Annotated in this window: 311 protein-coding genes, 6 pseudogenes and 1 riboswitch; of the genes and pseudogenes, 140 read left to right on the plus strand and 177 right to left on the minus strand. The window is 70.9% G+C overall.

The features are described 5' to 3' along the window. Nucleotides 1-370 precede the first annotated feature (370 nt). Both JOC24_RS13900 and JOC24_RS13905 read left to right on the plus strand, forming a co-directional pair. Nucleotides 371-862, plus strand: coding sequence for a COG4315 family predicted lipoprotein (locus JOC24_RS13900; RefSeq protein ID WP_205020554.1), 492 nt, complete (start codon nucleotides 371-373; stop codon nucleotides 860-862). Between the two features lie 65 nt (nucleotides 863-927). Further along, nucleotides 928-1,458, plus strand: a complete 531-nt coding sequence (locus JOC24_RS13905) for a DUF6529 family protein (protein ID WP_205020555.1) — start codon at nucleotides 928-930, stop codon at nucleotides 1,456-1,458. A 168-nt stretch (nucleotides 1,459-1,626) separates the two neighbouring features. Here JOC24_RS13905 and JOC24_RS13910 read toward each other — a convergent pair whose 3' ends face one another. Continuing rightward, nucleotides 1,627-2,667 carry a glycoside hydrolase family 26 protein gene (locus JOC24_RS13910; RefSeq protein WP_205020556.1) on the minus strand — a complete coding sequence of 347 codons (1,041 nt, stop codon included), beginning with the start codon at nucleotides 2,665-2,667 and terminating at the stop codon, nucleotides 1,627-1,629. A gap of 1,108 nt (nucleotides 2,668-3,775) precedes the next feature. Between JOC24_RS13910 and JOC24_RS13915 the strand changes: the two genes are divergently transcribed. After that, nucleotides 3,776-4,537, plus strand: a complete 762-nt coding sequence (locus tag JOC24_RS13915) for a class I SAM-dependent methyltransferase (RefSeq protein ID WP_307792700.1) — start codon at nucleotides 3,776-3,778, stop codon at nucleotides 4,535-4,537. Nucleotides 4,538-4,983: 446 nt separating this feature from the next. Here JOC24_RS13915 and JOC24_RS13920 read toward each other — a convergent pair whose 3' ends face one another. Next, nucleotides 4,984-5,712 (minus strand): SDR family oxidoreductase, encoded by a 729-nt coding sequence (locus tag JOC24_RS13920; protein ID WP_205020558.1) that lies wholly within the window; start codon nucleotides 5,710-5,712, stop codon nucleotides 4,984-4,986. Between the two features lie 616 nt (nucleotides 5,713-6,328). On the opposite strand from JOC24_RS13920, the gene JOC24_RS13925 reads away from it, so the two are divergent. Next, nucleotides 6,329-6,709, plus strand: coding sequence for a DoxX family protein (locus tag JOC24_RS13925; protein WP_205020559.1), 381 nt, complete (start codon nucleotides 6,329-6,331; stop codon nucleotides 6,707-6,709). Nucleotides 6,710-7,012: 303 nt separating this feature from the next. Here JOC24_RS13925 and JOC24_RS13930 read toward each other — a convergent pair whose 3' ends face one another. The 5 genes from JOC24_RS13930 to JOC24_RS13950 all read right to left on the minus strand — a co-directional run bounded on the left by JOC24_RS13930 (nucleotide 7,013) and on the right by JOC24_RS13950 (nucleotide 14,211). Then, nucleotides 7,013-7,366 (minus strand): hypothetical protein, encoded by a 354-nt coding sequence (locus JOC24_RS13930; RefSeq protein ID WP_205020847.1) that lies wholly within the window; start codon nucleotides 7,364-7,366, stop codon nucleotides 7,013-7,015. Nucleotides 7,367-7,519: 153 nt separating this feature from the next. Continuing rightward, nucleotides 7,520-7,828, minus strand: coding sequence for a hypothetical protein (locus JOC24_RS13935; RefSeq protein ID WP_205020560.1), 309 nt, complete (start codon nucleotides 7,826-7,828; stop codon nucleotides 7,520-7,522). Between the two features lie 818 nt (nucleotides 7,829-8,646). Next, nucleotides 8,647-10,968 carry an FhaA domain-containing protein gene (locus JOC24_RS13940; RefSeq protein ID WP_307792693.1) on the minus strand — a complete coding sequence of 774 codons (2,322 nt, stop codon included), beginning with the start codon at nucleotides 10,966-10,968 and terminating at the stop codon, nucleotides 8,647-8,649. Nucleotides 10,969-12,202: 1,234 nt separating this feature from the next. Further along, nucleotides 12,203-13,525 carry a geranylgeranyl reductase family protein gene (locus JOC24_RS13945; protein WP_205020561.1) on the minus strand — a complete coding sequence of 441 codons (1,323 nt, stop codon included), beginning with the start codon at nucleotides 13,523-13,525 and terminating at the stop codon, nucleotides 12,203-12,205. Nucleotides 13,526-14,007: 482 nt separating this feature from the next. After that, on the minus strand, nucleotides 14,008-14,211 hold the full coding sequence (locus JOC24_RS13950; RefSeq protein WP_014158060.1) for a cold-shock protein: 204 nt from the start codon (nucleotides 14,209-14,211) through the stop codon (nucleotides 14,008-14,010). Between the two features lie 876 nt (nucleotides 14,212-15,087). Here JOC24_RS13950 and JOC24_RS13955 point away from each other — a divergent pair. Next, nucleotides 15,088-15,705 carry a hypothetical protein gene (locus tag JOC24_RS13955; RefSeq protein WP_205020562.1) on the plus strand — a complete coding sequence of 206 codons (618 nt, stop codon included), beginning with the start codon at nucleotides 15,088-15,090 and terminating at the stop codon, nucleotides 15,703-15,705. A 388-nt stretch (nucleotides 15,706-16,093) separates the two neighbouring features. On the opposite strand, the gene JOC24_RS13960 is transcribed toward JOC24_RS13955, so the two are convergent. After that, the gene (locus JOC24_RS13960; RefSeq protein WP_205020563.1) at nucleotides 16,094-16,966 is read right to left on the minus strand and encodes an SGNH/GDSL hydrolase family protein; all 873 of its coding nucleotides are present in this window, start codon (nucleotides 16,964-16,966) and stop codon (nucleotides 16,094-16,096) included. A gap of 524 nt (nucleotides 16,967-17,490) precedes the next feature. On the opposite strand from JOC24_RS13960, the gene JOC24_RS13965 reads away from it, so the two are divergent. After that, nucleotides 17,491-18,381 carry a TIGR03620 family F420-dependent LLM class oxidoreductase gene (locus JOC24_RS13965; protein WP_205020564.1) on the plus strand — a complete coding sequence of 297 codons (891 nt, stop codon included), beginning with the start codon at nucleotides 17,491-17,493 and terminating at the stop codon, nucleotides 18,379-18,381. A 197-nt stretch (nucleotides 18,382-18,578) separates the two neighbouring features. Here JOC24_RS13965 and JOC24_RS13970 read toward each other — a convergent pair whose 3' ends face one another. From JOC24_RS13970 to JOC24_RS13990, 5 genes are all read right to left on the minus strand, one after another. Beyond that, entirely contained in the window at nucleotides 18,579-19,424 is an 846-nt protein-coding gene (locus tag JOC24_RS13970) for a GNAT family N-acetyltransferase (protein WP_205020565.1), read from the minus strand. 394 nt (nucleotides 19,425-19,818) lie between these two features. Then, nucleotides 19,819-20,490 (minus strand): maleylpyruvate isomerase family mycothiol-dependent enzyme, encoded by a 672-nt coding sequence (locus JOC24_RS13975; protein WP_205020566.1) that lies wholly within the window; start codon nucleotides 20,488-20,490, stop codon nucleotides 19,819-19,821. A gap of 416 nt (nucleotides 20,491-20,906) precedes the next feature. Continuing rightward, nucleotides 20,907-21,077, minus strand: a complete 171-nt coding sequence (locus JOC24_RS13980; protein ID WP_167359515.1) for a hypothetical protein — start codon at nucleotides 21,075-21,077, stop codon at nucleotides 20,907-20,909. Between the two features lie 430 nt (nucleotides 21,078-21,507). Continuing rightward, the gene (locus tag JOC24_RS13985) at nucleotides 21,508-22,089 is read right to left on the minus strand and encodes a DUF1707 SHOCT-like domain-containing protein (protein WP_205020567.1); all 582 of its coding nucleotides are present in this window, start codon (nucleotides 22,087-22,089) and stop codon (nucleotides 21,508-21,510) included. A gap of 236 nt (nucleotides 22,090-22,325) precedes the next feature. Further along, a complete protein-coding gene (locus JOC24_RS13990) occupies nucleotides 22,326-22,592 on the minus strand; it encodes a hypothetical protein (protein WP_205020568.1) in 267 nt (88 codons plus the stop codon). A gap of 188 nt (nucleotides 22,593-22,780) precedes the next feature. Here JOC24_RS13990 and JOC24_RS13995 point away from each other — a divergent pair, with 188 nt between their 5' ends. Both JOC24_RS13995 and JOC24_RS14000 read left to right on the plus strand, forming a co-directional pair. After that, nucleotides 22,781-23,203: a PPOX class F420-dependent oxidoreductase gene (locus tag JOC24_RS13995; RefSeq protein ID WP_205020569.1), complete on the plus strand. Its 423-nt coding sequence runs from the start codon at nucleotides 22,781-22,783 to the stop codon at nucleotides 23,201-23,203. A gap of 404 nt (nucleotides 23,204-23,607) precedes the next feature. Continuing rightward, on the plus strand, nucleotides 23,608-24,039 hold the full coding sequence (locus JOC24_RS14000; RefSeq protein ID WP_205020570.1) for a VOC family protein: 432 nt from the start codon (nucleotides 23,608-23,610) through the stop codon (nucleotides 24,037-24,039). A gap of 81 nt (nucleotides 24,040-24,120) precedes the next feature. Here the strand turns inward: JOC24_RS14000 and JOC24_RS14005 are convergent, their stop codons facing one another. The 4 genes from JOC24_RS14005 to JOC24_RS14020 all read right to left on the minus strand — a co-directional run bounded on the left by JOC24_RS14005 (nucleotide 24,121) and on the right by JOC24_RS14020 (nucleotide 28,109). Further along, on the minus strand, nucleotides 24,121-24,888 hold the full coding sequence (locus tag JOC24_RS14005; RefSeq protein WP_205020571.1) for an NPP1 family protein: 768 nt from the start codon (nucleotides 24,886-24,888) through the stop codon (nucleotides 24,121-24,123). Between the two features lie 219 nt (nucleotides 24,889-25,107). Continuing rightward, the gene (locus JOC24_RS14010) at nucleotides 25,108-26,199 is read right to left on the minus strand and encodes a hypothetical protein (RefSeq protein WP_307792694.1); all 1,092 of its coding nucleotides are present in this window, start codon (nucleotides 26,197-26,199) and stop codon (nucleotides 25,108-25,110) included. A gap of 639 nt (nucleotides 26,200-26,838) precedes the next feature. After that, nucleotides 26,839-27,678: a PepSY domain-containing protein gene (locus JOC24_RS14015; RefSeq protein WP_205020573.1), complete on the minus strand. Its 840-nt coding sequence runs from the start codon at nucleotides 27,676-27,678 to the stop codon at nucleotides 26,839-26,841. Between the two features lie 176 nt (nucleotides 27,679-27,854). Beyond that, nucleotides 27,855-28,109 carry a DUF5133 domain-containing protein gene (locus JOC24_RS14020; protein ID WP_205020574.1) on the minus strand — a complete coding sequence of 85 codons (255 nt, stop codon included), beginning with the start codon at nucleotides 28,107-28,109 and terminating at the stop codon, nucleotides 27,855-27,857. 274 nt (nucleotides 28,110-28,383) lie between these two features. Between JOC24_RS14020 and JOC24_RS14025 the strand changes: the two genes are divergently transcribed. From JOC24_RS14025 to JOC24_RS14050, 6 genes are all read left to right on the plus strand, one after another. Beyond that, nucleotides 28,384-28,638, plus strand: coding sequence for a DUF6296 family protein (locus JOC24_RS14025; protein WP_205020849.1), 255 nt, complete (start codon nucleotides 28,384-28,386; stop codon nucleotides 28,636-28,638). Nucleotides 28,639-28,776: 138 nt separating this feature from the next. Beyond that, nucleotides 28,777-29,538, plus strand: a complete 762-nt coding sequence (locus JOC24_RS14030; protein ID WP_205020575.1) for a DeoR/GlpR family DNA-binding transcription regulator — start codon at nucleotides 28,777-28,779, stop codon at nucleotides 29,536-29,538. Continuing rightward, nucleotides 29,535-30,482, plus strand: a complete 948-nt coding sequence (gene pfkB, locus JOC24_RS14035; RefSeq protein WP_205020576.1) for a 1-phosphofructokinase — start codon at nucleotides 29,535-29,537, stop codon at nucleotides 30,480-30,482. Before JOC24_RS14030 ends, pfkB begins: the two co-directional genes overlap by 4 nt. Nucleotides 30,483-30,564: 82 nt before the next feature. Then, complete coding sequence (locus JOC24_RS14040; protein ID WP_205020577.1) at nucleotides 30,565-32,541, plus strand: PTS fructose transporter subunit IIABC; 1,977 nt, start codon at nucleotides 30,565-30,567, stop codon at nucleotides 32,539-32,541. A 49-nt stretch (nucleotides 32,542-32,590) separates the two neighbouring features. Continuing rightward, nucleotides 32,591-32,863: an HPr family phosphocarrier protein gene (locus tag JOC24_RS14045; RefSeq protein ID WP_205020578.1), complete on the plus strand. Its 273-nt coding sequence runs from the start codon at nucleotides 32,591-32,593 to the stop codon at nucleotides 32,861-32,863. Nucleotides 32,864-32,865: 2 nt separating this feature from the next. Beyond that, on the plus strand, nucleotides 32,866-33,300 hold the full coding sequence (locus JOC24_RS14050; protein ID WP_205020579.1) for a protein-tyrosine phosphatase family protein: 435 nt from the start codon (nucleotides 32,866-32,868) through the stop codon (nucleotides 33,298-33,300). 25 nt (nucleotides 33,301-33,325) lie between these two features. On the opposite strand, the gene JOC24_RS14055 is transcribed toward JOC24_RS14050, so the two are convergent. Next, nucleotides 33,326-33,613 (minus strand): hypothetical protein, encoded by a 288-nt coding sequence (locus JOC24_RS14055; RefSeq protein ID WP_205020580.1) that lies wholly within the window; start codon nucleotides 33,611-33,613, stop codon nucleotides 33,326-33,328. Nucleotides 33,614-33,737: 124 nt separating this feature from the next. After that, nucleotides 33,738-34,169: a DUF2000 domain-containing protein gene (locus JOC24_RS14060; protein WP_205020581.1), complete on the minus strand. Its 432-nt coding sequence runs from the start codon at nucleotides 34,167-34,169 to the stop codon at nucleotides 33,738-33,740. An 89-nt stretch (nucleotides 34,170-34,258) separates the two neighbouring features. Between JOC24_RS14060 and JOC24_RS14065 the strand changes: the two genes are divergently transcribed. Next, nucleotides 34,259-35,071 (plus strand): helix-turn-helix domain-containing protein, encoded by an 813-nt coding sequence (locus tag JOC24_RS14065; protein ID WP_205020582.1) that lies wholly within the window; start codon nucleotides 34,259-34,261, stop codon nucleotides 35,069-35,071. Here JOC24_RS14065 and JOC24_RS14070 read toward each other — a convergent pair. The 6 genes from JOC24_RS14070 to JOC24_RS14095 form a co-directional block, all read right to left on the minus strand. Further along, nucleotides 35,068-35,577, minus strand: coding sequence for a mycothiol transferase (locus JOC24_RS14070; RefSeq protein WP_205020583.1), 510 nt, complete (start codon nucleotides 35,575-35,577; stop codon nucleotides 35,068-35,070). The two genes, JOC24_RS14065 and JOC24_RS14070, sit on opposite strands and share 4 nt — an antisense overlap. Nucleotides 35,578-35,629: 52 nt before the next feature. Further along, nucleotides 35,630-36,643: an alpha/beta fold hydrolase gene (locus JOC24_RS14075; RefSeq protein WP_205020584.1), complete on the minus strand. Its 1,014-nt coding sequence runs from the start codon at nucleotides 36,641-36,643 to the stop codon at nucleotides 35,630-35,632. Nucleotides 36,644-36,928: 285 nt separating this feature from the next. Beyond that, on the minus strand, nucleotides 36,929-37,366 hold the full coding sequence (locus JOC24_RS14080) for a nuclear transport factor 2 family protein (protein ID WP_205020585.1): 438 nt from the start codon (nucleotides 37,364-37,366) through the stop codon (nucleotides 36,929-36,931). A gap of 90 nt (nucleotides 37,367-37,456) precedes the next feature. Further along, nucleotides 37,457-38,170: a DUF4230 domain-containing protein gene (locus JOC24_RS14085; RefSeq protein WP_205020586.1), complete on the minus strand. Its 714-nt coding sequence runs from the start codon at nucleotides 38,168-38,170 to the stop codon at nucleotides 37,457-37,459. Between the two features lie 87 nt (nucleotides 38,171-38,257). Beyond that, on the minus strand, nucleotides 38,258-38,773 hold the full coding sequence (locus tag JOC24_RS14090) for a DinB family protein (RefSeq protein WP_205020587.1): 516 nt from the start codon (nucleotides 38,771-38,773) through the stop codon (nucleotides 38,258-38,260). Nucleotides 38,774-38,881: 108 nt separating this feature from the next. Next, nucleotides 38,882-41,719 carry a glycoside hydrolase family 48 protein gene (locus tag JOC24_RS14095; RefSeq protein ID WP_239580442.1) on the minus strand — a complete coding sequence of 946 codons (2,838 nt, stop codon included), beginning with the start codon at nucleotides 41,717-41,719 and terminating at the stop codon, nucleotides 38,882-38,884. Nucleotides 41,720-42,987: 1,268 nt separating this feature from the next. On the opposite strand from JOC24_RS14095, the gene JOC24_RS14100 reads away from it, so the two are divergent. Further along, nucleotides 42,988-44,742: a glycoside hydrolase family 6 protein gene (locus JOC24_RS14100; protein ID WP_275588525.1), complete on the plus strand. Its 1,755-nt coding sequence runs from the start codon at nucleotides 42,988-42,990 to the stop codon at nucleotides 44,740-44,742. Here the strand turns inward: JOC24_RS14100 and JOC24_RS14105 are convergent. Then, complete coding sequence (locus JOC24_RS14105) at nucleotides 44,739-45,554, minus strand: VanZ family protein (protein ID WP_239580443.1); 816 nt, start codon at nucleotides 45,552-45,554, stop codon at nucleotides 44,739-44,741. The two genes, JOC24_RS14100 and JOC24_RS14105, sit on opposite strands and share 4 nt — an antisense overlap. A gap of 102 nt (nucleotides 45,555-45,656) precedes the next feature. Here JOC24_RS14105 and JOC24_RS14110 point away from each other — a divergent pair, with 102 nt between their 5' ends. Next, on the plus strand, nucleotides 45,657-46,157 hold the full coding sequence (locus JOC24_RS14110; RefSeq protein ID WP_205020589.1) for a tetratricopeptide repeat protein: 501 nt from the start codon (nucleotides 45,657-45,659) through the stop codon (nucleotides 46,155-46,157). Between the two features lie 280 nt (nucleotides 46,158-46,437). Here JOC24_RS14110 and rpmG read toward each other — a convergent pair whose 3' ends face one another. Then, the gene (gene rpmG / locus JOC24_RS14115) at nucleotides 46,438-46,602 is read right to left on the minus strand and encodes a 50S ribosomal protein L33 (RefSeq protein WP_205020590.1); all 165 of its coding nucleotides are present in this window, start codon (nucleotides 46,600-46,602) and stop codon (nucleotides 46,438-46,440) included. 529 nt (nucleotides 46,603-47,131) lie between these two features. On the opposite strand from rpmG, the gene JOC24_RS14120 reads away from it, so the two are divergent. Beyond that, a complete protein-coding gene (locus JOC24_RS14120) occupies nucleotides 47,132-48,565 on the plus strand; it encodes a PP2C family protein-serine/threonine phosphatase (RefSeq protein ID WP_205020591.1) in 1,434 nt (477 codons plus the stop codon). A gap of 159 nt (nucleotides 48,566-48,724) precedes the next feature. Here JOC24_RS14120 and JOC24_RS14125 read toward each other — a convergent pair whose 3' ends face one another. Further along, nucleotides 48,725-50,218, minus strand: coding sequence for a DNA-binding protein NsdB (locus JOC24_RS14125; RefSeq protein WP_205020592.1), 1,494 nt, complete (start codon nucleotides 50,216-50,218; stop codon nucleotides 48,725-48,727). 231 nt (nucleotides 50,219-50,449) lie between these two features. On the opposite strand from JOC24_RS14125, the gene JOC24_RS14130 reads away from it, so the two are divergent. Next, nucleotides 50,450-51,586 (plus strand): aminoglycoside phosphotransferase family protein, encoded by a 1,137-nt coding sequence (locus JOC24_RS14130; protein ID WP_205020593.1) that lies wholly within the window; start codon nucleotides 50,450-50,452, stop codon nucleotides 51,584-51,586. A 92-nt stretch (nucleotides 51,587-51,678) separates the two neighbouring features. Here the strand turns inward: JOC24_RS14130 and JOC24_RS14135 are convergent, their stop codons facing one another. Then, the gene (locus JOC24_RS14135; RefSeq protein ID WP_205020594.1) at nucleotides 51,679-53,007 is read right to left on the minus strand and encodes an N-acetylmuramoyl-L-alanine amidase; all 1,329 of its coding nucleotides are present in this window, start codon (nucleotides 53,005-53,007) and stop codon (nucleotides 51,679-51,681) included. Between the two features lie 238 nt (nucleotides 53,008-53,245). On the opposite strand from JOC24_RS14135, the gene JOC24_RS14140 reads away from it, so the two are divergent. Continuing rightward, on the plus strand, nucleotides 53,246-55,510 hold the full coding sequence (locus JOC24_RS14140; RefSeq protein WP_205020595.1) for a terpene synthase family protein: 2,265 nt from the start codon (nucleotides 53,246-53,248) through the stop codon (nucleotides 55,508-55,510). On the opposite strand, the gene JOC24_RS14145 is transcribed toward JOC24_RS14140, so the two are convergent. Next, nucleotides 55,449-55,949, minus strand: coding sequence for a hypothetical protein (locus JOC24_RS14145; protein ID WP_205020596.1), 501 nt, complete (start codon nucleotides 55,947-55,949; stop codon nucleotides 55,449-55,451). The genes JOC24_RS14140 and JOC24_RS14145 overlap by 62 nt on opposite strands. A 47-nt stretch (nucleotides 55,950-55,996) precedes the next feature. Further along, complete coding sequence (locus JOC24_RS14150) at nucleotides 55,997-56,398, minus strand: ACT domain-containing protein (protein ID WP_205020597.1); 402 nt, start codon at nucleotides 56,396-56,398, stop codon at nucleotides 55,997-55,999. A 145-nt stretch (nucleotides 56,399-56,543) separates the two neighbouring features. Here JOC24_RS14150 and JOC24_RS14155 point away from each other — a divergent pair, with 145 nt between their 5' ends. Together JOC24_RS14155 and JOC24_RS14160 are read left to right on the plus strand one after the other, a co-directional pair. Continuing rightward, complete coding sequence (locus JOC24_RS14155) at nucleotides 56,544-57,629, plus strand: right-handed parallel beta-helix repeat-containing protein (protein WP_239580444.1); 1,086 nt, start codon at nucleotides 56,544-56,546, stop codon at nucleotides 57,627-57,629. Nucleotides 57,630-57,672: 43 nt separating this feature from the next. After that, nucleotides 57,673-58,758, plus strand: a complete 1,086-nt coding sequence (locus JOC24_RS14160; RefSeq protein WP_205020598.1) for a methyltransferase — start codon at nucleotides 57,673-57,675, stop codon at nucleotides 58,756-58,758. Between the two features lie 72 nt (nucleotides 58,759-58,830). Here JOC24_RS14160 and JOC24_RS14165 read toward each other — a convergent pair whose 3' ends face one another. The 7 genes from JOC24_RS14165 to JOC24_RS14195 form a co-directional block, all read right to left on the minus strand. After that, complete coding sequence (locus tag JOC24_RS14165; RefSeq protein WP_205020599.1) at nucleotides 58,831-59,163, minus strand: TcmI family type II polyketide cyclase; 333 nt, start codon at nucleotides 59,161-59,163, stop codon at nucleotides 58,831-58,833. A 19-nt stretch (nucleotides 59,164-59,182) separates the two neighbouring features. Further along, entirely contained in the window at nucleotides 59,183-59,662 is a 480-nt protein-coding gene (locus tag JOC24_RS14170; RefSeq protein WP_014158010.1) for an SRPBCC family protein, read from the minus strand. 1 nt (nucleotide 59,663) lies between these two features. Beyond that, on the minus strand, nucleotides 59,664-59,921 hold the full coding sequence (locus tag JOC24_RS14175) for an acyl carrier protein (protein ID WP_205020600.1): 258 nt from the start codon (nucleotides 59,919-59,921) through the stop codon (nucleotides 59,664-59,666). A 16-nt stretch (nucleotides 59,922-59,937) separates the two neighbouring features. Continuing rightward, on the minus strand, nucleotides 59,938-61,188 hold the full coding sequence (locus tag JOC24_RS14180) for a ketosynthase chain-length factor (protein ID WP_205020601.1): 1,251 nt from the start codon (nucleotides 61,186-61,188) through the stop codon (nucleotides 59,938-59,940). After that, complete coding sequence (locus JOC24_RS14185) at nucleotides 61,185-62,456, minus strand: beta-ketoacyl-[acyl-carrier-protein] synthase family protein (RefSeq protein ID WP_205020602.1); 1,272 nt, start codon at nucleotides 62,454-62,456, stop codon at nucleotides 61,185-61,187. Before JOC24_RS14185 ends, JOC24_RS14180 begins: the two co-directional genes overlap by 4 nt. Continuing rightward, nucleotides 62,453-62,896, minus strand: coding sequence for a cupin domain-containing protein (locus tag JOC24_RS14190; protein WP_205020603.1), 444 nt, complete (start codon nucleotides 62,894-62,896; stop codon nucleotides 62,453-62,455). The genes JOC24_RS14185 and JOC24_RS14190 overlap by 4 nt, the downstream gene beginning before the upstream one ends. A gap of 70 nt (nucleotides 62,897-62,966) precedes the next feature. Continuing rightward, nucleotides 62,967-64,085, minus strand: coding sequence for a TcmI family type II polyketide cyclase (locus JOC24_RS14195; protein ID WP_205020604.1), 1,119 nt, complete (start codon nucleotides 64,083-64,085; stop codon nucleotides 62,967-62,969). Nucleotides 64,086-64,358: 273 nt separating this feature from the next. On the opposite strand from JOC24_RS14195, the gene JOC24_RS14200 reads away from it, so the two are divergent. Then, a complete protein-coding gene (locus JOC24_RS14200; protein WP_205020605.1) occupies nucleotides 64,359-65,993 on the plus strand; it encodes an FAD-dependent oxidoreductase in 1,635 nt (544 codons plus the stop codon). A 31-nt stretch (nucleotides 65,994-66,024) separates the two neighbouring features. Here the strand turns inward: JOC24_RS14200 and JOC24_RS14205 are convergent, their stop codons facing one another. Together JOC24_RS14205 and JOC24_RS14210 are read right to left on the minus strand one after the other, a co-directional pair. Beyond that, nucleotides 66,025-67,545: an alpha/beta fold hydrolase gene (locus JOC24_RS14205; RefSeq protein ID WP_205020606.1), complete on the minus strand. Its 1,521-nt coding sequence runs from the start codon at nucleotides 67,543-67,545 to the stop codon at nucleotides 66,025-66,027. A gap of 56 nt (nucleotides 67,546-67,601) precedes the next feature. Beyond that, a pseudogene (locus JOC24_RS14210) lies at nucleotides 67,602-68,158 on the minus strand (TetR/AcrR family transcriptional regulator). Nucleotides 68,159-68,417: 259 nt separating this feature from the next. Here JOC24_RS14210 and paaK point away from each other — a divergent pair. Next, entirely contained in the window at nucleotides 68,418-69,707 is a 1,290-nt protein-coding gene (gene paaK / locus JOC24_RS14220) for a phenylacetate--CoA ligase PaaK (protein WP_205020607.1), read from the plus strand. Between the two features lie 47 nt (nucleotides 69,708-69,754). On the opposite strand, the gene JOC24_RS14225 is transcribed toward paaK, so the two are convergent. From JOC24_RS14225 to JOC24_RS14235, 3 genes are all read right to left on the minus strand, one after another. Next, entirely contained in the window at nucleotides 69,755-70,666 is a 912-nt protein-coding gene (locus JOC24_RS14225) for a class F sortase (RefSeq protein ID WP_205020608.1), read from the minus strand. 93 nt (nucleotides 70,667-70,759) lie between these two features. Beyond that, entirely contained in the window at nucleotides 70,760-71,260 is a 501-nt protein-coding gene (locus JOC24_RS14230) for a sortase (protein ID WP_205020609.1), read from the minus strand. 420 nt (nucleotides 71,261-71,680) lie between these two features. Beyond that, complete coding sequence (locus tag JOC24_RS14235; protein ID WP_205020610.1) at nucleotides 71,681-73,237, minus strand: acyl-CoA synthetase; 1,557 nt, start codon at nucleotides 73,235-73,237, stop codon at nucleotides 71,681-71,683. Between the two features lie 299 nt (nucleotides 73,238-73,536). On the opposite strand from JOC24_RS14235, the gene JOC24_RS14240 reads away from it, so the two are divergent. Together JOC24_RS14240 and JOC24_RS14245 are read left to right on the plus strand one after the other, a co-directional pair. After that, entirely contained in the window at nucleotides 73,537-75,411 is a 1,875-nt protein-coding gene (locus JOC24_RS14240; protein WP_205020611.1) for a serine hydrolase domain-containing protein, read from the plus strand. Nucleotides 75,412-75,438: 27 nt separating this feature from the next. Beyond that, nucleotides 75,439-76,080 (plus strand): SIMPL domain-containing protein, encoded by a 642-nt coding sequence (locus JOC24_RS14245; protein WP_239580445.1) that lies wholly within the window; start codon nucleotides 75,439-75,441, stop codon nucleotides 76,078-76,080. 348 nt (nucleotides 76,081-76,428) lie between these two features. On the opposite strand, the gene JOC24_RS14250 is transcribed toward JOC24_RS14245, so the two are convergent. Continuing rightward, the gene (locus JOC24_RS14250; protein ID WP_239580446.1) at nucleotides 76,429-77,565 is read right to left on the minus strand and encodes a LacI family DNA-binding transcriptional regulator; all 1,137 of its coding nucleotides are present in this window, start codon (nucleotides 77,563-77,565) and stop codon (nucleotides 76,429-76,431) included. 224 nt (nucleotides 77,566-77,789) lie between these two features. Here JOC24_RS14250 and JOC24_RS14255 point away from each other — a divergent pair, with 224 nt between their 5' ends. From JOC24_RS14255 to JOC24_RS14305, 11 genes are read left to right on the plus strand one after another with little or no spacing between them, the layout of a single operon-like run. Then, on the plus strand, nucleotides 77,790-79,058 hold the full coding sequence (locus tag JOC24_RS14255; protein WP_205020613.1) for an ABC transporter substrate-binding protein: 1,269 nt from the start codon (nucleotides 77,790-77,792) through the stop codon (nucleotides 79,056-79,058). A gap of 12 nt (nucleotides 79,059-79,070) precedes the next feature. Then, nucleotides 79,071-80,036: a carbohydrate ABC transporter permease gene (locus JOC24_RS14260; RefSeq protein WP_239580447.1), complete on the plus strand. Its 966-nt coding sequence runs from the start codon at nucleotides 79,071-79,073 to the stop codon at nucleotides 80,034-80,036. After that, complete coding sequence (locus JOC24_RS14265; protein ID WP_307792695.1) at nucleotides 80,023-80,949, plus strand: carbohydrate ABC transporter permease; 927 nt, start codon at nucleotides 80,023-80,025, stop codon at nucleotides 80,947-80,949. Before JOC24_RS14260 ends, JOC24_RS14265 begins: the two co-directional genes overlap by 14 nt. 45 nt (nucleotides 80,950-80,994) lie before the next feature. Further along, a complete protein-coding gene (locus tag JOC24_RS14270) occupies nucleotides 80,995-81,759 on the plus strand; it encodes an SDR family NAD(P)-dependent oxidoreductase (RefSeq protein ID WP_205020614.1) in 765 nt (254 codons plus the stop codon). Then, the gene (locus JOC24_RS14275; RefSeq protein ID WP_205020615.1) at nucleotides 81,747-83,534 is read left to right on the plus strand and encodes a heparinase II/III domain-containing protein; all 1,788 of its coding nucleotides are present in this window, start codon (nucleotides 81,747-81,749) and stop codon (nucleotides 83,532-83,534) included. Before JOC24_RS14270 ends, JOC24_RS14275 begins: the two co-directional genes overlap by 13 nt. A gap of 3 nt (nucleotides 83,535-83,537) precedes the next feature. Beyond that, a complete protein-coding gene (locus JOC24_RS14280) occupies nucleotides 83,538-85,523 on the plus strand; it encodes a heparinase II/III domain-containing protein (RefSeq protein WP_205020616.1) in 1,986 nt (661 codons plus the stop codon). Between the two features lie 2 nt (nucleotides 85,524-85,525). Further along, nucleotides 85,526-86,128: a YesL family protein gene (locus JOC24_RS14285; RefSeq protein ID WP_205020617.1), complete on the plus strand. Its 603-nt coding sequence runs from the start codon at nucleotides 85,526-85,528 to the stop codon at nucleotides 86,126-86,128. Continuing rightward, a complete protein-coding gene (locus JOC24_RS14290; protein ID WP_205020618.1) occupies nucleotides 86,125-87,204 on the plus strand; it encodes a DUF1565 domain-containing protein in 1,080 nt (359 codons plus the stop codon). Before JOC24_RS14285 ends, JOC24_RS14290 begins: the two co-directional genes overlap by 4 nt. Further along, entirely contained in the window at nucleotides 87,201-88,346 is a 1,146-nt protein-coding gene (locus JOC24_RS14295; RefSeq protein WP_205020619.1) for a GDSL-type esterase/lipase family protein, read from the plus strand. The genes JOC24_RS14290 and JOC24_RS14295 overlap by 4 nt, the downstream gene beginning before the upstream one ends. Nucleotides 88,347-88,357: 11 nt before the next feature. After that, nucleotides 88,358-90,775 (plus strand): polysaccharide lyase 8 family protein, encoded by a 2,418-nt coding sequence (locus JOC24_RS14300; protein ID WP_205020620.1) that lies wholly within the window; start codon nucleotides 88,358-88,360, stop codon nucleotides 90,773-90,775. Between the two features lie 4 nt (nucleotides 90,776-90,779). Beyond that, nucleotides 90,780-91,754: an acetylxylan esterase gene (locus tag JOC24_RS14305; RefSeq protein WP_275588533.1), complete on the plus strand. Its 975-nt coding sequence runs from the start codon at nucleotides 90,780-90,782 to the stop codon at nucleotides 91,752-91,754. Nucleotides 91,755-91,786: 32 nt separating this feature from the next. On the opposite strand, the gene JOC24_RS14310 is transcribed toward JOC24_RS14305, so the two are convergent. From JOC24_RS14310 to JOC24_RS14320, 3 genes are all read right to left on the minus strand, one after another. Further along, nucleotides 91,787-93,361, minus strand: a complete 1,575-nt coding sequence (locus JOC24_RS14310) for a phytoene desaturase family protein (RefSeq protein WP_205020621.1) — start codon at nucleotides 93,359-93,361, stop codon at nucleotides 91,787-91,789. A gap of 229 nt (nucleotides 93,362-93,590) precedes the next feature. Then, a complete protein-coding gene (locus JOC24_RS14315; RefSeq protein ID WP_205020622.1) occupies nucleotides 93,591-95,837 on the minus strand; it encodes a serine/threonine-protein kinase in 2,247 nt (748 codons plus the stop codon). Between the two features lie 33 nt (nucleotides 95,838-95,870). After that, the gene (locus JOC24_RS14320) at nucleotides 95,871-96,761 is read right to left on the minus strand and encodes an oxygenase MpaB family protein (RefSeq protein WP_205020623.1); all 891 of its coding nucleotides are present in this window, start codon (nucleotides 96,759-96,761) and stop codon (nucleotides 95,871-95,873) included. A 154-nt stretch (nucleotides 96,762-96,915) separates the two neighbouring features. On the opposite strand from JOC24_RS14320, the gene JOC24_RS14325 reads away from it, so the two are divergent. After that, nucleotides 96,916-97,383, plus strand: a complete 468-nt coding sequence (locus JOC24_RS14325) for a hypothetical protein (protein ID WP_205020624.1) — start codon at nucleotides 96,916-96,918, stop codon at nucleotides 97,381-97,383. A gap of 6 nt (nucleotides 97,384-97,389) precedes the next feature. Here the strand turns inward: JOC24_RS14325 and JOC24_RS14330 are convergent, their stop codons facing one another. Next, on the minus strand, nucleotides 97,390-98,547 hold the full coding sequence (locus JOC24_RS14330; protein ID WP_205020625.1) for a methyltransferase: 1,158 nt from the start codon (nucleotides 98,545-98,547) through the stop codon (nucleotides 97,390-97,392). 72 nt (nucleotides 98,548-98,619) lie between these two features. After that, the gene (locus JOC24_RS14335; protein WP_205020626.1) at nucleotides 98,620-98,832 is read right to left on the minus strand and encodes a hypothetical protein; all 213 of its coding nucleotides are present in this window, start codon (nucleotides 98,830-98,832) and stop codon (nucleotides 98,620-98,622) included. Nucleotides 98,833-99,044: 212 nt separating this feature from the next. On the opposite strand from JOC24_RS14335, the gene JOC24_RS14340 reads away from it, so the two are divergent. Further along, nucleotides 99,045-99,866 carry an endonuclease I family protein gene (locus JOC24_RS14340; protein ID WP_205020627.1) on the plus strand — a complete coding sequence of 274 codons (822 nt, stop codon included), beginning with the start codon at nucleotides 99,045-99,047 and terminating at the stop codon, nucleotides 99,864-99,866. 4 nt (nucleotides 99,867-99,870) lie between these two features. Here JOC24_RS14340 and glsA read toward each other — a convergent pair whose 3' ends face one another. Next, a complete protein-coding gene (gene glsA, locus JOC24_RS14345; protein ID WP_205020856.1) occupies nucleotides 99,871-101,223 on the minus strand; it encodes a glutaminase A in 1,353 nt (450 codons plus the stop codon). A gap of 194 nt (nucleotides 101,224-101,417) precedes the next feature. On the opposite strand from glsA, the gene JOC24_RS14350 reads away from it, so the two are divergent. Next, nucleotides 101,418-102,533: a baeRF3 domain-containing protein gene (locus tag JOC24_RS14350; protein ID WP_205020628.1), complete on the plus strand. Its 1,116-nt coding sequence runs from the start codon at nucleotides 101,418-101,420 to the stop codon at nucleotides 102,531-102,533. Nucleotides 102,534-102,644: 111 nt separating this feature from the next. Further along, nucleotides 102,645-103,076, plus strand: coding sequence for a hypothetical protein (locus JOC24_RS14355; protein ID WP_205020629.1), 432 nt, complete (start codon nucleotides 102,645-102,647; stop codon nucleotides 103,074-103,076). Between the two features lie 65 nt (nucleotides 103,077-103,141). On the opposite strand, the gene JOC24_RS14360 is transcribed toward JOC24_RS14355, so the two are convergent. From JOC24_RS14360 to JOC24_RS14395, 8 genes are all read right to left on the minus strand, one after another. Continuing rightward, nucleotides 103,142-105,529, minus strand: a complete 2,388-nt coding sequence (locus tag JOC24_RS14360; RefSeq protein ID WP_205020630.1) for a phosphoketolase family protein — start codon at nucleotides 105,527-105,529, stop codon at nucleotides 103,142-103,144. A gap of 39 nt (nucleotides 105,530-105,568) precedes the next feature. Further along, nucleotides 105,569-106,975, minus strand: coding sequence for an NADP-dependent succinic semialdehyde dehydrogenase (locus JOC24_RS14365; protein WP_205020631.1), 1,407 nt, complete (start codon nucleotides 106,973-106,975; stop codon nucleotides 105,569-105,571). Nucleotides 106,976-107,114: 139 nt separating this feature from the next. Beyond that, a complete protein-coding gene (locus tag JOC24_RS14370; RefSeq protein WP_205020632.1) occupies nucleotides 107,115-107,630 on the minus strand; it encodes an ATP-binding protein in 516 nt (171 codons plus the stop codon). A gap of 153 nt (nucleotides 107,631-107,783) precedes the next feature. Next, on the minus strand, nucleotides 107,784-109,880 hold the full coding sequence (locus JOC24_RS14375) for a xanthine dehydrogenase family protein molybdopterin-binding subunit (protein WP_205020633.1): 2,097 nt from the start codon (nucleotides 109,878-109,880) through the stop codon (nucleotides 107,784-107,786). Between the two features lie 42 nt (nucleotides 109,881-109,922). After that, nucleotides 109,923-110,918 carry an FAD binding domain-containing protein gene (locus tag JOC24_RS14380; protein ID WP_205020634.1) on the minus strand — a complete coding sequence of 332 codons (996 nt, stop codon included), beginning with the start codon at nucleotides 110,916-110,918 and terminating at the stop codon, nucleotides 109,923-109,925. Beyond that, nucleotides 110,915-111,487, minus strand: a complete 573-nt coding sequence (locus JOC24_RS14385; RefSeq protein ID WP_205020635.1) for a 2Fe-2S iron-sulfur cluster-binding protein — start codon at nucleotides 111,485-111,487, stop codon at nucleotides 110,915-110,917. Before JOC24_RS14385 ends, JOC24_RS14380 begins: the two co-directional genes overlap by 4 nt. A gap of 34 nt (nucleotides 111,488-111,521) precedes the next feature. Beyond that, nucleotides 111,522-111,917 (minus strand): hypothetical protein, encoded by a 396-nt coding sequence (locus tag JOC24_RS14390; RefSeq protein ID WP_205020636.1) that lies wholly within the window; start codon nucleotides 111,915-111,917, stop codon nucleotides 111,522-111,524. Between the two features lie 275 nt (nucleotides 111,918-112,192). Continuing rightward, nucleotides 112,193-113,158: an LLM class F420-dependent oxidoreductase gene (locus JOC24_RS14395; RefSeq protein WP_205020637.1), complete on the minus strand. Its 966-nt coding sequence runs from the start codon at nucleotides 113,156-113,158 to the stop codon at nucleotides 112,193-112,195. Between the two features lie 88 nt (nucleotides 113,159-113,246). Between JOC24_RS14395 and JOC24_RS14400 the strand changes: the two genes are divergently transcribed. Together JOC24_RS14400 and JOC24_RS14405 are read left to right on the plus strand one after the other, a co-directional pair. Then, nucleotides 113,247-113,582 carry a DUF6479 family protein gene (locus JOC24_RS14400; protein ID WP_205020638.1) on the plus strand — a complete coding sequence of 112 codons (336 nt, stop codon included), beginning with the start codon at nucleotides 113,247-113,249 and terminating at the stop codon, nucleotides 113,580-113,582. A gap of 192 nt (nucleotides 113,583-113,774) precedes the next feature. Then, nucleotides 113,775-114,602, plus strand: coding sequence for a VOC family protein (locus tag JOC24_RS14405; RefSeq protein ID WP_205020639.1), 828 nt, complete (start codon nucleotides 113,775-113,777; stop codon nucleotides 114,600-114,602). Nucleotides 114,603-114,607: 5 nt separating this feature from the next. On the opposite strand, the gene JOC24_RS14410 is transcribed toward JOC24_RS14405, so the two are convergent. Further along, on the minus strand, nucleotides 114,608-115,189 hold the full coding sequence (locus JOC24_RS14410; RefSeq protein WP_205020640.1) for a DUF6328 family protein: 582 nt from the start codon (nucleotides 115,187-115,189) through the stop codon (nucleotides 114,608-114,610). Between the two features lie 306 nt (nucleotides 115,190-115,495). Between JOC24_RS14410 and JOC24_RS14415 the strand changes: the two genes are divergently transcribed. Next, nucleotides 115,496-115,882 (plus strand): VOC family protein, encoded by a 387-nt coding sequence (locus JOC24_RS14415; RefSeq protein WP_205020641.1) that lies wholly within the window; start codon nucleotides 115,496-115,498, stop codon nucleotides 115,880-115,882. 57 nt (nucleotides 115,883-115,939) lie between these two features. Here JOC24_RS14415 and JOC24_RS14420 read toward each other — a convergent pair whose 3' ends face one another. Both JOC24_RS14420 and JOC24_RS14425 read right to left on the minus strand, forming a co-directional pair. Then, the gene (locus tag JOC24_RS14420) at nucleotides 115,940-116,422 is read right to left on the minus strand and encodes a GNAT family N-acetyltransferase (protein ID WP_205020642.1); all 483 of its coding nucleotides are present in this window, start codon (nucleotides 116,420-116,422) and stop codon (nucleotides 115,940-115,942) included. A gap of 42 nt (nucleotides 116,423-116,464) precedes the next feature. After that, on the minus strand, nucleotides 116,465-116,869 hold the full coding sequence (locus JOC24_RS14425) for a DnaJ family domain-containing protein (protein WP_205020643.1): 405 nt from the start codon (nucleotides 116,867-116,869) through the stop codon (nucleotides 116,465-116,467). 229 nt (nucleotides 116,870-117,098) lie between these two features. On the opposite strand from JOC24_RS14425, the gene JOC24_RS14430 reads away from it, so the two are divergent. Continuing rightward, nucleotides 117,099-117,674 carry a hypothetical protein gene (locus JOC24_RS14430; protein WP_205020644.1) on the plus strand — a complete coding sequence of 192 codons (576 nt, stop codon included), beginning with the start codon at nucleotides 117,099-117,101 and terminating at the stop codon, nucleotides 117,672-117,674. Further along, on the plus strand, nucleotides 117,671-118,210 hold the full coding sequence (locus JOC24_RS14435; protein ID WP_205020645.1) for a hypothetical protein: 540 nt from the start codon (nucleotides 117,671-117,673) through the stop codon (nucleotides 118,208-118,210). Before JOC24_RS14430 ends, JOC24_RS14435 begins: the two co-directional genes overlap by 4 nt. 80 nt (nucleotides 118,211-118,290) lie before the next feature. Here JOC24_RS14435 and JOC24_RS14440 read toward each other — a convergent pair whose 3' ends face one another. Both JOC24_RS14440 and JOC24_RS14445 read right to left on the minus strand, forming a co-directional pair. Then, complete coding sequence (locus JOC24_RS14440) at nucleotides 118,291-119,085, minus strand: tyrosine-protein phosphatase (RefSeq protein WP_205020646.1); 795 nt, start codon at nucleotides 119,083-119,085, stop codon at nucleotides 118,291-118,293. 106 nt (nucleotides 119,086-119,191) lie between these two features. Beyond that, entirely contained in the window at nucleotides 119,192-119,686 is a 495-nt protein-coding gene (locus JOC24_RS14445) for an SHOCT domain-containing protein (RefSeq protein ID WP_205020647.1), read from the minus strand. Between the two features lie 179 nt (nucleotides 119,687-119,865). Between JOC24_RS14445 and JOC24_RS14450 the strand changes: the two genes are divergently transcribed. From JOC24_RS14450 to meaB, 5 genes are all read left to right on the plus strand, one after another. Beyond that, entirely contained in the window at nucleotides 119,866-120,036 is a 171-nt protein-coding gene (locus JOC24_RS14450; RefSeq protein WP_205020648.1) for a hypothetical protein, read from the plus strand. Nucleotides 120,037-120,057: 21 nt separating this feature from the next. Then, nucleotides 120,058-122,442 carry an ATP-binding cassette domain-containing protein gene (locus JOC24_RS14455; RefSeq protein WP_205020649.1) on the plus strand — a complete coding sequence of 795 codons (2,385 nt, stop codon included), beginning with the start codon at nucleotides 120,058-120,060 and terminating at the stop codon, nucleotides 122,440-122,442. 168 nt (nucleotides 122,443-122,610) lie between these two features. Next, a complete protein-coding gene (gene mutA / locus JOC24_RS14460; protein WP_205020650.1) occupies nucleotides 122,611-124,467 on the plus strand; it encodes a methylmalonyl-CoA mutase small subunit in 1,857 nt (618 codons plus the stop codon). Further along, nucleotides 124,467-126,704 (plus strand): methylmalonyl-CoA mutase, encoded by a 2,238-nt coding sequence (scpA, locus tag JOC24_RS14465; RefSeq protein ID WP_205020651.1) that lies wholly within the window; start codon nucleotides 124,467-124,469, stop codon nucleotides 126,702-126,704. Before mutA ends, scpA begins: the two co-directional genes overlap by 1 nt. An 11-nt stretch (nucleotides 126,705-126,715) precedes the next feature. Then, nucleotides 126,716-127,705, plus strand: coding sequence for a methylmalonyl Co-A mutase-associated GTPase MeaB (gene meaB, locus JOC24_RS14470; RefSeq protein ID WP_205020652.1), 990 nt, complete (start codon nucleotides 126,716-126,718; stop codon nucleotides 127,703-127,705). Nucleotides 127,706-127,739: 34 nt separating this feature from the next. Here the strand turns inward: meaB and pgm are convergent, their stop codons facing one another. Beyond that, the gene (gene pgm, locus JOC24_RS14475; protein WP_205020653.1) at nucleotides 127,740-129,386 is read right to left on the minus strand and encodes a phosphoglucomutase (alpha-D-glucose-1,6-bisphosphate-dependent); all 1,647 of its coding nucleotides are present in this window, start codon (nucleotides 129,384-129,386) and stop codon (nucleotides 127,740-127,742) included. 618 nt (nucleotides 129,387-130,004) lie between these two features. Between pgm and JOC24_RS14480 the strand changes: the two genes are divergently transcribed. The 9 genes from JOC24_RS14480 (at nucleotide 130,005) to JOC24_RS14520 (ending at nucleotide 139,753) form a co-directional block, all read left to right on the plus strand. Beyond that, a complete protein-coding gene (locus JOC24_RS14480; protein WP_205020654.1) occupies nucleotides 130,005-131,180 on the plus strand; it encodes a glycosyltransferase family 4 protein in 1,176 nt (391 codons plus the stop codon). After that, nucleotides 131,177-132,670, plus strand: coding sequence for a sugar transferase (locus JOC24_RS14485; RefSeq protein ID WP_205020655.1), 1,494 nt, complete (start codon nucleotides 131,177-131,179; stop codon nucleotides 132,668-132,670). The genes JOC24_RS14480 and JOC24_RS14485 overlap by 4 nt, the downstream gene beginning before the upstream one ends. Nucleotides 132,671-132,673: 3 nt before the next feature. After that, nucleotides 132,674-134,035: an O-antigen ligase family protein gene (locus JOC24_RS33820; RefSeq protein ID WP_205020656.1), complete on the plus strand. Its 1,362-nt coding sequence runs from the start codon at nucleotides 132,674-132,676 to the stop codon at nucleotides 134,033-134,035. Next, the gene (locus tag JOC24_RS14495; RefSeq protein WP_205020657.1) at nucleotides 134,032-135,636 is read left to right on the plus strand and encodes a lipid II flippase MurJ; all 1,605 of its coding nucleotides are present in this window, start codon (nucleotides 134,032-134,034) and stop codon (nucleotides 135,634-135,636) included. Before JOC24_RS33820 ends, JOC24_RS14495 begins: the two co-directional genes overlap by 4 nt. Next, nucleotides 135,626-136,396, plus strand: a complete 771-nt coding sequence (locus JOC24_RS14500) for a polysaccharide deacetylase family protein (RefSeq protein ID WP_205020658.1) — start codon at nucleotides 135,626-135,628, stop codon at nucleotides 136,394-136,396. The genes JOC24_RS14495 and JOC24_RS14500 overlap by 11 nt, the downstream gene beginning before the upstream one ends. Further along, nucleotides 136,393-137,535 (plus strand): glycosyltransferase, encoded by a 1,143-nt coding sequence (locus JOC24_RS14505; protein WP_205020659.1) that lies wholly within the window; start codon nucleotides 136,393-136,395, stop codon nucleotides 137,533-137,535. Before JOC24_RS14500 ends, JOC24_RS14505 begins: the two co-directional genes overlap by 4 nt. Beyond that, the gene (locus tag JOC24_RS14510) at nucleotides 137,532-138,200 is read left to right on the plus strand and encodes a YveK family protein (protein WP_205020660.1); all 669 of its coding nucleotides are present in this window, start codon (nucleotides 137,532-137,534) and stop codon (nucleotides 138,198-138,200) included. The genes JOC24_RS14505 and JOC24_RS14510 overlap by 4 nt, the downstream gene beginning before the upstream one ends. After that, nucleotides 138,197-139,360, plus strand: coding sequence for a GNAT family N-acetyltransferase (locus JOC24_RS14515; RefSeq protein ID WP_205020661.1), 1,164 nt, complete (start codon nucleotides 138,197-138,199; stop codon nucleotides 139,358-139,360). Before JOC24_RS14510 ends, JOC24_RS14515 begins: the two co-directional genes overlap by 4 nt. Before the next feature lie 111 nt (nucleotides 139,361-139,471). Beyond that, nucleotides 139,472-139,753, plus strand: coding sequence for a chaplin (locus JOC24_RS14520; protein WP_205020662.1), 282 nt, complete (start codon nucleotides 139,472-139,474; stop codon nucleotides 139,751-139,753). Nucleotides 139,754-139,841: 88 nt separating this feature from the next. On the opposite strand, the gene JOC24_RS14525 is transcribed toward JOC24_RS14520, so the two are convergent. Then, on the minus strand, nucleotides 139,842-140,702 hold the full coding sequence (locus tag JOC24_RS14525; protein WP_205020663.1) for a tyrosinase family protein: 861 nt from the start codon (nucleotides 140,700-140,702) through the stop codon (nucleotides 139,842-139,844). 18 nt (nucleotides 140,703-140,720) lie between these two features. Then, on the minus strand, nucleotides 140,721-141,194 hold the full coding sequence (locus tag JOC24_RS14530) for a tyrosinase family oxidase copper chaperone (protein WP_205020664.1): 474 nt from the start codon (nucleotides 141,192-141,194) through the stop codon (nucleotides 140,721-140,723). Between the two features lie 190 nt (nucleotides 141,195-141,384). Here JOC24_RS14530 and JOC24_RS14535 point away from each other — a divergent pair, with 190 nt between their 5' ends. The 7 genes from JOC24_RS14535 (at nucleotide 141,385) to JOC24_RS14565 (ending at nucleotide 151,787) form a co-directional block, all read left to right on the plus strand. Continuing rightward, entirely contained in the window at nucleotides 141,385-142,674 is a 1,290-nt protein-coding gene (locus tag JOC24_RS14535; RefSeq protein ID WP_205020665.1) for a cytochrome P450, read from the plus strand. Nucleotides 142,675-142,785: 111 nt separating this feature from the next. Continuing rightward, nucleotides 142,786-143,979, plus strand: a complete 1,194-nt coding sequence (locus tag JOC24_RS14540; protein ID WP_205020666.1) for a glycoside hydrolase family 26 protein — start codon at nucleotides 142,786-142,788, stop codon at nucleotides 143,977-143,979. Nucleotides 143,980-144,470: 491 nt separating this feature from the next. Beyond that, nucleotides 144,471-145,463 (plus strand): dihydroxyacetone kinase subunit DhaK, encoded by a 993-nt coding sequence (gene dhaK / locus JOC24_RS14545; protein ID WP_205020667.1) that lies wholly within the window; start codon nucleotides 144,471-144,473, stop codon nucleotides 145,461-145,463. A gap of 35 nt (nucleotides 145,464-145,498) precedes the next feature. Further along, nucleotides 145,499-146,116 carry a dihydroxyacetone kinase subunit DhaL gene (gene dhaL, locus JOC24_RS14550; protein WP_205020668.1) on the plus strand — a complete coding sequence of 206 codons (618 nt, stop codon included), beginning with the start codon at nucleotides 145,499-145,501 and terminating at the stop codon, nucleotides 146,114-146,116. Continuing rightward, nucleotides 146,113-146,523 carry a PTS-dependent dihydroxyacetone kinase phosphotransferase subunit DhaM gene (locus JOC24_RS14555; protein ID WP_205020669.1) on the plus strand — a complete coding sequence of 137 codons (411 nt, stop codon included), beginning with the start codon at nucleotides 146,113-146,115 and terminating at the stop codon, nucleotides 146,521-146,523. The genes dhaL and JOC24_RS14555 overlap by 4 nt, the downstream gene beginning before the upstream one ends. 581 nt (nucleotides 146,524-147,104) lie before the next feature. Then, the gene (locus JOC24_RS14560) at nucleotides 147,105-150,329 is read left to right on the plus strand and encodes an RHS repeat-associated core domain-containing protein (protein ID WP_239580491.1); all 3,225 of its coding nucleotides are present in this window, start codon (nucleotides 147,105-147,107) and stop codon (nucleotides 150,327-150,329) included. 999 nt (nucleotides 150,330-151,328) lie between these two features. Next, nucleotides 151,329-151,787, plus strand: a complete 459-nt coding sequence (locus tag JOC24_RS14565) for an ATP-binding protein (RefSeq protein WP_205020671.1) — start codon at nucleotides 151,329-151,331, stop codon at nucleotides 151,785-151,787. A gap of 239 nt (nucleotides 151,788-152,026) precedes the next feature. Here the strand turns inward: JOC24_RS14565 and JOC24_RS14570 are convergent, their stop codons facing one another. Beyond that, entirely contained in the window at nucleotides 152,027-155,461 is a 3,435-nt protein-coding gene (locus JOC24_RS14570; protein ID WP_205020857.1) for a phosphodiester glycosidase family protein, read from the minus strand. Between the two features lie 266 nt (nucleotides 155,462-155,727). On the opposite strand from JOC24_RS14570, the gene JOC24_RS14575 reads away from it, so the two are divergent. Next, nucleotides 155,728-156,234, plus strand: a complete 507-nt coding sequence (locus tag JOC24_RS14575) for an NUDIX domain-containing protein (protein WP_205020672.1) — start codon at nucleotides 155,728-155,730, stop codon at nucleotides 156,232-156,234. On the opposite strand, the gene abc-f is transcribed toward JOC24_RS14575, so the two are convergent. From abc-f to JOC24_RS14590, 3 genes are all read right to left on the minus strand, one after another. Next, on the minus strand, nucleotides 156,168-157,883 hold the full coding sequence (gene abc-f / locus JOC24_RS14580; protein ID WP_205020673.1) for a ribosomal protection-like ABC-F family protein: 1,716 nt from the start codon (nucleotides 157,881-157,883) through the stop codon (nucleotides 156,168-156,170). The genes JOC24_RS14575 and abc-f overlap by 67 nt on opposite strands. Nucleotides 157,884-158,262: 379 nt before the next feature. Beyond that, on the minus strand, nucleotides 158,263-159,429 hold the full coding sequence (locus JOC24_RS14585; protein WP_205020674.1) for a PP2C family protein-serine/threonine phosphatase: 1,167 nt from the start codon (nucleotides 159,427-159,429) through the stop codon (nucleotides 158,263-158,265). A gap of 30 nt (nucleotides 159,430-159,459) precedes the next feature. Continuing rightward, nucleotides 159,460-160,302 carry a GNAT family N-acetyltransferase gene (locus JOC24_RS14590; protein ID WP_205020675.1) on the minus strand — a complete coding sequence of 281 codons (843 nt, stop codon included), beginning with the start codon at nucleotides 160,300-160,302 and terminating at the stop codon, nucleotides 159,460-159,462. Nucleotides 160,303-160,805: 503 nt separating this feature from the next. On the opposite strand from JOC24_RS14590, the gene JOC24_RS14595 reads away from it, so the two are divergent. The 4 genes and pseudogenes from JOC24_RS14595 to JOC24_RS14610 all read left to right on the plus strand — a co-directional run bounded on the left by JOC24_RS14595 (nucleotide 160,806) and on the right by JOC24_RS14610 (nucleotide 165,695). Further along, on the plus strand, nucleotides 160,806-161,678 hold the full coding sequence (locus tag JOC24_RS14595) for a SigB/SigF/SigG family RNA polymerase sigma factor (protein ID WP_205020676.1): 873 nt from the start codon (nucleotides 160,806-160,808) through the stop codon (nucleotides 161,676-161,678). A 200-nt stretch (nucleotides 161,679-161,878) separates the two neighbouring features. Continuing rightward, entirely contained in the window at nucleotides 161,879-163,240 is a 1,362-nt protein-coding gene (locus tag JOC24_RS14600) for a bifunctional o-acetylhomoserine/o-acetylserine sulfhydrylase (RefSeq protein ID WP_205020677.1), read from the plus strand. Next, on the plus strand, nucleotides 163,237-164,385 hold the full coding sequence (locus tag JOC24_RS14605; protein ID WP_205020858.1) for a homoserine O-acetyltransferase MetX: 1,149 nt from the start codon (nucleotides 163,237-163,239) through the stop codon (nucleotides 164,383-164,385). Before JOC24_RS14600 ends, JOC24_RS14605 begins: the two co-directional genes overlap by 4 nt. A gap of 51 nt (nucleotides 164,386-164,436) precedes the next feature. Continuing rightward, a pseudogene (locus JOC24_RS14610) lies at nucleotides 164,437-165,695 on the plus strand (sulfite oxidase). A 4-nt stretch (nucleotides 165,696-165,699) separates the two neighbouring features. Here the strand turns inward: JOC24_RS14610 and JOC24_RS14615 are convergent. After that, entirely contained in the window at nucleotides 165,700-166,587 is an 888-nt protein-coding gene (locus tag JOC24_RS14615; protein ID WP_205020678.1) for an NAD(P)-dependent oxidoreductase, read from the minus strand. A 46-nt stretch (nucleotides 166,588-166,633) separates the two neighbouring features. Further along, nucleotides 166,634-167,353 carry an adenosylcobinamide amidohydrolase gene (locus JOC24_RS14620; RefSeq protein WP_205020859.1) on the minus strand — a complete coding sequence of 240 codons (720 nt, stop codon included), beginning with the start codon at nucleotides 167,351-167,353 and terminating at the stop codon, nucleotides 166,634-166,636. A 242-nt stretch (nucleotides 167,354-167,595) separates the two neighbouring features. Here JOC24_RS14620 and JOC24_RS14625 point away from each other — a divergent pair, with 242 nt between their 5' ends. Continuing rightward, a complete protein-coding gene (locus JOC24_RS14625; protein ID WP_205020679.1) occupies nucleotides 167,596-168,612 on the plus strand; it encodes a PRC and DUF2382 domain-containing protein in 1,017 nt (338 codons plus the stop codon). A gap of 57 nt (nucleotides 168,613-168,669) precedes the next feature. On the opposite strand, the gene JOC24_RS14630 is transcribed toward JOC24_RS14625, so the two are convergent. The 16 genes from JOC24_RS14630 to JOC24_RS14705 all read right to left on the minus strand — a co-directional run bounded on the left by JOC24_RS14630 (nucleotide 168,670) and on the right by JOC24_RS14705 (nucleotide 185,616). Continuing rightward, nucleotides 168,670-169,515, minus strand: a complete 846-nt coding sequence (locus tag JOC24_RS14630; protein ID WP_205020680.1) for an ABC transporter ATP-binding protein — start codon at nucleotides 169,513-169,515, stop codon at nucleotides 168,670-168,672. Beyond that, the gene (locus JOC24_RS14635; RefSeq protein ID WP_239580492.1) at nucleotides 169,512-170,561 is read right to left on the minus strand and encodes a FecCD family ABC transporter permease; all 1,050 of its coding nucleotides are present in this window, start codon (nucleotides 170,559-170,561) and stop codon (nucleotides 169,512-169,514) included. The genes JOC24_RS14630 and JOC24_RS14635 overlap by 4 nt, the downstream gene beginning before the upstream one ends. Before the next feature lie 35 nt (nucleotides 170,562-170,596). Beyond that, nucleotides 170,597-171,643, minus strand: a complete 1,047-nt coding sequence (locus tag JOC24_RS14640; RefSeq protein ID WP_205020681.1) for an ABC transporter substrate-binding protein — start codon at nucleotides 171,641-171,643, stop codon at nucleotides 170,597-170,599. A gap of 57 nt (nucleotides 171,644-171,700) precedes the next feature. Beyond that, nucleotides 171,701-171,888, minus strand: a riboswitch (cobalamin riboswitch). A gap of 85 nt (nucleotides 171,889-171,973) precedes the next feature. Then, nucleotides 171,974-172,144, minus strand: coding sequence for a hypothetical protein (locus tag JOC24_RS34010; protein ID WP_205020682.1), 171 nt, complete (start codon nucleotides 172,142-172,144; stop codon nucleotides 171,974-171,976). Next, a complete protein-coding gene (locus JOC24_RS14650) occupies nucleotides 172,141-173,991 on the minus strand; it encodes an acyl-CoA dehydrogenase family protein (RefSeq protein WP_205020683.1) in 1,851 nt (616 codons plus the stop codon). Before JOC24_RS14650 ends, JOC24_RS34010 begins: the two co-directional genes overlap by 4 nt. 46 nt (nucleotides 173,992-174,037) lie before the next feature. Continuing rightward, nucleotides 174,038-174,988 (minus strand): carbohydrate kinase family protein, encoded by a 951-nt coding sequence (locus JOC24_RS14655; RefSeq protein WP_205020684.1) that lies wholly within the window; start codon nucleotides 174,986-174,988, stop codon nucleotides 174,038-174,040. Between the two features lie 98 nt (nucleotides 174,989-175,086). Next, the gene (locus tag JOC24_RS14660; RefSeq protein WP_205020685.1) at nucleotides 175,087-175,347 is read right to left on the minus strand and encodes a type B 50S ribosomal protein L31; all 261 of its coding nucleotides are present in this window, start codon (nucleotides 175,345-175,347) and stop codon (nucleotides 175,087-175,089) included. Nucleotides 175,348-175,542: 195 nt separating this feature from the next. Next, nucleotides 175,543-176,424: a TroA family protein gene (locus tag JOC24_RS14665; protein WP_205020686.1), complete on the minus strand. Its 882-nt coding sequence runs from the start codon at nucleotides 176,422-176,424 to the stop codon at nucleotides 175,543-175,545. Continuing rightward, a complete protein-coding gene (locus tag JOC24_RS14670) occupies nucleotides 176,421-177,122 on the minus strand; it encodes a GNAT family N-acetyltransferase (protein WP_205020687.1) in 702 nt (233 codons plus the stop codon). Before JOC24_RS14670 ends, JOC24_RS14665 begins: the two co-directional genes overlap by 4 nt. Before the next feature lie 49 nt (nucleotides 177,123-177,171). Then, nucleotides 177,172-178,083, minus strand: a complete 912-nt coding sequence (locus JOC24_RS14675; RefSeq protein WP_205020688.1) for a YihY/virulence factor BrkB family protein — start codon at nucleotides 178,081-178,083, stop codon at nucleotides 177,172-177,174. A 127-nt stretch (nucleotides 178,084-178,210) separates the two neighbouring features. Next, nucleotides 178,211-178,528, minus strand: a complete 318-nt coding sequence (locus JOC24_RS14680; protein WP_205020689.1) for a cupin domain-containing protein — start codon at nucleotides 178,526-178,528, stop codon at nucleotides 178,211-178,213. Nucleotides 178,529-178,560: 32 nt separating this feature from the next. After that, nucleotides 178,561-180,195, minus strand: a complete 1,635-nt coding sequence (locus JOC24_RS14685; RefSeq protein WP_205020690.1) for a glycoside hydrolase family 13 protein — start codon at nucleotides 180,193-180,195, stop codon at nucleotides 178,561-178,563. Nucleotides 180,196-180,305: 110 nt separating this feature from the next. Beyond that, on the minus strand, nucleotides 180,306-181,256 hold the full coding sequence (locus JOC24_RS14690; protein ID WP_205020691.1) for a carbohydrate ABC transporter permease: 951 nt from the start codon (nucleotides 181,254-181,256) through the stop codon (nucleotides 180,306-180,308). A 16-nt stretch (nucleotides 181,257-181,272) separates the two neighbouring features. Then, a complete protein-coding gene (locus tag JOC24_RS14695) occupies nucleotides 181,273-182,235 on the minus strand; it encodes a carbohydrate ABC transporter permease (RefSeq protein WP_205020692.1) in 963 nt (320 codons plus the stop codon). A 92-nt stretch (nucleotides 182,236-182,327) separates the two neighbouring features. Beyond that, nucleotides 182,328-183,740 (minus strand): extracellular solute-binding protein, encoded by a 1,413-nt coding sequence (locus JOC24_RS14700; protein ID WP_205020693.1) that lies wholly within the window; start codon nucleotides 183,738-183,740, stop codon nucleotides 182,328-182,330. A 694-nt stretch (nucleotides 183,741-184,434) separates the two neighbouring features. Beyond that, the gene (locus JOC24_RS14705) at nucleotides 184,435-185,616 is read right to left on the minus strand and encodes a S8 family peptidase (RefSeq protein ID WP_205020694.1); all 1,182 of its coding nucleotides are present in this window, start codon (nucleotides 185,614-185,616) and stop codon (nucleotides 184,435-184,437) included. 362 nt (nucleotides 185,617-185,978) lie between these two features. Here JOC24_RS14705 and JOC24_RS14710 point away from each other — a divergent pair, with 362 nt between their 5' ends. Beyond that, a complete protein-coding gene (locus tag JOC24_RS14710; RefSeq protein WP_205020695.1) occupies nucleotides 185,979-189,176 on the plus strand; it encodes an alpha-L-rhamnosidase in 3,198 nt (1,065 codons plus the stop codon). A gap of 56 nt (nucleotides 189,177-189,232) precedes the next feature. Here JOC24_RS14710 and JOC24_RS14715 read toward each other — a convergent pair whose 3' ends face one another. The 4 genes from JOC24_RS14715 to JOC24_RS14730 form a co-directional block, all read right to left on the minus strand. Then, the gene (locus JOC24_RS14715) at nucleotides 189,233-191,329 is read right to left on the minus strand and encodes a beta-galactosidase (protein ID WP_205020696.1); all 2,097 of its coding nucleotides are present in this window, start codon (nucleotides 191,327-191,329) and stop codon (nucleotides 189,233-189,235) included. Between the two features lie 91 nt (nucleotides 191,330-191,420). Next, the gene (locus JOC24_RS14720) at nucleotides 191,421-192,764 is read right to left on the minus strand and encodes an ABC transporter substrate-binding protein (RefSeq protein ID WP_205020697.1); all 1,344 of its coding nucleotides are present in this window, start codon (nucleotides 192,762-192,764) and stop codon (nucleotides 191,421-191,423) included. A gap of 160 nt (nucleotides 192,765-192,924) precedes the next feature. Further along, on the minus strand, nucleotides 192,925-193,866 hold the full coding sequence (locus tag JOC24_RS14725; RefSeq protein WP_205020698.1) for a carbohydrate ABC transporter permease: 942 nt from the start codon (nucleotides 193,864-193,866) through the stop codon (nucleotides 192,925-192,927). A 3-nt stretch (nucleotides 193,867-193,869) separates the two neighbouring features. Beyond that, complete coding sequence (locus tag JOC24_RS14730) at nucleotides 193,870-194,790, minus strand: carbohydrate ABC transporter permease (RefSeq protein WP_205020699.1); 921 nt, start codon at nucleotides 194,788-194,790, stop codon at nucleotides 193,870-193,872. Between the two features lie 491 nt (nucleotides 194,791-195,281). On the opposite strand from JOC24_RS14730, the gene JOC24_RS14735 reads away from it, so the two are divergent. After that, nucleotides 195,282-196,268, plus strand: a complete 987-nt coding sequence (locus JOC24_RS14735) for a LacI family DNA-binding transcriptional regulator (protein WP_307792696.1) — start codon at nucleotides 195,282-195,284, stop codon at nucleotides 196,266-196,268. 307 nt (nucleotides 196,269-196,575) lie between these two features. Here the strand turns inward: JOC24_RS14735 and JOC24_RS14740 are convergent, their stop codons facing one another. The 6 genes from JOC24_RS14740 to JOC24_RS14765 all read right to left on the minus strand — a co-directional run bounded on the left by JOC24_RS14740 (nucleotide 196,576) and on the right by JOC24_RS14765 (nucleotide 202,902). Further along, on the minus strand, nucleotides 196,576-197,454 hold the full coding sequence (locus JOC24_RS14740; RefSeq protein WP_205020701.1) for a class I SAM-dependent methyltransferase: 879 nt from the start codon (nucleotides 197,452-197,454) through the stop codon (nucleotides 196,576-196,578). A gap of 106 nt (nucleotides 197,455-197,560) precedes the next feature. Further along, nucleotides 197,561-198,172 (minus strand): helix-turn-helix domain-containing protein, encoded by a 612-nt coding sequence (locus tag JOC24_RS14745; protein ID WP_205020702.1) that lies wholly within the window; start codon nucleotides 198,170-198,172, stop codon nucleotides 197,561-197,563. Between the two features lie 69 nt (nucleotides 198,173-198,241). Next, on the minus strand, nucleotides 198,242-199,039 hold the full coding sequence (locus tag JOC24_RS14750; RefSeq protein WP_205020703.1) for a hypothetical protein: 798 nt from the start codon (nucleotides 199,037-199,039) through the stop codon (nucleotides 198,242-198,244). An 8-nt stretch (nucleotides 199,040-199,047) separates the two neighbouring features. Next, the gene (locus JOC24_RS14755) at nucleotides 199,048-200,574 is read right to left on the minus strand and encodes a P-loop NTPase family protein (RefSeq protein ID WP_205020704.1); all 1,527 of its coding nucleotides are present in this window, start codon (nucleotides 200,572-200,574) and stop codon (nucleotides 199,048-199,050) included. Further along, nucleotides 200,567-201,325 carry an AAA family ATPase gene (locus JOC24_RS14760; RefSeq protein WP_205020705.1) on the minus strand — a complete coding sequence of 253 codons (759 nt, stop codon included), beginning with the start codon at nucleotides 201,323-201,325 and terminating at the stop codon, nucleotides 200,567-200,569. The genes JOC24_RS14755 and JOC24_RS14760 overlap by 8 nt, the downstream gene beginning before the upstream one ends. Nucleotides 201,326-201,327: 2 nt before the next feature. Beyond that, nucleotides 201,328-202,902: a Mu transposase C-terminal domain-containing protein gene (locus JOC24_RS14765; protein WP_205020706.1), complete on the minus strand. Its 1,575-nt coding sequence runs from the start codon at nucleotides 202,900-202,902 to the stop codon at nucleotides 201,328-201,330. A 154-nt stretch (nucleotides 202,903-203,056) separates the two neighbouring features. Here JOC24_RS14765 and JOC24_RS14770 point away from each other — a divergent pair, with 154 nt between their 5' ends. The 5 genes from JOC24_RS14770 (at nucleotide 203,057) to JOC24_RS14790 (ending at nucleotide 208,937) form a co-directional block, all read left to right on the plus strand. Then, nucleotides 203,057-203,872 carry a GIY-YIG nuclease family protein gene (locus JOC24_RS14770; protein WP_205020707.1) on the plus strand — a complete coding sequence of 272 codons (816 nt, stop codon included), beginning with the start codon at nucleotides 203,057-203,059 and terminating at the stop codon, nucleotides 203,870-203,872. A gap of 168 nt (nucleotides 203,873-204,040) precedes the next feature. Next, on the plus strand, nucleotides 204,041-204,889 hold the full coding sequence (locus tag JOC24_RS33240) for a recombinase family protein (protein WP_205020708.1): 849 nt from the start codon (nucleotides 204,041-204,043) through the stop codon (nucleotides 204,887-204,889). Between the two features lie 584 nt (nucleotides 204,890-205,473). Beyond that, nucleotides 205,474-206,868 (plus strand): amidohydrolase family protein, encoded by a 1,395-nt coding sequence (locus JOC24_RS14780; RefSeq protein WP_205020709.1) that lies wholly within the window; start codon nucleotides 205,474-205,476, stop codon nucleotides 206,866-206,868. A 38-nt stretch (nucleotides 206,869-206,906) separates the two neighbouring features. Further along, nucleotides 206,907-207,632, plus strand: coding sequence for an Atu4866 domain-containing protein (locus JOC24_RS33245; protein WP_239580449.1), 726 nt, complete (start codon nucleotides 206,907-206,909; stop codon nucleotides 207,630-207,632). 81 nt (nucleotides 207,633-207,713) lie between these two features. Further along, nucleotides 207,714-208,937 carry an MFS transporter gene (locus JOC24_RS14790; protein WP_205020710.1) on the plus strand — a complete coding sequence of 408 codons (1,224 nt, stop codon included), beginning with the start codon at nucleotides 207,714-207,716 and terminating at the stop codon, nucleotides 208,935-208,937. 81 nt (nucleotides 208,938-209,018) lie between these two features. Here JOC24_RS14790 and JOC24_RS14795 read toward each other — a convergent pair whose 3' ends face one another. Beyond that, entirely contained in the window at nucleotides 209,019-209,861 is an 843-nt protein-coding gene (locus JOC24_RS14795; RefSeq protein WP_205020711.1) for a helix-turn-helix transcriptional regulator, read from the minus strand. A gap of 198 nt (nucleotides 209,862-210,059) precedes the next feature. Between JOC24_RS14795 and JOC24_RS14800 the strand changes: the two genes are divergently transcribed. From JOC24_RS14800 to JOC24_RS14810, 3 genes and pseudogenes are all read left to right on the plus strand, one after another. Next, the gene (locus JOC24_RS14800; protein ID WP_205020862.1) at nucleotides 210,060-210,281 is read left to right on the plus strand and encodes an Atu4866 domain-containing protein; all 222 of its coding nucleotides are present in this window, start codon (nucleotides 210,060-210,062) and stop codon (nucleotides 210,279-210,281) included. Continuing rightward, nucleotides 210,278-211,135: an oxidoreductase gene (locus JOC24_RS14805; RefSeq protein ID WP_205020712.1), complete on the plus strand. Its 858-nt coding sequence runs from the start codon at nucleotides 210,278-210,280 to the stop codon at nucleotides 211,133-211,135. The genes JOC24_RS14800 and JOC24_RS14805 overlap by 4 nt, the downstream gene beginning before the upstream one ends. A 242-nt stretch (nucleotides 211,136-211,377) precedes the next feature. After that, nucleotides 211,378-213,246 (plus strand): annotated as a pseudogene (locus JOC24_RS14810) (alpha-amylase family glycosyl hydrolase); the annotation flags it as partial. Between the two features lie 468 nt (nucleotides 213,247-213,714). Here JOC24_RS14810 and JOC24_RS14815 read toward each other — a convergent pair. The 7 genes from JOC24_RS14815 to JOC24_RS14845 form a co-directional block, all read right to left on the minus strand. Continuing rightward, nucleotides 213,715-213,888, minus strand: coding sequence for a CsbD family protein (locus tag JOC24_RS14815; RefSeq protein ID WP_205020713.1), 174 nt, complete (start codon nucleotides 213,886-213,888; stop codon nucleotides 213,715-213,717). 620 nt (nucleotides 213,889-214,508) lie between these two features. Beyond that, on the minus strand, nucleotides 214,509-215,573 hold the full coding sequence (locus JOC24_RS14820) for an aldose epimerase family protein (protein WP_205020714.1): 1,065 nt from the start codon (nucleotides 215,571-215,573) through the stop codon (nucleotides 214,509-214,511). Beyond that, the gene (locus JOC24_RS14825) at nucleotides 215,573-216,610 is read right to left on the minus strand and encodes a LacI family DNA-binding transcriptional regulator (protein WP_205020715.1); all 1,038 of its coding nucleotides are present in this window, start codon (nucleotides 216,608-216,610) and stop codon (nucleotides 215,573-215,575) included. The genes JOC24_RS14820 and JOC24_RS14825 overlap by 1 nt, the downstream gene beginning before the upstream one ends. 65 nt (nucleotides 216,611-216,675) lie before the next feature. Next, complete coding sequence (locus tag JOC24_RS14830) at nucleotides 216,676-217,719, minus strand: ABC transporter permease (RefSeq protein ID WP_205020716.1); 1,044 nt, start codon at nucleotides 217,717-217,719, stop codon at nucleotides 216,676-216,678. Then, nucleotides 217,716-218,714: an ABC transporter permease gene (locus JOC24_RS14835; protein ID WP_205020717.1), complete on the minus strand. Its 999-nt coding sequence runs from the start codon at nucleotides 218,712-218,714 to the stop codon at nucleotides 217,716-217,718. Before JOC24_RS14835 ends, JOC24_RS14830 begins: the two co-directional genes overlap by 4 nt. Further along, nucleotides 218,711-220,318 carry a sugar ABC transporter ATP-binding protein gene (locus JOC24_RS14840; protein ID WP_205020718.1) on the minus strand — a complete coding sequence of 536 codons (1,608 nt, stop codon included), beginning with the start codon at nucleotides 220,316-220,318 and terminating at the stop codon, nucleotides 218,711-218,713. Before JOC24_RS14840 ends, JOC24_RS14835 begins: the two co-directional genes overlap by 4 nt. 102 nt (nucleotides 220,319-220,420) lie before the next feature. Then, nucleotides 220,421-221,506 carry an ABC transporter substrate-binding protein gene (locus JOC24_RS14845; protein WP_205020719.1) on the minus strand — a complete coding sequence of 362 codons (1,086 nt, stop codon included), beginning with the start codon at nucleotides 221,504-221,506 and terminating at the stop codon, nucleotides 220,421-220,423. A gap of 477 nt (nucleotides 221,507-221,983) precedes the next feature. Here JOC24_RS14845 and JOC24_RS14850 point away from each other — a divergent pair, with 477 nt between their 5' ends. After that, nucleotides 221,984-224,431 (plus strand): RICIN domain-containing protein, encoded by a 2,448-nt coding sequence (locus tag JOC24_RS14850; protein WP_205020720.1) that lies wholly within the window; start codon nucleotides 221,984-221,986, stop codon nucleotides 224,429-224,431. 109 nt (nucleotides 224,432-224,540) lie between these two features. Then, entirely contained in the window at nucleotides 224,541-226,856 is a 2,316-nt protein-coding gene (locus JOC24_RS14855) for an AbfB domain-containing protein (protein WP_205020721.1), read from the plus strand. Nucleotides 226,857-226,916: 60 nt separating this feature from the next. On the opposite strand, the gene JOC24_RS14860 is transcribed toward JOC24_RS14855, so the two are convergent. Next, nucleotides 226,917-227,744, minus strand: a complete 828-nt coding sequence (locus JOC24_RS14860) for a phytanoyl-CoA dioxygenase family protein (RefSeq protein ID WP_205020722.1) — start codon at nucleotides 227,742-227,744, stop codon at nucleotides 226,917-226,919. A 222-nt stretch (nucleotides 227,745-227,966) separates the two neighbouring features. Between JOC24_RS14860 and JOC24_RS14865 the strand changes: the two genes are divergently transcribed. Continuing rightward, on the plus strand, nucleotides 227,967-228,986 hold the full coding sequence (locus tag JOC24_RS14865; protein ID WP_205020723.1) for a LacI family DNA-binding transcriptional regulator: 1,020 nt from the start codon (nucleotides 227,967-227,969) through the stop codon (nucleotides 228,984-228,986). Nucleotides 228,987-229,011: 25 nt separating this feature from the next. Here JOC24_RS14865 and JOC24_RS14870 read toward each other — a convergent pair whose 3' ends face one another. From JOC24_RS14870 to JOC24_RS14880, 3 genes are all read right to left on the minus strand, one after another. Further along, nucleotides 229,012-229,986, minus strand: coding sequence for a phosphotransferase family protein (locus JOC24_RS14870; RefSeq protein WP_205020724.1), 975 nt, complete (start codon nucleotides 229,984-229,986; stop codon nucleotides 229,012-229,014). A gap of 131 nt (nucleotides 229,987-230,117) precedes the next feature. Further along, a complete protein-coding gene (locus JOC24_RS14875) occupies nucleotides 230,118-233,444 on the minus strand; it encodes a LamG-like jellyroll fold domain-containing protein (RefSeq protein ID WP_205020725.1) in 3,327 nt (1,108 codons plus the stop codon). 172 nt (nucleotides 233,445-233,616) lie between these two features. After that, nucleotides 233,617-236,052, minus strand: coding sequence for a GH92 family glycosyl hydrolase (locus JOC24_RS14880; RefSeq protein WP_205020726.1), 2,436 nt, complete (start codon nucleotides 236,050-236,052; stop codon nucleotides 233,617-233,619). Between the two features lie 272 nt (nucleotides 236,053-236,324). Between JOC24_RS14880 and JOC24_RS14885 the strand changes: the two genes are divergently transcribed. Beyond that, nucleotides 236,325-237,056 (plus strand): VOC family protein, encoded by a 732-nt coding sequence (locus tag JOC24_RS14885; protein WP_205020727.1) that lies wholly within the window; start codon nucleotides 236,325-236,327, stop codon nucleotides 237,054-237,056. Nucleotides 237,057-237,167: 111 nt separating this feature from the next. On the opposite strand, the gene JOC24_RS14890 is transcribed toward JOC24_RS14885, so the two are convergent. From JOC24_RS14890 to JOC24_RS14905, 4 genes are all read right to left on the minus strand, one after another. After that, nucleotides 237,168-239,063: a rhamnogalacturonan lyase gene (locus tag JOC24_RS14890; RefSeq protein ID WP_205020728.1), complete on the minus strand. Its 1,896-nt coding sequence runs from the start codon at nucleotides 239,061-239,063 to the stop codon at nucleotides 237,168-237,170. Between the two features lie 37 nt (nucleotides 239,064-239,100). Continuing rightward, nucleotides 239,101-239,436 carry a YkvA family protein gene (locus tag JOC24_RS14895; RefSeq protein ID WP_205020729.1) on the minus strand — a complete coding sequence of 112 codons (336 nt, stop codon included), beginning with the start codon at nucleotides 239,434-239,436 and terminating at the stop codon, nucleotides 239,101-239,103. 41 nt (nucleotides 239,437-239,477) lie between these two features. Continuing rightward, nucleotides 239,478-239,735, minus strand: coding sequence for a WhiB family transcriptional regulator (locus tag JOC24_RS14900; protein ID WP_205020730.1), 258 nt, complete (start codon nucleotides 239,733-239,735; stop codon nucleotides 239,478-239,480). 123 nt (nucleotides 239,736-239,858) lie between these two features. Further along, complete coding sequence (locus JOC24_RS14905) at nucleotides 239,859-240,713, minus strand: helix-turn-helix domain-containing protein (RefSeq protein WP_205020731.1); 855 nt, start codon at nucleotides 240,711-240,713, stop codon at nucleotides 239,859-239,861. 246 nt (nucleotides 240,714-240,959) lie between these two features. Between JOC24_RS14905 and JOC24_RS14910 the strand changes: the two genes are divergently transcribed. Then, nucleotides 240,960-241,370, plus strand: coding sequence for an ATP-binding protein (locus JOC24_RS14910; RefSeq protein ID WP_239580502.1), 411 nt, complete (start codon nucleotides 240,960-240,962; stop codon nucleotides 241,368-241,370). A 26-nt stretch (nucleotides 241,371-241,396) separates the two neighbouring features. Here the strand turns inward: JOC24_RS14910 and JOC24_RS14915 are convergent, their stop codons facing one another. From JOC24_RS14915 to JOC24_RS14970, 12 genes are all read right to left on the minus strand, one after another. After that, nucleotides 241,397-242,095 carry a ribonuclease H family protein gene (locus tag JOC24_RS14915; protein WP_205020733.1) on the minus strand — a complete coding sequence of 233 codons (699 nt, stop codon included), beginning with the start codon at nucleotides 242,093-242,095 and terminating at the stop codon, nucleotides 241,397-241,399. A gap of 99 nt (nucleotides 242,096-242,194) precedes the next feature. Next, nucleotides 242,195-242,692: a peptidylprolyl isomerase gene (locus tag JOC24_RS14920; RefSeq protein ID WP_205020734.1), complete on the minus strand. Its 498-nt coding sequence runs from the start codon at nucleotides 242,690-242,692 to the stop codon at nucleotides 242,195-242,197. Nucleotides 242,693-242,840: 148 nt separating this feature from the next. Beyond that, nucleotides 242,841-243,404 (minus strand): lamin tail domain-containing protein, encoded by a 564-nt coding sequence (locus JOC24_RS14925; RefSeq protein ID WP_205020735.1) that lies wholly within the window; start codon nucleotides 243,402-243,404, stop codon nucleotides 242,841-242,843. Between the two features lie 340 nt (nucleotides 243,405-243,744). After that, entirely contained in the window at nucleotides 243,745-243,978 is a 234-nt protein-coding gene (locus JOC24_RS14930) for a hypothetical protein (protein WP_205020736.1), read from the minus strand. Nucleotides 243,979-244,085: 107 nt separating this feature from the next. Beyond that, entirely contained in the window at nucleotides 244,086-244,976 is an 891-nt protein-coding gene (locus JOC24_RS14935) for an SDR family oxidoreductase (RefSeq protein ID WP_205020737.1), read from the minus strand. Between the two features lie 160 nt (nucleotides 244,977-245,136). Continuing rightward, entirely contained in the window at nucleotides 245,137-245,559 is a 423-nt protein-coding gene (locus JOC24_RS14940) for a DUF6221 family protein (protein ID WP_205020738.1), read from the minus strand. Between the two features lie 251 nt (nucleotides 245,560-245,810). Continuing rightward, nucleotides 245,811-246,716, minus strand: coding sequence for a PfkB family carbohydrate kinase (locus JOC24_RS14945; RefSeq protein WP_205020739.1), 906 nt, complete (start codon nucleotides 246,714-246,716; stop codon nucleotides 245,811-245,813). Then, the gene (locus JOC24_RS14950) at nucleotides 246,713-247,702 is read right to left on the minus strand and encodes a zinc-dependent alcohol dehydrogenase family protein (protein WP_205020740.1); all 990 of its coding nucleotides are present in this window, start codon (nucleotides 247,700-247,702) and stop codon (nucleotides 246,713-246,715) included. Before JOC24_RS14950 ends, JOC24_RS14945 begins: the two co-directional genes overlap by 4 nt. Next, nucleotides 247,702-248,580, minus strand: a complete 879-nt coding sequence (locus JOC24_RS14955) for a carbohydrate ABC transporter permease (protein WP_205020741.1) — start codon at nucleotides 248,578-248,580, stop codon at nucleotides 247,702-247,704. Before JOC24_RS14955 ends, JOC24_RS14950 begins: the two co-directional genes overlap by 1 nt. Continuing rightward, a complete protein-coding gene (locus JOC24_RS14960; RefSeq protein ID WP_205020742.1) occupies nucleotides 248,577-249,542 on the minus strand; it encodes a carbohydrate ABC transporter permease in 966 nt (321 codons plus the stop codon). Before JOC24_RS14960 ends, JOC24_RS14955 begins: the two co-directional genes overlap by 4 nt. Continuing rightward, complete coding sequence (locus tag JOC24_RS14965; protein WP_205020743.1) at nucleotides 249,539-250,897, minus strand: ABC transporter substrate-binding protein; 1,359 nt, start codon at nucleotides 250,895-250,897, stop codon at nucleotides 249,539-249,541. Before JOC24_RS14965 ends, JOC24_RS14960 begins: the two co-directional genes overlap by 4 nt. Before the next feature lie 166 nt (nucleotides 250,898-251,063). Beyond that, the gene (locus JOC24_RS14970) at nucleotides 251,064-251,825 is read right to left on the minus strand and encodes a DeoR/GlpR family DNA-binding transcription regulator (protein WP_205020744.1); all 762 of its coding nucleotides are present in this window, start codon (nucleotides 251,823-251,825) and stop codon (nucleotides 251,064-251,066) included. Between the two features lie 439 nt (nucleotides 251,826-252,264). Between JOC24_RS14970 and JOC24_RS14975 the strand changes: the two genes are divergently transcribed. The 3 genes from JOC24_RS14975 to JOC24_RS14985 all read left to right on the plus strand — a co-directional run bounded on the left by JOC24_RS14975 (nucleotide 252,265) and on the right by JOC24_RS14985 (nucleotide 255,565). Further along, the gene (locus JOC24_RS14975; RefSeq protein WP_205020745.1) at nucleotides 252,265-253,971 is read left to right on the plus strand and encodes a lysyl oxidase family protein; all 1,707 of its coding nucleotides are present in this window, start codon (nucleotides 252,265-252,267) and stop codon (nucleotides 253,969-253,971) included. A gap of 153 nt (nucleotides 253,972-254,124) precedes the next feature. Further along, nucleotides 254,125-254,910, plus strand: a complete 786-nt coding sequence (locus tag JOC24_RS14980) for an SAM-dependent methyltransferase (protein WP_205020746.1) — start codon at nucleotides 254,125-254,127, stop codon at nucleotides 254,908-254,910. Nucleotides 254,911-254,935: 25 nt separating this feature from the next. Continuing rightward, a complete protein-coding gene (locus JOC24_RS14985; protein ID WP_205020747.1) occupies nucleotides 254,936-255,565 on the plus strand; it encodes a class I SAM-dependent methyltransferase in 630 nt (209 codons plus the stop codon). A 27-nt stretch (nucleotides 255,566-255,592) separates the two neighbouring features. On the opposite strand, the gene JOC24_RS14990 is transcribed toward JOC24_RS14985, so the two are convergent. From JOC24_RS14990 to JOC24_RS15010, 5 genes are all read right to left on the minus strand, one after another. Then, a complete protein-coding gene (locus JOC24_RS14990; protein ID WP_205020748.1) occupies nucleotides 255,593-258,277 on the minus strand; it encodes a SpoIIE family protein phosphatase in 2,685 nt (894 codons plus the stop codon). 10 nt (nucleotides 258,278-258,287) lie between these two features. After that, complete coding sequence (locus tag JOC24_RS14995) at nucleotides 258,288-260,402, minus strand: MMPL family transporter (protein ID WP_205020749.1); 2,115 nt, start codon at nucleotides 260,400-260,402, stop codon at nucleotides 258,288-258,290. A gap of 184 nt (nucleotides 260,403-260,586) precedes the next feature. Beyond that, complete coding sequence (locus JOC24_RS15000) at nucleotides 260,587-261,486, minus strand: carbohydrate ABC transporter permease (protein ID WP_205020750.1); 900 nt, start codon at nucleotides 261,484-261,486, stop codon at nucleotides 260,587-260,589. Further along, a complete protein-coding gene (locus JOC24_RS15005; protein WP_205020751.1) occupies nucleotides 261,483-262,445 on the minus strand; it encodes a carbohydrate ABC transporter permease in 963 nt (320 codons plus the stop codon). Before JOC24_RS15005 ends, JOC24_RS15000 begins: the two co-directional genes overlap by 4 nt. Next, entirely contained in the window at nucleotides 262,442-263,782 is a 1,341-nt protein-coding gene (locus JOC24_RS15010; protein WP_205020752.1) for an extracellular solute-binding protein, read from the minus strand. Before JOC24_RS15010 ends, JOC24_RS15005 begins: the two co-directional genes overlap by 4 nt. Nucleotides 263,783-264,245: 463 nt before the next feature. Between JOC24_RS15010 and JOC24_RS15015 the strand changes: the two genes are divergently transcribed. Both JOC24_RS15015 and JOC24_RS15020 read left to right on the plus strand, forming a co-directional pair. Continuing rightward, nucleotides 264,246-265,160 (plus strand): AurF N-oxygenase family protein, encoded by a 915-nt coding sequence (locus JOC24_RS15015; RefSeq protein ID WP_205020753.1) that lies wholly within the window; start codon nucleotides 264,246-264,248, stop codon nucleotides 265,158-265,160. Between the two features lie 9 nt (nucleotides 265,161-265,169). Next, nucleotides 265,170-266,834: an FAD-dependent oxidoreductase gene (locus JOC24_RS15020; RefSeq protein ID WP_205020754.1), complete on the plus strand. Its 1,665-nt coding sequence runs from the start codon at nucleotides 265,170-265,172 to the stop codon at nucleotides 266,832-266,834. Nucleotides 266,835-266,909: 75 nt separating this feature from the next. On the opposite strand, the gene JOC24_RS15025 is transcribed toward JOC24_RS15020, so the two are convergent. Then, the gene (locus JOC24_RS15025; RefSeq protein WP_205020755.1) at nucleotides 266,910-268,052 is read right to left on the minus strand and encodes an XdhC family protein; all 1,143 of its coding nucleotides are present in this window, start codon (nucleotides 268,050-268,052) and stop codon (nucleotides 266,910-266,912) included. A gap of 499 nt (nucleotides 268,053-268,551) precedes the next feature. Beyond that, entirely contained in the window at nucleotides 268,552-268,914 is a 363-nt protein-coding gene (locus JOC24_RS15030) for a DUF4180 domain-containing protein (RefSeq protein ID WP_205020756.1), read from the minus strand. Nucleotides 268,915-269,522: 608 nt separating this feature from the next. Between JOC24_RS15030 and JOC24_RS15035 the strand changes: the two genes are divergently transcribed. Then, nucleotides 269,523-270,968 carry a glyceraldehyde-3-phosphate dehydrogenase gene (locus tag JOC24_RS15035; protein WP_205020757.1) on the plus strand — a complete coding sequence of 482 codons (1,446 nt, stop codon included), beginning with the start codon at nucleotides 269,523-269,525 and terminating at the stop codon, nucleotides 270,966-270,968. A 125-nt stretch (nucleotides 270,969-271,093) separates the two neighbouring features. Here JOC24_RS15035 and JOC24_RS15040 read toward each other — a convergent pair whose 3' ends face one another. Next, entirely contained in the window at nucleotides 271,094-272,272 is a 1,179-nt protein-coding gene (locus JOC24_RS15040; protein WP_205020758.1) for a GDSL-type esterase/lipase family protein, read from the minus strand. Further along, nucleotides 272,269-272,898 carry a TetR/AcrR family transcriptional regulator gene (locus JOC24_RS15045; RefSeq protein WP_205020759.1) on the minus strand — a complete coding sequence of 210 codons (630 nt, stop codon included), beginning with the start codon at nucleotides 272,896-272,898 and terminating at the stop codon, nucleotides 272,269-272,271. Before JOC24_RS15045 ends, JOC24_RS15040 begins: the two co-directional genes overlap by 4 nt. Nucleotides 272,899-273,045: 147 nt before the next feature. On the opposite strand from JOC24_RS15045, the gene JOC24_RS15050 reads away from it, so the two are divergent. From JOC24_RS15050 to JOC24_RS15085, 8 genes are all read left to right on the plus strand, one after another. Then, nucleotides 273,046-273,285, plus strand: coding sequence for a hypothetical protein (locus JOC24_RS15050; RefSeq protein WP_205020871.1), 240 nt, complete (start codon nucleotides 273,046-273,048; stop codon nucleotides 273,283-273,285). Next, nucleotides 273,282-273,383 carry a K(+)-transporting ATPase subunit F gene (gene kdpF, locus JOC24_RS15055; RefSeq protein ID WP_205020760.1) on the plus strand — a complete coding sequence of 34 codons (102 nt, stop codon included), beginning with the start codon at nucleotides 273,282-273,284 and terminating at the stop codon, nucleotides 273,381-273,383. The genes JOC24_RS15050 and kdpF overlap by 4 nt, the downstream gene beginning before the upstream one ends. Beyond that, on the plus strand, nucleotides 273,380-275,044 hold the full coding sequence (gene kdpA, locus JOC24_RS15060; RefSeq protein WP_205020761.1) for a potassium-transporting ATPase subunit KdpA: 1,665 nt from the start codon (nucleotides 273,380-273,382) through the stop codon (nucleotides 275,042-275,044). The genes kdpF and kdpA overlap by 4 nt, the downstream gene beginning before the upstream one ends. Continuing rightward, nucleotides 275,041-277,137 carry a potassium-transporting ATPase subunit KdpB gene (kdpB, locus tag JOC24_RS15065; protein ID WP_205020762.1) on the plus strand — a complete coding sequence of 699 codons (2,097 nt, stop codon included), beginning with the start codon at nucleotides 275,041-275,043 and terminating at the stop codon, nucleotides 277,135-277,137. Before kdpA ends, kdpB begins: the two co-directional genes overlap by 4 nt. A gap of 21 nt (nucleotides 277,138-277,158) precedes the next feature. Continuing rightward, on the plus strand, nucleotides 277,159-277,836 hold the full coding sequence (locus JOC24_RS15070; RefSeq protein ID WP_205020763.1) for a potassium-transporting ATPase subunit C: 678 nt from the start codon (nucleotides 277,159-277,161) through the stop codon (nucleotides 277,834-277,836). A 426-nt stretch (nucleotides 277,837-278,262) separates the two neighbouring features. Then, complete coding sequence (locus JOC24_RS15075) at nucleotides 278,263-278,670, plus strand: glycoside hydrolase family 11 protein (protein WP_275588548.1); 408 nt, start codon at nucleotides 278,263-278,265, stop codon at nucleotides 278,668-278,670. Between the two features lie 112 nt (nucleotides 278,671-278,782). Then, the gene (locus tag JOC24_RS15080; RefSeq protein WP_205020764.1) at nucleotides 278,783-279,766 is read left to right on the plus strand and encodes a polysaccharide deacetylase family protein; all 984 of its coding nucleotides are present in this window, start codon (nucleotides 278,783-278,785) and stop codon (nucleotides 279,764-279,766) included. 476 nt (nucleotides 279,767-280,242) lie between these two features. Continuing rightward, complete coding sequence (locus JOC24_RS15085) at nucleotides 280,243-281,058, plus strand: SAM-dependent methyltransferase (RefSeq protein WP_205020765.1); 816 nt, start codon at nucleotides 280,243-280,245, stop codon at nucleotides 281,056-281,058. A gap of 79 nt (nucleotides 281,059-281,137) precedes the next feature. On the opposite strand, the gene JOC24_RS15090 is transcribed toward JOC24_RS15085, so the two are convergent. Continuing rightward, nucleotides 281,138-281,782 carry a DUF998 domain-containing protein gene (locus JOC24_RS15090; RefSeq protein ID WP_205020766.1) on the minus strand — a complete coding sequence of 215 codons (645 nt, stop codon included), beginning with the start codon at nucleotides 281,780-281,782 and terminating at the stop codon, nucleotides 281,138-281,140. Nucleotides 281,783-281,984: 202 nt separating this feature from the next. Between JOC24_RS15090 and JOC24_RS15095 the strand changes: the two genes are divergently transcribed. After that, on the plus strand, nucleotides 281,985-282,248 hold the full coding sequence (locus tag JOC24_RS15095) for a DUF5133 domain-containing protein (protein ID WP_205020767.1): 264 nt from the start codon (nucleotides 281,985-281,987) through the stop codon (nucleotides 282,246-282,248). Nucleotides 282,249-282,361: 113 nt separating this feature from the next. Here JOC24_RS15095 and JOC24_RS15100 read toward each other — a convergent pair whose 3' ends face one another. Genes JOC24_RS15100 through JOC24_RS15125 form a run of 6 tightly spaced genes read right to left on the minus strand, consistent with a single transcriptional unit; the run spans nucleotide 282,362 to nucleotide 288,618 of the window. Next, entirely contained in the window at nucleotides 282,362-283,078 is a 717-nt protein-coding gene (locus JOC24_RS15100; protein ID WP_205020768.1) for a sulfite exporter TauE/SafE family protein, read from the minus strand. Then, nucleotides 283,069-284,121 (minus strand): ABC transporter ATP-binding protein, encoded by a 1,053-nt coding sequence (locus JOC24_RS15105; protein WP_205020769.1) that lies wholly within the window; start codon nucleotides 284,119-284,121, stop codon nucleotides 283,069-283,071. Before JOC24_RS15105 ends, JOC24_RS15100 begins: the two co-directional genes overlap by 10 nt. Continuing rightward, on the minus strand, nucleotides 284,114-285,127 hold the full coding sequence (locus tag JOC24_RS15110; protein ID WP_205020770.1) for an ABC transporter ATP-binding protein: 1,014 nt from the start codon (nucleotides 285,125-285,127) through the stop codon (nucleotides 284,114-284,116). The genes JOC24_RS15105 and JOC24_RS15110 overlap by 8 nt, the downstream gene beginning before the upstream one ends. Then, on the minus strand, nucleotides 285,124-286,080 hold the full coding sequence (locus JOC24_RS15115; protein ID WP_205020771.1) for an ABC transporter permease: 957 nt from the start codon (nucleotides 286,078-286,080) through the stop codon (nucleotides 285,124-285,126). The genes JOC24_RS15110 and JOC24_RS15115 overlap by 4 nt, the downstream gene beginning before the upstream one ends. 14 nt (nucleotides 286,081-286,094) lie before the next feature. Continuing rightward, nucleotides 286,095-287,024 carry an ABC transporter permease gene (locus JOC24_RS15120; protein WP_205020772.1) on the minus strand — a complete coding sequence of 310 codons (930 nt, stop codon included), beginning with the start codon at nucleotides 287,022-287,024 and terminating at the stop codon, nucleotides 286,095-286,097. 1 nt (nucleotide 287,025) lies between these two features. Further along, nucleotides 287,026-288,618: an ABC transporter substrate-binding protein gene (locus JOC24_RS15125; RefSeq protein WP_205020773.1), complete on the minus strand. Its 1,593-nt coding sequence runs from the start codon at nucleotides 288,616-288,618 to the stop codon at nucleotides 287,026-287,028. A gap of 239 nt (nucleotides 288,619-288,857) precedes the next feature. Between JOC24_RS15125 and JOC24_RS15130 the strand changes: the two genes are divergently transcribed. The 3 genes from JOC24_RS15130 to JOC24_RS15140 all read left to right on the plus strand — a co-directional run bounded on the left by JOC24_RS15130 (nucleotide 288,858) and on the right by JOC24_RS15140 (nucleotide 292,178). Next, nucleotides 288,858-289,844: a 2-hydroxyacid dehydrogenase gene (locus JOC24_RS15130; protein WP_205020774.1), complete on the plus strand. Its 987-nt coding sequence runs from the start codon at nucleotides 288,858-288,860 to the stop codon at nucleotides 289,842-289,844. A gap of 65 nt (nucleotides 289,845-289,909) precedes the next feature. Beyond that, the gene (locus JOC24_RS15135; RefSeq protein WP_374104500.1) at nucleotides 289,910-291,193 is read left to right on the plus strand and encodes a glucarate dehydratase family protein; all 1,284 of its coding nucleotides are present in this window, start codon (nucleotides 289,910-289,912) and stop codon (nucleotides 291,191-291,193) included. Nucleotides 291,194-291,209: 16 nt separating this feature from the next. After that, nucleotides 291,210-292,178 (plus strand): 2-hydroxyacid dehydrogenase, encoded by a 969-nt coding sequence (locus tag JOC24_RS15140; RefSeq protein ID WP_239580451.1) that lies wholly within the window; start codon nucleotides 291,210-291,212, stop codon nucleotides 292,176-292,178. 56 nt (nucleotides 292,179-292,234) lie between these two features. Here JOC24_RS15140 and JOC24_RS15145 read toward each other — a convergent pair whose 3' ends face one another. The 5 genes from JOC24_RS15145 to otnK all read right to left on the minus strand — a co-directional run bounded on the left by JOC24_RS15145 (nucleotide 292,235) and on the right by otnK (nucleotide 297,038). Continuing rightward, complete coding sequence (locus tag JOC24_RS15145; RefSeq protein WP_307792697.1) at nucleotides 292,235-292,591, minus strand: hypothetical protein; 357 nt, start codon at nucleotides 292,589-292,591, stop codon at nucleotides 292,235-292,237. 101 nt (nucleotides 292,592-292,692) lie between these two features. Continuing rightward, nucleotides 292,693-294,411, minus strand: a complete 1,719-nt coding sequence (locus JOC24_RS15150) for an acyl-CoA dehydrogenase family protein (RefSeq protein ID WP_205020776.1) — start codon at nucleotides 294,409-294,411, stop codon at nucleotides 292,693-292,695. Between the two features lie 48 nt (nucleotides 294,412-294,459). Next, nucleotides 294,460-295,026 (minus strand): PadR family transcriptional regulator, encoded by a 567-nt coding sequence (locus JOC24_RS15155; RefSeq protein ID WP_205020777.1) that lies wholly within the window; start codon nucleotides 295,024-295,026, stop codon nucleotides 294,460-294,462. Between the two features lie 90 nt (nucleotides 295,027-295,116). Continuing rightward, nucleotides 295,117-295,758: a class II aldolase/adducin family protein gene (locus tag JOC24_RS15160; RefSeq protein WP_205020778.1), complete on the minus strand. Its 642-nt coding sequence runs from the start codon at nucleotides 295,756-295,758 to the stop codon at nucleotides 295,117-295,119. Further along, nucleotides 295,755-297,038: a 3-oxo-tetronate kinase gene (gene otnK, locus JOC24_RS15165; RefSeq protein ID WP_205020779.1), complete on the minus strand. Its 1,284-nt coding sequence runs from the start codon at nucleotides 297,036-297,038 to the stop codon at nucleotides 295,755-295,757. Before otnK ends, JOC24_RS15160 begins: the two co-directional genes overlap by 4 nt. Before the next feature lie 199 nt (nucleotides 297,039-297,237). Between otnK and JOC24_RS15170 the strand changes: the two genes are divergently transcribed. The 3 genes from JOC24_RS15170 to JOC24_RS15180 all read left to right on the plus strand — a co-directional run bounded on the left by JOC24_RS15170 (nucleotide 297,238) and on the right by JOC24_RS15180 (nucleotide 300,883). Beyond that, complete coding sequence (locus tag JOC24_RS15170; RefSeq protein WP_205020780.1) at nucleotides 297,238-298,647, plus strand: homoserine dehydrogenase; 1,410 nt, start codon at nucleotides 297,238-297,240, stop codon at nucleotides 298,645-298,647. After that, on the plus strand, nucleotides 298,647-300,005 hold the full coding sequence (locus JOC24_RS15175; protein ID WP_205020781.1) for a GntT/GntP/DsdX family permease: 1,359 nt from the start codon (nucleotides 298,647-298,649) through the stop codon (nucleotides 300,003-300,005). The genes JOC24_RS15170 and JOC24_RS15175 overlap by 1 nt, the downstream gene beginning before the upstream one ends. A gap of 86 nt (nucleotides 300,006-300,091) precedes the next feature. After that, nucleotides 300,092-300,883: a DeoR/GlpR family DNA-binding transcription regulator gene (locus JOC24_RS15180; RefSeq protein ID WP_205020782.1), complete on the plus strand. Its 792-nt coding sequence runs from the start codon at nucleotides 300,092-300,094 to the stop codon at nucleotides 300,881-300,883. Between the two features lie 55 nt (nucleotides 300,884-300,938). Here JOC24_RS15180 and JOC24_RS15185 read toward each other — a convergent pair whose 3' ends face one another. The 4 genes from JOC24_RS15185 to JOC24_RS15200 form a co-directional block, all read right to left on the minus strand. Then, the gene (locus JOC24_RS15185; protein ID WP_205020783.1) at nucleotides 300,939-301,868 is read right to left on the minus strand and encodes an oxidoreductase; all 930 of its coding nucleotides are present in this window, start codon (nucleotides 301,866-301,868) and stop codon (nucleotides 300,939-300,941) included. A 79-nt stretch (nucleotides 301,869-301,947) separates the two neighbouring features. Further along, on the minus strand, nucleotides 301,948-303,594 hold the full coding sequence (locus JOC24_RS15190) for an MFS transporter (protein WP_205020784.1): 1,647 nt from the start codon (nucleotides 303,592-303,594) through the stop codon (nucleotides 301,948-301,950). A 73-nt stretch (nucleotides 303,595-303,667) separates the two neighbouring features. Then, entirely contained in the window at nucleotides 303,668-304,222 is a 555-nt protein-coding gene (locus tag JOC24_RS15195; protein WP_307792698.1) for an NUDIX hydrolase, read from the minus strand. A 95-nt stretch (nucleotides 304,223-304,317) separates the two neighbouring features. Continuing rightward, on the minus strand, nucleotides 304,318-305,460 hold the full coding sequence (locus JOC24_RS15200; protein WP_205020785.1) for a PP2C family protein-serine/threonine phosphatase: 1,143 nt from the start codon (nucleotides 305,458-305,460) through the stop codon (nucleotides 304,318-304,320). Between the two features lie 234 nt (nucleotides 305,461-305,694). Here JOC24_RS15200 and JOC24_RS15205 point away from each other — a divergent pair, with 234 nt between their 5' ends. The 4 genes from JOC24_RS15205 (at nucleotide 305,695) to JOC24_RS15220 (ending at nucleotide 310,265) form a co-directional block, all read left to right on the plus strand. Beyond that, on the plus strand, nucleotides 305,695-306,324 hold the full coding sequence (locus JOC24_RS15205) for a DUF4232 domain-containing protein (RefSeq protein WP_205020786.1): 630 nt from the start codon (nucleotides 305,695-305,697) through the stop codon (nucleotides 306,322-306,324). Between the two features lie 96 nt (nucleotides 306,325-306,420). Beyond that, nucleotides 306,421-307,440, plus strand: coding sequence for a bile acid:sodium symporter family protein (locus JOC24_RS15210; RefSeq protein WP_205020787.1), 1,020 nt, complete (start codon nucleotides 306,421-306,423; stop codon nucleotides 307,438-307,440). 600 nt (nucleotides 307,441-308,040) lie between these two features. Next, on the plus strand, nucleotides 308,041-309,129 hold the full coding sequence (locus tag JOC24_RS15215; RefSeq protein WP_307792699.1) for a tetratricopeptide repeat protein: 1,089 nt from the start codon (nucleotides 308,041-308,043) through the stop codon (nucleotides 309,127-309,129). After that, nucleotides 309,126-310,265: a polyprenyl synthetase family protein gene (locus tag JOC24_RS15220; protein ID WP_205020789.1), complete on the plus strand. Its 1,140-nt coding sequence runs from the start codon at nucleotides 309,126-309,128 to the stop codon at nucleotides 310,263-310,265. The genes JOC24_RS15215 and JOC24_RS15220 overlap by 4 nt, the downstream gene beginning before the upstream one ends. Nucleotides 310,266-310,314: 49 nt before the next feature. On the opposite strand, the pseudogene JOC24_RS33250 reads toward JOC24_RS15220, so the two are convergent. The 3 genes and pseudogenes from JOC24_RS33250 to JOC24_RS15230 all read right to left on the minus strand — a co-directional run. After that, nucleotides 310,315-310,444 (minus strand): annotated as a pseudogene (locus tag JOC24_RS33250) (phosphotyrosine protein phosphatase); the annotation flags it as partial. A gap of 265 nt (nucleotides 310,445-310,709) precedes the next feature. Continuing rightward, nucleotides 310,710-311,255, minus strand: coding sequence for a GNAT family N-acetyltransferase (locus JOC24_RS15225; RefSeq protein WP_205020790.1), 546 nt, complete (start codon nucleotides 311,253-311,255; stop codon nucleotides 310,710-310,712). A 97-nt stretch (nucleotides 311,256-311,352) separates the two neighbouring features. Next, nucleotides 311,353-312,273, minus strand: coding sequence for an AEC family transporter (locus tag JOC24_RS15230; protein WP_205020791.1), 921 nt, complete (start codon nucleotides 312,271-312,273; stop codon nucleotides 311,353-311,355). A 540-nt stretch (nucleotides 312,274-312,813) separates the two neighbouring features. Here JOC24_RS15230 and JOC24_RS34190 point away from each other — a divergent pair. Then, a complete protein-coding gene (locus tag JOC24_RS34190; protein WP_205020792.1) occupies nucleotides 312,814-313,479 on the plus strand; it encodes a barstar family protein in 666 nt (221 codons plus the stop codon). Here the strand turns inward: JOC24_RS34190 and JOC24_RS15240 are convergent. Beyond that, nucleotides 313,428-313,973 carry a 2'-5' RNA ligase family protein gene (locus tag JOC24_RS15240; protein WP_205020793.1) on the minus strand — a complete coding sequence of 182 codons (546 nt, stop codon included), beginning with the start codon at nucleotides 313,971-313,973 and terminating at the stop codon, nucleotides 313,428-313,430. The two genes, JOC24_RS34190 and JOC24_RS15240, sit on opposite strands and share 52 nt — an antisense overlap. A 168-nt stretch (nucleotides 313,974-314,141) precedes the next feature. Beyond that, nucleotides 314,142-315,197 (minus strand): LacI family DNA-binding transcriptional regulator, encoded by a 1,056-nt coding sequence (locus JOC24_RS15245; protein WP_205020794.1) that lies wholly within the window; start codon nucleotides 315,195-315,197, stop codon nucleotides 314,142-314,144. A 273-nt stretch (nucleotides 315,198-315,470) separates the two neighbouring features. Here JOC24_RS15245 and JOC24_RS15250 point away from each other — a divergent pair, with 273 nt between their 5' ends. The 4 genes and pseudogenes from JOC24_RS15250 (at nucleotide 315,471) to JOC24_RS15265 (ending at nucleotide 320,592) form a co-directional block, all read left to right on the plus strand. Continuing rightward, nucleotides 315,471-316,835, plus strand: coding sequence for an extracellular solute-binding protein (locus JOC24_RS15250; RefSeq protein ID WP_205020795.1), 1,365 nt, complete (start codon nucleotides 315,471-315,473; stop codon nucleotides 316,833-316,835). 22 nt (nucleotides 316,836-316,857) lie between these two features. Continuing rightward, nucleotides 316,858-317,790, plus strand: a pseudogene (locus tag JOC24_RS15255) (carbohydrate ABC transporter permease). Between the two features lie 3 nt (nucleotides 317,791-317,793). After that, entirely contained in the window at nucleotides 317,794-318,693 is a 900-nt protein-coding gene (locus JOC24_RS15260; RefSeq protein WP_205020796.1) for a carbohydrate ABC transporter permease, read from the plus strand. A 75-nt stretch (nucleotides 318,694-318,768) separates the two neighbouring features. Beyond that, nucleotides 318,769-320,592: a glycoside hydrolase family 2 protein gene (locus JOC24_RS15265; RefSeq protein ID WP_205020797.1), complete on the plus strand. Its 1,824-nt coding sequence runs from the start codon at nucleotides 318,769-318,771 to the stop codon at nucleotides 320,590-320,592. A 280-nt stretch (nucleotides 320,593-320,872) separates the two neighbouring features. Here the strand turns inward: JOC24_RS15265 and JOC24_RS15270 are convergent, their stop codons facing one another. Next, a complete protein-coding gene (locus JOC24_RS15270) occupies nucleotides 320,873-321,445 on the minus strand; it encodes a DUF4383 domain-containing protein (RefSeq protein WP_205020798.1) in 573 nt (190 codons plus the stop codon). A gap of 480 nt (nucleotides 321,446-321,925) precedes the next feature. Between JOC24_RS15270 and JOC24_RS15275 the strand changes: the two genes are divergently transcribed. Next, nucleotides 321,926-323,509, plus strand: coding sequence for an SDR family oxidoreductase (locus JOC24_RS15275; RefSeq protein ID WP_205020799.1), 1,584 nt, complete (start codon nucleotides 321,926-321,928; stop codon nucleotides 323,507-323,509). A 3-nt stretch (nucleotides 323,510-323,512) separates the two neighbouring features. Continuing rightward, a complete protein-coding gene (locus tag JOC24_RS15280) occupies nucleotides 323,513-324,010 on the plus strand; it encodes a TspO/MBR family protein (protein ID WP_205020800.1) in 498 nt (165 codons plus the stop codon). 66 nt (nucleotides 324,011-324,076) lie between these two features. On the opposite strand, the gene JOC24_RS15285 is transcribed toward JOC24_RS15280, so the two are convergent. Beyond that, nucleotides 324,077-326,212: a glycosyltransferase family 4 protein gene (locus JOC24_RS15285; protein WP_205020801.1), complete on the minus strand. Its 2,136-nt coding sequence runs from the start codon at nucleotides 326,210-326,212 to the stop codon at nucleotides 324,077-324,079. Nucleotides 326,213-326,498: 286 nt separating this feature from the next. Continuing rightward, nucleotides 326,499-327,494 carry a MerR family transcriptional regulator gene (locus JOC24_RS15290; protein ID WP_205020802.1) on the minus strand — a complete coding sequence of 332 codons (996 nt, stop codon included), beginning with the start codon at nucleotides 327,492-327,494 and terminating at the stop codon, nucleotides 326,499-326,501. A gap of 144 nt (nucleotides 327,495-327,638) precedes the next feature. Here JOC24_RS15290 and JOC24_RS15295 point away from each other — a divergent pair, with 144 nt between their 5' ends. Continuing rightward, on the plus strand, nucleotides 327,639-328,238 hold the full coding sequence (locus tag JOC24_RS15295; protein ID WP_205020803.1) for a sigma-70 family RNA polymerase sigma factor: 600 nt from the start codon (nucleotides 327,639-327,641) through the stop codon (nucleotides 328,236-328,238). Nucleotides 328,239-328,288: 50 nt separating this feature from the next. On the opposite strand, the gene JOC24_RS15300 is transcribed toward JOC24_RS15295, so the two are convergent. From JOC24_RS15300 to JOC24_RS15310, 3 genes are read right to left on the minus strand one after another with little or no spacing between them, the layout of a single operon-like run. After that, nucleotides 328,289-329,056, minus strand: a complete 768-nt coding sequence (locus tag JOC24_RS15300) for an FAD:protein FMN transferase (RefSeq protein ID WP_205020804.1) — start codon at nucleotides 329,054-329,056, stop codon at nucleotides 328,289-328,291. Continuing rightward, entirely contained in the window at nucleotides 329,049-329,483 is a 435-nt protein-coding gene (locus tag JOC24_RS15305; protein WP_205020805.1) for an FMN-binding protein, read from the minus strand. Before JOC24_RS15305 ends, JOC24_RS15300 begins: the two co-directional genes overlap by 8 nt. Before the next feature lie 11 nt (nucleotides 329,484-329,494). Beyond that, nucleotides 329,495-330,856: a ferredoxin reductase family protein gene (locus JOC24_RS15310; RefSeq protein ID WP_205020806.1), complete on the minus strand. Its 1,362-nt coding sequence runs from the start codon at nucleotides 330,854-330,856 to the stop codon at nucleotides 329,495-329,497. 172 nt (nucleotides 330,857-331,028) lie between these two features. On the opposite strand from JOC24_RS15310, the gene JOC24_RS15315 reads away from it, so the two are divergent. The 3 genes from JOC24_RS15315 (at nucleotide 331,029) to JOC24_RS15325 (ending at nucleotide 334,876) form a co-directional block, all read left to right on the plus strand. Continuing rightward, entirely contained in the window at nucleotides 331,029-331,763 is a 735-nt protein-coding gene (locus JOC24_RS15315) for a response regulator transcription factor (protein WP_275588554.1), read from the plus strand. Next, nucleotides 331,760-333,187, plus strand: coding sequence for a sensor histidine kinase (locus tag JOC24_RS15320; protein WP_205020807.1), 1,428 nt, complete (start codon nucleotides 331,760-331,762; stop codon nucleotides 333,185-333,187). The genes JOC24_RS15315 and JOC24_RS15320 overlap by 4 nt, the downstream gene beginning before the upstream one ends. 297 nt (nucleotides 333,188-333,484) lie before the next feature. Further along, nucleotides 333,485-334,876 carry an MFS transporter gene (locus tag JOC24_RS15325; protein WP_205020808.1) on the plus strand — a complete coding sequence of 464 codons (1,392 nt, stop codon included), beginning with the start codon at nucleotides 333,485-333,487 and terminating at the stop codon, nucleotides 334,874-334,876. Between the two features lie 52 nt (nucleotides 334,877-334,928). Here the strand turns inward: JOC24_RS15325 and JOC24_RS15330 are convergent, their stop codons facing one another. From JOC24_RS15330 to JOC24_RS15345, 4 genes are all read right to left on the minus strand, one after another. Then, nucleotides 334,929-335,408, minus strand: a complete 480-nt coding sequence (locus JOC24_RS15330) for an NUDIX hydrolase (protein ID WP_205020809.1) — start codon at nucleotides 335,406-335,408, stop codon at nucleotides 334,929-334,931. Between the two features lie 9 nt (nucleotides 335,409-335,417). Continuing rightward, complete coding sequence (gene lnt, locus JOC24_RS15335) at nucleotides 335,418-337,049, minus strand: apolipoprotein N-acyltransferase (RefSeq protein ID WP_205020810.1); 1,632 nt, start codon at nucleotides 337,047-337,049, stop codon at nucleotides 335,418-335,420. A 96-nt stretch (nucleotides 337,050-337,145) separates the two neighbouring features. After that, nucleotides 337,146-337,709: a hypothetical protein gene (locus JOC24_RS15340; RefSeq protein ID WP_205020811.1), complete on the minus strand. Its 564-nt coding sequence runs from the start codon at nucleotides 337,707-337,709 to the stop codon at nucleotides 337,146-337,148. A gap of 58 nt (nucleotides 337,710-337,767) precedes the next feature. Beyond that, nucleotides 337,768-338,559, minus strand: coding sequence for a glutamate racemase (locus JOC24_RS15345; protein WP_205020812.1), 792 nt, complete (start codon nucleotides 338,557-338,559; stop codon nucleotides 337,768-337,770). 58 nt (nucleotides 338,560-338,617) lie between these two features. Between JOC24_RS15345 and JOC24_RS15350 the strand changes: the two genes are divergently transcribed. Then, nucleotides 338,618-339,799, plus strand: a complete 1,182-nt coding sequence (locus tag JOC24_RS15350) for a glycosyltransferase (RefSeq protein WP_205020813.1) — start codon at nucleotides 338,618-338,620, stop codon at nucleotides 339,797-339,799. 43 nt (nucleotides 339,800-339,842) lie between these two features. On the opposite strand, the gene JOC24_RS15355 is transcribed toward JOC24_RS15350, so the two are convergent. From JOC24_RS15355 to JOC24_RS15370, 4 genes are all read right to left on the minus strand, one after another. Continuing rightward, nucleotides 339,843-341,129: a TerD family protein gene (locus JOC24_RS15355; RefSeq protein ID WP_205020814.1), complete on the minus strand. Its 1,287-nt coding sequence runs from the start codon at nucleotides 341,127-341,129 to the stop codon at nucleotides 339,843-339,845. Nucleotides 341,130-341,191: 62 nt separating this feature from the next. Further along, nucleotides 341,192-342,454 carry a PP2C family protein-serine/threonine phosphatase gene (locus JOC24_RS15360; protein WP_205020815.1) on the minus strand — a complete coding sequence of 421 codons (1,263 nt, stop codon included), beginning with the start codon at nucleotides 342,452-342,454 and terminating at the stop codon, nucleotides 341,192-341,194. After that, nucleotides 342,451-343,251: an alpha/beta fold hydrolase gene (locus JOC24_RS15365; RefSeq protein ID WP_205020816.1), complete on the minus strand. Its 801-nt coding sequence runs from the start codon at nucleotides 343,249-343,251 to the stop codon at nucleotides 342,451-342,453. The genes JOC24_RS15360 and JOC24_RS15365 overlap by 4 nt, the downstream gene beginning before the upstream one ends. Nucleotides 343,252-343,451: 200 nt before the next feature. Continuing rightward, complete coding sequence (locus JOC24_RS15370) at nucleotides 343,452-344,093, minus strand: type III effector protein (RefSeq protein ID WP_205020817.1); 642 nt, start codon at nucleotides 344,091-344,093, stop codon at nucleotides 343,452-343,454. A gap of 125 nt (nucleotides 344,094-344,218) precedes the next feature. Between JOC24_RS15370 and JOC24_RS15375 the strand changes: the two genes are divergently transcribed. Both JOC24_RS15375 and JOC24_RS15380 read left to right on the plus strand, forming a co-directional pair. Further along, entirely contained in the window at nucleotides 344,219-344,653 is a 435-nt protein-coding gene (locus tag JOC24_RS15375; RefSeq protein ID WP_205020818.1) for an Hsp20/alpha crystallin family protein, read from the plus strand. A 310-nt stretch (nucleotides 344,654-344,963) separates the two neighbouring features. Then, nucleotides 344,964-345,398, plus strand: coding sequence for a DUF2267 domain-containing protein (locus tag JOC24_RS15380; RefSeq protein ID WP_205020868.1), 435 nt, complete (start codon nucleotides 344,964-344,966; stop codon nucleotides 345,396-345,398). Nucleotides 345,399-345,541: 143 nt separating this feature from the next. Here JOC24_RS15380 and JOC24_RS15385 read toward each other — a convergent pair whose 3' ends face one another. The 4 genes from JOC24_RS15385 to JOC24_RS15400 form a co-directional block, all read right to left on the minus strand. After that, nucleotides 345,542-347,065, minus strand: a complete 1,524-nt coding sequence (locus tag JOC24_RS15385) for a hypothetical protein (protein WP_205020819.1) — start codon at nucleotides 347,063-347,065, stop codon at nucleotides 345,542-345,544. Between the two features lie 57 nt (nucleotides 347,066-347,122). After that, a complete protein-coding gene (locus JOC24_RS15390) occupies nucleotides 347,123-348,214 on the minus strand; it encodes a GDSL-type esterase/lipase family protein (protein ID WP_239580455.1) in 1,092 nt (363 codons plus the stop codon). A gap of 486 nt (nucleotides 348,215-348,700) precedes the next feature. Next, entirely contained in the window at nucleotides 348,701-350,140 is a 1,440-nt protein-coding gene (locus JOC24_RS15395; protein ID WP_205020869.1) for an acyl-CoA synthetase, read from the minus strand. Between the two features lie 82 nt (nucleotides 350,141-350,222). Further along, nucleotides 350,223-351,488: an SLC13 family permease gene (locus JOC24_RS15400; RefSeq protein ID WP_205020821.1), complete on the minus strand. Its 1,266-nt coding sequence runs from the start codon at nucleotides 351,486-351,488 to the stop codon at nucleotides 350,223-350,225. A gap of 194 nt (nucleotides 351,489-351,682) precedes the next feature. Here JOC24_RS15400 and JOC24_RS15405 point away from each other — a divergent pair, with 194 nt between their 5' ends. The 5 genes from JOC24_RS15405 to JOC24_RS15425 all read left to right on the plus strand — a co-directional run bounded on the left by JOC24_RS15405 (nucleotide 351,683) and on the right by JOC24_RS15425 (nucleotide 357,347). Further along, complete coding sequence (locus JOC24_RS15405; RefSeq protein WP_205020822.1) at nucleotides 351,683-352,405, plus strand: FadR/GntR family transcriptional regulator; 723 nt, start codon at nucleotides 351,683-351,685, stop codon at nucleotides 352,403-352,405. Between the two features lie 163 nt (nucleotides 352,406-352,568). Beyond that, nucleotides 352,569-353,087 carry a DUF6643 family protein gene (locus JOC24_RS15410; protein ID WP_205020823.1) on the plus strand — a complete coding sequence of 173 codons (519 nt, stop codon included), beginning with the start codon at nucleotides 352,569-352,571 and terminating at the stop codon, nucleotides 353,085-353,087. Nucleotides 353,088-353,132: 45 nt separating this feature from the next. Beyond that, nucleotides 353,133-353,957: an MOSC domain-containing protein gene (locus tag JOC24_RS15415; protein ID WP_205020824.1), complete on the plus strand. Its 825-nt coding sequence runs from the start codon at nucleotides 353,133-353,135 to the stop codon at nucleotides 353,955-353,957. A 131-nt stretch (nucleotides 353,958-354,088) separates the two neighbouring features. Further along, nucleotides 354,089-354,706 carry an Rv1733c family protein gene (locus JOC24_RS15420; protein ID WP_205020825.1) on the plus strand — a complete coding sequence of 206 codons (618 nt, stop codon included), beginning with the start codon at nucleotides 354,089-354,091 and terminating at the stop codon, nucleotides 354,704-354,706. 208 nt (nucleotides 354,707-354,914) lie between these two features. Further along, nucleotides 354,915-357,347, plus strand: coding sequence for a right-handed parallel beta-helix repeat-containing protein (locus JOC24_RS15425; RefSeq protein ID WP_205020826.1), 2,433 nt, complete (start codon nucleotides 354,915-354,917; stop codon nucleotides 357,345-357,347). Here the strand turns inward: JOC24_RS15425 and JOC24_RS15430 are convergent. Then, nucleotides 357,317-359,725 carry a hypothetical protein gene (locus JOC24_RS15430; protein WP_205020827.1) on the minus strand — a complete coding sequence of 803 codons (2,409 nt, stop codon included), beginning with the start codon at nucleotides 359,723-359,725 and terminating at the stop codon, nucleotides 357,317-357,319. The two genes, JOC24_RS15425 and JOC24_RS15430, sit on opposite strands and share 31 nt — an antisense overlap. 228 nt (nucleotides 359,726-359,953) lie before the next feature. Between JOC24_RS15430 and JOC24_RS15435 the strand changes: the two genes are divergently transcribed. Both JOC24_RS15435 and JOC24_RS15440 read left to right on the plus strand, forming a co-directional pair. Then, complete coding sequence (locus JOC24_RS15435; protein WP_205020828.1) at nucleotides 359,954-360,784, plus strand: DeoR/GlpR family DNA-binding transcription regulator; 831 nt, start codon at nucleotides 359,954-359,956, stop codon at nucleotides 360,782-360,784. A 70-nt stretch (nucleotides 360,785-360,854) separates the two neighbouring features. Then, nucleotides 360,855-361,289: an SRPBCC family protein gene (locus JOC24_RS15440; protein WP_205020829.1), complete on the plus strand. Its 435-nt coding sequence runs from the start codon at nucleotides 360,855-360,857 to the stop codon at nucleotides 361,287-361,289. Between the two features lie 172 nt (nucleotides 361,290-361,461). On the opposite strand, the gene JOC24_RS15445 is transcribed toward JOC24_RS15440, so the two are convergent. After that, nucleotides 361,462-362,595: an L-cysteine desulfhydrase Cds1 gene (locus JOC24_RS15445; RefSeq protein ID WP_205020830.1), complete on the minus strand. Its 1,134-nt coding sequence runs from the start codon at nucleotides 362,593-362,595 to the stop codon at nucleotides 361,462-361,464. A gap of 237 nt (nucleotides 362,596-362,832) precedes the next feature. Here JOC24_RS15445 and JOC24_RS15450 point away from each other — a divergent pair, with 237 nt between their 5' ends. Next, nucleotides 362,833-363,195 (plus strand): hypothetical protein, encoded by a 363-nt coding sequence (locus JOC24_RS15450; protein WP_205020831.1) that lies wholly within the window; start codon nucleotides 362,833-362,835, stop codon nucleotides 363,193-363,195. A gap of 213 nt (nucleotides 363,196-363,408) precedes the next feature. Further along, on the plus strand, nucleotides 363,409-363,936 hold the full coding sequence (locus JOC24_RS15455) for an ATP-binding protein (RefSeq protein ID WP_205020832.1): 528 nt from the start codon (nucleotides 363,409-363,411) through the stop codon (nucleotides 363,934-363,936). A 142-nt stretch (nucleotides 363,937-364,078) separates the two neighbouring features. Here JOC24_RS15455 and JOC24_RS15460 read toward each other — a convergent pair whose 3' ends face one another. Next, entirely contained in the window at nucleotides 364,079-365,293 is a 1,215-nt protein-coding gene (locus JOC24_RS15460) for an ROK family protein (RefSeq protein WP_205020833.1), read from the minus strand. Nucleotides 365,294-365,413: 120 nt separating this feature from the next. Here JOC24_RS15460 and JOC24_RS15465 point away from each other — a divergent pair, with 120 nt between their 5' ends. The 4 genes and pseudogenes from JOC24_RS15465 to JOC24_RS15480 form a co-directional block, all read left to right on the plus strand. Beyond that, nucleotides 365,414-366,643: an MFS transporter gene (locus tag JOC24_RS15465; RefSeq protein ID WP_205020834.1), complete on the plus strand. Its 1,230-nt coding sequence runs from the start codon at nucleotides 365,414-365,416 to the stop codon at nucleotides 366,641-366,643. An 80-nt stretch (nucleotides 366,644-366,723) separates the two neighbouring features. Continuing rightward, a complete protein-coding gene (locus JOC24_RS15470) occupies nucleotides 366,724-367,092 on the plus strand; it encodes an SCO4225 family membrane protein (RefSeq protein WP_205020835.1) in 369 nt (122 codons plus the stop codon). A 194-nt stretch (nucleotides 367,093-367,286) separates the two neighbouring features. Continuing rightward, nucleotides 367,287-367,583, plus strand: a complete 297-nt coding sequence (locus tag JOC24_RS15475; RefSeq protein ID WP_205020836.1) for a DUF6332 family protein — start codon at nucleotides 367,287-367,289, stop codon at nucleotides 367,581-367,583. Between the two features lie 42 nt (nucleotides 367,584-367,625). Next, nucleotides 367,626-368,024, plus strand: a pseudogene (locus JOC24_RS15480) (transposase family protein); the annotation flags it as partial. Between the last annotated feature and the right edge of the window lie 96 nt (nucleotides 368,025-368,120).

Genomic DNA, 368,120 nt, shown 5'->3' on the forward strand with positions numbered 1-368,120 from the left:
CGATCAGTTGGGTCCCGGTTTCCGGGTGCCCGTAATCAAGGGGAAGGTTCGCCACCGGGCGAGAGACGAAAGCGCACATCTGGGCACCTACGGGTGGACCCCCTCGGCCACGTCGAGCGCCTTGACGCTCGCTCCTCGCCACCCACGAAAGCCTGCGGCCAAGCCGGCGGGAACGGGGTACCGGGACTCACCGTGACCGGGCACGGCGGTGGTCATCGGAAGGCGTGCCGAGTGGCGTGGAGGTCCTTTCCTTGCGTGCGCCTTGTCGGCGTGCCCCCGGGTGAGTGGTCTTGTCGCGGACGCTGTGAGCGGAGGGTCGCATCCGGGCAGAGACATGGGGCCCCGAGCCCTCTCATCTACGGAGTCCTGAATGAAACGCACCGCTACCGCTGCCACCGGTACGGCCACACTGCTTCTCGCCGCCGTCCTCACCGGGTGCTCCGACAGCACCTCGGCGGAGGGGCACGGGCCCACCTACTCCAGCGCCTCTCCCTCGGCACCGGCCACCGTGGACACGAAGTCCGAGGGCAAGCTCGGCAGCATCCTCGTTGACGACAAGGGCAACACCCTCTACCTCTTCCTCGCCGACACGAAGAACAAGTCGAACTGCACGAATGCCTGCGCCAAGGCCTGGCCGCCCCTCCTGACCAAGGGCGCCGCCAAGGTCGGCAGCGGCGTGGACAAGAAGCTCCTCGACACCACCAAGCGTTCCGGCGGCGACGAACAGGTCACCTACAACGGCCACCCCCTGTACTACTACGCCGCGGACACCAAGCCCGGCCAGACCAACGGCCAGGGCCTCAACCAGTTCGGCGCCGAGTGGTATGTCCTTGACGCCAAGGGCAATAAGGTCGAGAGCTGAGTCGGCTCGACGGCACCGGTTCGCAGCGCGGCGAAGGCGGCGGCACGAAGCTCGCGACCGGCGCCGTGCTCGCCGTCCTTCTGCCTGTCGCAGTCGGTGTCGGGATCTATCTTTTCGGGACCCATCACACGCCGCGCTACGACAACGGACTCTACGGTCGGCACGGCACCGCCGCAGTAGACCTCAAAGCCCAACTCAGCACCGCCCTGCTCGGCCTCGCCTTCATCCAGCTCGCTCTCGCCCTGTGGATGTACGGGCGCCTGCCAGGCGCCCGCTCCGCACCCCGGCCGGTGCGCCTGGGACACCGCGTGCTCGGGTTCCTCACGTTTCTCTTCTCACTGCCGATCGCCTACCACTGCCTGACGACCTACGGGATCGAGACGACGACTCCGCGGGTCGCGATCCACTCCTTCGCCGGGTGCGCCCTCTACGGGGCGTTCGTGGCCAAGGTCATCGTCGTACGCAGCAGACGCCTCCCCGGCCTGCTCCTCCCGGCGATGGGCGCCCTGCTCGTACTCGGCATGGCCCTCCTCTGGTACACCGCAGCCCTGTGGGCCCTGAACGGAGACTCGGTACCAGGATTCTCCACCGTCTGAGGAAGCCTTGCCGGGCCTCGCGTACGCGGTTACCGTCCAGCGAGCGCAGGCCCGGGACGGCTGCGTCCTCCCCGCACGATGAAGGCCGGAACGGGACGGGACGCGGCCGGGGCTGTCGACGCCGCCGGGGCGAGCGAGGGCCCCAAGCTGCGCCATGCGCAAGGTGTTTTACGGCGCGAAATGGGGGTCTGCCGCCATCCGCCGGTAGGCCGCGAGGGTCTCGGGCGACGAGTCGATCTGCCAGTGCCGCTCCTTGTCGACGTCGAACCACACGAGGGCCTTGATCAGAGGAAACTCTTCCTTCAGGCCCGGGACGATGCCGCGAATCCACTCGGCCTTGCTTCCCCCGACCTCATCGGACGCCGTCTCGCAGATGATGATCGGCTTGCCCTTCCCGGCGAGCTTGCCGTAGATGTCCCCGAAGCGGTCCGTGAAGCTCTGCCACCCGAAGTCGGGTTCGGAGGTGCCCCAGTTGTATCCGTCGACGCCCGTCCAGTCCACGTAGCGGTCTCCCGGGTAGTACGCCATGGTGTCGGGAGCGTCGGGGCTGTCGGTAACGTTCGGCGCCCAGACCCAGATGACGTTCGCGGCGCCACGGTGTTCAAAAACGTCGTGGATATGACGGTAGGCGGCGATGTACTGCTCCGGGTCGTGCCCGCCCCAGCCTTCCTCCTCGTTCATCTCCGCGGCGAAATCGAGGAAGAACGGTTTGCCCAGCTTCTTCGCTCCGTCGGCCTGCTTCTCGATGGTCGCGTCCAGCGATCCGTCGATGATGTCGTTGAAGTCGACGTCGAACGGTTCCCAGTTCACCAGGGGGACTCGGTTGCCGCTGAGGTCGTCCCGGGTGGGTTCGGAGGCGGACCAGTCGTCTTCCCAACGGTAGTAGGTGAGGTGGATCTTGGGGGTCGTCCCGATACGGGCGTCGGTCTCCTCCACGGTGCCGTTACCGTAGTAGTGCCCCAGCAAAGCGCCCTTCGACGGGACGAGGGTGCCGACTGACGATGACGACGCATTCTCCTTACCCACGGCCGTGCAGGAAGTGGCGAGCAGCGCTACCGCTGCGGCCAGGGCCGTGCTTGCCAAGCCGGTACCGATCCGGCGGAAGGCGGGCCTCAGCGGCGCGACGCTCTCGCCCGTGGATCGCCTGTTCATGTCCTGGCCAAGTCGCCGGCGCCGCGGCCGGTCGAACGAGGTTTCCCTACCTGTCATGCTGTCGCTCCCTTGCCACAGAACTGACTTTCTCAGCTTCGGGCTTTCACGAGTCGGGCGGTCCGGGCCCTTGACCAAATGAACAGCTGACCTGCAACGATGGGACTTGCCGAGGGTCCTGTCAGCTGCGAGGGAAGAAGCACTCTCCAGGTGGAGAAGCGTAGCCGGTCGTCCCCGCACGTCCACCTCGAGGGCGGCGACCGGGCCGCGGTCTCGCAGTCGGGCTCGGGACTGCTGGTCGAGACGTTCCGAAGGGCCGGCTTCGATGCCATACCCGTAGCCCTCGCCCCGGCGCGAAGACCCCGAGCCGTGCACGAACCGGGCAAAGCCCGCGTGGACTTGGCGTTGCCGGGCGCGTGGGGAGAGATCTGCTATGTCGCCGACATCGCACTGCTGCGAGCCGGATTCGGTGCGGCGTACGCTGCCACCGTCCGACCGGGGCCACCCGCTTGGCATCACCAACATGCCTTCATTCGGCAGAAGTTGAGGGTGCCTCGTCATCCACCCCGTACACGGCTGCAGCCGGCGACAGTCGCATCCGGGCCGCTTCCAGGACCGCGACCGCCCCGGCCGCCGCCTCCTTCTGAATCAGCGACCCAGGGGGCCGGCCAGCGTCCGCCTTGCTTGTAGTTCCTGCCTTGCGGGCGCTGGCACAGTCTCCCCACACCCCCATTGACCGTGTGGCCTTGATCGCGGTGAGGCACGAAAACCGGGTGCGTCGCGCACCCCACGGCGTCCCGGTCCGTGGCGCGGCTGATGGAGCTCGCTGCGGTTTCCGAGGTCGGCAGCAGAGCGACGCGGCCATGGGACCTGCCCTCGACGCTCCCTCCTGGCCTCGGACGGGCCGGCGCATGGGGCGGGTCGGGCATCGGCACGACCGGCGGGTTCAGGACCACGGGTCGAGCGTCCGGAGGGCCTGGCACCGCGAGGTGCCAAGCAAGCCGACGCGGCGTGATGGGGAGGGCGGGAACCGGAGCTGCTACACGCCCGCGCTTCTTACCCTCAAAAAGACCGACTGAGTGTCAAGCCGGCGCCGTAGGTTGGACGAGTGACGACTACGGCATCCCAAGAAGCATTTCTCCAGGAGTTCCACGCAGAGCACCCGACGGTGACCGCGGAAGCGTTCGGCCGTGGCCGTGCTCCGGACGGCCGGTCCAGTTACGAGATCTTGTGTGATCGGGTAGCAGGAAGCATGCGCGTGCTGGACCTGGGCTGCGGCGACGGCCTGCTGCTTGAGCTTCTGGCCCGCAGGGCCGGGAGGGAACTCGCTGGGGTGGACCTGTCTGCGCACTCTCTGGCGCTGGCGCGACGTCGACCAGCACTGTCCGAAGCAAAGCTGGAAGAGGGCCGAGTCCAGGAGCTGTCCTTCGCCGACGGCAGCTTCGACGCCTGCGTCTCCCACATGGCGCTGATGTTGATGGGCGAGATCGAACGAGTCGTATCCGAGGTCGCCAGAGTTCTGTCTCCCGGTGGGGTTCTGGCATGCGTAGTGGGAGGCGGGGCCGTGGGCGGCGAGGCCTACGAACGGTTCCTCACGCTACTGCGGCGCACGATTCAGGAGACACCGGCCTCTCATCGCATTCCGGCGTTGGGGGACAGGAGAACACGCAGCCGCGAAGGGCTCGACGAAGTTCTCGGCCCAGCCGGCTTCACGGCAGTTGACTGGGAGACCGTGCCGATCGATTTGAGCGGACCGGTCGGCCAGGTATGGGCTGCTGTCTCCAGTCTTTACGATCTTGGTCCGCTCGACCGCGCGACTGTGGAGCGTCTGCGCGTAGCCTTCTTCGCCGACGTGAGGGATCTGACGACGTCGGACGGGCGCGTCCCCTGCGGCTTCAAGATTCACCTCGCGACCGCGCGCCTCCGTTAGGGACTTCTGGGGGGGGCGGTCCAGCATCGGCTGCAACTCAGGCGAACACTCTTCGCGGGGAACACCACACTGCTCGACCAGCCGGGCCGCCTTCACCAGCGCACCAGGATCATCCGACTCACCGAGCACCTGCGCAAGCATGCGCAGAGGCGGAACAAGGCTGGCTTCCAAGCGGGTCGGGGAGCGAGTCGAGCAAGCCCGTGTCCTCCCTGAACATCAAGTCCACCAGAGCCACGCGGCTGCGGCAACGTCCGCGGACACTCGGAACTCGCCAACTGGCCGCTCGGCCCCTTCGGCAGTCGAGGAAGCCGGGTGGGTGCGGGGCAGGTCGTCCTGGCGGACCTTCGGTGGAGTCGGATATCGGACCTGCCGAGACACCACCGGTTCGGGACCATGTGCCGCCCGAACCGGCGTCAGTCGCTGCGCGTAGGTGAGGCACGGCTCGGTCAGACCTGTTCGAAGTGGAACGCCTTGATGAAGCAGTCGCGGGGCTGGGCGAGAGCGAAGAGGATGCATTCCACCAGCGATTGCGCGGTGAGGGCGTCTTGGGCCTCGCGCGGGGTGGTCTTCCACTCCGCGGAGCGCGGGTCGGGATTGTCGAAGTCAGGCGGATAGAGGGAGATCGCCCGGACCCCCTGAGGCCGCAACCGCTTGGAGAGGATCTCGGCGAACCCTGCCTGGGCGCTCTTGCTTGCGTAGAAGGCGTCGTGCGCGTCCGAGCGGTGATGACCAGCTGTCCCACAGGCGGAGACCATGGTCACGACGTCCGGCCTGTCCGATTGGAGGAGGAGAGGAAGGAAGTTCTTCACGGTCAGGACGGTGCCGGTGGCACCGGACGCGATGGTGTCGACGATGTCGGTGTCGGCAGCGGAAAGGAGGTCTGGGCCTTCGAGGTAGCGGGAGCCGTTGTTGATCAGTACGTCGACGCGGTCGGTGTGCCGGGCGACGCCCGCGGCGAAATCGCGGATCGAGGCGGGGTCAGTCAGGTCGCAGGCGAAGGCATGGACCTGCTGGTGTCCTCGACTGCGAATTTCATCGCGGACGTGCTCAGCGGCGGCGAGTGTGCGCGCGGAGAGAAAGACCTCGGCACCGAGGTCCGCAAGAAGGATGGCCAGGGTACGGCCGAAATGACGGCCGGCAGCGGTGATGACCACGCGGTGGTTGTCGAATCTCATTTGTGCATTCCCGGTTCGGTGATCGGATGTTGCGGTGAGGTACGGCGGCTGATCTCGGCTGGATGGGTGTTCCGGTCTGGTGCGGGCGAGGACAGCGGCGGGCAGCTCGGTCGCAAGCTGGAACAGCGGGGCGAGCAAGCCTCGGCGAGCCGGATGCCGAGTTTACGGAGCCACTCCCCCACGGCCCAGGCACTGATCGTGCTGCGGGGCTGTCCTCCGGGGGAGAGCGGGAGGTTGTCCTGCCGAGGACGCATAGCTGCGGCGAACCGCGACCGAGGGCCAGTTCAGCAATGTGTGCCAGAAGCTCGACCGTGGCGACGTCGAGGCGGATGCGAGCGGGGGCTCCGTCCGTCCGTCGCTGGGATCGACCAAGCCAGGAGATCATCGCGGGCGACCGAGCCTGGCGAACCGCTGCGCACGGATTGCGTTCGAGTTCCGCCACCATCCCTGCCCCCGTCGTCACAAGCCATGAGGGAGGTCGTGTCCCGCCACGCCGCCCTCGGCACGGTGCGGCAGTCGTCTGGTCGGCAGCCGTCTCGACGGTGCGTGCCCGGCACCTTACTTACTCTGCGGTAACCTACGTGCCCGCACCGTCGACCGAGCTCAAGGAGCCTTCATGGCACTCGTCCCCCGCGTCCCGCGCTCTCCCCTGATGCTCGCCGGCCTCCTGGCCACAGCCGGGGTCGCGCACTTCGTCGCCCCCAAGCCGTTCGATGCCCTCGTACCGCGATCCCTCCCCGGCGGCCCCAGGGCCTGGACCCGGGCCAGCGCCGCTGTGGAGCTGACGCTCGCGGTGGGACTCATCGTGCCTCGCACCCGGCCCCTCAGCGCCCGAGCCACCGCGCTCTTCTTCGCCGGCGTCTTCCCCGCCAACGTCAAGATGGCGTACGACTGGCGCCACCGCCCTGCACCGGCGCGGGCACTCGCTTACGGCCGCCTCCCGCTCCAGGTCCCGCTCTACCTGTGGGCCCGCTCGGTGGGGTCACCCCGAAGCTGACCGACAAGCGCGTGGCCCGTCCACCCGGTCGCTGCCCGACCCCACCCCTTGTGGGGGACACAGCGCGGATCAGCGTGGGCGCGGCGCCGGGGAGCGGGACGAGTCCGCGGCGGGTCGATCAAGGTACGTAAACGGGGCCCACCTGGGCGGAACCGCTCCACGCCGACGACGTACCGCACCCGGTCCGGCCGGACGGTCACCGCGAGGTGGGCGGAACCTCGGTGACTTGCTCGTGCCGGCCCCGTTCGCCGGGCCTCCCCCTACGTGCTTCCTCCGGGCCGGACTTCACCACCGGAGGAACACCTACGGTGTGGTGTGGCCTTCCCCCGGTTGTTCCGTGTCCTCCAGTCTGGTGGCGCCGTCCTCCCAGCGTCGGCGCCGCTCGGCGTCGGACTGTTCCCACCAAGGGGTGCCCCGCTCGCCGAGCGCCAGCTTTGCCGTGTGCACCCTGCGTCGCGCCCGTCCCTCGGCTGCCGTGTCCTCGTTCCTCCGCGAGGCCGCTACGGCGCGTCGGGCTGCCATGAGGTGACGGCGCAGGTCGGCGGCGACGTCCTCGGGAATCTTCGGGTCGGTCGCCCGCCATCGCCTCCCGTTGACCACGATGTAACGGCCATCGGGCGTCCGCTCTGGCTCCGCAGGAGAATTCACCCGGCTCATGCTGCCCTGCACAGGCTCGGATGCCACCAGGCAACACGGGACCCCTCACCATCAGGCACGGACGCCCCCGACCAGGGCCGGTGTCCGACCGCGTCACCGGCAGGAGGCCCTCGTGTTGCCGGGCGGAGTCCGCAGCCCGGATGAGCACGCAGGTCAGATGTCGCTGTCGATCCCGGTGACGGCAGGCGTTCCCAGGAGCGCGTCCTTCTCCGCGAAACCTGTCTCCTGCAGGGCGGTGGACACGAATCCCAAGGCGTCCAGTTCCGCCTCGTACCGGTCTGCTGCATCGACTTCGAGTCGAACCGAGAATGTGCCGTTGTTGTTGAGGGTGAGGAGGTCGAGGCCTTCGCTCTCGCTCAGGCCCGTGCGCTGCGCACCCAGCTTGCTCTTCAGGGATGCGCAGGAGCTCTCCGTGACGTCGACGACGAAAGTACCCGGGACGGTGATGACGAAGGTAGTCATGACAGCTCCTCATGTCTGGTGCGTGAGCGCTACGTGCTGTTCCGACTTCCCTCATTTCGGGAAGTCACCGGCGAGGGTTTCCGGTCGACCCCCGGGGGCCTGCACCGCGTCACGTCCGTACCCCGGCAGCACGCGTCCCGCGTGCGACGGCTCTTCGTCGCCGCGTGTATGGAGCGTTGAGGTCAGACGTGAGGCGTGTACGTGGCAAGCGGCCCTGCACTCGCCCCCGCAACCGGTGCGTTGGAGGCTGCGTGAGGACGGTATGCACCGCGCATGATGTCCGGCCGCACAGTGGAGAAGGTGTGGCAGGGGCCCCGGGAGAAGATCGTCCGGAGCGATGCGCTGGTACCTCGGCATCGGGTCCGGCGGGCTCAACGGCTGGAGGGCGCGACGGAACACCCGGGGGCCGGATGAGCGCCTACGAGCAGATGCCGCTGTTGCCGCGGGCCCTTGGGGTCCACCCGTAGCCGCGCGGGCCGTACTGGAGTCGTGTCCGGCGCCTGAGCCTCTCGCCCTGCACGAGCGCGTGCCCTGCGCCCGGTATGACGGCGAGGCATCGCAACCTCGCTCACTGACCTCGCGGAGCTCTACGCACCGCGCCGCACGACACCCGCGAAAACCGTGCGCGCACTGAGAGCCGCACCGCCCCCGCCGGGCTCGCCCGCGGGTCGGCCCGGCGGGCGGAATCCGCGAGTCGGTCGAACACGGGCTCGGATGACGCCGCGGCTCCTCACGCCTGCGGGCCCGGACGGCAGCAGCACTTCGGCTGCTCCGCGGGCCCGCAACGTACGGCATGCCCCGAGGTCGGCGGGCAGTTGTCAGCCCCAGACGGGAGCCGAGAAGACGCTGGCCGAGTTGTATCCCAAGTGCGGAAGGGCGGGCCAGCCCACGGGCTCGGGCTGGGTGCGATGGAAGTCCGCGGCCACAAGCGTCGCCAGGTTGAAGTACGCCGCGCGGGTCTGCGTCCTCATCTTGGCCAGGTCGACCTCAGCTCCCGCAGAGAGGTGCTCGTCGAAGGGGATCACCACCACACCCCGGCAGCGGGCACGGAAGTGGGCGACCACGTCGTTCAGCTTGATGATCTTGCTGGTCTTGCGCGCTTCGGACACCACGGTGATGCTCCGCTGGACCAGGTCAGAGTATCCGTGGGCATTGAGCCAGTCCAGGGTGGTGCTCGCGCTGGCGGCGCCGTCCACACTGGAAGTGGCGACGACGATCAGCTGATCGGCGAGGTCCAGGACGCCTCCCATCGCGCTGTGCAACAGGCCGGTGCCGGAGTCCGTGAGGATGATCGGATAGTGCTGTCCGAGGCAGCCGACGACCTGGCGGTAGTCCTCGTCGTTGAACGCTGTGGACAGAGCGGGGTCCACGTCGTTGGCGAGGACCTCCAATCCGCTCGGGGACTGGGAGGTGTAGCGGCGTACCGCCATGTAGTTGGGCAGGTTCGGAATGTCGGCCACCAGGTCGCGGATGGTCGCGTTGGTCTCCCGGCGCACCCGGCGGCTGAGCGTGCCGGCGTCCGGGTTGGCGTCGATGGCCACGACACGGTCCTGCCGTTCGGTCGCGAGCATCGCACCGAGGGCCGTCGTGGTGGTGGTCTTGCCGACCCCACCCTTCAGGCTGATGACTGCGATCTTGTAGCAGTCCATCACCGGGGTGCGCAGTACGGCCAGCTTCTGCTGCCGTACGCGTTCGGCGCTCCGCCCGCCGATGCGCAGTTTCCTGAGCCCTCCTCGAACGCCCCCTCTGTTACGCAGGAGGCGATCGGAGGAGAGCTCCACCGATGAGCTGTGTCCCAACGCGGCTCCATGCCCGGATCGGTCGAGCGCCGGAGGCATGTAGGCGCCTGCGGGCCGGTGGTTGACCGGTGGGCCGTCGGCGAACCTTGCCGGCTGGGCCGGCCCGGCGTACGGGCGTGACAGAGGCGCCCCGCCGGGGTGGTGGGCTGCGGGGGCGCCGCCGGAAGCCCGGGGGCCGTATTCATTGGGCAGGACTTCTTCCGCCGACCGCACCGACGGCATGGATTCTCTCGGCGCGGACATCTGGGGCTCGGTCGGGGCATACCGATCCGGCCCGTGACCTCCGAAGACATCCGGCCTGTCGTCCCCTCCGTCAGACGCAGGCATGCCGACGCTGATGTCACGGTCGTTAGTCATACTGTTCAGTCCTTTCGATGACCTTGAAGAGCTCTTGGGGACGGCTTCGGCGCGTCGGCGGCTGGATGCTTCCGCCATCGACCTACCTTGTTCATCGGGTCGGCGACGTGCATCTTCGCGGGGGGCGTCCTCGACTTCGGACTCGGACAGCTGCGACAGGCCGGCAGGAGGGTAGTTCTGGACCTCAGGAACAGCAGTCGTGTGCCTGTCGGTCGCTGCCGCGAGCCGATCAGGGGGTCGGCCCCCGAGCCTGTTGAGGCGTGCGGGTGGTCCGTGCCCGGAAGGGAGCAACTCCGGGGCATCGGCACCTTTCGGCCCACGTTCATTCGTGCTGCGGACATGAGAAGGCCTGGCGACCGGGCGAAGGCCTCTTCTGACGAGCATGCCGTTGCTGTCCACGAACAGTTCATGCTCCATGAACTGTTCCACGGTCAGCACCTGCTTCTCCCCGATAGGGGCGCGCGGTGGCTGCCTCCAGGCCGTGCCCTGCCCGTGGCCTCCCCACTCACGTGCTGTCAGTGCGCGGCGTTCGGCGTTCTCCATGGCCTGCTTCACGTCCGGTGGGATCTCGATCCGGCTCCTCACCCGGTACCGTCCGGTCTCCAGATCGTCCGCACACTGCAACTGGACCTTTACGGGGCCCACAAAGGAATAGAGCTGCGATTCCGCGTACTCGCGTACCTTTTCGACCAGCTCTTCACCGAGCATCACCAGGCACGTACTGTGCAGCTCGTGGTCGTCGCTGTTGAGTTCGACGACGAAGCTGTTGGGTACGACGGTGCGGTCTTGGCTCCAGATTCTGGAATTGACGTCACACTCGCGCCGCAGCGCGCCGACGAACTCCAGGGGCTGGACCGCAGACTTGAAGGCTTTGGCGAAGGCGCCGTTCACCCATGCCTCGAAGCGCCGCTCCAGCTTGTTCAGCGTTCCCACTGTCAGCCTTCCAGTACGGGTCGCCCGCCATTTGAGCGAATGTGCGTTCACTGACTGGATCTTTTTAGCCAGATTTCGCCAGCCACTGCGGTGTGTCTCATCGATTCACCCGATCGTCTCCGCAGTAGCCCGCTTCGGCCCATGCCTGCCCCGTAGGGGGCCTGTGCGGAGGCGGGATCCGGCCCGGAGCCGCGCGTCGGGCGGGGCATGCGGAAGTGGCCGCCGCCTGACGAGTTGCGTGGCACGACAAGCGGTGGGGGGAGCCCGGACACAGCGTTCGGGATCCGCGGAGCGGCAGGTCACGGCTGGTCAGCCGGGCGCCGGACCGATCCGGCGCCCGGGGCTCGGTGCTCGCCTGGGCTTCATGGCTCACCGCACCAGGTGGGGTGCCGGTGAGTCGGAGTCACGAGCAGGCTCCAGCCCTGCGGCGGGTTCCGTATCCCGCGGCGTACGCGGGTACGGCCGACAGTTGCCGGATGTGGTCGAGTCGGGGCTCCTTCTACGCAACCCCCGCAGGCCCGCCTCGGACATGGGACCGTCGCCCAGGCGCACGAGTGCCGTTGGTAGGCCGGTGCGCTGGGAGGTCGGGCCGTGCGACGATCGTGGTCAGCGGCCGGGGAACCGCCGGAGTTCCCGAGGACGGAGCCAGATGAAGGACGACGAGATACGTTCGCGCTTCGACGGCCGTGGCCGTGTCGTGCTGCTGCCCGGCCACGCATCCGCGCCGAGGCAACGCCGGATCGAGGAGATCGCCCGCGCCCTCGGCTATCGGCTTCTCACCACCGAGAGTCTGGGCAGCGCCGGCGTCCGGCTCGTCTACGAGCGTGATGACGGCCCGCTCGCGCGACGCCGGACCGAACTGACCATTGCCCGACTGCGCGCGGGAGGACCACTGCTGCCCGCGATGGAGCCGCCTCCGCCCCCACCGCCGGGCCCGCCGCCGACGGCCCCGGCACAGCGTCGGACCCGGCAGCCGGTACGGCCTCCGTCGGAGCCACCGCCTACCCCCGCGGCAGCGCCGGCCGGACCACGCGTTCCTCCCCCGCCGCCGTACCCGCCGCTCCCGCCCTCCGCCACCCCCAACGCCCTTCGGCGTCGTTCCCCTCCAAGAGATTCCGCGTCGTGGCCGGGCGGGCCGGCCGATCGGGCGTGGGCGCTCAAAGGCGCCGCCGAGACCTCGCGCACATGGTCGAACCCGTCTCGGCGGGGTTCGGACACCTCCTCTGCCTGGTGGTGAGTCCGCGGTTCCCGGACGGTTCGGACGGCGGGAGGCACTGTTGCGGAGTTACCGACCGCGCGCGCCCAGGCCGCGGGCACGCCGGCTCGGCGCGGGAACCATGCGTACGAGGCCGCGCACCACGGTGTCGATCAGGTCGTCGGACGGTGCGTCGGTTCCGTGCGTCAGCAGTCGGGCGAGGGTGTGCACCAGAGCGGGTGAGGCCATGACGCGGCGGTTGAGGAGCGGTCGGTAACCGTAGCGGGCGAACACCAGGTCGGCGACGGTGTTGCCGAGCCGGTAGTAACGGCCCCAGCGGCGGTTCACCTCGCTCACGTACTGGTGCAGAACCTGCTCACGCCCGAGGCCGGTGGGGCGGTGCAGAGCGAGAGCCACGGTCTCGGCGGCGACCTCCCCCGCCTCCATGGCCTGGACGATGCCCTCACCGCTCCATGGGCTGACCATGCCGCCGCTGTCACCGACCAGGAGCAGCCCTCGACGGTACTGCGGCCGACGGTTGAACCCCATGGGAAGCGCGGCGCTGCGCAGCGGCGAGTCGGCGTTCTCCTCCCGCAGTTCCGAGTGCGCCGGCATCCGGGTCAGCCACTGCTCCATGGTGGCCCTCAGGTCGACCGCTCCGTGACCGCGGTGCGGCAGAGCGCCCAGGCCCACATTCACGCGGCCGTCACCGAGCGGGAAGATCCATCCGTATCCCGGCAGGTCACGTCCGGTTCGGGAACAGAGGAGATCGGCCCAGAGTTCGAGGTAGGGGTCGTTGGTGCGGGCCTCGCTGCGGTAATAGCGGCGAGCGGCGGTGGCCATCGGCTTGCCCGGGTCCCGCTCCAGGCCCATGGCCAGGGCGGTTCGGGCGGAGGCACCGTCGGCGGCGATCACGACGGGGGCGCGGAAGTTCACCGGCCGCCTGTCGGCTCCCGCCAGGGCGCTCACGCCGACGATGCGTCCGGCCCGGTCGGTCAGAGGCCCTGTCGCCTTCGTCTCCAGGCACAGCCGCGCCCCGGCGGCCACGGCCTGACGGGCCAGGATGTCGTCGAAGTCGTGCCGGGAGCGGGTGAGACCGAAGTCCGGGTGGTTGCCCGAGCGGGGCCAGTCGATGTGTACCTGCCGTCCTCCGCACACCCACCGCATCCCCTTGGTGCGCGTCCAGCCCGGAGCATCGATGTCGACACCCATGCGTACGAGTTGCTGAACGCCTCGCGGGGTGAGGCCGTCCCCGCACACCTTGTCCCGGGGGAAGGTGCCCTTCTCGAGCAGCAGTACGTCCACACCGGCCCTAGCAAGGTACAGCGCCGCGGCCGACCCTGCGGGCCCCGCGCCCACCACGATCGCCTGCGCCCGATGGTCGCCGGTACCCGCCTCTTCGTCTGACTCCACTTGCTGACTCCTCGATGAGAGGGGCTGATCAGGGAATCCGACGTGTCGCCGGCCCTGCGGATCGTCCCGCAGGCCTGTCTGCCGACCTGCTCATCGAACACCTACCCGGCTCGGGCCAGGAGCACCCCCCGGGGCAGGGGTGGTGAAAACGGGTTACCGGCCGCGGCTGGGTGCGACTTCCGCAGGCCGGGCGGTATCCATCAGAATGACGTCGTGGCTGCCGGGTGCCCTCCGGTGGAGCGGCGTTCGCGCGGCAGGGGGCCGGGGCCGTGGAGGCGAAATGTCGCCTCGCGCCTTCGCATCGGGCCGTGACGCTCGCGATGAGGGCGCGGATTGTGTGCGAGACAGATTGCTCGGGTGTCCCAGTGACCGTGCTCGGTAGGGGCTGTCCGCACCGCTGCACGTGTTTGCAGCGGGTGATTGCCGGTGACCAGGCCCTCGGGTCGTGCTTCCCGGGGGCCTGGGCGACCTCGGCTGCGGGATCAGGCGGTGGTGATGTTCTCCGCCTGCGGGCCCTTCTGCCCCTGGGTCACGTCGAAGGTGACGGCCTGGCCTTCCTGGAGCTCACGGAAGCCAGTGGCGTTGATGGCGGAGTAATGCGCGAAGACGTCCGGCCCGCCGCCGTCCTGCTGGATGAAGCCGAAACCCTTTTCCGCGTTGAACCACTTGACGGTTCCGCTGGCCATGCTCGTGCCTTCCCGTTGAGATCCGGACCCGCACCGCGCGGCCCCGGAGACGTCATGGCCCGTACCGGCACAGCAGAATGCCCGCACCGAAGCGCGGGCTGGTACGGCGAACCACGACATCTGGCAGTGACGCTACATGGCGAAACCGCCCCCCACCAGAGAGCAACGACTGGATGTGTGCGTCGGATGGACTCGGCTCACTCCGACGGCACGCCTTATGCGCGTACCGCGGGCGTCGGCCGTCGGATGCTCGCGGCCGAAACGCCGTGGCGTGGCGCGCGGGCCGGAGCGCCGAGTCACCCCTTCGCAGGCGGCAGCGCATCCGGGTGAACTCATTCGCAGCAGGTGTCCGCAGCACGGTTCGGAGGTCACCCGGATCGAGCCTCTGAGCTGCGAGAACTCACCCGTAGGAGGCTTTCGCCCTGTCAGCGGACCGCACCGGGGCCGGCGGGCTCGGCGCACCACATCCATCGGCGCCGTGCGCCCGGCCCACCCACCGGCTGCGCCGCGCGGTGAGACGAAGTCGGTTGCCCCGTACAAGGGTTTCTGCCCAGCCGGACAGAGATGTGTGAACGGTGAAACCTTCGACGGAAAGGGCACGAACCACTTCCGACGGGCCACGTGCACCAGTGGGGAGCCCTCCGCACCGCGCGGGAGCCACCCACTTCCGGATGCACACTTTCGCGCCAACATCCCGGAGAAATCATGGTGTTGGGTACGGCGCTCCGGAAGTGACAGGCACAGTCACCTTGCGATCGCGTTCCGAACGCATGCCCGCGTCCGGGGTGAATCGGTGTCCACTGGGCGCTACTTTCGTTGATGTAGGTAGCATCATCCGCCATACGCATTCAAGACACGGCGAAAGACGAGGACTGCATGTCCGAAAACACTCCTACATCCGGCATCAGCGCAGACTACGCACAACGGATCACAGATGACCTTGAGGCGAACCGAAGTGAGCAGGACCGGGCGCGCGCCGAGCTGACCCGCCTGCAGGGCGAACTCGTCCAGCTTGAGGAGGGTGAGCAGATCCTGGTCAAGATGCAAGAGGTACTGGGACGTACCGGTAAGCCGGCCGCGGGCAAGGGCAAGGGCAAGGGCCGCAAGGCGGCGGTGTCCGTACCCGCCGCGCGTCGCGCCAAGGGCAGGACGGCATCCCGGAAGGGAGTGGAGGGGGCGAAGCCCCGGACCCGCACCGGCCAGAAGGCGCAGACCTCGGCCGGAGTGACCGCGGCCCCGAAGGGGGCCGGCGAGCCGACCTGGCGCACGCTGGTCACCGGATTCCTCGCGGACCAGAGGGAGCCGAAGTCCGCCGCCGAGGTGACCGCGGCCCTGACCGAAGCTCACCCGCAGCGCGCCACGCAGGTGGCCGTGGTGCGCAACACCCTGGAACAAGGGGTCGCGCACGGGCTGCTGGAACGCTCCAAGCAGGGACGCTCCGTCTACTACAGCCCCGTCTCGGCCGCGGTCACAGCCGGGGCGCCCGCCGAGTAGCTGCAGCGCGGAACAGTGGAGCCCTCCGGACAGCCCGGCTCGCTCCGGGCCATGTGAAGTGGCCGGACGTCAGGACTGCGGCCCCGGCGGCCGAGCGGGTGAGCACCGCAAGCTCCGTCGGTCGCATTGTCATCGCGCGTTCGGCACTCGTCCCGGTTCGCCGGCCGGACCACAGGGCCACCGTCGACGCGAGTGAGTTGCATTCGACCGGGAATCGGTCACCGCGCACGGTGAGGGCCTCCGGGGACGGGTGCCTCCCGAAAGGTCGCACAAGCGCGTCGCCCGTCGCCCTGGCCGTCGGTCAACCACCTGCGCGCACGGTGCACAGACCTGCCAGTTCCTCCGCGGCCGGGCTTCACGACAGGCCGGAGTCATGATGACTCCGGGTTCAGCCGGCGTTCGTGCGGGTGCGGACGGCGTCAGCGAGTGCGCGGCCGATGGCCTTGGACCCGCCCGCGTTGGGATGCAGCGGGGTTGCGGTGTGGGTGGGGACGAGGCCCTCGGTGTACCGGTCGGCGGGGGCCGCACACGAGTCATGGCCTACGCCGAGCGAGTAGGTGTCCACGAAGGTCACGTCGTGCTGCCGGGCCGTCGCCCTCAGTGCGGCGCTGAGGTGGTCGACCGCGCCCTGGACGTAGTCGGCGTCGACGTCCCAGATGGGCTGGGTGGGGAAGCAGCCGCCCGGGCGGATGTAGTTCCCGTAGCCGACGACGAACACTTCGGCGTGCGGTGCCCGCTGCCGGATCCGGTGCAGGACGACGGAGAACTCAGGCACCCACGCGTCGATGCCGGCCTTCACGATGTCGACGCCGCCTTTCGTGTTCCTGGCCGCACAACTGGTACCGACGGGTTTGGGCAACAGGTTGACGCATCCCAGCGCGGCGGCGACAAGTCCTGTGTCGTTGCCGCCGATCGTGATGCTGACGACATCGGTATCCTCCGTCACGGCATCGAACTGGGGTTTGGTACCCGGGTGCTGGGAGGTACTGAGGTGCTCGACCGTCGCGGCGGAGCAGCTGACGTCGGTGAGCCTGGCGCCCATAGCCTCGGCCGCCCTGTGCGGGTAGTCCGCCAGGGACCGCAGACACAAGGGATTCGAGGAGTCTGCCGGCAGTACGAGCGGGGCGGCGGCGAACGAGTCCCCCAGAGCCACGTAGTCGAGGGGCTCGGTGGTCACGGCGGCAGCCGGTGCCGTGACGGTCGCAGCCAGGGCTGTCGCAGCCACTGCGGATGTGAGCGCGTGGTGCAGGCCGAGCTTCATGTGCGGCTCCTTGGACGTGCGTACGGAGGTGTTGCGGACGCGCCGAGGGCGACCGGCCTCAGGGACGGGTGACGCGAAGGCGGGCTGTGAGGCACGGGTGGACGAGCCTGTCTGCCGGTCGGTGAGTCTGTGATGCGGGTACATCATGTCGTTCACCGGCGCCCTGCTCCCGGTAGGGAGAACAGCATTCCGAGAGGTGGTGCGTGTCCGCGTACGACGCCGACGGGATCTCCGGCGACGCGGACAGCCTGCATCAGTCCCGGCCGGCATCCGTCCACCGGCCGCGGAGAGCGGTCTCCCGGAACGGCTCACTGCCCGACTCCCGGTCCATCGGATGCGGCCGGGCGACCAGGCACGCATGATCCTGCGCGGTATCGGCGACACCGCGCAGGGGCCGACGAGGGCTCGGTCCGAGCGTCCGGGCAGGGCGGAGTGCCTCGGTGCGGGGTCTCGTACGGGAGGCGGCGATCGGGTGAACCCCGCCCGGCGGGGAATAGCGGGCACGCATCGATGTTGACGTCACCATGGCTTCTGAGACGCGTGGGACTTTCGGACGGATCGGCATCTGGAGCGGCGCCCTGCACGGGTCGCGAACGGACGAGGCGGGTAGACACGCGATCGCGGAAGCGGCGGCCGAGCTCGAGGAGCTGAGGTACGGCACGCTCTGGATCGGCGGCAGCCCGTCGGTGGAGGACGCCGCAGCCGTGGTGGCCGCCACCCGCGCGGTCACCGTGGCCACAGGAATCCTGAGCATCTGGGACCATCCGGCCGAGGAGGTGGCGGCGGGGGTCGCCGCGATCGACGCGAGCGCACGCGGGCGGTTCGTACTCGGCCTGGGCGTCAGCCACAGCCCGATGGTGCCGCAGTACACGAAGCCGTACAGCGCCATGGTGACCTATCTCGACGTACTCGACGCCGCGGCACCGCCGGTGGGGTCCGGACACCGGGTCCTCGCCGCGCTCGGGCCGAAGATGCTGCGACTCGCCACCGACCGCGCGCTGGGCGCGCACCCCTATCTCGTCACCGCCGAACACACCGCGGAGGCACGTACGGCACTCGGTCCCGACGCGCTCCTCGCCCCGGAGCTGTCGGTCGTCCTCGACACCGACGCCGACCGGGCCCGCACCACCGCGCGGGCCATGCTGGCCCTGTACCTGCAGTTGCCGAACTACACGGCCAACTTGTTGCGCCTCGGGTTCACCGAGGACGACTTCGCCGGCGGTGGCAGCATCCGTCTCCTGGATGCCCTGTTCGCCCTGGGCGACGCCGAACGCGTGAGGGCACGGACCCAGGAGTTCTTCGACGCCGGCGCCGACCATGTGGCGCTGCAGGTCCTCACCGCCGACGAGGGTGGCAGCGGCCTTCCGCGGACCGAATGGCGTGAGCTGGCCGGGGCGTTGGCCGACGAACTGTAGCCCGCAGTCCACGGCGGCGGGTGGGCCGCAGCGCACCGTCCGGACGGTGCACCGAGCCGGCCTCTCGGCTTCAGGCGGCGCAGTGGGCAAAAAGTGTGGGCCTCCTCCCCCGCCCGTGAGTGACGTCGCCCGCCGCCCGTTCGGCACGGAGCCTGCGCGAGAGGCAGCCCGACGGTCGCGCAGAGGCCGGCTCGGCGCTATCCCAGTTCGATGGTGGTCGCGGCGAAGAGGCCGGCCATGTCGATGGCAGGTGCGTCCCCGGTGTACATCCGGGCGCACTCGAAGGTCGGTTCGAGGCCCAGCCGCTCCATCAGCCTGATCGCCGGTACGTTCACGTCAGGCACGTCCATGGCCAGCGGCACCCCCTGCTGAGCCGCCGCCAGACTGTTGAGCAGGGCGAGGGCGATGTCGTCCGAATCTGCGTACAGGGGACCCACACGAGCACCGGACTCGGCCGGGCGCACGACCCCGAAGCCCTTCAGCTCACCGTCCTGGAGTGCCACAAGGGCCGTGTGACCGGGCGTGCCCACCCAGAGGGAGAGGAAGGCGTCGCGCCTGGCGGGAAAGAAGCGGCGGTCGTAGGAGGCGAGCGTGCCGAAGGGAACCGAGCCGGCGTCGGTCACCGTGACGTCTCCGGACGGCACCTCGCCGGCCGGCACTCCCGCGTACCGCATGTGGGTCCAGGCTGTGCGGAAACCGGACTTGCGGTAGCTGTCCTGCTGATCCACGACACCGTCCAGGCCCACCCTCCTGCCGTTCAGGTGCTGCATGGCCGCCCGCCACGCCTGGATCCCGTAGCCCTGGCCACGGAACGGGGGCCGTGCGATGTAGAACCCGATGAATCCGAAATCTGCCCCGTAACGCACGGCGGAGATGGAGGTGACCGGGTCTTCGTCCAGTTTGCCCAGGAGGAAGCCGCGCGGGTCTGCCGCGTGGAAGGGGAGATGGTCCATCTTTCCCGGGTTCCACTGTTCTTCGGCGGCCCACTCCAGGAATCGAGCCATCTCACGGATGCCGGCGGTCGTGATCTCGTACTCTGCCATGCCCCTATTTCATTCGTTTCGGTGAATCAGCGATGGGTTCCGGCTGCCGTCCAGGCTGGGCGTCCCGGCCCGGCCCACTGTCGGCGTGCCGGAACGCCAGGCTGTTCCACAGCCCCCGCGCCACGGGCGCGTGGACCACGGCAGGACGGGCCCTGCACGATGGAGCACGCAGTATTCCTCCTGCGCGTACCTGAGTGTTCCTCGCCGATTCCCACGACAGCGGATGTCGATGCCGCCGTCGACGCGCGCTACGCCGAACTCACGCCCGGCTGTCGGAGCCGGGTTCGTCGAGACCGGGTGCGTGTTCCGGGGGCCACGCGAAGTCGGACGTCTTCGTCGAGGCCATCTGCTGGTGCCGCCCGGGCGGCTGACGCAGTGGACCACGCTGAGCACGTCAGCCCGTTGCCGTTCCGCAACGTCGACGGAGGAGCTCGACTCCGTCACCTTCCAGATCGTCCAGGTACGACGTGCGACCGGTCATCGCCATCACGAGAGCCAGGGTGGTGCCGGACACCAGCGGGCCGGCACCGGTCGTGAAGGGACCGTCACACGCCACGAGTCGTAGGCCTCGGATGCGTCCCTTGGCGAGGACCACCATGTCCGAACTGCGGTAGTGGTCGGCGACCTGCGTGACCGTGGCCATCGGGTAGTCCCGGCGGATGCCCAACGGGCGCCGGATGTCCTCGCCGTGCACGATCGTCTCCCCGAGCATGGCGATGACGGGCAGCGGCGGCTTCGTCGTGCTCCGAACGACGTGCCGGAACCGCTCGAGCGTCTCACCCGGGGATGCGCCCAACTGCTCGGCCAGGCGCATGGCCACCTGCTTGTCGAAGTCGAACCGGCAGCGGAGCACACCTGCCAGCCATCGCACGGAGTCGAGACTTGCTCCGGCGGTGAGATGGGCCAATGCCTCACGCACCGTCAGTTCAGTGCACAGCGAGGGCGTGGACCACTGCTCCTCGGACAGCGATGCGAGATCGGCCGCCAGCCCCGCTCGCTCGGAATGGATCAGCGGCCAGATCTCTTGTCCGCGTCCACGGTGTGCGGCCGTTCTCGAATCAGTCATCCGGGAGTGTCTCCTGTATCGAACCTGCCCTGCATCGGGCCCGGTGCGGACGGCATCCGGCCGGACGCCGCAGGAGAGACTTCCGCCGCGGTACGGAATCATCGGCGTCGCCTGGAATTCCTTTCGGCGACACCGAACCAGGGATCGTGCGAGGCCGTTCCCTGGCCTGACCGTTCCGCGTCCGCACTCCGGTTGTGCACGCAGGGCTCGCCGCCCGCGGGGTCGACACGGTCGCGCGTTTCCCGGGCGCGAGCAAGTCAACTGCGTGCGCCGTGCGGACCCTGAGCACCGGGCAGCAGGCGCACGCAGCTGAGTTCGATCCCGGCGGTCGGACCGGCGCCGGCCCGCCGGGAGGGGGGCGAAGGCATGCGGCAGGCCGGCGGTCCGGTCGCGACCGGCCGGGCGGATCGGGACGGTCAGCGTCGGCCGACTCGCCGCCCGTTGCCGATGCCCGCCACGTGCAGGGCGAGCAGGATGAGGCCGATCAGCATGACGTTCGTCGATGCGAAGATGTCGTTCGTCGCAATATCAGCGGCGTTGATCAGGAAAGCGATGAAGAACAGTACTGCCGCGGCTATCCCCAGCATGACGTAGCTCCTTTTGTCGATGGAACACGTGTGCCCCCGCCTGTCTGGATCAGACCTGGGGGCCGGCATCCGAATCGGCGCCCGTGGGCCGGTGGCAGGGAAGCCGGCGGCACCGGCTCCCGGGGCGGGCCCGGGTCGGGCGATCGTGCTTCGGCGGAAGGCCGGCGTGGACGGCCGTCCGGGCGATGGAACGTCGATCCGCTTCGTCCTGCGCCGGGGACTTCAGGTGCTGGCTGCACGAGATGGCACACCTGTGCCCGGGCGCTCATCACGGCGGGACCGACGAAGGCGCGGTCACACGGGGCAGGGCGGCCCGATCCGAAGCTGACGAGCTCTCGGCCGGGCGTCGACCAACGGCGTGGTAGGGCACATCACAGGCCCGCACGCCTCCGAGGACTCCACTCGGGGAGCCCAGCTCCCCCGCCCGCCCTCAACGGCTCTCGCGCTGCAGCTTGCGGCGCTCACCGCGCTTGGGGTGACGGATCGTCACACCGCCCATCCCGCAGTCGCCGGTCAAGCGGATCACGGGCGAGCCCGGCAGCCTCTCGGCGGTCGTCCTGTTCCGCAGACCGGCCAGGCCGGGATCCACCTGCCCCGCTTCCACCACCCAACCGTCGGGGACGACGATCTCGACACCCCCTGCCCCGCCGCTCACCTCGATCTCCACCACCCGCAGTCGGCACTCGACCCGCGTGAAGTCGATCTTGACGCCGCCGAGCCCGCCGAACGCTCTGATCTGTGCCGGTACGCGCCAGACACCGTCCTGCACCGCTCCGGCCATGCCGCCTTTGACCAACAGCGGCTGGGCCGGGGGCAGCACCGGCAGCAGATCGGCGGTGAGCGGTGCCAGTTCGGCGTGTGTCCTGGCGGCCAGGGCCACCTCCAGCCGCGTGCCCAGTTCGTCGAGGTCGATGCGGCCGTCGGCCGCCGCCTCCTGCAACTCGGCCACCACCGCTTCGCGGTCCGCGTCGGAAGCACGCAGGGGAACGGGTTGCGAGGGCTCAACGGTCATGAGCCGATGATAACGAGGGCGATGACCGAGATGGGCCCGCACGGCGACTCCACGGAGGTGCCCGGGTCCGCGTGGCCACGGTGCAACTGCCTGCGCTCCACGAACCCGACTCCGCGTCCATGCTCGACGAACGCACAACCGCACCGACGGAGTTGCACCGACCTCGCGGACGCCGAGCAGCTGGACCTAGCCCTTCCCGGCATCGGGGCTTCCGGGTGGGTGAGGGCGCGCCCAGGTCACGGGCTGTCCGCCTCCCAGGCCCAGCGCTTGGGGTCGGTCGCCACGGGCCCGTACACAGTGTGTCCGCCCGCACCGAATCTGCCCAGCTCCGTACCGAGCGCGGCCCCTACGGCTAGGCGCTCTTCGGGCCAGCCGGTCACATCCAGAAGCAGCCCGTCCAGCGGGCCTCCCACCAGTTCCACGTAGACGTGCCCGGGCCGGGGGCCCGGATCGGGATCGTCGTGGTCGGCGCCGTAGACGCGGCGCCTCATCAGTTCGTCCATGTCCCCAGCATCACAGCCACCACCGACAGTCCCTCCCGCGAGCCGGCGCGTGACGAGCGTGGACGCGCGGCGCCGGGACGGTCCCGGACGCCGCCCCCCTCGTGTGGCAGCGTGGAGGTGCGCCCTCCGATCCATCCGGTGTGGTTCACCGCCACGGGGAGGGCGCAGCACGAGACAGAGGAGAGAACATGTCGAAGCCGCCGCTTCCCGACGCCGCGGTCGCTATGCTGCGCAAGCCCAATCCGGCGGTGATCGCCACACTTCGCTCGGACGGGCAGCCGGTGTCCACGGCCACCTGGTACCTCTGGGACGACGGCCGGGTGCTGGTCAACATGGACGAGGGCCGCAAGCGCCTCGACCACGTCCGCAGGGACCCACGCGTCACCCTGACCGTGCTCGACGACTCCGACTGGTACACCCATGTGACCTTGATCGGGCACGTCGTCGAGATGAGCGACGACGAGGGTCTGGTCGGCATCGACCGGCTGTCCCAGCAGTACCTCGGCCAGCCGTACGCGGACCGCGACCGCGGCCGGGTCAACGCCTGGATCGAGATCGACCGTTGGCACGGTTGGGGTGGCTTCCGGGACAGCACCCAGGCAGCGACCTAGGCCGCCCGACCGCATCACTCGAATGGCAATCGAAAGCGTCCTGGTGACGGACGCGCGGAGGGTGCGGACCGAGCCCTCCGCGCGGACCGGGCGCCGAAGCCCGAGGCCGGGCCCACAGAGGGAGACCCCGCCGACGACGTCGGTACCCTCCTGCCACCCGGCGGGCCGACCTGGCCCGGCGAGGCGTGCTGACGACGCGGTGTCAGTTTCTCGGGGCCTGGTCACGGGCCCGCCAGCGGGACAAATGATCGAAGTGCGGGCCTTACTGGCGTTGCGGAGCACGCCGCGGGCCCCTCGTGCGCAACGGTTGGACCCTCATCGGCGAAGCCGCGGCGCCCCTGCCGTCGCGGCTTCGCCGATGACGATCCGACCGGTCGGCGCACCGGCTCTGCTGAGGAGGTCCCATGAACTGGACACTTGAGGTCATCCCGGTCCCCGTCACCGACATGGACCGTGCAAAAGCGTTCTATACCGAGAGGGTGAACTTCAAGCTGGATCTGGACGACGAGGTCGCCCCTGGTGTGCGCATCATCCAGATGACTCCTCCGGGCTCACGGTGTTCCATCGCCATGCTCCAGGGGATGCCTCCCTTCCCCGGGGAGAAGGTGATGGCGCCCGGCACGCTGCATGGGCTGCAAATCTGTGTGACGGACATCGAGGCGGCACGCGAGGAACTGGTGAGCCGGGGCGTGGAAGTCTCTCCGGTTCGTCATGTGGGCGCGACGGGCTGGGAGGAAGGCAGGGGCGACACCTGGAACTCGTTCATGTCCTTCACCGATCCGGACGGCAACGGATGGGTCGTCCAGGAGGCGCCTTCCGAGCTGTCGGCCCGCTGACATCCCGCCGGAGCGGGCTCACGACCCCCGTCGCCCTCGCGCCGCGGGGGCGGGCGGCGTCGCCGACCCGCCCCCCGAATGTCAGGCGCGGGGGTCGAACGGGATTCCGGCAGGCAGGGCCTTTTCCAGGTGGCTCGCGAAGTTGCCGTCCTTGAGGCCGAACACTGCGCTGCCGAAGTCCGCCTGGACCAGCTTGTCCCGCAGCCCGGCCGGGTAGCCGTTCCAGCCGACGAGAGCGGGGAACCGCCACTGGCTGTAGTGGTTCTCCGGAGGCTCGTCGCCGGTATTGGCGGGGCGGAAGCAGTGCGTGCCGGGCCCGTCCTTGTGGTAAACGATCTTCGGGTGCGATCCGTCCCACCGGATCTGCTCGCTGGAGTAGACGTCGAAGTCACCATGGGCCGAGGTCGACACGAAGCGGGCTTGGTTGTTCTGGACCCACACCACCACGTGCTCCCAGTCGTGCCGGTGCCCACCGAGCCCGCTGCCGGCCACCGCCTGGTCCTTCTCGAAGTAGAGCCCGTACATGACCGCGCACCAGCCGTTGTTGCATGTGGAGCGGGAATAGCCGTTGGTGTTGTCCAGATCGACGGCGTCCCGGCAGCTGCCGTTGACGGCCCCGGTGGTATTGAGGCCGGCGGCAACGGTTCCGTCCGGGCCGATCGCGGGCGTGGGGTAACAGCCGTCCGTGTCGTAGTCGTACGCCGGTTGGAAGGTCTGCTCCATCACGTCCGCGTTCGCGGGAAGCGCGGCCGGTGGGGCGGCGAGCGCACTGCTCGCGGTAGCGATGACCAGCGCGATGGCGCTGGTCACGACGAGCGCGGCCTTGCGGATCGATGCACTGCGTTTCACTGCGTCCTCCAGGTGGGCGCGTGGCTGTGGGGAAGGCACGCGCGGCTACGCCTGACATGCCCACAGCAACGCCCTTGAATCCTGCGGACGCACTTCGTTCGACACCGTAACGGCCACACAGGCCAGGCGGGACGTCCTCCGGCAGGAAGCGCATCCACATCCCGGACCGGCGGACGCGACGTCAGGCGCCGCGTGTGCGGGCCGGTCACGCACCCCTGCCTACTGAGCGGGGCGTCCGGCTGCGGGGACGGGGGCCGCCGTACCGGTCCTTACAGCCTTTCCCGGGCGCAGGGTCCACGGCACGGGACCGGTGTTCATCAGCCACCCGTCGGCGATCAGCCGGCGGATGACGAGGATCCGCAGTTCCCGCGACATCTTTCCCCAGCCCATCCCCTTGCAGAGCTGCTTCACGGACGGGCCGTGGCCGTGCACCGCGCGGAACTCCATGGCGAACTCCGCGGCAGCGGGCCCTTGGCCGGGGTACCTGGCCTCCCAGGCGCCGTACGCCTCGAGCACTTTCTCGTCGAACTGTGCGGGAACCGCCGTACGCATGAAGGCCTCCGACACCCTGGCCGTGGCCAGGGAACACTCGGGGCAGCTCTCAACCGCTTCGACGTGCCGCCGCAGGGCCACACTCGCCCGGTCTTTCCACTCGCCCCAGGTCGGACGTTCCTCATCCGGCTCGTCGCTCGCACCGGGCGCGGCGTCGGGCAGTGGGCGCATTCCCGCCAGGTGCCGCACGGCTTCTGCCAGCAGATACCGGTCGCTGTCCAACTCCCGCAGGAATCCCTTGGCGAGCAGCTCGGGCAGGGCGGTCCGGCAGTCGTCGGGAAGGGAGGCGGGCAGCGTCCCGTGCTCGTCGGCCGGCCCATGGGCCGCCAGGAAGAGCGCGGCCAGCCGCGCGGCAGACGATGCCTTTTTCACCGGCTTGGCGGCCAGGGTCCGGGTCGTCCAGCCCGACACCTTGGACCGCATCACCTTGCCGAAGGGGAGCCGGGAGTCGGGCTGAGCGCCGAGGTCCGGCACAGTGACGCCCACCGGGGTGACGAGGTCGTCGCCGAGCAGGGCGCCCTGTCCCTGCCAGCCCAGAGCGGCGAAGGCCGTGACCGCCCCCTCGGCGTCCGCCAAACGGAGGGAACGCACGTCCTGGCCGGTGAGGTTACCGATCCCGCTCCGGGCCGCCCTGATCGAGACGACGACAGCGAGGAGCCGCGCGTCGGCCCCCTTCAGCGGCAGCGAGGCGACGTAGGCCAGAAGGGCACGAGCGGCTTGCCCCTGACAGGGTGTCAGCAGGAAGGGCTTCGGCTGCACTGGCGTTGCGGTCGCGGCGGAGGGCGAGTTGGAAGAGGAGGAAGGCACGACCTGCACAACGCGCGAAAGGAGCCGAAGTTACTGTACATACCGCACAACGGCGGTCCGTAGCGCGCTCCGGGCGCCCTGACGGCTCCCCCGTGAGACCACCGGACGGACGGCTCCTCGCCGGGTCCGACGCACGGCACGCCGAGTTGCTCGCGGAGCAGGCGCGGGGACGCACCGCTTCCGCATCCTCACGGGCGGGGACGGAAACGCGCAGCGAGAGGTCAGGGTCTTCGGCGGACCGGACGGCCCGGCCGGACTCGGTCACCGGATCACCGAGCGTGCGGCGGGCGCGAACCAGCCACGTCGGGGCTCCGCGAGGTGCACCCACCGGCCTTCGCGGGAGTAACGGGTCGACCGCTCTCCGGGCCGAACACCCTGGACGACACGGGCTGCACGACGGTTCCGGCCCGTACGGGTCTCGTGGCGGCGGGCACCATCACTGTGCCGGGAGGGCCGGGGCTGCGCTTCCTCCCTGATGCGGCGGGTACAGGCTGCCGCGTCGGCCGCCACCTGGCCCGTGCGCCCCTGGAACGTACATCGGTGGCGCACCGCGATGCGGTCCGCCACCGATGGGTCCGTTCGTTACCGTGGTCAGTTGTCGTCGACCTGCTCGTCCGTGATCGTGCCCTTGGCCGCGTCGACGTCGAAGGTCGTCTTGTTCCAGTCCTTGGAGACCACGTCGACCTGCCAGACCAGGACCTGGCTGTCGTTCTCGTCGAGGGCGATCGAGGTGACCCAGCCGTCCTGCTTGTCCGTGGCGACCTTGGCGGCCTGCTCGGGGGTCTGCGTCGCCTGGGAGATCCGGTCCGCCAGTTGCTGCTTGTCGGCATCGCTCTGGTCGGCGTCCGGAGCGGAATCGATGACCTCGCCGGACACGGCGTCGATGGTCACGTCGTGTGCGGTGCCGTCCTCTTCTACGACCTCCGCGATCCACTTGGGGCTGCCGCCGCTGCCGCTCGGGCTCGGGCTCCCCGTCCCGCTCGGACTCCCGCTCGCCTCGGCACTCGGGCTGGAGCTACCGGTCGGGCTGGAGCTGCCGGTCGGGCTGGGGCTGCCTGTCGTGTCGTCGTCGAGACCCTCGAGTTCCAGGTCGGTGAGCTTGCCACCGGACACCTCGCCGACGGCCGTCGTGGCTGCCTTGTCGAAAGTGACCTTGACGGTCGACAGCAGTTCCTTGCGATCGGCCTGGGCCTTGGTCAGCTGCGCCGTCTCGGAGGGGCTGCCCGAGACGCTCTCGGAGGGGCTGGACGTCTGGTTCGGAAGGACCTTCGCAGCCTCAGAGGTCTCCGCGGCCGTATCGTCACCGCTGCCCTGACCACAGCCGGTCACGAGTGTGGCGGCAAGTGCGGCGGCACACAGTGCGCCGCCGGTGACACGGAGCCTGCGGGCACGCGGGGAAGCGGTCTTGTTTCGACAGAACTCAAATCTCATACCTGCATGCCTAGCCGCGTCCACGATCAGTCATGTTGTCCGACCGGCGGGTGTCACCCGTTCGATGGCGGCGTCCGCCCATTCGGCGTGTCGCACGCCCCGCTCCCGGCGGCCGCCCACACGGGTGAAGGGCGCCGGTTCCGAGGAACCGACGCCCTTCACCGGAGCGTGCCGCGTCAGGCGGTCAGCTGCACCTCGGCCGGACCCGGCGCGGGGCCCAGCGATCCCGCCGACGGACCACCCCGCAACTGCGCCGCTGCGGCGGCCAGGGCGTCGGGCACGGTCCTGGTTCCGGTCGTGACGCAGAGGGTGTATGAGATGTCCTCGAGTTGACGGCTGCTCTCGCACGTGCCCAGCCGTGCATGGGTGCTTCGCAGATTCTCGTAGCGCTTGACGAGATTCCGCAGCGTTGCGGGATTGGCCATCAGCACGGCAGTTCCTCTCCACGGGGCGGCCGGGAGCCCGTGGGCCCCGCACCGACGATGTCCGATCGCGCCGGCGTCGGCGCCCGGCGTAACGGGCGGCCGTGCGAAGCCGACAGCACGTGTCCGATCCCTTGCAGATGATGGTCGCCCCGCCCCACCCATTCCGCATCCGCAATCACCGACGGTCATCCGACCCCGCCCGCGAAGCGCCAAGAGGCCCGGTGGGAAACAATGGACGTGACGGGCGAGCGGCTCCTGCCGCCCGGTCGGGAGGTCGATGATGGATTACCCGGAGACGTACGAGCTCATATTCCAGGCCGGCGGCGCCGAGGACGACGTGGTCGTCGTACACCTCACTGCACGCTCCGGCGCCGGTGGATATCCGGTCTACGAGGACGAGACCGGCATCGTGCGGGCCGAGATCAGCGAGCGGGGCGAAGTCCGGATGCAGGCGAGCGGTGGCCACCAGGTCCTGGGGGCACCCCTACTGGTACGGCCGCTGGCCCCGCGGACGCCGTCCAGCGGCACCGGCTGAGGCGATCCGACCCGTAACGCATCAGCCCCGAAGTCCGTTCATGCCCACCGCACGCCCGAATGTGTTTACTTTCCGGACGCGTAACCGTAGTCTGCCCGTGAATCCACAGACTCGGGCACGAAACGGATACGTAACCACATGTACGCACCGGAGCGGCAGCAGGAGATCCTCCGCATCGCCGGCGAGAGCGGGCGCGTCGACGTACTGTCCCTGGCCGAGCAGTTCCAGGTGACCGCGGAGACGGTACGGCGTGACCTCAAAGCCCTTGACCGTGCGGGGCTCCTCCGCAGGGTGCACGGCGGGGCGATTCCGGCCGGGCCGCTCGGTTTCGAGCCGGATCTCGCCGAGCGCGACACCGTTGCGGCCGACGAGAAGGAGCGCATCGCAGCCGCCGCGCTGAGTGAACTCCCGGCGGAGGGCAACGTCATCATCGACGCGGGGACGACGACCGTCAGGCTGTCGGCTGCCGTTCCCATCGACTCGAACCTCACCGTGGTCACCCATGCCCTGCCGGTGGCCGCACGCCTCTGCGATCATCCGGCGATCGCGTTGCATCTGGTCGGCGGCAGGGTCCGCCACCGTACCCGCGCGGCGGTCGACGCGTGGGCTCTTAGCGCCTACGCGGAGATCAACGCCGATGTCGTCTTCCTCGCCACGAACGGTTTCTCTCCCACGGGCGGTTTGACCACCCCCGATCTGGCCGAGGCAGCGGTGAAGCGGGCGGTGATCGCGGCCGCCCGCAGAGTGGTGCTCCTCGCCGACTCGGGCAAGTTCGGCCAGGAGCACTTCGCACGCTTCGGAGATCTCTCCCACGTCGACCTGCTGATCACCGATACGGGGCTGAGCCCCGAGGACGCCCGGGCCATCGAGAGCCTGGGCACGGAAGTGGTACGCGCATGATCCTGACCGTCACTCCCAATCCGAGCCTGGACCGCACGTACGAACTGCCGGGACTCAGCCGGGGAGCCGTTCTGCGGGCCGCTGCCGACCGGGTCGATCCCGGCGGCAAGGGAGTCAACGTCTCCCGCGCGGTCGCCGCCGCCGGGCACCGCACCGTGGCCGTCGCTCCGCTGGGCGGCCCGGAGGGCGCGTTGCTGGCGCAGCTGCTCGGGGAACACGGCATCGAGGCCGTCGGGGTACCCATCGCCGGCAGCACGCGCGTCAACATCACCCTCGTCGAACCCGACGGCACGCTCACCAAGGTCAACGCCGCAGGGCCGGAGATCACCGCTGCCGAGGCCGAACGTCTGCTGGACACCGTCCGGGCACGGTCGGCCGGAGCGGACTGGATCGCCTGCTGCGGAAGCCTGCCGCGTGGACTGCCGCCGCAGTGGTACGCCGAACTCGTCGCCGGCAGTCACCGAGCGGGCGTCCGGATCGCTCTCGACACCTCCGGCGCCGCGCTCGTCGCCGCGTTGCGTGAGCGCCCCGACGTGATCAAGCCGAACACACAGGAGCTCGCCGAGGCCGTGGGCCGTCCGCTCGCGACGGTCGGTGACGCGCTCGAGGCGGCACGGGAGCTGTGCGGGCTCGGGGCACGCTCGGTGCTCGCCAGCCTGGGTGCCGTCGGACAACTGCTGGTGGAGGAGTCCGGAGCCTGTTTCGCAGGTGCGCGGGTCGACGTGGTCCGGAGCGATGTCGGCGCGGGTGACGCCTCGCTCGCGGGATTCCTCTCCGCAGGGGGCGCGGGCCGCGCTGCGTTGTCCGCCGCGGTGGCGCACGGCGCCGCCGCCGTACAGCTGCCGGGAAGCGCCATGCCGACGCCCGCCGACCTCGATCCGGCATCGGTGATCAGCACCGACACCATCCCCGTGGACCTGCCCCTCGCGGAGCAGGCCTCATGACCGCCCCCGCCCTGTTCAACCGTACGAGGCCCCGTCCCCCCGCGCCGTCCACCAGGACGGTCCACGAGCAAGGAGCACCGCGATGAGTGAGCTGATCACCGCGGAACTGGTCGATCTCGACCTGTCCGCCGAGACGAAGAGCGCGGCCGCCCGTTCACTGGCCCAACTGATGGTCGCGGCCGGCCGCGTCACCGACCTCGACGGCTTTATCGCCGATGTCGCGGCCCGTGAGGCCCAGATGCCGACCGGGCTGGACGGCGGCATCGGTATTCCGCACTGCCGGAGCGAGCATGTCGCCGCGCCGACGCTGGCCTTCGGCCGCAGCCCGAGGGGGATCGACTTCGGCGCCGCCGACGGCCCCGCGGATCTCGTCTTCCTGATAGCCGCGCCCGCGGGCGCGGACGACGACCACTTGACCATTCTCTCGAGCCTGGCACGACGGCTCATGGACCCCGGCTTCACCGGTGCGCTGCGGACCGAAGGCGATCCCGCAGTCGCCGCGGCCATGATCCGCGGGGAGGAGATCCCCGAATCGGTGCCGGAGCCGGAGGAGCCCACCGCGGGGGCGGGGGCGGTTGAGCCTTTCCGTGTCGTCGCCGTCACCTCCTGTCCTACCGGCATCGCGCACACCTACATGGCCGCGGAGTCGCTGGAGGCCGCGGCACGCGCACAGGGTGTCGAGCTGCACGTCGAGACGCAGGGCTCGGCCGGCTTCGAACGGCTGGATCCGGCGGTGATCGCGGCGGCGGACGCGGTCATCTGGGCGCACGACGTCGACGTGCGTGAGAAGGCACGGTTCGGCGGCAAGCCGGTGGTCGACACCGGCGTGAAGGCCGGCATCAACCGGCCGGCCGAGCTCATCGCCGAGGCCCGGCGCAAGGCCGAGCGGGGAGAGACCAGCAGCTTTTCCGACGAGCACGACGGACCGGGTGCCGGTGCGGGCGGTTCAGCGGTGGCGTCCGGACACTTCGGTGTCCGGCTGCGGACGTATCTGATGTCCGGCGTCAGCTACATGGTGCCGTTCGTCGCGGCCGGCGGCCTGCTCATCGCCCTCTCGTTCGCCATCGGGGGCTACGAGATCGCGAGCGCGAAGTCGGTTGCCGACCACTTCGTCTGGGGCGAGGCGGCCAGTTGGGCCGCTCTGCTCAACCAGATCGGGACCGCCGCCTTCGGCTTCCTGGTCCCGGTGCTGGCGGGGTACATCGCCTACGGGATGGCAGACCGTCCGGCGCTCGTCCCCGGTTTCGTCGGCGGCGCCATCGCGCTCACCGTCGATGCCGGCTTCCTCGGCGGCCTGGTCGCGGGTCTGCTCGCCGGCGCGGCGGTGATGGCGATCCAGCGGGTGAAGGTGCATCCCACACTGCGCGGCATCATGCCGGTGCTGGTGATCCCCCTGCTCGCGTCGATCGCGGTGGGCTTCCTGATGTTCATCGTGGTCGGCAAGCCGATCGCGTCCCTCCAGAACGCCCTCACCGACTGGCTGAACGGGCTCTCGGGCTCCAACGCGGTCATCCTCGGCATCGTCCTCGGCCTGATGATGTGCTTCGACATGGGCGGCCCGCTGAACAAGGTGGCCTACGCCTTCGCCGTCGGCGGTCTGGCCGATCCGACGCCGGGCAGCCTCAAGGTCATGGCCGCCGTGATGGCTGCCGGTATGGTCCCGCCGCTGGCGATGGCCCTCGCCACGACTCTGCGCCGCAGCCTGTTCACCCGGACCGAGCGGGAGAACGGACGGGCGGCGTGGGTGCTGGGCGCCTCGTTCATCACCGAGGGCGCGATTCCCTTCGCAGCGGCGGATCCCCTTCGGGTGATCCCCTCCGTGATGGCCGGAGGGGCCGTCACCGGCGCACTGTCCATGGCGTTCGGCTGTACGCTCCGCGCCCCGCACGGCGGCGTGTTCGTCGTCCCGCTCATCGGTGAGCCGTTGCTCTACCTGCTCGCGATCGCCGTCGGCACCGCGGTGTCCACCGCCCTCGTCGTCGCGCTCAAGGGCATGCGGCGCACCCCGGACTCCGATGCCCCCGCCGACGACGGATCCCGCGTGGCCGTGGCCGCCTGAGCCGGTCCCGTCCCGAACCGCAGATCCCCCTATGACACAGGAGTGCCCCGTGTATCAACGCACCGTTTCCGTCGGCTCCCGCAGCGGGCTGCACGCCCGTCCCGCCTCGCTCTTCGTCCAGGCCGCCATGCGCCAGCCGGTCGCCGTCACCGTAGGTCGCGAGGGCAGCGCCCCGGTCGACGCACGGAGCATGCTGTCGGTACTCGCCCTGGCGGCTCAGCACGGCGACCTGCTGGTGCTGTCGGCCGTGGGCGACGAGGCGCCGGTCGCGGTCGAGGAGCTCGCGGGGCTGCTGTCCGAGGACCTCGACGGGAGGGATTGAGTGTGACCGAGTCTTGGGATCCGGCGGGTGAGGGCGTCCTTCGGCTGCCGTCGGGGCGGCTGGTCCGTGGCCGCGGTCTGAGGCGTCCGCTCCCCGCTGGGCCGGAGCCGACCTTCGCGCTTCACCTGCTGGGCGGCCCGCCGCCCGCGGTGGCCTGGGAGTCGCGGTGGCTGCGCTGGCCCGACTTCCGCCTGCCGGCCGACAGGGAGGCTGCTCGCTCCGTGCTCGAGGAGGCTTGGAGCCTGACACGGGACGAGCGGGTCGAAGTGGCGTGCGAAGGGGGCCGGGGCCGCACCGGTACGGCACTGGCCTGCCTGGCCGTGCTGGACGGGGTCCCGGCGGAGCAAGCGGTCGCATACGTCCGCCGGAACTACCACCCCAGGGCCGTGGAGACACCCTGGCAGCGACGGTATGTCAAGCGCTTCGCGGCAGACTGAACGACTGCCGCACCGCCCGGGCGGTTCACGCCATGGTGTGCGGAGCCGGAACCGTGGCTCCGCCGCCGGCGCGTACCGCCTCGACGACGCTCTGATGCAAGGATCTGCTCTCTTCCTCTGAGGGGCACGGCACCGGACTGCCGGCCAGTGTGAACCAGTCCGAGGCACCGCTGTACTGAACGGCTACCTCGGCCTGCTTCTCGGTCCAAGTCGTGTGCACGGTCAGATCACCGCCCACGACACCTACCTCTTCGGTGCGCACTCCGCCGGTTCCCGCGAAGACACCGAGGGTGGTCCACGATGCCCAGTTCATGACGCGTCGCCTTTCGGGACGGTGACAAGCCTGTCAAGCGGTCTTGTTTCTGAGTATGGCACCGGGAACCATCACCCGCACGGGTGTGCCCGCGAGTATCCGTGCGGTGACGCCGGGCATCGGGTCAGGGGTGCATCGCTGCACCCTTGAGGATCTTGTCCACCGCGTTCCGCGGCCCGTACACGGCCAGGCCCACCAGGTCCATCCCGTCCCTCCGCACCGCCCGGACCGCTGCCCGGTTGGCCTTGTCATGTCCGGTGGCGAAGAGGTCGGAGGTGAAGACGGCCATCGTCGCGCCCCTGCCGACCGCCCTGCCGTGCGCGGTCGTCAGAAGCTCCTTGGACCCGTTGAACACGAGGACCGGCTGCCGGAACATGGGGAGGTACGGGGTGTCGTCGGCGTCGGCGTACGGCTCGCCGACCACCTCGGGCACCCGCGTTCCGAGACCGCTCACGAGGAAGGCGGTGACGTTGAGGCGCTGCCAGGTCTCGAGGTCGTCGCGGAGCAGCACGGCGATCTTGGTGTCGAAGCGTACGGGTGCGTTGTCGTCGGTCATGTCCCGGAGTCTGCCGAGCCCGCCCGCCTGCGGTCTTGTACGAAGTTTGCACGCTCCGGAGGCCGGCAACGCTCTTGTACGCTTCGTCCATGGGTGCACGTCCGGACATCACCGCGTGGCGTCCGCGCGTCGAGGGGATCGACGAGGTCTTCCACGCGCGCTTCGCCGACCACGCGTACCCCATGCACACGCATGACGCCTGGACGCTGCTCATCGTCGACGAGGGAATGGTCCGCTACGACCTGGACCGTCACGAGCACGGCGCGCCCAGTTCGGTGGTGACGCTGCTGCCGCCGCACATCCCGCACAACGGTGACGCGGCGACCCCGGGAGGGTTCCGCAAGCGCGTCCTGTATCTGAACACCGCACAGATCGACGCGGATCTCGTCGGGCGCGCGGTCGACCGGCCCGTTCTGCGGGATCCTGGGCTGCGCCACCGTGTCGACCAGCTCCACCGGACGCTCGCGCTCCCCGGGGACGAACTGGAGGCGCAGAGCCGTCTCGCTCTCGTCTCCGAGCGTCTCGCCGGGCACCTGCGCGGCGAGCCCGTCGCCCCGCAGGTACATGACCGCAGGGTCGCGTACGCCCTCCGGGATCTGCTCGACGAGCGCTTCGTGGAAGGGCTGCCGCTCCGCGATGCGGCGGAGCGGCTGCACACCCATCACACCCATCTGGTACGGGCCTTCAGCCGGGAGTTCGGCATGGCCCCGCACCAGTACCTGACAGGGCGACGCGTCGATCTGGCCAGGCGCCTGCTGCTCGGCGGGATGCGCTCGCCGGAGGTCGCCGCCTCGGCCGGGTTCTACGACCAGTCCCACTTCTCCCGGCACTTCAAGCGTGTGGTGGGCACGAGTCCGGGCCATTACGCGCGTACCGGGGTCGCGACGTCCCGGACCCTCTAGCGGCGCTCCAGCGCGCCGCGGACGAACGCCGCCTGGCCGGCGTGCTGCAGGTCGTCGGCGATGACACTGACCAGCCGCACGCCGAGGGTCACCGGCGGGGACCAGGCGTCGTCCACGACGCGGTCGAGGGCCCTGGCTTCGAGCCCCCGGACGAAGGCGAGGGTGTGCTCGTGCACGGCGTCGAAGTAGCCCAGGAGCAGGTCGGCCGACGCCACCTGCACGGACCCCACCTGGGCACTGCTGTGGCCGTAGCCGGTCGAGCCCTTCTCGAGGGGGAGCTCGAAGCGGGATGCCCAGTCCTCGGCGAACCAGAGCTGCTCCGTACCCGCCGCGTCGGCGATGTGGTCGTCCTGGACACGCGTGAGGTGCCACACGAGCCAGGCGACGGAGTTCGCGTCGTCGTCCAGCCTGGCGTTGAGGTCCTCGGACGGAAGCCCGTCGACCGCGGCGTGCACCGCTTCGTGGATGCGTTCGAACGCATCGGCGAGAATGCCTGCGCTGTTCATAGGACCACCATCGCCGGTCCGTGGACGGGGCCCCGACTGCGACACGCGCCCGTCACGGGTGCACGGTGTGCAGCCATTTCGTCAGCAGTTCGTTGACCTCCTCCGGGCGTTCCTGCTGGATCCAGTGCCCGCACCCGTCCAGGATGTGCGAGGAGACCAGGCCCGGAAGCGTGGTGGGGAACTCGGCGATGGCGTCGGCCATCCAGACCGTGGAGGAGTCGAGGGCACCGCCGATGAACAGGGCGGGGCAGGTGAGGTGGGCGCCGTCCCAGACGGACAGGTCCTCCCAGTCGCGGTCGACGTTCCGGTAGCGGTTGAGCGCGCCGGTCGGACCGGTCCTCTCGAACTCGGCGCTGTGGACGTCCAGCTCCGTCTCCGTGAGCCATGAAGGGAGGGAACCGCCGGTGAAGCGGTCCCGCATGGCTGCCCCGGCGGGCACGAAGAAGGGGCTGTCCGCACCAGGCGGCGGCATCGTGTCGCCGGACAGCGAGGTGTAGAAGCCGGCCAGCCACCCGCGTACGTCGGGTTCGATCTCCGCCTCGGCTCGGCCGGGCTGCTGGAAGTAGCTGACGTAGAACTCTTCGCTCCCGCCGATGCCGGCGAAGCCGTCCGTGGGACGGATCGCGTTCCAGGGGGCGTAGGGAACGCTGAGCATGGCCACTGCCGTGAACACGTCGGGCCGCATCAGCACGCTGTTGGCGGCGATGGGCGATCCCCAGTCATGGCCGATGACGGTCGCGGTCTCCTCCCCAAGGGCGTGCACGACTCCGACGTTGTCCGAAACCAGGGCGGTCATCCGGTAGGCGTCCACGGGGCCGGGTGCGAACGAGCGCCCGTAACCGCGTACGTCGACGGCGACCGCGCGGAAGCCCGCCGCGGCGAGGGCGGACAGCTGGTGACGCCAGGAGTACGAGGTCTCGGGGAAGCCGTGGATCATGAGAACGAGAGGACCGGTCCCCTGTTCCAGGAGGTGGATCCGGCCGCCGGGGACGTCCACCAGCCGGTGGACCGCCCCGGGAACGGTTGCGGAGGGGGTTGCTGAGGGCGCGGGGGCGGGCTGCGGCATGTGTCTCCTCGGGCTCTTGTGGCCGGTCTGCGTCACCATCATTCGGCGCCGTGGTCACACCGCCAAGAGAACTTGCCGTTTCGGCAAAGCCGCATGCCGTCCGGTCGGGCCGGCTGTCGCAGGAGGTACGCGCACGCCGACCCGGGTGCCGGGCCATCGGTCGTTGAGCCGCTGTCCGGAGCGAGGGAGACCGCGTCGAAGTCGGCCGGCCTCCGCCGGACTGCTCGAACCCGCGGCGTGCCGTCCGGTGCCCGGTCGGGAGAACCCTGACCGGGCACCGTCGCCTCAGTGCGCCGAGCCGTCCGGCACGAGACCGTCGGCGGCCAGCCCCCGCAGGACGGCCTCTCCGAGCGCCTGGACGGCGGACATCGGGCGGACCATCACGGTGAACTCCTTGATCCGGCCGTCCGGACCGAACTGGAGCAGGTCGATCCCGTGGATGTCCTTGCCGTTCACCTTGGCCCGGAACAGCAGGATCTCCGAAGGTTCCTGGGCGCCCTCCGCGCTGGTGGACGCCTCACCCTCGAAGTGTCCGACGTAGCGGAAGTCATCGAACGTGCGCATGAGTACGCCGAAGAGCGCGAGCACCGCCGTCCGGCCCTCGAAGGGCGTGAACTTCACCGGGCTGAAGAGCCGGACGTCCTCGGTGAACAGCTCCTCCAGCGCCGCCGGGTCCCCCTTCTCGACGGCGGACCTGAAGCGCTGCGTGGTTCCGGTGGTCATGGTCATCACTCCCGGGCTCCTGTGACGGTCGTTGGGTGACCGTTCGCTCCGGTGAGTGTGGCCCAGGGCCGCGGGGCCGGTGAAGGCGGGTCAGCCGGGCTGGTCGGCGTAGCGGACGGTGACCTTCTCGAATCCGAGTGAGCCGAGCAGGCCTTGGAGCATGGAGGTGGTGTTCTTCTCCGCCCGCTTCGTGAGGCCGCTCTCCTTCGCGGCCTCACCGATGTGCCGCGCCGCCACCTTGTTGACCGCCTGTTCGCTGCCGGGGTTGTCGGAGAAGAAGTCGCCGAGCCGGTCGAGGAGCCCACGCTGCTTGGAGACGGCGTAGGAGCGGTCCGGGTCCAGCGCGGGCTTGCCCAGTACCGCGTGGGGCAGCACGAGTTCGGCCGTGGTGCGCTCCTCGTCGACGGTCACTCCCCCGGCGCCGACCTTGCCGAGGTCGACGGAGGCGCCGACGGTGCCGGCGCCGACGTACAGGGTCCGGGTTCCCCGGATCGCGTCGGGCAGGTACTTGGCGTCCTTCTCCAGGTCGACGACCACCTGGAAGTTCCCGGCGGCGGCCTCGTACGAGCTCATGTCCTGGATGGACTTGAGCACTGCGGGGCCCGAGCGGTCCGTGGTCTTCTCACCGAAGAGGTCGCCGAAACCCGGCAGCAGGCTGAGCTTGCTGCCCAGGAGCAGCAGCACCAGCGCCGCGGCGCACACCCCGGCGAAGGGCAGGCACCCTCGCGTGCGGGAGCGGCGGGGCTGTGTGTTGCCGCGGCCGGGGTCCCCGGCGCCGTCTGTCCTTACGTCAGTGGACGTCATACCTTTCATGTGACCCGGCCCGTGGCTTTCAGTCCGCCCGGGGCCAGGTTGCGTCAAATCCGTTACCGAAGAAGTCCTTTGGGGCGGTCAGGCGCCGGTGGTGCCGTCCAGCCGCTCTCTCAGCAGGTCGGCGTGACCGACGTGCCGGGCGTACTCGGCGATCATGTGTACGTGCACCGTGCGCAGCGAGTAGAGCGAGCCGCGATGGGTGAAGGTGTCGTCGAGCGAGGCGCCCGCCACTGCCTCGTCGGCGAGGCGCATCTCCTCGCGGAGAAGGGCGTAGTCGTCGGACGCGCGCTCGGGTGCGTGGTCCTCGAAGTCCGCGTCCTTCCCCTTGTCCGGGTCGTACATCGGCGGCAGGGACAGGCCTTGGAACCCCTCGCGGAACCAGATGCGTTCCACTTTGGCCATGTGCCGCACGAGGCCCAGCAGGGTGAGGTTGGACGGGGCGACGGTCTGCTCGGCCAACTGCGGGCCTGTCAGGCCCGCGCATTTCCGCAGAAGCGTGCTGCGGTAGAACGCCAGGAAACCGGTGAGCGTCTCGCGCTCGTCGCCGGTGAGGGATCCGGCGGGACGGGTGACTTCAGGAGCTGTCCATGTCATCGCATGATCATGCCCCTGCTCGGCCGGTGCGCGCGAGACCCTGGCGGGAGGACGGCTCCCGGCCGCCGGCTGAGGGCCGGCGGCCGGGTTTCCGGGTGCCGCTCTCACTCACTCCAGCAGATCGGCATACGCCCCCAGGGCCAGTGCGACGTCGGTCTGCGCCCAGAACCGGTGGTAGGTGAAGACCGGGGCGGCGCCGCCGTCCAGGTACGCCTGCACCTTGGGCCAGTTCGGGTCGTCCTTGTAGAACGAGCGGATGGAGAGGAACGTCGAGTCGTTGTCGACCCTGTCACCGTTGGGCATCGCGCCCGTCCAGCCGTTCGGGACGTACACCGGATCGTCGAACCTGTTGTAGTCGGCGCGGGTCTCGGGAACAGCGACCCCCGCGTCGTCCTGGTAGTGGCTCCACATGCCGTCGAGCAGTCCTTCGGCCATGGCCTCGGCCTCGGCGTCACCGGACTTGGCGGCGTAGTAGGTCAGTGTCCTGGCATAGGCACCGGCCACACCGACGTCGTTGGTGTAGTCGGCGACCGTGACGTGGAGTCCGGAGTTCGCCCCGGGGTTCGACGCGTTCCAGGTGTCGGGCGCCCCCGACCACTTGAGGGTGGACGGCATGAGATAGGTGCCGTCCGGGTTGACGGTCGTCTCGGACAGGGCCCAGTCGACCCACTTGTCGAGTACGGCCTTGGCCTGGGCGTCGCCCGACTCGTGGTAGTACTCGGCGACGCGTTCCATGGACCACGCCTGGAAGCCGAACCACTGGTTGGAGGGCGGGTCGTGGTAGACGGGCTTCTCGTCGTAGTACATGCCGTGGAACGTCGGTGTTCCGGCCGGAGGCTGGGCGTAGCTGCCCTTCCAGCTGTTGGTCGCACCGCCCGCGATGGCGCCCTCGTCGGACTGGAGCCACTGGTAGAACTCCATCTGCCGGTCCAGGCTCTTGGCCCAGTCCTGCTGTCCCGAAGCCGACTTGGGCTTCAGGTCGGCGACGGAGCTCAGCGCGTAGGCCGCCATCGGGTTCTGGTAGCCGCCGTGTGCGTGACTGGATCCGATGCGCCAGGACCAGCCGGCCGAGGTGTCTGTGGCACCGCCCCAGGCGTAGTACCAGGACATCAGGTAATGCGCACTGTCCTTGCCGCTGCCGGCGGGGCAGGTGGTCGGGCCCACGCAGTTCCCGACCTTCTTGAAGTACTTGTCGAACATGGAGTAGCGGAGATAGTCGCCCATCTTCGCGGCCTTGCCGACGGTCGCCGAGACCTCGCCCGCCTTGCCCTGCTCCCCGGCCCACACATCGGCCCAATAGGCGGCCTGTACGGCACGGGCGTCGGCGTCAGGGGCGTTGGTGAACTTCCACTGTTTGGCGTAGGAGGCGTCCCCGGTGAACAGGTCCAGGTAGCCGTTCTTCCCACCATAGGTGAAGTTGTCGCAGGTCGGGTGGGTGACGGTCTCCCAGACGGACTCCTGTGAACCGCGCTGGAAGGTGTTGATGTAGGAGGGCCCGGTCTCGGTGGGACCGGCCGAGCACTTCCCTGGCGTGTTGCCGTATCCGTAGACGTTGTCCACGTCCTGGATCCAGTGCATCCCGTAGATGTCGTCGGTGCCGTACGCACTCTTCAGCTCGGAGGCGATCGGGTCCGAGCCGGAGGACGCGGATCCGTCGAGGACGGCAGGGTACTCGTTCGGCGTGTCGTGCTCGGGCGCGTAGGTGGCCGGCTTCGACGCGTTGTAGAAGGAGTTCGTGGGCTGGTCGGCGTGCGTGGGGATCATGTACTTCTCCATGGTGTCCCACGCGCCGTTGAACTTGGTCCAGTCCCCCGTGATCTTCCCGTACATCGCCTGCAGCCAGATCAGGTAGCTGTATGCCTCCGACGTGGTCTCATGCCCCTGGTCGGGAGCTTCGACGATCAGGGTCTCGACGGAGTGGTAGGGGATGCCCTCCGAGGAGAAGTAGCCGTTCGCCGGGTCGGTGATCTTCCCGTACAGGTCGAGGAAGCGGGCGTCGTAGTCCTTCGCCCCGGCGAGCTGGGTGACGGTGACCTCGGACTTGCTGTGGCCGGGGGCGGTGACGGTGAAGGTGGCGGCTCCCGTCCCGGTTCCGTCGGCCGAGACGGTCACCTTCTGGGGCGTGGACCAGTTCGCCGGGGTGAAGGTGAGGCTCGCACCACCCGTGACACTCAGACCGGAGTTACCCGCGCTGCGCGCGACCGTGGCGGTGACCGACGACGCCGGTGCGGTGGACAGCGAAACGTCGAATGTCCCCGATTTGCCCTGTTGGACACCCAGTTGGGCCGGCGAGGCGACGACGGCCGGGCCGGCGACGACAGTGATGCCCGCCGGGGGTGACTCGGCGGAGGCGCCGAGACTGTCGTATGCCCTGGCGTACACCGAGTGGGCGCCGGCGGACAGCCCTGTGGCGTTGTAGGCGTAAGGGGAGGTCGTGTCCGTACCGAGCAGCTTCGTGTCGTCGTAGAACTCGACCTTGCTGATCCCCGCCCCGTCCGCGGCGGCCGCGGTGGCGGCGAGGGACACCGGGTCCCCGGCGGAGAAGACGGCGCCCGCCGCCGGACTGGTGAGAACGACGATGGGGGGCTGGTGGGCGCCCACACATGCCGTTCCGTTGACCGCGAAGGTGGCCGGCGCGGTGTTGGTCCCGCTGTAGGTGAACTGCGCACCCGTCGTGACGGCGGCACCTGCGGCGATGGAGCCGTTCCAGGCGGCGTTCTTGACGGTGACGTTCTTCCCCGACTGGGACCAGGTCCCGTTCCAGCCGTTGGTGAGCTGCTGGCTGCCGGTGTAGGCGTAGGTCAGGGTCCAGCCGTCGATCGCGGCGGAGCTCCTGTTGGTGACGGTGAGTTCGGCACTGAAGCCCGAGCCCCAGTCGTTGGTCCTGTAGTCGACGCTGCATTGGACGGCGGCGGCCTGGGCAGGCGTGCCGCCTGCGGCGGTCATTCCCAGAGGGAGGGCCAGTGCGGCCACGAGGGCGGTCCACAGACGCCGTCTTCCGGATCCGGTTCTGCCGGGTCCACCCGGTAACCATGTTCTTCGTGCGCGTCCCGATGGCATGCGCAGTACCTCCTCGCGGCTTGGCGGCATGGGGGTGTGCGGGGTTGAGCACAAGCCTTGAACCAGTGGGAGCGCTCCCAGCATGAGGATGAGGAAAAAGGGAGTCAAGAGACTTGAAGAGTCGAATTATTTCGATGACAAGAGATGCCAACTGGCATGTTGACCGACACCAGTTGACGCTCTACCGTCAAGCCACACCAGTGGGAGCGGTTCCACCAGTCGACGTGCCGTAGGGGGCACGCCCGATCTGCAAGGAGTCGCTCATGCGTCAGCTCCCGTACTTGTCGCACGTGTTCACGCCGCTCCCCGGAGCAGCGCCCGGCATGGCTCACAGCACGGCCGCGGCCATGGTCACGGTCTCCGGATCAGCCCTCATGGACACGGTGGAGAACAGCACCGCGTCTGAGAGGCACGGCGACTCCCGAAGGGCGGGCACGCGGCCGGCGACGGCCCGGGGCGGAGCACGTTCGAACGGTGCGGGCTCCGCGGAGCGCTTCCGGGCCTCCGGTGCGGAACGGGACCCCGCACCGGGAGCCTCCAGGCTCGACAGCACACCGCGTACCACGGATCCGACCGGCTCCACCGGTCCGGCGGATCGTCCTGTACCCCCGAACGAGGAGTACGGCTTGGCCCGAACACAATGAATCCGCAATCCGCGATCCGCGGCAACACGGTCAGCCATGGTCCGGAGCAGGGTCTCCAGTCGGCGAAGGCCCGGCACGGGTGCCCCGACAACAGAGCGAGTGACCTGGGGCCGGCACGCCGGTGATCCCGCCGACCGCTCCGATGCGCACGCCGACCGCATCGGCCACCGGGACGGTGGGTCCCCTGAACAACCCACCGGCGTAGGGCAGTTCCACGACCGCACCACCGGTGCACGCGAGGTCCGCGAGAGCATCCCGCTCGCACCCGTCGGGCCGAAGTCCCCCTCGCCGCCGGCGAGATCGGCTGGACACCTGTCCCCGCCGGCTTCGCCGGCCGGGTGTCGCAGGGTTCGACGAGCAGGAACGTCTCGCCCGGACGGACCTCGAGCACCTGGGACCGTTCAACGACCCCGCCCTTGATCAGCGACCACGCACGGTACCCCCACCCCGTACGGAATCGGGCTGCGCGACCATCTGCGCGCCCTCGACAGCTGAGGAAACGGAATTCGCATGAGCCGCACGAGCCACACCACCCTGCGCCGATCCCGGATGGCGCTCATAGCCGCGGGGGCACTTGTCGCCGCAGCCGCGGGCTCCGCCGCCGCGGCGGCACCCTTCGGAGCCTCCGCCGCCGCGGCGGCCGGCTGCACCGTCGACTACAAGATCCAGAACCAGTGGAACGGGGGGCTCACCGCCGCGGTGAGCGTCACGAACACGGGCGCCGCCGTGTCCGCCTGGCAACTGGAGTGGTCGTTCGCCGGCAGCGAGAAGATCAGCCAGGGCTGGAACGCCACCGTCTCCCAGAGCGGCGCCGCCGCCACCGCGAAGAACCTCTCCTACAACGGAGCTCTCGCCACCGGCGCTTCGGCGTCCTTCGGCTTCAACGCGACGGGCAACGGCAACAGCGCCGTCCCCGCGACCTTCAAGCTGAACGGCGTGACCTGCAACGGTGACACGACGGGCCCGACCGACCCGCCGGACCCGACCGATCCGCCCACCGACCCGCCCGCAGGCGCCAAGGCCGACAACCCGTACCAGGGCGCCAAGGTCTACGTGAACCCGGAGTGGTCGGCCAACGCCGCCGCCGAAGCGGGCGGCAGCCGGATCGCCAACCAGCCGACGGGTGTGTGGCTCGACCGCATCGCCGCCATCGAGGGCGCCAACGGCGGGATGGGCCTGCGGGACCACCTGGACGAGGCGCTGACGCAGAAGGGCTCCGGCGAACTCGTCGTCCAGCTCGTCATCTACAACCTGCCCGGACGTGACTGTTCGGCGCTCGCCTCCAACGGGGAGCTCGGCCCGACCGAGATCGGCCGGTACAAGAGCGAGTACATCGACCCGATCGCGGCCATTCTGGCGGATGCGAAGTACGCGGGTCTGCGCATCGTCACCACCGTCGAGATCGACTCCCTGCCGAACCTGGTGACCAACGCGGGCGGCCGCCCCACCGCCACACCCGCCTGTGACGTGATGAAGGCCAACGGCAACTACGTCAAGGGCGTCGGCTACGCACTCAACAAGCTCGGCGACGCGCCGAACGTCTACAACTACATCGACGCCGGCCACCACGGCTGGATCGGATGGGACGACAACTTCGGCGCCTCCGCCGACATCTTCCACCAGGCCGCGACCGCCGAGGGCGCGACCGTGAACGACGTGCAGGGCTTCATCACCAACACGGCCAACTACAGCGCCCTGAAGGAGGAGAACTTCGACATCGACGACGCTGTGAACGGCACCTCGGTGAGGCAGTCCAAGTGGGTCGACTGGAACCGTTACACGGACGAGCTGTCCTTCGCCCAGGCGTTCCGCAACGAGCTGGTCTCGGTCGGCTTCAACTCCGGCATCGGCATGCTGATCGACACCTCGCGCAACGGCTGGGGCGGTGCGAACAGGCCGAGCGGCCCCGGCGCCTCCACGAGCGTGGACACGTACGTCGACGGCGGGCGTTACGACCGGCGCATTCACCTGGGCAACTGGTGCAACCAGTCCGGAGCCGGCCTCGGCGAGCGGCCGAAGGCGGCCCCGGAAGCCGGCATCGACGCCTACGTCTGGATGAAGCCCCCGGGGGAGTCGGACGGTTCCAGCAAGGAGATCCCCAACAACGAGGGGAAGGGGTTCGACCGGATGTGCGACCCCACGTACACCGGTAACGCACGCAACAACAACAACATGTCCGGGGCGCTGGGCGACGCCCCGGTCTCCGGGAAGTGGTTCTCCGCCCAGTTCCAGGAGCTCATGAAGAACGCCTACCCGGCGCTCTAGGCTCCGCGTCGACGGGCTCCGGGCGCTCCGTCGCCCGGGCCCTCCCGACGACTGCGCAACTTGTCGAACAGGGCGCGTCCGCGAGTCACCGGCGCGGACGCGCTCCGACGCGCGGGATCAGCCTTGGACCTGCTGCCGGGATTCGATTTGACCGCGGTCTTCGACGTAGTGGAGGGCTTCGCCTTGACGCCGGCCTTCGTCGTGGCCGTGGGCTTCGTCTTGGTGCCGGCCTTCGTCGACGCCGAAGGCCTCGTCGTGGCCGCGCGCTTCGTCGTGGCCGCACTCTTCTCCTTGGCAGCGGACCTGCCCCTGCTCCCGGTCTTCGTCTCCGCGCCCGGCTCCGCCGTGTCCACTGCCGGCGGACCATCCGCGAGGGTGTGATAGCGGTGACTGATGCGTCGTCCCACCAGCGCGTATCCCAGCAGCGCGCCGGACGTGTTGAGAATGACGTCGTCGATGTCGAAGGCCCGTCCCGCGACGAGCGCGCCCTGGGTCAGCTCGACGACCGCCATGACCAGCACGGTCAGCAAGGTCATCCGGAGCATGCGGAGCCGACGCGGGACCAGAATGGGCAGCAGCACACCGAAGGGTGTACCGAGCAGGATGTTTCCGCCCGCCTGCTTGCAGGCGGCGAGGAACGTGTAGTCCTCGGCGTACTGTCGCAGAGACCGCCCCGGCTTCAGATTGGACGTGACCAGGTCCTCCGACGCGGGCGACGGGGTCAGCGTCACCTTCGCCAGGACCACGGAAAACGCAACGAGCGCAAGGAAAGCCGCTACCAGCACGGCTGCGCGCAGCAGCAACCGTCCCATGCTCTTACGTCGTGCACCGGCATTCGCCTCTGCTGTCATGGCGGAACTGATGCCCCCAACCTTCGCGGCCACACCCCCCCTGCCGGGTGCGACCATGTGGTCATGAGCGCACAGAAGAAGGACGAACTACTGGCGGAGGCCGTCCGGCTGCGGGAACAGGGCCATCCCGAACAGGCCAGGGAACGCCTTCTCTCCCTCACCGCGGCGTTTCCCGGGGCGGTCGACGTCGCCTACCAGACCGCCTGGGTCCACGACGTGCTCGGCCTGGAGGCGGAAGCGGTGCCGTACTACGAACGGTCCCTGCAGGCCGACGGCCTCCCGGATGAGGACCGCCGAGGAGCACTGCTGGGACTCGGCAGCACCTACCGTGTCCTGGGCCGGTTCGGGCAGTCGGTCGAGACGCTCCGGCGAGGCGTGTCGGAGTTCCCGGACGACGGAGCGCTGCGAACCTTCCTGTCCATGGCGCTCTTCAACACGGGTGAGCACCACGAGGCCATGCAGCTCCTGCTGCGCCTGGTGGCGACGACGAGCGACAGTCCTGGCGTACAGCGGTACCGTCCCGCCATCGAGCACTACGCGGCGGATCTCACGCGGACCGTGTGAGCACGGGTTGTCCGGGCCCGGACCGCGCGGCGGCTTTCCGGCATGTGACGGCTCCCGGAGAAGGGGGAGCCCCGGCCGGATCGGGGGAATCCAGCCGGGGCGGCTCATGTGCGGGGGCGGACCACTGCCGACGGGCTCAGGCCGCTCACTCCCACGTATAGGTGAACGATAAACCACCCGCTGCCATTCCCGTCAACTCACCCCCATCATGTGATCCACACCATCGCCGCGCCGGCCGGGCACCTGCCCCCGGCGCCGGGGAGCGCGACACCGGCGATAGTCAGCGGGCCTCGCGGAACATGACGTGGCGCCGTGCCGCCGGGTCGAACTTCCGCAGTTCGAGCCGGTCGGGATGGTTGCGCCGGTTCTTGCGCGTCACGTAGGTGTGGCCGGTTCCGGCTGTTGACCGGAGCAGGACGACGGGCCTGGTCTCACTGCGCGACATGGGGCCTCCAGACGGGATCGCGACCTCGCCACCGTCATGGCAACGAGTGTCGTTTTCATCTCTGATTCCTCCCAACACACGCGGGCTCGCCACCATTCCCACCCCCCGAGCACCGCGGCCGCGGGCCCACGAGCCGTGGGCGCGAGAGATTCGACCGCCGGCGACGGGCACGCAAGCACACGATCGCCGCGCCGAACACCTCATCGACCCGCGCGGCGATCAGAGCCGCGGGCCGACGACGGGTGACTCCTCACCGCTCCGCACACGGCCTGCCCCGGGCGGACGCGAGCCGCGAGAAGCCGCGCGCGCGGGCGCACACCGCGCGGTGCACGCCGGGTGACTTGCGTCAACTCCCCCGCAAGCGCAAGGGTGTTCGGGTGACCCGGCCATCCACTCAGCCGAGGGCATATGCCGGAAGCAAGAACGCGTCGAGTGTTGCCAAAGCCCTTACGGGGTTCTCCGGCCTGTGCGACAGTCGTATCCGGTCCACCCCCACGAACCGGCCGTACCGCCTGTATCGGAGTGCCAGATGCCGTCCCATCTGTTTGCGGACCGCCCCGCCCCTCAGCCGCCCGAGCGGGACGCCGTCGACGCCCTGATCAACCGGACCCGGCTGCTCCGCGGCGACGTGGACGCCGTGCGGCGCGACACCTCCGTGATCGACGACGACGATCCCCAGCTGCGCTGGCAGCGGGCGCTCTGTGAACTCGCCGTCCATCAGCTGGACGACCTCGGCGAGCATCTGGGGCAGCTACGGGACGGCATCCCGCACGCAACGACCGAGGAGCCGACGGGAGAAGTCACCACGGCGGCTCCCGCGGAGCCGCCGACGGGCTCACTCCTCAGCAGGGTGGGCAGCGCGGAGTGGAATCTGCTGACCGACGAGGTCAGCTGGTCCGACGAGCTGTATCAGATCTTCGGCCGTTCCCCGGGGGCCGGAGCCCTGTCCCTGGACGAACTGCCTTCCGTGCTCCTGGCGGAGGACCAGCCCCTACTGACCTCGATGGTGACCGACTGCCTGGTGGACGGCAGGCCGATAGACGGCGAATTCCGGATCCTGCTGCCCGACGGCGGCATGCGCACCCTGCACATGATGGGCGAGCCCGTGCTCGACGGGGACGGCTGCACCGCCTCCATGTGGGCGGTTCTGCGCGATGTCAGCAGGCTTCGGCGCAGCCAGCACATCATGGGCAGAACACGGGAATCGTTGCGGCGCCAGGAGGAAACGGCCCGGACCGAGCACCGGATGGCGGCCGAACTCCGGGAGGCAGTCCTTCCTCCGTGGCGCGACTCGCCGCCGAAACCGGGCGGTGGCACCAGCGGCCTGGACGTCGCCACCCACTGTCTGCCTTCGGGGTCGAGTGACCTGATCGGCGGTGACTGGTACGACGCGCTGCCTCTCCCGGACGGGAAGACACTGCTCACGGTCGGCGACCTCACGGGCCATGGGATTCCCGCCACTTCGGCCATGGCGATGCTGCTCGGCGCGCTGCGCGGCATGGCCGTGGCAGGCGTGGGCCCAGGGCCGGCCATGGGGCACCTGAACCAGCTGATCGAGTCCTCGGCACAGCCCACCCTGGGTAGCGCCGTGTGCTGCCGCTTCGATCCGCAGACCGGCGCTCTCGTCTGGGCGCAGGCAGGGCACCCGGCGCCGCTGCTGTTCCGCGACGGAGTAGGGCACCCCCTGCCCGCACCGGACGGGGTGCTGCTCGGGGCGGCCTCCGGAGTCACTTACGAGCAGGACCAAGTGGCCCTGCTGCCGGGCGACGTACTCGTACTGCACACCGACGGGCTGACACGGCAGAGCCGCCAGGGCGCCGGCCCGGACGTGCTTCTGGGACTGGCGCCTCGGTTCGCGCGGGCCCGCACGGCAAAGGACTGCGTGCGCACCGTGCTCGAGGAGCTCGGATCGAATCGACGAAGCGCGGACTCCTGCTTGTTGGTGGCCCGCGTGGAGGGGTGAGGCACGTCCCGGTCACCTCGTGGCGAGCCCCGGTGGCAACAGAGGGCCGACTGCTGCGTGGTCACATGCGGATCCGTGCCCGCTGGTGGCCTCTGACACCGCAGACCCAGGCGTCGGCGCCTGACCGAACTCGCCAAGGGTTCGTCGGTGGCCCACGGATCAGATCCGGGAGCCCTTGGCCTTCCTGCTCGACGTGCGTGGAGGCAGAGCGTTCTCGATCTCCTCGCGCAGGTCCTCGATCTTGGCGTAGCCCGCGAACTGTCCGGTGAGCCGGTACATCTCGCGCAGCCGGTCCCAGGTCCGGTGGGAGGAGGTCTCCCCCATCGACACCAGGGCGAGCCGCGCGTAGCGGTCCGCCTGCTCCGGGTCGTCGGCGATGAAGCACGCCGAGGCGAGTGAGATGTAGTCGAAGATCTTGGACCGCTGGCGGCCGTTCATACGCAGATCGAGTGCCCGCTTGGCGTGGCGCTGAGCGGTGGAGGCCGCACCCGGGTCGTGCTCGGCCAGCGTACGGAAAGCCAGAGCCTGCATACCGTGCATGTCCGCCTCGTCGAACATCTGCATCCAACTGGGCGGCGACACGTCTCCCTTGTCCGAGACGAAGAGATCCTCGGCCTCGCCGAGGGTGCGCCGCATGGCCTGCCCCCGCCCCATCGACGCCTGTGCCCAGGCCTCGATGGTGTGCAGCATCGCCCGGGTGCGCGGCAGGGTCTCCTCCCCGGAACCGGACTTGGCGAGCTTCATCAGGTCAAGGGCCTCGTCCGGCCGGCCCAGGTGGACCATCTGGCGGGCCGCGCGCGAGAGCGCCTCCCCCGCACGTGGACGGTCGCCGCCCTCACGTGCTGCATGGGCGGCGATCACGAAGTACTTCTGGGCGGTGGGCTCGAGGCCGACGTCGTGGGACATCCAACCGGCGAGAACCGCGAGGTTGGCGGCGACGCCCCAGAGACGGCGCTGCAGATGATCGGGGTGGTGGTAGGCGAGCATGCCGCCCACTTCGTTGAGCTGGCCCACTACGGCCTTGCGCTGGAGCCCGCCGCCTCTGGAGGCGTCCCAGGCCCGGAACACCTCGACCGAGCGCTCGAGGGCCTCGATCTCCTCGGACCCGACGGGGGCGGCCTCGTAGAGGTCGAAGCCGGCATTGTCGGCGTACAGGGGGTCGTTGAGGCGGGGGCCCCGGGCCGGAGCGGGCTCGGAGTGCAGCCAGTCGTGCATGGCGCCGGTGAGAGCTGAGCCGGCGGCGAGCGCGGTGCCCGCGCCCACCAAGCCGCGTCGGTTGAGCATGAGGTCCATTCCCGTGAATTCGGTGAGGACCGCTGCCGTCCGCTCGGGCGCCCACGGCAAACCGTCGGGATTGTCTTCCGTCCCGGCTTTTCGCCGCTTCCCCACACGCCCGCGTCGGCCGAACCCGAGGTCCTCGATGGTCACGACACGGCCGAGCCGCTCGGTGAACAGAGCTGCCAGCACCTCGGGCACCGGGTCGCGGGGGGACTCCCCCATGTCGATCCAGCGCCGGACCCGCGAGGTGTCGGTGGCCAGTTGGAGGTGGCCCATGGCCGCCGCCTGCCTGTTCACCATTCTCGCGAGTTCGCCCTTGGACCAGCCGGCCAGGCCGAACAGGTCCGATAGACGGGTGTTGGGTTCTCCGGTCACTTCAAGCCCCCAGGTTCTCGGCTGACTTGACCCTAGCCCCCGGGCGGATGCCGGGCGAATATTCGCCAGGGTTCGCCAGGGGGCGCCAGATGTTGTGCCACCCGCGCGCCGGTGTCAGGTAGGAAAGCGCCACCCCGCCCGGCAGCCCTAGGTACTCCCCAGGGTGCCGAACGGCCGCCGGCCGGGGCGGCGCACGCAACTTGTCGGCGCACGAAGGGATCTGTCTCGCTCATGTACACAGCATCGTCCTCCGTGTCCGCCCCGCCCCGGCCGCTTCGCCCCGTGGGGGCCGGCGGCGGGCCGTATCTCGCCCCCCGCGCAGCGTCACCGGCGTCCGCCACGGGTCGGGCCCGGCGGGCAGCGGGGCCGGGCACCCAACCCCTCAGCGGAAGACTGGACCTGTCCGGCCCACAGGGCGCGCAGCTGCGGATGGCCATCGCCTCGGTCCACCGCATCTGTCCGGAGTTCAACCCGGTCCAGGTGCTGCGTCGCAGCGGACGCTCCGTGCTCATCGTGGGCACCACGGGCCGCGCGACCGCGGTGGCCAAGTGTTTACTCGATCACTCCCCCGCGTGGACGGAGCGGTTCAGGCACGAAATAGCGGCATACCGGGCCTTCGTCAGGCACCGCCCACCTGTCCGGGCCCCGCGTCTCATCGCCGCGGACCCGGAGAACTGCACCCTGGTGATCGAGCGGATGCCCGGCCGCGTCGCGGCGCTGACGAGGCATCCGGCGGAGGCGCCGCCCCGTGCGGACCTGAGGGCCGTTCTCGGAGCGGTCAGCCGGGTCAACGCGTGGCGGCCACCGGCCGGTCTGTTCGACGCGCCGCTGGACTACGCCTCCCGCATCGCCCGCTATCACGAGTTGGGTCTTTTCACCGATCGCGATCTGGGGGACCTCCAGAAACTCCTGCACGGTCTGTCCCATGCCGGCGGCCGTCAGGGCATGGGGCAGTTCTGTCATGGCGACGCTCTGCTCTCGAACATCCTGCTGCCGCCCACCGGCCCGGTGCTGGTCGACTGGGAGCACGCGGGCTGGTATCTGCCGGGATACGACCTGGCGACACTCTGGGCCGTGCTCGGTGACGCACCGGCCGCGCGGCGCCAGATCAGTCAGCTGGCGCAGGCGGCGGGCGCCGCTGCCCGCGACGCCTTCCTGGTCAACCTCATGATCGTGCTGACCCGGGAGATCCGCACGTACGAGACGGCTGTCCAGCGTGCCATGCGCGAGGGCGCGCCGGCCGGGGGCGGCCAGGCCCGGCAGGGGGTGCTGTCCTCAGGCGAGGAACAGCGACTGCTGCTGCGCCGTCTGCACGACGACTGCGCGATGGCCCGGCGGGCCGTGCGCGCGGCGGTGGGCACACGCTGACCCGGCCGGAGCTGACTGCCTGACGAACGGGGTGGGTGCGCTGCGGGACCGGTGCCGACACATGGGTCCCGCAGCGCGCTGTCAGCTCGTCATCAGCGGGCTCGCACGATGTCGACGTCGGAAGCCTTCACGAAGCCGATCCGGTGGCCGATCTGGACGGTCACGTACTTCTGGGTTCCGCGGAAGTACGTGTGGTCGTACGGTTTCGAGGCGTCGATCGTCGGTGCGTAGTAGTAGCCCGTGGGCGCCTCGCCGCCACCGGGGAACGCCTGCCCCGCCTTGATGGTGTAGACGAGCGGACTGCCCACGGTCGGTTTGACGAAGTCCGTGGGGTACTCGGCCTTCTCCGGGTAGGCGACGCCGTAGACCGGCACGTCCGTCCTGCCTGCCCTCGGCCGCACGACATGACCGGATGTGGGGCTGACGACCCGGGTCCCGGCCGGGGTGCGGAACCACGCCTTGTCCCCGTACCACCAGATAGCCGTCCAGCCGGGCGCCCTGTCCGCAACGACGGCCTGCTGGGTGGCACTGATCTTGCTGCCCCAGTCGGCGGCGCAGTTCGTTCCCGGCGTACCGTCCGGGTGCAGCCCCGGGTCGGAGAAGAGCGGCGAGTCCGCTGACGGCCCTGTGTGCAGAGGGACCGCGCTGCTGCCCTGCCGGGGCAGGTCGACGTTTTTCTCGCAGTCGCGGAATTCCTGCTGGTTCTTGGTGAAGTCCGCGCTGACGGTGACCAGTTCGCTGTTCCGGGGTGCGCTCGGCACCGTGGGCCTGCCGAGCAACGCCATGAAGCGGTTCCAGTCCCAGTAGGGGCCCGGGTCCCAGTGCATGTTCTTGGTGCCGGCCGCGCTGGTCGGCGGGACGCCGTCATGACCGATGATGTGCTGCCGGTCGAGCGGGATGTCGTACTTCGCCGCCAGGTGCCGCACCAGCCGTGCGGTCGAGCGGTACATCTCGGGGGTGTACCACTTGGCTCCCTCGGCCGCGACACCCTCCTGCTCGATCCCGATGGAGTGGGTGTTGAGGTACCAGTTGCCCGCCTGCCAGGCGACGTCCTTGTTCTTCACCATCTGCGTGACGTGGCCGTCGGACGAACGCACCACGTAGTGGGCGGAACTCTGGTTGGCCGGGTTCTGGAAGATCTTCAGGGTGGTCTCGTAGTCGACCTCGGTGTCGTGCAGGACGATGAACTTGACGGCGTTGCTGTCGGGCCGGTTCGCCGTGTCGTAGTTCCCGTAGGTCTCCTTGTCCGCCGGATCACCGGTCTGCTGGTAGGCGGCGGGGATCCAGTCGCAGTCCAGGCCGCGCGGGCAATCCGGTCGTACGGTGTCCGCGCCGGCCGCTGCCGGGGAGAGGAGCGCCACGCTCAGCGCCCCCGCCGTGGTGAGTGCGAGCGCGAGTCTGGTCCTCTGCTTCGGCGTCATGACAACCCTTCGGGCCGGGCGGTGGCGGAGCGGGCCCCCGCAGGTGCCCGCGTTCGTTTGTCGGCGCACACTCTGAGGCGCAAGGTGTTGATGAGTCAAGAGTGCAGTGTGCAACCAGACCTGAGCTTGTACGACTATTTCGGGCTGTGCGTGCCCCGGATGGCCGAGGGGTAGTGCTGGCGCCGACAGGACCGTCCGCGTGTACCGCGCGGAGCTCTTCGAAAGGCCGGACGCACCCATGGCACAGCCCTTCACCTTGCCGGACTTCTACGTTCCCTACCCGGCGCGGCTCAACGCGCACCTGGAGGCGGCCCGGAGCCACACCCGGGAGTGGGCACGCGGAATGGGGATGCTGGAGGGCTCGGGGGTCTGGGAGGAGAAGGACCTCGAGGCCCACGACTACGCACTGCTCTGCGCGTACACCCATCCCGACTGCTCGGCCGAGGCGTTGTCCCTCGTCACCGACTGGTATGTGTGGGTCTTCTTCTTCGACGACCACTTCCTGGAGCTCTTCAAGCGCACGCGGGACCGCGAGGGCGGCAAGCGGTATCTGGACCGGCTGCCCGCCTTCATGCCGATGGAGCGCGGCGCGGCCACGCCCGAACCCGTGAATCCCGTGGAGGCGGGGCTCGCCGACCTCTGGGCCAGGACCGTACCGAGTATGTCGGACGCCTGGCGGGCCAGGTTCGCCGAGGCGACGGAGAACCTCCTCAACGAATCCCTGTGGGAACTGGCGAACATCGACGAGGGTCGCATCGCGAACCCCGTCGAGTACATCGAGATGCGGCGCAAGGTGGGCGGAGCTCCGTGGTCGGCGGGGCTGGTGGAGTACGCGGCCGACGCGGAGGTGCCCGCCTCGGTTGCCGGCGCGCGCGCGTTGCGGGTGCTGAGCGACGCGTTCTCCGACGGCGTGCATCTGCGCAACGACCTGTTCTCCTACCAGCGTGAGGTGGAGGAGGAGGGCGAGAACAGCAACGGTGTGCTGGTTCTCGAGAGGTTCCTGGGCTGCTCGACCCAGGAGGCGGCCGAGACGGTCAACGACCTGCTGACGTCGCGCCTGCAGCAGTTCGAGAACACCGCCCTCACCGAACTCGGGCCGCTGTGCGCGGAGAAGGGGCTGAGTGCGGACGAGACGGTGGCCGTCCTCGCGTACGTGAAGGGACTGCAGGACTGGCAGTCCGGCGGCCATGAGTGGCACATGCGCTCCAGCCGTTACATGAACGGCGGCGGTGCGGGAGAGAGCGCGCCCGGTTTCGGCATGGCCGCGGCCTCGCTGCGCCTCACCCCGCGGTCCGAGTCCCTGCGGCTGCGCAGCCACACCCACGTTCCCTACCGGCATGTCGGCCCGTCCCTTCTGCCGGACTTCGACATGCCGTTCAGCACGACGCTGAGCCCGCACCTGGACGGTGCGCGTGTGCGGATCGTGGAGTGGTCGCACCGGATGGGGCTGCTGGAGGCGCAGCCGGGCGTGCCGGGTTCGCACATCTGGGACGAGGATCGGCTCGTCGCGACGGATCTGCCGCTGTGCGCGGCCGGGTTGCACCCCGATGCGACCCCGGACGAGCTCGATCTGTCCTCGGGCTGGCTGACCTGGGGAACCTACGGTGACGACTGGTTCCCGGTGGTGCACGGCCGGACGCGTGATCTGGCCGGGGCCCGGCTGGCCAACGAGCGGCTGTCGCTGTTCATGCCGCTCGACGGATCATCCGCGCCCGAGCCCGTCAACGCCTTGGAACGCGGGCTGTCCGACCTCTGGCGGCGTACGGCCGGCCCGATGGACGAGGGCGCGCGCCGTACGTTCCGGGAAGCGGTGGAGTCGATGACCGCGAGCTGGTTGTGGGAGCTGGCGAACCAGGCGCAGAACCGGATTCCCGATCCGGTGGACTACGTGGAGATGCGCCGGGCCACGTTCGGTTCGGACCTGACGATGAGCCTGTGCCGGCTGGGTCACGGCAGGAAGGTGCCGGACGCGGTCTACCGCAGCGGCCCGATGCGTTCCCTGGAGAACGCGGCCGCCGACTACGCGTGCCTGCTGAACGACGTGTTCTCGTACCAGAAGGAGATCGAGTACGAGGGTGAGGTGCACAACGGCGTCCTGGTCGTGCAGAACTTCTTCGGGGTCGACTATCCGACGGGGGTCGCGATCGTGGACGACCTGATGAAGTCGCGGATGCGCCAGTTCCAGCACGTCGCCGAGCGGGAACTCCCGGTGTTGTACGACGACTTCGACCTGGACGCCGAGGCCAGGGAGATCCTGGCGGGTTACGTCGTGGAGCTCCAGCACTGGATGGCGGGCATCCTGATCTGGCACCGGGACTGCCGGCGCTACCGTGAGGAGGATCTGCGGCGTGGCAGCGGCACCCCGTGGCACATCAGCGGTCCGACGGGGTTCGGGACCTCGGCGGCGCGGGTGACCCGGCCACTGGCGGCGCAGGTACGTTTCAGCCCTGCTGGAACAGCTCCGCGGGAAGGGGCTTCAGCAGGGCGTACAGGTCGTCCGTGATCGGCCTGTCCCAGCTGGCGATGGTGACGAGCACTCCGTCGCTCCGGTCGAACTGGACGCAGGAGATCCGGCTCTCGGAGAGCTTGATCCGGCGCACGATCAGCAGGCTGTCGCCCTGCATGACGGGCACGTCCTCGGTGCCGGTCACCTCGATCGGCTCGTCGTTCTCGAGCGCGAGAAGGAGCTGCGCGACCTCGAAGGGGACCTGGCCCTCCTCGGTGTCGCGGGCCGGTGATCCCTCCGGCAGATTGCCGATGATCATCGCGGGACCGCGGCCGCCGAACAGGTCGTAGCGCAGGAACACGCCCTGGCAGCTCCCGTCGGGGGCGGGCAGCAGACCTGCGCCGAGGTTGCCGGGCCAGTCCCCCGGGTCCATGGCCAGGACGTCGAAGTCCGGGCCCGCGGGTGTGGCGGCGCTACGGCGGCGGAGGAAGGACATGGGGGCAATGGTACGTGTCCCGGCTCACGTCGCGGAGCCGGGCACTGCTACCCCGACTCCGCGGCCAACGCTCCGAGCACCCGGACCGCCTCTGCCGCGCGCTCGTACGGCACGAACAGGTGGTCGTGGTGGAACCCGGCGACCACGTTGCAGCTGATCCCCGCGTCGGTGAGTGCCAGGGCGACCGCCGCGGTCAGCCCGACGGCGTCCAGTGCCGAATGCACACGGAGGGTGATCCAGCCGGCTGTGAAGTGGTACTCCAGCCCCGACGCCACGGCGTGCGCCTCGGGGACCACGAGGGTCAGCCCTTCCTGCTCGGAGACGGTGACCACCGGGGTGACACCGCTGGGGACCTGGTCGCCGGGCAGGGTGGTGTAGACGTAGCGGCCGGGCTTCAGCTCCGGCCGCATGCCGTGCAGCAGTGTTCGAAGATCGCGCTCACCCGTCATGCGGCCACGCTACGGCCACACGGACGCAGCCGCACGGAGGGCGGATGCGACGGGGCGCGGGCGCGAGTAAGCCATTCAGGCACGCCATGTATCCATACGCTCACCTTGCGTGGCACCGGCGGTTGATCGCCCATAGCTTCGGCATATGAGAAGAAGACACATGAAATGCCTGGCGGGCGTCACTCTCGCCACGGCCACCACCCTGGGCCTCGCGGCCGTTCCCTCCCTCGCGTCCGGACACAGTGATCTTGTGGTGCACCCCGGTGAGTCGATCCAACGCGCGGTCGACGCGGCGCGGCCCGGCGACACCGTCCGCGTCCTGGCCGGCACGTACCGCGAGAGCGTCCTGATCACCAAGCCCGGACTGACCCTGCGCGGGACGGGCGGGCGGACGGTGATCGCGCCGGCGGCCGCGAAGGGCGCCAAGGCCGCCAACGCCTGTGCCACGGGCGGGAACGGCCTCTGCGTCATCGGGAAGAAGGGCCGGACGGTCGACGACGTCCGCATCCGCTCACTTACCGTCTCCGGCTTCGGCAAGAGCGGCATCTGGGCGTCCTGGACCGACGGTCTCTCCGTCCGCGGGGTCTCCACCCTCAAGAACGGCACCTGGGGCATCGCGCAGGAACGTTCCACCCGGGGCGACTTCCGGCACAACACCGCTACCGGCAACGGTGACGCGGGCATCTTCGTCGCCAACTCGGTCAGCGAGGAGGGCGGGGCGACCGACACGGGCGGGACCCTGATCGTGGACAACTCCGTGCGCGGGAACCGCATCGGCGTCACCGCCCGCCGGGTCAGGAACCTCGTGATCGACGGCAACACCCTGACCGGCAACTGCAGCGGCGTGTTCGTCGTGGGTGACGAGTCCAAGCCGGCGGCCGGGGCGATGACGATCAGCGGCAACCGGATCGTCAGGAACAACAAGTTCTGTCCGGCGACCCCGCGCCTGTCCGCGATCCAGGGATCCGGCATCGTCCTCACCGGCAGCGAGGCCACGAACGTGCATTCCAACATCATCCGGGGCAACGTGGGCTCCACGCCGCTCTCCGGCGGAATCCTGCTGTTCAAGAGCTTCGTGGGTGCGCTGAACACCGACAACACCATCAGCGACAACCTCGTGCGCGGCAACAAGCCGGCCGACCTCGCCAACCGCGACACCTCCGGCACCGGCAACACCTTCGTCAGCAACACCTGCGGGACGTCCGTCCCGGCCGGGATGTGTGCCGGATGACGGCTCACCGCCGCACAAGTCGCACGAGGAGAAACGAGACGGTATGACGACCGTGAGCCCCACCCCCGACACCACCCCCGCCACACCCCCTCTCACCACACCTCAGGTTTCCGCCGGCCAGAACCCGCCTCCGTCCATGCGGCTCCGGGAACTCGCGTTCGGGGCGGCCTGCGCCGCGGCCGTGCGCGCGGCGGCCAGGCTGGGCGTCGCCGACGCGCTGGGCGAGGCACCGGCATCGGCCGCGGAACTCGCACTGGTCGTGGACGCCGAACCGGCACCCCTGCGACGGCTGCTGCGCGCACTGTGCTGCTACGGGATCTTCAGCGAGGCGGCCGACGGGAAGTTCGTGCACACGGACATGTCCCGGCTGCTGCGTGAGGACGACCCGAACAGCCTGAAGTACATCGCCCTGTGGTGCACGGAACCCTGGACCTGGGACGTCTGGCCGCACCTCGACGACGCGGTGCGCTCCGGCTCGAGCGTCTTCCCGGGGACCTTCGGCAAGGGCTTCTTCGAGTACCTCCACCAGGACGCGGGCGAGTCCGCGCAGGTGTTCAACCGGGCCATGACCACCTCCAGCGTGCAGTCCGCGCAGGACGTGGCCGACCTCCTGGACCTCACCGGGGTGTCCTCGGTCGCCGACATCGGCGGCGGTCAGGGACATGTTCTGGCGAGTCTGCTCGAGAAGCACCCCTCGGTGCACGGAACCCTCCTGGACCTGCCGGGCGTCGTGGCCCGCGCGGACGCCCGGCTGCGAGAAGGCGGCCGGCTCGCCGACCGGGTCCGGATCGTGCCCGGGGACTGCCGTGAGGACATCCCGTTCGAGGTGGATCTGTACATCATCAAGAACATCCTCGAATGGGACGACGAGAGCACCCGCCGGACCCTCGCCAATGTCGTCGCCGCGGCCCGGCCCGGCGCCCGAGTGGTGATCATCGAGAATCTGGTGGACGACACCCCCTCGATGAGGTTCACCACCGCCATGGACCTGCTGCTCCTGCTCAACGTCGGGGGCGCCAAGCACACCCGGGAGAGCCTGGTCGGGCGGATGTCCGACGCGGGTCTGCGGGTGGGCGAGATCCACCCCGTCAACGCGTACCTGCACGCCTTCGAGTGTGTCGTGCCGTAGCGCGGCCCCGGCGGACAGCGATCGCCCCGGGTCCGGCACTCAGGTGCCGGACCCGGGGCGATCGTCCGTGTGTCAGGCGGCGCCGTCGCTCTGCCAACGGTAGAACTGCTGCGCCATCGCGTCCTTGGGGCCGCGCCAGGTCTGCGGGTCGTAAGGGCTCACGAACGCGGTGAGCCGGTCGCTGATGGCCTTGAACTCCGGGTGCTCCGTCACCTTGGCGATCTCCGGGCCCGGAGGGCGGTCGGACTCGATCAGGTGGAGGTACACGTCGCCGAACTGGAACAGGGTGCGCCTGTTCACGCCGACGAGGTGCGGCAGGTCGGTGTCGTCGGAGGCCGCGAACAGCTTCGCGATGTCCGGCGCGGATTCGGGTGCCATCCGGGCGACGATCAGTGCGTGGTGCATCTGGCTGCCTTTCGGGGCATCAGTTGGCGGGGACCGAGGCGGAACGGCGTTCCCGGTCGCGCTGCTCGATCTTGTCGCGGATGAGCTCCAGCTGGACGCGTGAGTTGCGGTTGATGTTGTCGGTCATCCACGCGTCGTCGACCGGTGCGTCGGGGCGCATCGCGAAGTCCTGGCGCCAGTGCATCCGCGTGCCGCCCGGGACCTCCGAGTACTCCCACCGGATGTCCATGTGCTGGAACGGGCCGGGCTCGACGCGCCTGGCGCGCACGTTGCGGCCCTGGCGGTCCGTGGTGCGTTCCGAGACCCAGCTCCACACCTTGCCGTTGTCGTCGGGGTGCATGGTGAGTCGGAAGGTCGTCTTCTGGCCCTCCCGCTTCATGACCTCGACGGCCGCGTACTCGCTGAACAGCTGCGGCCAGTTCTCGAGGTCGTTCGTCATGTCCCAGACGAGGTCCAGGGGCGCGGCGATGGTGATCTCGTTCTCTGTGTGTCCGGACACGTCAGGCTCCTGTCACGAGGGTGTTGTTCACGAGGTCGAGGAACTCGCCGGGCGTCTTGCACCGGTCGGCGTCGACGGGCAGCGGGTGACCGTACCGGTTCTCGAGCGCGGCCACGATGCCGAGCAGACCGAGCGAGTCCAGGCCGTACTCGTCGAAGGCCGAGCCGGGACGGCTCGACATCTCCGACGGGTCGACCGTGAGACCGGCGCCGTTCTTCATCAGCGCGGCCAGTTCTTCGTACGTCAGCTGAGCGGTCATGAGGGACTACTCCTTCTCACAGCGAGGTGTCGGTGGGCTGCCGCAGCACCAGGGCCGAGTTCGAGCCCATCAGCCCGCGGCTCAGCACGAGCGCCGTGCGCAGTTCTGCGGCACGCGCGCGTCCGGTGACCACGTCGAGGTCGTGGCACACGTCGAAGACGTTGGGCGTCGGGGGGATCAGACCGTGTTCCATGGCGAGTACGGCCGCGGACGTGTCCAGCACGGGCGCTCCGCAGTAGGCGCGGCCGATACCGGTCTTGGGTGCCGTGACGGGTACGCGCCGCCCGTGCGCGCCGAGGGCGTCGGCGATCGCCAGGGCCTCGGCACGGTCCGCCGAGGGCACACCGAGTGCGTCCGCGAAGACCACGTCGATCTCCTCGGGTGCGCAGCCGGCTTCGCGCAGTGCGCCTTCGATCGCCCTGGCCAGCCCCGCACGGGATTCCTCCCACCGTGCGGCGCCGGTGAAGGTGGCGGCGTGCCCGGCCAGTTCGGCCCGGATCCTCGCGCCTCGGTCGCGGGCCGCCGTGTCCGCCTCCACCACCAGCATGGCGCCGCCCTCGGCCGGTACGAATCCGCAGGCGTCGGCGGTGAACGGCCGGTATGCGCGGGTGGGTTCGTCACTCAGGCTGAGGTCGTCGTAGCCGAGCTGGCAGACGACGGAGTACGGAGCGAGCGGCGCTTCGGCCGCACCGACGACGACGGCGTCGGTGCCTCCGCGGATGGAGCGCGCCGCGTGCATGAGCGCGTCCAGCCCGCCGGCCTCGTCGCTGGCGACGACGGCGCACGGCCCCTTGAAGCCGCCCCGGATCGAGATCTGGCCGGTGCTGGCAGCGTAGAACCAGGCGATGGACTGGTAGGGGCCGACGAAGCGGGAGCCCTGCCCCCAGAGCCGCTGCAGTTCTCGCTGGCCGAACTCACCGCCGCCGGATCCGGCGGCGGTGACCACGCCCACCTTGAACGGCGCGTCCTCGTAGTCGGCTCGCCCGAGCCGGGCGTCGTCGAGGGCGAGGTCGGCCGCCGCCATCGCGTAGTGCGTGAAGCGGTCGGTCTGGACGAGGTAGCGCTCCTCGATGAACGCCACCGGGTCGAAGTCCCTGACCTCGCCCGCGACCTTCAGCGGGAGGTTCTCGCAGCCCTCGCGGGACACCAGGTCGAGGACGCTGACGCCTTCCTGGGTCTGCTTCCAGAAAGCACCGGCGCCGGTCCCGTTGGGGGCTACGACGCCGATCCCCGTGATGACGGAGCGGCGGTGTGCCGGGGTGTTCATGGAGTTCTCCCGCCTGATCGGGTCATGGCGACGGCGGACTGGAACCCACCGAAGCCGCTGCCGACCGAGAGCACGCTGCGCAGCTTGAGGGGCCGCGCGGTGCGGGGTACGTAGTCGAGGTCGCACTCGGGGTCGGCGGTCTCGTAGTTGGCCGTGGGCGGCACCGTCTGGTGCTTGAGGGCCAGGACGCACGCGGCGATCTCGATCGCTCCGATGGCGCCGAGGGAGTGGCCGACCATCGACTTGATCGAGCTCATGGGCACCTTGTAGGCGTGCGCGCCCAGGGCCCGTTTCACGGCCGCCGTCTCGTGCCTGTCGTTCTGCTTGGTGCCGGAACCGTGCGCGTTGACGTAGTCGACCTGCGATCCGTCGAGCCGGGCGTGCGCGAGGGCGGTGTTGATGGCCTCGGCCATCTCCAGTCCCTCGGTGGTCAGCCCGGTCATGTGGTAGGCGTTGCCGAAGGTGGCGTAGCCCGATATCTCGCAGTAGACGGTCGCGCCGCGGGCGCGGGCGTGCTCCAGGTCCTCGAGGATGAGGACGGCGCCGCCCTCGCCCATGACGAAACCGTCCCTGCGGGCGTCGAACGGCCTGGAGGCGTGTTCCGGGTCGTCGTTGTTCGCCGAGGTCGCCTTGATCGCGTCGAAGCAGGCCACCGTGATGGGGGTGATCGGCGTGTCGGACGCTCCGGCGACACAGATGTCGACCCGGCCCTCCTCGACGGAGTGGAAGGCGTACCCGATCGCGTCGAGGCCGGAGGTGCAGCCCGTCGAGACCGTCTGTACGGGCCCGTGGGCGCCGACCTCCTCCGCGACCGCGGAGGCGAGGGTACTGGGAGCGAAGGCCCGCTCGAGGTGGGCTCCCGCCGGCCGGGGGTCGACGTCCCAGCGCGCGCCGCTGCCGCTGACGGCGACGTAGTCGTGTTCCAGGCGGGTGGTACCGCCGACTGCGGTTCCGAGGGACACCCCGATGCGCCAGGGGTCCTCCTTCTCCAGGTCGAGTCCGGCGTCGCCCAGTGCCTCCCTGGCCGCCACGAGGGCGAACTGGATGTACCGGTCCGAGCGGGCGATCTGCTCGGCGTCCAGGCCGTGGGCGACGGGGTCGAAGTCGCACTCGGCGGCGATGCGCGAGCGGAACTCCGCCGGGTCGAACAGTGTGATGCCGCGTGTCGCCGTACGGCCGTTGGCGAGCAGGTCCCAGAACGCGGGGGCTCCGATGCCGCCGGGTGCGACGACGCCCACCCCGGTGACGGCCACGCGCCGCCGGGTCATGAGGCCGCCCCTGTTCGTTCTGGCGGGGCGTAGCCGTCACCGGGGTCCGCTGTCTCCGTGACCTCGGTGTCCACGTGGCCCAGTTCCGGGCGCGGGGCGAGCGGGCCGAGGTGGAAGACCATGCGCGCTTCCACGTCTCCGACGTTGCGGAAGCGGTGGCGGACGTGCGGCGGGATCAGCAGGCCCTGGTCGGGCCGCATGGCGTGCGTCTCGCCGTCCAGGTCCACTTCGAGGAGCCCGTCCACGACGTACACGAACTCTTCGGAGTACGGGTGGTAGTGCTCGCCGATTCGGTCACCGGGGTCGACGATGGCCAGCCCCATGAAGCCGCTGGTGGCACCCACCGCCGTGGGTGTGAGCAGGGCGCGCAGGTCGCCTCCGCGCCTGCGGTTGGGCTGAGTCTCGCTGAGGTCCACGATGCGAGGCCGGTGGGTGGTCATGGCTGGTCTCCTCCAGGCACTTCGTGCGGTGTGTCGGCAGTGCGGGGTGGGCCCGGTTGCCGGTGGCGCGTCAGGACTGGGTGGCCCGACGGTCGGTGATCAGGTTCATCTCGGCCTGCGCGAGGAAGCGCGCGGCCTCCTGGTCGGTCGTCGGCATGCCGTTCGCGCCGCCGTCCAGCAGCCGGCCGAGCATGGCCGCCTTGCGGTGGCCGCCGATGCCGAGTGCCTGCGTGGGGTGTGCGCCGAGCGGGCCGTTGACCTCGAGGAGCCGCACCACGATGTCGTCGCGCTGGAAGATGGTGCTGCTCTCGATGGGGCTCGACGCGTCGTTCGCCGCTTCCTCGTCCTGGCCGGCGAGCAGCCGGGCCAGTGCCATGCCGCAGCCTTCCTTGGCCTGGTAGAACAGCGAGTGCCGCCGGACGTCCTCGGGGGCGTGGCGTCCTGCCTTCACGTGGTGGACGGTCGGGAGCGCGGCCCGGGTGAAGAACATCCGGGCGGAGTCGGGATCGTCGAGGTCGCGGTCCTGCTCCAGGTAGGGGTTGATGGCCTCCTCGACGGCCCTGACCTCCGGCTGGCGGGAGACGTGGCGCAGTGCTGCCATGAGGTCGCCCTCCACCTCGACCGCTCGCACGACACGGTTTCCGTGCATGAAGAGCGAGGTGCGGCGCAGCCTGGTGTTCTCGTCGACGCGGGCCTGCGGTGAGTCGTAGTCGGCGAGGATCTTCGCGACCCTCTCCTCCGTTCCGGGCTTCACCGTGAAGGTGAGTGCGTGACGTACGACGCCGTCGCCGAGGCGCGGGCCGGACTGGAGACCGCCCTTGGCCTTGCCCGAGGTGCCCTCGAAGGCGACGCCGGTCTCCCGCAGGACGCTGAAGCGCAGGGAACGGGTGTCGCGTACGCAGCTGTGCAGCGGCTGCACCGTCGCCACGTGCTCCTCGCTGTTCACCCAGGCGAGGAACGGCGGCGCGCTCTCCCACTCGCTGGTGATGAGCCACTGCGAGGGGTTCTCGATGGACTGGCACAGCTGGTCACTGATGTGCCCGGGGATCGCGGCCACCTGGTTGCGCATGTGCTCGTACGCCTCGAGGAACTCGTTCTGGGCGCCGTCGTACAGGTCCATCATCAATATGACCCGGAGCCTCGAACCGTCGAAGGCGGACTGAGATATCCGTTCCGAGACGTTTGCCATCTTGCGCTCTCCTTCGAGACTGTGCGGTGGCCACATCCTGTGACCCCTCGTCATCCATCGGTTTCCGTGGAAGCGGCGCAGGCCCCTGCCCGCCGGTACGTGACGTCCGCCTCCTCGTCGCGAGCATCGCTCCCGCGACTGATCGTGGAACGCCGGTACGGGCGGCGCGAGATTTATGAACCGTTCAGGTGAGGCGTCGGCACAAGCCCGGCCGAAGCCCTCCCGCGAGGGCATGGACACTGCATCCGTCACGCGTCCGAGCTGGAGCAACTGATGAACGAGAACGTCGACCTCCGCGTACCGGTCCTCATCGTGGGCGGCTCCCTGGTGGGCCTGTCCGCCTCCCTCTTCCTGAGCCGGCTCGGGGTCCGTCACCTGCTCGTGGAGAAGCACAGCAGCACCTCGACCCACCCGCGAGGGCGCGGGAACAACGTCCGCACGATGGAGGTGTTCCGGACCGCGGGCGCGGAGCAGCTGATCCGGGATGCCGCATCGGTGCTGGCGGACAATCACGGCATCCTCCAGGCCGGGTCGCTCACCGGCGACGACCAGGAGTGGCTGTTCAAGGAGATCGACCCGGGCGGCGGGCTCGCCAGGTTCAGCCCCAGCGGCTGGTGCCTGTGCAGCCAGAACGACCTGGAACCGGTGCTCGTCTCCCATGCGCGGGCGCAGGGCAGCGAGCTGCGCTTCTCCACCGAGCTGCTCACGTTCGAGCAGGACGCGGAGGGGGTCACCGCCGTGGTGAAGGACCGGGCGACCGGGGAGCACACCACGGTGCGCGCCGACTACCTCGTCGCGGCCGACGGGCCCCGCAGCCCGGTCCGGGAGCAGTTGGGCATCGGCCGGACCGGTCCGGGCGACCTGTTCCACAACGTGAGCATCACGTTCCGCTCACGGCGGCTCGCCTCCGTGGTGGGTGACCGGCGCTTCATCGTCTGCTACCTGACGAACCCGGAGGCGGACGGGGCCCTGCTGCCCGTGGACAACGAGGAGCAGTGGGTGTTCCACGCACCGTGGCAGCCCGACCGGGGGGAGACCCTGGAGGACTTCACCGACGAGCGGTGCGCGGAGCACATCCGCAGGGCGGTCGGGGCGCCGGACCTGGACGTCGAGATCACGGGCAAGGCACCGTGGCACGCCGCCGAGCGGGTCGCCGAACGGTACGGTTCCGGACGGGTCTTCCTCGCCGGTGACTCGGCGCACGAGATGTCCCCCACCGGGGCCTTCGGCTCCAACACCGGCATCCAGGACGCGCACAACCTGGCGTGGAAGCTGGCCGCCGTGCTCGACGAGGCAGCGGGGCCGGGGCTTCTCGGGACGTACGAGGCGGAGCGGCTGCCGGTGGCCAGGGCGACGAGCGCGCGTGCGTCGGCCCGTTCCGGGGAGCACAGCCATCCGGGCTACGCCGGTTCGCCCGGGCCCGGCGGCGGCCGCAAGGGCGGCATGCTGACGGTCGCACTCGGTTACCGCTACGCACGGGGTGCCGTCCTGGGCGTCGACCCGGCCCTCCCGGTGGTGCCTGAGGGCATGGGTCTGACGGGTGAGCCCGGCACGCGGGCACCGCACATGTGGCTCGGCCGGGACGGCGGTCGCGTGTCGACCCTGGATCTCTACGAGAAGTCGTTCGTCCTGCTGTGCGATGCCAGGTATCCGGACTGGCGGGCGGCGGCTCAGCAGGTGGCGAAGCGATTGTCGGTCCCCCTGGAGGCCTTCGGTGTCGGCTCCTTCCCGGAGGCGGACCTGAAGACCGAGGACGGGGCCGACTGGGCGGCCTCCCACGGAACGTCCGCCGAGGGCGCCGTTCTGGTACGTCCCGACGGATTCGTGGCCTGGCGCTCCGAGACCGCCGCGGCGGACCCGGAGGCGACGCTGTACGAGGTCATGATGACTCTGCTCCACCGCGGCTGAGGCGGCGCGGCCGGCGGGCCCCACGGGCCCGTCAGCCGACGCCGAACGCCCTGAGGGCGGCGAGGAGCGCCTGCGGGTTGTCGGCGTGCACGAGGTGGCCGGCGTCGACGGAGACGAACCGCCCACCAGCTATCTGCCGTGCCGTCCAAGCCAGTTGCTCCTGGTCGACGTGGCTTCGCGACCCTCCGACGACGAGTGTCGGAGCGGTGATCTCGCCCAGGCCGTCCCGCCCGGCGGGGTCCGGGGCGTTCAGCTGGGCGTCGGTGGACGGGACCACCTGCCAGTCGTAGTCGCACTCTCCCGGCGGCCGCTCGGCCGGCGGGCGGGGCGGGTCGAGCGGGAGCAGGGCCGGTGCGTCCTCGATGACCAGTGTCCCGATCAGTGCCGGGTGTCTCCCGGCGAGCAGCAGCGCTGCGGCTCCGCCCATGGAGTGCCCGATCACGGTGGCCCCGGGCAGGTTGCGGGCCTCCAGGAAAGCGTGCAGGTCGTCACGGAAGAGTTCGAAGGAGTAGCGGCCCGGCCAGTCGCTGAGGCCGTGACCTCGGAAGTCGACGGCGTACACGCGGTGACGGACCGCGAGTTCCTCGGCGATCCCCGTCCAGTCCAGGCTGCTCCCGCCCCGCCCGTGTGCGAGGACGACGGGTGGTGCCGAGGGTTCCCCCCAGGTGCGGTACGCGAGCCGGATCCCGCCCGCCTGCACACTGCTGACGTCGGGGTCGAGGAAGGCGGTGACGGTGCGGGTGAAGGAACCGGGGTCGTCCATCCACGGAAAGTGGCCGGCGCCCCGCTGGACGACGAACTCCGCGTGCGGGAAGACCGCGGCCAGTTCGGCAGCGCGGTCGGGGCTGGGGCCGCCGTCGTACTCCCCCGCGAGGACGAGCACGGGCACCGGCAGCTCCCGCAGTGCGGCGACGATGGCCTCGGTGTCGAGGCCGTCCTCGGGGTAGTAGAACGACCCTGCCGAAGCGTTGCGCTGCGCGGGGGAATCCGCGGCATGCGCCTGGGCCGCCGCGTCCCAGCGCCCGTAGGCGAACGGCCGGACGCCGGCCCACGCCTCGGGCGTGGCCCGCCCGGCCCGGATCTCGTCCAGGGCGGCCCGTGCCTCGGCGTACCAGGGTTCGTGGGCACGCAGCTCGGCGGCTTCGCACCGGTCCTGGTCGGTGGCGGGCATGCCCAGGGTGCCCGTGCCGGGTGTGACGAGGGTGAGGGAACGCAGTCGCCGTGGATACCTCGCCGCGTACAGCGCCGCGAGTTCCCCGGCCGCGGAGTGACCCAGCACGTCGGCGCGTTCGAGGCCGAGGTGCTCGCGGAGTGCCTCGACGTCCTCGACGAGCCGGTCGATCCGGTAGGTCGACGGGTCGTGCGGGACGTCGGAGTCACCGGTGCCCCGGAGATCGAGCAGAACCAGCTGTCGCACCCTGGACAGACCGCCGAGGTCGCCGAAGTAGCGGGCGGCCCGCATGGGGCCACCGGGCAGGCAGATCAGCGGTTCACCCTCGCCGACCAGATGGTAGGCGAGTTCGGTTCCGTCGTACGTGCTGAAGATCGGCATGGCTGCCATGTAAACAGGGCCGGCGGCGCATTGCGATCGCGTACGCCCTCAGCGGATCAGGTGACGGGTGTGCCGGTCGGGAGCCGGGCGGCTGCTCGCCGGGCCTGACGTGCGGGCTCGGGTGTGCCTGACATGGCCGCGGTGACGATGGCGCCCTCGGCGAGCATGACGTACGCGAGGGCCGATCCCTCCGGTTTGCCCGCGGCCACGACCAGGCTGGTGGCATAGGCGCGGAAGGCGTCCTTGTGAAGGCGCGCGACACGGCGACGGAGGCGTCCGTCGCCCTCTGGTCCACCGAGCCTGTTGACGAAGGCACAGCCGCGGAAACCGGGCTCGGAGAACCATGTGGACAGCCTTCGAACACGGCGAGGACCCGGTCCCGCGGCGGTCCCGGGCAGTCGGCGACGTGGGCGGCCAGTCGTGTGCGCCACCAGGTGTCGCGGGCTTCGAGGCAGGCGCGGACCAATGCGGACTTGGAAGGGAAGAGCGCGTACAGCCGCTTGAGGGAGACTCCGGACGCGGCGCGGATCTCGTCCATACCGACCGGCTGGATGCCGGGGGCGTAGAACTCGTGCGGCAACGAGAACCGGGATTTCGACGACGACGGGCTCATGCGGGTACGGCACGCGTCGATCAACGACGTACCGATCGAGGATTCCGGCCGCCGCTTCCGCCGGGCGCTCGGACGACGGCCGGGCCATCACCCCGGCTCACCGAGCCGGGCCATCCCCCCGGGCTCACCGAGCCGGGCCTCTGAGCGGGAGTTGTCCACAGGGGAGCCTCCACCCCTTGCCAGAACCCCCTGCCTCCTGAATTACTGCTTCCAGGAGGCGACCGAATGGTCGGTCGCCCGTCGGCGAGGGGTGATCCGTATGACCGAGCTGCTTGACACCGGCGAGCGGCTCGGCCGCGGTGAGCTCGAGGCCCTGCAGCTGGAGCGGCTGCGGACGACGCTGCGGCACGCGTACGAGAACGTCGGCTTCTACCGTGCGGCCTTCGACAAGGCGGGACTGCGTCCGGAGGACTGCCGTACGCTCGCCGATCTCTCCCGGTTCCCGTTCACCGTCAAGGCCGACCTGCGAGACAACTACCCGTTCGGGATGTTCGCGGTCCCCGAGGACCGGGTGCGCAGGATCCACGCCTCCAGCGGCACGACCGGCCGGCCCACGGTCGTCGGGTACACCGAGCGCGACCTGGACACCTGGGCGGACGTGGTCGCCCGGTCCATCCGGGCGGCCGGTGGGCGCCCGGGCCACAAGGCACATGTGGCCTATGGCTACGGGCTGTTCACCGGAGGGCTGGGAGCCCATTATGGGGCGGAGCGCCTCGGCTGCACCGTCATTCCCGCGTCCGGGGGCATGACTGCGCGCCAGGTGCAGCTGATCCAGGACTTCAGGCCCGAGATCATCATGATCACGCCCTCGTACATGCTGACCCTCCTGGACGAATTCGAGCGTCAGGGCGTCGATCCCCGCACCACGTCGCTGAAGGTCGGCATCTTCGGCGCCGAGCCGTGGACCGAGCTGATGCGCCAGGAGATCGAGGAGCGGTTCGCCATCGACGCGGTCGACATATACGGACTGTCGGAGGTCATGGGCCCGGGTGTCGCCCAGGAATGCGTGGAGACGAAGGACGGGCTGCACATCTGGGAGGACCATTTCTACCCGGAGGTCGTCGACCCGTTCACCGGCGAGGTCCTGCCGGACGGGGAGGAGGGCGAGCTGGTCCTCACCTCGCTCACCAAGGAGGCCATGCCGGTGATCCGCTACCGGACCCGCGATCTGACGCGGCTGCTGCCCGGGACGGCCCGGGTGTTCCGGCGGATGGAGAAGGTCACCGGGCGCAGTGACGACATGGTGATCCTGCGCGGGGTGAATCTCTTCCCCACCCAGATCGAGGAGATCGTGCTGCGCACCCCGGGGGTGGCCCCGCACTTCCAGCTTCGGCTGACCCGCGAGGGGCGGATGGACGCGCTGACCGTACGGGCGGAGGCACGGGCCGGTGCGACGACCGCCGAGCGCGAGGCGGCCGGCCGGTCCATCGCGCAGGCGGTCAAGGACGGGGTCGGCCTGAGTGTCGGGGTGGAGATCGTCGATCCGGAGACGCTGGAGCGGTCGGTCGGCAAGATCAGGCGGATCGTGGACCTGAGAGAAGCCGGCTGAGGGAGTGCGGCTGAGCTGCCGTCAGGGGCACGGGCCGGCCGATGTGGTCAGCGCGAGGCGGTCATGGCGGCGTAGACGACGACGTTGTCCGGGTAGCCCGACTTCTTGTCGTAGTCGCCCCCGCAGGTGATGAGCCGCAGTTCGGGCCGGTCGGAAGGGCCGTAGACCTTCTGGTCCGGGAAGTCCTTCTTGGCGTGGACCTCGACGGCGTAGACCGTGAACACGGCCGTGCGCCGGTCGGCGCGGACGATCTCGACGGTGGCACCCTTGCGCACGGATCCCAGTTTGTAGAACACGCCGGGGCCGAGACTGGTGTCCACGTGCCCGGCCGTGACAGCGGTGCCCACGGCGCCCGGCACTGTTCCGCCGGCGTACCAGCCGGTGAGTACCGGGTTGTTGTCGGGAGGAGGCTCGAGCGCCCCGGCCGTGTTCAGGCCGAGCTTCATCATGGGCGCGTCCACCTTGAGGGCCGGGATCCTCAGCCGGAGCGGAGTCGAGGGCGGGAGCGGGCGCACGGCGGGGCGGCGCACGGCGGCGCTGCCGCCGGGTGCCGGACTCGAGGGGGCGGGGCCGGCTTGGGCACGGCCCGACGGGCTTGCCGTAGCGGGACCGGACGGCTGCGCTGCCAGGGGGGCCGGCCGGGAGGGCGGCCGGGGCAGTGGCGTCGGAGCGTCGAACGGACGGCGCAGGTAGGGGGGCACCTCCGGCACGAGGCCGGCTTGGGCCAGGTGAGCGAGAGCCGGTGCCGCTCCGGCGGGGCGGGCGGTGGCCCGTGCCAGAGCCGAAGCGCCCGGCGGCGCGGGGGCGGGAGCGGCGGCTTCGGCGGCCGGCGGCTGTGGCGGACCGTCGTCACGCGTTCCGCTGATCACCAGCGCCGTACCCGCCACCAGGGCCCAGACGAGGTGCTTGACCGCCGGGAACCGCTGGGATGACGTGCTGGTCGTGGGCCCGGTCTCCATCGCAATGCGCCTCTGTCTCGCGGCCGGTAGGGGCGGGCGTCCGCGGGGCCGGACGGTGGTGCGGCGTCCGGTCCCGCGGACGTGAAAGCACGGTCAGGAGCGGGCGGCGGCGGGGCGGCGGCGCAGCCGCACCACTCCCCCGGCGGCCGCTGCCGCGAGCAGAACACTGCCCGCGGCGAGTTGGGTGCCCTGGCCGTCCGACGACCCGAACCCGGCGTCGACCCCGCCCGAGGGGGCGCGGTCGACGATCCGGTACGTGTCCGTGATCTTGATCCGCGGCGGGCACTTCACGGTGACGGTGTCGGTGCCCGGGCGGGTCCCCGCCGGGATGTCGAACACGCCGACGAGTACGCCCTTGCGGTCCCCCTCGAACAGGTGGAAGGCCCCTCCTGCCTCCGACGTCCCCTTGCCGTAGGTCTCCTTGCCGCAGGCTCTGGTGCTGACGGTCACCTGTGAGCCCGGCGAGGCCTTCTCCGGGCTGATGCGAATGGTCTGGTCACCGGAGGGCTCGGCCGCCGCTTCCGCGGCGGGGGCCGCGAGGGCGAGAGAACCTACGGCCAGACAGATACCCGCACCGATGCGTGTGTTGCGCATGTGGATCCTCCAACGGGAGCAGGGTCCGGCCGGACTGCGCGGCACCTCTGCTGTGCTCCGTTCCTGAGGCAACCGACAGTCCGTCACCCGCGCAACACGAGGCACCACCCCGCACATCACCCGCCCAGGCGCGGGTCGGCGCCGGCGGGCATTCGTTTACGCAGGTCACCCGATCCAGGAGGAGAACTGAGGAGAAATCACACCCACGAGTGCGAACGGGCGACGCGGAGTTCGACACACCGTGCGACGGCCGGAGGCCGCAAGCCCCACGTCCGTGACCAGGTCCACCGAGATCGGCGGACTCGGACCGGCGCGTGCTCCGGATACTCTCCGCCGATCGCCTGACATCAGGTCACGACCGGGGATGCGAGCGGTACGGGAGCACGGCCGAGCCGGTGCCCGCGACTAGGAGGGAGGGGCTCAGGGCTCCGTGCGTGACGCGGGCGCCGACGACGGCCGGGAAGTGGCGGTGCCGGATTCGGAGAAGCGGTCCCGCAGCTCCCTCTTGAGGATCTTGCCGCTGGCGTTGCGTGGGAGCTCCGCGACGAACAGGACCCGCTTCGGGGCCTTGAAGTGGGCGAGTTCCGCACGGGCATGTTCGATGAGTTCGGATTCCGAGGCCTCCCCGCAGAGCACCACGACGGCGGTGACGGCCTCGATCCAGCGGTCGTCGGGCAGCCCCACCACGGCCGCCTCCGCCACCGCGGGGTGGGTGTACAGGGCATCCTCCACCTGCCGGGAAGCGACGAGCACGCCTCCCGAGTTGATGACGTCCTTCACACGGTCGACGACCGTGAAGTAACCCTCGGTGTCGCGTACGGCGAGGTCGCCGGAGTGGAACCAGCCGTCACGGAAGGCCTCCGCGGTCTCCTCCGGTTTGTCCCAGTAGCCCAGGCACAGCTGAGGGGAGCGGTACACCACTTCGCCCGCCGTGCCGTCAGGCACCTCCTCGCCGTTCTCGTCGACGACGGCCGCCTCCACGAAGAACACGGGGCGCCCGCAGGAGTCCATCCGTCCTTCGTGCTCGTCGGGGCCGAGGACGGTGGCGAGGGGACCGATCTCGCTCTGGCCGAAGCAGTTGTAGAACGCCAGCTCCGGCAGCCGCTCACGCAGCCGCTCCAGAACGGGAACGGGCATGATCGACGCGCCGTAGTACGCCTTGCGCAGGGCCCCCAGCTCACGGGTGGCGAACTCCGGATGGTTGGCGAGCCCGATCCAGACGGTGGGTGGGGCGAAGAGGCTGTCGGCCCGGCCGGCTTCGACCAGGTCGAGGATCCGGCCGGCGTCCGGAGCGTCGAGGATCGTGTTCTCCGCGCCCACGGCGAGATACGGAAGCAGGAACACGTGCATCTGCGCGGAGTGATAGAGGGGCAGCGAGTGCACCGGTCGGTCCGTGGCCCGCAGGTCGAGAGCGGTGACGGCACTGACGTACTCGTGGACCAGGGCTCCGTGCGTCATCATCGCGCCCTTGGGCCGGGCCGTTGTACCGGAGGTGTAGAGCAGTTGGACGAGGTCGTCGGCACCCGGTCGGCGTTCGGGGGTGAAGGGCCGTGGCGTGCCGAGTTCGCCGAGGAGGGAGTCCGGCGCGTCACGCAGCGGCCGTACGTCGAACCCGGCCGGGACGCGTGGGGCGAGGCCTGGGTCGGTGAGGACGAGCGCGCTGCCTGACTGGCGAAGGATGTACGACAGGTCCTCGCCGGTGAGGTTCTGGTTGACCGGTACATGGATCAGCCCTGCCCGCGCGCAGGCGAGATAGGCGATCAGATACGCGTCGGAGTTGTGCGCGTAGGAGGCCACCCTGTCACCCGGGCGCAGTCCGTGTGCGGTGGTCAGTACAGCGGCCGCCGTACTGACCGCCTCGTCCAGGGCGGCGTAGGTCCAGGACCGCTCCGCGTACCGCACGGCGGTGCGCCCGGGGGTGCGCCGTGCGCTGCGCGCCACGACGCCGTCCACTGTGCTGCTGCGTACACCTGTCATGGCGTGATCCTGGGGGGCCGCTCGCCGGGGGTCAAGGGTCCGGGGACCGGTGTCGGGCCGGTCCGCACCCGTGGCGTGCGGTGGGACGTGCCGTGGCGGACGCGCGCGGGTGGCGGGTGCGGGGCCCCGTGTGCGTCCGCGACAAGCTGACGGTGACTCATTTTCTTTGTTCCGCAGGAGACCTCCATGAGCGGCGCCTGGGAAAGTAGTGTCTGCTTCGGCAGGAAGTTTCAAGACCGTACGGAATTTCGAAAGTTACTTTCGCGCGGACGCGCTCGACGTGAGGGGAAGGGTTCCGGATGACCGGAGACGTGTCGGGACAGGGAATGAGCCGCCGGAGGCTGGGCGGCGGGATACTGGCGCTGGGCGGAGCTCTCACGCTCGCTCCGATCCCCTTCGCGGGGGCCGCGGGAGCGGCGGCGGGCGCCGAGCGGGCCACGGGGCCGCTGGGCGGCGCAGCTCCGGGTGCGGCATCGGGAACCGGGACGGGCATGGGATCAGGGCGGGGAGGACCGACGCTGCGTCGCGGGTCGGCCGCGCGCGCCGGGCTGCTGCCGGACCAGCTCGACCTGCTCGTCACCGACGCCGAGAAGTTCCTCGACGACTCCCCCACGCACCCCTGGTACGCGGGTGCGGTCCTGCTCGCCGGCCGGGGCGGCACCGTTGCTCTGCACCGGCCCATCGGCCGGGCGGTTCGTTACGCGGCGTACGACGAGACGACCGACACCGGGGTGGAGTTCCCACCGGACCAGCAGATCGCGATGGCCGAGGACACGGTCTTCGACCTGGCTTCGGTGTCCAAGCTCTTCACCTCGATCCTCGCCGTGCAGCAGATCGAGCGGGGCACGCTGGAGCTGGAGGCGACGGCCGCCTCCTACCTCCCCGACTTCGCAGGCGGCGGCAAACAGGACATCACGGTCCGTCAACTGCTGACGCACACCTCGGGCTTCCGGGCATGGATCCCGCTCTTCAAGGAACCGACCCGCGAGGGAAAGCTACGCCTGATCTGGGACGAGGTTCCCGCATCGGCTCCCGGCACGAAGTATCTCTACTCCGACCTCAATCTGATCTCGCTGCAGCTGATCCTGGAGAAGATCACCGGCCGCGCCCAGGACGCCCTGCTCCGTGACGAGATCACCGCTCCGCTCGGGATGCACCGCACCCGGTACAACCCGCCGGCATCCTGGAAGCCCAAGATCGCGGCCACCGAGGACGCCCGGCTGCCGTGGTCGGGGCTGGAGCGCGGGCTGGTCTGGGGAGAGGTCCACGACGAGAACGCGTACAGCCTGGGCGGGGTCGCGGGCCACGCCGGCGTCTTCTCGTGCGCCTGGGACCTTGCCGTACTGGCCCGCACCCTGCTCAACGGCGGAGCCTACGGCTCCTCCCGGATCCTGTCCGAGAAGTCCGTCGAGCTGCTGTTCACCGACTTCAACACCGCTTTCCCCGGCGACGAGCACGGCCTGGGATTCGAGTTGTACCAGCACTGGTACATGGGGGCGATGGCCACCCCGCGCACGGCGGGACACACCGGTTTCACGGGTACGAGCCTGGTTCTCGACCCGACGACGGACTCCTTCCTGATCATCCTGGGCAACTCCGTGCACCCGGTGCGCTCGTGGCGTGCGGGCAGCGCCCCACGGGTCGCGGCGGCCAACCGGATGGCCCGTGCGGTGCCCGTTCGCCCGGCACGGGGACGTACCGCCTGGTTCTCCGGCATGGCGAGCGCCTCCACCTCGACACTCACGCTGCCCGCCCTGCGCCCGTCCTCCTCGCACCCTTCGCTGAGCTGCGCGCTCTGGTGGGACACCGAGCCCGCTTCGGACAGCCTCGGCCTGGAGGCCTCGACGGACTCCGGTGCGACCTGGCAGCCCGTGCCCTTCACCTCCGTACCGGCGCGGGCGGACCGGCCCGGGGAGCCCAGCCCGCATCCCGACGGCTCGGTCTCCGGCTGGTCGGGGCGCGTGTGGCACCGGCTGGAGGCCGACCTGCGCGCATGGCGGGGCAAGGAGGTGCGGATCCGCTGGCGATACGTCACCGACCAGTTGTACGTCGGACGTGGAGCCTATGTGGACGACGTCCGGGTGAAGGACGCCGGGCGCACGCTTTTCGACGGCAACAGGCCTGGCGACGCCCGCCGCGTCGAGGCGACGGGCTGGACCGTTTCCTCCGACTGAGCGGCTTCTGCTGGTTGGATGACCGGCATGAACGGAACCCAGTCCATCAGCAGCCCGTGGGGCGTGTCGGTGTTCGGAGCGGCGGGCGTGGACGCCGCTCCGGACCTCGCGCGCCTCCGCGTCGCGATATCGCAGACCAGGAACCGGCCGGGAGACGCGTTCGACGCCGCCCGGAGCGGGGTCAACCGCATCCGGGAGGTCCTGCGCGGACACCAGATACCCGAGTCCGCTGTGTCCACATCGAGGTTGAACCTGTCGTCGCAGTGGGCCTACGGCGACGAGCGCACGTTCCTGGGCTACGAGTGCACGGCCTCCTTCGTGATCGAACTGCGGGAGCTGGACACTCTGGAGGCGGTGCTCGTCGACGTCGTGGACGCCGGGGCCAACGAGGTGACGGGGGTCGAGTTCGACGTGCGCGCGAAGAGCGACCTGCGAGCCCGTGCGCGTACGGCGGCCGTGGCCGCCGCGCGGGAGAAGGCGACCCAGTACGCGGAGGCGGCAGGGGTACAGCTCGGTCCCGTCGTCCACATCAAGGATGTGGACGCCGAACAGTTGCAGAACTATCGCGGTCACAGTGGTCAGCACGGCGGCGGGGAAGGTGATCTGACCCCTGGCAGGGTGACCGTCTCCGCGGGGGTCGTCCTCGGCTTCTCGCTCGTCGGCGGTTGAGGGCGCGCACCACGTCGTGACCGTGGGCGCGGGCCTTCCCGGGGGCGGCCCGCGCCTTCCCCTCCAGGCGGCCACCGGGGGCCTTCACGGCCTCGAGGCCGCACCGAGACTTTCGCACACGGGCATGAACCACTTCCGGCGAGATCGAGCTCCGGATGCGGCTCTTCGTTCCACGGAGCGCACGAACCGCCCCCGGAGAAGCCTGGGCACGGCAGCCGCCCGCTGATCCCGGAGGCCCGGGCCCCACTGATGCCGGAGGTCCGGGAACCCGGCTCGCCGGACCCGGCCCCCCCCTGACGTGCGTGCGCCCGCCCCGCGCCGTCGCCCGCGCGGGGCGGGCCGGCCCCGTCAGCCGGCGGCACGACGAGGGCCGGCACCCGTCACGACGAGGGCCGGAGCCGTGGCTGCGACGGCCGGGGCGGCGTCGCCGGCCGGTGCCGGTTTCGGCGCGGGGGCCGTCGACTCGCGTACCACCAGCCGGGGCCTGATCAGCAGGGAACGCCCGGCCGCGGGAGCGGAGTCGATCCGGGCCCGCAGTTGCTGGAAGGTCTCGGCGGCCATCTCAGGCAGCGGTTGGCGCACCGTGGTGAGCGGCGGCTCGAAGAGGTCGGCGAGCAGGATGTCGTCGAAGCCGACCACCGAGACGTCCCTTCCCGCGCCGCGTCCGGCGTCCTTGACCCCCCGGCAGATGCCGATCGCGCACATGTCGTTGATCGCTACGAAGCCGGTGGGCGGGTCCGGCCGGGTGAGTAGCTCCCTGGCCGCGTTCCGGCCCAGTTCCGCCGCGTTCTTGTCCCCGAACTCCGTGGTGTCCGCGCCGGGCCAGACGACGGCCTCGGCGGGATCGAGCCCGGCGGCCTCCAGCGCCGACCTGAAACCCCGCAGGCGTTCGCGGCGGTTCACGCTGTGGACGGAACCGGAGACGAAGGCGAGCTTGCGGTGGCCGAGTTCGATCAGATGACGGGTGGCGAGCTCTGCCCCCATCGCGTTGTCCACACTGATGCTGGCCAGTGACGACGGGTCCCCCGACTGCGCGGTCCGGTCGAAGGCCACCATCTTGAGCCCTCTGCTCAGCAACGGCGTCATGTGGTCGAGCGAGGGAAGGGAGGAGCAGAGAACCACGCCGCTCACCCCGTCGGCGAGCAGTTCCTCGCCGTACTTGAGCTCGCGGGCTGGATCGCGCTCACTGTTGCAGAGCAGTACGTGGTAGCCCTCGGCCAGCGCGATGGCCTCCAGCTCCCGGGCCAGCGCCCCCCAGAAAGGGTTCGCGACGGACGGCACGATCAGGCCGATGACCTTGATGCGGCCGGTGCGCAGCATGCGGGCCGCCCGGTTGGGCCGGTAGTTGAGCTGCTCGATGGTCTGCTCCACGCGAGCCAGGGTCGCTGCCTGCATACGGTCGGTACGCCCGTTGAGGACGTTGGAGACCGTGCTCGCGGAGACCCCTGCGGCCTCCGCGACCTGATGGATCGTTACCCCGCTCATGCCACCTCCGGTTCGGAACGCACTGCCGAGCCTAGTGTACCGATTTACTGAACTCGCTCTACCGGTACACCCGTTAACTTCTTCGAAAATTGTTGCGCATCAGCTGTTGACGCCACTCTCACGGCGTTCCTAGCATCAGTGCATCGATTTACCAGCACTTCCCAGCCAAACTTGGGACTCCATCGCTGGATCGATCCACCGCTCCACCTCAAAAGGGGTGTCCCATGGAACTCAACAGACGGTCTGTGCTCGCTGCCATCGGCGCGGGTACCGCTGCCGCCGCTCTCTCCGGCTGCGGCGGCGGCTCCACGGCGGCCGGCAAGGCGGACGGCCCCGCCGAGGGCGAGATCACGCTGCTCACCCCCATCTACGAGGGTGCGAACGGCAAGACGCTGCTGGAGGAGAAGATCCTCGGCGGGTTCCGGAAGAAGTATCCGGACGTCAAGGTCAACGTGGACTACACCACGTATGCGCAGCTCAACGAGAAGATCACCACCGGTCTCGCGGGCGGGCTGCTGCCGGACGTGCTGATGATGGGCGTCGGCTGGATCCCTCCGTTCGCCGCGAAGAAGGCGATCGCCGAACTGCCGGAGACGCTCGCCTCCGCGCACGACTACGAGAAGCGCGTCCTGGAACCCTCGCGCTACGAAGGCAAGCTCTACGCCCTGCCCGTCGTCCTCGACACCCGCATCGTCGTGTACCGCAAGGACCACTTCGCGGAGGCCGGGATCAAGAAGACTCCGGCCGACTGGGCGGAGCTGCGTGCCGTCGCGAAGCAGCTGACCAGGGACGGCCGCATCGGCTTCGACCCGTTCTCCATCGAACTGCGCCAGTGCTGGGAGACCTTCCTCTTCGCCAACGGCGGCCAACTGTTCAGCGCGGACGGCAAGAAGGTGCTGTTCACGGACGCGCGCGGCGTCGAGGCGCTGCAGTTCTTCAAGGACCTGGTGAAGGACGGCTCGGCGGACTACGCGAAGAAGACGGACATCGGCACCCCATCGAACGTGCAGACGGGCAAGGCGTCGATGATGATGACGAGCAGTGCCCTGTGGGTCCAGGCCAAAGAGCAGAACCCCGAGCTGATCGAGGACGACAAGCTCGGTGCGTTCGTCCTGGCCAACCGCAGGCCCGCGATGCTCCAGGGCGGGACGCTCGTGACGCAGGCCGCACGCTCCAGGCACCCCGCGGCGGCACGCGCACTCGTGGAGTACCTCGCCACGCCCGAGTCGATCCTCGGCGCTGCCGAGCAGCGTGGTTCGGTGCCCGGTCTGCGCGACCTCGACGACACCGGATACGTCAAGGAGAACCAGTTCGTCGATCTCTCCCTCCAGAACCTCCAGCACGCGGTCTCCGAGGGCGGGACCGCGGCCTGGATGGAGATCCGGGAAAAGATCAAGCCGACGCTGGAGCCCGCGATCGTGGGAGATCAGTCGGCGAAGGACGCCATCGCGGAGCTCGGCCGTCTCGCCGAGGCCGCCATCGGCAGGATGTGAGGACCCGTCACCATGGGAGCGACAACCGTAGTGAAGGCCAGGCCGACACGGCCGCCTTCCCCTCCTGAGACCTCCGTGCCACGGCGGGCCGGCCGGGTCCCCACCGGGCCGGGGCGCCGCCGGCGCCGGGCGGGCATGCTCATGGTGGCGCCCGCGCTGCTGCACGCCTCGCTGTGGATCGGTCTTCCGGTCGTGGTCTCGGTGGCCCTGGCCTTCACGAAGTACGACGTGCTGTCAGCGCCGGAGTTCGTGGGCCTGGCCAATTTCCGGGACATGCTGGACGACGCGGTCTTCCGCAAGTCCATCGTCAACACCCTCCTGTACACCTTCTTCACCGTGCCGTTCGGGATGGCGCTGGGCCTGCTGGTGGCCCTCGCCCTGCACACGGGGCTCAAGGCGCGCGGGATCTTCCGTACCGCCGTGTTCCTGCCCCAGGTCACCGCCACGGTCGCGATCGCACTGGTCTGGCTGTGGATCTACAACCCCGGCAACGGTCTGCTCAACGCGGTGCTGTCGTTCCTCGGGATCGACGGTCCGGCCTGGCTGTCCTCGACGACCTGGGCGCTGCCCTCGGTGATCCTGGTCGGCGTATGGCAGGGCATCGGCATGAAGATGCTCATCTACCTCGCCGCTCTCCAGTCCCTGCCGCGGGAGCTGTACGAGGCGGCTTCGGTCGACGGCGCGTCCAAGGTGCGGCAGTTCTTCTCGATCACACTGCCGCTGCTGAAACCGGCGACCTTCTTCGTGCTCATCACCTCGATGATCAGCGCGTTCCAGTCCTTCGACCAGATCTACATCCTGACCGACGGCGGTCCGGCCAACAGCACCACGATGATGACGTACGAGATCTACAAGTCCGCCTTCCGGGAGTTCCGCGTCGGTTACGCGAGCGCGCAGTCGCTGGTGCTCTTCGTGCTGCTGATGGGCTTCACCCTGGTCAACAAGCGGATCATGGGAGGCAGTCGTGGCCACAACTGAGCTGCTGGAACAGGCTCGCGTACCGAGGCCGCCCACGGCGCCCGCGAAGGGCAGTCCCGTCCCCGTCGGCCGGATCGCCCTCTACGTGGCCCTGTCCGTCGTCTCCCTGCTCATGGTGGTGCCGTTCGTCTGGATGGTGCTCACCTCGCTCAAGACCCCGGTCGAGATCGCGTCGCAGGACGCCGGGCTGCTGCCCGAGCACTGGGAGTTCGGCAACTACGTGGACGCGCTGAAGGCGGCTCCGTTCGCGACGTACGCCCGGAACAGCTTCATCATCGCGATCAGCCACACCGTGCTCAACGTGCTGGTGGCGTCGATGGCGGGGTACGCCCTGGCGCGCATCAGGTTCCGCGGCAGCGAGACGCTGTTCTACCTGTTCGTCGCGGCGCTGATGATCCCGACGTACACCAAGGTGCTGCCGGAGTTCCTGATCGTCCGCTTCATGCCGCTGGCCGGCGGCAACGACATCCTCGGCCAGGGCGGCAGCGGCTGGCTGGACAGCTGGTGGGCGCTCATCATCCCGGGCGCGGTCACCCCGTTCGCGGTCTTCCTCTTCCGGCAGTTCTACCTGGACCTGCCGGTGGAACTCGAGGAGGCGGCCCGGCTCGACGGGCTCGGTGAGTTCCGGATCTATGCCCGGATCATGTCGCCGCAGGTCAAGCCCGCCTTCATCACCGTGGCACTGCTGACCTTCGAGTCGTCGTGGAACAACTTCCTCTGGCCTCTGCTGGTGACCCACACGGACAGCCTGCGGGTGATCCAGGTGGGGCTCTCCGTCTTCAAGACGGAGAACGGCACCCAGTGGCACTTCCTCATGGCGGGCACCACGCTCGCCACCCTGCCGATGGTCGTCCTCTTCCTCATCGGCCAGCGCTACTTCGTGCAGGGCTTCGCAACCGCCGGTCTCAAGTGACCGCCCCCGGCCCGCTGCGGGCCGGTCATCGAAAGGGCTTCACCCATGTCTGCTGATCTCAACGGCTCCCTCGCTCTCGTCACGGGGGCGGGACACGGCATCGGGCGCGCCATCGCCGTCGCCCTGGCCGAGGCCGGCGCCGACGTCGCCGTCCACTACCACTCCTCCGCCGACGAGGCGGCGAGGACCGTCTCCGCGATCGAGGCGCTGGGCCGCAGGGCCAAGGCGTTCAAGGCCGACGCGACGGTGACCGCCGAGGTGGACCTGCTGGTCGAGGAGGCCACCGGGTTCCTCGGCGGGCTGGACGTCCTCGTCTGCAACGCGGGCCATCTCATCGGCCGCGAGAAGATTGCGGAGATGTCCGACGACCACTTCGAGCGGGTCGTCTCGACCAATCTGACGTCGACGTTCCGCACGGTCCGGGCCGCTCTGCCGCACCTGACGCAGTCGTCCGCCGGGCGCGTCATCACGATGTCCTCGCTGGCCGCACACAACGGCGGCGGGCCGGGCTCGGTCGCCTACGCCGCCGCGAAGGCCGGGGTACGGGGCTTCACCAAGGGCCTCGCGAAGGAGCTCGCCGGCACGGGCGTCACGGTGAACACGGTCGCCCCCGGCTTCATCAAGGGCACCGCCTTCCACGACACGTTCACCGCCGTCCCTGCCCAGGAGGCGATGGAGGCCGGCATCCCGGTCGGCCGGGCGGGAACCCCGGAGGACGTCGCCCACGCCGTCGTCCATCTGGCCTCACCCGCCTCGGGGTTCCTCACCGCCACCACGGTGGACATCGACGGTGGCGTATGGCCGCGTTGAGGCGGATCCCCCGGGAGCGGGGCGGCTGGTGGCACGCGTACGTCTGTCCGGCGCACGGCGTGGAGCTCGATCACGGTGACCTGCTCGCCGGTGTGTTTCCCGAGGGCGGCGCGCGGTGCGCGCACGGCTGCCGGGTGGACACCCCGGCGGTGCGCGGCGCGTGGGTGGTCCTGTCGCACCAGGCGTGGGCGCGGCATCTGCGGTTGCTCGCCCATCGGGGCGAACGCGCGGAGACGGTGGCGCGGCTCGTCGAGTACGCCGGCCTGTACGCGTCACTCGCCACGGATCGGCACGGCGAGGCGCAGGGCTGGATGCTGCGCGGCCGGCTCTTCCACCAGGCGCTGACCGACGCCATCTGGGGGGTGAACATCGGGCACGCCGTGATCACGCTGGCCGAGGACGGCACCGGCGACCTGGCAGCGGTCGTGCCGCTGCTGGACGATCTGGAGCGGGCGGCGCTGGAGGCCCGCGGTGTTCTGACCGGGCGGGGGCAGCTGGCGTCCAACTACACCGCCTGGCTGAACGCCGCCGGTGCGTCCGCGGGCCGTGCGGCCTCGGCCGCCCGTGGCCTGGAGTGGACCGGCGCGAAGCAGTGGCTGGAGGGCGAGCACGGGCTGTACGCGCATCTGCGGGTGGCCGTCGCCGAGGACGGCTGGGAGTGGGAGGGCAGCACTTACTACCACGGCTTCGTGCTGCGGGCCGCGTTGCTGGCCCTGCGCTCCACCGATCCGGCGGACGTCCCGTCCGACGTGGCCGGGGTACTGGCCGGGATGACGGACGTACTGGCCGCGGTCGCGACTCCGGGTGGCGTGCTTCCCGCCCTGCACGACGGTCCGTACCTGCGCCGCCCCCTCGCCATGGAGTGGCTCGAACTGGTGGCACTGGCACAGCAGTTGGTTCCTGCTGACGGTCTGGATGCGGTGGCGTCCCGGGCCCGTGACGAGCTCGGTGCGCACGACGACGGGCTGGACCGTGAGCTGGACGGCTGGTTCGCGGGACCGCCGCTCCCCCGGCGCCCCGCGCCGGACGGGATCACCCTCTTCCCGGCGGCCGGCTACGGGGTGGTGCGCGCGGCCGGCATCCACGCGCTGCTGGACTTCGGCCCGCACGGCGGATCGCACGGACACCGCGACAAGCTGTCGCTGTATCTGTACGGCGACACGACCCCGTGGCAGCCGGATCCCGGGCAGGTGCCCTACGCACACACCGAGTTCAGGGACCTGTACGCGTCGACCGAGGCACATCCCGCGTTCCGGGTCGACGGCGCGGAGCAGGCGGAGTGCGCGGGTGCACTCCTGGCCTCGGACGCCCGCTCCCTGACCGCCGAGGTCACCACCGCGTACGAGGGAGTGCGCGCGGTGCGCAGGGTCGTGGCGGGCGACTGCTATCTGGTGGACCTGCTGGGCGTGACGGGCCGGGAGGCGCATCACGTGACCGCCCAGTTGCGTCCGGGGACGGCTCTGGACGTCCAGCAGCAGGCCGACGGTCCCGTACGCACCATCTGGTACGGCGACGAGACCCTGCACGGCTGGCACACGCACACCCCGGGGGCGGGGGTCCGTCCGTTCTCGCGGCCGGGCGCCGGTCCGGCGGACGACCCGCAACGCAACGGCACCTGGGTCGACTTCACGGCTCGGGCCGAGCGGATCACCTTCGCCTCGGTCTACCAGGCGGCGTCCGCCGGCCCAGCGGTCACCGGCGTACGGCTCGACGGCGAGGAGCTGACCGTGGAGCTGTCCGACGGTTCGGCCGCGCGTTTCGGAACGGGGAGCTGAGCCGTGCTGCTCTCCGCCACACCGCCGCGGGGACCCCGCCCCGCGCGGGAACTCCGGCTGCGGGAGGAGGCCGCGCGCCATCGTGGCCTCACCCCGCCCCGTACGCACCCCCTGGCCAGCATCACCTGGCTCGGACCCGCCGCCTCCAACCCCGCGCTGGCGTACCGCACCACCGGCGACCCCGCCCATCTGCAAGAGAGCCGGCGCTGGATCGAGGCCGCGGTCCGGCTGCCGCACTGGGGCCGCGCCCACATGCCGGACCACGATCTGGACGCGGGCTGGCTGCTGCACCATCTCGCCCTCGCCTACCGGTGGATCGGCGACGACCTGCCGGACGGGGTGCGGGCGCTGCTCCGCTACAAGCTGTTGCTGCAGGGCCGCCGGATGTACGAGTTCGCGGTGGCGAGCGAGGGCCGCTGGTGGTCGTCCTCGTACTGGCAGAACCACAACTGGATCTGCTACGCGGGCCTGGCGACGGCCGGCTACGTGCTGGGCAAGGAGGAGTGGACCGAGCGCGCGAAGGACAACCTCGGCACCGTCCTGGACCTGATGCCGCCGGACGGTTCGCACGCCGAAGGCGTCGTCTACTGGCGCTACGGTGTGCCGTTCCTGGCGATCCACCTCGACCTGCTCCAGGAGGCCGAGGGCATCGACTGGTGGGGGCGCGGCGGCTTCCTGCCTTCCACGTTCCGCTACCGGCTCCACCAGACGGCGCCCGGCTTCGCGCTCAACGTCGACCACGGTGACTGCCACGACCGGCGCAGCGGCCACAGCGCCGGTCTGTACTACCGGCTCGCGGCGCAGTACGGGATCGCGGAGGCCCAGTGGATGGGCGATCTCGCCTCGGGCGAACTGCTGTGGCAGGAGGCCTCGGAGAGCGGCGTCCGGCCGGGGATCCTGCCGGAGGCCTATCTGGAGTACCTCTGGTACGACCCGTCCGTGCGGGCGGCCCGGCCGACGGAGACCCATGCGTTCTTCCCGGACCTCGGGCTGCTCGCGGCCCGCACGAGCTGGGACGACGACGCCACGCTGGTGTCGTTCAAGGCGAGCCCGGGCGGCGGTCGCACGGCGTGGGAGACGTCGGAGAAGCACCGGGCGGAATCGGGGTGGGAGACCCTGAACCAGGGGCATCACCACCCGGACTCCGGTTCGTTCGTGCTGGTCTCGCAGGGGGAGTTCCTCGCCGTCGACGAGGGCTACAGCAACCGCAAGCGGGCGGCCCACCACAACCTGCTGCTGGTGGACGGTCAGGGGTACGCGGACGAGGACCGTTACCACGTCTACGAGGACATCCCGTACGAACGGCAGGCCCGCCAGCGCGACGTGCTGGCGGACGCCGAAGGCGGCTGGGCTCATGCCACCGCGGAGATCGCCGCGATGTACGACCCGTCGCTCGGCGTCCGGCGCCTGGACCGGACCCTGGTGTTCACACCGTCCGGGAGGCTCGTCCTGCTCGACGTGGCCGAGGCGGCACAGGAGCGTGCGTGGACGTTCCTGCTCCAGACCGACCGCCCGGCGGAGCTCGGTCCGGACGGCGCCGTGCTGATCAGGTCGGGGAAGGCGACCGCGCTCCTCCAGCGGTTCGAACCCGCCGACGCCGAGGTCGGCTGCGAGGTCACCGAGGTCGAGGCCAATCCGACGTCCAGCACGCCGGAACTGCGGCTGACCCGCACCCTGCACACGCTGCGGGCGACGACCCCGCGGTCCACCGAGGGGCTCTTCCTCAGCGCGCTCACCCCGGGCGGAGAACCGGGCGGTGCGCGAGTCGATTGCGCCGAGGGTCAGGGCGTCACCTTCGCGGACACCGGGGAGACCGTCCTCCTGTCCCCCGTGGACCGGCGCATCCGTACGTCATCGGTGGACGCGGACGCCGCAGCCGTGCTGCTCGGCCCGGACAGCGCGCCGTACGCGGTGGGATGCACGCGACTGGAAGTCGACGGGCGCGTACTCCTCGACGTGTCCGAGCCGTACACAGGAAAGGTCGGCTGATCATGCAGGCAATCCTCCCGTCCGGTGGGACGGCGCTGCTGCGCCGCCTGGAGTTCGTCGCCTTCCCGGCCGCCGCAGGGGCGGCGTGCTCGGTGCTGTCGCTGGGCGTCGTGACCTGGCTGCCCGCGTTGGCCGCCATGGGGCACGCACTTCAGCTCTGGCGCGCGGAGGGGGACAGCCGCGTGTTCGCGAACACCTTCGCCGCCTTCCCCCGCTACTGGCGGGCACTGTGGCGGCACGGGCTGCTCTCCACGGCGGCGGCGGTCGTCCTCACCGCGAACATCGTCCATTTGCTGGGGCGTTCGGAGCCCTGGACCTTCGTCGTACTCGCCGCGCAACTCGGTATCGCGGCCGCGCTCGTCATCCACCACGTCGCTCTGGCGGCCGAGGCGGGCCGGACCCCCGGGGGATCGGTCCGCACATGGTCGACCGGCGCGCTCGCACTCGGCTTCGGGTCCCCGGCCCGGGGCACCGCGCTGCTCGGCGCCGTGGTGTCCGCCGTGCTGATCTCCCTCGTCGTACCGCTGGGGCCGCTGCTGCTGGGCCCCGGTGTCCCCGTACTGCTCGCCCTGTCCTTCGCCGATCCCAGGAGGCACACCTCATGAGCCGTTTACTGCGTACAGCCCTCGCCGCCGCGCTCACCGCCGGCACCCCGCTCCTCCTCGCCACGCCGTCCCCGGCGGCCGAAGCGGCCACCGCGTACTACGTCTCGCCGTCCGGGAGCGACTCCGCCGCCGGTACGTCGACGGGCGCGCCGCTCGCCACGGTCCAGAAGGCACTGGAGCTGGCGCCCACGGGCGCGGTGGTGCGTCTCGCGGCCGGCACCTACCGGCAGGACGTCGTCACCACGCGCCCCGGCGTCACGATCACCGGGCCGTCGAACGCCGTGGTGAAGGGTGCGGGCGACAGCAGGATCATCCAGGTGCGGCACGACTCGACGACGCTGAGCGGCTTCACCGTCGACGGGCTGCACGGCTCGGCCGACGACGTGGCGGGCTACCGCCTCAAGCTCGTCTACGTCATGAGCACGACGCCCGGAAACGGGGTGGGCGCCCTGCGGATCACCGGGATGACGCTGAAGAACGCCGCGGACGAATGCCTGCGGCTGCGCTACCTGGTCACGGGCGCCGAGGTGGACGACAACACCATCACCGACTGCGGGGTGGCCGACTTCAAGTTCGGCGGAGGCGGCAAGAACGGCGAGGGGATCTACCTCGGCACGGCGCCCGAGCAGCAGGGCGCCAACGGCGCCCCGGACGCGGCGGCCGACGTCAGCAGGAACAACCGCATCCACCACAACACCATCGCCACCCGGGGCAACGAGTGCGTGGACGTGAAGGAGAACGCGACGAACAACTACGTCGAGTACAACGACTGCAGCGGGCAGAAGGACCCTGGTTCCGGTGGGCTCGACGCACGCGGCAGCGGCAACATCTTCCGCTACAACACCGTGCACGACAACGTGGGAGCGGGTGTCCGCCTCGGCGGTGACACCGCGACCGACGGCATCGGCACGAGCGTGTACGGCAACACGATCACCGGCAACGCGGCCGGTGGCATCAAGTTCATGCGCACCCCGCAGGGCCCGGTGTGCACCAACACCATGGGCGGCAACACCGGCGGCGACGCGGTGGGCACCTACGCCGACGCGTACGACCCGACCGGAGCGTGCCCGCAGTGACCGTCCGGGGGCCCGCGAGACGCGGGGTACTGACGGCCGCCGCCGCGGGAGTGGCCGCGGTCGCGGCGACGGCTCCCACCGCCCGGGCGGCACAGGCTGAGAAACCGGGCACGGTCTGGGCCACGTCCTGGTCCACGGCACAGACCGCGCCGACCGCTACGGACACGGTGGCGTCCGCCGGGCTGACCGACGGGGTGTTCACCGCGACCGTGCGTCTCTCGGCCGGTGGCCGGGTGCGTCTGAGGTACGGGCACGCCTTCGGGGCCGTACCCGTGCTGATCGGTCCGGTGACCGCCGGCGGGCGGGCGGTGACGTTCGGCGGGCGGCGGCAGACGTGGCTGGCCGCGGGGGCGTCGCTGACCAGCGATCCGGTCGACGGCCTGAGCGTGCCGGACGGGTCGGCGCTGACCGTGGAGACGAGGCTGCCGGGTCCCACCGGTCCGTTGTCCTTCCACCGCAACACGCATGCTTCGCACAGCGTGGACGGGGTGCGCACCACCTCGGTGTTCCTCCTGACGGGCGTCGAGGTGACCGGCGCCCGCGGCCCCGCCGTCGCCGTACTCGGCGACTCGCTCACGGAGGGCGTCGGCACACCCGACGACGCCGATCTGCGCTGGCCGGACCAGCTGGCCCGGTGGCTTCCCGGATCGGCCGTCGCCAACCTCGGCGTGAGCGGCAACCGGCTGTTGCTGGACGACGCCCGGTTCGGGCCCGGCGGCCAGGCGCGGTTCGACCGCGACGTCCTCGCGCTGCCCGGTCTGCGTACCGTGCTGGTCCAGCTCGGCGTCAACGACCTGCAGCAGCCGCCGGCCCAGACGGATGCCTCGCTCGTCCTGGACGGATTCCGCCAACTGGTGCTGCGGGCCCGGAGCGCGAAGCTCAGGATCATCGGCGCGACCATCACGCCGTTCGAGGGATGGATCCGCTGGACGCCGGAGCTCGACGAAGTGCGGCAGCGGGTCAACCGCGCCGTGCGCACCGGCCACCTGTTCGACGAGGTCGCCGATTTCGACAGCGCGCTGCGCGACCCCGACCGGCCGTCGCGCATGCGGCCCGCCCTCGACAGCGGTGACGGTCTGCACCCCAATCCATCCGGTCACGCCGCGCTCGCCGGGGCCGTCGACCGCCGACACCTGCTGTGAGGACACGAACCATGACCCCATCCCCGGGCACCGGCACCACACGCCGCACCGTCCTGACCGGAGCGGCGGCGCTCGGCGCGGCCGTCACCCTGCCCCTCACCGTTACCCCCCAGGCCGCGCACGCCGCCGCCGAGGAGACCGGAGCGCTGCGTGCCCGATGGCACACCCTGCTGACGGGAGGCCCCGGCCTCGACCTCACCGACGAGCGGATCGCGGCGGCCGTCGCCCGGACCGGCCGGGCCGCCACCACCGCTGCCAAGGGTCTCGACCCGTCCCGTGCGGAGGGGCTGTTCGCGGATCTGACCAGCACGACGCTCTCCAACCACGTCACCACGTCGTTCAAGCGCCTCGCGACGATCGCGACCGCGTGGGCGGTCCCCGGTACCCCGCAGCACGGTGACACCTCCTTGCGTGACCTGCTGCTCGCGGGTGTCGACTGGATGCTGACGAACCGTTACGGCTCCGGCCACACCCGCTTCGACAACGACTGGGACTGGGAGATCGGCTCGGCCCTCGCGCTCAACGACGTGTCCGTGCTGCTGTACGACGTACTCGGCGCGGACCGGCTGGAGCGCGTCACGACCGCGGTGCGGCACTACACCCCCGACCCGAATCTGTGGCGCGTCGACCGGCAGATCGCCACCGGCGCCAACCGTGTCTGGGTCTGCACCGTGGTCGCCGTCAACGCCGTACTGCGTGACGACGGCGGTTCCCTGGCCCGGGTGCGTGACGCTCTTTCGGACGTCGAGGGTTCGGGGGCCAACAGCGTCCTGGCCTTCAACGACCGCGCTGACGGTACGGCGGGAACGAGAGAGGGCTTCTACGCGGACGGCTCGTTCCTGCAGCACTACAAGCACCCGTACAACGGCGGCTACGGCAAGGAGCTGCTCAACAGTCTCTCCCGGCTGCTGAACCTGCTGGCAGGCACGGACTGGGCGGTCACCGACCCCGATCTCGACAACGTCCGTGCCTGGGTCCTCGACGGTTTCGACCCGTTGCTGGCACGCGGCGATGTGATGGCGTCGGTGTGCGGGCGGGAGATCGCACGTCCCAGCAAGCAGGGCCACGCGTCGGCCCAGACCGTCGTCGAGGCGGTGCTGCGGCTGATCCCGAGCTTCCCCGGTGAGACGGGCGACGGCTTCACGGCGCTGGTCAAACAGTGGATCGCCGAGGACACCTACCGCGACTTCCTCGCGGTCACCGACCCGGCGTCCCTCGTCGCGGCGCTGCGGATCATCGATTCGCCCGTCCCGGCGCGCGGCCCGCTGGTCGCCCACAAGCAGCACCCCCGGATGGACAAGGCCGCGCACCACCGGCCCTCGTTCGCACTGGGCATATCGGCGTATTCGAGCCGGATCTACAACTACGAGTCGATCCAGAACGAGAATCTGCACGGCTGGCACCTCTCCGACGGCATGGTGCTGCTGTACACGGACGACCTCGGGCACTACAGCGAGGACTACTGGCCCACCGTCGACCCCACCCGGCTGCCGGGCACCACCGTCGTCGCGGGCCGGCCCGGGGACGCCGCGGGTCAGCGCACGGCGAGCACCGCCGACTGGGCGGGCGGCACCGCTCTGCCGGGGACGACCCTCGGCGCCTACGGCATGGAGCTTCGGGCGTACGCAAGCACGCTGCGCGGCCTCAAGAGCTGGTTCTGCCTGGACGACGTGATCGCGTGTACCGGGTCCGGCATCAGCGCGGACGACGGCGCCGTGGAGACGGTCGTGGAGAACCGCAAGCTTCACGATCCGGCCGCCACGCTCCTGGTGAACGGCACCGCCGCACCCGGCGGCACGGACTGGTCGGCGTCCCTCGGCAAGGTCAGGTGGCTGCACCTCGAAGGAACCGGGGGCTACATCTTCCCCGAACCCACCGGCCTGCGCGGTCTGCGCGGTCTGCGTGAGGAACGCACCGCGACCTGGCGGGAGATCAATCTCAAGTACGGCACGGACACACCGGTCACCCGCCCCTACCTGACGCTGTGGCAGGACCACGGGACATCTCCCGCCGGTGCCGGCTACTTCTGGCTCCAGGCCCCGGCTGCCTCCGCGGCGCGGACCCGGCAGTGGTCGGCGGCGCCTCCGGTGCGGCTGGTCTCCCGGTCGACGGCGGTGCACGCGGTACGCCGCACCGCGGACGGGCTGCTCGCGGCGAACTTCTGGGCCGCGGGCACGGCCCAGGAGCTGACCTCCGACGGCCCCGCCTCGGTGCTGCTGCGCCCGGACGGCAGGACGCTCACGGTGGCCCTGTCCGACCCGACACAGCTGCGGTCATCCGTGGTGCTCGATCTCGCCCGGCCCGGCCTCACCGTCGCCGCCGCGGATCCCGGTATCCGCACCACCGCCACCGGCCGGGGCCTGCGGATCACCGCGGACACGGCCGGTCTGCACGGCGCGACCCTCACCCTCACCCTGAAGAGGAGCTAGACCCTTGCTGTTCGACATGCCCCTGGAGCGGCTTCGTGAGTACCGGCCGGAGCCGGAGGAGCCAGCCGACTTCGACGCGTTCTGGGACAAGACCCTCGGCGAGACGGCCCGCCACGACCTGGGTGTCGCGTTCGTCCCGTACGAGGCCGGTTTCACGACTGTGGACGTGTACGACGTCACGTTCAACGGCTGGGGCGGGCAGCCGGTGAAGGCGTGGCTCGTACTCCCCCGCGTCCGCTCGGGTCCGCTGCCGGCCGTGGTGCAGTACATCGGGTACAACGGCGGCCGTGGCATCCCGTACTCCTGGCTGACCTGGAGTGCGCTGGGCTACGCCCACCTGGTGATGGACAACCGGGGCCAGGGCGGCGGCGGGAAGAACACCTCGGACACCGCGGACCTCGGGCCGGACGGCCATGGCTCCTCCTCGCCCGGCTTCCTCACCCGCGGCATCGAGGACCCGAACCGGCACTACTACCGCCGTCTCATCACCGACGCCGTGCGCGCGGTCGACGCCGTGAAGGCCCACGGGGCCGTGGACTCCTCACGGGTCGCGGTGCTGGGCGGCAGCCAGGGAGGCGGCCTCGCGCTCGCCGTCGCCGGGCTGCGCGACGACGTCGCGGCGGCCGTCGCCGACGTCCCGTTCCTCTGCCACTTCCGGCGCGCCTCGCAGATCACGGACTCGGGCCCCTACGCGGAGATCGCCCGCTGGCTGTCCGGTCACCGCTTCCGGACCGAGGAGGCGATGGAGACCCTGTCCTACTTCGACGGGGTCAACTTCGCGGCGCGGGCGACCGCCCCGGCGTGGTTCTCGGTCGGACTGATGGACCGGATATGCCCGTCGTCGACGGTGTTCGCGGCGTACCACGCGTACGCGGGCCCCGCCGAGCTGGAGGTGTTCACGTACAACGGTCACGAGGGCGGCGCGGAGTACGACCTGCCGCGGAAGCTCGGGGCGCTGCGCGGGGTGTTCGGCCGCTGAAGGCCTCGTTGGTGAGGGCGTCCGGGAGGTGGTCACCGGCCCAGCGCCGCCATGGCGGCGTTGTGGCCGGGCACCCCGCTGACCCCGCCGCCGCGCACCGCTCCCGCCCCGCACAGCAGGACGTTGGCGTGGGCGGTCTCGACACCCCAGCGGCCCGTCTCCTCCGTGGCGTAGGGGAAGGAGAGGTCCCGGTGGAAGATGTGGCCGCCGGGCAGCCTCAGGTCGCGCTCCAGGTCCAGGGGGGTTTTCGCCTCGATGCACGGTCTGCCGTCGGCGTCGAGGGCGAGGCAGTCGGCGATCGGTTCCTCGAGATGGGTGTCGAGTTGGGCCAGGGTCGCGTCGAGCAGTGCGGTGCGTGTCGCCTCGTTGTCCGCCGTGAAGAGCCGGGCGGGGGTGTGCAGGCCGAACAGGGTCAGTGTCTGGTAGCCGCGCGCCGCGAGGTCGGGGCCGAGGATCGACGGGTCGGTCAGCGAGTGACAGTAGATCTCCGAGGGCGGGGCACCGGGCAGGCGGCCCTCTGCCGCCTCGCGGTAGGCGTCCGCCAGTTGTCCGTAGCCTTCGGCGATGTGGAAGGTACCGGCGAACGCCCGGCGCGGGTCGACGGAGTGGTCACGCAGCTTCGGCAGCCGGGTGAGCAGCATGTTCACCTTCAGCTGGGAGCCCTCGGCAGGGGCCGGCGGGGCCTCGCCGAGGAGTTCGGCCAGTGCCTGCGGCGACGCGTTGACCAGGACTTCGCGCGCACCGACGACGTGTTCCCCGTCGGGCGAGCGGACTGTCACCTCCGCGCGGGTGCCGTCGGTCTCGATGCGGGTCGCTTCGTGCAGCACGCGGATCTCGGCCCCCGCCGCGCGGGCCGCGCCCGCCAGGGCGTCGGTGAGTGCGCCCATCCCGCCGACCGGGACGTCCCAGTCGCCGGTGGAATTGCCGATCACGTGGTAGAGGAAGCAGCGGTTCTGCGAGAGGGACGGGTCGTGGGCGTCGGCGAACGTACCGATCAGCCCGTCGGTGAGCACGACGCCGCGCACGAGGTCGTCGGTGAAGTTCTCCTCGACGGCGACGCCGATGGGCTCCTCGAACAGCATGCGCCAGGCGTCCGCGTCGCCGACGCGCGCCCGCAGGTCCTCGCGGCCCGGCAGGGGCTCGGTGAGGGTCGGGAACACGCGCTCGGCGACCCGCCCCGTCATCGCGTAGAAGCGCTGCCACGCCTCGTACTCCCGGTTGTCGCCGGTGAGTGCGGCGAAGGACTCCCGCGTGCCGTCACCGCCGACGAGCAGCCCGCCCGGTCGGCCGCCGCGCGTCACCGGGGTGTACGAGGAGACCGTGCGCTTGCGGACGCCGAAGTCGACGCCGAGCTCGCGGACGATCTTCTGCGGGAGGAGCGAGACGAGGTACGAGTAGCGGGAGAGCCGGGCGTCCACGCCCTCGAAGGGCCGGGTCGACACGGCTGCTCCCCCGGTGCTGCCGAGGCGTTCCAGGACCAGCACGGACCGGCCGGCGCGGGCCAGGTAGGCGGCGGCGACCAGGCCGTTGTGGCCGCCTCCGACGATCACCGTGTCGTATGCGGCGTGCGTGGGCGTGCCGGGTGAGGCCGTCTCGTCTGCGGGCATGCCGACTTCCTAACACGGGATGATCACCCCTGGACAGAGGTGGCGGCTCCCGACGGTCAGGCGTGGTCACCGGAACGGGTGGCCCGCCGGCGGCCGCTGCGACAGGGGCTGCTCGGGACCCCGTCCGGGCCCGCCCTTCCCGCGGGATCGCGTCGACGCGGCCGGGGCGCTCACCGTCACGGGGCGGAGATGTGACCTCTACCGCCTGCGGGGCGGCCGGGCCCGAAGGTCAGTGCGGCGGCGTCCCCCGGTCCCGGCGCAGGTCCTCCGTCCGCCGGTGGCGGTCGGCCGCCTCGGTTCCTCGGCCTAGCTGTTCCAGGCAGCGCGCCTCGTCCTCGCGGCTCGCCAGGGTGTCGGGGTGTCCGGCGCCCAGAACCCGTTCACGGATCCCGGCGACCGCACTGTAGTCGGTGAGTGCGTCGGCCCAGCGGCCGAGCCAGCCCAGCCCGACGGCCACCTCCCGTCGGCTGACGAGGGTGTCGGGGTGGTCGGGCCCCAGGGTGCGCTCCCGGATCGCGCATACCTCGCGTGCCTCGGCCAGCGCCTCCTCCCAGCGCGCCGTCCGCCCCAGGTTGACCCCGAGGCCGTGCCTGGCGCGCAGCGTCTCGGGGTCGGCGGGACCACCGGCCCGGGTGCGGTCCTCGACGAGGGCCCGGTAGAGCTCGACGGCCTCGGCACTGCGGCCCAGGCGCCCGAGACTGATCCCCGCCTCGTAGCGCGCGGACAGAGTGTCGGGGTGGTCGGGACCGAGCGCGGTGGCACGGGCCCGTGCCACGTCGCGGTAGGTCCGCAGGGCTTCGTCCCAACGGTCCAGCCGGCCGAGTGTGTACGCCACTTCGTACAGCGTGACCAGGGTGTCCGGGTGGCTCGCGCCGAGCAGCCGGCCACGGGCGTCCGCCACCTCACGGGCCATGCGGTACGAGTCCTCCAGGCGGCCCAGCCTACTGAGGTTGAAAGCGAGGTTGTGGCGGCAGCGCAAGGTTTCGGGGTGGTCAGGGCCCATGGTGCGCTCACGCGAGGCGAGCACCGCGGCGTAGACCTGGTGCGCCTCGAAGTGGCGGCCGAGCCCGCCGAGGACGTACGCCGTCTCCTGCCGGGCAGCGAGTGTCTCCGGGTGGTCGGGGCCGAGGGTCCGTTCGCGGCCCTCGGCGACCCCGCCGAAGACACTCAGCGCGTCCGCGGCGCGTCCGGTGCGGCAGAGGACGGATCCGACCTCGTACCTGCTGGCGAGGGTGTCGGGGTGGTCAGGGCCGAGCACGTGTTCGCGTTCGTCCGCGACCGCGCGGTGCACGTCGCCCGCTTCCTCCCAGTGGCCCCGGCGCCCCAGGTCGATTCCGGCGCTGTGCCGGCCGGCCAGGGTGGCGAGCAGCTCGGGCGACGGAGTGGGGCGGCCGTCCCCCGCGGGCGGGAAGCCGGTGGTGGGAGCGTGACCGGTCCCGGTGGTCCATGCCCCGGTCAGGGCTGAGGCGTGGTCGACGGCGGCCTCACCGGAACCGACGGCACCGGTCGCCCTGTGACCGGAGGTCATGCCGCGCGTCCAGGAGGGCAGTCCGGGCGTGGTGCCCGTCGGGTGCCGCACCGGGACGAGCGGGGCGGGGCGGATCCGGTGGGCCACCGGCTGCTCGCCGGTGCGCCCGAGGACGATGCGCTGCCGCAGGTCACCGGCGTCGGCCGGCCGCGCGCCGGGCGTCTTGGCCAGCAGGTCCAGGACGACCTCGTCGAAGAAGCCCGGGAGTTCGGCGCGGTGGGTGCGCAGTGGTTCGGGAACGGTGTCGCGGTGGCCGACGAGCACGGCCCAGGCGTCGTCCATGTCGAACGGGGGCACGCCCGTGGCGATCTCGTACAGGACGCAGCCCAGCGAGTAGAGGTCGCTGCGGTGGTCGACCTCCGCGCCGCTGATCTGCTCGGGCGACATGTAGTGCGGGGTTCCCATGGCGATGCCGGTACCGGTGAGGCGGGACGTGAAGCCGATGTCGTGGCCGAGCCTGGCTATGCCGAAGTCGCAGATCTTCACCGCGCCGTCGTCGAGCCGCATGATGTTCGCGGGCTTGAGGTCCCGGTGCACGACGCCCTGGCGGTGGGTGTAGCCGAGGGCGTCGGCGACCTGTTCGGCGATGTCGACGACGTCGGCCACCGGCAGCGGGTGCTGTTCGTTGTCCTCGAGGAGCTGGCTGAGGTTGCGTCCCTCCAGCAGCTCCATGACGAGGTAGAGGACACCGTCCGACTCCCCGAAGTCGTGGACGACGGTGACTCCACGGTGCTGGAGCGCCGCCGCCACCCGGGCCTCGCGGCGGAAGCGCTCGCGCAGGATGCGGGTGAATGCCTCGTCGTGCTGCGGCCCGACCGGCTTCAGGCACTTGACGGCCACCTGCCGGCCCAGCGATTCGTCGCGCGCACGCCACACCTCGCCCATGCCTCCGCACCCGATCAGATCGAGCAGCCGGTAGCGGCTCTGGATCAGTCTGGTGTCCGCCATAGCTGTTGCCGCCCCCGTCTGCTCCGCTGCTCGCTACCGCTGCTGCGCCCGCCCCGGCCCGTCCAGTATGGCTGCCTGTCTGCGGAGTTTGTACGGGGCGGGTCGGCTGCCGGGGCCGAGCCGTGCCATCGCCTTCGCGATGTGTCCGGGTGGCAGGCACCGGCGGAGGCGGCCGGGAACGACGCGCAGCGCGGTTCCCGTGACGCGCAGACGGCGGTCGACCACCGTCCGGGGTGGCGCGGCCCTTCCGTACAGCTCGTGCGCGTACCCCGGCAGGGAGTCGTAGGCGAGAGCGGCCACGCGCCGCCAGAGCAGGGCGCGCGCCGGGGTCAGCAGGGCGGGGACCGGCGGACGGCGCAGGAAGTCGTCGACCTCCGACGCCTCGGGCCCGGCGGCGAGCAGGGGCCGCACCTCCTCGAAGTAGACGGCGAGGGCCGCCGTCGAAGCGGGTACCTCCGACGGGTCGAGGCCGACGAGCCGGGCGCTCTCCCGCTGCTCGTCGACGTACCGGTCGGCCTGCCGGTCACTGAGCGGGAAGCCGGAGCGGCGCTCGACCTGAAGGTAGGAGTCGATCTCGGCGCAGTGCACCCAGAGCAGCAGCTCCGGCTCGTCGATTCCGTACACCTCGCCGGTCGCCGGGTCGGAGGCCTCGAGGAGCCGGTGGATCGTGCGGACGCGCGCCCCGTACTTCTCGGCGGCCCGCGTGGTGCCGTAGGTGAGCGTTCCGACGAAGTCGGCGGTACGCATCAGCCGCCCCCAGGCGTCCCTGCGGAAGTCGCTGTTCTGCATGACGCCGCGGACGGCGCGCGGATGGAGCGTCTGGAGGTAGAGGGCGCGGACACCGGCCACCCACATCATGGGGTCCGCGTGCATCTGCCAGGTGATGGAGGCGGGGCCGAAGAGCCCCGGGTCCGGATCGTTCATCGGCTCGTGCCTTCCGTTCGGCGGTGGGGCGGGGCCTCGTGGCCGTTTCCTCGTGCCGGGCGCGGTCGTGCCGGGAAGATCGTGACTCGTAGGATGACGTCCCGGCGCAGTTCCATGCATACCGCAGCGCGCATGATCCGGGGAGGTCTGGGCTGTGCCCAGGTGGGGATTGGTCGTTGAACAGAATCTCGGTTACGGCCGTCAGGGGCGGATGTGGTCGGTCGGCGTGATGGACCACGTGGAGGGAACGCGTGAGGAGGCGCTCGAGGCTCTTCGGATCCGGGCCGAGCGTTTCGACCCGGTCCATCCGGCCAGCCCGAAACGCCGCACGCTGTACCGGCAGGCGGACGGTTTCCTGTTGGTCGTCGAAGGGGTCTGGCGGCCCTGGCACTGCCGGTTCACCGTGGCCGAGCAGATCTACGACAGCGACGCTCCCGAGCCCGTGGCGGAACAGCCGCCCGCCCCGGAGCCGGAGCCGGAGCCGGAGCCGGAGCCGGAGCCGGACGGGCCGACGCGGCTGCCGGAAGCCGCTCCCCGCACACCCGCGCCCGGCCCCCCGCCCGCCTGGGACGCGCATGTACCCGAGGTGCCGTCCTGGCTGGGCCGCAACGACCTCCCCTGACGCGGGTCAGCGCTTCACGGCCCGCAGGACCACGAACTTCGGGTCTCCGGCGACGGTGACGCAGTTGCCGAAGATCCGGCGCAGCTGGGTGTGGTAGCCGAGGTGCCGGTTACCGACGACCCACAGCTCCCCGCCCTGGCGCAGCGCGGCACGCGCTCCGTGGAACATGCTCCGGGCGGTGGCGTCGGTGACCGCCTGGTGCGAGTGGAACGGCGGGTTGCTGAGGACGAGGTCGACGCTCTCCGGGGGAACGTCGGCCATGCCGTCGCCGACCAGGAAATCCGCCTCGGCCCCGGGCGCGGTGTTGTCGCGGAAGGTCGTCTCGGCTGAGGCGACGGCCCGGTAGGACTCGTCGATGAAGGTGACAGCGGCGCCCGGGTTGGCGAGCGCGGCGGCCGTGCCCACGACTCCGTTTCCGCAGCCGAGGTCGACCACCCGGTCGGGCCCCGTCCGCTCGGGGAGGTGCTTCAGGAAGAAGCGGGTGCCGATGTCCAGGCGTTCGGCACAGAAGATCCCGGCGTGGTTGGTGACGGTGCGGCCGGAAACCGCGCCGACGTCGTCGGGCAGGGTGTAGCGGTACGGCCAGGGGCTGGGCGTCCTGGGCAGGGACGGGTCCGGGGTGCAGAAGATGAGCCGCGCCTTCTTCACCGCGAGGGACGTGCGGGTGGGCCCGATGATCCGCTCGAACAGCTTGAGGGTGGAGGTGTGGATCTCCTTCACCATGCCGGTGCCGATGACGACGGTCCCCTCGTGCACGGCGGGCGCGAGCCGGTGCAGCTGGTCCTCCAGGAGCGCGAGGCTCTTGGGTACGCGCACGAGCAGCAGATCGACGCGCTCGGGCGGGGCGTCGCGCACCGACAGCACGCGAACCGAGTCGGAGGCTGCGCCGTTGCGTTCGAGGTTCGCCCGGGTGGCCTGTCGGGCGAGATACGAATCGGTGATCACGACGGGGCTGTGTGCGGCGAGCGCGGTGGCGAGTGCGCCCCAGCGGTCGCCGACCACGGCCACCGTGCCGTCGGGACGGACCGGCTCGCTCCCCTCCGCTCCCTCCAGCCGCCGCAGCAGGTACTCGTCGGCGGCGTCCCACGCACGGAGCGGGTCGCGCGGGTTCTCGGGAAAGCGGGCGAGATCGAATTCGCCCTGTGACGTCGTCAAACGGTTCATATGGCGTTCAGGCTAGCCGAGTGGCGGGGAGCGACGTGCACGCTCCCCGCCACGGGGACGCCGCCCCGGGCACTACGGGAGCCGCTTGTCCATGGCCGACCTGCCCTCCTCGGACAGTCGGCGCTGCGCCCACTCCAGGGCTTCAGGGGTCAGATCCCGCCCGGAGGCGAGCACCAGGTCCTCCGCGGTGGGCCGGTCGCCGCCGCCGGTGTGCAGCAGACGGTCGGGGGTCACCCCCCGCACCTCCGGCACGGATACGGATAGGGATTCGGACTCTTCGCTCATACCGCCTCCTCGTCCTTGCGGTAATTCTCGCGCCGGGCCGCCGTCCGCGCATCCGATGCCGGGAAGGCCCCGGACCGGTCGTCATTTGACCTGCACATGATGAATACGCCACGTTCACACGACCGGCACCGTGCGTGTGGAAGGCTCCCGACCGAGCAGACAACGTCCGGCCATCAGGACACCGTTCAGCCGACCCGGAGAGGACACCCCACATGTCCAGTCGTCGCCGTTTCTACGCGCGTCCACTATTCGCCGCAGCCGCCTCGATCGTCGTTCTCACCGGCGTCGCGTCCGCAGCGCCCGCTGCCACCCCCCCGGCCGACGGCACGGCGTCCCCGGCCGCCGCCCTCGACGACACCTACTACCAGGACGCCCTGGGCAAGTCGGGGACCGCCCTCAAGAGCTCGCTCCACACGATCATCAGCGACCAGACCAAGCTCTCCTACAGCCAGGTCTGGGACGCTCTCAAGGCGACCGACGAGGACCCGGCCAACTCCTCCAACGTGATCCTCCTCTACACCGGCCGTTCCCAGTCCAAGAGCACGAACGGGGGTGACGTCGGCGACTGGAACCGGGAGCACGTCTGGGCCAAGTCCCACGGCGACTTCGGCACCGCGACCGGTCCCGGCACCGACGTCCACCACCTGCGCCCCGCGGACGTGCAGGTGAACTCCCTGCGCGGCAACAAGGACTTCGACAACGGAGGCAGCGCCGTCTCGGGGGCGCCCGGCAACTACACCGACGGCGACTCGTTCGAACCGCGCGACGCGGTGAAGGGCGATGTCGCCCGGATGATCCTCTACATGGCGGTGCGGTACGAGGGCGACGACGCCTTCGCCGATCTGGAGCCCAACGACAGCGTGAGCAACGGGTCGGCCCCGAACATCGGACGCCTGTCCGTGCTGAAGCAGTGGAGCCAGGAGGACCCGCCGGACAGCTTCGAGCAGAACCGCAACGAGGTCATATTCGACCGGTTCCAGCACAACCGGAACCCGTTCATCGACCACCCCGAGTGGGTCGAGTCCATCTGGTAGGGGCTCACCCCGGACCGGCCACGGCCTGCGCGCAGCGCTCGGCGGCCTCCTCGCGGGAGCCGAAGCGCGGCAGGTCCTGGCCGGTCCGCTCGCGGACCAGGTCCGGCGGCCCCAGCCGGTCACCCGGGTCGACGACTGCCGCACGCCGCCCTTCCCGGGCGAGCCGGGACAGGCCGGCGTGCAGCAGCGCGAGGGCGTCGGAGTCGGCGCCGGTCACCTCACGCAGGTCGAGCACCACCGGCCCGGCCCGCTCCCCGCCCGACTCGTCCAGCGCGTACAGCACACGCTCGGCGGCGGTGAAGTCGAGGGCGCCCTGGGCGGCGACGACACCCACGCGTTCGCGCAGAGCGCGCTCACGCCGGCCGGACGGCGCCGAGGGAAGCACGTCGGCGGTGGTGACCAGTGTGACGGTGGAGCCGGGCAGTGCGGGGTTCTTCATGAGGTGCAGCCCCAGGCGCTCCGAGAGCGCGCCGAGCGCGGCGTGGCCGCGCACCGAGGTGCCCGACGCGTCCAGGAGCGGGCTGTAGGCCGCCAGGCCGAAGCGGGCCGGACCCGCGGCGATCAGTCCGCCCGAGACGCCGCTCTTGGCGGGCAGCCCGACTCTCAGCAGCCAGTCGCCGGACGAGTCGTACATCCCGCAGGTCGCCATGACGGCCAGCACCTGGGCCGCGACCTCCGGGGAGACGACCTTCTCCCCGGTGACCGGATTGACACCGCCGTACGCCAGGGTCGCGGCCATCACCGCGAGATCCACGGCGGTGGCCCGCACCGCGCACTGCCGGAAGTAGGTGTCCACGGCGGCCACCGGGTCGACGGGCAGTGTCCCGGCGCTGCGGATCAGATAGGCGAGCGCCCGGTTGCGGTCCCCGGTCGCGGCCTCGGAACTGTGGACGTCCTCGTCGACGTCGAGCTTCCGCCCGGCGAACCGGCTCAGACAGATCAGGATGCGCCGGAACGCGGGAGCCTCACGGCTGTCGGGGACGAGGGCGGTGGTGACGATGGCGCCGGCGTTGACCATCGCGTTGGCCGGCCGCCCGGTGCCGGGTTCCAGGCTGATGGCGTTGAACGCCTCACCGCTCGGTTCTGCGCCCACCCAGCGGCTCACCTCGTCGAGACCGAGCGAGGCCAGCGCGAGGGCGTAGATGAAGGGTTTGGACACGGACTGCAGGGTGAACGGCGTGTCCGCCGCGCCCGCACTGTAGACGTGTCCGTCCATGCTGACGAGGGCGAGCCCGAAGTCGTCGGGATCGGACCTGGTCAACTCCGGGATGTAGTCGGCACGGCGGCCCTCACGTACGCCGGCGAAGCGCGCGTGCAGATCACGCAGCGCGTCGGTGACGGCCTCGGCGGCGCTCACCGGATACCGGACGGAAGCCGCTCTGGACCCACCGAAGGCGGCCGCTCCCTGGGCATGGCGTGCACCTCCGACGAAAGCCATGGGAATAATTCGCCCATATTAGGATCAAAAGGTATGAATTGACTCGTTGGGCGACCCGCCTCGTACAAGGGGCGGCTCCAGCACCGCGGACCCCGAACCCCCGGGAGGGAACGATGGATACGGACGCCCTGACGCCCGGCCTGCTGCAGGACCTTCGCGCGACCAGGCCCTATCCGGCTCTGTCCCTGACGATGCCGACCCACCGGCGGGCACCGGACAACGCCCAGGACGCCGTACGACTGCGGAACCTCGTGACCGAGGCCGGCAACCGGCTGGACGCGGACCCCCGGGTGACCCACGAGGCCCGGACGGCGGTGAAGGCACAGCTCGACCGCGCGGTGGCCGAGGTGGACCAGCGCCGCGCCCTGGAGGCCCTCGTCATCTTCGCGGACGCCGACGAGTACCAGATCTGGCAACTCCCGCGCACCGCACCCGAACGAGTGGTCCTGAGCGACAGCTACCTCACCCGCAACCTGGTCGCGGCGAAGGCCGGGGCCCGGCCGTTCTGGGTCCTCAGCCTGTCCGCGGAGCACGCCTCCCTGTTCTCCGGTACGAGCGACGGACTGCGTCCCGAGCCGAGGGACGGCTTCCCGCTCACGGCCCCGCACGAGGAGCCCAACCCGCAACGCGAGGAGCGGATCGGCGACACCCCGAGCACCTACAGCAGCGAGGACGCACGAAACTTCCTGCGCACGGTCGACGAGGGGCTGCGCGGGGTACTGGCCGCGGACCCGCGCCCGTTGTTCCTGGTCGGCCTCGCACCCGCGCTCTCCCTGCTCGACGAGGTCGGCGAGAGCGCGAAGCCCGCCGTCGGCAGGGCCACGAAGGGAACGACGGCGAACACCACCGCACCCGAGTTGATCAAGGAACTGGGTCCGGCCCTGGCCTACTGGCGCAAGCAGGCCGCCGCCCACATCCAGGGCAGGCTCGACAACGCCCACAGCAGCCGCTCCTTCGCCGGCGGACTCGACGAGGTGTGGCTGGCCGTGCGGGAGGGCCGGGCGGGACTGATCGCGGTCGAGGAGCACTTCGACCAGAAGGTCAGGGTCACCGACGGCCACCTGGAGCCGGTGGGTCCGGACGTCGCACCCTCCACGGACGGGCAGGTCCGCGAGGACATCGTCGACGAGCTCGTCGAAGCGGCGCTGGACAACGGCTGCGAGGTCGCCTTCGTGGCCGACGGCTCCCTCGCGGACCACGGTCGGATCGCAGCGGTCCTGCGCTTCTGACCGCGTGTTCCTACGTGAGGATTATGTGAACATTGTCTAGATTTGGCGCTCCCAAGTCGATCTCACGACGTCGATCCCACCGATCACGTCGGGTACGAAGGAGAGCCAGTCATGGACCGATTCAGGCGCGCGTCGGCGGCAGCCCTGCTCACAGCGGTGGCTCTGGCCGGAGCGGTGGGCGGGGCGGCAGCATCGTCCGGTGTCCCCGCACCGCCGTCCGGGGAGCGCGCGCAGGACCTGGCAACGCGGCCGGCCCTCTCCGCGTTCGCGACCGCGCGCAGTGTGGCGGCCTGGGAGGAGTTCCGTATCCACGGCTCCGCCCGGAACATCGGTGCCGGCACCCCGGTCACCCTGCAGCAGAAGCAGGGCGAGCGCTGGGTGACCCTGCCCGCCACGGTCAAGACCCCGGGCAGCGGCGAGTACAGCCTGCGCGTGAAGCTGGGCATCACGGGTGAGAACGCCCTCCGGATCGTCGGAGGCGGGGCCGTCTCGCCCGTCATCCGCACCACCGTGACCCCCACGGTGCCCACCACCGTGAACTGAACTCCGGCGGACGTGCTCCGGCCGGCCTGCGAGAAGCGGGCCGGCCGGAGCACGTCGTGGTGCGGTCAGCCCTCCCAGGCCCAGTCGGTGACCTCGGGCAGGTCCGTACCGTGTTCCCGGATCCAGTCGTGGTGGCGCGCACGGGCGTCCGCCATCGACTGCCGGACCGCGACCGCGCGGGCACCGAGGCCGGGCACCCGGTCGATCACGTCCATGACCAGCCGGTAGCGGTCGAGATCGTTGCGGACCACCATGTCGAACGGCGTGGTGGTGGTCCCCTCCTCCTTGTAGCCCCGGACGTGCAGATGGGCGTGCCCCGTGCGCCGGTAGGCGAGACGGTGCACCAGCCAGGGGTAGCCGTGGTACGCGAAGATCACCGGCTTGTCCCGGGTGAAGACGGCGTCGTACTCCGCGTCGGGCATCCCGTGCGGGTGCTCGGCGTGCGGCAGCAGCCGGGTCATGTCGACCACGTTGACCACGCGGACGGAGAGGTCCGGGAGGTGATGCCGCAGGAGCCCTGCCGCGGCCATCGTCTCCAGGGTGGGTACGTCCCCCGCGCAGGCCAGCACGACGTCGGGCTCGCGGCTGCCGTCCTCCGTGCCGGCCCACTCCCACACCCCGGCCCCCCTGGCGCAGTGCGCACGGGCCTCGTCGAGGGTGAGCCAGTCGAATCCGGGCTGCTTGCCGGCGACGATCACGTTGACGTAGTCGCGGCTGCGCAGCACGTGGTCGGCGGTGGACAGGAGTGTGTTCGCGTCCGGCGGCAGGTAGACGCGGACGACCTCCGGGCTCTTGTTCAGGATGTGGTCGACGAAGCCGGGGTCCTGGTGCGAGAAGCCGTTGTGGTCCTGACGCCAGACATGTGAGGTGAGCAGGTAGTTCAGCGAGGCGACCGGTGCGCGCCAGTGGAGCCGGCGCGAGGTGCGCAGCCACTTGATGTGCTGGTTGACCATGGAGTCGACGATGTGGGCGAAGGCCTCGTAGGAGGAGAACAGTCCGTGCCGCCCGGTGAGGAGATAGCCCTCCAGCCAGCCCTGGCACAGGTGTTCCGACAGGACTTCCATCACCCGGCCGTCGCGGGCCAGATGCTCGTCGACGGGAAGGATCTCCGCCTGCCATGCCTTTCCGGTGGCCCCGTAGAGGGCGCCCAGTCGGTTGGACTCCGTCTCGTCGGGACCCACCACGCGGAAATTCCTGCGACCGGCGGTGGCCGCCATGACGTCCTCGAGCAGTCCGCCCAGGATCCGGGTGGGCTCGTGCAGGACGGTCCCCGGCCCGTCGACCCGCACCGCGTGGTTCTCGAGGGGCGGGAGGGGAAGATCCCGCAGGAGCAGTCCGCCGTTGGCGTACGGTGTCGAGCCGAGCCGTGAGGTTCCCTCGGGGACGTACCGCAGTACCTGGTCGGTGGGCCGGCCCTCGGAGTCGAAGAGTTCGCCGGGCCGGTAGGAGCGCATCCACTCCTCGAGTTGGCGCAGGTGGTCGGGGTTCTCCCGGACGCCCGGCAGCGGGACCTGGTGCGCGCGCCAGGTGTTCTCGACGGGGAGCCCGTCCACGTCCTCGGGCCCGGTCCAGCCCTTGGGGGTGCGCAGCACGATCATGGGCCAGCGGGGACGCGCGGACACGCCGTCGGCGCGGGCCGCGCGCTGGTACTCCCCGATGCGGTCCACGGCGAGATCCATGGCGGCGGCCAGTGCGCGGTGGACCACGGCCGGCTCGTTCCCCTCGACGTACACGGGGTCGTGCCCGTATCCGCGTAGCAGTGCGTCGAGTTCGTCCTCGGGCAGCCGGGCGAGCACCGTCGGATTCGCGATCTTGTATCCGTTGAGATGGAGGATCGGCAGGACCGCTCCGTCGTGCACGGGGTCGAGGAACTTGTTGGAGTGCCAGGACGCGGCGAGCGGTCCCGTCTCGGCCTCTCCGTCCCCGACCACGCAGGCGACCAGGAGGTCTGGGTGGTCGAAGGCCGCGCCGTAGGCGTGGGTGAGCGCGTATCCCAGTTCGCCGCCCTCGTGGATGGAACCCGGGGTCTCGGGGGCGACGTGGCTGGGCACGCCGCCGGGGAAGGAGAACTGCTTGAACAGGGCTCCCATCCCCGCGCGGTCGCGGCCGACATCCGGATACGTCTCCGAGTAGCTGCCCTCCAGCCAGGAGTTGGCGAGGACGGCGGGGCCGCCGTGGCCCGGCCCCCAGACGCACAGCGCCCGCAGGTCACGTTCCCTGATGATCCGGTTGAGATGGGTGTGGACCAGATTCAGCCCGGGCGAGGTGCCCCAGTGGCCGAGCAGCCGCGGTTTGATGTGCTCGGGGGCCAGCGGTTCCTCCAGGAGGGGGTTGGCCATCAGATAGATCTGGCCGACCGCCAGGTAGTTGGCGGCACGCCAGTGCGCGTCGAGTGCCGCGATCTCGGTGTCGGACAGGGCGGATGCACCGGAGGGGTTTCGGGCGTCGGTCATGAGGCGTATCTCCCTGGGGCATGGCGAGGTGCGTCCGGGCTAGCGGGCGTCCGAGCCGGGCCCGTACCAGACGGTGGTGGCGTTGCAGAACTCGCGGATGCCGTGTCCTGCCAGTTCCCGCCCGTAGCCGGAGCGCTTCACCCCGCCGAACGGGAGCGCGGGGTGGGAGGCCGTCATGCCGTTGAAGAAGACCCCTCCGGCGTCCAGGTCGCGCACACAGCGGTCCATCTCTCCCTGGTCACGTGTCCAGACGTTGGAACTGAGCCCGAACGGGGTGTCGTTGGCGAGGTCGACGGCCTCGTCCAGGTCCGCGACCCGGTAGAGCGTCGCCACCGGGCCGAAGGTCTCCTCGCGGTGGATGCGCATGGCCGGGGTGATGCCGGTGAGCACCGTGGGCTCGTAGAACCAGCCGCGGTCCAGGCCCTCGGGCCGCCCGCCGCCGCACAGCGCGGTCGCGCCCTTGCCGAGGGCGTCGTCGACGAGCTCCTCCAGGTCGGTGCGGCCCTGTTCGCTGGAGAGCGGCCCCACGTCGGTGGACTCTTCCAGCGGGTCCCCGACGGTCAGGGCGCGCATCCCCGCGGTGAACCGCTCGGCGAACGCGTCGTGGACGTCGGCGTGGACGATGAATCGCTTGGCGGCGATGCAGGACTGCCCGTTGTTCTGTACGCGGGCGGTCACCGCCGTGTCGGCGGCCTTCCCGACGTCCGCCGACGGCAGGACGACGAAGGGGTCGCTGCCGCCCAGTTCGAGCACGGTCTTCTTGACCTCGTCGCCCGCGACGGAGGCGACGGCGCGGCCGGCCGGTTCGCTGCCGGTGAGCGTCGCCGCGGCGACCCGCGGGTCGCGCAGGACCGCCTCGACGGCGCCCGAACCGATGAGGAGGGTCTGGAAGCAGCCGGCGGGAAATCCCGCCCTGGCGAACAGGTCCTCGATGTACAGGGCCGTCTGCGGCACGTTCGAGGCGTGCTTGAGCAGGCCCGTGTTGCCCGCCATGAGCGCGGGTGCGGCGAAGCGCATGACCTGCCAGAGCGGGAAGTTCCACGGCATCACGGCGAGCACCACGCCCAGCGGGCGGTAGTGCACCCGGGCACGGGAGGCACCGGAGTCCTTGACGTCGGTGTCGTCGGGGTGTTCGTCCGCGAGCAGGCGTGCGGCGTTGGCCGCGTACCAGCGCATCGCCTTGGCGCACTTGGCGGCTTCGGCGCGGGCGGCCTTGACCGGTTTGCCCATCTCGGTGGTCATGGTGCGGGCGATCTCCCGCTGGTCCGCGTCGAGGAGATCGGCGGCCCGGTTCATTAGACGGGCTCGCTCGGCGAGGTCCGTGGTGCGGTAGTTGCGGAACGCCCGGTGTGCGGTGGCGAGCCGGCGCTCGGTCTCCTGCCCGTCCAGTGCGTCGAACGTCCTGAGCGTCTCGCCGTTCGCGGGATTGACCGTCGCGATGGGCATGGCTGTGCCTCCTTGCGTTGTTCTTCGACCGTGCCGTGCCGAGGCGCGTGATGCGACCCCTCACGACGCGTACCCGGCCGGCGCGGATCATGCGTGCCGCAGGCACACCGTCCGCGCCGGCCGGGCGCCGGGCCGTGCTTCACACGAGTTCGGCGACCGGGCCGTTCTCGGCCACGGGGCCGTTCCCGGTGACCGGACCGTCCTCGGTGACAGGACCGTCGAGGAACGTCCGGCCGCCGGGAAGGGGCGTACGCGGGAGCAGGCCGGTGGTGACCGGGGTCTGCGCATAGCGTGTGAACCACACGACCTTGCCGTCGGTGGTCCGGCAGGTGCCCCAGCTGTCGCTGAGGGCCATGACGCGGCTGAGGCCGCCGCCACCGCCGTCCAGCAGCCGGGGCATCCGGGAATCCTTGTCGGACACGGACACCGTCAGGTGCCGTCCGGTCCAGCGGAGCTCGAGGACGCACTCGTTGCCGTCGCCGACGTGTCGCTGGACGTTCGTCAGGAGCTCCTCGGCCGCCCGGCACACCGGCCGGACGTGCAGTTCCAGGCTCCAGTGACGAAGGTGTGCGGCGACTATGCGCCGCAGCTGGGAAATGCGCTCTGCCGACACCTGCAGTTCGACCAGATAGTGCCGGTCGAGTGGAACGGTCATCGTCGAGGCTCCTCACCGCGAGGCTCACGTGCTTCACCCCGTTCGAACCAACGACCCCCGAACACGAAGCGTGAGCTGTGATCACTTCTGGGTCACTTCTCAGGGTGGCCCGAGTGGGCCGGTCGCGCAACCGAGAGGACCCGGCGGACGGGGTCACGGCAGGTAGGGCAGCAGTTTGTCCGGAGTGAGGGGGAGCTCGCGCAGCCGGGCGCCGGTGGCGTGCCGCACGGCGTTCCCGATCGCGGCCGCCGTTCCGACGATGCCGATCTCGCCGATGCCCTTGCTGCCCATGGGGTTGAGGTGCGGGTCGTCCTCCTCGAGCCAGTGCGCCCGGATGTCCGGGACGTCCGCGCAGGACGGCACGTGGTAGGAAGCCAGGTCGCTCTCGGTGAAGTCGCCGAAGACCGGATCCATGGTGCTGCCCTCGGTGAGGGCCATGCCGAGGCCCATGACCATGCCGCCGATGAACTGGGACCGGGCGGTACGGGAGTTGAGGATGCGTCCGGCGGCGTACACACCGAGCAGCCTGCGCACCCGCACCTCGCCGGTGAGGGAGTCGACCGCCACCTCGGCGAAGTGCGCGCCGAAGGCGTGCCGTGCGTACGGGGACTCCTGCGCCGTCTCCTCGCCGGTGTCGGCGGCGACGCAGATGCCCTCCGGCGGGAGCGGCCCGCTGTGCCCGGCGAGCCGGCGCACCAGTGCGGTGGCCGCTTTGTGCACCGCCGATCCCCAGGAGGCCGTGCCCGAGGAGCCGCCCGCGACGGACCCGGTGGGCAGATCGCTGCTGCCGATGTCGATCGCCACGTTGTCCGTGGGCGTGTCCAGGACCGATGCGGCGATCTGTGCCAGAACGGTGCGGGCGCCGGTGCCGATGTCGGTGGCGTTGACCGCGACGCGGTAGGAGCCGTCGGGGGCGGCCTGAGCGGACGCCGCCGCCTTCGAGACGAGCACGGGGTACGTCGCCGAGGCGACCCCGGTGCCGAGCAGCCAGGGCCCCTCCTGGCGGGTGGCGGGCCGGGGGTCCCTGTCGGACCAGCCGAAACGTCTGGCTCCCTCGTTCAGACAGGCCGTGAGGTTGCGGCTGCTGAACGGACGGCCGCTGTCGGGTTCCGTCCGCGGTTCGTTGCGCAGCCGAAGATCGACCGGATCGATGCCGAGGGCGCAGGCCAGCTCGTCCATCGCCGACTCCAGGGCGTACATGCCCGAGGCCTCGCCCGGTGCGCGCATCCAGGACGGGCTGGGCACGTCGAGTGCCGCCACCCGGTGCTCCGTGCGGCTGTGGGGCGAGGCGTACATGACGCGGGCCGGCACGGCGGCCTGCTCGACGAACTCCTTGACCCGTGAGGTGTGTGTGACGATCTCGTGGGAGACGCTGGACAGGACGCCGTCCCGGTCGGCGCCCAGCCGCACCCGCTGCAGGGTGGGCGCCCGGTGGCCGACGATCGCCGCCATGTACCGCCGGGGCAGTGCGAGCTGGACCGGCAGCCCGGTGAGCCGTGCGGCCATGGCGGCGAGGACCGCCTGCGGGCGCGGAGTGCCCTTGGAACCGAAGCCGCCGCCGACGTGTTCGGAGATGACGGTGACGCGGTCCCGGTCGAGTCCGAGGGCTGTGGCGAGGCTGTTGCGCACGGCGGTCGACCCCTGGCTGGAGTCGTGGACGGTCAGGTGCCCGTCGGCCCACCGGGCGGTCGAGGCGTGCGGCTCCATGGGGTGGTTGTGCAGTCCCCGCAGCGTGTAGGTGGCGTCGATCCGCACGGGCGCCGCGTCGAACGCGCTCATCGCGTCGCCGCGCTCACGCAGACCGGGATGGCCGCCGTTCGCCTCCTCGGGGGTGTAGAGGCCGGGGTGGTCCCCTGTGAGGACGACATCGTGCCCGGTGGTGACGTATTCGACGTGCACGGCCTCCGCGCCCGCACGGGCGGATTCCAGGTTCTCGGCCAGCACGAGGGCGACGGGCCAGCCCCGGTGCGGCACCCGGGCGTCCTGGAGCACGGCGAGAATCGGGTCGTCGGGCTCCTTCAGCCGTGGCGCGTTGTCGTGCGTCAGGACGGTGTGCACCCCGGGCACAGCGAGGGCGTCGGCCGTACGGATCGCGGTGACGCGCCCGGTGGGGACGGTGGCGGGCACGATCCAGCCGTACAGACAGCCCGGTCCGGTGTGCTCCGCCGCGTAACGGGCGGAGCCGGTCACCTTGTCCCGGCCCTCGCGTCGGACTACGGGCGCGCCCAGCGCCTGGGTGGAGTCGCTCATGACGGAAGTCCTCGGTTCGTCGGGGGTGTGCGGGCCGGCGGATCAGGCGGGTGCGGCCTGGGTGGTGAGTTCGACGAGGGCGCCGACGGCAAGCCGGCGGGCCAGGTCCACCTTGAAGCCGTTGTCTCGCAGGGGCCTGGCCTCCTCGAGTTCGGCGTCCACCGCACGTGTGAAGGCGTCCCCGGTCGGGGGAGCTCCGCGCAGCAGGTCCTCGGCCACCCGGGCACGCCACGGCCGGTGTGCGAGCCCTCCGAAGGCGAGTGAGACCCGGTCGACGTTGCCGTCGCGCACGCTCAGCACGGCTGCGACGGAGGCCAGGGCGAAGGCGTACGAGGCACGGTCCCGGGCCTTGCGGTACAGGGAGACGGCACCGGCGGGCGGCGGTGGCAGGACCACTTCCGTGATCAGCTCGCCCGGGCGGATCACGGTGTCCTGGTCGGGGTTGTCGCCGGGCAGGCGATGGAAGTCGGTCGCGGGCACGGTCCGCTGCCCCTCCGGTCCGTGCAGCTGGACGGTGGCGTCGAGGGCGGCGAGGGCGACCGCCATGTCAGAGGGGTTGGTGGCGACGCAGTCCTGCGAGTGACCCAGTACGGCGAGATCGCGGTGAGCTCCTTCCCGGGCAGGACAGCCCGAGCCGGGGATCCGCTTGTTGCAGGGCTTGGAGACGTCCTGGAAGTACGGGCACCGGGTGCGCTGGAGAAGGTTGCCGCCGGTGGTGGCGGTGTTGCGGAGCTGCCCGGACGCCCCGGCCAGCAGGGCCTGCGACAGGGCGGGCCAGTGGCTCCGCACATCGGGGTGGGCGGCGAGATCGCTGTTGCGCACGGTCGCACCGATCCGGAGACCGCCGTCGTCCGTCCGCGTCACCCGGTCCAGCGGCAGCCGGCTGACGTCGATGAGCAGGCCGGGCGACTCCACCCCGAGTTTCATGAGGTCGACGAGGTTGGTACCACCACCGAGGAATCGTGCGCCGGGGTTCCCGGCGCCCGCACGGACGGCTTCGGCCACGGAGGCGGGACGCAGATAGGCGAAGGGTTTCACGGGGCCACGTCCTCGATGGCGTCGACGATGTGCGGGTAGGCGCCGCACCGGCAGAGGTTGCCGCTCATCCGCTCGCGGATCTCGTCCGCGCCGAGCGGAGCCGGCCCCCCACCGGCGAGCGCCCTGCGCGGGGTCGCGTGCGAGGGGAAGCCGTCCTCGGCCTCACGGAGCATGCCGACGGCGGAGCAGATCTGCCCGGGGGTGCAGTAGCCGCACTGGAGCGCGTCCCTTTCCAGGAAGGCCGTCTGCAGCGGATGCAGCCGGTCGCCCTCGGCCAGCCCTTCGACCGTGGTGACGTGGGCGTCCTCGTGGGAGACGGCCAGCAGGAGACAGCTGTTGGCGCGCCGGCCGTCGACGAGCACGGTGCAGGCCCCGCACTGACCGTGGTCGCAGCCCTTCTTGGCACCGGTGAGCCCGAGATGTTCCCTGAGCGCGTCCAGCAGGGTGGTGCGGTGATCGAGCGTCAGGGTCCTGGCCGTGCCGTTGACGTACAGGGTGAGGGTGGACCGGTCGGCGGGATTCGGCACGTGTGCTTCTTCCGCGTCGACGGTCCCCGGGGTCGCGTCCATGTGTGTGTACCTTCCGGGTTCGGGCGTGCGGTGGTCACGCGGGACGGTGGCTCTCCAGCCGCAGGCGGATCTCCTGCTCCTGGTCGCCCGCCGCCGTCCCGACGAGCCGGACGGTGAATGACTCCGTCAGGTGCTTACGCAGGCGGTCGACCGCCCAGTAGCCGCCCTGTGCCTCGACCGTCACCGGTGTGGAGAGCTGCGCCGGTCCCGAGCCCTCCTTGGGCTCGGAGACGTCGACGGTCGCCGTCCACACGGTGGGGCGCGTGTCGGACGCCTCCTCGGGGGCGTCGCTCGCCGGACGGTCGGAGTTGAACGAGCGGCGCAGTACGTCGAACACGGTGCGAGCGTCCTCCTTGGGGCAGCCGGTCACCGCCACCACGACATCGCCGCTCTCCTGGTGTTCCTGTGGATGTTCCTGCGTGCTGTTCACCCTGGATTCCTTTCATTGGGAGCACTGCGGGCTCCGCCCGGATGCCTCACGACGTGAGGCGCCGACCGCGCGCGAGGGCGCCTCTGCTCGGCCGGCGAGTCCGGGTCGCCCTCGATCCGGACGACATGGTGTCGTCCCCAGCGGTCCGGGGACTGACTCAAGACTCACCCCACGGCTCCGTGTCGGCGACACGAGCGACGGTCCCGCGAAAGATCTCCTACCCGGTGGGTGACGGGGCACCGTGTGCTTCCCCGCCGGCCTGCTCCTGCCGTCGCCTACAGTTCCCGCAGCGCCGGCAGGAGCGTGCTCTGCGCCCACTCGATGAAGGGCCGCTGCTGCGCCCCACCGATCTGGACCAGGGCGACCTCGGTGAAACCCGCTTCGCTGTAGGGGCGGACGGCCTCGACGAACGCTTCGACGTCCGAGCCGCACGGGATCGCTTGCGCGATGTCGTCCTTGCGGACGAACTGGGTCGCCTGGTCGAACGCCGGAGGGTTCGGCAGCTCCGAGTTGACCTTCCAGCCTCCGAGCGACCACCGGAACTGGTCGTGGGCGCGGGCGATCGCGGCGTCCCGGTCGGTGTCGTAGCAGACGGGCACCTGTCCGACACGGGGCTTCCCGGTCCCGCCGTGCCGGTCGAACGCGCCGAGCAGCTCGCTCCTGGGTTCGGTCGCGATGACCAGGTCGGCCAGCCTGCCCGCGAGCGCGCAGGAGCGCTCCCCCGAGACCGCGATGCCGATGGGGACCCGCTGTTCGGGCAGGCCCCACAGCTTGGCGTTCTCCACGTCGAAGTGGGTGCCGTGGTGGTTGACGTAACCCCCGTCGAGGAGCGCGCGGATGACGTGCACGGCCTCCTCGAGCATCTCCAGGCGGACATGGGCAGCGGGCCACCCCGCGCCGACGACGTGTTCGCTGAGGTTCTCGCCGGATCCGAGGCCGAGCCGGAAGCGCCCCTCGGCGAGCAGTTGGAGCGTCGCGGCCTTCTGCGCGACCACGGCCGGGTGGTAGCGGGTGGTCGGGCAGGTCACGTACGTCATCAGCGGGATTCTCGAAGTGGCCTGCGCGGCGGCTCCCAGGACCGACCACGCGTACGGCGCGTGTCCCTGGGAAGCCAACCAGGGGAAGTAGTGGTCGGAGGTGACGGAGAAGTCGAAGCCGGCCTCCTCCGCGGCGACCACATCCCCGACGAGCGCGCGGGGGCCGGCCTGCTCGGTCATCATCGTGTAGCCGATTTGCACCATATGAAACACATTTACCGTGACATCGCCATAAAACATGAATTCATGTCAATGGCTGTCTGTGATCGATTCCCCGGGGTATGCGCCATGCATGGACGTAACGAACGGAGCATGGGAATCGCTCGCCAGCACCGGCAGCACCGGCGGGCCGGGCGCGGTAGGCGTGATCATCGGCATCGTCGGCCTGTTCGTGGTGCTTCTGCTGATCGGGGGCTTCTGGTTCGGAATGAGGCGCCGCGACAAGGAATCGCGACCACCGCGCCCCGATGAGCAGCCGATCCGTCCGGATCACCGGACGGAGATCCAGGAGAGCGGACGGCACAGCTCGGACCACTTCCCCGAGGACGGCCGGGCCCTCTCGCCGCACGAGCTCAGCGACCGCGGTAACGAGGTGATCCCGCCGGAGGACGAGCCCCGGCGTGACTGACACGCCGTTCACCCGAGCCGTCAGCGGCGGGTACACACGTCCGGGCCCTTCATGGAGCGGGCCCGGACGTGTGTCACGGGCGGGTCGCGATCGCGCCGGCCGCGTGTTGCGCGAGCCGCCGAGTCGCACGAGGCTGATCCTGGCCGCGCGGCACCGAAGAAGTCATGCCGCAAAACCGATAGGGCAGTGGACATGACTCCTGGCGATCCGCGGACCGCGCCGGAACCGGCGGTGCTGAGCGGTGCGAGCGCTCCGTGCTGGGTTCACCTGGTGACCCGCGATCTGGACGACGCACAGCGGTTCTACGGCACCGTTCTCGGCTGGACGTTCCGACGCGGACCACTGGGCAGGGACTACCTGATGGCGCGCTCCGGCGGTGTTCCCCTCGCGGGCATCGGCGCGGTCGCGTCCGCCTACCAGGTGGCCGTGGCCTGGATGCCGTACTTCGCGGTCCGGGACGCCGATGTGGTCGCCGCCCGCGTCCGCGAACGCAGCGGCACCGTGGCCGTGGGCCCGCTGACGGTCGGGCAGGGCCGTGCGGTCCTGGCCGCCGACCGGGACGGCGCGTCCTTCGGCGTCTGGGAGTGGACGGGGCGCGCGGCCACGCTCGCGCCCTCCGGGAACCGGGCGAACGCCTGGCTCCGGCTGCGCACCAGGGACGCCTTCGACGCCGCCATCTTCTACGGCGAGATCCTCGGCTGGGAGAGCGGGGAGCCCGGCGGCTGCGAGGTGGCGTACGTGAAGGAAGAGGTGCTCGTGCGCTGCAACGGGCGCCCACTGGCCCGGATCAGCTCGGGTGCGGTGGAGGCCGCTCCCGACCCTCAGGTGCGCCCGCACTGGCAGGTGCAGTTCCCGGTGGCCGATGTCGGAGCGACGGTCCTCGCCGCCGAGCGGAACGGAGGGACGCTCATGGAACGGCGTGACGTGCAGTACGGCAGCGAGGCGACGCTGCGGGATCCCGACGGCGGCCTCTTCACCGTGACGGACGTACGCGGCCCGGCGGGCCAGGACGAGGTCTGACGACGTCAGTGGCGCGGGCCGGTGTCCTCGGTGTCCTCCGAATCCCGACGGCCGGCCGGCCGTCGGCCGCCGTCCCTGGCGATGGCCCACAGCGGAAACACGAACCAGCAGACCAGGAACCACAGGGCCATCCCGCCCACCAGCCACAGGGCCGCCACGTTGTGCAGTGCCACCCGCAGGATGAGCAGCAGCGTGCTGCACATCGTGCAGAAGAGCAGGCCGAGGCCCAGTTTCGTCAGGCGTGAGGCCCAGGTGACCGTCTGCGGTTTCATCCGGCGGCCGGTGAGCAGCCGGTGGTAGGACACGGGCCCTATCAGCGCGGCGGCCGTCGCCGACCCGAGCATGACGGTCACGACGTAGATGTTCCGGTCAATCGTGGAGAGTTCGGCGAAGCGGGGCTGGAAGACCACCGCGAGAAGGAAGCCGAAGAGGATCTGCACGCCGGTCTGTGCGACCCGGAGTTCCTGGAGCAGGTCGCTCCACTGCCGGTCCGCCCGCTCCTCCTCCGTCTCGCGCCGTCCGCTTCGCGGGTTCGTGCCCGGCTCGTCCTCACCGGTCCCACCACGGCCCGCCGGTATCTGTCCCATCGATGCCTCCCCACCTCTCAGAGGTGGTGCTGGTTCCCCGCCGAGCCGTCGTGATTCCTAAAAACTTCAGCGTCGGTACCGCTGCGGGACGGCACGCCCGCCGACGTTCTCCATGGTGGCAGCCGCCCGAGGAAACACCACACCGGTCGTACGGACGGACGGGGCCGGAAACCGGTACCGGCCGAGGGCCGAGCCTCGACGCAGCGTGACAACTCGCCTAGGATCGCCCTAGGGCATCGCGCGTCGGTCACCGGCCGGGTGAGGCGTGGAGGTAGCCCGTGAGATGCCTTCTGGAGGCATTCCACTGTGTCAGTCGAGTTGAACCACACCATCGTTCACAGCCGGGACAACCGCGAGTCCGCCGATTTCCTGGCGCGCATCCTGGGTCTCACCGTCGGGACCGAATGGGGTCCCTTCATCCCGCTCGTTCTCGCGAACGGGGTCACGCTGGACTTCGCGACCGTTCCCGTCGAATCGATCACCGTGCAGCACTACGCGTTCCTCGTCTCGGAGGCGGAGTTCGACACCGCCTTCGGGCACATCGAGGAGCAGGGGATCGCGTACTACGCCGATCCGCACCGGAAGCACCCCGGCGAGATCAACCACAACGACGGTGGGCGCGGGGTGTACTTCCCCGATCCCAGCGGTCACGGGATGGAACTCATCACCCGTCCGTACGGCGGCTGGTCGTAGCTCCGGAATCCGGGTGGCCCGGCCGCCGCGATCAGCGATCCGGCCGGGCCGTCCGGCTCAGCGGCCGTCGTCGGTCATGAGTACCATCTCGGGCCGGTCCCACAGCACCGCGGGCGGACTCGCCGCGACGGTGCCGGTGCGCTCGGCTCCCACACCACGGTAGAAACCCTCGGCCGGCGGGTGCGCGACCACGCGTACGGCGGTCAGGCCTGCCCGGCGCGCCTCCTCGCGCAGGTGGCCGACGAGGAGCCGCCCGATCCCCCGCCCCTGGGCGTCGTCGGCGACGAACATCAGGTCGAGTTCCGGCGGGGCCAGGACCAGTGCGTAGAACCCCAGCACCCGGTCCTCTCCGTCCACGGCCACGTGGACGGCGTGGGCCTCGATGTAGTCCGGGCCGACCCTGTACCCCTCGACCATGTGCGCGTACGGGCCCTCGTAGGCGCGTGAGGCGGTGACCAGGCGGGTGAGCCGTTTGGCGTCGCGTGCGACGGCTCGCCTGATCCGGACCCCCGCGCGACGGTCCCTGCTGCGCGATCCCATAGGGCGAGTATCACGCACCGCCGGCGCGTACACGCACGGTGCTCAGTGCACGGGCCGCTCGGCCCGCCACTCCTCCACGGTGGCTTCGACGTCGAACGGCGTGAGGTTCAGCGGAGGCCCCTGCGGGGGCCTGGCCAGTGCCTCGCGGATCCTCACGTTGACCTCGGCCAGAATGCGCCGGACCTCCGCTTCCGACCGCGCGCGAGACACTTCGTGCCGGGCGTCCTCGGCCGCCTTCCGCAAGGTCAGTGAGGGAGGCAGCGCCGACAGTCCTTCCCGCTCCATCTTCGCCTTGACCCACCACATCGCGTCGTAGGGCCGGTCGAGACCGGGAATCGGCTTGCCGGCGCCCGGCAGGTCGGCGAAGGCGCCCCGCTCCTCGGCCTCGCGGATCTGCCGGTCCACCCATGTCTCGAAGCTGACCCCTGCGGGTTTGCGCTCGGTCACCGCGTGCCCCTCTCACGACTCGTGCCGGACGGCTTCGTGTCGGTCCGGAGGCGTCCGGTTCGGCGGCTCCCACGATACCGGGACGGTTCCCGGCATGAACGGCGTCCAGGGGGTAACACGGCTGATGCACGCAGCCGGGCCTGTACACCGAACCGGGCTCGAATCGGAAGGGGTTGACGAGAGTGGAACAGCACGACGCACCGACCGCGAGCCGACGGGAGCGTCGGCCATGACGACTGTGCTGATCATCGTCGCCGTGGTCCTGGTGGCAGCGCTCGTCTTCGCACTGCTGCGGAGCCGCAGGACGGGCGGGCACGGACTGCAGCGCCGCTTCGGACCCGAGTACGACCGGACGGTCGCCCGTCACGACGGCGACACCAAAGCGGCCGAGCACGAACTGTCCGAGCGTGTGAAGCAGCACGGCTCCCTCTCCGAGCGGCCCCTGCGGCCCGAGGCGCGCGAGGCGTACACCCGCCGCTGGGCCGAGGTGCAGGAGCGGTTCATCGACTCCCCCAGGGACGCCGTCGTCGAGGCCGACGCGCTTCTGGCGCAGCTGGCCCGCGACCGGGGCTTCCCCGACGGCGACAGCTTCCAGGAGCAGACGGACGCGCTCTCCGTCCACCACGCCGCACAGGTCGACGGCTACCGCAGGGTCCACACGGCCGTGCGCGGCCAGGGCGGCACGGAGGAGATGCGGAAGGCCCTGATCGAGTCCCGGGCGCTCTTCGACGTACTTCTCACAGACGCACCGGACAAGCCGGCCCGCACGGACCGGCACGAGGCGAAAGGCAGTGCAGCAGCATGAACGACCGCACCGAGCGCATGACAGAGCCCGTCTTCACCACGGAGCCCCGGACCACCGGCACCCCGGTGTCGGTGCCTGAGAGTGCGCCCCGGAACGCGCCGGACAGGCCCCTGGACACGGCGGCCCTGAAAACGCATGGAGACAGCAAGGGCCTCGAGCCGAAGCTCACAGGCCGTGGCGATCTCGGCGCTCCACCCGTCCCGCACGAAACCCCCGACGCCTCGCACGGCGAGCGGACCGGCCACCACGAGGCCGACGGCGCCGGGCGGCCTCTGGTCCCCCAGGGCGCCCGGGACCAGTTGGCGCGGCGCATGCAGCAGGCGGTCACCGACTTCGTCGAGAGTCCCCGCCGTGCGGTCGAGGAGGCCGACAGCACGTTCGACGAGATCGTCTCGGGGCTCACCGAGGCGCTCACGGAACGCAGGCGGGTCCTGCGCGCCGGATGGCAGGGACAGGACACCGAGGCGCAGACCGAGGAGTTGCGTGTGGCGCTTCAGCGCTACCGCGACATCAGCGAACAGCTGCTGAGGATCTGAGCGGGACCGCCGCAGCTCACCGGCCCGGGGCCGCGTCACTCCGACGCGGTCCCGGGCCGGCCCGCGTGCCGACCTCTCCGTCAGACGGCGACGGACAGGTCGGCACGGAGCCGGTCGGCCACCGCCGGAGGGAGGCGCAGCGCCTTGCTCAGATAGCCGTCGAGCCCACCCCAGCGCTCGTCCATCGCGTCCAGGGCCGCCTCGAGGTAGCGGGGCCGGGCCTCGACGACCGCGTAGGCGATGTCCGGGTCACCGCCGTCGTCGAGGAAGCGCCGTACGGCGGGCCCGAAGGCGGCGCGCACGGCCCGGTTGACCGCGAGGAACTCCGCGCGTACCACCTCACGTGACGCGCCCGCCATCATCAGCAGCAGCGTGGTGGCCCAGCCGGTCCTGTCCTTGCCCGTGGCGCAGTGGAAGAGCAGCGGTCTCGCCCGGGGATCGGCGACGGTGTCCAGGAAGGCACGGTAGGCGGCCGCCGCCCCCGGCGAGAGGACCATCCTCCGGTACGTCTGCGCGAACAGGTCCTCGGCCCGTCCGCCGCCGAGCACGCGCGCTGCTCCGTCCGGGTCGTCGAGCAGCGCCTTGAGCCGCGCGGGTGTGACGCCGGGGTCGTCGCCGAGGACGTCGGCCACGAAGAGCCGCGCGCCCGCCGGAAGCCGGTCCGGCGCCCATCGGCGCTCGTCGGCGGTGCGCAGGTCGACGACGGTGCGCAGGCCGAGTGCGGCCACCGCCATGTCGTGCTCCTCGAAATCGCTCAGCTGACCCGATCGCAGAAGGATGCCCTGCCGCAGCCGCCTGTGACGGCCGAGGGCGATACCGCCAAGATCGCGCAGGTTGACGACGGTTGACGCGGGGACGGCCCGGGCGGTCTGCACGATGAACTGCCTCTTTCCCGACAGACTGCAGGTCGGAATCTACGTCGCACGACGTACCAATATCGACAAAGGGAACGTGAGGTGCCGGGGCACCGGCCCACGGGGGTCAGTCGGCGAGGATCCGCGTCTTCTGCTCCGCGAACTCGGTGTCGGTGAGGACCTCGCGCTGCCTCAGGTCGGCGAGCCGCTCCAGCAGCGTGATGACGTCGTCCCCGCCGTCGGCCGGCACCCGCTCGTGCGCCAGGATCCGCCCGCCGGCCCCCTGCACCGCCCGGGTGAGAGGTACGGACCACAGGTCCTCCCACACGATCAGCGCGGCGGAGTTCTCCTCCGGAAGACGGTCGAGCGCATCGAGGTCCGTGATCCGCGGCATCCCCGCCGGGGGGTCGTCCGGCGGGTCGAACCGCACCAGCCCCTGCGGATCCATCTCCCGCAGACCGACAGCTTCCGGCGCGCCGCCCGCCGTCCTGCGGGCGAAGGCCAGATCGAGGATGCGTACCGTCTCGGACGCGACGGCCTCGGCCAGTACGGGCGCGATGACGTCGGCGAAACGGCCGCCGGGAAAGGTGACGACGAGGTACTCCACGGGTCCCACGGCCACGATGCGTCCTTCCCCTGAGGTTCTGGATCAGCAGCAGCTTAACTTCGGACGATCAGTGACGCACTGTGAAAAACCACGACAGAAGGGGTGCGGTGCCGGGGCGTATGCCCTCCCGGGCCCGGAGCGGGCTCACCCGGCGGGCCGGACCCCTGCGCGGGAAGGTCGGCGACCGGTCAGGAATGGAGAAGCGAAAGCTTCCCGTCGCCCGTAGCGTCGTTCGTACAGAGATCAACGACGTCGGTTCGGCGCAGGATGATTGCGCCCCGGCCGACACCGCTGGTCTGCTGGACGACGATCGTCTCCGCGAGCGCGCGGGCGACGCCGACGGCGACCGCGCAGCGGCCCCGTGAACGGATGGAGAGACGACGAGCATGACCACGAAGCCGGACACGCGGTCGACCGCGCCGCATGTTTCCGACAGCCACGATCTGATCCGCGTACACGGTGCGCGCGTCAACAACCTCAAGGACGTGAGTGTCGAGATCCCGAAACGCCGGCTGACGGTGTTCACCGGTGTCTCGGGCTCGGGCAAGAGTTCGCTGGTGTTCAGCACCATCGCGGCGGAGTCGCAGCGGATGATCAACGAGACCTACAGCGCCTTCGTCCAGGGCTTCATGCCGACTCTTGCCCGTCCCGAGGTCGACGTGCTCGAGGGGCTCACGACGGCGATCATCGTCGACCAGCAGCGACTGGGAGCCGACCCGCGCTCCACGGTCGGTACCGTCACCGACGCCAACGCGATGCTACGCATCCTCTTCTCCCGCCTCGGCACACCGCACATCGGGCCGCCCGGGGCGTACGCCTTCAACGTCCCGTCGGTCAGGGCGAGCGGGGCGATCACCGTCGAGCGGGGAAACAAGAAGACGGTGAAGGCGACTTTCGACCGCACCGGTGGCATGTGCACCCGCTGCGAGGGCCGGGGCACGGTCTCCGACATCGACCTGACGCAGCTCTACGACGCCTCCAAGTCGCTCGCCGAGGGCGCCTTCACCATTCCCGGCTGGAAGTCGGACAGTTTCTGGACCGTGCGGGTCTACGCCGAGTCGGGCCTGCTCGACCCGGACAAGCCGATCAGCGATTACACCGAGCGGGAGATGCGGGACTTCCTCCACCGGGAGCCGACCAAGGTCAAGGTCGAGGGCGTCAACCTCACCTACGAGGGGCTGATCCCCAAGATCCAGAAGTCGTTCCTGTCCAAGGACAAGGAGGCGATGCAGCCGCACATCCGGGCGTTCGTGGAGCGGGCGGTCACCTTCGCCACCTGCCCGGACTGCGCAGGCACCCGGCTCAGCGAGGGCGCACGGTCCTCGAAGATCGAGCGGACCAGCATCGCGGACGCCTGTGCGATGCAGATCAGCGATCTGGCGGCCTGGGTGGGCGGCCTCGACGAGCCGTCGGTGGCGCCGCTGCTGGCCGCGCTGCGCCACAGCCTCGACTCCTTCGTGGAGATCGGCCTCGGTTACCTCTCGCTCGACCGGCCGTCGGGCACCCTCTCGGGCGGCGAGGCGCAGCGCGTCAAGATGATCCGCCACCTCGGTTCCTCGCTCACCGACGTCACCTATGTCTTCGACGAGCCCACCATCGGCCTGCACCCCCACGACATCGAGCGGATGAACAAGCTGCTGCTGCGGCTGCGGGACAAGGGGAACACCGTGCTCGTGGTGGAGCACAAGCCGGAGACGATCGTGATCGCCGACCACATCGTCGACCTCGGCCCCGGCGCGGGATCCGCGGGCGGCACGGTCTGCTTCGAGGGCACCGTCGAGGGGCTGCGGGCGGGCGACACCGTCACCGGCCGTCATTTCGACGACCGGGCGGCCCTCAAGGGGACGGTACGCGAACCCACCGGCACGCTGGAGATCCGCGGCGCGAACACGCACAATCTGCGGGATGTCGACGTCGACATCCCGCTCGGGGTACTCACCGTCGTCACCGGTGTCGCCGGTTCGGGCAAGAGCTCCCTGGTACACGGGTCGATCCCTCCCGGCGAGAACGTGGTGTCGGTCGACCAGGGTGCGATCCGCGGCTCACGGCGCAGCAACCCCGCGACGTACACCGGGCTGCTCGACCCGATCCGCAAGGCGTTCGCGAAGGCCAACGGAGTGAAGCCGGCGCTGTTCAGCGCCAACTCCGAGGGAGCCTGCCCCGAGTGCAACGGTGCCGGCGTGGTCTACACCGACCTCGGGATGATGGCCGGCGTCACCACGACGTGCGAGGAGTGCGAGGGCAAGCGGTTCCAGCCGGCGGTGCTGGAGTACCGCTTCGGCGGCCGCGACATCAGCGAGGTACTCGGGATGCCCGTGACCGAGGCTCAGGAGTTCTTCGGCGAAGGCGAGGCGCACACACCCGCCGCGCACCGTGTCCTCGGCCGGCTCGCCGACGTGGGGCTCGGCTATGTCAGCCTCGGCCAGCCGCTCACCACGCTGTCGGGGGGCGAGCGGCAGCGTCTCAAGCTGGCCACCCACATGGCCGACAAGGGCGGCGTCTACGTCCTCGACGAGCCGACCGCCGGCCTCCACCTCGCTGACGTCCGGCAGTTGCTCGGTCTCCTCGACCGGCTCGTCGACTCGGGCAAGTCGGTCGTCGTCGTCGAGCACCACCAGGCGGTCATGGCGCACGCCGACTGGATCATCGACCTCGGTCCCGGTGCGGGCCACGACGGGGGCATGGTCGTCTTCGAGGGCACCCCTGCCGACCTCGTGGCCGGCCGCTCCACCCTCACGGGCGAGCACCTCGCGGCCTACGTCGGCGCCTGAGCGCGGCGAAGCCCGACGCCCGGTGCCGACGCCGGGCGTCGGGCTTCGCCTCCGGTGCCGGTCGAAGGACAAGGCCGCTCTACCCAGGGGATTCCGCTCATTTCGGAGAGTGCAAGGTCACAGCCGGTGGCCCTGCTGCTCGTCAGAGTGCTGACCTAGCATCTGACCATGACGGTCCAGCCTGCTGACGGGCTTTCTCCGGCCACCGAGTTCCCCGCCCCTTCCCACGATCAGTGGCAGAGCCTCGTAGAAGGCGTACTGCGCAGGTCGGGCAAGGACGTGACGGGCACGGACGCCGAGGAAGCGCTGTCCACCGCGCTCGGGGACGGGCTCACAGTCCGCCCTCTGTACACCTCCGCCGACGCGACGACGGACCCGGGTCTGCCCGGCTTCGCGCCCTTCACCCGGGGAAGCAGGGTCACGGGGAACACCACGGACGGCTGGGACGTGCGTCAGCACCACCAGCTGGCCGATCCCGTGCGCCTGAACGAGGCCGTACTCGGGGACCTGGAGAACGGGGTCACATCGCTCTGGCTCGCCGTCGGCGGGCCCGGTGCGGTGCCGGTCTCCGGCCTCGACCGCGCCCTTCAGGGCGTCCATCTCGACCTCGCGCCCGTCGCGCTCGACGCGGGCGCCGATCCGGGGCCCGCCGTCAGGGAGTTGCTCGGGCTCTACGAGTCCCGGGGAGTCGCGGGGTCGGCCGTGCGCGGCAGCCTCGGAGTGGATCCCCTCGGTCAGGCTGCGCGCACGGGCACGGAGCAGGAGACGGCGGACGCCGTCCACTGGGCGCGGCTGTGCTCCCGCGAGTACCCCGGGCTGCGTGCCCTGGCCGTGGACGCGCTGCCCTACCACGAGGCGGGGGGCTCCGCCGCCGAGGAGCTGGGGCTCTCGCTGGCCACCGGTGTCGCCTATCTGCGAGCGCTGACGGCTGCGGGGCTCTCCGTCGAGGAGGCCTGCGCACAGCTTGAGTTCAGGTACGCGGCGACGGCCGACCAGTTCCTGACGATCGCGAAGCTGCGGGCGGCACGGCGGCTGTGGGCCCGTGTCGCCGAGGTCTGCGGGGCCCCGGACGCCGGGGCGCAGCGGCAGCACGCCGTGACCTCGCCGGTGATGATGACGCGCCGCGATCCGTATGTGAACATGCTGCGGACGACGCTGGCCTGTCTGGGCGCGGGTGTCGGCGGCGCCGAGTCGGTCACCGTGCTGCCGTTCGACCACGCACTGGGCCTGCCGGACGCGTTCGCCCGTCGGATCGCCCGCAACACCTCGACGATCCTCGTGGAGGAGTCGCATCTGGCCCGGGTGACGGACCCCGCGGGCGGTTCCTGGTACGTCGAGCGGCTGACCGACGAACTCGCCGCGGCGGCTTGGGCGTTCTTCCAGGAGGTCGAGCGGGCGGGCGGTCAGGCCGCCGCCCTTCGCTCCGGCATGGTCCAGGAACGGCTCGCGGCCACCTGGGCGGCCCGGAGCAGGGATCTGGCGCGGCGCAAGGAGCCCGTGACCGGGGTCAGTGAATTCCCGACCCTCGACGAGCGGCCGGTGGAGCGCGAGCCCGCGCCCGCCGCGCCGTCGGGCGGCGGGCTGCCCAGGGTCCGGCGTGATGAGGCGTTCGAGGTGCTGCGGGCCAGGTCGGACGCGCACCTGGCGGCCACGGGGAGCCGGCCCAAGGTGTTCCTGGCCGCGCTGGGGCCTGCCTCGGTGCACACGGCGCGGGCCTCCTTCGCGGCGAACCTCTTCCTGTCGGGTGGCATCGAGCCCGTCCACGAACCGGTTTCCGTGGACGCGTCGACCGCTGCCGCGGCCTTCAAGGCCAGTGGGGCGGCGATCGCCTGTCTGTGCTCGACGGACACGCTCTACGCCGAACAGGCCGACGACGTCTCCTCCGCCCTCAGGGCAGCGGGCGCGGACCGGATCTTCCTCGCGGGGCGGCCGGGCGAGTACGCGGGCGCGGACGTCCATGTGTTCGCCGGCTGCGATGTGGTCGCCGTCCTCTCCTCCGAACTCGACCGCATGGGAGTGGCGTGATGCAGACCCCTGAGACAACCACCGTGTCTCCCGGGACCCCCGTACCGGACTTCTCCGACGTCCCGCTGACCGGGGAGGCCTCCACCGGGGTCTCCGAGGAGCAGTGGCACACCGCGGTGAAGGAGTCGGGCGGCAGGTCCGAGGACGAGTTGCTCTGGGAGACCCCGGAGGGCATCGAGGTCAAGCCGCTGTACACCGGGCGGGACCTGGAGGGGCTCGACTTCCTGGGGACCTACCCGGGCATCGCGCCGTATCTGCGCGGTCCGTACCCGACGATGTACGTCAACCAGCCCTGGACGATCCGCCAGTACGCCGGGTTCTCCACGGCCGAGGAGTCGAACGCCTTCTACCGGCGCAACCTCGCCGCCGGGCAGAAGGGCCTGTCCATCGCGTTCGACCTGCCCACCCACCGCGGCTACGACAGCGACCACCCCCGGGTGACCGGTGACGTCGGCATGGCGGGTGTGGCGATCGACTCGATCTACGACATGCGCCAGCTCTTCGACGGTATCCCGCTGGACCGGATGTCGGTGTCGATGACGATGAACGGCGCGGTGCTGCCCGTCCTCGCGCTGTACATCGTCGCCGCCGAGGAACAGGGCGTCGCCCCCGAGAAGCTCGCCGGGACCATCCAGAACGACATCCTCAAGGAGTTCATGGTCCGCAACACCTACATCTATCCGCCCGGCCCCTCGATGCGGATCATCTCCGACATCTTCGCGTTCACCTCGCAGAAGATGCCGCGCTACAACTCGATCTCGATCTCCGGCTACCACATCCAGGAGGCCGGCGCGACGGCCGACCTGGAGCTGGCGTACACGCTGGCCGACGGGGTGGAGTACCTGCGGGCGGGTCAGGCCGCCGGCCTGGACGTGGACGCGTTCGCCCCTCGCCTCTCGTTCTTCTGGGCGATCGGCATGAACTTCTTCATGGAGATCGCGAAGCTTCGGGCGGCGCGGCTGCTGTGGGCGAGGCTGGTCAGGGAGTTCGGTCCGAAGAACGCCAAGTCGCTCTCCCTGCGCACCCATTCGCAGACGTCCGGCTGGTCGCTGACGGCGCAGGACGTGTTCAACAACGTGACGCGCACCTGTGTCGAGGCGATGGCGGCGACCCAGGGGCACACCCAGTCACTCCACACCAACGCACTCGACGAGGCACTGGCCCTGCCGACGGACTTCTCCGCGCGGATCGCCCGCAACACCCAGCTGCTGCTCCAGCAGGAGTCCGGCACCTGCCGGGTCATCGACCCGTGGGGCGGAAGCGCGTACGTCGAGAGGCTGACGCACGATCTGGCGCAGCGGGCCTGGCAGCACATCGAGGAGGTCGAGGCGGCCGGAGGGATGGCCAAGGCCATCGACGCGGGCATCCCGAAGCTCCGGATCGAGGAGGCCGCGGCCCGTACGCAGGCCCGGATCGACGCCGGGCGTCAGCCCGTCATCGGCGTGAACAAGTACCGGGTGGAGACCGACGAGAAGATCGACGTGCTCAAGGTCGACAACTCCTCGGTACGTGCCCGCCAGCTCGAGAAGCTGCGCCGGCTGCGCGAGGAGCGCGACGAGGCGGCCTGCCGGGACGCGCTGGCCGCCCTGACCGCCGCCGCGGAGCGGGACCCCGGGCCGGGGCTCGAGGGCAACCTGCTGGCGCTGGCCGTCGACGCCGCCCGGGCGATGGCCACGGTCGGGGAGATCTCGGACGCGCTGGAGAAGGTGTACGGCCGTCACGCGGGGCAGATCCGTACGATCTCCGGGGTGTACCGAAAAGAGGCAGGAGAGTCTCCGTCCGTGGACCGCACCCGTACGCTCGTCGACGACTTCGAGGAGGCGGAGGGACGGCGTCCGCGCATTCTCGTCGCCAAGATGGGCCAGGACGGGCACGACCGCGGCCAGAAGGTGATCGCGACGGCCTTCGCCGACCTCGGCTTCGACGTCGACGTCGGCCCCCTGTTCCAGACGCCGGGCGAGGTCGCCCGGCAGGCGGTCGAGGCGGACGTGCACATCGTGGGCGTCTCCTCGCTCGCCGCCGGCCACCTCACGCTCGTACCGGCGCTGCGGGAGGAGCTGGCGGCAGAGGGCCGGGAGGACATCATGATCGTGGTGGGCGGGGTGATTCCGCCGCAGGACATCGACGCGCTGCAGGAGGCCGGTGCGGCAGCGGTGTTCCCGCCGGGCACCGTGATCCCGGACGCCGCCCACGACCTGGTCACGCGGCTCGGCGCCGCGCTCGGCCACGAGCTGTGAGCCGCTGACGAATGGCGCGCGACATCGACACCGACGCTTACGTCAAGGGTGTGCTCGAAGGGAAGCGGGCGTTCGTGGCCCGCGCGATCACTCTCGTCGAGTCGGCACGGCCCGATCACCGGGAGCTGGCACAGCGGTTGCTGAGCGAGCTGCTGCCCCACTCGGGACGGGCCCGGCGTATCGGTATCAGCGGAGTCCCGGGGGTGGGCAAGTCCACGTTCATCGACGCGCTGGGCACCCTGCTGACGGGGCTCGGGCACCGGGTCGCGGTGCTGGCCGTGGACCCGTCGTCCAGCCGGACCGGCGGTTCGATCCTGGGTGACAAGACCCGGATGGAACGGCTCGCGGTGGACCCGCGGGCGTTCGTACGCCCCTCCCCCACCGCCGGGACGCTCGGCGGGGTGGCCAAGGCGACCCGCGAGTCCGTCGTGGTCATGGAGGCCGCGGGCTACGACGTGGTGCTGGTGGAGACGGTGGGGGTGGGGCAGTCTGAGACGGCGGTCGCCAACATGGTCGACACCTTCCTGCTGCTCACCCTGGCCCGTACGGGCGACCAGTTGCAGGGAATCAAGAAGGGCGTCCTGGAACTGGCCGACGCGATCGCGGTCAACAAGGCCGACGGCCCGCACGAACGCGACGCCCGCGCGGCGGCACGCGAACTGGCCGGCGCACTGCGGCTGATGCACCCCGTGGACGCGGCCTGGACTCCCCCGGTGCTGACGTGCAGCGCCAGGGAATCGACGGGACTGGACGCGCTGTGGGAGCGGTTGGAGCAGCACCGTACGCTCCTTGAGTCCACCGGACGGCTGGCGGCCAAGCGCCGCGAGCAGCAGGTGGACTGGACCTGGGCGATGGTGCGCGACGAACTGCTGGACAGCCTGCGAGGCCACCCGGCCGTGCGCTCGCTCACTCCGGAGCTCGAACAGAGCGTCCGTGCAGGCGAGTTGACGGCGACGCTGGCTGCCGAGCGGATCCTGCGGGCGTTCCGCGGCGAGGGCTGAGGGCGGGCGGGCCCTGGCCCGCCCGCCCCTCGGATCAGTCCGTGGCACCCAACGCGTCGGAGACCAGGGCCCGGGCCTCGTCCTGGACCCGGGCCAGGTGTTCGGCGCCCTGGAAGCTTTCCGCGTACACCTTGTAGACGTCCTCCGTGCCGGAGGGGCGGGCGGCGAACCAGGCGCTGTCGGTGCAGACCTTCAGACCTCCGACAGCCGCGCCGTTGCCCGGCGCCTCGGTGAGCACGGCGGTGATCGGCTCACCGGCCAGGGTGTTCGCGGTGACCTGCTCCGGGGAGAGCCTGGCCAGCACCGCCTTCTGCTCGCGGGTGGCCGGTGCGTCGACCCGGGCGTAGGCCGGATCACCGAACCGGGCGGTGAGTTCGCCGTAGTGCTGGGAGGGGGTGGAGCCGGTGACGGCCGTGATCTCCGAGGCGAGCAGGGCGAGGAGGATGCCGTCCTTGTCGGTGGTCCACACCCGGCCGTCGCGGCGCAGGAACGATGCTCCGGCGGACTCCTCACCGCCGAAGCCCAGAGTGCCGCCGAACAGCCCGTCGACGAACCACTTGAAGCCGACCGGGACCTCCACCAGTTGCCGTCCGAGGTCGGCGGCGACCCGGTCGATCATGGAGGAGGAGACCAGGGTCTTGCCGATGCCGGCGCCGGCCGGCCAGTTGTCGCGGTGCGAGTAGAGGTAGCGGATGGCCACGGCCAGGTAGTGGTTGGGGTTCATCAGCCCGCCGTCGGGTGTGACGATGCCGTGCCGGTCTGCGTCGGCGTCGTTGCCGGTGGCGATGGTGTACGCGTCGCGGCGCTCGATCAGGGAGGCCATGGCGTAGGGCGAGGAGCAGTCCATGCGGATCTTCCCGTCCCAGTCCAGCGTCATGAAGCGCCAGGTGGGGTCGGCGAGCGGATTGACCACGGTGAGGTCGAGCCGGTGCCGCTCGGCGATCCGCCCCCAGTACGCGACCGAGGCGCCGCCGAGGGGGTCTGCGCCGATGCGGACCCCGGCGTCGCGTACGGCGTCCAGGTCCAGGACGGCCGGGAGATCATCGACGTAGCCGGTCAGGAAGTCGTGCCGCCCGGTGGTGTCGGAGGCGAGGGCACGGGCGTAGGGGACCCGCCGGACCTCTTTCAGGCCGCCCTCGATCAGGGCGTTGGCCCGGTCCTGGATCCAGGAGGTGGCGTCCGACCCGGCCGGCCCGCCGTGGGGCGGGTTGTACTTGAACCCGCCGTCGGCGGGCGGGTTGTGCGAGGGCGTGACCACGATCCCGTCGGCGAGACCGCCGGTGCGGTCCCGGTTGTGGGCCAGGATCGCGTGCGAGACGGCCGGGGTGGGGGTGTAGCCGTCGTCGCTGTCGATCAGGACGGTGGCACCGTTGGCCGCCAGGACCTCCACGGCCGTGATCCGGGCGGGTTCGGACAGTGCGTGGGTGTCCGCGCCGAGGAAGAGGGGCCCGTCCGTTCCCTGGCGCTGCCGGTAGTCGCAGATCGCCTGGGTGGTGGCGGCGATGTGGTCCTCGTTGAACGCCGCCGCGAACGACGAACCGCGGTGCCCCGAGGTGCCGAAGGCCACACGCTGGCCGGGCTCGGCCGGGTCGGGGTGGACCGTGTAATAGGCCGTCACCAGCCGTGCCACGTCCACCAGGTCTCCCGGCTGCGCCGGCTGCCCGGCCCGTTCGTGAACCATCGCTTCTCCTCTGTCCTCATCGGCCGTTCGCGGACCGCCACAGGGCGGACGATCATCACGAGTTGTACCCGATACTGCCTCTTCGGCCGCCCTTGCGGGTGCGCGGCCCGGACCGGCAGTACATCGGGCGCACGGCGGAGCCCGGGGTCGTTCGGCCACGGTTGGCCGATTCGCGCGGAAAGGGTGCGCCGGGACGACGGGGCCGGCGAATGACGCGCCGGGCATCCGGAACACGGGGAGCCGTAATTCCGGATGCCAACTCGGCGGTAATTGGAGCTCATTATCGTCCGCCGCATCCGGGGACCTGGGGATGCGTTCCCCGACTCTCCCCCGGGATGCGTTCCGAATGGGAGCAGGGGCGCACAGCACGCCATCATGCGACATGGCGACAGACAAAGGAAGTCACGCTCATCTGACACGCCGCAGAATTCGAGGAAGCCTCGATCGGCGGCCCGGCCGAGGGTAATTCACCGGGACACGAGCGCGAGTAAGCGTGTTTTCGTACGCACGGTCTGCGACAGTGCAGTTCGGTTTCACCCACTTGATCTCCGCCGCCATATTCAACGCCGCCGGTGTTTACCGGAACCGGCTCTTCGGGGGCATGCGAAAGAGAGCCGTGTGCTGCAGAAGAATTTTACCGACGGAAGCCGCCTGACGGTCCTTCACCTGGTCCAGCCGGTGGAGGGGGGAGTAGCACGGGTCGTGGCCGACCTCGTCGCGGCACAGGTGCGGGCGGGGCTGCGGCCCGTCGTCGCCTGCCCGCCGGACGGGCCTCTGGCGGCCGGGGCCCGCACCGCCGGAGCGCGGGTGTGCGCCTGGCCGGCGGAACGTTCCCCCGGTCCGCGACTGGCGCGGGAAGTCCTCACGGCGGCCCGTCTGATCCGTGCGTGCGCTCCCGATGTGGTCCACGCCCACAGCTCCAAGGCGGGGCTCGCCGGGCGCCTGGCCGTGCGCGGCCGGGTTCCCACGGTCTTCCAGCCGCACGCCTGGTCGTTCGAGGCCCTGGAAGGCGGAACGGCCGGGCCGGCGAAGGTGTGGGAGCGGTTCGCGGCGCGGTGGAGCGACCGCGTCCTCTGTGTCAGCGAGTCGGAGCGCCTGACGGGGCAGCGCGCGGGCATCACAGCACACTGGTCGGTGATCCACAACGGCATCGACCTCGGCCGCTTCCGGCCCGCGCGCGAGGACGCCGCCGCGTCGGTCCGGGCCTCCCTCCCGCTGCCGGGCGGATGCCCGCCCGGCGAGCCGCTCGTGGTGTGCGTCGGACGTCTGAGCCGGCAGAAGGGCCAGGACGTGCTGCTGCGAGCCTGGCGGCAGGCCGCGGTGGGCGGCGCCCGGCTGGTCCTGGTCGGCGACGGACCGTACGGGGAGGAGCTGCGGCGCGCCGCGCCCCCCGGGGTTCTGTTCGCGGGGGCCAGCACGGATGTGGGGCCCTGGCTCCAAGCGGCGGACCTGCTGGTCCTCCCTTCACGCTGGGAGGGGATGGCGCTGGCCCCCCTCGAGGCCATGGCCTGCGGCACACCCGTCCTGCTGACCGACGTCGACGGGGCCAGGGAGAGCCTCCCGCCGGGGCAGCTGTCCCACTGTCTCGTGCCTCCGGACGACCCCACGGCCCTTGCGGCCGCGCTGACCGCACTGCTGGACGATCCGGCGCTGCGGGCCGAGCTCGGCCGCACCGCGCAGGTCCGCGCCCGGTCGGTCTTCGACGTGACGAAGACCGCCGCATCGGTCCTGTGCCTCTACGAGGAACTTGTCGGCATGTCCCGCCCCACGACGAGGAAGCGCACCGAGCGATGACGACGGAGAGTGCACCTGCCCCCCGAGCCGCCCAGGCGACCGCTGTACGGCGCGCGGCTGACGTGATCCGCCCGCCGCGCAGCGGCAGGGAGGGTCCCCAGGTCCCCCGGACCGCACGAGGAGTGCCGCGCCGGCGGCCACCGGCGGCGCTGATGGCCTGCGACGTCCTCGCGCTCGGTCTGGCCGTGGCGCTGGTCGGCCCCGGGCCGTGGCCACCGGTCGTCCTCCTCCTGCTGCCGGTCGTCCAGTTGCTCCTGAACACCTACCGGCGCCTCTACACGACCGGGCTCTCGCCGTCCGCCCTGGCGGAACTGCCCGCGCTGGCCGGACTGGCCGCGGTGCAGTGGTACGCCGTCGCCGAGGCGGTGGCCGCGTACGACCCGCGCCATGCCGTGGGGTGGGCGGCGCTCGGCTGCGCGGCCGGCGTCCAGGCCGTGGCGAGCTGCGGCGCACGCGCCGTCGTCCACCGGTTCCGGCTGTGGTCGGCCGCACGCGACCCCCGGTCCACCCTGGTGATCGGCGACGGCCAGGTCGCAAGCCGGGTCGTCACCGTCCTGCAGGAGCACAGGCGCTACGGGATGCGGCCGGTCGGCCGGGTGGTGAGCTCCGGCACGGACTCGCAACAGGCTGAGGTCGCGCCGCCGCCGGGACACGTGTCGCTGCCCGTGCTCGCGTCGGTGCAGGACGCCGCACGGGCGGTCGTCCAGAACTCCGTACGGCACGCCGTCTTCACGGCTCCCCCCGAGGCCACGCCCGACGGGGCGGAGCTCTTCGCTTTGTTCGCACGGCACGACTGCCGTGTGTGGCTGATCACCGATCAGGGAACGGTCACGAACTGCAGGACCGCGCCCCGTCCGGACCACGTATGGGGCTTCGCGGCGCACTCGCTGGACGCCCGGCCGCACCGGCCGGTGGCTCACCGGGTGAAGCGGGCGATGGACGCCGTCCTGGCCGCGGTCGCCCTGGTCGTGGCCTCCCCTGTGATGGCTGCCTGCGCCCTCGCCGTACGCGTGTGCGACGGTCCGGGCGTCGTCTTCCGGCAGGAGCGGATCGGCGAGCACGGACGGCCGTTCGTCCTGCTGAAGTTCCGCACCTTGCGCCCGGGCGACGCCCACGAGTCGGCCACCCGGTGGAACGTCTCGTCGGACCGGCGCATGAGCCGCGTCGGCCGGGCGCTGCGCAGGACCTCCCTCGATGAGCTTCCTCAGCTCTGGAACGTCGTACGCGGCGACATGAGCCTGGTCGGACCGCGCCCCGAACGCCCTTACTTCGTAGCACAGTTCAGCCGTATGCACCCCGGCTACCGGTCCCGGCACCGGATGCCCGTAGGCATCACGGGACTGGCCCAGGTGCACGGACTGCGCGGTGACACCTCGATCGAGGACCGGGCCCGCTTCGACAACCGGTACATCGAGACGTGGTCGCTGTGGCAGGACATGTGCGTGCTGGCACGCACGGCCGGCTCGGTGTTCCGGCTCGGAGGCAGCTGAGCCGTGACACTCACCGTGACCGCGGCGCCCGCCCTACCGGTCGGCCGGGAGAACGAGCCCCCGCGCGGATGGCGCCACCGATGGCCGTTGCTGCCGCTGATCGCGACGGTCCTGCTCGTCGGGGTACCGGCCGACGGCACGGGTGCCTGGACCGTGCTGGGCGTACCGGCGGCCGACCTCGTGTCGGGGGCGGCCGTGCTCGCCTGCGCGGGCCACCTGTCGTACCTGCGACGACGCCCGCTCACTCCGGCAGCGGCGTTCGTGCTGGGGCTGCCGGCCGTGGGGCTCGCCCTCGCCACGGTCACCGCCGCGGACCCGGTGGCGGCGTTGCCGGGGTTCGTGCGGTACCTGCAGGTCTTCGTCCTGGTACCGGCCGCCGTCCTCCTCCTGGTCAGAAACGCCCGGGATTTCCGGGCCGTCGCCGGCGCGCTGGTCCTGCTCGCGGTGTTCCAGGGCGCGACGGGTGTCCACCAGTACGTCACGGGGTCCGGCGCCTCCTACATGGGGGAGGACATCCGTGCGGTCGGTACGTTCGGCCCCGGCGATGTGATGGGAATGGCGACGGTCGTCGGCTACGGTCTGGTCGCGGCCGCCGCGTACGCGCTCCGCACCCCTCTCGCCCCACCTCGTCGGCTGAGGCCGTGGGCTCCCGTCACCGCCGTACTGCTGGTCGTCCCGCTGGCGCTGTCCTTCAGCCGGGGAGCGTGGATCGCGACGGCGGCCGGAGTGCTCGCGGTGATCGCGCTGACCGGGCTCCGGCAGGCCGTCCGCGCGCTGGCGGTGCTGGGCGCGGCAGGAGTCGTTCTGGTCGGCGGGGTCGGTGTCGGCTCCGAGATGATCTCGCAGCGGCTCACCAGCATCACGGAGGTGACCAGCGCCCCCGACCGGTCGGTCAACGACCGCTACACCATGTGGGCGGCCGCCGTGGGAATGTGGCGCGAGCGGCCCGCGACCGGCGTCGGTCTCAAGGGCTTTCCGGCGCACCGGGACGGGCACGCGTCGATCGGGCTCTCGGCCGGGAGCGACACGGCGGGGGCGGGACAGGAGTTCCGCAGGCAACCGCTGCTCTCCCCCCACAACATGTACCTGCTGGTACTCGGCGAGCAGGGCCTCATCGGCTTCACCGCGCTGGTGGGTTCCTGGGCGGCGCTCCTGGTGGGCGGGGTGCGCAGGCTGGTGCTCGCACGCGCCCGGGGGGCCGCGGCCGTCGACTGCGGTCTGGCCGCCGTCGGGCTGATGACCTGGCAGACCGTCGACTTCCTGTACGCGGACATCGGCGGCCCCTCCACCGTGCTCACCGGGGTCGTGCTCGGCCTCGCCGCCTGGTGGGCGCTGGCCGGACCGGAGAGGACGACCGCCGGGTGAGCGGGACCGCCACGGAGCCGGCCGCCGCCGCAGCTTCCGCGCCGGACGCTCCGGCGCGGTCCGGTCGCTTCCTGGCCAGGGCGGCCGGCGGCGCCGCGGTACTGACGGTGATCGCCGCACTGCTGGGACTCGTCCGGGACCAGGCCATCGCCCGGCTGTTCGGGGCCGGCCATGCCAGCGACGCCTTCCTCATCGCATGGACGGTGCCGGAGATGGCGGCCACGCTGCTGATCGAGGACGGCATGGCTCTGCTGCTGGTTCCGGCGTTCAGCCTGGCCCTGACGCAGCGGACCGCGGGCGGCCACGCGACCGACCCGGTCCGCGCACTGGTGGCCGACACCCTCCCCCGGCTGTTCGCCTCACTGGCCTGCGCGGGCGGGCTGCTGGTCTGGGGCGCGCCGTGGGCCGTCGGCGTCCTGGCTCCCGGACTGGACGATCCCCGGCTCGCGGTGGACTGCACGCGTCTGACGGCCGTCACCGTGCTCACCTTCGGCATCACGGGGTACTTCAGCGCGGCGCTGCGGGCGCACAGCCGGTTCCTGGCCCCGGCCGGCGTGTACATCGCGTACAACGTCGGCATCATCGGCATGACCCTGGCGCTGCACTCCGTCTGGGGTGTGCGCGCCGCGGCCGCGGGGGTCGCCGTCGGCAGCCTGCTGATGATCCTCACCCTGCTGCCCACGTTCCTGCGGCTGGTGCCGGGACCGGGAGGGAGGCGGGTGGCGCGGGAGCGGGGTCCGGCACTCTTCGGCGCCACGGTCCTGGCACCGGTCGTCCTGTTCGTGGTGAGCCGTCAGTCGCAGGTCCTCGTCGAGCGTTTCTTCGCCTCGTCGCTGCCGGACGGGGCGATCTCCCACCTCAACTACGCGCAGAAGGTCGCGCAGCTGCCGATGGTGCTGTCCATGATGATCTGCACGGTGACCTTCCCCGTCGTGGCGCGGGCCATGGCTGCCGGGGACCGGGAGGGAGCCCGGCGGCGGGTCGAACGTGATCTCGCGCTGGCCGGGGCGGTGGTGCTGCTGGGCACGGCGACGGTGCTCGGCTGTGCGCCCCTGATCGTCGAAGTCCTCTTCCAGCGCGGCGCGTTCGATGCCGCGGACACCACCGCCACGGCCGGTGTCATGCGGGTCTACGCGCTGGGTCTGCTCGGCCACACCCTGGTGGGCGCCCTGTGCAGGCCGTTCTTCTCGGCCGGCCGGCCCACCTGGTACCCGCTCGGCGCGATGTGCTGCGGTCTGCTCGTCACCACCGCGGCCGCGCTGCTCCTGACCGGCCCCTTCGGTGTGGACGGCATCGCGGCGGCCAATGCCGTCGGCATCAGCACGGCCGCCGTGCTGATGCTCGTGGGGCTGGGCTCGCGAGCGGTCGCCGTACGGCCCGGAGCCGTCGCCCTCTCCCTCGCCAGGCCGGCGGCCGCGGCGGCGGTCGCCGCGGCCGCCGGCGCGCTGGCCACCCGGCTGGTGCCGGGGCCGGTGCAGGGCCTGGCGGCCGGCTGCCTTGTCGTACCCACGGCTTTCCTTCTCGCCGGGCTCGTACTCCGGGCACCGGAAGCCGTTCATCTGCTGGCACTCATCCGACAGAGGTTTTCCCATGGCCGCTGACACCTCGGCACCCCGTGCCCGTACGCTCCCCCTCCGGCCCCAGCCCTGGATCCTGACCTATCACTCGGTGAGCGATCCCACGGACGACCCCTACGGCATCACCGTCTCCGCCGGACGTCTGGACGAGCAGCTGACCTGGCTGCGGCGCCGGGGGCTGACCGGCGTGGGGGTCGCCGCGCTGCTGGGTGCGCGGTCCGCCGGGAAGCGAGGACTGGTCGGACTCACCTTCGACGACGGGTACGCGGATTTCGTCGACGAGGCGCTCCCGGTGCTGCTCGCTCACGGCTGCACCGCGACGGTGTTCGTCCTGCCCGGCCGTCCCGGTGGCTCCAACGCCTGGGATCCGCTCGGCCCGCGCCGGCCGCTGCTGACCGAGGAGGGCGTCCGCACCGCCGCCGCGGCGGGGATGGAGGTCGGATCGCACGGGATGCTCCACCAGGATCTGACGACGCTGTCCGACGACGATCTGCGCCGGGAGACCCACGGCAGCCGGGACGCGCTGCGCCGCATCACCGGCGAGACGCCTTCCGGCTTCTGCTACCCGTACGGCACGGCCGACCGGCGGGTGGCCGAGTCCGTACGGGAGGCGGGCTACGCCTACGGCTGCGCGCTCTCTCCCGGCGCCCTTTCAGGGCCGCTCGCCCTCCCCCGCACGCACGTCAGCCACGCGGACCGGGGCGCGCGCCTGCGGGCGAAGGAGTTCCGGCACCGGCTGCGGTACCGTTCGGCCGGCACCCCGGGGCCGGGTGACGCCGGATGAAGGCGCTGCACGTCATCACCGGACTCGGCGTCGGCGGTGCCGAGCAGCAGTTGCGGCTGCTGCTGCGTCATCTGCCGGTGCGCTGCGACGTCGTGACGCTCACCAACCCGGGAGCGGTCGCGGAGGGGCTGCGCGCGGACGGCGTCCGTGTCCGGGACCTGGGGATGCGGAGCAACCGGGACCTCGGCACGGTGCCCCGGCTGGCCCGTCTCATCCGGCGGGGCTCGTACGACCTCGTGCACACGCACCTCTACCGGGCGTGTGTCTACGGCCGGATCGCCGCGCGCCTCGCCGGGACCACCGTCGTGTCGACGGAGCATTCGCTGGGGCGGGCGGAGATCGAGGGGCGGCCCCTCACCCGTGGTACCCGGGAGCTCTACCTGCGCACCGAGCGGCTCGGGGCGGCGACGGTCGCCGTGTCCGACACCGTCGCGGGCAGGCTTCGCGACTGGGGTGTGCCGGCCGCCCGGATCCACACCGTGCCCAACGGCATCGACGCGGCCGCCTTCCGCTTCGACCCCCTGCAACGGCGCGCCACGCGGGCCCTGCTCGGCATTCCGTCCGCGGCCTTCGTGGTGGGCGGCGTGGGAAGGATGGTCCCCGGCAAACGCTTCGACCTGCTGATCCGCGCCGTCGCCGCCCTTCCCGGCGCCCGGCTCTTGCTCGCCGGGGACGGCCCGGAGGCCGGGACCCTGCGCGCGACGGCCGCCCGGCTCGGTGTGACCGGCCGCGTCACGTTCCTCGGCGAGTGCGGCCCCACGGATGCCGCTCCCGGCATCCCCGCGGTGCTCAGCGCGGTCGACACCTTCGTCTCGGTGTCGCGCGAGGAGTCCTTCGGTCTCGCCGTCGTGGAGGCCCTGGCCGCGGGGCTCCCCGTGGTGCACGCGGCCTGCCCCGCCATCGACGACCTTCCCGGCGGCCGCGTGCCCGGTACCACCCGTATCGGAGACGCCGCCGATCCCACGGACGAGCTCACGGCCGCGCTGCGGCACCGCATGGAGAGCGGTGTCCGCAGGCTGCCGCCGCCCCCCGCCTTGGACCACTACGACATCCGGCTCAGCAGCCGGCGCCTCATGGACGTCTACGCCCAGGCCGTCGGCACCGCACCCGTCCCTCCGACCGAGAGAGCACACCCATGACCGAGTCTCCCGAGCAGCGGTGGGCCGTCCCCGGACGGTTCCGCCGGCTCCGCCCCGCGTTCGTACGGCCCAGCTGGTGGCCGCTGCCGGCCTGCGTCCTGCTCGGAGCCGCCGGCGGATTCTCCTACGGCATGCTCGCCCAGCCCGAGTACGCGGCCACCAGCTACGCCGTGGTCACCGCCGGCAAGGACATCGATCCGGCCGCGGCACTGGGCTACGCGCAGTCGTACGGCCGCCTGGCCACCAGCGAAGCCACCCTGGCCTACGCCAAGGGGGCGGCCGGGGAGCCCGTACGTGAACTGCGCACGCATGTGCGGTCCGAGACCTCCCCGGACTCGCCCATGATCGCGGTCACCGGTACGTCGACCGACCGGGACCGGGCCGCGGACATCGCGAACGCGGTGACCGAGGCGGTGGTCGTCAGCAGCGGGCACGTGGCGAAGGACACCGGGGTCAAGCTGATCAAGTTCTCGCACGCCGTGCCACCGGCCGACCCCGTGTCCCCCTCCGCGCCGCTCGGCACGGCCGTGGGAGCCTGCGCCGGCGGGCTGGTCGGCGGGCTCGTCCTGCTCGTCCGCCCCCGCCCCGGACGCCGGGGCGTCACAGCCCAGGTGCCGGGCCCCGCGCAGGGCGGCACCACCGACGAAAGGGAGCTCGTACGATGAACACCGAACGTCATGGGCGGCTCGACGTCACCCTCTGCAGGGACCTGTCGGACTTCGCGGACCTCGCCGGGGAGTGGGGTGAACTGCATCGCGGCTGCCCGACCGCCACACCCTTCCAGAGCCATGCGTGGCTCCACTCCTGGTGGCTCTCCTACGGCACCGCCGGACGGCTCCGCGTCGTACTGGCACGCCGGGCAGGACGTCTGATCGGCGCGGTCCCGCTGATGCTCGTGCACCGACCGATGCCTCTGCTGGTCCCGATGGGTGGCGCCATCTCCGACTTCTTCGACATCCTGGTGGACGGCGAGGACAGCCGGGCAGCCGTCACGGCGCTGGAGCACGGGCTCCGGCGGGCGGCCGCGCACACGGTCGTGGACCTGCGGGAGGTACGGCCCGACGCCTCGGCGCACCTGCTGTTCGAGGCGTGGTCCGGGGCCCGGAGCAGCCGCACCGACTCGACCTGCATGGAACTGCCCGCCGAGCCGATCGACGCCCTCGTCGGGCGGATGCCCGGTTCGCGCGCCCAGCGGACGCGGGCCAAGCTGCGCAGGATCGACGCGCTCGGCATCGAGTGCCGCACGGCCCCCGTCCACCGGGTGTCGGTCGCGATCGGGAACCTGCTGCGGCTCCACGAGCTCCAGTGGCTCGGCAGAGGGGTCAACCCGGAGCACCTGAGGCCACGCTTCTGCGCGCATCTGGTGCGCTCCGCCCGCCGGATGGTGCGCGACGGCGAGGCCTCGGTCAGGGAGTTCGTGCTCGACGGGGAGGTGGTGGCCGCCGACCTGTCGTTCAGGTCCGCGCACCTGACAGGGGGGTATCTCTACGGCGCCGACCCCCGGCTCAGGGAGAGGAAGGTGGATGTCTCGTCGATGCTGCTGCGTGAGATCGCGCGGGAGACGGAGGGCCTGGAGCGCGGCGTACTCAGTCTGCTGCGCGGATCGGAGCAGTACAAGAACCACTGGGGGCCCGTTCCGGTCGTCAATCAGCGTCTGCTGCTGGCCCGTTCCTCGCTGGAGCCGATGCTGCGGCTGCGCGAGACGCAACTGACCGTGCGGGACCGGGCTGCGGAGTCGGTGAAGTCGCGCATTCCCGCCGCGCGGGACTGGCGGGGGCGGCTGAGCGAGCTCCCGGACCGGCTGGCGACCCTCGGCCGGAGTTGACCCGGGATGATGACTTTTGAGTTGGTCCGTTACCGTCTGTCGATTTCCGCGTTCTCAAGGCATAGCGGCCGCACGCTCGGCGGCCGGTCTCGACCCTCTCAAGGAGAACTGATGTCGCGTATCTCGAAGGTGGCCGCCGTCATGGCAGGTACCGGTGCCCTGATCGCCGGCGGCGCCGGCATGGCTACCGCCGACTCCGGAGCGGAGGCCGTCGCGGCCCACTCCCCCGGTGTCCTTTCGGGCAACGCCGTCCAGGTGCCCGTGCACATCCCGGTCAACGTGTGCGGCAACACGGTCAACGTGATCGCCCTGCTGAACCCGGCGTTCGGCAACACCTGCGCGAACGTGTCGGACAGCCACGAGGACAAGGGCGACTACGGCTACGGCCGCTGATCTCCCCAGGCACCGGTCCGGGCCTCCCCTCTCCGCCTGAAGGCGGAGAGGGGAGGCCCGGCCTCGTTCCGTGCACGGCCGGCCGCGTTCAGACGTACCTGTAGTACCGGGTGTGGTCCATGAGCCGGGAGGGGGGCACGTCCCACGGGGGCATCGGCTGATCGAGCGTGAAGATCCGGCCCCGCTGCGGGTCCTCGGCCGGCAGAGCGCGCGCCGGCAGGTAGCGGGAGCGCGGGTGCGCCTTCTGCCAGCGGGCCCAGAGCAGGTCGATGAAGGCGTGGTGCAGCCAGAAGACCGGGTCGTCGGGCGATGCCGCACCTGCCATCGACCCTCCGATCCAGCGGTGCACCCGGTTGTGGTTGGCCACACCACGGCCCCCTCGGATGCCCCAGCCCTCGATCCTGTTCCGGAAGCCGGTGGTGCTGACACTGTTCCAGGGCGCGGCGTCGTACACCGGATCCCTCAGCGCGCGCTCCACGTCGGCGGCCACGGGGAGTGCGACGGGCGCGGAGGGCCGGCCGAAGTTGCGCCGCAGGAAGGCGTCGTCGGTGACTCCGGCGCGGATCCGCCAGTTCCCCCGCCGGTAGGCGAACGGCCCGGTCATCACCTGCCGGTCGCCCGGCCTGCCGTTGCCACCGAGGAAGTCCTCCGCCCAGAGGGACGCGCTCGCCGTGCCGTCCCGCGTCCAGTCCCAGTACGGAATCGACACACGGGAGTCGACCGCCCGCAGCGCCCTCTCGAACTCCAGCAGGTATCTGCGGTGCCAGGGGAAGAAGGACGGGGTCATATGGGCGGGCCGGGGCCCGCTCTGGGCATCGGTGACGTAGTACTGCCGGTGCTGGGTGACGAAGTCGTCGTAGCGCCCCGTGCGTTTGAGCTCCAGGATCGCGTCGACCAGACGTTTCTTCTCGGTGCGCGTGAGGTCTCGCTGGTTCTTGCGGCTGTACACCCGTGCTCGCCCTCCGGCTCAGATGGTGTGCGGGGACAGGGAGGACAACTGGGCGGTGCCGAGGTCGTCGACCGCCGCGCGGGCCGTTTCGAGGAGTGTCGGGAACGACTCGTAGTGGTTCACAGCGCTCAGATAGCTCCCGTCCGCGCGCTCCATCACGTGCAGCGGCCTCCCGTCGACGCGTACGTCGATGCCGGGCGCCGCGGCGACGGCTCCGGCCTCGCCGGCGTCCGGCCGGGCGCCGGCCGCCACGACGGACGTGGCCGTGCCCTTGATCTCCCGGCCCTTGTACAACTCGGAGAATCGCTCGGGGCCCACGGCGTCCCGCTCCTGGATCCGTTCCGTGGACCCGTGGCCCTGGAGAAGCACCGGTGCGAGCGCGCCGCCCGTGCCGGCGATCACGACCGCGGTGAAGACGGTGCGCAGCACTGCTCGGCGGGCCGGGCGCGGTGCGCCGGCCGGCTCCACGGACGTGCCGGTGGTCGGATTCATGGTGGGGGTACCTCCTTCTCGTCCACTCCTGCGAGGTGTCTCGCTCGCATGGGCAACGAGACGGGACGCGAACGGTTCTCGTCCGGGGCCGTCACGCGACCGTGGGAATTCTCCGGCCGGTCCGGCCACGTCGGCCGTCCCGCGCCGCCCGCCGGGCCAGCATGGCGGTCCGAACTCCCGGAGGTTGTGCATGAACGCCCCGACGCAGGTGCCCACGGACCGTGTGCGAGTGACGGGCGGCGCGGATCTGGCCGATCCGGCGTTCTGGCGTCTGCCGCGGCCCGAGCGGCTGTCCGCGTTCACCCGCTTGCGGGAGCTGGACGCACCGGTCCGGTTCGTTCCTCGTACGGGACCGCGCGCACCGTTCTACGCGCTGGTGAAACACGCGGACGTGAGGGCGGCCAGCCGGCAGCCGCAGGTCTTCGCCAGCGCGCCCGGTGTCACCACACCGGAACCGGCTCCCTGGGCCAAGGCCGTCTTCGGGAACTCCATGGTCAACATCGACGGCGCCGAGCACGCGGGGCTGCGCAGGACCATCTCCCGTGCCTTCACGCCGAGACTGCTCGCCGCCGCCGAGGCGAACATCGACGCCGTCGCCCGGCGACTGGTGGACGAGACGATCACCGAGGGCCCGGGAGACTTCATGCGGTCGGCGGCCTCGCGCATGCCGTTCGAGGTGATCTGCGACCTGATGGGTATCCCCGCACGCCACCGGGCCGGCATCGCGGCGCGCATCGATCAGGCCTCGGAGTACGTCGGCGTACAGCGGCGTGGCCGCGCCCGGCTGCGGGTCCCGGGGCGTGGTCTGCGCTCACTGGCCCGCATGCAGCTGGAGATGGCGGGCATCGCACGTGAGCGGCGTCGCGCCCCGGCGGACGACGTCATCTCCGCGCTCGTACGCGCGGATGTCGGCGGACGGGCCCTGTCCTCACGTGAGCTCGGCGCGTTCTTCTCGCTGCTGCTCGTGGCCGGCGTGGAGACCACCCGGAACGCGATCGCCCACGGGCTCGACCTGCTGACCGCGCATCCGGGGCAGCGGGCCCTTCTGGAGTCCGACTTCGACCGCTACGCCGACGGTGCCGTCGACGAGATCGTCCGCCATTCGACACCGATCATCCAGTTCCGCAGGACGGTGACAGCCGAGTGCACGCTCGGTGGCCACACCTTCCTGCCCGGGGAGAAGGTCGTGCTCCTCTACGCGTCGGCGAACCGGGACGCCTCCGTCTTCGACCACCCCGACTCCTTCGACATCACCCGGTCACCCAATCCGCACCTCGGATACGGCGGCGGAGGTCCCCACCATTGTCTTGGCGCGCACCTGGCGAGGCTGGAGATGAGGGCTCTGTTCCGCGAAATGCTGACACGGCTGGGAGGGGTGCGGACATCGGGCGAACCCGGCCTGGTGGATTCGAATTTCGACAATCGCGTCGGTTCCCTTCCGTTCGCCTTCGGATCGTGTCACCCGCACGGCCCAGTCTGAACCGACACACGTCGCGAATGGTCTATTCACGGGCGGTACCACAGCCCATTGTTGAAACCTTCTCCATAGGGTCGGCAGGGTCGCAGTCAGGCCGCAATCCTAGGAGGAGCCGTGCCCGCACAGCGCCGTCTCATCAACTTCGGCATCGGGGCGACCGCGCTCTGCCTCCTCGTCGGCGGCGCGGTCATCGCCGACCGCGACGCGGCGGACACCCAGACCGGCAAGGGGGCCACTCGGCAAGCACCCGAGCCGGAGAGGGCCACCGCCATCGGCGCCTACCTGGATTACGGGCCGGAGGGCGTACAGCGTATGGAGGAGCTGTCGCGGTGGCTCGGAGGGACGGAGCTGCGTGTCGGGCACAGTTATCTGCCGGGCGACCTGTGGGAGAACATCGAGGGACGTCCCGGCTTCCTCGCCTCGTGGGCGGACTGGCGCAAGGCCTCGAAGGACCGGATGTTCGTGCTGAACACGCCGATGCTGGAGCGCAACGAGGAGCGCGTCTCCGACGACGAGGTACGCGGCCTGCTGCGGTCGGGCGCGGAGGGGCGGTTCGACGAGCACTTCCGCAGACTGGCCGAGCGCCTGGTCCAGCTGGGAGTCCCTGACACGGTGATCGTCCTCGGCTGGGAGATGAACGGTACGACGTACACACACCGGTGCGGTCCCGATCCCGCCGCGTGGAAGACGTACTGGAAGCGCATCGTCACGGCGATGCGGTCCGTGCCGGGACAGGAGCTCCGCTTCGACTTCGCACCGAGCAGGGGGACGGACGCCGTGCCCTGGACGGAGTGCTATCCGGGCGACGACGTCGTGGACATCATCGGCATGGACTCCTACGACCAGCCTCCGGCGCTGACCTTCGACGAGCAGGTGAACGAGCCGTACGGCCTGCAGAAGCAGGTGGACTTCGCGGCCGAGCACGACAAGCCGATCTCGTTCCCGGAGTGGGGGCTGTTCCGCAACGGCGACAACCCCGAGTACATGCGCCGCATGCTGGAGTGGATGGAACGGCACAAGCCGGTGTATCAGACGATCACGGACTACTGCCCGCACGGAGTGTGGCAGTGCGCCGACAACCCCCGGTCCTCCGCGGTGTTCCGCGAGACGCTGAGTGGGCTGCCGGACGCCGAGCCGTCCTCGCCCGCTCCGGATCCGAGCGGGTCGCCGACGACGCCCGAGCCCGACGAGCCCACACCGACCGTCCCGGCGCCGGACACCGGCGATGCGGAATGGTGCCTCACCGTCCCGCTGAACGACTGGTTCGACCAGTGGCTCGCCGATCGCGACTTCTGTGGACGCGGCTGAGGGCTGCTGCCCTCCCGGCCTTCCCTCCCCCGGCCGATGCCCGCTCGTCACTCACCACCCGGTCCGTATGCGGTGGTTGACGAGCGGGGCCACTGCCGCCCGGGGGGACCGCCGGCCGGTGGCCGGGAGGGAAGGCGGCGGCGGGGGCGGCCGACGAAGGCCGCGGCGGACGAACTCCGCGGCCCGGCGGCCGAAGGGGACGTACCGGGACGACCGGCCCGTCTTCGCGCAGCCGTCCGTGAAACGCGGCCCCTCCCGCGAGGCGGTGGGACTTTCGCGGGAGGCGGTCCGCCGGATTCCGGATCCACGGCGGTCCACCCGCGGCCGGCCGCCGAAGTGGCTCCCGGGCGACTCGGGGCGGCTCGCCCCGACGCGTCGCTTCCCGATCATCCCGGTCTCTTCGATACTGGTGGCGTACGCACCTGAGACAGGAAGACCGGACTCACACTCACGCTGGCGGCCGACCGTCACGCTCTCCCCAGGAGGAACCGTTGCGCATGCTCATCAACGTGCCTGAGACCGTCGTCGCAGACGGACTGCGCGGAATGGCCGCCGCCCACCCGGAGCTCGTCGTGGACGTCGAGAACCGTCTCGTCGTCCGTCGTGACGCACCGGTGGCCGGGAAGGTGGGGCTCGTGTCCGGAGGCGGATCGGGACACGAGCCGCTGCACGCGGGCTTCGTCGGGCCCGGGATGCTGTCCGCGGCATGTCCCGGGGAGGTGTTCACCTCACCGGTCCCCGACCAGATGGTGCGGGCAGCCGCCGCCGTCGACAGCGGTGCGGGCGTGCTTTTCGTCGTGAAGAACTACACGGGGGACGTGCTGAACTTCGACATGGCGGCCGAACTCGCCGAGGACGAGGGCGTCCAGGTCGCCCGCGTCCTGGTGGACGACGACGTGGCCGTGGCCGACAGCACGTTCACGGCGGGCCGCCGCGGCACGGGGGCGACGCTGTTCGTCGAGAAGATCGCCGGCGCACTCGCCGACGAGGGTGCACCGCTGGAGCGGGTGGAGTCCATGGCCCGGCGGGTGAACGAGTCCTCGCGGAGCTTCGGGGTGGCGCTCAGCTCCGTGACCACTCCGGCGAAGGGCACTCCGACGTTCGACCTGCCCGCCGGCGAACTGGAACTGGGTATCGGCATCCACGGCGAGCCCGGCCGGGAGCGCCGCCCGATGATGACGTCCGGGGAGATCGCCGACGTCGCGGTCCACGCGGTGCTGGAGGACCTGCGCCCCGACGGCCCCGTGCTGGCGCTGGTCAACGGAATGGGTGCGACCCCGCTGCTGGAACTGTACGGGTTCAACGCCGAGGTGCAGCGGGTGCTGTCGGAGCGAGGGGTGACGGTCGCTCGTACGCTGGTGGGCAACTACGTGACGTCGCTGGACATGGCAGGCTGCTCGGTGACGCTCTGCCGGGTGGACGAGGAGATGGTGCGGCTCTGGGACGCACCGGTACAGACGCCCGCGCTGCGCTGGGGCCGGTGAACGGACCTTCCACCGTACGAGGAACAGGAGATCTTGTGCTCGACACCGATTTCTTCCGTCGCTGGATGGCCGCCACCGCGGCTGTCGTCGACCGTGAGGCGGACCGGTTGACCGAGCTCGACGCCGCGATCGGGGACGCCGATCACGGGAGCAACATGCGGCGCGGCTTCACCGCCGTGCGCGACGAACTGGAGAAGCAGGCCCCCGCCTCACCGGGGGCCGTACTGACGCTGGCCGGCCGTCACCTGATCTCGACGGTCGGCGGGGCGTCCGGGCCGCTGTACGGGACTCTGCTGCGCCGCACCGGCAAGACGTTGGGCGACGCGCCCGAGGTGACCTCGGACCAGCTGGCCGAGGCCCTCGGGGCCGGGGTGGCCGCGGTGGCACAGCTCGGCGGGGCACAGGCCGGCGACAAGACGATGCTCGACGCTCTGCTCCCGGCGGTCGAGGTGCTGGGCAGCTCGTTCGAGGAGGCTCGGGACGCGGCGCTGGCCGGTGCCCTGGCGACCGTTCCGCTGCGGGCCCGTAAGGGCAGGGCCAGTTATCTGGGCGAGCGCAGCATCGGACACCAGGACCCAGGGGCCGCTTCGGCGGCGCTGCTGGTCGGGGCACTCGTCGAAGCAGCGGATCCGAAGGGCGGGAGCGACGCATGAGCGAGGGCAAGCAGGTCGGGATCGTGCTGGTCTCGCACAGCGGGCCGGTCGCGCAGGCGGTGGCCGATCTGGCGAGAGGGCTGGCGGCCGGTGGCGCGACGGCCCCGGTGGCGGCGGCGGGCGGCACCTCGGCCGGCGGCCTGGGGACGAGCACGGAACTGATCGCCGAGGCCGCGAGGACGGTCGACAGGGGCGCCGGGGTCGCGCTTCTCGTGGACCTCGGGAGCGCGGTGCTCACCGTGAAGTCCATGCTGGCGGAAGGCGATGAACTGCCCGAAGGATCGCGGCTGGTGGACGCTCCGTTCGTGGAGGGCGCGGTCGCCGCGCTGGTGACGGCGTCGGCGGGGGGCGATCTGGAGACGGTGGAGGCGGCGGCCACGGACGCCTACGGCTACCGGAAGACCTGACGGGCCGTCCGCCGGGGCCTGGCTATGCCCGGATACCCCGCCGCATGCCCGCCCCTCCCCCGCCGGACGGACCGCGCACGACGCTGTCCCGTCGTTGGGCGGAAAACAACGCTTCGGCCAATTCCGCCGGCCCGCGGCCGGCTCGGCGGCGAAAATCCCGTCAGCTCAGTAGCTGATTTTCGGTCAGCTTGCCTCCCGCCCCATAATTAGTTGCCGTACGGAAACTAATCGTGGGGCGGGAGGCATCCGGGACGAACCGGTCAGCGAAGTCGGCTTGTTCCGGCAGGTTTGATGCCGGCGGCGGAGAATCGGAACCTGTTGCGTGAAGGATCCGTGACAACGTGCGGTGCTCCGGTGGCCGGTGTGGCCGCTGTGGCTCTTGTTTCCCGTGGGGGGATTGCATGGTTTCGCGTGCTTCCGGCACGCCGTTTCGGCGTGCTCGCATACATCCCAGAACCGCTCTGACCGCCGCGCTGGTGGTGGTCGCACTCGGTACGTCCGCGCTGCCCGCTCTCGCCGCTCCTGCGGCCGACGACCCGTCGGCCGTCTCGGCGTGGGGACCGGGCGGTGCCAAGGCGCGGATGCCCGAGGTGAAGGTCGGATCCAACAGCCCGGTCCCGGCGGAGGCAGAGGCGCCGGTGTCTGCCGAGGTCGCGGCCTGGCGGGCCGCGCAGAAGGACAGGGCGCGGGCCGGCAGCGGCGCCGGTGCCGCCCGCTCGTCGGCTTCGGTGATGATGTATGTGCCGGAGGGGCAGGGTTCGGTGCCGTGGCACCAGATCTCCGATTTCCGGATCACGGACTCGCTCGTCGCGCGGGTCAACTACTCCAACGGCAACCTGATGCTCGCCGCCACCGACTTCGACGTCGCCGGGGTGGGGCAGAAGCTGCGGCTGGCGCGGACGTACAACTCGCTGGACGCCCCGTGGGGGAAGGTCTCGCAGCGCTGGTGGCAGGAGTACGAGCGCTACGCGCAGGTCTTCGACTCCGAGGTCGTCGTCTACGACGCGAGCGGTGCGGCGGTCCGCTTCACCGAGGAGTCCGACGGCACCTTCACCACGCCCAAGGGCTACTCGAAGGACCTGAAGAAGAACACGGACGGTACGTACACGCTGACCGACCGCAAGTCGGGTTCCAAGGACACGTATGACGCCGGTGGCACGCTGACGAAGGTCACCGACAGGAACCACGGCGTCATCACGATCACCCAGCACGACGAGGGGACCGAGCACAAGGGGTTCAAGGTCACCGAGACCCGTTCCGGACGGTGGGTGGATCTGCTGAAGACGGACGCCTCGCAGTGGCAGGCCAAGGACCACACGGGCCGCACCGCCGTCTACGACCTGAACCCGTCGGGTGACGTCGCGAGGACGACGGACACCGAGGGCAAGGCCACCCAGTTCGGCTACGACTCCTCACGCCGGCTGACGAAGATCACCACCCCGGAGGGGCGGGTCACGGCCTTCACCTACGACGACCGGAACCGGGTCACCTCCATGCTCCGCGCCACGGCCTTCAACGGTTCCGGCCACACGGGTCCCACCTGGACCTACACCTACTCGGCGTCCTCGCCCTCGGCGGCGGGCACGACGAAGGTCACCGACCCCGAGCAGCACTCCACGACGTACAAGCACGACGCTGACGGCCAGGTCTCCGACGTCACCGACGCCCTGACCCACAACCGGACCAGGACGTTCGACGCGAACCGCAACGTCGACACCGCGTCGGACGCCATGGGAGTCGGCGGCACCGGTGCCAACGTGACGACATACGGGTGGGACGGCCGCAACAACCCGACCTCGGCCAAGCTGCCGACCGGGGCCACTTCCACGGCGACCGGCTACCAGACCATCGCCGGCGCTGACCTTCCCGGCTCGATGACGACCGCGGACAACGAGAAGACGAACTACACCTACGACACGGCGGGCAACACCAAGTCGGTCGCGGTGGAGGGCACGGGCGGCGGGAACCGGAGCTTCGACTACAACCCGGCCACCCCCACCTGCCAGGGCTTCGAGGGCCAGCGCTGCAGGGCCACGACGAAGATGACCTCGACGAAGTCGGTGTCCACCACCTTCACCTACGACGCCCAGGGCAACCTCAAGACGGTCACGGCCCCGGCTCCGCTCGGCACGACCACGTACTACCACGACGGCCTCGGGCGCACGACCATGGTCAAGGACGGCCGCGGGGTGACCACACTGTACGAGTACGACAACCGCGACCGTGTCACCAAGGTCGACAGCTCCGACTACGCCGCCGTCACCTACTCCTACGACGGTGACGGCAACCTAAAGCAGCGCTCCGACGGCACCGGTGTCATCAAGTACGACTTCGATCCGCTGTCCCGGGAGACCGTACGTACGCTGCAGGACGGCTCGCAGACCGTCCTCGCCTACACCCCGGCCGGAAACGTCGACACCTACCAGGACCCGGCAGGGCTGACGGACTACACCTGGAACGAGGTGAACAAGCTCAAGTCCCTCAAGGACCCCGAGGGCAGGACCACCTCGTACGAGTACAACAACAACGACGTCCGCACCAGAACCACCTATCCGGGCAGCACCGTGCAGACGGTCACCCCGGACAAGTCGGGCCGCCCGGAGAAGATCAAGGCCACCTCACCCCAGGGCACCCTGGTCGATCTCGCCTACTCCTACGCCGACGGGGCCAAGGACGGCGGCAAGATCCGCAGCAGCACGGACGCGGTGAGCGGCTTCAAGACCTCCTACACCTACGACAGCGCGGGCCGCTTCTCCTACGCCAAGGAGGAGAAGGGCACCACGCTGAACAGTTCCTGGCAGTACTGCTACGACCTGGCCGGCAACCTCACCTCCCAGGGCACCGACCCCGGCTGCCCGCGCGGCACCACCTACACGATCAACGACGCCCAGCAGGTCACCGCGAAGAACGGCTCCACGGCGAACTGGTCCTACGACAAGATCGGCAACGAAACCGCGGGTGCCTCCACCACCGAGGACACCAGGACGGGCGAGAAGTGGTCGGACTACTCCCAGATGACCTCTGTCACGGTCGCCGGGAAGACCTACGCCGGGCAGTACGGGTCGACCGACCAGTCCGAACGCATCAAGCTCGGTGACACCTACTTCCACAACGGCCCCATCGGCCTGGCCGGCACGTCAACCGCCGGAGTGGACACGGGATTCAACCGCGAGCCCGGGGGCACTCTGAACTCCATGACCCGTGGGGGGAAGAACTACTACTACCTGACCGACGCACTCGGTTCAGTGGTCGCCATGGCCGACGAGACCGGCGCGAAGGTCAACAGATACGGCTACAGCCCCCGAGGCGTCTCGCGTAGCACCACCAGCGAGACCGTGCCCCAGCCCTACCGGTTCGCCGGCGGCTACCAGGACCCCACCGGCCTCTACCATTTCGCGGCCCGCTACTACGACCCCAACATCGGCCGCTTCACCAGCCCCGACCCCTCCGGCCAGGAGAAGAACCCCTACCTCTACGCCGAGGGCGACCCCGTCAACCGCATCGACCCCAGCGGGCTGCTCTCGGTCGGACTGGGAGTCGAGGTCTGCGACATCCTCTGTCTCGGAGGCGGCGTGGACATCAATGAAGACGGAAGCGTCCACGGTTACGTCTCGATCGGTGTGGGCTCACCTGGCATCAGCGAAACCGCTGGTGTTTCGTCGGGCAGCGCAGACTCGGGTCTGAGCGCCGAGGCTTCCTGCGGCATCGGTCCGATCGAGGCATCAGTCGATTCCAGCGGTTCCGTGGGCGCCGCCACCGGCGGCAGTACAGGAAAATGCTCGGCAACCGGCAAGTACACCTTCTAGAAAGATGTGATCGATTCGGGGTGCCGGTCAGGTGTTCCTTCGCGAGCGGTCAAAACTGAAACGAAAGGGTCACACATGAAGAACCCCATCCTCTTGGCTGCTGCCGGACAAGGAGGGCCCGAACTTCCCACGTGGGGCATCGCCGCCTTTCTAGTCGTCGCCGCAATCGTCGGAGTTTTCATTTTCCGCAGAACAGGCAACAGGCGTCGGTAACCGAAGACGTGGCCGCGCCTCCTGCCACTGGAGCCCCGGCAGGAGGCGCGGCCACGACGTCCCTGGTGAGCGGCCAGACGGTCTGTCACATGGGGGCCCGGGCGCGCCGGTGCCGGCATCTCAGGACTCCTGGGCGGATGGACCGGCAACGGGAAAGCGACAACGGGTCGACTCCGTTGGGACATGGAACAATCGGCGGGCGTCCGGCACTTTTCCACCATGTTACGGCCTTCGTGGCCCTTGTCATTATTCTGAGTGGCTGAGCCCGGGCGGAAGCACCAAGCCCTCCCTCCTCCAATGCAGATAGGGGATAAGCGTGCCTCGTGCGGTATGGTCCACGGAACAACGGGCGAGCGTCAAACGGTATCTACAATTCGCGGCCTTTTTCGCGGTTCTGGGAATCATCTTCTCGGCCTTCCTCATCATTTCCGGCAACACGGGAGGGTGGGCGCTTCTGGGAATTATTGTGTGCATTGCGATGGTGGGCCTTTTCTTCATCCAGAAGGGAAGGGGCGGACAGGCGTAGGCGACGCCCGCGTTCCGCCGGGTCACGTCTGTGTTGCCCCCTGCCGCGCGGCGGCAGGGGGGCGACACAGTCCTCCGCGATGCGCCGGACCCACGCTTCCGACCGCGTCGGGCGAGGCCCGGACGCGACCGGACGTGGAGCGGGCCGGTCGCCGTGGTGGGAGTGCCGGTGAGGTGCGGCATCGCTGCTCTTCCTCGCTGCTCAGGGCACGTCCGCGGATCCGGCATAGGACGGCGGGAAGAGGGCAACCGAACCAGACGATGACAGACACAGGTGCACTCCCCGGGGGCAGCGAGGTGCCCGAGGCGTTCCCGGGAAGCAGCGATCACGTTCTCGCTCGGCAAGCCGTGCCCCGGACCGCGGGTGAGGCGCGCGAACGCGTCACCGCACTCCTCGACGCGGCGTTCAGCGATCTGAAGAACGAGGATCTCGACGTCGTCGTCGCGGACGCGCTCCTGGTGACCTCGGAGCTGGTCACGAACGCGATGCGGCACGGCAGGGGGCTCACCGGCTTCAGGGCCGAACTCGTCGACGACGGGCTTCGCCTGGACGTCGAGGACGCGTCTCCGGAGGAACCGGCGACGCAGGTGTCGTCCGCCTCGGACGCCTTCCCGCCCGGTGGGTTCGGATGGCCGCTCGTCTGCCGTCTCGCCAGGCACGTGGCCGTCACCCCGCGCCCGGGCGGCAAACAGATCACCGTCCTCGTTCCCCTCATGTGAGTCCGCCCCCGCGTTGATCTCCAGAGGGCCCACCCGCGCGATCGTCCTGCGGGAGCTGAGTGGTGCCCCCGTGGGGAGCGAGGTGGTCGCGGCGCTGCCGCGGCTGGAGGTGCGAGCGCGTGCTTGGTACAGATGAGTACGTGGCATCACGATGTCCCCTCGGCAGGGCCGAGCCCTCCGCACGGCTTCCGGAGGACGTCCGGGAGCCGTGCGGAGGAGGTGGGGCACTGCGTGGAACGTCAGGCGGCGGGCTTCACCGCCGCGGCCGAGATGCGGATCTGTGCCTGCCGGATGACGCCGTTGACCGTCACCGCGAGCGTGACGGTGCCCGGCCGGAGCGCGGTGATCGTGCCCGTCGCGGGGTCCAGCGTCGCGATGTGACGGGGACGGGCACCGTCCGGCTTCCCGATGCGGACGTTCGGCGACCCGGTCCAGTCCGCGCTCAGCGGGAAGGCCGCCGGCACGGCCCGCGTCCCCTGGGTGACATGCGCGCCGATCGTCGTGCGCTCCCCCGCGACGAGCGCGGAGGGAGCGTCCAGGGCGAGCGCGTCGACGTGGGCGCGTGTCTGTGCGGAGACCCAGTCGGGCCCGCCCCGCCACGGCTGCCGACGTGCCGCCGCCTGTTCGCCCGACGACACCCGGTCGGCGCCGATGAGGGACCAGCCGGTGAATCCGCCCTCGTCCACGGGCCCTGCCGGTGCCTTGCCGGAGTTCCCGTTGATCAGACAGGGGACCCCGTCCACGCGCGAGGCGTCGAAGACTCCCACGTGGCTGCCGATGAAGGCCGCACCCTTGCCCGTCGTACGGCGGAAGCCGGCGAGCCACTGCTCGACGAGGGCCGCCTCCTTGCGGTCGCTCAGCTGACTGCCCTTCTGCACGGTCGGATCGCGTGGGGGCACGTGCTCGATGAGCATCACCGAACCGACGGACCGGTCCTCCGCCGCCGCGTCCAACTGGGCACGCAACTCCTTGATCTGGGCGAGACCGCCGCCACGCAGGCTGAGACTCGACGTGTCGAGCGTGATGACCCGGGTGCCCTTGTGGTCGAACGTCCGCCGGGCCGGGCCGAACTCGGTGACGAAGTTGTCGATCTTCCCTCCCATCACCTCGTGGTTGCCCGGTACGTAGTACCAGGGCAGGGAGTCTCCGAGTTCCTCGTCGAGGACCTGGCGGGCGAACGCGAGGTCGGCGGGCGAGCCCTCGTCGACGAGGTCACCGTTGACCACCAGGAAGTCGGGGCGCGCGGCCTTGATCTCGCGCAGGGTGCGGCGGGCCTGCCGGACGATCGCGCTGTCCGGGGCGCGTGCGACGAACTGGGCGTCCGACATCACGGCGAACCGCCAGTCCCGGCCCTCTGTGACCGCGGCGGTGTCGATCAACGGGTCCGGGGCTTCGGTCTGTTCGGGCAGCTCGACGGTGGGTGGCACCTGGGCGGTCAGGTCGTCGATGACGATCTCACCGGTGTACTGCCGGGCCACCGCCGTCTCGGCGAGGTAGAAGCGGTGCACCGACAGCGGCATCGCCGCGCCCGGCGGCACCGCGAAGGTGACCCGGCGCCAGCCGGTCCAGGTGACGTACGGACCCCGCAGGAGCTGGTCGCTGCCTGCGGCGTCCTTGAGGTGCAGCGTCGGCCAGGCGCCGTTGCCGTCCCCCTTGATCCAGAGGGTGTACGCCTGCGGTTGGCCGGGCACGGTGAGGGGCTGCGGCGGGGCCGCGTAGGCGGCTCGCGTCGCCGTCGACCGGGTGAAGTCGTAGGTGAGGCGCAGGCCGGTGTTCGTGTGCCCGTCCTGAGTCGCGGCGAGCGCGCCGTCGGCGCGGGCCTGGCTGAACTTCCAGGATCCGGCGTCCTCGAAGTCCGACACGGGCTGCTCGGTGAGACCGACGCTCACGGCGAGGATCGTACTGACGCCCGCCACCGTGGCCTTGATCTGTCCCGCTCCGGAGCCGGTCAGGGACCTGACGGTGAAGGAGCCCCGGCCGTCGTCGGCGACGGCGAACAGCGTGCGGTCGTAGTCGAGGGTGAGGTCGTCCGGCTCGACGGGAGCACTCGTGCCGTGGGCGTCGAGTCCGACGATGCCGAAACCACCGGTGGCCTCCTTGTCCGCCAGTCCGACGCGCGCGGTGGTGGGCCGGATCCGGGCAAGCCGGTCGAGGACGGTGAGCCGGGTGTCGCCGTGGGCGCCGTCCCGTTCCGCCCGGACGTAGGTGGTGCCGCTGCGCCGGGCGGTGAACGTGCCTCGGGCGTCCACGCCGCCGACCGCGGGGCTGACGGCACGCCAGCGCGGGGTGCCCGCGGCGGGGCCGTACGTCTCGTCGTAGCCGGCGGCGGTGAGCTGCCGGGTCAGGCCGGGAAAGACCCGCTCGGGATGACCGCCGTCGACCGGGTCGTCGCCGGGGGCGGCACCGGCCGGTGTGCGGGTCTCGACCCAGAAGCCCTCGAGTCGCCCGCTGCCGTCGGGGGCGGTCAGGGCGAGCCCGTTGGGGACCGTACGCTCGCTGCCGTCGGAGGGGCTGTTCTCGACCTGGAGCGCGTCACTGCCCGGCTCGCGCGCTACAAGGGTCGATGAGCCTCCCCCGTCGAGGTTCAGGGCGCTGTGCGAGCCGGCCTCGCGCATCATCTCGCCCAGTTCGGTGAGGGTGACACCACCGCTGTCGGCCTGTCGGCCGTCGACCGTGATGACCTGCATGGTCCGGCCGTCCTCGGAGAACCCGACCGCGGTACGGGGCGCCGCGGTGTTGTTGCCCTCGCCGTCGTGGTTCTGTGCATCCCCGTCGACGACGAGCAGTTCCCGGCCGCCCACGGCGGTGCGCGGGACGGCCCCGCTGTCGGTGCGGGCACGGTATTCGATGCCTACCCGGTCACCGGGTTCCAGCGCGGCCAGCGGTCCCGCTCCCGCCTCCCGGCCGACGAGGACCACGGTGTCCTCGGGCACCGGGCCCGATCCGGGGGCGTCCGACACGGAGACGACCTCGCCGTCCCGCACCGCGACTTCCGCGACGGGCTGTGCTCCGTCGACGGTGAGCGCACGGTCTGCGCTTCCCCAGGCCGAGCTGTAGGCGCCCACGCCCTGGGCCGGTACGTTCGCCGCGTTGTACGCCGCGAGCGGGTGCGCGCCCGAGGGGAGCGCGAGAGTGCCCTCGAAGTAGAGCTCCAGGATGCGGCCGGCGTTCTGCGGGCCGATGCCCACCGCGCGGTTGACGCCCGGAGCCGGGGAGTGCACCGGCCGGCCGTTCTCGACCCCCGGTCCCTGGGGCGCTCCGGTCTGGTTGATGTCGAAGAAGTCCGCGTTGATCGCGGCGACGGTGCGGCGGCCCCGCCCCGGGTCGTGTGCGGCTGCCAGCTGGGAGACCGTGTGCCGGTCCGAGACCTTGCCCGAGGACAGGTAGTCGGCGCGTACCCCGCTGCCGTCCAGATCCACCGAGAGGGTGTCGACGCGCAGCCACTTGTCGGACTCCAGGCGGTCGTACGAACTCAGACGCACGCCGGGTGCCAGGGGGCGTGAGGAACGGGCGGTCTCGATGCCGTCGCCGTCCACGACGGATCTCGCTTCGCCGGACGAGCCGCTCGCGGGGGGCGGGGCGACGGGTCTGAGGATCTCGGCGGTGGTGTGCGGACGGGGATCCGGAGTCGAGTCGGCTGTGGCGGGTGCGACGGCCCCGGCCGCCGTCGCCATCACGGCCGCCAGCAACACGAGTGAACGCCGGGTGGCGCGGAAAGTGCCTGGGCCCACAAATCCTCCTGGTGCGGTGCGGATCGGGCGCGGAACGCGCTGTCGGCGGACAGCATGACCGGGCTCGGTGGGCCGCACCAGAGGACAACGGGGACATCAGGCGGAACAGCGTGCGGCGGAGGGGTGGCCCACCGCGGTCCCGGGCCACGAGGGTCCACGGTTCCCCGCGCCGGTGGCCTTCCGGCCTGCGGTCCCGCACACTTGACGACATGTCGACAGTCAAGCGCAGTGCGGGGATCCTTCTCTTCCGGGTCGTCGCCGACGGGGACGGCCACCCGGACGTCGAGGTGCTGATCGGCCACATGGGCGGACCGTTCTGGGCCCGCCGTGAGGCGGCTGCCTGGTCCGTCCCCAAGGGCGAGTGCGAACCCGCGGAGGAACCCGCCGCCGCCGCGCGGAGGGAGTTCGAGGAGGAAACCGGTCTGCCCCTCCCGGACGGCACCTGGGTGTCGCTGGGCGAGTCACGGCAGTCCGGCGGCAAGACCGTGACCGTGTGGGCCGTGGAAGGCGGCCTGGATCCTGGGGCGGCGGTCCCGGGCACCTTCAGCATGGAGTGGCCGAGGGGCTCCGGGGTGCTGCGTGAGTTCCCGGAGATGGACCGGTTCGCCTGGTGCTCACCGGACGTCGCCCTCGCACGGCTGGTGGCGGGTCAACGGGTCTTCGTCGAGCGGTTGCGTGTCCACGTGCGTGAGGGGCACGCCCCCTCGGGGGCGTAGACGTCCGCCACGGTCCGGCCGGCCCGGAGTTCGAGGCGTTCGCCGGTGAACCGGCGGCGGAAGCTCCGGTCGTGCGAGACGACCACGACGGCTCCCGCGTACCGGTCGAGCGCGGCCTCCAGTTCCTCGACCAGACCCGGGGCGATGTGGTTCGTGGGCTCGTCGAGGACCAGCAGATCGGCGGGCCGGGTCACCAGTCGCGCGAGGGCGAGCCTGCGTTGCTGCCCGATGGAGAGAGCCGCCACCGGCACGGTGAGGTCGTCCGGGCGGAACAGGCCGAGAGCCAGCAGTTCGTCCTCGTACTCATCGGGGAGTCCCGGCCGTCCCGCGGCGAAGGTGGCCAGCAGCGCCCGGCGGGTCGGTCTGACCGGTAGTTCCTGCGGGAGGTAGCCGACTCTGCCCCGCCTCCGGACCACGCCGGTGTCCGGCGCCAGGTCACCGGCCAGGACACGCAGGAGTGTGGACTTCCCGGCACCGTTCGGACCGGTGACCAGGAGTCGAAGGCCCGGCGGGATGCGCAGGGATGGCACGTCCAGCCGTTCGCCGACGCGGACGGAATCGAGCTCGGCCAGGAGGGCGGGAACGTCGGCCCCCTCCCCCGCCGGGTCGGCGGCGAGGGCGAGGTCGGCCGAGAAGCGCAGCGGGCGGGGAGGCGCGGGGACGGGTGAGCGGCGCAGCGCCTCCAGCCGGGTCCTGGCGGCCCTGACCTGGCCCGACAACTTGACCTCGTGCGACCTCCGGTGTTTGCCGAAACCCTGCCCGGGGTCCCGGCCGGTGCCCGTGAGGCGCCGGCCGGCCGCGGCCACCATCTCTTCGGTACGGTCCAGCTCCGCCCGCCACTCCTGGTGCTGCTGGACCTGGCCGCGGCGTGCGGCGGCCTCAGCCGTGCGGTACCCGTCCCAGCCGTCCCCGTACCGTGAGACGCCGCGCAGGTCGCGGTCGACCTCCAGGATCACCGTGGTGGTCCGCTCCAGGAACGCCCGGTCGTGGGTGACGGCGACCACGGTGCCCCGGTGGGCACGGAGGTGGTCCTCGAGCCACGTGACGGCGCTCGCGTCCAGGTGGTTGGTGGGCTCGTCGAGGAGCAGCAGCTCCGGCGCCGCGGCGAGTACGCAGGCCAGCGCCAGCCGGGACTGCTCACCGCCGGACAGGGTGCCGAGCGCGCGGTCCCGGGTGAGGTGGCCGAGCCCGAGGCCGTGCAGCGCGGCGGCGGTCCTGGCGTCCGCCTGGTAACCGCCGCGTTCTTCGTAGGCCGCCAGCAGATCCCCGTACTCGGCGAGCTGCGCCCCGGAGGGATCTTTGTCGGACATCGCTTCCTCCGCCTCGCGGATCAGGCGTTCCAGGGTGCGGAGTCCGGCGAGGGCCGCGTCGACGGCGGCCTGGACCGTGCCGCGCGGGTCGAGGGCGAGGGTCTGGGCGAGATAGCCGGTGCCGCCCGGGAAGCTGACGGTGATGTCACCGCTGTCCGGGGCCTCCGTCCCGGCGATCAGCCGGAGCAGGGTGGACTTGCCGGACCCGTTCTCACCGATGACCGCGGCCTTCTCCCCGGGGCGGACGGTGAGGGACACCTGGTCGAGTACGGACCGGTCGCCGTACGCCTTGGAGACGTCGGTCAGCGCGAGCTGGGCGCGGGGGTGCTGAAGAGACATGGGTGCTTTCCCTGAGGTGACATGCCCTCGGCGGCGCGCACATCGACGTCATGGACGGAGGCGCGCTGCGGGACGTGGGTGTCGGTCAGCGGGGTGGACGGCAGCACTTCGCGTGACCCGGCGGGTCAGGCGGCGACGGTCGGCGTCGCGTGGCGGCGTCCCGGCCGCGCGTCAGAGAAAGAAGTAGTACGAACCCATGGCGCTGATCCTACCCGTGCTCGTACCCGCACCGCGAGTACTCGTACCCTGCTGTGAGTTCGCCCGGCAGCCCCCGAACCTCCGGGCCGCCCGAGCCGGCTCTCCCGGGGCCTGGTCCGGAGGCGTGCTGTCAGCGAGCGGGGCGCCGGTCCGGGTGGTGGGCCTCACCACCCGGACCGGTTCACGTCGGAGTTCCGGGGGCCGCGGTCCCACCCTCCGTCGGCCTGCTCAGGACGAGTACCGCCACGTCGTCACGGCGCACTCCGCCGGAGAAACTCTGCAGGTCCACCTGGAGCGCGTCCAGGACCTGGTCCGGCTCGCGGCCCACCCATCGCCCCAGCCGCTCGTCGAAGGGGTAGAAGACGCCGGTGGCGTCACGCGCCTCGGTCACCCCGTCGGTGAAGACCAGCAGGGCCGCACCGGCGGGAAAGCCGACCCACTCCGCGGCACGCGCCTCACCGCCGAGCTCCGCCATGCCCAGCGGCACGGAGGTGCTGTGCAGGGTGACCACCGACGCCGACCCGTCGCACAGCAGCCGGGGCGGCAGATGACCGCAGTTGACGACCTGCATCCGGTCGCCCCCGTCGAACCCCAGGACCAGGGCGGTCACGAAGCGTTCGGTCTCACCGGTCTCGGCGGAGAAGGCGTTGTGCCGGACGACCGCGTCCTCGACGGAGTCGGCCACGGCGGTGAGCTCGGGTTCCCGCACGGCCGCCTCCCTGAACGCGCCGAGCGCGGCGAAACCGACCCCGATCGCGGGCAGCCCCTTGCCCTGGACGTCCCCGATGATGACGCGGGTGCCGTGGGGCGACTGCACGACCTCGTAGATGTCACCCCCGACGAAGCGGTCCTCCTCGATCGGCTCGTAGAGGCCGTGGGCACAGAGTTGCCGCGTGACGATGGGGAGCGGGCGCAGGATCTGGCGCTGGAGCGCGACCGCCGCCGAACGCAGCCTCGCCACCTCGGTGGCGTGCCGGATCCGCGCGGCGCAGGCGGCGACTCCCAGGCCACTGGCGAGGGCCGTGAAGCCGATGAGGAAGAGCACGTCCCAGAAGGGGCCTGTCGAGGCGATCCGGGATGCGACGACGACCAGCATCACCCACACCGCCACAGCGGTGGTCTGGCGGACCGTGCAGAAGACCGACGTCAGGGCCGGAAGCACGACCAGGAGCGGGATCAGGGGGAGGTCGTTGCCGGTGAGGGCGTCCAGGAGGACCACCGCCACGGTCAGCAGGAGCATCCAGAAGGCGAGCGCCCAGTTCCCGATGCGGGCGGCGCCCGCATCCGTCTCACCCGGATCCGAACCGGGCAGCGGCTTGTGCGCCGTCGACGGGCGCAGGAGCCCCATGACCACGGCACGCCTCCCGCCTGTTCGCCCTTATCGCCCCACGTGTTCCAAGCTACCCGCCCCCGGGCCACGGGTCTCGGCGTCGGTGGACGGCCACGCGCCCGCCGGGACGATCACGGAGAGGAAGGAGGTCCGGCGGCGCAGGGTGAAGCCGATGGATTCGTAGAGCCGGACGGCGGAGGTGTTCGACGCGGCGGCGTGCAGGAAGGGCGTCTCGCCTCGTTCCCTGATGCCGTGGGCGACGGCTCCGACGAGGCGCGTCGCGAGCCCCTGGCCCCGTACGGAATCGTCGGTGCAGACGCCACTGATCTCGGTCCAGCCGGGCGGATGCAGCCGTTCCCCCGCCATCGCGACGAGGACGCCGGCACGCCGGACACCGAGATAGGTGCCGAGCTCCACGGTGCGTGGCAGGAACGGGCCGGGCCGGGTGCGCTCGACGAGGTCGAGCATCTCCGGCACGTCGGCCGGGCCGAGTGGCACGGCCTCCGGGTCGGGGACGGCGCCGGCGGCGTCGGTCACCATCTGCACGCCCTCGGCCTGGAAGACGATCTCCCAGTCGGCCGGCGGGGGCTCACGGAAGGCCGTCAGGGTGACCGAACCGCCGGGGCCCACGAGTGCGGCGACGTCGGCCCAGTCCTGGGTCTCGGGGGCATCCGGCAGCGCGAGCCAGGGGGTGACGTCGGGGTGGTAGCGCAGGATGCGTCCGCGCCGCTCGGCGAAGTGGGCGTGCGGACCGGTCAGGGCGGCGCGCACGGGGTTGTCCAGGGGATGGGGCCTTTCGGCTGCCGCGGCGGGGGCGGGTTCCACCGGAGGGGACGGGTTCACGGTCCCCGCCCCGGGCAGGTCCGGGGGCAGGGGTGTGGCCTCGGGCATGGGTTCTCTCACTCCGGTTCGGATCGGCGGCCGACAGGCGTGTAAGGCTGATCGCCCCGTCCCTATTCCCCGGCCTCCGGACCGCCGGGCCGCTGTCGAGCGCGCAGCCGCGGCACCGGCCCCCGCCGCGCCCTCCACTCGCGCGCGAGGTCCGGCGTGTGCGGGAGATGACGCCGGTCGGGGCGGCGGTCGCGCCCCGGCGTGAGTGCACGGAGCGGCCGGTCGGGCGAATAGTGACCGCTGCGCGGGATACCGCCCCAACCGGCATCGGCTTGTGGCACTCTGGACGTGACCGCCCCACCGGGCTCCCCCGTACCGGTGGGGCGGTTCTTCGTGCTCCCGGACTCACGGGTGCTCCGCGGGCATGTCTTCCGCGGACGATCAGCGCCGTCCGCGGCCGATCCCCGTGTCCGTTGTCTCAAATCCTCCTGCTTGTGCATGAGTTGCGTCCCATCGGGCAGGCGCCCAGACCTCACGGCCCACAATCTGAGGAGCGTGACGGGATGACCACGCACACTGCGCCGACCGCGACTGCGGAACGAGCAGGTGCTCCGGACGGACTTCCCTGGATCGAGGACGCGGGGCGGATCGCCCCGAGGGATGCGCGGAAGTTGTCGAAGCTCTTCTTCGACCGTCTGCAGGTGCTCGACGAGGGCACCCCCGAGCACCAGTACACCCGGAACACCCTTATCGAGATGAACCTGTCCCTCGTGCGGTTCGCCGCCGGGCGCTTCCGCAGCCGGGGAAGCGGCGAGATGGAGGACATCGTCCAGGTCGGCACCGTCGGCCTCATCAAGGCCATCGACCGCTTCGACCTCGCACGCGAGGTGGAGTTCACCTCGTTCGCCGTTCCGTACATCGTCGGCGAGATCAAGCGATTCTTCCGCGACACCACCTGGTCCGTTCATGTGCCCCGGCGACTCCAGGAGTTGAGAGTCGACCTCGCGAAGGCGAAGGAAGCACTCGCGGCGGACCTCGACCGGGACGCCACGGTGCGGGAGCTCGCCGACCATCTCGGTCTCGAGGAGAAGGAGGTCACCGAGGGCCTGGTCGCCGCCAACGGCTACACGGCCGGATCGCTCGACATCCCGGCCGACACGTCGGGCCCCATCGGCGGCGCGACGGCCGGGCGCACCTACGCGGACGTGCTGGGCGAGTCCGATCCCGCCATGGAGACGGTGGAGAACCTCAGTTCGCTCGCCCCGCTGCTAGGCGAGCTGGACACACGCGAGCGGCGCATCATCGACATGCGGTTCGGCCAGGAGATGACACAGGCCCAGATAGGCGACGAGCTCGGCATCTCCCAGATGCACGTCTCCCGCCTGCTCGGCCGCATCCTCCGGAGCCTGCGCAGCGGGATGCTCACCCAGGACTGACGCACGACCGGCGCCGGGCCGGCTCCGCCTGCGGCGGGGTCGGCCCGGCGCGTCTGTTTCGGCGGCGTTGCAGCTTCGTGGCCACCTGCGCGAGTGGCTTCCATCCCGCCGCGGGCGCGCTCTACGGTCCGTAGCCAGTAGGCCGCCACGTCGCCACCGTGCGGGGCGGACATCCTCCGAACGACCGTGCGAGGTATGACATGAGCCAGCCCGTCGACGCCGTCACCGCGGGGCACGCCCCGCAGGACGAGGACCGTCAGGACGCCGGGGCCGCCTGGTCCTTCGAGACGAAGCAGATCCACTCCGGCGCGGTGCCCGACCCGACGACGGGCGCCCGAGCCGTGCCGATCTACCAGTCGACGTCCTTCGTCTTCAAGGACACGGATCACGCCGCCGGCCTCTTCTCGCTGGCCGAGCCCGGCAACATCTACACCCGGATCCACAACCCGACGCAGGACGTCCTGGAACAGCGGATCGCCGCGCTCGAGGGCGGAGTCGCAGCCGTCGCCCTCGCCTCCGGCCAGGCAGCCGAGACACTCGCCCTTCTGACGCTGGCGGGCGCCGGGGACCACATCGTCTCCTCCGCCTCCCTCTACGGCGGAACGTACAACCTGTTCCGCCACACGCTGCCCCGGTTCGGTATCGAGGTCTCGTTCGTGGAGGACCCCGATGACATCGAGGCCTGGCGGGCCGCCGTCAGGCCGGGCACCAAGGCCCTGTTCGCGGAGACGCTCGGCAATCCGCGTGGCGACGTCCTGGACATCCGTGGCGTCGCGGACGTGGCGCACGCGGCCGGTGTCCCGCTCGTCGTCGACAACACCGTGCCCACGCCCTACCTCCTGAGGCCGCTGGAGCACGGGGCGGACATCGTGATCCACTCCGCGACGAAGTTCCTCGGCGGTCACGGCACCACGATCGGCGGTGTCGTCGTGGACGGCGGCACCTTCGACTTCGGCGCGCACGCGGAGCGATTCGCGGACTTCCACTCCCCCGACCCCAGTTACCACGGCCTGCGGTACTGGCCGGACCTCGGGCACGGCGCCTTCGCGGTGAAGCTGCGGGTCCAGCTCCTGCGCGACCTCGGGCCGGCGCTGTCTCCCCACTCGGCCTTCCTGCTCCTCCAGGGCGTGGAGACGCTCAGCCTGCGTCTGGAGCGGCACACGTCCAACGCGCTGACGCTCGCCCGCTGGCTGGAGAGCCGCGACGAGGTGTCGGCGGTGCACTACGCGGGCCTCGGGTCGAGCCCTTGGTACGAGGCGGGGCAGCGCTATCTGCCGCGCGGCGCGGGCGCCGTGCTCGCCTTCGAGCTCCGGGACGGGGTGGAGGCCGGCAAGCGGTTCGTGGACGCGGTGGAACTGTTCAGCCACCTGGCCAACATCGGGGACGTGCGGAGCCTGATCATCCACCCGGCGTCCACGACCCACAGCCAGCTGACCGAGGAGCAGCTGGCAGCGACCGGGGCCACCGCGGGGCTGGTGCGGCTCTCCGTGGGCCTGGAGAACGTGGACGACCTCAAGGCGGATCTGGAAGCCGGTTTCCGGGCCGCGAAGGCCGCGTCCTGAACCGGGTCGCCGCGCCCCTCCCGCCGGCCACCGGAGGTCGGCGGGAGGGTGATCCGCCCGGCGGCCGTGCGTGGGCGGTGCTCGACGGCGCGCTCGGGCTCGAGTACGGCGGGAAGCTGCCGGACGTACGGCTGGCGTACGAGACCTGGGGCCGGCTCGCGCCGGACGGCACCAACGCGGTTCTGGTCCTGCACGCGCTCACCGGTGACAGCCACGCGGCGGGACCCGCCGGGCCGGGGCATCCGTCGGCCGGCTGGTGGGACGCGCTGATCGGTCCGGGGCGGGCGCTGGACACCGACCGCTGGTTCGTCGTCGCCCCCAACGTGCTGGGCGGCTGCCAGGGCAGCACCGGCCCGTCCTCCCGGCGGCCCGACGGGGTCCCCTGGGGCTCCTCCTTCCCGTACCTCACGGTCCGTGACCAGGTGGCGGCGGAGGCACTGCTGGCCGATGCGCTGGGGATCGGCCGGTGGGCCTCGGTGATCGGCGGTTCGATGGGCGGCATGCGGGCGCTCGAGTGGGCGGTGAGCCACCCCGGGCGTACGGGGTCGCTGCTGATGCTCGCCGCTCCCGCCGCGTCCTCGGCCGAACAGATCGCCTGGGGCAGCACGCAGATCGCCGCGATCCGGAGCGACCCCGGCTGGCGGGGCGGCGGCTACCACGACGCACCGGCCGGCTCCGGCCCGCACCGGGGACTCGGACTGGCCCGGCGGATCGCCCATGTCACGTATCGCAGCGAGGCGGAGCTGGGATCGCGGTTCGGCGGGCGGGCGCAGCCAGGTGAACTGCCCTCGCTGGGCGGGCGGTACGAGGTGGAGTCGTATCTCGACCATCACGCGGACAAGCTGGTGCGCCGCTTCGACGCGGGCAGTTATGTGGTGCTCACCGAGGCGATGAACGCCCACGACGTGGGCCGGGGACGTGGTGGTGCGGCGCGGGCGCTGCGCCGCGCGGACATGCCGGCCCTGATCGCCGGCATCGATTCCGACCGGCTCTACCCGCCGGCACAGCAGGCGGAGCCGGCCGCCCTGCTGCCCGGCGCCGACCATGTCCGGATCATCGAATCCCCTTACGGACACGACGGGTTCCTCATCGAGACCGAACAGGTGGGAGCTCTCGTCAGGGAGCTGCTGCCTGCGGCCCGCTGATCCGGATCGCGCCCGGCCCCGACCGCAGACCTCTGCCCCCCTGGAGTCCCCATGAGTTCCGTGCCCCTGTCCGAAGCCGCGTACGACCGGCGGCGGCTGCGTCAGTGGACAGCCGGTCGCGCGAGGTCGGCGGGCATCGACCGCCGTGATCTGCTGAAGCTGGTCGCCGCCGCCTCGGTCGCGGCCCCGCTGATTCCGGCCGCCGCGGCCCCCGCGGGTGCGGCGCAGTCGCTCGCGGGGTGGTGAAGCCCCTGCCCCCGGAGCTGTTCACGGTGCGCGGCACCAACGCCGAGACGAACTTCGCGGCGCTGCGGGACACGGGGCTGCTCACTCCCGCCGACCGGTTCTTCGTCCGCAACCACACCGCCACACCGGCCGTCGACGCGGCGGACTGGGAGCTGACGGTCTGGGGCAGCGGGCTGTCCGGGGCTCCCGTGGACTTCTCGTACGGGGCTCTGCGCGCCCTGCCGTCCGTCACCCGCACCGCTTTCGTCGAGTGCGCGGGCAACGGCCGGAGCTTCTTCACCTCCCAGCAGGGCCAGCAGGTCGGCGGAACGGCGTGGACCCTCGGTGCGATCGGTACGGCTCGCTGGCGCGGGGTACGGCTGGCCGAGGTCCTGCGCCTGGCGGGGATCGGCCGGAACGCGGTCGATGTGCTGCCGCGCGGCCTGGACGCGGTCGTCGTCAGCGAGGGGACGAACCTCGGCCGGGTACGCCGGCCCCTGCCGGTGGCGAAGGCCCTGGACGACGTGCTGCTCGCGTACGAGATGAACGGTGAGCCGTTGCCTCCGGATCACGGTGCGCCGGTCCGGCTGATCGTGCCCTCCTGGGTGGGCATCGCGAACATCAAGTGGGTGGGCGACATCGAGGTGAGCGCGGAGCCGCTGCTGAGCCCGTGGAACACGGGTCTGTACCGGCTCTTCGGTCCCGGGTACCCGCCGGAGGGCAGCGCGCCGCTGACCCGCCAGACGCTGAAGAGCGCGTTCGAGCTCGCGCCGGGGGCCTCGTTCACCGCCCGTCGCAGGCATGTGCTCACCGGCAGGTCGTGGTCGGGCGGTGCACCGGTGCGCTCGGTCGAGGTGAGCACCGACGGCGGTGGCCGGTGGCGTCCCGCGCGGCTGCGCGACGAGCCCCGGCCGGGGAGCTGGGTCCGCTGGAGCGCCGACTGGGTTCCGGAGGGGGCGGGGCCGGGCGTGCTGCTCGCGCGGGCGACGGACCGCTCAGGACGCACCCAGCCGGCGACGACCGAGCACAACACGCAGGGGTACCTCTTCGACGCGGTGGTGCGGCATCCGGTGACCGTCGTATGAGCGGCTACGCGGGGCGGCCGGCGAAGTACGTCGCGATCATGTCCTGACCGCCGTGTCCGGCCGCCTCCGCCCGGGTGAACCGCTCGGCGGAGGCGGCGACCAGGTCGAGCGTCACCCCGGACGCCTCGGCCGCGTCGAGGATCAGCCGGGAGTCCTTGAGCGCGGTGGAGAGCGCGAAGCTCGGGCTGAGGTCGCCGGAGAGCACCGCGGCGGACTTGCCCTGGAGGTACGGGGTGTCCAGCGGACCGCCCTTCATCGCGTCGAGGAAGAGCTGTGGGTCGAGCCCGAGTCCCTCGGCGAGATTGAGGCATTCCGCCACGCTGTTGACCATGTTGATCACCCAGGTGTTGGCGACGAGCTTGAGCCGGGTGGCGGCTCCCGGTTCCTCGCCGATCCATACGGTGCGCTGCCCGATGGCGTCCAGGACGGGCAGCGCGGTCGTGCGGGCGGCGGTGGGTCCGGACACGAACACCGTGAGTGCGCCCTGCTCCGCGGGCTGCTTCGTGCCGGAGACCGGGGCGTCGAGGTAGACCAGCCCCAGTCCGGCGGCGCGGTGGACGAGGTCCGCCGTGGCGTCGAGGCCGACGGTGGAGCTCTGCAGCCAGACCTGCCCGGGGCGCAGGCCGGGCGCCGCGGCGGTCAGGGTCTCCGCCACGGACCGGCCGTCGTTCAGGGCGGTGAGGACCACGTCGGCTCCGCGCACCGCTTCCTCGGCCGTGTTCGTCACGGTGGCGCCCTGGGCGGCCAGCGGCTCGGCCCTCGACCGCGTGCGGTTCCAGACCCTGACGGGAAGCCGGTCCCTGAGCAGGCTGCGGGCCATCCCCGATCCCATGATCCCGGTGCCGAGGACCGCGACGGTCGGTGTGCCCGGGGCGGCGGAGGCGGTCGTCATGGGTGGTTCCCTTCGTCGGTACGGGGCGGTCTCGTGACCTGTGGTTTCAAGACTCCCTCAGCGCGCTCTCCAGAACGGCGCGGTGCACGGCTCTGGCGAGTCGCGCGCCCCAGCGCGAACGCGGTCCGGCGAACGGTTCTCCCGGCTGCCCTCCCGGGTCGGGCGCGGCCACGCACACCGCGTCCGTGGGCGTCCCGGAGCAGTCGAGTCCCGCGTCCACGAGCGCCTGGACCTTCGCCTCGGTGGCGGTGGCCACCGCGTTGACCAGGGCTGCGTCGGAGAGGGCCACGGGGAGCGTGACGACGATGTTGACGGTGCCGGGTGGCAGCGGACCGTCGGTGCCTTCGGGCGGGGCTGCGGCCCATCCCCGTACGCCGAGGCCGCTGGTCACCGTCGCGGTCGCACCGCCGTCGTCGGCGACGGTGTACGCGGTGACGTCGGCAGCGGTCATCAGTCCGGCTCCGGGGCCGTCGAGCGCCTCGGCGGCCGCGATCTCGGCGAGGTGCCGGTCGGGGTCGAGACGGGGATAGCCGCCGGGTACCTGGGCATTCAGGATCCAGGCGCGCGGGCCGAGCCCGCCGCCGAGCACCGCGCTGCTGCACACGCGCCAGCCCGGTCCGAGCCGCCAGACCAGGTGGTGCAGCCCGAGACCGTCCTCGCGCCGGTCCAGCAGTTCGCCGTACTGCCGGGGCGGGCGGATGCCCACGGATCCGATGGCGCACCCCCTGACAAGCCTGCCGGCGGTCGGCAGCGGCGGGTCGATCATACGGGCGGGCCAGCTCCGCACGTCCGGCGCACCCGCGCGGGTGCTCACCCGAATGGCGTAACGCGTGTGGCGGACCGACAGGGGCGTGAAACGGGGCCACCGCCCCGCCCAGGTCTTCTGGGCCGCTCGGCGCCCGGGCCGGGAAGTTGCAGCGTCCAACCGGCTGAGGCGCGATGGAGACCGGACGCGCCACCCCTGGTGGATCCACCCACAGGACGCGCCCGGGCGAGGAGGAATCGGCCATGGGAGCCGCTGACGGTTTCACGGATTCCGGAGAACTCGACGGTCTGACCGTCTACGACAGCGACGGCGAGAAGGTCGGCACTGTGGGACGGGTGTACGTCGACGACGACACCGGCAAGCCCGACTGGATCACCTGCAAGACCGGCCTGTTCGGCATGAAGGAGAGTTTCGTTCCGCTGGCAGGGGCCCGCCGCGTGGGCTCGGACCTGCACATCTCTCATCCGAAGGACCGCGTCAAGGAGGCCCCTCGGGTGGACGCGGACGCGCACCTCTCCGTGTCGGAGGAGGAGGAGCTCTACCGGCACTACGGCATGACCAGGAAGGGCGGCGGAGCGGGCGGTGACGCGCGCACCACGTCCGGGACGGGCACGGCAGCCATGGGTGCTGCGGGCGCGGCCGGTGCCGCCGGCGCGGCCGGTACCACTTCGGCCGACAAGACCAGGGCGACCGGCACCACGGCCGGCACCACCGGCTCCGCGGCCGGCATGGGCACCACCGGTGCCGGCGCGGGCAGGCACCGCGACATGGACGCCTCCTCCACGTCCCGACCGCTCGCCGGAGCCGGAGCCGAGCGGTCCGCCGCGGGTGCCGGCGGCCGTGAGGAGATGGTCCGGTCCGAGGAGCAGCTCCAGGTCGGCACGGAGGAGTACGAGAGCGGAACGGCCCGCCTGCACAAGTACGTCGTGACCGAGAACGTCACGCGGACGGTGCCGGTGTCCCACGAGGAGGTACGCGTGGTGCGCGAGCCCATGAAGCCGGGCGACAAGGGCATGGGTGCGAAGGGCACGACCGACCTCGGCGAACAGGACGTCGAAGTCACCCTGCACGCCGAACGGGCCACCGTCCGCAAGGAGGCGGTCCCTGTGGAGCGGGTCCGTCTCGAAACCAGCAAGGTCACCGAACAGAAGGAAGTCTCCGCCGAGGTCCGCAAGGAGAAGATCGACTACGCGGACGGCAAGGACACGGGCAGCGGCAAGGACACGGGTGGCGAATTCGGCCAGGGACGTCGCCGCTGACCCCTCCCACAGCGGCGAAAGGCCGCGCGACAGAAGCGAGGGGCGGTCCCGGGCATCTCACGGGCCCGCCCTCTCGTCGTTCCTCCACCGCCCGTGGGCGGCTCCACCCGGCATGAACCGCACCGAAGGGCGCCCCTGCGGTCCTTCCGGCGTCACCACCGCGCGCACCCGGTAGACCTCGGCGATGAGGTCCTCGGTGATCACCTCCGAGGGCGTTCCGCCGGCCACCACACGGCCGTCCTTCATGACCGTGACGCGGTCGCAGAACATCGCGGCCAGATTGAGGTCGTGCAGTGCGATAACGGCGGTGACGGGCAGCGCGGCCACCAGGGACAGCAGGTCCAACTGGTGCTGGATGTCCAGGTGGTTGGTGGGTTCGTCCAGCAGCAGTTCGCGTGGCTGCTGGGCGAGTGCGCGGGCGATCTGGACGCGCTGGCGCTCCCCGCCGGAGAGCGTGTGCCAGGACTGCGCGGCCCGGTCGGCGAGTCCGGTGCGCGCAAGCGCCTCGCGCACGGCGTCCTCGTCCTCGGGGCCGGACGCCGACCAGGCCCGCCGGTGCGGGATCCGGCCGAGGCGTACGACGTCGAGGACGCTGAGGTCGACCTGGGTGACCGCGTGCTGGTCGACGACGGCCACGCGCCGGGCGACGCCGCGCCTGCCGGTCTCGGCGAGTGTCCGGCCGTCGAGGGTGACGACGCCCGCGCCGGGGGCGAGTACGCCGGCCATCACCCGCAGCAGCGTGGTCTTGCCGGATCCGTTCGGTCCCAGGAGCCCGACGGTGGTGCCGGGCGGCGGCGCGACGCTCACTCCGTCGAGGACGATCCGCCCGCCGGCCTCCCTGCTGACGCGCGCGGCCCGCAGTCCGTCACCGGGCGTGCCGGTTCCGGGCTCGTCCCTGTTCATGGGTTCCTCCGCGTGCGGTAGAGGACCAGGACGAAGGCGGGCACCCCGATGAGGGAGGTGACCACACCGACCGGCACCTCCTGCGGGTCGAGGGCGGTCCTGGCCAGGGTGTCGACCCAGACCAGGAACACGGCTCCCGCGAGCGCGGTCACCGGCAGCAGCCTCCGGTGCCCGGATCCCGTCAGCGCCCGGGCGGCGTGCGGAAGGACGAGGCCGACGAATCCGATGGCGCCCGCGGAGCTGACGAGGGCCGCGGTCAGCAGCGCGGTGGTGCAGAGCAGCACGATCCGGGTGCGGACCACGTGCACCCCGAGGGCCGCCGCGGCGTCCTGGCCGAAGGCGAAGGCGTCGAGGGTACGAGCATGGCCGAGGCAGATCAGCAGGGTCACGGCCAGCACGGCGGAGCACATCCACACGTCGCTCCAGCCGACCCCGCTCAGCGAGCCGAGCAGCCAGAAGAGCACGCCCCGGGTCTGCTCGGCGTCGGCGGCGGTCATCACGACGAAGGAGGTGAGCGCGGAGAAGAGCTGCATGGCCGCGACTCCGGAGAGCACGACCCGGTCGGTCGATCCGCCGAGCGTGTGGCTGAGCAGCAGGACGAGGGCGAAGGAGCACAGGGCGCCGACGAAGGCACCGCCCGAGATCGAGACCGCTCCCCCGCCGACACCGAGGACCACGACCACGACCGCGCCGGTGGACGCCCCCGAGGAGACGCCGAGGACGAACGGGTCGGCGAGCGGGTTGCGCAGCAGTGACTGCATCACGGTGCCGCACACCGCGAGCCCGGCCCCGCACACCGCGGCGAGCAGGGTGCGGGGCATGCGCAGGTTCCAGATGATCCCGTCCCGGATCGGGGTCAGCCGCCCTTCGCCGAGCCCGAGGTGCGAGGCCACCGCCGACCAGACGTCCGGGACTGAGATGCGGGCGGGTCCGATCGTGACGGCGACCGCGACGGACAGGAGCAGCAGGGCGACCCCGCAGCTCCACAGGAGGCCGTCGCGCAGGACTCGGGCTCCGGCTCCCGACCGGACCGGGGACGGTGGCAGCTCAGCGCGTACGTCCGGAGCGTGGTCGGTCCTCGTCACCCCGCGAGTCCGAACGAGCGCAGCCCCTCCGCGACGCGCTCCACGCCCTCCACGGTCCGGATGGTCGGATTCATGGCCTGGCCGCTGAGGAGGACGTACCGCTTGTTCCGGACGGCGTCCATGTTCTTCGTGGCGGGGTTGGACTCCAGGAACTCGATCTTCTTCTCGGCGCTCTCGGCAGTCTGCGACCTGCGGGTCAGATCACCGATGACGAGCACGGAGGGGTCGCGGTCGGCGACGGTCTCCCAGTTGATCTGGGGCCATTCCTCGTGGGTGTCGTCGAAGACGTTCTTCGCGCCCAGCTCCTCGGTGATGATGCCGGGGGCGCCGCAGCAGCCGGCGAGGTAGGGGGCCTCGGCATTGGCGAACCAGTAGAGGAGGGTGGCGTCGGACGCGTCGATGTCCGCGGTCGCCCTGTCGATGCGGCCCCGGAGGCTCGTGACCAGTTTCTCGCCGCGCTCGGGGACTCCGAACACCGCTGCGAGGTCGCGTACTTCGCCGTAGACGCCGTCCATGGTCAGACGCTCGGTGCGGGAGCCGTCGCTGCTGCCGGTGTTGTCCTTGCCCGCGCAGTCGGTGGGTGAGAGGTATGTCGGGACGCCCAGTTCCTCGAACTGGTCGCGGGTCGCCACACCGCCCTTGCCGAGGGTCGAATCGAACGAGGCGCTGACGAAGTCCGGTTCCTCGGCGAGGACCTTCTCGGAGGAGGGCTGGTTCCCGGCGATGCGGGGCACGGTGGCCTCGTCCTCCTCCAGGCCCTTCATCACCGGGTCCGTCCAGGTCGCGGTGGCGGCCATCCTTCCGGCGAGGCCGAGGGAGAGCAGGATCTCCGTCGATCCCTGGTTGAGGGAGACGGCGTGACGCGGGGCGGCGCCGACGGTGACCGTGCGGCCGCAGTTCTCCAGCGTCACGGGGAAGCCGTCCGCGGCATCGTCCGCCGCGGCGCCGCCCGGCACGCTCCCCCCTCCGCCGCAGGCGGTCAGGAGGACGAGTCCCGTGATGAGCAGGGCGGTTCGGCGTACGGTGCTGGCTATGGGCGGCACGGAGTCCCTCGGCGTCTCTGGGCTCTTGCGCGAAGCCCGGTACGGTGGCCCGCTCCCGGTACGGAAGCGGGTGCCAGCAGGTCTTCGGACTCGGGTTCGTCCGGACGGAGCGCCTTCCCGGTGCACCCGTAGGTGCTCCAGTGGCCGTGGCCCCGCCCGTCCCCCTCACCGCTGCGCGTCAGCTCCGGATTCTCACCGGATTCCCTGACTCCACGTGGAGTGTGACTGGCGTCTGCAAGCTATCACGCGGCGTGTCGGCTCCCTAGGGGCCGCCGCCGGTACGGCGGGGGGGGCGTCCTCCCTCCGTACCGGGCGGGTGCCGGCGGGCGTTCACCCCTTGGGGGGAACCGATTCGCCGCAGTCCGTCTGCGGCTTCCCGCTCCGCCGTGCGAGCACGGACGTGGTGCCCCAGTAGGCCAGCAGGACGGCGCGCAGACCCAGCACCTCCAAGCTCTCGCCGATACGGCCGCACACGGTCCGGCCCCTGTGTACGTCACTCATCGGGCGTCCTCCCGGCCGGTGTTCCAAGGGCCCTGGGGATCGTCGTACGCGTGCGCGTAACCGGGGCCGGCGATCGGCCAGTCGGCGAGCAGTTCCTCGGGCAGGGCGAAGGAGTCGGCCAGTTCGCGGGCGTGCGCGGCGACGGCCGCGACCAGGTCCTCGGTCGTCTCGGTGAGAGCGTCGACCTGATCTGCACTCAACAGCCCGGCGGCCAGCAGATCGCCGCTGTTGCGGGCCACCCATTCGACGGCGAACAGTCGCTCCAGCTCGCCCAGCCGGTCTCTGGCGGCCCCCTCGGGCAGCGCCGCGCGGGCCTCGGCGTAGGCCTCGGCGGCCTGCCGGTGCGCGTAGGCCTCCACTCCCCGCAGGGCCGGGCCCGAGGCCGCGTTCCAGCGGCCGAGGGTGTCGGCGTCGGCGGCCCGCAGCACGCGGGCCCTGGCCCTGGCGAACCAGATGTCCTGGACCGAGGCGAGGAGCCCTGCGAGGAAGCGCGGGTCGCTCAGGTCACCGGCGCGGGGCGCACGGTCCGTCGGGTTCTCGCGGCCGGGCTCGGCGGCGAAGAGCATGTCGGCCGCCGCCTTGGTGTAGAGGGCGATGTTGTCGCCCTCCGCCGTGATGGCGCCCTCGACGCCCGTGACCAGTTCGGTCATGCCGTTGTTCTCCAGGAGCGCCTGCGCGCCGCAGCGTTCCCGGCTCTCGACGATGACGTCACGGGCCCGCCAGGTGATCCACGCCTTGGCGACATCGACGAGCCTGACCGCCTCCGCCCTGCCCTCCTCGTCCGTACAGGCCTCCCACCGCTCCTGTGCCCTGCGGTACAGCAGGCTCATGGCGAAGACGGTCGCCATGGCCGAGGCGAGCGGTCCGTGATGGGTCCGGTGGGAGCTGACCGGCACGGGCGGCGCGCCCCGGGTCCCGGAGATCAGCCGGTGGCCTCCGTAGCGCACGGCGACCGCCAGGGTCGCCCGGGCCGATCCGGCGGCACAGGCGCTCATGGAGATGCGGCCGGGGACCACCCGTCCGATCGAGGTCAGGAAGCGGCGCCTCCTGTCTCCGGGGCCGGTCCGGAACTCCCCCGCGGTGTCGCCCTCCTCATCGGGGCCCAGCAGGGCGTCCCGCCCAAGAAAGAGTTGGTCGAAGGAGGTCAGGCAGTGGTCCACGGGGCTGCCCATCCGCGCGGGCAGCCGCCTTACCCGGATGCCCGGCAGCGCCTGCCTGTCGTCGGTGAGCGGCACCAGGAAGAGGCGCACCCCGTGGTCCGATCCGTCGGCCACCAGGCGTGCGGCCACCAGTCCGGACTTCGCTCCGCCCGCCGGGCTGGTGTTGGGCATGAACTTCTGCGCGCCCGCGTTCGGGGTGTGCAGGACGAAGCCGTCCCGTTCGCGGTCGTACGTCGCGGTGGTCTCCATGGCCGACGCGTTGTTGCCGTGCGCCACCTCGGTGCAGAGGAAGGTGCCGATCCGCCGCATCGTCAGGTAGTCCGACAGGTCACGGCGGCCGACGCAGTCGTGGTCCAGGAGGCTGCCCAGGAAGAGGTTGTAGTGGATGCCCGCCACAGTGGTGAGGGCGGGGTCGACCGGGCCGAGCCAGGCGTGCAGGGCGGCCAGCGCGCGCGGGTCGGCGGCGAGGCGAGCTCCGCTGTCGAGGGAGAGGTTGAGGATCCGCAACCGGTCGTAGGCGAGTTCCAGCCGCTCTTCGGGCGTTCCCCCGGCGGGGCGGCGGAACGGTTCTGTGCTGATCAGCCGCTGCCAGAACCCGTGTTCGCGGAGGTGGTCCGGACCGAGGAGGACGCCGGTCAGCAGTTCGGTGGTGGACGGTGGGACGGTGTCGGTAAGGGTCACGGTCATAACGAAATCAACGACCGTGGTGCGGGCGAGGACACCCTGCCCCGCGCTACCCCTCGGGGACCGGCGCGTCGGTCAGGGCGGCTGCCAGCTCCGCCTCGTCCGGGGGCAGGGCGCCGGCCCTTTCGACGGTCACGGCGGCCGAGGCCACGGCGTGGCGCAGCACGTCGCCCAGGACGGCGGTGTCCAGGGAGCGCAGCCCCGCACGGCCCCGCTCCCCGAGCAGTCCGTACGAGGCCAGGGCGTGCAGCGTGCCCGACATGAAGGCATCGCCGGCCCCCACGGTGTCCGCGACCCGGACGCCCGGCCCGCCGATGCTCAGTGTCGCGCCCGGCAGGAGGGCCAGTGCCCCCTCGGCACCCCGGGTGACCAGGACGACCGCCGGCCCCGAGCGCAGCCACCGCCCGGCGGCCCGCTCCGGGGCCTCGCCCGGGTACAGCCAGCGCAGGTCCTCGTCGCTGGCCTTGACGATGTCGCTGAGGGCGACACAGCGCTCCGCGCGGCGTACGGCGACGGCGTGGTCCCCCATCAGCGCGGGCCTCACGTTGGGGTCGTAACTGACGGTCGCCGCCGCCCCGAGTGACCGGAGGAGGTCCACGACGGTGTCCGCACCGGGCTCCAGGGCGGTGGCGACGGACCCGGTGTGGACATGCTGAGGCGGCTCCAGGGACTGCTGCGGTGGTCTCAGCGTCCAGGTGATGTCGAAGGTGTAGGCGGCGCGGCCCGCGTCGTCGAGGTCGAGCGTTGCGGCCGGAGTGGGTGCACCGCTCCCGTCCGTCAGGACCCGCACACCGGCAGAGGCCAGGTGGCGCTCGATCAGCCGCCCTTCGGAGTCCGGGCCCAACTGGGTGACCAGGGTGGTGGCCCGCCCCAGTCGGGCCAAGCCATAGGCGACGTTCGCGGGGCTGCCGCCGGGATGGACCCGGTCAGGCTCGCCCGGCAGTCGGACGATGTCGGCGACGCATTCGCCGATGACCAGCAGGGCGGGGCTGTCCGGCATGGGGGCGGGGCTCCTGGAGGTGGCGTGCGGGGGACGGCCGTGACGGGACGCGGTGCCGCCGATTCTGCCTGGTGCGGGTGCCCCGCCGGGCCCGGGTGTCAGGCGTCCCCATGCCCTTCGTCACCGTAGCGCCGCTCGAACTTCGCGACCTGGCCCTCGGTGTCGACCACCCTCGCCCTGCCCGTGAAGAACGGATGGCTCTCGGCGGAGATCTCGACATCGATGACCGGGTAGCTGTTGCCGTCGTCCCAGTCGATGGTCTGCTCGCTCGACGCGGTGGACCGGGTCAGGAAGGCGTACCCGGCGGAGCGGTCGCGGAAGACCACGGGACGGTACGACGGGTGCTTGTCCTGCTGCATGTCTGCTCCTGGGGGTTACGGGCATCTCGCGTCCCGCTTCGGGCCAGCGTCCCGAACTGCGGGGGCGGCCGCGAACCGGGGCGTCCGTACGGAGCAGTGGATCTCGCGCCCCACCTCACCCGGGGCCCGGGGGCGACGGCCCCCGGAGGCCGGGGCGGAGCTGCGGCGGCCGGGTCACCCGCACGGAAAACCCGCTCAGTCGTTCGCCGCCGCCTCCAGCGCCTCCGCCACGAGCCCGAGGAAGCGCGCGCGGGCCTGCGGGCTGCACAGGGGTTCCGGGTTCCACGGCACGATCCTGGCGCGTCGCCGGGCGGCCTCCCAGGCGGGGGCGGTGATCTCGTCGAGCGGCACCGCGTTCGCCCGGATGTCCGTCAGGACGATGCCGGGTCGCAGAGCCGCCGCTTCCGCCCAGCCGACGGTGGCCCAGTTGACGCCGGCTCCTTCGGGCGGGGACACGAGGCCGACGCCCAGTTCGGCCAGGACGCGCAGCTCCGGCCACATCTGGGGGCGGGCGGCATAGGCCTGTTCCTGGCTCGCGGGCGAGAGGGCCGCCACCCCGAGACCGCGGGGGGTGGCACCGGCGGCCGCACGGAGCCGCTCCCGGGCGGCCCGCAGGTCATTCGCGGCGTCCGGGTCCGGTGCGCCGCCGAGCGACACCGCCAGCTCGGCGAAACGCTCGGCGACCCGGTCGAGGGTGCGCGCCTGTCCCACGTCGATCACGACGACCGGGACGCGCTCCTCCAGGTGCTCGGCGGTGTCCGGGTCGAGCCCGTAGAGCTGGCCGTGGCCGTAGCTGACCGCGACGACCAGGTCGGGCCCGCCGCGTAAGAGCGTCTCCACGTCCAGGTCGTCGCCCGCGCCCCGGTAGTCCACGGCGTCCAGCGGGAGCGTGCCCGTCTTCGCCCGGTCGGGCTCCGCCCCGTCGTGGCCGGAGCCGAAGATCCCCTCCGGACGTATCCCGTGGTCCCACAGCGTCGCTCCCGCCTGGACGTACGCGAGCACCCGGGCCGGTCGGCTGTCCGCCACCACCACCCGGCCCCGGTCGTCCGCGAACCGCCACGCGCTCTGCTCCGTCATGTCGCCCGCCCCTCCGTACCGGCGGCCCTGGCCCTCTCCCGGGCTCGCCCCCCACTACCTGCCCAGCCCGTCGGCTCCACACCCTCGGTGGATCGCCCCAGATAGGTGAGCGGCCCGGGGTCGGGCACGTCGATCACCTGGAACCCCAGCCGGTCGTAGAAGGCCCTGGCCTGGACGTTCCCCGTCAGCATGGACAGGTGGACGGCCGGGACGCCCCTGAGGCGCAGGACTCCCAGGAAGGCGCGCATCAGTTCCCTGCCGTGGCCCTTGCGCTGCCACGGCGGCAGCAGGTCGATGTGCAGGTGTGCCGGGTGCCCGGCCAGCTCCGGGACGATCATGCGCTCGGGGCGGTGGAGCAGAGCCGTCATCTCCTCGGCGGGCGTCCCTGGCTCCCCCTCGGGCTCGGGGAAGCGGTCCCTCACCCGGGGAAGCCAGATCGCGCGGAATGCCTCCACGAAGGACCGCGTGTCAGCGGTTCCCAGGATGTAGCCGACCGCGCGGCCGGAGCCGTCGTCCAGGACGAGGGCGAGCTCCGGTTCGAGGTGGGCGTAGGGCTCGGCGAACAGCGCGGGCATCAGCCCGGGATCGGGATACAGATGCGTGCTGTCGCCGCCGCCGTCGGCCGTGCGGACGCAGATGTCGGCGAGGGCCTCCCGGTCGGCGGGGCGATAGGGGCGCACGGCTGCGGTCCGGTTCATCGCCCCATCGTCCCCAGTTGGGAGCGCTCCCACAAGGGGCCCGGAGGCCTCAGGTCATCTCGCCCTGCCGACGGACCTCCGTGCGTGCCAGTTCGACGTTGAACTGGGCGCCGGCCAGCAGCGCGAGGTTGGTGAACCAGATCCAGATCAGGAAGACGACCAGGCCGGCCAGTGAACCGTACAGCCGGCTGTAGGTGCCGATGTGCGTGGCGTACAGCGCGAATCCGGCCGAGGCGACCAGCCACAGGAACGCGGCGAGCACACCGCCCGGCAGCCCCTTGCGCACGCCGCGCGCCGAGCGCGGGCCGGTGCTGAAGAGGACCACGATGAGGAGGACGACCAGACAGAGCAGCACGGGCCACTTGAGGCCGGCCCAGAGCGTCTCACCGGCCTGGGGCAGGCCGGCGACGCGTCCGAGCCAGCGCGCCAGCGGCCCGGTGAGCACCAGGGCGAAGGCGCTCGCCATCAGCAGGACGAGGAGGCCGATGGCCGAGGCCACGATGATGGGCGCCTGGCGCAGCGGGGGCCTGGTGTCCTTCGCATCGTGCATGGCGTGCATGGCCCGCCGGAAGACCGCCAGATAGCTGGAGGCGGACCACACGGCGCTCACGCTTCCCGTGGCGACGAGCAGCCAGACCGCGGTGCGCTCCTGGGTCGCCGCCTCCAGCGGCCGGCGCAGGGCCGTGCCGGACTCGGCCGGCGCGATGGCGGTGATGTCGGCGATCAGGGCGTTGGTCGCGCCGGGGTTGGCCAGGCCGATGACGGACACGGTGACCAGGAGCGCCGGGAGCAGCGCGAGGATGGCGTAGTAGGTGAGGGCGGCCGCCCAGTCCGAGAGGTCGTCGTTCCACAGGGAGACGGGGGTACGGCGCAGAGCGGTGCGCCATCGCTTCCTCGTCTCGCCGCGCCCGCACGTGGGCGGGGTCCGTTCCGCGAGGGGTGAGTGGGTCCTGCTGGGCACGCGGAATCTCCGGGGGACGTAGGAAGAGCGGAGCGGATGGGCCGGACGCCGTCCCACGTGCGCGAACGTCCCCGGCTCACCCCCTTTCTCTCATGCCTCGATCCCCCGGGTGTACTCCCGGGTCGGATCAGTCGTTGACGGCGGTGAGCAGCACCACCGCGTCCTCCAGCGCGAGCAGCCCGTGCCGTCCCCGGGAAATGGGGTGCAGGGCGCCCGTCCTGAGGTCCACGTCCCCGGACCCCGCGGTGAGCCGTACCGCTCCGCGCAGCACCTGGAGCGAAGCGGCGGGCGGCGCGTTGTGCTCGTCGAGGGCGGATCCCTCGGTGAGCGCGATCACCGTCTGCCGCAGCGGTACCTGGCGCAGCAGCAGATGCGCGCTGCGTCCGTGCGCGTCGGCCCGCGCTGCGGCCAGGTGCTCGTCGGCGAGAGCGTTGAGATCATCCATAAGACCACTCTGCCGCAGCCTCCGCTCCCCCGCTATTGCTCCTTGCGCAGCCAGGCCGCGGTGTCGTCCGGCAACAGACCGGCGACGTCCAGCGGGCCGCTGGTCAGCAGAACCTCGTCATGGCCGGGCAGCACGACCGGGCCCCCCGAGAGGTTGACGACGCAGATCAGGCCGTGGGCCCGCGAGAAGGCGAGGACGCCCGTCGACGAAGGCAGCCAGTTCAGCCGGCCGCCGGCCGCCTCGCCCGGGGTGGCGGCGAAGCCGGGTTCGGCGCGGCGCAGTCGCAGCGCCTCGCGGTACAGGGTGAGCATGGAGCCCGGATCGGCGGCCTGCTCGGCCGCGGCGTACGAGGGCCATGCCGCGGGCTGCGGCAGCCAGGGTTCCGCGGTGGACCCGAATCCCGCGTACGGCTCGGAGGCGGACCAGGGCAGGGGCACCCGGCAGCCGTCCCGCCCGGGGTCGATGCCGCCGGAGCGCAGGTGCATGGGGTCCTGGATCCGCTCGCGGGGGATGTCGGCCTCCGGAAGTCCGAGTTCCTCGCCCTGGTAGAGGTAGACGGCGCCGGGCAGCGCGAGGGAGATCAGGGCGGCCGCCCGTGCCCTGCGCGTGCCGAGTTCCAGGTCGGTGGGCGTGCCGAAGGCCTTGGCCGCGAAGTCGAAGCCGGTCCTCTCACGTCCGTAGCGGGTGACCGTGCGGGTCACGTCGTGGTTGCACAGCACCCATGTGGCGGGAGCTCCGACCGGGGCGTGCTCGGCGAGCGTGTCGTCGATCGCCGTGCGCAGCATCCCGGCGTCCCAGGGACAGGCCAGGAAGTTGAAGTTGAAAGCGGTGTGCAGCTCGTCGGGCCGGAGATAGCGGGCGAAGCGCTCGGCGTCGGGGAGCCAGACCTCTCCGACGAAGATGCCGTCGTACCGGTCGGCGATGGCACGCCACGAGCGGTAGATGTCGTGGAGTTCGTCGCGGTCGACGTACGGGTGGGGGTCGGTGCCCTTGACGAAGTCGGGCAGGCCGGGGTCCTTGGCGAGCAGGGCCGCCGAGTCGATCCGTACACCGGCGACGCCACGCTCGAACCAGAAGCGCAGGACGTCCTCGTGCTCCTGGCGGACCGCGGGGTGCGCCCAGTTGAGGTCGGGCTGCCCGGGGGCGAACAGGTGCAGGTACCACTGGCCGTCGGCGATCCTGGTCCACGGGGTCCCGCCGAACTCGGAGACCCAGTCGTTGGGCGGGATCTCCCCGTGGGTGCCGCGTCCCTCCCGGAAGTGGAAGAGCTCGCGTTCGGGGCTGCCGGGGGCGGCGGCCAGCGCCGCCTGGAACCAGCTGTGCCGGTCGGAGACGTGGTTGGGGACGATGTCGATGACGGTGCGGATGCCCAGCTCGCGGGCCTCGGCGATGAGCTTCTCCGCCTCGGCGAGATGACCGAAGGCGGGGTCGATGACCCGGTAGTCGGCGACGTCGTAGCCGCCGTCGGCCAGGGGGGAGAGGTACCAGGGCGTGAACCAGAGGGCGTCGACGCCCAGTTCCACGAGGTAGGGCAGCCGGGCCCGTACTCCCGCGAGGTCGCCGGTGCCGTCTCCGTCGCCGTCGGCGAAGCTGCGTACGTAGATCTGGTAGATGGCGGCGTCGCGCCACCACGGTGCGGTGGCCTCGGTCGGACGGATGGCTGCCACGTGGCGTTCCTTTCGGGCAGGTGGTACTCCGCCGCCCGGCCCCGACGCGGGGCGTGCGATGGGAGGGCCGGCGGCGGAGTGCTGGTGTGAGGCGGTGGTTCGTGGTGGTGTCAGCCCTTCAGGCCGCCCGCGGTGAGACCGCCCATGATGTTGCGCTGGAAGATCAGGAAGATGAGCAGCGTCGGGACGGAGGCGATGGTGAGTGCGGCGATGAGGACGTTCTGGGGCACTCCGTTGGACAGCGAGTAGATGCCGACGTTGAGGGTCTGCTTGCCCGGGTCCGGCAGGGTGAGCATGGGCCAGAGGAAGTCCTTCCAGACTCCGACGACCGCGAAGATGGAGACGACGCCGAGGATCGGCCGGGAGATCGGCAGGACGACGGACCGCAGGGTGCGCAGGGCCGAGGCGCCGTCGATGGCCGCGGCGTCGAGGAGTTCGCCCGGGATGGAGTCGAAGAACCGCTTCAGCAGGAAGATGTTGAAGGCGTTGGTGACCGACGGCAGCCAGATCACCCAGGGCGAGTTGAGCAGGTTGCGCTCGAAGATCGGTACGTCGAGGACCGTGAGGTACTGCGGCACGACCAGGACGGTCGCGGGGATCATCAGGGTGGCCAGCATCATGCCGAGGATGGCCTTGCCGAGGACCGGCCGCAGCTTGGACAGCGAGTAGGCGGCGGCCACGTCCAGGACGAGCTGGAAGGCGAGTGCCCCGAACGCGTAGTAGAGGGTGTTGAGGAGCAGTTGGGCCAGGTCCATCACGGTCCACGCCTGGGAGTAGTTCTCCGTGTGGATCGAGGAGGGGAAGGCGGTGGGCGGGCTCTGCACGACTTCCTGGGTGGTCTTGAGACCGCCGGTGACCATCCAGTACAGCGGGCCCAGGAACACCAGGGTGAAGCCGACTGCCACCAGGGCGAAGACGATCCAGTAGACCAGCTTCCCCCGGCGCCGGCCGAGCTGGGCCGGTGAAATCAGGGTCCTCGGGCGGCCCTGGTCCGCGTCCCGTTGGCGGGACCTGCGCCCCCTGCCGGTTCCCCGCCGGGAGACAAGCGTGTTCGATGCCATCGTTCGTTCTCCCGTCCTAGTCTTCGCTGCTGCGGCTGAGGCGTACGTACACCGCGGAGAAGCCCGCGAGGACGACCAGCAGGAGGAGGCCGAGGGCCGCCGCTCCGCCGTAGTTGTTGAAGTTGAAGGCGTACTGGTAGATGAGGTGGACGACGGTCGTGGTGGAGCCCTCCGGCCCCGCGCCGTTGGTGAGCAGGAACGGTTCGGTGAAGACCTGCATCGTCGCGATGATCTGCATGAGCAGCAGCAGGGACAGGATGAGCCGGGTCTGCGGGACGGTGACGTGCCAGATCTTGCGGAACAGCCCGGCGCCGTCGAGTTCGGCCGCCTCGTACAGCTCCCCGGGGATGCCCTGGAGGGCGGCGAGGTAGATCAGCGTGGCCCCTCCCATGTTCATCCAGGTGGAGGCGATGACGACGGAGAGCATGGAGGTGCCGGGGTCCTGGAGCCATTGCTGGGCGGGCAGATGGAGGAATTCCAGGATGCGGTTGAAGAGTCCGTAGCCGGGGTCGTAGAAGTACTTGAAGAGCAGGACCGAGGCGACCGGCGGCAGCATGACGGGCAGGTAGACCAGCAGGCGGAGGTATCCCTGCGCGTGCCGGAACTCGTTGAGCACGACGGCGACGACGAACGGGACCGCGAAGCCCAGCAGGAGCGCCAGGACGGTGAACAGCGCGGTGTTGCGCCATGCCTGCCAGAAGGCCGGGTCGTTGAATACGTAGCTCAGATTGGACCAGCCGGCCCAGGTCGTCTCGCCGTCCTCGGTCTTCTGGAAGGCCAGGACGAATTCCCTGACCATGGGATACCAGGAGAAGAAGGAGAAGCAGAGGACGGCTCCGATCAGGAAGCCGTGCGCCGTGACGTTGCGGCGCACGGCGCGCACGAACTCCTCGCGGGCGGAGGCGGGCCCGGTGGGCCGTGGGTGGTGCGCGGGAGGCGGTGCGCTCGCCTTCCCGGTGGACAGGGTGGGGGCCGACATGCTCTCTCCTCGGTGCCGGTGCGGTCGCTCGCGGACGGGCGGTCCGGATGCTGCGGAGGCCGGGCCCGCCCGGCCCGGCCTCCGCACGTCCGCTACTGGTTGGCCAGGACCTGGTCGACCTGCTGCTCGGCGGTGTCGAGCAGCTTGTCGATGTCGGCGTCCTCGTTGGTCAGGACCGCGGACATCGCGTTGTCGAGGATCTTGTAGATCTCCTGGGCCTTCGGCGGTTCGGCCTTGCCCTGCACGGGGTTGTCCATGAACGCCTTGAAGTTCTCGACGGGCATCGTGGCGTTGGCGGCGCGGTCGGCGTCGTCCTTCACCTTGCTCCCGCCGGTGAAGAAGTTGGGCTGAGGCAGTCCGACGGGCAACTGGTCCGCCTTGGTGCGTGCCCACGCGAACTGGCCCTTGCCGGGGGTGAGGTTCTTGAAGTTCAGCCAGGCGACCGCGGCCTTGATCTTGTCGGGCGAGCTGCCCTTCTTGATCATGTAGTTGTTGCCGCCGAAGAGGGTGCCCTCGCCGCCGGGAATCGGTCCGAGCCCGAAGTTCTGGTACTGCGCCCCGAGTTGCTGCACCATGTAGGCGATGTCGTCGGGTGCGGCGAGGAACATGCCGAGCTTGTCCGTGGATATCTGCTTCTGCAGATCGCCCCACTTCAGCAGCTGGGTCCTGCCCATGCTGTCGTCCTTCCAGCGCATGTCGTGCAACTGCTGGAGGACCTGCCTGCCCTTGTCGTCGTTGAACGCGGCCTTCTTGCCGCTCGCGTCCACGACGTCGCCGCCCAGGGCGTACTGAGTGGCCGTGAAGTGCCAGCCTCCGTTGTTGCCGGCGCTGTACTCGCCGAACCCGGCGATGCCCTTGCCCGAAGCCGCGATCTTCCTGCTCGCGGTCCGGACCTCCTCCCAGGTCGCCGGCGGGGTGTCAGGATTCAGCCCGGCCTGTGTGAACAGCTTCCGGTTGATCATGAGGCCCATCGTGTAGTTGCTGGTCGGCAGCGCGTAGAGCTTGCCGTCCTTGCGGGCGACGTCGAGCACCTGGGGCTGGATGTCCTTCAGCGCCGGGACGGACGTGTCGTTGACGTACGCGGAGATGTCCTCGGCGCCGTCGTTGTCCAGCACCTGCTGGAGGTCGGTGAAGTACGCGTAGAACACGTCCGGTTGCGACTTGCCCTTGAGCATGGCCGTGAAGCGCGGCGGCTCCAGGCACTGACCCGGCGTCGACTTCCCGTCGATCCTGACGTTCGGGTACTTCTTGTTGAACGTCCTGACGTCCTCGTTCCACTCGCGCAGTTCCGCGGCCTTCGCGGCCGGCGGCATGCAGTCGATCGACAGCGTCACCTTCGCCTTCGGATCGAGCGGTGCCGACGGATCGGACGATCCGGTGCCGGAGTCGTCGTTCCCGTCACCGCTGCTGCTCGTGCCGCAGGAGGCAAGGGCGGTCAGGGCGAGCGCGGTGACGACAGCGGCAGCGGAGGCACGGCGGGTACGGCGAAACCCAGCACTTCTCATCGGTGGTCCCCTTCGGGCATGAGCGCGGAAGGCCTCGGCCGACTGTCTGCCGGGGCGCGCCACACTCAACCACCGGCAACAAGCGAACGCAATATCGCGCGCAGTTCTCGTAAATGTTTGACAGCGTTCCGCATGTGGTGACGCGCCCAGCAGTGCTGACCCAGCGCCGCCGAGGAAACACCCCTACGCGGCCCGTACGGGGCGATCGAGATACGGCGCTCCGACCGCCCCGCCACCGTTGACTCCGCACGAACAGTGGGACTATGGGCGATCCTGGAGACCGCTGCGCGCAAGACTCGAACTTCTCGCTGCAAGTGGTTACGCACGACGGGGTGCCCCCGGCGCGGGAGGCGCCGAGGACACGGCCCTGACTGCACAGCCCTCTAGCACAGCTTTCTGCGCGCGTCGAGCTGATTTTTGCGCATTGCCGTCAAATAGTTGCAGAGAAGGCGGAGAGCATCCACGGTTCCGACGGAAACCGGAACACGACTCGGTGAAGCGAGAGCTGCCCGAAGGCCGCGTGTGAGGCTAGTTTGCGGGGAAGACCACCCATCAACCGCCGCCATGAAAGGCGTCGTCACATGACGTAAGAGTTTTGCGTACCGTTGCAAGCGGCCGGAAAACACCTGCTCCACGGCACGCCGGAGAGCGGGGCCCGCGGTACACGGGCCCCGCTCCGATGAAGCCGGCCGGGTCACAGACCGCCGGTGTACAGGAGCCGGTCGGGCGAACCGGAGCCGAGACCCGTCAGGACGCCCGGGGTCGCCTCCCCGGCGAGCCAGTCCGCGACCTCCTGCGGTGTCGCGTCGGGGTTCTGCTCCTTGTAGAGAGCAGCCGCACCGGCCACGTGCGGACTGGCCATGGATGTTCCGCTCAGCGTCGTGGAGCCGCCACCGAGACGCGCGGACACGATGTCCACACCGGGGGCGTACAGCGACACACAGGTGCCCCAGTTGCTGAACGCGGCCTGCCGGTCCTGGTCGTCTCCGGCTGCTGCGGCGAGCACGCCGTCGGCACGCGCCGGGGAGACGTCACAGGCGTCCTGGTCCTCGTTGCCCGCCGCGACCACGGGCAGGGTGCCCTCCGCCGCGAGCGCGTCGAACGCGTCGTCGACCGCCGATGACGCGGGCCCGCCGAGGGAGGCGTTGACCACGGCCGGCTGCTCGGCGTTCCGGGCGATCCAGTCGAGGCCGGCGATGATCCCGGCCCACGTGCCCGAACCCTCGCAGTTGAGCACCCGAACCGGCACGAGGGACGCGGCGGAGGCGACGCCGTACGTCGCGCCCGCCACGGTTCCGGCCACGTGTGTCCCGTGACCGTTGCAGTCCTCACCGTTGCGGCCGTCACCGATCGCGTCGTATCCGGCACCCACCCGGCCCCCGAACTCGCTGTGGGCGGATTCGATGCCGGTGTCGAGGATGTAGGCGGTCACACCCCGGCCCGTGCCGTCCACGTCGTACATGCCGTCCAGTGGCAGATTCCGCTGGTCGATGCGGTCCTGGCCCCAACTCCCGGCCACGGCACGCTTCCCGGCCGACTCGGCGGCGGGCGGGGAGACGGAGGCCTCGCTGTTCTCCTCGACGGCCTGGACCCCCGCGGCACCGCGCACCTGCTCCAGCTGAGCGGACGTGAACGAGGCCGCGAAGCCGTGCAGGACCTTGCTGTAGGTGAAGAGAGCGCTGACCCCGAGCTGCTCGGCCATGGCGGCCGGCTTCTGCTCGGGGGCGAGGGTGACGATGTACTGACCGGGCACGGCCCGGGCCGACTTCTGCACGGGTACAAGAGTCTCGCCGGTGTCGGCCGTGGCCGTGGTGGTGCTGATCAGGGGGGCGATCAGCAGCAGAGCGGCCGGTGCCCAGTGGGCGCGCAGGCGCATGCGTTCTCCCTTGAGACGGAGGAGCGGGTCGCGGACCCGTCAGGTCCGCGACGTGCGAACACCTGACCTTTCGTCCACATCCCCGGCGGGCCTGAGCCGCGTCAGCCGGACAGCGCAACGATCGGTACCCGGGACAGGCCCATTCGGCGCTAGGCGCGAAAGGTTTCGTGAAAGGTTTCAACCCCTCCTGTGGGCGACGGTAGACCCGCTTCGACAGGGGCGTCAATGCCTCGCGCGGCAGGCTCGCAACCGACGCGCCGCAAAGGACCTCATCGCGACAGAAGCCTTGACAGGGACTGGTCACAACTCTAGCTTCACGAGAACTGAAACGATTCACCCCCACATCGTTACGGAGCCGCGTTGTGATCAGCAGGAGACGACTGCTCAGCACCACCGCCGCCGGCGTCGCGCTCGCCGCGGTGTCCGTTCCCGCCGCCGGGGCGACCCGGCCGACGCAGTCGGCAGCGGCCCGGGCCCGCGTCACCGGGCCGACCGTCGAGTACGTACACCGTCCGCTGGGCCTGGACACCCCACGGCCGCGGCTGAGCTGGCCCGTCGCGTCGGACAGTCCCGGCACGGCCCAGGCCGCCTACCAGGTGCGCGTGGCCACGGCCGCCGCCGGCCTCGGGAACCCCGACGTCTGGGACAGCGGAAGGGTCGAATCCGCGCACTCGGTCCTGGTGCCGTACGCCGGGCCCGCACTGGCCTCCCGCACACGCTACTTCTGGTCCGTGCGGGTCTGGGATACGGACGGCCGGGCGTCCGCGTGGAGCGAGCCGTCCTGGTGGGAGACCGGACTGCTGGAGGCGTCGGACTGGTCGGCGGGGTGGATCGCAGCCCCCTCCGCACTGACCGGCACGCCCGCTCTGGACGACGCCTCGTGGATCTGGTTCCCCGAAGGGGATCCCACCGTCGAGGCACCGGCCGCCACCCGGTGGTTCCGCGGCCGGGTGGACGTTCCGGAGGGCGTCACGCGGGCCCGCCTGGTCATGAGCGCCGACGACGGGTTCACCGCACGGGTGAACGGCGTGCAGGTGGCACACACGGAGGCGGACGGCCCCGCCGAGAACTGGAAACGCCCCGTCCTCGTGGATGTGACGGCCCGTCTCTCCCCCGGCGTCCAGGTGATCGCCGTATCGGCGTCCAATGCCGTCACCGGCCCCGCCGGACTCCTCGGAGCGCTGGAGCTGACGACCGCCGACGGCACGACCACGGTCGTCACCGACGGCGGCTGGCGCGCCACGGACGAGGAACCCCCCGAGGACTGGCACTCCGGCACCTACGACGACGCGGCATGGCCCGCCGCCAAGGTCCTCGCCCGCTGGGGTTCGGGCCCCTGGGGCAAGGTGGTCACGGCGTACTCCCCCGCGATCCAGCTGCGCAGGGAGTTCCGGCTGCGCCGCAAGCACGTCGCACGGGCCAGGCTGTACTCGACGGCCCTCGGTCTCTACGAGGTGTTCCTCAACGGCGAGCGCGTCGGCGAGGACCGGCTCGCCCCGGGCTGGACGGACTACCGCAAGCGGGTCCAGTACCAGACGTACGACGTGACGGGTCTGCTGGCGCCGGGCGGCAACGCACTCGGGATCACGCTGGCGTCCGGCTGGTACGCGGGGAACATCGCCTGGTTCGGACCGCATCAGTACGGCGAGCGGCCCTCCGCACTGGCCCAGTTGGAGGTGACCTACTCCGACGGTTCGACCGAGCGCGTGGTGTCGGGGACCGACTGGCGGGCCGCGTCCGGGCCGGTCACCTCGGCGGATCTCATGGCCGGTGAGGACTACGACGCCCGGCTGGAGACCGACGGGTGGACACGCGCCGGTTTCGACGCGTCAGGCTGGCTCGCGGCCGACCGCGTGGACGGGGTCACGGCGGAGCTCGTCGCCGAAGTGGACGGCGCCTGCCGTGTCGAGCGCGAGCTGACGGTCCGCGAGGTGACCGAACCGGAGCCCGGTGTGTTCGTGTTCGACCTCGGCCAGAACATGGTGGGCACCGCGCGCCTCACGGTGTCCGGACCGGCCGGGACGACGGTGCGGTTGCGGCAAGCCGAGGTGCTCGATCCGGACGGCACGATCTACACGGCCAATCTGCGCACGGCCCGCGCGACGGACACGTACACGCTCCGGGGCGGCGGCCGCGAGACCTACGAGCCCCGCTTCACGTTCCACGGGTTCCGCTACGTCGAGGTGACGGGATACCCGGGCACACCGGGACGCGACGCGATCGTGGGCCGGGTCATCCACACCTCGGCGCCCTTCACCATGGACTTCACGACCGATGTCCCCCTGCTCAACCAGTTGCACAGCAACATCACGTGGGGGCAGCGCGGCAACTTCCTCTCCATCCCGACGGACACCCCGGCGCGCGACGAACGCCTCGGCTGGACCGGTGACATCAACGTCTTCGCGCCCACCGCCGCGTACACGATGGAGTCGGCGCGCTTCCTCACCAAGTGGCTGTACGACCTGCGCGACGCCCAGACCGCCGACGGCGCCTTCACGCACGTCGCACCCGACCTGCCGAACGTGGGCCACGGCGCGGCGGGCTGGGGGGACGCCGGAGTGACCGTGCCGTGGGCCCTGTACCAGGCGTACGGCGACGTACGGGTGCTGGAGCAGTCCTGGTCCCCGATGCTCGGCTGGCTGGAGTACCTGGAGGCGCACAGCACCGGACTGCTGCGCCCGGCCGACGGGTTCGGCGACTGGCTCAACATCGAGGACGAGACACCCAAGGACGTCATCGCCACGGCCTACTTCGCCCACAGCGCCGATCTCGTGGCGCGGACGGCCGAGGTGCTGGGCAAGGACCCCGGGCCCTACCGCACGCTCTTCGGCCGGGTGCGCGACGCCTTCCGCGGTGCGTACGTCTCGGCGGGCGGACGGGTGAAGGGCGATACACAGACGGCCTATGTGCTGGCCCTGTCCATGGACCTGCTGACGGAGGACGACCGCGGGCCGGCGGCGGACCGCCTGGTGGCGCTCATCGAGGCGAAGGACTGGCATCTGTCGACGGGCTTCCTCGGCACACCACGGCTGCTGCCCGTGCTGACGGACACCGGCCACACGGATGTCGCCTACCGGCTGCTGCTGCGGCGGACGTTCCCGAGCTGGGGGTATCAGATCGACCGCGGTGCCACCACGATGTGGGAGCGCTGGGACTCGATCAGGCCCGACGGCAGCTTCCAGGACGCGGGGATGAACTCCTTCAACCACTACGCGTACGGCTCGGTCGGGGAATGGATGTACGCGAACATCGCGGGTATCGCCCCGGGCGCCCCCGGGTTCCGGAAGGTCGTCGTGCGGCCGCGGCCGGGCGGCGGGGTGACGCGGGCCGAGGGCCGGTTCGACTCACGGTACGGGCCGGTCTCCACCCGCTGGAGCAAGGACCCGGGCGGCTTCGCGCTCAGGGTCGCGCTGCCCGCGAACACGACCGCCGAGGTCTGGGTGCCGGGCGGTGACGAGCGGAGTGCGGGCCGGGGCCCCGCGGCCTTCCTGCGGCTGGACGACGGGTGCGCGGTCTTCGCCGTCGGGTCGGGCACACATCGGTTCACGGCCTCCGCCTGACATGTAGGGCCAGGTGCTCCGGGGGACCTCCCGCCCCCGGAGCGCCGTGCGGCCGGCTACCCGACGGTCTGCCCGGGCAGGGTGGTGTGCGCGAAGGGCGAGGCCCCGGACGCCACGCGGAGCACGGCGACCGCGCGCGGGGGAAGGACCAGACCGCCCCCGGTGGCCGGGGAGGGCCCTGTGAGAACCTCTCCGTCGACCGCGTCGAACGCGACGGGCTCGTCCGTGCGGTTGACGAGGAACCAGTAGGCCTGCGAGCCGTCGGTCCGTACGGTCAGTTCCACCTGCCCCCGCACAGCGGCGGGCAGTTCACTGAGCACGCCGGCGCCGGACAGCAGGGGCCCGAGCACGTCGGGCAGCCCGTGGCTGCCCAGCCGGGTGGAGACGTAGGCGGCCGAACCGCCGTCCGCCAGGGTACGCCGGGTGACCGCGGGGCGTCCGGCCTGGTCCCCGTCCTCGTAGCGTGCGAGAACCGTGACCTCGGGATCGGTCAGGTCGATCCGGTCGGTCCACAGCGTGCCGGTCAGGCCGTTGTCGAGCCGTACCTCCACGTCGTTGAGCAGGGGGCCGAACTCCTCGATGCGGATACCCAGCAGATCGCGCAGCGCTCCCGGGTATCCGCCGAGGTGGACGTGGTCGTTCTCGTCGACGACACCCGAGTAGTAGGTGGTGGCGAGATGACCACCGCCGCGCACATAGGCGTCCAGCCTCTCGGCGAGGGCCAGGGGGACGACGTTGAGGATCGGCGCCGCGACGAAGTCGTAGCCGGTGAGGTCGGTCGCGGTCGTGACGACGTCCACCCGGACGCCGAGGGCCAGGAACGCCGAGTACCAGTCGAGCGCCTCCTGCCTGTAGCTCAGCAGGGAGGACGGCTGGGAGTCGCGTTCGACGGCCCACCAGGACTCCCAGTCGTACACCAGTGCCGCGCGAGCCGGCTCCCGCACTGAGCCGGTGACCGGGGTGAGCGTCTCCAGCGTGCGGCCGAGGGCCGTCACCGCACGGAACAACTCGCTGTCCGGGCCGGCGTGGGGCACCATCGCGGAGTGGTGCTTCTCGGCGCCCGCGGCCGACTGGCGCCATTGGAAGAAGCAGACCGCGTCGGCTCCGTGGGCGACGTGGACGAGTGAGTCGCGGGCGAGTTCGCCTTCGCGCTTGGCGACGTTGACGGGCTGCCAGTTGACCGCGCTCGTCGAGTGCTCCATCAGGAACCACGGCTTGCCCTGGGCGATGGAGTGCGTGAGGGCGGCGGAGAAGGAGAGCTCGTCGAGGCGCTGCGGGCCGGGGTGGGCGTAGTGGTCGTTGGAGACGAAGTCGATCTCCTGCGCCCAGTCGGGGTAGTTCATTCCCTTCGTCTCCCCCATCACCATGAAGTTGGTGGTGACGGGGATCTGCGGTGTGATGCGCCGCAGGACCTCACGTTCGGCCCGGAGGTAGTCCTTCAGCACGTCGGAGGAGAAGCGCTTGAAGTCGAGCTGCTGGGTCGGGTTGGCGTGGCTCGCGGCCAGTCGCGGCGGCTGGATCTGTGCCCAGTCCCCGTAGTACTGCGACCAGAAGGAGGTCGCCCAGGCCCGGTTGAGCTCGTCCAGGGTGCCGTAGCGGCTGCGCAGCCAGTCGCGGAAGGCCTGGGCGGCGTCGTCGGAGTAGTCGTAGATGTTGTGGCAGCCGAGCTCGTTGGAGATGTGCCAGGCGACCACGGCGGGGTGGTCCGCGTAGCGGGTGGCCATGACCTCGACCAGCTTCAGCGCGTATCTGCGGAAGACGGGCGAGGTGGGCCGCCAGTGCTGTCGCGCGCCCTGGGAGAGGGTCTCACCGGTGCGGGTGACCGGCAGGATCTCGGGGTGCAGGGTGGTGAGCCAGGGCGGCGGCGAGGCGGTGGCGGTGGCGAGGTCCACCGCGATCCCGTTGTCGTGCAGCAGATCGAGCACCTCGTCCAGCCAGGCGAAGTCCCAGCGGTCCTCGGCCGGTTGCAGGCGTGCCCAGGAGAAGATGGCGACGGAGACGATGGTGACCCCGGCCTCGCGCATCAGCCGGACGTCTTCCTTCCACACCTCGCGCGGCCACTGCTCCGGGTTGTAGTCGGCCCCGTAGGCGAAGCTCGTGGGGCGGTCGTCGGAGGGCGGGCGCAGCCAGTGGCGCTCGGAGGCGGGGGTCATGATGATCCTCTCGGATACGAGGTGCGAGTACGGCATGGGGCGGCCGCCCGTCGGACGGGCGACCGCCCCATGCCGGTTCAGCGGCGTGACGTCACTTGTTGACGCTGAAGCCCTGGTCGTTGCCGTAGGCGACGGCGGCCTTCTGCCACTCCTTCAGACCGTCGGCCAGCTTGGTGTCGGAGACGTACGCCTTGCCGACGGAGTCGTTGAAGATGGAGTTCGCGTACACCTGGAAAGGCAGGTAGGACCAGTCCTCCGGCACCTGGGTGGCGGAGCGGGCGAAGATCTCGTTCGCCTTCTGGCCACCGAAGTACGGGAAGGTGGTCTTGAGGAACGACGGGGAGGACAGGTCGGCCGTGGTGGCGGGGAAGGCGCCGGCCTCGATGCGGGCCTGCACGCCGTCCGAGTGGTTCGCGTACTCGTTGAACGCGTACGCAAGGTCCTTGTTCTTGCCCGCCTTCATCACCGCGAGGGAGCTGCCGCCGTTCTCGGAGCTCACCTCACCGCCCTTCTCCCACTGCGGGAGCGCGGCCGCGCGCCAGTCACCCGAGGCCGACTCGACACCCGAGACGAAGTTGGCGGGCATCCAGGCACCGGTGGCGAGGGTGGCGATGGTGCCGTCCGCGAGGCCCTTGTACCACTCGTCGCTCCAGGAGCTGACGGGAGCCAGGAGCTTCTCGTCGATGAGCTTCTGCCAGACCTCGGTGAAGGCGGTGACACCCTTGTCGGCGGTGAGGTCGACCGTCACGTCGGTGTCACGGGTCTTGAAGGGGGTTCCGCCGGCCTGCCAGATCATGCTGGTCGTGAACCCGGCGTCACCGGTGTCGTTGGTGATGTAGGACTTCGGGTCGGCCGCGTGCAGGGCGCGGGCCGCCTCGAGGTACTCGTCCCAGGTGGTGGGCGTGGCGATCTGGTGCTTGTCCAGCACCTTCTTGTTGTAGAACAGCGCCATCGGGCCCGAGTCCATGGGCAGGGCGTAGACGGCGTCGTCGACGGTGACCGAGTTCCACGGTCCCGGCGAGTAGTCGTTCTTGAACTCTCCGGCGCCGTAGCGGCTGAGGTCCTCGAGGGACTTGCCGAGGGCGAACTGTCCCAGGGCGTAGTACTCGACCTGCGCGACGTCCGGTACTCCGGATCCGGCCTGTACGGCGTTCTGCAGGGCGGTGTACTGGTCGTTGCCGGTACCGGCGTTGACCAGCTTCACCTTGACCTTGGGGTACTTCTTCTGGAAGTCGCTGACCACCTTCTTCAGCGTCGGCTCCCACGCCCACACGGTGATGGAACCGCCCTCCTTGAGGGCCGCCCGGAGATCACTTCCCCTTACGGTCTTTTCCGATGCGGCGTCGTCGTCGGAGGACCCGCACGCGGTGAGGCTCAGCGCGGCCGCGCACAGCAGGCCGACGCCACGCATCGCGCGTCTGGTCATGGTTCTCATAATTGCTTCACTCCGTTGTGGTGAGGGTGGTGCAGGAACCGTGGAACGTCCGCACGGGGGTGCGGGGCTGGAGGGGGGTGGGACGCCGCGTCGGCCGGGGGCCGGGGGGAACGCGTCCCGGAGCGCGGGTATCCGGTCGCCGGCCGGGCCGGGGAGCGGGTCACCCCTTGACGCTGCCCGCCGCCAGTCCTGACTGCCAGTAGCGCTGGAGCAGCAGGAAGGCGATGATCAGCGGCACGATCGTCAGCAGTGAGCCCGTGATGACCAGGTTGAAGACCGGCTGGCCGCCGGCGGTGGACGCCTGCTCGTTCCAGGCGTTCAGGCCCAGGGTCAGCGGGTACCAGTCCGGGTTCTTGATCATGATCAGCGGCAGGAAGTAGTTGTTCCAGGTCTGCACCATGGTGAACAGCAGAACCGTCACGATGCCCGGGGTCAGCAGCGGGAGCGCGACGCGGAAGAAGGTCCGCAGCTCGCCGGAGCCGTCCATCCTGGCCGCTTCCAGGAGCTCGGTGGGGACTGCCTCGGCGGCGAACACCCACATGAGGTAGAGACCGAACGGTGAGATCAGGGACGGGATGATGACGGACCACGGGGTGTTGGTAAGACCCATCTTGCTGAACATGAGGAAGGTGGGGACCGCCAGGGCGGTGGCCGGCACGGCCACCGCCCCGATGACGGTGGCGAAGACGGCGCGCTTGCCCGCGAAGTCGAACTTGGCCAGGCCGTAGCCGCCGAGCACCGCGAGGAAAGTCGCTCCGCCGGCGCCCGCGACCACGTACAGCAGGGTGTTGAGGAACCAGCGGACGAAGATGCCGTCGTCGTAGGTGAGCGTCTGCGAGATGTTGTCCCAGAGGGCGAAGTCACCGCTGAACCAGAGGCCGAAGGAGCCGAGGAGACTCTTCTGCGTCTTGGTGGCGTTGATGACGAGCCAGGCCAGCGGCATCAGCGCGTAGAGGGCGGTCAGGCCCATGAGGACCGTGAGCACCATGCTGCGCCTGGGCTCGCCGGCTGTGTGCCGTCTGCGCGTGGCGCGGCGCGCCGCCGGGGCGCGGTGGGTGGTTCGCCGGGACGTCTGCTCGGCGGTGAAGGAAGGGGCGCTCATCGCTCACGCCTCCTTTCGCATGCCGCGCAGCTGGACCGCGTAGGCGATGATCATCGTGACGACTCCCATGACGAGGGAGACCGTGGCCGCGTAGTTCTGCTGCCGGCCCGAGAAGGACAGCGTGAACGTGTAGAAGTTGGGCGTGAAGTAGGTGGTGATCGCGTTGGGCGCCAGGTCCTGCAGGATGCTGGGCTCGTTGAACAGCTGGAAGCTGCCGATCACCGAGAAGATCGTCGCGATCACCAGCGCGCCGCGGATCGCGGGGATCTTGACGGCGGTGATGATCCGCCACTGTCCCGCGCCGTCGATCTCGGCGGCCTCGTAGAGGGACTTGGGCACGACACGCAGCGCCGAGTAGAAGATCAGCATGTTGTAGCCGATGAACTCCCAGGTGACGATGTTGCCGATGCTCGCCAGCACCAGGGAGGGCGACAGCGGGTCGGGCAGCGTCACGCCGAAGGCGTCGTTGAAATTCCCGACCAGGCCGAAGCGGGTGCCGTAGATGAAGCCCCACATCAGTGTGGCGACGACGGCGGGTACGGCGTACGGCAGGAAGATCGCGATCCGGAAGAAGCTCTTGCCGTAGATCCTGCCGCTGTCGAGGGCCAGGGCCACGAGCAGGGCGAGCCCGAGCATGATGGGCACCTGCACCACGAGGAAGAGAAGCACCCGGCCGACGGCGGCCCAGAACTGTTCGTCCTCGAAGGCCCGTTGGAAGTTGTCCAGGCCGACGAACGACGTACCGCCCACCAACTGGTCCCGGAAGAAGCTCAGATAGAGCGAGTAGGCGATCGGAGCCAGGAAGACCAGGGCGAACACCGCCATGAACGGTCCTACGAAGACCCAGCCGACCCGCCCGCGCCGGCTGCGGGAGCCTCTGGCCGGTGGGCGACGTCCGGTCGTGATCGGCGTAACGGCCGTCATGGGTACTCCTGTTGATCCGGCGTTGAGCATGGCCCCGGCCGGATGGGACACCGGACATCGTGGAGGCACTGTGCTTGAGAAGACCGATGTTTACGTAAACATTTCTCGGTGAGAGGATGTTCACACGCTCTCCTCCTTACGGTCAAGGCCGGACTCTCATTCACTCGTTCGGGTTTTGCCGATCTCCCCACCACCGGTCCTGCCGTCTGGTAGGGGGCGTCACGACGAGAGGGCTCGCGCTGTCGGCGCCGGGCGACCGAAAGTGGTAGAAATGCCGATGGCCCGAGCCCTCGGTCCCACGCGATGCGAGCCGGACGCGAAGCGGCCGTGGGGAGCGTTACTACCGGGCCGGCCGCAGGGCGCGCGCGGCGGAAGACCGCCGACGGCCGGAAGAGCACCCCCACATGGTGAAAGGCTCACACGACGACGGAGGCAGACGGGTGCAGGGACAGGAACGGGCCATGGACCGGCCTCCGCGCAAGGAAGCGTCCATGGCCGACGTCGCGCGCTTGGCCGGGGTCTCCTCACAGACGGTCTCCCGCGTGTCCAACGGGCACCCGATGGTGTCCGGAGACACCCGGGAACGCGTTCTCGCCGCCATGAAGGAGCTCAACTACCGGCCCAACAGTGCCGCGCGCGCCCTCAAGAGCGGGAGGTTCCGCACGCTGGGCGTCATCCTGTTCACGCTGGCCACCACGGGCAACGTCCGTACGCTGGAGGCCATTTCCGCCTCCGCGGCCGACGAGGGCTACGCCATCACCCTGCTGCCCGTCGCCACACCCACCAGTACGGACGTCCACGGAGCCGTCACCGTGCTCGGCGAGCAGATGGTGGACGGCATCATCGTGATCATGGAAGTCCGCCTGCTGGACGCCGCCATCTCGCTGCCGCCGAACACCCACGTCGTGGTGGCCGACTCCGACGCGGGCGACCGGTACAGCGTCGTGGACACCGACCAGTCGGGGGGTTCCGAGGCAGCCGTGCGGCATCTGCTCGACCTCGGACACCGCACCGTGGTGCATGTCGCCGGCCCGTCGGAGTCGTTCGCCGCGCAGCGCCGTGCCCACGCCTGGCGGAAGACCCTCGAGGAGGCGGGACGCCCGGTCCCTCCCCCGGTGGCCGGCGACTGGTCGGCGGCATCCGGATACGCGGCAGGTCTGGACCTGGCGGCGGACCCCACGTGCACTGCGATCTTCGCGGCCAACGACCAGATGGCGCTGGGTGTCCTGAGGGCCCTGCACGAGAGGGGCAGGCGCGTGCCCGAGGACGTCAGCGTGGTGGGGTTCGACGACATCGCCGACTCCGCCTCCTTCCTTCCGCCGCTCACGACCGTCCACCAGGACTTCGCCGAGATCGGACGGCTGTGCGTGGACGGAGTGCTGCGGCAGATCCGCAACGAGACGACGGAGCGCGGTACCACCCTGGTCCCGACACGCCTGATCGTCCGGGCCAGTACGGCCCCGCCGCCCCACAGGTGAACGCGCACCCTCGCGCGCCGGGCGGCCCCCACGGACCGTGAACGGTCCTGCTGGACCCGCCCGGTGCACGCCGTGACCTCGGCGCGGAGAAGGACGCCGTGACGGCCGAGGCCGACAGAGCCGGCACCACCGGCCCAACGCGCGCGGAGCCGCCGCTTTTCAAGCGGGCCGGACTGCTGTACGCCTGGGCCCTTGAGCTCCGAGGGGCGAGGACCCCAGGACTCGTGGCCACCCGCCTCCGACGCCCGGCCCGAGGCGAGCAGACCCCCTGACCGCTGCCGCCGCCTCCCGGACGGGCCCTGTCCCTTCAGGTCCTGCGGCGTGCGGCCCAGACGGTGCGTTCGGTGCGAACCACGAGGTCGGTACGGCGCAGAACGCTGTGGGGGCCGTCCACGTCGAGGAGCCGGTCGAGCGCGGCGAGGTCTTCGGGTACGAGCGATCCGGCGGCGGCGCCGCGGATGCGCTGCAGACTGCCCAGGGCGTAGCGGCCGAGCGCCTCGGTCGGAGAATCCTGGATGTTCACCGTGATGGTGCGTTCCCCTTGGCGTGCGAATCCGGCGGCGGTGAGCATCGGCCCCCAGTCGGCGCCGCGGTGGGGTACGTGTTCGGCGTGCAGGCGGTCCGTCGCGGCGTGGCAGCGTTCCTCCAGACCGGGCCGTCCCTCGGGGGCGTTCTCGGGCAGGAAGCGGGGGAAGCCGGCCAGCTCGACGACGGCGAACAGCCCGCCGGGCCCGAGTACGTCGTGGACGTGCCGCAGCGCGCGGTCCGGGGCAGCCATGTGGTGCATCGAAGCGGAGGCCCAGACGAGGTCCGGGGCGCCGAGGTCGGGCCAGTCCGTGGAGTCCAGGTCGGCCTGAACGGTGCGCACGCGGTCCTGCACTCCCCCGGCCCGCGCCTTCTGTCGCAGGCGCTGCAGGTGCTCCGCCGAGGAGTCGACGGCGGTGACGCGCGCCTCAGGGAAACGGGCCAGGAGGGCGAAGGTGCCGGCCCCCGTCCCGCAGCCCAGGTCCACGATCTCGTCCGGGGCCGCCTCGACGGGCAGCCATGCGGTGATGGCGGCGATGTGTTCGGCGAGGACTTCGGCGTCCAGGTCGAGGATCTCGGCCTGGACGCCGGCATCGGCGGCGCGCCGGGTGCCGTGGTGCGCGCCATGGCCGGGGGTGTGGTGCGGGTGCGTGTGTGTCATGCCCCTACGCTAGGACGAGCTTGCGCATACAGCACAAGCACTTGCGTAGTGCGCAAGAAACCGACCGCGTCCGGTGCCGAACACGCAAATCCTCAGGAGAAGGAGGTCACCCGCGGGAGCCGTCCGGTTCGAAGGAGCCGCCGGCGTCCTTGCTTCCGCCGTCGCGCTGATGTCCGCGCCGGGCGTCCCGGTCGAAGATGCCGAGGAGCTCGCAGGGTCCGCCCTCTGCCCCGATGGCGTGCGGCAGCATGGTGGGGAACTCCGCGGCCTGGTTGGTCTCGATGCGGAAGCGCCGGTGCCCCAGCATGAGGATCGCGGTGCCGGACAGGACGACGAGCCATTCGTGGCCGGGGTGGGCACGCATCCGCGCCGGATTGTCGGGCGGCGGCTCGGTCATCCGCTGGCGCACGACGGTCATACCGGGATCCGACTTGACCAGCCAGCGCATCCGGCCGTGCGCACCGTCGATCACCGGGCTGGTGACGACGTCGTCGGGGGCCGCCTCCACCAGCTGGTCCAGGGACGTGTCGAGGGCGCGGGCGAGGACGACCAGCTGATCGAGTGCGAGGCGGCGCTGACCGTTCTCGATGCGGGAGAGGGTGGTCTGGCTGACGTTGGCACGAGTGGCCAGTTCCTCCAGGGACCAGCCCTGCGCGACCCGCAGGGCGCGGATCCGCTTGCGCACCAGGCCGTCCAGTTCGTCGGTTTTTTGCGTCATGAGCAATACCGTATGTCTCTGGCGCATCAACTGTCGTGCGCAGGGTAGATGTCAGTGGGATGCGCAGGGTTATGACAGTGGGATCGTAGAGTCCGTGTCAGTAGGCGCTGGCGGCTCGGGGAGCATCCGCAGGCTGTACGCGACGTTGTCGTGGAAGCGGTCGATGATGTCGCCGCGGGTGACCATGTCGGCGGCGGCGAGGTTTTCGAGGGCCTGGCGCTGGGCGGCGTCGCCGGGGTCGATTCCGCCGTCGACCCAGACGCGCAGGAGCACCTCGGCCTCGGCGGGCTGGATGGGGCCGCGGATGTCGGGGCGGGGGTTTTTCTGTCCCGTGAGCGCGTCGACCTGGTGCGGGGCGAGGACATCGAGGCGTGGGGTGACGGTGTACGCCTCGGGCGGGACGTGCCGCAGGACGAGCGCGCCGCCGGTGTCCGGGCGGGTGCGCGCGTGGTCGAGGGCCGCGTCGTGCCGGTGACGGGTCCAGGAGAGAGCGGCGGCGAGGCCGTCGGCGGTGAGGGGGCTGTCCGCGTGCGCGAGCGCGGTGACGACGGTGAGCGCGTCGTGGTCGGCGCCGGCCGAGCGGCGGTCGAGGACTTGGCGGTGGCGGGGCAGCTCGAAGAGGTCGTCGGCGCCGGTCATCAGGTCGGCGGGGTGCATGTCGAGGCGGCGGGCGAGTTCGAGCAGGACGCGGACAGGCAGATCGGGGAGTTCGTCGAGGTCGATCTGATGCTCGTGGACGCCGAGGAGGTCGGCGAGCTGCCAGCCGGTCATGCCCGCGGCCAGGAGCCGGCGCTTGATGACGTGGGAGCGCTGTACCGACTCGCGGCGCCGCTGGGGGCCCTCGCGGCGAGGGGGACGGCTGGACATCGGCGCGGTCACAGGCGGCTGCGGATGTCGTCGCTGAGGGGGACGAGGTCCAGGCCCCGGTAGTGCATCCACCCGGCGGCCGCCGCGTCGTGACTGCCCTCGTCGCCGTGGCGGCAGTGGGAGCGGTGGAGCCAGGCCGGGTTGAAGTGGATGCGGTGGCACGTCCGGATGACCGCCTCGCGCAGGTGGAGCTCCGGGCTCTTGTTGCCCGGGTCCTTGTCGTGGATGAACAGCGGGTCTGCGTCGGTGGCGCCTTGGCTGCGCCGGTAGGCGAGGTGGGCGGCGACGAGCGGGGCGGCGTGCGCCGGCAGGAGTACGGGATCGTCGGATTCGAGGTGGAGCACCTGGAGGGCGTTGAGCTCGTGCGGAATGTGGTGGTGGGACTTCCATCGCCAGGGCGCGGGGAGGTAGCGGTTCTCCTCGGCCTCGTACGGGCTGCCGGTGACGGGGAGGCGGACGCTGCTGCCGTCGGGGGCGGTGTTGCCGCAGGTGATCAGGCCGAAGCCGGTGGGCCCGTGGGAGAGGTGGATGGACAGGGCGGTCGCGGCGGCGGCTTCGGGCGGGGCGACGGTGCGGATCTTGTGGCAGAGACGTTCGGTGAGCTGGCTGAGCAGGCGGGTGGTGGGTGCGGTGCCGAGGGTCTCGTACTGCCAGCGCAGGAGGTAGCCGCGCAGGAACAGGGCGACCTGGACGGCGCGGAGCCGTACGAGGGCGTGGGCCTGGTCGGGGGCGGGGCCGATGCGGTGGTCGCGCAGGTAGAAGGTGAGGCGGGCGCCGAAGGCGCGGGTGTGCCGGAGGCTGCCGGGCTGGGTGTGATGTCCGGCGAGGCCGCGGCGGGTCAGCCACTGGTCGGCCAGGTGGATCTCGCGGCCGTAGACCTCGTTCAGCGCGGTGAAGGTGTTGCCCGGGAGCTTCGCGCGGCAGTGGGCCAGGAAGACGGGGAAGTCCTGCATGGGCAGGACGGGGCCGACGCCTTCGGCCCACGGGGTGGTCGCATCGGCGCGCAGGGGGCTGGTGAGGGAGCGGGGCGAGGGCGGCAGTTCGCGGGCGAAGGCGGTGAGGTCGATCGTCTGGAAGCGGTAGCCGGCGTGGTGGAAGGCGTGGACGGGCGGCTTCAGGTAGGCGTCGTTGTCGGTGTCGGGCCAGATGAGCCACACGGTGGCGTCCGCGCGGGTGCCGAGTTCGGCGAGCAGGTCGAGGGCGCCGTCGGGGAGGCGGTGGGCGCGGTCGATGACGAGGTGGCGTATCTGGTCGGTGTTCAGCCAGGCGGCGGCCTGGCGCCACGCGTCGGGGGCCGGGGCGCGGTCGGCGAGGAGGGTGGTGGGGCTGCGGCCGGTGGCGGTGAGGATGTCGAGGGCGAGGTCGCTGGTGCGGCCGCCGGGGGTGGGGCGGACGACGAGCCGGCCGGGGCCTTCGACGGCGGCCAGGCGGCGCACGATGCGGTGGTCATCGCCGGGGTTGCGGACCATCACCAGGCGGGGGCCGGGTGGCAGGTCCCGGTTGACGACGCGGGCCGCGGGCGCGGTGTCAGGCATACACGCCGCCGCCCAGGAGGGTGAGGGCGTTATCGATGACCTCGGTGTCGATGCGGGGCCGTTCGGCGGCCTGGCACAGTCCGGCGGCGGTGTGGGTGAAGGCGGCCCAGTCGCGCATGGTGCCCTGTCCGTACAGCTCGTCGATCTGCCGCAGCAAGGCGTCGTCCGCGCCGGCGTAGATGGGGTGGTAGTCGCGCATCAGGGCGGGGATCTCGTCGGCGGCCAGCGGACGGAAGGGTAGGCGGCGGAAGACGCGGGAGCGGAGCATCGGTTCACGGGAGAGGACTTCCCAGCAGCCGTCGCCGCCGACGTAGAGCAGGGCGAACTTCGTCTTCGGCTCGTCGTGCAGGTGCCGCAGCAGTTCGATGCAGTCGCTGTTCAGGCGCTGGGCCTCATCCACGACGATCAAGCGCCTGGGGTGGGAGAGAAGGTCCAGGAGCCGGTTGGTGATGTGGAACCGGTTGCGGGACTTGGGGGCGACGGTGCCGGTGAGGGCGGCCAGGAGGTGATCGGCGACCAAGCGCATGGTGGGGCGGGCGGTGAAGGACAGCGCGCACACGGCGGGCCCGCCGCGGGCGGCCTGGTCCTCCAGGGCGGCCTCGACCGCGTACGTCTTGCCGGTGCCGGCCGGGCCGTGGATGACGCCGGTGGCGTTGTTCTTCACGAGGTCGTCCACGACGCGGTGGGCGAGCTGGAAGGTGCCGGTCGGCAGCGTCGCGGCGCCGGTCAGGTCGGCGAAGTGCCGGGGCATCGTCAGGTCTCCTCGTTCGTGGTGATCGGGGTGATGCCGAGCAGGGAGGTGGAGGCGCGGGCACGCAGGGCGGCGTCGAGCTGCTGGCGGGAGGAGCCGCGGCCGACCTTGTCCGTGACGAGCCGGGATTCGGCGGCCGGGCTGTCGCCGGTCATCGGTGCGAGCTCGCGCCGGGCCCGCCGGGATGCCTTGCGTCGTTCGCGGCCGAGCCGGGCGGCTTCGTCGCGCTGCTGGAGGCGGAAGGCGTCGGTCTGCTCGGCGGTGAGCGTTCCGGTCGGCAGCGCGGTGCACAGGTGTTTGCCGCCCAGGTAGACCTCGACGGACCGGTCGTCGTGCGGCATGTAGCGGATCTGGACGACCTGGCCGACGCGGCCGTGGATCTCCGGGGCGACGTAGGCGTGCCCGTTGAGGTGGATGCCGTCCTTCTGGATGGTGCGTTCGTCGCCGGCCAGCAGCAGGTGGCGCAGCTTGTCCGCGTCGATCCGGTGCAGCGGCGCCTCGTCCTCCTGCCAGGCGGCCAGCGGGGTGCGGCCGTCCAGCATCCGGTGCGGGCGTTCGGTGTTGTACCAGCGGGTCCAGGCGGCGAGCCGTTTCACGAAGTCGTCCAAGAGCATCGGCCCGCCGCTCTTCTCGGCGGCGCGCTTGGCGGCCGGGCTGTCGCCGACGGGCCCGTACAGGCGGCCCGACGCGTCGCGGGGCCCGCCGGTGAAGCCGGGCATCAGCGAGATGAGGGTCTGCTCGATGGTCAGGTTGACCCGCTCGACCTTGCCCTTGCGGTGCGGGGTGAACGCCGGCAGGCGGTGGACGGTGACGCACAGCGCGGCCATCACGTCCTTGATGGTGCCGGCGGCGAACTCCAGGCCGCGGTCGATCCGTACGCGGGCCGGAACGGCGCCGAACGGTGAGACGTCGGGGTCGTGGACCAGGGCCATGCGCATCGCGGTGAGCACGGTGCCCGCGTGCGGGCTCACCGCGAGCGACCAGCCGAGCAGGGCGCGGGTGCCGTCGTCGACGATCGTGGTCATCCACGGGGAGAGCGGCTTGCCCTTGGGCGGGTGCACGAGGATCGGCAGCTGCTTGTGGTCCATCTCCCACACCCGGCCCCTCGCCTCGTCCGGGCGCCGCAGGTACACCGACTTCGCCCGGCGCCCGGACTCGCCGACCTTCCACGCGGCCCGCTCGGCCGGGGTGAGCTCGCGGTTGAAGGCGACCTGCATCGTGCGCAGCGCGAGCGGGGCGGCGTCCGCCCAGCCCTCGCGCAGGAAGTCGGGGACCGGGGCGCCGGCGGTGGTGCCGTCGCCGTCGACCACGGCCTGGCGGGCGCGGTACACGGCGGAGACGTTCCCCCGGTACAGGGCGTACGCCTCCCGGTCGGTCTCGCTCAGCACGTACGGTTCGGGCCCGCGGTGTTCGGGGACGCGGGAGGGCGCGGCCAGCCACCGCCACACCGTGCGCTCGCTGACGCCCAGGCCCTCGGCGGCCAGGCGTACGTGCGCGGCCGACAGCTGCTCGGCGTCGCGCAGCTGGTTCAGCCGGGCCACCGCCGCCGCCCGCTTCGACTCCTGCGCCCCCTCCATGATCGGAAGTCTCCGGCAGCGTCCCGATACGTGTTCGGGACACCTCTCCCGTTCACCCGTACGAGTGAACGGGAGAGGAACGGCGGGCAGGCTTCCTCATCACGTTCACGCTGATCACGGCGACCGCCGTATCGGCAGAAAGGAAACCAGCGACATGGGTAGCGAAGAGTTGCGGTACCTGCTGGGTGGTCCTCATGAGGCGGGCGAGGAGGTGGTGTACCTCCTGCGTGCTCATGATGTCGATGAGTTCAGGACGCCAGGCCGAGGGCGCAGCAAGTGCAAGATCGGCACAACGAGCGACCTGGGCACCCGCCTGCCGAAGATCTACAACGGATCGTCGGATCCGCTGGAGCTGATGGCGACTTACCCGGGAGGCGAGGAGCTGGAGCGGGCGCTACACGTCTGGTTCGACCTCTTTCGGAAGCACCTGGAGTGGTTTTACTTCTTCGACGTAGAGCCGAAGCCGCTGGTGGACCGCGCGGTGGAAGTGATCCGCGAGCACGGCCTGGGGTGGAAGAGCGTGCCACAGCGGAAGAAGGAGATCGCTCAGGCTGTCCGCAGCACGAGAAAGGCTGGGCAGCACCTGGGGTCCCTCGGTTCGGAGATCCGGCGTATCCAGGACCTGGGGCAACGAGTCCGCACCGAGGCCGAACGAGTGCTCACGTGGGATTTCGTCCCACGCACAGAAGAGGACGAGGCGTTGGCCGACCGCGCCCGCCAAGAGCACGTCCACCTTCTCCACCTCCTGACCGACCACCTCGGACGGCTCCTGGAGGACATGAAGAGTTCCATCACCTCCGCTGCTCGAACTGGCGTCCTACCGATGACCGATGCCAAGGCCGCGTCCGACCTGGACGGCGAGACGGTGGAACAGATCATGCACAAGCCGAAGGCGTCGAATTCAGGCCCGTGGAAGCTGATTGAGCAGTGGCAGGCGCCGCTGAACAACTCGAACGCCTTGAGGCCCTGACCTCTTTCGGCCGTCCCGGAAACGGTCGTTTCCGGGACGGCCGTCCGCCGACGCGGCCGGAGCGCGGGAGGCGTCCCGAAAGACGTCCCGAAACCGGCGGGCGCCACGGAGAAGCAGGACGGGTATTCGGGACGGACCGCGTCGAGCGGCTGGGCGGGAGGGGAACACGTGAACGGCGACCTGGACGAGATCGCCCGCGCCGAGCTCGTCGAGCGCGAACCGTGCCCGCGATGCGGGGCGGCGCCCGGATCGGCGTGCCGGGCCAACTCCGGCGTCGTCGCCGTCGACTACCACACCGGCCGGTACGCGAAGATCCCCGGACTGAAGTCCGGACCCGCGATCCGCATCCCCGCCGCCCGCGGGCCGGGCCGACCCTGGCAGCCCGGCCCCGAGCCCGACCCCGGCCTGCTCGCCGCGCGGGAGCGCACCGGCGACCGGATCGGCTACGCCCGCGTCTCCAGCAAGGGCCAGGACCTCGCCGGACAGGTCCGCGCGCTGAAGGAAGCCGAGTGCGTGCGCATCTACGTCGAGAAGGTCGGCACCCGGGAGAAGATCCGGCCCGAGTACAACGCCGCCCTGGCCGACCTGCGTCCGGCCGACACGCTCACTGTCACCATGCTCGACCGCCTCGGCCGCAACATGGTCGAGCTGATCACCAGCGCGCAGGACCTCGCCGAGCGCGGCCACCGCCTGGAGATCCGCACCGGGCCCCTCGCGGGCATCTACGACCCGCACGGTGCGGGCAAGGTCCTCTTCGTGGTCTTCGCTGCGATGGCGGAGGTGGAGCGGGAGTTCATTCACGAGCGGACCCTGGTCGGTCTGGACACCGCCGCGGCGAAGGGCAAGCACGGTGGTCGCCCGCCGGCCGTCGACGGAGACATGCTCGCCGTCGCCCTGCGCCGTCGCGAGGCGAAGGAGTCCGTCACCGCCATCGCCGCTCACCTCGGCGTCGGCCGCTCCACCCTGTACCGGACGCTGTCCGCGTACGACGAAGCGATCACCACCGGCCGCGGGTAAGCCCCTCAGGAAAGTGCACCGCCCTGCGGACGGCGGCGGCACGTGGCGAGGAAGTGGGGGAAGTCGGCGGTGGGCAGGGCCGACCAGTCGGCGATGTCCTGTCCGAAGGCGGCCCCGACGCGTCGCCCCGTACGGCAACAGTACGGCAGGCGGCGATGAGGAATCTGCGCCGTTGCGGTCCTCGGCGGATCCTCAGCCGAAAGCGGAGAAGGCGCGCTCCTCCCTCTCCTTCTGCGCACGCCGTAACCCGCTCCAGTCCAGTGCCTGCTGCGCCTGGGCCCGCGTTTGTTCGGCCACCTTCCTCGTCTCGGCCGGCACGTCGCCACGTTCTTGGACCAGCCGGTCGTAGATCGGCGGATGCTCAGATATCTCTGCGGTGCTCCTGGCATCTGATCCTCCCCGCTCCCCCGCGATCTGTCAGGCCCCGCCGGCGAGCCGGCTCACTGGCGGGTCGCGCGGTGAGCCTGGGTGTGCTGTACCTGGGCAGAGGGCGGCCTGGTTGCTCCTGCCGGACGGGCCGAGGCTGGGGTCATCGCCCACCCGGCACGGGCCCCGCGCCCTGGCCTGATGAACAGGACTTCCCCTTGATTTCCTCCGACACCACCAGCCCGGCTCTGCTCGCACAGCTTCAGCACCGGTCCACCGATCCGAAGCGGCGCATCCTGTTCACCGGGGCGACCATCGTCACCATGGATCCCGACCTCGGTGTCCTTCACGACGCCGATCTCCTCGTCGAGGGTGACACGATCACCGCCATCGGCAGGAGCCTGAGCCAGGACGGTGCGGTGGTCGTCGACGCCACCGGCACGATCCTCACGCCGGGCTTCGTCGACACCCACCGGCATGCCTGGGAGACCCAGCTGCGCCGGATCATGCCGGACGTCGACGACCTCGGCGCCTACGTGATGTCCACGCTCGCCGGCTACGCCACCGTCTACCGGCCCCACGACATGTACGTCGGTACCAAGCTGGCCGCCCTGACGGCGATCGACAGCGGCATCACGACCATGCTCGACTTCTCCCACAACTCCCGCACCCCCGAGCATTCCGACGCGGCCGTCCAGGCGCTGATCGACACCGGCATCCGCGGCGTGCACGCCTCCATGGGCCCGCACTTCGGGGACTGGGACAAGCAGTGGCCCGGCGACCTGACCCGCCTCAAGGAGCGGTACTTCGCCGGCGACGACCAGTTGCTGACCCTGCGCCTGGCCGCGCTGGCCACCGACGAGATCGCCGGGCCCGCCCTGGCCTACGGCCCCGAACTCGCCCGCACGGCGAAGGACCTGGGCATCGGTGTGAGCGTGGATGCCGTCTTCGGTGCCTCCTCCTCGTCGGCCATCCTGAACTGGGCGAAGGACTGCATCCTCGGTCCGGACCTCACTCTCATTCACGCCACCGGCCTGACCTCCGAGGCGTGGAAGGCGATCGGGGAGAGCGGTACGACCATCGCCCTGGCCCCGACCTCGGACGCGCAGATCGGGCTGGAGACCGCGGTCCCCGCCATCGACGAAGCCCTGGCGGTGGGGGTGCGGCCCGGTCTGAGCATCGACGTCGAGGTGGCGCTGGTCAGCGACATGTTCACGCAGATGCGGGCCCTGCACGCCATCCAGCGGATGCGCGCGGTCAACACGGTCTACGGCACCGAGCAGCCGCCGGCCCGGATCACCACCCACGACGTCCTGGACTTCGCCACCCTCCAGGGCGCCCGCACCAACGGCCTGGCCGGCGTCACCGGCTCACTCACCGTGGGTAAGAAGGCCGACCTGCTGGTCATCCGGGCCGAGGACCTGAACAACATGCCGCTCAACGACGCCGTCGGCACCGTCGTGCTGGGCTCGGACGCCCGCAACATCAGCGCCGTCCTCATCAACGGCGAAGTACGCAAGTGGAACGGCCAGGTCCTCGACGTCGACCTGCCCGCGCTGCGCGAGGAGGTCCACGCCTCCCGCGAGTACGTCCTCAACACTCCTGCCGCCTGACGACGGCTCCACCGCCTCGACGTAGATCAGGTACCGACATGACCAGCATCCCCTTCCCCATCCCGCGCCGCGACAACGACATGCTGCGCGAGCTGCGCGCCCCCCAGGGCCGGCCGCTGCTGCTGACCGGCGGCACCGTCGTGACCGGCAATGAGCTGCTGGGCGACTGGCAGAACGCCGACGTCCTCATCGGCGGCACCGTGATCGTGGGCGTCGGCCCCGGCCTGCTGACCGCCGCCGGCGACGACGACATGATCGTCATCGATTGCGCGGGCACCCTCGTCCTGCCCGCCGCCACCGACTTCACCACCCCACACACCAGCGCCACCCTCACCCCCGGCCGGAGCGCCGACATCGCCGTCCTGCGGCTGGCCGACACCCCCGAAACCCCCGCCGGCGCGGCACCGGCCCGCGGCAGCCACCTCGACATCCTGATCACCGCCGGACAGGTCCGCCTCTGGGACGGCCGCCCCCTCGACGAGGCCGGCACCCCCACCGCGGCGGCCCCAGCCAGTGGGCCTGTCTACGACCCGGCACATCCCTTCATGGGGATGTGGGTCGACGATCACGACTTCGTGCGCCAGGAGCTGCTGCCCGACGGGCGCTACGACGAGGCGCGCGGGGACCGCCCCAGCGCCTACCAGGGCCGCTACTGGATCACCGGCAACCGCATCGACTACCTCGACGACCTGGGCTTCTGGGCCTTCGGCGAATTCCACGACGGCCACCTGCACCACGCCGGCTACCGCTTCACCCGCCGCTGACCACCCGCCCCCACGATCCCTTCCCGGCCGATCGCACACCTTCCGTGCGATCGGCCGCCCCATGCCCACCCCGGAGTCCCCGTGCATCCCCTTGTTCCATCCCGGCACCCGGCCAAGACCGCCGCACCGGGCACACCCCCCGGCTGGGCCCCCACCACCGCGACGATCACGCTGCTGACCTCGCTCGGCGTCCTGGTCGTCGGCCAGATGTACACCGTCCTGGCCCTGCTGAGCCCCATGGCTCTCTCCCTGCACACCACACCCGAGCAGGTCACCTGGACCGCGACGTCGTTCGGGTTCGCCTACGCCGCCGGCTTTCTCGTCGTCGGCCCGCTGACGGACCGGTACGGGCCACGCGCGGTGATGACCGCCGGACTCGTGGCAGCAACGGCCGCCACCGCCGTGGTCAGCGCAGCCCCGGACCTGACCTGGGCCATCGCCCTGCGCATGGTCCAGGGGCTGACAGCCGCGGCGTTCGCCCCCGCCGCGTTCTCCTACGTCACCCACCACATCGCACCCAAGCGGCGCGCGATGGCCCTGACCTGTGTCACCAGCGGCATGCTCGGCGCCGCCGTCCTCATGCAGATCGCAGCCCAGGCCGTCGCCGCCGGGCCCGGATGGCGCGCGGTGTTCCTCCTCAGCGCCGCCCTCATGGCCCTGAGCCTGCTGCCCGTTCACCGCACCCTGCGCCCCACCCCGCGCCAGGACACCGGCGGACTGCTGCACGCCTTCGCCGCGATGCCGCGGCTCCTGCGCCGGGGCCGGCTGCTCGCCCTGTACGCAGCCACCGTGACCTTGATGGCGGGATTCGTCGCCCTCTACACGGCCGTGTCCGTCGCCGGGCCGCCCGGTATCGCCGGGAACCCCACCGCGATCCTGACCCTACGGGCCAGCGCCCTGCCGGCACTGGTCGCCGTCCCCCTGCTCGCGCCCACCCTGTCGCGGCTGGCCGCACCGAAGCGTCTGGTACTCGCGCTGGGCGTGGCCGCTGTCACCGCCACGGCCGCCTCCCTGCTCGGCGGACACACGATCCTCCTGGCCGTGGCACTGCTGCTGTTCGTGGGCGCCGTCGCGACCGCGGCACCCGCTGTCGTCGAGACCGTCAACGCCACCGCCCCGCACGCGCGCGGCGCAGCCGTCGCCCTCTACGCGTGCAGCATGTTCATCGGCGCCAGCCTGGGCCCGCAACTGGCCGGCGCCCTCACTGGTCAGGGTTTCGGCACCATCCTGCGCGCCGCCGCCGCCGGGCTCGCCCTGGGCGCCGCCCTTGCACTGCCGGCCCTACGCCGCCGGCACCCCGAGTGATCGTTGTTCTGAACGCGTGAGCCCATCGCACCCTGAGGTGCGATGGGCTCACGCGCATAAGACTCTGCCTTCCCCGGGAGCTCACTGCTCCGGAGCAGTCTCCTGGCGGTGGGTGGCGTGGAGGCTGCCGAGCAGGGCCAGCGCCTGGGCGCCGGGGCTTCCCGATGCGGCGTGGTAGATCACTAGCTGCTGGCCCGGCGCGCCGCGGACGTCGAAGGTCTGGTAGGTGAGATCGAGACGGCCGACATCGGGGTGCAGGAGCTCCTTGCCGGCACGGGTCTTGCCGTGCACGGTGTGCGAGGACCACAGGGCGGCGAACTCCTCGCTCTCCGCGGTCAGAGATTCGACGAGGTCGTGCAGACGCCGGTAGTGCGGATCCAGACCCGTGGCGTGGCGCAGTCCGGCCACGACCGCCTCCGCCGCCCGCCCCCACTGGGTGAAGAAGCTACGGGCGGCCGGATCGAGGAAGGTCATACGGGCCATGTTGTCCATGTCCTCGAACGGCGAGAACAGGGCATCGGCCAGCGCGTTCGACGCCAGGAAGTCGTTGGCCGGGTTCAGGACGAACGCCGCGGCGGTCGCGTATCCGTCCAGCAGCTCCCGCAACGCAGGACTGACCACTTCCCTCGGCTGCGGCCGCTCACCCTCGGGTGTGGTGCCCGCCAACCGGAACATGTGCTCCCGCGCTTCGACATCCATCAGCAGCGCGCTGCTGATCGCCTCAAGGATCTGCGGCGAAGGGCTGCGCTCGCGGCCCTGTTCCAGGCGGGCGTAGTAGTCGCTGTTCATGCCGGCCAGGACGGCGACCTCCTCCCGCCGCAGCCCCGCCACCCGGCGCGCGCCCCAGGAGGCGAGCCCGACATCGTCGGGGCGCAGGCGGGCGCGGTGGGCACGCAGGAAATCTCCGAGATCGTTGCTGGTCACCCCTCCAGGCTATGGCGCAGCCTTCCGGCGTGCCTGGGTGCCCTGTACCCAGGCACGACTCGTCCTGGCTCCCTTCCCCCGGCCCGCCCACGCTGGTGGCCGGCACCCGGACACGAGAAGGAGCGCATTGTGAGGAACCAGTCGAGGCCACCGGAGAGGGCCGCCGGGCGAAGGACCGTGGACGTGGACGTGGTCGGGATGTGGGTGACCGCGGACGGACATATCCGCCAGGAACTGCGCGCTGACGGCCGCTACGACGAAGCGCGCGGCACCCGGTCCAGTGCCTACACCGGCCGCTACACCGTGACCGGCAACCACCTGCACTACGTCGACGACACCGGCTTCACCGCCACCGGCGACATCCGCGACGGCGTCCTCTTCCACGAACACCTCGTCCTCTACAGGGAGAACAAGGCATGATCCCCACCACCAAGATCTTCCTGATCACCGGCGTCAGCAGCGGCCTCGGCCGCGCGTTCGCCACCGCCGCCCTGGACGCCGGGCACACCGTCGTCGGTACCGTCCGCAAGGATGCAGACGCACAGGCGTTTACCGCCCTGCACACCCAGCGCGCCCACGCCCGCCTCCTCGACGTCACCAACGACACCGCAGTCCGCACCGTGATCGGCGAGGTGGAACAGACCGTGGGGCCCGTCGACGTACTGATCGCGAACGCCGGATACGGCCTGGAGGGCACCTTCGAGGAAACGCCCCTGGCCGACCTGCGCGCCCAGTTCGACGTCAACGTCTTTGGCGCCGCCGCCGCCGTCCAGGCCGTCCTGCCGTTCATGCGCGAACGCCGCCGCGGGCACATCCTGGCCGTCACCTCCATGGGCGGACTCGCCTCCTTCCCCGGCGTCTCCGCCTACTGCGGCAGCAAGTACGCCCTCGAAGGCATCCTCGAAGCCGTCGGCAAGGAAGTCGCCGGCTTCGGCATTCACGTCACCGCCATCGAGCCGGGCTCCTTCCGCACTGACTGGGCGGGCCGCTCCATGGTCCGTGCACCACGGTCCATCCCCGACTACGATGACCTGTTCGAACCCATCCGCGCCGCCCGCCAGGCCGCCAGCGGCAACCAGCTCGGCAACCCCACCAAGGCAGCCGCCGCCCTCCTGCGCATCCTCGACGAACCGAATCCGCCAGCCCACCTCGTCCTCGGATCCGACGCCCTGCGCCTGGTCCGCGCCGGACGCGCGGCGGTCGAGAGCGACCTCGCCACCTGGGAAGACCTCACCCTCTCCACCGACCATACCCCCGCCGACGAGGCGCCGTAAGCCACCCGCGCACCACAGCCACAGCATCGGAGACGACACGCAGGAAGGACGACGGGCAGACCCCGGCGGCGGTGGCACGAGAGCGCTACGCCCGCCGGCCCGTCCCGCACCGCCCGGTACGGGACGGGCCGATCCACGGACCAGTCGCCTTTCAGGCGCCTTCGGTCCTGCCACTGACAAAACGCTGCGCCGTACTGACATCTACTCTGCGCACGACATCAACGGCACCCGAAGAGGCCCCAGGCGACCGGGGCGGTGGCCAGCACACCAAGTCGGGCAACGCAGCCAACGAGGACCCGATGTTCCGGGGCGACTTCAAGGGCCTGGTCGACAAGCTCGACTACATCAAAGGCCTCGGCATGTCGGCCGTCTGGATCACCCCCGTGGTCCTGAACCGGTCCGACTACGACTACCACGGCTATCACGGCTACGACTTCTACGAGGTCGACTCCCGGCTCGAGTCCGCCGGCGCCTCGTACCAGGACCTGATCGACGCGGCCCACGCCAAGGGCATGAAGATCTACCAGGACGTCGTCTACAACCACTCCTCGCGCTGGGGTGCGAAGGGCCTGTTCACCCCGAAGACGTACGGGGTGCGCGACACCCAGTGGAGCTGGTACTACGACGAGAGGAACGACGGCTTCGAGTACGACGGGCTGACCGTCGAGACCAAGTCCGGGAAGTCGTACTACAACGGTGACCTGTGGTCCACGGCCGAGCCTTCGGGCAACACCTGCGTCAACTGGGGCACCCCCACGCAGCACACCTCGCCGGAGGGCTACCGGATCTACAACTGCCAGTGGCCGAGCCCCACTTCGGGGATGTTCCCCAAGGCGTACTACCACAACTGCTGGATCGGCAACTGGGAGGGCGAGGACTCCCGTTCCTGCTGGCTGCACGACGATCTCGCCGACTTCAACACCGAGAGCGCGCCCGTGCAGAACTATCTGATCGGCGCCTACGACAAGTACATCGACATGGGCGTCGACGGCTTCCGCGTGGACACCGCCGTGCACATCCCCCGCACCACCTGGAACCGCCGTTTCCTGCCTGCCATCCAGGAGCGCGTCACCCAGCGGTTCGGTGCCGAGGCCGCGAAGAACTTCTTCGTCTTCGGTGAGGTCGCCGCCTTCGTCAACGACAAGTGGAACCGCGGCTCGGTCAACCACTCCGCGCAGTTCTACACATGGAAGGAGCGCAAGGAGTACAGCGCGGACGACGAGAAGGCCGCCCTGGAGATGTACGACTACGAGCAGCAGCAGGGCACGGGCTCGCAGCCGACCTCCACCAACGCCTTCCTGAACGGAAACGCCTACCACGCCCCGGACCACAGCGAGTTCTCCGGTATGAACGTCATCGACATGCGCATGCACATGAACTTCGGCGACGCGAACAACGCCTACAACAACGGCAAGGACTCCGACGACAGTTACAACGACGCCACCTACAACGTCGTGTACGTCGACAGCCACGACTACGGTCCCAACAAGAGCAGCGAGCGGTACGCGGGAGGAACGGACGCCTGGGCCGAGAACATGTCGTTGATGTGGACCTTCCGGGGCATCCCCACGCTGTACTACGGCTCCGAGATCGAGTTCCGGGCCGGAAAGAAGATCGACTGCGGGCCCACCTGCCCGCTGGCGACGACCGGCCGGGCGTACTACGGCGCGCATCTCACCGGAGACGTCGAGGCGTCGGACTTCGGCACCGTCGACTCGGCGACCGGAGCGGTCGCCGACACCCTGGCGAAACCGCTGGTCAAGCACGTGCAGCGGCTCAACCTGATACGCCGTGCGGTGCCCGCCCTGCAGATGGGGCAGTACTCCACGGAGGGCATCACCGGCTCCATGGCGTACAAGCGCCGCTACACCGACGCGGCGAGCGGCACGGACAGCTTCGCGCTGGTGACGGTCTCCGGCGGCGCCACGTACTCGGGTATCCCCAACGGCACCTACAAGGACGCCGTCACCGGCGACACCAAGGTCGTGACGGGCGGCACGCTGGCCGTCGCGGCACCGGGCAAGGGCAATCTGCGGGTGTACGTCCTCGACCTCGGCGGCAGGAACGCGGCCCCGGGGAAGGTCGGGACGGCGGGTCCCTACCTGAAGTGACGTGGGACGTGGCGGGCGCGCGGTGCGCGTCCGCCACGCCTGCCCGCTCGTGTCCCGCAGTCCACCCGGTGCGGGGTCCGCAGACGGTCGTCCCGCGGCTCGGCGGATCGTGGAGGGGTCCGGGCCTGTGAGGAACGGGGGCGGCGGTTCCCGAAGTCAACGGAGGCCGCAGGCCCGGACACGGCCGACTCGGTCCGCGGCATCACTCTGTCCTGCGACGTCGAGAGGGACAGCCACATCCTCGGCATCCAGCGCCGGGGGCACCGGCACGGCCGGGAGTCACGTCTCCGTCCGTCCGGTCCACGCGGGCAGGCGCGGCCACGCCGCTGTGGACCGCGAGCTCCGCATTCCACATCCCGCGCTCATGGCCGGCCTTCTCCTCGCGGCCCGCAGGGTGCTGTCCCAGGACACGGCGCGGCCCGCGGAGTCGGACTCCGCGGGGCCGGGGGGGCGGGGTTCTGGACGATGTCAGTCGGTCAGGGTGTCCTTGATCTTCTCCTTGGCCTGCCGGGCGTCGCCCTTGGTCTGGTCGGCGCGCCCCTCGGCGGTGAGCCGCTCGTTGCCGACGGTGCGCCCGGCGGCTTCCTTGATCTTGCCCTTGGCCTGGTCGGTCTTCGCCTGGGTCTTCTCGTCAGCAGCCATGTCACTCACACCTTGCTGTTCTCGACATCGTGGTCATCCACCGGGTGACCGCCATCGCCCGGTTCAAACAGGCCGGTTCTCATCGAGTCCGCACGGGGCTCCGGGGAGGGCCAGGGGGTGCGGCGTCATCGGCCGCAGGAACTTGATCAGGGGCAGGGAGGCTCGTACGCGATGCCGCCCAGGTGCCGGTCCCACTGGCGCCGGGTGATCGGCGGGCCCGCGTGGTCGCAGGCCCGGTCGATCAGCCGGGCCGTCTACGGCTACGTGGAGTTGGGCGCCGTGGAGGGGCAGGGTGCTCAGAGGACTTCGCACAGGCGTGGCGGGGGCTCCGAGCACGGGACTTCGCACAGGCGTGTCAGGGGCTCCGAGCGCGGATCGACGTCGGCCGAACGCACCATGGACTGCCTCGTCGGCTGCCGCCGCCTCCACCGACGCCACGAACGCATATCCACCCGCCTCCTCGCCTTCACCGGCATCGCCTGCACCTCATCTGCTACCGCGGACTCAGGACGACACCGGATCATCTGGAATGGGACTCAACGCCTTCCGAGAGCTGCCCCATGATGGTCCGTGTGAGCAGGGCGAATGCGTTTGAGGCCGCTTCCTCCCGCGCGGCGAGGCTAATTCCACAGATGCGGGAAGCGCAGTTCGGTGCGGCTGCGCGCGGTGTCCCCGGGGCGCAGCACCGCGCTCGGCAGGTCCGGCCGGTTGGGTGAGTCGGGCAGGTGCTGGGTCTCCAGGCAGACCGCGCCGTGCCGTTCGTGCCGGCGGCCCGTGCCGTCGGTGAAGGAGCCGTCGAGCTGGTTGGCGGTGTAGACCTGGATGCCGGGCTCCGTCGTCCACACCTCGAGGACCCGCGCCGCGTCCGGGGCGGTGAGGCGGGCGGCGCGGCGCAGGCCGCCGCCGGAGTTCCGCAGGACCCAGCAGTGGTCGAAGCCGCCCGCCGCACGCAGTTGTCCGTCCTCGGTGCCGAGGCGTTCCCTCAGGACCTGGGGCGCGGTCAGGTCGAAGGGTGTTCCGCGGACATCGGCCGGCGGTCCCAGGGGGATACCGTCGTCGTCCACCGGCAGATAGGAGTCGGCGTCGACCTCCAGGCGGTGGCCGAGGACGTCGTCCTGTCCGGCGAGGTCGAAGTAGGCGTGGTTGGTGAGGTTGACCACCGTGGGGCGGTCGGTGACCGAGGCGTAGTCGACGGCCAGGGTGCCCGCCGTGTCGAGGGTGTACGTGACGGAGGCGTCCAGTGCCCCGGGGAAGCCCATGTCTCCGTCGGGACTGTGCAGGGTGAGCCGTACGGACACGCTGCCGTCCGTCTGTTCCGGGGTCGCTTCCCACACCTTGGCGTGGAAGCCCTCGGGCCCGCCGTGCAGGGCGTGGCCCCGGTCGTTGGCGGGGATGCGGTGCTCGGTCCCGTCCAGGACGAACCGGCCGTGCGCGATGCGGTTGGCGTAACGGCCGACGACGGCGCCGAAGTAGGGGTGTTCGGACGTGTAGTCGTCGAGGGTCGTGAGCGACCGGACGACGGAGGCCGCGGCGCCCGTGGTGTCCGGCACGGTGAGGCGGTGCAGGGAAGCGCCGTAGGTCAGGACCTCGGCACGGACTCCCGTACCGCTGTCGAGGGTCCACAGGTCGGTCGTGGTCCCCCGGGAGGAGCCGAAGGGGGCGCGGTGCACGGTGGGGCGCGGCATCAGAGGTCCTCGGTGTGGCCGGAGTCGGGCCCGGGCGTGGTGGATTCGCGGACGACGAGGCGGTAGCCGGGGCGTGGCCGGCGCGGTTCGGCGACGGGTTCGCCCGCGAGCTGGGCGACCAGGCTGTCGACGGCGAGGCGGGCGATGGCTTCCTTGTCGGGGGCGATGGTGGTGAGCGTGATGGTGGTGTAGCGGCTCTCCTCGATGTCGTCGAAGCCGACGACTGCGATGTCGTCCGGGATCCGCATACCGCGTTCGGTGATGGCCCGCATCGCGCCGATGGCGATGAGGTCGTTGTACGCGAACACGGCGTCGGGCCGGTCCTCCCGGTCCAGGAGCCGCGCCATGCCGGAGGCGCCGTCCTCCCGGCCGTAGCCGTCGGTGACCACGACGAGGGATTCGTCGGGTGTGATGCCGGCGGCCGCGAGTTCCTCGCGCCAGCCCCTCAGGCGCAGGTGCGCGGGCTGGCGTTCCTGGCCGGTGCGCGATCCGAGGAAGGCGATGCGCCGATTGCCCTGGGCGACGAGGTGGCGCACGGCCGCGCGGGCCGCCGCCACGTTGTCGATGGCGATGTGGTCGTAGGGCGCCTCGTACTCCCGCTCGCCCAGCAGGACCAGCGGCGCCGTCTCGGTGCGCGCCATGAGGTCCTCGGTCTCCAGGTGGATGGGGCTGAGGATGAGGCCGTCGATCACATGGGACCGGAAGCCCTGACTGACCAGGAGCTCCTTCTCCCTGAGTCCGGCGGTGTGGTCGACCAGCACGGTGTAGTCGTGCCGGGCGGCCGCGTCGATGACCGCGCCGGCGAGTTCCGCGAAGTACGGGTTGCCGAACTCGGGGACGGCGAGGGCGATGATGCCGGTACGGCCCTTGCGCAGATGGCGGGCGGTGAGGTTCGGCCGGTAGCCGAGCTCGTCGATCGCGTGCTGCACCTTGGCGCGCATGGCGGGCGTGACGTGCTGATAGTTGTTCACCACGTTCGACACGGTCTTGATGGACACGCCCGCCCGTTGCGCAACGTCCTTGAGGCTGACGCCCACGGCACTCCTTGGTTCGGCTCGGCTCGGCTTGGCTCGGTGTCCGGCCGGGACGGGCCGGCTCGTCGTCAGGTGCTTCTGCGACTGCGCGCGAGATAGCGCTGGGCCACCACGACAACGATAAGGAAGCCGCCGCTGACCACCGACTGGTAGGAGGAGTTGAGCGAGCCGATCTGGTTGATCAGGTTCTGGATGACGGCCAGCAGCAGGACGCCCCAGAGGGTGCCGCTGATGGATCCGGCGCCTCCGACGAGGAGCGTGCCGCCGATGACGACGGCGGAGATCGCGTCGAGTTCCATGCCCACGCCGACGATGGTGACGCCGGAGGACAGCCTGGCCGCGTTGAGGGCGCCGGCGAGTCCGGCGAGCAGGCCGCTGAGTGTGTAGACGAGGATCTTCGTACGGGCGACGGGGAGGCCCATCAGGGTGGCCGCGTCGCTGCTGCCGCCAACGGCGAAGAGGGTCTGCCCGAACGAGGTGCGCTGCAGGACGAGTCCGCCGGCACCGAAGAGCACCAGGGCGATGAGGATCGGATGGCCGAAGCCCCAGACGCTGCCCTGGCCGAGCTCTCCGAAGGCGGAGTCCTTGGGCACCAGGTAGGTGGTGGCGCCCTCGTCGGTGAGGGCGAGCAGCAGGCCCCGGGCGCCCAGCAAGGTGGCGAGGGTGACGATGAAGGGCGCCATGTTTCCCCGGGCGATCAGGAGACCGTTGAGCAGGCCGATCCCGCCGCACACCACGAGGGGGAGCAGGAGGGCGGCGAGGAATCCGTATTGCGAGGCCCAGGCGGCGAGGACTCCTCCGAGGGCGAAGACCGACCCGACGGACAGGTCGATGCCGCCGGTGATGATGACCATCGTCATGCCGAGTGCGACCACGGCGAGGAAGGATGCCTGGATGGTCACCCCGCGGGCGTTGTCCAGGGAGGCGAACGTGGGGTAGATGAACGAGGCGGCGATCACGACGGTCAGCAGGACCGCGAGCACGCCCTGGCGTTGCAGCAGTTCGGCGGCGCGCTGCCGGCCGGTCTGTCCGGGCCCGGCGGCGGGGCGGGCCGCGGGCGCTTTCGTCGGCACCGGGGCCGGGGCGGCGGTGGCGGGCTTGGTTTCGTTCATCGGGACCGACGCTCCCGGGCGACGTAGACGGCGGCGATGATGATGGCCGCCTGGGCGATCTGTGCGGTGGAGTCGGGCAGGTCGTGCTTGACGAGCGTGGCGCGCAGGAGCTGCATGAGCAGGGCTCCCGCGACGGTGCCGAGCACCCGGACGGAGCCTCCGTTGAGGGGGGTGCCGCCGACCACGACCGCCGTGATGGCGGAGAGTTCCATGAGGGTGCCGAGCGAGGACGGGTCGCTCGCGGTGAGCCGGGCCGTGGCGAGGATGCCGGCGAGAGCCGCAAGCACCCCGCAGATCACGTACACGCCGATGAGGACCCGTTTGACGGGCAGTCCGGCGAGCGCGGCGGCGGAGCGGTTGCCGCCGACGGCGACGACCTGCCGGCCGAAGGTGGTGCGCTGGACCAGGAAGGCCACTGCGACGGCGAGGACTCCGGCGATCCAGACGACGAGTGGGATGCCGAGGAAGGAGCCGGTGCCCAGCGACAGCAGGTCGGGGTTGACGATCTGCTTGAGCTGTCCGTCGGCCATGACGAGGGCCAGTCCGCGGCCTCCGACGAAGAGGGCCAGCGTGGCCACGATGGGCTGCAGCCCGACGAGGGACACGAGGGCGCCGTTGACCGCTCCGACGACGGCACCGGCGAGCAGGGCCACGACGAGCGCGGGAACGAGTCCGTATCCGAGGTAGAGCGGGAGAAAGGCGGCGGCGAGCGCCATGGTCGAGCCGACGGACAGGTCGACGCCCTCGGTGCCGATGACCAGGGCCATGCCCAGGGCGACGATGACGATGGGGGCGACCTGGACGAGCTGGGTGCGGAAGTTGTCCGCGGTCATGAAGTGTTCGGTGAACAGCGCGTTGAAGAGCAGTACCACCGCAACGGCGACGTACACGCCGTACCGCTGGTACCAGGCGGGGTCACGGAGCCGGGCAAGCGGACTCGCGGGCTTGCGGGGCTGGTCGCCCTTCGCGGGCGGGGCGACGGCGGTCTGGGTCATCGGGGGTCCTCCTGGGCGGCCGGTGCCGTTTCCGCCGGCTCAGGTGCGTGGTCGGCGAGCACTTCGAGCAGCCGGTCCTCGGCCACGTCGTCGCCCGACAGCTCACCGGCGACGGCTCCGCCGCGCAGGACGACGATGCGGTCGGCGCCCTCGATGAGTTCCTCGATGTCGGAGGAGATGAGCAGGACGGCGAGGCCCTCGCCGGCGAGGTCGTCGATGAGGCTCTGCACCTCTGCCTTGGCTCCGACGTCGATGCCCCGGGTGGGTTCGTCGAGCAGGAGGACCTTGGGTTCCAGGCAGAGCCAGCGGGCCAGCAGGACCTTCTGCTGGTTGCCGCCGGAGAGCTCTCCGACCTTCTGCTCGGGGCTCGACGCCTTGATCCGCAGACGCTTCATGAAGATGTCGACGATCCGGTCCTGCTTGGCGCGCGAGACGACGCCGGCCCGGGAGAGACGGGGCATGGCCGCCAGCACGATGTTCTCCCGGACGGAGAGACCGGGCACGATGCCCTCGGCCTTGCGGTCCTCGGGGAGCAGACTGATGCCGGCCCGGATCGCGGCCGCCGGGGTGAGGCGCTTCAGCGTGGTGCCGTCGACGGTGAGTTCACCCGCGTCCAGGCGCAGTGCGCCGGACAGCGCCTTGGCCGTCTCGCTGCGGCCGGAGCCGAGGAGACCTCCGAGGCCGAGTACCTCTCCCGCGTACAGCGACACGGATATGTCGTGGAGCTGGAGGCGGCTGGAGAGACCGGTCGCCGTGAGTACGGGGGTGCGGGCGGCCTCGTGTCCCTCCGCGGCGAAGCTGGTGACACCGGAGCGACGGACCTCGGAGAGGTCGCGGCCGAGCATCATCGACACGAGCTGCATCCGGTCGAGGTCGGCGAGTTCGCCGGTGTGGATGTGGCGTCCGTCGCGCAGGACGGTGACCCGGTCGCAGACCCGGTAGAGCTCGTCCATGCGGTGGCTGACGTAGAGGACGGCGATGCCCTTGTCCCGCAGGTTCCCGATGACCCGGAACAGGGTCTCCACCTCGCGCGGTTCGAGCGAGGAGGTGGGTTCGTCCATGATGACGACCTGGGCGTTGACGGACACCGCCCGTGCGAGGGCGACCATCTGCTGGGTGCCGACCCCGAGGGTGTGCAGGGGGCGCCGCGGATCGGCGCGTACGCCGAATCCGTCGAGCAGATCACCGGTCTCCCGGTGCATGCGGGCGAAGTCGATGAGCCCGAAGCGGTTCCTGGGCTCCCGGCCCAGGAAGATGTTCCGCGCCACGCTCATCAGCGGGACGAGGTTGACCTCCTGGTAGATCGTGGAGATCCCGGCCTGCTGCGCCTCGAACGGCCGGGTGAACCGGACCGGTTCACCCGTCATCCGCAGTTCGCCCCCGTCCGGCCGGTACACACCGGTCAGCACCTTGATGAGGGTGGACTTGCCCGCGCCGTTCTCCCCGACCAGCGCGTGGGTCTCCCCCGCGCGCAGGGAGAAGCTGACGTCGTCGAGGGCGACGACGCCGGGGAACCGTTTGCTCACCGAGCGGGCTTCGAGCACGGCGGAGGCCGCGTGCCCGGCCGCCTCCGGTGCCTGAGGTACTGCTTCGGGTGGTGCCATGGGTGTTCTTGGCCTTCCGCTGTCCGAGGGGCGAGGGCCCGGGGGCCGCCGGGGCGCGGTGCGAGCGCCACGGCGGCCGGGGCCACTGGGTTCAGAAGCGGATCAGTACGCCCCGCCGAGCGATTCCTTGGCGTTGGTCTCGTCGTAGGCGCGGTCGGTGATGATCACGTTCTCGGGGATCTCCTCGCCGCCGTAGAACTTGTTCGCGGTCGCGAAGGCGAGCGGCCCGAAGCGCGGGTTGGACTCGATGACGGCGTTGTACTCACCGTTGACGAGGGCCTGGACGGCGTTGCGGGTGCCGTCGACCGAGACGATCTTGACGTCCTTGCCGGGCTTCTTGCCGGCGGCCTTCAGCGCGGTGACGGCGCCGAGACCCATCTCGTCGTTCTCCGCGTAGACGGCGGTGATGTCGGGCTTGGACTGGATGAGCTGCTCCATGACCTGCTGGCCCTTGTCGCGGGCGAACTCGCCGGTCTGCTGGGCGACGATCTCGATGCCGGGTGCCTCGGCCTTGATCTGGTCGACGAAGCCCTTGGTCCGGTCGGTGGTCACGTTGTTGCCGGAGGCGCCGAGGAGGATCGCCACCTTGCCCTTGCCGTCGGTCGCCTTGATCATGGCGTCGGCGGCCCGCTTGCCCTGCTCGACGAAGTCGGAGCCGAGGAAGGCCACGTAGTCCTTGCAGGCGGTGGAGTTGACCTTGCGGTCGATCGTGAGGACGGGCACCTTCTTCGCCGCCGCGGCCTTGAGCGCCGGCTCCAGGCCGTCGGAGTTCAGCGGCGCGATGATGAGGAACTGGGCACCCTGGGACAGCATGTCCTGGATGTCGCTGATCTGCTTGGACAGCTGCGACTGCGCGTTGGTGGTGAGCAGCTTCTTGACGCCGATCTTGGCTGCCTCGTCCTTGATCGACTGGGTCTCGGCGATACGGAACGGGTTGGCCTCCTTCTCCGACTGGGAGAAGCCGACCACCGCGTCCTTGAGGTCGATCTTGGGTGCGCCGTAGCTCTGGAGCGAACAGCCGGGGCCTGAGGCGGCCTCGGGGGACTTGGCCTCCTGTGCTCCCTGGGTGCTGTCACCGCCCGCGTTGTCCGAGGTCTCCGACTTCGAGCAGCCGGACACGGCCAGCGTGGCGGTTGCGGCGAGCAGGCAGGCCGCGGCGAGGGTACGGGATCGACGCTGGATCATCATGCGCGGGACGCTCCTTGGCGAGGTGACGGCACACCGTGCGGCGTGCGGTCGGGCATGGCGGGACGGTGCGTCAGCCGCTCGGCGGCAGATGACGCTCTATCCCCTCGCGACCCCGCTTCGAGCTGCGGAAACTGCGGTCGCGAGGGCTTGTGAGGCCTCTCGGCGGCTCGGTTTACAACGTTATATAGGCGAGGCGCCGCAGGCGGCAAGAGAGTTGTCGATGCGTTTCCAAAATGTGTCGCCCCAGGGTGAGGCCCTCCGCGGACCGGCCGCCGGGGAGCCGCCGCACCAGGTGTTGCGCCACCTCTGGACACCGGCTTGACCGCGTGCTGTCATACCGCCGACATCAATTTTCCAACGTTGCAAGCCAGTTGTCGTGCCGCCAGGTCCGGACGCGACGGCCACCTTCGCCATGCGCCGGCCGGTCCGGGCCGGTCACCCACCCCGTCCGGCAGAGCAGAAGCGGAGTCCCCCACGATGCCCCTGAACCGCAGACAACTCGTGACCGGTGCTCTGGCCACCGTCGCCGCGACCACCGCGGCCGGCCGCTGGGCCACCACGGCGACGGCCGCCGGGGGCGTGATGGCCGCCGCGCGCGGCGGCCACTACTCCCCCAACGCCGCTCCGCTGCACCCGACGGCGTTCCTGAGACTGCCGCCCGGGCGGGTCACCGCGAGGGGCTGGCTCGCGGGCCAGCTGCGGCTGCAGCTCGACGGTCTCTGCGGCCGCTACGAGGAGTTCTCGCACTTCCTCGACTTCGAGGCCTCCGGCTGGGTCCGCCCCGACCGCGGCGGCTGGGAGGAAGTCCCCTACTGGCTGCGCGGGTACACGGACCTGGCCATCGTCACCGGTGACGCGAAGGCGCTGGCCGTCACCCGCCACTGGATCGACGCGATCCTCACGACCCAGCAGTCCGACGGCTTCTTCGGACCGAAGGCCCTGCGGACGTCGCTGAACGGCGGCCCGGACTTCTGGCCCTTCCTCCCCCTGATCCAGGCGCTGCGTTCCTGGCAGGAGTACGACGGCGACACCCGGGTCATCCCGTTCCTCAGCAGGTTCTTCCGCTACATGAACGCCCAGGGCCCCGGCGCCTTCGACACCAGCTGGATCGCGCTGCGCTGGGGCGACGGGCTGGACAGCGTCTACTGGCTGTTCAACCGCACGGGTGACACCTTCCTGCTCGACCTCGCCGACAAGATCCACCGGTACGGCGCCGACTGGGGCGACAACCTGGTGAACCCCCACAACGTCAACATCGCGCAGGGCTTCCGTGAGCCCGCCCAGTACGCCCTGCGTAGCGGATCGCAGCAGGACACCCGGGACACGTACGGGACGTACGCCAAGGCCATGGACCGGTATGGCCAGTTCCCCGGCGGCGGCTTCGCCGGGGACGAGAACGCCCGGCCGGGCCACGGGGATCCCCGGCAGGGCTTCGAGACCTGCGGGATCGTCGAGTTCATGGCGAGCCACCAGCTGCTCACCCGGATCACGGGCGACCCGCTCTGGGCGGATCGGTGCGAGGAACTGGCCTTCAACTCGCTGCCGGCGTCGCTCGACCCGTCCGGCAAGGCGATCCACTACGTCACCAGCGCCAACAGCGTCGACCTGGACGACGTGCCCAAGCGGGACCGGCAGTTCCAGAACGGCTTCGCCATGCAGGCGTACCTGCCGGGAGTCGACCAGTACCGCTGCTGCCCGCACAACTACGGCATGGGCTGGCCCTACTTCACCGAGGAGCTCTGGCTCGCCACCCCGGACGGCGGACTGGCCGCCGCGATGTACGCCGCCAGCGAGGTCACCGCCAAGGTCGCCGACGGCACGGAGGTGACCTTCACCGAGGAGACCGACTACCCCTTCACGGACACGGTCGCACTCTCCCTCAAGGCCCCGAAACCACTGCGTTTCCCCCTGGTGCTGCGCGTTCCCGCCTGGTGCACCGAGCCGGACATCCGTGTGAACGGCCGACGGGTCACCGCCCCGGCCGGGCCTGCCTTCACCCGGATCGAGCGGACCTGGACCGACGGCGACGAGGTCACCCTGCGCCTCCCCCAGCGGACCTCTGTGCGCACCTGGACCGACAACCACGGCTCGGTGAGCGTGGACCACGGACCGCTGACCTACTCCCTGCGCATCGGGGAGACGTACGAGCGCATCGGCGGCACCGAGCAGTTCCCGGAGTACGCCGTCCACGCCACCACCCCGTGGAACTACGGCATCGTCCTGGACGGGGCGCGGCCGGCGTACTCGCTGCGTCGCCGGTCCACCGGCCGCGCTCCCGGCGACAACCCGTTCACCCTGGACGGCACCCCGCTCGTCATGACCGCCCGGGCCCGCCGGATCCCCGAGTGGAGCGCCGACGACGAGCACGTGGTGGCACCCCTGCAACCGAGCCCCGCCCGCAGCACCGCCCCGGTCGAGGAGGTCACGCTCGTCCCGATGGGCGCCGCGCGGCTGCGGATCACGTCCTTCCCGACGGCGAGCCCCGACGGGACGCCCTGGCTGGCCGACGGCTGGTACCGGATCGCCAACCGCAACTCCGGCAAGGTGCTGGGCGTGGACGGCATGTCGACCGCGAACAGCGCCCACGTCGTCCAGTTCGGCGACACCGGGACCGCGGACCACCTGTGGCGGCTCGTGGCCAACGGCGACGGCTGGTACCGCATCCGCAACCAGCACTCCGGCAAGGTCCTGGGCGTGGACCTCATGTCCACCGCGGACAGCGCCCACGTCGTCCAGTTCGACGACAACGACACCGCGGACCACCTGTGGCAGCTCGTGCCGGACGGCGACGGCTGGTACCGCATCCGCAACCGCAACTCGGACAAGGTGCTCGGCGTGGACCTCATGTCCACCGCCGACAGCGCCCACGTCGTGCAGTACGACGACAACGGCACCGCCGACCATCTCTGGCAGCTGCTCCGATGAGCAGCGGCTTCCGGTACCACTCCCCGCGCCGTTCCGGTGCGGGGAGTCCTTCCCTCCATCGAGGAGATCCGGGAATGAAGTCAGCACCCGCACCACGCCGTCGCACCTTATGGAGACGGTTGACCGCGGCACCGGCCTGCTGGCCCTGCTCGCCACCGCACTGGTGGGGGCGGGCACCGCTCCGGCGGCGGCGGCACCCGCGGCCTGGACGCCGAAGCCGGCCCCCATGACGACGCCCTGGACGAACCAGGTGCCGGTCGACAACCCTCTCCCCGAGTACCCGCGCCCCCAGCTCACGCGCCCCGACTGGGCCAACCTCAACGGCATCTGGGACTTCGCGGTGACCGGCCGCGACGCCGGACAGCCGGCGTCGTTCTCCGAGCAGATCAGGGTGCCGTTCGTCGCGGAGTCCGCGCTCTCCGGCATCAAGCGGAAGATCACGCAGAACGACAAGCTCTGGTACAAGCGCGCCTTCACCGTGCCGTCGAACTGGAACGGCCGTCGCGTGGTGCTCAACTTCGGCGCGTCGGACTGGCAGAGCACGGTGTGGGTCAACGGCACCCAGGTCGGGGCGCACAAGGGTGGGTTCGACTCGTTCTCGTACGACATCACGCCCCAGCTGAACGGCGGCTCGAACACGATCGTCGTCTCCGTCTACGACCCCACGCAGACCGGCGGCCAGGCCGTCGGCAAGCAGCGCATCAATGACGTGAACCCGCACGCGGGCGGCGGCATCTTCTACACCGCCGCTTCCGGGATCTGGCAGACCGTGTGGCTGGAGCCCGTCGCCGCGTCGCACGTCACGCGCCTCGACATGACGCCGAACCTCGGCAACAGCACCCTGCGGGTCAAGGTCCAGGCGGCCTCGGCGAGCGGCCGGACCGCACGGGTCACCGTCTCCAGCGGCGGCACCGTCGTGGGGACGGCGACCGGGGCGCCCGGCAGCGACATCTCCGTGTCCGTCCCCAATCCCCGGCTCTGGAGCCCGGACGACCCGTTCCTGTACGACGTGCGCGCCGAACTGCTCGACGGGACGGCCGTGGTGGACACGGTGGGCAGCTACGCGGGCATGCGGTCCATCGCCGTGGCGAAGGTCGACAACATCCTGCGCCCCGTCCTCAACGGGAAGTTCGTCTTCCAGACCGGCACGCTCGACCAGGGCTACTGGCCCGACGGCATCTACACGGCGCCCACCGACGCCGCGCTGAAGTCCGATCTCCAGGCGCACAAGGACCTCGGGTTCAACATGGTCCGCAAGCACATCAAGGTCGAACCGCAGCGCTGGTTCTACTGGGCGGACAAGCTGGGCCTCCTCGTCTGGCAGGACATGCCCGCCATGGACACCGGCAAGACGCCCGACGGCCCGTCCCGCACCCAGTGGGAGGCGGAGTACCACGCGGTCATCGACCAGCACCGCAGCTCGCCGTCCCTGGTGATGTGGGTCAACCAGAACGAGGGCTGGGGGCAGTACGACCAGGCCAGGATCGCGAACGAGGTAAAGGCGTACGACCCGTCCCGGCTGGTGAACAACATGAGCGGGGTCAACTGCTGCGGATCGGTGGACGGCGGCAACGGCGACGTGATCGACAACCACGTCTACGTCGGCCCCGGCAACACGGCGCCCACCGCGACCCGGGCCGCCGTACTCGGCGAGTTCGGCGGGCTGGGGTACAAGGTCCCCGGTCACGAGTGGTTCCCGGGCGGCGGCTTCAGCTACGAGGACCAGTCGAGCGTCGCCGCGTTGAACAACCGGTTCGTCGGGCTCCTCGACGCCATCAGGATCGGCCAGCTGCCGGCCGGCCTGTCCGCCTCCGTCTACACGGAGATCACCGACGTGGAGAACGAGGCGAACGGGCTGCTCACCTACGACCGCCAGGTCGTCAAGGTGGACACCGCGCGGGTGAGGGCCGCGAACCAGGCCCTCATCCAGGCGTCGAAGACCCCGGCGCCGCCGGTCACCCTGCCCACCGGGCAGTACAAGTCGCTCCGGGTCACCACCCCGGGTCACACGAACAAGTACCTGCGCCACTCCGAGGCGCTCGCCTACACCGCCGTCGTCGACAGCGGCAGCAGCGCGCTGCTGAAGAACGACGCCACCTGGAAGGTCGTCACGGGCCTGGCGAACAGCAACTGCTATTCGTTCGAGTCCCGCAACTATCCCGGTGAGTACCTGCGTCACCGGGACTTCCGGATCCGCCGTGACGCGAGCGACGGCTCGGCGCTCTTCAAGGCCGACGCGACGTGGTGCGCGGTCGCGGGTCAGGGCGGGGTGCGGCTGTCGAGCGCCAACCTGCCCGGCAGCTACCTGCGCCACATCGACTCGGAGGTGTGGCTGGCCACCCCCGGCGGCGGTCATGCCTGGGACAACGCGGCCACCTTCACCGAGGACACCACCTGGACCGTGGACGGACCCTGGGCTCCCTGACGTGAGCCGCCCCGGGCCCGGAGCCGGCCTCGTACGGCCGGCTCCGGGCTCGGCGGGGCGTCATGCGTCGCCCATGACCAGCCCTTCGATGGTGTGTTTCTGGACGATGGGGGTCAGTTCCTCCACCACCGGGCAGAGCAGATGGGCCCGGACCCGCCCGGGCAGGGAAGCCCAGTACGAACGGGTCACCTCCATGGCGTGCTGCGCGTCGTTGCCCGCGCCCGGCGCGTCGACACCCAGCACCAGAACCGGCCGGGAGTCGGGCGAGTGGTTGGCCGTGCCCCGGTGGATGGTCAGGGCGGAGCGGGCCGAGATGTCGCCGCGCCGCGGGTACTTGCGCTCGGCGAGCCCCGCGTAGCGCGGATAGGTGTCGCGGGGCGGGAACATCGCGTGGCCGAAGCGGATGTCGTCGTCCCACTGGGTGCCGGGCGCAATCTCGAACGGACCCATGTCCTCGCGAGTGTCGACGGCGGTGAGGTTGAAGGCGAGGGAGGTCAGCCGGCGCCGGCTCCGGGTGGCGTCCGGCATGGGGAAGTCGCGGTGCCAGGGCTGGTTCACGGCCCCGGCGAGCGGGATGTCGAAGCCCAGCTCGACCACGCGGTAGTCGGGTCCCAGGACGGTTTCGCACACGCCCCGGACCCAGGGGTGGTCCACGAGCTCCACGAAGCCCCGCATCTGCTCGGGGTGCATCTCCACGTAGTACCGGTGGGGTCCGCGGCCGACGGTTCCGCCCTCCCGGCCCCGCGCCTCGGCGAAGGCGGTGTCGATGTCCTCGCGCATCATGTCGGCCCACTGCGGGGTGAAGGCTCCCCGGCACGCGGTGATTCCGGCCGTGTACAGGTCCTGCACGGCCGAGTCGAGGTGCGGGGCGATGGCGGCTTCGGGCATGGCGGTGGTCCCTTCGTCGACGGGGGAAGGCAGGGAGCGACGGATCGGCGAGGGTGAGGTGTTCCTGCCCCCTCGGTCCTGCTGACGCGCCCATGTTGCAACGTTGCAGGCAACGTGGCAAGAGAGGGTGCGCACCGCCGTGCGACGGGCTGTTACGGTGCACTGCGCAAGGGGGTGGGGTCCGCCTGCCGCCCCGTACGGAGGAACAGGAGCTCACCGACCGTGGCAGCGAGACTCAAGGACGTCGCGGCGCTCGCAGGCGTGTCCGTCCGGACCGTCTCCAACGTCGTGAGCAACGCCGCGGCCGTCGCCCCCGCGACACGCGCCCGGGTCATGGCGGCGGTGGAGGAGCTGGGCTACCGCCCCAACCTCGCCGCCCGCAACCTCCGGCAGGGGCGCACGGGCCTCATCGGGGTGGTCGTGCCAGAGATCCACTCCCCCTACTTCGGTGCGCTGGCGGGTCTCCTCATCGACGCGGCGCAGGAACGCGGGTGGACGGTCCTCCTGGAACGGACCGGAGGGCGGGCCGATCTGGAGCGCCGGCTCCTCGACGGGTCCGAGGGGCATCAGGTGGACGGGATGATCGTCAGCCCGTGGTCGACGTCCCCGTCCGAGCTGGCCTCGCTCGCGGGAGGTCTGCCTCTCGTCGTCCTGGGGGAGCTGGAGCCCGACGGGGCCATCGACCACGTGGCGCTGGACAACGTGGGGGCCGCGCGGGACGCGGCTCGCCATCTGGTCGCGACGGGCCGCCGGCGTATCGCGGTGATCGGTCTGCAGTCCGGTCTGGGCCACGGCACGGCGGAACTGCGTGCCGAGGGCTTCCGGCAGGGCCTGCGGGAAGCGGGCCTGAGTCCGGTGGCCGAGGTGGAGGTGGAGGATCTGCACCGGGCGGAGGGGGCACGGGCCCTGCGCGAACTGCTGGAGGTGCCCGGATCCGTCGACGCCGTCTTCTGCTTCAGCGACGAACTCGCCCTCGGTGCGCTGCGCGTGGCAGCCGAAGGGGGCCTGCGGGTGCCGGAGGACCTGGCGCTGATGGGGTTCGACGACATCGAGGACGGCCGCTTCGCCACTCCGTCCCTCACCACGATCGCCCCTGACCGTGAACAGATCGCGGAGCGTGCCGTGCAGTGCCTGACCGAGCGCGTCCTGGGTCGGTTCGAGGCGCTGCCCGGCCGCCGCGTCGTGGTCCCGCACCGTGTGCTGGCCCGGGAGAGCACCGGGGCCGCGGCAGCCCAGGGGTGAGGGCCGGCGTGCGTCCCGCGAGGGGTCAGCCGTACCGGCGCAGGAGCACGTGGAGATAGTCCTCCAGCCGGCTCGTGAGCAGGGCCGTCGTCAGGTGGGTGTGTCCCAGCTCGCGCCAGGGCCGCGCGACCTTCTCGACGTTCGAGAAGGCGAGGGCGTCCAGGACCCGCCAGTACAGGTGAGCCGAGGGATCACCGCTCAGGACACCTCCGGCGGCCACGTACAGATCGGCGAGCCGCATTGCTTCCTCCGGGCCGTGCAGGAGAGCCAGGGCCGTGGAGCAGTGCGCCACGTCGAGGTCCGCCGGCCCCCAGGACGTCTCGACCCAGTCCACGACACCGGTGATCCGTGTGTCGGTGCCGTGTCCGCTGAAGAGCACGTTGCCGGGGTGGAAGTCGCGGTGCAGGAAGCAGGGCCTGTGGTCCGGGGGGTCACGGCGGATGACGTCGACGGCACGCTGCCACAGGTGCGACCGTTCCGTCCCTTCGGGCGGGCTCACTCGTTCCGGTGCGGTCCATGCCTCGTAGGCACGCGGCCGGGCGTCGGCCGGGACACGTACCTGGTGGATGCCGACGAGTTGGCGCGCCAGGAGCTCCGTCCGCAGTCCCGCGTCCTCCTCGCCCAGGCGCACCGTGCCGGGCAGCAGCGTCATCAGCAACGACGGGTGGTCGCAGTACCGCGCGGTCGCGTCCACGGCCTCGAACCCGGCCACCGGCACATCGGTCCGCGCGAGGAGCCGCAGGACGTCCGCCTCCCGCGTGAGGAGACCCTCCGCGTGGCGGACGAAGAAGGGTTCGACGAAGGAGCGCAGCACGAACCACCGTGGAGCGCCCGGCCCGCCGACGCGCAGGCTGCGCATCTCCGAGGTCCATCCGCCGCGCAGCCGTCTCGCCGCGTCCACGGGACGGCCCTCACCCACCTGTTCCTCGACCCACGTGCGCGTACGGGACCAGCCTCGGTCGTCGACGCCGGACTCCGCGAAGGCAACGTGTTCGTCCATGCCCACAACCTATCGATGACCGCAGTCCTGGGGCGGGTCCGTGGGAGAGGGGCGAGGTGACCGGACAGCGCGGAGCTCCCGGCAGCGCGGCGCGTGCGCACACTGCCGGGAGCGGCCCTGCGGAGTGCTCCCTACGGCTGGTCGCCGTCGTGGAGTGCGGTCACCTCCTGGTCGGTGAGCGCCTTGTCGTACACCTTCACCTGGTCGACGGAGCCGTTCCAGAAGTCGACGTCGTTGCCGGACCACTTGGCGCGGCCGACGGACAGCGAGCCTGTGCTGACGTCGGCGCTTCCGGCCGCCGCCGTGGAGGCGAGCTCGCCGTCGACGTACAGCTTGATCTCGTCACCGCTGCGCACGCCGACCAGGTGGTACCACTGCCCGAGTTCCGGCTTCATCTCCGTCCGGGCCCGGTGGGCGCCCGGGGTCGAGAAGGCGAACCCACCCTGTCCGTACTGGAGGTAGAACGGGTTCTCCTGGCGTCGGCCGTCCTGGCTGACGACGGTTGCGTAGTTGCCCGGCAGTGCGTCGAGCGACGCCCAGGCCGACACGGTGTAGTCGCCGGTGGTGTCGACGACCGGACCGTCGGTCTCGGCGTACTGTCCCGCACCGTCGAACTTCAGCGCCGAACCCTGGACTCCGGGCGTCCAGGACGTGCCCTCGGAGAGGGTGAGGTCCTTGCCGTTCGGGCCGCTGTCCGCGGCCTCGGTGCCCTGGTTCTCGTCGAGGGACCAGGAAGCACCCCCCTTGATCTCGTCCCGCTCGCCCGCGGCGGCACCGGCCGCGATGACCTCCTGGTTGATCTTCCGCACCTTGGCGGCGTCGACCTTGATTTCGCGGCGGTCGTACGTCCAGAGCCCGTTGAGCTCGTTCTCCAGGTCGGTCACCTGGGTGTAGATGGAGCCGGAGAGTTCGGCGCCGGCCGCGTCGAGGTAGTACCTGCGGGTGTTGTCGACGTACTTGGCGGTCAGGGCGTCCTTGTCGGCGACACCGCTGTAGATCGCGGTGGGGGCACCGGGCCACATGCGGCCGGGGATCCGCAGGGTGAAGCCGCCGTGCTCACCGTCGATAGCCGCCCGCGTCTCGTCGGGGAAGGCCGGATCGGTGTTGTTGTAGTCGTGGTGGTCGATGATGTCGCCCTTGCCGGAGTCACCCTTGCTGTTGCAGCAGTTGACACCGCTGTGGGCACTGACGACGCGCGAGGGGTCGGCCGCCTGGACCTTCTCGGTGATCTTGCCGGTCTCGGTGCGGTCCCACTCTCCCCAGCCCTCGTTGAAGACGATCCAGGCGCCGATCGAGGGGTAGTTGTGCATCTGCTCCATCATCTCGGCACCCTGGTCGAGGAAGGCCTTCTGGCCCTTCTCGCCGGTGATGTTGCCGGAGACGAAGTCCTGCCACACCAGGAGACCCAGCTGGTCGGCGTGGTAGTACCAGCGGGCGGGCTCCACCTTGATGTGCTTGCGGACGGAGTTGAAGCCGAGGTCCTTCTGCGCCTTCAGGTCGAAGACCAGGGCCGCGTCACTGGGCGCGGTGTTCAGGCCGTCGGGGTAGAAGCCCTGGTCGAGCTGGGCGAGGGAGAAGAAGGGCTTCCCGTTGAGCACCAGCTTCTGGTAGCCGCCGACCTCGGCGACGCCGAAGGAGCGCATGCCGAAGTAGCTGTCGACGGTGTCCTTGGAGCGGCCGTCCTTGAGGGTGACCTCGAGGTCGTACAGGTACGGGTCGTCCGGCGTCCACAGGTGCTGCTTGGCGACCGGAAGGCTCAGCTCGCTGTTGGCGGGGCCGGTGACGGTGCCGACGACCTTGCCCTTCTTGTCGCGGGCCACGGCGGTGACACGGGCGGACTTCGAGGCGTCCTCGGAGTTGACCGTCAGGGCGAGCCGGCCCTTGTCGATGTCCGGCGTCGTCTTCAGGGAGTCGACGGCGGCCGGTGCGACGGGCTCCATCCAGACGGTCTGCCAGATGCCGGAGGACGCGGTGTAGAAGATTCCGCTGGGGTTGGCTGACTGCTTGCCCGTGGGCTGGTCGGAGCCCGTGGTGTCGGTGACCGCGACCACGATCTCCTGGGGGCCGCCGCCCTTCAGGGCGTCGGTGATGTCTGCGCTGAAGGCGGTGTAACCGCCGGTGTGCTCGGCCACCTGCTTGCCGTTGACCCAGACCCGCGCCTGATAGTCGACGGCACCGAAGTTGAGCTTCAGCCGGTCGTCACCGCCCCGCTTGCCAACCGACCACTTCTTGGGCACCGTGACGAGCTTGCGGTAGAACATGTGGTCTTCGTGGCGCTCGAGGCCGGAGAGCTGCGACTCGACGGGGTACGGCACGGTGATGCGCTCGTCCAGCGACTTGCCGAAGACCGGCTTCTCTCCGGCGGTGGCTCCCGCGAACTCCCACGGACCGTTGAGGTTCTTCCAGTCGTCACGCACCTGCTGCGGGCGGGGGTACTCGGGGAGCGGGTTCTTGTGGTCGGCCTTCTCGCCCCACGGGGTCAGCAGCCGGTGGGTGGAGAGGTTCTTCGCCCTGCGGCTGATCTCGGGAACGGTCTCGTCGCCGTCCTTGAGGCCGCCCTCACCGTCGTAGACGAACTTGACCTGCTGGCCCTTCTGGACGGCTGCGCCCAGGGTGACGACGAGAGCCTTGCGGTTGCCGGGAGCCCTGGTGACGGACTTCACGGGCATCGGCGTGGTGTCCGCCTCGATGGCGAGGTGGTTCTTCACGTCCTCGATGCCGCCGACCTCGTGATCGAAGGCGGCCTGCAGCTTCAGCCCGTTCCCGGCGACGCTGAGCCCGACCGGGTAGACCTCGAAGTCGGCGGGCGGGGTGAAGGCGGACTCCGGAACGATCTGCTTGGCGAGCTTCGCGCTCGACCAGCGCAGGAACATGTTCGCCCCGCCGGTGTCCTGGAACATCTCCAGCCGGAACGTGTGCTGCTCACCGGCCTTCAGCGTGACCGGAGCACTGGTCTGCTCCTTGTCCCAGTCCGGCTCCCAGTGGTCGATGACGGCCTTGTCGTCGATGAAGAGCCGGAAGCCGTTGTCGCCGATGGCGGAGAACGTGTAGTCGCCGTCCTCCGGGGCCTCGATCTGCCCCGTCCAGCGGGCGGTGGTGTGCTCGGTCCTTCCGGTGGCCGACTCGAAGGCGCCGGTCAGCCCCGGGAAGTTGATGTCCGGGTCGAGCGCGGTGGCACCGAGCTTCGCGAAGTCACGGGCGCCGGGGGCGGACATCGCGAAGTACTCGCCCTTGAGGCCGTGCACCTCGGTGGAGGGGTTCTCCGCCGTCACCGCGGAGGCCGTGGCGGCGCCCGCTGCGGGGGCTGCGGCAGCGGACGGGACCAGGGTGGCCCCCAGGGGGAGCAGCAGTGCCGCCGTGCAGGCGAGCGTTCTGAAAATCGTACGCGGGCGGGCTGGTTGTCGTATCAAGGCGTCGTCCTCGTCGAAGAAGCCGGAGTGCTCCGAACCGCGAAGCACTGCACATAGTCGAACATTGAGCCACAGCCCCAAACACCTGACAACGGTCGTGCACGCAGAATTTTCAACGATAGAAAATTGAGCACCTCCCGGCCCTCGGCGCCGGGCAGGCGGGACCCGGCAGACGGCGTCACGCCGTCCACCGGGTCCCGCTGATGGGCCAGTTGGTCCGCTACTGCGGAAGACCCGCAGGTCCCGTGGCCCAGGAGGTGTTCGGCCGGTCGGCGAGCCGGTAGGTCAGCGACCCCCCTCGGGTGACCAGCCGGGCGTCCGCCCAGGACCTGTCCGTCTCCCGTCCGTCGACCCGCACCCCGTCGATGTACGGATGTGTCGCATCGGCCTGCGGGGCGCTGATGCGGATGTCTCCGCCCTGCGGCCGGTCCAGCACCGCGGACGGGAAGAGCGGCGCCCCGAGCAGCATCGTGGCGCTGCCGGGCGTCTGCGGATAGATACCCAGGGCCGAGAAGACGTACCAGGCCGACATCGTGCCGAGGTCGTCGTTGCCGGGCAGACCGCGCGGGCCGGTCCCGTAGACCGTGTCGACGATCTCGCGCACGGTCTCCTGGGTCTTCCACGGCTGCCCGAGCGCGTTGTAGAGCCAAGGGGCGTGGATTCCGGGCTCGTTGGTGGGGTCGTAGCGCAGCGCGTCGCCACCCCTGACCGACCAGGAGCCGTCCGCCTTGTGGAAGAAGGCGTCCAGCCGCTTCGCCGCGGTGTCGCGGCCGCCCATGGCCTCCGCCAGGCCCTGCACGTCCTGCGGGACCATCCAGGTGTACGTGGCGCTGGTGCCCTGGGCGAAGCCCTTGTCACTGCCGGGGCTGAAGGGGGTCACCCACGAACCGTCGAGGTTGCGTGCCTGGACGTACCCCGTCGTCCCGGCGCCGTCACCGGCCTGGGGGTTGAACACGTTGCGCCACCACAGGCCGCGCTCCTCGAAGGCGTCGGCCTCCTCGTCACGTCCGAGGAGACGGGCCCATCGGCCCAGCGCGTGGTCGGCGACCGCGTCCTCCAGGGTCTCGGCGGCGCCGCCCCAGCAGTGGCAGACGTCCTGGGGTGCGTAGCGGGACTCCAGGTACTGCGCAAGGTTGGGCCGCTGGCCGGTGCACTGGCCGGGGCATCCGGCGTCCGAGAGGCCGTCGGGGTGGGGCACCGTGGCCTGGCGCGCCAGGGACTCGTAGGCGCCCTCGTAGTCGAAGTTGCGTACGCCCATGGCGTAGAACGTGGCGAGGGTGGCCGCCGTGGGGTCGCCGGTCATCACGTGCGTGGCACCGTTGACGTGCACCCAGCGGTCCCAGACACCGCCGTTCTGCCGGGCGAAGTTGTAGAGCGACTGGGCGAAGTCCCCGGCGATCCTCGGTTTGAGGAGGGCCAGGAGCTGGATCTGGGCGCGGTACTGGTCCCAGCCGGAGAAGTTGCTGTACTGGGCCTTCTGACCGCGCGTCACGCGGTGCGGCTTCCCGTCCATGCCGGGGTAGCGGCCGTCGGTGTCGCTGATCAGGTTCGGCTGCATCAGTGCGTGGTACAGCGCGGTGTAGAAGGAGGTGCGCTGCGCGTCGCTGCCCCCACCGGTGCGCACGGAGGAGAGCTCCCGGTCCCAGGCGGCGGACCCCGCCCGGGCGACGTCGCCGACGCTCGCCCTCGGGGCGATCTCCTCGCGGAGGTTGGCCTCGGCGCCGGCCTGGCTGACGTAGGAGATACCGATCCGCATACGGACGTCGTCGTCGGCCGCGGTGTCGAAGCCGACCCAGCCACCGGAACCCCGTCCCGCGCGGTCGGCTCCGGTGGCGTATCCCTCGCCGCCGCTCGCGCTGGTAGCGCCCGGAGAGAGGGTGCCGTCCTTCCAGGTGCCGGTCGAGGAGAAGGCCCGGTCGAAGGACGCGCTGAAGTAGAGCCGGTAGTAGCTCTTGCGGTTGTTGGTCCCGCCGTTGGCACGCCGGCCGCAGAACGCCCCGGTGAGCACGGAACCGGTCACCTTTCGGCGCGCGGTGTCGATCTCGACCTCGGCATCCTCGCTGCCGTTGAGGGAGTTGGACACCCGGAAGAGCAGGTTGGCGGGCCTGCCCGCCGGGAAGCTGAAGTCGGCCACGCCCGCGCGCTCACTCACCGCGAGGTCGGCAGTGGCTCCGGAGTCCAGTCCGACGGTGTAACGGCCCGGCACGGCGCGCTCGTTGTCATGGGAGAAGCCGGACGCGTAGACGGCGTCCTTGGTATCGGCGGACGGCGAGGAGGTGACGTCGCCGACGAACGGCATGACCGGCACATCACCCGCGGCGCCCGGGTTGCACCCGGCTCCGTTGACGTGGGTGAGGCTCAGCCCGCGCATGCGGGTGACCCCGTACTCGTAGCCGTTGGCCGCCCCGGTACTCGTCTGGTCGCCCGTGGTGCTCGTCGGCGACCAGGCGATCATGCCGTACGGGCGGACCGCTCCGGGATAGGTGTTGCCGCCGTTCGCTGTGCCGATCATGGGATCCACATGGGCGGTGGGACGCGTGACGAGCGCCTCGGCCTGGGCGGCCGGCGGCACGACGGCGCCTGCGAGCGCGCCGGTGAGGACGATCGCGGCGGAGCGCACGGCGAGGCGCCGGGCCGCGGACGGTCTGGAGGGCATGTTCTCGGATACCTCCGACAGGTATGGACAACGTTGTCAACCCCGCGCCGACCACGGTGCGGACAGCGTTGAGCGGTGCGGCCGAGCGTAGATCCCCACGGCCCGCGAGGGAATGCCGCGAACGGATCCGGCCGGTGAACGAGTCGTGAACGGGTACACCGGCCCGGGGCCCGAGCACGACGCGCGCCGCCTGGAGCCGCAATGCAGGGCCGGTTGTCCTGACACCATGACGGCTGCCTGGCGACGCACCCGAGCCGCAGCGGAGGAGCACCGTGATCCACTGGACGTACGCCTTCATCGACCGCCCCGAGGCGGTGGCCGGCCCCGCCACCGCGTTCTGGAGCGCGGTCACCGGCACGCGCGCCTCCGCGCCGTGGGGCGAACAGGCGGAGTTCACGACGCTCCTCCCCGACGGGGCCGACGCCTGCCTCGCGGTACAGGCCGTCGGCGGGCGCGGCGGCGCCCATCCGGACCTGGCGGTGGAGGACGCGCCCTCCTTCACCGCGCGGGCGACGGAGCTGGGTGCCGCGGTGACTGCCCGGCGGACCGGGCTGACGGTACTCCGCTCCCCCGGCGGCCAGCCCTTCTGCGTGGTGCCCCGGCGAGGTCGGCGCACCCGGCCGCCGGTCCTCACCCACCCGGGCGGCACCACGAGCCGACTGGACCAGCTCTGCCTGGACGTGTCACCGGCGGTGTTCGAGGCCGAGGTCGGTTTCTGGGCGGCGCTGACGGGCTGGGACGCCCGCCCCGGTGCGTACCCCGAGTTCCGCACGCTCCGTCCGTCCCGGGATATGCCCGTCCACCTGCTCCTCCAGCGTCTGGACGAGCCGCGCCCCGCCTCGGCGCATCCGGACATCGCGTGCTCGGACCTCGTTGCCGGCCGGGCCCTGCACGAAGGCTTCGGCGCCGGGTTCGTACGCGAGGGGGACGGATGGACGGTGATGCGGGACCCGGCGGGCGGCATCTACTGCCTCACCGGCCGCGATCCCGTGACGGGCACATAGCGGCGACTTCCCGACCGGCTCACGGAATCGGGTCCCTCCCCCGGCGGGCACACCCGGTGGCGCGACGGCGGGCCGCGCCCCTCTGAGCGGGGAGCACGGCCCGTCGGTGCGCTACGGCGTGGTGATGGCCGGCCGGGGCGCGGTCGCCATCCCGCTGCCGATGGCGAAGCTGGGATGCGGCGGCTGGTTGTACGCGGTGTTCTGCCAGGCCAGTGCTGTCCGGTACATGGTGTCGTGGAGCAGTGTGGTGATCTTCGTACCGGTCTCGTGCGGCGTGGAGTAGATCCGCAGGGCCGTGTTGTTGGTGGTCGGCCAGACGACTTCCTCGCGCCAGTCGCCGAAGAGGTCGCCGGAGATCGCGGGCGTGGCCTTGGTGCCGTTGTTGGAGTGGACCGAGGCCCCGGTCAGCAGGCGGGTGTCGGCCGAGGTGCCGTACTTGTCGATGTGGGTGCCGTCGAGGAGCTCCCGGGTCGTGTCGCCGTCCCACCAGGACAGGAAGTTGGAGCTGGAGGGCTTGCGACTGGTGACCACGTCGCCCTTCGGGCCGCGTACTCCGGAGACGGCGGAGGACCAGGACTCGGCACCGGCGCTGCCGGACCAGATGTCGCCCGACACGCCGCGCCCGTTGTCACCGCTCGCCGGCGTGGACCAGAGGACCTGACCGGTCTTGGCGTCCGCCATCCACGAGGACGGCTTCGAGCTGTCCTCGTCGACCTTGAACTCCTCGAGGCCCGCCCTGGACGGATCGAGATCCCCGACGTGCATGGCGTCGCCGTGACCGTTCTTCGTCGTCCACAGTCCGCTGCCGTTGTCGTCCACGGCCATGGCGCCGTAGATGATCTCGTCCTTGCCGTCACCGTCGGCATCCGCGACGGACAGCTGGTGGTTGCCCTGACCGTCGTACCCCTTGCCGGAGTTGGTCGAGCTGTTGGTGTCGAAGGTCCAGCGCCGGGTGAAGGCGCCACCCCGCCAGTCCCAGGCGGCGATGACACTGCGTGTGTAGTAGCCGCGCGCCATGATCAGGGACGGCCTGGCACCGTCCAGATAAGCGGTGCCGGCGAGGAAGCGGTCGACCCGGTTGCCGTAGGAGTCGCCCCACGAGGACACCGTGCCGCGCGCGGGCACGTAGTCGACGGTGCCCATCGCCGCGCCGGTCCTCCCGTTGAACATCGTCAGGAACTCGGGTCCCGACAGGATGTAGCCCGAGGAGTTGCGGTAGTCGGCAGAGGAACTGCCTATCACCTTGCCGGCGCCGTCGACGCTGCCGTCGGCGGTCTTCATCGCCACCTCGGCCTGGCCGTCGCCGTCGTAGTCGTACACCTGGAACTGCGTGTAGTGCGCACCGGAACGAATGTTGCGTCCGAGGTCGATCCGCCAGAGCCGGGTGCCGTCGAGCCGGACCCCGTCGATGATCGTGTTGCCCGTGTAGCCGGACTGGGAGTTGTCCTTGGCGTTGGTGGGCTGCCACTTCAGCACGAAGTCGAGGGCACCGTCGCCGTCGAGGTCGCCGACGGACGCGTCGTTGGCCTCATAGGTGTAGGCGACCCCGTCCGGTGTCGTGCCGCCTGCGGGCGGGCTGATCGGCACGTCCTTGTAGCCGGCCCGGAACTGGATCGCGTGCACGGAGTCACCCTGCTCGACACCGCCGACGACAGCTCGCACCGTGTAGTCGGCGGTGGCGGGCGCGCCGGAGTGGAAGTAGTTCGTCGAGGCGCTCACCGGCGACGCGTTGACCTTGGTACCGGCCCGGTAGACGTTGAACGACACGTTGTCGGGGTCGGTACCGAGCCAGCGCCAGCTGACGAGGTTCCCGCTGTCGGTGTGCACGCTCACGACACCGCGGTCGAGCGCCTCGGCCTGCCGGGCGGTCGCGGCCTGCGAGGCCGGTCCGAGGGCCACGAGCCCGCCGGCGGCGAGCAGCCCCGCCGTCAGGGCGCCGATCAGCGCGCGGGGACGGGTGATGCGGCGTCTGCGGCGGGAACGGGGGTGGGGAAGCAGAGGCTCCACGGGAGGCACCTTCTGGCCGGGGATGGCTTACGCCCCCTCAGTTGCTCCCGGAAGCCGAAAGGTTGCCGCCCGTTTTCGCCTGCGTCGCCGCCGTCCCACGCCCGAGGCCGGCCGCGTGCGCCGCTGCGTGCAGTGAGCGCAGCGCGAGCAGCAGGAAGCCGATGTCGTCGAGATAGACGGGGTCCGGCAGCAGGTCGACGGGCGACACGGTGTAGATGACCGCCGCCCACACGAGCGCCTTGTTGTGCAACGGGATGCCCGCGTCGGCCAGCAGCTTTCTGGCCCGGATCACGCGCACCAGGAGGACGGCGGCGGCACCTGCCAGGAGCAGGAGTACCAGCGCGCCGATGATGAGCCAGACCGAGGTGTCCATGACTCATCGTCTCCCCGCGGAGCGGCCTGGTCCAGGAGGTGTCACCCGTGGCTCCGGGCGTGCTGCCGGGCGCGACGGCGCTTCAGAGCACGGCGCTCGTTCTCGTCCAGGCCTCCCCAGACACCCGAGTCCTGCCCGTTCTCCAGGGCCCATTCGAGGCACGGTTCCCGCACGGGGCAGGTGCCGCACACGGTCTTGGCCTCCTCGGCCTGTACGAGCGCGGGGCCGCTGCTGCCGATGGGGAAGAACAGGTCGGGGTCCTCTTCGCGGCACGCCGCGTGCATGCGCCAGTTGTCCATGTCTCTCACTCCTTCTCGCAGGGCGGTCCGTCGGTCTCCGCCGGGCTCGGCTTCGGTTCTGGGCCTTCGTACTCTGCGCGTGACCGTCATCGGGCGTTCGAAACCACAACGAGGCACCGGCCTTCAAAGGTTTCCGGCGCCCCGGCCGCCCTCCGGCAGGGGTTGCCCTGGGGGCGGGGCCGCCGTGCACGCGCTGTCCAGCCTGATGCGGTAGTCCATGACCGCGGCCGGCTCATCGATGATGTCCACTCCGGTGCCGGGGGTCTCCAGGACCACGCGGTCGCCGATCTCCGGGGCCGGGACGCGAAGCAGGTGCAGTGGCGGGACACCGGTCATGGGGTGCGGCGGGAAGTCGAGGGGCACCACCTGCACCGTGAGGTGCTGCCGCTGCGCGGACTCCTCCAGCGCGGCCCGCTGTTCGGCCATCACCGCGGCGCCGCCGACGCTCGTGTGGAGGGCGGCGGCCGGGAACAGTGCCCACAGCACGGCCCCGCGCTCCGCCAGCCGGCGCTGCCGTTCCGCCAGCAGTTCGAGACGGCTGGCGAGCCTCGGCGCGGGATCGGCGGTCAGGGTCCGGCACAGGGCCGCCTCGTAGGCAGGGGTGCGAAGCAGCTCGGGAATCAGTGCGGGGTGCCAGGTCCTGACGAGCGCGGCGGAGGACTCGATACCGATGACCTCCTGCTGCCACGGCTCCATCGTGTCCCGCCACCGGTGCCACCAGCCGGGCAGATTCGCGGCGGCGAGACCCGCCATGATCGGCTCGACGTCGGCGGCGGACACCGCGTAGCGCTCCAGGAGTACGCGCACCTGACGGGCGTCGAGCCCGGTCTCGGCCCGCTCGATACGGCGGACGGTGGCGGGGTGGGCACCCAGTGCCACGGCCGCCGCCTGCAGGCTGACGCCCGCGCGCTCCCGCAGCAGTCGCAGGCGCGCCGCCAGGACTCGGTGTTCGACGGTGGGGCCGGACCGGGGCCTCATCCACGTACCTTTCTCGCGCGCTCCTGTGCGGTGCGGTTTCCGGAGCCAGCAGACCCCACAACGGATGATTCCGACATTCTGCCTCTTGCAAAGTATGCACTTTGCACGGAGAGTACATACATGTCCGAAATAGTCGCGAGCGCGCGTCCGGCCCCGGAGGACTCGGGTCGGCGGAGCGCACAGAGCTGGTGGATTCCCCGCGCTCCCCGGAGTGTCCCCATGGCGAGGCACCGGGTGCAGGAAGCCATGCGGAGCTGGGGAGAACCCGACGAACGCGTCGAGACGGCGGCCCTGGTCATGACCGAACTGGTCACGAACGCGGTGGAGCACACCGCGGGCCGGCGCATACGGTGCCGCGTCCTGCGGACCCCGGGCCGGGTGCGCGTCTGCGTGTGGAACCGCGGCCGGCGGCACGCGTCCGGGCTGCCCGGGCTGCCCGGGCAGCGCTCCCCGCAGCAGTCCGGTGCGCCCGTCGGCGGGCCACGGGGCACGGACGGCCCCGGACCGGTGGCCATGGACGGGCCGGAGGGCAACGACGGCTTCAGTCTCTCGTCGGTGGCCGAGGACGGCCGGGGGCTGATGCTCGTGGACGCCCTGGCGACGCGGTGGGGCACACGCTCCAGCGTGTCCGGGCGGCTCGTCTGGGCAGACATCTGAGCCACCACCGCCCGCCCCGGCACGGCTCAGGCGAGTGCCGCCCGGCACTCCGGGTGGCCCCAGCCGTTCGGATTCTTGGCGATCATGTCCTTGGCCGCGTAGGGCTTTCCGCAGTGGCACCGGCCCGCGAACTTCGCCCGGATCGTCCCGCTCGAACGCGCCCGCCCCGTGGAGCCGCTCGTCGCCCCGCCCTCGGCCGCCCCCGCCGTCCGGCTCTTCGTCGAACGGGCCGGGACAGGAACCGGCATGTCAGCCGTGCCGTGCGCCGTACCCGCCGCCTGCTGCGAGACCGCCGCCTCACTCGCGGCCTGATCGGCCAGAGCGTTGAGCGGATCGCCGCCCACCTGGTGCGCCGGCACGTAGCGGAAGGTCACGCTGCGGCTGCTCAGCAGTTCATCGATGCCGACCACCAGTTCCCGGTTGGCGACCGGCTTGCCCGCCGACGTCTTCCAGCCGTTGCGCTTCCACCCCGGCAGCCACTTGGTCACCGCGTTCATCGCGTACTGCGAGTCCATGCGCACCTCGAGGGGCACGGCGGGATCGGTCGACCTCAGCAGTTCCAGCAGGGCTGTGAGCTCGGCGACGTTGTTGGTGGCGGTGCCCAGCGGGCCCGCCTCCCACCGCTGGGGGTTCTCCTGGCCGTCGGCCAGAACCCATGCCCAGGCGGCAGGTCCCGGATTGCCCTTCGATGCCCCGTCACACGCGGCGATGATGCGCTCGTCCATGCCCTGATCATGCCAGCCGGGAACGCAGGGGCACGATCGAGCCGGGGCGACGCGGGGCTCCCGGCCGGCGGAAACCGGCCGGAAGCCCCGTCGCGTGCCTCAGAGAACGCCGGACTCGGAGACGGCGATCTTCGCCTTCGTGCTGCCGTTCGAGGAGCCGTACGTCTCGATCTTGCGGACGAGCTCCATGCTCGTCTCGTCGGCGACCTCGCCGAACACGACGTGCTTGCCGTCCAGCCACGGGGTGAGGACGGTGGTGATGAAGAACTGCGAACCGTTGCTGTTCGGGCCCGCGTTGGCCATCGAGAGCAGACCCGGCTTGTTGTGCTTCAGGGTGAAGTTCTCGTCGGCGAACTTCTCGCCGTAGATGCTCTTGCCGCCGGTGCCGTTGCCCCGGGTGAAGTCACCGCCCTGGAGCATGAAGTCCGGGATGACACGGTGGAACGGCGAACCGGCGTAGCCGTAGCCGTGCTCACCGGTGGCCAGCGCGCGGAAGTTCTCCGCGGTCTTGGGTGCGACGTCGTCGAAGAGGTTGAACACGATCCGCCCAGCGGGCTTCTCGTCGATGGTGATGTCGAAATACGCCTTGATGGTCATGGGTCCATCCTGACATCACCCACCGCCTCCTGATGCACAGACCCCGCCCTACGGCGGCCGTGGGCTGCACGAATACGGCGTACCACGGGGGTGAGCCGTGGTACGCCGTTTCAGTCAGGGAGAACGCCGATCCCCCCTACCGTGCTGTTCAGCGGTTGCCGCGGTGACCCCCGTCGCGGTGACCGCCATCGCGGTAGCCACCGTCGCGGTGACCGCCATCGCGGTAGCCACCGTCGCGGTGACCGCCGTCGCGGTAACGGCCCCAGGACTTGGAGTCCACCTTGTGCCCGCGGTTGTCACGGAGCGTCGCGGTGTCCCGGCTGTCCCAGACGTACTGGCGACGGTCCTGGTACACGTCGTGCCGGGTGTCACGGCCGACACCGGTGTGGACGCGGACGGAGGAGCGGGCGGGCAGCCGCAGGTCGAACGTGTAGGTCCGACGGCTCTCGTCCGAGAGCGTCCAGCCGCGGAGGTTCACGGCGTGGCGGCCCGTGTTGGTGACGGTCACCCACTCGGCGTTCAGGCTGCGGTTGGAACCGTTGTCGCGGCCGGGGCTGTCGTACTGGATCTTGCCCAGGACGACCGACGAGCGCTGCGACGGCCGGTTGTGACCGTGGTCCCGGCCATCGGCCGATGCCGGCAGAGCCGCTGCGGCGAGCAGCGCGCCCGAGGCAAGAACGGTGGCGGTGATCCGTCGTGCGGAACGGGACATGGAAACCCCTCATCATGCAGGCCCGGAATGGAGTGCCGGGCGTTTTCCGATCCCGGCGTCGTGCCGGGAACGCAAACTTTGTCCCGCTTTTCCGGTGGCCGGAAGACGCCCTGATTCGTGTGACGAAGTACGGACATTTCTGTCACACACGACTGCATCCGGCACACATGCCGACGGTCGTAGACCTGTCAACCGTTGATCGTTGCACCGACCCTTCCGAGGGGCCGTTCACATGGTCACCACATCTCGTTCACCCTGGCCCCACTCCCCTGGCGCCCCTGCCCGGAGGGCGCGGATCCGTGTAACAGAAGCGACAGCGCTTACCTGGACAAACGTTTCATTACCGCCGGGAAAGCAGCTCGTTCGTTCGAGCCTTCAGCACCCACCGCGAAGGGGCGAGACGGACGCGCTGACCTCCGCCGGTGACCAGCGCGTTCACAGGGGCCATCGGGTCCATCGCCATGGTCCTGGCCATGAGGACGCCGACGGCGAGCGGGAGCAGGGCCACGGCCAGCGCCGTGCCGGCGCTGGTGAGGGTCTGGATGCGGGGGCGCGTCGGCGCTTCGGGGACCATGGTTCCCATTCGACCTGTGGCCGCGCGTTCCCGGATCGGGGCACGTACTCAGACGCGCGGCTTCCCGTACTCAGTACGGCCCGGGTCCACCGGCGGACGGAACGGATTCAGCCGTCAGCCCCGAGCCTGCCCTCGGCATCGGCCCGTCCGCCGGCTCCGAGGAGCCCCGTGGGCTCGAACGCGGCCTTCCGCTCCAGCTTGGGCAGCTCGTGCTTCGAGAGCGCGGTGACGACCGGGGGCATGGCGGCACGCACCAGCTGCGTGGCGCGGAGCCACGCGGGCACGTACACGGAGGCACTGCGCCGTTCGACCGCCCGCACCATGTGACGCGCCACGGTCTCCGGCGGGTAGACCTTGCGCGCGGGCCTCGGCATGTGCGCCCGGAGTTCGCGCAGTACGGGGTGCTGGTCGGCGTCGCGGATCATGTCGGTGTCGGTCCAGTTCAGGTAGCCGATGCCCACCCCGACGTGCTCGTGGGCGAACTCGGCGCGCAGCGCGTGCCCGAACGACTCCACACCGGCCTTGGAGGCGCAGTAGGCGCTCATCATGGGCGCGGCACCGATGGAGGCCAGCGAGGCGATCTGGAGGTAGTAGCCCCGGGTCGTACGCAGGTGGGGCAGGAAGGCACGTGCGGTGATCGCGCTGCCGACCAGGTTCACCTCGATCACGCGTCTCCAGGTCGCCGGGTCGGACTCGGCGAAGGGACCGCCCTCGGCGAGCCCCGCGTTGGCGACCACGACCGAGGCACGCCCGAGCTGTTCCCGGACCTCGTCCGCCACCTCCGCCATGCGGGCGTCGTCGGTGACGTCGGCCTCCCAGCACCGTGCCGGGCCGGGGAGGGTGTCCCTGACCTCGGCCAGTGTCGACTCCTCCCGGCCGATCAGTGCGACGGTGGCGCCCCGGTCCGCGAGTTCCCTGGCGATGGCCGCGCCGAGGCCCCGTGCGGCGCCGGTCACGACGGCGACTCGGCCCTCCAGAGGACCTGCCGTGCCCGTCATACGCGTCTCCTCACGGTCGCCCCCGGCGGCGCTCCGTCCCACCGGCATGCGAGCGGACTGCGCCTGGACCCCAGCATTCCGGATGGCCGCTCACCCCGCGAGGCGAACCGGCGGCGGGCGCACCGCGGGGCGCGCCTGGAAGGGATCCACCGGCCGGCCCTCAGTCCGGAGGTGTGGGCGGGCCCCAGTGGGAGAACCTGGGCAGCCACTTCACCCGGTAGTCCGGATGTCCGGCGTGCTCCGCCGCCGTCTGGCGCACGACGAACCCCAGCCCGACGGCGCGGCCCGAGATGAAGTCCTGGGCCGGGCGGTCGGTGTCCAGGACCGCGATCTCCTCGTACTCGTCCAGGAGAACCCGTGTGGTCTCGATGCGGCGCAGTGTGCGCGCCGGGTCCTGGAAGACGATGTGCCGGTCGTAGGCGCGCGACCGTACGACGAACGCGATACCGCTCGTACGGTCGTGCACCTCGCCGGGTGCCTCGGCAGGCGTCCGCCAGCCGTCGCCGCCCGCCTCCCGGGCGATGTCCTCCTCCTCGGCGAGGCGTGCCCGCACGAATGTCAACAGGTCCGAGTTGTCTGCCATCTGGTTCCGAATCCTTCTCCGTCACAGACCGCGGCGGTGGGGTCCACCCACCGCCGCGGGCCCGCTCTGCCCGTCCAGCAGAGGATGCCTCACCTGCCCGCCGGAGGCGCAGTCCACACCGGGCGCGTTCCGGATGGCGGACGGTCGCGCCCGGTTGCGACCGGTGTGGAAGGGCGGACGGGCGGCACCCGGCGGGCGGCGTCCGGCCCGGCTGCCGAGGCGCCGGGCGGACAGCCGGAGCCGGTACGCCTTCAGGGCAACGAGGGCTCCGTGCCCGCCCGCGCGCAGACCGAGGCCGCGACTCGGGAGGCGAAGGACAGCATGTCCCGTAGCTCCTGCGGATCCGGTGCCGCCGTGAAGGAGCCGAGGGCCCCCATCCGGCTCAGCAGACCCGCCGCGAACGCGTCACCCGCGCCGATCGTGTTGACCACCTCGACCGGCGGGGCCGCGACGGACACGGGCGGTTCCGTCGCCGTGTACGCCGTACTGCCCCTCGCGCCCCTTGTGAGAACGACCAGCCGGCCCCCGGCCGCCAGCTTCCGGCAGGTCTCCTCCGGATCCGCTCCCGGCCAGAGCCGCTCCAGGTCCTCGTCGCTGGCCTTGACGACGTGCGCGAGGCCGCACAGCTCGCGCAGCGCCGCCGAGCCGTGGTCCGCACCGAGGGTGCGGTCCTGGCGGACGTTGGGGTCCACGACGAGGAGGGAGTGCTCGGCCGCCGCGAGGGCGGTCGCCCGTACGGCAGCCGCCGCCGGCTCGACGACGGCCGCGAGGCCGCCCACGTACACCGCTCCGAACCCGGCGGCCCGCGCGGACAGGTCCGGCAGCCGGAACGTCGCGGTGTCCTGGAGGTGGAAGTGGTAACCCGTCCCGCCCGCGTCCGGCTCGGCGACGGCCAGCGCGGTGGGCAGGTCCGAGCGTCCGCAGAGTGCGAGGTCGACCCCGGCGGCCCCCAGCCGTTCCTCGATCATGCGGGCGAATCCGTCGCCGCCGAGGCCACCGGCGTACGAGACGGGGGTACCGAGCCTCGCCAGCCCGACGGCGACGTTGGCCGGGGCCCCGCCGAACTGGGCGGTCCGCACGCCGCCGTCCCCGGCCACGGGGACGAGGTCGACGAGTGCCTCGCCGAGCACGAGGACGGCGTCGGGCCCGCCCGTCACGGCTCGACCACGATCTTGCGGCCGATACCGGCCTTGAAGCGGTCGATGGCCTGCGGGTACTGCGCGAGCGGAAGCCGGTCGCTGATGAAGACCGCCGGGTCGAGGACTCCGGTGGCGAAGAGCGCGGCGGCACGTTCGTAGCTGTGCAGGACGGCCATGGAGCCGGTGATGGTGATCTCCTGGTTGTAGATGCGGTACGGCTCGATCACCGCCGTCGTCGCGTAGTCGGCGACGCCGAACTGGAGGAAGGTCCCTCCCTTGGCTACGCGTCCCAGGCCGTCCTGGATGGCTGCCGCGTTGCCCGTGGCGTCGATGACGACGTCCCAGCCGCCGGGGCGGTCCAGCTCGTCGGCTGCGGCCGCCGAGCGGGAGCAGCCGAGGAGGCTCGCGGTGGCGAGGCGCTCGGGGTTGACGTCCAGGACGTCCACACCGGCCGCCCCGGTGCGCTTGGCGAGCTCGAGCATCATCAGGCCCATGGTCCCGGAACCGTAGATCAGCACCTCGGCGCCGAGGGTGCTGCTCAGTACGTCGTAGCCCCGGACCGCGCAGGACAGCGGCTCGATCAGGGCGGCGTCCTTCACGTCGATGTGCTCGGGCAGCCGGACGCAGTTGGCGACGGGGGCCACGGCGTACTCGGCGGCGCCGCCGGAGACCGTGACCCCGATCGCCGCCCAGCGTTCGCAGAGGTTGCCGCGTCCGCTGCGGCAGTAGCGGCACTCGTGGCAGTGCAGGGAGGGGTCGACGGCGACCCGGTCGCCGATGGCCAGCTCCGTGACGTCGCGTCCGACGCCGACGATCTCCCCGGCGAACTCGTGGCCGGGGACGAGGGGCAGTGTGGGCGCGAACTCGCCCTGCAGGATGTGCAGATCGGTTCCGCAGAGCCCACAGGAGGCTACGGACACGACGACGTCGCGAGGGCCGGGGGTGGGGTCGGGGACGGTGGTGACGGAGACCTTGCCGGGGGCTTCGACGATCGCTGCCTGCATTATTTCACTGCTCCGAGAGACAGGCCCTGGACGAGTTTGTCCTGGGCGGCGTAGCCGGCGGCGAGCACCGGCAGGGACACGACTACGGACGCGGCGCACAGCTGGGCGAGGAAGAGGCCCTGGCTGGTGACGAATCCGGTGAGGAAGACGGGTGCGGTCTGGGCGACGACGCCGGTGAGCACCCGTGCGAAGAGCAGTTCGTTCCAGCTGAAGATGAAGCAGATCAGGGCGGTGGCGGCGATTCCGGGCGCGGCCATCGGCGCGACGACCCTGGCCAGGACGGTCGGCAGCCTCGCGCCGTCCACCTGGGCGGCCTCGATGACGGACACCGGCACGTCCGCGAGGAAGGACTGCATCATCCAGACGGCGATCGGCAGGTTCATCGAGGTGTAGAGCAGGACGAGGAGCCAGATGTTGTCCAGCATCCCGGCGTTCTTGGCGAACAGGTAGACGGGGAGGAGTCCGGCGACGACGGGCAGCATCTTCGTGGAGAGGAAGAAGAACATGACGTCCGTCCACTTGCGGACGCGCCGGATGGAGAGGGCGTACGCCGCCGGGAGTGCCAGCAGGAGCACCAGGACCGTGGAGAAGAAGGAGGCGCCGAGGGAGTTGAGCAGGGGCGGCCACGGGGTGACCCCGGTGTCGGCGCCGAAGAAGGCCCGGTAGCCGTCCAGGGTGAGCGGTGCGAAGAGGGAGGGCGGGTTCGTCGCGGCGTCCGACTCCGCGTGCAGCGAAGTCAGCAGCATCCAGAGCGCGGGCAGGCAGAAGGCGAGTCCCGCGGCCCAGGCCAGCAGGCCGAGCGCGGCGGAGCGCCGGCCGGCCCTGCGCGGGACGCGCGGCGCGGACGGGGCCTGCGCCGGGGCGTTTGTGGTGGTCATGCGCGGTTCGCCTCCTCGCTGAAGAGGGACGAGACGGTCCGGAGCGCGAAGGTGGCGATGATGATCGTGCCGATCACCACGACGACTCCCGCGGCGGACGCCAGTCCGTATTCATGAGCCTGGTAGAAGGTCTGGTAGATCGTGTACGGAAGGTTGGCGGTGCCGAGTCCGCCGGCGGTGATCGTGAACACCGCGTCGAAGTTCTGCACGATGTACACGGCGCCGAGCAGCACCCCGAGTTCGAGGTACCGGCGCAGGTGCGGCAGGGTCAGGTAACGGAAGGTCTGCCAGGCACTCGCGCCGTCGAGGCGCGCGGCCTCGACGACCTCGGCGGGCCGGCTCTGGAGGCCCGCGAGCAGGATCAGCATCATGAACGGCGTCCACTGCCAGACCAGGGCGGCGACGACCGCGAGGAGCGGCATCTCCGCGATCCAGTCCGGCTGGCTCGGGGACGTGTCGCCGAACAGCTCACCGACCCAGCTCAGCGCTCCGTTGAAAAGGCCGTACTCCGGGTTGTAGAGCGCGTGCTTCCACAGCAGGGCGGCGGATACGGGAACGATCAGGAACGGGGTGATGAGCAGGGTGCGGACCATGCCGCGGCCGAAGAACTTTCGGTCCAGGAGCAGCGCGAGGGCCAGTCCGATGACGACGGTGGCGATGACGACACTCGCGGTCAGCAGGATCGTGGTGAGGACCGAGTCACGGAGGGCGGCGTCGGTGAAGACGGACGCGTAGTTGTCGAGCCCGTTGAAGGCGCGCTTGTCGGGGTTGAGCGAGTTCCAGTCGAAGAGGGAGATCACCAGGGTCGCCACGAACGGCAGCTGGGTGACGACGATCAGGAAGACCAGGGCGGGCAGGAGCGGGGCCCTGGTGGCCCAGGCCCGTGGGCCTGTCTTCTTCGGCCGCGGCGGGACGGCCGTCCCGGGCGGTGACTGGGGTGTGGTGCCGACTGCTGTGGTCATCGGTACTCCTTGGCGACCTGCTCGGCCAGCTTCTGGGAGGTGGCCAGCGCCTTGTCGACGGACTGGCGGCCGGCGATGGCCGCGCTGATCTCCTGCGCGACCCTGGTGCCGAGATCGGTGAACTCGGGAATGCCGACGAACTGGATGCCGGGCACGGGGCGCGGCTGGGTGCCCGGGTTCTTCGGGTCGGCGCCGGAGATGGCCTGTTCGGTGACGTCGGCGAAGGCGCCCGCCGCCTCGAGGTATTCGGGGTTGTCGTAGGTGGAGGCCCGTTTGCCGGCCGGTGCGTTGGACCATCCGCTGGTCTCCCCGACAAGCGACTCGTACTCCTTGCTGGAGGCCCAGGAGACGAACTTCCACGCGTCGTCGGACTTCTTGGATGCCTTCTGGATGCCCCACGCCCAGGTGTAGAGCCAGCCCGAGCTCTTGGTCTCCTCGACCGGGGCGGGCACGTAGCCGATCTTCCCCTTGACCGGTGAGCCGTCCGCCTCCAGGGAACCGGCGCCGGCCGTGGCGTCGTACCACATGGCGGTCTTGCCCTGCGTCATGTTGTTGAGGCACTCGGCGTACCCGGCCTGGGAGGCGCCGCGCTCCCCGTGCTTGCGTACGAGGTCGACGTAGAACTCCGTGGCCTTCTTGAACTCGGGTGAGGTGAGCTGGGGTTTCCAGTCCTCGGTGAACCAGGTGCCGCCCATGGTGTTGACGACGGTGGTGAGCGGGGCCATGAGCTCGCCCCAGCCCGGGAGTCCGCGCAGGCAGATGCCCTTCATACCCGGCTCGGCGCCGTCCGCCTCGGCGGCGAGGCCGGCCACCTCCTTCCAGGTGGGGTGCGCGGGCATCGACAGGCCCTTCGCGTCGAAGACGTCCTTGCGGTACATGAGGAAGGACGACTCCCCGTAGAAGGGCTGGGCGTAGAGCTTGCCCTCGGCGGTGAGCGACTCCCGCAGCGGTTCGAGGATGTCGTCCTGGTCGAAATCGGTGTCCTCGGCCGCGTAGGTGTCGAGCGGGTGCAGCCAGTCGTTCTTCGCGAAGAAGGGCACCTCGAAGTTGCTGATGGTGCCGACGTCGTACTGTCCGGCCTGGTTGGAGAAGTCCTGGCTGATCTTGTCGCGGACGTCGTTCTCCGGAAGCACGGTGAAGTGCACCTTGATGCCGGTCTCCTCGGTGAAGTGCTCGGCGGTGAGCTTCTGCAGTTCGACCATCTGCGGGTTGTTCACCATGAGTACGTTCAGTGCGTCGCCCCCTCCGAACGCGGTTCCGCCCGCTCCGGCACATCCGGCGGCGAGGAAGGTCATCACTGCCGTGCCCGCGACCGCACGCACGCGGGTCCCACGGCGTCGTTGCTGGTGGGGCATAAATTCTCCTGATCGGTCGTAGCGGCTCGTGGATCGATGTCCGCCCGTGCCCTGGTTCTCCTGTCGGCTCCGGGCATGGCGGGGCTGCCCTCCGGCCTCCGACGGGAGCGGGGAGGTGAGCGGGGTGGGGTGGGGTCGGTGGCTCCGGGGCCGCCGTCGGGTGGTGTCAGACTCTGATGACGTTCGGGCCGAGCAGGGAGTAGCGCTGGGCCTCCGCCGACGACAGACCGGTGTCGGTGACGATCGCCTCGAAGTCGTCCACACCCGCGAAACGGCAGAAGCTCACCGCTCCGAACTTCGAGTGGACACCGGCGAAGACACGGCGGCGGGCACTGCGCATGGCCTGCGCCTTGACCTCGCCGACCGCCGGGTCGGGGGTGGTCAGGCCGTACTGGCGGGAGATGCCGTTCGCACCGACGTACGCCAGGTCGATGACGAAGTCGGCGAGCATGCGGGTGGCCCAGTGGTCGACGGTCGCCATGGTGCTGCCGCGCAGGCGCCCGCCGAGCAGGAGCACCGCGGTCTTCTCGGCGTCCGCGAGGACCGTCGCGACGGCCAGGGACGCGGTGACCACGGTCAGCGGCCGGTCTCGGGGAAGGGCCTCGGCGATGAGCTGCGGGGTGAACCCCTCGTCGACGAAGACCGTCTCGGCGTCGCCGAGCAGGTCGGCGGCGGCCGTCGCGATCCGTGACTTCTGGGGCACGTGGTGCGTGGTGCGCATCGCCAGTGTGGTTTCGAACCCGGCGCTCTCGACCGGGTACGCACCACCGTGCGTGCGACGTACGAGCCCGTGCTCCTCGAGGGTGTGCAGATCGCGCCTGATGGTCTCCTTGGCCACCTGGAACCGTTCGGCCAGCCGGTTCACGTCGACCGCCCCGTCCTGTCGGGCCGTCTCGAGTATCCCTCGTCGGCGTTCCTCGGTGCCCACGACACCTTCCCTGCGCTAGTGGAGTCGATGTGGTTCCCGGCGTCCGTTCGGGCCCACGCATTGTTTGTACAAGCTGAAACGTCTGTTCGGCCAGTTCCTTCGCGCCACGGCCTGTGCCCGATCATGCCCGTTTCGCCACGGGGACCGGCGCTGGTGGCCGGACCGGACGGGCGCCCGGGCGGCCGGGCAACGCCTGATTCGCCCGGGACCGCGCCCGTTTCGCGCCCGACAGCGGTCACAGAGATGTCGGGACGTCTAGCACAGGCGCCCCGGCACCGCATCGACAACAGCCCGCAAATGTCCAATTGCACACATCAATGCCTGATTTCGGCCAACAATTCACGCCTGATGTCTCTTCGGGCAACCTCCGGTCGTGGTTGTCGTCTCTCACGGGCAAAGCGACTCCACCGCCCCAGGGGCACTCGGACATCGGAGAACGATGAGCACCAGCACCCCCCGCACCAGACTCCGGCGGCCCGCGGTCGCGGCAGCCGCCGCGATCACCGTGATCGCCGGCGTCGTCGCCGCCGCGCCCGACGCCGGGCAGAAGGCTCCCGTACCGTGGCTCGGCCTGGTCGCCGCGTCGAAGTCCGTGACGCTCGACTCGTGGAAGGAGGACCCGGGCGTCTATCTGGACCTCGGGACGTATCTCACGGCCTCCGGGGCCCCGTTGGAACTGCGGGTGACGCGGAAGAGCTACAAGGACCCGGTCGTCGCCACCCAGATCATCCGCAAGGGGAACAAGACCCGCACCAGGGCCCTCCCCCAGGACCTGGTGAAGGATTTCTCCGGGCTGCCGGACTTCGTCCACATCACGGTCCGGGACGGTGCGGGCAAGGCGGTGGTGAGCCGTACGGAGCCGTTCTGCCCGAACAACGCGTCGGGCAGGATCCTGCCCGACGCCCCGGCCACGTCGAAGTATCCCGAGAGCTGCCCGACGAACCCCTTCACGCTCGGCTCCGTGTGGGGCGTCGAGAACGGCTGGGCGTCCAACACCTACGCCGGCTACTACTCGGCGCCGGTCGCGCTCCCGGCCGGGAAGTACACCGCCGAGGTGACGGTCACCAAGCGGTACCGCGACCTTTTCAAGATCGCCGACAAGCCGCAGACCGTCAACGTGACCGTGCGAGAACGCAGTTGGGAGGACGAGAGTTCGGCCCCCGCACCGGGCACCCGCTCCGCGTCCGGGCACGCGGCCCACGAGGCCGGTCACGCGGGCCACACCGCGGCACGCACCCCCGCTCCGTCCTCCGCGACCACCGGTGCGGGCCCCTCGTACAACGTCGGTCACGGGCCCCACCCGCCGGCGCCCGCCGCCGTGCCCTGGGCCGACGCGCGCGAAGGTTTCCGGTCTGCCCGGGGCGACGGGCCGGGACGCACGGACGGCTCCCGGCAGGCACCCGCGGCGCGGCCCGCCGACCGGCGTCCTACGGGTACGGCCTCGGTGCCGGACGTACCCAAGCCCGACCTGCGATCCCTTCCCGCCTACGGCATCACCATCGGCGAGGGTGACACCGGCACGCCGGGCAAGGACTACCTGGCCTTCAGCGCCAACGTGTGGAACGCGGGCCCCGCGCAGCTGGTGGTGGACGGATTCCGCAAGCCGGGCAACGAACTGATGGACGCCTACCAGTACTTCTACGACGCCTCGGGCAAGCAGGTCGGTTACACCCCGACCGGCACCATGGAGTGGGATCCGCGTCCAGGTCATGAGCACTGGCACTTCACCGACTTCGCGAGCTACCGGCTCCTGAAGGCCGACAAGAAGGAGACGGTACGCAGCGGCAAGGAGGCCTTCTGCCTGGCCAACACCGACGCCGTCGACTACACGGTGAAGAACGCGAACTGGCACCCGGGCAACACGGACCTGTCCACGGCCTGCGGCCAGGAGAACTCCATCTCCGTACGGGAGGTGCTCGACGTGGGCTCCGGTGACACGTACACCCAGGACCTTCCGGGCCAGTCCTTCGACATCACCGGTCTCGCCAACGGCACGTACTACATCCAGGTGCTGGCCAACCCGGAGAAGCGGCTCGAGGAGACGAACCTCGGCAACAACAGCGCCCTGCGCAAGGTGGTCCTGGGCGGGAAGCCCGGCGCCCGCACGGTGACCGTGCCCAAGCACGACCTGGTCGAGGCCCCCTGACACGGCCCCGCCCGCGCGGCGCCCCCGGGAGACCTCCCCCGGGGGCGCCGCACCGGCACGAGACGACGAGGTCAACGACTGCCGTCCGGGCACGAGTTGCTGTGGCAGACTTCGCAGGCGGACCGGTTCACCTCACCTGCAACGGAGCTCGTCATGACGACTGGGACACCTCTGCCCCCGATAGACACCAGCAGGCCCCACTCGGCACGCGTCTACGACTCGCTGCTCGGCGGCAAGGACAACTACCCGGTGGACCAGGCCGTGGCCCAGCAACTGCCGGCCGAGGCGAAGGCCGGGGCGTTCCAGAACCGTGCCTTCATGAACCGCGCGACGGCCTGGCTCGCCGGCGAGGGCATCGGTCAGTTCCTCGACATCGGCACGGGCATCCCGACCGAGCCGAACCTGCACCAGACGGCCCAGGAGATCAATCCGCGGTCGCGGGTCGTCTACTGCGACAACGACCCCATCGTCCTGCGGCACGCGGAGGCCCTCCTCATCAGCCGTCCGGAGGGTGCCACGGACTACGTGCACGCGGATGTGCTCGAGCCCGCCACGATCATCGAGGCGGCCCGCAAGGTCCTGGACTTCGACCGGCCCATCGCCCTGTCGCTCCTGGGCCTCCTCCACTTCCTCCCCGACGACCTGGACCCCCGGGCCATCGTGCGTACGCTGGCGGCCACCCTTCCGTCCGGCAGTTACGTGGTGCTGTCCCAGGGCGCCTCGGACGTGAACCCCGAGCGCGGGGAACGGGGCGCGGCCGAGTACGGCAAGGGCGGCATCCGGCTGGCGCTGCGCACACGCGCCGAGTTCGCCCGGTTCTTCGACGGCCTGGACATCGTCGAGCCCGGGCTCGTGACGGCTCCCGAGTGGTTCCGCGGCACACCGGCCCCCCGGCCGGAGCTGAGCGGCGTCTACGTCGCGGTCGCCCGTATCCCGTAACAGCGGTCCGGAAGGGGACGTACTCATGGCCGACGGCCACCAGCACGCGGCAGCAGAGGCGTTCGACGCCATCGGGGCCGGCTACGAGACGGCCTTCGCCGGTTCGGCCGCGCACCACGCCTCGCTGGACCGGCTGCTGGGGCAGCTCGCACCGGGCAGCAGGGTTCTGGACGTGGGCAGCGGAACGGGCCGGCCGACCGCCCACACCCTGGCGGCCGCGGGGCACGACGTCCTGGGCATCGATGTCTCGCCCGTCATGGTGGAGCTGGCGTCCCGCCGTGTCGCAGGGGCGTCCTTCCGGTGCGCCGACATCCGTGAGGTGCCCCTGGAGGAGGAGAGCTTCGACGCGGTCTGCGTCTACTTCTCGCTCCTGCAGATGTCTCGCGACGAGCAGCGCACCCTCGTCCACCGTCTGGCGGGGGCGCTCAGGCCGGGCGGCCGCCTGGTCCTGGCGACCGTACCGCTGGACGTGGAGGGCGTGAGCACCGTCTTCATGGGTCAGGAGGTGCGCGTGACCAGTTTCGGCCCGGAGGGGTTCAGGGCGCTCGCGACCGGTGCCGGACTCACCGTGGTGAGCGAGGACGACGCCGTGTTCACGCCGGACTGTCCCGGGGCCGTGCCCGAGCCGCACCTCTACCTGGACTGCCGCCGCTGACCGCGGTGCTCCGTCGCCCCGTGCCGTTCACTCCTGCTGCAGCAGTTGTTCCGTCCAGATGACCTTGCCCCCGTCGTCGGTGTAGCGGGTCCCCCACCGTTCGGCCAGCTGGGCGACGAGGAACAGTCCCCTGCCCCCCTCGTCCATGCCGGCCGCCTGCCGCAGGTGGGGCGAGATGCTGCTGCGGTCGGACACCTCGCAGATGAGCGTCCGGTCACGGATCAGCCGTACGCGGATGGGGCCGGTGGCGTAGCGGATGGAGTTGGTGACCAGTTCGCTCAGGATCAGTTCGGTCGTGAACGCCTCCTCGTCCAGGCTCCACTCGGCCAGCTTGCGGGACACGTCGGAGCGGACCCGGGCGACCGCCGAGGGGTCGGAGGGCACGTCCCACTCGGCCACGTCCTCGGCGGCGAGGCGGCGGGCGCGGCCGACGAGCAGCGCGATGTCGTCGCGGGCCCTGGCGGGGACCAGGGCGCGGAGGACTGCCTCACAGGTCTCCTCCGGGGTCCGGTCAGGGTGCCCGGACAGGGTCTCACGCAGCATTTCCAGGCCCTCGTCGATGTCGCGTTGCCGGTCCTCGACGAGCCCGTCCGTGTAGAGCACCAGCCGGCTGTCCTGCGGAAGCTGTACGTCGAGGGTCTCGAAGGGCATGCCGCCGAGCCCCAGGGGCGGGCCGCCGGGCACATCCGCGAAGACGGCTTCGCCGTCGGGGCCGACGATCACCGGCTGGAGGTGCCCGGCCCGCGCCATGGTGCAGCGCCCGGACGCGGGGTCGTAGATGGCGTAGAGGCAGGTGGCTCCTGTGACACCTCCTCCCTCGGAGCCCTCGGACGACTCGTCCAGGTCGATACGGGCCACCAGCTCGTCCAGGTGCCACAGCAGCTCGTCCGGCGGCAGGTCCAGGGTGGAGAAGTTGTGGACGGCCGTGCGCAGGCGGCCCATGGTGGCGGCGGCGTGCAGCCCGTGCCCCACCACGTCACCGACCACGAGGGCGACGCGGGCACCGGGCAGCGGGATGATGTCGAACCAGTCGCCGCCGACACCGCCCAGCCCGCCGAGCCCGGCCTGCGCGGGGAGGTACCGGTAGGCGGCGTCGATGGCGCTCTGGTCGGGGAGTCCCTGCGGCAGCAGGCTGCGCTGCAGGGTGACCGCCACGTTGTGCTCGCGCGAGTACCGGCGCGCGTTGTCGATGCTGACCGCGGCGCGGGCGACGAGTTCCTCCGCGACGGACAGGTCCTCGTCCTCGAAGGGCTCCGGCTTCTGGGCCCTCCAGAACATGGTCACGCCGAGAATCACCCCCCTGGCCCGCATCGGGACGGCGATCAGCGAGTGCAATCCGCACTCCACGATGCGCTCGGCACGCGCCGGGTCCGGTTGCCAGCCGGAGAGCCGGGTCAGGTCGGTGTAGAGGAGGGCCTCGCTCCGGAGCAGTCCGGCACCGATGTCCGTGTCCGGCAGGAAACGGAGCACCGAGCCCAGCGGGTGGAGCCCCGTGTCGTCCCGGGCGCCGCTGAAGGCCGAGCGGCGGAGGCCGTCGGTGGTGGCGCGGGCGAGCGTGGGTTCCTCGCCGCGCAGCACGCCCACGGCCAGGTCCACGGTGGCGTAGTCGGCGAACCGGGCCGTGGCGAAGTCGGCCAGCTCCTCGCACGTCTGGATGACGTCCAGAGCGGTGCCGATCTCCGTTCCCGCGTCGTAGAGGAGCTTGAGCCTGCCGCGCGCGATGGCGGCCTTGCCCGTGAGGGCCTGCAGCTCCGTGGTGTCGCGCAGGGTCGTCACACTGCCGGGCGGCCCACCGTTCCGGTCGGTGGCCCGTTGGCTGACCGCGAGCAGTCGCGTACCGACGGAGTGCACCTCGTCGGTCGCGCTGCGTCCCGAGACCAGCAGCCCGGTGATCACCGGGTCGAGGCCGAGCTCGGCCACGGGCCTGCCCTCCACGTCCGGGGGCAGGTCGAGGAGCCGTCGCGCCTCGTCGTTGGCCAGCAGGAGCGTCCTGTCGCCGCCGACGATGACCACTCCTTCCCGTACGGAGTGCAGAACGGCGTCGTGGTGCTCGTACATCCGGGTCATCCCGGTCGGGCCGAGACCGTGGGTCTGGCGCCTGAGCCGCCGGGTGACGAGTGCGGTGCCGCCCATGGTGAGCAACAGGATTCCAGCGGCCGAACCGAACAGGAGCGGGAACTGGTCCTCGACGACCCCGCTGACACTGCTGATGGTGATTCCTGCGGACACCAGGCCCACGACCTGGTGGTCGGCGCCGAACACCGGCACCACGGCCTGGACGAGAGGGCCGATGGTTCCGTCGATCCTCTCGGTGACGACCCGCCCTTCGAGTGCGGGGCCCACCTCGCCGACGAACTTCTTCCCGATCCGGTCGGGCAGGGGATGGGTGTAGCGCACGGCGTCCAGGTTCATGACGACGACGAAGTCAACCCCGGAACCCTTCCGCGCGGCCTCGGCCTTCGGCTGGAGTACCGCGGTGGGGTCCGGGCTCCGGAGGGCCGCTTCCATGCCGGGGGCGTTCGCGAAGGTCTCGGCCACGGCGACCGAGCGATTGCGGGCTTCGCGTACGCTGCCGGCCCGGGACTGCAGCACGAGCGCGGTCACGGACGCAGCGACGAGCAACACCACGATCGCCACCTGCAGGAGAAAGACCTGACCAGCGAGGGTTCTCATTCGGAGAAACGAACGCGGGCGGCCGTAGCGTCCGGCCATGTCCCCCTTTCTACACGGCTTCCCGCTTCCTCGCCGCCCCGCCGTCCTCGCGGGCCAGCCGGTGCGGCCACCAGACGCGCGGTCCGATGTCGAGGAACAGGGAGGTGACCAGCACGGACCGCACGACGAAGGTGTCGAGGAGTACGCCCAGCGCGACCGCGAAGCCGATCTCGGCGAAGGCCACCACCGGCAGGGTGCCGAGTACCGCGAAGGTTCCTGCCAGCACCAGGCCGGCCGAGGTGATCACCGCTCCGGTCGCTGCGAGACCGGTGACCACGCCCGCGCGGGTGCCCTGGTGCAGGGCCTCCTCACGGATCCGGGTGGTCAGGAAGATGTTGTAGTCGATACCGAGGGCGACCAGGAACACGAAGACGAAGAGCGGGAAGTCCGTCGTCTCGCCGGCGTAGTCGAAGACGTGTCGGAAGACCAGGGCACTGACACCCAGTGCGGTGGCGAACGACAGCACCACCGTCGCGACGAGCAGCAGCGGCGCCAGCAGGGCGCGCAGTACCAGCGCGAGGATGATCAGCACGACCAGAAGCACGAGCGGGATGATCAGCACGTTGTCGTGCCGGGTGGCGTCGTCCATGTCGAGTGCCGCCGCCGTGTCGCCGCCCACCCGTGCGTCCGCCCCCGGAAGCCCGTGGACAGCGTCGCGGACCCGCTCCACGGTGCGCTCGGCCTGCCCGCTGTCCGCGGCGTCGGCCAGGGTCGCCTCGAAGATCGCCCGGCCGTCGTGCACCGGTCGGGCGCCGGGCGGCACGACCAGGGATCCCGGTACCACTCCGCGGGTCCCCTCGACGGCGGTGCGCACCTGTGCGCTCCGGTCCGCCGCCGCGATGACGACGAGGGGGCTGCCGCTCCCGGCCGGGAAGTACCGGTTCTGTACCTCCTGTCCGGCGATGGAGTCCGGCTTGTCGGGGAAGGAGTCGGCGTTGCTGAGACCTGCCGCGCGCAGTTGGACGAGCCCCAGGGACAGGGCGGCGAGCACCAGTGCGGTGGCCACCCAGATCCTGCGCGGGTGCAGGGCGAGCTGGTGCCCGGTCCGCGCCCAGAAGCCGTGCTCGGTGGGCTCGGGGGTGCCGAAGTGCGGTACCGCCGGCCAGAAGACCCAGCGGTCGAAGATCACCAGGAGGGCCGGGAGCAGCGAGAGCATGGCGATCAGGGCGATCGCCACTCCGATCGCCGCCACCGGCCCCAGGCCGCGGGTCGAGTTCATCTCGGCCGCCAGCAGGACGAGCATGCTCAGCACCACGGTGCCGCTGCTGGCCAGGACGGCCGGCCCGGCGCGGTGCAGTGCCCGGGCCATGGCCTCGTGCCGGTCCTCGTGGCGCCGTAGCTCCTCGCGGTAGCGGGCGACGAGGAGCAGGGCGTAGTCCGTTCCGGCTCCGAAGACCAGCACGGTCAGGATGCCCGCGCTCTGGCCGTTCACGGTGAGGCCCGCGTGCGCCGCGAGCAGGTAGATGAGTGCCTGTGCGGTGAGGAGGGCGGCGACGACCGAGACGACGGGCAGCACGAGCAGCGTCGGACTGCGGTAGGTGATCAGCAGCATGACGACCACCACGGCCAGTGCGGCGAGGAGCAGGGTCGAGTCGATGCCCGAGAAGGCGTCGGCGGAGTCGGCCGCGACTCCTCCGGGTCCGGAGATGTGGACCGTGAGATCCCCTTGTCCGGTTCCCACGATGTCCCGAACGGAGTCGACGGCGGGGCCGATCCGCTCCCATCCCTTCTCGTCCATGGTGATGGGAACGAAGATCTGGGCGGCCGAGGGGGCCGTCCTGCTGTCGTAGAGCGGGCCGCGCGTCTCCTCGCCCCGTACGCCGTGGGCGCTCAGCGCCATGAGTTGCCGCTTGTCCCCGGCGATACGGTCACGGTCCGCCCCGGTCAGACCGCCCTCGCGCGCGTAGACGACGACGGCGGTGATGATCTCGGGTCGGAAGCTTTTGGACTCCTCCCAGACCTGCGTGGATTCGGCGCTGCTCGGGAGCCAGGAGGCGGCGTCGTTGTCCTGTGCCCCCATGAGCTTCCCGGCGAGGGGAGCCGCGACCACGACGACGACGAGCCAGAACACCACGACGAGCCACTTGGTGCGCCGTCCGCACAGCAGCCGGGCCACTTCGCGCATGCCGCTCCCCCGCTTCGTCCTGGTCCGTGGCGGCGAGATTAGAGGGACGCGTGTGCGGGCGGGTCCGCGACATGCCGTGTGCGCCGTCGACGGGCCACGGTCGGACCACCGCCGGACGTGGGACCCGTCCCGGCGGCGCGTACGGAGGACGTGCCGTCCGTACGCGCCGCCGGGCGTGTGGCCGCTACTGGCCGGCGAGACCGGTGTGCGCGATACCGCGCACGATCTGCCGCTGGAAGAACGCGAAGACGATCAGGAGGGGCGTCCCGGCGATCACGAGCGAGGCCATGATCTGGGCGTACCGCACGCCGAAGGTCGACTGGACGCTGACGAGGCCGACCGGCAGGGTCATGCCGCCCGGGTCGGTGGTCACGAGGAACGGCCAGAGGAAGTTGTTCCAGGTGGAGATGAAGGTGAAGATCGCCACGGCCGCCAGGACGGGCCGGGACAGCGGTACGACGATCGTCCAGAACACCCGCCAACGGCCGGCGCCGTCGACGAAGGCCGCCTCCTCCAGTTCACGGGGGACGCCCTCGAAGAACTTCACCAGGATGAACACCATGGCGGGTACGGCTACCTGGGGCAGAATCACGCCCCAGTAGGTGTCGACGAGGCCGAGCTGGACCATCTCCCGGAAGAGGGGGGCGATGAGCACCTGCGGCGGCACCATGATGCCGGCGAGCACCAGCCCGTAGAGCAGCCGCCGGCCCCGGAAGTCGGTGCGGGTGAATCCGTAGGCGGCCATCGCGCAGGTCACGACGGTCAGCAGGGTGGTCATGACGGAGACGTACGCCGAGTTCATGAGCCAGATCATCAGGTCGCCCGACTCCCAGACCTTGCCGTACGCGTCGAAGGTGACGCGCGAGCCGATCCAGGAGAGCGGTGTCCTCGTGGTGTCGCCCTCCGGTTTCAGGGAGGTGGCGACGGCCCAGGCCAGCGGGAGGAGCCAGGCCGCGGTGAGGAGCAGGGCTAGGACGAGCAGGAAGATCCTGCCCCGCGTCCAGCGCGGGCGGCGGCCCCCGGCGCCGGCGGATCGCTCGGGCCGCGGGGCGGGGCGGGTGGTGACGGTGGCGGAACCGCTCACTTCGCGGCCTCCTCAGCTCGGCGCCGGGACAGCAGCGGCTGCACCAGGGAGACGGTCAGGATCAGGGCGAAGAAGATGTACGAGACGGCTGAGGCGTAGCCGATGCGGTAGCCCGTGAAGCCCTGCTGGTAGACGTACTGGAGGATCGGCCGGGTGGACTCGTCGGGGCCGCCGCCGGTCATGATGTAGACCTGGTCGAAGATCTTCAGCGAGGCCAGCACCTGGAGGACCACGACCAGTCCGGTGGTGCGGCGGAGCATCGGCAGGGTGATGTGCAGGAGCCGCTGGCCGGCGCCGGCACCGTCCAGCTCGGCTGCCTCGTACAGGTGCGCCGGGATGGCCTGGAGTGCGGCGAGGTACAGCAGGAAGTTGAAGCCGACGGTCCACCAGACGGTGGTCGCCACGATGCTGAGCATGGCGTACCGCTCGTCGGTCAGCCAGCCGATCTCCGGGGTCAGGCCGACGGCGGCGAGCATCTGGTCGGCGAGACCGAAGTCGGACGGCAGGATCATGTTCAAGAACAGCAGGCAGACGACGCCGGACGGCAGCAGGAACGGTGCGAACCAGCTGAGCCGCCAGAGCCACTGCACGACCCGCAGTTCGTGAGCGAGCAGCGCCAGCACGAGACCGACGACGACGAGGGGGACGGTGGACAGGACCGTGAACCAGACGGTGTTCCACAGCGAGGACCAGACGTCGGGGTCGCGTATCGCCTCGGCGTAGTTGTCGAGGCCGACGAACCCGCCGCCGGTGCCGGTGATGTTCTCGCTGGTGAGGCTCATGCCGAGACCGGAGACCAGCGGCCAGATGAGGAACATGGCGTACAGGAGGAGGAAGGGCGCGATGAACACCAGGCCGTGTTCCGTCCACTTCCTGCGCACACCGCGGGCGGGACGCCCTGCCGCTCCTTCGGCGGGTTCCGCCACGGGTGCCGGCACCGCCGCGGTGGTGGAGGTCATGACGCGGCTCCCGGGAGGGGGTTGCGGGTGTCGAGGAGGGCCCGCAGCCGGGTCCTGGCCTCGGTCAGGGCGTTGCGCGGGCTCCGGGAGCCGGTGAGGACCCCGGAGAAGACGGCGCCGAGTTCGATCCACAGCCGGGAGGCCGAGCCGGTGAACCACGCGGGTTCGTCCAGCGCCACGTCGTCGATCACCGTGCGGTACTCGGACTGCGGCTTCAGGGCGAGGTAGGCCGGGTCGTCGAGCACCGGCAGATAGGCGGGGACGTGGCCGCCCCGGGCCCAGGCCACGGAGTTCTTCAGCATCCAGGCGGTGAGGGTGTGGGCGGCCTCGTTCGTGGCGCCACCGCGGTCCCTCTGGTGCGGCAGGACGAAGGCGTGGCAGTCGGCCTGGGTCGCCGCGCTGCCGAAGAGGGCGGGGACGCGGGTCATGGAGAACGGCAGTCCGGTGGTCCTGAAGGTGGTGATCTCCCATTCGCCGTTGAGGTGGAAGGCGGTCTTCCCGCCGTTGAAGACACCGATGGATCCCGCGTAGTCGACGCGGCGCACCATCAGCCCCTCCTCGACGAGACGGGCCAGGTACTCCAGCACCCGCAGCGCTTTGGCGTCGTCGAGCGCGAGTCGCTTCCCGTCCGCGGAGAGCACCGTGCCGCCGGTCTGCGCGTAGAAGCTGGAGAAGAGCCGCCAGGGGGTGATGCAGTCGGGCCCGAGCGTCTCGGTCACCAGACCCGGCTGTCCGGTCGACTTCTTCGCGGCGCGCAGGGCGTCGGCGAACTCGTCGGCGCCGCTGATCGGCCTGAGCCGGCCGCCCGACATGAGTCCTGCCTTCTCACAAACCTCGGTCTGGTAGTAGAGGACGAAGGGGTGGGTGTCGAGAGGGACTGCGTACTGTCTCCCGCCCACCTGGCCCCGGCGCCAGATGTCCGGCGGGAAGTCCTCCTGCCGGATGCCGTGTTCGGCGAGCAGGTCGGGGTCGAACGGATCGAGGAGCCTGCCTGGGGCGAAGCCCGCGAGCCGGGCGAGGTGCAGGGCGGCGAGCTCGGGGGCACGGCCGCCGGCGCCCGCCATGCCGAGCTTGGTGTAGTACGGGGCGCCCCACTGCAGGGTCGAGGCCTCCAGTGCGATCTCCGGGTGCCCGGCCCGGAACTCGTCCAGCATCCCCTGCATGTTGACGCCGTCGCCGCCGCCGAACAGATGCCAGTACCGCAGCAGGGTCTGTCCCGGGCCGGCCGCGGTCGCGGGCGCGGCGCAGCCGGACAGGGAGCCCATGGCTCCGGCCGCGGCCAGGGCGCCGGCACCGCCCGCGAGGGCTCGGCGCCGGCTGAGGAAGGGTGGTTGCATGGTGGCTCGTCTCGTCTCGGCTCGGCTCGTTTCTGAGGTGCGGGGACGCGTGAAGGGAGGGCGGCGCGTTCGAAATCCCGGCGCCTGCCCGCCACTTCGGACGGGAACGTAGGCCCGGGACAACCTCGCGTCAATGACTCGCGCTGAAACTGCGAACGATGTTCGACAGATCGAACCACATTCGTCGCCCGCCCCGGACACACGGGGGACCGGCATGCGCACGGGTGGGCGCGAGGAGATATCGCGGGGATGAGGGCACATTTCTTACTGGGGGGTAGGCCCACCCGGCCTCCTTGCTATACCTTCCGTCTAACAAGGAGACGGAGGAGTGCCCTGCGGCGCCCGCACCGTCCTCCGTGCTGCCGCCTTCTCCGGTCGTCGGCACGGCACATGACGACCCGTCACCTGCGAAGCCCAGGTGACAGCACCAAGGACATCGCTGACGAACCGAGGAGCCTGCATCATGGCAAGCAGCACCGTTCGGCCGGACGCCGAGGACCGGCCGCCCGAGGACCACCTCACCCGCCGCCTGCTCGAATCGGCCGCCGTGCTGGCGTACGACCCCGCCACGGAGGTCGACTGGGACACGCCGCTGGACAAGGAGTTCCACGGCGCGAGCCCGGAGTGGAGCACCCTGTACGGCACCACCTACTGGGCTGAGCTCACCGAGGAGCAGCGCAAGGAACTGACGCGCCAGGAAGCCGCTTCGGTGGCCAGCACAGGCATCTGGTTCGAGATGATCCTGCAGCAGATGGTCCTGCGCGACGTCTACGCGAAGGACCCCACGAGCGCGGACGTCCAGTGGGCGCTGACCGAGATAGCCGAGGAGTGCCGGCACTCCATCATGTTCGCCCGCGGCGCCGAGAAGCTGGGCGCCCCGCCCTACCGGCCGCACCGGTTCGCGGTGGAGCTGGGGCGGGCCTTCAAGACCCTCGCGTTCGGCGAGGCCGCGTACGCGGCGATCCTCGTCGCCGAGGAGGTCCTCGACGTCATGCAGCGCGACTGGATGCGGGACGAGCGGGTCGTGCCCTTCGTCCGCACCATCAACAACATCCATGTCGTCGAAGAGTCCCGGCACATGAAGTTCGCCCGCGCGGAGACCCGCAAGCACCTCAGCGGCGCCGGCCCGGTGCGACGACGGATCAACGCGCTCGTCATCGCCATCGCGTCGTACGTCATCGTCACCAGCATGGTGAACAAGGACGTCTACGCCAACGCCGGGCTGGACGAGAAGCGCGCCCTCGCCGAGGCGAAGGCCAACGAGCACCACAAGTCGATGATGCGTTCCAGCTGTTCGGGCCTCATGGACTTCCTGGCATCGGCCCGCCTGCTCACCAAGCCCGCCCTGGTGTTCTACAAGCGTGCCCATCTGATCTGAGCGGACGACATGACCTACGCCATCACCCAGACGTGCTGCAGCGACGCCACCTGTGTCTCGGTGTGCCCCGTCAACTGCATCCATCCGACGCCGGAGGAGCCGGACTTCGGCCGCACGGAGATGCTGTACATCGATCCGCGGTCCTGCATCGACTGCGGTGCCTGCGCCGACGCGTGCCCGGTGGAAGCGGTCTTCCCGGTGGACAGCCTTCCCGCCGCCCAGCGGGAGTACGGTCCGCTGAACGCGGCGTACTTCGCGGACCGGGAGCCCGGCCAGGACCCGGAGGGGCCGAACTTCCACGAGTGGGGGGAGCCGTCCTTCAAGCGCAGCCTGCCGTCGGACTTCGCACCGATCCGGGTCGCGGTGGTGGGTACGGGGCCGGCGGGGATGTACGCCGCCGAGGACCTGCTGCTGCACACGGGCGCCGAGGTCACGCTCATCGACCGGCTGCCCGTCGCGGGCGGACTCATCCGCTACGGCGTGGCGCCCGACCACCAGTCGACGAAGAGGGCCGGCGACACCTTCGCCAGGTTCCACACGCATCCGAGGGTGCGCATGCATCTCGGTGTCGAGGTGGGCAGCGACGTCACCCCGGAGGAGATCGCCGCGCACCATGACGCGGTGATCTACGCCGTCGGCGCGTCGGCGGGCCGCAGGCTCGGGATTCCCGGGGAGGACCTGCCCGGGAGCATCTGCGCGACGACGTTCGTCTCCTGGTACAACGCCCACCCGGAGGTCGCGCCGGATGCCGTGGACCTGTCCGCCGAGCGGGTCGTCGTGGTCGGCAACGGGAACGTCGCGCTGGACGCGGCGCGGATCCTGGTCTCCGACCCCGACGCGCTCGCCGCAGGGGACATCGCCGGGCACGCACTGGAGGCCCTGCGCGCCGGTTCGGTACGCGAGGTGGTGCTGCTGGGGCGGCGGGGGCCCCAGGACGCGGCGTACACCAGGTCCGAGCTCCTCGCGCTCAAGCATCTGGCGGGCGTGGAGCTGATCGTGGACGATCACGATCAGCGGACCGGCGCCACGATCGACGCGGCGGATCAGAGCGACCGGGCGGCACTGCTGCGGGGCGTCACCCGCGAGACGGTGGACTGGTCGCGCCCGCCGCCGGCGGGACGCCGCATCGTGTTCCGATTCCACTCCGCACCGGTGGAGGCGCTCGGTGACGGCGAAGTCACCGCACTGCGGGTCACGGACGGCGCGGACGGCGGCGAGGAAGGCACGAGGAGCATCCCTGCGGGGCTGCTCCTGCGGGCGGTCGGCCAGCGTGGACTGCCGGTCGCCGGGCTGCCGTTCGACCAGGCGACGGGGACCGTCCCGCACGAGGGCGGCCGGGTTACGGGCCTGCCCGGGACGTACGTCGTGGGATGGATCAAGCGCGGCCCGTCGGGCGGCATCGGGGCCAACCGGATCTGCGCCGCCGAGACCGTGGGCACGCTGCTGGACGATGCCGTCGGTGGCGCGCTGCCGGAGCCGGAGCGCGACGCGAAGTCGTTCCAGCGGCTCGTGCGACGCCGTAACCGGAGGGTCGTGGATGCCCGCGGCCTGGCGGAGATCGAGCGTGCCGAGCTGGCTCTGGGACGCCGCGACGGTCGCCCCAGGGTCAAACTGGCGACCCTCCCCGAGCTGGTGGCGGCGGCGCGGGGCGGCCGTCGCAGGATTCCCGGCTGACCGTGTGGGCCGGCGGCCCGTCGAGAGACCGGCGGGCCGCCGGCCCGGCTGCGGGGCCGGTCGGCAGGGGCGCGTTCACCGCTCCGGCTGCCACGGGCCGTGTACCGGCCCCGTGCCGGCGCTGAGCGGAAGGCCGCTCCCTCCGCGCCGTACGGCGATGATCTCCGCCAGGACCGAGAGCGCCGTCTCCTCGGCCCCCCTGCCGCCCAGGTCGAGACCGATCGGCGAACGCAGACGGGCCAGTTGCGCCTCGGTCGTCCCCGCCGCTCGGAGCCGCACCATCCTGTCCTCGTGCGTACGCCGGCTCCCCAAAGCACCCACATACCCCGCTGGGCTGCGCAGGGCGCGGGTGAGGACAGGGATGTCGAAGCGGGGGTCGTGGGTCAGTACGCACACCGCGCTCGTGGGGTCGATCAGGTTCTCATGGGCCTCGAACCAGCGATCCGGCCGTTCGGCGACGACCTCGTCGGCGCCCGGGAAGCGGCCGGGATCCGCGAACACCGGTCTGGCGTCGCAGACGGTCACCCGGTGTCCGAGGGCCGCGCCGAAGTGCGCGAGCGGCCGGGCGAACTCGGTGGCACCGAAGATCAGCAGCCCGGGCCGGGGGGCGAAGGACTGCACCAGGAGCTCGCGCCCCGGCTCGCACGCGGGGCCGGCCGGACTTCCCGCACCCCGCCGCCCATCGGCGGACACCTCCTCCTCCCCCGTGCTCACCAGGCCGCTCTCGCCGCGGCCGAGCATGCCTTCGGCGGCCAGGACGGCAGCCCGATCGGCAGCCGCGCCACCCAGCGATCCGCTCACCGTCCCCGGGCCCACCGCCAGACTGCCGCGGCCTTCGAGCGGCGTGACGAGCGCGACCGGCACCCCCGCCGCCAGGTCCGCCGAGACCCGGTCCAACGGCGTCTCGGGGTTCACTTCGCGGATCAGTACCTCGATCGTCCCGCCGCAGGTCAGCCCGACCGCGAAAGCGTCCTCGTCGCCGACTCCCCAGCGTGCGACGACCGGCGGTCCTCCGGCGAACACCTCCTCGGCCGCCGCGATGACGGCGGCCTCGACGCACCCGCCGGACACACTGCCGACGATCCGGCCGTCCTCCGCCACCAGCATGGAGGCGCCGGGCCCGTGCGGGGCCGAACCCCAGGTCCGCACCACGGTCGCCATGACGCAGCGGGTGCCGGAGCGCTGCAAGGCAGCCGCCTGTTCGATGACATGTCGCATTCGCTCACCTCGGGCAGTACAACCGCGAGAGCGTCTCGCGGGCGAGGGATCGCAGAACGAATTCTTTCAGTACGGGATGGATTCGTGCGCGCCGACCGCCCGTCGGCGCGCCACCGGGGCTCACCGCATCCATCGAACGGCACGGCCCGTCCGTGGCGTGCTTCGACGTCTTGGCCCGCACTGCGCGGATCCGGCGAGCCCTGCCGGCCGGCGGCCGGGCAGCTCGCCGACTCCGGGCCGGTTTCGTCGGCGGGGGTGACCCTGCGGACCGACCGGCTGGAGTCGGACGGGCTCATCATCGGGGAACGGAACGGTCGGGACCGTCGTCCGCGAACGGGACGGTCGGCAGCGAGGCGGCCGGGGCCCGTCATCCGCGAACGGGACGGTCAGGACCGCGGAGTGGTCTGCTCCGGCCTGACGGAGAGGGGGCCCGGCACGGTGGACACCGCGTCCGCCGAGCACCTCGTCGACGAGGACCGGATGCCCACAGTGCGGCCCGTCAGCCCTTCAGGCGCTCGCCGAGCTCCTCGGTGTCGGGGACGAACCACGTCTGGTTTCCCCGGTTGCATTCGCGGACGAAGTCACGAAGAGCGGAACTGCCCTCGGTGTGGCGGGAGACGTCACCCAGTACCACCAGCCCCAGCCGGTAGTTGGCGAACTTCTGGACGATGTCGCCGGCGACACGGGTCTCCAGCCGGAAGAAGCTCTCGCCGAGGCGTTCGGCGGGTACGACGACCCATCGGGCGCCCTGGTAACCCGCGTCACCGATGAGATCGAGGGCCTCGCGTTCGCCGTGGATGGTCTCGCCCTCGGAGGGGCACATCAGGACGGGCACGTCGTGGACGGTCTGCAGGGTGCTCATGAGCGGTCAGACTATGCGACGGCGCAGGAGGACGCTCGGAGTTCGACGCGGGTGCGTGGCGGCGACGCACTCCCGGGCGACCTTCGGCGGCGACCCCGGGAGCGGTACGGCCCGGTGCGGTGCGGTGCGGCCCGGCACGGTGCGTCCGCGACGGCCCCTGGTGCGGCTCACGGCCCGCCGCGACCGACTGGCCGGGATTCCTGATCGGTGGATGGGCAGGAGGGTTCCGCCACCGTGCGGTGTCCGTCCGAGTCCCCACGCCGGCCCCAGCCCGCCGTGGATCGGTGCAGGCGGTTCAGCGCGCCGCTGGCGACCCGCCCGGCGGCGGCGGCGCGGGGCAGACACCCTGCCGTGAAGGGGAGAAGAGCTGAACCCGTCGATGCGCCGCCCCCTGGCCACGCGTTGTGCTGCCGCTGTCCGGTCGGTCGTCACACGGGCGAGGTCGGACCGAGCGGTCCGCGTCGGACTCCGGCGTTGCATGTGCACCTCACGGACGAGGACCGGAGCACGCCGTTCGGACCGGGCCAGGAGCAGGGGCGGCACCGATTGCGTGATCAAAATCCAGTGCGGTTAACATTTGAGCACCGCCTAGCTCGAAAGATGGACTTGTGACTGCCACCGAGGACTCGTTCACCAATTGGAAGACCCGCGAGGAGATCGCGGAGTCGATGATCCCGCTCATCGGGAAGCTGCACCGGGAGCAGGACGTCACGATCCTGATCCACAGCCGCTCCCTGGTGAACAAGTCGGTGGTCAGCATCCTCAAGACCCACCGGTTCGCCCGCCAGATAGCCGGCGAGGAGCTCTCCGTCACCGAGACGCTGCCGTTCCTGCACGCCCTCGCCGCTCTCGACCTCGGCCCTTCGCAGATCGACCTCGGCATGCTCGCCGCGACGTACAGGACCGACGACCGCGGCCTGTCGGTGGAGGATTTCACCGCCGAGTCCGTGGCCGGCGCGACGGGCGCCAACAAGACGGAGCGCCGCGAGGCACGCGATGTGGTCCTCTACGGTTTCGGCCGCATCGGCCGCCTCCTGACCCGCCTCCTCATCGAGAAGACCGGCTCCGGCAACGGTCTGCGGCTGCGCGCCATCGTCGTACGCCGGGGTGCCGGGCAGGACATCGTGAAGCGCGCGTCGCTGCTGCGCCGCGACTCGATCCACGGCCAGTTCCAGGGCACGATCACCGTCGACGAGGCGAACAGCAGGATCATCGCCAACGGCAACGAGATCCAGGTGATCTACTCCGACGACCCGACGTCGGTGGACTACACGGCGTACGGCATCAAGGACGCCATCCTCATCGACAACACGGGCCGCTGGCGCGACCGCGAGGGCCTGTCCAAGCACCTGCGCCCCGGCATCGCGAAGGTCGTCCTGACCGCTCCCGGCAAGGGCGACGTCCCCAACATCGTGCACGGCGTCAACCAGCACATGATCAAGCCGGACGAGCAGATCATCTCCTGCGCCTCCTGCACCACCAACGCGATCGTCCCGCCGCTGAAGGCGATGGCGGACGAGTACGGCGTGCTGCGCGGCCACGTGGAGACCGTCCACTCGTTCACCAACGACCAGAACCTGCTGGACAATTACCACAACTCGGATCGTCGTGGCCGCTCGGCGCCGCTCAACATGGTCATCACCGAGACCGGTGCCGCGTCCGCCGTCACCAAGGCGCTGCCCGACCTCGACGCGAAGATCACCGGCAGCTCGATCCGCGTCCCGGTGCCGGACGTCTCGATCGCGATCCTGAACCTGCAGCTCGCCCGGGGCACCAGCCGCGAGGAGGTCCTCGACTACCTCCGCAACGTGTCGCTGACCTCGCCGCTCAGGCGCCAGATCGACTTCATCACCGCTCCCGACGCGGTCTCGAGCGACTTCATCGGTTCGCGCCACGCCTCGATCGTCGACGCGGGCGCCACCAAGGTCGAGGGCGACAACGCGATCCTCTACCTCTGGTACGACAACGAGTTCGGCTACTCCTCCCAGGTCATCCGGGTGGTCCAGCACGTCTCCGGAGTCGAGTACCCGACCTACCCGGCCCCGGCGGTCTGATCTCTCCACGACGGCTCCCGGTGCTGCGACGCGGCACCGGGAGCCGTCGTTCCGCGCGCCGGCTCCCCAGGACGGCCGGGAGGTGCACCGGACGTGCGGGCGGCGGGGAACCCGCCCCGAACCGGTCAGGCAGCCCCGAGGGGGCCGCCCGGGTGGAACGCCAGTTTCGCGAAGCGTTCACCGATGCGGCGGTGCGTGGCGGCGTCGGGGTGCAGCGCGTCCGGCAGCGGGAGCTCGGCGGCGTCCGCCTCACCGTAGAGTTCGCGGCCGTCGAGGTGGTGCAGGTTCGGGTCCTCGGCCGCCCGTTGCCGGACGATGCGGGCGAGTTCGTCCCTGATGATGCTCAGGGTGAGCTTTCCCGCAGCCGTCTCCGCGGGGTCCCCAGCGGCGCGGAAGCCCAGCTTTCCCGCGCTCAGAGCGCTGTGGTCCGGCGCGCTGGGGCCGGGCGTGTGCTCGTGGATGGGGCACAGGATCGGCGAGACGACCAGCAGCGGTGTGGTGGGGTGGCTTTCACGGATCGTGTCGAGGAAACCGTGGACGGCCGGGGTGAAGGCGCGCAGCCGCATCGCGTCGGTGTTGACCAGGTTGATGCCGATCTTGACACTGATCCGGTCCGCAGGTGCGTCACGCATGGCGCGGGCCGTGAACGGGTCGAGCAGCGCACTTCCGGCGAACCCCAGGTTGACCAGCTCCACACCACCGAGGGCTGCGGCGAGCGCGGGCCAGGTGGTCGTCGGACTCGCGGCGTCGGACCCGTGGCTGATCGAACTGCCGTGGTGCAGCCACACCGTGCGGTCCCGCGGCGGGACCGGGCCGACGGGGGCGTCGGAACGCAGGGCGACCAGCTCGGTGGTCTCGTTGTGCGGCAGCCAGATCTCGACGTCCTTCGATTCGGCGGAGAGACCGCTGAAACGGAGGGTACCCACCGGACCCGGTCGGACCTCGGCGGATCCGGTGGCCATGTCGATGGTCACGGTGTTGCCGCCGGCCACCACGGCCCGGTCCGCGAGCCGGCCGTCCACCAGCAGGTCGTAGACCCCGTCGGGCCGGGGCGGGGCACCCACGTACGCACGCTTGGTGGGAAGGGTGTCCAGCTCCACGACCGTCGCCCGGGTGCGCAGAACGAGCCGTACGCCGGAGGGCTGGGCCTCCGCCATGGCCAGCTGACCGTCCGCGTTCCGGGCGCGCGCACGGGCGGGCAGCCGGTGCGGCAGCAGACCGTGCTCGGTGCGCTCCAGATCGAGCGCGCCGCGCAGGAGGTCAGCGGTGATGGGGGTGCTTGTCAGCCGGGGTCGGATGCTCATTCGTCGTTCCCTTTCCGGATGGGCGTGTCCGATCCGGCCGGGACGTTCTCGCCGGGTCGGGGCGCGGGCCAGTTCCGCAGCAGGGCGTCGAGGGCGTCCAGGACCCGCGGCCAGGTCTCGTCCGTACCAGGGGCGCTGTGGCTGAAACTTCCGCCGGACTCCAGGCTGATGTACCCGTGGAAGACGCTGCCCAGCAGCCGGACCGCGTGCGTCTGGTCCGGCTCCGTGAGGTCGTAGCCGCGCAGGATCGCCCGCGTCATCCGGGCGTGCCTGACACCGGCGCTGGCTGCGGCGACTTCCGGGTCGAGCCTCAGCCGAGCCGCGGTGTAGCGGCCCGGGTGCTCCCTGGCGTAGTCGCGGTAGGCGTTCGCGAATGCCTCCAGCGCGTCCTTGCCCGCACGCCCCGCCAGGGCGGCGGCGACGCGGTCGGCGAGTTCGGCGAGCGCCAGCAGGGCGATCCTCGTCTTCAGGTCCTGGGAACTCTTCAGATGCGAGTAGAGGCTCGCGTCCTTGACGCCGAAGTGCCGGGCGAGCGCCGCCACGGTCACCTTGTCGAAGCCGACCTCGTCGGCCATCTCCGCTCCGGCCTGCGTCAGGCGCTCCGCCGTCAGCCCTGCTCTTGCCATGGGAACCTCGCCCTCCAGTGAATTCAATTATGCATTCGCCTAGGAACATTAGGAGTCGGCCACGACGGCTCCGCCGGCGGGACGTGACCGTACACGGACCCGCACCCTCGTCACGGCACGCCCAGCACCCGGGCCCGAGTCCGAGCGGTGATCCGGGAGCCCGCGCGTACGGACCGCGTCAAGAAGTCCGCCGCCACCGTATGGAGCCCGTCAACGGCGCACGCGGCGCTGCCCGCCGTGGGATTTGCTCATGCCCGGCCGCACAGGCCGATCCGGTCCCCTCACTTCACACAGGAGCCCACGATGGCCGATCCGGCCTTCGTCGTCACCACGATCGCGGTCTTCGCACTGGTGGCCATCGTCGCGAAGGGGGTGACGAAACCATGACCGCCGACACCGTCGCCGGCCTTGTCGTGGCCGTCTCCCTGCTCGTGTACCTCGTCCTTGCGCTGGCGTACCCGGAGAGGTTCCAGAGTCCGATATGAGCCCCGTAACAGCTGGTGTGCTCCAGATGCTCGCGCTGATCTCCGCGCTCGCCCTGGCATACCGTCCGCTCGGTGACCACATGGCCCGGGTCTACTCCTCGCACAAGCATCTCGTGCCGGAGCGGTGGATCTACCGTGCCATCGGGGCGGACCCCTCCGCCCCGATGCACTGGCCGGCCTATCTGCGCGGCGTACTCGCGTTCTCCGCGGTGAGCGTGCTCTTCCTCTACGCACTTCAGCGCATGCAGGGGTCGCTGCCCGGCTCGCTCGGCTTCGTGTCCATCGACCCGGACCAGGCGTTCAACACCGCCGCATCCTTCGTGGCGAACACCAACTGGCAGTCCTACTACGGCGAACAGGCCATGGGCCATGTCGTGCAGACCGGCGGCCTGGCGGTGCAGAACTTCGCCTCGGCCGCCGTGGGCATGGCCGTGGCCGTGGCCCTCGTACGCGGCTTCGCGCGTTCCCGCACCGGCGAGCTGGGCAACTTCTGGACGGACCTGGTGCGCGGAACCGTACGCGTCCTGCTGCCGATCTCGGTGAGCGGCGCGATCGTCCTGGTGGCGTGCGGTGTCATCCAGAACTTCTCCGGTATCCACGAGGTCGGCCAGTTCTCGGGCGGCAGCCGGCAGTGGAACGGTGGCGCGGTCGCCTCGCAGGAGGTCATCAAGGAGCTGGGGACGAACGGCGGCGGATACTTCAACGCCAACTCCGCCCATCCCCTGGAAAATCCGACTCCCTTCTCCAACCTCTTCGAGATCTTCCTGATCCTTCTGATCCCGTCCGCGCTGACCCGCACCTTCGGCCGCATGACCGGCGACCTGCGGCAGGGCTACACGATCCTCGCCACGATGGCCACCATCTGGATCGGCTTCACCGCCCTGATGATGTGGACCGAATTCGCCCACCACGGCCCGGCCCCCGAGATCGCCGGCGGCGCGATGGAGGGCAAGGAGACCCGCTTCGGCATCGCCGGATCGTCGATCTTCGCCGTGGCGACCACCCTCACCTCGACAGGTGCGGTCAACTCCGCCCACTCCTCCTACACGGGGCTGGGCGGCGGCATCACCATGCTGGGCATGCAGCTGGGCGAGATAGCGCCCGGCGGTGTCGGATCCGGTCTCTACGGCATGCTGGTCATGGCGGTGATCGCGGTGTTCATAGCCGGCCTCATGGTCGGGCGTACGCCGGAATACCTCGGCAAGAAGATCGGCACCCGCCAGATCAAGCTCGCGGCGTTCTACATCCTGATCACCCCGGCGCTGGTTCTCGGCTTCACCGCGGTGGCCGTGGCGCTGCCCACTCCGGCCGACTCGATGACCAACAGCGGCGCCCACGGATTCTCCGAGATCCTCTACGCCTACACGTCCGGCGCCAACAACAACGGTTCCGCCTTCGCGGGGCTCGACGCCGACACGCAGTGGTTCAACACCACCATCGGCATAGCGATGCTGCTCGGCCGCTTCCTGCCGATCGTTTTCGTCCTGGCGCTGGCAGGCTCGCTCGCCGAGCAGCAACCCGTGCCGCCCACGGCCGGCACTCTGCGGACCGACAAGCCGCTCTACGCGGGTCTGCTCGTCGGCACCATCCTCATCGTCACCGGTCTGACCTACTTCCCGGCCCTGGCGCTGGGTCCGCTCGCCGAAGGGCTCGCCTCATGAGCACCGTCACCCCCACCCGCACCCCGCACGAGGGCCCGTCCGGCGGCGATGTCGTGTCAGCCCGCGCCGGCGGGGGTCTCTTCGACCCGGAGCAGTTGCTGAGGTCTTTCCCGGACGCGGTGCGGAAACTCGATCCCCGCATCATGATCAAGTCCCCGGTCATGTTCGTGGTGCTCGTCGGCTCCGTGTTCACCACCCTGCTGGCGATCCAGGATCCGGGCGACCTGTTCGGATGGGCCATCGCGGCCTGGCTGTGGCTGACCGCCCTCTTCGCCAACCTCGCCGAGGCGGTTGCCGAGGGGCGCGGCAAGGCGCAGGCCGACACACTGCGCAGGGCGAGGACCGGCACGGTGGCCCGCAGGCTGAACTGCCGTGACGAGGTCGAGGTGCCCGGCACGGAGCTGCGGGTCGGAGATCTGGTCGTGTGCGAGGCCGGCGACACCGTTCCCGGTGACGGTGACGTCGTCGAGGGGGTCGCGTCCGTCGACGAGTCGGCCGTCACCGGCGAATCCGCCCCGGTGATCCGGGAGTCCGGTGGCGACCGCAGTGCGGTCACCGGCGGCACGAAGGTGCTCTCCGACCGTATCGTCGTCCGGATCACCACCGAGCCGGGTGAGACCTTCATCGACCGGATGATCGCCCTGGTCGAGGGCGCCGCCCGGCGGAAGACTCCCAACGAGATCGCGCTCGACATCCTGCTGGCGTCGCTGACCATCGTCTTCCTGCTGGCGGTCGTGACGCTCCAGCCGTTCGCCATCCACGCCGGCGCCCGGCAGTCCATGATCGTGCTGACCGCCCTGCTGGTGTGTCTGATCCCGACGACCATCGGCGCACTCCTCTCCGCGATCGGCATCGCGGGCATGGACCGCCTGGTCCAGCGCAACGTCCTGGCCGTGTCGGGGCGCGCGGTGGAGGCGGCGGGTGACGTCTCGACGCTGCTGCTCGACAAGACCGGCACGATCACACTCGGCAACCGGCAGGCCGCGGAGTTCGTCCCGGCGAGGGGTGTGACCGAGGCGGAGCTGGCAGACGCCGCGCAGCTGTCCTCGCTGGCCGACGAGACCCCCGAAGGCCGCTCGATCGTCGTGCTCGCCAAGGAGAAGTACGGTCTCCGCGAGCGGGGCCACGGCGAGCCGGCCCACGCCACCTGGATTGCGTTCACCGCACGGACCCGACTGTCGGGAGTGGACGTCGAGGGTCTCAAGGCCCGTAAGGGAGCGGCCAGTTCGGTCGCGGCATGGGTACGGGAGCGGGGCGGCAGCGTCGCCGAGGACGACGGCCGGCTCGCCGACCGGATCTCGGAGACCGGGGGCACACCCCTCCTGGTCGCCGTCGAGGACGCGAGGGGCGCCCGGATCCTCGGTGCCGTCCACCTGAAGGACGTCGTGAAGGACGGGATGCGGGAACGGTTCGACGAACTGCGCCGGATGGGCATCAGGACCGTCATGATCACGGGTGACAACCCGCTCACGGCGAAGGCCATCGCGAAGGAGGCGGGAGTCGACGACTTCCTCGCCGAAGCCACCCCCGAGGACAAGATGGCCCTGATCAAGCGGGAGCAGGCGGGCGGCAAGGTCGTCGCCATGACGGGTGACGGCACCAACGACGCCCCCGCGCTCGCCCAGGCGGATGTCGGCGTGGCGATGAACACCGGCACCTCGGCCGCCAAGGAGGCCGGGAACATGGTGGACCTGGACTCCGACCCCACCAAACTCATCGAGATCGTCGGGATCGGCAAGCAACTCCTCATCACCCGGGGCGCACTGACGACCTTCTCCATGGCCAACGACGTCGCCAAGTACTTCGCGATCATTCCGGCCATGTTCGCGGTGGTCCACCCCGGCCTGGAAAAGCTCGACGTGATGGGTCTCGCGTCACCGGAGTCCGCGATCCTGTCCGCCGTCATCTTCAACGCGCTCATCATCATCGCCCTCGTACCGCTCGCCCTCAAAGGGGTCCGGTACCGGCCCGCCGGCGCCGACAGGATGCTCCGTCGCAACCTCGGGATCTACGGACTGGGCGGCCTGATCGCCCCGTTCATCGGCATCAAGGTCATCGACCTGCTCCTCTCCCTCGTTCCCGGGCTCTCCTGAACCAGAAACGGCTGATCAGCCATGAACACCTCCCTCAAGAACACCACCCGCCCGCTCGGGGCGGGGCTACGCGCCCTGCTCGTCCTGAGCCTCATCTGCGGCGTCCTCTATCCGCTCGCCGTCACGGGCATCGCCCAGGCGCTCTTCAGCACCGAGGCCGACGGTTCCGGGATCAGCGACGGCAACGGCGACACCGTCGGATCCTCCCTGATCGGGCAGACGTACGACCTGCCGAAACGGAACCCGGACGATCCGAAGGAGGTGGCGAAGCCGGACCTGCGGTGGTTCCAGCCCCGCCCCTCGAACGGCCTGGGCAGCAACAGTGTGAACACCCAGTACGCGCTCATCCTCTCCGGTGCCACCAACCGCTCCGCGGACAGCGCCGAGCTGGTCGCATGGGTCACCGAGGCGAAGGCGGCGGTCGTGGCGGACAACTCCACCCCGTCCTTCACGGTGCGGCCCGAGGACGTACCGGCCGAGGCGGTCACGTCGTCCGGCTCGGGCCTCGACCCGCACATCTCCCCGGCGTACGCGAAGCTCCAGGTCCACCGCGTCGCCGAGCGGAACGACCTCTCCGTCCGGCGGGTCGCTGAACTCGTGGCCGAACACACCGAGGGCCGCACTCTCGGGTTCATGGGCGAGCCCCGGGTCAACGTCCTGGAGCTCAACATCGCGCTCAGGGACACGCGCGGGTACTGACACGACGCGTTCCGCCTCGCCCGGCCCCACAGTTTCGAAAGTTTCGAACCAGATCGACTCGATTCCTGATCGGCAGTCCAGCTCGACCGATGCATGAAACTGCACTCTTCGAGTCACATGCCTTTTGGGCTGCGCAAACACCAAGAGTCCGTCACATATCCCGAACCGACGCTTTCGTAATTCCTGCCGAAAGCATTGACACCCACCGGAGCCAGATCAACACTGTTCGCCGTCGGCAGACCTCAATCGCTGTCGGTCCGGGTACGCCCCGGGCCGGTCGTCGAGCGCTCCGGCCGGCCCGGTCCGGCCGGGGCGCGCCAGGCTCACGCACCGTCGTCGTCATCACCTGCTCACGACACCCCCGAAGGACGTCGCGCGCTGCCCGGAACCGCCCGGCGGCACGACAACGAGGAGGAAGGAACGTACATGAACGATGCGCCGGTGATGGCCACCGTGGCCGTACTGGCCCTGCCGGGCGCGGCCGACGCCAACACGGTCATCGACTCGAATCAGACCGGCACCGACAACGGCTGCTACTACTCCTTCTGGACCGGCAGCCCCGGCACGGTCTCGATGAACCTCGCATCCGTGGGCGGCTACGGCACTTCGTGGCGGAACACCGGGAACTTCGTCGCCGGAAAGGGCTGGAGCACCGGCGGACGCAGGAGTGTCACCTGCTCGGGCTCCTTCGATCCCTCCGGCAACGCGTACCTGACCCTCTACGGATGGTCGACGAACCCCCTCGTGGAGTACCACATCGTCGACAGCTGGGGCGCCACCATCCAGGCCAACGGCAACCGGACCTGGCCCACCGTCACCTGCGCATCCGGCTGACCCGGGCGCAGCCGCACACCGCACCGGCGGGGCGGCAGCGGTCCCGGGCCCTCGCCGCCCCTCGATTCAGCGGTTCCGTCCCCATCCGATCAGGACGAGAAGGACTCACACCATGTACATCCCTGCACGCTTGCTCTTACGGCCCGTGATCGCGACGCTGGCCGTCGTCACTCTGGCCGCGACCGCCACCGTCGTCACCGGCACGACTCCCTCGCACGCCGCCGGCGCCGCCGCCTGCAACGGGTACGTCGGTCTCACCTTCGACGACGGCCCGTCCAGCAGCACACCGGGCCTGCTCAACGCCCTGAAACAGAACGGGCTGCGGGCCACCATGTTCAACCAGGGCCAGTACGCGGCCTCCAACGCGGCCCAGGTCAGGGCCCAGGTCGACGTTGGCATGTGGGTCGGCAACCACAGCTACACCCATCCGCACCTGACGCAGCAGAGTCAGGCACAGGTCGACTCCGAACTCTCCCGCACCCAGCAGGCCATCGCCGCTGCCGGCGGCGGCACGCCGAAACTGTTCCGCCCTCCCTACGGGGAGTCCAACGCGACGGTGCGGGCTTCAGCGGCCAAGTACGGTTTGACGCAGATCATCTGGGACGTCGACTCGCAGGACTGGAACGGTGCGAGCACCGATGCGATCGTGCAGGCCAATGCCCGGCTCACCAACGGACAGATCATCCTCATGCACGACTGGCCGGCCAACACGCTCGCCGCGATCCCGCGTATCGCCCAGGGTCTGGCGAGCCGCGGGCTGTGCGCCGGCATGATCTCCCCGCAGACCGGCCGCGCCGTCGCCCCCGACAGTGGTGGCACGGGCGGTGGTAGTGGGTGTACCGCCACCGTGACCGCGGGCGACAGGTGGAGCGACCGCTACAACATCAACGTCGCGGTCTCCGGATCCAGCAACTGGACCGTCACGATGAACACCCCCTCCCCCGCCAAGGTCCTCTCGACCTGGAACACGAGTGCCACCTATCCCAGCACCCAGGTGATGACCGCCAAGCCCAACGGGAACGGCAACAACTGGGGCGCCACCATCCAGGCCAACGGCAACTGGACCTGGCCCACCGTCACCTGCGCGTCCGGCTGACCCCTGCTTCCGGGACCGGTGGGTGCGGCGTCCCTGCCCGCCGCCTCCACCCCGGCGCCCGCAGCCATGCGCTGGGGCCGGTGGAGGCGGCGGGCGGCTGGGCCACCGTGTCGACGAGCCCGGCGTCCTCGGCGCCGCGGGATCCGCTGTGCACACCGCGACCGCGCCGTCACGGCTTCTCCGGGCAGTCCCGAAGGCGCACCGGTTCCCGCCGCCGGGGTCCGGCAGTCCGGGCTGAGGGGCGACCACGGTGACATCGCCGCCGGACAGGGTGAACCTGGCGCGGGACCACTGGGCCGGCGGGCCCCACTGCCGCACGACGCCGTCCTGGCTGCTGCTCGCGCCGCCGACGCCCCGGCCGTGGCCGACCAGGCGATCCCGGCCACTGCTTCAGGATGAACAAGGCTCTGCGGCCCCCTCGTCACTATCCTGTCCGCAGCCGATCGTCCTCTGCCGCGCACACCCAGGAGCCCGCCATGTCCCGTCCGGAGAACGATGCCACCGCCCAGCGCATCGACACCAGCAGACCCCACCCCGCCCGGATGTACGACTGGTTCCTCGGTGGCAAGGACAACTACCCGGTGGACGAGGCCATGGGCCGGCAGATGCTGGCCGTGGAGCCCGGGGTCCCGGTCATGGCCAAGGTGAACCGGGCCTTCATGCACCGCGCCACCCGATGGCTGAGCGGCCGGGGAGTCCGCCAGTTCCTCGACATCGGCACGGGGATACCCACCGAGCCGAACCTCCACCAGGTCGCCCAGCAGGAGGCGCCCGCCTCGCGGGTCGTCTACTGCGACAACGACCCCATCGTCCTGGCGCACGCCGAGGCCCTGCTGAAGGGAACTCAGGAGGGGGCCATCGACTACGTGCAGGCGGATGCCCGCGACGTGGACGCCATTCTCGAACGCGCCGGAAAGACACTGGACTTCAGCCGCCCGGTCGCCCTCTCCCTGATCTCGTTGCTGCACTTCGTGTGCGACGAGGACGGCGCGTACGACTTGGTGGACCGGCTGACCGCGGTGCTAGCACCCGGCAGCCATGTGGTGATCTCGCACCTCACCGCAGACTTCCACCCGGCGGAGGCCCGTGAGGTCGACGAGATGTACAAGGCCAATGCACTGACCCTGGCGCCGCGCACCCGTGAGCAGTTCGCCCGCTTCTTCGACGGTCTCGACATCGTCGGGCCCGGCGTCGTGGCAGCCGAGGCGTGGCACCCCGAACTCGGTGAGCCTGTTCCGGGCCAGGACGACGTCATCAGTGCCGGCTACGTGGCGGTGGGCCGCAAGCCCTAGCCCGTCCCGCGCGGCCCGGCCCGGCCGCATCCGGCAGGCCGCCGCCCTCGCGCGCGGCCGGTTCTGCGCGTCCTGTGTCTCAGCCGGGGCGGCCGGCAGTCCGGACACAGGAGAGGACCACGACCAGAGGCCAGAACGACTGGGCGAACGTGATCACGCGCTCAGCCGCTCCGGCGGTGTCGAGTACGAAGAGTGCGAGCAGGAACCAGGCGCCGCCGAGCCACATCAGCGCGGCCGCCGTCACGGACGGCCCGGCCCGCAGGCCCCACGGCGGGACGGCCGCGCGGGTCCCGCCGGCCGGACGCCTGCCGGGCGGGGCCCATCGGCCCGGGACGTCACGTCGCACCGCCATGACCGGCCACACCGCGAGCAGCGAGAATCCCACGGCCACGACCACACCGTGGGCGAACGAGCCACCGCTGCTCGGCGCGGGGAACAGGGCCAGCATCATCGCCGAGAGTCCACCGCCGGCCAGCGCCACCCGTCCGGCGAGCGCGGCCGGTCGCAGTCCGCACGCGGTGACCACGTGGCAGGTTCCCAGAGCGAGCAGGGCCGATGTCATCACCCAGTAGCCGCGGGAGCCGTCGGAGGCCAGGATGCTGATCGTCGCCGACGCGGGATCGTAGCCGGGGCCGTGAAGCTCCGCCGAGATCGCCCAGCCGCCGACGAGCAGGACCGGGGCGCACAACGAGGAGAACAGAATCCACCAGGGGACAGATCGCATCGGTGAACGGTAGAACGCGCGGACCGGCACCGGCCGGTTGTACACGCAGGCGAGCCACTGCGTACTCCCCCCTCCAGGGGGTACACGCGTGTTGCCGGATCACATGACGCTGCGTGAACCGCACCGCTTGGCTGACCCGGCAACGGCCCCGTATCCCGGTGCGCCGCATCGGACGAGGATCGAACCCGGAGGAGAACCTGCTGTGCTGACACCCAGTCCTCAGGACCTGAGAGTGGCTATGGCCCGTTACGCCGACGCGCGGATCGAGGAAGCGCGCCGCTCGACGACAGCCACCGCCCGGGCCGTCGAGGACGCCGCCTACACCCTGTGCGTCATGACCGGCACCCAGGCTGTTCCGCAGGCCCTGCACGTCGCCGACAGCATGCTCGGCATGCGTGCCCCGGTGTCCCCGGCTCTTCGCCGGCCCGTCGGCACACATCAGGAAGACCGTCTCCAGACCGCCTGAGATCCCGTCAGCGCGGTCGTCCGTCCCGCGCCGTTCGCGTGAGCCTGGTCATGATCACGCCCGGCGCGTCGCACCTCGCTCGACCCCGCCGTACCTCCCGGCTGTGCCGCCGGTCAGACGAACTGCTGCACCACCAGCACCGACGCACCCGCGATCGCCAGCGCCGTGGCGGCGATGCGGGTGCGCCGCGCGTTCAGCCGGTGCGTGAGCTGCCGGGAGAGCAGCACTCCGGCCACAGCGGCGGGGGCGAGCAGCACGGCGCCCCGCAGGGCATGTGCTCCGACCGCCCCGGCGGCCGTCAGTGCGGCCAGGCTCATCAGTGACCCGGCCAGAAAGAACGCACTCATCGTGGCGCGCAGTTCCGGGCCGCGCAGCCGCTGCCACACCATGGGCGGGCCGCCGACGGACGTCGCCGTACCCATCAGCCCCGAGGCCATGCCGGCCAGTACCACCGCCGACCACCGCTGCCGTGGAACGTAGCCGGCCATGCTCACCGCGACGCCGGCGAGGACCACACCGGCGATGAGAAGGGCGAGGTAGCGGGCGGGGAGGGCGACGACGAGCAGGGTGCCTGCCAGCACTCCAGGCACCCGTCCGAGCAGTGCCCATCCGCAGCCGCGCAGGTCCGCCCGGTCGCGTTCGCGCAGCAGCCCCGTCGCCGTGACCCCGCCGGCGAGCAGCAGGACCGCGGCCGGGGCCAGGGCCGGGTCCACGAGGGAGAAGACCGGCGCGGCGATCATGCCCAGGCCGAAGCCGATGGAGACCTGGAGCAGGGCACCGACCCCGACCGTGACACAGAGCAGGGCGAACTCCGGGCCGGTCACGCCCACGCGGACCCCGCCTCCAGGGGGAAGTGGCACAGAGCGGTGTGCGGTTCGGCCACGCCGTCCGTCGCCCTGGTGACGACCGGAGGTGTCCGGGTGGCGCACAGGTCCTCGGCGCGCCAGCAGCGGGTGCGGAAGCGGCACCCGGAGGGGATGTCGAAGGGTGAGGGGATCTCGCCCTGGAGGTGGATCTCCTGGTGGCCGGCGCCGCGGGTGGGCTTCAGGACGGGCGCCGCCGACATCAGCGCGGCGGTGTAGGGGTGTTGTGGGCGCTCGAAGACGCTCTCCGTGTCTCCCTGTTCGACGACCTTTCCCAGGTACATGACGGTCACCCGGTCGGAGATGTAGCGCACCACGGAGAGGTCGTGGGAGATGAAGACGTAGGTGACGCCGAGGCGTGTGCGCAGTTCCGACAGGACGTTCAGGACCTGCGCCTGCACCGACAGGTCGAGGGCGGAGACGGGCTCGTCGCACACGATGAGGTCGGGGTCCAGGGCCAACGCGCGTGCGATGCCGATGCGCTGGCGCTGCCCGCCGGAGAACTCGTTGGGGTAGCGGTGGGCGTCGCTCTCCCTGAGTCCGACCAGGGACAGCAGTTCACGGATCCGCTTCTCCTGGGCTTTGGCGCCCGGCACGACGTCCCGGTGGGTGCCCCAGGGCTCGGCTATCAGGTCGGCGGCCGACATGCGTGCGTTGAGCGAGGCGAAGGGGTCCTGGAAGACCATCTGCACACGGCGGCGCCAGGCCAGTAGTTCCTTGCCCCGCAGGGCGAAGGGGTCGGTTCCGTCGAAGCGCACGGTGCCCGCGTCGGGACGTTCCAGCCCGAGCAGCACCCGGGCCAGGGTCGACTTGCCGCAGCCGGACTCCCCCACGAGCCCGAGCGTCTGCCCGCGGCCGATCTGTACGTCGACCCCGTCCAGGGCCGTCAGCCGCCGCCGGCCGCTGCCGAAGGTCTTGGTGAGCCCCCGGACCTCAAGCAGCGGAGGGCCCTGCCTCGGGTCGTCCGCGCCGGTTGTGGACGTGGCGGTGGTGGCACGGGACTCAGACACGTGCGAGCTCCTCGGAGAAGTGACAGGCGGCCATGCGTCCGTCGCCCGCGGTACGCAGCGACGGCCGTTCCTGGACACAGCGTTCCCGGACCAGTGGGCAACGGGCCTGGAAGACGCAGCCGGACGGCACCGCGCTCAGTTCGGGCGGGCTGCCGGGGACGGCGGGCAGCGGGCGCCCGCGCACGCTGTCCTCCGGGACCGAGTCGAGCAGCCCCCGGGTGTAGGGGTGGCGGGGCGCGGAGAAGACGGCGTCCACCGGGCCGTTCTCCACGACCGTGCCCGCGTACATCACGACCACGTCGTCGGCGCGCTGGGCGACGACGGCCAGGTCGTGGGTGATCAGGACGACGGCCATGTCCCGCTCGTCCTGGAGGTCCCGCAGCAGCCGCATGATCTGTGCCTGCACGGTCACGTCGAGGGCGGTGGTGGGTTCGTCCGCGATGAGCACGTCGGGAGAGAGAGCGACGGCCATCGCGATCAGCAGCCGTTGCCGCATGCCGCCGGAGAACTGGTGGGGGTAGGACCGTGCCCGCTGCCTCGGTTCGGGGATGCCGACCCGTGTCATCAGCTCGACGGCCTTCTCGTGGGCCTCGCTCCTGGAGAGTCCGCGATGGATGCGGAAGGGTTCGCCGATCTGCCGGCCGACCGGCTGCACCGGGTTGAGGGCGGTCAGGGCGTCCTGGAAGACGATCGACAGCACGGGTCCGGCCAGCTTGCGGCGTTGTGACGGGCTCATGCGGAGGGTGTCCTCGCCCCTGACCCGGACGGCGCCGCCGGTCACCGATGCCGCGGGGTCGAGCAGTCCGACCACGGACAAGGCGGTCATCGACTTGCCGCAGCCGGACTCGCCCAGGAGGGCCAGGGTGCGTCCGTGACGGACACTGAAACTGACGCCGTCGACGGCACGTACCGTCCCTGAGGACGTGGTCAGGTCCACGCACAGTCCTTCGACGGCGAGGGCCGGGGTGTCGGTGCCGGACGGGGAGGGGCTGGTGGTGGTCGTCACGGAATCATCTCCGGAGGCACGGCGGGCGAGACGGCCCGGCGCTTCGTCGGCAGCGTCAGGCGCCAGCGCTGCGCGGGGTCGGTTGCGATGCGGGCCCAGGCGGCGAGCACCGTGGCGGACACCGTGGTGAGCACGATGGCCAGCCCTGGCAGAACGGTGATCCACCAGGCGGTCTGCAGGTACTGCCGGCCCTGGGCCACCATCAGGCCCCAGCTCACGTCGGGGGGCTGGATTCCGATGCCCAGGAAGCTCAGCGACGACTCGGTGAGCATCACGAAGCAGAAGTCGAGGGTGGCGACCGTCAGAAGGGTCGGCAGGGCGATCGGCAGAAGGTGCCGGTAGATGATCATCCGGCCGGCTGTGCCGAAGGTCCGGGCCGCGTCGACGAACAGCCGGCTCCGCAACTCCGCCGCCTCCGCCCGGGCGGTGCGCAGGTACACCGGAATGCGGGTCACGGCCAGGATCAGTACGAGGTTCAGCGCGCTGGGTGAGAACACGTACAGCACGACCACCGCGATCAGCAGCGAGGGGAAACTGAGGATCACGTCGGCGATCCGCATCGCCGCGCTCTCGCGGCGTCCGCCGTGGTATCCGGCCCACAGGCCCAGGGCCGAGCCGATCACCAGGGAGCTCAGGACGGCGGGGACGGCCACGGACAGCGTGGTGGCGGCCGCCTCGATGAGCCGGGCCACCATGCTGCGCCCCAGGACGTCGGTACCGAGCAGCCCGTACATCCCGTCACCCAGGGAGGGTGGCCGCAGGGAGGCGTCCAGATCCTGCCGCTGCGCGCGGTCGCCGATGAACAGCCGGCCGAAGACGGCCACGAGGACGACGACGGTGAGGACCGCGGCCGCGACGGCCGCGGCTCGGTCCCTGCCCAGCATCCGCCACAGACTCGGCTGCGCCTTGCGGACGGGGGCGGGCGTGTCCCCGGTGGAGGACTCCTGGGTCATGGTGCTTCCTTCGCTCACGCCGGCACCGCCAGACGAACTCGGGGGTCGGTCAGCGCGTGGCAGACGTCGACGAGGATGTTCAGCGCGAAGATCGTCACGGCGGTCAGGAGGACGGCCGCCTGGAGGACCGCGAAGTCACGCTGGAGAATGGAGTCGATCATGAGTTTGCCGATGCCGGGCCAGCCGAAGATCGTCTCGACGATCACGGCACCGTTGACCAGACCCACCGTCAGGTCGCCCGCCACGGTCAGCACCGGGGTGACGGCGTTGCGCAGGGCATGGCCGAAGATCACCCGCCAGGGCGTGGCGCCCTTGCTCCGGGCGACCTTGACGTAGGGCGCGGAGAGCGCGGTGACCATGCTGCCGCGGACCACCTGCACCAGCACGCCGAACGGGCGGATCAGCAGGGTCGCGATGGGCAGGATCCAGATCTCGGGGCCGCCGATCGTGCCCGAGGTCGGCAGCAGCCCGAGGCTCACGCCGAAGACCAGCACGCCCATGATGGCGAACCAGAAGTCGGGGATGCTGGCGGCCGTCATCGACAGCAGGCTGGCGATCCTGTCGATCACGGAGTTGGGACGGTAGGCGGCCAGACTGCCGACGACCAACGCTCCGGTGATCGCCAGCAGCATGGTCACGCCGGCGAGTTGCAGGGTGACGGGAAAGGCCTCGATCGCCATCGAGGCCGCCGACTGTCCGGTCCGCAGCGAGGTGCCGAAGTCGAACTGCACGGCGTCCACGAGGTAGTTCCACAGCTGGGCCGGGATCGAGAGGTCGAAGCCCTGTGCGGCGGAGAACTCCGCGCGTTGCTCGGAGGTGGCGCTCAGAGGGAGGTAGAGGTCGACGGGATTGCCGGTCATCCGGGCCAGGAAGAACACGCCGAGGACGACGCAGACCAGGGGGACGGCGCTGGAGAGTACGCGCTTGCGCAGGAATGGGATCATGTCAGTGCTTCGCCCCCTCGGCCGGGCCGACCTCGGCCAGCCGCAGTTCGTCCCCGGTGGCGGAGTCGGGCCGGTACCGGATCGACTCCGACAGACCGAGGAGTCCGCTCATGTGCGCGATATGGGTGTACTGGACGACGGATTCGTTCTGGTCCGCGAGCAGGCCGGCGAAGGCCTTCTGACGCTCCTCGCCGGACAGCACGGCCGATTCGGTGATGCGCCGGTCGAGCGCCTGGGTGCCGAATGTCGACTGGGGGCCGTCGCTCAGCAGGTACTGGCTGGTGGTGAAGGCCGCGTCACCGGCCTGGTTGCCGTGCATGATCAGCAGGGCGATGGGGCCGACGCCCTTGGGCAAGGGGCGGAGCTGGTACTGGAGCTGGGTCGCGGTGTCGGCCATGCGGACCCGTACGCGCAGCCCGATCCGCTCCATCTGGTACTGGAGTGCCTCCGCCGTTTCCGACACCCCGGCGAACATCCCGTTGCGGGCGACCAGGGTGATCGGCCGGTCGGTGGGCACACCGTCCGCCGACGCCTCCTCGATCAGGGCCCGGGCTTCGGTGACGTCCTGCCGTGTGGGTTCGATCGTGTCGCTGTGCCCCACCACTCCGGGCGGGACCAGTTGGCCGGCGGGTTCGGCCAGACCGCCGAGCAGGGCGTCGATGATGCCCTGACGGTCCACGGCCAGGTCGATCGCCCGCCGCACCCGCAGGTCGTCGAGCGGAGCCTCGCGGCCGTCGAGCCGCAGGGCCGTCGTCTCGTTGTTGGGGTAGGCGACCGTCGTGTCCTTCTCCGCCTCCATCGGGTCCAGCGCCACGGCGATCTCCGCCTCACCCTTGTCGATCATCGCGGCGCGGACACTGGCATCGCTGCGCCAGACGTAGCGGGCCGCCGCGAAGGGCGGGGACTCGCCCCAGTAGTCGCCGAAGCGGTTGAGGGAGATCGCCGCTCCGGGCTTCCAGGAGCGGACGGCGTAGGGGCCGGTACCGATCGGGATGCGCACCTTGGCCTCGGCGTCGGTCGTGCGGGGGACGATCTCCACGAAGCTCAGGCGCAGTGGGAGGATGGGGTCCGGCTTCGCGGTGGTGACGGTCAGCCGGCGGTCGTCCACGGCCTCCACCTCGAGGTCTTCGTCCCCGAAGACGTAACCCTCGACGTTGCAGGCGAGGTCGGAGTTGACCGCCCGGTCGATGGAGAACGCGGCGTCCTCGGCGGTGAAGGGCTCGCCGTTCTGGAAGGTCACGCCGGAGCGGATGTCGAAGCTCCATGTGCGGGGACCGGTCTGCTCCCAGCCGGTCGCCAGCAGGGGGTCGAGTTCGCCGGACGTGGGGTCCCGTTCGACCAGGGGTTCGGTGATGTTGGACCGGACGACGACGCCGGTGCCTGTCAGCGATGCCTCGCAGGGTTCCAGGGTGGGCGGTTCCTGGGTGAGCACCACCCGCAGGGTGCGGCCGTCGGCGCGGCCGGCCTCGCCGCCCGCGCTGTTGGCCACGGCACACCCGCTGGACGTGAGCACGGCGCCCGCCAACAGTGCCGCGATCAGCTTGGGGGGCCGCTTCGGTGCGGCGCGCTGGGTGGATGGAACGGTGGACTTCATCGTCACATGTCTCCGGGGAATCGCTGATGTGTCGCGTTCCGTGCACTGGGGTAAGAGGCGGACCACCACAGGCTGTCTACAGTTGCGTACTCGGTCTGTATCTGTGAACGCGAAGCTAAACCGACGCCGCGGCAGCGTCAAGACATGCGGAACAACGGACATTCCAGCGCCGGGTCTCGCACGGATCCCGCCGAGCGCCGCACACCCCCGAAATCGTCGACGAAGACCGGAGCGTCACCTTGTCGAACCCATCCCTCCGCACGAGCGCCCCCGACACCGTCCTCCAGGTGTCCGCCCTGCTCCCCGCACTGGAGAACGCACTGTCCGAGCGGTACCGCACGGTCCGCCTGCCGGAGCTGTCCGACCCCGCCGGCTACCTGCGCGACCACGGGAAGGACGTGGTGGCCGCCGTGACGAGCGCGCGGGTCGGTGTCGGCGACGACCTGATGGACGCACTGCCGCGGCTCGGGGCGATCGTCCACTTCGGCGTCGGCTACGAGACGACGGACGTGGTCCGGGCGCGGGCGAGGGGCATCGACGTAAGCAACACCCCCGACGTGCTGACCGACTGCGTGGCGGACCTCGCGGTCGGCGCCCTGATCGACGTGATGCGCCGGATGTCGGCCGCCGACCGGTACGTGCGGGCCGGCGGCTGGGACACCGCGCCCTTCCCGCTCGCCTCGCGGGTGAGCGGGAAGCGGGTGGGCATCCTGGGGCTGGGCCGCATCGGCCGGGCCGTCGCGCAACGCCTCGACGGCTTCGGCGTGCACGTCTCGTACTGCACCCGCTCACCGGTCCCGGGCGTGGACTACCGCCACCTGCCCACCGCGAAGGCCCTGGCCGAAGCGTGCGACGCGCTCGTCGTCACCGTCGCGGGAGGGTCCGGCACCGAGGGGCTGGTCTCGGCGTCGGTGCTGGACGCCCTCGGCCCCCAGGGCTATCTGGTCAATGTGGCACGGGGCAGCGTCGTCGACGAGCCCGCCCTCGTCGCGGCGGTGGAGGCGGGAGGGATCGCGGGTGCGGCGCTCGACGTGTTCACCGACGAACCGAACGTACCGCGGGCCCTGTTGGAGTCGGACCGGGTCGTGCTGCTCCCCCACATCGCCAGCGCCACCCGCGAGACCCGCGCGGCCATGGGCGACCTGGCGCTGCGCAACCTGGAGCGGTACCTGACCGAGGGGGCCCTGCTCACGCCGGTACCGGAGGCCTCGCGTTCGGCCCATTGACACTCACGCGGGTCCACACATACAAATGTTGTCCACAAATGAGAACGACGCTCACTCATATGGGGATGGCCTGCATGGCTCGCAGCTCGGAACGCATCGTCGACGTCACCGTGACCCCCGTGGCCTTCCGGGACCACCCCCTGCTCAACACGGTCGGCGTGCACGAGCCGTACGCGCTGCGCACCGTCGTGGAGATCACCACGGAGAACGGGATCAGCGGCATCGGCGAGACCTACGGCGGCACGGTGCACCTGGAACGGCTGCGCCGCGCCGCCGTCGAGCTGGCCGGCATGGACGTCTGGAGCCTCAATGACCTGATCGCCCGCACCACGCGCGCGCTGGGAACGGACACCACGGGTGGCGACGGGATGTCCGGGATGGTCACCGGCAGCAGCACCGTGGACCGGATCATGGCACCGTTCGACGTGGCGTGCCTGGACATCCAGGGCAAGCTCGTCGGCCGGCCGGTCTCCGATCTGCTGGGCGGAGCCGTACGCCCGACGGTCCCCTACAGCGCGTACCTCTTCTACAAGTGGGCCGGGCACCCCGGCCAGGCCGACGACGGGTGGGGGGCGGCCCTCGATCCGGCGGGGCTGGTCGACCAGGCCCGCCGGATGATCGGGACGTACGGTTTCTCCTCCATCAAGCTCAAGGGCGGCGTCTTCCCGCCGGACGAGGAGATCGCGGCGGTCAGAGCGCTGCGGAAGGCCTTCCCCGACCATCCCCTGCGCCTCGATCCCAATGCCGCCTGGAGCACGGAGACGTCGCTGCACGTCGCCCGCGAACTCGACGGCGTCCTGCAGTACCTGGAGGACCCGACCGAGGGCATCGAGGGCATGGCGTCCGTGGCCGGGCGGACACCGACTCCCCTGGCCACCAACATGTGCGTGGTCTCCTTCGACGACCTCGCCCCCGCCGTGGCCCGGGGGGCGGTGGGGATCGTGCTGTCCGACCACCACTTCTGGGGCGGTCTGCGGCGCTGCGGCCAGCTCTCCGCGATCTGCGAGACGTTCGGGCTGGGCCTGTCGATGCATTCCAACTCGCACCTGGGCATCAGCCTCGCGGCGATGACCCACCTGGCGGCGGCCACCCCGCGCCTGACGTACGCCTGCGACACGCACTGGCCCTGGAAGCAGCCGGACGAGGACGTGGTGGACACCGGGGTGCTGCGGTTCAGGGAGGGCGGCGTCGCCGTCCCGACGGCCCCGGGGCTGGGTGTGGAACTGGACCGGGACGCACTCGCCCGGCTCCATCGCCAGTACCTCGACTGCGGGCTGCGCGACCGCGACGACACCGGCTACATGCGCCGGTTCGACCCCTCGTTCTCCGTCAAGACCCCCCGGTGGTGACCCGACCGTGCACATCATGCTGAACCACCGCATCCTCAGCAGGTTCCAGGAACCGCTCAGGGCACGCACGGAGGGCAGCCACTCCTGGGTGGACGTCTGTGACTGGGACGCGGACCGCGTCTCCGCCGCGCTCGGCGACACCGAGGTGTACATCGGATCGAAGCTCCGCGCCGAGGACGCCCGCCGTGCCGCACGCCTGCGGCTCGTGCACGTCGTCGGCGCCGGCTACGACGGCATCCCGTTCGACGCGCTCGACCAGGGGGTGACGGTCGCTACCACCCACCACCACGGCCGCTCCATCGCGGAGCACGTACTGATGTCCGTGCTCATGCTCTCCCGCAACGTGTTGACGGCCGACCGCGCCCTGCGCGCCGGGCACTGGCGCAACGTGGCAGTCGATCCCGGGCTCCCGTTCGGGTCGACGCTGAGCGGGCGGCGGGTCGGGATCATCGGCTTCGGCGAGACCGGAACCGAGGTCGCCCGGCTGTGCCGGGACGTCGGTCTCGGGGTGCGTGCCGTACGGCGCGACCCGACCGCGCGGATCCCCGCCGGCCTGCGGCCCGACTGGATCGGCGGCAACGACCGGCTGCCCGAACTCCTCGCCGAGTCGGACGTCGTGGTGGTCACGGTCCCGCTGAGCCCCGCCACCCGGGGGCTGATCGGCCCGGCCGAGCTGAAGGCCATGGGCCCCGGGTCACTGCTGGTCAATGTCGCCCGGGGGCCGGTGGTGCAGGAGGAGGCGCTCTACGAGGCACTTCGTTCCGGTTCCATCGGCGGCGCCGCCCTGGACGTGTGGTGGTCCGGCCCGCCGGACCGGCCGAGCCGGCTGCCGTTCCACGAGCTGCCCAACGTGCTCATGACCCCCCACAACTCGGGTCACACTTCGGACACCTTCGCGGCCCGTGCGGCGGAGATCGCGGACAACATCGGTCGCATGCGGCGCGGCGAACCCCTTGTGAACGTGGTGCGCACCGGTGGCCGTTGAGCTGTGAGCGGCGGTCCGGTGCCACCGACGGCCCTCGGTGGCACCGGCGTCAGCGCTCATCCCGCCGCGGCGGTCAGGGATTCGTAGTGCGCCCCGAGCCTGCGCAGGTAGAAGAGGTCTCCGGTGTCCTGGTCACGCTCGAAGCGCGGGGCATCCTTGATGTCTTCCTTGGTGCACCTGACCTTGATCACACGTTCGCCGTGTTCGACGGCCGTCACCATGCCGGCGGGCACGACGACGCTCCGGCCGAACTTCCAGACTCCCGCGTCGATCACCAGATGGTCGAACCCGGGCACCGGCGAGAGCCTGACGACCGTGCCCACGCTCCCGTCGGGTGCCTGCACGTCGTATCCGATCACGTCGTCGCCCAGCGAGCCGTCCAGCTGTTCCGGAGCTGTCCAAATCGTGTACACGGTCGCCTCCTCCTGGCAGCCGGGTCCGGCCGCCGGATCTTCCATATGCCCCGTCGGGCGCGGACGAAGCAGCCGAACCCGGCTCCGTAACCCGGTCGGCGCTACGAAGTCATCTCGTACGAGCCTGACAACGCCTGCACACGCTCCCAGACCCGTGCCGAACGGGCGGCGTCGACGACAGGACGCCGTACGGCGGCGACGGCCCAGTCCTGCTGCTGCCCGGTGGCGGAGTCCTTGCCGTGCAGCTCGACGGCGTGCGCGGAGAAGTCGCGGACGAGCACGGAGAACAGCTCGTCGAGCACGTCCTCGTCCAACTCGGTCAGCCGGGCCTGCTCCAGGACCAGTTGCCCGTGGACCACCAGGGCGAAGAGCTGGCCGACGGACAGCAGGAAGTCGAGGTCCCGGCTCTGCGCTTCGTCGGGCGCGGCGTCGGTCACGAAGGCGCAGAGGGCGTCCGCCTGCTCACGGAAGCGGGCGACGTTGGGGACGGCCGCGTAGGCGTCGTAGGCCGGGCGCCAGTCGTGGAAGCGCACCGAGCCGAGGCCGCGGGCGGGCCCCTGCCGGAAGAGGAACGTGTCGTCGGCGGCGTCCAGTCGCGTCGTCACGGGCTCGTACCCGGCCGGGTCCAGCAGATGGTTGCGCATGAACTTCAGGATGAGGGCGAGGTTGACGTGGACCGTGCCCTCCAGCTTGGGCAGACTGCGGATCTCGACGGCGGCCTGCGCGAAGTAGGTGTCCTTCTCGAAGCCCTTGGCTGCGATGACGTCCCACATCAGGTCGATGACCTTCTCGCCCTCCGTGGTCACCTTCATCTTCGTCATCGGGTTGAACAGCAGGTACCGGCGGTCGTCGGGGCCGGCCGAGCGGAAGTAGTCGACGGCGCGGTCACTGAACAACTTCATGCCGACGAGCCGGACGTAGGCGTCCGCGAGCTCCCGGCGCACGTGCGGGAAGGCGGTCACGGGGCGCCCGTACAGGATGCGGTTGTGCGCGTGGGTGACGGCCTCGTACATCGCGTGCTCGCAGATGCCGATCGAGGCGGTGCAGAGGTTGAACTTGCCCACGTTGACGGTGTTGAGGGCGGCGTCGAAGGCTGCGCGGCCGGTGTGCAGGACGTCGTCGGGGCCGACGGGGTAGCCGTCGAGGCGGAACTCGCTGACGTACTTGGAGGAGTCGACGACGTTCTTCACCAGCTCGTAGGCGGGGTGGCGGCTGTCCGCCGCGAAGAAGACGTAGCCGTCCGGGCCCTCGACGTCCGTGCGGCGGCCGAAGACGGAGACGAGGCCGGCGGCGTTGCCGTTGCCTATGTAGTACTTGGAGCCGGTGGCCAGGAAGCCGCCGTCGCCGTCCGGTGCCAGGAGCATGTCGGTGGAGTAGATGTCGGCGCCGTGCGCCTTCTCCGACAGGCCGAAGGCGAACACCTCGCCCTGGGCGAGGAGCTGTGCCGCGCGGTCTCGGGCGGCGGCGTTGTCGCTCTGCCAGACCGGGCCGAGACCGAGGATGGTCACCTGCCAGGCGTACCAGTAGTCGAGCCCGTAGAAGCCGAAGATCTCGTTGAGCGCGGCGATCCGGGCGGTGTCCCAGCGCTGGTCCTCGCGCTCCGCGGCGGAGGCGGGAGTGAGGAAGGTGGCGAACAGGCCTTCCTTCGCCGCGAACGCGAGGAAGTCCCCCAGCCAGGCGCGGGACCGGTAGTCCTCGATGAGCCGGCGCCTGCCGCGGTCCTCGAACCAGTCGATGGTGGCGCGCAGCAGCCTGCGGGTCTCGGGGTCGAAGTGTGCCGGGTCGTAGGAACGCGGGTGGAACAGCAGCGGGTCGGCCATGGTGGTACGCCTTCCGAGGGTCGTCGAGCGGGAGGTTGAGGGGCGGTTTCAGATGCGCGGGCGTGTCGCGCCGAGCCTGTGCAGGGTGGCGAGTACGTCGTCGAGCCAGGCGACCGTCATGCGCTCGTACGCGATTCCGCCGCGCAGCACGACGTGCTGGAGCTCCTGACCGGCGTCGAGCGGTACGGGCGCTTCGGGGCCGGTGAAGTCGCGCCGCTCCCCGGCGAGGTAGTGCGCGAGCCTGTCGCTGTGCACCCGGTGGTGCCGTCGGACCTCGTCGAGCAGCGCGGCCGGGTCGTCGAAGGCCGCACCACGGATCTTCACGGCGAGGTCGTGGCGGAGGCTCTCGGGTTCGATCGGTTCGTGCAGCCAGCCGGAGAGGGCGGTGCGGCCGGGGCCGGCGACGGAGTACTCCTTCTTGTCCGGCCGGCGCTCCTGCGGGACGTCGCGGACGTCGAGCAGGCCGTCGCTCTCCATGCGCTTGAGGACGCGATAGATCTGCTGGTGGGTGGCGGTCCAGAAGTATCCGATGGACCGCTCGAACCGCCGGGCCAGTTCATAGCCTGAGCCCGGCTGCTCCAGCAGGGAGACGAGGATCGCGTGTTCGAGCGCCATGCCCTGATCGTTCTATGCAACTGGTTGCATAGCAAGCGGCGGCGGCCGGGTGAGACGCTCCTCACCCGGCCGCCGCTGTCATGGCGTTCCTCAGCGCTCGCCCCACGGCGAGCCGTACGTCTCGGCGAGCGCGCCCGCCTCCTCGGGTGTCAGCAGCCGAGGGGTCCGCTCCCTCAGCGACAGGAGCAGCGCGGACACCTCTTCCAGTTCCACCGAGGCGTCGACGGCTCGGGCCATCGTGGGGCCCGCGAGGACGGGCCCGTGGTTCTGGAGGAGTGCCGCGCGGAACGGGAAGGGCATCCGGGCCAGGACCTCGGCCTGGTCCGGGTCGCCGGGCGGGGCGTAGGGGACGAGTGGGGCCTGCCCGACCCGCATCACGAAGTACGGGGTGAGCGGCGGCAGCGCGCTCCTGGCCGACCACGGCGGAAGGCAGGACACCGCGGTGGCGTTCCGGGCGTGCAGATGCACGACGGCGCGGGTGGCGGGGTCCCGCCGGTAGAACGCGCTGTGCAGGGGGAACTCCTTCGACGGGCGCGGTCCGTCGAGGTGGGTGCCGTCGAGACCGAGCACGCTGAGCCCGTCGGGGTCGACCTCGGCGAGGTCGGCACCGGTGGGGGTGATGAGGACGCGGTCGTCGACCCGGACGCTCAGGTTGCCGGAGGAACCCGGGCTGAGCCCCAGGGCGGCCAGCCGGGCGCCGGCTGTGGCGAGGTCGGTGCGGGGATCGCTCATGCCAGCACGCTCCAGGCTTCGGTGAAGATGGCGGTGTCGCCGAAGTTGCCCGACTTCAGGGCGAGGTCCACGGTGTGGTCCTGGCCGTGGGCCCGGCCTTCGGCGCGTGCCCAGGTGACGCCGGGGGCGATGGGCGAGCCGATGGACAGGGTGCGCACCCCGAGGGCCGTGACGACGGCGCCGGAGGTCTCGCCCCCGGCGACCAGGATGCGGCGTGCGCCGGCGGCGACCAGGGCGGTGGCGCACGCCGCGAGGGCCCGTTCGACGAGTTCCGAGGCGGCGGGGCCGCCGTCGGGTGCCGTCTGTTCGAGGTCCCCGAGGTCCTCGACGGCGTGGACGAGGGGCGGCTTCCCCGGCTCGTCCTGCCAGGACCGGCGTACGAAGTCGACGAGCCCGGCGACCGCCCCGGTGAAGTCGGCGCGCAGGGCGGCGACGTCGAGCTTGCGGTGCGGCAGGTGGGCGCGCGCGTGGGCGACCTGGGCCCGGGTGGCGGACGAGGCGCTGCCCGAGAGGACGACGCCGGGATCACCGGGCCGGGATGCGGGCGTGGCACGGGCGGCTTCGGCGTGCGGACCGCTGAGCCCGAGGGCCAGGCCCGCCGCACCGGTGACGAGGGTGAGCTGCGCGGTGGCCGCACAGACGGTCACCAGGTCCTCGTCGCTCACGGCGTCCACCACGACGAGGGCGTTCGCGAGTTCCGGGGCGTCGAGAGCCTCACGCAGCGCCTCGCACCCCTGCCGCACGGTGTCCAGCCCGACGAGGCGGACCGGGTGAGCGGTCTGCGGGGTGAGGAGCCGGCCGACATGGGAGTCGCGCATCGGCGTGAGCGGGTGGTGCCGCATGGGGCTCTCTTCGAGGGGTTCGCCGTGGACGAAGAGACGGCCCTCGTGGACGGTGCGACCGGTGGCGGGGAAGGAGGGCACGACGACCGTGCGACGTTCGCCGAGTTCCGCGAGGAGCGCGTCTGCCACCGGACCGATGTTGCCGTGCGGGGTGGAGTCGAAGGTGGAGCAGTACTTGAAGTAGAAGCGCCGGCAGCCGGACTCCCGCAGGGCGCGCAGGGCAGCGAGTGACCTGCCGACGGCCTCCTCCACCGGTGCGGTGCGCGACTTGAGCGCGACCACCACCGCGTCGGCGTCCCGCACGGCCGCCGCCCCCGGGCCGTCGGAGAGGGCGTCCGGGCCCACGGTCACCACGGTCCGGTGGCCCCGGGCGACCAGCATGGTCGCGAGATCGGTCGCTCCGGTGAAGTCGTCGGCGATGGCCCCGAGGGTCGGCATCGGACCTCCTTGCGTCGGTGTGCGGTGCCAGGTGGAGTACCCCGGCAATTCGTGTGTGAAAAAATGTTAACAGACTTTACGCAGGCGATATCTGCTGGTACATCTTGTTAACACGCTCCCCTGTGGTGCTCGTGCCGTGGCCGAGACCGCGTCTGCCGGAGCCGTTCGAACCGAGCCGTGTGCCCGCCTAGGAGAGCCCATGAATCTGCATCACCTGTTCGCCGGAACCGGCGACCGGACCGTGCGTTACGCACTGTCCGGAGCCGGCGGCGGCTTCGCCCGGACCTTGCTGGCGCAGACCCCGCGCATCGGGCGTCTGACCCCTGCCGTCCTGTGCGACCGGGACGTGGAACGGCTGCGCGGCATGCTCGTCGAGCTCGGGTACGAGGCGGACCGCCTGGCCGTCTGTTCGGACCCCGACGAGGTCGCGCGGGCCGCGGAGGCCGGAGCCGTCGCCCTGGTCGCGGACGGCGCGCTGCTGTCCGCGACCTCCTGGGACATCCTCGTGGAGGCGACCGGGAGCCCTGCCGACGGATACGCGATGGCCCGTGAGGCACTCACCGACGGGCGTCACGTCGCCATGGTCAGCAAAGAGGTCGACTCCGTCGCCGGGCTGCACCTCGCGGATCTGGCCCGCGACAACGGCGTCGTCTACACCACGGCCGACGGCGACCAGCCCGCGAACCTCATCGCCCTGGTGACCTGGGCGGAACTGCTGGGCCTGGACATCGTGGCGATCGGCAAGTCCAGCGAGTACGACCTCGTGTTCGACCCCGCCACCGGCTCGGTGACCCAGCTCGACACCACGGTCCCCGCTCCCGAACTGGGCGGGCTGCTCGGCCTCGGCTCCGACGTACGCGCCACGCTCGCCGCCCGCGCGGCCGCCGTGACCGCACTGCCGACCGGCGCCACCGCCGACTACTGCGAGATGGCGGTGGTCGCGACGAACACCGGCTTCCGGCCGGATGTGGAGCGCCTGCACTACCCGGTCGCCCGCATCGCCGAACTCGCCGACGTGTACGCCCTGCGCGAGGACGGAGGCCTGCTGCACCGCCCCGGTGCGGTCGACGTGTTCAGCGCGCTGCGGCTGCCGGACGAAGCCTCGTTCGCCGGGGGCGTGTTCGTCGTCGTACGGACCGGTGACCCGGTCACCTGGGAGACGCTGCGCGGCAAGGGCCACGTCGTCAGCCGGGACGGACGCTACGCGGCGATCTACCTGCCCTACCACCTCATGGGTGTCGAGACGCCGGTCTCGCTGCTGTCAGCCGTGCTCCACGGCCGGCCCTCCGGCGGCACCGACCCGCGGGCCCACGCCATGCTCGCCGGACGGGCCGAGCGCGATCTGCCCGCCGGCACCGTGCTGGACATGGGCGGCCACCACCACGACGTCACCGGCGTCCAGGCCGTCCTGCTGCGCGACGAGGACGCTCCCGCCGACGCGGCCCCGCTGTACCTCGCCGCGCACACCACGCTCGGACGCGACGTCCGGGCCGGGGCGCTGATCACGCTCGGCGACCTCGCCGGTCCGGACCCTGACCTGCTGCACGCCTGGACCTCCGGGCGCGCCTCGCGCGCCACCGGCACCCCCGCCCCCCACGCGAGCCGATGATGAGTACCGACCTCCAGAACCTCCTGCTGGGCGCCGCCGCGGTCGTCGTCCTGATCCTGCTGATCACCAAGGCCAAGCTCCACCCCTTCCTGGCTCTGGCGCTGTCCGCCCTGGGCCTGGGGCTCGCGGCGGGACTCGGCCCCGGCGACACGGTCGACCACTTCCAGGACGGCTTCGGCGACGCGCTGAAGAGCACCGGCCCCACCATCGGACTGGGCACGATCCTCGGCGGCATCCTGCTGGGCTCCGGCGGCGCCGACCGGATCGCCACCGTCTTCATCGGCGCCCGGCCGGTGAAGTGGATCCCGACGGCGATCACGGCCGCCGCCCTGCTCATCGGGATGCCGCACCTCTTCGACGTCAGCTTCGTGATGCTCGTACCGCTGGTGTACGCGGTCGCCAAGCGCACCGGCACCCACCTGCTGTACGTCGGGCTGCCTCTCGCGGCGGGCCTCTACATCTCGCACGGCCTGCTCCCGCCGCACCCCTCCCCCACCCTCGCCGTCTCGGCGTACGGGGCGAACACCGGCCTGACCATCCTCTACGGCCTGATCATCGGCATCCCGATCGCGGTGATCAGCGGACCGCTGCTGACGAAGTTCGCCTCGCGGTGGTTCGGCCCGGCCCCGGACCTGGACAAGGGCCCCATCCCGGAGACGAGCCCCGAGCCGGAGAACCGCAAGCGGCCCGCATCCTTCGTGCTCGCCCTGATCACCGTGCTGCTGCCGCCCGTCCTGATGCTCATCGGCACCGTCGGAACCGCGAACACCGCGGAGGGCTCGCTGCCCTACGCCGTCTTCGAGGCGTGCGACTCCTCGGTCATCTCCCTGCTGGCCGCGGTGATCTTCGCCTTCTTCGCCCTGGGTCTGCGCTCCGGCTTCGGTCTGAACCAGCTCCAGAAGATGGCGGGCAAGGGCCTCGGCCCGGTCGGCGGGATCGTACTGATCCTCGGCGCCGGCGGCGGTCTCAAGGCGATGCTCACCGCGACCGGGATCGACAAGCTGATCTCCGACTACGCGGTGGGCTGGTCGATACCCCCGCTGCTGCTCGCCTGGCTGGTCGCCGCGCTGCTGCGCATCTGTCTCGGCTCGGCCACGGTGGCCACCGCGGCCGCCACCGGGATCGTCGCCCCGCTGATCGGCGCCTACCCGGGGCTCTCCCCCGAACTGCTGGTGCTGGCGACGGCGTCGGGCGCGGTGATGCTGTCGCACGTCAACGACTCCGGCTTCTGGCTGTTCAAGGAGTACTACCAGCTCTCGGTGGCCCAGACGTTCCGCACCTGGACGCTGATGCTGTCCCTGCAGTCGCTGCTCAGCCTCGGCGGAGTGCTCCTGCTCAGCACGTTCGTCGGGTCCTGAACGCCGCGTCCTGTTGGGACGGTGCGGGCCGGGGCGGCACAATCGAGCAGCGACCGCGGTGGTCGCGTGAGGAAAGGTAAGAAGCAGTGGCCGACGAAGAGCAGTTGCCCCTGATCCCCGATCAACGGCGCGAGCTCCTGTTGAAGCATCTGCGGCGCGACGGGGTACTGAGCGTGCAGCAGATCACCCAGCTCTTCGGCGTCTCCCACATGACCGTCCGCCGCGACATCGCCGAACTGGAGCGCCGGGGGCTGGTGTTCTCCGTGCCCGGCGGGGCGCGGATCGCCAGTCACCTCCAGAGCGAGCCCAGTTTCCAGGCCAAGTCCCTGACAGAGCAGCCCGAGAAGCAGGCCATGGCCACGGCCGCCGCCGGTCTGGTACGGGAGGGCATGACGGTCTACCTCGACGCGGGCACGACGCTGCTGGCCATGGTGCCGTTGCTCGCGCGCCACGAGTCGCTGACGGTCGTCACCAACGACTTCACGACGGTCGACCGCCTGATGGGTTCGTCGCATCTCGACGTCATACACATCGGCGGGCAGGTGGACCCGTCCAACCGGTCGAGCGTGGGCCGGCTCGCGGCCACGACCCTGCGGCAGCTCGCCCTGGACATCGCCTTCATCAGCACCAGTTCCTGGGATCTGCTGCGCGGGGTGACCACCCCTTCGGCCGCGAAGGTGGAGGTCAAACAGGCGGCGATGGAGTGCACGGGGTCGAGCGTGCTGGTCGCGGGCTCGTCGAAGTACGGGACGTTCGGCAAGTTCCGGGTGGCTCCGCTCGGCGCGTTCGACACCATCGTCACCGACGGCGGCCTCGCGGAGGCCGCGGCTGAGGGGCTGCGCGCCGGCGGTGCCGACCTTCGGCTGGCGGTCGTCTGAGTCCGCTCCCGCCGCCCCTGTCCTCCCGCCGGGGTGGACAGGGGCGGCGTCGCGTTCAGATGACGTCGGCGGCCGTTCCCGTGAGGCGCGCCGACTCGTCCCAGAGGGCGAGTGCCGTGGTCATGTCCTGAGCCCGGGCCGACAGGCGTGCCGGTGCTGGGCCTCCCCGGGTCTCGCCGAGCAGCCCGGGGCCGAAGTAGCTCCCGCCGAGCGCCGTCGGCAGGGTGGCCGCGTACAGCGTGGGCAGTGCCCCGGCGGACGCCGGCTGCGTGTAGACGCGCGTCGCCCGCTCCAGCCGTGCCGCCCAGGTCCGTCCGGCCAGCCGCGGGCCCGCCTGCCCGAGCTCCGTCGCGGACAGGCCCGGGTGCGCGGCCAGTGCGAGCACCTGCTTGCCGGCGGCGTCCGCCCTGCGCTGGAGTTCCGCGGTGAAGAGCAGGTTGGCGAGCTTGGACTGCCCGTAGGCGCGCCACTTGTCGTAACCGCGCTCGGCGTTGAGGTTGTCGAAGTCGATACGGCCGATGCGGTGCGCCAGCGACGACACGGTCACGACCCGCGACATGCCTCCCACCCCGAGCAGGGGCAGCAGGTGGTGCGTGAGTGCGAAGTGGCCGAGGTGGTTGGTACCGAACTGCATCTCGAATCCGTCGGCCGTACGCATGAGGGGCAGCGCCATCACCCCGGCGTTGTTGACGAGCAGGTCGAGCTTGCCGTCGGCCTCCTTCGCGATCCGACCGGCGGCCTCGGCGACGGAGGAGAGGTCCGCCAGGTCGAGACCGACGAGCGCGAGGTCCGAGTCCGGCGCGGCACGGCGTACGGCGTCCAGCGCGCGCCTGCCACGCTCGGGGTCACGGCAGGCGAGGACCGTCCGGGCCCCGGAGCGGGCCAGGCCGAGCGCCGTCACGGCTCCGATACCGCTGTTGGCCCCCGTGACCACGGCGGTGGTACCGGAGAGGTCGGGCATGTCGGCGAGAGTCCATGAGTGCATACGCCACGCCTCCCCTTCGAGAACCGGCGCACACCCGCGGCCGCTGTGATCTTCGGCGCGCGGGTCGTCCCGCCCCCCGTCAGCCGCCCTCACAGCGGGTGCCCGGCCCCGGTCCCCCGGACGCCCGGTCGGCCGCCTCCGCGGTCACCCGGGTGCCGGGGTGCCTGAGCGCGCACAGGTACGCGACGGCGAGCGCGATGGCCATCCCGTAGAACACCCACTGGTTCGCCTCGGCGAAGTCCAGCCTGATCGCGTCCATCGAGTCCCGCATGAGCGTGGCCACCCGGCCGTCGCCGGCCGGCTCCTGCGCGTCCGGATTGCCGGTCACGGCCTCGGCGACCGATCCGGCGGCGTCGTGCGCCGGGCCTGCCGGGACCCCCTTGGACGTGAGCGTCTCCACGACCCGGTCGGTGGTGACATGGGTGAGGACCGTCCCGAACACGGCGATCCCGATACTGGCCGCGAAGTTGCGCACCGTCTGGGTGATGCCCGTGACCTCGCCGTACGACGCTCCGATCGACCGGTTCACCGCGTCGGTGGAGGCGGGAGCGAGGAGGAAGCCGATACCCGCGCCGGCGAGTGCCGCGTACGGCCACTGGTCGTGCATCGAAAGGTCCGTCAGCTTGTTCGCCCACAGGGCGAAGCCCACGGCGCCGAGCGCCGTGCCGAGCTTCATCGCCGGACGGGCTCCGCGCCGGTCCAGGATCCGCCCGCCCCACTGCGAGGCGATCCCGAAACCGATGAAGAAGTACAGCAGGTAGAGCGCGGCCTGGTTCGGCGAGGCGCTCAGCGAGACCTGCGCGTAGACGGAGGCGAAGAAGAACACGGGGACGAAGGCCAGCATCGCGAAGAAGAGGACCAGCATGTCGACGGTGAACGCCCGGTCACGGAAGACCCGCAGCGTGATGAGCGGTTCCGCCACCCCGAGTTCGTAGCGGCAGAAGGCCGCCAGGACCACGATGCCTCCGACGACGCACGCCCAGGTGGCGACGCTGCTCCAGCCCCACGCGGAGGCCTGCTGGAACCCGAGCACGCTCAGCCCCATGCCCACGGCCACGAGGACGGCGCCGGGCACGTCGAGCTTCTCGCGCCGGCGGGTCTCGGGGATGTGGGCCATGGCCGCCAGGACCAGGGCGATGACGGCGATCGGCACGTTCACCCAGAAGATCGCCCGCCAGGTCCAGGCCGTCAGCCAGCCGCCGAGCAACGGCCCGACCGCGGTGAGCGCACCTGACAGGCCGAAGAACAGAGCCAGGGCGCGGCCGCGCTTCTCGACGGGGAAGACGGCGATGACCACGGCGAGCGCGGCGGGGAACATCAGTGCCGCGCCGAGCCCCTGCGTGGCACGGAAGACGATCAGCCAGGTCTGTGCGAAGTCCCCGGCCGGAACACATCCGCACAGCACGGAGGAGACGACGAACAGGAGGGTGCCGCCCAGCATGACCCGGCGGTGGCCGATGATGTCGGAGAGCCGTCCGCCGAACGCGAAGAAGGCGGCGAGCGCGAGCAGGTACGCGTTGACGACCCACTGCATCCCGGAGGCCGAGAGGCCGAGTTCGTCGATGATGCTCGGAGCGGCGATGGAGACGATCGTCTGGTCGATGAACGTCATCGAAACGGCGAAGAGCATGGCCGCCAGGGCAAGCGTTGGGTTGGCGGCGCCCTTCCCGGCGGTGGGGCCGGCCGCGGCCGGGCCGGGGCCCGGAGGCACCCTCTTGTTGCGCATGATTCCGAGTGTGAACGCGACGGGAACCGCGCGCACGTCAAGCTCACTCCGGTGCCACACGGGTGGTGGTGTCTCAGCTGCTCCGCAGCAGCAGGCCCGCCGCGACGAGTCCCGCCAGTCCCACGTCCGCGTCCGTGTACTCGCCGCCGAGGAGGTGGTCCACGTACGCGTCCTCGGCCAGGGTGAACGGCGCGACGAACTCCTCCGCGTCGGGTGTGGGTTCGGCGACCTTGCGGCAGCCCTTGGCCAGCACGGCGTACCGCACGTGGGTCGCGTTGGACGCCAGATAGGTCCGCATGACGACCTCGGCCGTCCCCGCCCGGTATCCGGTCTCCTCCAGGAGCTCCCGTGCCGCCGCGTCCAGCACGTCCTCACCGGGCTCGATCATGCCACCGGGGAGTTCCGCCAGCACCTTGCCGGGACCGGGGCGGAACTGGCGTACGAGGATGCCCCGGCCGTCCTCGGTGAACGCGACGAGGGCCACCGTCCCTGAGCCGTACAGGATGTCCCAGTCCGACTCCTTGCCGTCGGGCTGCAGGTAGGTGCGGCACCGGACCGTCAGGTAGCCGGCGGCGTCCGGCCGCTCGCTCCTCAGGGTCCACGTCATGGGGTCGGGACTCTCCGTCACGGACCGATCATGTCCAGCCCGCCGCGGTGCAAACGGCCCTGGGCGAACCCGTCCCTCTGGAGCGGCGTCCACGCCGGCGGGCCCCGGCAGCGCCGTCAGCCCGGGGCCGCTGCCGGGGCGGCCCTGCCGGGCGGCACGGGTTCGGGTCCGGCTCGTGGCCGGTGCAGGGCCAGCATGGCCTGGTCGTCCTGGGGCCGGCCGCCGCCGTGGCGCCGTACGTCCTGGATCAGCACGTCCAGGATCTGCCCCGGTGCGAGGCGGCCGCCGGTCCTCTCCCTCCTGCCGAGCACGAGGGGCAGCCGGGAGACGGGGTCGTAGAACCCTCCGGTGGCGTCGCGGGACTCGGTGACGCCGTCGGTGTAGCAGAGCAGCGTGGAGCCGGCCGGGAACGGGAAGCTGTCGACCGGTGAGGTCCAGACGCCCAGGTCGCTGATCCCCAGCGGGGGTGACTCCTCGGACGCCTCGAGGAGCCTGGCGCGGCCCTGCGCGTCGAGGAGCACCGGGGGCGGGTGGCCCCGGTTGACCAGGCGTACGGTCTCCAGGTCCGGCGAGAACTCCGCGATGAGGGCCGTGGTGAAGCCCTCCTCCTGCTGCTGGCCACCACGACGGCCGCCCTCGCGCAGGAGTGCTCTCTCCAGCTGGGCGACCAGTTGGGGGAGGTCCTCGGCCTCGTCCGCCGCGTAACGGAAGGCGCCGAGGTCGGCGCTGACGGCGCTGACCGCCCCGAGTCCCTTCCCCCGCACGTCTCCGACCATGACCCGGATTCCGTACGGGGTGCTCTGCACCACGTACAGGTCTCCGCCGATCAGGGCCTCGCTCTCGGCCGGGACGTAGCGCGCGTCGATGTGCAGGTTTCCCAGGCGTGAGGGGGGCCTCGGCAGTACGGCTCGCTGGGCGACCGCGGCGACGTGCTGTGCGCGCCGGGCGCGGGCGTCCTGTCTGCGCAGGGTGCGGTGGATGAGCACGGCGAGCGCGGTGACGGCCGCCAGGGTGACCTGGTTGGCCACGCCCGCCCGCCAGCCGAAGGTGCCGTCGAGCCGCGCGAGGAACGCGTGCACCACCATCGCCGTGAGCCCGACGCCGATGATCCCGCGTACGCCGGACAGCGGCGCGGCGGCGACGGGTGCGGCCACGAGGAGAGGCGCCGACGTCACGTCGTGCGGCGTGACCAGGTCGGCCACCACGGCCAGCACGATGAGGCCTACGGGGATCCACTGGGTTCTCAGCAGCTGCGGCACTCCCCCACGCTGCCCGTAAGCGCGGCTCTCCGCATCCCCGGGCGGGCGGGGCCCGACGTACATGCCGCGGCTGCCGGCGGGCATGAGCATGTCATGGTCGCACGGCGGGCCCGTGTCGGTGCCCACGTGATGACCTTCGGCCCGGCGCTCGGCCCTTCGCGCGCGTCGTGCCTGTTCCGCACACGTGAATGCCGGCGCGGAGCAGCGCGGCCGGCACCTGACCAAGGGGAACTCATGCGCCTTCGCACGACATCCACCGCCCTCGCCGTCGCGGCGGCGGCAGCCCTCTCCCTCGCGGCCTGCAGCGACGGCGTCGACACCGGACCGGTGGCGTCCGCGTCGACGGAAGGGCCCTCCGGCACAGGCGAATCCGGTGGCCCTGACGCCACGGAAGGTTCCGGCGGAGGGGACACCCAGGCCTCGGCATCCGCCTCTGGCCCGGCCTCCTCGTCCACTTCCTCACCCGTCTCGGAGTCCGGCGACGCGTGCCGGACCGCGGACCTCGCGTTCAGCAGCGCGGGCGGCATGGCGGAGGGCGAGGTGCTGATCGGTCTGAGGAACACCGGGTCCGCGTCCTGCTCGATGCGCGGGTTCCCCGGCCTGGACCTCGAGAGCAAGGACGGCACGGTGAGCGCCGAGCGCCGGAGCGGCCGGCCGGCCCGGACGGTCACACTGGCCCCCGGGGAGAGCACCGGCTTCTCGCTGTACTTCCCGCCGAACACCGGCGGCTCGGGCGTCACCTTCACCTCGGCGGTCGTGACTCCGCCGGACGAGACCCACTCGCATCGCATGTCGCTGTCCGTCGACACGGCCGTGGACTCCGGCTCCGGCATCGCCGTGACCCCGGTCGGCTCGGGCAAGTAGGCCGAACGGGGACCCGGACGGACGCATCCTGGACATCTGGTCCACATGGTGAGACTCGTTTGCGGAGCCCCGTGCTCGCGGCGTCTTATCGCGCCTGTGCAAACCGAACAGATAACCCCTGATCAACCGGCCTCCGACGACAAGGCGGCGAGGCGCGCCGTCACGGTGTTCCCCGTCCTGGTGCTCGTGGCGGGCGTAGCCGGTCTCGTCACGCCCGGAACGTTCGACGGCTGGACGGAATCGGTTCCGTACCTGCTGGGAATCGTCATGTTCTGCATGGGGCTGACGATGACCCCGCTCGATTTCAGGGGCGTGGCGAAGCGTCCGTGGGCCGTGGCGATCGGCCTGGTCGCGCATTACGTCATCATGCCGGGACTCGGCTGGGCCATCGCACATCTGCTCGGACTGCCGCCGCAGCTGGCGGCGGGGCTCATCCTGGTCGGCTGCGCGCCGAGCGGCACGGCCTCGAACGTGGTGACCTTCCTGGCCCGAGGTGACGTGGCGCTGTCGGTCTCCGTCGCCACCGTCTCCACCCTGGTCGCCCCGCTGGTGACGCCGCCACTCACGCTGCTGCTGGCGGGTGCCTACCTTCCGGTGGACGCCGGCTCGATGATCACGGACATCCTCAAGACGGTGCTGTTGCCGGTCCTCGGCGGTCTGGTGGTGCGGCTGGTCGCGGGCAAGCTGGTCGACCGGGTGCTGGGTCTCATGCCCTGGCTGTCGTCGCTGGCCATCGCCGCGATCGTCTGTGCCGTCGTGGCGGGCAGCGCCGGTGTCATCAAGTCCGCCGCCGTGACCGTCCTGATCGCCGTCGTGCTGCACAACGGCTTCGGCCTGGCGCTCGGTTACGCGGCGGGCAAGCTCTCGGGGCTCGGCCGGCCGGCCAGCCGCGCCATGGCCTTCGAGGTCGGCATGCAGAACTCGGGGCTGGCCGCGTCACTGGCGACGGCTCACTTCAGCCCGCTCGCCGCGCTCCCGGCCGCCGTGTTCTCGGTGTGGCACAACATCTCGGGCGCGCTGGTCGCCGCCTGGATGTCCCACAGGTCGCGGCGCGAAGAGCAGGGTGCCTCGGCCGCGGTTCCGGCGCCGAGGGCCACGGCCGCCGAGGAAGCCTGACCGGCTTCCGGTCCCGGAGGTTCCACGACTCGAGGCGTTCGCCCGGGGTTCCCGGGCGAACGCCTCGCGCGTGGTGCCCCGGCCGGCTCCGCAGAGGGGCTCGTGCCGAGCCGGCGGCCGTGCGCTCGCTCGGGCTCCCGGGCCGCGTAGGTCGGTCCGGTTCCGCCGCACGCAGTCGCGGCAGGCATGACGGACGTCCTCCTGGCGTGCCACGGTCCGGCCCGCGGGCCTCGGCGGAGACGGCCACGGCCAAGTGCTGCCCCATGTCGTCGACGAGGGGCCACCGGTGTCGTCCTCACGGTCTCCTCCACTGAGGACCGGTCGGCGAATCGGCTGGTACGACGACGTGCGATCCGAGCCTCGACACACGTGGGAGGCGGGTCCGCACCGGCCCTCCGGAGATACCCGCTGCGTATGGCGGCGTCCATCGCGCTGACTAGTCCACGCTCTCGCGTGGCCCTCAGGTATGACCCAGGACCGACTGGGAGAGGGATTCGTGGAACCCCCGCCCGCTCATACCGTCTTGATCACTGACGGCGGACGACCACCGCCGGGGACAGGTGTTCAGTGGACAGGCGAGACAGTGAGCGGGTGGCACGGGTGACTCAGCAGAATCGGCCGGAGGACAAGGCGTTCGCTCCGGAGTATCAGGGAGCGCTCGGCTCGTTGTCGGTGAACTCCTCCCTCACCGAGGTACTGGCGAGGGGAATCGAAGAACTGCGTGCGGCCGAACATGCCGGGGAACAGCGGGAGATGGCGCGCTGCGGGCTCGCCGTCGCGGAAGCGTACCGACGGCTGGGGCGTGTGGCGGAAGCAGACGCGGCGTGGAAGTCGAGTTATCGTGCGGCGCGTTCGGCGGGCGACGTCGGGGCGATGGCCTGGGCGCTGTGGAGCGGGGGCACCCTCGCCCGCCAGCGGGGCTCGCTGGCGCTCGCGTACCGGCTGCTCGGGCTCGCCGCGGAGATGGGCGAACGCGGGGGCGACGTGGTGGTTCGCGGCTACTCGCTGGCCGGCCTCGCGGAGACCGGGCGCATCCAGGGCGACTACCAGGCGGTCGGGGAACTGCACGAGCAACTGCTCGCGGAGGCCCGGAAGCGCGGCGAGGCCAGGCACACGGTGTGGGCGCTGGAAGGGATAGCCCAGATGCACCGCAACACCGGTTCCTACGACAGGGCGCTCGCCCTCTTCGAGGAGGCGGCCGAGACCGCGGGCCGGGCCGATGACCGCAGGGGCCGGGCCTGGGCGCTGCGCGGGATAGCCGACGTGGTGTCCGTACGGGACGGTGACGTGGAGCGCGCGCTGACGCTGCTCACGGAGGCCGAATCCATGTGCCGCGAGATGAGGTTGTCCAGTGCGCTGGCCTACAACCACAAGATGCGGGGCAATGTGCACTACCGGGTGGGCCAGTACCCGCAGGCCCGTGACAACTACGAGCAGGCACTCGCGGAGTTCCAGGAGATGGACGAGCCGCGGGGGGTCGCGCTCTCCCGACTGGGGCTCGCCAAGTCGCTGGCCCGGCTCGGACGGAACCCGGCGGAGACCGTCGTGGAACTGGTCGGACTCCGCCGCGCCCTGGACCGGATCGGTCTGCGGCACGCCCGGGACATGGTCGACAAGGCATCCGTCGAACTGGGAGTGGGCCCCCTGCCCGACGTGGGGCACCGCGTCGAGGAGGCGGCGACGCGATGACCTCCCCGACGACCGTCCCGGCTGATACCGCGTACGACACCACGCCCCACGGACCCTCCGGCGGCGGTGGGGCGGCGCGGACGGACACCGCGTCCCCGGAGGCCCCGGTGACCGCTGCCGGCATACTCGCTCGCTGTCGCGACCTGGTACGCCCCTCGCTGGCCGCCGCGATGGAGCGGCTCCATCCCTGGCTGGGCGAGATGGCCGCGTTCTCACTGGGCTGGTGCGAGGTCGGTGGTGGGCCCGCCGACGGGTCGTACGAGGGCAAGGGTCTTCGCCAGGCCCTCGCCGTACTGTGCGCCGAGGCCGCGGAAGCCCCCGGTGAGAGCGCCGTGGCCGGTGCGGTGGCCGTCGAACTGGTCCACACGTTCTCGCTGCTGCACGACGACATCATGGACGGGGACGGGACCCGGCGGCAGCGCGAGACCGTATGGAAGGCGTACGGCACCGGCCCCGCCGTGCTCGCGGGCGACGCCCTCTTCGCCCTGGCGGTGCAGACGCTCGCCGAGGTACCGGGACCGCACACGGCTGCGGCCGTGTGCCGCCTGTCCGAGACGCTGAGCGGCCTCGTCCGCGGCCAGGCGGAGGACCTCCTCTTCGCGGCCCGCCCCTGGACGGGGCCCGAGGCCGTCCGGATGGACGAGTACCGCGCCATGGCGGAACTCAAGACCGGCACCCTGCTGGGCTGCGCGGCGGCGCTCGGTGGTCTCCTGGGTGGGGCGCCCACCCCTACCGTCACCGCGCTGGACCAGGCCGGACGCCACCTGGGAGTGGCCTTCCAGGCCGTCGACGACCTGCTCGGCATCTGGGGTGACCCGGCGGTCACGGGCAAGCCCGTGCACAGCGACCTGCGGCAGCGGAAGAAGACCTACCCCGTCCTGGCCGCCCTCGCCGGGAACGGTCCCCGCACCAGGGAGCTCGCCGCACTCCTGAACTCCCCGCTGCCCCTCGACGAGGCCGGTGCCATGCGCGCGGCCGCACTCGTCGAGGCGTGCGGCGGCCGCACCGCCACTCTGGACGAAGCCCGTCGCCGGCTGGATGCCGCCCGCGCCTGTCTGCGCAGCGTGCCCCTCGACCCTCGTGCGGCGCGCGAGATGGAGGTGCTGATCGCGTTCCTGCTGCACCGCAGGGTGTGAGTGCGTCGGCCGCCGGGTGTCGCGTCGCACCCGGCGGCGTTCCAGGCGGGGTACTGCCTGCCGGGGAGGACGGGGCAGGTGTCGCCACAGCCCATGGTGATCACCACGTCGGACGCCTGCACGGCTTCGACGGTCAGCACCTTCGAGGTCTCGGCGGACAGGTCGATGCCGACGACGGCGACGCATGCTGCACCAGCCGGAGCGGGACCGCAGAGACTCGGACACCCCCGTCGGCGGCGGGCTGCGCCTGCGGCAGCTGAGCTGCCCTGTCGGCAGTCGCCCGGGCGCTCGTCATGCCGGGCGACTGCCCCTCGTCCCGCGCACTGCGCCGACCGGGCGCCGTCGGTCCAGATCGAGGCGCACGTTCATGTCCGGCTCGAACCGCCCGTACGGATTCACATGGGTCCGGAACAGCGGCGAGAGCGGTGTCTGTGAGCCGCCACGTCACGACGGCGCCGCGTAACAGTGGACGGCGACCGTCAGGTCCGGGCTCCACCGCTGTTCGACCGTGGCCATCAGTTCCCAGCCCAGCCGCTCGTAGAGGGCTGCTGCGGCATGATCGGATGTGACGACGTCGAGCACCGGATGCAGGCCACGACGCCGCGCTTCCTCCTCCGCCCGGCCCATCAGCAGCGCACCGATCCCGTGTCCCCTCGCCTGCGGAGCGACGAAGAGTCTGCCGACCACGGCGGCCCTACCCCTCGCGGCCCCGTCCCGCTCGCTCCACAGCGTCGGGGCCAGATCGTCTTCGCCGCCTTGCGACAGGCTGACGTGCCCGACCGTACGGCCCGCGAGTTCGGCGATCCAGGAACCCAGGAGGGGGCCGCGTGACAGCCACTCGCGCGGCTGATCGGGCCAGTTCACCGGGTAGCCGTCAAGCTGATGGACCTCCGCGAGGACCCGAACGCACTCCTCGACATCGCCGTCGGTCCTCTGCCGGACGCGCGGGCTCGCCGTCTCATCAGGTATTCCGGAACTCTCGATGTTCACTCCGGAATACAAGCACAGGCCACGGAACCACGACCAGCCTCTTTCGACGCACCGTCGACCGGGCGAGACCGGTCTCCGGCGCTCCGGAAAGGGCGCCCTAGCCCAATAGGGCGGCGATGGTGATCAGGACCGGAATCGAGGCGACGGTGGACAACAGAATTGATTCCCGGGCGAGTTGTTCGGCGACGCGGTACTGCGACGCGTAGGTGTAGAGGTTCTGCGCGGCGGGCAGTGCCGATATCACGACGACGTCGAGAAGAGCCGCGCCGTGCAGGTGGAAGACGCCCGCGCCGACGGTCCAGGCGATGACGGGCTGCACGGTCGTCTTGAGAGTGGCGGAGAGCGCGATGGCGGCCCGGTCGGCCCCACGCGCGGGTATGCCGCTGCCGCGCAGGGAGATCCCGAACGCCAGGAGGACAGCGGGGACCGACATGTTGCCGATGAGGGTGAGGGGTTCGAGGGCCGGCGACGGGACCGTCCATCCGGTGGCGGCCACGGTGACACCTGCCAGCGAGCCGACAGCCATCGGATTGCGGAGCGGTGTGGTCAGGCGCTGGAGGAGAGGGCGGGGCTCTCCGGGCCGGCCCAGATCGAGAATGGTCAGGGCGAGCGGAGTGACGACGATCTGCTGGAAGAGCAGAACGGGAGCGACGAGCGAGGCGTCTCCCAACACGTAGACGGCGATCGGGATTCCGAGGTTTCCGGCGTTGACGTAGCTGGAACACAGGGTGCCGATGGTGAGGTGCCCGGCGCTCCAGCCCCTCAGGAGTCCTACGGCGACGAAGAGGGCTGCTGTCGCGGCCATCGCGGCCGCGGTGACCAGAAGCCGTCGGGAGAAGATGACCGACAGGTCCGCGCCCGCGAGAGTGGTGAAGAGCAGTGCGGGGGTGGCTACGTTGAAGGCGAGCCGGGTGAGGACCGTCCGGCCGTCGTCCCCCAGGTGTCCCCGGCGTCCGAGGACGTAGCCGATGCCTATGACGACGGCGATCACCGCGAACCCGGTGAGAACTCCCTGCATGAATTTCCTTGCTGGCTTGCTGGCTTGCTGGCTTGCTGGCTTGCTGGCTTGCTGGCTTGCTGGCGGATCGTTGTGGCTTGTCGGCGGAGGGCAAGGGCCGCCCGGCTCCGCCGACCCTGGCCGCCGGAGCCGCGGGTGACGGTGTCGCCCTGCCGCGGAACCCGCGGTGGACGGGTTCGTCGTCCTGGCGCCCTCGGCCGAGAGCCGCCGGCGCTGTCGTCCCGTACCCTCCTGAAACCCGCTCGCCGATGCGCTGGCCAGGACTTACCCTACGGTCACCGCAGAGCGGCGGGCCTCACCCACCGGTGAGGCGAGGTGGCGCTCACCGCACAGCGCGCCTGCGGTCGCTGGAGGCGTCCCCGCTCTCCGAAGCCAGGGCGAGGCCGTTTCGTCTGGATCCGGACTTTGCAGCTCGCTGCCGTCACCGGCCCTGCGGCCGTGGTTGTCCTGGACCACCGGAGGGAGGATGGCGGTGCACATCGTGCCCTGGATGCACGTCGTTCCGGAGCAAGGCGCCCTGCCAGCAAATCGCTGCTTCCCATGACCGGCAGGACGTACGTAGCGCGGCTCGACGGCCGGGAGATGCGCGACACGGACTCCGTCGTCCAGCAGTTCTACGACGGACTGCAGGTGCCTGATTGCTTCGGGTGGAACCGGGATGCCCTCTCCGACTGTCTGCGCGACCTGAAGTGGCTGCCCGCGAACCACTGCGTACTGATCGTCGAGGCCGCGGACGAGGCGCTGTCGGACGATGCCGCCGGACGGCGGTCGCTCGTCAGGACGCTTCTACGGGCAGGACGGAGATGGTCCTCCGCACAGGGGCCCGAGGGCACTGACCTCAGCAGGCTCGTGGCCGTCATGTCCTGCGACGCGGCATCCGTCTCGGGAGTGCGGGTCCACTGCGATCGTGCTGGGAAGAGACGGCCTCGTCATAGAAACCTTATCGCCGGGATGCCGCACACGGCCCTTGCCTCCGTCGAGCACGGCGCCCCCTCGACACCGTCACGGAACGCACTCTCGTACTCGTGTGCCGCTGCCTCACCCAGGCCGACACCGACCTTCGGGAGAACTGGGCCGACACGTGACGTCGGGACCGTTTCCCGTGGGCTCGAGGGGCCGGCCCGACGGCCGGCTGGAGATCATGGGCGGCGCGGTCACTCCGGGCCCGGGCCCAGGCTGCCGGTGGTGCGGGTGACCGAGTCGTAGTACCGGGCTTCCGTCCACCGGCCCCTGGCCGCTGCCGACGCCTCCGACGTGGCGGGGAGCAGCCGGTTGTCGGGGACGGCCCACGCCTCGTCGCGTCCACGGCCGAGAGTGATGTGCGGGACCCATCGGACGGGGTCCAGGAGCGGATTCGGCCGTCCACTCCCCGGCACCTCGCGCACGATGCGCCACACCGTCTCGTGCAGGTGCAGCAGGGCGTCGTCGGGCCGGACCTCCCAGGCCAGTACCTGGGTACGGCCGGAGAAGCGCAGGAGCCCGTCGAGGCGCAGCGGGGTGGGCAGATCCGCGAACGCCCCCTTCAGCCGGGCGCGGATCTCGGCAGGGAGAGTGTCCGCCGTGGCGAGGGTGAGGTGCGGCCGGTTGGTCGGATGCCGGTGCGCGGCCTGGCTGGGCAGACCTTCGTCCGCCAGCCGGCGCCACACCTCCCGGACCCTCCGGTCGGTCGTCCCGTCGGGCAGCAGCTCGACACTGTGCACATGGGCAGCGTACGACCGCGTGCTGCCGCGTGCGCGGCGGTGTCACGGGGGAGGCACCGTGCGTGCCTTGGCCGGCCGGCGGTCACCGGCCTCGTGGACCCCCTCGCCGCAGCCGCGCGAGGCCCTCCTCGATGACACGTCCCCGACGCCGGTCCGTCGGAACACCCGTCACCCGGCGTCCGGCCCCTCCGTACTCTCGCGCAGGACCAGTCGGTGGGCCACCACGCGGTCCTGGGGCGACTGGATACCGGGGTTCCCGGCGTCCGGTGTCAGCGGACTCCGCGCGGCTTCCTCGATGCGTCGGTGCAGCAGCTGGACGGCGACCCTGGCGACCGCCGCCTTGTCGGGCGACACGGTGCTCAGCGTCGGCACGCTGAACCGGCCCCCCTCCACGTCGTCGAAACCGATCACCGCCACGTCCTCGGGTACGCGGAGTCCGTGTTCGTGGAGTGCGCGCAAGGCCCCCAGAGCGAGCTGGTCGTTGAGGCAGAGCAGCGCGTCCGGCCGCGCTCCGGAGCTCAGGGCCCGGGCCACCGCCCGGGCGCCGTCGGGCATCCTGAAGTCGTCCACCGGCAGCAGCGCCTCCGGGTGGTGGGCGATGCCCGCCCCGGCCAGTGCCGCCAGATAACCGCGGGTGCGGGCCTCGGCGGTCCCGAGGCCCGGCGCCTCACGGCCGCCGACGGCGAACACCGTCCGGCACCCGAGACCGATCAGATGTTCCGTGGCCTCGCGCGCGGCCCTCTCGTTGTCGATGGCCACATGGTCCGCCCCCTCCTCCAGCAACTCCCCCAGCAGCACGGTCGGTGGTGCTCCCGCGCGGTCTGTGACGTCGTCCGCGGTCAGGGCGAGCGGGCTGAGGATGATCCCGTCGACGAAGTCCGAGCCGAAGCCGGCCAGCGCGGCCAGCTCGTGCTCGCGGTCCGCCCCGCTCTGGTGGATGAGCACCGTGAGGGAGAGTTGCTCGGCCTCACGGATGACGTGCCGGGCGAGCTCGGCGAAGTACGGCACGTCCAACTCGGGCACCACGAGGGCGATGATGCCCGTACGGCCCTTGCGCAGGTGGCGCCCCGCCAGGTTCACCCGGTAACCGAGATGGTCGATGGCCTCGCGGACCACACGCCGCGTCCGGTCGGAGACATGGACGTAGTCATTGATCACGTTGGACACCGTCTTCTCCGACACCCCCGCGTGCCGTGCGACGTCCTTGATCCTGGGCCGTGCCACGGCCGACCTCCCTGCCCTCGTGCGCTGCCGAGTCTATGTCCCGGGCCGTCCGCCGCGGACGGAGGCCTCCGGGCGCTGTCCGCGCGGCTCACCACCGGGCCGCACAGCCGTACCGTCCGAACTCTTTACAGCGAATGTACATCGATGTAAAAAAAGGGTGGCCGCACTGTTTCAGCCAGTGCGGCACTCCCACCTGCCGTGTGCGGTGGACCCGCCCGCACCGGTGGTCCACCGCCGATCCGGCATGAGCGTCCGGCCGTCGAAAGGTCCGCGATGAGTTCTTCGTCCCACCCCCGTGAGGTGCCTGTCACGCCCGGCCCGGCCCCCGGCATCGGGCGCCGCCGGCTGCTGCGCTACGGAGCGGCCGGCGCAAGTTCGCTGCTCGCCGCCGGCGCCCTGACCGGCTGCTCCTCCCGGGCCTCCGCCTCCGACGCCTCGGCACTCGACGTCTGGGACCTGTTCCAGGGGGGTGACGGCATGCTGATGAACGACATGATCAAGGCCGTCTCCGAGGGCCCTGACGGCTTCGAGGTCGATCGCACGATCCTCGACTGGGGGCCGTCGTACTACACGAAGCTCGCCATGTCGGCCGCCGGCGGAAGGGCCTCCGACGTGGCGGTCCTGCACCTGTCCCGGCTGGCCGGCTACGCCCCCGGCGGCCTGCTGGACCCCTTCGACCTCGATGTGCTCGCCGAGTTCGGTGTCACCGAGAAGGACTTCACCCCCGCCGTCTGGAAGCGCACGCAACATCAGGGGAAGGTGTACGCCATCCCCTTGGACGTCCACCCGTTCATCGTGTTCTACGACCGGGAGGCCGCGGGCAAGGCCGGCCTCCTGGACCCGAAGGGCGAACTCGCCCCGATGGGTTCTCCGAAGGCGATGCTCGAGGCGGGCAGAGCCCTGGCGGACGTGACGGGGAAGTCCGGCATCCTCTTCGGCCACGTCACCGACACCGCCCAGAGCTGGCGGCAGTTCGCCGCTCTCTACGCCCAGACCGGCGCCTCCTTCGCCCTGCCGGACGGCAAGGCCGCGGAGATCGACACCGACGCCGCCGTACAGGTCGTGTCGTTCATGCAGCAGCTCTTCGACGGCCGGACGAATCCGAACAACCTCGACTACAACAGCGCCCTGGCCGGGTTCCTGGGCGGTCGCGGCGGCATGGCCATGCTCGGCGAGTGGGAGCTGCCGACCCTCCGGAAGTCCGGCATCCCGCTCGGAGCCGCACCCTTCCCCCAGGTGTTCGACCGGCCCGCCGTCTACACCGACTCCCACAGCTTCGTCCTGCCGCACCAGGACAGCCCTGACCCGGCCCGCCGCAGGGAGGCCCACCGCTACGTCGCCCAGATACTCAAGCAGAGCCTGACCTGGGCGGGTGCCGGCCATATCCCCGCGTACCAACCCGTGCTGGCCGAGCCGGCGTACGCCGAACTGAAGCCGCAGTCCTCGTACGCCGACGCCGGAGAGGTGGCGGTGCTCGACCCGCCGAACTGGTTCGCCGGCGCTGCCTCGAACTTCCAGAACCGCATGTGCCAGCCGCTCCAGTCGGCGCTGCTGGGCAACACCTCGGCCGAGAAGGCGGTACGGCAGATGGTCCGCGAGGCGAACACGCTGCTGCGGCAGCCCAACCCGGTTGCCTGACCGAGCAGAAGGAGTAACCGACGTGACCACCACCACGCCGCTCGGGGCACCCGCCCCGACCGGCGAACCGCCGCTCGCCCCGGCCCCCCGGCGCCGGGCCGGCCGCCGCGGACCGGGCCCGCTGTTCGTGCTGCCCTTCGCGGTCCCCTTCGTCCTCTTCCTGCTGTGGCCCGTGCTCCAGGGCCTCTGGATGAGCTTCACCGACAGCTCACTCGCGCTGCGCGCCACGTCCTTCGTCGGGCTCGACAACTACGCCGAGGCCTTCGGCGACCCGGACGTCTGGAGCAGTCTCGGCAACACCGTCTTCTTCACCGCCGCCTCCAGCGTCCCCCTGGTGCTGATCGCGCTCGCCATGGCGCTCCTGGTGCACAGCGGGCTGGCCGGTCAGTGGGTGTGACGGCTGTCCTTCTTCGTGCCCTACCTGCTGCCGGTCACCGTGGTGACCCTCATATGGACCTGGCTCTACCAGCCGGATGTCGGCCTCGGCAACGAACTGCTCGGCACGCTGGGCCTCGAACCCGTCGGCTGGCTGTCCGACGAGGCCGTCGCGATGTGGTCGGTCGCCGCGCTCACGGTCTGGTGGACGGTCGGCTTCAACTTCCTCCTCTACCTCGCCGCTCTGCAGTCACTGCCGACGGCCTACGACGAGGCGGCCGCGCTCGACGGCGCGGGAGCGTGGCGGCGTCTGTGGTCCGTCACCCTGCCGCAGCTGCGACGGACCACCGTCCTGGTCGGCATGCTCCAGATCCTCGCGTCGCTGAAGGTGTTCGACCAGATCTACATCCTCACCAAGGGCGGCCCCAACGGCTCGACCCGTCCTCTCCTCGAATACGTCTACGACGTCGGGTTCACGGGTTACCGGCTGGGCTACGCCTCCGCCGTCTCCTACGTGTTCTTCGCCCTCGTCATCGTCGTCTCGCTCGCGCAGCTCCGCCTCTTCCGCCAGGAGGACTGACCCATGTCCACCACCACGACCACCGTGCGGAGCCGGCGCCGCCCGCCACGGGAACGGGCCGGCTCCCCACTGCTCCTCGGCCACGGCCGACTGCCGCGCGTCCTGGCCGGCACCGCGCTCACCGTACTGGCTGCCGTCTGGCTGCTGCCGTTCCTCTGGGCGGTGGCCACCTCCGTCCAGAGCGAGCGGGACGTCGCCAAGCCGGGCCTGTCGCCCTTCAAGGGCGCCTTCACCCTGGACTCGTACCAGCAGATCCTCGAACGCGGAAACGTGACGGTCTGGGCGGCCAACAGCTTCCTGGTGGCCGGACTGGTCACGCTGATCACCGTCGTGATCTCCACACTGGCGGCCTACGGCTTCTCGCGGGGCACCTTCCGCGGCCGCCGCGCCCTGCTCGCCGTCACCGTGGCCGCCATCATGGTCCCGCCGCAGCTCCTGGTCGTGCCGCTGTTCGAGCAGATGCTGATGTTCAACCTGGTGGACACCTATGCGGCGATGATCCTGCCGCAAGTGGTGGCGCCCATGATGGTGTTCATCCTCAAGAGGTTCTTCGACGCGATACCCAGGGAGCTGGAGGACGCCGCCCGGCTCGACGGTGCCTCCGAGGTGCGGGTCTTCCTGTCGGTCGTGCTGCCGCTGTCCCGGCCGATCGTCGCAGCCGTCTCGATCTTCGTGTTCATCGGCGCCTGGAACAACTTCATGTGGCCGTTCATCGTCACCAACGACCCCGGGCTGATGACGCTCCCCGTCGGACTCGCCACCGTCAAGGACGCCTTCGGTATCCAGTACGCGCAGGCGATGGCCTCGGCCCTGCTCGCCGCGCTGCCGCTGGTGGTGGTCTTCCTCCTCTTCCAGCGCCGCATCGTCAGCTCGGTGGCCACCACCGGCCTCGGCGGAACCTGACCGGTCCCACCTCCCACCCTCCGTACCACCTGGGCCGGATGCTCGTCGCCGGCCCGACGACTCACTGGAGCACGCGTGCCCACGCCCCCCGTACCCCGCCCGGAGTACCCGCGACCGCAGTTCGTCCGCACGGACTGGCTGAACCTGAACGGCCTGTGGCAGTTCGAGACCGACCGGGGCGACAGCGGCCTCGAACGCGGTCTCCTCACCCGTGACCTGGACGGTCGGATCCTCGTCCCCTTCCCGCCCGAGTCCGAGCTGTCCGGGGTCGGCGACACCGATTTCCTCGAGGCCGTCTGGTACCGGCGCGTCCTCACCCTGCCGGCCGCCTGGGCAGGCCGCCGGGTTCTGCTGCACTTCGGAGCCGTCGACCACGACACGACCGTCTGGGCGGACGGCACCGAGGTCGCGCGACATCGGGGTGGATTCACCCCGTTCACCGCCGACCTCGGCGACATCGCGGGTGCCGGGCGGGACGTCGTCGTCACCGTCCGGGCCCGTGACCCCCGCTCGGGCCCGCAGGCCCGCGGCAAGCAGGCCGTCCAGTACGCCAACCACGACTGCAACTACACGCGGGTCACCGGCATCTGGCAGACCGTCTGGCTCGAGCCCGTCGACGAGATGCACCTGAGGCGCCCCCGGATCACCCCTGATCTGGCCGGCTCGGCCTTCCACCTGGAACTCCCGCTCTCCGGGAACCGGCCGGGCCACCGGGTGCGCGCCGTCCTCAGCGACGGGGACGGCGAGGTGTGCCGGGCCGAGGCACGCGCCGACCTCGATCTCGCGCCCCGACTCCATCTTCCGGTCCCGGCGGACCGGCGGCGTGAGTGGGGTCCCGACGACCCGCACCTCTACGGCCTGCGGCTCGAACTGGTCGACGGGCAGGGGGAGCTGCTCGACGCGGTGGAGAGCTACGCCGGGCTGCGCGCCGTCGGCCTGCGGGGCAAGGCCGTCACGCTCAACGGGCGCCCGCTCTTCCAGCGGCTCGTGCTCGACCAGGGCTGGTACCCCGACGGCCTGATGACCGCGCCCACCGACGAGGCGCTGGTCCACGACATCGAGATCGCCATGGCCGCCGGCTTCAACGGGGCCCGGCTCCACCAGAAGGTCTTCGAGGAGCGCTTCCTCTACCACGCGGACCGTCTCGGCTATCTGGTCTGGGGCGAGTTCGGCGACTGGGGCTGCGAGACGGGCGGGTCGTCGGGGAACAACCAGCAGCCCGACTCCGCGTACGTCAGCCAGTGGCTCGAAGCCGTGGAACGGGACTATTCACACCCGTCGATCGTCGGCTGGTGCCCGCTGAACGAGACCTACCAGAAGCTGCACGACCGCATCACCGGACTCGACGACGTCACCCGGGCCATGTTCCTGGCCACCAAGGCCCTGGACACCACACGGCCGGTGATCGACGCGTCCGGCTACGCGCACCGGGTCATGGAAACGGACATCTACGACTCCCACAGCTACGAGCAGGACCCTGAGGCCTTCCGGCGGCAGATGGCGGGGCTGGCCGAGGGCGAGCCGTTCGTCAACACCTACGAGAACGGCGCCGCCTACTCCCAGCCCTACCGGGGACAGCCGTACTTCGTGAGTGAGTTCGGCGGTATCTGGTGGGATCCGGAGGCAGCCGCCGCGCAGTCCGGGGAGGACCGGACCGTCTCCTGGGGATACGGCGAACGGGTCCGCGACGAGGAGGAGTTCCACGCGCGCTTCAGCGGCCTGACAGGGGTGCTGCTCCAGGATCCCGCCATGTTCGGCTACTGCTACACGCAGCTGACGGACGTCTTCCAGGAACAGAACGGCATCTACCGCTTCGACCGCGGCACCAAACTCGACGTGGCACGCGTCCGCGAGGCCCAGGTACGCCCTGCGGCGATCGAGGAGCAGGACGGCCGGTAGCGGGCCGTAGGCTGCCCGCCCGGCCGCCGGCGGCGTCGTGGCGCGCGGGCACCACCGCCGAAGGCCGCCGGGCGTGTGCCGTACGCCTCCCGGTCAGCCCGCCGGGTGCTGAACGTCGGTGCGGCCGGACCGCCCCGGACGGGGACTCCACCGGTCTCCGTCCGGGCCGGGTCTTCGGTGGTCCGGACCCGGACGCTCCGACGACTGCGCCGCCGGCTCTGGCCGGTGGACGAGCTCCCGGCCCCTGGGTGTCAGGTGGTGCCGAGGCCCGCGGAGCAGGTCATCCGTCACCGGACTCGCGCCCCGTGGAGCCAGGGTTTCGTCCCGCGGAAAGCACGGCCGGGTCGGGCGTCGTGCCCAGGTGACGGACCGGAGCCGGCCGGTGCTGCGCCCGCACGGGGTGCCTGCGCTGCCAGTAGGGGTTCTCTTGGGACAAGCGGCTGGAGACCCTGCCGTACATGCCGAACGTCGCGATGACCAGGCCCATGACGAAGCTGAACACCACGTTGGTCATGCCGAAGTCCAGGACGTTGACGGATCGGTCCAGCACGAAGATGTGGGCGAAGCCGCTCAGGACGAACAGCCCTCCCACCGTCATGTTGAGGGTCGAGGCGAAGTTGCCTCCGATGGCGGCCCCGGCGAGCAGCGCCAGTCCCACCACCGTGGAGACCACGCTGAGCGTGGTGTTCGTGGTCATGCCCGCGACCGTGTCCCCGGCCGTGTCGAACGGGGTGAGGGCGTCAGAGAATCCCAGGACGGCGAAGGTGATCAGAATGAGGCCGCAGGCGGCCGCGCCGTAGCGGTAGACGGTCGCCAGATGGTGATCGACGGGAAGTTCGTCTCGAAGCTTCATGACCTTCTTTCTGGCGAGGCCATCGATATGGATGCGGATATACGGTGATTTGAGGCAATTACTTTGCCGTCCGTATCCGGCGGGTGGCGCCGGGTCGCGGTGCCGCCCGTCCCACAGCGAGCCGTCGGCGGCCCCGCGCATCCGCCGGCCCGTTCCAAGCAGAAGTAGGGGTGGGTGGAGCGCACCCCGCGACGCACACGGCAGGAGCGGCCCATGCACCACGCGGCGGCGGAATCGACGCGCGGGGCCGGGCCGGGTCGCACGGTGCCGCCGTCGGCCCAGTGCTTCCGGCGCCTGGGGCGCGAAGCGTCCCGGCGCACGATCGGGCAGGTCACGACGGTGCCCGAGCATCATGTCCTGCCGCTCGGGAAGACGTTCACGCGTGGTCCCGGGGCGCCGTGCGCGCGACCGCCCACGGGTCGGAACAGCGATCTGGCATCCCACAGTGCGACACCGGGCCGAGCATGAGGAGGAACGTTCGTGAACACGGACGGACAGAAGAATGCCGAGCGGCTGAACTGCCTGGTCACCGGTGCGTCCGGGTACATCGGTGGACGTCTCGTACCCGAGCTTCTGGAGGCCGGCCATTCGGTTCGTTGCCTGGCCCGGTCCCCCGGAAAACTTCGCGATCATCCATGGGCGCGGGAGGTGGAGACGGTCAGCGGGGATGTCACGGAGGCTGCGTCGGTCGCCTCCGGCATGCGCGGAATCGACGTGGCGTACTACCTGGTGCACGCCCTCGGGACCGGTTCCGGTTTCGAGGACACCGATCGCCGTGCGGCGAGGATCTTCGCCGAGCAGGCGCATGCCGCGGGCGTCCGGCGGATCGTGTACCTGGGTGGACTCACACCGAAAGGGGTACCGGAGCGAGAGCTCTCGCCGCATCTGCGGTCCCGTGCCGAGGTGGGCCGGATCTTCCTGGAGGGGCCCGTTCCGGCCACCGTGCTGCGGGCAGCCGTGGTCGTCGGCTCGGGATCGGCCTCCTTCGAGATGCTGCGCTACCTCACTGAACGGCTTCCTGTCATGGTGACCCCGAGTTGGGTGAGCACCCGCACGCAACCCATCGGCGTCCGCGACGTGCTGCACTACCTCGTCGGCTCGGCCACCATGCCGGCGGACGTCGACCGGGCCTTCGACATCGGTGGGCCGGACGTCCTCACCTACCAGCAGATGATGCGCCGGTACGCCGAGGTGGCCGGGCTTCGGCGACGGCTCATCGTGCCGGTACCGGTTCTCACCCCGAGGCTGTCCAGCCATTGGGTCGGCCTCGTCACCCCGGTGCCCGCTTCCATCGCTCGACCGCTGACGGAGTCGCTGCGCCACGAGGTCGTCTGCGACGAACACGACATCGCCCGCTACGCCCCGGACCCCCCGGGCCGGCCACTGCCGTTCGACGAGGCCCTGGATCTCGCCCTGCGCCGAGTGCGTGAGGCCCAGGTGACCACGCGCTGGTCCTCCGCCGCTGTGCCCGGGGCGCCCAGCGACCCCATGCCCACCGACCCTGACTGGACCGGGGGCAGTCTTTACCGGGACGAACGGGAGATGGCGGTGGACGCGCCCCGCGAGTCGCTGTGGAAGGTGATCGAGGGGATCGGCGGCGACAACGGCTGGTACTCCTTCCCACTGGCCTGGGCGGTCCGGGGGTGGCTGGACCGCCTGGTGGGCGGTGTCGGGCTGCGTCGCGGACGCCGTGACGCCGAGCACCTGCGGGTGGGTGACTCACTGGACTTCTGGCGTGTCGAGGAGGTCGAACCGGGCCGCCTGCTGCGGCTGCGCGCCGAGATGCGGCTGCCGGGGCTCGCCTGGCTCGACATGTACGCCGAGACGTGCGACGGGGGCCGCACCCGTTACCGACAGCGCGCCGTCTTCCATCCTCGCGGCCTGCTGGGTCACGTCTACTGGTGGACCATCTCTCCCTTCCACGCGGTCATCTTCGGAGGGATGGCCCGCAACATCACCCAGGCCGCCACGAAGGGCATGAGCGCGCACAACGACGAGGCCCGCGCGGGGCGCGGGCGGCACGGCTCCCGCCGGGGCGGCGTACGCGGCGACGGGAGCGCGTAGCCCATGACGTCTCCTGGTGACACGGAACACCCGGCTCCCGGCAGGTGGCTGCTCCTGCTGCTGTTCCTGGCGATCTGCAGTGCGGTGGCGGTGGTCGGCGCCGTTGCCGCCGGCGACGCAGGCAGCACCTACACGTCCTTGCGGCTTCCCGGCTGGGCGCCGCCCGGATGGCTGTTCGGCCCCGTGTGGACGGTGCTGTACGCGACCATTGCCGTCGCGGGGTGGCTGATCGCGAGAACGCGCCGGCCCGGCAGCAGAACCGCCCTGCTGTGGTGGTCCGTGCAGCTCCTCCTCAACCTGGCCTGGACGCCCCTGTTCTTCGGCGCGGGACAGTACGGTCTCGCCCTGGTCGACATCCTTCTCCTCGTGACCGCCCTGATCGTCACGATGGTGAAGTTCGCTCGACTGCGCACATGGGCCGCCGTACTGCTCGCGCCGTACCTGGTCTGGGTCGCCTACGCCTCGGTGCTGAACTGGTCCATCTGGTCGGCGAACACCTGAGGGCCGACGGCGAGGTACTGAGAGCGGCCGGGCGGAGCCGCCGCTGCCCTGGACGACGCCGACGGCTCACGACGCGACGGGGTCCCGGCCGGACGGTACGGCGCGGGACCGCCGTCCCCGGCGCCTGACGCCGTAGGCGTCGATGAGGGCATCCGCCGTCGCCGCGACCGAGTACCGGCTGGTCACCACGTTCCTGCCCACGGCCGCGAGCCGGCGGCGGTCCGCCGCGGGGAGTGTGATCATCCGCAGCAGTCCCCTGGAGAGCGCCTCCTCCGAGGAGGTGTCCAGGAGGACTCCTCCGACACCGTCATGGAGGTACTGGAACACGCCGCCCTGGCGGGGGCCAGCCGTCGGCATGCCCGCTTCCATGGCCTCGAGCAGTGCGAGCCCGAATTCCTCCTCGGCACTCGGGCAGACGTACCACGCAACGGGCACTCCGTGGTTCGGGTCCACCAGGGCGTGCTGGAGACACCGCACCGCGCGGTTGGGCAGTGCGGGGAGAACGGCCAACCGGGAGGCAGCCGTCGGACGGCCTGCCAGTGCCGCCCGGATGCGGCGCCGCATGTCCCGCTCGTACTCGTTCTCCACGGCCGGCGACCCACCGACGAGTACCAGGGTCGAGCGCGTGCACAGACCGGACGCGATCCAGGCGCGTACGAGCATGTCCTGCTGCTTGTCCGCGTGCATGCGGCCCACACACAGGAACAGCGGCAGGTTCCGGTCCTCGGGCCCCAGGGAGTCCTCCCGGTCCGATCCGGCGAAGAGGCCGGAGACCAGGTCCTCTCCGCGGCGCTCCTCGTCCCTACCGGGCAGGTAGGGGGTGATCCCTTCCACGAGGGCGGCCGGCCCGGACCCGCCGTTCATCTCGGCGAGTTGGGGGAAGTGGAGCACCAGCTCATCGGCTGAGCAGCGCCCCGCGACACCGATCACGGTGTCGGCGCGTTCGACGAGACGGTCCCCGACGAAGATGCGGTGCAGGTCACCGCGCAGTTGCCCGAGCTCTCCCGGCCGGGGGCCCGTGTGGGGGGTGGCGAGCCGGCCGGCCACCCGGCGGTGCGGGTCGGGGACGGCGGTGAACACCACGCGCGATCCGAGGCGCTCGGCTGCCTCCGCGAGAGCGAGGCTGCCGTCGTCCGCGTGGCGCACGTGCACCACCTGCGGCCGACGGGGCAGGGCACCCAGCAGCCGTTCCGCCCACCAGGCGAGCGCGGGACGGTGAAGGTGCATCTGCGAGGAGTCCGGAAGGCCGGCGGCGTCCACCGGCAGACGGACGATCCAGTGACCGGGCGCCCGTTCGTACATCGTCCGCGCGTCGTCGTTCAGCGCGTCGCGTCCCGCCAGGACCACGGTGATCACCGAAGCGATTCCGTCAAGGCCGGCCATACGGTCCCCCAGGCCGGCGACGAGGACTCCGAGTCCGCCGCTCACTCCCTGTCCGGGCGTGTCCAGGTCGCCGAGAAGCATCGCTTGAGCCACGACCGCACCTTCCCCCGCGGGTGAGGCGATGGGCGGGTACGAGGGTGCGAGCAGCAGTCTTTCGTAGGCGTCCGCCGCGCTGTCGGGACCGGGCAGCAACGCGGCTCCGTCAGGCAGGGCGTGCAGGTGACGCCATGCCGCGTGCCGCCCGGCACGGCTTCCGCGGTCCGCCGCGAACTCGGCCGTCTCGATGGCGCTCAGGGGGCGCAGTGCCGAGGCCGTGGCCAGGTCGAGCGGCAACGCCATGGAGGGTCCGTCGAGGTCAGAGCGGGTCAGCAACTCCCGCAGTGCCGATTCGGCTCGTCGTGAGCCGTAGTGATGCACCGATCCGAGCCACATCTCCGCCACCGCGGCGCCGCCCCGGATGCCCGCGTTCCGGTGGGCGAGCAGGTCCTCGGGAGCGACCGGCAAGGCCAGTCGGCAGGCCCGGCGCAGAGTCGCCGTCAGGTGGTCGGATCTGCTCAGCCATGCGGCGCTCCCGGCAGGGCCGGGATCGGCGCCCGCTTCCGTCTCGTCGGGACGGCGCCCGGTATTCGGTGGGAGGGCCGCGGTCGAGTGCCCGTACTCCGCCTCCAGGAGGCGCTCCGCGTAGGCGGGCTCGCTCCCCTCCAGCCCCGTGTGCACCCCCTTCCACCCGTGGCCCGCGTAGAAGGCCGCCCGCGCGTCCACCAGGGGACTGCGTGCCCTGGGGCTGGAGGGGGCGGGCAGTTCGGAATGGAAGGACACGGACGGCTCCTGTCGAGGGGTTTGTCAGTGATTCGCCCTCTGCCGCTCGTTCGGATGCACCTCGGCAGACCGACGTAGCCGGTCTGCCCGCCGTGTCGTGGTGCCGGGCCTGGAGGCCGGCCCACTCCCGGCGGCCATGGACGAGCGTGTTCCGTCGGAGCGGCTCCGCCCCGGTGTCCGAGTCACCCGGATGGCGGATCCGCGGACGTCGGGCAGCCGTCGCCACCGGTGCGGCCCGATGCGCGGCGCGCCTCTTCCGTGCGCACCCGACAGGTGGCACCGACCGTCAGACCACGAGTGACTCCACAGCTCTGACGGCCTCGGCGAGCCCTGGCGGATGCCGGAGCCCCCGCGCGGTCTGCCCTGCCCAGCCGGGCCCGAGGGCGAAGACGACCGGTTTCCTGCGGGCACCGCGTACACCCCATTCGATCGCGGCGATGTGCTGGGCGAGCGGCAGACTCGCGGTGGTGCGGGACTGCGCCCACAGGCCGACCGCAACCGGCCCGGTCCTGCGGACCGCGGAGACGATCGACTCGACGGGCACGGCTGCCCCGAACATGCGGACGAGGAGCCCGCGTTCGGTGAGTACGGCGGTGAGTACCTCCAGCGGGAGCGTGTGGTTCTCGGCCGGTGCGCAGGCGAGGACCGTGGTGGCGCCGCGGAGGTCCCGGCCGACGGGCGGTGCGTGGCGTCGCAGAGCCCCGGAGACATGCCAGGACAGGAAGTGTTCGACCTCGACGTACCTCTCCCCCGAGGTCTCCCATTTACGGCCGACGGCCTGCAGCGTCGGCACGATCAGCTCGGTCCAGGCGGTGACCAGGCCGTGTTCCTCGATCGCCGCGCTCAGCAGTTCGTCCAGGGCGGCGGCGTCGAGCCGAAGGGCCGCGCGGGCCATTCCCCGGCATTCCTGACGTGCGTCACGCATGCGCAGTCCGCTGCCGGTCCGGCTCCGTCCACCCGCCGCCGCTCGTGGCAGGGGGAGCTCTCCCGTCCGTGGCGGGGGTGTGCTGGGGCCGGAGTCGTCGAGCACCATCCTGGCGGCTTCGGCGGGCGGGAGCCCGGCCCCGGTCAGGACGCACATCCTCCGTAACCGTGCGAGATCCCCGGCGGCCCAGCGACGGTGCCGGCCGCCGGTACGTGTGGTGGGGCCGAGGCCGTAGCGGCGATCCCACGACCGGATCGTGGTGGGGGCGACCCCGAGGCGTCTCGCCACCTCACCGGTGGTCAGAGCGCCCTCACTTCGGGCGTCGTCGCCTTCTCCGCAGTGTTCGTCCGGTCCCACGTCCGCATCATACGACGCATGAACGACGCAAGTTGTACGCGTCGCTCCTGCTCCCGAGACTGTGCAGTCCAGCCGGGTCCCCTCGCTGAGCACACCGGCCGGGGCCGGCGCGGCAGAGGCCCCTTGCTGCCGGGAGGAACGGTCATGAGCACGTGCACACAAGCTGACACCCCCTCACCGTGGGCTGCGCCGCCTCCCTACGAGGACCGCCTCGTCCCCGGCCTGCGTCTGACGGAGGAATCGTTCGCGGCCATGTACCGACGCTGGGGCTCCTTCGTCCACACGATGGCGACCCGCTCCCTGGGTGACACGCACGAAGCGGAGGACGTGACCCAGCAGGTCTTTCTCGGGGCCTGGCGCGGACGGGAGAGCTTCCGTCCGGACCGAGGCTCTTTCGGCGCGTGGCTCGTCGGCATCACACGCAGGAAGGTCGTCGATGCCCTGGCAGCCAGGAACAGACGCCTCAACTTGATCGACGCCGTGACGTGCGCCGTCGACCCGCGTGGGATCCAGCACGCATCGGATGACGTGCTGGACCGCGTGTTCCTGGTCGCCGCCCTGTCCCGGTTGCCGCGTCACCAGCGTCAGGTCCTGTGCATGGCCTTCTACGAGGACCTGACGCAGGTTCGGATCGCCGAGTTCACCGGAATGCCCCTGGGCACCGTCAAGAGTCACGCCCGGCGGGGCCTGACCCAGTTGCGGGCGGAGATCGAGGAGGGTTACACGGACGAGGGCACGGCATAGGCACACGACGGCCATGCCGGCGAGGGTCGCTTCCACGGCCGTCCCACACCTCACGACCCGTATCGGTGGAATCCCGTCGTGCGCCATTCCTCGCCGTCGGGCAGGACAGCGAGCGCTTCGTGGTCGTGGAGCGCCTCCACCCAGTCCCGTGCGCCCTCGCCCATGGCGAACGCGGCGGTGGCGTAGGTGTCGGTCAACGTCAGGCGCGGTCCGACGAGGGTGATCGAGGCGAACGCGGTGACCGGTTCGCCACTGTGCGGGTCGAAGATGTGGGCGCCGCGCTCGGCGGTGCCGGAGGTCGCGACCGCGAGGTCGTCGTGGGCGGTGACGACGGTGACCAGTTCGCCGGGGCGCAGGGGGTGGGCGATGCCGACGCGCCACGGGGTGCCGGGTACGGCACTCCCGCGGAGCTGGACGTCCCCGCCGCCGTTGACGCAGGTGTGGTGTGCGCCGGCCTCCTGGAGGAGCCGGGAAGCGGCTTCGGTGGCCCAGCCCTTCACAAGACCCGAGGGGTCCAGCGTCCCCTCGGGAGCGATGCTGAACCAGCCGTCGCTGACGCGCGTGGCGTGGGCGCACAGGAAGAGGACCTCGAGTACTTCCGGCGGGCAGTCCTCGCGTCTGACCTCACCACGGCCGAGGCGGCTGATGCAGCTGTCGGGACGGTAGGTGGAGAACACCTCGTCGACGTGGTGGAGGTGGCGCACGGCCTCTTCGAGGGCACGGTGGATGGCGGGGGTGGGAGTGTCGCGGATGTCGAAGGAGAAGACGCTGCCCATCACGTGCTCGACGTGGCGCAGTCCGGACGCGGTGTCAGACATGGGCCTGGTCCAGGGCGCTCTGGAGTGACTCGGCGTATCCCTGGCTCGTGTAGCTGGCGCCGGAGACCGCGTCGATGTGCGCGCTCTGGGCGTCGACGGCCTCCTGAGTGAGCCGTGGCAGGGCGCGGGAGGAGATCTGCTGGTCACGCCCGTTCTGGTCCGGCGCCTGCAGCACCTTGACCGAGGTGATCTTCCCCTTGGCTACGGTGACGGCGACCTGCACGGTCCCGTACCGGGTGTCGACGGGATCCCCGGTGTACGTGCCCGTGCCGGCGGATGTGCTGGTCGACGGTCCCGTGGAGGTGTGGGCGGACGCGGGTGGGTGGCCGATCGGCCCTGCAGGACCGGGGAGCTGGTGGGGTTTGAGAGCGAGCAGGGCGACGACCAGGGCGCTGAACCCGGTGCCGGCCAGGACGGCTCGGCGCATGACGTTTCTCCTCAGAACTCGAACGACTCGTGGTGGATGCGCCGTGCCGGGACACCGGCGCCGCGCAGGGCCTCGGTCGCGCTCCGCGCCATCCCGGGCGGCCCGCAGAGGTAGACGTCGTGCGCTGCCAGGTCCGGCACCAGGTCGCCGAGACCACGGGCGGTGAGGGGCGAGGAGTAGCCGGACGGTCCGTCCACGACGTAGTGCAGGGTCGCCTGCCTGCGGGCGGCTATCGCGTCGAGTTCGCCGCGCAGGGCGAGGTCGTCGGCGTGGCGCGCCCGGTAGACGAGGGTCACCTGGCCCGGCAGGGTCTCGAAGAGCGTCCGCAGGGGGGTGATACCGACGCCGCCCGCCAGCAGCAGCACCTTGGGGGCGGTGCGGCGATGGGCGGTGAACCCGCCGTAGGGCCCTTCGGCCCACACCCGGGTACCGGGCCGCAGGTGGGCGAGTGCGGCGCTGTGTCCGCCGGCGCTCTTCACGGTGATGCGCAGGTGACGGGGGTGCGCGGGCGCGGAGAGGGAGTAGGGGTTGGCCGTCCACCACAGCTCGCGGGTCAGGAAGCGCCAGCGCAGGAACTGGCCCGGCGCCCCGCCCAGCTCGTCCAGGTGTTCACCGGTGAGGTGGACGGACACGACGCCCGGCGCCTCGGGGTGGACCGCGACCACGCGCATGCGGTGGCGCATGCCGCGCCGGACGGGCAGGGCGAACCGGTACCAGGCCAGCAGGGCGGCGACGCCGACGAACAGGGTGTACCAGGCGATCTGGGCGGGACGGTTCCCGACGAAGTCGGCTCCGTTGGAGAGCTGGTGGCCGAAGGCGAGGAAGACGGCGAGGTAGGTGGCGAAGTGCAGGTAGTGCCAGGTCTCGTAGGACATCCTGCGGCGTGCGGCGCGGGCCGAGAGGATTCCGGTGGCCAGGAACAGGAGGAAGCCGATGGTCCCCTTGAGCATGTCCGGGTAGTGCAGCACGAGCGTGGAGGTCTGGCCGACCACGTTCGTGTGCGACGTCAGTGAGTAGCCCCAGATGATCAGCAGGGTGTGCGCCAGGACGAGTGAGATGGTGCAGCGGCCGCCCCAGGCGTGCCAGCGGGCGAGCCGGTCGGTGCCCACGGTGTGGTCCAGCAGTGGCACGCGGGCCATCAGGAGCAGCAGGAGCGCGCAGCCGTATCCGGCCAGGAGGCCGGTGATACGTCCCGCGCCGGTGATCCAGCCCGCCGGTCCGACCACAGAGGACGTGTCGCTCCACCAGAGGGCCAGCACGCCTGCGGCGCCGGCCCAGATCACCGCGGGTGCGAGCACGGGCACGACGCTGCGCCGCGGGCGCCGGTGGCGCATGCCGCGGCTGGCTTCCGTGGTGGTCGACGTGCTGGTCATGAGGCTCCTCCGGGCGGGACGGCATTCCGGTGACGGGCGGCCCATGCTCACAGCCCGACCTCTGAGAACCCTCTGAAACCGACCAGTCCGGCAGCTCCTGCGGTGATTCAGAGGAAACGCATAGCCCCGGCTCCCCTCGCCGCGGCCCGTGACCGGGGATGCTGAAAGGACCATGAACGATGCACGGACGACATCACCTCTGCACCGCCCCGACGGAGAACCCGTCCGGGTCCTCGTCGTCGACGACGAGCCGGACGTGACCGATGTCCTGGCCGAGGTGCTGACAGGTGAGGGCTGGCAGGTCCGCACCGCGGCCGACGGGACGACAGCGCTTGCCACCGCCCGCGCCTTCCGGCCCGACGCCGTGGTCCTGGACTGGATGCTGCCCGACCAGGACGGTCTGCAGGTCCTGCACGCCCTTCGGCGTGAGGCACCACAGGTGTGCGTACTGTTCCTGACCGCGCGCGACGCCGTGGAGGACCGCGTCGCCGGTATCACGGCCGGTGGCGACGACTACGTCACCAAGCCCTACAGCCTGGAGGAGGTCCTGGCCCGGCTGCGCGGGCTGCTCCGACGGGCGGGCATGGCCGCCGATCCGGGTGTGGACCAGCTCAGCGTCGGGGACCTGTCGATGGACGAGGAGGCCAGGGAGGTGAGACGGGGCGGCGCGGTGGTCGACCTGTCCCGGACCGAGTTCGAGCTGCTGCGCTACCTGATGCGCAACCCCCGCCGGGTGCTGTCCAAGCAGCAGATCCTCGACCGGGTCTGGGCCTACGACTTCGGCGGACGCGCGCACATCGTCGAGCTCTACATCAGCTACCTGCGCAAGAAGATCGACGCCGGACGCACCCCGATGATCCACACCGTGCGCGGCGTCGGGTACGTGCTGAAGCCGGAGTCCCCGTGAGGCGCCCGTCCCCGCGTACCCTGCGGGGCCAGCTCACCGCCGGTCTCGTGACGCTGCTCGCCCTCGCCTGCCTCGCCGTCGGCATCACCACCGCTCTCGCTCTGCGTGGATTCCTCATCAGCCGTCTGGACGAGCAGCTCGCCGCGTCCGACGGCAGGTTCGCCGCAAGCCTGGAGCACGAGGCGGAGCGCGACGCGGACAACCGTTCCGACACCCGCGGACAGGCCGAGTACACCTTCGGTGCCCGCCTGCTGAACGGCGTCGTCACCCAGGCAGCCGTGGTCGACGACACCAGCGACCGCCCCCTCGCGCTCACTGCCGGGGACCGCCGCACGCTGGCCGGGGTCCCCGTGGACGCAGACGCCCACAGCATCCACCTCTCCGTCTCACCGGGCCGGTACCGCGTCATGGCCGTCCGGGGCGACGACCGGGACATCCTGATCACCGGACTGCCCCTGCACCCGGTGGAGGAGACCGTCCACCGCCTCGTAGCCGTGGAAGCGGTGCTCTTCGGCGCCGCGCTCGTGGCCACCGGCGTCGCCGGGGCGGTGTGGGTACGGGTCTCCCTGCGTCCCCTTCGGCTGGTCACCGCCCGGGCCGCGGAGGTCGCCGGTCTGCCGCTGGCCAGCGGCGAGATCGCCATGCCCGGCCCCCTCCCCGACACCGACCCGCGCACCGAGGTCGGTCAGGTCGGCCGTGCCGTCAACCACATGCTCGGCCATGTGGAGGACGCCCTCGTGCGGCGCCAGGCCGGCGAGGAGCGACTGCGGCACTTCGCGGCCGACGCAAGCCACGAACTACGCACCCCCGTCGCCAACATCCGCGGGCACGCCGAGCTCGCCCTGCGCCATGACGGCGTCGTCCCCTCCGAGGTCCGGCACGCCCTGGAACGCATCGCCGTGGAGTCACGGCGTATGACCCGCCTCGTCGACGATCTGCTCCTCCTCGCGCGCCTGGACGCCGGACGCCCCCTCGAACACGAAGCGGTCGACCTGACCCTGCTCATCCTGGACGCGACCGACGACGCGCGTGCCGCGGGCCCGGGGCACCACTGGTTCCTCGATCTTCCCGAAGAACCCGTCACCGTCGTCGGCGACGCCCACCGGCTCCAGCAGGCCATCGGCAACCTCCTGGCCAACGCACGGACCCACACCCCGCCCGGCACCGACGTCACCATCACCCTCACCTCCGACAGGGCCGAGGTCCGCGTGGACGTGAGTGACGACGGGCCGGGCATCCCCGAGGAACTGCAGCCCGAGATCTTCGGCCGCTTCGTGCGCGCCGACCACGCCCGCTCTCGCAGCACCGGCAGCACCGGCCTCGGACTGGCGATCGTGCACGCCGTCATCACGGCTCACGGCGGAAGCGTCACCGTCAGGAGCGCCCCGGGACACACCACCTTCCGCCTCACCCTCCCCGCCTGACACGCGGCCGACGGACTGCGCACAGCCGCGCGGGGCACGGTGTTCGCGCCCGGGGCTCGACAAGGCGCGGCGGCAGGTCGGAGTCGGCACCGCCTCGAAAACACGCCGAACGCCGCGATCCAGACAGTTGCCCCCACTCGCTCCCGAGACCCGAGCGGGCCGGAACACCACCCGTAGCGCCCGCCCGCACACCTCGCACCCGAACTATGGTGTCCCGCCACATACGCCCCTGACCTGCCCCTTCCTACGGTATGGCGACACGGAAACGTCCCCGCCAACTGTCCGGAAGTGGTATCCATGACCGCCCCAGCAGCAACCGCTCCCCCACCCCCGTCCAATCTCCGCCGCATCGTCGCCGCGAGTCTCGTCGGGACCACGGTGGAGTGGTACGACTTCTTCCTCTACGGCTCCGCTGCCGCGCTGGTCTTCAACAAGCTGTTCTTCCCCGACTCCGACCCGCTCGTCGGCACCCTCCTCTCCTTCCTCACCTACGCGGTCGGCTTCGCCGCGCGTCCGGTCGGGGCCCTGGTCTTCGGGCACTACGGAGACCGGCTCGGGCGCAAGAAGCTGCTGGTGCTGAGCCTGCTGATGATGGGAGGCGCGACCTTCGCCATCGGCCTCCTGCCGACACACGCCACCATCGGTTCCGCCGCACCCGTCCTGCTCACGGTGCTGCGCCTGGTTCAGGGCTTCGCCCTCGGGGGCGAATGGGGCGGCGCCGTGCTGCTCGTCTCGGAGCACGGCGACTCGAAACGGCGGGGGTTCTGGGCGTCGTGGCCCCAGACGGGCGCGCCCGCCGGCCAGCTGCTCGCGACGGCGGTGCTGTCCGCCCTCACCGCTCTCATGTCCGAGTCCGCGTTCGAGGCCTGGGGCTGGCGGATTCCCTTCCTCCTCTCCGGCGTACTCGTGATCCTGGGACTGTGGATCCGCCTCTCCGTCGATGAGTCGCCCGTCTTCAAGGCGGCCCTCGCCCAGGCCGAGCAGCGCAAGGCGGATGCCGCCCCCGCCGAGAAGATGCCCCTGGTCGCGGTCCTGCGGCATCACTGGCGCGATGTGCTGATCGCCATGGGTGCGCGGATGGCCGAGAACATCAGCTACTACGTGATCACCGCGTTCATCCTCGTCTACGCGACGACAGCCGCGGAGCTGAGCAAGCAGACGGCGCTCAACGCCGTACTCGTCGCTTCCGCCGTGCACTTCGCCGTGATCCCGCTGTGGGGCGCGCTGTCCGACCGGATCGGGCGCAGGCCCGTCTACCTGGTCGGCGCCATCGGTGTGGCGCTGTGGATGTTCCCGTTCTTCGCGCTGATCGACAGCAGGAGCTTCGGGAGCCTGCTGCTCGCCGTCACGGTCGGGCTGATCTTCCACGGTGCCATGTACGCGCCGCAGGCGGCCTTCTTCGCGGAGATGTTCGCGACGCGGATGCGTTACTCGGGCGCGTCGATCGGCGCCCAGTTCTCGTCGGTGGCCGCAGGTGCCCCGGCGCCTCTCATCGCCACGGCGCTGCTCGCCGACTTCGGCAGTTCGACGCCGATCTCGCTGTACGTCATCGCCGCCGCGCTGATCACCGTGCTGGCGATCGTCTGCGCCAAGGAGACCAGGAACCGGGACCTCACGGACATCGAGCCGGAGACCGGCCGGCCGGCCGCGGACTCCGCGGCACTGCCCACCGACGCGCGGAGCGTCTGACCCGACGGCGCCGAAGGGCCCGCCTCCACCGCTGCCGGGGGAGCCGGGCCCGTCAGGCTTCGGGGCTCCGTGCGAACCAGGTGGGGCCGTCGCTGAGGGACTGCTTGATCCGGAACAGCGAGAACTCGCTCAGCGGCGGCAGGGTGTCGATGTCGAACCAACCGACTTCCAGCGACTCGTCGTCGTTCACCCGCGCCTCGCCGCCGGTGGCCCGGCAGCGAAACGTGATGTCGACGTACTGGCACCGGTCGCCGTTGGCGTACTGCACGGGCTTCAGCGCCTGGGTGAGCACGACCCGCTCCGCGACGCAGTGCACCGCCGTCTCCTCGTACACCTCACGCTCCGCCGTCAGCGCGGGCTCCTCACCGGGCTCGCCGATGCCGCCGATGAGCGACCACTTGCCGGTGTCCGCCCGCCGGCCGAGCAGCACCCGGCCCCCGTCGTCGAAGACGACTGCGGTGACTCCCGGCAGGAGGAGGAGCTGGTGTCCGGCGGTCGCGCGGATGTCGCGGATGAAGTCAGGAGTGGCCATGCGAGGAGACTACGTGGCGGACGTGGCGTCCTCCTGGCCGGCCGTCAGGTCCTTCCGCTCCTTCCGTGCACGCGTCCACCGGGTGGCCGCCCAGCCGAGACCGCCCAGGCCGAGGAGCGCCAGGACGCCCTCGGGCAGGGTTCCCAGCCGGGTGGCCGGTGTGAGCGAGGACCGCAGGGGCACCTCGTCGACCAGTGCGTCCGGGGTGAACATCTTCGTCTTCTCGACGATCGTGCCGTCCGGGCGGATCACCGCGCTGACGCCGCTGGTGACGGGCACGACGACGGAGCGCCCGTGCTCGACGGCGCGCACCTGGCTCATCGCCAACTGCTGGTAGGTCATCTCGCTGCGCCCGAAGGTCGCGTTGTTGCTCGGTACGGCGATCAGCTGTCCGCCGTCCTTGACCGTGTCGCGTACGGCGTCGTCGAACGCCGCCTCGTAGCAGGTCACGAGCCCGACCTTCGTGCCCGCCAGGTCGAACACCCCTACCTTCGTGCCGGGGCCGAAGTCCCGCTGCACCCGGTCGACGTCCTTGCTGAAGACGCGTGCGACGGACCGCATCGGCATGTACTCGCCGAACGGCTGGATGTGCCGCTTGTCGTAGGTGTCCACGGGGCCGTTCTCCGGGTCCCACTCGATGAGGGTGTTGCGCAGCGGCCCGGTGTCGGGGGTGAGGACGGCGCCGATGACCGTGGGGGCACCGATGGCCCGCACGGCCCGGTCGATGGCGTCGCGGGCGTCGGCGTTGCGGTAGGGGTCGAGGTCGGACGAGTTCTCCGGCCACAGGACGAAGTCGGGCTGGGGCGCCTTCCCCGCCTGCACGTCGCGGGCGAGCTGTTCCGTGCGCGCCGCGTGGTTGTCCAGGACGGCCCTGCGCTGGGAGTTGAAGTCGAGCCCCAGGCGCGGCACGTTGCCCTGGATCGCGGCGACCGTGGCGGTGCCGTCCTCGGGCGAGTCGTCGACGAGCGGGAGGGCCGCGAGGGCGGCGGCGACCGGAGCGGCCACGGTGACGGCCGCCGCGACGACGGCGGAACGGGGCACGGTGCCGGTGAGGCGGTGGCGGCGGACCTGCCGGACGGCTTCCAGGAGTCCGAAGCCGCACAGCACGACGGCGAACGTCAGGAGCGGGGTGCCGCCCAGCGCGGCGAGCGGCAGGAAGGCGCTGTCGGCCTGGCCGAAGGCGATCTTGCCCCAGGGGAAGCCGCCGAAGGGGACGCGGGCGCGGAGCGCCTCGTCCAGGGCCCACACGGCCGCTGCCCAGACGGGCCAGTACGGGAGCCGGGAGACCGCGGCGATGCCGGCGCAGCCGATGGCGATGAACAGGGCTTCGGCGAGCGCGAGGGCGAGCCAGGGGACGGGGCCGACCTCCTCGCCCGTCCAGTGCAGCAGCGGCAGCATGAAGCCGAGCCCGGCGAGGAGGCCGAGGCCCAGCGCCGCACGCGGCCTGCGTGCCGTGAGGACCCAGCCCAGCAGGGCGAAGCCGGGCAGCACCAGCCACCACAGGGGCCGGGGAGGGAAGCTGGCGTAGAGCAGCGCACCCGACAGTACGGCTGCGGCCGGCCGGACGAGCCGCGGCCACAGCTTGCTGCTGCGGGACACGGGGGCGGGCGGCGGTTCGGCGGTGATGACGGTGGCGCTCACCTGCCGGAGTCTACGGTGGACGGCTGTGAGCCCGGCAGCCGCTCCTGCCGCCACCAGTCGGGACGGCCTGCCGCCGCCGAACGGCTCCGCCCGGACTCAGTGCCCCGGGGTCTTCCCGGTGGCCGGCAGGTGCAGCCGGTCTCGGATGAAGCGGACGGCCGCCTCCGCGTCGTCCACCGTTACGGTGAAGCTCCTGCCGTCCCCCAGCCGGAGCACCAGCCCCTCGCCCCGTCGCACGACCACGGCCGTGCCCTGGTCGGGGCGCCAGCGGTAGCCCCAGCCGCCCCACTGGCGCGGGGTGACCCTGGGGGCGAAGTCCGCGCCCACCACATGGGTGAGCAGGATGCGGCGCCTGGGCAGCCCCACATGGCCGCAGCGCACCTCAAGGGCGTCGCCGTCGACCTTGACGGCCACGTGCACGAAGGCGAGGGTGCCGAAGAGGATCAGGAGTCCGGCGGCGACACAGCCGATGACGGACATGAGCAGGGGGGCGATTCCGCCGCCCCACGCCGAGCCGACGGCCAGTTGGATGCCGAGCGCGAGACAGCCCGCCCCCACTGCCGCCAGCAGCCACTGGAAGTGATTGGTCGCCCGTCCCGTCCAGACCATGCTCCGGGCCTGGCTCGAACCGTGCCGCGCGTCGCCGGGGAGGTCCGTCATGCCAAGCAGCGTACCCACGTTCCGAGACATGGGGAGGTGCGCGCGAGCCCGGCGGGGCTCAGACGGCGGGGCTGACGGCCTTGAGCAGCAGGCCCTCGGCGTAGGACAGGGCGGGCCCGGGCAGGTCACCGGCGTCTCCTCCGAGGAGCACGGTGAGGGTGCCGACGGGTTCGGCCGACGGAGCGGGAGCGGCCCCGATGCGGCGCAGTGCCTGGGCCGCCACCGCGTCGGCGGAGCCGTGAAGCACGAGCGGCTTCCGGCCGGTCCTGTCGCGCTCCACCGCGGCGCGGATGCGTTCGGCCACCAGTTCGTAGTGGGTGCAGCCGAGGACGACGTCCGTCACCCCGGCCGGGGTGAGGGCGGCGGCAGCGGCCACCGCGCGGTCGATCGCCTCCTCGTCGGCGTGCTCGACCGCGTCGGCGAGACCGGGGCAGGGCACCTCGGTCACGTCCACGGCCCGCGCGAAGTCGTTGATCAGCCCACGCTGGTAGGGGCTCCCGGTGGTCGCCGGCGTGGCCCAGATGGCGAAGGGGCCACCGCCCGCGGCGGCCGGCTTGATCGCGGGCACCGTGCCGACGACCGGGAGGCCGGGCTCCAGCTCGGCCCGCAGGGTCGGCAGGGCGTGGACGGAGGCGGTGTTGCAGGCGACGATCAGGGCGTCCGGCCCGTGGGCGGCGGCCGCGCGAGCCACGGCGAGCGCCCGCCGGGTCACGTCCTCGGACGTGCGGGGCCCCCAGGGCATCGAACCCGGGTCCGAGGACAGCACCAGATCGGCGTCGGGCCGTAGCCGGCGTACAGCGGCCGCTGCCGCGAGGAGGCCGATTCCCGAGTCCATGAGTGCGATCTTCACCCGGTCACCATAGTCGACAGCCCTTGCGGCGCCGCCGGAGTGGGGCACACTTCGACGGATGAGCGCCGTTGCCTGGACCGCCGTGGGTTCGCTGATCGTGTGGATGTGGCTGTTGCTGGGCCAGGGCTTCTTCTGGCGGACCGACCAGCGGCTGCCGGCACGCCGGGACCCGGCGCGCTGGCCCTCGGTGGCCGTGGTCGTGCCCGCGAGGGACGAGGCCGAGCTCCTGCCGACGAGCCTGCCGTCACTGCTCGCCCAGGACTATCCGGGTGACGCGGAGGTCTATCTGGTCGACGACTGCAGCGGAGACGGCACGGGCGAGCTCGCCCGGACGCTGTCCGAGCGGTACGGCGGGCTGCCGTTGACGGTGGTCACGCCCGGTGAGCCGGAGCCGGGCTGGACGGGCAAGCTCTGGGCGCTGCGTCACGGCATGGCGCTGGCCCGGCAGCGGGAACCCGAGTTCCTGCTCCTGACGGACGCCGACATCGCCCATGAACCGGACAGCCTGCGGGAACTCGTCGCCGCGGCCGGTCCCGAGGGGGCCGACGGCTTCGACCTGGTCTCGCAGATGGCCAGGCTGCGGGTGACGAGTACCTGGGAGCGGCTGCTCGTGCCGGCCTTCGTGTACTTCTTCGGGCAGCTCTACCCCTTCCGTCGGGTGAACGGCAAGGGGTCGAGGACGGCCGCGGCGGCGGGCGGCTGTGTACTGCTGCGGGCCGGAGCCGCCGAGCGCGCGCGGATCCCGGAGTCCATCCGTCAGGCGGTGATCGACGACGTCTCCCTGGCGCGTGCGGTGCGGCGCAGCGGGGGCCGCATCTGGCTGGGGCTCGCCGAACGGGTGGACAGCGTGCGGCCCGGTCCACGGCTGGCGGACCTGTGGCGCATGGTCGCGCGGAGTGCGTACGCGCAACTGCGCCACAGCCCGTCGCTGCTGGCCGGCACGGTCCTCGGGCTGGTCCTGGTCTACGTGGCACCACCCGTCACGCTGGGCGCGGGGCTGCTGACCGGCGATCCGGTGGCCGCGGCGGCGGGCGGGGCGGCCTGGGCGGTCATGGCGGGGACCTACATGCCGATGCTCGGGTACTACCGGCAGTCGCTGTGGCTGGCGCCGCTGCTGCCGTTCACCGCGGTCCTCTATCTCCTGATGACGGTCGATTCCGCGGTACAGCACCACCGGGGGTTCGGTGCAGCCTGGAAGGGACGTACGTACGCCCGCCCCGAGGCCGCACCGGAGCCCTGAGCCCTTGTTCAGCCGGGGTGGCCGCGGTCCGCCCGCCGCCGGGTCACTTGCGCCCGGGGGTCCAGTTCATGCCCCAGCCGTAGGCGGCGTCGATGGTCCGCTGGGGGCTCACCCCGCGCTGGGGGACGAGATAGCGGGCCTCGCGCTGCACGGTGAGGTCTTGCCCGTCGCTGGTGATCAGCGCGAGCGCGCACACGGTGGAGGGGACGTCGCACTCGTCGAGGGAGAAGTCGATCGCCGCGCCGTTCTGCGGCTGGAGTGTGACCGTGGCATGCAGATCGGCGAAGCTCCGGGCGCCCTCGTAGATGGTGACGAAGATCAGAACACGGCGCAGCCGGTCCTTGTGGTCGAGGTTGACCGTCAGGTTCTCGCCGCTGGAGACAGCGCCGGTACGGTCGTCCCCGTCGAGGTGGATGTACGGCGGCTGCCGCAGGGAGCCGTACGCGTTTCCCAGTGCCTGCACGACTCCCTTGCTCCCGTCGGTGAGTTCGTACAGGGCGCAGAGGTCGAGATCGAGATCCCCGTGCATGGCGACGGCCCTGCCGAGTTTCGCGCCCCAGCCCTTGAACTGCTTGCGCACCTCCCAGTTGAGGTTGACGCGCAGCGCTCCGGACGTGCCGCCCTGTTTCGACAGCGAGACCGAAGGGGCGTCCTTCGTCAGCGTGACCTTGGTCAGCCGCACGGCCTGCACGACGGGGGGCCCGGGCGGGGGTGTGGGGGCGGCCGGAGGGGCGACGGGGTGAGCGGGTGGCCGGGGCGCCTGCTGGGGCCGCTGGGCCGGCGGTGCCTGCCGCGGCTCGTCGACGGAGATGCCGAAGTCGGTCGCGAGACCTCCGAGTCCGGTGTCGTACCCCTGGCCCACGGCCCTGAACTTCCACGCGCCCTGGCGCAGGTAGAGCTCTCCGAGGATGAACGCGGTCTCGACCGTCGCGTCCGCGCTGTCGAAGCGCGCGATCTCCGATCCGTTCGCCGGGTCCACGATCCTGACGTACAGGCCGGTCACCTGTCCGAAGGTGCCGCCGTCGGCAGAGGCCGCCACCACGACGCGGTCGATCGCCGGCTCCATCCGGGCGAAATCGACCGTGAGGCTGTCCGTCACGGCTCCCCCGGCCGTCTGCTTTCCCTCGTGGCGCACCGCACCGGACCCGTGCACCGGCTGGTTGTAGAAGACGAAGTCCGTGTCGCCGCGTACCTTCCCCGACACGAGGAGGAGCGCCGAGGCATCCACATCGGGTGTACCGGGAGAGGTGCGCCAGCCCAGTTCGACCCGCACGGCCTGAGCCGGCACCGCGACATTGGTTCCCTTTTGCATGGTCATGCTCGCCCCCATTTCGAGTCCGGCTGCCCGGAACGTCTCCCGCCAACCTAATCCTTGGTGCGCCGGGAGCCCACTTACCCCAACCGGGGGCTCCGGGAGGCGACGCCCATGGCGAGGAGCGCGGTGTCGTCGTCAAGTCCCTCACCGAACCCGTCCAAGAGCACGGTGAGGGCCTCGACGGCACCGGAAGCTGAGACGGGTGCGAGATCCCGCGCCACGTCCAGGAGCGCTTCGTCGCCGAAACGTTCGCCCGTGCGCGGGGCGTGCGCCTCGGTCAGACCGTCGGTGTAGAGCAGCAGGGTGTCACCGGGCCCCAGGTCCACGGTGACTGTGGTGAACTCGGCGTCCGGTACGACGCCGACCAGCTGACCGCCCGGCGTGGGGACGTAGTCGGCGCTGCCGTCGGCCCTCAGCAACACGGCCGCGGGGTGGCCGCCACCGGCCAGGACGATATGGAATCCCCCACCCTCCGCACGGGGTGTGAGGAGGCCGAAGATCACGGTGCAGAACCGCGGTTCGTCGTCCTGGGACGCCTGGCAGAGTGCGGTGTTGAGGTTGGCCAGGACCGTGGCCGGTACAGGATCGGAGACCGCCGCCGCTCGCAGGGTGTACCGGGCCAGGGACGTCACCACGGCCGCGTCCGCTCCCTTGCCGCGCACGTCCCCCATGAAGAACGCCCAGCGCCCGGCGGCCAGCGGGAACAGGTCGTAGAAGTCCCCGCCCACCTCGTCGGAGGACGCGAAGTGGTAGTGCGCGGCGACGTCCAGGCCCGGAACCGGCTGGAGAGCCGGCGGGATCAAGGTTCGCTGCAGGGTGGTGGCCAGGCGTTGCAGACGTTCGCGGTCGTGCTCGGCCTCCCGTCGGGATCGCAGGAGTTCACGTTCGTAGGTGCGCCTGTCCTGGGCGTCCAGGAGGGTGGTGCGGATCAGCAAGGGCTCACCCTCGCTGTCCCGCTTGAGGACCGAGGTGACCATGACGGGTAGCCGGCTGCCGTCCGCCGCCTTGAGCTCCAGGGCGATGCCGCTGATCACGCCCTGGATCCGCAGCAGCGGTGAGAAGTGCGTCTCGTGATACAGCCTGCCACCGACGGTCAGCAGGTCGGAGAACCGTTTGTGGCCGACCAGTTCGTCCCGACGGTATCCGAGCCATGTCAGCAGGGTTTGGTTGACCTTGGCGATCCGCCCGTCCAGCAGCGTGGAGAGGTAACCGCACGGCGCGTTCTCGTACAGGTCCTCCGCACTGTCCTCCAGCAGGGCGGAGAACGGCAGCTGTTCCTGCTCACGATCCCCGGCCGCCCACGAAGCGTTGTCCTCGGCGCCGCCCGGGTGCACCGTCACGGCCCCTGCACGAAGGCGATGATCGCCTCGGCCGTTTCCTCGGGGGCGCTGAGCTGCGGACAGTGGCCCGTCGAGTTCAGCGTGACGAGTTCGCTGCCGGCGATCTGTCCGTGGACGAAGGCACCCACCTCGCGTGGGGCGATCGTGTCGCGCGCGCTCTGGGCGATGAGCGTCGGCACCGTCACGTTCGCGAGATCCGCCCGGTTGTCCGACAGGAAGGTCGCTCTGGCGAAGACCCGCGCGATCTCCGGATCCGTTCGGCAGAAGCTGTTGGTCAGCTCTTCACCCAGTTCGGGACGCTCCGGGTTCCCCATGATCACCGGCGCCATCGTCGCGGACCAGCCCAGGTAGTTGCTGTCCAGCGACTCGAGCAGTTCGTCGATGTCCTGCTCGCTGAATCCACCGTGGTAGTCGCCGTCATCGATGTACGACGGCGACGGGGCGAGGAGGACAAGGCTGTCGAACAGCGCGGGCTCCCGCACGGCGGCGAGCACACCGATCATGGAACTGACCGAGTGCCCGACGAAGCTCACCGGCCCGAGGTTGAGCTCCCGGCAGATCTCGATCACGTCCTGCGCATAGGCGTCCAAGGAGGAGTACCTCTCGGGGCTCCAGGCGGACGCATCGGAGCGCCCCGCCCCCACGTGGTCGAAGAGGACCACCTGGAAGCGCTTCTCCAGTTCGGGCGCGACCAGACGCCACAGGCTCTGATCGCATCCGAACCCGTGGGCGAGCATCACCACCGGGCCACTGTCCAGGCCCGTCACCGACACTCGGTTCCTCTTCCGAACGTCCATGAGAACATCCTGACATTTCCGGCGCGTGACGGCCCGGCCTCCACACGGGGAAACCATCGACCAGCGGCGATCACATCGGTCACCGGCAGCGGAAAGGGTCTCGGACGCGACTCCGCCCGACACCGCCGGCCCTGGGGCACGGCTGACCGGCGGGCCGATCCGTGCCGGTGGTTCCGGGGGCCGGCCGGAGGCAGGAGGGATCAGCGGCCATCGCCGCCGGCCCGGCGGAGCCCGTCCGCACCGTGGGCGACGGTGTCGACGCGAGCCGCGAGGTCCGGATGGCCGGCCTCGAGATAGGTGTGGGTGTCGGCGAGTGGGCCGATCAGATTGGCGGCGTCGTTGTCGGCGAGGGCTTCGGCCAGACGGGCGAGGGGGGTGCGGGCCCGGACGGGGAGGTCGGTGAGGGCGGTGATCTGACCGGCGAGCTGGCGCAGGCCGGCGGCGTTGGCCCTCGCCCAGGCGGCCACGGTGCGGTCGGCGGCGCGACGGCTGCGGGTGGCCTGTACGCGCTGTTCGCCGGTGGCTCCGGGAGCGCCGGGGCGTACGCGGAGGTAGCGCCGCTCAGCGGCCTGACGGCTGGCGACGCCCAGGGGGTGGGCCAGGTCCGCCCAGCTGGAACCCGCCGCCCGGGCCGCCTCGATCAGGCCGGGTTCCCATCCTGCGAGCTGATCGCGGAGTTCACGCAGGAGGAGGAGCGCGGCCAGGGCCTGGTCCGCACCGGCCTTCCCGTCCTCGGGGTGCACCTCCGCCCGGGTGGTGCGGACCGCCCGGTCCATCGCGTTCAGCGCTGCCGCGGCGGCGAGGAAAGGCGTGGGGTCACGGGGCTCGGATGAGTCGGTCATGAAGGTCCCTCTCTGTGTCACCGTTCGGATGACACTCCAGTTGTCATCCTTTCGATGACATGCTACAACGGTGGAACCTGAAGCGCATTGGCAGTTACTGCCAGACCTGTGGAGGTGTTTTCGCTATGTTGATGCGCACCGACCCCTTCCGTGAACTCGACCGGCTCGCACAGCAGTTCACGGGCGTCACCGGCACCCGGTCGCGGCCCTCGGCCATGCCGATGGACGCCTATCGGGAAGGTGAGGAGTACGTGATCGTCTTCGACCTGCCCGGTGTGGCCGAGGAGGCGCTGGACATCGATGTCGAGCGGAACATGCTCACCGTCAAGGCCGAGCGACACCCCGTCGGCCGGGCCGAGAGCGTGCAGATGGAGCTCTCCGAACGCCCCTTCGGTGCGTTCTCCCGCCAGCTGGTACTGGCCGACACCTTGGACACCGAACGCATCACGGCCGACTACGACGCAGGGGTGCTGACCCTGCGCATCCCGATCGCCGAGCGCGCCAAGCCCCGCAAGATCACGATCGGCGGGCAGTCCGGGCGCAAGCAGATCGACAGCTGAGGCACGCGGTCACTCGACCCGTGCGGTGCGAAGGACGGGCACCGGCCTTTCCCGCTCCCCCGTCCTTCGCACCGCGCACGCGGTCGGCCCACGTACCGCCTCGGCTGTGGGGGAGCGCGCATCCGGTGGGTCATGTCCGGGACGACCTGGCCACCCCCGGCTCCCGTCGCCCCCCTTGGACACTGCCCATGACACCTGATCCCGCGAAAGCGTGACCGCTCACACGTTCAGCAAGGCCGGCCTGCGTTCCTCCGGTCGGTCCGCTGCGCGGGCGAACAACCCTCCGAACGAGAAAGGCAACCACTCCGCGATGCTTCCGCTGCCCGAACAGGACACGTCCCGAGCCGACATGACGTTCCTTCAGATGGTGGAGAGGGTCCGGTACGAAGGCGCGTATCCCACCCGGCAGCGAGCCGAGGACGTCATACACGCCGTGCTGGCAGCGCTGGGCCGTCAGCTCACCGGTGACGAACGCGTCGACCTTGCCGCCCGCCTCCCGGCCGAGGTCTCGTCCGACCTCACCGGGCAGGAGACGGGGCGTCAACCGCTCACCGGATGGGGTTTCGTCAAGGACCTGGCCGCCCGCGCAGGCGGCACTCCTGCCACCGCCCGCTGGGACGCGGGAGCCGTCCTCGCCGTGATCGGCCACCTGGCCGGCCCTGGCCTCCTGGACCGCATCCTCACTCAGCTCCCTCCCGGATACGCCTTGTTGTTCGGGCGCGCGGAACTCATTCAGGCCGCGTGAACGGTACGGGCGGAAAGCGCTGAGCCCTCAGCGGTGAACCGACGACGGGTCCGGACTGAACACAGGGCTCCGGCGATCACCTCGTCGGAGCCCTGTCCGCGTGCTGCCGGCGATCGGCCCCGGCGCGGGCCGGGGCCCAGGGTCTACGTGGTCGCCGGTCGGGGCAGCCCGCCCAGGTCGAGGAGCCCGTGCAGGCGTTCGGCGGGCAGGCCGGGGTTGGCTGCGGCCCCTTCGGCGTGCTCCGGGGTGTCGAGGAGCGATGAGATCACGTCGAGGGGAAGGAGCGGGTTGGCGGCCGCCGCGCGACGAACGCGCGGCTCGGGGTCGGCGAGCAGGTGGAGCGGTGGCTGGGCGAGGCCGGTGTCGGCGGCGGCCAGGGCACGGAGGTCGGCGTCGTCGTGGTCAAGCAGGTGGTGCAGCCCGGTGCGGGGCAGGCTGGGAAGCGTCAGCAGGTAGGCGCGTCGGCCCGGTGCGGCGACGAAGGCGTCGAGGACGATCGCGGGCGGTGCGAGCGGGTGGTTGTAGGCGAGCAGGTGCCGCACGTCGGCGTCGGGATCGTCGGCCAGGCGGTGCACGAGTTCCTCGGGCAGCCGGGGGCAGCTGGCGGCGACGCGGCGCAGCAGGTGATGCGTGGACGCGGCGCACATCTCGTACCAGCTGGTCGGGGGCTCGGCGACCACGTCGTCGACAGCGCCGATGGCCTCGGCGGTGCGGCCGATGGTCCCCTCCGTGTGGCCGATGATCCGGTCGATGGCATTCCGCTCCGGCCACGTTCGTGGCATCGGGTGCAGCAGCGCCCGGGTTCGCACCGTGCTGTCCTGGTCCTGGCCCAGCTCGGCCAGCACGGTCGGATCGACATCTGCCCTGGCTGCCACTCGCTCACGAACACGGGGATCGGGATCGCGCGCGAGGCGGGTGACGGCCTCGCCGGGCGTGTGGGGGTTGTGGGCGAGGGACCACAGGTCGCGCCGGTCCGCGAGGCACCGTGCGGCCACGGCATGGGAGACGGCGTAGTTGGTGAGCAGAAGGCCTCGATGGTGGCCGCCCTGCTGCGGCAGTTCCTTCTCCATCGCCATCGGGTCCAGCAGGCGGCTCTGTCTCAGCGCGGCTTCGCGCACGACGGGGTCCGGATCACTCAGGAGCGCATCGCGTTGGCCGGGAGTGAACCACAGCCACAGTCCCGTTGCCCAGTAGCGCAGTTCGGTGTCCGGATGGTTCAGCATCCGGACGCGGAACGCCGGTGAGATCTGTCCGGAGGTCTCCAGTTCCTGTCTGATCTCGTCGGCCGTGACCATGTGCCCCTTGTCTTCGTCGTCCTGCACGGTCAGCAGGTGCTCCAGGATCTCGTCCGGCAGGGCCTCGACCCTGCCCAGGCGCGGGCGCGGGCCTGAGGCAAGGGCCACGCGGACGAGAGCGTCCACGTCGTCGGCCAGTCGGCCGCGCTGCTCCGCGGTCGCATGCCGGTTGCGGGCGAAGCGGCGGCGGATCAGGCGCTCGGGGTGCGCGAGCACTGCCTCGACGACCTCTGCGGGAAGTTCGCGCTCCTCGCAGAGGATCGTCCAGGTGGCATGTGCCTGTGCGCTCAGCAGCCGGAGCAGAACATCGGACGGTGCGGCGGGGTTGGCAGCGACACCACGCAGCCACGACTCAGCGAGATCGGAGGGCATCGGGACATCGTGGCAGTGATCGCGGCCAGCGGCCAGGGGCGCCGGACCGGGGCGTCGTCACCGCCGTGCGGAGGATGCGAGCATCGGCAGCGAGAGGGTGTCGGCCAGGGCCTGCTGCCCGGAGATGTTCGCGTGGACACCGTCCCCGGTGTCATAGGGCGGGTTGATGGCGTTCGGCTTCAGCGGGTCCTTGAGGACCTGGTCGAAGTTCATGACACCGTCGCAGGTGCCGCTGCAGTTGTTCCACTTGGAGACGAACGAGTTGATGGTGTGGCGGTTCCTGTTGTGCTCATCGGTGTAGCTCGGGCGGGGGGTCACCGGAGTGACGTACACCTTGATCCCGGCCGCGTGCAGACGGCGGAAGGTGTCGCGGTAGCTCGCCAGCACCTGTTGGGCGCCGCATCCTGCGGGGAGGTCGTTGGTGCCGTAGTAGTAGAGGACTCCGGTGACTCCGTGGAGGGCGAGGACGTCCCTCTGCAGGCGTGCCTGTGCGTCGAGGCCGCGGAGGTGTCCGGCGAGCTCGGGGCAGTCGGCGGCGCTGGTGGTGCCGTTGACACCGGCGTTGGCCACCGCGAGCTGCCGTGCGGGAGGGAGTTCCGTGATGATCCGCCGGGCGAGACCGTCGGTCCAGCGGCGGTCGGTGCCGGGTTCTGTGCAGCCGGGTCCGCAGTCGGTGGAACCGACCCCGTCGACCACGGAGCTGCCGTAGGCGACGAGGCTGCCCTTCAGGCGCGGGTTGTGTACGTCCACGGCGGTGACCAGGTAGGTGGACTCGGTCGTCTCCGTGTAGGCGTCTCCGCTCGCGTCACGGGTGTGGTCGCCGGTGCCCGGTCCCGTCAGGTAGTTGGTGCGGAAGGCGGTCCCGTGCCGACCCGGGACGACGGTCCCGGAGACGGACAGGGAGATTGCTACGTCGCTCTGGGCGCGGGTCGTCAGGGTGGTGGGGTCACTCCACAGCTCGCCGCCCGGCGGGATGACAGCTCCCTGCCGGCCGCCGAAGGTGACGGGGCGTGGGAGCCCCTGCGTGGCGGCGCTCCGTCCGTCGGTGATTCCCACGGTGGCGGCGTCCACGGTGAGTGGGGTCGTTCCGAAGGTGTTCTGGATCCGGATGCGCAGTGCGTCACCGCCCTGGCTCAGGTGGCTGATCATGCGAACGGTCTGATCGCGTAAGGGAGCAGGGGCCAGGTCGTGCTGTGCGCCGGCCCACGTCGTGAACCAGGCCCGCGCGCCGGGCCGTTGTCCGGATGCGCTGTCACCCGCGGCTTGGGTCGCCGGGGCGGGGAGAACGAGAGCCGCCGTTATCGAGGTGGTGGCCAGGGCGATCGAGAGGCGTCCGGCCGACACCCGATGGCGGCGGACTCCGGTGAGGAATGATCTGATCATGGACTTGCCTTTCCGTGGGGAGGGGAAGGTGTTCCGTGCCGAGTGGCCGTCCCGGGCCCGGACCGGATGCGTATGCCTCCTTCGCGGGAGCCGCCCGGCCCCCGCCCGGAGGGCGGCAGATCAGGCGGTCCACGCCACCGGCCCCGCCGGAAGCCGGGTTCGGTCAGGCCCTGCGGCCGGATCCGCAGCTCATCCACGCGGGCGACGGGCGTCCGGGGACCGCGGACGCCGGTCACCGTCCGCACCGTGCCCTCACACGCCCAGAGCGCGCTTCATGATCTTGCCGAGGTCGTTGCGGGGGAGCTCCGCGAGGTAGCGCACGATCCGCGGCCGTTTGTGCGGGGCGAGCTGAGCAGCCACATGGTCGGCCAACTCAGCGAATTCCGGGCGGTGTTGTGGATCCTCCGGCACGACCCATGCCACGATCCGCTCCCCCAGGTCGGCATCCGGCTCGCCCGTCACGGCCGCGTCCCTCACACCGGGATGCTCCATCAGCGCGTTCTCGATCTCGCCCGCGCCGATCTTGTACCCGCCGCTCTTGATGAGATCGGTGGCTTTGCGGCCGACGATCCGTACGTACTCGTCCTGATCCCGGATCGCCATGTCCCCGGTGCGGAACCAGCCGTCCTCGGTGAACGCCTCCGCGGTGGCCTCGGGCCGGTTGAGGTACTCGCTGAAGAGGTTCGGGCCTCGTACCTGTACCTCGCCCACGATGTCCGGCCCCGTGCCGAGCGGTGCACCCGTCTCGTCGACGAGCCGCAGCTCGACGCCCCGCAGGGGTACTCCCACGGTCCCCGCCCGGGGCTCACCGTCCGCGCGCACACTGGTGTTCATCAGGGTCTCCGTCATCCCGTACCGCTCGATGACGGCCCGGCCCGTGGCCGCCGCGATCCGTTGGTGGTCACGCGCCGGAAGCGCGGCCGATCCCGACACGAGCAGGCGCGCGCCGGACAGCGCTTCGGCGAGGGCGGTGTCCCCGCCCTCCGTGGAGAGGGCCTCGGCGATACGGTGGTACATGGTCGGCACGCCGAACAGCATCGTTGCCCCGGCCCTCAGCTCCCGTGCCACCCCCTCGGTGCTGAACCGCCCCAGGTGGCGCACGGATCCGCCGCGGCGCAAGGGACCGAGGACGCCGAGGATCAGACCGTGCACGTGGAACAGGGGCAGCGCGTGCACCAGCACATCGTCGGCGTCCCATCTCCAGGCGTCCTGCAGCGCGTCCAGCGTGCTGGTCAGGGCTCGACGTGGCAGCACCGCGCCCTTCGGCGGGCCGGTGGTACCGGAGGTGTAGACGATCAGTGCCGGATGGTCGGGCCCCGGCTCAGCGGGGAGTACGCCCCTCGGTCCCGCCGCTGCGTCGACGTCCCTACGAGGAAGTTCGTCGAGGACGGCGGGAAGTTCGTCGCCGACCGCGGCCAGGACCAGTGACGGCTCGCTGTCGGCGACGATGTGCGCCAGTTCGCGCCCGCCGGTCCGTGGATTGATCGGCACCGCGGGCACCCCGGCGAGGAGCGCCGCCACCACGCCGACCGCGGTCTCCAGGGTCGGCGTCGCCCACACGGCGACCCTGCGTTCCGCGCCCAGGGTCGCGGCGAGGGAGCCGGCCGACGCCACGAGTCCGGCGTAGGACAGGATCCGGTCACCGAACTGCAGGGCGGGCCTCGAACCGCTCTCGGCCAGTGCGGGGAACATTGTCGTGGGGGCGTTCACGCGTCGTACTCCAATCGACGGACCGGCGGAGAATCGAAGGCCGTGGCCAGGTGCCTGCTGGGAGTCATCCGAATCCTGGCACCACCAGGACGAGCCACGCCGCGGCCGGCACCACGGCGACGACGACCCCGCCGTACACCATCAACTGCCGGAAGAACCGGTCCCGGTCGACGTCCGGCGCCGCGGCGAGAACGAGAGCGCCGTTGGTCGAGAAGGGGCTGACGTCCACCACGGTCGCCGACACTGCCAGTGCCGCGATCATCCCGACCACCCCGATCTCTCCGAGCGCGAGGAACGGCACGGCAAGCGGGATCAGCGCGCCCATGATGCCGACGGACGAGGCGAACGCCGACACGATCGCGCCGATGTAGCAGAGCAGCAGGGCCGCGAGCAGCGGGACCCCGATACCTCCGACTCCCTCCCCGGCCCAGGTGATGGTGCCCATCTCCTCGAGCACGCCGACGTAGGTCAGTACACCGCAGATGAGCAGCACGGTGGGCCAGGCGATCGCACCGACCGCCTTGCGGCTGGTGTCCGGCCACACGGCGCTGATCAGCACGGCCAGGGTGATGGCGGTCAGACCCGCGTCCAGATCGAAGACGAGTACGGCGACGACCAGAACGACGAGCGCGAGGAGAGTGGCCGCGCGAGGCCCGTCGAGCCGGGCACCCGCCTCCTCCGCGACATGGCCGGGTGGGCCGTCCGCGCTCTCCGCGGTGCGGTGCCGGGTCGACCTCAGGCCGCCGAACACCACGAACACCACGCCGGCGATCACCAGGTTGGCGACCAGGGAGGCGAGGAACAGCGCGATCTCGTTGCCCGGGAGGTTCTCGCGCTCCAGGATGCCGTTCACGATCGTGCCGTAGATGCTGATCGGTGAGAAGCCGCCGCCCTGCGCTCCGTGCACCACCATCGCCCCCATCAGGAGCGGGCTGATGCCGTAACGGGCGGCGAAGCTCAGGGCGATCGGCGCGACGATCGCCACCGCGGCCGGGCTGACCGCGCCGATCGCCGTCAGCGCCCCGGTGATCACGAACATCACCCAGGGGATCAGAGCGATCCGCCCGCCGACCAGACGTATGGACGCCTGCACCAGCCAGTCCGTGGTGCCGTTGGCCCTGGCGATCGCGAACAGGTAGGTGACGCCCACCAGGACGACGAAGAGGTCTCCCGGGAATCCGGCGAAGATGCCGTCCGCGTCCAGGCCGGCGACCAGCTCGCCCACCGCGAACGCGGCGGCGAAGGCGAGCGCGCCCATATTGATCGAGCGCGTGGTGGCGATCACGAAGACCACCACGAGTACGAGGATTGAGATGAGTTCCGCGGACATTGCGGGCTCCCGTCCGAGCCGACCCTCATTGGCCCAGTGGATGAGCCACTCAGCCTGTTGACGGCACTCAGAGTCGGGGCCGCGGTGGCAACCGTCAAGGGGGCGTGCGTTATTGGTTCAGCCTCTGGACCACTGGGCGCTGTTAGGCTTCCGGAGCCAGGAGGGCGCGGGGGCCCTCCCGAAGGGGGCAGGGGATGTCCGACGCACTGCGGCCCATGGGGCGTACCCGGCTGTACGAGCAAGTGCTCGACCGGCTGCGTTCGTACGCGGCCGAGAGCGGTCTGGTGGCCGGCGACAGACTCCCGCCGGAGCGCGATCTCGCCCAACGCCTGGGTGTATCAAGGGCGTCGGTGAAGCAGGCCATCGTCGTCCTCGAGGTTCAGGGGCTCGTCGAGGTGCGGCACGGAGGCGGCACCTACCTCCTCGGAAGAGGGCTGGACGCCGAACCGGTCGAGCGGCTCGTCGAGCGCCGGCGCAGGCTGCCCGACGTGCTGGAGGCCCGCGAGGCGCTGGAGACGAAGCTCGCCGAACTCGCGGCGGAGCGCCGCACAGAGGAGGACCTGACCGCGCTGAGGGCGTCGCTCGCCCACATGGCCGCGGAGATCGCCGACGGCGGCCACGGCGTCGAAGGCGACCGGCGCTTCCACGCCTCCGTGACGGCGGCCGCCCACAGCGCGCTGCTCGCCGAGTTCATGCGGTCCATCGCCGACCAGATCACCGAGAGCAGGCACGAGTCCCTGCGCCAGCCCCACCGGCCCGGCCGCTCCCTGACCCAGCACAGGGCGATCCTCGACGCGATCGAGGAACAGCGCGGCAAGGCCGCCGCCGCAGCGATGCGGCGCCATGTCCGCACCGTCGCGAAGGTGAGGCTCCTGGACTGGAATCCGGAGCCGGACCCCACCGACGGGACCCCCTGAACAGCGCCCGCGGAGCGTCATCGGATCTTCATCGGCGAGCCTTCGCGGTCGGAGGAGTCCGTAACGATGTTTTGCCAGGTCAGATGGCCGAAAACAGCGCAAATCGGATAACCCGAAGATTGGGTCTCCCCAACCGGCACATCGTGGGCTTAACTTATGTGTCATGACCTCCCCCCGCTCCACCTACGGCAGCGGCTACTACGCCGCGCCGTCGTTCCCCGACACCCCGATCTACGACTCCCTGGTCGCCGAGCGGGGGACCCCTCAGATAGCACCGATCCGGGTCCCGGCCGCCTACGACACCGGGAACAGCTATCTGCCGGCCCTGCCGTCGGCGCTCCCGGCCCTGCCCGCGGCCCCGTCGCAGCACACCGGGTCCTACGGCTACCCGCAGCAGGCGGCGCAGCCGCAGTACCAGAGCGCCGGGATGCAGCAGGCACCGACCATGCAGCCCGCACAGCTGCAGCACGCGCCGGCGCCGTACATCCCGCAGCAGCCGTCGTCGCCCCGCGGCTACCAGCAGCAGCCGTCGGCGACCCGGGGCTACCAGCAGCAGCCGCAGCAGCAGCAGCGGCCCGGGACGGGGTACGAGTCGATGCGTCCCGCGTCCCCCAGGCCCGCTCCGGCGCAGTCGCCGTACGAGGAGCCCTACAACCGGCCGTACCAGAGCCGGGGGTACTGACGGGGGCTGCCTCGACCGTCGGTGACGGCTGGCAGGATGTGGGGCATGTCTTCTCCTGTCCTCGAGGCCGTGTACATCCATCCGGTCAAGTCGCTGGCCGCATGTGCGGCCGAGCAGGCCGTCGTCGAGCCGTGGGGACTCGACGGTGACCGCCGCTGGATGCTGATCGACACCGAGGACAGGGTCGTGACCCAGCGTCAGCAGCCGCGCATGGCACAGCTGTCGGCCCAGCCCTTGCCCGGTGGCGGAGTGACTCTGTCGGCACCCGGGAGCCCGTCGCTGACGGTCGAAGTGCCCGATCCGGTCCGCACGGTCACCGCGGAGCTGCACCGGAGCAGGGTCGAGGTGGCGGTGGCCGCGGGGGCCGCACACGCCTGGTTCGGCGCGCTTCTCGGTGCGGAGGTCCGGCTCGTCCATCTCGACGCGCCGTCGCACCGCAGACCCGTCGATCCGGAGTTCGGCCGGCCGGGCGAGACGGTGTCACTCGCCGACGACTTCCCCCTGCTCCTCACCACGCGTTCCTCGCTGGACGCACTCAACTCACTGGTGGCCCAGGGGAATCATCCGGAGGAGGGCCCGCTGCCGATGAACCGTTTCCGGCCGAATGTGGTCGTGGACGGCACTGTGCCCTGGGCCGAGGACGGCTGGAGGCGGATCGCGATCGGGGAGGTCGTATTCCGCGTCGTGAAGCCGTGCGGACGGTGCGTCGTCACGACCACCGACCAGCGGACGGCGGAGCGGGGAAAGGAACCTCTGCGTACGCTCGCCCGGCACCGCCGGGAGGGGAGGCATCTCCTCTTCGGCCAGAACATGATCCCGGAGGGCACCGGTACGATCCGGTCCGGGGACCCGGTGCGAGTCCTCGGCTGACCGCCGGGACCGCGACGACATCGGAACTCGCGGTGTCACGGGGGGTGTTGGCGGCGTGAGGTTGCTCTCTCTCCGCCACCGGCGGACGCGATCGTCGTCCTGTCGGGTATCACGGACAGGGAAGGGGGTGCATGACTGTGCGAGCGGTTCTCGGAATCCGGCGGTGGCGGCGCAATCCCGTGTGCCGCGCCACCGACCGTAACGAGGCGTGGGTGGCTCTGGCCGCACTGCTGCTGATGCTGCTGGTGGCACCGGTTCTCGGCTGGAAGACCGGTTCGCTCACGGACGGCGCACTGCAGCGGACGGTGCGGGCCCAGCACGCCCAACGCCACCTCACCGCGGCCCTGGTGGTCCGCGCGGCCTCCGGCACCTCCCGTTTCGCCCAGGATCCCGAGGCGGCCGTCACGGACGGTTCCATGCGCACGTCGGTGGTGGCCGACTGGCGTGCCCCGGACGGTACGGCACGCACGGGCACCGTGTCGACGGCGTCCAGGAAGACCGCTCCGGGCACCCGGATCCGGATCTGGACGGACGACCTGGGCCACCCCGTGATGCGCCCCATGGACGTCTCCACGGCCCACACCCACGCGGTGCTCGCCGGGATCGGTGCGGCGCTGCTCGCGGTCGGTCTGACGGAGATCGCTCGCAGACTCGTCGTATGGCGCATGATGCAGAGGCGGTACGCCCGCCTCGACCGTGCCTGGGCCGAAGTCGGCCCCGACTGGGGCAGAACGGGTACGGGCAGCTGAACCCCGGCGTACGCGGTTCTCCCTCGTGCACGGCCGGGGAGGGCCCCTGGGCAGCCGACCCGTCAACCCGCGCCCCTCGCGCGCGCTACGGTGGACCGGCCCGCCCGACTCCTCGGCAGGCGGGCCGGTGGGCTGCCGGTGGACCGGCGGCCCGCGCGGACAGGCACGAGGCAGCGCACACGGCACGAGGTGGGGGCACAGCAGCACCATGGCACAGGGCACGGTCCAGGTGACGCACACCGGTACATCGCGATGGCGGCGCCGTACGGGCGAATACGCCTCCCTCAGCGCCGCTCTGGAAGCCGCGGCGGACGGTGACGTCCTCACCATCGCCCCCGGCACCTACCGGGAGAATCTCGTCGTGGACCGCGCGGTGACGCTGCGCGGACCCGAGGGGTCCGCCGGCTCCGTACGGATCGCGCCGTCCGACGGCGTGCCGCTGACCGTCCGCGCCTCGGCCGTCGTCCAGGACATCCATGTGGAGGGCCAGGACGCGGCGGCACCCGCGCTGCTCGTCGAGGAGGGCGCACCCGAGCTGTCGGACCTGCGCATCGTGACCAGGTCGGCCGCCGGCATGGAGGTACGAGGCGCTGCCAGGCCCACGGTGCGCCGCTGCACGGTCGACAATCCGGCCGGCGTGGGCATCGCGGTACTCGACGGCGCGGGCGGTGTGTTCGAGGAGTGCGAGATCGTCTCGGCCGGGCAGGCCGGTGTCGCGGTGCGCGACGGTGCGCACCCGCGGCTCGAGCGCTGCCGCGTGCACCACTCCTCGGGCGCGGGACTGAGCGTGACCGGGGAGGGCAGCGGCCTGGAGGCGGTCGGCTGCGAGGTGTACGAGATCAAGGGCAGCGGGGTGCAGGTCACCGCCCGCGGCACCGCGCACCTCACGGACTGCACCGTGCACCGTACGTCCGCGGACGGTGTCACCCTGGACACCGACGCGGTCCTGACACTGGCGGACTGCGACATCCACGACATCCCGGAGAACGCGGTCGACCTGCGTTCCCGTTCAGTGCTCACCCTGACCCGCTCCACCGTCCGCAGATTCGGCCGCAACGGACTTTCGGTCTGGGACCCCGGCACCCGTGTCGACGCCAACCAGTGCGAGATCCACGACAGTACGGGCGACTACCCGGCGGTGTGGGTCAGCGACGGTGCCACGGTGATACTCGACTCGTGCCGCGTGCACGACGTCCCCGACGCCCTGTTCGTCCTCGACAGGGGCTCACGCGCGGATGTCGTGGACAGCGATCTGTCCCAGATCCGCAACACGGCGGTGTCGGTGAGCGACGGAGCCACCGCACAGCTCGACGACTGCCGGATCCGCGAGGCGTCCACGGGAGCGTGGTTCCGCGACCACGGCAGTGGGGGAACGCTGAACAACTGCACGATCGACGCGGCGCAGACCGGGGTCATCGTGACCAAGGGCGCCGACCCGACCATCGAGAGGTGCACGGTCACCTCGCCCGCGGAGGCCGGTTTCTACGTCTCCGCCGAGGGTCGGGGCACTTTCGAGAGCTGCCGGGTCACGGGGAGCGAGGGCTACGGCTTCCATGTGATGGACGGCTGCCGTTCCACCCTCAACCGGTGCCGGACCGAGCGGTGCGCACGCGGCGGCTACGAGTTCGCCGACGGCTCCGGTGGGGACGGCCGCGCGGGCGGACCGGTCGCTCAGGACTGCACCAGCGACGAGAGCGGTCTGCGCGACGCCACTCCCCCGGCCCCCGCGGTGCTGACCGCCACGCAGAGCACGCCCGGCCTGCTCGGTGCGCTGCCCGGGCAGCGGGCGGCGGAGCCCGCCGCCGCCCCCGCGGCTCCCGCCGAGCCGGTGCGCGACTCGGGCGCCGTGCTGGGCGAGTTGGACGCCTTGGTGGGCCTGGACAGCGTCAAGCGCGAGGTGCGCGCCCTGACGGACATGATCGAGGTGGGCCGGCGCCGCCGGCTGGCCGGTCTGAAGGCGGCGTCGGTCCGCCGGCACCTGGTCTTCACCGGCTCCCCCGGCACGGGCAAGACCACGGTGGCACGGCTGTACGGGGAGATCCTGGCCTCGCTCGGTGTCCTGGAGCACGGGCATCTCGTGGAGGTGTCCCGGGTCGATCTGGTCGGCGAGCACATCGGGTCCACGGCCATCCGCACCCAGGAGGCGTTCGACCGGGCGCGCGGCGGTGTCCTTTTCGTCGACGAGGCGTACGCCCTGTCGCCCGAGGACTCCGGCCGGGACTTCGGCCGGGAGGCCATCGACACGCTGGTGAAGCTGATGGAGGACCACCGCGACGCCGTGGTGGTGATCGTGGCCGGGTACACCCACGAGATGGAGCGCTTCCTCACCGTCAACCCGGGTGTGGCGTCCCGGTTCTCGCGGACCATCACGTTCAGCGACTACGAGCCCGAGGAACTGCTGCGGATCGTCGGGCAGCAGAGCGACGAGCACGAGTACACCCTGGCCGAGGGGACCGGTGAAGCGCTGCTCAAGTACTTCACGGCGCTTCCCAAGGGCCCCGCCTTCGGTAACGGCAGAACGGCACGTCAGACCTTCGAGTCGATGGTGGAGCAGCATGCGGGCCGGGTCGCCCAGCTCACCGAGCCGAGCACGGACGACCTGACCATGCTCTATCCCCAGGACCTTCCGGCGCTTCCCTGAGCGGCGCCGCCCCGGTCCTCCGCGCCCGGCTGCTGGGGCACGACGGGCCCCAGCCTTTCGAGCAAGGCGGCGCGTTCGACGGCGAAGACCGGGTCGGCCTGGTAGTCCGAGTGTCCCAGGACCGGTTCCGGCAGCGGGTGTCGGGTGGTGCGGCCGTAGACCAGCGGATCCTTCAGCGGGCCGCGGTCCACTTCGTGGCCCGGCCCCTCGTCGATCCGCACGGGGCCGCCGATCGGGTCCGTCGAACGCCAGAGGTTGCGCCAGCAGTGCACGGACCGCTGCAGCCCTTCGAGCGGGGCCCGGCCGAAGTAGGCCGGGAACCAACGCCCGTAGAGCCGCTCGATCGGCGAACCGTAGGTGAGCAGCGCGACCCGGTCCCGGACGGGGTCGGGAAGCTGCCACACCGCTGCGGCGGCGAGCACACTGCCCTGGGAGTGGCCGGAGATGACGAGTCTGCCGCGGGTGCTCGCCGTCCACGCGCACATCCGGGACGAGAGGTCCGGGACGGCGCGCTCGGCGTAGCAGGGCGGCGCGAAGGGATGGGCGGCGCGCGGCCAGAACGTGCCCACGTCCCAGAGGATTCCGATGGTGCGGCGCGCGGAGACGTCGCGGTAGGCACGACGGCCCCAGGTGACGAAGAGTATGACGCCGAATCCCGTCAGCCAGGAGCCGGTCGACTGGGCCGTCTCGGCGAGCGATTCGACGAAGGGGCCCGTGCCGTCGGTCGCGAGTCCCGGTACCTCACCGGTCAGCCACGATCCGGTCACCGCTGCGATGCCGAGCAGCAGGGTGGCGGCGGAGAGCAGTCCGAGGATCCCGGGGGCGGAGTCGGTGAGCGCGGCGGCGGCCCGGGTGCGGGCGATACGCCGGGTGCGTCCGGGCTCGGGGTGCTTCTCCTCGTACTCCGCCTCGATCTCGGGTCCCAGTCGGCGGGCGCGGCGCACGGTGCGCACCGCCAGCCAGATGACGGGTGGCAGCAGGAGGAGCAGCAGGACCGGGATGACGGAGGCCTGCCAGCTGAGCAGCACGGGCGGTCCCGGTATGGCGGCGCTCGCACCCATGCCGGGGGTTCCCGGGCCGTCGAGCCAGTCGGCCACCCGCTGGGCGACCCCTCCGGTCATCACACCGCCGAGGGCGCAGGCGAGCATGGCCACCGCGGGGCCGCCGAGGCCGTGGAGGGTGGTGCGCGGATCGGGGGTGCGCCGGTAGAGGCTCAGGGCGACCGCGGCGAGCAGTACGACGAGTAGTCCCTGCCCCAGCGCGAGTGCGCGGAAGGCGACCTCGCCGGGCAGTGTGCCCGTGGACACCCAGCCGGGACGCGACCAGCCCGCGTACACCACCGCGCAGACCAGCAGGGTGAGGGCGGCGCCGGGCAGGAACGTGGTCAGGGCCCGGTCGATCCGGTTGTCGAGGCGTCGCTCGCTCCGCCCCCGGTGGCAGACGACGGCGACGGCCACGAGTCCGCAGAGGACGAGCAGGGCTTCGAGGAGGAAGCCGGCCACCGCGGGTACGGGGCTGTCGGAGGACCGGTCGTACCGGGCCGCGGTGCCGCTGACCGTGGCGGCGACGGTGAGGAATCCGGCTGCCGTGTGCGCGGCGCGTAGCCGGGCGACCAGCCTGCGTCCGTACCAGAAGCCGGGCCTGCCGAGAGCGGGGCGGACCTGGGGGGCCCCGGACCGCGTGACCACGTCGGTGGCCTCGCCGGCGTCCGCGCCCGCAGCCACGGTGTCCGATTCGTCCCAGGACAGGGGGCGCTGGGACTCGTAGGCGCTCCAGGTGCGGTTGGACAGGTACCAGAGCAGTCCCACCAGTACGGCGGGCACGAACGCGGCGACGGCGAGGCGGCGTCCGGGGCGAGAGAACCACCCGTCCTGCTGTGTGGACAGGAAGCCGAGCCAGGAGCGCTGCCCGGCGCACTCGGGGGTGCCCGCGCACTGCCAGGCCACCAGGTCGAGGGCGACCTCGCAGGCCGCGGCGGTCAGCAGCACGGTGAGGCTGAGGGCGACGAGCCGCACCAGGATCCCGTAGAGGCGGACCGCGCGGCCCTGTCCCTGCGCGGTGGGCCTCATCCAGTGGGCGAGGTTGACCACCATGAAGGGGAGCAGCAGCAGCCACAGGGCACGGGCGCCGTTGCCGGAGGTGAGGTTGGACCAGCAGTACGCCTCGGCGATGGGCCCGTCTCGGTGGCGCTCGGGATGCTGTTCGGCTCCGACGTCCTCGGTGCGCCGGTACACGGCAGCCGTGGCGTCACCGGTGATCCTGGTCGTACGCGGATCGCCGAGCATCTCCTGCGGGGTGGTCCCGCCGACGCCGTGGACCAGCAGTTCGAGTGCGGCTCCGCTGCTCTGTGCGGCCTCGGCCCGGGGTGCATGGGGCAATGTCGGTGCCTCGCTCTCTGGTCCGTGCGGCTCGCGGCCGGAGGAAGGGGGCGGCCGGGATGTGGAACTGATGCGTGGTCACCACCATCGCCGACAGGAGGCGTCCGCCGCAGCGGCTCTCACCGAATCTCCCCAGTGGGACGGCCCGCGGGGGTGCGTGGGAGGATGTCGGCGTCCCGCAGGACCCCTGCCGGACCGTGCGGACAGAGGGAAGGGCCGGGCCCGGCGTTGAGCGAGAACCAGAACCTGCTCGCGGAGCAGCGGCGCGCTCTCATCCTGGACGATGTCCGCAAGCGCGGCGGGGTCAGGGTCAACGAGCTGACCCGCAAACTGAGCGTCTCCGACATGACCATCCGCCGGGACCTGGACGCGCTTGCGCGTCAGGGTGTCATCGAGAAGGTGCACGGCGGGGCGGTCCCGGTCGTCGAGGCGAGCACGCACGAGCCCGGTTTCGAGGCCAAGTCGACGCTGGAGCTGAGCGCCAAGGAGGACATCGCGCGCGCCGCGGCCGCGATGGCGGTGCCCGGCAGCGCGATCGCGCTCTCCGGCGGCACGACCACGTTCGCGCTGGCCCGCCATCTCCTGGACGTGCCGGGGCTGACGGTGGTGACCAATTCGGTACGGGTCGCCGATGTCTTCCACGGCGCGCAGCGCCCGGCGGCGACGGGCGGGGCGCGGGCCGGGGCGGCCACGGTGGTCCTGACCGGCGGGGTCCGTACGCCTTCGGACTCGCTCGTCGGACCGGTCGCGGACCGCGCGATCGGCTCACTCCATTTCGACGTCCTGTTTCTCGGCGTGCACGGGATCTCGGTCGAGGCCGGTCTCTCCACGCCGAATCTCGCGGAGGCCGAGACGAACCGCCGATTCGTGCGGGCGGCCAGACGGGTCGTCGTGGTCGCCGATCACACCAAGTGGGGCACGGTGGGGCTGAGTTCGTTCGCGGCGCTCGACGAGGTCGACGCCTTCGTCACGGACGCGGGCCTGCCGGTGGCCGCCCGGCAGGAGGTCGAGGAACACCTGCCGGGCCTGGTGGTGGCGGGCGGGCCGGCGGACGAGTAGTCCGCCGCCCGGCGACGCCGACGGCTTCCGCTCCAGGGCCCGCGGGCGGGGGACGTCCTAGGATCGGGACGTGGCCCTATTCCGCATCGAACGTTTCACTCCCCTTCCCGCCGCCGAGGCGTGGCGCCGGGTGACCGACTGGGAACGGCACGGCGGGACCGTTCCGTTCACATCGGTCACCGTCCCGGCGGGCCCGCCCACCCGGACCGGAACGGTCTTCGTCGCCCGTACCGGCGTGGGTCCGCTGGGTTTCGACGATCCGATGGAAGTGGTGCGGTGGACCCCGCCCGCCGCCGGCCGGGCGGGACTGTGCCTGCTGGAGAAGCGGGGCTCCGTGGTGCGCGGCCGGGCGTCGATCGACGTCTGCCCGACGGAGTCGGGCTCGCATGTGGTCTGGGTCGAGGAGCTGCGCGTGAGGCTGCTGCCCCGGTGGGCCGATCCGCTGCTGGCCGGCGCCGGGCGGCGGGTCTTCGGCCGGGTGCTCGGCACCCTGCTCGACGACTGAGTGCCCTGGCCGCGCTCACGTCCGGGCCGTGGGCGTCGCCGTCCGGTGGTGCGGGGCGGGTCGGAGGCCCTCGTGCCGGAGCGGGCGGCCCTCCTGGCGACCGGGGACGTCCAGAGGCGTACCCCGGCCGGACGGGCACCCCTCGTGGGCACCCGTCATGCGGCCGGCCGGCTCAGGAGGGCCAGGTGCCGGTGGCCAGGAAGTGGTCGATCGTCTCGGTGTAGGGCCGGATGTCCAGGCCCTGCCCGCTCAGCCAGTCGTCCGAGTAGTACTTGTCCAGGTAGCGGTCGCCGGGGTCGCAGAACAGTGTGACGACGCTGCCCGTGCTGCCCCGCTCCACCATCTCGGCCACGAGCTTGAACGCGCTCCACAGCCCGGTGCCGGTCGAGCCGCCCGCCTTACGGCCGATGGCACGCTCGAGCACCCGGACCGCCGCGACGCTGGCCGCGTCGGGCACCTTCATCATCCGGTCGATGGCTCCGGGCACGAAGCTCGGCTCCATCCGGGGTCTGCCGATGCCTTCGATGCGGGAGCCGCAGTCGCTGGTCGCCAGCTGGTCGTGCCGGGTCCATCCGTCGAAGAAGCAGGAGTTCTCCGGGTCGGGCACACAGATCCGTGTGTCGTGCTGCATGTAGCGGACGTAGCGCCCGATGGTCGCGGAAGTTCCGCCGGTGCCCGCGGTGGCGACGATCCAGGCGGGCTCCGGGTACCGCTCCAGCTTCAGCTGCTGGTAGACGGACTCGGCGATGTTGTTGTTGCCGCGCCAGTCGGTGGCGCGTTCGGCGTAGGTGAACTGGTCCATGTAGTGCCCGCCGGTCTCGGCCGCGAGTGCCGCCGACTCCTCGTACAGACGGCGGGAGTCGTCGACGAAGTGGCACTGACCGCCGTGGAATTCGATCAGGCGGCACTTCTCGGGGCTGGTGGTGCGGGGCATCACCGCGACGAACGGCACACCGATCAGCTTCGCGAAGTACGCCTCGGAGACGGCCGTCGACCCGCTGGAGGCCTCGATGACCGGCTTGCCGCGGCGGATCCAGCCGTTGCACAGCCCGTAGAGGAAGAGCGAGCGGGCGAGCCGGTGTTTGAGGCTGCCCGTCGGGTGCGTCGACTCGTCCTTGAGATAGAGGTCGATGCCCCAGTGCTCCGGCAGCGGAAAGCGAAGGAGATGGGTGTCCGCCGAACGGTTGGCGTCCGCCTGGACCTTGCGCACCGCCTCCTTGAGCCAGGCCCGGTAGTCCGGATCGCTCCGGTCGACGTCCACGGTCTCCATGACGCCACCGCCGGGTGTGCGCTCACCGGTGTCCATCAGCGGTCTCCTTCGGATGACGGCAGTACTGAGTGGGACCACGATATTCCCCCCACCTGCACAAACGTTCACTTTGACGTTCCATAGCCCTCCCTTGGCCCAGGTGTTCGGGGATCCTGCGCCACGAAGGCGGCCCGGACCGGGATCCCGGCCGGAATCAATCGCGGTGCGGTCTGGTGCACGAGCCCTGTCGACGGGCAGACTTGCAGAAGCCGGTACAAGGGGGGCGAAGTCGCCATGGCCGAGACAGAGTTCAGCGCTGCGGATTTCGGCGTGACGGAGTTCGGCGCTGCGGAGTTCCGCGCGAGTGACGTAAGGATCCAGCGGTGGGCGCGGTCGCTGACCAGGGCCGGCCAGGTGATCGTCAAGGATGGCCGGATCGCGCTGCTGACGAGCAACGGCCGGGAGATCGCCAGCGCCCCCGTGTCGGCGGTGAGCGCCGGGAGGCCGTGGTTCCCCGCAGCCGACTCGGCGGTCGCGCGCATCGACGGGGTGCGGTACCGGCTGACCATGGGCCAGCGCAACCGCAGGCCCGGCGGGGCCGCGCCGGTCCGCAGATTCCTGGAGGCGCTGCGGGGGGCCGCGGGCAGGCGGAACTGACGCTACGGCCCGGTACGGACACCGCGAGTTGCGGAGCCTCACCCCCTGGGTCACGCTGGTCACACGTCACTGATGGTGCACCGGGGGTGACAGCGAAAGTCACCCCGCCGGAAGCCACGCAGGACGGACCACGCATGACCAGAAACAGCAGTCAGCCATCTGCTGGATCCGTTCCTTCGTCTTCTTCCGGACCTATTTCGGGGAGTCGCAGCCGTGATCAGCGAGCCAAGCAGGCACTGCGCGGTGGAGCTCAAGGCCCTGCCGTCGCGGATCGGTCAGGTCCGCAGAATCATTTCGGCGCAACTGCGCTACTGGCATCTCGATCCCTTGATCGACCAGGCGGCGCTCGGTGTCACCGAACTGCTGACCAACGTCCACCGGCACGCACAGCCGGACAAATCATGCACCGTCGAGATCGAGCTGCTGCTCGGCCGGCTGACGGTCTCCGTCCACGACCACGACCCCCGGCTGCCGACCGTGTGCGATGCCGATCAGTCCGCGACCTCCGGGCGTGGACTGGCGATGATCGCCGCGGTCAGCGAGAGCTGGGGCGTACGACCGAGTGATGACGCCGGGAAGGTCATCTGGTTCACCCTGTCCGCACCGTCCTTCACCACCGCCGCCCTGCACTCCCTCCCGGTGTACGGGTCGACGACCGACGGCCCGTTCGGTTCGGACGTCACCGGGCTCATGGAGCCGACAGCGGCGCGGACCCGGGCCCGGTCGGCCGTCGTCGGCTGACGTGGTCCGGGCCGCCCCCGTACAGGTCACCCCCGGAGCGCGTCGGTCCTCTCGTGATCGACGCGCTACGGGCTCTTCCACGCGGAGTCACCCGCTCCCGGGCGGGCGTTCCCACCCGGCGGCGCCCCTCGCCCCGTACCGGTCAGGCGAGCGCGGCCAGCGGGTCGTCGAGCACGGGCTGCCAGGCCAGTTCGGCCGCGCCCACCAGGCTGTTGTGGTTCAGCGTGCAGGACAGGATCGGCACGCTGCCGCTGCGGCCCCACAGACTGCGGTCGGCGACCACGGCCCGCAGCCGTTCGGGGTCGGCCTCCAGGAGGTCGCGGTGCAGTCCGCCGAGGATGATGCGGTCCGGGTTGAGGATGTTCACCAGCCCGGCGAGGCCGAGGCCGAGCCGGTCGATCAGCTCCTCGGCGGCGGCCCGCACATCGGGGTCCCCGTACTCCGTGCGCAGCAGGTCGCCGGACTGCTTGAGCAGCGACTCCTCGGGGCCGGGCTCCCTGCGGGCCGCGGTGAGGAAGGCGAGGGGGTCGGTCTCGACGTCGAGGCAGCCTCGTCCGCCGCAGTGGCAGGGGCGGCCCTCGGGGTTCACCGTGAGGTGCCCGACCTCCAGGGCCAGCCCCGAACTCCCGCTGTGCAGGCGGCCGTCCAGGACGAGTGCGCCGCCCACGCCCCGGTGTCCGGTGGCGACGCAGAGCAGGTGCTGGGCCCCGCGCCCGGCGCCGTGCCGGTGTTCGGCGAGGGCGGCGAGGTTGACGTCGTTGCCGGTGAACGCGGGACCGCTGATCCCCGCCGCCCGTACACAGGCGGAGAAGATCTCCCGGACCGGAGCACCGGCCGGCCAGGCGATGTGCAGCGGGTTGAGCGCCGTTCCCTCGGGTTCGGCGACGGCGGAGGGCACGGCGAGCCCCGCGCCGACGCAGCGCAGCCCGCTCTCGCGCAGGAGTCGGGCCCCCGCCTCGACGACCTCGCCGAGGACCTGGGCGGGGTCCGCCATGACGGCGACGCAGCCGGGCGCGGTGGCCACCGCCCTGCCACCGAGCCCCACGAGTGCGGCGCGGAAACCGTCGGAGTGCACCTGGGCGGCAAGGGCCACGGGCCCGCTGTCCCGGACGGAGAGCCGGTGGGAGGGGCGGCCCTGGGAACCGGCGGCGGAACCCGGGCTGGAGTCGACCCTGATCAGCCCGAGCGCTTCAAGCTCCGCAGCCACCGCACCGGCGGTGGCACGGGTGACGCCGAGTTCGGAGGTCAGTACGGCACGGGTGGGGGCGCGTCCGGTGTGTACGAGCTCCAGGGCGGGCCCGAGCGCGCTGCGGCCCCTCTCCAACTTCGTCCGCGTGGTGGTCGACTTGCCGTTCATGGGGGCGAGTCTCCCATGATCCGGGGCCGATTCCGACGCTCCGGCATCCGGCTCCGTTCATCGGGCGGTCATCGGGACGACGTCTTGCACCCGCTCCCGGAAGACCTCTATGCTCACTTTGTGCCGCGACTAAACAAACCGCGGACGGCCCTGCCGGGCGGTTCCGGCGGAAACACCGCCCCTGCCTCCCTCAACCGCCTCCGTACCGCGCTGACCGTGTTCTTCGCCCTCGACGGCTTCCTGTTCGCGGGGTGGGTGGTCCGCATCCCGGCCATCAAGCAGCAGACCGGGGCGACAGCCTCCACCCTCGGGCTGGCCCTGCTCGGCGTCTCGGCGGGGGCGGTGATCACCATGATGCTCACCGGTGCCCTCTGCCGGCGCTACGGCAGCCACGCCGTCACCGTGGTCTGCGGCGTCCTGCTGTCGCTGAGCATCGCCCTCCCCGCGCAAACGGGTTCGGTCACCGCCCTCGGCCTCGTGCTGCTGCTCTTCGGCGCCGCGTACGGCGGCATGAACGTGGCCATGAACAGCGCTGCGGTCGATCTCGTCGCCGCGATGCGCCGTCCGGTGATGCCGAGCTTCCACGCCGCGTTCAGCTTCGGGGGCATGGCGGGCGCGGGGCTGGGCGGCCTGGTCGCCGGCAGCCTTTCACCCGCGACACACCTCCTGGCCCTCACCGGCGTGGGACTGCTCGTCACCGCCGCCACCGGCCCCGCACTGACGGGCGCCCGGCCGGCGGCCGCCCGTCCCGCTGAGGAGCGGAGAACGGACGACGCCCGCGAGCAGCCGCGGAGGATGAGCGCGCACACCCGCCGCATCGTTGTCCTGTTCGGTGTCATCGCTCTCTGCACGGCGTACGGCGAGGGTGCCCTGGCCGAGTGGGGCGCCCTGCACCTCAGCCAGGATCTGCGAGCGGCTCCCGGACTCGCCGCCGCCGGCTACGCCCTGTTCGCACTCATGATGGGCATCGGCCGGCTCACCGGCACCACGCTCCTCGAACGGTTCGGGCAGACCCGCACCCTCGTGGCCGGAGGGATCACGGCCGGCGTCGGGATGCTGTTCGGCGCGCTCGCTCCGGCCGTGTGGCTCACCCTGCTCGGCTTCGCCGTCGCGGGCCTCGGTCTCGCCAACATATTTCCCGTCGCCGTCGGCCGCGCGGGGGCACTCGCCGGCCCGGGCGGAGTGGCCGCCGCGTCCACTCTCGGCTACGGCGGAATGCTCCTGGGACCCCCGGTGATCGGCTTCCTGGCGGACTGGTTCTCCCTCCCGTCGGCGCTGACCACGGTGACGCTGCTCGCCGCCGTCGCAGCGGCGCTGGGCCACACGGCCCGCCACGCGACGAACACGTGAACGATTGAGTAGCGGTACTCAGGCACCCACGGCCTCCGCGGCGCACGATGGAAGCACCGACCATCCACGGGGAGTGGGACATGAGCCATCAGGTGACGCACAAGCAGCGGCTGCGTGAGGTCGCGCGACTGACCTTCGGTAACACGGCTTCGCGGATCTACCTCGGCCTCGTGCTGGCGGTCGCGGTGTTCGTCGCGGTCGACACGATGTACGTGTCCCACGACGACGCCTCGCTCGCCGGGGTATGGGTGTTCTTCCTCGCCGCGCCGACCGTGTTCGCCTTCCTCATCGGCAGCTCGATCGCCGGTGCGGATGCCGGAGGCCCCGCCTGGTTCGTCTATCTCGCACTGGTCGTGTCCGTGCTCGTACAGGCCTGTGCGCTGGGCTGGTTCTCCCAGCTGTTCCGGGGCAAGCACCGAGGCCGTTCGGCGCATCCCCAGGGCACCTGACGCTCTCCGGCGCCGTCACCGGTGCGGGGGCGGCGGAGCGTCCCGGAGCCACCGCCGCCCAAGGCCACATGTGCGCGGCGCACCATGGCCGGGGGCGGAGCCGCACTCCGGACGCCGGACTCGCGACCGCGTACCGTCCGTCGGCCGCGAGTCCGGTCCTTGCCGATGCCCTGGGCCGCTGCGACACTTCGGACATGCCACCACGCACTCAGTCGGAGCGGGACGCGATGACCGTCGAGATCGGCTACGCACTCTTCAGCGGAGTGCTGGTGGGCGCGGCCACATTCACCGGCGTCTCTCTTCCCGCGCTGCTCACGCAACTCCCGGACGGTGCCGAACGCATGCTGTTCCGGGCCGGGGCCGTGCTCGGGTTGCTGGTGACCGCCGTGCGGGTCGTCCACGTGCTGTGGCGATTCCCCCGCGCGCACGAGGAGCGGCGTCTGCCGCCCGTCCGGCGGAGCCGGCCGGGGCGCACGCCCTTTGACCCCTAAGGGCTGTCCCGCAACGGTGTGCTTGAGTGGGACGATCACTCCGTGCCTGTTGTGATCACTGCGTCCGAGCTGTCCTGGATACGTCCGTTCAGCGGTCTCACCCCTCGACAGTTCAGCAAGCTGGTCACTGCTCTGCGCCGTCGAGGTGCACATGCAGCGAGGCCAGGACGTCCTTGGGCGCTTTGTTTCGACGACCGCGTGCTGCTGGTCGTTGCCTACTGGCGGACCAACCTGACGATGCGGCAGCTCGCGCTCTTGTTTGGCGTTTCGAAGTCCACGGTCGATCGCGTAGTCGATGACCTGGGGCCGCGTCTGGGATTGATACAGCGGCAACACTTCCGCCAGGGCACTGTTCTCATCGTGGATGGCACGCTCGTACCGACTCGCGATCACACCCTCGCCCAGCGATCCAAGAACTACCGCTACTCCACCAACCACCAGGGGGACTGCTGCACGAATAGGTGACACCTGACCTGGCTTGCTGAGAGGCGGCCTGGAAGGATGTCGCAGTGCCCAAGCCGTATCCCAAGGAGTTCC

Origin of the sequence: Streptomyces sp. HB132, assembly GCF_016909575.1 — a bacterium.
In the GTDB taxonomy this organism is placed as follows: domain Bacteria; phylum Actinomycetota; class Actinomycetes; order Streptomycetales; family Streptomycetaceae; genus Streptomyces.

Bases quoted from the DNA above. Each gene is read 5' to 3' on its own strand.
- JOC24_RS14260 (WP_239580447.1), top strand. From the start codon at position 79,071: ATGGGAGCGACAACCGTAGTGAAGGCCAGGCCGACACGGCCGCCTTCC.
- JOC24_RS14560 (WP_239580491.1), top strand. From the start codon at position 147,105: ATGCCCGAGGTGAAGGTCGGATCCAACAGCCCGGTCCCGGCGGAGGCA.
- JOC24_RS14040 (WP_205020577.1), top strand. From the start codon at position 30,565: ATGAGTGAGCTGATCACCGCGGAACTGGTCGATCTCGACCTGTCCGCC.
- JOC24_RS15355 (WP_205020814.1), bottom strand. From the start codon at position 341,129: ATGGGGGCGAGCATGACCATGCAAAAGGGAACCAATGTCGCGGTGCCG.
- JOC24_RS14900 (WP_205020730.1), bottom strand. From the start codon at position 239,735: ATGGACAACTGGCGCATGCACGCGGCGTGCCGCGAAGAGGACCCCGAC.
- JOC24_RS14270 (WP_205020614.1), top strand. From the start codon at position 80,995: ATGTCTGCTGATCTCAACGGCTCCCTCGCTCTCGTCACGGGGGCGGGA.
- JOC24_RS15175 (WP_205020781.1), top strand. From the start codon at position 298,647: ATGAGTACCGACCTCCAGAACCTCCTGCTGGGCGCCGCCGCGGTCGTC.
- JOC24_RS15040 (WP_205020758.1), bottom strand. From the start codon at position 272,272: ATGAGCATCCGACCCCGGCTGACAAGCACCCCCATCACCGCTGACCTC.
- JOC24_RS14350 (WP_205020628.1), top strand. From the start codon at position 101,418: ATGGATACGGACGCCCTGACGCCCGGCCTGCTGCAGGACCTTCGCGCG.
- JOC24_RS14190 (WP_205020603.1), bottom strand. From the start codon at position 62,896: ATGACCACCCACCGGCCTCGCATCGTGGACCTCAGCGAGACTCAGCCC.
- JOC24_RS15350 (WP_205020813.1), top strand. From the start codon at position 338,618: ATGAGCGCCGTTGCCTGGACCGCCGTGGGTTCGCTGATCGTGTGGATG.
- JOC24_RS15310 (WP_205020806.1), bottom strand. From the start codon at position 330,856: ATGACCAGCACGTCGACCACCACGGAAGCCAGCCGCGGCATGCGCCAC.
- JOC24_RS15075 (WP_275588548.1), top strand. From the start codon at position 278,263: ATGAACGATGCGCCGGTGATGGCCACCGTGGCCGTACTGGCCCTGCCG.
- JOC24_RS14365 (WP_205020631.1), bottom strand. From the start codon at position 106,975: ATGCCCATCGCGACGGTCAATCCCGCGAACGGCGAGACGCTCAGGACG.
- kdpA (WP_205020761.1), top strand. From the start codon at position 273,380: ATGAGCCCCGTAACAGCTGGTGTGCTCCAGATGCTCGCGCTGATCTCC.
- JOC24_RS14330 (WP_205020625.1), bottom strand. From the start codon at position 98,547: ATGAACCGTTTGACGACGTCACAGGGCGAATTCGATCTCGCCCGCTTT.
- JOC24_RS14130 (WP_205020593.1), top strand. From the start codon at position 50,450: ATGTACACAGCATCGTCCTCCGTGTCCGCCCCGCCCCGGCCGCTTCGC.
- JOC24_RS15025 (WP_205020755.1), bottom strand. From the start codon at position 268,052: ATGCGACATGTCATCGAACAGGCGGCTGCCTTGCAGCGCTCCGGCACC.
- JOC24_RS14385 (WP_205020635.1), bottom strand. From the start codon at position 111,487: ATGGACGCGACCCCGGGGACCGTCGACGCGGAAGAAGCACACGTGCCG.
- JOC24_RS15250 (WP_205020795.1), top strand. From the start codon at position 315,471: ATGAGTTCTTCGTCCCACCCCCGTGAGGTGCCTGTCACGCCCGGCCCG.
- JOC24_RS13990 (WP_205020568.1), bottom strand. From the start codon at position 22,592: ATGGACGAACTGATGAGGCGCCGCGTCTACGGCGCCGACCACGACGAT.
- JOC24_RS14080 (WP_205020585.1), bottom strand. From the start codon at position 37,366: ATGACCACCGGAACCACGCAGCGCTTCAGGTCCGCCGTCGAGAAGGGG.
- JOC24_RS14740 (WP_205020701.1), bottom strand. From the start codon at position 197,454: ATGACACACACGCACCCGCACCACACCCCCGGCCATGGCGCGCACCAC.
- JOC24_RS14905 (WP_205020731.1), bottom strand. From the start codon at position 240,713: ATGAGGCCCCGGTCCGGCCCCACCGTCGAACACCGAGTCCTGGCGGCG.
- JOC24_RS14235 (WP_205020610.1), bottom strand. From the start codon at position 73,237: ATGACAGGTGTACGCAGCAGCACAGTGGACGGCGTCGTGGCGCGCAGC.
- JOC24_RS15340 (WP_205020811.1), bottom strand. From the start codon at position 337,709: ATGACGGACCTCCCCGGCGACGCGCGGCACGGTTCGAGCCAGGCCCGG.
- JOC24_RS14180 (WP_205020601.1), bottom strand. From the start codon at position 61,188: ATGAACACCCCGGCACACCGCCGCTCCGTCATCACGGGGATCGGCGTC.
- JOC24_RS14530 (WP_205020664.1), bottom strand. From the start codon at position 141,194: ATGAATCCGACCACCGGCACGTCCGTGGAGCCGGCCGGCGCACCGCGC.
- JOC24_RS13935 (WP_205020560.1), bottom strand. From the start codon at position 7,828: ATGACTACCTTCGTCATCACCGTCCCGGGTACTTTCGTCGTCGACGTC.
- JOC24_RS14100 (WP_275588525.1), top strand. From the start codon at position 42,988: ATGAGCCGCACGAGCCACACCACCCTGCGCCGATCCCGGATGGCGCTC.
- JOC24_RS14240 (WP_205020611.1), top strand. From the start codon at position 73,537: ATGACCGGAGACGTGTCGGGACAGGGAATGAGCCGCCGGAGGCTGGGC.
- JOC24_RS14340 (WP_205020627.1), top strand. From the start codon at position 99,045: ATGTCCAGTCGTCGCCGTTTCTACGCGCGTCCACTATTCGCCGCAGCC.
- JOC24_RS14735 (WP_307792696.1), top strand. From the start codon at position 195,282: ATGGCCGACGTCGCGCGCTTGGCCGGGGTCTCCTCACAGACGGTCTCC.
- JOC24_RS15135 (WP_374104500.1), top strand. From the start codon at position 289,910: ATGGCCTGCATGGCTCGCAGCTCGGAACGCATCGTCGACGTCACCGTG.
- JOC24_RS14320 (WP_205020623.1), bottom strand. From the start codon at position 96,761: ATGAACGATCCGGACCCGGGGCTCTTCGGCCCCGCCTCCATCACCTGG.
- JOC24_RS15300 (WP_205020804.1), bottom strand. From the start codon at position 329,056: ATGTCTGACACCGCGTCCGGACTGCGCCACGTCGAGCACGTGATGGGC.
- JOC24_RS15230 (WP_205020791.1), bottom strand. From the start codon at position 312,273: ATGCAGGGAGTTCTCACCGGGTTCGCGGTGATCGCCGTCGTCATAGGC.
- JOC24_RS15155 (WP_205020777.1), bottom strand. From the start codon at position 295,026: ATGGCGCTCGAACACGCGATCCTCGTCTCCCTGCTGGAGCAGCCGGGC.
- JOC24_RS14420 (WP_205020642.1), bottom strand. From the start codon at position 116,422: ATGGGATCGCGCAGCAGGGACCGTCGCGCGGGGGTCCGGATCAGGCGA.
- JOC24_RS13950 (WP_014158060.1), bottom strand. From the start codon at position 14,211: ATGGCCAGCGGAACCGTCAAGTGGTTCAACGCGGAAAAGGGTTTCGGC.
- JOC24_RS14185 (WP_205020602.1), bottom strand. From the start codon at position 62,456: ATGACCCGGCGGCGCGTGGCCGTCACCGGGGTGGGCGTCGTCGCACCC.
- JOC24_RS13980 (WP_167359515.1), bottom strand. From the start codon at position 21,077: ATGCTGGGGATAGCCGCGGCAGTACTGTTCTTCATCGCTTTCCTGATC.
- JOC24_RS14135 (WP_205020594.1), bottom strand. From the start codon at position 53,007: ATGACGCCGAAGCAGAGGACCAGACTCGCGCTCGCACTCACCACGGCG.
- JOC24_RS14110 (WP_205020589.1), top strand. From the start codon at position 45,657: ATGAGCGCACAGAAGAAGGACGAACTACTGGCGGAGGCCGTCCGGCTG.
- JOC24_RS14955 (WP_205020741.1), bottom strand. From the start codon at position 248,580: ATGACCACCACAAACGCCCCGGCGCAGGCCCCGTCCGCGCCGCGCGTC.
- JOC24_RS14980 (WP_205020746.1), top strand. From the start codon at position 254,125: ATGACGACTGGGACACCTCTGCCCCCGATAGACACCAGCAGGCCCCAC.
- JOC24_RS14715 (WP_205020696.1), bottom strand. From the start codon at position 191,329: ATGACCCCCGCCTCCGAGCGCCACTGGCTGCGCCCGCCCTCCGACGAC.
- JOC24_RS15460 (WP_205020833.1), bottom strand. From the start codon at position 365,293: ATGAACGGCAAGTCGACCACCACGCGGACGAAGTTGGAGAGGGGCCGC.
- JOC24_RS15030 (WP_205020756.1), bottom strand. From the start codon at position 268,914: ATGAGCACCCTGCAGACCGTCCACGACGTGCCCGTCCTGATGTGCCCC.
- JOC24_RS14570 (WP_205020857.1), bottom strand. From the start codon at position 155,461: ATGGCGACGGCGGCCGGGGCCGTCGCACCCGCCACAGCCGACTCGACT.
- JOC24_RS15005 (WP_205020751.1), bottom strand. From the start codon at position 262,445: ATGACCTCCACCACCGCGGCGGTGCCGGCACCCGTGGCGGAACCCGCC.
- JOC24_RS14400 (WP_205020638.1), top strand. From the start codon at position 113,247: ATGGACGTAACGAACGGAGCATGGGAATCGCTCGCCAGCACCGGCAGC.
- JOC24_RS14245 (WP_239580445.1), top strand. From the start codon at position 75,439: ATGAACGGAACCCAGTCCATCAGCAGCCCGTGGGGCGTGTCGGTGTTC.
- JOC24_RS14025 (WP_205020849.1), top strand. From the start codon at position 28,384: ATGGATTACCCGGAGACGTACGAGCTCATATTCCAGGCCGGCGGCGCC.
- JOC24_RS14870 (WP_205020724.1), bottom strand. From the start codon at position 229,986: ATGGACGAACACGTTGCCTTCGCGGAGTCCGGCGTCGACGACCGAGGC.
- JOC24_RS14485 (WP_205020655.1), top strand. From the start codon at position 131,177: ATGACGACGGAGAGTGCACCTGCCCCCCGAGCCGCCCAGGCGACCGCT.
- JOC24_RS14850 (WP_205020720.1), top strand. From the start codon at position 221,984: ATGCCCCTGAACCGCAGACAACTCGTGACCGGTGCTCTGGCCACCGTC.
- JOC24_RS14290 (WP_205020618.1), top strand. From the start codon at position 86,125: ATGAGCCGTTTACTGCGTACAGCCCTCGCCGCCGCGCTCACCGCCGGC.
- JOC24_RS15390 (WP_239580455.1), bottom strand. From the start codon at position 348,214: ATGATCAGCCACCTGAGCCAGGGCGGTGACGCACTGCGCATCCGGATC.
- JOC24_RS14995 (WP_205020749.1), bottom strand. From the start codon at position 260,402: ATGCGCGAAGTGGCCCGGCTGCTGTGCGGACGGCGCACCAAGTGGCTC.
- JOC24_RS14375 (WP_205020633.1), bottom strand. From the start codon at position 109,880: ATGAGCGACTCCACCCAGGCGCTGGGCGCGCCCGTAGTCCGACGCGAG.
- JOC24_RS14595 (WP_205020676.1), top strand. From the start codon at position 160,806: ATGACCACGCACACTGCGCCGACCGCGACTGCGGAACGAGCAGGTGCT.
- JOC24_RS14200 (WP_205020605.1), top strand. From the start codon at position 64,359: ATGAACGAGAACGTCGACCTCCGCGTACCGGTCCTCATCGTGGGCGGC.
- JOC24_RS14700 (WP_205020693.1), bottom strand. From the start codon at position 183,740: ATGAGAAGTGCTGGGTTTCGCCGTACCCGCCGTGCCTCCGCTGCCGCT.
- JOC24_RS14765 (WP_205020706.1), bottom strand. From the start codon at position 202,902: ATGGAGGGGGCGCAGGAGTCGAAGCGGGCGGCGGCGGTGGCCCGGCTG.
- JOC24_RS14815 (WP_205020713.1), bottom strand. From the start codon at position 213,888: ATGGCTGCTGACGAGAAGACCCAGGCGAAGACCGACCAGGCCAAGGGC.
- JOC24_RS14175 (WP_205020600.1), bottom strand. From the start codon at position 59,921: ATGACCGCTCAGCTGACGTACGAAGAACTGGCCGCGCTGATGAAGAAC.
- JOC24_RS14745 (WP_205020702.1), bottom strand. From the start codon at position 198,172: ATGACGCAAAAAACCGACGAACTGGACGGCCTGGTGCGCAAGCGGATC.
- JOC24_RS15185 (WP_205020783.1), bottom strand. From the start codon at position 301,868: ATGCACTCATGGACTCTCGCCGACATGCCCGACCTCTCCGGTACCACC.
- JOC24_RS14450 (WP_205020648.1), top strand. From the start codon at position 119,866: ATGGAGAAGCGAAAGCTTCCCGTCGCCCGTAGCGTCGTTCGTACAGAG.
- JOC24_RS14205 (WP_205020606.1), bottom strand. From the start codon at position 67,545: ATGCCGATCTTCAGCACGTACGACGGAACCGAACTCGCCTACCATCTG.
- JOC24_RS15375 (WP_205020818.1), top strand. From the start codon at position 344,219: ATGTTGATGCGCACCGACCCCTTCCGTGAACTCGACCGGCTCGCACAG.
- JOC24_RS15160 (WP_205020778.1), bottom strand. From the start codon at position 295,758: ATGAGCGATCCCCGCACCGACCTCGCCACAGCCGGCGCCCGGCTGGCC.
- meaB (WP_205020652.1), top strand. From the start codon at position 126,716: ATGGCGCGCGACATCGACACCGACGCTTACGTCAAGGGTGTGCTCGAA.
- JOC24_RS14975 (WP_205020745.1), top strand. From the start codon at position 252,265: ATGAGCACCAGCACCCCCCGCACCAGACTCCGGCGGCCCGCGGTCGCG.
- JOC24_RS15140 (WP_239580451.1), top strand. From the start codon at position 291,210: ATGCTGAACCACCGCATCCTCAGCAGGTTCCAGGAACCGCTCAGGGCA.
- JOC24_RS14755 (WP_205020704.1), bottom strand. From the start codon at position 200,574: ATGCCTGACACCGCGCCCGCGGCCCGCGTCGTCAACCGGGACCTGCCA.
- JOC24_RS14920 (WP_205020734.1), bottom strand. From the start codon at position 242,692: ATGACCATCAAGGCGTATTTCGACATCACCATCGACGAGAAGCCCGCT.
- JOC24_RS14590 (WP_205020675.1), bottom strand. From the start codon at position 160,302: ATGCCCGAGGCCACACCCCTGCCCCCGGACCTGCCCGGGGCGGGGACC.
- JOC24_RS13900 (WP_205020554.1), top strand. From the start codon at position 371: ATGAAACGCACCGCTACCGCTGCCACCGGTACGGCCACACTGCTTCTC.
- JOC24_RS15405 (WP_205020822.1), top strand. From the start codon at position 351,683: ATGTCCGACGCACTGCGGCCCATGGGGCGTACCCGGCTGTACGAGCAA.
- JOC24_RS15330 (WP_205020809.1), bottom strand. From the start codon at position 335,408: ATGGCCACTCCTGACTTCATCCGCGACATCCGCGCGACCGCCGGACAC.
- JOC24_RS14575 (WP_205020672.1), top strand. From the start codon at position 155,728: ATGTCGACAGTCAAGCGCAGTGCGGGGATCCTTCTCTTCCGGGTCGTC.
- JOC24_RS14505 (WP_205020659.1), top strand. From the start codon at position 136,393: ATGAAGGCGCTGCACGTCATCACCGGACTCGGCGTCGGCGGTGCCGAG.
- rpmG (WP_205020590.1), bottom strand. From the start codon at position 46,602: ATGTCGCGCAGTGAGACCAGGCCCGTCGTCCTGCTCCGGTCAACAGCC.
- JOC24_RS15400 (WP_205020821.1), bottom strand. From the start codon at position 351,488: ATGTCCGCGGAACTCATCTCAATCCTCGTACTCGTGGTGGTCTTCGTG.
- JOC24_RS14000 (WP_205020570.1), top strand. From the start codon at position 23,608: ATGAACTGGACACTTGAGGTCATCCCGGTCCCCGTCACCGACATGGAC.
- JOC24_RS13960 (WP_205020563.1), bottom strand. From the start codon at position 16,966: ATGAAGCTCGGCCTGCACCACGCGCTCACATCCGCAGTGGCTGCGACA.
- JOC24_RS14915 (WP_205020733.1), bottom strand. From the start codon at position 242,095: ATGGACGAGCGCATCATCGCCGCGTGTGACGGGGCATCGAAGGGCAAT.
- JOC24_RS14985 (WP_205020747.1), top strand. From the start codon at position 254,936: ATGGCCGACGGCCACCAGCACGCGGCAGCAGAGGCGTTCGACGCCATC.
- JOC24_RS14805 (WP_205020712.1), top strand. From the start codon at position 210,278: ATGATCCCCACCACCAAGATCTTCCTGATCACCGGCGTCAGCAGCGGC.
- JOC24_RS14275 (WP_205020615.1), top strand. From the start codon at position 81,747: ATGGCCGCGTTGAGGCGGATCCCCCGGGAGCGGGGCGGCTGGTGGCAC.
- JOC24_RS14820 (WP_205020714.1), bottom strand. From the start codon at position 215,573: ATGCCGCGCCCCACCGTGCACCGCGCCCCCTTCGGCTCCTCCCGGGGG.
- JOC24_RS14925 (WP_205020735.1), bottom strand. From the start codon at position 243,404: ATGTCCCGTTCCGCACGACGGATCACCGCCACCGTTCTTGCCTCGGGC.
- JOC24_RS15125 (WP_205020773.1), bottom strand. From the start codon at position 288,618: ATGAAGTCCACCGTTCCATCCACCCAGCGCGCCGCACCGAAGCGGCCC.
- JOC24_RS14515 (WP_205020661.1), top strand. From the start codon at position 138,197: ATGAACACCGAACGTCATGGGCGGCTCGACGTCACCCTCTGCAGGGAC.
- JOC24_RS14730 (WP_205020699.1), bottom strand. From the start codon at position 194,790: ATGACGGCCGTTACGCCGATCACGACCGGACGTCGCCCACCGGCCAGA.
- JOC24_RS14520 (WP_205020662.1), top strand. From the start codon at position 139,472: ATGTCGCGTATCTCGAAGGTGGCCGCCGTCATGGCAGGTACCGGTGCC.
- JOC24_RS14335 (WP_205020626.1), bottom strand. From the start codon at position 98,832: ATGAGCGAAGAGTCCGAATCCCTATCCGTATCCGTGCCGGAGGTGCGG.
- JOC24_RS15370 (WP_205020817.1), bottom strand. From the start codon at position 344,093: ATGACCGACTCATCCGAGCCCCGTGACCCCACGCCTTTCCTCGCCGCC.
- JOC24_RS14145 (WP_205020596.1), bottom strand. From the start codon at position 55,949: ATGTCCTTCCTCCGCCGCCGTAGCGCCGCCACACCCGCGGGCCCGGAC.
- JOC24_RS14720 (WP_205020697.1), bottom strand. From the start codon at position 192,764: ATGAGAACCATGACCAGACGCGCGATGCGTGGCGTCGGCCTGCTGTGC.
- JOC24_RS14665 (WP_205020686.1), bottom strand. From the start codon at position 176,424: ATGACGGAGCAGAGCGCGTGGCGGTTCGCGGACGACCGGGGCCGGGTG.
- JOC24_RS14150 (WP_205020597.1), bottom strand. From the start codon at position 56,398: ATGACGGGTGAGCGCGATCTTCGAACACTGCTGCACGGCATGCGGCCG.
- JOC24_RS15415 (WP_205020824.1), top strand. From the start codon at position 353,133: ATGTCTTCTCCTGTCCTCGAGGCCGTGTACATCCATCCGGTCAAGTCG.
- JOC24_RS14555 (WP_205020669.1), top strand. From the start codon at position 146,113: ATGAGCGAGGGCAAGCAGGTCGGGATCGTGCTGGTCTCGCACAGCGGG.
- JOC24_RS14430 (WP_205020644.1), top strand. From the start codon at position 117,099: ATGACGACTGTGCTGATCATCGTCGCCGTGGTCCTGGTGGCAGCGCTC.
- JOC24_RS15170 (WP_205020780.1), top strand. From the start codon at position 297,238: ATGAATCTGCATCACCTGTTCGCCGGAACCGGCGACCGGACCGTGCGT.
- JOC24_RS15305 (WP_205020805.1), bottom strand. From the start codon at position 329,483: ATGCGCCGAGCCGTCCTGGCCGGCACCGGGTTCAGCGCCCTGGTCGTC.
- JOC24_RS15080 (WP_205020764.1), top strand. From the start codon at position 278,783: ATGTACATCCCTGCACGCTTGCTCTTACGGCCCGTGATCGCGACGCTG.
- JOC24_RS14600 (WP_205020677.1), top strand. From the start codon at position 161,879: ATGAGCCAGCCCGTCGACGCCGTCACCGCGGGGCACGCCCCGCAGGAC.
- JOC24_RS14065 (WP_205020582.1), top strand. From the start codon at position 34,259: ATGGGTGCACGTCCGGACATCACCGCGTGGCGTCCGCGCGTCGAGGGG.
- JOC24_RS15280 (WP_205020800.1), top strand. From the start codon at position 323,513: ATGACGTCTCCTGGTGACACGGAACACCCGGCTCCCGGCAGGTGGCTG.
- JOC24_RS15070 (WP_205020763.1), top strand. From the start codon at position 277,159: ATGAACACCTCCCTCAAGAACACCACCCGCCCGCTCGGGGCGGGGCTA.
- JOC24_RS15365 (WP_205020816.1), bottom strand. From the start codon at position 343,251: ATGGACGTTCGGAAGAGGAACCGAGTGTCGGTGACGGGCCTGGACAGT.
- JOC24_RS15120 (WP_205020772.1), bottom strand. From the start codon at position 287,024: ATGATCCCATTCCTGCGCAAGCGCGTACTCTCCAGCGCCGTCCCCCTG.
- paaK (WP_205020607.1), top strand. From the start codon at position 68,418: ATGACCGAGCTGCTTGACACCGGCGAGCGGCTCGGCCGCGGTGAGCTC.
- JOC24_RS14935 (WP_205020737.1), bottom strand. From the start codon at position 244,976: ATGACGGGCACGGCAGGTCCTCTGGAGGGCCGAGTCGCCGTCGTGACC.
- JOC24_RS14155 (WP_239580444.1), top strand. From the start codon at position 56,544: ATGAGAAGAAGACACATGAAATGCCTGGCGGGCGTCACTCTCGCCACG.
- JOC24_RS14690 (WP_205020691.1), bottom strand. From the start codon at position 181,256: ATGGCATCGAACACGCTTGTCTCCCGGCGGGGAACCGGCAGGGGGCGC.
- JOC24_RS14310 (WP_205020621.1), bottom strand. From the start codon at position 93,361: ATGCCCGCAGACGAGACGGCCTCACCCGGCACGCCCACGCACGCCGCA.
- JOC24_RS13910 (WP_205020556.1), bottom strand. From the start codon at position 2,667: ATGACAGGTAGGGAAACCTCGTTCGACCGGCCGCGGCGCCGGCGACTT.
- JOC24_RS15425 (WP_205020826.1), top strand. From the start codon at position 354,915: ATGGCACAGGGCACGGTCCAGGTGACGCACACCGGTACATCGCGATGG.
- JOC24_RS14015 (WP_205020573.1), bottom strand. From the start codon at position 27,678: ATGAGATTTGAGTTCTGTCGAAACAAGACCGCTTCCCCGCGTGCCCGC.
- JOC24_RS14615 (WP_205020678.1), bottom strand. From the start codon at position 166,587: ATGACGACCGCCTCCGCCGCCCCGGGCACACCGACCGTCGCGGTCCTC.
- JOC24_RS15445 (WP_205020830.1), bottom strand. From the start codon at position 362,595: ATGGACACCGGTGAGCGCACACCCGGCGGTGGCGTCATGGAGACCGTG.
- JOC24_RS14075 (WP_205020584.1), bottom strand. From the start codon at position 36,643: ATGCCGCAGCCCGCCCCCGCGCCCTCAGCAACCCCCTCCGCAACCGTT.
- JOC24_RS15020 (WP_205020754.1), top strand. From the start codon at position 265,170: ATGACCTACGCCATCACCCAGACGTGCTGCAGCGACGCCACCTGTGTC.
- JOC24_RS14725 (WP_205020698.1), bottom strand. From the start codon at position 193,866: ATGAGCGCCCCTTCCTTCACCGCCGAGCAGACGTCCCGGCGAACCACC.
- JOC24_RS15270 (WP_205020798.1), bottom strand. From the start codon at position 321,445: ATGAAGCTTCGAGACGAACTTCCCGTCGATCACCATCTGGCGACCGTC.
- JOC24_RS14535 (WP_205020665.1), top strand. From the start codon at position 141,385: ATGAACGCCCCGACGCAGGTGCCCACGGACCGTGTGCGAGTGACGGGC.
- JOC24_RS14370 (WP_205020632.1), bottom strand. From the start codon at position 107,630: ATGACCGTTCCACTCGACCGGCACTATCTGGTCGAACTGCAGGTGTCG.
- JOC24_RS14990 (WP_205020748.1), bottom strand. From the start codon at position 258,277: ATGGCCGGACGCTACGGCCGCCCGCGTTCGTTTCTCCGAATGAGAACC.
- JOC24_RS15085 (WP_205020765.1), top strand. From the start codon at position 280,243: ATGTCCCGTCCGGAGAACGATGCCACCGCCCAGCGCATCGACACCAGC.
- JOC24_RS14195 (WP_205020604.1), bottom strand. From the start codon at position 64,085: ATGGCAAACGTCTCGGAACGGATATCTCAGTCCGCCTTCGACGGTTCG.
- JOC24_RS14760 (WP_205020705.1), bottom strand. From the start codon at position 201,325: ATGCCCCGGCACTTCGCCGACCTGACCGGCGCCGCGACGCTGCCGACC.
- JOC24_RS15260 (WP_205020796.1), top strand. From the start codon at position 317,794: ATGTCCACCACCACGACCACCGTGCGGAGCCGGCGCCGCCCGCCACGG.
- JOC24_RS14410 (WP_205020640.1), bottom strand. From the start codon at position 115,189: ATGGGACAGATACCGGCGGGCCGTGGTGGGACCGGTGAGGACGAGCCG.
- JOC24_RS15380 (WP_205020868.1), top strand. From the start codon at position 344,964: ATGCTTCCGCTGCCCGAACAGGACACGTCCCGAGCCGACATGACGTTC.
- JOC24_RS14860 (WP_205020722.1), bottom strand. From the start codon at position 227,744: ATGCCCGAAGCCGCCATCGCCCCGCACCTCGACTCGGCCGTGCAGGAC.
- JOC24_RS14845 (WP_205020719.1), bottom strand. From the start codon at position 221,506: ATGATGATCCAGCGTCGATCCCGTACCCTCGCCGCGGCCTGCCTGCTC.
- JOC24_RS15410 (WP_205020823.1), top strand. From the start codon at position 352,569: ATGACCTCCCCCCGCTCCACCTACGGCAGCGGCTACTACGCCGCGCCG.
- JOC24_RS14950 (WP_205020740.1), bottom strand. From the start codon at position 247,702: ATGCAGGCAGCGATCGTCGAAGCCCCCGGCAAGGTCTCCGTCACCACC.
- JOC24_RS34010 (WP_205020682.1), bottom strand. From the start codon at position 172,144: ATGAGTGACGTACACAGGGGCCGGACCGTGTGCGGCCGTATCGGCGAG.
- JOC24_RS14650 (WP_205020683.1), bottom strand. From the start codon at position 173,991: ATGACCGTGACCCTTACCGACACCGTCCCACCGTCCACCACCGAACTG.
- JOC24_RS14770 (WP_205020707.1), top strand. From the start codon at position 203,057: ATGGGTAGCGAAGAGTTGCGGTACCTGCTGGGTGGTCCTCATGAGGCG.
- JOC24_RS14930 (WP_205020736.1), bottom strand. From the start codon at position 243,978: ATGGTCCCCGAAGCGCCGACGCGCCCCCGCATCCAGACCCTCACCAGC.
- JOC24_RS14165 (WP_205020599.1), bottom strand. From the start codon at position 59,163: ATGCACCACGCACTGATCGTCGCCCGGATGGCACCCGAATCCGCGCCG.
- JOC24_RS14435 (WP_205020645.1), top strand. From the start codon at position 117,671: ATGAACGACCGCACCGAGCGCATGACAGAGCCCGTCTTCACCACGGAG.
- JOC24_RS13975 (WP_205020566.1), bottom strand. From the start codon at position 20,490: ATGACTGATTCGAGAACGGCCGCACACCGTGGACGCGGACAAGAGATC.
- JOC24_RS14500 (WP_205020658.1), top strand. From the start codon at position 135,626: ATGGCCGCTGACACCTCGGCACCCCGTGCCCGTACGCTCCCCCTCCGG.
- JOC24_RS14315 (WP_205020622.1), bottom strand. From the start codon at position 95,837: ATGGCGGACACCAGACTGATCCAGAGCCGCTACCGGCTGCTCGATCTG.
- JOC24_RS15315 (WP_275588554.1), top strand. From the start codon at position 331,029: ATGAACGATGCACGGACGACATCACCTCTGCACCGCCCCGACGGAGAA.
- JOC24_RS14660 (WP_205020685.1), bottom strand. From the start codon at position 175,347: ATGCAGCAGGACAAGCACCCGTCGTACCGTCCCGTGGTCTTCCGCGAC.
- JOC24_RS15190 (WP_205020784.1), bottom strand. From the start codon at position 303,594: ATGCGCAACAAGAGGGTGCCTCCGGGCCCCGGCCCGGCCGCGGCCGGC.
- JOC24_RS15220 (WP_205020789.1), top strand. From the start codon at position 309,126: ATGACCTCCCCGACGACCGTCCCGGCTGATACCGCGTACGACACCACG.
- JOC24_RS13985 (WP_205020567.1), bottom strand. From the start codon at position 22,089: ATGACCGTTGAGCCCTCGCAACCCGTTCCCCTGCGTGCTTCCGACGCG.
- JOC24_RS14395 (WP_205020637.1), bottom strand. From the start codon at position 113,158: ATGGTGCAAATCGGCTACACGATGATGACCGAGCAGGCCGGCCCCCGC.
- JOC24_RS14565 (WP_205020671.1), top strand. From the start codon at position 151,329: ATGACAGACACAGGTGCACTCCCCGGGGGCAGCGAGGTGCCCGAGGCG.
- JOC24_RS14705 (WP_205020694.1), bottom strand. From the start codon at position 185,616: ATGCGCCTGCGCGCCCACTGGGCACCGGCCGCTCTGCTGCTGATCGCC.
- JOC24_RS13995 (WP_205020569.1), top strand. From the start codon at position 22,781: ATGTCGAAGCCGCCGCTTCCCGACGCCGCGGTCGCTATGCTGCGCAAG.
- scpA (WP_205020651.1), top strand. From the start codon at position 124,467: ATGCAGACCCCTGAGACAACCACCGTGTCTCCCGGGACCCCCGTACCG.
- JOC24_RS15450 (WP_205020831.1), top strand. From the start codon at position 362,833: ATGGCCGAGACAGAGTTCAGCGCTGCGGATTTCGGCGTGACGGAGTTC.
- JOC24_RS14360 (WP_205020630.1), bottom strand. From the start codon at position 105,529: ATGACCGACGCCCGAAACCCCTCCGGTGCATCCGCCCTGTCCGACACC.
- JOC24_RS14855 (WP_205020721.1), top strand. From the start codon at position 224,541: ATGGAGACGGTTGACCGCGGCACCGGCCTGCTGGCCCTGCTCGCCACC.
- JOC24_RS15205 (WP_205020786.1), top strand. From the start codon at position 305,695: ATGCGCCTTCGCACGACATCCACCGCCCTCGCCGTCGCGGCGGCGGCA.
- JOC24_RS15475 (WP_205020836.1), top strand. From the start codon at position 367,287: ATGCCACCACGCACTCAGTCGGAGCGGGACGCGATGACCGTCGAGATC.
- JOC24_RS14455 (WP_205020649.1), top strand. From the start codon at position 120,058: ATGACCACGAAGCCGGACACGCGGTCGACCGCGCCGCATGTTTCCGAC.
- JOC24_RS15010 (WP_205020752.1), bottom strand. From the start codon at position 263,782: ATGCAACCACCCTTCCTCAGCCGGCGCCGAGCCCTCGCGGGCGGTGCC.
- JOC24_RS14585 (WP_205020674.1), bottom strand. From the start codon at position 159,429: ATGGGGCTCCTGCGCCCGTCGACGGCGCACAAGCCGCTGCCCGGTTCG.
- JOC24_RS14840 (WP_205020718.1), bottom strand. From the start codon at position 220,318: ATGGCACCACCCGAAGCAGTACCTCAGGCACCGGAGGCGGCCGGGCAC.
- JOC24_RS14895 (WP_205020729.1), bottom strand. From the start codon at position 239,436: ATGGACACCTCGGTCTGGCTCATCATCGGCGCGCTGGTACTCCTGCTC.
- JOC24_RS14405 (WP_205020639.1), top strand. From the start codon at position 113,775: ATGACTCCTGGCGATCCGCGGACCGCGCCGGAACCGGCGGTGCTGAGC.
- JOC24_RS14940 (WP_205020738.1), bottom strand. From the start codon at position 245,559: ATGGCAGACAACTCGGACCTGTTGACATTCGTGCGGGCACGCCTCGCC.
- JOC24_RS13925 (WP_205020559.1), top strand. From the start codon at position 6,329: ATGGCACTCGTCCCCCGCGTCCCGCGCTCTCCCCTGATGCTCGCCGGC.
- JOC24_RS15470 (WP_205020835.1), top strand. From the start codon at position 366,724: ATGAGCCATCAGGTGACGCACAAGCAGCGGCTGCGTGAGGTCGCGCGA.
- abc-f (WP_205020673.1), bottom strand. From the start codon at position 157,883: ATGTCTCTTCAGCACCCCCGCGCCCAGCTCGCGCTGACCGACGTCTCC.
- JOC24_RS14680 (WP_205020689.1), bottom strand. From the start codon at position 178,528: ATGGATGATCTCAACGCTCTCGCCGACGAGCACCTGGCCGCAGCGCGG.
- JOC24_RS34190 (WP_205020792.1), top strand. From the start codon at position 312,814: ATGACCGGCAGGACGTACGTAGCGCGGCTCGACGGCCGGGAGATGCGC.
- mutA (WP_205020650.1), top strand. From the start codon at position 122,611: ATGACGGTCCAGCCTGCTGACGGGCTTTCTCCGGCCACCGAGTTCCCC.
- JOC24_RS15295 (WP_205020803.1), top strand. From the start codon at position 327,639: ATGAGCACGTGCACACAAGCTGACACCCCCTCACCGTGGGCTGCGCCG.
- JOC24_RS13955 (WP_205020562.1), top strand. From the start codon at position 15,088: ATGTCCGAAAACACTCCTACATCCGGCATCAGCGCAGACTACGCACAA.
- JOC24_RS14910 (WP_239580502.1), top strand. From the start codon at position 240,960: ATGCGGAGCTGGGGAGAACCCGACGAACGCGTCGAGACGGCGGCCCTG.
- JOC24_RS14225 (WP_205020608.1), bottom strand. From the start codon at position 70,666: ATGGAGACCGGGCCCACGACCAGCACGTCATCCCAGCGGTTCCCGGCG.
- otnK (WP_205020779.1), bottom strand. From the start codon at position 297,038: ATGCCGACCCTCGGGGCCATCGCCGACGACTTCACCGGAGCGACCGAT.
- JOC24_RS14090 (WP_205020587.1), bottom strand. From the start codon at position 38,773: ATGACATGGACAGCTCCTGAAGTCACCCGTCCCGCCGGATCCCTCACC.
- JOC24_RS14510 (WP_205020660.1), top strand. From the start codon at position 137,532: ATGACCGAGTCTCCCGAGCAGCGGTGGGCCGTCCCCGGACGGTTCCGC.
- JOC24_RS14095 (WP_239580442.1), bottom strand. From the start codon at position 41,719: ATGACCGCCGCAGGCGGCACGCCTGCCCAGGCCGCCGCCGTCCAATGC.
- JOC24_RS14030 (WP_205020575.1), top strand. From the start codon at position 28,777: ATGTACGCACCGGAGCGGCAGCAGGAGATCCTCCGCATCGCCGGCGAG.
- JOC24_RS14160 (WP_205020598.1), top strand. From the start codon at position 57,673: ATGACGACCGTGAGCCCCACCCCCGACACCACCCCCGCCACACCCCCT.
- JOC24_RS14255 (WP_205020613.1), top strand. From the start codon at position 77,790: ATGGAACTCAACAGACGGTCTGTGCTCGCTGCCATCGGCGCGGGTACC.
- JOC24_RS15150 (WP_205020776.1), bottom strand. From the start codon at position 294,411: ATGGCCGACCCGCTGCTGTTCCACCCGCGTTCCTACGACCCGGCACAC.
- JOC24_RS14285 (WP_205020617.1), top strand. From the start codon at position 85,526: ATGCAGGCAATCCTCCCGTCCGGTGGGACGGCGCTGCTGCGCCGCCTG.
- JOC24_RS14655 (WP_205020684.1), bottom strand. From the start codon at position 174,988: ATGCCGGACAGCCCCGCCCTGCTGGTCATCGGCGAATGCGTCGCCGAC.
- JOC24_RS14625 (WP_205020679.1), top strand. From the start codon at position 167,596: ATGGGAGCCGCTGACGGTTTCACGGATTCCGGAGAACTCGACGGTCTG.
- JOC24_RS14355 (WP_205020629.1), top strand. From the start codon at position 102,645: ATGGACCGATTCAGGCGCGCGTCGGCGGCAGCCCTGCTCACAGCGGTG.
- JOC24_RS13920 (WP_205020558.1), bottom strand. From the start codon at position 5,712: ATGAGATTCGACAACCACCGCGTGGTCATCACCGCTGCCGGCCGTCAT.
- JOC24_RS14105 (WP_239580443.1), bottom strand. From the start codon at position 45,554: ATGGGACGGTTGCTGCTGCGCGCAGCCGTGCTGGTAGCGGCTTTCCTT.
- JOC24_RS14055 (WP_205020580.1), bottom strand. From the start codon at position 33,613: ATGAACTGGGCATCGTGGACCACCCTCGGTGTCTTCGCGGGAACCGGC.
- kdpB (WP_205020762.1), top strand. From the start codon at position 275,041: ATGAGCACCGTCACCCCCACCCGCACCCCGCACGAGGGCCCGTCCGGC.
- JOC24_RS15395 (WP_205020869.1), bottom strand. From the start codon at position 350,140: ATGTTCCCCGCACTGGCCGAGAGCGGTTCGAGGCCCGCCCTGCAGTTC.
- JOC24_RS13930 (WP_205020847.1), bottom strand. From the start codon at position 7,366: ATGAGCCGGGTGAATTCTCCTGCGGAGCCAGAGCGGACGCCCGATGGC.
- JOC24_RS14835 (WP_205020717.1), bottom strand. From the start codon at position 218,714: ATGACCCAGACCGCCGTCGCCCCGCCCGCGAAGGGCGACCAGCCCCGC.
- JOC24_RS15115 (WP_205020771.1), bottom strand. From the start codon at position 286,080: ATGACCCAGGAGTCCTCCACCGGGGACACGCCCGCCCCCGTCCGCAAG.
- JOC24_RS33245 (WP_239580449.1), top strand. From the start codon at position 206,907: ATGACCAGCATCCCCTTCCCCATCCCGCGCCGCGACAACGACATGCTG.
- JOC24_RS14880 (WP_205020726.1), bottom strand. From the start codon at position 236,052: ATGCCCTCCAGACCGTCCGCGGCCCGGCGCCTCGCCGTGCGCTCCGCC.
- JOC24_RS15325 (WP_205020808.1), top strand. From the start codon at position 333,485: ATGACCGCCCCAGCAGCAACCGCTCCCCCACCCCCGTCCAATCTCCGC.
- JOC24_RS15385 (WP_205020819.1), bottom strand. From the start codon at position 347,065: ATGCCCTCCGATCTCGCTGAGTCGTGGCTGCGTGGTGTCGCTGCCAAC.
- kdpF (WP_205020760.1), top strand. From the start codon at position 273,282: ATGACCGCCGACACCGTCGCCGGCCTTGTCGTGGCCGTCTCCCTGCTC.
- JOC24_RS14965 (WP_205020743.1), bottom strand. From the start codon at position 250,897: ATGCCCCACCAGCAACGACGCCGTGGGACCCGCGTGCGTGCGGTCGCG.
- JOC24_RS14960 (WP_205020742.1), bottom strand. From the start codon at position 249,542: ATGACCACAGCAGTCGGCACCACACCCCAGTCACCGCCCGGGACGGCC.
- JOC24_RS14830 (WP_205020716.1), bottom strand. From the start codon at position 217,719: ATGAACGAAACCAAGCCCGCCACCGCCGCCCCGGCCCCGGTGCCGACG.
- JOC24_RS14670 (WP_205020687.1), bottom strand. From the start codon at position 177,122: ATGAACCGGACCGCAGCCGTGCGCCCCTATCGCCCCGCCGACCGGGAG.
- JOC24_RS14085 (WP_205020586.1), bottom strand. From the start codon at position 38,170: ATGACGTCCACTGACGTAAGGACAGACGGCGCCGGGGACCCCGGCCGC.
- JOC24_RS14140 (WP_205020595.1), top strand. From the start codon at position 53,246: ATGGCACAGCCCTTCACCTTGCCGGACTTCTACGTTCCCTACCCGGCG.
- JOC24_RS14120 (WP_205020591.1), top strand. From the start codon at position 47,132: ATGCCGTCCCATCTGTTTGCGGACCGCCCCGCCCCTCAGCCGCCCGAG.
- JOC24_RS14630 (WP_205020680.1), bottom strand. From the start codon at position 169,515: ATGAACAGGGACGAGCCCGGAACCGGCACGCCCGGTGACGGACTGCGG.
- JOC24_RS14750 (WP_205020703.1), bottom strand. From the start codon at position 199,039: ATGTCCAGCCGTCCCCCTCGCCGCGAGGGCCCCCAGCGGCGCCGCGAG.
- JOC24_RS14070 (WP_205020583.1), bottom strand. From the start codon at position 35,577: ATGAACAGCGCAGGCATTCTCGCCGATGCGTTCGAACGCATCCACGAA.
- JOC24_RS15045 (WP_205020759.1), bottom strand. From the start codon at position 272,898: ATGGCAAGAGCAGGGCTGACGGCGGAGCGCCTGACGCAGGCCGGAGCG.
- pfkB (WP_205020576.1), top strand. From the start codon at position 29,535: ATGATCCTGACCGTCACTCCCAATCCGAGCCTGGACCGCACGTACGAA.
- JOC24_RS14800 (WP_205020862.1), top strand. From the start codon at position 210,060: ATGTGGGTGACCGCGGACGGACATATCCGCCAGGAACTGCGCGCTGAC.
- JOC24_RS15090 (WP_205020766.1), bottom strand. From the start codon at position 281,782: ATGCGATCTGTCCCCTGGTGGATTCTGTTCTCCTCGTTGTGCGCCCCG.
- JOC24_RS14695 (WP_205020692.1), bottom strand. From the start codon at position 182,235: ATGTCGGCCCCCACCCTGTCCACCGGGAAGGCGAGCGCACCGCCTCCC.
- JOC24_RS14230 (WP_205020609.1), bottom strand. From the start codon at position 71,260: ATGCGCAACACACGCATCGGTGCGGGTATCTGTCTGGCCGTAGGTTCT.
- JOC24_RS14250 (WP_239580446.1), bottom strand. From the start codon at position 77,565: ATGAGCGGGGTAACGATCCATCAGGTCGCGGAGGCCGCAGGGGTCTCC.
- JOC24_RS13965 (WP_205020564.1), top strand. From the start codon at position 17,491: ATGGCTTCTGAGACGCGTGGGACTTTCGGACGGATCGGCATCTGGAGC.
- pgm (WP_205020653.1), bottom strand. From the start codon at position 129,386: ATGGTTCACGAACGGGCCGGGCAGCCGGCGCAGCCGGGAGACCTGGTG.
- JOC24_RS13970 (WP_205020565.1), bottom strand. From the start codon at position 19,424: ATGGCAGAGTACGAGATCACGACCGCCGGCATCCGTGAGATGGCTCGA.
- JOC24_RS15015 (WP_205020753.1), top strand. From the start codon at position 264,246: ATGGCAAGCAGCACCGTTCGGCCGGACGCCGAGGACCGGCCGCCCGAG.
- JOC24_RS15420 (WP_205020825.1), top strand. From the start codon at position 354,089: ATGACTGTGCGAGCGGTTCTCGGAATCCGGCGGTGGCGGCGCAATCCC.
- JOC24_RS14060 (WP_205020581.1), bottom strand. From the start codon at position 34,169: ATGACCGACGACAACGCACCCGTACGCTTCGACACCAAGATCGCCGTG.
- JOC24_RS14620 (WP_205020859.1), bottom strand. From the start codon at position 167,353: ATGATCGACCCGCCGCTGCCGACCGCCGGCAGGCTTGTCAGGGGGTGC.
- JOC24_RS14300 (WP_205020620.1), top strand. From the start codon at position 88,358: ATGACCCCATCCCCGGGCACCGGCACCACACGCCGCACCGTCCTGACC.